Source organism: Pseudomonas sp. LABIM340 (assembly GCF_040017195.2).
Lineage (GTDB): Bacteria > Pseudomonadota > Gammaproteobacteria > Pseudomonadales > Pseudomonadaceae > Pseudomonas.
Genome location: NZ_CM200227.1, coordinates 4,119,021 through 4,570,096 on the forward strand (window position 1 = coordinate 4,119,021; position 451,076 = coordinate 4,570,096).

Sequence of the window (451,076 nt, forward strand, 5' to 3'; positions counted from 1 at the left end):
CGGCTTGTACTGGGCGTCGTGCTTGAGGCGCTCCTCCACGCTCGGATCGATCGCCTCCTGGCCGAACGAGGTGTTGCCGATATCCCGGTAATGCGGCTGGGTGAACTGGCTGTAGGCGCCGCCGAGGAACTCCTTGTAGGAGTTGGTGATGGGAAGGGTCGTGGTGGGCAGGCTCGGGGTCTTGCCGGTGTCCACCGCCAGCCCGCACTCGATGGCCTTGTTGATCATCCACACCAGCGCGATATCCGACAGGCTGTTGTCCGCGTAGCCACCACCGACGTTGGCGTGGGCGCCGGAGAACCACACCTGCTCCACCCGCTGGTTCGGCTTGCTCTTGGGGTCCCAGAGCGTGCACTGGTAATTCTTGCGCCACTCGTCGATGGCCAGCGCGTGGAAGGCGTTGTGCACGATCGAGCTGAGCTCGGTGTCATGGAATTCGTAATAGGCCTTGTTGAACCAGTCGAACGACTCCAGCGGCACGCCCAGCGCGCCCACGGTGTCCCAGATGCCGAGCATGTGGATGGTGATCTCCCGCGAGAAGCTGCCCCTGAACAGCCTGGCGCGCTCGGAGTCGGCGCCCTCGTCGCGGGTGCGGTACAGGCCGTAGGCCTCGTTCGTCAGGTCGATGTGTTCGGGTTTGAGCAGCCCGGCGTTGCGGATCAGCCCCACCAGGCTGCGGGCGGTATAGGCCCCGCGACTGAAACCGAACACGTAGACCTGATCGCCGGCCTCGTAGGTACTGACCAGTTGCCGGTAGCCGTCGAGAATATTCTCCGAAAGCCCCACGCCGAATGCCCCGCCGGCTAGGCGGTCGTACCACGCAGTGCCGACGCCCTTGTCGTACCACTTGGCCTGCGAGGTGCCGTTGCTGTCCGTGGGAAGGATGGAAGCATGCAACTTCCAGACGTTGGTGCTTTTACTGCCCTTGATCTCGGACTTCGCGTCCGGGGTATTCCAGGTCCCGTCAAAGGAAATGATGATTTTCTTGGGCATGCCCTTTCTCCAGGGTCAGTGGCTCTGACTGCTCGGAACGTCCCGGTTCCTGGCCCATCCCCCGGTATCGTCCTCGACAGTGAACTGTAGCCCCGGTCCGGGCTGTCGACAGAGCTGGGGAAGCCGTCCCTGGGGGTGTACCATGCTGGCTGATTGCCTTCCCGCTATACATATGGTTAGGTGCCCCGGCCCCGAACGACTCCGCCGAGTACGCCAGATGCGGCCTGGAGTGCCAGGTTCGCGCCCGCCGCCGCTCCGCTGCCCGGCTCCCTTTGCTACACCTTCACTGACGCGAACCCATGGTCACCACTGTCATCCTCAGCATGCTCTGCGTGCACCTGCTTTGTTTCAGCGTCATGTTCCTGCTGATCAGCACCCGGCTGAACGGCAAGAAAATGGGCATGGAAGTCTTCGCCCTGGGCAATTTCCTGCTGGGGCTCGCCTACATCCTGCAGTTGCTCGGCGGCCCGGCGCACTGGGGGGCGATGAGTGTCGTCAACCACACGATGACCCTCTGCGCTCCCGTCGCCTACGTCCTTGGCGCCCTGCGCTTCTTCGATCGTCCGACCGCCGTGTGGCGGCCATTGCTCACGCTGGCCGTCCTCTACACGGTATTGCAGCTCACGGTGCAATCCACCCTCGGAAGTGAAGCGCGCCATGCGCTGCTGGCGGGCTCATGCGCCCTGCTGTTCCTGGGCATGGCCGTGGCGGTGCTCTACGCCCGGCAGAATGTCGCCAGGGATCTGCGCGTCGAGATGATCGTGTTTGCCGTGCTGATTGGCGGCATCTGCGTGCTGAACGCCGCGAAGTTCGCGATGATCCTCCAGGGCGGGCTGGCGGCGCTGGACATGAACAGCGGCTTCCAGAAAGTCTTCTACCTCTACATGTCGTTCCTCGGCACCGTGCTGCCGCCCTGCGCCGTCTGGCTGGTGCTGCGGCGCCTGACGGACGAGCTGCGCACCATGGCCGCCCATGACCCGCTCACGCAATTGCTCAACCGTCGCGGGCTGGTCGAGGGGCTGGATGCGCACTTCCGCTCCCGCAACGCAGGGCCCGCCTACCTGCTGATCGTGGACATCGATCACTTCAAGCAGATCAACGACAGCCACGGCCACAAGGTCGGCGATCTCGTGCTGTGCCATGTGGCCCAGGTGCTCAAGGCCACCGCTCGCAAAGGCGACCTGACCTGTCGGCTGGGTGGCGAGGAGTTCGTCCTCGTCGGCCTCAACACGGACAGGACCGGCGCCCTGCAACTGGCCGAGCGCGCCCGCGCGGCCATCGAACAAAGCCAGGTGCCGGGCGCGACTTCGGATCAACCGATCCGCTGCACTGCCACCATCGGCGTCTCGGAAGCCTTCACCAGCACGCAGGCGCTCGACGAGTACCTGCAGCAGGCCGACCGCGCGCTCTACCGTGGCAAGACCGCCGGGCGCAATCGCGTCGAGGGGGCTTGCGCGTAGCGTCCACCTGATCCGCCGAGGGGACAGCGCGAGCGGCGCCGACATGGCCTGTAGTAGCGTTAGCCGGTAGCATGCAGGTCTCGCCAACCGAGGACCGGAAACACCATGCTGACGGTGCAGGACCTGATCGACATCCAAGCGCTGAAACTGCGGGCCGTGGCCGGCCTTCCGGGCACCAGCCGGCTGATCACCTGGGCCCACGCCGTCGACCTGCCCGACCCCTGGCGCTGGATTTCGCCGGGCGACCTGGTGATGACCACGGGCCTCGGCATTCCCAGCGGCGCGGGTGATCAGGTGAGCTGGCTGGAGCAGCTGGTGCAGAGCAACGCCAGTGCGCTGGTATACGCCCCCAGGCCGAATGCGCCCAAGCTCTCCTCCAAGCTGCTGAAGGCAGCCGACCGCCTGCTCTTCCCGGTGCTGCTCGCCAGCTTCGAGCTGGAGTTCAACAAACTCTCGCACCATGTGATCGAGAGCGTACTGCAGGCCCAACGCGAACGCTTCAACGCCAGCGAGCGACTGTTCCAGACCTACGCCGATGCTTTGCGCAAGGAACCGGGCATGGCCGGGCGGCTGTCGATCCTGGCCATGACCCTGGACCTGAACCTGGCCATCGAAGACGCGGTCAGCGGCCAGACCATCGTCGAGTCCCGCTCCTCGCGCCAGCCGGCTCCGGAACAGGTCGAGCGCATCCCCATCGGCGGACGCACGCGGGCCAATCTGGTGCTGGCGCGCAAGGGTGAACGTACGCTAGACGACCCCATCCTGGTGCGCTCGCTGGTAGGTCTGCTGGGCGTCGAACTGGAACGCCTGATGATCCAGCGCGACACCCAGCGCGAAGAAGGCGCGGCACTGCTGCGCAGCCTGATGGAGAGCGAAACCGAATTCAGCCTCGCCCGCCCCCTGCTCGAACAGCGCGGGCTGGTCGGCAGTCTGGTGTGTCTGACGATCAAACCGGGCAGCCGTGGTGCGTGGAGCGCGGACGAGCTGCACCAGGCACCCGCGCTGCATAACGCCGGCCCGCTGCTGCTTAGCGACAACGCTCTGTTGCTGGCAATCAGCCGCGACGACAACGCGGTCTTTGATGCTCTGCGCAGCAACCTCGGCGAAGGCACGGTGATCGGCATTAGCGGCCCCATCGCTGCGGCCACGGGATTCCGCGAAAGCGTCCGCCAGGCACGCCTGGCGCTGACCCAGGCCCAGGAAGTCGAGGCCGATATGCTGCGCTATGGCGAGGTGGAAACCGGGCTGATCATGGCACCCAAGTCCCTGGCCGAGGCCCGCGCGCTGGTGGGCCGTTACCTCGGCCCGCTGATCGAGCACGACCGTACCCAGGGCGCGGCGCTGTTGAAGACACTGCTGACCTTTCTGGAGAACGATGGCAACTGGAAGGCCACCGCCTTCGACCTCGGCATCCACCGCCAGACGCTGGTCTATCGCCTGAGGCTGGTCGAGCAGCTCACCGGCATCAAGCCCACCACCACCCAGGGCATCGCCCGCCTGTGGATCGCCCTCCAGGCCGGCAAGAACATGGGGTTGTTCGACAGCCCGAGCTGAATGCACAGCGGCCCCGTACCGAAGTACGGGGCCGCTGTGGGTTACTCGCCGAGGGGATCAGTTACTGGTCGGCATGGCGAACTCGGCGCCCTTGGCGATCGCCTGCGGCCAGCGCTGCATGATGCTCTTCTGCTTGGTATAGAAGCGCACGCCCTCCTCGCCGTAGGCATGCATGTCGCCGAACAGGCTCTTCTTCCAGCCGCCGAAACCGTGCCACGCCATCGGCACCGGGATCGGCACGTTGATGCCGACCATGCCTACCTGGATGCGCCGGCCGAACTCGCGGGCGACGTGGCCGTCACGGGTGTACAGGCTGACGCCGTTGCCGAACTCGTGGTCGTTGATCAGTTGCACTGCCTCGGCGAAATCCTTGACGCGGATGCACGCCAGCACCGGGCCGAAGATTTCTTCCTTGTAGATGCGCATGTCCGGGGTGACGTTGTCGAACAGCGTGCCGCCCAGCCAGAAACCGTCGCCACAACCTTCGCCGGCCACTTCGCCATTGAAGCCGCGGCCGTCCACCAGCATCGTGGCGCCCTCTTTCACACCCTGCTCGATGTAGCCGGTGATGCGCTCCAGCGCCGCGCGGGACACGATGGGGCCCATCTCGGCGTCGAGGTTGGTGCCGTTGAGCACCTTGAGGCTGCGGGTGCGCTCGATCAGTTTCGGCATCACTTTCTCGGCGGTCTCGTCGCCGACGAACACTGCCACGCTGATCGCCATGCAGCGCTCGCCGGCCGAACCGTAGGCCGCGCCGATCAGCGCATCGACGACCTGGTCGATGTCCGCGTCGGGCATCACCACCAGGTGGTTCTTCGCGCCGCCGAGGGCCTGCACGCGCTTGCCGTGGCGTGCGCCGGTCTCGTAGATATGGTTGGCGATCGGCGTAGAGCCGACGAAGGAAACCGCCTGTACGTCCGGGTGTTCCAGCAGCGCGTTGACCGCTTCCTTGTCGCCCTGCACCACGTTGAACACGCCGTCGGGCAGGCCGGCTTGCTTGAGCAGTTCGGCGATGAACAGGCTCGGGCTGGGGTCGATGGGGCTCGGCTTGAGGACGAAGGTGTTGCCGGTGGCCAGGGCCACGGGGAACATCCACATCGGCACCATCACCGGGAAGTTGAACGGGGTGATGCCCGCCACCACCCCAAGCGCCTGGCGCAGGGTCCAGTTGTCGATGTTGGTGCTGACCTGGTCGGTGAAATCGGTCTTCAGCAGCTGCGGCGCGCCGCAGGCGAACTCGACGATCTCGATGCCGCGGGTGACTTCGCCCAGGGCGTCGGTGAACACCTTGCCGTGCTCGGCGGTGATCAGCCGAGCCAGGTCGTCGCGGTGCTCGTTGAGCAGCGCCAGGAAGCGGTTGAGGATGCGCGCGCGGCGCAGCGGCGGCAGGTTGCTCCAGGCCGGGAACGCGGCCTTGGCGGAAGCAACGGCGGAGTCCACGTCAGCGTGGCTGGACAGTTGCACCTGGCCGGTAACGACGCCGGTGGCCGGGTTGTAGACCGGCAGTTGCTGGCCACTGGTGGACTCGACCTGAGCGCCGGAAATCCAGTTGAGGATGCTGTTGGTCATTGCGCTTTCTCGTTCAGGGGGCGCTGCACGGCGCCCGGGATATCAGACTCGACGGGGGTGATTTTCCCGTCGGTGAAAAGGCTTCGGTCAGTAGATCGCGTAGACCTTGCGGACGGTTTCCAGCACGTCCCAGCGCCCGGTCCAGCCTGGCGGCAGGATGATCAGGTCGCCGCCGGTGACCTCCACTGTTTCGCCGGTGGCATCGTCCGTCAGCTGCGCTCGGCCGGAGAGAATGTAGGTGAACTCGGTGTCCGGGCGGTTCACCACCGGCCAGCCGCCGGGCTGGCACTCCCAGACGCCGAGATTGCCGGTGGCCTCGGGCGCCAATTGCTGGATAGCGATCTGCGGATCACCCCGGTCGGCGCCGGCGCGCTGGCCGGCCTTGACCAGCGGCAGCGTTTGCAGGGCGGCGGATTTGAGGATCGTGAAAGTGGTCACGGCATACTCCTGTCAGTGCGCACCGGTGAGCTTTTCCAGCAGCATCGCGGTACGGGATGGTCGATGGGTGACGCGCTCCTCGATGTCGCTCAGCGAGGCGGCGGCGAGCCCGCTGTTGACACCCAGCCAGCGCAGCGGCTCGGGCTCCCAGGACGGCGAGCGGTGGTTGACCAGGGGCAAGGTGTTGATCGCCTCGTCCCGGCCCTGGATCAGGTTGCGCAGGATGCGCCCGGCCAGGTTGCTGGTGGCGACGCCGTCGCCGACGTAGTTGCCGGCCCAGGCGATGCGGTTGGCGCGGTCGATGCTCACGGTCGGGCACCAGTCGCGCGACACGCCCAGCGCGCCGCCCCAGCGATGGGTGATGCGCGCGTCGCGCAGCGCAGGGAAGAATTCCAGCAGCGTCTGGTGGATCTTGCCGTGGATGCTGTCCACCAGGTCGGCGTCCTCGGTGATCCGCGATCCCCAGCGATACGGCGCGCCGCGCCCGCCGAAGACCAGCCGGCCCTCGGCCGTGACCTGGCCGTAGACGCGCAGGTGGCGCATGTCGTTGAAGGCCAGGCGGTGGTCGAGGTTCAGTTGGCGGCGCAGTTCGACCGGCAGCGGCTCGGTGGCCAGAACCAGCGAGTACAGCGGGATGACGAAGCGCGAGAAGCCCGACTGCTGCGAGGTGAAGGCCTCGGTGGCGCGCACGGTGAAACCGGCCTTGACCGAGCCGCGCGCGGTGCGCACCACGCCCGGAGCCATCTCGGTGACGGCGGAGTGCTCATGAATCGTTGCGCCCATCGTCTCCACCAGCCGGGCCAGGCCACGCACCAGCTTGCCGGGATGGATCAGCGCGCAATGCTCGGTATAGAGCCCGCCCAGCGTACCTTCGGCGCCAACTCGAGCAGCAGCCTGCGCGCCGCTGAGCAGTTGCCACTGGTTCGCCAGGCCGAAGCGTGCGGAGCCTCCCACTGCTGCCCGAGCACGGGCCAGCTGCGGCTCGCTGCGAGCCAGGGAGAGAAAGCCCTGCTTGGCGTAATCCGCCTCGACGCCTTCCAGCGCGAGGACGCGGCCGATCTCGTCCACCGTCTCGTTCATGGCCGCCTGCAGTTGCAGGGCGGCGTCGTGGGAATACAGCTGGGCGACGCGGTCCAGCGAGATCGGGAAGATCGCCGAGGCCCAGCCGCCGTTGCGCCCGGAGGCGCCGAAGCCGACTTCGCGCTTGTCCAGCAGCACCACGCGCAGCGAGGGATCGCTCTTGAGCAGGTAGTAGGCCGTCCACAGGCCGGTGTAGCCGGCGCCGACGATGACGACATCGGCGTCCGTGGTGCCTTCCAGCGGCGCGCGGGACGGGCCCTGCTCGAACCACAGGGGTTTGTTGGGTAGCTGGGTCAGATCGATTCTTGCGGTCATGGGGTTGCCTTCCAATTGACGGCCATGGAACAAGGTTGAGTCGGCGGCGAATGAGGGTTACGAGGCGTTGCGCGCAGATTTATGTGGCGCTACGCGCCGGGACTGCAGCGCCCTGCTGGCGGGCACGGGACATGCGCACCAGTACGTAGGAGGCGGCGATCGCGGCGATGGCGATCAGGCACTGCAGCAGGCTGATCTGCATGCCCGGATCGAAGGCCATGCTCACCAGCACCGCGATGATCGAGGCGGTTACCAGCAGCGGCAGCCAGGGGTGGCCCCACATGGCGAACTTCAGGTTGCCCTCGGCCACCCAGCGCCGGCGCAGCTTGAGTTGCGACAGGCAGATCACCAGGTAGACGAAGAGGAACACGGTGCCGGAGGAATTGATCAGGAACTGGAACACGGTGTCCGGCCAGAGCGCGGCGATCACCACACAGCCGTAGCCGACGATGGTGGAGGCGATCACCCCGCGCACCGGCACGCCACGGCTGCTGACACCGGCGATCCAGCGCGGCGCCTCGTCGTTGGAGGCCAGCACGTAGAGCAGGCGCGAGGAGGTGTAGAGGCCGGCGTTGAGCACCGACAGCACCGCCACCAGGATCACCGCGGTGAGCATGTGGCCGGCGCCGGGGATGCCGATGTGCTCCAGGGTCGCCACGAACGGCGATTTGCCGGCCTTGATCTCGGTCCAGGGCTGCGCCACCACGATGAAGAAGGTCGCCAGCACGAAGAACACCAGGATGCGCAGCATTACCGTGTTGACTGCCTTGCGGATGTTGCGCGAAGGGTCTTCGGACTCGGCGGCTGCCAGGGTGGCGACTTCCACGCCGGTCATGGAGAAGATCACCACCACCACGCCAGTGAACAGCGAGGACACGCCGTGGGGCAGGAAGCCGCCGTGCTCGGTGAGGTTGCCGAAGCTGGCGGTGGAGTTCGGCCAGAGATGGAAGGCATAGGCGCCGGCGACGATCAGGAAGACGATGATCGCCGCGACCTTGACCCCGGCGAACCAGTACTCCGCCTCGCCGAAGGAGTGCACCGACATAAGGTTGAGCAGCGTCATGCCGACCATCAGCCCGAGGGCGATCATCCACACTGGCAAGTCGGGGAACCAGCCGTTGATGATCTGCCCGCCGACCACGGCTTCGAAGCCGACCACGATCACCCAGAAGTACCAGTACAGCCAGCCGGTCATGTAGCCGGCCGGGCGGCCGAAGGCCATGCGCGCGTAATCGACGAAGGAACCCTTGGCAGGATGCGCGGCGGCCATTTCGCCGAGCATGCGCATCACCAGCGCGACGATGATGCCGGTGATGGCGTAGGTAATGAAGGCGCCCGGCCCGGTGGAGGCAATCACCGCGCTGGAGCCGACGAACAGCCCTGCGCCGATGACACCGCCCAGGGCCAGCATGCTGATGTGTCGCGTCTTGAGGGCACGCTTCAAGCGCGGGTCGTGCTCTGTCTGAATAGGCACAGGTTGTCTCCTTTTATTATTAGTAATCAACGCCGCCTGCCCCGAGATTAGGGACGCTCAGCCAGGCTGAACATCGCCGAAATCCAAGCTGAGAGGGGCTGCGCTGTACAAATGTATGAAGGAGAACTTCGGAGCAGAGCGGCGGACCGGGGCGCCGCTGATTGCGCCCCGGACTCCATGGTGAAAGTCAGAAACGCTGGTCGCGGATGGCGGGCAAGGTCAGCTCGCGCACGAACGAGGAAGCGGACAGGCGCAGCAGCGCGTCGACCAGCGTGACTACGTCGTGCATCGGGATCAGTTGCCCTTCCCCACGGGTGGCGGCTTCGGCGAGCGGCATGGCGAGCGGATCGTCGGCGTTGAGGTTGCCCAGTTGCAGCACGGTCACTGCCAGGCGCTGGTCACGGAAGCTTTCGCGCAGGGCATCGGCCATGCCGCTGAGGGCGAACTTGGAGGCGCCGAAGGCCACTTCCGGGCGGCCGCTCTGGCGCAGCGCGGAGGTCGAGCCGGTGAGGATCAGCTGCGGCCGGGCGGAGCCGAGCAGCCGCGGCACCAGGCGCTTGAGCAGCAGCAAGGTGGCGGTGATGTTGACGTCGACGAGCGTGGCGATGGATTTGTCGCTGTCGCCGAGAAACGAGTACTGCTCGCTGAAGGCGTGCTCCTCCCAGATGCCGACGTTGCAGATCAGCACATCGAGCTCGGCCGGCGCTTGTACCGCGATCTGCGCGACCGCTTGCGCCGGCATGGCGAGGTCCGCTTCGATCCACTGCGGATCGATGCCCGACGCCAGCGCCAGGGTTTCCGGCCGCCGGCGCGATACGCCGATCAGCGAATCTCCCGGTTGGCCAAGCCCTTCGAGCAGGGCGCGTCCCAGCCCCCTGCCCGCTCCCACGATCAGCATCGTCATGGGTTTTCTGCGTGCATCCATGGCGCATCAACTCCAGCGAAGGTTGAGGACGAGGAAGTTCAGCAGCACCCAGACGACCAGCACCAGGTGCGTCAGCTGCAGCCCTTCCTGGCGAATCCAGTAGCCGAACCAGAGCCCGCCCAGCAGCATGGCGAAGAGGAAGGCCAGCGCCGCGCTGAGGGCCAGGTTCAGCCAGGGTCTGGCGGCGTCGAGGCCGTCGCCCAGCAACAGCTCGTAGCAGCCGGTCCAGGCCGCCAGCACCGCGACGATCTGCAGCAGGATGACAACGATCAGTGCCAGGCGATGCAGCGCCGGCGAGGCCAGGGCGCGCGCGAGCAGGGGAAAGTCGATGGCGGGTGGCTGGCGCAGCGGCGCCATCGCCATGGTCGCGCCGACTGCCGCGACCGAGCTGGAGAAGGCATGCAGGTTGTTGATCAGCGCGATGCTCAGCCAGAGGCTGAAGCCCAGGAAGCAGGTGGCCTGGAAAATCATCAATGAAGCGTGGGTGTCCATACCGGGTCCTTGTGCGGTCATGTTCCGAAAGTGCCTGCCCGCCGCCCCGAAAACAGCGACGGCAGGCAGGCACGGACGGACTCTAGGACCTCAACCTAGGTTGAGGTCAACACACCGCGTGACCTGGGTTCGACCCCCGTGTCAGAACGCACCCTGCAGGGTGACCATGAAGTTGCGCGGCTCGCCGTAGAAGTTGCCCCAGGAAACGGCCCCCACGCTCTGGTAGTACTTCTTGTCGAACAGGTTGTTGCCGTTGAGCGCGACGGTCCAGTGGTCGTCGATGCGATAGCCCAGGCGGCCATTCCAGATGGCGTAGTCCGACTGCACCGAGGTGACGCTCCCACTGCGCACGGAGACGTCGCTCTGAGCCGTCACACCCGCGCCCACGTTCCAGCGATCCAGTTCTCCGGCCAGTTGGTAATCAGCCCAGGCACGGAACAGGTGGCGCGGAAAATAGGTGGTGGTGAAGGTCGGTTCCTGCGGGTTCTCCTCAGCGCTGTTGAGGTACTTGGTCTGGGTGTAGGTGTAGCCGGCCAGCAGCTGCAGCCGGTCGATGACCTCGCCGCTGACTTCCGCCTCGAAGCCCTGCGCCCGGACCTTGCCCACGTCGGTGTAGCAGTAGCCGTCGGAGGAGCCGAGGCAGGTGGTGTCGTAGTTGGCTTCGGCGCGATGCTCCTCGACCGTACGGAAGAGGTTGAAAGCCGTGTTGACGCGGCCATCCAGCAACTCACCCTTGATGCCCAGCTCGTAGCTGGCCCCGGTCTTGGGTTGCAGCGGGCTGCCGGACTCGTCGGTGTAGGTGCTCTGCGGCTGGAAGATATCCGCGTAGCTGGTGTAGACGGACCACTGGTCGTTGAGGTCGTAGATCAGCGCCGCGAACGGCGTGAGCTGGCCGTTCTCCTGGCTGCGGTCGTGCTGCCAGTAGTCCCAGGCCTGGGTGTAGGAATCGCGACTGTTGCGATACCAGCTGACACGGGAGCCGAGGACGAAGGTCAGCGGCTCGGCCAGCTTCAGGCGCAGGGTGGCGTAGGTGCCGAACTGCTTCGTGTCCGACTCGGTGGGAATCGGGCCGCCACGGTAGGAGTTGGGGGCGTAGAAATCATCCGCCGGCTCGGGAATGTGCGAGTTGGGGTGGAACGGGTCCTGGGTAGCGCCCAGCAGGCTCGACATGTTGATCAATGCCCAGCGGTCGTGGGTCTTGGCGCGGCTGGCGTTGGCGCCGACTGTCAGTTCATGCTGCAGGCCGAAGGCATCGAATTTGCCATCCAGGTAGGCATCGAAGCCATAGTCGGTCTGGTCGTAGTCGAACAGCCCGGAATACACCGAGGAAGGCGCCGAGGTCGCGCCCGGCGTCACGCCGCCTGAGGTCTCGGACAGCGCGTATTTCATGTTCTGGTCGTTGTGGGTCCAGACGCCGGCGAACTTGAAGGCCCAGTCCTCGTTCAACTGGTGGGACAGATCGGCGAACAGCGTGGTGCGCTCGCTCTCCCAGTTGTTCCAGGAGGCGCCCAGGCAGGTCGAGCGACTGAGCTTCAGGTCCTTGCCATTGCTGTAGCGCGGCAGGCCGTGCCAGCAGGGCGTCGCGTCGAGCTTTTCGTAGGCGACGCCCAGGCCCACCGTCGTGTCGGGGCTGACGTCGTAATCCAGCGCGCCATAGAGAATCTGGTCGTTGCGCTTGCCGACATCGTAGAAATACTGGCGATCCTGCAACGCCACCACGGTGCGGCCACGCAGGGTGCCGGACTCGTTGAGCGGCCCGCCCACGTCGACCTGCCCCCGGTAGTTGTCCCAGCTGCCGGCCGACAGCGACAACTTGGTCTCCGGCACGGCCTGGCCCCGCTTGCGGACGAAGTTCACTCCACCGGTGGAGCTTCCCGAACCCTTCATCATGCCCGCCGCGCCCTTGAGTACCTCGACGCGATCGTAGAAGGCCATGTCGCCGGAAAAGCTGTTCGCCTGCACGTACTCGCCGCCGACATCCAGCGGTACGCCGTCGTACTGGTACTGTCCCTGCATCATGAAGCCACGGGAATAGAAATACTTGCCGCCCATGGGCGACTCGTACACGGCGATGCCCGGCGTCTTCTCCATCGCCTGCTCGATGGTGGTGATGTTCTGGTCATCCATGTAGCGGCGAGTCAGGACGGTGACCGACTGCGGCGTCTCACGCAGGCTGTGCGCGCCCTTGCCGATGGTCACCGCGCGGGCACTGTAGGAGTTGGTGCCCTCGCTGGTCGGGTCCAGCAGCTGGCTGGAGATGGTGGTGGCATCCATCTCCAGCACCGCATCCGACGGCGCCGGCACCAGGCCGTAGCCGCCGTTGTCCAGGCGCCGCACCGTCAGCTTCGTCCCGGACAGGATGCGAGCGAAGCCGTCGTCGATGCCGTACTCACCGTTAAGCCCGCCACTGCGTTTGCCTTCGGTCAGGCCCGCATTCACCGAGATCGGGATGCCGGCGCGGCGGCCGAACTCGCCGAGCACCTGGTCCAGCGGGCCGGCGGGGATGGCGTACTGCTGGGTGCGGGTGGCGGTGGATTCGGCCTGCACCGGCATGACCGGCAGCAGGGTGAGCGTGGAGCAGGACAGCAGGGCAAGGCCGAGCGACTGGCGCAGGGCGCGGGTGATGGGGTGAAGCGTCATGGGCAGAGGGTCCGTTTCTCGTTGTTGGCCCGCAGGTGCGAGCAGGGATTTCTCCCTAGGCCAAGCGAGAAACGAAAACCTGCCGACTTTTCGAGAATTATTTTCATTGGCACGGTCTGGCGGCCTTACCCACCTCAGCGCGGGCCCACCGTGACCCAGTAGCGGGTGCGTCGCTGGATGGTCACCGGCAGGCTGTCCTTCAGCATGGCCAGCACCTGGTCGGTGTCTCCCAGCGGGTAGGAACCGCTCAGGCGGATACCTGCAACGGCGGGGTCGCAGCGCAGCAGGCCGGGGCGGTAGCGATCCAGTTCGGCAAGGAAGTCCGCCAGCCGCATGCGCTCGGCCACCAGATAGCCATCGACCCAGGCGCCGTCGTTCACTTCCAGCGCCTGCGGAGCGCTGACGCCGGCCGCGCCGATACGGGCCTGCGAGCCGGCTTCGATCACCCTCGCCTCGCCGCCAGCCAGCGAACTGGCGGCGACGCGGCCCTGGGTCACCGCCAGCAAGGTGCCGCGTCCGTCGTGCTCACGGCGGACACGGAAGCGCGTGCCCAGCGGTTGCAGCACGGCGTCGCCGCTGACGACCCGCAACGGCCGCCCGGCACTGTCGCGGGCAGTGAGAATCTCGATCTCGCCGTAACGCAAGCGCAGCTCGCGAACGTTGTCGGTGTAATGCAGGTCGACCGCCGTGGCCGTGTTGAGCCACAGCTGGGTGCCATCGGGCAGCGTGCGCTGCGTACGCTCGCCGGTTGCGGTGTGGTAATCCGCCATGGCGCCCTCCACCCAGGGCGTATCGCGTCCCTGCCAGGCCAGGCCGCCGAGCAGGCCGAAGCCGACCAGCACCTTGAGCGCCTTGCGCCGGTCCATTTCGTTGTAGTGCCGGCGCCCGGCCAGTTGCCGCGTCAGCGGATCGGCCAGCCTCCCGGCGTGGCGCTGCAGGCCGAGCGGGATGCTGCTCAGGCGCTGCCAGGCACGCTCGTGCTCGCTGCTGGCCTCACGCCAGACCAGCAACTGACGCTGCTCGGCCTCGCTCATGCAGCCTGACTGGGCCAGGGTGAACCAGGCAATCGCCTGGTCGCGGATGACGGCGGAGATCGGCCGGGAATCGCTATCGCGGGACATGGCGCTCACTCGAACCGGCACGCATAGCAGGCGGTGAAGGCCTTGCTCATGGCCTTCTGCACCTGGTTGACGCTCAGCTCCAGGCGCAGGGCTATCTGCGGGTAGGTCAGGCCGTCCAGCTGCGACATCAGGAAGATTTCCCGCACTTGCGGCGCGAGGCCATGCAGGAGTTCGTCGATTTCCACCAGCGCTTCGATCAGCAGCAGGCGCTCTTCCTCCGAAGGCGCCACCGCCTCAGGCCGTGCGGCCAGCGCTTCCAGGTAGGCCCGCTCGACCGCCTGGCGGCGCCAGCGGTTGATCAGCAGGCTGTTGGCAATGGTGGCGAGATAGGCCAGCGGCTGACGCAGATCGGCGATGGCGCTGCGCGAGCGCATCACGCGCACGAAGGTGTCCTGCGCCAGGTCCTCGGCATCGGCGTGCTCGCCCAGGCGACGGCGCAGCCAGCCCTTCAGCCAGCCGTGGTGGGCAATGTAGAGCCGCTCAACATCCCTTTCGAATGCCCGCTCGCTGTCCATGAACATCCAGCTTTGTTAAACATGATAATCGTTCTCAACAATACTGGATTTGCCCTGTCCTGTGCAATTGGGTTGAACGCTGCAGGGAATGACCGCCGGCCGCAGGCGGTCATTCCCTGCCCCGCCTCAGGGCTTGATGGCGATCTTCAGCACGCCGTCGCGCTGGTGGGCGAACAGGTCGTAGGCCTCGACGATGTTGTCGAGGGCATAGTGGTGCGTGACCAGCGAGCCGAAGTCGGCGCGGTTCGACTCGATGATGCTCATCAGCCGGCGCATGCGCTCCTTGCCGCCGGGGCACAGCGCGGTGTTGATCTTGTGATCGCCCAGGCCGGCGGCGAAGGCGGACAGCGGAATCTGCACGTCCTTGGAGTACACGCCCAGGCTCGACAGGGTACCGCCCGGCTTGAGCACTTTCATCGCCTGTTCGAAGGTGCTCGGCAGGCCCAGGCACTCGATGGACGAATCGGCGCCGCGGCCGCCGGTGAGCTTCATCACCTCCTCCACCACGTCGCACTGCGTGAAGTCCAGGGTGACGTCGGCGCCCATGCTGCGGGAGATGTCCAGCCGGTGCGCGTTGCCATCCACCGCGATGATGGTCGACGCTCCCAGCAGGCGCGCGCCCGCCGTCGCGCACAGGCCGATCGGCCCCTGGGCGAAGATGACCACGGTGTCACCGATGCGGATGTTGGCGTTCTCGGCGCCCTTGAAGCCGGTGGACATGATGTCGGGGCACATCAGCACCTGTTCGTCGGTGAGGCTGTCCGGAATCGGCGCAAGGTTGCCTTCGGCGTCCGGCACGAGCACGAATTCGGCCTGGGTGCCATCGATCAGGTTGCCGAAGCGCCAGCCGGCGGTGGCCTTGTAGCCGTGACAGGCGCAGCGGCCGCTTTCCACCAGGTAGCTACCGTCCTGGGAGGGCACGCCGTCCTGCGCGGCATAGGAATTGAAGTTGGGGCAGATCGCACCAGCGATGACCCGCTGGCCTTCGCGGTAGCCCTTCACGGCACTGCCGAGCTTCTCGATGATCCCGACCGGTTCGTGGCCGACCGTCAGCCCCTTCGCCACCGGGTATTCACCCTTGAGGATGTGCACGTCGGTGCCGCAGATGGTGGTCGTGGTGATACGGATCAGCGCGTCGTTGGGGCCGATCTCCGGGATGGGCTTGTCCGCCAGTTCGATGCGGCCCGGCTCCACGAAAATCGCTGCCTTCATCATTGCCATCGTTCTCTCTCCTCGCTTGATATGCACCATCGGTACAGATGACCGGGGGCGGAGGCCGGATCTTCACCACGACCTGCCACCCTCGCCCGATTCGAACCAGTGTGCTGGGCCTCGGCGAAATCCCGTTGATGCATATCAACGTCGGGGAAGGCTCGGCTGTCGCTCTACTCGCACTCCAGGCTGTAGCCCACCCCGTACACCGAGCGGATCGGATCGACCTCCGGGGTGATGGCGGTCAGCTTGCGCCGCAGGTTCTTCACGTGACTGTCCACGGTGCGGTCGGCGACCACCCGGTGGTCCTGGTAGATATGGTTCATCAGCTGGTCGCGCGACAGCACCTGCCCCGGCCGTGCCGCCAGCGCGGCGAGCATGCGGAACTCCACCGGCGTGAGGTCCAGCGCGATGCCCTGGTAGCGCGCGTGAAAGGTGCGTGCATCCAGCTCCAGCCCGAAGCTCGACGCCTGGGTGCCGGTACGCCGCAGCACGGCCTTGACCCGCGCCACCAGCTCGCGTGGCGAGAAGGGTTTGCAGATGTAGTCGTCGGCGCCCAGCTCCAGGCCGAGCAGGCGGTCGATCTCGTCGACGCGGGCGGTCATCATGATGATCGGCAGCCGGCTGAAGCCGCGCAGCTCGCGGCAAATGTCGAGGCCGTCGCGCCCTGGCAGCATCAGGTCGAGCAGCATCAGGTCGTAGTGTTTCTGGCGAATCGCCGGGACCACCTCCAGGCCTTCGGCGAGGTGGTCCACCTCGAAGCCCGCGGCGCGCAGGTAGTCGCCCACCAGTGCGGCCAGCTTGGGTTCGTCTTCCACCAGCAGGATCTGTCCCTGGCTCACGCTTCACCTCCAGCGACCGGCAATTCCAGAGTCAACAGCAATCCACCCAGCGCCGAGGCCTTCGCGCTCAGCTTGCCGCCATGCACCTCGGCGATGCCCCGGCAGATCGCCAGCCCGAGCCCGGTGCCGCCACTGGCGCGGTTGCGCGAACGCTCGGCACGGTAGAAGCGTTCGAACAGGCGCTCCAGCGAAGCGGCATCCACCCCCGGCGCGCTGTCCTCGCATTGCACCAGCACGCGCTCGCCGTCGCGCAGCGCACGCAGCACCGTCTGCCCGCCGCTGTCAGTGTAGCGGCGGCTGTTTTCCAGCAGGTTGTGCAGCAGCTGACCCAGGCGCGATTCGTCGCCGAGCACCCACAACGGCTGCTCCGGCAGCTCCACGCACAGGGTCAGGCCGCGCTCGGCGAAGCTCGCCTGGAAGGCCTCGGCCACCACCGGCAGGAGGACACGCAGGTCGATGCGCTCGCGGCGGTAGGTCGGTCCGCCGACTTCGGCCAAGGACAGGTCGAACAGGTCGTCCACCAGCTTGGTCAGCGCGCCCACCTCGCCCTGCAGCGAGCGCAATGCAGTGGCGTCCAGCGGGCGAATGCCGTCCTCCATAGCCTCCAGTTCGGCGCGCATCACCGCCAGTGGCGTGCGCAGTTCGTGGGAGATGTCGGCCATGAAGTCGCGGCGCATGCGCTCGTTGCCTGCCAGGGTCGTGGCCATGCGGTTGAAGTCGCCGGCCAGTTGCCCGGCTTCGTCCTGCGAACGCACCGGCACCTGGATCGCATAGTCGCCGGCCGCCAGCTCATGGGTGGCGCGCGCCACCTCGCGGATCGGCCGCAATAGCGCGCGGCTCAGCCACCAGGCGATCACTGCCGTGCCCAACAGGCAGGCCAGGCCGACCAGCAGGCTGGAGCGCAATTGATTGAGCTGGAAGCGCCGGTCACCGACGCTGGTCACCGACTGCAGCGGCGCCAGGGCCATCCAGCCGACCACGCGCCCCTCAAAGTTGATCGGTCGCAGCAGCATGTCCCCGGCGGCGGCGCGGTAGCCGATGATCGGCTTGCGCTGCTCGTCCAGCAGGGCAAAGCGGACGAAGGCGCCGGTGAGGTCGGAGACGGTGAGCAGGCTGGGGTCGAAGGTCTTGTCGTCCTTGATGTCGTCCGGGCGCAGCAGTTCGAACCACTGGTCCTGGTCGCGGCGGATGAAGTCCCAGCTGCCGTTCTGCGCGTAGGCCTGCTCGATGCGCGGGACGATGCGCTCCATGCGCTCCTCGGCCTGCTGGTTGAGGTAGCCGAGGAAGCCGTACTTCAGGCTCAGGTAGGCGGCGAACACCATGCCCAGTACGGCGAAGGCGCACACCGCGAGCATGGCCAGGAAGAACTTGCTGGAAAGACTGACTTTCATGGCACCGCCGGGGCAATCGAAACTGTCGTCATTGAAGCGCGCCCCCCCTCACGGGGCAAGGCGCGGCGGGCAATCTGCGCTTTTTCTCCCAGATGGCTGCACAGTCTCTGCACATTTGCCGAGCAGTCTGGACCGTGAAAATCATTCCGGTGCGGAGCCCCTCGGATGTCCTCCTTCTTCCCCTCCTTGTCCCCCCTGTCTCGTGCCCTTCTGCTGGGCGCCGGCCTGTTCGTCCTCGGCGGTTGCCGCGATGAGAGCGCCGCCGCCCCCAGCCTGCCCGTGCAGGAAGTCGCGGTCTACCACGTCGCCAGCGCGCCCCAGGCCCTGAGCACCACCCTGCCCGGCCGGGCCAGCGCGCACCTGGTTGCCGAGATCCGCCCGCAGGTGGGCGGCATCCTGCTCAAGCGCCTGTTCGAGGAAGGCGAGACGGTGAAGGCCGGCCAGGCGCTCTACCAGATCGACCCGCAGACCTACGAGGCCGCCCTCGCCCAGGCCGAGGCCAGCGTCACTTCGGCGCGCGCCACACTCAAGGCGGCCGAGCTGAAAGCCAAGCGCGATGCACAGCTGGTGAAGATCGACGCCATCAGCGCCGAGGACAACGAGAGCGCCCAGGCCTCCCTGCTCGAAGCCCGCGCCAGCCTGCAGTCGGCGCAAGCCGCGCTGCGCACCGCGCGGATCAACCTCGGCTACACGAAGATCAACGCGCCCATCGCCGGCCGCACGTCCACCTCGTCGGTCACCGCCGGCGCGCTGGTCACCGCCGAGCAGACCACCGCGCTGACCACCGTGCAGCAGCTCGACCCGATCTACGTCGACTTCACCCAGCCCAGCGGCACCCTGCTGCGTCTCAAGCGCGAGCTGGCCGAAGGCAAGCTCACTCGCGCCGAGGAGAAAGACGCCGCGCGCATCAGCCTGCAGCTGGAAGACGGCAGCACCTATGCCCACGACGGCACCCTCACCTTCAACGGCGTGAGCGTGGATGAGAGCACCGGCAGCGTGACCCTGCGCGCCCTGGTGCCCAACCCCGACGGCCTGCTGCTGCCGGGCATGTACATCAAGGCGACGCTGCAGGAAGGCGTGCAACAGGACGCCATCCTCGTGCCGCAGCAGGGCGTCAGCCGTGACGAACGCGGCGGCGCCACCGCGCTGGTGGTGGTGGACGGCAAGGTCGAGCAGCGCGAGCTGACCCTGGACCGTGCCGTTGGCAATCGCTGGTGGGTGAGCAAGGGCCTGGAGGACGGCGACCAGTTGATCGTCCAGGGTCTACAGAAGGTCCGCGTCGGCCAGCCGGTGCAGGCCATCGACTGGGAAAACGGCAAGGCCGGCGACGCCAGCCTGACCGCCCGCAACGACAGCACCGACTGAGGCCCACGTCATGGCACGCTTCTTCATCGACCGGCCGATCTTCGCCTGGGTCATCGCCATCCTGGTGATGCTCGGCGGCATCCTCGCCATCTACCAGCTGCCGCTGGCGCAGTACCCCAACATCGCGCCGCCGCAGATCAGCCTCAACGCCACCTACACCGGCGCCTCGGCCAAGACCATGGAAGACTCGGTGACCCAGGTCATCGAGCAGCAGATGACCGGGCTCAACGGCCTGACCTACATGTCTTCGAGCAGCAGCTCGGCGGGCAGCGCCACCATCACCCTGACCTTCGAGGCCGGCACCGACGTCAACACCGCGCAGATGCTGGTGCAGACCAAGCTGGAGCAGGCCAAGGCACGCCTGCCGGAAACCGTGCAGCAACAGGGCATCGAGATCCGAAACTCGGCCAGCGACTTCCTGATCATCGTCTCGCTGGTCTCGGACAATCCCGAGGTCAGCGCCACCGACATCAGCGACTTCATCTCCAGCACGCTCTACGACCAGATCAGCCGGGTCAACGGCGTCGGCGAAGTCACCACCCTGGGCTCCAGCTACGCCATGCGCATCTGGCTCGACCCGGACAAGCTCAAGCAGTACTCGCTGATGCCCTCGGACGTCAGCAGCGCGCTCACCGCGCAGAACGTCGACACCTCCGCCGGCCAGCTCGGCGCCCTGCCCGCCCGCCCCGGCCAGCAGCTCAACGCCACCATCAGCGCGCGCAGCAAGCTGCAGACCGCCGCGCAATTCCGCGACCTCGTCCTCAAGTACGCCAGCAATGGCGCGGTGGTGACCCTGGCCGACGTGGCCCGCGTGGAACTGGGCAGCGAAAGCTACGACGTGGTGGCCGAACACAACGGCCGGCCTTCTGGCGGCCTGGCCGTGAGCCTGGCCACCGGCGCCAACGCGCTGGACGTGTCCGAAGCCGTGCAGGCCAAGCTCGCCGAACTGGAAAAATTCTTCCCCAGCAAGCTGCAACTGCGCAGCGAAGTGGCTTACAACACCGCGCCCTTCGTGAAGATTTCCATCGAGGAAGTGGTCAAGACGCTGTTCGAGGCCATCGCCCTCGTCGTACTGATCATGTACCTGTTCCTGCAAAACATCCGCGCCACCCTGATCCCGGCCATCGCCGTGCCGGTGGTGCTGCTGGGCACCTTCGGCGTGCTCGCGCTGATGGGTTATTCGATCAACACCCTGACCATGTTCGGCATGGTGCTGGCCATCGGTCTTCTGGTGGACGACGCCATCGTGGTGGTGGAGAACGTCGAGCGGATCATCGCCGAGAAAGGCCTGTCGCCCCGCGAAGCAACGCGCCAGTCCATGGGCGAAATCAGCGGCGCGTTGATCGGCATCGCCGTGGTGCTCTCGGCGGTGTTCGTGCCGATGGCCTTCTTCGGCGGTTCCACCGGCGTCATCTACCGGCAGTTCTCGGTGACCATGGTCGCCGCCATGGCGCTCTCGGTGCTGGTCGCGATGACCCTCACCCCGGCGCTGTGCGCCACCCTGCTCAAGCCGAACGCGAAGCACGGCGAAGAGCGCCGAGGCTTCTTCGGCTGGTTCAACCGCACCTTCGAGCGCGGCTCGCGTGACTACCAGCGCGGCGTTGGCGCCGTGCTGGCGCGGCCGCTGCGCGCACTGGTGATCTACGCGCTGGTGCTGGGCGGCGTGGGCGTGATGTTCCACAAGCTGCCCACCGCGTTCCTCCCCGACGAGGACCAGGGCATGCTCATGATGATGATGACCCTGCCGGTGGGCGGCACCGACGAACGCCTGCAGGACGTCACCCGCGAAGTGCAGCAGTACATGCTGCAGCAGCCGGAAGTGGCCTCGGTGCTCACCGTGCGCGGCCTGGGCAACGGCGGCAACGCGCAGAACTCCGGGCGCGGCTTCATCAAGCTCAAGGACTGGAGCGAGCGCCAGGGCGAAGAACACAGCGCCGCTGCCGTGGCGCGCCGCGCCAACATGGCACTGTCGAAGATCCTCGACGCCAACGTCTTCGTCATCTCACCACCGGCGATCCAGGGCCTGGGCGAAAGCTCCGGCTTCGACATCCAGCTGCAGGACCTCGCCGGCCTCGGCCACGCGGAGCTGCTCAAGGCCCGCGACAGCTTCCTCGAACTGGCGGCCAAGGACCCGCGCCTGGCCAACGTGCGCGCCCAGGGCCTGGAGGATACCCCGCAGCTCAACGTCGACATCGACGACCGCAAGGCCGGCGCCATGGGCGTGGCTTCCGGCGACATCAACGACACCCTCAGCGCGGCCATGGGCGGCAGCTACGTCAACGACTTCCTGGATGCCGGCCGGGTGAAGAAGGTCTACCTCCAGGGCGACGCCGACAAGCGCATGCAGGCCGAGGACATCGGCGACTGGTATGTGCGCAACTCCAGCGATGCCATGGTGCCGTTGTCAGCCTTCACCAGCACCCGCTGGAGCACCGCCTCGCCGCTGCTGGAGCGCTACAACGGCTTCGGCTCCTACGAGCTGGTGGGCGAACCGGCGGCCGGCGTCAGCTCCGGCGACGCCATGGCGGCGGTGGAGCAGATCATGGCCCAGCTGCCCGAAGGCATCGGCTACGCCTGGACCGGCCAGTCCTATCAGGAGCGCCTCGCCGGCAACCAGGCGCCGCTGCTCTACGCCATCTCCATCCTCTTCGTGTTCCTCTGCCTGGCGGCGCTGTACGAGAGCTGGTCGGTGCCCTTCGCGGTGATGCTGGTGGTGCCGCTGGGCATCCTCGGCGCGTTGCTGCTGACCGGAGTGCGCGGGCTGTCCAACGACGTCTACTTCCAGGTCGGCCTGCTGACCACCGTGGGCCTGGCGGCGAAGAACGCCATCCTCATCGTCGAGTTCGCCAAGGAGAACTACGAGCGCGGCCAGGACCTGCTGGCGGCCACGCTGGAGGCGGTGCGGGTGCGCCTGCGCCCAGTACTGATGACCTCCCTGGCCTTCATCCTCGGCGTGCTGCCGCTGGCCCTTTCCAGCGGCGCCGGCGCCGGCGGGCGCCAGGCCATCGGCACCGGTGTGCTCGGCGGGATGCTCGCCGCCACCCTGCTCGGCCTGTTCTTCATCCCCCTGTTCTACGTGCTGGTGCAGCGCCTGGCTTCACGCCGCGCGGTGAGCAGCGACGTCACCGCTGAAGGAGAAGCCTGATGCGTCTGTCCCCGATCCCCCTGGTGCTCGCCCTGATGCTGGGCGGCTGCGTGAACCTCGCCCCCGACTACCAGCGCCCCGACGCGCCGGTAGCGAATCAGTGGTCCACCGCTACCCCGGCCGGCCAGGCCAGCGCCGATATCGCCTGGCGCGAGCTGTTCGTCGATGCCCGCCTGCGCGACACCGTCGCCCGCGCCCTGGCCAACAACCGTGACCTGCGCGTCGCCGCGCTGAACGTCGAGTACCAGCAGGCGCAGTACCGTATCCAGCGCTCGGCGCTGTTCCCGGCGGTCTCCGCGACCGCCGACGGCACCCGTCAGCGCTCGGTGTCCGACGGCAGCAACGCGGTCAGCAGTCAGTACAGCGTCGGCCTGGGCGTGAGCAGCTACGAGCTGGACCTGTTCGGTCGCCTGGGCAACCTGAAGGACGCCGCGCTGGAAGACTACCTGTCCCTGGAGCAGACCCGGCGCAGCACGCAGATCAGCCTGGTGGCCGAAGTCGCCAGCGCCTGGATGACCCTGGCCGCCGATCAGCAACTGCTGACCCTGGCGAAAGAAACCTATGCCAGCCAGCAGAAGACCTACGAGCTGACGCAGCAGAGCCATGGCCTGGGTGGCCAGTCCGGGCTGAGCCTGGCGCAGTCGCTGAGCACCGTGGAATCGGCGCGCGCCGACGTGGCCAACTACGCCAGCCTCGTCGAGCAGGACCGCAACGCGCTGGAACTGCTGGTGGGCGAGCGCCTGGACGACAGCCTGCTGCCGGGCGATGCGAAACTCGACGCGGCGCTGCTGGTAAACGTGCCCGCCGGCCTGCCCTCGACATTGCTGCAACGCCGCCCCGACGTGCTGGCAGCCGAGCACACGCTCAAGGCCGCCAACGCCGACATCGGCGCCGCGCGTGCGGCCTTCTTCCCCAGCGTGACCCTGACCGCCAGCGGCGGCAGCGCCAGCAGCGAGCTGTCCGGGCTGTTCAAGTCCGGCAGCCGCGCCTGGAGCTTCGCCCCGTCGATCAACCTGCCGATCTTCAACGCCGGCAGTAATCGCGCCAGCCTCGACGCGGCGAAGATCACCCGCGACATCGACGTGGCCAAGTACGAGAAGACCCTGCAGACCGCCTTCAGCGAAGTCGCCGACGCCCTCTCCGTACGCGACCACATCAGCGAACGCCTCGACGCCCAGCGCAGCCTGACCCAGGCCACCGAGAAGAGCTACGACCTGTCGCTGTCGCTGTACAAGCAGGGTTCGCAGAGCTTCCTCGAGGTGCTCGATGCGCAACGCTCGCTGTACTCGGCGCAGCAGACGCTGATCAGCCTGGAGCTGTCCGAGCAGGTCAACCGGGTAACCCTGTACAAGACCCTCGGTGGTGGCTGGCAGGGCTGAATGGCAGGCGAATGAATCGGTTGGCGCCTGCGGAGGTTACAATGGCGCCCACACCGATTCCCCGGAGCCCGCTGCAGATGTTCACCCTCGCCATCCTCGACACCTCTCCTCCCGAATCCCTGAAGAGCCAGGTGCTGCAGATGGTGGTGGACTATTTCAGCGACATCAGCCCGGTGCCGCTGACGCCGAGCAACCCGCTGTTCCAGCTGTACCAGTACGTGATCGGCTTCGAGGTGCACCTGTACCTGCAGGCCATGGACGGCTCCCCGGAAAGTCCCGCGCGCCTGATCCTCGCCCTCGACGACGAAGACCCGTCACAGGTACTGGGCTTCGCCCTCTACCTGCCGAGCCAGGACGACGCCGAGGCCTGCACCCTCGCCTACACCGCCGTCCAGACCAGCCACCGCCGTCGCGGCATCGCCCGTGCCATGCTGCTGAAGATGGTCGAACACCGTCCCCACGCCGAACTGGCCTGCGTGGCGGGCAAGGTGCCGGTCTTCGAGGCGATGGGCTTCCAGGTACTCGCCGCACAGGGGCCGCACGTGCTGATGAACACCCGCGACCACCGCTCCGACGGCATGGTCGCCGTGCAGGACCTGGCGCCGATCTACCAGTCCAAGGAGGTGCGGCAGATTCACACCTACCTGGTGAAACAGAACGGCAGCAAGGCGATGCGCGAGGCCGAGAAGAAACGCGACCGCCTGCTCGACCAGATGACCTGGCAGGCGCAGGAACTGGTGAAGGCGCGCTTCCCCACGCTCCACTGAAAGCAATCCACCGCCCGCGTGGCCGCACCTCGCCGGATCGGCTCTCCCTCTGTTGCACCCATGGCGCAGTCAGGCTGCCGCCCCTCATCAAGGAACGACGACATCATGGATGAGACCTTCCAGGGGAGCTGCCTGTGCGGCGCGGTCAGGTATGCAGCGACCACGGCACCCAAGGCTGTCAGCCATTGCCATTGCGGCCAATGCCGGAAAAGCCATGGAGCGGCCTTCGCCAGCTACGGCAGCGTGCCGCGCGGCGATCTGCGAATTCTGGCTGGCGCGGACGACATCCGATCCTATTCGTCGTCGGCCGGGGTGCTGCGCCAGTTCTGCGCCAACTGTGGCTCTTCCCTGTTCTGGTCAACAAGCCAGGGGGAGTTTTCCGATTGGATCTCGATCGCGCTTGGCACGCTGGACAGCGCCTTCGAACCAGCCCGACAGAAACATGTTCATGTCGGCAGCCGGGCCTCCTGGCTACGGTTTCAAGCGTCCTGATCTGACAATGCACAGCCGGTTCCGCGGTCAGCTAACGGCTGACATAGGTTCGGCGGCCGCAGAGGGTGGGCGACCAATACGGCAATCCCCCGCCTCCCCCAGTCTCTGCCACGACGACCGCTGACGATCGAAAACTGGCCTGACTCTAGTCAGGCCCTGGACTCTTTGCGGGTGCCGCGTACCAGTTTTCACGCGGCACCACCTTTTCCGCGTCAGGATCGCCCAGGTAGTGCGGCGACATGATCTGCACGCCGTATTCGTTGAACACGTCCTGGATGTGGGCATGCAGCATGCTCAGCAGTTGCGCCCGTGGACGCGGCTCGCTGGGGATGGCCTGGGCGACCAGCCGATACTCGGGATAGAAGTCCGATAGCGCCGTCTGAAACACGTAAGGCGATGGAACCTGCAGGATGCCATCCGTGCGCCGGGCCGCCTCGATGAGCATCGCTTCAACCTGACGCCAGGGCGTGTCATAGCCAATGGTGACCACGGTGTCGACGACATACCCCTGCCCCTGCACTATCCGCGAGTAGTTCTTGGTGACCGACCCGGTGATCATCGAGTTCGGCAGTGTCAGCACCTCTCCAAGGCCGGTGCGGATAGTGGTGTTGAACATGCCGACTTCCGTCACCGTGCCCTCGTGGTCGCCAATGCGCACGAACTCCCCGGCACGCAGCGTCCGCGAGTAGGTCAGGATCAGACCGGAGGCAGCCTGCCCCACCACACTGGAAGCCCCCAGCGAAATCATCAGGCCCACGAGCACCGACAGTCCCTTGAAAGCCTCGGTGCCCGAGCCGGGCAAGTAGGGATAGGCCATCACAACGGCGAACAGCCAGATGGCCAGCGAGGTCAGGCGCGTGGTGGGCTGCAGCGTCTCATCAGTCAACCAGCGAATGGTGCCAGGCCGTGACAGGCGCTCCAGCAGCCGCTTGCTGAACCCGCTGATGCCCCGTGCGATGAAGAAGATCATCACGGCGACCGCAATGCCCGGTATCGCGCTGACGATCCCGCTGAGCAGGTAATCCAGCAGCCGGAACAGGTAGACGTCGAGGCTTTCACCCCAGGGTCGGGTATAGGGGAACTGAGACAGCACATAGCTGAGCCATTCGTAGCTCAGCAGAAACACCACGGCCCAACAGATCAGCCAGATCAGCCGATCCGCCAGGTAGTACAGGTACTGCATGTCGAACAGCTGAAGCTGCCCCACCTTGATCTGCCGGGCGCGCTCGCGCATCAGTTGAGGCAGCCGCCCACGCAGCTTGCGCCGGAGGAAATGCACCAACCGCAGCAGCAACACGTACAGGACGGTGGCGACAGCGGAGTACCCCAGGGCCTTGAGCAGGAATCGAAGGCTGCGGGCCTGGCCGGTCTCCTCCACCACCACCTTGAGGTTCCCGGCAGCCCGTGCCGCGGCCTCCTGCACGGAGCCCTCCGGCGACTCGAGGTCCTGCGGCGAAACGATGAAGGCACGCCGGCCGCCCAGCAGCACCATGTAGCTGTGGAGGATGGGGGCGGTACTGACTTGCAGGTCGTCAGTCCCTTGCAGCACGTCCTCGATCACGGCCTTGGCCCGTTGCTGCCGGCCCGCCGGCGTCTCACCCAGCAAGGTCGCGCGGAACACGACGATGCTGCGGTTGGCGATCTTCAGCTCCACGGGGTCAGCGGCGACACCCTCGGTTGCATCGGTACCTGACGCAGGTTCAGCGCAGGCCGCAGCCGCATAGGCCAACCCCAACACGACAAGCATCAAGCTGAGCCTTGCGCCGATCCAACGCCCCATCCCATCGCTCCTTGGAAGCACGGCCAACCTGCCGAGAACAAACTGAATCAAGAGTAGCCAGCTTCTGAGGGGTCAGAATAGGGAGACAATATCTGTCGTACGATGGTCCGCTTTGGGCCGACAGCAACAAGCCGCGCAGCGCTGCTATCGGCCAGACACCGGCCGCCCTCAAGGCGCGCCGAGGAACCAGCGGTAATAGGGGTTGTCGCCATCGTCCAGGGCCACCTGCCGGGCATCGCGCGCCCAGGCCTGGCGGTCGCCGCGGTAGGCGTGCAGGCTCAGGTCGTAGAAGCGTCGCAGCCTCTGCCAGCCATCGTTGACCGAGGCCTGGACCGAAGGCAGCGCGTTCTCCAGCGGTGGCGCCGTGCGCAGGGCCAGCAGTGCTGGCAACACGCGGGCGATCTCCTTCGAGCGCACCCAGGGCGCGTACTCGATGCGCGGATGATCGTCGGTTACCGGCAACGCATCGCCTGCGTAACGCTCCAGCCCTGCCCGGTCAGTGACCCAGGTGGCCAGCAGCGCTTCGACCGAATCGACTCCAACCTCCCCCAGCGCGGCGGCGACCTCCGGTTGTTCGAAGCGCTGGCGGATGGTCGTCACATCCAGGCGCAGCGGCTGCAGCGAGCCCACCAGCAGCATCTCGTGAAACTCCGTGGTCCACAGCGTGGCGTAGGGGAAGACGTCGATGAAGCTGCGCACCAGCGAGCGGCTTTCCTCGTCGTTCTGCGTCGGCAACGGCAGCCACTGGGCCACCACGCCGCCCTCCTCCAGGCGCGAGGCCGCGAGCTGGTAGAAGTCACGGGAGTACAGGTTGACCACCCCTGCGGCCGAAGGCGGCGGCGGCTCCAGGGTGACCATGTCGTAGCGCTCGGCGCTGCGCAGCAGCTCGCGGCGGCCATCGCGCAGACGGATGTCCAGGCGCGGGTCGTGGATGGCGTCGAAGTTGCCCTTGAAGCTCGGCGCTGCGGCCAACACTTCCGGCAGCAATTCGGCCACCACCGGATGCTGCAGGTCGCGGTAGCGCAGCATGGCGCCGGCAGTGATGCCGGTGCCGAAACCGATCACCAGCGCCGATCGCGGCTCGCCGTTGTGGATCAACAGCGGCAGCAGCGCCTGCAGGCGCATGTAGCGCAGCGACGGCATGGCATCGCCGGTATTGGAGACGCCCTGGATATACAGGCGGTTGAAACGGTTGTCGCCCCTGCCCTGCTCGATGACCGCCACGGTGCCGCCGCGGCCCTCGGCGTAGAAGCCGATCCGGCCGTTGCGTGCGCCCGGCATCAGCTCGGCCAGGTGCCGCGACGGCGTCAGGGCGCCGATTGCCACGGCAAGCACCGCCACGGCGACGACGCCAACGCGCAGCTTCCTGCTCACGCCTTCGCCACGCCAGACGGCCAGCAGGCCGATGACGGCGGCCAGCGTCCCGAGCACGGCCAGCGTGCGCACCAGTCCCAGGCCGGGGACGAGAACGAAGCCGGTCAGGATGACCCCGACGATGCCGCCCAGGGTGTTGAGCGCCACCACGACGCCAACGTCCCGGCCCACATGGTTTCGATCCACCGACAGCCGCAGGGCGATGGGGAAAGCGGCGCCCAGCAGGGTCGTCGGCAGGAACACCACACACAGCGCCGCCACCGCGAAGCGCGCGCACATGCCCGCCAGCTCGCTGCCACCGGCTTGCATCACCAGCCATTCGACGCGGGTCTGCAGGCCGATCAGCCAGGTACCGAGACCGGCGATCTGCGCAATGGCCAGCAGCCCCGCCGCGGCGATGAGCAGGCCGAACAGGCCCCAGGGATCACGGATGCGGTCAGCGCGTCGGGCATACAGGGCGCTGCCCAGCACCAGCCCGCAGAGGTAGGTGGCCAGCACCACCGCGAAGGCGAAGGTGCGGGTGCTCATGAACTGGACGATGGATTGCGTCCAGACCACCTCGTACCCCAGCGCCACGCCACCAGCGACGCAGTACAGCGCTATGGCCAGGCGTGCGGCACGGCTACGCGGACCGGTGGCCGGCGCGTCATGCGCTGTGGCCCGCACCGCAGGCTGGCGGATCAGCAGCGCCCCGGCGGCGGCGAACAGGTTGAACAGAGCCGCCGCGCAGGCGCTGCCCAGCACGCCCAGCCAGGGCAGCAACACGAAGGCAGCCAGCAGCGTGCCGGCGATGGCGCCTGCCGTATTGGCGGCGTACAGGCCACCACCGGCGCGGCCCATCTGCCCTTCAGCGGGCTCCAGCGCGCGCACCAGTACCGGCAACGTGCCGCCCATGAAGAACGCTGGCACACCCACCAGCACGAACGGCAGCGCCCAGGCCAGGGCGCCGAACGCGTCTTCCAGGAAAGCGAAGGCGCTGGCGGCATTGGCCAGCGCGATGGTGGCGGCTACCGCCAGTAGCGCCACCAGGAATTCCAGTCCGGCATACAGCCGCAGTGGCCGCTCCAGGCGATCCGCAAGACGACCGAAGGCCAGGCCACCCAGGGCCAGCCCGGCGAAGAAGGCACTGATCGCGGTGGTGACGGCATACACCTCCACCCCCACCACCAGGGACAGCTGCTTGACCCACAACACCTGGAACACCAGCGCCGAACCGCCCGAGGCGAACAGCAGCAGTGCCGGCACCCAGGCTGCAAGTCCGGGCTGCGAACGCAACTGAGTCGGGGTGGCGCGACGGGTGTTCATCGGGGACGAGCTGACCGCTGGAAGCATCGAATCAACCTTGTCTGACAGTGAAACCCCCGCGATAGCCGGGCTATCGCGGGGGATGAGTCGGGCGCCCGAATTCGGGCGCCCCGGTTACCGATCACTACTTGGCGCCCTGCTTCATCTTCGCTTCGATCTTCGCGTCAACTTCCTTGCGGATCTGGTCGATGCTGAAGCTGGCCGGGCGTTGGCTCGGCGGATAATCGACGAAGGTCTGCAGGAAGGCCGCTGCCTTGCGCGTACCCTGGAACAGCAGGTAGTCGTTCTTGGTCAGCCAGTCGTAGTACTGGTCGGAGACCACGTCCGCCCGCTCGTAGGGGTCCATGCGCAGGTTGAACAGCTTGGGTACCCGCAGGCAGGTGAAGGGCTCGCTCCAGACCTGCAAGCCGCCAGGGGCGCGCTGTTCGCACCAGACGATCTTCCAGTTGTCGAAGCGCATGCCCACCAGCTCGGCCTCGTCGTTGAAGTAGTAGAACTCCTTGCGCGCACCCTTGTCGGTCTTGCCGGTCAGGTAATCGAGCTGGTTGTAGCCGTCCAGGTGCACCTTGTAGCTCTTGCCGCCCACATCGGCACCCTTGAGCAGACGCTCCTTGATGTCGGTGTCGCCAATCGCAGCCAGCAGGGTGGGGAACCAGTCCAGCCCGGAGAACATCTGCGTGGAGACGCTGCCCGGCTTGATGTGGTTCGGCCAGCGGATCATCGCCGGCACCCGGTAGGCGCCCTCCCAGTTGGAGTTCTTCTCGTTGCGGAACGGCGTGGTTGCCGCGTCCGGCCAGGACCACTGGTTCGGCCCGTTGTCGGTGGTGTAGACGACGATGGTGTTGTCGGCGATCTTCAGGTCATCCACCGCTTTGAGCAGCTTGCCGACGTCGCCGTCGTGCTCGAGCATGCCGTCGGCGTAGTCGTTGCCCGGCATGCCGCTCTGCCCCTGCATGGACTCGCGCACGTGGGTGAAGGCGTGCATGCGCGTGGTGTTCATCCAGACGAAGAACGGCTTGTCCGCCTTCACCTGCTTGTCCATGAAGTTGATCGCGGCCTGGGTGGTGTCGTCGTCGATGGTTTCCATGCGCTTGCTGGTCAGCGCGCCGGTGTCCTCGATCTTGCCATCGGCGGTGGAGTGGATAACCCCGCGCGGTGAGGCAGCCTTGACGAAGTCCGGGTCATCCTTGGGCCAGTAGGGACGCTCGGGCTCCTCCTCGGCGTTGAGGTGATACAGGTTGCCGAAGAACTCGTCGAAGCCATGCTTGGTCGGCAAGTACTCGTCCTTGTCGCCCAGGTGGTTCTTGCCGAACTGCCCGGTGGCGTAACCGTGAGCCTTGAGCGCCTGGGCGATGGTGACGTCGCGGTCCTGCAGGCCAACCGGAACGCCCGGCATGCCTACCTTCGACAGGCCGGTGCGGAGGATCGACTGGCCGGTGATGAAGGTGGAGCGGCCGGCGGTGCAGCTGTTCTCCGCGTAGTAGTCGGTGAACATCATGCCTTCCTTGGCGATGCGGTCGATGTTCGGCGTCTGGTAGCCGACCACGCCAAAGGCGTAGGCGCTGATATTGGTCTGGCCGATATCATCGCCGAATATCACCAGGATGTTCGGCTTGTCCGCCGCACTGGCGATCGAGCACCCCATTATCGCCGTCGCCGCGAGGGCGAACCGCGATATCCATCTTCCCGTGCGCTTCATTGGTGTTTCTCCCTTCCAGTTACTCATCGTTTGCCACGACTGCGTCACTGGAGATGCCGACTACCTGGCTGGAAATCCCCGTGTCCCTGCGGTTTGCCTGTTGGCTTGCTATTGGTCGAACGGATAGATCCGCTTCCACTCCCTTGCCATGTCCACTACTACCCAGTCCTTGTTCTTCGCCATGTCGAGCGCCTTGTCCAGGTGCCCGACCTTGCTCTGCCGGTCATAGGCCCACTCGCGTTTTTCATCGGTGTGGTGCACCAGGCCGGCGAAGCGCAGCCCCTGGCCTGCGGTGGTCCATTGCAGCATCTGCAGGTCGCCATCGGAGTTGCCGAAGGCCAGGATCGGCCGCCGGCCGATGATGCTGTCGATGCTCTCCGGCTTGCCGGGGCCATCGTCGTTGTGCACCAGCTTGGGCAGGCGCTGGATCGACAGCTGACCGTCGCGGTCCTCGAAGCGGCTGCCCAGGGTGGTGCCGATCACCTGTTCGGGCGGAATGCCGTAGACCTCTTCGGCGAACGCACGCATGAACGCCACCTCGCCGCCGGAAACGATGTAGGTCTTGAAGCCATTGGCGCGCAGGTAACCCAGCAGCTCCAGCATCGGCTGGAAGACCATCTCGGTGTAGGGCTTGTGGCTGCGCGGATGGCGGGCGCTGGCCAGCCAGCTGCGCGCATTGGCGATGAATTGCTCGGTGCTGACACCCGAATGGGTGGCGGCGACTATCTCCAGGATGCCCTGCATGCCACTGTCGGCCAGGGCCTTGTGGTCGCCTTCGAGCACCGCCTTGAACGGCTGTTTCTCTTTCCATTCCGGGTGCTGCGGTGCCTGCCGTTTCACTTCGTCCAGGGCGAAGAGCACCTGGAAGTACATCGGCTGCTCGCTCCACAGCGTGCCGTCATTGTCGAACACGGCGATGCGCTCGGCCGGCGGCACGAAGTCCTTGCCGCCCTCCCGGGTCACCGCCTCGACGAAGGCGACGATGGCCTGCCGCGAGGGTCCGTCGTTCCACGACGGCAGTGCGTCTGCGGCACGGACCAGGAACGGCACGCCGAGGAGCAGCAGGAGCATCCAGCGGGCCAGTGGTTGAGCGAGTGTCGAAGGCATGTCACATCCCTGGTCACGGATTCAAAGGTTTGAGGGCATGGGCCGGCAAGCTCGTCGGCTCGCTCGTGCCCAGTTCCCGGCGAATATCCGGCAACGCCCGGATCAGTGGCCCCGGCCCCGCGCCGGGCTGCACGCCCGGACGCCCGTAGCGGCCCCTGAGGAACGCTAGCAAAGGATTGGAGGATTTGACGGAGCGTTCAGGAATCGCTGCACTCATTTCACGACAACCGTTCGTCCGACGAAGCCACAGATACAGCGCCCCCACCTGCGGCGGGTCGCCTTCGAGCTGCTGGCGGACCTGTCGCCAGGCGTATGCAGGCGACTCTCGCCAGGCCTGGCGGCGGCGTTCGAACGCACCCAGTGCAGCCCTACGCAACGGACCACCCCAGGTGCGCAGCGCATAGGCAAGCGCCGCCAGCAGCACCAGCGCGCCGGCCAGTGCCAGCCAATGGCTGGCGATACGCACCTGCGCCCGACGGCCCAGTTCGCGCAGATCGTCACTGATCGAGAATGGCGCCTGGTACACAGCCGCCCCGCTGGCCGACAGCTTCAATGCGGGGGCGGAGACCGACTGTTGTTCGCCGCTGTCCGCTGCCCACCAGGACAGCTCGATGGCAGGAAGCTGGAAGTCGCCGGCGCGGGTGACCACGTAGGTCACCGCGTCCATTCGTTCGCCGCCCAGCACGCCGCCACGACCATCGCTCAGGGGCTGCACGGTCGGCGCTTGCAGGTAGCGGCGCAGGCCATCGACGTCGATGAATGCCGGTGCGGGAATCAGCATCGCCTGTGCACCCTCGGCGCGGACATGCACCTTGCGCGTCACGCTGTCCCCCACGCGCAGCGGTTCATGGGAGGCCGCAAGTTCCTGGCTGATGGTCACCCGGTTGGCCACCAGGCGCTGCGCCGATTCGCTACCCGCGCCGGCGGGCTGGCGTGCCGTGAAGTGCAGCGGCTGGCTGTGCACCTGCACCGGACCACTGCCCTGCCCCGGCTGCACCTGGATATCCAGCGGCGGGATAGCGAAAGCGCGCGCCGACTGTGGAGTGATCTGGTAATGGAAGCGCAGGCCGAAGAAGGTCTTGCCGTCGATCTTCTCGGTCAGGTGCGTGGCCTCGCTGGCCGGCTCGGAGACCACTGCGCCGGCCAGCTTGAGCGGCGGCAACTGCGGCGGCTGGCTGAACCAGGTGTCCACCAGCAGGTCGAGCTGCAGGTTGAGCGTGCCGCCCACCATCACCGAATCTCCCGGCAACAGCTGGGCGCGGACCCTCACCTCGGGCTCGGCGGCGAAGCCGAGCAGCGGCAGGCACAGCAGCAGGATGGCCAACAAGTGCTTCATGAGCCCGCCCCCGCCGCCGCGTCCTGCAGCATGAACTTGCGGCGCAGGAACTGCGCCGGCGAGGTGCTCAGGTTGTTCAGCCACTGCTCGTCCGACTCGGCCTGGGCGCCCTGACGCGGCACGTCCTTGCCCTTGCCGGTGGTGTTGTCGAAGACCTCCTGGTCGGGCTTCTCGTCGGGCGGGCCAGCCTCCTGCTGGTCCTCGCGATCCTTCTGCAAGGCCAGCGCCAATGCCAGGTTCGCCGTGGCCTGCGGGAACTGAGCCTGGCGTGCCAGCGCCTGGCGATAGGCACCGATGGCCTGGTCGAATTTCGACAGGCGCACGTAGGTGTTGCCCAGGTAGAAGTACGCCTGCGCCGTGTCCAGCCGGGCGAAGCTGGCCAGTGCCAGCGGGTAGTCCGCCGCCTGGTAAGCGGCCAGGCCTTTCCAGAAGGGATCGCGGAACTGCGCCGCCGCCTGCGGGTAGTGCCCGTGCTCGAACGCCCAGCGCCCCTGCTGATCGGCAGTGAAGAAGGCATCGGCGAGCACGCCGGCGCGCGCCGGCTGCGGCAGTCCGCCCAGGCTGGCGGCGAGCAGCAGCGCGCTCAGCCAGTGCACCTTCCAACCCTTGCGCACACTCAGCAGCACGAGCAGCAGCAAGGGCCAGCACAGCCAGTAACCGGCATCCTTCCAGTGCAGTTGTCGCTCGTCGCCCTGGGCGGCCTGGAAGTGCTGCTGGGCATGCAGTTCGATCCAGTCCAGGTCGTCGTCGTTGAGGGTCAGGCTGCCCAGCGGTGCGTCCGCGGCGTCCGCCAGACCCTTCAAGCCTTCAGCATCGAAAGTGGCGAGCAAGGGGCGGCCCGCGGAGTCCTGCTGGCCACCGGCGAGCAGGCCGCCATCCTGGCTGCCGACCGCCAGCACCAGCACCTGCAGATCGCTGCCGCGCAGCGCCTCGTCGATGGCGTCGAACTGTTGCTTGTCGGCGCCATCGGTGAGCAACACCAGCGTGCCCGGCGAGTGCTCGGCGGCCAGCAGTTGCACGGCCTTCTCGATGGCACCCAGCGCATCCTTGCCGTCGCGCTGAATCAGGCCGGGCGACAGCGCCTGCAGGAAGCTGTCGAGCAACGCCGCGTCCTGGGTCGCGGGCAGCACCAGGTGAGCGCTGCCGGCGTAGGCGACCAGTGCCGTGGGGCTCCCCGGCCGGCGGGCAATGAGATCGTGCAGCTTGTGCTTGGCCGCCTCAATGCGCGAGGGCGGGACATCGTTGGCGGCCATCGACGGCGACAGGTCCAGCGCCAGGATCAGCGGCGCGCGGTTCTCCAGGAAAGCCGGGCGATCCTGTTCCCAGGTGGGCCCGGAAGCGGCCACACCGCCGATCGCCAGCACGGCGCCGAGCAATTGCACCGGGCGCACGCGGTGCGGGTCGACCGGGGTGATCAGCAGATGCTGCAGCAGGTGCGGCGCGATAATCCCGTCGAGGCGCCGCGCCAGGTCGTGGCGACGGCTCCAGAGCAGCGGCAGGAGGATGCCCGGCAGCAGAAGCAGCAGCCATACCGGGCGGAGGAAATGGAAGGCGCTGAGATCGATATCCATCAGCCCTCCGCTTCCTGGCCGGCCTGCGCTGCACGCGGAACGGCCAGCCGGCCGGCGATGGCCGCCATTACATGGGCCGCCAGCAGCAACAGCAGCGCGGCGCCCAGCGGCAGCCAGAACAGGTCGCGCTTGGGCTGGTGGCTCAGGGTCTTCACCTGATGCGGGGTGATCTGGTCCAGCGTCGCGTAGACCGCCTGCAAAGCCTCGCGATCGCCTGCGCGGAAGAAGCGTCCGCCAGTGGTCCGGGCAATATCGCGCAAGGTCTGCAGGTCCACCTTCGACTCGCCGCTGGCCTCGGGGTCGCCGATGCCGATGGTGTGCACCACCACTGCGCGCTCGTGAGCCATGGCAGCGGCGTGAGCCGGCGTGATGGCGCTGCCGGTGTCGTTGCCGTCGGTGAGCAGGATCAGCACCTTCTGCTGCTCCGGCGCCTTTTCCAGCAGTTTCAGGGTCAGGCCGATGGCGTCGCCCAACGCCGTATTGGGCCCGGCCATGCCGATGCCCACTTCGTCCAGCAGCATCAGCAGGCTGGCGTGGTCCAGGGTCGGCGGCGACTGCGCGAAGGCGCCGGTGCCGAAGACGATCAGGCCGATGCGGTCATCCTTGCGCTGGCCGATGAAGTCGCGCACCACGCCCTTGACGATGCTCAGGCGATCGACCCGGTTGCCCGTGGCATCGCGGTAATCGCTGGTCTCCATGGACTGCGAGATGTCGATGGCCAGCATCAGGTCGCGGATCGGCTGCACGCGCTGGATGGGTTTTTCCACCAGCACCGGGCGCGCACAGGCGAGCAGCACCAGCGCCCAGACCAGCAGGTTGAGCGGCAACTGCCAGCGCCCGCCAGCGGCGCCGCCACGGCTCGGCTCCTGGCCTGCGGCGTGGCTCATGGCAGCAAAGAACGGCACGCGCAGGGCACTGCGCGATTCGCGGTAGGCCGGCAGGTAACGCCAGGCGAGCCAGGGCAAGGGCAGCAGGAGCAACAGCCAGGGGTACTCAAGCTGCCACATGGTGCACCTCGATCCATTGCCGGCAGGCCACCAGCAAGGCCTGCGCGTCCGGCTCGCCGAGGGCCTGGATACGCGTATCCGGGGCGTAGGCCAGCAGTGCCAGTTGCCGTTCCAGGTCGACCGGTAACGCCGCCACGCTGCGCTGTTGCAGAAAGGCCTGCCAGTCGGCGCCACCCAGGGGCGCCGAGGCCGCACCATCGGGCATCGACAGCGCGACCCGCTTGACCAGCATCGGCAACTGGCGCAAGGCGGCCAATCGCCGGGAAGGCTCCGTCATGGCGGCACTGAGTTCGTCGAGCATGACCAGCGCCTCGCGCCGGTAACGGTCGCGCCGCCAGCGCCGATAGCGCCAGAGCACTGCCGCCGCCACCAGCAACAGCAGCACCAGCGCCAGCACCACCCAGGCCCAGGTCTGCGGCCAATAGCTGACCAGCGGAGGCGGCGGCGCCAGCTCCTGGAGTTGATCGATGCTGGGAGCGCTCATCGTGCCAGGCGCCCGAGTTCGCCGCGCAGCTGCTCCAGAGCATCGCGCCCGCTGCTGAACATCATCAGCGGCACCTGGCTGCGGCGCAGCAGCGTCGCGACGTCCTTGAGCCGCCCGGAAAGAAACTCCCCCAGCGGCCGGTGCACCTGGCGCCGGCCCACCTCCAGTTCGACCTGCAGCTCGCCTTGAGTCACCGTCACCCGGCCCTTGTCAGGCAGCTTGATGGCGATGGGATCGAAGACCTGCAGGGCCAGCACATCGTTGTGCGCGCTCAGTTGCCGCAGCAGTTGCAGCGTCTGCTCGGTGACGCCGGCGAAGTCGCTGATGATCACCACCAGGCTGTCGTGGCCGGCCACGCCCAGGCACTGACGCAGTACGCGGTCCAGCTGCCCCGGTGAGTCCTCGTCGCTGCGTGTGGCGTGCAGCGCATGGTTGTGCCGGACGACGGTCGCGCACAGCGCCTCCACCCTCGATCGGCTGCGCAGGGGGCGGATGTACTCGATGTTACGGTCGCCGAACACCAGGCCGCCGACCCGGTCGCCGGCCTGCAGCGCCATCCAGCCACCCAGTGCTGCAAGCTCGGCGGCGAGCACCGACTTGAAGCTGCGTTTCGAGCCGAAGTACATGCTCATGCGCTGGTCCACCAGCAGCAGGGTCGGCCGGTCGCGTTCCTCGGTGTAGCTGCGCACGAAGGGCTTGCCGTAGCGCAGCGAGGCGCGCCAGTCCAGGTGACGCAGGTCGTCGCCGGGATTGTACTGGCGCAGCTCGTCGAAGCTCAGCCCACGCCCGCGCAGGCGCGCCGCATGGCTGCCGGAAAGGATGCTGGAAAGCGGTTGCCGCGACACAAAGCTCAGACCGCGCACGCGGTGCTCCAGCAGCATCAGCTGCTGCAGCGACGCGTAGACATGACCATCGGCAACCGGCTGCGATTCGGCCATGGATGCCTCCTCAGGCCGGGATCGCCACTTTGTCGAGCAGCCGGTCGATCACCTGATCGGCCGCCACGCCATCGGCAACGGCGTCATAGGACAGCAGCAGGCGATGGCGCAGGACGGGATGCACGACGGCGCGCACATCGTCGGGGGTGACGTAGTCGTTGCCCGCCATCCAGGCGTGGGCGCGCGATACCCGGTCCAGGCTGATGCCGCCGCGCGGGCTGGCGCCGACCTTCAGCCAGCGGGCCAGATCGGCGTCGTAGTCGGCAGGACGGCGCGTGGCGTGTATCAGGTCGATGAGGTAGCGGTCGATGGCTTCGGAAACATGCACGTCGCCGACTTCCTGGCGGGCGGCGAACACGGCTTCCTGCGCGAGCGGCGTGACGGCCTCGGGCGCCGCTCCGGACTGCTGGCTGCGCTCCTCGGCGCGCACCAGTTGCAGTACGCGGGATTCGTCCTCGACCCGTGGATAGTCGATCAGCAGCTTCATCAGGAAGCGGTCCATCTGCGCCTCGGGCAGCGGGTAGGTGCCTTCCTGCTCGATCGGGTTCTGCGTGGCGAGCACCATGAACAGCCCCGGCATGCGGTGCGTCTGCCCGGCCACTGTGATCTGGCGCTCCTCCATGGCTTCGAGCAGCGCCGCCTGGACCTTGGCCGGCGCGCGGTTGATCTCGTCGGCGAGGATGACGTTGCCGAACAGCGGCCCGGGCTGGAATTTCAGCTGGTTGCCCTGCTCCGTCTGCTGGAGGATTTCCGCTCCGGTGATGTCCGAGGGCAACAGGTCGGGAGTGAACTGGACGCGGCTCATCCGCGCATCCAGATGCCTGGACAGCGCCTTGACGGTGCGGGTCTTGGCCAGCCCCGGAAGGCTTTCCAGAAGCACATGACCATTGGCCAGGAGCCCGAGCAGGATATGCCGGACGGTTTCTTCCTGACCCAGTACCTGCGCCGATACGGCGGCTTCCAGAGCGGCAATCTGCTCACGCGTGGACACGGCTTGTTCCTTGTTCCGTCGATTCGGTTTCCTTGCCGATGGCGTGCTGGAGCTGCTCTCCAGACACACTGCCGTGCCACCGCTTGCGGGGTAACTGTAGCAACTGTGAGACGCCGCGCCATGGTGGCACCTGTCGTGAAATGAGCGGGGCGCCAGAAAAGAAAGCCCAGCTGCGCCCAGCTATGCGCGACTACATCCCGCCAGCGTCGATTACCCGTGCTCGCGCCACCGACGGCGGGCATGCTGGTAGGCGTCCTGGTCGCCATAGCCCAGGCGCGTGGCGATCTCGCCCGCGGCCAGCCCCTGCAACTCGAAGTGCTGCTCCAGCTCACCGCGCACCAGATCGAGCAACTGACGGAAGCTCAGCCCCTGTTCTTCCAGGCGCCGGCGCAAGGTCCGGGCACTCTGGTGCAGGGCCGCGGCCTGCTCCTCCAAGCCCGGCACCCGCCCCTCGGCGAGGGCCCGGCGCATGTTCCGCGCCAGCTTCCCGGCCCAGCCGCTTAGCTGGCGCTGGCGTCCGAGGCGGCGCTCCAGTTCCTGGCAGATGATCTCGAGCATGCCGGCATGGCGGCTAAGCAGCGGCAGGGCCAGGTCGTCCGTGGCGTAGTACAGCCGATTGCCGTGACTGCCGAACTCGACCGGTACGCCGAATGCCTCGGCGTACTGTGCGTGATAGGCGGGACGCGGGTGGCTGAACTCTACCCGCGACGGCGTGATGCCGCGGCCAGTGGCCTCGCGCATCACGGTGAGGCTCATGACGAAATAGTGCTCGACAGTGAAGCGGGCGAGATCACCGGGGGCATCGATCATCACCTCCACGCCGGCGCCGTGGTCGTCCTCGAGGTAGTCGATGGTGTCCATGTCCGAGGCCAGCCGCCCGTAGCGCGCCCAGAGCTGCAGGGCCTCGCCGGCGCTGGCGCAGTAGCCGGCGGAGAGCGCCAGAATGTGCCGGTCCTGCGTCGTGAAATGCTCGAACAGGCGCAGGCCGATGGCGGGGTCATGCTGCTGCGCCTCGGCCAGCAGCTCTTCCAGGGCGACCATGCTGTAGTCACCTTCGCGGTGCCGGCAAATGCCCTGCAGGTAACGCTCCAGCACCAGCCCCAGCGAGCCGCGGTGGTAACGCTGAGGATTGGCCACTTCTCGGGGATTTCTGTCCATTTCACGCCTGACGCGGGCCGGGCCCTTGTTTTCTTATTGTGCTTGCCGCGCCCCGAGGGGCAACCAAGAAGCTGACAAGAAGAGAGTGCCATGAACTCTGAACTGCTCGCCAATAATCCGACCCCCGTGGTGGTCGCGATCTTCATTGCCTTCATGCTGCTGGAAATGGCCTGCGCCCGCTTCCGCCAGCCCACTTCCCGGCGCCGCGACACCATGCTGGAAATCTTCGGCTCGGGCATCCTGCTGCTGATCACCTTCCCGCTGATCCTGTTCACCACCAACCACCTGCTGGGCCACTTCGCCCCGCAACTGCAGGGCCGCCTGGCGGACCTGCCGTGGTACGCCGCCCTCGGCCTGTTCCTGGTGCTCGACGACATGACTCAGTACTGGTGGCACCGCCTGACCCATCGCGTGCCCTTCCTCTACGCCCTGCACCGCGCGCACCATTCGGCGCCGTACATGAGCATCCGCATCGTCTATCGCAACAACAGCTTCTACTACCTGCTGATGCCCGGCATCTGGCTGACCAGCGCGCTGGTCTACCTGGGGCTGGCCAACTTCTACTACGGCTACCTGATCGTGAAGATGCTGGTGATCTTCGGCGCGCACAGCAGCGTCGCCTGGGACGACAAGCTCTACAACATCCGCGTACTGCGTCCGCTGATGTGGCTGCTGGAGCGGACCATCTCCACACCCTCCACCCATTCGGCGCACCACGGCCTGAACGCCGAGGACGGCGTGACGAACTACAAGGGCAACTTCGGCAACCTGCTGTTCTTCTGGGACGTGCTGTTCGGCACCGCGAAGATCACCCGCCGCCGGCCGCCGGCCTATGGCATCGAGGACATGCACCCGGTGAGCTGGCAGCAGGAAGTGTTCTGGCCGCTGGTGCGTGATACCCAACCACAGACACAGTCGCAGTCGCAGTCGAAAGAAGTAGCGGAGATCGCCCGATGAACCTGAACGTCACCCTGATCGCCGGCTCCAGCCAGGCATCCAGCCAGTCCGCCAAGGTCGCCCGCTACCTGGCCGAGCGCCTGCAGGCGCTGGAAATCTGCACCAGCGTCAGCGTCGTCGACCTCGGCCGCACTCCGCTGCCGCTGTGGCCGGCGCCGATCGAAGACCAGGCCTGGGTGGAACAGACCGGGCAACTGCAGCGCGCCGACGCCCTGGTGGTGATCTCCCCCGAGTGGCACGGCATGGCCTGCCCTGCCCTGAAGAACCTGTTCCTCTACGCCGGCTACTCCGAACTGGCACACAAGCCGGCGCTGCTGGTGGGCGTGTCGGCGGGCCTGGGCGGCTCCTACCCGCTCTCCGAGCTGCGCGCCTCCAGCTACAAGAACTCGCGCATCTGCTACCTGCCCGAGCAACTGGTCATCCGCCAGGTCGATCAGGTCCTGAACACCGTCGAACCCACCGGGGAAGACGACCTGCGCATCCGCCGCCGAGCCGACTGGGCGCTGCGGGTGCTGAGCGAATATGCCCATAGCATGAGAGGCCTGCGGGAGCGCATTCAGCTGGAGCACCGCGACTTCCACAACGGGATGTAGCTGTCCCTGAGATGGGGTCGGGGCCGCACGTCGCGGACCCGACCCCGTGCGCCCGTCAGTACTTCCAGGTAACCGACGCGGTGAGGTTGCGCGGTGCGCCGTAGTTGGAAGTGCTGCCGCTTTCCAGCGAGAGCAGGTACTTGCGGTCGGTGAGGTTGTTCAGGTTCAGCGAGGTGCTCCAGTTCGAGTCGATGTCGTAACTGGTCATCAGGTCGACCAGCGCGTAGGCGCTCTGGCGCACCGCGCTGTAGCTGTCGCTTTCGACGCCGCTCTGCCAGCTGACGCGCGAGCCGACCTTGACCTGCGGCAGGCCCGGCAGGCGGTAGGTCGCGGAGCCGCGCACGGTGTGCTTGGGCACGTACTTGCGGGTGCGGTCGCCATTGTCGTCATCGATGCGCACATAGGTGTAGCCGGCCAGCAGGTCCAGGCCGGGCAGCGCCTCACCGGAGGCCTGCAGCTCGACACCGTGGCTCTTGTTGTCCACGCCGTTGTAGACGTAATGGCCATCGACGTAACCGGCGTACTCCTGGACGTTGCGCTGGTCGGTCTTGAACAGCGCGGCGCTGACACTCATGCGGCTGTCCAGCAGGTTGCCCTTGATGCCGACTTCCTTGCTGGTGCCTTCCAGCGGGTCGAGCAGGCCACCGTCGGTGCCGATCACGTACTGCGGGGAGAAGATCCGCGTCCAGCTGCCATAGACCGCCCATTCCGGGTTCAGGTCGTAGACCAGGCCGGTGTACGGGGTGACCTTGCCGTGCTCGCGGGTGTCGTGCGCGGCACCATAGCTGTCACCGCTACCGTCGGCACTGAGCATGCGCGCACCGACGATCCAGTGCAGGTCATCCATCAGGCTGAAGCGCGCACCGGCGTAGACGCTCTTCTGCGTATCCTCGAAGTTCTGCGCGTTGGTGGTGTCGTTGGTGTAGGGCATGGCCGGGCGCGGCAGATTGCCGGCCAGGGCATCGGACAGGTTGGCACTGTAGTAGCCGTTCTCGCCGATGGTGTTGGCGCTGGCCTTGAGGTGGGTGCGGCCATAGTTCACGCCGAGGGTCAGCTCATGCTCGCGGCCGAGCAACTGGAACGGACCGGAGAGCTGGCCTTCACCGATCACCTGATGCTGGGTGCTGGCGGTCTGGTTGGAGTAGGCGGTGCCGGCGTCGTCGGTGATGCCGTAGAGGTAGAACAGCTGGGTGTCCTGGTACTGGGTGATGCCGGTCAGCGTGAGCTTGCCGTTCCAGCCGTTGCCGAAATCGTGGTTCAGCTCGGCGAAGGCGCGCTGGGTGTGCAGGTTCCAGTAGGTCCAGTCCTGGCCGACGCTGGAGCTGCGGCTGCTGTAATGGATCGGGTTGCCGCTGCTGTCCACCAGCGGCAGGTTGCCCCAGGTAGTGCCGTTGGAGTCGGAGTTGTGCTGGGAGAAACCGACCGTCAGGGTGTCGGCAGCGGACAGGTCGAAAGCCAGCAGGCCAGCGGCGACGTTGACCTCGTGGCTGTAGCGGTCGAGCCACGAGTTGCCCTTGTCGTGGGCGTAGATGAAGCGGCCGCGCACATTGCCGCTGTCAGTCAGCGGGCCGGAGACATCGGCCTCCACCCGGCGGTTGTCCCATGAACCGACGCTGCTGCCGACCCTCGCCTGGAAGGTATCGGTGGGACGCTTGCGCACGAAGTTGACCGTGGCTGACGGATTGCCGGTGCCGCTCATGAGGCCATTGGCGCCGTGGAGCACGTCGATCTGCTCGTACTCGGCCATGTCCTGGCCGCCGCCCAGCAGCGTCTGCGCGAACGGCAGGCCCATGCCGTCGTACTCGAAGGTGTCGATCTGGTAGCCGCGCGAGGTGAAGATGGTGCGATCGGTCTCGAACTGCTCCACGGTCACCGTGGGGGCCGAACGCAGCGCATCGCGCACGTCGTTGAGGCCGAAGTCATCCATCTGCTGGCGGGTGATGGTGGTGACGCCCTGCGGCGTCTCCTGGTCGGTCAACTTCATCCGCGTGGTGCTGCGCGACGCTTTGGTCTGATAGCCCTCGCTGGGTGCGTCGGAGCGATCGGGGGCCTGGATCACGCTGTCGGACATGTTCAGTACATCGTCCGCGGCATATGCCGCAGGCATCGCGCTGCAGGCTCCGGTGAGCAACAGAGCGGAGAAACGGGGTTTCATGGAGGACGGCCTTGTGTCTGGAATTGGCAGGTAGTGATTATTTGTCGCAAATGGTAATACATCCCATTTGCTAATTTCTCCTGTATTTCCTTTCTATCGTGTATCGCCGCTGGTACACGACCTTTGCGTGGCCCCGCCGAGGTAGTGCGCGGCGGCTGGTGGATGCATCGATGCACCGGTCGTTGCTGAGCAGCGGACGACCAGTTCCTCGACGATTGGGAGAGACAGCTGTCTTTAGCGGACCTCTGCCAGCCATTGGCCAGGTCGGTGCGCTAACCGGCTCCCGATCACTCGCGAGACCTGCCACTCCCACCCTGACAGTTGGCCAGGACAAAATCGGCGCGAGCGGAAACCGTATCGCAGGGCAGCATGACCGCTTGGTATCCGGCATCCAGATAGGCCCGCCGGACGCGTTCACAGTTGCGCAAGGCCGTTTCGAGGCTGTGCCGGCGGTCAGCGTCGTTCTCGTAGATTTCAGGCCATGGCGGCGCGAGAAAGAGCCGGTCGTAGCGATTGGTGGCGAGAGGAGCCACCGGCAGATCACCGCCACGCGCGGTGATCGCCACGACCGCATCGACGATGCCCCGGTCAAAAAAGGTGAGCCCTTGCGCCGCCTCATGGTCAGTCACGGACATGGCCAGCGCGCGCCGCCCGAAGGCCTCTGCATCAACCCAGGGCAATGCGCTTCCTTCACCCGCGCGCTCCTGCGCAATGATGCGCCGGCCGGGCTCCTCGACGACGGCGTACCCGCGACGTGCAAGCTCGGCCAGCAGCGTTGACTTGCCAGCGCCCGAACACCCCGAAATCACCACAAGCATGCTAGCCCCCGCCCTGCCCCGTCGTGCTGCACTGTGCCTTTCCTTCAGCGGCCAATGCTGCTTTTCCAATCTGCCACGACCACCGGAAAAACCTATGGCGGGAGGTATGGCCCCAACCGCCATGAGGTGGACACGCATCCGCGTTTCTCGTCGGTCTGTCAGAGTCCCAGCTGACTGCGCAGGTGCGCGAGGTACTCGGGATCGCTCATCTGCTGGCGCGCAGCAATGATCTGCCGGGCGTCTTCACCAGCGATGTAGCGCAGCTGGCGGGTTCCATCGGTAGCCGCATCCCACACGGTTTTCGCCACGATGACCGGATCGGAACCGCGGGCAACGAGAGTGCCGAACGCCCCGGTTACAGCCTCGACGAACGCGTTGTACTCGGTGAGGCCGGGGTCGAGGTTCATGTCGAGCGAGGTAGTCGCAAAGTTGGTGTTGATCGCGCCAGGCTCGACCAGCTTGACGGTCACCCCGATCGCAGCGAGCTCGTGGGAGAGCGCCTCGGTCATTCCTTCGACGGCGAATTTCGAGCCGTGGTACAGCGTGCCGAGCGGGAAGGTAATCTTTCCGCCCATGGACGAGATGTTGATGATCAGTCCTTCGCCACGCTGGCGAAAGTGCGGGAGGATCGACTGCATCGCCAGCATGGTACCGATGACATTGACCTCGTACTGCCTGCGCATCTTGTGCTCGGGTGTTGCCTCCAGCAGCCCGTAGGAGCCGTATCCGGCATTGTTGAGCAGGACGTCGATCCTGCCGAAATGCTCGATCCCGGCAGCGATGGCCGAGTCGATGCTGGCCTTGCGGGTAACGTCGAGTTCGGTGACCAGCACATTGTCGAGCGCATTGAGTTCCTGGTCCCCTTCCGGGTTCGAGCGAACTGTCGCCACGACATTCCACCCGCGCTCCTGGAAGTACCTGGCGGTTGTGCGGCCTATGCCGCTGCTGCAGCCGGTGATGAGAATGGTCTGGCGGGTCATGGCGTTTTTCCTCGAGCACGCGGGCTCAAAAGTCGTTCGTGCGGCAGCAGTCGCGGATGGCGCCCAATCGGGCGGGCACGCCACATCCACAGCGGCCGGTTGGCTGAACAGCGTCGTGGCGAGGTACATCCCCTCACATAGCGACGTTGTGCTGCTCACTCTAAGAAGCCGCCTGTGACCGGGCTCTAGCAATACACGCCATTGTTCAGGGGAACGACGCCAGTCCACGTCGAGGCGCACACGTCCGATACTGGCGCCGTTCGATGTCCGGATGGCGCACTTTGCATGAGAAAAAGTCTTCCACCTTTCTATACTCCGTGTGCGTTTCGAAGGGGCTGCGTCCCCCCCTGCTGAGTGACGATGGAATCCCGACGGTGCAGAACAAGACCTTTCCCATGAACATCGGCTGGCAGACCCTGCTGAAGGATCTTGGCCTGCAGCCTGCTCATGTATTGCGTCGTGCCGGCCTTCCGGACGACTTGCTTTCCCGTGGAGCGCCGGGACTTTCCCCGGAGGACTATTTCCGCTTCTGGTGCGCGCTGGAGGTCGAAGCCGGCGACGCCCTGTTTCCCTTGCGCCTCGTCGATACGCTATCCGCCGAGACCTTCGACCCGCCCCTGTTCGCCGCCCTTTGCAGCGCCAATCTCATGCAGGCCGTGCAGCGTCTCGCCAAGTACAAGCAACTCGTGGCGCCCATGCGGTTGGAAGTAGACGTTGGCAAGGAAGGCGAACTGACGCTGACGCCTCACTGGCTATCCGTGCAGGCCGAAGTGCCGTATTCGCTGCAGGTAGCCGAGATCGCGTTTTTCCTGCGCCTGGCCCGACTCGCGACCCGCGAGCCGGTCAAAGCGCTTCGTGTGGCGCTTCCGCAATTACCGCTCGGCGCCCATGTCCGACGCTACGAGAGCTTCTTCGGCGCCCCCGTCGAACAGGGGGCGAGTCCGTGCATCACATTCGCCGCCGTGGACGCCTTGCGCCCCTTTCTTACGGTCAACGAAAACATGTGGCGGGTGTTCGAGCCGGACCTTCGCCGCCGGCTCAGTGAGCTCGACGCGACAGCGACCACGGCAGACCGCGTGCGTGCGGTACTCCTGGAACTGCTGCCGGGCAACGCCGCGACCATCGAGAAAACCGCCGTGCGCCTTGGCATGAGCAAGCGTACGCTGCAGCGCCACCTCGAGGGCGAAGGGGAAAGCTTTCGCGCCCTGGTCAATGCCACCCGCGAAAACCTCGCGCGTCACTATCTGGCGAAAACCACCTTATCGGGCGGGGAGATTGCCTTCCTGCTCGGCTTCGAAGATCCCAATTCCTTCTACCGCGCATTTCAGGACTGGACCGGGCAGACGCCCGACAGCGCCCGACATGCCATGCGCCTGAACTGAGGAGCCGCAAACGTGCCCACCCCCGACGATCAACGCAAAGTGCTGCTGGCCGGCGCCACCGGCCTTGTGGGAGGCCAGATACTCCAGGCACTGCTGGCGGACAGCTCCGTCTGCGAGGTGCATGCCCTGAGTCGTCGGCCGTTGAATCTCAGCCACCCCAAGCTTCAGGTTCACATCGTCGATTTCGGCCGCCTGCCCGTGCTGCCAGCGACCGACGAGGCCTACCTGGCGCTCGGCACCACGATCAAGGTCGCCGGCAGCCAGGCAGCATTCCGCGCTGTCGACCTGGACGCCAATCTGGCCGTGGCCAACGCCGCGCTCGCTGCGGGCACCCGGCGCGTGGGACTGGTCAGCGCAGCGGGCGCCGACGCGCAGTCCTCCGTGTTCTACAACCGCGTCAAAGGTGAGCTGGAGGACGCCCTCAAGGCGATGCAACTGACGGCGCTGGTGATCGCGCAACCCTCACTGTTGCTGGACTACCGCGATGGCCTGCAGCAACCGCCGCGCCTCGGTGAACAGCTGGCGATCCCGATCGCGAAGCTCCTGGGGCCGCTGATGCCAGGGAAATATCGGCCCGTCCATGCGCAGGCGGTCGCGCAGGCGCTGGTGAGGACCGTCCCTACGGCAGAAGGCGTGGTTTTGCTGGCGTCCAATGTGCTCGCCAGGTTGGGCAACAAGTAGTGAGCGAAGCCCGCGCATGGCTGGCGCAGGCCACTGATCCAGGCAGAAGCTATCCTCCCTTGAGGCTCCCGCGGCCACAAATGGGTTCCTGGAGAAGGTTCATTTTCCCGCAGCAGAGACCGCTGCCGCGGTTCCCAGCTTCGATTCAAGAAACTGGATCTGCTCTGTGTCGCCGGGGTTGACTTGCCGCAGTATTCGCAGTGCGTTGGCATAGGCATCGCCTGATCTGGATACGTCGCCCTGGGCCTCGTAAAGCCTCGCCAGATTGAAGTAGCGCAGAACCAACTTGGGGTGGTTCTCGCCAAAGGTGGCCAGGTCACTTGCCAGGGCCCTGTTCAGAAAGAGTGCGGCCTCGTCATATCTGCCCAGCCCCCGAAGGGCATCGCCAATATTGTTCCAGCGGACGGCGAGAATCGGATGTTGAGGCCCATACAGCCGTGTATCAATCTGCAATGCCCGCTGAAAGAGTGGCAGCGACGACTCGTAGTCGCCCTGCAGGTTGTAGGCATTACCGAGATTGTTTATCGCAACGGCAACCTGATGGTGGTCTGCCCCGAGCAGCCGCTCTCTTAATGTCAGATTCTTGCGCAGGTAAGCGAACCCCTCGTCAAACTGCCCCAGCTTGCTCAGTGTCGTGCCAAGGTTGTTGTAACTATCGGCAGTGCGCAGGTCGCTTTCGCCATATGCGGCGAGGCGCATCTCCAGGGACTTTCTGTAATAGCCAAGGGCAAGCTGGAAATTTCGCTGTCGCTCGTTGAAGTAGCCGAGATTGTTCCAGTAGTTCGCCTGTTGCTCGATCGATGCTTTGCCAGTCTTGCGGGAGGCTTCAAGTGCCTCCGAGACCAGGCGTATCGCAGTGTTGTCATCGCCCAGGACAGAAACCGACAGAGCCTTGATGTTCAGGGCCTCGCTATCATCCGGGGTCGCTTCCAGCACCCGGTCCGCCTCATGGATGGATGCTTGGTACTGCTCAGCTTCAAACAGGCTCAATGCTTTGTCGGTAGAGGCTGACAGGACCTCCGCGGAACCGAGCATCGTGAAGAGAAGCGAGCAGGGAAACAGTATTTTTCGAATGCGCATGACAGTCCTTGTGGCGTAGGACGACAGACTATCTTCTTGGCCCCGAACGGAACACTCCCGCCACGCCCTAGGACGTTGTGGGGCAACATGCCGGAACGCAGGAGGGGAGCTTCAGCACGACTTTTGCCGCTCATCGACAGCTGGGCGCCGGGACAGCAACAACCGTCTCTTCCAGGCTTTCATCAGTCGTCGCTCTGGCTCGGTAGCCGACGCCGGGCAAAGTCCACTTCCGGCCGGAATGGCTATTCATGCGGCCGCAGTTTTCAAGCAATCCCACATCCCGTATATTTGATAACGATTGTCGTTTGCAAATTGTTCTTAGGGGATTGCAATGCAGGGGGATTCGTCGCTGCAGGCGGTAGGGATGCTTTACCGCGACCATCATGGCTGGCTGCGTGGCTGGCTGCGCAAGCGCCTCAACGATTCCGCCGATGCCGCCGACCTGGCGCAGGACACCTTCGTTCGCGTGTTGATGGCCCGGAGCGCCGAGGCGATCCGCGAGCCCCGGCACTACCTGCAGACCATCGCCCGGGGCCTGGTCATCGACCTGTACCGCCGCCGCTCGCTGGAGCGCGCCTACCTGGAAGCGCTGGTGCTTCTGCCCGAAGCGGTGCAGCCGTCCCTCGAGGAACAGGCGCTGCTGCTCGAGGCGCTGCAGGAAATCGACCGGATGCTAGATGGCCTGGGGCCGAAGGTCCGGCAGGCCTTCATCCTTTCCCAGCTCGAAGGACTGACCTACAACCAGATCGCCGAGCGACTGGGCGTCTCCCTGCGCACGGTGAACAAGTACATGGCCAAGGCCATGGAGCACTGCTGCCTGGCCATGGCGGGCGTCCTGTGAACGACGCCCTGCAACCCAATGAACGGGAAGCCATCAGCGAAGCGGCCCGCTGGTACGCACGCCTGGCCAATGCGGCACCGGGAGACGGCGATCAGCGGGCCTGGCAACGCTGGCTGGCGGCCGACCCGATCAACCAGCGCGCCTGGCAGCGCATCGAATCGGTGAACCTGCAGATGGCCCGCGTGCCGGGTCGCCTGGCGGCTGCCACGCTGGCCTCGGCCGGGCAGTCCCGGCGCCAGGTGCTGCGCAGCTTCGTCGTGCTCGGCTCGCTGGGCGGCCTGGCCACCCTGGGTTGGCGCAGTGACGCACGCCAGCGCTACACCGCCGGCTACAGGACGGCGGTGGGCGAACGCCGCCACTTCACCCTGGCGGACGGCAGCCAGATGCAACTGGGCACCGACAGCGCAGTGGATGTGCTCTTCGATGCCAACCAGCGTCTGATCGTCCTGCGTGCCGGCGAAGTCATGGTGAGCACCGCGAGCGATGGTCTCGCCCGCCCCTTCCGCGTACGCAGCGCCGACGCCACCGTGCGCGCGCTGGGCACTCGCTTCAGCGTGAGCAGCTGGGGCAACGGAACCGAGGTGGCGGTACTGGAGAAAGCAGTCGAGGTCTCCGTACCCGGCCACGGGGCTCCCCTGCGCCTGGAAGCCGGTCAGCACACTCGCATCATCTCCGGCACCATCGAACCCGCACAGGTCAATGATGCGTCGGTTGGTGCCTGGACACAGGGCAGCCTGATTGCCATCGACCGCCCGCTGGGCGAGCTGCTGGAAGAGCTGGGGCGCTACCGTCACGGCTGGCTGAGGTGCGACCCGCGCATCAGCGGGCTGCGCATTTCCGGCGCCTTCCCGGTGGATGACACCGACCTCGCGCTCAGGGCCCTTGAACGCAGTTTCCCTGTCGCGGTGGTGTATCGCACGGGGTATTGGGTGACCGTGGCTCCGCGCGGCTGACGCCGGCGTGGAGGCGGGAAAAGATTTTTCCAATCACCGTGCACTTTCTTCGTCCCTGGTTCGGCTACTCCGGCATCAGTGACCCACTTGGTCACCACCACCGGGGAGAGACCATGCTGTATCCGTTCGTTCGCCACCGGCTTGCCATTCACGTGCAGGCTGCCCTCTTCAGTGTCGCCGTCGTCGGCGTACCCGTCGCTCAGGGCGCAGAGCCCTCAGAGTCCAGCGCAGTGCAGAGCATCCGGCAGTACGACATCGCCGCCGGGTCGCTGACCGAGGTGCTCAGCCGCTTCGCCAGCGAAGCCGGGGTCGCGCTCTCGTTCGATGCCAGCAAGACCGCCCACCTCCAGTCGGCCGGCCTGCACGGCAGTTATTCGCGGGAGGCCGGGTTCGCCGCCCTCCTCTCCGGCACCGGACTGCGAGCGGTGGACCAGGGCGGCAGCTATGTGCTGGAGGAAATTCCGGCGGCACTGGCGATGAGCGACACGATCGTCACCGGTCAGGGCCTCGGGCCGACGACGGAAGACTCCGGCTCCTACACCTCCAGCGAAGCCACCATCGGCAAGTCGACCCAGCGCCTGAAGGACATCCCGCAGTCGGTCACCGTCATCACCCGCAAGGCGATGGACGACCAGCGCCTCGACACCCTGGACCAGGTGCTGGAGAAAACCACTGGCATCACCACCTACCAGAGCCCGTCCGGCGGCAAGTACATCTACTCGCGCGGCTTCGAGGTGGAGACCATCCAGTACGACGGCGTCCCCCTCGACCGCCGCTACTACGCCATCGGCAGCAGCTTCACCTCCGACACGCTGCTCTACGACCGCGTCGAAGTCCTGCGCGGCGCCAACGGCCTGCTGCAGGGCAGCGGCAACCCCGGCGCCGCCATCAACCTCGTGCGCAAACGTCCGAAGGCCGAACCGTCGCTCTCGCTCACCGCCAGTGCAGGCTCCTGGGACACCTACCGGCAGACCCTCGACGGCAGCGCTCCGCTCACCGAGGACGGCAGGCTGCGCGGCCGGGTGGTGGCCGCCCACGAGGACCGGGACTACTTCTACGACACCGCGGAAAGCCGCAAGAACGTGCTCTACGGCATTCTCGAGTACGACCTGACCGACGATACCCGGGTGGCCGCCGGCGCCAGCGTGGAGGACCTGCGCTCGACACCGTCCTTCGGCGGCCTGCCGCGCAACAAGGACGGCAGCGCGGTGCATGCGGGGCGTTCCACCTTTACTGGCGCGGACTGGAACAAGTGGAACAACAAGCAGACCACCTACTTCGCCGACGTCACCCATGACTTCAACGATGACTGGCGCCTGAATGCCTCGGGCAGCTACATCCGCGAAACCAACGACATCCTCTACAGCTTCGGCCGGGGCGCGGTCGACCCGGCCACCGGCGACGGCATGCAGTCGCGCGCCTACCTCTACGACTTCGAGAACATCAACAAGGGCGCCGACATCAACCTTGCCGGCAAGTGGCGCGCCTTCGACCTGGAGCACCAGGTGGTGGTCGGCGCCAACGCCAGCGACCTGAAGACCGACGACCTGCAAGGTGGCTTGCTCAACCTCGGGCCGATCAACATCTACGACCCGGTATCCCCGCGCGAGCCGACCACCGAGGAAATGCTCGGCACCACCTACGCCGGCACCTCCAAGGGCCATATCCGCCAGAACGGCCTCTACGGCGTGGTTCGCTACAAGCTGGCCGAGCCGCTGACCCTGGTCCTGGGCGGGCGCACCAGCAACTACCAGTACGACTACGAGCTCACCCGCTTCACCACCTCCTCCCCCGCCCCAGCGCACTCGAAGGAAACCGGCGAGTTCACCCCCTACGGCGGCCTCATCTACGAGCTGAACAACCAGTGGTCGGTCTATGCCAGCTACACCGACATCTTCAAGCCGCAGACCGAGCTGACCCAGGACAGCGCCGCGCTCAAGCCCATCGAGGGTTCGAACTACGAGCTCGGCCTGAAAGGCGAGCTGATGGATGGCCGCATCAACACCAGCTTCGCGATCTTCCGCGTGGACCAGGAGAACCGTGCGCAGTACGACTACGCCTCGGAGTGCGGACAGAACGGCGAGGACAACTGCTACGTGGCCGGCGGCAAGGTTCGCGCCGAAGGCTTCGACGCGGAGATCAGCGGTGAAGTGCTGCGGGACCTGCAGCTGTTCGCCGGCTACACCTACACCTCGACCAAGTTCCTCAACGATCCGGGCGACGGCACTTCCTCCTCCGGCTCCACCTTCAACAGCTACACGCCGCGCCACCTGCTGCGCTTCTGGGCCGACTACAAGCTGCCGGGTGAACTGAACCAGTGGACCGCCGGCGCGGGCGCCAGCATCCAGAGCGAGAACTACAACACCAACTTCGGCGGCACCGGTGGAGTCGGCGATATCAAGCAGTCCGGCTACGCCATCTGGAACGCCCGCCTGGGCTACCAGATCAACAAGAACCTCAGCGTCGCCCTGAATGGCAACAACCTGTTCGACAAGAAGTACTACTCCTCCATCGGTTGGCTGAACGCGAGCAACCAGTATGGCGACCCGCGTAACTACACGGTCACTCTGAAGGCTGACTTCTGAGGTGATGTCGAAGTGGCAATCCCCCTGACGGTATTCGTGAGGGGGAGTTGTCCCTCCCCTCACGCCTCGTTCGGCAGACCTGGTGACTCGCCGCGAAGCGCAACCCACGCCAGGCTGGCGACCCAGATGACGGAAACGGCGTAATTGAGCCGCTGATACAGCCCGAACCCGTGGCCGTCGGCGAAGGCCTTCGCCATCATCATCAACGTCGCGGCAGCCAGTATCACGCAGAGCCCCGAGAACCCGCCGAACCCCGGTGACGACAGCAGTCGCCTGCCCAGGAACGCCCACAGCGCGCTGGCCAGTGTCAGCGAGAGAAACATCACCAGTCCCGCGAGATTGTGGATCTGCTGGGACGCCGAAGGCTGCGCCGGCGCACAGCCCTGGTCGCAGGAGAAGTAGCCGGTCGCGAAGCTGGCCAGCCCGTGCAGCGCTATCAACGCGGCGCCGAGCAACGCCAGGCGGGAGCTGGCGAACCTTCGCGCGACCCCCACGGCGAAAAACACGAACAACACCCCCAGCGGGAAGTTGTTCACCCATGCGGAGTAGCCTTGCGTGGGCGCGCCCGCCGCCCCCAGCTGACTCATCGCCTGGTCGAGGTGGCTGAAGCCGGGGTAGCCCAGCGAGGTCAGCGCCACCCCCTCGAACAGCCAGAGTGGAATCAAAAGCCCCAGGCGCAAAAGATTCCGGTCGATGTTTGCCACGCGATGGCACTCCCTTGTCATGTTGGTGATCGAACCCGCCTCTCGCGATGCACCCGCCTGCTGGCGGCGCATGCCTGGTTCATTCACGCCAGCTGCCTTCAATCTGGTCCGGGCCCACATCGGCCAGTGCGGCGCGCAGGCCAACGCTGTCCAGGCGTCTGCAGTAAGCCGGACGGGCGCGCTCGAAACGCCGACCTTCGGCCAGAGCACCGGCATCGACCACGTCGTAGCCCAGGCGCTCGTGCAGATCGCTGACCGCCTGCTTGGCCTGCAGGTCGTCGCCGGCAATGGGTAGAGCCCGGCGATCGGCGGCACCGGCCGGGCGGGCATCAGTCAGCAGATCGCGCTCGAGAATGGCGTTGAACGCCTTGACCACCCTGGCGCCAACCAGGTGCTGCGCGAGCAGCTCGCTGGTGGAGGTTTGCCGACTCTCCAGCGTGGCGAACTGGCCGTCGCGCTGCGGGTAGTAATTGCCGGCATCCAGCACGACCTTGCCGGCGAAGGCGTCCACCGGCAAATCAGGGTAACGGCCGAAGGGAATCGCCAGCAGCACCAGCTCGCCGAAGCTCGCCGCCTGCTCCACGGTGCCGACCTGGCAGCCCAGCGAAGCCGCGCTGCTGGCCAACGTGTGCGGCCCGCGTGAATTGCTGAGCATGACCTCGCAACCGTTCTTCCCGGCGAGTGCCGCGATGGCGCGGCCAATGAACCCCGCCCCGATGATTCCGATACGCATCGCCTGACTCCTTTTCTTCCAAGTGGGAACCGGCCCGCGCTTGCCAGCCGGACCGGAAGCCAGGATGCTATTTGAAATCAGTTAGCTGAAATATCGACCTTCATTTGCAAGTGTCGAAACCACGGGTAGTGAATCATGGATCGACTGCAAAGCATGGCAGTGTTCGTCAGGGCGGCCGACAGCGGCTCCTTCTCTGCCGCCGGTGCGGCACTGGGCATGTCCTCGCAGATGGCCGGCAAGCATGTCAGCGCGCTGGAGGGGCGCCTGGGCGTCAAGCTGCTCAACCGCACCACCCGCCGGCAGAGCCTGACCGAGATTGGCCAGCACTACTACGAAAGCTGCAAGCGCGTGCTGGCCGAAGCAGAGGCGGCAGATGCCCTGGCCCTGGATCATCTCGCGGTTCCCCGTGGACGATTGAGGATCAGCGCTCCAGTCACCTACGGCACCTACTGCCTGATGCCGCTGCTGGGCCGCTACCTGCGCCAGCACCCGGACGTGAAGATCGAGTTGTCGCTCAATGATCGTCTGGTGGACTTGATCGACGAGAACTTCGAAGCGGTAATCCGCATCGGCCCGCTGGACGATTCCAGCCTGGTCGCCCGGCCATTGGCGGCCTATCGGCTGATCGCCTGCGCAGCGCCTGCCTACCTGGCCGAGCACGGCACTCCGCAGACGCCCGATGACCTCGAGGGGCATCACTGCCTGGGACTTACCGCCTGGCCTGCGTCAGTGTCCGGGAGCTGGCAGATGCTGGGGGGTGAAAGCCTGCAGCTGCTGGCCCAGAGCAGCCGCCTTCAGGTCAACGACGCCCGCGCGCAGCGCGCCGCCGCGTGCGATGGCCTGGGCATCATCCTGGGCGCCGAGATGATGCTCGCCGAGGACCTCCGCCAGGGTCGCCTGCTGCAGTTGTTTCCCGACCTTCAGGCACCGGCGCGGCAGGTCCACCTGCTCTACGCACGCGACCGCCGCATGCCGCCGAAGCTGCGCAGTTTCGTCGATCAGGTGGTCGCCGAACTCGGCTCCATGTCAGCCTGAAGCGGACATTCGCGCCGTCGAAGCACAAATGGCGGAACGCCGATTGGCCTATGCAGCGCTGGCTGCGGGCGGCAGAGCCAGGTAGCGCAGGAGAATGCAGGAGAAGGTTGACGCGAGCACTGCGTTCGATAAGGTCAGGGGCAGACCAATCATCCATGAATGAGCAGCAGCTCGGGAGATGCAGCCAGTGCAGAACGACAGCACCAGCGTGGACACAGTGGTTTTTGATCTTGGCGGCGTGCTGGTCGATTGGAATCCGCGTTACCTCTTCCGGAAAGTCTTCGATGGCGACGAAGTGGCGATGGAGGCTTTCCTCGCACAGGTCTGCAACCAGGCCTGGAATGAACGCCAGGACCGCGGGCGTCCCTGGGCCGAGGCGATCGCCGAGGCCATCGCGCTGCACCCTGCGCACGAGCCGCATATCCGGGCATACCGCGAGCGTTGGGACGAGATGCTCGGCGGTGCCCTGGAAGACACCGTGCAGATCCTCAATGAGCTCCACCAGAGCGGCGTACGCTTACTGGCGCTGACCAACTGGTCGGCGGAGACCTTTCCGGTGGCCGAAGAACGTTTCGAGTTCCTCGGCAAGTTCGAAGCGGTACTGGTTTCCGGCCAGGAAGGATGGATGAAACCCGAGCCGGAGATATTCCAGCTGCTGATCCGCCGCTACGGTCTTGCGCCGTCCCGCACGCTCTTCATCGATGACGTCCGCAAGAATGTGGAGGCGGCGCAGGCCCTGGGCCTACAGGCCATCCAGTTCGCCAGCGCACGGCAATTGCGCAACGACCTGAAAGCCTTCGGCCTGCCGATCGCCCCCTCGGAGCAATGAGCCAACTGCGCCCACGCAGGACGCAGGTAAAAGCGGCTGCTGGGCGCTTCACCCGACCAGGGTTCAGCCTGAACCGGGCTCAACCACCCAGCGCGATAATGGCGAACAGCAGCGCCGTACCCACCACCGCCAGCGCAATCCCGCCCGCCCAGGGCGAACCGCCGGAGTAACGGGCGAGCATCCAGCCGGAGATGAACAGCATCACCAGCGCCACGGCGTTGGAGGCGCGGATGGCCGGGCCGGTCTGGTCGATCAGCAGGAACGGAATGACCAGCGGGAAGGTCGCCAGCACCACCAGCAGGAAAGTCGCCAGCGCACCCTTGATATCTTCCCAGCCGATCCGCGCCGGCGCCGCGGTGCCAGCGGATTCTCGCAACAAGTGCAGGCGCAGCATTTCCAGCCCGTCCGCGCTGACCGCCGTCGCAATGCGGGGGGGCAGCTCGGCGGCGATGAGCCCCTGGCCGTCGCGCGGGTCGGAACTGCCCTGCAGACGCTCCATCAGCGTGCGGCTGCGGGTGCGCTCGGTCCAGGTGCGCATCAGGAAGATCACGGCGTCGGCCAGGCCCCAGGCGAGGTTGCAGCCCAGCGCGGCGATCAGCATGGTGCGCACCTCCTCCCGCCCCGAGGTCGCCACGCTCAGCGAGCCGATGAAGGTCATGGCCATCAGCAGGCCGAAAATCACTTCGGTGATGCGGTCGATCGGTTCCAGCACCCGCTGCCAGGTGCCCTTCTCGGCTTTGTCCATCGCTTCCCTCCTGATCGGCGAGCACGGCTCGTCGTCCCTCGTTCATGCCATTGAGTGAGCGCTTGCAAGTGGTGATCGAAGCAACGCGTCCGGCCGGGGCTAGCCCAGCCGGACGATATCGACCGAAATTTCCACGGCGGTGACGCCGCCGCGGTTCTCCAGCCAGTGCGTGGTGGTGTGGTCCTCGGGCCAGCCGACGCCCGGCCCGTAGTCAGTGGCGATACCGTCTCGATGGTCGGTAATGGTGCCCTGCAGGATGAACACCGTGCCGGGGCGGTCCACGTGGTCATGCACCGGCCCGAAGACGCCGCCGGGCGCGATGGTCACCCGGCGCATCCGCAATTGCCGGCCGGCCATGCCGTCGATCTCGGGGCCGAGGTCGACCGAGGACAACAGCTCGACCGTCACGCCCCGAGTCTCGGGGGCCACCTCTTGGCTGCTCATCGCGCACGCCTCGCTGAACGACAGGTTCTCTGTGCCAGTAAAGACGTTGCATGGCGCCGCTCGAAGCGAGGCGACAAAGGGTCGTTCAGCCCACGGCTGGCAGGGGCTCCAGGATCGCCACGGCGCGCACGAAACCGGCGGAAGCATGGCGGATCTTGTAGGGGAAGCAGCTGACCAGGAAGCCGTGGTCAGGCAGTTGCTCGAGGTTGGCGAGTTTCTCCATCTGCCCGTAGCCGATGTCGCGCCCGGCCTTGTGACCTTCCCAGATGATCGACGCATCGCCGGAGGCCGTGAAGCGCTCGCGGGTGTACTTGAAGGGCGCGTCCCAACTCCAGGCATCAGTACCCACCACCCGCACGCCGCGCTTCAGCAGGTAAAGCGTTGCCTCGCGGCCCATGCCGACGCCGGCTTCGAGGTAGCCCGGCTGGCCGAACAGGCTGCCAGCGCGGGTATTCACCAGCACGATGTCCAGCGGCTGCAGCGCATGGCCGATGCGCGCCAGTTCGGCCTCGACCTCGGCGGCGGTCACCACGTGGCCGTCCGGGAAGTGACGGAAGTCCAGCTTCACACCCGGCTGCAGGCACCACTCCAGCGGCAGCTCGTCGATGCCGAAGGCCGGCTTGCCGCCGTCGGTGGTCGACGCGTAGTGCCAAGGCGCGTCCATGTGGGTGCCGCTGTGGGTGGTGATCTGCAGGCGCTCCGCCGCCCAGGACTCGTCGCCGGGCAGGTCTTCCTTGCGCAGGCCGGGGAACATCGCGGCCATCTCCGGCCAGCCCTGCTGGTGGTCCATGTAGTCGATCTTCGGCAGCAAGGGCGGCGGGTCGGTGTAGGGGTTGTTGTCCAGGGTCACAGACAGGTCCAGCAGGCGGCGTTGGTTCAGGCTCATGCGGAGATTCCTTTGCGGGCGGCGGCGCGGCTGCGACGCGGCGGGAGGTCGAGGGCGTTGCGCAGCAGGCCGGCCACCGTGCCGTCGTGGCAGAAGCCCAGCTCGCGGGCCTGCGGCGTGCGCAGTGGCGGATAGGCGCCGAACAGCGCCTCCAGTTGCGGATCGGGTTCGAAGGCGATGCGCTCGCAATGGGCTTCGCCGAAACAGGCGGCGAGCCCGGCGAGCACCTGGGCAATGGATAGCTGCAGCACCGGCAGCTGCCATACCCGCTGGCTGCCGGGCTCCCTGAGTTCGGCGGCGTGCAGCAGGTTGTCCACGCAGCAGCGGGCCGACATCCACCAGGCGCTGGCCTGCGGCGACACCGGGCAGGTGTAGGTGTCCCCCGCCGCACAGGCGTGCAGCAGGTCGCTCATGAAGGCAGAACGCAGCCCGTTGGGCTCGCGCGGCCGGGCGACTATGCCGGGCAGGCGCAGCGCGCGCCCGTCGACTTCGCCGCGACGGGAAAGGTCCTGCAGGGCGATCTCCACCATGCGCTTGTGCGCCGCGTAGGACAGCTGCGGCGACGCCGGCTGTTCCTCATCCATCCGCGCCGGCAGCTCGCCGCCGTAGACAGCCACGCTGCTGGCATACACCAGCACCGGCGGCCGCGCGGGATTGCGCAGCTGGTGCAGCAGCTCCAGGCTGGCCTGCAGATTGACCTGGTAACCCAATTCGTACTGCGCTTCGGCGGCACCGCCGGGCACGCTCACCAGGTGGAACACCACGTCGACGCCATCGGCCAGCACGCGGCGCAGCAGGGCCGGATCGGTGACGCTGCCGTAATGCCGGCGCAGGCGCGAGTCGTCGGGCAGGCCTTCGAGTTTCTGGTCCAGCAACAGCAAGGCTTCGATCCGCTTCCCGCGCAGCTCGCCCGCTTCCAGCAGGCGCTGCACCAGCAGGCGGCCGACGAAGCCATTGGCCCCGCTGACCATCACGCGCATGGCCAGCCCCCTTGCACCACGCGCTGGTCGATGGCGCCGAAGAGCACCTCGCCATCGCTGCCGCGAGCTTCCATGCGCACACGGTCGCCGAAGCGCATGAAGGCCGTGCTTGGCGCGCCGTGGGCGATGGTTTCGATGGCACGGCGCTCGGCGATGCAGGCCGAGCCCACGGAGCGATCGGCGTTGGACACGGTGCCCGAACCGATCAGCGTGCCCGCGCTCAGGCGCCGGGTCAGGGCGGCATGGGCGATCAGCTCATGGAAGCCGAAGTGCATGGCGCCGCCATGGGGATGGCCGAACCATTCGCCGTTCCACTCCACCTTCAGCGGCAGGTGCACGCGGCCGTCACGCCAGGCGCCGCCCAGCTCGTCCGGGGTTACCGCCACCGGGGCGAAACTGGATGCCGGCTTGGCTTGGAGAAAGCCGAAGCCGGTCTTCATCTCCCGTGGCGCCAGCGCGCGCAGGCTGACGTCGTTGAGCTGCAGCACCAGACGCACATGCTTCAGCGCCTGCTCCTCTGGACAGCCCATGGGCACTGCGTCGAGCAGCACGGCGAACTCGCCTTCGAAGTCGATGCCGTGGGCTTCGCTGGGCAGCGGGATATCCGCTCGCGGGCCGAGGAAGTCGTCGCCGGCGCCCTGGTAGATCAGCGGAGTGCGCTCGACGCCTTCTATGGGTTCCAGGTTGAAGGCCTTCTGCATCAGCTCGCCGTGGCTGAGGAAGCAGGAGCCGTCCAGCCATTGCCAGGCGCGTGGCAGCGGCGCGGCGAGTTGCGCCGGGTCGAGGTCGAAGGCGCCGGCGACGGCATTGGCGTTGAGCCGCTGGTACAGCCGCTGCAGGTCGGGCTCCAGCAGCGCCCAGTTGTCCAGCACGGCCTGCAGGGTGGCGGCGATACCGCTGGCATCCACCGCCCGCTTCAGGTCGCGGGAAACCACCAGCAGGCGGCCATCGCGGCTGCCGTCATCGAGGGTGGCGAACTTCATGGCAGCAACTCCTTCAACTCGGCCGCGTAACGGCCATCGAGAAGAATGAAGACCATCCGCGCCATCGCTTCGGTGCGATTGCTCCACGCATGATTGGTGCCGCGCTGCACCACGATGTCGCCGCGTTTGAGGTGCACTTCGCCGTCGTCCAGCACCAGCCAGACCTCGCCCTCGGTGACGATGCCGTAGTCCAGGGTCTGGGTGCGGTGCATCAGCTTGTGCTTCGAGTCGGCCTTGCCGGTGCCGGCATGGGATTCGCCGATTTCGGCGAAGACCGCCGCGGCGTCTTCGGCGCTGACCTGGTTCTGCACGCTGTCCGGCGGAATGTCCACCACGCGGATGACGCTGCCCAGTGGGCCGGGGCTGAGCTGCAGCGGCTGCGCGGTGGGATCGTCGCCGTTGTCCAGCGGCGCAGGGCTGCCGAGGCTGTTCCAGACCTCGTAGAACAGGGTGCCAGGCACCGCCTTGAGCGGGAAGTTGTTCGGCGTCGGGCCGCAGCTGGCGACCACCGCCTGGCCCTGGTCGTCGTGGCCGGTGACCACGCGTTTGAAGGTGGGAAGCTGTTGCATGCTGTCTCCTTTCAATTGCCGTCACCGATGGTCGTGCCACCGTCGACGATGAGATTCTGTCCGCTGATGAAGGCACCACCAGGTGCCGCCAGCAGCAACGCCTGGGCCGCCACTTCCTCGGGCCGGCCGACGCGGCGCAGCGGCGTGAGCGCCAGGCGGCGCTGCAGGACGTCAGGGTTGTCGGTGAGCGGACGGGCGAATTCGGTGTGGATCACGCCGGGGCTGATGGCGTTGACGCGGATGTTCGCCGGGCCCCACTCCACCGCCAGGTTGCGCGCCAGCTGCGCCAGCCCGGCCTTGGACAACCCGTACAGGCCCAGGCCCCTGTTGCCGCGCACGCCGGCGATGCTCGCCATCAGCACCACGCTGCCGCCGCCACCTTCGGCCATGGCCGGGAGCAAGGCGCTGGTCAGCCACAGCGCGCTGCGCAGGTTGACGCTGAAGGTCAGTTCCCAGTCGGCGTCGCTGGCCGTGCCGAGCGGCCCCATGTGCGGCGCGACGCCGGCATTGCAGACCAGCGCATCGAGCCGGCCGAGATGTTCCAGAGCTCGCTGCGCCAGTGCCTGCACGGCGTGAGCGTCACGCAGGTCGGCGGGTACGGCGATCACGTCGATGCCCTCCTCCGCCAGCGACGCCGACGCTCGCGCACAGTCCTCGGCGTTCTCGCTGCTGATTACCAGACGCGCGCCGGCACGGCCGTATTCGCGGGCGATGGCCAGGCCGATACCTCGGGTGGCGCCGGTGATCAGCGCAGCCTTGCCGACCAGGGAAAACAGCGCGCTCATGCCTGGGCCGCCAGCAGGCTGGCAATGATTCGCCGGGCGCGGTTGGCGCCGGCATCGACATGGATGTCCACCATCGGCCGCTCGCCGAAGCGCAGCAGGTTGGCGTACTGCGCCTCGATCACCTGCTTGTCCTCGTCGAAGGTCAGGCGGGTCTGCTCCAGCACCCGGCTCAGGTTCTCCTCCGGGTCGGCCTGGGGATTGGTCGCCTGGGTCCAGAAGTAGTGACAGGTTTCTTTGGTCTCCGGGGTCACGCCATGGAAGCCGCGCAGGTGGAAGCCACCCCGCTCGGGCGTGTCGATGGCCTCGCTGCCGGCGTCCACCGCGCCGGTCCAGATGCACAGGTGCGAGGGCTGGAATTCGATCTCCTGCCAGCGGTCGATGCGCCCCTCGAACGGATAGGCGTCGCGATAGGTGGGTGGCGGCTCGGAGTCGAGCATGTGACGCACCACCCGCACCGACTGCTCATCGCCGCTGACCTGCATCTGCGCGTTCATGTGGATGCGCGCGTTGCCGCCGATGGTGCGCAGGTGCACGTAGCCCAGGTGGCTGAGGTCGAGCAGGTTGTCGTGGATGAGCTGCCACGGCGCCGCGTAGTGGTAGACGTCACCGCCGAAGCGGTACTGGCCGCTGTCGTGGTGCGGGTAGGCCGGTGGTTCCCGGTCGGGGGCGGCACTGCCATGCCAGAGCCAGAGGATCTGGTCACGCTCGCGCAGGACGAAGGCCTTCACCAGCGCCTTGCCGGGCACCTTGGCCTGGCCGGGAATCTCCAGGCAGCGGCCATCGGCGCCGAACAGCAGCCCGTGGTAGCCGCAGCGCAGACCGTCCTGCTCGAGGGTGCCGAGTGACAGCGGCAAGGCGCGGTGGCAGCAACGGTCTTCCAGGGCGGCAACGCTGCCTTCGGCGGTGCGGAACAGCACCAGCGGCTGCCCGAGCAGGGTGCGCGCCAGTGGCTTGTCGCCGAGCTCCCAGGCGAAGCCGGCGACGTACCAGCGGTCCAGCGGGAAATCGGGCTGGCCGGTGGGCGCAGCGGGGTCGAAGGTGGTGATGGGGCTGGGAATCATCGGTGGCTCCTCAGAGATCGAGTACCAGGCGCGGGCTCTTCGAGCGCGAGCAGCAGGGGGTGAACTGGTCGTTGCGGGCGTGTTCGGCATCGGTCATGAACAGGTCGCAGTGCTCCGGTTCGCCGGCCAGCACGCGGGTCACGCAGGTGCCGCAGATGCCCTGCTCGCAGGACAACGGAATGTCCACGCCGGCCTCCAGCAGCACGTCGGCGACGCTGCGCTCAGGCGGAATCAGGAAGCACTGCCCACTGCTCGCCAACTGCACCTCGAAGCTGCCGCTGGCGGCCTCGGGCTCGGGCGCCGCCGCGAAGTACTCGCGGTGCAGGCGCGACTCGTCCCAGCCGGCCTGGCGCGCACTGCCCAGCACATGGGCCATGAATCCGCCGGGCCCGCAGAGGTAGAGGTGCGTGTCGTCCGCCGGAGCTGCCAGCAGGCGCGCAGCATCCAGACGCTGGTCGACGGGGCCGTCGTCAAAATGCAGTTGTACCTGGTCGGCGAAGCTCGACCGGCTCAGGCGTTCGAGGAAGGCCGCGCGGTCGGCCGAGCGACAGCAGTAGTGCAGCTCGAAAGCGGCGCCGCTCTGCGCGAGTCGTTCGGCCATGCAGAGGATCGGGGTGATGCCGATGCCGCCGGCGAACAGCAGGCTGCGGCCAGCTTCATGGGCCAGCGGGAAGAGGTTGCGCGGTTCGCTGATGCGCAGCCGCGTGCCCTCTTCCACCGCCTCGTGCAGGCAGCGCGAACCACCGCGCGAGGCCGGGTCGAGGAGCACGCCGATCTGGTAGCGGTCGTGCTCGCGTGGGTCGTTGCACAGCGAGTACTGGCGCACCAGCCCGTTGGGCAGGTGTACGTCGATATGCGAACCGGCGCTGAACGGCGGCAGGCTGGCGCCATCCAGCGAGCGCAGCTCGAAGCCGAGGATGTCCTGCGCCTCGTGCTGGCGGCGACTGACGAGGACCTCAAGCATGGCCGGCCTCCTTCGCCACTTCGGCAGCCGTGCGCTCTTCGGCGATCAGCCGGTCGAGCACGCGTCGGGCACGGATCGCTCCGGCATCGCCGACCAGCAGCACCGGCTTGAGCGACCAGAACTCGGCGTCGCCCATCATCTCCTGCTGCGCTTCGAGCATCGGCAGATCCTCGGTGGCGAATGGCCGGCGAATCGCCTCGACCTGTTCGCGGGCCAGTTGCTCGCCCATCGGGCCCATGGCTTTGGGGAAGCACATGGCAAACCAGTAGTGGGTGGTCTTGCCGGTCTCGGGGGTGAACAGGTGCGGGATCGGGTTGTTCACCCCTTCGCTGCGCGGCCGCCCGGTGGGCACCGCGCCGGCGTACAGCAGCATGTTGGCGGGGGCGTCCCAGCGCACGTCGATCCAGCGGTCCACCGGGGTGCCGTGGGGGATGTTCATTGCCTGGTAGAGGAAGTCCGGCATGATCTCCGCCACGGTCTGGCGGTTCGACCAGACGCTGTCGCCCTCCTGCTCGACGCTGGTGATCGCGCTCTTCACGCCTTCGCCGCCGAGGGTCGCGGGATGCAGGAACTCGACGTGGCTGAGGTCCATGATGTTGTCGGTTTCCAGCACGTAGTTGGCCTTGGCATGCAGGTAGCCCTTGCCGACGAACCAGTGCTCGGCGTCCATGCAGCTGAAGTCGGGAATGCGCTGCGGATCGGCCAGCGCCGGCTCGCCCATCCAGATCCACAGCAGGCTGTGGCGCTCCACCAGGGGATAGGCGCGGACCTTCGCGGCCCGCGGAATGACACCGTCACCGTGGGGGTTGTGGGTGCAGGCGCCGCTGCTGTCGAAACGCAGGCCGTGGTAGGCGCACTGCACCTCGTCGCCCTTCAGGCAGCCCATGTGCAGCGGTGCGAAGCGATGCGGGCAGCGGTTGCCGATGGCCCGGGCGATGCCCTGGCTGTCGCGGTAGAGCAGCACGGGCTCGTCCAGCAGGGTGCGCGGGAACAGTTGCCCGGGCTCGACCTCGGTGTCCCAGGCGGCGGCGTACCAGGTGTTGCGCAAGTAGCTCACGGTCATGTCCTCGTTCTTGTTGTCGTGATCAGGCCAGTGCCTGAGCCTTGATCTGCCGCCCCAGCAGCACCAGGCACAGCGGAGCCAGTGCGAGTTGCGCCAGCGCCACCAGCAGCAGCGCATGCGGCAGCTGGGTGGCGATGCCGCCGGTGAGCGCCAGCACCAACAGCGGGCTGACGAACTCGCCGGCGAAGATCGACGCGGTGAAGCCACCGGTGGCGCGGCCGCGCTGGTCGAAGCCGACCTGCTGCATCACCTGGGTGATCAGCGTCGGCAGCAGCAGGCCCACGCCCAGCCCGTTCAACAGCACGGCGAGGACCACGGGCGCGTGGCTGGACGACAGCGCCATCAGCCCGCCTCCCAGGCCCGCCGTGGCGAAGCCCAGCGCCAGCAGGCGACGCGCCGGCAACCCGGCGAGCAGGCGGAAGGTCAGCGCACCGGCCAGCACGCCGAGCTGGTTGGCGCCCATGGTCAGGCCGATCTGCTGCGGACCGTCGACGTGCAGCAGTTGCAGCAGGTAGCCCGCCTGCACCGGCACGATGAACAGGCTGACGCCGGCCAGCCCGGTGAGCAGGTACAGCGGCGCCAGCGCCGCCCAGGGGAAGCGCGAGGCGCTGGTCGGCGCATGCTCGACGCGGTGTGCCTGCGGCTCCCAGAGCAAGGCGGCCATCAGCGGCAGGCACAGCACGCCCACGGCATAGAGCACGAACGGGGTGCGCCAGCTGCTCTCCCCCAGCGCGCCGCCCAGGCCCATGAACAGCGCGGCGGACAGCGAAGTAGCAACCATCTGCAGGGCGAACAGGCGCTCACGGCGCTGGCCGTCGAAGTAGTCGCCCATCAGCGTGGTGCAGCAGGTCATGATCCCCGCTTCCGCCAAGCCGATGCCGGCGCGGCTGGCGACGATCAGGCCAAGCGAATCCAGCCACAGCGGCAGCACGCCACAGAGGCTGTACAGCAGCATGCTTGCGAGCAACAGGGAGCGCCTTCCCACGCGGTCGGCCAGCACCCCGGCCAGCGGCGCGAGGAAGGCGATTACCAGCGCCGGCAGGGTCAGCGCCACCGGCACCAGCACGGCGGCGCCGGGAGTCTCGGCAAAGTGCGCCTGCATGCGCGGCAGCACCGGCGCGATGAGCACCGCGCCGAGCACCGGCAGGCAGCTGCCGAACAGCAGCAACAGGGCTTGGGCGCTGCCAGCACGGCGATCAGCGCTCATGGCGCACCTCCACCAGCAGGCAATGGCTGGCGCCGTACTGGATCAGGCCGGCGCGCAGCTCGCGCCACAGGGTCTTCAGGCAGGGCATGGAGTCGTCCTCTTGTTGTCGTTGTGCGGACTCAGCGCGCCTGGCCGCAGGCCAGGGGCGTGGCGGCGTGCTGCTGGCAGCAGTCGCGGTCGTGGTGGACTTCCTGCAGGTGGTGCGCCGCCACGGTCGGTTGCGCCTCCACGCGGGCCTGGCGCTGCGGCAGGAGGAAATACGCCAGCGCCGGCAGCAGGATCAGCGCGCCGACCATGTTCCAGACGAACATGAAGGCCAGCAGCACGCCCATGTCGGCCTGGAACTTGATGGGCGAGAGGATCCAGGTGCCCACGCCGATGGCCAGGGTCACGCCGGTGAGCATCACCACCTTGCCGGTGAACAGCAGCGCGCGGTAATACGCCTCGGAAAGACTGGCGCCCTGGCGCAGCTGCGCCAGCACGATGCTCATGACGTAGAGCGCGTAGTCCACGCCGATGCCCACGCCCAGGGCGATCACCGGCAGGGTCGCGACCTTCACGCCGATGCCCAGCGCCACCATCAGTGCCTCGCAGAGGATCGAGGTGAGCACCAGCGGCAGCACTGCGCAGAGCACCGCGCGCCAGGAACGGAAGGTCACCAGGCAGAGCAGGATCACCGCGCCGTAGACCCACCAGAGCATGTCGCGGTTGGCCTGTTTCACCACCTGGTTGGTGGCTGCTTCGATACCCGCACTACCGGCGGCGAGGAGGAACTTCGCCTGTTCGCTGTCGTTGTTCTGGGCGAAGGCCTGCACGCTATCCACGACATGCGCGAGGGTGTCGGCCTTGTGGTCGGTGAGGTAGGCGTAGAGCGTCAGCAGGCTGCAGTCGTCGTTGTACAACCCGCGCGGGGCGTTGGCGGTGACCATGTTCAGGGTCGCCTGGTTGTTCACCAGTTCGTACCACTTCGGGCTGCCTTCGGAGAGGCCGACCAGAACCCGGCGGTTGAGCAGCGCCAGCGAGTTGGTCGAGTCCACGCCCGGCAGACCGCGCAGCTGCCAGTCGAGGTCATCCACGCGCTTGAGGGTGTCGTAGGCCGAGCATGCTCCGGCCGGGGTCTGCACCATCACCGCGAAGACATCGCTGCTGGCGCCGTAGTGCCGGGTGACGAAGGCGTTGTCGCGGTTGTAGCGCGAGTCCGGGCGCAGCTCGGGGGCGCCGGCGTCGAGGTCGCCGACCTTCAGGTGCAGGCTCACGGCATAGCCGCCAGCGGCCATCAGCGCGGCCACGGCGATGCATGCGGCGGCCCAGCGGCGCCGGGTGAACAGGTCGAGGAAGCGCCACATGGCGTGCTTGTCCGCCCCGCTCGCCTCGGCCTCCTCGGCACGCAGGCTGCGCCGCGCCGCGCGGGCACTGACGCCTACGTAGGAGAGCAGCACCGGCAGCAGGATCAGGTTGGTGAAGATCAGCACCGCTACGCCCAGGCTGGCGATCACCGCCAGGTCCTGGATCACCTGGATACGGATGATCATCAGCACGGCGAAACCCACGGCGTCGCACAGCAGCGCGGTGAGCCCGGCGAGGAACAGCCGGCGGAAGGTGAAGCGCGCCGCCACCAGGCGATGCATGCCACGGCCGATGTCCTGCATGATACCGTTCATCTTCTGCGCGCCGTGGCTCATGCCGATGGCGAACACCAGGAACGGCACCAGCACCGAATACGGGTCCAGCTCGTAACCCAGCAGCGGCAGCAGGCCGAGCTGCCAGACCACCGCCACCAGCGAGCAGATCACCACCAGCGCGGTGCTGCGCACGCAGCGGGTGTACCAATAGAGCACCGCGGCGGTGATGGCGATGGCGGCGGCGAAGAACAGCAGGATCTGCTTCAGCCCGTCGATGAGGTCGCCTACCACCTTGGCGAAGCCGGTGATGTGGATGTCCACGCCCTGCCCCTGGAAGCGCGCTCGCAGGCTTTCCAGTTCATGGGCGAAGGCCGTGTAGTCCAGCGCCTGGCCGTCCGGGGTCTTCTCCAGCAGCGGCACGTAGACGATGCTCGAGTGCTGGTCGAAGGCCACCAGCTGGCCGATCTCGTTGGAGCGCTCGACGTTGCGCTTGAGCTCTTCAAGTTTCGCGGCACCGCCATCGTAGCCGTCGGGGATCACCGGGCCGCCTTCCAGGCCGTCCTCGGTCACGCCAGTCCAGCGGGTCGAGGGCGTCCACAGCGACTTCATCGCCGCGCGGTCGACGCCGGGCAGCAGGTAAACCGCATCGTTGAGCTGCTGCAGGCTGTGCAGGTAGTCCTTGTCGTAGATGCTGCCGCGCGGGTTGGCCACGGCGATGCGCACGGCGTTGCCCAACCCGGCCAGCTCCTGGCGGTGCTCCAGGTAGTTGTGAATGAACGGGTGCTCTCGCGGGATCATCTTCTCGAAGCTGGCGTTGAGCGTCAGGCGGGTGGCCTGCCAGCCCAGCAGCAGTGTCGCCGCCAGGCACAGCAGCAGGACCAGGGCGCGGTGGTTGAACAGCGCGCGTTCCAGCAGCGAGCCGGAAGCACTGTCGAAGTCGTCGAGGCGGCCGCTGGACGGCGCAGGGGAAGTCGTAGCGTGCATGGCTCAGTCCGCGCGAAGAGGTTGGGAAGAAGGCGCCAGGCGGCGCGCGCCGGCCATGCCGACGGCAACGATGGCGCCATCGGCGGCGGTGATCGCAGCGGTCAGTGGCAGGCCGTCGGAGACCGGCAGCGGCTGCGCGGCGAAGGCATCCAGGCCGCTACGCAGCAGCATCCCGGCCTGGTTGGCGAGCAGCAGCTGGCCGCCGGCAACGCGGATGCCGTTGAGCGATGCGGGAATCGGGTTGGCCAGCGGCTGGAAGCTTTCGCCGGCGTCGTCGGAAGCCAGCAGGGTGCCGCGCAGACCGCCCACCAGCAGGCGCCCACCGGGCAGCACGGCGGCGGCGAAGTAGCTGCCGTCGTAGGGGCTCTGCAGGGCGTCGAAGTGGGCGCCGTCATCGCGGGAACGCAGCAGCAGGCCTTGCTCACCGGCGACGTACAGGTCACTGCCGGCGCGGGCCAGGGCGTACAGGTGAAGACCACGCTGGTTCGGCAGCCGGCCCATCTCGGACTGCCAGCTGCGACCGCCATCGGCAGTGCTCAGCGCCACGCCGTAAGCACCGACCACCAGACCGTGATGGGCATCGGCGAAGCTCAGCGCCAGCAGCGGTTTGTCGGCGCCGTCGGCCACCAGCCTTTGCGCAGCGGCGACGCGCGCAGCGTCTCCGGAAGCCGCGGCGGCCTGCTGCTCCAGGACAGCACCTCGCTTGCCGTCGAGTTGCAGGGTCCAGTGCTCGCCGCCGTCCTCGCTGTGCAGCACCACGCCGGCGTGGCCGATGGCCCAGCCACTCTGCGCATCGATGAACTGTACGGCAGTCAGGCCAACGCTCACCGGCACTGCCGTGGCCTGGCGCCAGGTAGTGCCGTTGTCGTCGGAGAGCAGCACCACGCCGCGCTCCCCCACTGCCACCAGGCGCTCGCCGGCGCGGGCCACATCCTGCAGCACCGCGCGCAGGGCCTGCGGGCCATGCACGGCGGGCTGCGCCAGGACATCCACGCTGCCACCGGCGAACGCCGCGGGCACCGCGCAACAGGCTGCCAGCAGCCAGGCGGAGAGACTCTTCTTCATCGCACGCAACCTTTCTTTTTTCTTGTAATCGGTACAACGGTTTCGCTGCAGAGCCCCCTGTAGGAGCGAGCCATGCTCGCGAGTCGCGGGCATGGCCCGCTCCTACAGGTGATCGACCTACCCCTCTTAACGCACGCCCTCACCCGCCATGGCATCGGCGGTGAACACCGAGTCCTTGTAGGGCGGCACGATGCGGTACTGCTCGCTCTTGCCGGCGAACAGGTCACCGGCGAACCAGGCCCCGGAGAGCAGGTCGTAGAAGCCGTTGGTGAGGGTCACCACGCCGGGCAGGTCGGGCATCACCACCGGCGAGGTCCAGACCACCTTGGCCAACTGGTTGCGGGCGTCGTAGCGCTCGCCGAGCACGGCGGCCCAGGTGTCCTCATCCAGGTAGTAGGTGCTTTTCGGCATCACATGGCGCTGGCCGTCCTTCAGGGTCGCCTCCACCACCCAGACGCGGTGCAGTTCCCAGCGGATGGCGTCGGACTTCAGGTGGTGCGCATCGAGCATCGATTCGGCGCTGGCGGCGGTGAAGACCTTGTTGGCGTTGTAGGGGATGTACATCTCCTTCTTGCCCACCAGCTTCCAGTCGAAGCGATCGACGCGGCCGTTGAACACGTAGAGCTCGTCGAAGCTCATGACCCCGGCGGTGGCCGGCGTCGGGGTGTCGCAGCAGGCGTTGGGCAGGCGGCGCACGCGGCGCTGGCCGGGCAGGTAGGTCCACACGGCGGCCTTGTCGGCGTTGAGGTTCTCAAGGCCGGTGATGGCCTCGCCGGCGCGCAGCGGCGGGCCGTCGTTGATCATGCGGATGGACCAGAACACGCCCTTCTCGCTGCTGCCGCCGGGCAGGTACCAGGGCATCTGGAAATCGCCGCGCGAGTCGTTGGTCAGCACGTGCTTGCCGTCGGCGGTGGTCAGGTACTGGTTGAAGTTGGAGTGCCAGGAGGCCCCGCGCCAGCGCAGCAGGTGGTTCCAGATGGCCTCCACGCCGTTGCCCGGAATCGGGAACGGAATGCCCCCGGCAGCACCTTCGGGCATCGGCCCAGCGGGACCCTCCACCAGCTTGCCGCTGGTGGCATTGGCGAAGGTGGCGTCGTACACCGACTGCGGCGCGGCGGCGCTGCGGTGGGTCGGGTAGACCTCCAGGCGGTAGCTGTCCGGGTACTTCTTCAGCATCGCCTGGATGCCGGGGGTCAGCTTGTCGGCGTACTGCGCCATGTTCTGCGCGGTGATGGTCAGCTGCGGCTTCTCGCTGGCGAAGGGATCGCCGCGCTTGCCGCCGTCCTTGTAGGCCGGGTCGACCTGGGTGTAGCCGCCGGTCCATGCCGGGATGCTGCCGTCGGCATTGCCGGCGCGCTCGCCACCCAGCGGGGTCAGGGTGGTTTTCAGCTTGCCCGCCTCCTCGGCGGACACCGCGCCAAAGGCGCCATGGGCGAACAGCAGGGAGGCACTCAAAGCGGTGAGCAGGGAAACGACTTTCTTGTTGTGTTTCATCGGGCAGTCCTCGGTCAGAAGGTGCGGCTGACGGTGAAGGCGATGAAGTCGCGGTCTTTCAGCGACTGTTCGAAGGTGTAGTGGTTGTCGGCGTCGAGGAAGGTGTTCTCCGGGCCGTAGTAGTGCGTGTAGGTCAGGCCCAGGCTCCAGGTGTTGAGGTAGTTGCCCTTCAGGCCGATGTTCAGGTCGCCGCCGTGGTCGGTGCCGAAGCCGGTGCCCAGCGCCTCGGAAGCGCCGTTGGTGTAGCTCGCGCCGATGGGCACCGAGAGGTCGAGGCCGGGGTAGATCTGCCGGTACATCGGCTCGAACACCAGGCGCAGGCTGGTGGCGTCGCGGTCGGCGTTGGGGTCGACCGCATCGGCGTTCTTGCTCACGCTCATCACCCGGTTCCAGGCGATCTCGCCGAGGAAGCTGGACTCGGCGGCGATGAAGCTCGGCTCCAGGCTCGCCAGCCAGGAGAAGTTGGCGTGCAGTGTGCGGCCGGTGGCGTAGACCGGGTCGTCGTCGTTGTTGATCGCCTCACCCACCGCCAGCGCATGCTGGCTGGTGGAGGCCAGCGGCTGGTTCCAGCGGGTGGACAACTCGCCCGCCACGTTGAAGTTGCCCAGGGTGGTGGAGAAGCTCGCCCCCAGCGCCTCGATGCCTTCGGGGTAGACCCAGTAGAACTCGCCGGCCTTGCCGGTCACCGGGTTGAGGCTGGCGAAGTCCGGACGCACATTGAGCTGCGGGTTCTTGTCGTGGAAGCGGATGGCGTAGACGCCCCAGTCCACCGTCTCGGTGCGCCAGCGCAACTGCACGCCGCCCTGCCCCGAGTCCTTGGCCTCCTTGTCGTTGCCACGGTAGAAGGCCAGCGGCTGGCCGCCGGGCATCACCGGAGCGCCGATGAACATGCGCTCGCCGCCGTCGCCGAAGAAGTCGTCGCTGGAGAAGTAGCTGCCGGCGGCCGGCAGGCGGTTGGCCTCCCACTCGAACTGGTAGTAGGCGCCCAGGGACACATCCGGGGTCAGCTGCAGCTGGCCGGAGACCTGCTGCACCGGGCGGATCAGTTCCTTGAACTGGGTATTGGGTACCGACAGGCCCTTGACCACGTCGATCGGCGCCATGCCGCCGGCGATGCCGTTCATGCCGTAGAACAGGCTCTCGCCCCACTGCATGGCGTAGCGGCCCAGGCGCCCGGAAACCGGCATCTCGCCGATCTCGGTCTTGCCGAAGACGAAGGCATCCAGCAGCTCACCCTTGCGCCCGTGGAGGGTGCGGGTGTCGTCGGTGAACTCGTCGTAGTCCACCGAGTAGCTGTTGGCGCGGCTCGGATCGTTGTTGTCGGTGCCGCGGTTGTAGACGTCATCGTACCAGGCCGCGCCGCTGACCCGCGCACCGACGTTGCCGTAGGTGATGTCCAGCTCGGAGAGCAGGTCCAGGCGGTTGGAGATCAGGCCCTTGTCGAAGTTGCGGTCGCCATCGTCCAGGTTCAGCGCGGTCTGGCCTTCGCTGAGCTTGCTGCTCGCATCCTGGGTGCGCCAGGCGGCGCTGTACTTCAGGGTGTTGTCCCAGCGCGCCCGCAGGTCGGGGTTGCCGGTGTCGAATTCGAAGGCCTGGGCGTGGCTGGCGGCCAGCGCGAGGAGCGCCAGGGTAATGGGCTTGAGCGGCGGCAGCGGCCGCGCGGTTGCACGCGTGCGAGTCAACATCGGGGTTTCCTCTTTCTTGTTCTTGTACGTCGGTGTTGGCGGTGGTTGGCCTGTGCCACGGCGCGCCATCAAGGCAGGGCGCGCCGGGCGCGGGGATCAGATGGGGCGCGCGGTGACCTCCAGCATCTGCTTGACCAGGCCGATACGGTCGAAGGACGGGTCGCGCTGGATCTCCTTCTCGCCGGCCAGCAGGGACATCTCGCTGATGAACCTGCAGCGCTCGAAGCGGCGGCCCATGAAACGCTGGAGCTGGTCTTCCAGCTCGCCGCCAACGGTCAGCTCTTCGGCCAGCACCACGGCATCCTCGATGGCCATGCCGGCGCCCTGGCCCAGGTGCGGCGTGGTGGCGTGGGCGGCGTCGCCGATCAGCAGCACGCGGCCGCGGTACCAGGGTTCATCGACGAACACGGCTTCCAGCGGCTTGTAGACGACCTCGGCGCTGTCGCCGATCTGCTCGCGCAGCTCGCCGATCAGCCCGCCAAAGCCGGCCAGGCGCTGGCGCAGGCCGTCGGCCAGGCTGGCCGGGTCCATCCAGGGATTGCCCGGCTCGTGGGAGGTGGTGAAGAGGTACATCAGGTCATCGGCCAGCGGCACCAGGCCGGCGTTGCCCGACGGCCCCTGGTAGTTGGCCAGGTGATCAATGCCGGCGGCGCGGGGGAAGTTGTGGCGCCACACCGACTGGCCAGTGAAGTGCGGCTGGTACTTATCGCCAAAGAGCAGGCCGCGCACCCTGGAGAACAGGCCGTCAGCGCCCACCACCAGCGCGTAGCGGCCCTGGCTGCCGTCGCTGAACAGCACATCGACGCCGCTGGCGTCCTGTTCGAGGCTTTCCACCGAAGTGCCCAGGCGCACCTGGGTGCCCAGCTCGATGGCGGTCTCGCTCAGCACCTTGTGCAGCGCACGACGGGAGATGCCGACGTTGGCCGGGTACTGCGGGCCGGCCAGGCGCTGGCCGGGAATGCGCGCCAACTGCTCACCCTGCGTGGTGTAGATGGCCACGTCCTCGAAGGCGTAGGCCGCATCCAGGTAGGCGTCGAGCAGGCCGAGGCGGTGCATCTCGCGCACCACGTTGCTCTGCTGGATGATGCCGACGCCGTAGACCGTCCATTCGGTCTTCAGCTCGACCAGATCGACCGCGACTCCCTTGCGGCGCAGGGCGATGGCGGCGCACAGCCCGCCAATCCCGCCGCCCACGATCAGCACATTGCTCACAGTATTCATGGCATCTCTCACGTCTTGTTCTTGTTGTCCGCCACGTTCTGCGCGGCGGCCGTTCTGCGTGCCCGGGGCACAGCTTCCCGGCGGGGCCGGGCTTTGACTAATCGCGTCCGTGGATGCGACCTATCGCGCGGCGCGATACCTCAGGCGTCCAGTTGCGCCAGCGGCAATAGCAGCCAGCCGTCGGCCTCGCGGTGTTGCAGCGCCGGCAGCACTTCCCCACGACAGGGGCCGTGCACGCAGGCGCCGTCCTGCGGGCGGAAGCGCGCGCCGTGGGCGTAGCAGATGACCCACTGGCCATCGGCGCTGAGAAAGCGGTCCTTGCGGTACTCCAGCGGCACCGACAGGTGCGGGCAGAGGTTGCGGTACACGCGCACCTGACCCTGGTGACGCAGGGCGAACAGGCTGTCCGCTCCCCTGCCCTGCGGGTCGAATCCGCGCGACTGCCCCTCGCCCAGCTCATCGAGCCGGCACAGCGCCACGCAATCCACGGCTCAGCCCTGCTTGGGCGGCGGGCCGCTGGGCGCCCATTTCTCCCGCGAGGTGAAGAGGAACAGCTGCGAGTTGTCCGCCGACATCGGCGCCTGGCGTGCGGCCCAGGCGTCGTCGTGCTTGTCCATGTCGGCGTCGTACTCGATGTGGCAACCCAGCGGGCTGTTGAAGTACCAGAACCAGTTGGAACCCAGCAGGTGGCGGCCGGGACCCCAGAAGCTGGTCCAGCCCTTCTGCTGGAAGCGCGTGCCGGCCAGCAGCACTTCGGTGCCACTGCCCATATGGAAGGTGAAGTGTTCGCAGCCCTGCATGTGCGGCGGGGTCTGGATCATGAACAGGCAGTGGTGGTCGTCCATGCCGGCGGTGCGCATGAAGGGCCCGACGCCGACGAAGCTGTCGGTGGTGACGAAGCCCAGGCGGTCGCGATAGAACGCCTCCCCCTTGGCCGCGTCAGGCACGAAGTAGACGACGTGGGACAGCGAGCGCGGCAGCGCCGGCATGTCCGGGGTGATGCCCAGCTGGTTGAGCGGGCGCTGCGGCGCGCTGCCGGGGGCATTGGTCAGGTCGGCCGGTGCCTCGAAAGTGCGGCGCCAGGAAACCTGGAAGGCGATGGCGAAGCCCAGGTCGTCGACGCTGTGCAGCGCGCCGTTCTCGTCGCGGCGCACCTCGCGGTCACGCCCCAGTTCGTCGGCGATGGCTTCCAGGTCCGCGGTGGACGCCACGCCGTAGAGGGTTTCGCGCAGCGACGGGGTTGGCCCGAGCGCCGGCGGCAGGCTCGGATCATCGCCACGGCGGATGATGATCGCGGTGCCGTCCAGCGCCTCGAAACGGCCGCCGTCGGCATCCAGTTGGGCGGCCGTGAGGCCGTAGTCACGCAGGCAATCGGCACAGGCCTGGATATCGTCGACGCCGAATACCAGCGCGTCGAGTCCAAGAATGTTCATGGCTACCACTCCATTGAAATTATGTTCGGCGCCGGGCAGGGGGTCGCCGGTGGTGGGTCGCCGCGGCTCGTCGGCCGCTCGACTGGAGCGCAGGTTGATGGCTCGCCCGGCGGGCTGACCAATCGCGTGTGGGGATGCGAGGCATCGGCAATCGCGATACCTGCGTGGCGGCCCATGACGCAGGGCGTTAGCCGCACGGAGGAGGCAGAGTGCTATTGACGTATCGGCAATGCGGCCCGAAGGTATCGCGAAAATAACTACAAGAACCGTGAGCCATCGCCATGCGTTTTCACCACCTGGACCTGAACCTGCTGGTGGCGCTGGATGTACTGCTCGAAGAGCAGAACATCACCCGTGCCGCCGAACGCCTGCACATGACCCAGTCGGCCACCAGCGGCGTGCTGGGACGCTTGCGCACCTTCTTCGAGGACGAACTGCTGGTGCAGGTCGGGCGCAAGATGCAGCCCACGCCCTATGCCCTGGAGCTGGCTGTGCCGGTGCGGGAAGTGCTGCTGACCATCCGTTCCTCGATCACCTCCAAGCCGGTATTCGACCCCGCCAGCAGCAAGCGCCACTTCCGCCTGGTGACCTCGGACTACCTGATCAGCGTGCTGTTCGCCCAGGTCATCCAGAAGATCCACCAGGAGGCGCCGCACATCACCTTCGAGATGCTCAGCCCCGGCGACAACACCGCCGAGATGCTGATGCGCGGCGAGCTCGACCTGATGATCGCGCCCGAGCGCTACATCATCGACGGCCATCCGGCGCAGCTGCTGTTCGAGGAAGATCACGTCTGCGTGGTCTGGCGCGACAACCCCGAGGTCGGCGACGCCCTGACGCTGGAGCAGTACATGCAGATGGGCCACATCTCGGTGGGCTTCGGGCGCAACCGGCACCTGAGCATCGAGGACTGGTTCATGAGCCAGTACGGCTTCAACCGCCGCCTGGAAGTGATCACCAACGACTTCAACACCCTGCCGCAACTGCTGGTGGGCACCCAGCGCGTGGCGACCATGCACCGTCGCCTGGCCGAGCTGTATGCGCGCTACCTGCCGCTGCGCATCCTGCCGCCGCCGGTGAAGATCCCGGTGATGCGCGAATTCATGCTCTGGCACCGCAGCATGGAGGGCGACCCCATGCACCGCTGGTTGCGCGAGCGCATCCGCGACTTCATCCAGAGTGTCGACCAGCAACCGAACGCCCTGCGCGCCAGCGCCTGACGTCAGTTATCGCCCCGGCCACCGCAACGGCGCCGGGGCATCGCATTTCACGATACCTCGCATCCCCACTCGCGATTGGCCCCGCCCCTTCCCGCCTGCGTACCTTGCCTTCGAACCGCGCCCTGCGTGCCTGCCGCTGTTTCCGGGCGCCGGACTCAACGACCGCAGAAGGACAAGAAGAATGTTCCGTTACTTCCCCACCAATTACGTCTGGAATCTCTCGGTGGACCTGGCCATCGAGATGGGCGCCCGCCTGGGCGAGATCGAGGAAATGTGCGCTCCGCTGCAGGAGGCCGCCAAGCAGCCCGACGCCGCCGGCACCCAGGCCTTCCGCGAGACCTGGGCGAAGATGGCCGACAAGCTCTGCGCCCTCGCCGAAGAAGACGAGGCCGCCGGCCGCCGCCTCTCCGCCGGGGAGAAATACAACCGCGCCGCCACCTACTACCTCACCTGCGAACGCCTGCAAGCCCACGGCGCTGCCGGCCGCGAGGCGCTGTACCAGCGCTTCCTGGAAACCTTCGCGCGCGGCATCGACCTGTCGAAGGAAAACTGCGAGCGGGTGGAAATCCCCTATGAGGGCAAGCACCTCTCCGGCCTGCTGGTGCGCGCCGAGGGCGTAGACGGCCCGGCGCCGCTGCTGGTGCAAGTCAACGGCCTGGATTCGACCAAGGAAATGAAATACCGCGTCGGCCTGCCGGCCTGGCTGGCCAAGCGCGGCGTGTCCTCGCTGATCATCGACCAGCCCGGCACCGGCGAGGCGCTGCGCCTGCATGGCCTGACCGCGCGCTACGACAGCGAACACTGGGCCAGCCGCGTGGTGGACTGGCTGGAGGTCCACCCCGAAGTCGACCCCAAACGCATCGGCCTGGAGGGCGTCTCCCTGGGCGGCTACTACTGCCCGCGCGCGGTGGCCTTCGAGCCGCGCTTCGCCTGCGGCGTGGTCTGGGGCGCCAACCACGACTGGCGCGACGTGCAGAAGCGCCGCCTGGAGAAGGAAGGCAACTTCCCGGTGCCGCACTACTGGGCGCACGTGCAGTGGGTCTGGGGCGCGAAGGACATGGACGAGTTCATGGCGATTGCCGAGAACGTGCACCTGGATGGCGTGCTCGAGCGCATCCGCGTGCCCTTCCTGGTCACCCACGGCGAGAAGGACTCGCAGATTCCGCTGAAGTGGGCGCATCGCACTTACGAACAGCTGGTGAACAGCCCGAAACGCGAGCTGAAGATCTTCACCGAGCGCGAAGGCGGCGTACAGCATTCGAGCTTCGACAACAGCATCAACGCCGGCCACTACATCGCCGACTGGATCGCCGAAACCCTCGGCGGCCACACCGCCTGACCTTCCTTGCGCCGGTCACCCGGCGCTGCTCCTGCGGGGTGTCGGCCCCGCCCTCCACGGCGCCCATCGGCGCCGTTTTCTTGCTGCTCACTCGCCTGCAGGAGCGCCCATGGGCGCGATCGCGGGCATGGCCCGCTCCTACAGGTTCGGGTCAGGCCGGCGCGCGGGTACCGTGGAACGACGCGATGCGCCAGCCCTCCTCGCCCTTCACCCAGAGCTGCGTGGCAAAACCCTCGGCACGCACCGGCTCGCCGCCGCCGCGTTTCTGCAGCAGGTTGCACTGCGGGCCGCTCATCAGCGCCAGACCATCGCCGAACAGACGAACCGCCAGCTCGCCACGCTCCACTGCCAGGTAGCGCACAGCGTGGCGGGCGTAGTCCAGGTACTGCGCCTTGTCCTGCACCAGCCCGGTGGTGTGCACGTACAGCAACTCATCGGCAAACAGTTCGTCCAGCCGCGTGTGATCCTCCTCGATCAGGGCGCGCTGGCGTTCGGCTTCCAGGTTCAGCAACAGATCACGAATAGCCTTCATGGGATTTTCCCTTGGTGGTTGATGGGCGGGCGAATCCTCCCCCTCCCCCGCACAAGAGGAAAAATCGCCGATCGCCATGCCAGGCATCGCCACTCCCGATACCCGCCCGACTGCACCGTTTCTTCCTCTGAAGCCCAAGAACCACGCAGCCTGCGCCAGGTATCGACGGCATCGATGGGTGCCCATCGACAGCATCTGATGGTGCCGGCCGCCACACCCGCACTAGCCTGCCGGCAAACAACAAGACGAGGAGAGTCCGACCATGGGCGCCCTGCACCTGCACTGCTCCACCCTGTTCGATGGCACCGGCCTGGAAACACGCCAGCGACAGACACTGATCATCGAGAACGGCGTGATCCGCCACGTCGGGCCGTCGGCCGGGGCGCCGCGCCCGGCAGCGGGGGACCGCGAAGTCCACGGCGACTTCGTCATGCCGGGGCTGGTGGACGTGCATACCCACCTGGCCTTCGGCAACGCCCAGAGCGAGGAAGACATCGATATCTGGACCAGCGACGAATTCCGCGCCCTGCGCGGGCTGTTCTTCGCCCAGCACGTGCTCGCCGCCGGCGTCACCTCCATGGTCTGCCCCGGCGACAGCGGCCAGCTCAGCATCGCCGTGCGCAACACGGTCAACGCCGGGCTCTTCGAAGGCCCGCGCATCGCCGCCAGCAGCCGCGTGATCACCAACCGGCAGAGTCTCAACGACTGGTTCCCCAGCCGCGTCGGCGCACCGGAATACTTCACCGCCGCGCTGGTCACCAGCCGCACCGAGGCCATCGCGGAAATCCGCAAGCAGGCCAAGGACGGCGTCGACCTGATCAAGATCGCCATGGACGGCACGCACCGCCGGCCCAATGGCGAGATCATCGCCGCCTTCACCGCCGACGAAACCCGCGAGATGGTCGAGGAAGCCCATCGCCTGGGCTGCCGCGTGGCCACCCACGCCTACGGCCGCGAAGCGGTGATGTACGCGGCAAAGGCCGGCGTCGACCTGGTCTTCCATGCTTTCTACATGGACGACGCCTGCATCGAGGCGCTGCTCGAAGCCGGCAGCGTGCTCGCACCGACCATGACTTTCCCGCAGAACACCGTGGACTTCTGCCAGCCCCACGACCCGGCCATCGCCACCGGCTACGCCGGCTACTGCGCACGGACACTGGAACTGGGCACCCCGGTGCTCAAGCGCGCCAAAGCCGCCGGCATTCCCTTCGCCTGTGGCAGCGACAGCGGCTTCGCCGTGACGCCCTACGGCGAATGGCACGCCCGCGAACTGGAACTGCTGGTGCGCCGGCTGGACTTTACCCCCGCCGAGGCGCTCTACGCCGCCACCAATGTCGGCTCGCGCCTGATGCCCCGCGGCGAAACCCTCGGCACCCTGGAGCCGGGCAAGCAGGCCGACCTGCTGATCCTCGACGGCTCGCCACTGGAAGACATCCGCATCCTTCAGGACCGCAACCGACTGCAGGCCGTGTACAAGGCCGGCGAGCCGGTACGCCTGCAACGCACCGCTTACAACCCCAAGCAGGTGTCGGACTTCAACTCGCTGAAGTGGACCGACCTCTACACCCGCGACCGCGTCGCCCAATTGGGTAAATGGAGCCAGTGAGCATGAGCCACCTCGACTTCGAACTGGCCGCGCACCTGGCCGCCGCCACCCTGCGTCACGCCCGCGCCGAGGGCGTGCGTCCGCTGGCCGCCGCCGTGCTGGATGCGGCCGGTCACCCGCTGGCCGTGCTGCGCGACGAGCAGGCCAGCTTCCTCCGCCCGCAGATCGCCACCGGCAAGGCGCGCGGCTGCCTGGGCATGGGCTTCGGCGGCCGCGAACTGGCGCGCCGCGCCCAGGCCATGCCGGCGTTCTTCGATGCGATCAACAGCCTCACCGGCGGCGAGGTGATCCCGGTGGCCGGCGGCATTCTCCTGCGCGATGACGAAGGCCGGCTGCTGGGTGCCATCGGCGTCAGCGGCGATACCTCGGACAACGACGAACGCTGCGCCCTGCTGGCCATTGCGGAATTCGGGCTGCACGGCGAGACGGGCGATACTCAATCCTGATCGAGCAGCGCGGCCTGCTCCGCCAGCACCTGGCGGAGCCAAGCCAGTGCAGGGTCGAAAGCCTGCTGCGGGTGCCACTGCAGCACCTGCGCCGCCGCCGGGAACTCCATGGGCGCCGGCAACACGCGCAGCGGGTAACGCCGCGCCAGTGACTCGGCCTGGCGGCGGAACAGCGTGGCGATTCGCGGCGTGCCGACGACGAACTCGGCCATCAGGGCAAAGCTCTGCACCGCCACCGCGACCCGCCGCTCGATACCGATTTCGCGCAGGTGCTGGGTATCCAGCGACAGGTTCTGGCCATCGGTGAACTCCCGCACCACATGTCCGGCCGCGCAGTAAGCAGCGAGGTTCAGCGATTCTTCGTGTGCAGGATGGGCCGCGCAGACGATGCAGCACAGCTCATCGCTGAGCAGCGCCTCGTGGGGGTAACGCGGGTTGATCCGCCGCTGCGGGACTATCACCAGGTCGCTGCGCCGGTACTCCAGCGCCTCGGCCACCACATCACCGTCGCGCGGCAGCGGCAGGTCACGCAGCACCAGCGAGGCAGCGGGGGCCTGACGCGCCAGTTCACGGCTGACCGCCGGCAGCAGGGTCGCCGCCACATAGTCCGAAGCCACCAGGGTGAACCGCCGATCACAGCGTGCAGGGTCGAAGGCAGTGGATGTCTCCACCACCTCCCCGGCCAGGCTCAGCACCTCGCGCACCTTCGGCGCCAGCTGGCGCGCCAGCGCGGTCAGCTCCAGGCCTCGGCCCTGGGGCACCAGCAGCGGGTCCTGGAAATGCTCGCGCAGGCGGCCCAGCGCGGCGCTGGTCGCCGACTGGCCGAGATTGAGACGCTGCGCCGCCCGGCTGACGCTGCCCTCTTCGAGCAGCACATCCAGGGCGACCAGCAGGTTGAGGTCCAGACGTCGGTAGCGCATGGGCGACTTATACCCAAGCGCCGCGCCGGCAAGCGGCGTATTTCGCACTGGCAGGTATCGCATGGCGCGATACCTGCCAGCTCGGGGCTTATTGCCCCGCCACCGGTTTCCAGTCCAGCAGGTGGTGTGTGAAGCCGTAGCTCGCCGACTGGTAGTAGCTGATCGCCCGATCCACCAGCAGGTCGTCGGCCTTCGCCGGCACTTCGGTGCTCGCGCCCAGCGCCTGGTTGTGCCGGCGCAGTTCGCCGCGGGGGCTGAGGATCGCCAGGTCCTGGCCGTCGAACAGGCCCAGGTGCTGGTAGTTGCCGATCACCACGCGCTGAGGCAGCGCGTTCGGCACCATCAGGTCGCGCCCGTAGAAGGTCGAGGTGTAGCTCAGGTTGAGGATCGACAGCAGGCTCGGCGCCAGGTCCAGCTGGCTCGCCAGCTCGCCGCGCTCACCGGTCGGCAGCAGCTTGGGCGCATAGATGAACAGCGGGATCTGGTAGTTCGCCACCGGCAGGTCTTCCTTGCCGGCGCTGCCTGCGGTGTGGTCGGCGACGAACACGAACAGGGTGTTGTCGAACCAGGGCTTGCCCTTCGCCGCCTTGAGGAACTGGCCGATGGCGTAGTCGGTGTACTTCACCGCACCCTCGCGGCCCTCGCCGGAGGGAATGTCGATGCGGCCGTCCGGGTAGGTGTAGGGGCGGTGGTTGGAGGTGGTCATCAGCTGCAGCAGGAACGGCTGCTGGCGCGCGTGATCCTCGTCCGCCAGCTTGATGGCCTGGGCGTAGAGGTCTTCGTCGCTCATGCCCCAGGCGTTCTTGAAGTGGATGTCCGACTCCTGGACGCTGGACTGGTCGACGATGCGGTAGCCGTTGCCGCCGAAGAAGGCGTTCATGTTGTCGAAGTAGCCACGGCCGCCATACAGGAACACGGCATCGTAGCCGACGTTCTTCAGTTGCTGGCCGAGGCTGGCGAAGCCGCTTTCGCGGCCCACGCGCTTGACGATGGAGCGGCCCGGCGTCGGCGGGATCGACAGGGTGATGGCCTCCAGGCCGCGGTCGGTGCGGGTGCCGGTGGCGTAGAAGTTGTTGAAGTAGAGGCTGTTGCGGCGCAGCTCGTCGAGGTTGGGCGTGAGGTTGCGGCCATCGCCATTGCTGCCCAGATACTTGGCGCTCAGGCTCTCGATGGTCACCAGGACGATGTTGTAGCGCTTGGGCGCGCCTGCGCTGGCGATAGTGCGGCGGATGTCCATCGGATCATTGCCGGTAAAGCGGGCGTTGGGCTCGGCCAGTTCGGCGCGTATCTCCTGGGTCACCTGCTGCGCCGGCAGGGTGGCGTAGAACTGCGGGTAGTCCAGCTCGTTGTTACGGAAGGCGGCGAAGAACTGATACGGCCCGTTGCTCGCGAGTTCGCGGGCGTAGGTGTTGCCGCCCTGGCCGCGCGGGGAATCCTGATCCACCAGCAGGCCGGCCACCAGCGCCAGCACCACCAGACCAACGCAGCCCAGCAGACGGCGCGGCAGGGACGCCACCTCGGCGTCGCGCAGGCGGCCGACGACCTTGAACAGCGCAAGCGTCACGACCAGCGAAATGGCCGCGAGGATGCTCAGCAGCAGGCCGATGGGGTAGGACTCGAGGATGTTGTTGAGCACCTCGTCCGAATACACCAGGTAGTCGACCGCGATGAAGTTGAAGCGCACGCCGAACTCGTCCCAGAACAGCCATTCGGCCACCGCGGTGAAAAGCATCACGTAGACGCTGACGAACAGGGTGGTCGTCAGCAACCAGCGCCAGGTGGCGCTGCCCCAGACCCGCGCGGGCATCAGCAACAGGACCACGCCCATCGGCAACAGGGCATAGACCAGGAAGCTCAGGTCATAGAGCAGGCCGATGACGAAGACCCCGACATGGCCGGCGCCCACCTCGGGCAAATGGCTCACCAGAAGGACCAGGCGGGTCAGGAAAAAGACGATCAGCCAGAGCAAGGCGACCAGCGCCAGGAAGCGCGTCGGGGCCGAGCGGATAAGTTGCATGGGGTGTCCCTTGTAGTAGTGCATTCTGCGCGCCACGGCGCAGCGCAAGTCAGTGCCGGGGCCGGCAGCCGGGGGGACACTACAAGGTGAAAGGAAAAGAAATCGTCAAATTAAGCTGGGTGTTTTGTGAATTGCCCATGATCCGGAACAGATCACGCTTACGGCTCGGGACAGGCGCAGGAAATGTCCTGCTCCACGACTTTTTCACAAGCCCTTGACGAGTCCTTGATCGCGCAACTCGACAATGACGGTAACTGACGAGTCCGCGCCGATGAACGACCCTCAACGCCTGTTCGCTTCCGCCCCCCATCAAAGCCGCGATGCCCATGCCGGCAGTTCGCTGGGCAGCGGTCTTTGCCTGCGGATTCGCCAGTGGCGGCACAAGCGCCTGCTGCGCCTGGCCCTGCGCGTGGCGGAAGAGCCGATCCTGGTGCTGGAGGTCTCGCAGTCGCCGGGCGCCGCCTGGCCGGTACTGCTGGAGCACAGCAACCGGATCATCGTGGCGACCTGCCCGTCCAGCGACTCGCTGACCGCAGCCCACCAGCGGCTGCCCGAAGCGATGAAGCGGCGGATCAGGGACCTGCCCGCCCCGCAGGAAAACGCCGAACTGCGCAAGGGTTCGGTCGATTGCCTGCTACTCCCGGAAATCCCGCAAAGCGCCTGCAACCGGCAGAACATCCGGCTGCTGAACCAGTGGATTCCCGTGACCCGCGACAGCGTGATCCTGTTCGCCCGCGTCGATCACTCCAGCCCTGCCGTCGCGGTGGACCAGGCCTGCCCCTGCGGCCCGGATCCCCATCCCGGCGGCCCGGACTTCGCCAGCGCCCGCTCCCTGGAGCGCGAGTTCCAGCGCCTGGGCTTCTCGCAGATACGCCACTACAACGTCATCCCCGGCGTGGATGGCGTGCGGGTCTACATCCTGCGCAAGTGAGGGCTTTCGCCATCCGTCGCTGAACCGGCTAACGCCGGGGCGCCCGCTATACTGCTCTTTTGCCATCATCGAAGATCTTCAGGGGGCCTCCCCGATGCAGAACAATACGGTAATGCGCTATTTCCCGTGGCTCGCCATGGCGTTGCTGGTGGGCAGCCTCGCCGGCTGGCAGATCGGCAATATCATCGGGCTGAACGGCAACAGATGGTTTGCCGAACCCGAATTCACCTTCGAGATTCTGGTGGCGCTCAGCGGCGCGCTCTGTGGCGCCCTGCTGTCCTATGCCAGCGAACGAGGGCTGGTGTGGCGAGCGATTGGCGTGCTGGCAGGCACCTGCTTCATCGTCGCCGTCCTGGGTTATTGCCGGCACAGCCTCGGTGTCCCGTCTCCGGACATGGAGCTGCTGACGTACGCCCGGCAATTCGTCCTGCAGACCTTCGGCATCTGGCTTTCGCCTGTGTTCGGCGCGGCGCTGGTTTCGCTGCTGCGCGTGATTCTGCGCTGACCCCTGTGCCATGATCGCGGCTCCGCGCCCACCTCCGGAGCTCCCATGTCGCTGACCCTGCTGCTGCGCTGCCAAGACCTCGACCTCACCCGCGAGCATTACCGCGACACGCTCGGTTTCACCGTGACCGATTCCGCCGAGGGCACGCTCACCGCGCAACTGGAGGACTGCCGCCTGCTGTTCACCGCCCAGGATCTGTGGGGCCGCGAAGTGGGATGCTCGGGCACGGTCTACCTGCAACTCGCCGACGTCGCGCGCTACTTCGCTGCCGTGAAGGACCGCGCGCAGATCGCCTGGCCGCTGCAGGACATGCCCTACGGCTCGCGGGAATTCGGCGTGCGCGACTGCAATGGCTACCACCTGGCCTTCGCCCAGCACGCCACGGCCTGAGCGGCCCGGCGGATTACTGCACAGCGTGCAGCTATGTCCTGCATCAGCGCCGTCTGGTGCATTACGGCCACACCCCTAGACTGGCGGGCACCATCACCAGTCAGGGGAAAACCATGCTCACCCGCGTATCACTGCAGGCCTTCGGCGGCCCGGAAGTCCTCCGTGTCGAACAGCCCCCGGCGCAACAACCCGGCCCCGGTGAAGTGTGGCTGGAACAGGCCGCCATCGGCGTCAACCCGCTGGACCTCAGCCAGCGCTCCGGCGCGGTGAAGGTGCCGCTGCCCTCCTCGCTCGGCCTGGAAGGCGCAGGTACCGTGGCCGCCCTCGGCGAAGGCGTGACCAGCGTGCAGGTCGGCGACCGCGTCGCCTACGCTACCGGGCCGCTCGGCGCCTATGCCAGCGCCCGCCTGTACCCGGCGGAGCGCCTGGTGAAACTGCCGGATGCCGTCAGCTTCGAAGACGCCGCCGCCGTGCTGTTCAAGGGCATCACCGCGCAATACCTGCTCAAGTCCACCTGGCCGGTCGGCCCCGGTTCCCGCGTCCTGATCTATGGCGCCGCCGGCGCGCTGGGGCAACTGATGGTGCCCTGGGCCAGGCACCTGGGCGCCTTCGTCATTGGTGTGGTGTCGAAGCCGCAGAGCGTCGAACGCGCCCGTGCCGCCGGCTGCAATGAAGTGCTGGTGTTCGATGCCGCGACGCTGGCCGATCAGGTCCGCGAGATCACGGGCGGGCACAAGGTCGACGTGGTCTACGACCCCATCGGCCGCGCCACTTTCGAAGCCTCGCTGGACTGCCTGCGCCCGCGCGGCCTGCTGGTGAGCTTCGGCATGGCCTCCGGCGCGCCGCCAGCGGTTGAAGTCGCCACGCTGAACGCCAAGGGCTCGTTGTTCCTCACCCGACCCTCGCTCGCCGCGCACACCGCCTCGGCCGAGGAATACCAGCAGCGCGCGAAGGACGTCCTGCAAGCCGTCGCGGACGGTATCATCCAGCCTCGCGTGTGGCGTCGTTACCCGCTGGCGGAAGTCGCCCGGGCCCACGCCGACCTGCACGAAGGCCGCTCCGAAGGGGCCCTCGTACTCACGCCATGACCACCACCGCGAGCAGTCGCCCGGGTGGATTCGCCGAATTGGGAGCCCTATGGATCTGTTCGATAGTCGCCAGGCCGACGAACTCGCCACCCTCCTGGCGCTGGCCGAGCACGGCTCCTTCGCCGCCGCCGGCCGCGCCCTGCAGCGCCACCCCTCGGTGCTGTCGAAGCGCCTCGGCGCGCTGGAGCAGCGCCTGGGCGTACGGCTGGTGGAACGCACTACCCGGCAACTGCGCTTCACCGACGAAGGCCAGCGCCTGGTGGAACGCCTGCGCCAGGCCGCCAGCCTGATCGCCGAAGCCCAGGACCAGGCCACCCGCAGCGCGGCGCAGGTCCAGGGCCGCCTGAAACTCGCCGTGCCGGCCGCCATGGGCCGGCTGTGGCTGAGCCCGATCCTCTCGCGCTTCGTCCTCGAGCACCCGCAGGTGAGGCTGGAAGTGGAGTACTCCGAGCGCTTCGTCGACATCGTCGCCGAAGGCTTCGACGCCGCCATCCGCATCGGCGAGCTGGCCGACAGCCGCCTGCTGGCCCGCCGACTCTGCGACCTGCGGCGCATCCTCTGCGCAGCACCCGACTACCTGGAGCGCCACGGCACCCCGCAAGCGCCGGCTGAGCTGGCCACCCACAATTGCCTGGGTTTCACAGGCCTGCACTCCTGGCCGGACTGGAAGCTGGCCAACGGCACCCGACAGCAGACCGTTCGCGTCAGCGGCAACCTGCACAGCAACGACAACGAGGCCCTGCTCTCGGCGGCGCGCCTGGGCGTGGGCATCCTCGCCGGCGGCGAATGGCTGATGAAGCACGACCTCGATGCCGGCCGCCTGGTGCGGGTGCTGCCGGGCTGGCAACTGGACGCCTCTGCCGGCATCTACTTCGTGCGCCCTTCGGCGCGCTACAGCTCGGCCACCAGTGAAGCGTTCAAGGCCTGGATCGAGGCGCAGTTCGCCGACGGCGCGCCGTGGCAGTCCGGGCCGAACAGCTCGCCCTGATCCGAGCGACAAAGCTTTTCTATGCCTGGCGCAAAGATTTAATCGGTCGCGACCCTGCCCGCACCTGTCGATCATGGCCCTGTCCCGGAGCCCTCTCCGGATTCCCACTCGACAGGAGACTTCCATGCTCACCGGCAAGACAGCCCTGATTACCGGAGGCAGTTCCGGCATCGGCCTGGCCACCGCCCGTCTGTTCCTCGATAACGGCGCCCGCGTCGCCATCATCGGGCGCGATACCGCAAGGCTGGCCGCCGCTCGCAAGGAACTCGGTGCCGACCTGCTCACCCTGGCCTGCGACGTGCGTTCGCGCGAACAGCTGCAGGAGATGGCCAGCGAAGTCCGGAACGCCTTCGGCGGCCTGGACATCCTCTTCGCCAACGCCGGCGTCGCCTATGGGACGCCGTTGGCAAGCACCACCGAAGAGCAGTACGACGGCCTGATGGACATCAACGTGAAGGGCCTGTTCTTCTCCGTGCAAGCCGTGGAGCCGATCCTGCGCAACGGCGGCTCGATCATCCTCAATACCTCCTGGCTCAACCAGGTGGGCGCACCCGGCCGCGCCCTGCTGTCGGCATCCAAGGCAGCGGTGCGCTCGCTCGCCCGCACGCTGTCGGCGGAATTGCTGGAGCGGCGCATCCGGGTCAACGCGGTCAGCCCCGGCGCTATCGAAACACCGATCCACCGCAGTCCCGGTCAGACCGAGGAGGACTTCCGCGCATACGCCGAGCGTGTCGGCCGCCAGGCGCCAATCGGACGCATGGGGCGCCCCGAGGAAATCGCTGCCGCGGTGCTGTTCCTCGCCAGCGATGCCTCCAGTTACATGCTCGGCGCGGAAATCCTCGTCGATGGCGGCAGGGCCGAGCTGTGATTCCCGAGCGCCTCCACGACGACCTGTCGCAACGGGCGGTCCGCCACGGCGCCGCCCTGCCCTGGATCGCCTCCCCGCAACCCGGAGTGGAGCGGCTGCCGCTCTATCGCGTGGGTGGCGAGCGTGCCCGTGCCACCAGTCTGGTGCGCTACGCACCGGGCAGCCGCTTCCCTGGCCACGGCCATCCCGGCGGTGAGGAGTTTCTCGTGCTGCAAGGGACCTTCGAGGACGAGCACGGCCGCTACCCGGCCGGCACCTATGTGCGCAACCCGCCCGGCAGCCGGCACTCGCCGGGCACGACCGAGGGCTGCGTGATCTTCGTCCGCCTGCGGCAATTCCCCGACCATGACCGCGAACAGGTCGTCGTGCCGACGCTGCCAGGCAATGGCCAACCGCTGTTCAAAAGTGACGATGAGCGGGTCTGGCTGCAGGCCATCGAACCCGGCGGCCAATGGCGACAAGCCAATCCGCGCGGGCTGGAAGTACTGGTCCTGCAAGGCTGGATGACGCTCAGGGACCTGCGGCTGCATCCCCTGAGCTGGCTGCGCCTGCCGCCGGGAATGGACCTGAGCGGCGTGGCAGGCACACGGGGCACCCGCCTGTGGATCAAGGATGCGTCACCCGACCTGGGCTTCTGACGCCAATGCCCCTGCCTCACCGAGTACCCAGTCGCGAAATGCCCGCACCTTCGGCAACTCGCCACACTCCGGGCGATAGACCACGTAGTAGGCCTGGGTCAGCGGGCAATCCAGGCCCTTGTCGGCGAAGGGGCGGATCAGACGCCCGGCCGCCAGGTCATCACGCACCATCACACTGCGCGCCAGCGCCAGGCCCTGCCCCTCCATCGCCGCCTGCAGTACCGCCGCCGAATTGTTGATACGCAGGCCATGGTTCGCCTTGATCTGCGAATAGCCCGAAGCATCCAGCCACATGCGCCAGGTCGGGTAGTCCGGTTCATTGGCCATCGACAGGTCATGGATCAACGTGCTGCCCTCCAGCGCCTCGTTGGAGAGCGTGCCGCCCTTGAGCTGTGCGAAGTCCGGCGAACACACCGGGAACATCACCTCGTCCATCAGCCGCACCGCCGTCAGCCCCGGCCATCGGCCGCCGCCGTAGCGCACGCCGATATCGACCCGTTCGGCCTGGAAATCCACCGAACGGGCATTGGTGTCCAGCAGCACGTCCAGGTCCGGATAGGCCTGCTGGAAGCGCTCAATGCGCGGCAACAGCCACTTGGCGGCAAATGCCGGACTGACGGTGATGGTCAGCCCGGCATGCACGCCGGCGTCCTTCAGCCGCGCCAGGCCCACCGTCAACCGCTCGAAGCCTTCGCGAATATCCGGCAGCGCCGCACGTGCCGCATCGGTCAGCACCAACCGCGCACTGCCGCTGCTGGCGCGGGCGAACAAGGCAATGCCCAGCCACGACTCGAGATTGCGTACCTGCTGGCCGACCGCGGCCGGGGTGACGTTCAGCTCGGCCGCCGCAGCGGAAAAGCTATGGTGCCGCGCCGCTGCATCGAAGGCGCGCAGTGCATTCAGGTAGGCCGGTGTGGTCATGGATAGTTTTTCTATTCCGCCAGCGAAGAACTTCTGCGTTGTTGCCGCCCCAGCCCGGTTCGACAATGCGCACCAGGCCGGAGCCACTTGAAGCCTGAAAGATAGCAGATACGGCATCCCCAGGCAGACTCCGGCGATCAACAGCAGCTTTCCTCCCAGACACAACGAGGACTCCCACCATGAATAGTTTTTCTAACAAGGTTGCCATCATCACCGGCGGCGGTTCGGGCATCGGCAAGGAAGTCGCGCGGCGACTGGTCGAGGCCGGCGCCAACGTCGTCATCGGCGGCCGCGACGGCGCCAAGCTGAGCGATGCGGCCCGCGAGATCGATCCCAGCGGCCAGCGTGTGCGCACGCTCGCCGGCAGCATTGCCGACCCGGCCACCGCCCAGGCCCTGGTCGACCTGGCGCAGCGCGAATTCGGCGGCGTCGACATCCTCATCAACAACGCCGGCATCTTTACGCCCAAGCCGTTCCTGGAAGTCAGCCCGCAGGAGTACGACGCCTTCCTCGATACCATCCTCAAGGGCAAGTTCTTCATGGCCCAGGCAGCGGCCAAGGCCATGCTGCAACGCGGCGGCGGCGCCATCGTGCAGACCGGCTCGCTGTGGGCCATCCAGGCTATTGGCGCCACGCCGTCGGCGGCCTACTCCGCCGCCAACGCCGGAGTGCACGCGCTGACCCGCAACCTGGCCATCGAACTGGCCGGCTCGAACATCCGCATCAACACCGTGGCCCCGGCCGTGGTGGAGACCCCCGTCTACGGCACCTTCATGGACGCCGAGCAGGTCAAACAGGTGTTGCCGACCTTCAACGCCTTCCATCCGCTGGGCCGCAACGGCCAGCCGGGTGACGTGGCGGCGGCGATCCTGTTCCTCGCCTCCGATGAAGCGTCGTGGATTACCGGCACCGTGCTGCCGGTGGATGGCGGTGTGACCGCCGGACGTCAATGAAAGGAGAACAGAAAATGATGAACTGGAACGAGTACTTCACCAGCCTGATCGAGCGCGTCGGGGAGTTCGCCGGCCTCGCCCCGGCTGCCATGCGCGGCCTGAACACCCTCGGCAACCTGCCGGCCACGCATCTGGAACCCAAGATCCACGAGCTGATCGCCCTGTCGGTGGCCATCACCACCCGCTGCGACGGCTGCATCGCCACTCACGTGCAGGCGGCCCTCAAGCACGGCGCCAGCCGCGAGGAGATCGCCGAGGCGCTGGGCGTGGCCATCGCCCTCAACGCCGGCGCAGCGCTGACCTACACGGCGCGGGTGTTCGACGCTGTGGCAGCGTTCGACAAGCCCTGAAAATGCACCGGGCGCCGCCAGGCGCCCGGTTATCCATCGTCATGAAGCGGAGAGCCCTGATGTCCTCGCACAAGATCGCCATCGTCGGTGGCGGGCTGGCCGGCCTGTACGCGGCCTATCGCCTGCAACGGCTGGGTATCGACTGGGAGTTGTTCGAGGCACGCCCGCGCCTTGGCGGGCGCATCCTGTCGACGCCGGCTGGCGGCCTCGACCTTGGCCCGACCTGGTTCTGGCCGGACTGCCAGCCGCGCCTGCAAGCTCTTGCAAGCGAGCTGGGGTTGGAAACGTTTGCGCAATATGAAGACGGCGATGCGCTGATCGAGCGCTGGGGTACCCAGGTGCAACGCCGACCGGGCTACACCTCCGGGAACCTCTCGTTGCGCATTGAAGGCGGCAGCGGACGCATGGTTCAGGCGCTGGCTGAGCGCTTGCCCGCGCAACGGGTTTTCCTGCAGAGCGAACTGCAACGGATCGCGCTTGAGAACGACGGCGCGTGCCTGAGCCTTGCCGGCTCTGGCCCCATGCGGATTGGCTTCCGCGCCGTCTGGCTTGCCATTCCGCCGCGCCTGGCGGCTCGCCTGCGCTTCACCCCGGCGCTGCCAACCGACGTGGTGGAAAAGCTTGTCGAAGTACCGACCTGGATGGCCTCCCACGCCAAGTACGTGGCTCGCTATGCGCGGCCGTTCTGGCGTGAGTCGGGGCTGTCCGGCGACGCCTTCAGCGGCATCGGCCCACTCGCGGAGGTGCATGACGCCGGCCACGCGGGTGGCGCCGCACTGTTCGGTTTCCTTGGGCTGAGCGCCGCACAGCGCCGGGCGATGGACGCCCCGGCACTTATGGCTGCCTGCCGCGCGCAACTGGTCCGACTGTTTGGTGAAGCGGCCGCGCACCCCATCGACGAAAGCCTGCAGGACTGGGCGCAGGAGCCACTGACTGCCACCGAGGACGACCAGATTCCGCCACGCTGGCACGGTCTGCAGGACCTGACCGGCCTATTGGACGGCCATGCACAGCAACGCCTGCGCCTGATCGGCAGCGAAGCCGGTGGCGAGCAGGCCGGCTACATGGAAGGCGCACTGCTGGCCGTCGAGCGCGCCGTCCAGGCACTGCCGTCGGACTGAACGCCTCAGACCGTGACGACGATCTTGCCCACCTGCTGGTTGGCTTCGAGGAAGCGGTGCGCGTCCTGGATTTCATCCAACGAGAAAGTGCGGGCAATGACCGGGCTCAGCGCACCGGACTCCAGCCCCTTGACGATGAACGCCTTGGCGCGCGCCAGCGCCGCCGGGTCGGCAACGATCTCGGCGTAGAGGTAGCCCTTCAGCGTCAGGCTCCTGCCCAGCACGGTGAACAGCGGGAAAGGCGTCGGTTCCGGGCTCAGTGCGCCGTACTCGAGGAGGATGCCGCCCCGCGCCATGGCCTGGGTCAGCACCTCGAAGCCGGGGCCGCCGATGGGGTCGAACACCACGCGGGCGCCCTGCCCGGCGGTCAGCGCTATCACTTTCTCGACGATGTCTTCATCATCGCTGACGATCACGTGATCGGCGCCAGCTTCCAGCAATGCCTGCCTCTTCGCCTGGGTGCGGGTCACGGCAATCGAGGTGGCGCCGACCATGCGGGCGATCTGGAAGGCCGCGAGGCCGACGCTGCTGGACGCCGCGGTGACCAGCACGAACTCGCCCCGGGACAGCTTCGCCTGCTCCACCAGCGCGCCCCAGGCAGTGACGTACTGCATCCAGGACGCGGCGGCCTGTTCGAAGCTGAGGTTCTGCGGGTGCTTCACCACCAGGTGCGCCGGCACGTTGGCCACTTCGCCGTAAGTGCCCCAGCGGGCGATATCCAGCGGCGGGATCAGGCTCACCGCATCGCCCACCGCAACGTCCTTCACTGAACTGCCCAGCGCGCTCACCACGCCGGCGGCCTCGTAGCCCAGGCGGCTGGGGAACTCGGCTTCCTGCAGGTAGGCGTGGTTGCGGAACATCACTTCGGCGCGGTTCAGGCCGAAGGCCTTGACCGCGATCTGCACCTCATCCGCCGCCGGGGCGGGCACATCCACCGCCTCCAGCTTCAGGACGCTGGCGTCACCGTATTGGTGGATTCTGACAATGCGGGCCATGGAAACCTCTCTTCAAGCGGGGGCTGGCGCACAGAACGCCGGCCGGAATGGGAGTGTAGAAAGTTCCGGCGGCGCTGCCCGGCTATCCGCGATGTGTGGGGGAAGTCCAGGCGTCGGCTGGGGCCGGTCGCCAGCTCATTGCCCAACGGACTGCGAGCACACTGGCCAGCTACCCAGAGGAACGGCAGACTGTCGCTGAAGCATCAAGGAACCCGCCATGGACTGCCCAACCCTGCGCACTGCGCGCCTGCTGCTCACGCCCATCGAGCTGGCCGACGCCGAGGACATCCAGCGCCTGTTCCCGCACTGGGAAGTGGTGCGCTACCTGGACCGCCGCGTGCCCTGGCCTTATCCGGACGACGGCGCGCTGGTCTACGTGCGCGACGTGGTGCTGCCGGCCATGGCCCGTGGCGAGGAATGGCACTGGATGATCCGCCTCGCTGGCGAGCCGGACGAAGCCATCGGCAACATCTCGCTGTTCGATCAGCCGGGCAATCACCGCGGCTTCTGGCTGGCACCCGCCTGGCAAGGGCACGGCTACATGAGCGAAGCCTGCGAGGCAGTCAGCCGCTTCTGGTTCCAGACCCTGGGCCGGCCGCTGCTGCAGGTGCCCAAGGCCGTCCCCAACCAAGGTTCGCGGCGCATCTCCGAACGCGAGGGCATGCGCCTGGTGGGCCGCGACGAAGGTCATTTCGTCAGCGGCGTACTGCCACGGGAAACCTGGGAGCTGACGCGGGAAGAGTGGCTGGCACGTCATGCAGACGACTGAGCAGGCCTGGCAGGGCGAGCTCTGGCTGGGTGCGGACTTCTGCCTGATTGCCGGCACCACCGGCCACGCGCGCCCCCACGCCCACTATGCGCACCAGTTGCTGATGGCCCGCGAGGGCGAGGTGAACGCGCTGATCGACGAGCAGCCGCAACAGGCTGCGCTGCTGGTGATCGCCTCCAACCAGCGCCATGCGATCCTCGACAGCGACCAGCGCGCCGTCACCCTGTTCGCCGAGCCGCTGGCGTTCGAGCTGGCCGATCTCGAGCGGCTTTGCCGGCAGGTCGGACCGGACCTGCAAGGGCTCGCATCAGGCCTGCGCGAGCTGCCACGCCGACAGCTCGACCCGCGTCTGGAGAAAGCCCTGCAACGCATCCGCGCACTGGACGACGGCGCCCTGCCCGCCCAGGCGCTGGCCGAGGCAGCCTCGCTCTCGTTGAGCCAGCTGGAGCGGCTGTTCAGCGGCACGCTGGGCCTGTCGGTGCGCCGCCTGGTGCTCTGGCAACGGCTGCGCCAGGCGCTGCGGCTGGCCATGGTCGGCGACAGCCTGACCAGCGCCGCCATCGCAGCGGGCTTCGCCGATTCTGCGCATTTCTCGCGGAGTGTGCGGAGTCAGTTCGGGATACGGGCTGATCTGACATTGCGTCAGCTGAAGCTGCGCTTGCTCAGCTAGGCCCGACCGCCTGTGCGGATTGGCAGGACCAATTGCCCTTCCCCGGATAGATCAGTGTTTGCGTTTTCCCCTCACCCCAGCCCTCTCCCAAAGGGAGAGGGAGCAGATCGTGCCGGCTGACACTGTAGTTTCATCCTGCATCGCACAGTCCCCTCTCCCCTTGGGAGAGGGTTAGGGTGAGGGCCGATCCGAGCGCAGGAGTAACGGGTAGGAGCGAGCTTGCTCGCGAACCGGGTTATCCGCGCACACCCACTCCCGCACGCTGCAGCTCCGCCGGTAACGGTGCCGGCGGGTGCGCGGCATCAACGCGACGGAACGGCTCGGCCAGCTGATCGAAGTACGCCACCGGGTAGTCGGGGCGATCGCCGATGCCCAGGTCATCCTCCGCCAGCGCGTAGTCCGGCAGGTGCAACGCGGTACCCAGCAGGCGATCCCAGAAGCTGAAGAACAGCGCGAAATTCACGTCCCCCGCCGTGCCGTATTTCAAGTGGTGCAGGCGATGCAGCGGCGCCCAGGCGAACAGGTGGCGCAGCGCGCCGATGCGCATGTCCACGTTGCTGTGCTGCAGCAGCAGCTGGATAGCGATGGCGAACGCCAGCAGCGCCGCGACCTCCACGGGAATACCCAGTAACAGCAGCGGCAGCGTGCCGCCGAGGGCTTCCAGCATCTGATGCAGCGGATGCTTCATCAGCCCGTTGAAGCCATACATGCGCGTGACGCTGTGGTGCACCGCATGCAGGCGCCACAACAGCGGCGAACGGTGGCTGGCGTAGTGCACCAGGGTGATACCGAGGTCGGCGATCAGCAGCGCCGCCAGCAGTTGCAGCGCCAGTGGCCAATCGCTTGGCCACAGCCCGAAATGCGGCAGCCACAGGGCCATCAACGGAATCGCCGCAATGCCCAGCGCATTCAACGTCTCGTTGACCAGCGCGTGGATGAGATCGCGGGCGCCGTCGCCGCGACTCTCGTTCCAGCCTGCGCGATAGGGCCAGAATCGCTCGGCGAGAAAGGCCAGCAGGATCGCCAGCGGCAACAGCGCCGGCAGGCACAGCAGCGATACGCCTTCACCGACCAGGTACAGGGCCAGGCCGATGAAGCCGAAGAAGAATGCGGGGGCGTAGAGGTGTCGCATGGGGCAACTCCAGTGCAGGAAGAGCCGCCAGTGTTCCCGCAGCGCCGTCAGCCGCGCTTGAACAATCCGCGCATTCGGCGCCGACATCGCGCGCGGATTTCCGTGCCCCCACGGGCAGCCTCAGCGACTCTTTGAAATCACCGCGACCATGTACTGGTTCAGATCGCGCAGGTCATCGATGCTCCAGGCGTGCGGCGGTAGCTTCACGCCGTTCTCGCGCAGGGTCCGGGGGATCAGGCTGCCGTTGGGGCGTAGCACCACCGAGGACACGATGACGCCCGGATAATCGCTCAGGCGCTTCTTGAACGCGGGCGTCGTGAGGTCAGGCGTGGGCGGATTGCTCTTGCGGGCCAGCGGCCCGGTCGCCTTGATGTCCGCGCCGTGGCAGACCGCGCAGCGCTGGGTGAAGAGGTTCTTGCCGTTGAGGCTGTCCGCGAGGGCCGGCGCCATCTGCGCGAGCGACAGAATCCCGGTCAGACCGATGAATAATGCTTTCACTTTCCTGCTTCCTTGCCGTGCCAATCCATCCTGATTCAGTCAACGTCGCCAGGCACAGCCCAGCGCGCTGAGCGCCAGTATCGCAGCCGCGCCCGCGTAGGCCCAGAGCGCCGGCACCTGCGGCAGCAGCACACCAGCCAGGATCGGCCCGAGCCCCGCGCCGATATCGCGCCACACCGCGTTGCCCGCCAGCGCCTGGATGCGCGCCTGCGGGTTGCGCTGCGCCACCAGCGTGACCACCAGTGGCAGCTGCAACGCGCGCAGCACCAGCACGAAGAAGGCACCGACGAACAGCCAGTAGCTGCCGAACATCAGCAGCGCCAACGAGGTGGCCAGCGACAGCACGACCAGCATGCGCAGCGCGCCGAAGCGGTCGGCCAGACGCCCGCCGAAGGGGCTGAAGAGCATCTCGCTGAGGTAACGCACCGCCATCAGCACGCCGGCCACCAGCACGCCGGTACCGCCCAGGTGGGTCTGCGCGTAGAGCGACAGGCCGAAGATGAACAGGCCGTCGAGGGTCACGCCCTCGATGAAGGACCAGGTGGCGATGCTGTCCGGCAGGCGCAGGCGGCGGCCGCTGTTGGCGGGGATTTCGTGGCTCTTGTCGGGCAGCGCACGGGCGCGCCAGAGGCCGCACAGGGCACTGACGCAGAGGACGAAGAAGATGCTGCGCGGGCCCAGCGCCTGGGCCATCACCGCGCCCAGCGGGAGGAACAGCATCGGCCCGATGGAGAGGGTCGCCCGCGAGCGCCCGGCGCGGCGCGCGGCGCCCTGTGCCTCGGCGGTGGCAAGGGTCTGGGTGCTGAGGTTGAACGTGGCGAAGCACAGGCCCCAGACCAGGCGCAGCACCAGCAGCGCGGCGAAGCCGGAAAGGGTCGCGTTGCCCAGCGCGCAGGCCGCCGCCGCGAAGGCCGCAAGGCTGCACGCGGCGCGGTCGCCGTGGCGGCCGTAGAAGCGCACCACCCAGCCATAGCCGACGATGCGCACCAGCCGGTTGGCCGCCAGCAGGATGCCGGCTTCCACCAGGGTCACGCCGAAATCGGCGGCGTACATCGGCAGCAGCAGGTACAGCAGCACGTCGCTGGGCAGGCACAGGCTGAGCACCTGGGCAGAGTTGCGCGAGTCTCGGTCGGCTCGCTGCAGGGCAGGCGCGGAAGCGGACGACATGACAGCCTCGTGACAACGACGGGGGCCGTAGGATAACCCGCGCCCCGCCCCGCAGGACAAGCCTTACGCCGGCGCCGGCAGCTGTGCTATTGCGCGAGCGAGCGCAGGAAGGAGGCGATCACCTGGCTGCTGCGGCGCTCGGCGAGGTAGTACAGGTAGGTCTCGGTACACACCGGGTCGCCACTGATGCGGATGGTCTTCAGGCGCGGGTCGGCGATGTACTCCGCCTCGGACACCACGCCAATGCCGATGCCACGGATCGCCGCCTCGCGCAGGGCTTCGCGGCTGCCGATCTCCATGGCGATGCGCGGCGTCACGTCGGCCTTGTCCAGCTCGCGCTCCAGCGCCACGCGGGTAGTGGAGCCCTGCTCGCGGCGCAGCAGCGGCTGGCCCTGCAGGGCTTGCAGGCGTACCTCGGCGTTACGCGCGAACGGGTGGTCGATGTGGGCGAAGAGGATCACCGGATGGCGTGCGTACAACTGCGCGACGAACGCCGGATCGTCATGCAGGCCGGCGAGCACGCCGACGTCGGTGACGTAGTTTTCCAGGTCGGCCAGCACCGAGGCGGAGTTGCCGATGCGGATCGACACGTCGATCTGCGGGTAATCGCGGCGGTACAGGTCGACCATCTCGATCACATGGAACGGACCCACCGCGCCGACCTTCAGCTGCCCACGGTTGAGCTGGCCGGAATCGCGCAGCAGGTTGGTCGCCTCGGATTCGAGCATCGACATCTGCTGGGCGATGGGTAGCAGCGCGCGGCCCACGGCGGTCAGCTCGATGCGCCGGCCACGGCGGTGGAACAGCTCGACGTTGAACTCGCGCTCCAGGCCCTGGATCTGCGTGGTCGCGGTCGGCTGGCTGAGGCCGATGGCCCTGGCCCCGGCGCTGAAGCTGGCGTGGCGGGCCACGGCGAGGAAGGTGCGCAGGCGGGCGGTGGACATCCATAGCTCCTATCAATGGATTAGTGCTTTAACCCATATTGATTTGATGGCGTGACTGTCACATGACAGCCCTAGCTTTGGCGCTACCGAACACAACCTCCGGGTAACGCCATGACTTCGCTGACCAGACTGTTCCGCTTCGCCGTGCTGCCGCTCGCCTTCGCCTCTGCCCTGCTGCCGACCGCGCAGGCACAGGACGCCCTCACCGTCGGCCTGATTCCCTCCGAGGACTCCCAGGCCATGATCAAGAGCAGCCAGCTGGTGCTCGACCAGTTGCAGGAGCGCCTGGGCATGCCGGTGAAGCCCTTCGTGGCCACCGACTACAACGGCGTGATCGAAGCGCTGCGCGCCGGCAAGCTCGACGTGGCCTACCTCGGCCCATTCTCCTACGTACTGGCGCACCAGGTTGCCGGCGCCGACGCCTTTGCCGTGGCGGTGACCAAGAAGACCGGCACCAGCGCCTACCACAGCCTGATCATCGCCCGTCAGGACAGCGGCATCCGCAGCCTGGACGACCTCAAGGGCCACACCTTCGCCTTCGTCGACCCCAGTTCGGCCTCCGGCCACCTGTTCCCCAAGGCCGGCCTGGAGCAGTCCGGGCATGACCCGAAGGCGCTGTTCTCGCGGGTGATCTTCTCCGGCTCCCACGACGCCAGCATCCTCGCCGTGGCGAACCGCAAGGTCGACGCCGCCGCCGTCGCCGACCGCATCCTCGCTGGCGCGATCAGCTCGGGCCAGGTCAAGCAGGACGATATCCAGGTCGTCTGGAAATCCGACGACATTCCCGAATCGCCCATGGTCTGGCGCAAGAACCTCGACCCGGAACTGCAGAAGAAACTGGTCGCCGCGTTCGCTTCGATCAAGGACGTGCCGTGGGGCGACCAGGGCCTGCTCAATGGCTTCCAGCCCACCAACGACGCCGCCTACAACGTCGTACGCGACACCGCCAAGGTGCTCGACCTCGACCTGCGGAGCCTGAAATGATCCGCATCGCCCAACTGACCAAGGGCTACGGCGACAACCCGGTGCTGCGCGGGATCGACCTGCGCATCGAGGCCGGCGAGTTCGTGGTGATCCTCGGTCAGTCCGGCGCCGGCAAGTCCACCCTGCTGCGCTGCATGAACCGCCTGGCCCAGGCCGACGGCGGTGAATTGCAGGTGGCCGGCGTCGACGCCATGCAGGCGCGCGATACCCGCGAGCTGCGCCGGCGGGTGGCGATGATCTTCCAGCACCACAACGTGGTGCCGCGCCTGTCGGTATTGAAGAACGTGCTCACCGGGCGCCTGGGCTGCGTCGGCACCCTCGCCTCGGTGCTGCAGCTGTTCAGCCGCGACGACGTCGCCCTGGCCCGCGAATGCCTGCGCCGGGTGGAGCTGGAGCACAAGGCCGAGGCGCGCACCGATTCGCTCTCCGGCGGGCAGATGCAGCGCGTCGGCATTGCCCGCGCGCTGGCCCAGCGGCCGCAGGTGATCCTCGCCGATGAACCGGTGGCGAGCCTTGACCCGAAGACCGCGCAGCTGGTCATGCACTACCTGCGCGAGGCCACCCGCAAGCTGGGCATCACCGTGGTGTGCAACCTGCACCAGGTGGACCTGGCGCGGGAGTTCGGCGACCGCATCGTCGGCCTCGCCAACGGCCGCCTGGTGTTCGATGGCAGCCGCGAACAACTGGACGACGCGGCCCTGGGGCGCATCTACCAGCAACGTCCGAGCAGCGAAGCAACCGCCTACCAGACGGCCGCCCGCGCGGTCTACGCCAGCGAAACAGGAGCCGGAGCATGAACCTGCGCAGCCACCACTGGATGGTCGAAACCCCGCACACCAAGCGCGGCTGGCTGACCACCGGCGCCGCCGTGCTGGCGGTGCTCTACCTGCTGCACTGGAGCGCCGAAGGCGCGCAGCTGAGCTGGAGCGAACTGGCCAGCGGCCTGCCGCAGATCGGCGACTTCCTCAGCCGTTCGCTGCCACCCGACATGAGCATCCTGCCGAGCCTCTGGGGCCCGGCGCTGGAGACCCTGCAGATCGCCCTCTGGGGCACCCTGCTGGGCATCGTGCTCGCCGTACCGCTGGGCTTTCTCGCCGCACGCAACCTGCACGGCAACCGCTGGCTGTACCTCGCCACGCGCCAGCTGCTCAACGTCATCCGCAGCATCAACGAACTGATCCTCGCCCTGGTGTTCGTTTCCGCCGTGGGCCTGGGCCCCTTCCCCGGCGTGCTGGCCCTGGCGCTGCACGGCGTGGGCATGCTCGGCAAGTTCTTCGCCGAGAGCATCGAGGAGATCGACCAGGGCCCCATCGAGGCGTTGCAGGCCACCGGCGCGCGGCCGTTGCAGGTGATCGTCTTCGGCGTGCTGCCGCAGGTGATCACCGCGTGGATCGCGGTGGTGCTCTACCGCTTCGAGGTCAACCTGCGCTCGGCCACCGTGCTCGGCATGGTTGGCGCCGGCGGCCTGGGCTTCGAACTGGTCAGCAGCCTGAAGCTGTTCAAGTACCAGGAGACCGCCACCTGCATCGTCGTCATCACCGTCATGGTGGTGCTTGCCGACCTGCTCTCCAACCGCCTGCGCCACGCCATCCAGGGTAACGGGCGGCACTGACCGCTCACGCCCCAACCCTCTTTCCTTCCGCCTCAACCTCCTGCCACGTGCGCCTTCCGGGCGCGCGCCGGGCAGGCGCACGCCCGGAGTTTGCCCAAGATGCCCGCACCCGCCGTTATCGGTCTGGCCGATGCCCACCTGCGATCAATCGATTGGAACGAAACCGAAGAGGCCCCGAGCATGGCCGCACGTTCAAACAACAACAAGGAACTGCCCATGCCTGCCCGATTCCATAATCCGGTCGCCACCGTTTTCGGCGGCGGCAGCCTGGACCGCATCGCCGACCTGTGCGAAGGCAAGGTCGCCCTGGTGACCTTCCCCGAAGCTGCGCAGCTGGGGCTGATCGACCGTGTTCGCAGCCTGCTCGGCGAGCGCCTCGCCTACGTCATCGACGATGTGCAGCCCAACCCCGACGTGGCCTGGCTGCGCGACGTGCACGAGCGCTTCTGGCGTGAAGCAGCCGACTGCAGCACCGTCTTCGCCCTCGGCGGCGGCAGCGCCATCGACACCGCCAAGGCACTGATCGTCGGCACCGCATCCGGGCACTTCGACGAGCTGCTCGACCTGCTGGCCGCCGGCAAGCCCTTCGTCCCGGCGCGCAGCAAGACACTGATCGCCGCGCCGACCACCGCCGGCACCGGCAGCGAAGTCACGCCCTGGGCGACCATCTGGGACGCACAACAGCAGAAGAAGTATTCCCTGCACCTGGACTGCACCTGGCCCAAGGTCGCGCTGATCGACCCGGACCTGATGCTCAGCGTGCCCGCCGGGGTGACGGTTTCCACCGGGCTGGACGCGCTGTCCCACGCGCTGGAGTCGATCTGGAACCACAACGCCAACCCGATCTCCGACACCTTCGCCATCTCCGCCATCGAGGACATCCTCGACTGCCTGCCACGCCTGCAGCAGGACCTCTCCAACCGCGAACTGCGCTCGCGCATGGCCCTGGCCGCGCTGAAGGCCGGCATGGCCTTCTCCAACACCAAGACCGCGCTGGCCCACTCCATCTCCTACGAGATGACCCTGCGCCACGGCCTCCCCCACGGCATTGCCTGCTCCTTCACCCTGCCGCTGGTCCTGGGCCTGGCCTGGGGCCGCGACGCCGACCGCGACCGCACCCTGCAACGGGTGTTCGGCAGCAATCTGGCCGGCGCACAGAAGCACCTGCGTGAATTCCTCCATCGTCTCGGGGTCAAGACCGAGTTCGGCGACTACGGCGTGACTGCCGCCGAAGCCGAAGCGATGATCGACTTCGCCATGCAGGGTGCCCGCGGACGCAACTTCATCGGCTCCCAGGCCGCCTGACGCCGCTCCTCACCGGGCGGCCCCGGCGGCCGCCTTTTCCTGTTGCACCGAAAAAGAGTGCCGACACGCCGAGCCTTGCCGCCGGCGCGAGCGAACAAGAAGGAAAACACCATGAACCGTGCACAAACCCTGTCTGGGCCCGTCTCCGCCGTCACCCCGTTTCGCCTCGCCCAGTGGCGCATGCTGCTGGCGGCGATGTTCTGCTACCTGTTCTTCTACACCGGCCGCCAGACCTTCGGCTTTGCCATCCCCGGGATCCAGGCCGAGTTCGGCCTGAGCAAGGAAACCCTCGGCTGGGCCTCCAGCGCCATGCTCTGGATGTACGCCATCGGCCAGGCCATCAACGGCAACTTGGCCGACAAGTTCGGCGGCCGGCGCATCATGAGCATTGGCGCAGCGCTGTCCTGCGCGGCCAACTGGGTCACCAGTTTCGCCGGAGGCTTCGGCAGTCTGATCCTGCCGTGGGGCATCAACGGCTACTTCCAGGCCCTGGGCTGGGCGCCGGGCAGCCGCCTGCTGTCGAACTGGTGGAGCGCCGCCGAGCGCGGCAAGGTCTACGGCTTCTATGTGTTCGCCGCCGGCTGCGCGTCGGTGCTGTCCTACGTCACCTCGGTGGTGGTGATCGACGTGATGCACCTGGAGTGGCGCTGGATCTTCCGCCTGCCGGTGCTGCTGATGCTCGCCGGCGGCATCGTGTTCTACCTGGTGGCCCGCGAGCGCCCGCAGGACATGGGCTTCGAGCCGCTGGGCGACACCGGCGTGGCGAACGCCGAGGACCGCGCCAGCGAAGCCGCCCACGGCGAGGAAGAGACCTCGACGCAACGCTACCTCGCCGTGCTGAAGAACCCGCGCCTGCTGGTGGCGGCGCTGTCGCTGGGCTTCCAGAACGCGGCGCGCTACGGGCTGATCGTCTGGGTTCCGGTGCACTTCCTCGGCGCCGACTGGCAGAAGGGCCAGAGCTTCATCGACCCGAAGTGGATCACCATCGCCCTGCCCGTCGGCATGGCCGTGGGTGCGCTGAGCAACGGCTGGGTGTCCGACCGCCTGTTCGGCAGCAAGCGCTACCGCGCGATCATGCTCTACATGGTGCTGGGCGCCCTTACCAGCCTGTGGATGTGGAGCCTGCCGGCGCACAGCGGCGTCGGCCTGCTCGCGCTGTTCCTCTGCGGCTTCTTCGTCTACGGTCCGGCGTCGAGCTTCTGGGCGCTCTGCCCGGACCTGGTCGGCGCGCGCCGCGCCGGCACCGCCACCGGGATCATGAACTTCTCTTCCTACCTCTTTGCGGGTCTGGCCGAACCCCTGATTGGTCGCATGCTGGACACGACCGGCAATACTTCACTGATCTTCATCGTGGTCACCACGGCCTGCGTGTGCAGCGCGGTGGTCGCCCTGTTCGTCCGGCGCTGAGGGCACGGCCATGTGGCAAGCCCCGGTGCCAGGCGCCCCCAATAAAAAGAGAAGCCATGTACCAGTACCACAAGTGGTTGCGCTCCTTTCATGCCGTGGCCCGCACTGGCAGCTTCACCCAGGCGGCGGCGCTGCTGAGCGTCGGCCAGCCGACCATCAGCGAGCAGGTCAGCGGGCTGGAGAAGCGCTTCTCGGTCGAGCTGTTCCACCGGCGCGGCCGCTTCATCGAGCTGAGCCCGGCCGGGGAGCAGCTCTACGCGATCACCCAGGGCCTGTTTGGCCAGGAGGACGAAGCCTTGCAACTGCTGCAGAGCTTCCAGCAGCGCAAGCAGGGCATGCTGCGCCTCGGTGCGGTGTCGCCGCCGATCGCCATGAGCCTGACCTACTCGCTGATGCAGCGGTACCCGGACATCGAACTGGAAACTTCCTTCACCAGCGAGGCCGGCACCCTGGAGCGGCTGTACAACTTCGACATCGACGTGGCGATCCTCGCCCTCTCCGAGTTCGACCAGCGCCTGAGCACCCAGCTGTACCGCACCTGCCCGATCCTCGCGGTGGTACGCGACGACCACCCCTGGGCTCGGCAGGAATCGGTCAGCGTGCAGGAGATCGCGCAGGAGCGTGTGGTCCTGCGCGAACCGGCCTCGCGCACCCGCCAGCTGGTGGAAGAAGGCTGCCGGAGGCATGGCGTGGAACTGGACTGCGCGATGCAGCTGAACAGCCGCGAGGCCATCGTGCATGCGGTGGTGCACGGCATCGGCGTGGGCTTCGTCTCGGCGGTGGAATACGCCGACCGGCCGGGCACGCGCTCCATCGCCTTCGCCGAGGACCCGTTCCACATCAGCTACTACCTGTGCTGCCTGGGCATCCGCCGCAAGCGGCCGATCATCGCCGAGCTGTTCGACTCCACGGCCTGACCTTCAACCCGAACAAAGTCTGAAACCGCGAGCCTGCCACCCCGCCGGGCGGGCTGCGCTCACCTTCGATTTCACAAGTAATCCCCTCACAGGAGCATCACCATGCACTACCAGCAACCCAAGCAACTGCAAGCCGCCATCCTCGACTGGGCCGGCACCGTCGTCGACTTCGGCTCCTTCGCGCCGACGCAGATCTTCGTCGAGGCCTTTGCCGAGTTCGGCGTAGAGGTCAGCCTGGAGGAAGCCCGCGGCCCGATGGGTATGGGCAAGTGGGACCACATCCGCACCCTGTGCGACATCCCCGCCATCGGCGAGCGCTACCGCGCCGCCTTCGGCCACCTGCCCACCGACGACGACGTCACCGCCATCTACGAACGCTTCATGCCGCTGCAGATCGAGAAGATCGCCGAGCATTCGGCGCTGATTCCCGGCGCGCTGGAGGCCATCGCCACCCTGCGCAAGGGCGGCCTGAAGATCGGCTCCTGCTCCGGCTACCCGGCGGTGGTGATGGAGAAGGTCGTGGCCCTGGCGAAGACCAACGGCTACGTCGCCGACCATGTGGTCGCTACCGATGAAGTGCCCAACGGCCGTCCGCACCCGGCCCAGGCGCTGGCCAACGTAATCGCCCTGGGCATCAACGACGTGGCCGCCTGCGTGAAGGTCGACGACACCTGGCCGGGCATCCTCGAAGGCCGCAGCGCCGGCATGTGGACCGTCGCGCTGACCTGCTCGGGCAATGCCCTGGGTCTGACCTATGAGCAGTACAAGGCGCTGACGGCGGAGAAGCTGGACCAGGAGCGCCGCCGCATCGGCCAGATGTTCGAAGGCTCGCGCCCGCACTACCTGATCGACACCATCGCCGAACTGCCGGCGGTGATTGCCGACATCAATGCGCGCCTGGCGCGGGGTGAGATGCCGCAGGCCTGCTGATTATTCGCCAGCTGAACTCGACGTAGGATGGCGTGGAGCGCAGCGATACCCATCACGCCCCGCGCCATCAGCATGGGTATCGCTGCGCTCCACCCATCCTACAAGTGCGTTCGAGGGAACGACGGCGTGGGGGTTGGCCCTCACACCAGCCCTCTCCCATAGGGAGAGGGGGCAGACTGTGCCGGCTGAAGCTGCAGTATCCCCCACGCCGATCAGTCCCCTCTCCCGCTTGAGGAGCGGGGCGCGCAGCCAGGGCTAGGGGTGAGGGGCTCTTGCTCTAATGCCCCGAATACGGCGGATACTTGTCCCCCGGCACGCGCCGCTGGCGCTGCGGGTCCGGGCCGTCATGGGGAACATGGGGCGGATGCGGCGGGTCGATCTGCGGGTCGGCGAGGTCCGGTGAATCCGGGTCGAAACCCAGCTCCGGGTCGATATGCCGCGAGCCGCCAAGGGGCACTTGGCGCTGCGGATAGCCTGGCAGCCCACGCTTGTCGCCGGGGCCGGTCCTGTCCGGCCAGCGTTCGGGGGAAACGCCCGGGCGCTCTGTGATTTCACCATGGCCTTTCATGCTCACCTCCAGCGATTCGGGTAATGGCATGACGGTGGACGCGGGGCTGCGCCAAAGGTTTCAGCCGATTGTCCGACGGTACCGCCGGCGGATTCGCCCAGGCGAAAACCCGCGATCTAGACCATGGTCGCAAAGACCCGTCCGCCCATCTGTGACACCTTCGCGCGCTTTTTTAGCGCCCCCGGAGTCACCGCATGCCCTCGCCCCTCTCCTCCAGCCCGCTCGCCCGCCTGAGCGCCCTCGCCCTGCTTGGTGGCATCGCCGCCCCGGCCAGCGCCGACTTCCTGGAGGACAGCAGCGCGCGCCTGGAATCGCGCACCTTCTACTTCAACCGCGACTTCCGCGACGGCAGCTCGTCCAACCCGCAGGGTGCCTCCAAGCGCGAGGAAACCGCGCAGGGCTTCATCCTCAATCTGCAGTCGGGCTACACCGAAGGCACCGTCGGCTTCGGCGTCGACGCCCTGGCCATGCTCGGCGTCAAGCTCGACTCCAGCCCTGCCGACAGCAACAGCGGCCTGCTGCCTTCCAGCGGCCACGACCCGCGCCACTCCGAGGACCAGTACGCCAAGGCTGGCGTCACCGGCAAGCTGCGTGTCTCACACACCCAGTTCAAGTACGGCGCGATGCTGCCGGACATGCCGCTGCTCAAGTACAACGACGGCCGCCTGCTGCCCAACATGTTCCACGGCGCGCAGCTGACCAGCGAGGAAATCGCCCACCTCAAGCTCACCGCCACACGCCTGGAGCGCTACACCGCGCGCGACTCCACCGATGCCCAGGACGTGCGCCTTAACTGCAAGAACAAGCGCTACGCCTGCGACACCACCGGCAACCGCTTCGACTCCTACCAGGCCGACTACCAGGTCAACGACCAACTCCTGCTGCAGTACGCCCAGGGCGGGCTGGAGAATGTCTACCGCCAGCGCTACGTCGGCATCGTCGGCAAGCAGGCGGTGGGCGCCGGCAAAGTCACCGCCGACCTGCGCTGGTTCGACAGCGACGACGACGGCTCGGCCCGCGCCGGCGAGATCGACAACCGCGCGCTGAGCCTGCTACTGGCCTATGCCCAGGGCGGCCACATCCTCAGCGCCGGCTGGCAGCGCATGACCGGCGACAGCTCCATGCCCTACCTCGATGGCAGCAACCCCTACCTCGCCAACTACGTGCAGGTGAACGACTTCGCCAACGCCCAGGAGCGCTCCTGGCAACTGCGCTACGACTTCGACCTGCGCAGCGTCGGCGTGCCCGGCCTGAGCTTCATGACCCGCTACGTCAACGGCGACCACATCGCCCTGGCCAACGGCGACGAGGGCAAGGAATGGGAGCGCGACGTGGAGTTCAAGTACGTGATCCAGACCGGCACCTTCAAGGACCTCAGCCTGCGCCTGCGCAACGCCACCTACCGCACCAACTACGAACAGTCGGCGCGCGATGTGGATGAGGTGAGGCTGATCGCCAGCTACAACTTCTCGATTCTCTGAAATGCCGGCAATCACTGGTGCGTAACGCCCATTTGCAGGAGCGCTGCCATGGGCGCGATCGCGCCCCCTGCATTTCTGGAAAGCGGCCCGCTCCTACAGGGGGACCGTCCTACGTATTGGGGAAAGGGATGAGACCCGTTTCATTCTGTCGGCAATGTCCTGCCTCGGGATCGCCGTCACCAACCGAAAAGTCCCACAGGCCATTAGCCTTGCGGGCCTACGAGCGCCGTCTCTAGCCTCTGGTTCGCCGCAGTTCATCGCGGACGGGCGTAGGAACCTGGCAATACCAACCCAAGGCACGGTGCTCCGTAGTCACGAATTGCAGGTGAAGATTGGCCTGTGAACTCGTGCTTTATGGTGGCCGTGCGGGGAGGCCTTCGGGTCTACCGGCTCCTTGGGTCCGGCATTCCTACCTCCGCACGGTCGCCTCTCTTCCCGTAGGAAGGTCGATTGGTGACTTCCATCCACCCATGGAATAACCAAACATGAACTATCCCTTTTTTACCCCCGCGCCCCGCCTTCTCTCACCACGCAAATCGACACTCTCTCCGGAGGTGCCCCATGCGTGAATTCCTCCCTGTTGCCCTGACCGGCCAATTCGGCGAAGAAGTCCTCTTCGTCAACGCCCTGGCCCCGGTCGAACACCTGCGCGAAGCCGCCCTGCGCCGCATCACGGCGGTCGAAGACCTGCTGCAACTGATGGAAGACGACAGCGACAGCGGCCTCATCCGCGCCACCGCCCGCTTCGCCTCCGCTTTGGCCCCACTGGTCTGCGAAGCCCGCCAGCTCTACGAACTGGCCCTGGAACGCCCCGACTACAAGGCGGGGCCGCTGGAACGATAAGGTCCGCCGCCGGGCCGGCCTCGCCGCGCCGGCCCGGCTGCGGCGGCTCACTTCTTGGCAGTCAGCGTGCTGTAGCTGGTGATCAGGTTGCGGTAGTCGGGGATGTGGTTGGAGAACAGCGCGGCCAGCCCTTCGATGTCGTTGCGCCAGTCGCGGTGCAGCTCACAGGCCACGCCGAACCAGGTCATCATCTGCGCGCCGGCGGCTTCCATGCGGCGCCAGGCGGCGTCACGGGTAACTTCGTTGAAGGTGCCGGAGGCGTCGGCGACGACGAACACGTCGAAGCCCTCTTCCAGCGCCGACAGTGCCGGGAAGGCCACGCAGACCTCGGTGACCACGCCGGCGATGATCAGCTGTTTCTTGCCGGTGGCCTTCACCGCCTTGACGAAGTCCTCGTTGTCCCAGGCGTTGATGTTGCCGGGCCGGGCGATGTAGGGCGCGTCGGGGAACAGGTCCTTCAGCTCGGGAACCAGCGGGCCGTTGGGGCCGTTCTCGAAACTGGTGGTGAGGATGGTCGGCAGCTTGAAGTACTTGGCCAGGTCGGCCAGGGCCAGGACGTTGTTCTTGAACTTGTCCGGTTCGATGTCACGCACCAGCGAGAGCAGACCGGCCTGGTGATCGACCAGCAATACGGCGGCCTGGGTCTTGTCGAGACGGACGTAGGGCTTGCTCATGGCGTTTCCTCGTTGCAGTGAAAGCCCGGCCGGAGCCGGGCAAGGGGCGAATCAGCGCTGGGAGTCCAGCACTTCGTGTTCGGTCACCACCTGCTGGGCCTTGGTGTAGCTTTCGATCAGCAGGCGGTAGTGCGGGAAGATCAGGCTGTAGGCCTCGGCCCACTGCGCAGCGTCGGGGCGGTTCCAGGTGCGCTGGATTTCCGAGGCGACGGCGGCGGTATCCATGGGCACCACGCCAGCCTGGACGACACGGGCCAGGGTGATTTCCTGCGCGGCCTTGGAGTAGGTGCCGGAGGCGTCGATCACGGCGAAGACCTTGTAGCCGGCGTTGACCGCGGCAATCGCCGGGAAGGCCATGCACACGCTGGTGATGGTGCCGGCGATGACCAGGGTCTTCTTGCCGGTGGCCTCGACGGCGGCGACGAATTCGGGGTTGTCCCAGGCGTTGATCTCGCCCTTGCGCGCCACGTACTGCGCATGCGGCGCGGCCTCGTGGATCTCGGGGATCAGCGGGCCGTTGGGGCCCTGCGGAACCGACGCGGTGGTGATCACCGGGATCTTCGCCAGCGTGGCGATCCTCGCCAGGGTGATGGCGTTGTTGCGCAGTTCGGTCATGGGCATGTCCTTGACCGTCTGGAACAGGCCGCTCTGATGGTCGATGAGCAGCATGGCGGTGTCGTCGGGATCGATCACCGGGCGCTGGCCGTTGAAGTTGGCGATCTGGTTGAAGTGGCTCATTTTGGGGTCTCCACAAAGGGCATCCGGCCCATGTAGCCCGCGCCTCCTGCGCGGGCGTTCATCCAGACTAGGCGACGCCTGAGTCGGGGGTATGACATCAGCGGGTCATCTGTCCGAAACGTCCGTTCTGGACGTCGGTAATGGCCTGCTGGATTTCGCTTTCGCTGTTCATCACGAAGGGGCCGTAGCCGACGATGGGCTCGTCCAGCGGCTCACCACTGAGCAGCAGCACCAGGGCATCGCTCTCGGCTTCCAGCTGCAGGCTGTCGCCGCGCCGGTCGAACAGCGCCAGCTGGCCTTCGCGCAGCGTTTCGCCGCCGCCCAGCCGGACGTTGCCGCGCAGCACCACCAGGGCGGTGTTGCGCCCCGCCTTGACGGCCAGTTCCAGCGGGCGGCCGGGCTGCAGGTGCAAGTCCCAGACATCCAGCGGGCTGAAGGTGTGGGCCGGGCCGGCGTGGCCGGCGTAGTCACCGGCAATCACCCGCAGGCTGCCGGCGCCATTGGCCAGTTCGATGCGCGGGATGTCACCGGCCAGCAACGTCTGGTAGGCCGGCGCGGTGCGTTTGTGGCGGGCCGGCAGGTTCACCCAGAGCTGGGCCATGTGCAGGTTGCCGCCGCTGCGGGCGAAGTCCGGCGAGTGGTATTCCTCATGGAGGATGCCGTCGCCGGCAGTCATCCACTGCACGTCGCCAGGGCCGATGCGGCCGCCACCCCCGCTGGAGTCGCGGTGTTCCAGTTCGCCGTCATAGACCAGGGTCACGGTCTCGAAGCCCCGGTGCGGGTGCTGGCCGACGCCGCGGCGCAGCGTACTGGGGCCAAAAGCGTGAGGGCCGGCATGGTCGAGCAGCAGGAAGGGGCTGAGGTGCTCGCCCAGGCTGTCGTAGGAAAACAGCGTGCGAACCGGAAAACCGTCACCGACCCAGTGCGGTCGGGCGGCGCTGTAGATGCCAAGAATCTGTTTCATCGGGTGCCTCCTGTAGTGCATGGAGGCCACGATACGGACGGAACAATTGCCCCGGTAGTCGGCAAAAATTACTATCAGTGTTCCACAAGAGGAACACTGGAATGGACGATCTCAACGACCTCTATTACTTCGCCCAGGTGGTCGAGCACGGCGGTTTCACCCCGGCCGGTCGCGCCCTGGACGAGCCCAAGTCGAAGCTGAGCCGGCGTATCGCCGCACTGGAGGAGCGCCTGGGCGTGCGGCTGATCCAGCGGTCGACGCGGCACTTCTCGGTGACCGAGATCGGTCAGGTGTTCTACCGGCACTGCGTGGCGATGCTGGTGGAAGCGGCAGCGGCCACCGAGGCCGTCGAGCAGCACCGTTCCGAGCCGCGCGGGGTGGTGAACCTGAGCTGCCCCACGGCACTGCTGAACTTCTGGGTCGGCCCGATGCTGGCGCGCTTCATGGTGCAGTACCCGCTGGTGGAGCTGCATGTGCAGAGCACCAACCGCCAGGTAGACCTGATCCAGGAAGGCATCGACATCGCCCTGCGGGTGCGCTTCCCGCCGCTGGAAAGCAGCGACCTGGTGATGAAGGTCCTGGGCGAAAGCCGCCAGCGTGTGGTGGGCACCCCGGCATTGCGTGAGCGCCTGCCGGCCAGGCCGACGCCGGCCGATGTGGCCGCCCTGCCGACGTTGCACTGGGGCGTGGTGCAGCGCGAGTACACCTGGCAGCTGGACGGCCCCAAGGGCGCCAGCGCGCAGGTGCGCTACCAGCCGCGGATGGTCACCGACGATCTGGTCGCCCTGCGCCAGGCCGCACTGGCGGGTGCCGGCGCGGTGCACATGCCGGCCGTGGTGGTCTGCGAGGACCTGAATGACGGCAAGCTGGTGAACCTGCTGCCGGACTGGGCGCCGCGCACCGGCGTGGTCCATGCAGTGTTCCCTTCGCGGCGCGGGCTGCTTCCATCGGTACGAACCTTGCTGGATTTTCTGGGTGAGGAGTTTGAGAAGAGCGATATGTCCTAAGCGGAGGTCCTTCAGGCCGGACAGAAAGTTCGCACTTCAACCCAGAGCACGGGTCGACCCTGAAGGAAATACGAGCCGGGAATAGGACGAGCTTTTCTTCAGAAAGGCCTGACATACCTTTTCAGCGACCAATCCTTACCATTTGTCGACATAAACGCCGTAACCAGTTCATCTGGTTGGAAATATCTGATTAATGTCTACCTTGAATACTGTTGGAAGATTGTCGAGGAGCAGCCGGTATGGCTAAGAACCTGAAAGAGCGCGCAACGGTCATCTGCCGCCTCGACGACAAGATTCTCTTCGTGCGCAAATCCAAGTCGAAATGGAACCTTCCCGGCGGCCGCATCGAGGCCGACGAGCGCCCCGGCCAGGCCGCCACCCGCGAGCTGATAGAGGAAACCGGGCTGGCCATCGAGCAGATGAACTACGTGGCGCCCCTGGAGCTGTACCAGACGCTGCACTACGTGTTCGAGACGCCGGTGGACCCGGCGCAGCAGCCCACTCCGCTGAACGAGATCGCCGACTGCCGCTGGTTCTCCCCCGAAGAGCTGGAACGTCGCCGGGTCAACAAGTCGGCACGCCGCCTGCTGCGCACCTGCCTGAAGGCCAGCTGACAGGCTGACGGACGCCGCGTATCAGGGTATCTTCAGCGCCTTCCTACAAGACGCTCGTACAGGATTCACCCCATGCTTCGCGCCGCCCTGCTTTGCACCCTTGCGCTGTCTTCCAGCCTCGCCCTCGCCCAGGTCGAGGTGAAACCGGTGCAGCATTCCAAGGTCGGCGAGGTGCTGGCGGTGCGGATCAGCGAGGAGATCGCTCCGGGCGATTACGAGCGCCTGTTCAAGGGGCTGATCGCCAACCCAGGCAAGTTCGCCCGCAAGGTAGCCCTGCTGGACAGCATCGGTGGCAGCGCCGCTGAATCGATCAAGATGGGTCGCCTGCTGCGCGAGTCCGGCTTCGAGACGCTGGTGCCGACCAACAGCGTCTGCCAGGGCTCCTGCGTCTACCTGCTGGCCGCCGGCAAGCACCGCACGGTGCGCGGCTATGTAGGCCTGCATCGCCCCTACTACCCCGCGGGCGATTCGTCCCAGGCGGCGGGCAGCTACAACGCCCGGACCTATTTCCGCGACATGGACATTCCGCTGGAACTGGCCGACACCATGCAGAGCATCGACCCGCAGCGCATGCGCGTGCTGACGTCGGAGGAATTGCTACGTTACCGGCTGGGCGCCACGCCCAGCCAGATCAGCGCCCGCTGACCTTCAGCGGCCACTGGTCGGCGTCGAGGTAGCCGAGCAAGCGCGGGCTCTTGTCCGTTTCACTGAGCACGAAGAGCGTCGAGGCGTAGTCCGGGGTTGCCGGGTCGTCCACGCTCACCGAGTGTTCCAGGTCCTCGATGCATTCGCTGTGGGTCACCAGGATCAGGTTGCGGTGCGCCACCTTGTGTTGCAGCGCCTGGTCCAGCATCGAGCCTTCGCATTTGTACAACCAGGGCTGCTCCTGCGGCGTACGGCCGAACATCGAGGAGGCGGTCTGGATGGCACGCAGCTGATCGCTGCTGAGGATGTCGGCATTGGCCAGGCCAAGGGTGGCGAAGTCCTGACCGATGGCATGGGCACTCTGGCCGCCACGCACAGTGATGCCATCGACATTGCCCAGGCAGGGTGCACTGGAACGATCACACCGTTCGGCGTGACGCACCAGCACGATCAGGTCGCCGTTCTGCCAGTGCTCGCGCAATTCCGCCTGGCGCTGGGCATCGCCCACCAGGGGAGTCGGCCGCGAGAAGTCCAGGGGCAGGAAGCCACTGAGCAGTGCGATCACCGGGAGGATCGCCAGCAAGGATAACCAACCGCGGGACAGTGATCTGAAGAACTTCGGGATGGGCATGGTTCAGGCCGTGCAGCTGGAAAGAGTCCGCGTCCGTTTCCCTCTTCGAAGGAGGGAGGCCCGACCCATCCCTGGGATGACCATCGCACTGCGGGGTTGTCAGATGGCGGGCAAGCAAACCCTATCGCCGGATTCGTGAAGAACCCGTTATGAATTGCTGAAGAATCCGTCTCTGTCAGAAACAACCGTCCGTCGCCCCGCCGCTTTCATACTGCCGGCTGACGCATTCAGCCGGCTTTCGGTCATCGCACTGTGGTAGAACAAGGCACTGTGCCACCACCGAGCCGCCGCTATGCCGTACGACGCCTCCCCGGAAAATCCCGTCTACCAGACCCTCCTCGAATCCACCCGCGCCATCCCGTGGAAAATCGACTGGCGATCCATGACCTTCGCCTACATCGGCCCGCAGATCGAAGACCTTCTGGGCTGGAGCCAGGCCAGTTGGGTCAGCGCCAACGACTGGGCCGAGCGCATGCACCCGGAGGATCGCGAGCGCGTGGTGAACTTCTGCGTGTCGCAGTCCCGCGAGGGCACCGACCACGAGGCGGACTACCGCGCCCTCACCTCCTCCGGTGACTACGTGTGGATTCGCGACGTGGTGCATGTGGTGCGCGACGACAATGGCGAGGTGGATTCGCTGGTCGGCTTCATGTTCGACATCAGCGAGCGCAAGCGCGCCGAAGAGCAGCTGATCATGCTGCAGCGCCAGCTTGAGGAGTATTCGTACAAGGACGGCCTGACCGGCGTGGCCAACCGGCGCATGTTCGATTCGGTGCTGGACACCGAATGGGGCAGCGCCCAGCGCAGCGGCCAGCCGCTTTCGCTGGTGCTGCTGGATATCGACTACTTCAAGCAGTTCAACGATCACTACGGGCACATCCAGGGCGACGACTGCCTGCGCAGCGTCGGCAAGGCGCTGGCCGGCGCGCTGCATCGGCCCAGGGACTTCATCGCACGCTTCGGTGGCGAGGAGTTCGTGCTGGTGCTGCCGGAGACCGACAGCGAGGCCGCGCGGCAGATCGCCGAGCGTTGCCGCAGCGTGCTGCGCGAGCAGCGCATCGCCCATGGGAAGTCCGCCGTCTCCGACCTGCTGACCATCAGCCTGGGCGTGGGCACCGCCGTGCCCTCCACCAGCGACCGTCCGCTTGACTTCGTCGCGGCGGTGGATCGCCTGCTCTACCAGGCCAAGCAGGCCGGACGCGACCGGCTGGTAGCCGCGCACTGGAGTCGTGGCGACGACCTGCGGCGTGACTCGCTTCGCTAACCCTGCTGCGACGTCCTGACTCGACCAACCGGACGGGCACTGGCGCCAGAGCTGTCTAAGCTCTATAGCCACACGCGCGTGCCGGCGGCAGCGCGGCGGCCTCACGAGGGTTGCCGCCCTCTGCGCCAAATCGATGGATCACCTGGCCCGGAGCCGGCATTGCGTAGAGCCGACCCCGTAACCAGGACCCCTGACCATGCACGATATCGACCCCGTCGAAACCCAGGAATGGCTGGACGCGCTGGAATCCGTACTGGAAAAAGAAGGCGAAGAGCGCGCCCACTACCTGATGACTCGCCTAGGCGAGCTGGCCAGCCGAACCGGCACGCAACTGCCCTACGCCATCACCACGCCTTACCGCAACACCATCCCGGTAGGCCACGAAGCCCGCATGCCGGGCGATTTGTTCATGGAGCGGCGTATCCGCTCGCTGGTGCGCTGGAACGCGCTGGCCATGGTGATGCGCGCCAACCACAAGGACCCGTCGCTGGGCGGGCACATCTCCACCTTCGCCTCCTCGGCGACCCTCTATGACATCGGTTTCAACTACTTCTTCAACGGCCCCACCGAAGAGCACGCCGGCGACCTGATCTACTTCCAGGGCCACGCCTCGCCGGGCTTCTACGCCCGCGCCTACATCGAGGGTCTGCTCACCGACGAGCAACTGGAGAACTTCCGCCAGGAGGTGGACGGCAAGGGCATTTCCTCTTATCCGCACCCGCGCCTGATGCCGAAGTTCTGGCAGTTCCCGACCGTGTCCATGGGGCTGGGGCCGATCCAGGCGATCTACCAGGCACGCTTCATGAAGTACCTGGAAAGCCGTGGCTTCATTCCCGCCGGCAAGCAGAAGGTCTGGTGCTTCCTGGGTGACGGCGAGACCGACGAGCCGGAGTCCCTGGGCGCGATCTCCCTGGCCGGGCGGGAGAAGCTCGACAACCTGATCTTCGTGGTGAACTGCAACCTGCAGCGTCTGGACGGCCCGGTGCGCGGCAACGGCAAGATCATCCAGGAACTGGAGGGTGTGTTCCGCGGCGCCAACTGGAACGTGATCAAGGTGATCTGGGGTCGCTTCTGGGACCCGCTGTTCGCCAAGGACACCGCCGGCCTGATGCAGGCGCGCATGGACGAGGCGGTGGACGGCGACTACCAGAACTACAAGGCCAAGGACGGCGCCTTTGTCCGCGAGCACTTCTTCGGCACGCGGCCGGAGCTGCTGGAGATGGTCAAGGACCTCTCCGACGAGGAAATCTGGAAGCTCAACCGCGGCGGCCACGATCCCTACAAGGTCTACGCCGCCTACCACGCAGCGGTGAACCACAAGGGCCAGCCCAGCGTGGTGTTGGCCAAGACCATCAAGGGCTACGGCACCGGCACCGGCGAGGCGAAGAACATCGCCCACAACATCCACGAGATCGACGTGGACAGCCTGCGCGCCTTCCGCGACCGCTTCGACATCCCGATCAAGGACGCGGACCTGGCCAAGCTGCCCTTCTACCGCCCCGACGAGGGCAGCGCCGAGGCGCGCTACCTGAAGGAGCGCCGCGCTTCCCTGGGCGGCTTCATGCCCCACCGCCACGGCAACAGCCAGCGCATCCCGGCGCCGCCGCTGGAGACGCTCAAGGCGCTGCTCGACGGCTCCGGCGACCGCGAGATTTCCACCACCATGGCCTTCGTGCGGATCATCTCGCAGCTGGTGAAGGACAAGGAGCTGGGCCAGCGCATCGTGCCGATCATCCCCGACGAGGCGCGCACCTTCGGCATGGAAGGCATGTTCCGCCAGCTCGGCATCTATTCCTCGGTGGGCCAGCTCTACGAGCCGGTCGACAAGGAACAGCTGATGTTCTATCGCGAGGACAAGAAGGGCCAGATCCTCGAGGAAGGCATTACCGAGGCCGGTGCGATGTCGTCCTTCATCGCCGCCGGCACGGCCTATAGCAACTACCGCCAGCCGATGCTGCCGTTCTACATCTTCTATTCGATGTTCGGCTTCCAGCGCATTGGCGACCTGGCCTGGGCAGCCGGGGACAGCCTCACACGTGGCTTCCTGCTCGGTGGCACCGCCGGGCGCACCACGCTCAACGGCGAGGGCCTGCAGCACGAGGACGGCCACAGCCATGTGCTGGCGTCGGTGATCCCCAACTGCCGCACCTACGATCCGACCTACTCCTACGAGCTGGCGGTGATCATCCAGGAAGGCGTGCGGCAGATGATGCAGGAGCAGCAGGAGGTCTTCTACTACATCACCGTGATGAACGAGAACTACCCTCACCCGCCGCTGCCCAAGGGCGCCGAGGAAGGCATCATCAAGGGCATGTACCTGCTCGACGAGGACAAGCGCGCCGCCGCGCACCACGTGCAGTTGCTCGGCTCGGGCACCATCCTGCGCGAGGTAGAGGCCGCTGCGCGGATACTGCGTGAAGACTTCGGCATCGGTGCGGACGTCTGGTCCGTGCCCAGCTTCAACGAGCTGCGCCGCGACGGCCTCGCGGTGGAGCGCTGGAACCGCCTGCATCCGGGACAGAAGCCACGGCCCAGCTATGTCGAGCAGTGCCTGGGCGGACGGCGCGGGCCGGTGGTGGCGTCCACCGACTACATGAAGGTCTACGCCGACCAGATTCGCCAGTGGGTGCCAACCAAGGAATACAAGGTGCTGGGCACCGACGGCTTCGGCCGCAGCGACACCCGCGCCAAGCTGCGCCACTTCTTCGAGGTCGACCGCCACTGGGTAGTGCTAGCCGCGTTGGAAGCCCTGGCCGATCGCGGCGACATCGAGCCGAAAGTGGTAGCCGAGGCCATCGCGAAATTCGGCCTCGACCCGGAAAAAACCAACCCGCTGGACTGCTGAGGAGAGGCACGATGAGCGAGACCATTCGCGTACCCGACATCGGCAACGGCCAGGGCGAAGTCATCGAACTGCTGGTCAAGGTCGGCGACCGTATCGAGGCCGACCAGAGCCTGCTGACGCTGGAGTCCGACAAGGCCAGCATGGAGATTCCCGCGCCCAAGGCCGGCGTGGTGAAGGCCATCAAGGTGAAGGTCGGCGACACCCTCAAGGAAGGCGATGAAATCCTCGAACTCGAGGCCGAAGGCGGCGCCGCCGAAGCCAGGGTAGAGGAGCCGGCCCAACCTGCCGCCGAGGAACCCCAGCCCGCCGCCCCGGCGCCTCAGCCTGTGCCTTCCGGTGGCGGCGTGGAAACCATCAAGGTGCCGGACATCGGCAATGGCCAGGGAGAGATCATCGAACTGATGGTCAAGGTCGGCGACCGCATCGAGGCCGACCAAAGCCTGCTGACGCTGGAGTCCGACAAGGCCAGCATGGAGATTCCCGCGCCGAAGGCCGGCGTGGTGAAGGCCATCAAGGTGAAGATCGGCGACACACTCAAGGAAGGCGACGACATCCTCGAACTGGAAACCGAGGGCAGCGCTGCGCCGGCCAGCACACCGGCCGCAGCGGCGCCTGCCTCCGCCCCTGCTCCTGCGAATGAAGAGAAGCCAGCCCCCGCCCCGGCTGCCAGTGGCGGCGTGGAGACCATCCGCGTACCGGATATCGGCAACGGCCAGGGCAACGTCATCGAGCTGATGGTCAAGGTGGGTGACAGCATCGAGGCCGACCAGAGCCTGCTGACGCTGGAGTCCGACAAGGCCAGCATGGAGATTCCCGCGCCGAAGGCCGGCGTGGTGAAGGCCATCAAGGTGAAGATCGGCGACACGCTCAAGGAAGGCGACGAGATCCTCGACCTGGAAGTGGCGGGCGGCGCTCCGGCTCCCGCTGCCGCCGCAGAAAAACCGGCCGCTGCGCCAGCGGCAAAAGCCGAACCGCCCAAGGCGTCGGACGTCGCCCCAGTGGGCGCGCCCAGCCGCGACGGCACCAAGGTGCATGCGGGCCCCGCTGTGCGCATGGTTGCCCGCGAGTTCGGTGTCGACCTGGCGCAAGTCAGCGGCAGCGGGCCCAAGGGCCGCATCCTCAAGGAAGACGTGCAGGCGTTCGTGAAGGAGCAGCTGCAACGCAGCAAATCCGGCGCGGCGGCGGGAGCAACCGGTGGCGCGGGCATCCCGCCGATCCCGGAAATCGACTTCAGCAAGTTCGGCGAAACCGAGGAAGTGGCGATGACCCGCCTGATGCAGGTCGGCGCCAGCAACCTGCACCGCAGCTGGCTGAACGTGCCCCACGTGACGCAGTTCGAGTCCGCCGACATCACCGAAGCGGAGGCCTTCCGCATCGCGCAGAAGGCGGCGGCGGAAAAGGCCGGGACCAAGCTGACCATCCTGCCGATCCTGCTCAAGGCCTGCGCCCACCTGCTGCGCGAACTGCCGGACTTCAACAGCTCGCTCGCCCCCAGCGGCAAGGCGCTGATCCGCAAGAAGTACGTGCATATCGGCTTCGCCGTGGACACCCCGGACGGCCTGCTGGTGCCGGTGATCCGCGACGTCGACCGGAAAGGTCTGCTGCAGCTGGCGCTGGAGGCCGCCGAGCTGGCGGAGAAAGCGCGGACCAAGAAGCTCTCCGCCGACGCCATGCAGGGTGCCTGCTTCACCATCTCCAGCCTCGGGCACATCGGCGGCACCGGCTTCACCCCCATCGTCAACGCACCGGAAGTGGCGATCCTCGGCGTGAGTAAGGCAGCCATGCAACCGGTGTGGGACGGCAGGGCCTTCCAGCCAAGGCTGATGCTGCCGCTGTCGCTGTCCTACGACCACCGGGTGATCAACGGTGCGGCGGCAGCGCGGTTTACCCGGCGGCTCGGGGAAGTGCTGGGGGATATTCGCAGCCTGTTGCTCTAATCGTCGAAAGAGCACTTGTCAGCAGCCCCGCTTCGGCGGGGCTTTCTCATGCAGGAATATCCGCAAGACTTATGCGTGAGATGTTTGAGCAGGGAATAGAAAAAGAAACAGACTTATAAAATATCTCGCAAATATACAAGAAGACAAAAAACCCTATAGCTCAGAATAAACCCACCCCAAGGAAGTCATAAACCGATATATCAAAACCTGAACTTCTCGAACAATCACTCGCGCACCACAGCCCTCGAAAGGCCCACTCCAGAGCCTTCGGGAGCACTGGGTGCTTCTATCGATTGAATGGATGAAGTTCGTCATGAGAAAAAACAAATCTGCCATTCCCAACAAGATCGCCTTAGCCATCTCGCTGGCCGCTGTGGCCCCCAGCCTGCCGCTGTTCGCTCAGGAAACCCAGTTCGTAAGAACGCCGGATGGGAAGGCCATGTTCGAGGCCAGGTTCTTCGATATCGAGGACGGAAAATTCTTCAGCCACAACGGAGAATCGGTCTCTTCTACCTGGAATCTGAATGAGCAACAAAAGCAGAAAATACTTCAGGGCATCAGCTACTGGGCCAACATCATCAAGCCGCAAACTGGCCAGCTCCCAGTCGCTATAAATATAGGCACCTACAACGATGCTAATGCGGGAGCAATCGGCGGATCGGCGCCGGCCACCGCCGGAATCTACCTTTCGCAAGTTCAGGCTGCACTGACCGATCAGCCTGCTGGAGCTCCCGTAGAGGGCTCCTACGGCCAATTCTTCATGGGCAAGATGAATTGGGACACCGTTAACTACCTCCCTTCACAGCTTCCCATCTCCCCCGATACGGATCTAACCGCCTTGTCCGTGCATGAACTGGCCCATGCACTGGGTATCAGCAGCTCGATCGCGGAAAAGAATGGCGCAAACTCATTTACGCCCTACTTCGAAGATACGATCAGCCGTTGGTCAGCCCACCTGCGCGATGACAACGGCAATCCAGCCCGCCCCGATCAGGCCGTAGTGTGCAGCGGCATGTGCCTAAATGCCTACGACCCGGGAGCCTTCGACCTGCGCAAGGATCAAGGCTACTTCACCGGCGACGCCGTCAGCGAGGTGCTGGAAGGGGCCATGCCTGGGGTTCCGATCAAGATCAATGGTGAAGACGGAAAAGTAGACACCGACTACATGAGCCACCTTGAGCTGAAAAACAGCCTAATGAGTCACCAGGACTACCGCAACTACACCACCTTCATGGAGGTGGAACTGGCAGTCCTGCAGGACCTTGGCTACCAGATCGACCGGCGAAACTTCTTCGGCCACTCGGTCTACGGCGACAACCAGACCCTTTACAACCAGCACGGCTACTACCAGCGCAATGCCGAAGGCACCGACTATCTGGTCGGCGCCTACAGCACCACCGCTCTCGGCATGGGGCTGCACGTGTATGGCAGCCACAACCAGATATTCCAGCAGGCTGACCTGCTCACGCGCGGTGATGGCGCGGCCGGCATACGCGTCGACGGTGAAGGCAACACCCTTGTCGTGGAGCCGGGTACACGTATCCATGCCGATGGCCTGAACGGCCGCGGCGTACTCTTCGCCTATGGCAAGGAACATAACTTCGTTCAACGTGGCGATATCGAAGCGTTGGGCGAGCGGGGCATCGCAGCGGAATTCAACTTCGGCAACAACATGCTCGGCAATGCGGGCGATTACCGGGGTTCCTTCATCGACACCGCCAATACCTCCAGCACGAATGAAGATGAGGATGAGGACGACGACGACAATAAAAAAGAGATACGCGCAGAACTCCGGGGCGCCCTGGTGAATAGCGCCGATATCAGTGGCCGCCTGGCCGGCACGGTCGCCGCCATCTCCATTTCCGATAATGCGCTGGTGCAGAACATCAACATCCTCAGCGGCGCGAAGATCGAAGGCAACATCCTCTCGGCCTACAACCAGAAGGACGAAGCCGACGAGCAGCGCCTGACCCAGCTGACCTTCGGCCGCCTCGCCGATGGCGCGGGCCGCGCCCTGAACCGGGCCGACCCGAACTTCCACATGACCTACAACGGCGACATCCAGGGCATCAACAACTTCGCCCTCAGCCTGCGTGGCGGCGAAACCTCGCTGGGCGGCAAGAACCAGCTCTACAGTGTCGAGGTTGCCGAAGGTGCCACACTGACAGGCAATGGGCGATTCAAGCTCAACGATGAAGGTGAGTTCGTCAACCGCGGCACCGTTGCGCCCGGCAACTCCATCGGTACCCTCACCGTCGACGGCGACTTCCAGCAGACCCGAAGCGGCCGGCTGCTGATGGATGTCAACGACAAGGGCCAACACGACACCCTGAAGGTCAATGGCAATGCCACCCTCGCTGGCCGCCTCACCGTGACCCCGCAGCGCGGCTGGTACTCCCCGAGCTGGCAGTTGCAGTCCAGCCAATTGCTGCAGAGCACCTCGAAAACGGGAACCTTCGACAAGATCGAACTGCTTTCCAGTTCGCCGACGCTATCCTTGCTGGCAACCCCGCAGAAAAGCGGTGACTACCTGCTGCACTTCACTCGCGCCGGCAACGCTTACAGTCAGTATGCCCTGAGCAAGAATGGCGGCCAGGTGGGCGACGCGCTGAGCCGTGGGGTCACCACCTCGGCCAGCCCCGACCGCCGGCAGCTCTATACCACTCTGGACTTCTCCAACCCCGACGGCAGCACGATCGCCACGGCGCTGGAACAGCTCTCCCCGTCCGCCTACAGCGCCATGATGGCAAGTTCCCTGCAGCGCGAGCAGCAGGTCGCCGACGCCATCAGCGCCCGCGAGCCGGGCAAGCTGCGTGATGATGAGTGGCAGGCGTTCATCCAGCCTTTCGGCGGCAATACTCGGCAGAACGGCGAAAATAATACTGTCGGCTACACCACCAACAGCTCCGGCGTGATCTTCGGCGCGGAAACCGCCGCCACCAGCGACGGCGCGTTGATCGTCGGCCTGCACGGTGCCGCCAGCAAGCAGAACCTCAACCTGAAGGACCCGCAGCACGGCGATGGCGATACCACGGCGTTGGAGTTGGGTGCACACGTCCGCTACGCACTCGACCCGATGGCCGGCACCTATTGGCTGGGTAGCGCCCGCGTCGGCTACGAGAACGGCGAACTCAAGCGCAAGCTCAACTTCGACGACTACTCGGCCCGCAACAAGGCCGACTGGACCGGCAAGAGCGCGTCCGTGGTCGGCGGCGGCGGCTATCGCTTCCAGCTGAACGAAAACGTCAGCCTGGGCCCGATCGCCACGCTGACCTACACCAGCCTGTGGCGTGACGGCACCCACGAGAAGGGCGCCGATGGCTCCGCGCTGAAGCTGAAGTCCCAGCAGTTCGATTCGCTGCGCTCCAGCGTCGGTCTGAACAGCGCGATGAAATTCCCGCTCGAAGGCGGCCGCGCCATCAAGGCCGAAGGCCAGGTCACCTGGAACCACGAACTGCTGAACACCGACCTGATCCAGGACGCGACTTTCGCCAACTACCAGGGCTCCTCGTTCCGCAGCAAGAACACCGTCATGGACCGCGACTCCATGGGCCTGCGCGGCAACGTCCGCTACTCGCTCAGCGAGAACGTGGACATCGGCGCGGGTGTGGCCAGCGACCTGTTCCGCACGGGCTACAACTCGGTGTCAGGCACCCTGTCGCTGGACTGGCGCTTCTGATCCAACCTCCCCGCGCCCGGCGCGGGGAATCCATCTTTCTCGGAGGTTGCCGCCCTTCGGGGCGGCCTTCTTGGCTATCTACCCGAGCGCGAATCCAGCGTCCGCAGGCAGAGCCGCTACCAGGCGGCGAAGGATCGAAGCACTCCCTGAACGAGCAAAAATCCCTGACTGCCATGAACAGCCCCCACCAGCACTTCAACCTCGCCGCATGTCTGCGCGCCATCGTCGGAGCCCCGGGGGTCCTGACCATTGCCGTGGCCGTCGCGCTCTATTCCGTGATCGGTTTTCCGGGAAAGACCATTGTCATCGCGACCGGTCCGGCGGACGGATACTTCCATACCACCGCTCTGGCCTATCAGGCCTATCTTCAGTCCAGGGGTTTCAAGGTCCGCTTGCGCGAACAGAAGGACACCCTCTCGCTGGTCGATGTGGTGAACGCACCAAAGTCCGGAGTCGATATCGGCTTCATCGCCCAGGAAGTGGACCCGGAAAAGTATCCGAACACCCGCGCGCTGGGCGTGATTACCTACAAGCCCGTGCTCATCTTCTACCGTGCCAGCATCGGCCCGATAACCAGCCCGAGCGACCTCAAAGGACTGAAGGTGGCCGCCAATCCTCCCGGAAGCGGCACGCGGCAGATGGCGGAGTCGCTATTGGCGATGTATGGAGTGACTCCGCAGAACACGCACTTCCACCCCTACAACCTGAACGCCACCGTCAAAGCCTTGATCGCAGGCGAAGTGGACGCCGGATTCCTCCTGCAACCCATCGATCAGGCTGTCGTCACCACACTGGCCGATACTCCGGGTATCAAACTGCTCGACCTGCAGTACAGCGCCGCCATTGCGCAGCGGTTGGCAGAGCGGCGGGTGCTGAAAGTCATGACGGTGCCCAAGGGATACTTCGACCTTCGCAACGGCATACCGAAAAAGGACATGCAGACACCCGCTGAAGCGGTGACCGTGGTGGTGAAGAAGGGCATGGACCCCGGCATCCTGCACCACGTCCTGCTGGCCATGAAACAGGTGCATGGTGGCTCTGCTGCGTCGGCCACAGGTGATGCGTATCCATCGGTCAAGGGCACCCAGATACCGCTGCACGAAGTGGCAGAGTCCTATTACAACAGCGGCCTGCCGTTCCTCTACAAATACCTGCCGTTCCAGTTGGCCAACGCGCTGTTCAACATTTTCCTGTTCATTCTGCCGCTGAGTATTGTCGGTCCGGCGCTGACCTTCCTCGGCGTCCCCAAGCCGATCTGGTTCCTGCAGGAGCTGCGCTGCCAGCTATGGCTGATCGAGATGCGCCACATGCTCAAGGTGCTATCCAGCACGGGCGAACTGACTCCGCGGCAGATGAACCGGTTGAAGCGCATTTGCGTCAATGTGGCCCGGCAGAAGCGGGCGGTGGAGCGCTGCCGGGAGATACTCGGGCGGTTCCCGGAAACACTCATCAACTGAACCGTCTAGGTACATCCTTCACAGGCGATCCAGCGGAATTCGCAGGTAGCGCACGCCGTTGGTCTCCGCCTCCGGCAGCTCGCCCGCGCGCATGTTCACCTGGATCGACGGCCAGATCAGCGCCGGCGCATGCAGGCCTGCATCGCGCTGCTGGCGCATGCTGACGAAGGCCTCCTCGCTCACTCCCTCGTGCACGTGCACGTTGTCCTGGCGTTGCCGCGCCACGCTGGTTTCGAACTCGTGGTGATCGCGATTGGCGGTCAGGTAGTCGTGGCACATGAACAGCCGCGTCTCGTCCGGCAAGGCGAACAGTCGCTGGATCGAGCGGTACAACTGCCGCGCATCGCCACCGGGGAAGTCGCAACGGGCGGTGCCGTAGTCGGGCATGAACAGGGTGTCACCGACGAACGCTGCATCACCGACCAGGTAGGTCATGCAGGCCGGTGTGTGACCCGGAGTGTGCAGCGCCTGGGCCTGCAGTTCGCCGATGCTGAAGCGCTCGCCGTCTTCGAACAGGTGGTCGAACTGGCTACCGTCGCAGGGGAAATCCTCGCCCAGGTTGAACAACCCGGCAAAGGTGCGCTGCACCTGGGCGATGCTGGACCCGATGGCCAACCGGCCACCCAGTTCGCCCTTGAGCCACGCTGCCGCAGACAGGTGGTCGGCATGCAGATGGGTTTCCAGCAACCACTCCACAGTCAGCGCCTGTTCGCGAACGTACTCGAGTATCTGGCGGGCGCCGGCATTGCCAACGCGGCCGGCGGCGGCATCGTAGTCCAGCACCGGGTCGATGATGGCGCAGCGCCCGGTACTGTGATCCGCCACCACATAGCTGTAGGTGGACGTGGCAGGATCGAAGAAGTGCTGGATGGTGGCGCTCATGTGGGTCTTCTCCTGGTCTCGATTTTCCATTCGTAGCCCGCCATCCCAGCCAGCATGGCGAGGCAGAACAAAGCCCCCTGCCAGTAGCCGGCGGCAACAGTCACCAGAGCCGGCCCCGGACAGATGCCGGCAATCCCCCAGCCAACGCCGAACAGCAGGCTGCCGCCGATCAGCCGGCCATCCAGGTCGCGGCGCTGCGGCATCTGCATCAGGCCGCCCAACAACGAACGATCATGCCGGCGCGCCCAAGTGAAGAACGGTAGACCAACCGCAATGGCGGCGAGCATCACCAGCGCCAGCGACGGGTCCCACTGCCCGGCGAGATCGAGGAAGCCCAGCACCTTGGCCGGGTTGGCCATGCCGGCCAGCAGCAGGCCAAAGCCGAACAGCAGGCCGGCCAGCAAAGCGACGATGCGGCTCATGCTCCACTCCCCAGCAGATGACGCACGACAAACACGGTGGCGAAGCCCGTCCCCATGAAGCACAGCGTCGCCACCAGCGAGCGGCCGGACAGCCGCGACAAACCGCAGACGCCATGCCCGCTGGTGCAGCCGGAACCTAAGCGGCTGCCGACACCGACCAGCAGGCCCGCCACCACCAGCGTCATCCAGCCGGCCTCGATGTGGATTTCCGGCAGCGGCCGCAGCGCCATCCACAGCAGCGGGGCAGCCAGTACCCCGAGCAGGAAGCACAGCCCTTCGCCCTTCCGGCCTGCACTTTTGAACAACCCGCCGAGCAAGCCGCTGATGCCCGCGACTCGACCCTCGAACACGGCATAGAGCCCAGCCGACAGACCAATCAGCGCGCCGCCGGCCAGGGCGCTCCAGGGCGTGAAATGAGCCCAGTCGATCATCTCGGCTGCTCCGCGCAGAACAGCCGGTACAGCGTCTCGATCACCGCCAGCGCCTGCTGGCTGGCAATGCGGTAGTAGACCTGCTTGCCGTCGCGACGGGTCTCCACCAGCTCCTCGCGGCGCAGCACGGCCAGCTGCTGCGACAGGGTGGGCTGGCTGATGCCGGTGAGGGCTTCAAGCTCGCCGACGTTCAACTCGCCCTGGGCCAACTGGCACAGCAGCATCAGGCGATCGGTGTTGGCCAAGGCCTTGAGCAACTGGCAGGCGGATTCAGCGGATTGGTGCAGGCGCAGGGCGTCGGCGGGTTCGAGCGTGGTGGCGGTCATGGGAACGATCTACCAATAAACAATCTATATTTTTATAGATTGTTTTCCGCGTCCTGACCAGCCCCTTGCCGCTTCCTCAGATCAGCGGCTTCTCGTACCGCCAGGCATCGGCGCCGTCTTCGTAGAAGCCGGCGATGCGGCCGAAACGACGATAACCACGCCGCTCATAGAGGCCAATGGCGACGCTGTTATCGACGCGCACCTCGAGCCTCAACGCGTTGCAGCCGTGCCGCGCGGCGCCGCGCTCCGCCTGCTCCAGCAAACCGCTGCCCAACCCCCGACCACGAGCCTGCTGCGAGGTCGCCAGAGAATACAGGCGCGCCACCTTCGTGCCCCGGCGAAACAGCAGCAAGGCATAACCGAGCAACTCGCCACCCTCCTCCGCCACGATCAGCTCGGCGCTCGGCGCCGCGATCAGCTGGCGAAAGCTGCGCGCACTCAGACGGTCCTGGTGAAAAGTGCCTTCCTCCAACGCCACAAGAGCCGGCAAATCGGCACGGGTGGCAAGGCGACATAACAGCGACATGGGTTCTCCGTAAAACTTTCGTAATGGACCGGGACATTTCCGGAAGTTGCTGCTTAATAGACACACGGCAACTTTCAGACAGGTCCGTGAACAATGTCTTCGCTACACACTAACTTCCATGAAAAGTTGAATGCAAGTTCTCTCCAGGCAGTCTCAGAGGCCTCTGCGGAGCCGCCTTCAGCCAGGTCCAGCCAGGTTCTTATCATCGTCGAGCGCAAGGAAGACTGGGCTTCCTATATCCCCAGCGAAGATATGCTGACCGCACGGGAATACCTGGAAGACTCCCGCCAGTTCGATGCGGGAAAACGCTTCCAAGTGATCAACCTGTGTCGCAACTATAAATATCTCGGCCACGGTTATTATTGTTCCCTGCTGGCCGAGGCGCGCGGACACAAGGTGATTCCGTCTGTACGCACCATCAGCGAACTGGCGAAGAAATCCCTCTACGGGTTGGCCCTGGATGGCCTGGAAAAGACCCTGGAAAGAGCCCTCGACCAGCATCCCTGCGCCAGCACCGACGGCTTCACCCTGCGCCTGTACTTCGGCCGTACCGACCTCGCGCCGCTGCAGCCCATCGCCCGCCAGCTGTTCGAGGCCTTCCCCTGCCCGATCCTGCTGGTGGACTTCCGCCGCACCGATGCCTGGCACATCGCCGGAGTGCGCCCCGGCGCCCTGCACAAGCTGAGGGAGAATCAGGAAGACCAGTTCGCCGACGCCCTCGACCGTTTCAGCCGGCGCGTCTGGCGCCAGCCCAACTCGCGGCGCCTGGCGCGCTATGACCTGGCCATCCTGCACAACCCGGCGGAGAGCCTGCCGCCGTCCAACGCCGGCGCGCTGGAGAACTTCATCCGAGTCGGCCGGCAGTTGGGCGTCGACGTCGAACTGATCGAGAAGAAGGATTACGCCCGTCTGGCCGAGTACGACGCGCTGCTGATCCGCGAGACCACCCGCGTCGACGACCACACCTACCGCTTCGCCAAGAAGGCCGAGCGCGAAGGGCTGATCGTGATGGACGACCCGGCTTCGATCCTGCGTTGCACCAACAAGGTCTACCTGACCGACCTGCTGCGCGGCCAGGGCCTGGGCATGCCGGACACGGAAATCCTCTACAAGGACAACCCCCAGGAGCTGGAGCGCATCGGTACACGGCTGGGCTTCCCGCTGGTGCTGAAGATTCCCGACGGCTGCTTCTCCCGCGGCGTCTACAAGGTCGAGGACGCCCAGCAGCTGCGCAGCGTCAGCGCCGAACTCTTCGAACACTCGGTGCTGCTGCTCGCCCAGGAGTACCTCTACACCGAGTACGACTGGCGCATCGGCATCCTCAACCGCAAGCCAGTGTTCGCCTGCCAGTACTTCATGTCCCGTGGGCACTGGCAGATCGTCGAGCACAAGGCCGGCGGCGAGGTGATTGGGGAATGCCGCACCCTGCCGGTGGAAAGCGCGCCGCCGGCCGTAGTGGAGCTGGCGCTGAAGACCGCCAGCCTGATCGGCGATGGCCTGTATGGCGTGGACCTCAAGCAGGTCGATGGCGAAGTGGTGGTGATCGAGGTGAACGACAACCCCAACCTCGACGCCGGCATCGAAGACGCCTGCCTCAAGGACGACCTCTACCGCCAGGTGCTGGAAGAATTCATCCGCCGCCTGGAACTCAAGCGGCGCGGCCAGGCGCTGTGATCCGCCCCCTCAAGGAGAACCCCATGGAAGCCACGCACATCGGCCTGACCATCCTGATCGCCATCGTCGTGTTCGGTACCGCGATCAACTATTTCGACCACCGCATGAAGCCGCGCGAGGTGCGCGAACAGGCCAGGCCCAAGGCTCAGCCGAAGCGCACGCAGTAGATCGGCGGCAGGTTCATCGACAGGCACTGCCAGTGGTCGCCGCCGTTCTCCGACAGCCACAGCCCACCGGTGGTGGAGCCCATCGCCAGGCAGGCGCCATCGTCGTCCACCGCCAGGCCGTGGCGATACACCAGGTCGAAGGCCGCGCCCTGCGGCAGGCCGCTGTCGAGTACCTGGAAACTGGCGCCGCCGTCGCGGGTCCGGGTGACAACGAAGCGGGCATCCACCGGAATCCGGCAGACGTCCTTCACGGCGGGGACGAACCAGGCGGTGTCCGGCTGGGTCGGGTGGACGGCGACGGCGAAGCCGAAGCTCGACGGTTCGACCTGCACATCGCTCCAGCGCGCGCCGCCATCGGTGGAGGTGAAGATACCGTTGTGGTGCTGCACCCACAGGCGCTGCGGCTGCGCAGGGCAATGCACCAGGCGGTGCGGGTCCTGGATGGCACCCTCCTCGCGCAGCTCCGGCGGCATGTAATCGGCAAACATGCCGCTGGTGGTGAGGCGCCAGTTGGCGCCGCCATCGTCGCTCTGCCACACGCCGCCGCAAGACACGGCAACGGTCAGGTGCTGGCAGTCGCGCGGGTCGACGCTGATCGAGTGGATGCCCGGCCAGTCGTAGCCGCCGCCCATCCAGCGCGAGCGTTCGGGGCGATCCCAGAGCGGGCGATTGAGTTCCCAGCTATCGCCACCATCGTCACTGCGGAACAGGCCGCCGGGAATGGTTCCGGCCCAGAGCACGCCGGGCTCGGCAGCGCCGCCGGTCTCAAGGCACCAGACCTGCTGCAGGACCCAGGGCGCTGGCGGAGCTTCGCCCTCTTTGGGCTCGGGTAGCGGATCGGGTTGCGACGGGTAGGTCGGCACGGCGATCTCCTGCCAGTCCTCGCCGGCACGCTGACGCCACAGCTTGCAGCCGAAGTGGCCGAGGTTGAGGGCGGCATAGAGGGTTTCATCGCGCGGGTCGGCGAGCACCGTGCTCAGCGGCTCGCCGATGAAGTCCCGGCGGGTTTCCTGCCAGCCGTCCGCGCCACGCTGAAAGGTGAACAGCCCCTTGCGAGTCGCCACCAGCAATCGATCATCCATCTTGCTCTCCTGAAATGCCGCCTGGTCCTCAGCCACCGCTTAGGGCCTGGACCACGTAGACCTCACTGTCCACCGCCAGGGCATCGCTGAGGCGCACGCGGTCGCGCAGGCGCAGGCCGTCTATGAAGATCGTCAGGTGCCGGCGCAGCCCGCCCTGGTCGTCGAGCAGATAGCCGCGCAGTTTCGGCGCCTCGACGAATACCGCTTCCAGCGCGCCGGCGAGGGTCACGGCCGGCAACTCGCGCTCCTCGATGGGAACGTGGCGCTGGATCGACGGAGCGAAGACGATGCGGCACATGGACGGGCCCGTGGCGGACGCTGATTGCCCCAGTCTAGGGCAGGTACGGCGGGCGTTCCGGGCGCTTCGACGGGATGCGCGAAGGGCCACGCAAAGGCTCTGGGACGGCCTTCGCGATCAGCACTGGCGCGCAATCAGTTTCGATTTGGCAAAACCAAACGTCGTGAAAATCACATTTAACAAACCCATACGCCGTGCGAGTCTGCGGAAATCGTCAGCCAAATCCTTCGACATGCACCTGCTCGTTTCGCCCGCACCGCTGGAACCCCTCGCCGCCCGCAAGGCCGGCAGCGTCGTCCGCCTGCCGCGCAAACATGCCTGCTGGCTCGAACTGCAACCGCTGACCCTGCCTCTGGAACTGGCCTTCTGGGCGCTCTGGCATTGCCGCCACGCGCGCCCGCCGGATTCCATCTCTCGCTGATCGGGCGCCATCGCCCGGATTCCTTCGACGGAACTACGCTCAGGGGTGGCATACGCCACTCTCGAACAAGACGTAGCCCGTTGCATCGCTTGCCTGCCTTCAATCCCGTGCCCTTCGGCGCGGCCCTGGCCTGCAGGTCGTCAGCGCATCCGCGTGGATGCTAACGAGAGCCCCATGAATTTCGCCTCCGTGCAAGAAGCCCAGGATTTCCTGGCCCAGAACTCCGATATCGAGATGGTTGAGCTGTTCATCCTCGACGCCAACGGCGTACCGCGCGGCAAGCTGCTGCACCGCGAGGAACTGCTCGCCGTGTACCAGTCCGGCCGGCCGCTGCCCAGCACCATCCTCGGCCTCACCGTGCATGGCGAGGATGTGGAGGATTCCGGGCTGGTCTGGGACGTCGGCGATATCGACTGCCGCGCCTACCCGCTGGCCGGCAGCCTGGTGCGCCTGCCCTGGCGGCAGATTCCCACGGCGGCGGTGCAGGTCAGCATGCACCCCGAGCAAGGCAAGCCGGCGGACATCGCCGACCCGCGCCATGTACTGATCCACGTGATCGACGGCCTCAAGGCCGCCGGCTACCACCCGGTGATGGCCTGCGAACTGGAGTTCTACCTGCTGGACGCCAAGCGCGACGCCAACGGCCGCCCGCAACCGGCACTGGATGCCGACGGTGGCCGTCCGCGCGCCACCCAGGTCTACGGCCTGCGCGAGCTGGAGCAGATCGAACCCTTCCTCGCCGACCTTTATGCCGCCTGCAAGGCCCAGGGCATTCCGGCGCGCACGGCCATCTCCGAGTACGCACCGGGCCAGGTGGAAATCACCCTGGAGCACGGCGACGCGCTGCTCGCCATGGACCAGGCCGTGCGCTACAAGCGCCTGGTGAAAGGCGTGGCGCACAAGCACGGCATGCAGGCTTGCTTCATGGCCAAGCCGTTCGACGACCTGGCCGGCACCGGCATGCACATGCATGTGTCGCTGGCCGACGCCGAAGGCAACAACCTGTTCGCCAGTGAAGATCCGGCCGGCACTCCGCTGCTGCGCCAGTCCGTGGGCGGCATGCTGAAAAGCCTGCTCGACTCGCTGCTGCTGTTCTGCCCCAACGCCAACTCCTATCGCCGCTTCCAGGCCAACAGCTACGCACCGCTGGCGCCGACCTGGGGCTGCGACAACCGCACCGTGAGCCTGCGCGTGCCGGGCGGCCCGGCCAACACCCGACATGTGGAGCACCGCATCTGCGGCGCCGACGCCAACCCCTACCTGGCCGCCGCGGCCATCCTCGCCGGCATCCATCGCGGCATCCGCGAGGAGATCGACCCGGGCGCACCAGTGGAAGGCAACGGCTACGCCCAGGCCAAGGAACTGCTGCCCACCGACTGGCTGACCTCGCTGCGCGCGCTGGAGCGCTCCAGCTGGGCGCGGGATGCGCTGGGCCACGAATTCCTCGGCGTCTACCTGAAGGTCAAGCAGGCCGAGTACCGCCAGTTCATGGGCGAGGTCGGCGAGCAGGACTGGCGCTGGTATCTGACGCAGGCGTGAGGGCGCTCCCGCGCACCTCAGCCGAACCCTTGCCGTCATCGGGCAGGGGCAACCGAACAACAACAGGAACACCGAAATGAACGCTGCACTGAACCCCGCCACTCCCGCCCCCGAGCGCGCGAAGTCCTACTACTCCGCGAGCCTCAACGAAGAGACCAGCTACCCCACGCTGCAAGGCGAGGTGAACGTCGACATCGCCATCATCGGCGGCGGCTTCACCGGCGTCGCCACCGCCGTGGAGCTGGCCGAGCGCGGCTACAAGGTCGCCATCGTCGAGACCAACAAGGTCGGCTGGGGCGCCAGCGGGCGCAACGGCGGGCAGGTCACCGGCAGCCTCTCGGGCGACTCCGCCATGGAGAAGCAGATGCGCCAGTGGCTGGGCGACGACGTCGATGATTTCATCTGGCACCTGCGCTGGCGCGGCCACGAGATCATCAAGAGCCGCGTGGAGAAGTACGGCATCCAGTGCGACCTGAAGTTCGGCCACCTGCACGCGGCGATGAAGCAGTCGCACATGGACGAGCTGAAGGCCACCTTCGACGACGCCAAGCGTCGCGGCATGGGCGACGAGATCAGCCTGCTGGACGGCGCCGGCGTGCGCGCGCACCTGGAGAGCGACCTCTACTGCGGTGCCATCAAGAACACCCGCAACATGCACCTGCACCCGCTCAACCTGTGCATCGGCGAAGCCAAGGCCGCCGCCAGCCTGGGCGCGCTGATCTTCGAGCACTCCGAAGTGCTGGACATCATCCACGGCCCGCGTCCGGCAGTGGTCACCTCCGGCGGGCGGATCAACGCCTCCCAGGTGATGCTCGCCGGCGACGTCTATCACAAGCTGGAGCGCAAGCAGCTCAAGGGCATGATCTTCCCGGCCATGGGCGGCATCGTCACCACCAAGCCGCTGGGCGAGCTGGCCAAGCGCATCAACCCGCAGGACCTGGCGGTCTACGACTGCCGCTTCGTGCTCGACTACTACCGCATGACCGGCGACGGCCGCCTGCTGTTCGGTGGCGGCGCCAACTACTCCGGCCGCGACTCGCGCGACATAGCCGGCGAGCTGCGCCCGTGCATCGAACGCACCTTCCCGGCGCTCAAGGGCGTGGACATCGAGTTCCAGTGGAGCTGCGCCATGGGCATCGTGATGAACCGCATCCCGCAGCTGGGCAAGCTGTCGGAGAACGTCTGGTACTGCCAGGGCTACTCCGGCCACGGCGTGGCGACCACCCACATCATGGGCGAGATCATGGCCACGGCGATGAGCGGCGACCTGGAGCAGTTCGACACCTTCGCCCAGTGCAAGCACATCCGCGTGCCCATGGGCGACGTGTTCGGCAACCCGATGCTGGCCGCGGGCATGTGGTACTACCAGATGATGGAGAAGCTGCGCTGATTACCGGCGCTCCTGCACGGAAACACTGGCGTTGGGCGGTTCGCGAGCATGCTCGCTCCTGCATCAGCTTTTCGTCCCTCGCTCTCAGATAGCTTCCAGAGAAACATCCGCGCACTCCGAACGCCCCGTTCAGGAGGCCTCGTTGAAGCGGAGTTTCAGGGGTTGAGCGACAGGGATGTCGCGAGAGCCGCGATGGGCCAGGGACGGCCCTTCGCGGCGTGCCCCTGAAACTTCGCTTCAACGAGGGAATTTTTCGCCTAAGCGAAAAACCGGATATCCGGGGCAAGACCTTTGCCTTCTTTGGGGCGTTTGCCAAAGAAGGTCGCCCGAGGGGGCGAAACACAGAATCCGAGCGCACGCCGAAGCGGCGCTGAAACACCCAGGCCATTGCAGCAGACCTGCAACACCCGAGCAAGAGAAAGCGCCGGCCCTGCCGGCGGATCGCGGGCATGGCCCGCTCCTACAAGTGAGCATCTGTCGCAGCAGGGCTGCCCGCTGCAGGCGCCAAGCGAAACGCCCCGAAACACCCACCCTCTCCGCCCGTACCCGCAGCCACTCGACACCACCGCCCCGCTCAGGGATAAAGGCTCCACTTCGAAATTGGAGTGAGCCATGCGTTTCCCCTCGATGACCGCCCTGCGCGTGTTGGACGCCGTTGCCCGCCTGGGCAGCCTGTCCGGCGCGGCCAGCGAACTGAGCCTGACCCGCAGCGCCGTCAGCCACCAGCTGCACAGCCTGGAAGACTGCCTGGGCATCCCGCTCACCGAGCGGGTCGGCCGCGGCATCGCGCTGACTTACCACGGCGAATGCTTCGCCCGCGAGACCCAGCGCGCCCTGGCGATCCTCAACGAGGCGCGGCGCTTCGCCAATGCCGAGGAAGTCTCCGGCCGCCTGTGCGTGAGCTGCACGCCCGGATTCGCCACCTACTGGCTGTGCCACCAGATCGGCAAATTCCAGCGCGCGCACCCGCAGGTGGAGCTGAACCTGGTCTCGCCGCGGGTGCCCGACGACGTCAGCGACCGCGACGTTGACCTGTTCATCGCCTACGGCGTCGGCGACTGGACCGACCTGCACGTGGACCTGATCGCCACCCTCGACACCTTCCCGGTGTGCAGCCCGTCGCTGATCAACTCGGTGGGCGGCCTCGACTCGCCGGAAGACCTCGCCAGCCTGCCCTTCCTGCACATGGTCGATCACTCCGACTGGTTGCTGTGGACCGCCGCCGCCGGGGTGAAGAACCTCAATGTGCGCAACGGCATCGTCTTCTCCGACGCGCACCTGGTGCAGTCGGCGGCCATCGCCGGGCAAGGCGTGGCCATGGGCGATGCGCTGGTCAGTGGCGACGCCATGGCCAAGGGGCAATTGGTGCGGCTGTTCAACGTCGCCATCGAACCGCCCAACCGCTACTACTTCGTCACCGACCCGGCCAAGTCCGAACGCCCCGACGTACGGGCCTTCAAGGCCTGGATGAAGGCCGAACTGCGGATGTCCGAGCAGTTCCGCCACAGCGGCCGGAGCGCCGTGATAGGTGAATGATTTCGAACAATGAGGGCAAAAAAACGCGATTGAAGCGGAGAGAGATTTGACAATACTGCATTAAAAAAAGGCCGCTGATTTTTACCCCGTTCCTCACCCGGCGGCTGCTCGAACAAGAACAAGAAATCGAGGTAAGTGCAGTGGAGCGACAGCCCCAACTACGTGCCATCGGCATCGGCAAGAGCTACGGCAGTTTCAACGCGCTGGACAACGTGTCCATCGACATCCAGCAGGGCGAGTTCCTCACCCTCCTCGGGCCTTCGGGCTCCGGCAAGACCACCTTCCTGATGATCCTCGCCGGCTTCCAGGACCCGTCCCGCGGCAAGCTCGAAGAGGGCGGCGCCGACATCACCCGGCGCCCCGCCGAGAAGCGCAACTTCGGCATGGTGTTCCAGGGCTACGCCCTGTTCCCGCACATGAGCATCGAGGACAACGTCGCCTTCCCGCTGAAGATCCGTGGCGTGAAGGCCGAGGAGCGCAACCGCCGCGTGCGTCACATGCTCGACGTGGTCGGCCTCGGCGAGCACCTGGGCAAGCGCCCCGGCGAGCTTTCCGGCGGCCAGCAGCAACGCGTGGCCATCGCCCGGGCGCTGGTGTTCGAACCGGACATGCTGCTGCTCGACGAACCCCTTTCGGCACTGGACAAGAACCTGCGCGAGCAGCTGCAGGCCGAACTGCAGCGCATCCACCGCCAGGTTGGCACCACCTTCGTCTTCGTCACCCACGACCAGAACGAAGCCCTCGCCCTGTCCACCCGCATCGCCATCTTCAACCGCGGCCAACTGGCCCAGGTCGACGACCCGCAGACCATCTACAACCAGCCCAGCAACCGCTTCGTCGCCGAGTTCCTCGGCAAGATGAACCTGTTCCCGCTGAGCCAGGTGGGCCGCGCCGGCGAGCTGGCCTGTGGGCGCTTCGGCGAAGCTGAGCTGCGTGCCAGCTATTCCAACGCCATGCAGGCCGAGGCGCCGCTGCTGGCGGTACGCCCGGAACACATGCAGCTGCACAGCGCCCCGCCGCAGGTGAACGGCCACAACGTGGTGCAGGCCGTGCTCACCGCCAAGACCTACCAGGGCGCCAGCACCGAGCTGTGCCTGGGTGCCGGCAGCGAGGGCAAGCAACCGATGAGCCTGGCCGTGCACGCCGACCACCAGGCCTCGCGCCTGGAACAGGGCGCCAAGGTCTGGCTGAGCTGGCCCATCGAGAAAAGCCTGCTGATCGCCTGAGTCGCCGAACGCGTTCGTCCCCTATTCGCCATCCCACCTGATCGGGAGCTGCACCCATGTTCAATCCTCACCAGCAAGACTGCATCGAAGTCCTCATCGAAAAGACCCGCCGCGGGCAGATCGATCGCCGCACCTTCCTCAAGGGCATGGGCCTGATGGCTGCCCTGCCGCTGGCCCTGCGCAACGGCGTGAGCTTCGCCGCCGGCGACAAGCCGCTGGTGGTGGTGAACTGGGGCGGCGACGCCATCAAGGCGTTCGGCAAGGCCTGGACCGAGGGCTTCTCCAAGGCCACCGGGATTCCGGTGAAGATCGACGGCAGCGGCCCCACCGAGGGCGCCATCCGCACCCAGCTGTCCAGCGGCCGGGTGAGCTGGGACGTGGTCGACGCGGAAAGCTCGATCCTGCAGAACCTGGGCAAGGAAGGGCTGGTGCAGGCCATCGACTACAACGTCGTCTCGAAGGACAAGGTGCTGCCCGGCTTCGCCTACGAATACGGCATCGCCGACTACATGCTCAGCTACGTGATCGCCTATGACAGCGAGCGCTTCGGCGACAAGGCGCCCAAGACCTGGGCCGACTTCTGGGACGTGAAGACATTCCCCGGCAAGCGCACCCTCTACAAGTGGATGAACGGCATGCTCGAGGCCGCGCTGCTGGCCGACGGCGTGGCGCCGGACAAGCTCTACCCGCTGGACGTGGCGCGCGCCATGAAGAAGATCGAGGAGCTCAAGCCCCACGTGCTGGCCTTCTGGGGCTCGGGCGCGGAGACCCAGCAGTTGCTGATCGAAGGCGAAGTCTCCATGGGCGCCATCTGGAACACCCGCGCCCAGGTGATCACCGAGGACAGCGAAGGCCGCATCAAGTGGACCTTCGACAACGCCCTGCTGGGCTGCAGCAACTGGGGCGTGCTCAAGGGCAACCCGGCCGGCACCGAGGCGGCCATGAAGTTCATCGCCTACGCCCAGGACCCGCAGTCCCAGGTCGAGCTGTTCAAGATGTTCGGCAACGGCCCGGCCAACCCCGCCGCCGCCGCGCTGATCCCGGACGACCGCAAGCACCTGAACTGCACCGATCCGTCCAACCTGCCCAAGCAGGTGATGCTCAGCCACGAGTGGTACACCGACCACTACGCGGCGACCCTGGAGCAGTACCTGACCCACATTTCCAAGTGACGCGGAGCGCAGGTCATGGCCGATAACGCCCCCTCGCGGCTCAAGCTGGGCGCCCTGCTGCTGCCGCTGCCGGTGGTTCTGATCGTGTTCTACGTACTGCCCTTCCTCGGCGTGCTCGGCTGGAGCGTAACCCTGCCGGAGCCGGGGATCGAGCAGTACCAGCGGATCATGACGGACCCGGCGATCCACGACGTGCTCTGGCGGACCTTCCGCCTGTGCACCACGGTCAGCGTGATCTCCTTGCTGATCGCCTACCTGATGGCCTACTGCTGGGTCTACAGCCCGCCGTTCTGGCAGCGCGTGGTGGAAATCTGCGTGTTTATCCCGTTCTGGCTGTCGGTGCTGGTACGCGCCTTCGGCTGGCTGATCGCCCTGCGCAGCAACGGTCTGCTCAACGACTGGCTGCAGTACCTGGGCATCACCAGCGAGCCGTTGCAGCTCACCCGCAACGAGATGGGCGTGGTGATCGGCATGGTGCATTTCATGGTGCCCTTCGCGCTGTTCCCGCTGGTATCGACCATGCGTCGCCTCGACCCGCGCGTGCTGCTGGCCGCGCGCGGCCTGGGCGCCGGGCAGATGCGCACCTTCTGGAGCATCTTCGTGCCGCAGACCATTCCCGGCATCCTCGGCGCCTTCATCATCGTCTTCGTGTTCTGCCTGGGCTTCTTCATCACCCCGGCGATCCTCGGCGGCGGGCAGACCGTGATGGTGGCCGAGTACGTCTACCTGCAGATGTTCCAGACCAGCAACTGGGGCCTGGGCGCCGCGCTCTCGGTGGTGCTGCTGGCGCTGGTCAGCGGGATGATCTGGGCGCTGCTGCGCATGACCCGCGTCGACAAGCTGGTCGGCTGAGGACTCAACGATGAACGCACACGAAACCAAAGCCCCCAGCCGCCTGCTGGCGACCATGGCGATGATCTTCATGGTCTTCCCGCTGCTGGCGGTGATCCCGGTGTCCTTCACAAGCAAGCGCTTCCTGTCGATGCCCAACGGCAACTGGTCGCTGCGCCATTACCAGGCGCTGCTGGACAGCCCGGAATGGCTCTCGGCAATCGGCCAGAGCCTGATGGTCGCCACCGCCACCTGCATCATCGCGACCGCGCTGGCGGTGAGCTTCAGCCTCGGTATCTGGTACCTGCGCTCGCGCCTGGCCACCCTGCTGATCGGCCTGGTGCTGCTGCCCATGGCGATCCCGCCGATGATCTCGGCGATGGTCCTGTACTTCATGGAAACCAAGGTCAGCCAGTTCGCCCCCGGCCTGGGCTACGACACCCTCTTCGGCCTCACCATCGCGCACATCGTGATGGTGGTGCCCTACGGCGTGGTGACCATGTTGGTGGCGCTGAGCCAACTGGACCGGCGCATCGAACTGGCCGCGCGCAACCTCGGCGCGAGCCTGGGCCAGACCACCTTCATGGTGGTGCTGCCGAACCTCAAGCTGGGCGTGGCGAGCACCGCACTACTGTGCTTCGCGCTGAGCTGGGAGGAGATCGCGGTGACCCTGTTCGTCACCAGCACCGAGGTGAACACCCTGCCGCGGCAGATCTGGTCTGGCCTGCGCGACAACATCGACCCGGCCGTGGCGGCTATTTCGGTGGTGCTGATCGCCCTGACCTTCGTCGCGCTGATCGGCCGGATGATCGCCCAGAAGCTCTCAGCGCGCCCGGTAGGTAGCTGACAGTTCCGCACCGAACGTCCCTTGTAGGAGCGGGCCATGCCCGCGACCTGCCTCACGGCAGGTCGTGGAGGGAAACACTGGCAGGAGCAGACCTTATCCGCGAAACCCTCGGCGACAGAGCCGGCACGTCCCGGTGACACCGAGGTGAAGCGCCAGCGCCGGCCCCGCCGGATCACTCCGCCTTCTTGCGAATCCAGTACAGGTAGGTCCCCGCCTCTTCCTGCTGCTCCACCAGCTCATGGCCGAGGAAGACGCAGAACTTGGGGATGTCGCGGCGGGTGGACGGGTCGGTGGCAATCACCTTGAGCAGGCCGCCGGCCGGCAGGTCGCGCACCTTGTTGTGCAGCATCATGACCGGCTCGGGACAGTTCAGGCCGGTGGCGTCGAGAATCGCATCGACAGGCTGGGACATCGCGTCACTCCAGAAAAACCAATGGTGCATTGTCGCGCAAAGCGCACCGTGCGGTCACCCCGCGTCCGTCCGGGTCACCGAACCTTGGTTGGGGGTGGGCGCGGCGGGCGCCGGGCATGCTGGCGTATTCGCTCCCCCACAACGGAATGTCGATGCGCGCCCTCCTCTGCCTGTGCCTCGTGCTGCTCGCCGGCTGCGCCGCCCGCGACCAGGTCCCCGACTTCAACGCCAGCGAAGGCAAAGACCTGCCGGCCACCTGGTTCGAGGCCATCGTTACTGCCCGCGACGGCACGAAGCTCTCCGCCACCGTATTCCAGCCGGCGCTCAAAGCCGGCGAAAGCGCCCCGCTGATCGTCCACACCCACGGTTGGGGGGGCTGGCGGGTGACCGGGCCGGACGGCTACTACGGCAAGAACATGATGTCCGGCCGCGCCGCGCTGCGCGCCTGGAAGGCCGGCTTCTGGGTGGTCAGCTACGACCAGCGCGGCTGGGGCGGCAGCGACGGGCGCATCGAGATGATGAACCCGCAGTTCGAAGTGCAGGACGCCAGCGCGGTGATCGACTGGGCCGCCACGCACCTGGCCCGGCTGACTATGGACGGTCCGAACGATCCACGCGTCGGCATGCTCGGCGAAAGCTACGGCGGCGCCGTGCAGCTGCTGGCCTCGGCGGAAGACCCGCGCATTGACGCCATCGTTCCCATCGCCACCTGGTACGACCTGGCCGACGCCCTGGCACCGGACGGCCAGCTGAAGATCGGCTGGGGCGGCGTGCTGGTGAGCCTGGGGCTGGCCACCGGGTATGACCTGGGCAAGTTCGTCCAGGCCGATTACCTGCGCACCACCGGCGGACGCATGGCCGCGCCGGTGCAGGCCGAACTGCACGCCAACAGCCTCGCCAGCTATTGCGCGGCCGGGCGCCTGCCCCACGCCGATGCACTGCTGATCCAGGGCCTGCGCGACACCCTGTTCCCGCTGGACCAGGGCCTGCAGATCCGTCAGTGCCTGAAACAGGGCCCGACCGACGTGCGCCTGCTGGGCATGCAGGGCGGGCATATCCTGCCACCGCCGCTGCAGGCCTGGAGCGGGCTGCCGCCGTTCAACAATGAGCCGGTGATCCACTGCGGCTCGCGGGCGATCAACCTCTACACCGGCATCGTCGCCTGGTACGAGGAAAAACTGCGTAAACGCCCCGGCGCCGCCGACGGCGTGCCGGACCTGTGCATCAGCCTCGATCTCGACCAGGGCGTGGCGCTGGACGACCTGCCGGCCCCCGGCCCCACTGTCGCGTTGCCGGCCACGGCCATCCGCCCGGCAGTGAGCGGCCTGCTGCAACCGTCACGGTTCATCCCCTTGCAGCGCGTCAGCGAACACAGCGCCCTGCTGGGCAGCGCCGAAGTACGCCTGAACCAGCCGCTGACGAAGCGCCCCGACGCGCAGCTGTTCGCCGCCCTGGCGATCCGCAGCACCGATGGCCGTACCCGGCGCCTGGACGAACAGGTGAAACCGCTGGCGAACCAGGGCAGCACGCGGCTGAACGCCGTCAGCGCCAGCCTCGCGCCTGGGGATGAAATCGGATTGCTGGTGAGCGGGTTCAGCGACCAGTACCTGTTCAACAGTTCCTGGCGAATTGCCCCGGTAGAGCTGCAGGGCGAAGTACAACTGCCCAACCTCATCCCGCTGCAACCACGAGTCGCGGGCTCCCTGTAGGAGCGTCCCATGGACGCGATCGCGGGCATGGCCCGCTCCTACAAAGGGGCAAACCCTCAGCGCAAAGGCCCGTCCGGCGCCTCGTCCAGCTGCGCCAGCAGCATCGGCTGACCGTCGTCGTCGGCGGGCAGCAGCGCCCACTGCTCCTTCTTGCCCAAGCGGCGGTACACCTGCTTCACCTGGCTCCCCAGCGGCAGCGGCGCCTTGAAGTGCGCGTCCAGGCGCACGTTCTCGGCCAGGCGGCGGCCGGTCAGACTGCGCGCCAGGCCCCACATGCCGTGGGCGAAGGGTTTGCCGAAGCCATAGTGCGAGGCCATCAGCCGCGACAGGTGCAGCGGGTTGAAGTCGCCGCTCAGCCCGGCGTAGCGCCAGCCGACGATCTTCGGCACGCGCCACTGCACGCCGGAATGCACTGGCGCTTCCAGGGTGTGCCACTGGGCACGCTCGGGCAGCGGATCGGGCTCGCTGCCGCCATCGAGGAAGTCGCCCCGGCGCAGGTAGGTGGTGATCGACTGCCAGTAGAGCATGTCGTGGTGCCAGGCCTCGGTGACCACATCCACCTCCAGCCCCAGCTCGCTGCGGCGGCTAGTGAGGATGCGGCAGTCGAACTGCAGCGGCTCGCTCTCGTCGAGCAGGCGGTAGCGCTGGATATGGCTGCGCAGGTGGATCAGCCCGACCACCGACAGTGGCATGCGCGAGCGGCTGAGCAGGCGCAGGTGCAGCGGCAGGCTGATGACCTGCGGATAGAGCAGCGGCACGCCCAGCGTCGGGTCGAGGCCGAAGTGCTGGCGGTACGCGCGCAGGTGGCGCAGGTCGAATTTCAGGGTGCGGCTGTCCATCGCCAGGTAGGGCACGCGCTCGCCCTGGCCGAGGCCACGGCGTGGCAGCAGCATGCGGCTGTAACTGCCCAGGAGGGAGGGCAACTTTCGCTTCACGAAGGTCTCCGGAAGATCTCGCGCCGCACAGCATGGGCAATGCCGGGCGGCGCGGCAAGTCACCGAAGGTCGGGTGGCGTGACCGGGCTGTTGCGCGTCGCTAGCGCTCGCCCTTCTCGATGCGGCGCAGGTGGCAGGTCACTTCCTCGCGGTCGTGGTAGAGCTGCTTGCAGCCGATCTGCACCTTGAGCCCGCGCTCGCGGAAGGCATCCTCGAGACGGTCGAGGATGCGCCGCACCTCGGCGTAGCGCTGCTTCATCGGCAACTTGAGGTTGACGATGGCCTCGCGGCACAACCCCTCGCCGATCCAGGTTTCGATCATCGCGCCGGTGCGCGCGGGCTTCTCGACGATGTCGCAGACCATCCAGTCCATGCGCTGGCGCGGACGGAAGGCGTAACCGTCGACGCGCTGGTGCTCGACCAGCCCGGAATACATCAGGTTTTCCGCCATCGGCCCGTTGTCCACGGCGACGACGCGCATCTCCCGGTTGACCAGTTGCCAGGTCCAGCCGCCGGGCGATGCGCCCAGGTCCACGGCAAGCATGTCCGGCGCCAGGCGACGGTCCCAGTCGGCGCGGGGAATGAAGTGATGCCAGGCCTCTTCCAGCTTCAGCGTCGAGCGGCTTGGCGCCTCGCGGGGGAACTTCAGCCGCGGGATGCCCATGGGCCACATGGCGCAGTTGCGGGCCTCGGCCAGGCCGATGAAGGCCTCGCGGCCGGAGCGGAAGGTCAGCAGCAGGCGCGGCAGGCTGGGGTCTTCCACCAGCTTGCCGGCTTTCACCAGGGCGGCGCGCAAGGGCTTCTCGAACTTGCGGCAGAAGGTCGAGAGCTCCTTGCCGTCATTGGTGTCGAACACCTCCAGCCAGAGGCTGCCGCACTGCGCAAAGCCGGCCAGGGCCTCGAGGATCGCGCCGATGCGGTCTGTTTCCGGCAGCGCGGTGAAGCCGTTACCACGCGCCCACTGGCGCGGGAAGATCAGCTCAGGAAAACGCACCTGGCGCATCAGGCGATCAGCGCCATCGGCGTCCATGCAGATGAACTCGGCGTAGGCGGAGGCCGGCTTGGCTCGGGCGTAGCCGGGGATGTCCAGGCGCGCGGCGTGCTCGGACAGTTCGGCACAGACCTCGTTCTCGAAGCCCGGACGGCAATGCAGTAAGAGGGTATTCATCGGGGTGTCTCCTTGGCCGCGCACTATAGAGGCTGCCCACGAAGGTTTCATGCAGATTCGCCGGAAATATCCCACGACCGGAGCCACTTGTTCTGAACCCCACTCAAGAGTCCAAGGTCCAGAACAGATGGCAATACCCCTTCGGGCGGTCTAGCTTGAGTGGTCTGGCCCAGCCCGCCAGAAGACTGCCCGATGATTGCCCTGCCTGGCGAAGAGTGCCCCCGATTGCGGCCTGTCTGAAGTAGGCCTGCGATGGATCAGGACGTTAGCGCCCTGCTTCGCCAAGTATCGCCAGTGCGCCGTAGATCGGCCGCGCTGCCGATCACGAGCAGAATCCAAGCCTGAGGAGAATGTCATGCCCGCAGTGGATAGCCTGAACAGCCTGCGCACCCTTGAGGTCGCCGGCAAGACCTATCACTACTACAGCCTGCCTGAAGCGGCGAAGAGTCTGGGGGACCTGGGCAAGCTGCCCATGTCCCTGAAAGTCCTGCTGGAAAACCTGTTGCGCTGGGAGGACGACAACACCGTCACCGGCGACGACCTCAAAGCCCTGGCCGGCTGGCTGAAGACCCGCAGCTCCGAGCGCGAGATCCAGTACCGCCCCGCCCGCGTGCTGATGCAGGACTTCACCGGCGTACCGGCGGTGGTCGACCTCGCCGCCATGCGCGACGCCATGGCCAAGGCCGGCGGCGACCCGCAGAAGATCAACCCGCTGTCCCCCGTCGACCTGGTCATCGACCACTCGGTGATGGTGGACAAGTTCGCCAGCCAGTCCGCATTCGCGCAGAACGTCGAGATCGAGATGGAGCGCAACGGCGAGCGCTACGCCTTCCTGCGCTGGGGGCAGAACGCCTTCGACAACTTCCGTGTGGTGCCGCCGGGCACCGGCATCTGCCACCAGGTCAACCTGGAGTACCTGGGGCGCACGGTCTGGACCAAGGACGAGGACGACCGCACCTACGCCTTCCCCGACACCCTCGTCGGCACTGACTCGCATACCACCATGATCAACGGCCTCGGCGTGCTCGGCTGGGGCGTGGGCGGCATCGAGGCGGAAGCGGCCATGCTCGGCCAGCCGGTGTCGATGCTGATTCCCGAGGTAATCGGCTTCAAGCTGACCGGCAAGCTGAAGGAAGGCATCACCGCCACCGACCTGGTGCTGACCGTCACCCAGATGCTGCGCAAGAAAGGCGTCGTCGGAAAATTCGTCGAGTTCTATGGCGACGGCCTTGCCGACCTGCCGCTGGCCGACCGCGCCACCATCGCCAACATGGCCCCGGAATACGGCGCCACCTGCGGCTTCTTCCCGGTGGACGAGATCACCCTGGGCTACCTGCGCCTGTCCGGCCGCCCGGAAGACGCGGTCAAGCTGGTGGAGGCCTACAGCAAGGCCCAGGGCCTGTGGCGTGAAAAAGGCCACGAACCGGTATTCACCGACTCCCTGCAACTGGACATGGGCGACGTCGAGGCCAGCCTCGCCGGGCCCAAGCGCCCGCAGGACCGCGTCGCCCTCGGCCACGTCAGCCAGGCCTTCGACGACTTCCTCGGCCTGCAGATCAAACCCGCCTCCACCGAGGAAGGCCGCCTGCTCAGCGAGGGTGGTGGTGGCGCCGCCGTGGGCGCGGCAGCCCAGACCGGCGAGGCCGACTACCAGCACGACGGCCACACCTATCGGCTGAAGAACGGCGCCGTGGTGATTGCCGCCATCACCTCCTGCACCAACACCTCCAACCCCAGCGTGATGATGGCCGCCGGCCTGCTGGCGAAGAAGGCGCTGGAGAAGGGGCTGCAGCGCAAGCCCTGGGTGAAGAGCTCGCTGGCCCCCGGTTCCAAGGTGGTCACCGAGTACTTCCATGCCGCCGGCCTGACCCGCTACCTAGACGAACTGGGCTTCGACCTGGTGGGTTACGGCTGCACCACCTGCATCGGCAACTCCGGCCCGCTGCTCGACCCCATCGAGAAGGCCGTGCAGCAGGCGGACCTGACCGTCGCCTCGGTGCTCTCCGGCAACCGCAACTTCGAGGGCCGCGTGCATCCACTGGTGAAAACCAACTGGCTGGCGTCACCGCCGCTGGTGGTCGCCTATGCGCTAGCCGGCACCGTGCGCACCGACCTGACCAAGGACCCGCTGGGCACCGGCAAGGACGGCAAACCGGTCTATCTGAAGGACATCTGGCCGAGCCAGCAGGAAATCGCCGAGGCGGTGCAGAAAGTCGACACGGAAATGTTCCACAAGGAATACGCCGAAGTCTTCCAGGGCGATGAGAAATGGCGTGCGATCCAGGTGCCGGACGCCCAGACCTACACCTGGCAGGACGACTCCACCTACATCCAGCATCCGCCGTTCTTCGAGCACATCGCCGAGGCGCCACCGAAAGTCGCGGATATCCAGGGCGCCAACATCCTCGCGGTACTGGGCGACTCGGTGACCACCGACCACATCTCCCCCGCCGGCAACATCAAGAAGGACAGCCCCGCCGGCCGCTACCTCAGCGAGCACGGCGTGGCCTACGCCGACTTCAACTCCTACGGCTCGCGCCGTGGGAACCATGAGGTGATGATGCGCGGCACCTTCGCCAACATCCGCATCAAGAACGAGATGCTCGGCGGCGAGGAAGGCGGCAACACGCTCTATGTCCCCACCGGCGACAAGCTGGCGATCTACGACGCCGCCATGCGTTACCAGCAGGACGGCACTCCGCTGGTGATCGTCGCCGGCAAGGAATACGGCACCGGTTCGTCCCGCGACTGGGCGGCCAAGGGCACCAACCTGCTGGGCGTGAAAGCGGTGATCGCCGAAAGCTTCGAACGCATCCACCGCTCCAACCTGGTGGGCATGGGCGTGCTGCCGCTGCAGTTCAAGGACGGCCAGGACCGCAAGGCCCTGAAGCTGACCGGCAAGGAAGTGCTGAGCATCAGCGGCCTGTCGGGCGAGCTGAAGCCGCACATGAACCTCAAGGTCACGGTGAAGCGCGAGGACGGCAGCCAGGACAGTTTCGAGGTGCTCTGCCGCATCGATACCCAGAACGAAGTCGAGTACTTCAAGGCCGGCGGCATCCTTCACTACGTGCTGCGCAGCCTGATCTAAAGCGGTGCGGCGGCCTGCAACGGGCCGCCGCCCTCCTTCTTTCGTTTCATTTCCGTGACCGATGGCGATACGCTATCGTCATTCTCTCGGCGTCACTCTTCTGACATTTTTCTGTGATTGCCATCAAATTTTCGATCCAGCGGCCGATAAGCTGGACAGACGTGCCAATTCGCCTTTCTCCGAGATCCCAGCCTGATGCGCAACAACCAGCCGATCACCCAGCGTGAACGCACCTTCCCCGCCGAACAGCGGCTGATCTCCACGACCAATGCCCGCGGCGTCATCAGCTACGTCAACGATGCCTTCAGCGCCATCAGCGGCTTCTCCCGCGAGGAACTGGTCGGCGCCGCGCACAATCTGGTGCGCCATCCGGACGTACCGCCGGCGGTGTTCGCACACATGTGGACGACCCTGAAGAAAGGCCGACCCTGGATGGGCATCGTCAAGAACCGCTGCAAGAACGGCGACCATTACTGGGTCAGCGCCTACGTCACACCGATGTATGAGCACAACGAGATCGTCGGCTACGAGTCGGTGCGGGTGAAGCCCACCGCCGAACAGGTGCGCCGCGCCGAAGCGCTGTACGCGCGAATCAATGCCGGCAAGTCGGCCATCCCCGCCCGCGACCGCTGGTTGCCGGTGCTGCTGGACTGGCTGCCGTTCATCCTGATCGGCCAGATCGGCTTCCTCATCGGCGTCTGGCTGAACTCCCCATGGGGCTTCCTGCTCGCCGCGCTGCTCTCGATTCCGCTGGGCCTGGCAGGCCTGGGCTGGCAGCAACGCGGGCTGAAGCGCCTGCTGCGCCTGGCCGAGCAGACCACCTCTGACCCGCTGATCGCGCAGATGTACACCGACAGCCGTGGCGCCCAGGCGCGGCTGGAAATGTCGATTCTCAGCCAGGAAGCACGACTGAAAACCTGTCTGACCCGTCTGCAGGACACCGCCGAAACGCTCACCGAGCAGGCCCGCGAAGCGGATTCCCTCGCCCACCACAGTTCCGCCGGGCTGGACCGCCAGCGCCAGGAAACCGAGCAGGTCGCCACCGCCGTCAACCAGATGGCTGCGACGACCCAGGAAGTGGCCGACAACGTGCAGCGCACCGCCGACGCCACCCGCCAGGCCAACAACCTGACCACCGAAGGCCGGCAGATCGCCGCCGAGACCCGCGAGGCCATGCAGCGTCTTTCCAGCTCCGTGGGCGAAACCGGTGAAGCGGTCAGCCAACTGGCCCGCGACAGCGAGCAGATCGGCGGCGTGGTGGACGTGATCAAGGGCATCGCCGACCAGACCAATCTGCTGGCGCTCAACGCCGCCATCGAAGCCGCCCGTGCCGGCGAAATGGGTCGCGGCTTCGCGGTGGTCGCCGATGAAGTCCGCTCGCTGGCTCAGCGCACCGCCGAGTCCACCGGGCAGATTCACCAGCTCATCGCCAACCTGCAGACCACCGCCACCGAGGCGGTGCGCGCGATGGATTCCGGCCGTCGCCAGGCCGACGAAGGCGTGGAGCGCGTGCTACAGGCGGACAACGCCCTGGTGGGCATCAGCGATGCGGTGGCCAACATCACCGAGATGGCCACCCAGATCGCTGCCGCCGCGGAGGAACAGAGCGCCGTGGCCGAGGAGATCAACCGCAACATCAGCACCATCGCCAACCTCGCCGACCAGACCTCCGGCGAGGCCCAGCGCACCGCCCTGCTCAGCGAGGAGCTGACGCAGACCGCGCATCGCCAGTACTCACTGGTGGAGCGGTTCAACCGCTAGGAAGGCGCTTTTCGCAGAAGCGAGCTTGCTGGCGAATCCCATGACGCCAGAGCAGGACCGTAAGGCCCTGGACGACCTGTCGGAGCGGGCCATGCGCGCGATCGCGGGCATGGCCCGCTCCTACAGGGGATGCCTATTTAGTTACTTGAAGTCCCACTGCATCTGAGCCGGAATGCTGACATCCCGCGAGGAATGCACGCACACGTCGACGTAGTCGGTGAAGCGCGGCGGCGCGGCGATGCCTTCGTCCAGCAGGCGCTGGTTGTCGAACAGGTAGTTGAGGTCGGCAAAGCCGCTGTACAGACGTAACGCCCGCAGCACCAGACGCGGATTGGCCTTGCCGATACGGCTCTCGAAGCTGCCGGCCAGTTCGCGCAGGTCTTCACTGCTGACCTTGCGGTAGCGCTCACCCACGGGTTGCTCGCCACGAGCATCGGCATAAGCGCGATCGATCTCGCCGAAGGTGCACGCCGAACCGTGGCCGGCAGAGATGTGGTAGAGGCTGTGGCTCAGCGTCGGCTTGAGCGCCAGGGCCACCAGTGCTTCGGCGCAGTAGTCCACCGGGATCACATCGATCTGCTCATCCAGGCCGCAGGTGAAGCTCTCCAAGGCGTAGCCCATGCGGAACACCCAGAAAATGCTCCCCGACGCACGACAGCCCAGTTCGCGGTGCCCAACCACGATGGACGGGCGCGCCACTACCAGCGGCAACGATGGCAGCTCCTCGCACATGCGCCGCTCGATCTCGGCCTTGGAGGCGGTGTAGTCCACCAGTTGCTCTTCGCTGTCCGGGAAGTCCCAGGACTCACGCACAGGCGACTCGCGCTGCGGCCCGCAGCACATGGCGGTGCCCACGTGAAGGAAGCGTTTGAGATTGCGCGACTGGCTGAGCAGCCGGGCGAAGGCGAAGGTACCCTCGACGTTCACAGGCCAGATGCTCGGGTTCTTCGAAAACGAGGCCACGGCCGCGCAGTTGATTACCTGCTCCACGCGCATCAGACGGGCGCGCTCGCCCTGCATCCACGCAGTGTCCAGCAAGTCGCCGCAGAGAATCTGGTTCTCTTGAAGGCTTTCCAGCGCGATCTCCGGCACGCAGTGCAGGCGCAGGTTGTCGCGCAGCCGCTCCAGGCCCTGCTCCGGAGTTTCTGCCCGGACGAGGAACAGCAACGCTGGACCGTGGCCGTCAGCGATCAGGTGGGCGGCAACGGAACCGCCAAGGAAGCCGGTAGCGCCAGTCAGCAGCAGGCTGTGCGCGGCGCCGGGGGAGTATCGGAAGGGTTGGGTGGCAATGCGTTCAGCGTAATCGGGGTTCATGGCAACGTTCGGCCGGTCCTCTGGAAGCGGGGCGTCGACCGTGGAGAGCCGACGCCGGCGAGGATAGGAAGGCCTGCCTTAAGGGCCGATTAGCGCAATAGAAAAGCTTCGATCCTGGCGGCTGCACTTTCCAGATGCTGCTCGTGGGTCAGCCCGGAAGCCTTGAGCGGTTTGAGGTCGTGGTCGGCAGCCGCCAGCCACTGCAGCTGGATTGCCGGCGACAGCGCGTAGCCCTCGACCGTGAGCCGATCGCCCAACGCGTCACGTTCGCCCTGCACGATCAGAGTCGGCGTCTGCAGTTCGGCGAGGTGGGCGACGCGCGGCTTCTCCGGCTTGCCGGCGGCATAGAACGGGTAGCCCAGACAGGCCAGCGCATCCGCGCCCAACTCGTCCGCCAGCAGGCTGGCCATCCGCCCGCCCATGGACTTGCCGCCAATGGCCAGCTTGCCCGGCACCTCGGCGCGGACCTGCGCGTAGACCTGCCGCCAGCACTCGAGCAACTGCTTTTGCGGGTTCGGCGGGCGGCGCTTTCCATCCTTGCGGCGCATAGCCATATAGGGGAACTCGAAGCGCACCACCGAGATACCTCTTTCGGCCAGGCGCGCAGCCATGTCGTCCATGAACGGACTGTCCATCGGAGCGCCTGCTCCGTGCGCCAGAACCACCGTCGCAGACAGCTTGCCGCGTGCCGGGTTCCGCAACAGCGACAAAGGACCGCAGGCGCCCGCGACAGGGGTCTCAGGTGCCAATTGATCCGAATCAATATTCCGAGAAGTGCCTTTATCCATCCTTCACTCCGCTAATTCCGAATTAGTACCTATCCCAAGGGGGAGGGGCGGCATACGCCGTAAGCCGTAAAAAACCTTGCCGGGATGGGCATAGCCCATAACCGTGGATGGAAGCCCATAAATGAGCACAACCAATCAGACCGCTTATAACTATAAGGTGGTCCGCCAGTTCGCCATTATGACAGTGGTGTGGGGGATCGTCGGCATGGCCGTCGGTGTCCTGATCGCCGCGCAACTGGTGTGGCCGGATCTTAACCTCGGCTTACCGTGGACGAGCTTCGGCCGCCTGCGTCCGCTGCATACCAACGCGGTGATCTTCGCCTTCGGCGGCTGCGCACTGTTCGCCACCAGCTACTACTCGGTGCAGCGTACCTGCCAGACCCGCCTGTTCTCCGACACGCTCGCTTCCTTCACCTTCTGGGGTTGGCAGCTGGTGATCCTGTGTGCCGCCATCACCCTGCCGCTGGGCATGACCTCCTCCAAGGAGTACGCCGAGCTGGAATGGCCGATCGACATCCTGATCACCATCGTCTGGGTTTCCTACGCCATCGTCTTCTTCGGCACGCTGATGAAGCGCAAGACCAAGCACATCTATGTGGGCAACTGGTTCTTCGGCGGCTTCATCCTGACCGTGGCGATCCTGCACGTGGTCAACAACCTGGAAATCCCGGTCAGCCTGACCAAGTCCTACTCGCTGTACTCGGGCGCCACCGACGCCATGATCCAGTGGTGGTACGGCCACAACGCCGTGGGCTTCTTCCTGACTGCCGGCTTCCTGGGGATGATGTACTACTTCGTTCCCAAGCAGGCCGAGCGTCCGGTCTACTCCTATCGTCTGTCCATCGTGCACTTCTGGGCGCTGATCGCCGTCTACATCTGGGCCGGTCCGCACCACCTGCACTACACCGCGCTGCCGGACTGGGCGCAATCGCTGGGCATGGTGATGTCCCTGATCCTGCTGGCTCCGAGCTGGGGCGGCATGATCAACGGCATGATGACCCTCTCCGGCGCCTGGCATAAGCTGCGCACCGACCCGATCCTGCGCTTCCTGGTGGTTTCCCTGGCCTTCTACGGCATGTCCACCTTCGAAGGCCCGATGATGGCCATCAAGACCGTCAACGCCCTCTCCCACTACACCGACTGGACCATCGGCCACGTACACGCCGGCGCTCTGGGCTGGGTAGCCATGGTCTCCATCGGTTCGCTCTACCACATGATCCCGAAGGTCTTCGGTCGCGAGCAGATGCACAGCGTGGGCCTGATCAACACCCACTTCTGGCTGGCTACCATCGGCACCGTTCTCTACATCGCCTCGATGTGGGTCAACGGCATCACCCAGGGCCTGATGTGGCGCGCAGTGAACTCCGACGGCACCCTCACCTACTCCTTCGTCGAAGCCCTGGCCGCCGGCCACCCCGGCTTCATAGTGCGGATGATCGGTGGTGCCATCTTCCTGCTGGGCATGCTGGTCATGGCCTACAACGTCTGGCGCACCGTCGCTGCCGCCAAGCCGGCTGAAATGCAAGCCGCGGCGCAGATGGCCTGAGGAGACCGACATGAAACACGAAGTACTCGAGAAAAACGTCGGCCTGCTGGCCCTGTGCATGGCCGTCGCCGTCAGCATCGGCGGCCTGACCCAGATCGTCCCGCTGTTCTTCCAGGACGTCACCAACACCCCGGTGGAAGGCATGAAGCCCTACACCGCGCTGCAACTGGAAGGTCGTGACGTGTACATCCGCGAAGGCTGCGTGGGCTGCCACTCGCAGATGATCCGTCCGTTCCGCGCCGAGACCGAGCGCTACGGCCACTACTCCGTCGCCGGCGAAAGCGTCTGGGACCACCCGTTCCTGTGGGGCTCCAAGCGTACCGGCCCGGACCTGGCCCGCGTCGGCGGCCGCTACTCGGACGACTGGCACCGCGCGCACCTCTACAACCCGCGCAACGTGGTGCCGGAATCGAAGATGCCCGCCTACCCCTGGCTGGTCGAGAACAAGCTCGAAGGCAAGGACACGGCGAAGAAACTGGAAGTGATGCGTGTCATGGGCGTGCCCTACACGGACGACGACATCGCTGGCGCCAGCGAATCCGTCAAAGGCAAGACCGAAATGGACGCGGTGGTCGCGTACCTGCAGGTCCTCGGCACCTCCATCAAGAACAAGCGGTGACAGCATGGATATCGGGACCATTCGCGGCCTCGGCACCGTCATCGTGATGGTGGCCTTCGTCGGCGTACTGCTCTGGGCTTACGGCGGCAAACGCAAGGAGCGCTTCGACGAAGACGCGCTACTGCCCTTCGCGGATGACCCGGCAGCCAAGCGTCACGCTGAGCAAGAGCAAGCTTCTAGGAGCAACAACGCATGACTACCTTCTGGAGTCTGTACATCACCGTTCTAACAGTCGGCTCGCTGATCGCCCTGCTGTGGCTGGTATTCGCCACCCGCAGCGGGCAGTCCTCGAACACCACCGACCAGACCATGGGCCATGCCTTCGACGGCATCGAGGAATACGACAACCCGCTGCCCAAGTGGTGGTTCCTGCTGTTCGTCGGCACCATCGTGTTCGCCGCCGGCTACCTGGTCCTCTACCCGGGCCTGGGCACCTGGAAAGGCATCCTGCCGGGCTACGACGGCGGCTGGACCCAGGACAAGCAATGGGAGCGCGAAGAAGCTCTGGCCAAGGAAAAATACGGCCCGATCTTCGCCAAATACGCCGCCATGCCCGTGGAAGAAGTCGCGAAAGACCCGCAAGCCATGAAAATGGGCGAGCGTCTCTTCGCCACCTACTGCTCCATCTGCCACGGCTCGGACGCCAAGGGCGCCCAAGGCTTCCCGAACCTGACCGACAGCGACTGGCGCTGGGGCGGCACCGCCCAGGACATCGAGACCACCATCCTCGGTGGTCGTCACGCCGCCATGCCGGCCTGGGGCGAAGTGCTGGGCGAGAAAGGCGTGCAGGACGTCGCCGCCTTCGTCACCGCCAACCTCGACGGCCGCAAGCTGCCCGAAGGCGTGACCGCGGACAACGTCGACAACGGTGGCAAGCTGTTCGCCACCACCTGCGTCGCCTGCCACGGCCCGGAAGGCAAGGGCAACCCGATCATGGGCGCGCCTGACCTGACCCACCCGGGCGCCTTCATCTACGGTTCCAGCTACGCGCAACTGCAGCAGACCATCCGTCACGGCCGCCAGGGCCAGATGCCAGCACAGGAGCAGTACCTGGGCAAAGACAAAGTGCACATTCTCGCCGGTTACATCTACAACATTTCCGGCCAGGCGAAGTAAACTCCCCGCCCCCAACTCGCGCCCATTAAAACGGGCGCGAGTTTCTTACCCCCGCAATATCGCGACGAAGTGTCGCACCCTCTCTATCTCCTTTCTTCACACCCTTCCGGTTCACGTCTAAGCTGGATTCCATTCGCAAACCTGCAATACGACTAACCTGACCCACTTTCCAGGTTGGTACGTGCGACCCGAAACAGGCGCAAACAGCGGCGCAAAGCGCTTCGGAGCAGGCGTCGAACCGGCACCGCGCCAAGGCCCGGCGCGTTGCAATGGCCACCTGCTTTCTCCATACTTGCCGCCGTTTTTTTGTCCATAAAATCCAAAAACCGTGGAACCTTAGAATGAGCACAGCAATCAGTCCGACTGCTTATAACTATAAGGTCGTCCGCCAGTTCGCCATCATGACGGTGGTCTGGGGGATACTTGGAATGGGGGTGGGTGTTTACATCGCCTCACAGTTGGTTTGGCCCCAGTTGAACCTGGACCTTCCCTGGACCAGCTTCGGGCGCCTGCGTCCGCTGCACACCAACCTGGTGATCTTCGCCTTCGGCGGCTGTGCTCTCTTCGCAACTTCCTACTACGTCGTACAGCGCACCTGTCAGACCCGCCTGATTTCTGACAGCCTCGCGGCCTTCACCTTCTGGGGTTGGCAAGCGGTGATCGTGCTGGCCGGCATTACCCTGCCGCTGGGCTACACCTCCTCCAAGGAGTACGCCGAGCTGGAATGGCCGATCGACATCCTGCTGGCCATCGTCTGGGTCACCTACGCCGTGGTGTTCTTCGGCACCATCGTCAAGCGCCAGACCAAGCACATCTACGTGGGCAACTGGTTCTACGGCGGCTTCATCCTCGTCACCGCCATGCTGCACATCGTCAACAGCGCAGAAATCCCGGTGACCTGGTTCAAGTCCTACTCGGTCTACGCCGGCGCTACCGACGCGATGATCCAGTGGTGGTACGGCCACAACGCCGTGGGCTTCTTCCTGACCACCGGCTTCCTCGGCATGATGTACTACTTCGTTCCGAAGCAGGCCGAGCGTCCGATCTACTCCTATCGCCTGTCCATCGTGCACTTCTGGGCGCTGATCACCCTGTACATCTGGGCCGGTCCGCACCACCTGCACTACACCGCCCTGCCGGACTGGGCCCAGTCCCTGGGCATGGTGATGTCCCTGATCCTGCTGGCTCCGAGCTGGGGTGGCATGATCAACGGCATGATGACCCTCTCCGGCGCCTGGCATAAGCTGCGCACCGACCCGATCCTGCGCTTCCTGGTGGTTTCCCTGGCCTTCTACGGCATGTCCACCTTCGAAGGCCCGATGATGGCCATCAAGACCGTCAACTCCCTGTCGCACTACACCGACTGGACCATCGGCCACGTACACGCCGGCGCTCTGGGCTGGGTTGCGATGATCTCCATCGGCTCCCTGTACCACCTGATTCCGAAGGTCTTCGGCCGCGAGCAGATGCACAGCATCGGCCTGATCAACGCCCACTTCTGGCTGGCTACCATCGGTACCGTGCTGTACATCGCCTCCATGTGGGTCAACGGCATCACCCAGGGCCTGATGTGGCGTGCGATCAACGCCGACGGCACCCTCACCTACTCCTTCGTGGAAGCCCTGCAGGCCAGCCACCCGGGCTTCATCGTCCGTGCTCTGGGCGGCGCCTTCTTCGCCTCCGGCATGCTGCTGATGGCCTACAACACCTTCCGTACTGTGCGCGGTTTCAAACTGGCTGACGCCGATGCCGCTGCCCAGATCCCCGCTGTAGGAGCTCACTGATGAAGCACGAAGTAGTCGAGAAGAACATCGGCCTTCTGGCCTTCTTCATGGTCATTGCGGTGAGCATCGGCGGTCTGACCCAGATCGTTCCGCTGTTCTTCCAGGACGTGACCAACAAGCCGGTCGAGGGCATGAAGCCGCGCACCGCGCTGGAGCTGGAAGGCCGTGACATCTACATCCGCGAAGGCTGCGTAGGCTGCCACTCGCAGATGGTCCGTCCGTTCCGCGCCGAGACCGAGCGCTACGGCCACTACTCCGTCGCCGGCGAAAGCGTCTGGGATCACCCGTTCCTGTGGGGCTCCAAGCGTACCGGTCCGGACCTGGCCCGCGTCGGCGGCCGCTACTCCGACGACTGGCACCGCGCGCACCTGTACAACCCGCGCAACGTAGTGCCGGAATCGAAGATGCCCTCCTACCCCTGGCTGGTGGAGAACAAGCTCGACGGCAAGGACACGGCGAAGAAAATGGAAGCCCTGCGTACGCTGGGCGTGCCTTACACCGACGAAGACATCGCCGGTGCCCGTGATGCCGTCAAAGGCAAGACCGAGATGGACGCTGTCGTCGCCTACCTGCAAGGCCTCGGCACCATCATCAAGAGCAAACGGTGACAGTGATGGATATCGGGACCATTCGCGGTATCGGCACTGTAGTAGTCATGGTCGCCTTCGTCGGCGTCCTGCTCTGGGCCTATGGCGGCAAACGCAAGGAGCGCTTCGACGAAGACGCCCTGCTGCCCTTCGCGGATGACCCGGTCGCCAAAAAGCACGTCGAGCAAGAGCAAGCTTCTAGGAGCAACAAAGAATGACAACCTTCTGGAGTCTGTACGTCACCGTACTTACCCTGGGCACCATCTTCGCCCTGGCGTGGCTGCTGTTCGCCACCCGTCGCGGTCAGCGCAACGAAGCCACCGATGAAACCGTCGGCCATGCCTTCGACGGCATCGAGGAGTACGACAACCCGCTGCCGAAGTGGTGGTTCATGCTGTTCGTGGCCACCTTCATCTTCGCCCTTGGCTACCTGGTCCTGTACCCGGGCCTGGGCAACTGGAAAGGCCTGCTGCCGGGCTACCAGGACAAGGCCGAATTCGCCAACGGCGAACAAGGCTGGACCGGTGTGCACCAGTGGGAAAAGGAAATGGCCAAGGCCGATGAGAAGTACGGCCCGCTGTACGCCAAGTTCGGCGCCATGCCGATCGAGGAAGTGGCCAAGGACGAGCAGGCCCTGAAAATGGGTAACCGCCTGTTCGCTTCCAATTGCTCCGTCTGCCACGGTTCCGACGCCAAGGGCGCCCACGGCTTCCCGAACCTCACCGACGCCGACTGGCGCTGGGGCGGCGAGCCGAAGGACATCATCGCCACCATCGAAGGCGGTCGCCACGCGGCCATGCCGGCCTGGGGCGAAGTCATCGGCGATCAGGGCGTTCACGACGTAGCTGCCTTCGTCACCACCAAGCTGGACGGCCGCAAGCTGCCCGAAGGCGTGACGGACGATCAGGTCGCCAACGGCCAGAAGCTCTTCTCCACCAACTGCGTGGCTTGCCACGGCGCTGAAGGCAAAGGCACCGCCGCCATGGGCGCGCCGAACCTGACCCACCCGGCTGCGTTCATCTACGGCTCGAGCTTCGCTCAGCTGCAGCAGACCATCCGCTACGGCCGTCAGGGCCAGATGCCGGCTCAGCTGGAGCGTCTGGGCAAAGACCAGGTTCACCTGCTCGCTGCCTACGTGTACAGCCTGTCCCATGGCGAAGGTGAGAAGAGCGCCGAATAAGGCTCTCCTTCCTACACCCATAGCGACACCCAGCGGCGCCGGTTTCTACACCGGCGCCGCTCTATTTCTGGGTCCATAATTCCTTGCGCGACCAACTGTCGCACGGTTGCAACACCCACCACGCCGTATCATTGTTAGGCGTGCAAGCATATTTCTGACCCTCTCGGCATGTATCGACAGGGCGCCCTCCCGCTGCCGTGGAATGCACTGATGAGCAAACAAATTCCGGTCCAGGACGTCACTCCGCCCACCAAGGGCAAGGGTGAAAGCGTCGACCTTTATGCCTCCCGGGAAAAGATCTACACCCGAGCCTTTACCGGGTTCTTCCGCAACCTCCGCATGGCCGGGGGTGCCCTCCTCTTCCTCCTCTACTTCGGCACCGTGTGGCTGACCTGGAACGGTCGTCAGGCGGTTCTCTGGGACCTGCCCGAGCGCAAGTTCTACATCTTCGGCGCGACCTTCTGGCCGCAGGACTTCATCCTCCTCTCCGGCCTGCTGATCATCAGCGCCTTCGGCCTGTTCTTCATCACCGTGTTCGCCGGCCGCGTCTGGTGCGGCTACACCTGCCCGCAGAGCGTGTGGACCTGGATCTTCATGTGGTGCGAAAAAGTCACCGAGGGTGACCGCAACCAGCGCATGAAGCTCGACAAGGCGCCCATGAGCGGCAACAAGCTGCTGCGCAAGATCGCCAAGCACGGCCTCTGGCTGCTGATCGGCCTGGTGACCGGCCTGACCTTCGTCGGCTACTTCGCCCCGATGCGCGAACTGCTCAGCGACCTGGTCACCGGCCAGGCCGACGGCTGGGCCTACTTCTGGGTCGGCTTCTTCACCCTCGCCACCTACGGCAACGCCGGCTGGCTGCGCGAGCAGGTGTGCATCTACATGTGCCCCTACGCGCGCTTCCAGAGCGTGATGTTCGACAAGGACACCCTGATCGTTTCCTACGACCCGCGTCGTGGCGAGAAGCGCGGCCCGCGCAAGAAGACCGTCGACTACAAGGCCCAGGGCCTGGGCGACTGTATCGACTGCACCATGTGCGTACAGGTCTGCCCGACCGGCATCGACATCCGCGACGGCCTGCAGATCGAGTGCATCGGCTGCGCCGCGTGCATCGACGCCTGCGACAGCATCATGGACAAGATGAACTACCCGCGCGGCCTGATCAGCTACACCACCGAGCACAACCTGTCGGGCCAGAAGACCCACCTGGTGCGCCCGCGCCTGATCGGCTACGCCATCGCCCTGTGCATCATGATCGGCCTGCTGATCACTGCCATCGTCCTGCGCCCGCTGGTGGGCTTCGATGTCAGCAAGGACCGCGTGCTCTACCGCGAGAACGCCGAAGGCCGGATCGAGAACGTGTACAGCCTGAAGGTCATGAACAAGGACCAGAAGGACCATACCTACGTGCTCAGCGCCAAGGGCATGGACGGCCTGATCCTGGAAGGCAAGAAGGAAATCTCGGTCGCGGCCGGGGACATCTTCACCATGCCGGTGGAACTGTCCATCGAGCCGGAGAAGCTGCCCTCCACCACCAACGAGGTGAGCTTCACCATCCAGTCGGTGGACGACCCGTCCATCAGCAAGGAATCCACCAGCCGCTTCATCGGCCCGCGCGTTCGTTGAACCAACGCTGAACGAATTGGCACCCCATGTTGCGCATGGGGTGCCAGTGCCGAACGAAGCACGTAGAATTTCGCCCGCCCCTTCACCGGGCAGCGCCCCTGCGGCACTGCCAGCGAGAGAAAAAAGACCATGCAATCGGCCATGAAAACGCCCGTGGAACCCTGGTACAAGCACCTCTGGCCGTGGATCATCATCGCCATGCTGGGCACCTCGATCGCCCTCAGCCTGACGATGGTCAACATCGCCGTGAATAATCAGGACTCCCTGGTCAGCGACAACTACTACGAGGCCGGCAAGGGCATCAACCGCTCCCTCGACCGCGAGCACCTGGCCCAGGAACTCAAGCTGCGCGCCAAGATCAGTTTCGACGAATTGACCGGCGAAGTGGACCTGCGCCTCACCGGCAACAGCCGTCCGGCCACGCTCACCCTGAACCTGCTCTCCCCTACCCTGGAGTCGCAGGACAAGCACCTGGAGCTGCGCGCCAGCCCTGCCGAGCCGGGCCGCTACACCGCCAGCCTGGATGCCGCCGTCAAGGGTCGCCGCTTCGTCGAACTGCTCGGCGAGGAGAACGGCAAGACCTGGCGTCTGTTCGAGGAAGAGAAAGTCGCCCCCGGCGGCTCCTTCGACCTCGGCGACGAGCCCCTCAGCGGAGATGAAGCCGAGCGCCCATGAGCGCCGCGCTGCTCTGTTACCACTGCGCGCTGCCGGTTCCCCCCGGCAGCCGCTTCGTTGCGCCCGTCCTGGGCGAGCCCCGCGAATTCTGCTGCCCCGGCTGCCAGGCCGTGGCCGAGGCCATCGTTGCCGGCGGCCTGGAAGGCTATTACCGCCACCGCACCGAAGCCGCACCCAACCCTGATGCCCTCCCCGAACAGCTCGCCGACGAGCTGAAGCTGTTCGACCGCCCCGACGTGCAGCAGCCCTTTGTCCAGCACCAGGGCGAACTGGCCGAGACCACCCTGATCATGGAAGGCATCAGCTGCGCCGCCTGCGGCTGGTTGATCGAAAAGCACCTCAAGGGCCTGCCTGCCGTCGCCGAGGCCGGCCTCAACCTGTCCAACCACCGCCTGCATGTGCGCTGGTCCGACAGCGAGCTGCCGCTGAGCGAACTGCTCGCCGAACTGCGCAAGATCGGCTACGCCGCCCACCCGTTCCAACCGGACCGCGCCGCCGAGCAGTTGCACCAGGAAAACCGCAAGTCCCTGCGCCAGCTGGGCGTCGCGGGCCTGCTGTGGTTCCAGGCGATGATGGCGACCATGGCCACCTGGCCGGAATTCAACATCGACCTGAGCCCCGAGCTGCACGAGATCCTGCGCTGGGTGGCGATGTTTCTCACCACACCCATCGTCTTCTACTCCTGCCAGCCGTTCTTCCGCGGCGCCGTGCGTGACCTGCGCACCCGCCACCTGACCATGGACGTCTCGGTGTCCCTGGCCATCGGCGGCGCCTACCTGGCCGGCATCTGGACCGCCGTCACCGGCCATGGCGACCTGTACTTCGACGCCGTCGGCATGTTCGCCCTGTTCCTGCTCGCTGGCCGCTACCTCGAACGCCGCGCCAGAGAACGCACCGCCGCCGCCACCGCGCAGCTGGTCAACCTGCTGCCCGCGTCCTGCCTGCGCCTGGATGACAGTGGCCAGAGCAGCCGCGTGCTGCTCCGCGAACTGAGCGTCGGCGACCGCGTGCTGGTGCAGCCCGGCGCGGTGATTCCTGCCGACGGCCTGATCCTCGAGGGCCAGTCCAGCGTCGATGAATCCCTGCTCACCGGCGAATACCTGCCGCAGGCACGCCAGAGCGGCGACAGCGTCACCGGCGGTACTCTCAACGTCGAAGGCCCGCTGACCGTGCAGGTCAAGGCGCTGGGCGGCGACAGCCGGCTGTCCGCCATCGTCCGCCTGCTGGAACGCGCCCAGTCGGACAAACCGCGCCTCGCCGAGCTGGCCGACAAGGCCGCGCAATGGTTCCTCATCGCTCTGCTGGTGCTCGCTGCCGTGGTCGGCCTGTTCTGGTGGCAGCACGACGCCTCCCGCGCCTTCTGGGTGGTCCTGGCGATGCTGGTGGCGACCTGCCCCTGCGCCCTGTCCCTGGCCACGCCAACCGCGCTGACTGCCGCCACCGGCAGCCTGCACAAGCTCGGCCTGCTGGTGACCCGCGGCCATGTGCTGGAAGGCCTGAACCACATCGACACGGTGATCTTCGACAAGACCGGCACCCTCACCGAAGGCCGCCTGACGCTGCGTGCGGTCCGGCCGCTGGGCGCGCTGGACAGCGATGCCTGTCTGGCCCTCGCCGCCGCGCTGGAGAACCGCTCCGAACACCCCATCGCCCGCGCCTTCGGCCGCGCACCGCAGCCTGCCGAGAATGTCGAGAGCCATCCCGGCCTGGGCCTGGAAGGCCTTGTGGGCGAGCGCCGCCTGCGTATCGGCGAGCCCTCGTTCGTCTGCGCCCTGAGTAACAGCGAAGCGCCCCAGCACCCGCAGGAGCCCGGCCAGTGGTTGCTACTGGGCGACGAAAGCGGTGCCCTCGCGTGGCTGGTGCTGGATGACCGCATCCGCGACGACGCCGCCGACCTGCTCGACGCCTGCCGCGCCCGCGGCTGGCGCACCCTGCTGCTGTCCGGCGACAGCTCGCCCATGGTCGGCCGCGTCGCCGCCGAACTGGGCATCGACGACTGTCGCGGCGGTCTGCGCCCGGACGACAAGCTCGAAGTGCTGCGCCAGCTGCATCAGGAAGGCCGCCGCGTGCTTATGCTGGGCGACGGCGTGAACGACGTGCCGGTCCTGGCCGCCGCCGACATCAGCGTCGCCATGGGGTCGGCCACTGATCTCGCCAAAACCAGCGCCGACGCCGTGCTGCTGTCCAACCGACTGGACAGCGTGGTGCAGGCCTTCTCCCTGGCCCGTCGCACGCGCCGGGTAATCATCGAGAACCTGGTCTGGGCGGGGCTGTACAATGGCCTCATGTTGCCCTTCGCCGCCCTCGGCTGGATCACGCCCGTGTGGGCCGCGGTGGGCATGTCGATCAGCTCGCTGACCGTGGTGCTCAACGCCCTGCGCCTGACCCGGCTGCCCAGGGGCGCCGGCGCCCCGCCAGCGACCACTGCCTTGCCCGTCGCCCCGCAAGCGGCGCAGGCGCTGCCACGGAGTTGAAATGCCCGCTCTCTACATCATGATCCCGGTCGCGGTGGTGATCGTCGGCATCTGCATCGCGATCTTCTTCTGGGCGGTGAACAGTGGCCAGTACGACGACCTGGACGGACCGGCCCACAGCATCCTGTTCGACGACGAAGATCCCAGGCACCAGGCCGGCATCGACGAAGCCGAGGGCGACGACACGCACACCAGCCAGAAGCAGGACAAGCGCGATGCCTGACCTGGCGCCGCTGCTGGCGTCTGCGCTGATCCTCGGCCTGCTCGGCGGCGGTCACTGCCTGGGTATGTGCGGCGGCCTGATGGGCGCGCTGACCATGGCCATTCCGCCAGAGCAGCGCGGGCGCCGCCTGCGCCTGCTGCTGGCCTACAACCTCGGCCGCATCCTCAGCTACGCCTGCGCCGGCCTGCTGCTCGGCCTTGCCGGCTGGGCCTTGGCGCGTACGCCGTTCGCCTCGGCGTTGCGGGTGATCGCCGGCCTACTGCTGATCGCCATGGGCCTGTACCTGGCCGGCTGGTGGAGCGGCCTGACCCGCATCGAAGCCCTGGGCCGCGGCCTGTGGAGGCACATCCAGCCCTTTGCCAGCCGCCTGCTGCCGGTCGCCACGCTGCCGCGCGCGCTGCTGCTCGGCGCACTCTGGGGCTGGCTGCCCTGCGGCCTGGTCTACAGCACCCTGCTCTGGGCCACCAGCCAGGGCTCGGCGGTAGACAGCGCCCTGTTGATGCTCGCCTTCGGCCTCGGCACCTGGCCGGTACTGCTCGCCACCGGGCTCGCCGCCGAGCGCATCACCACCCTGTTGCGCAAGCGCAGCGTGCGCATGGCCGGCGGTGTCCTGGTGATCCTCTTCGGCCTGTGGACCCTCCCCGGCCCGCACCAGGCCTGGATCATGGGCCACGACATGCACGCCAGCGCCGGTATTCCCCACCATAAAGCCGCTTGATACAGGTCAACAGGCCTCTGTCGGACTCTCCCTAGACTGCGCAGGAAAAGCTCGCCACCGGGGAACATCGGCATGCTCGACAATATTCGCTGGGACGCAGATCTGATACGCCGATACGATCTGTCCGGCCCGCGCTACACCTCCTATCCCACAGCCGTGCAGTTCCACGAAGGAGTCGGACCCTTCGACCTGCTGCACGCGCTGCGCGATAGCCAGAAGGCCCAGCGCCCGCTCTCGCTCTACGTGCACGTCCCGTTCTGCGCGAACATCTGCTACTACTGCGCCTGCAACAAGGTCATCACCAAGGATCGTGGCCGCAGCGCCCCCTACCTCGCCCGTCTGATCCACGAAATCGAGATCGTCAGTCGTCACCTGGGTCGCCAGCAGCAAGTCGAGCAGCTGCATTTCGGTGGAGGTACCCCGACCTTCCTGAGCCCCGGCCAGCTGCGCGAGCTGATGGCGCAACTGCGCACGCACTTCCACTTCGTCGAGGGCGACTTCGGCGACTACGGCATCGAGATCGACCCGCGCGAGGCCGACTGGTCGACCATGGGCCTGCTCCGCGAGCTGGGCTTCAACCGCGCCAGCATCGGCGTGCAGGACTTCAATCTGGAAGTGCAACAGGCGATCAACCGCCTGCAGAGCCTCGACGAGACCCGCGCCATCATCGATGCGGCGCGCACGCTGCAATTCCGCTCGATCAACATCGACCTGATCTACGGCCTGCCCCGGCAGACCCCGGACACCTTCGCCCACACCGTCGAGCAGGTCATCGCCCTGCAGCCCAACCGATTGTCCGTATTCAACTACGCGCACCTCCCCGAGCGCTTCCCGCCGCAGCGGCGGATCAAGGCCGAGGACCTGCCCTCCCCCGGGCAGAAACTGGAGATGCTGCAACGCACCACCGAGCAACTGGAAGCCGCCGGCTACCGCTACATCGGCATGGACCACTTCGCCCTGCCGGACGACGAGCTGGCCATGGCCCAGGAAGACGGCACTCTGCAGCGCAACTTCCAGGGCTACACCACCCACGGTCACTGCGACCTGGTGGGCCTCGGGGTTTCCTCGATCAGCCAGATCGGCGATCTCTACTGCCAGAACAGCAATGACATTGCCGACTACCAGAACACCCTCGACCAGGGCCAGCTCGCCACGCGCCGCGGCCTGCACTGCAACAAGGACGACCTGATCCGCCGCGCAGTGATTCAGCAGCTGATCTGCCATTTCCAGCTGGACTTCGAGGACATCGAGGACCTCTACAACATCGACTTCCGTGGCTACTTCGCGGAAATCTGGGACGACCTCGAACGCTTCGCCCGCGACGGCCTGATCACCCTCGGCCCGCGCGGTATCGATGTGAACGCTTCCGGCCGTTTGCTGGTGCGCTCGCTGTGCATGCTGTTCGATCGCTACCTACCGATGCAGAACCTGCAACGCTTCTCGCGGGTCATCTGACCCGTGGGTTCCCTACCGCACGACCGACGGTACGGGGCCAACTGTCGCACCCATTGCTACAGGATATGTCTGTAGCCCCAAGGTGTAGGAACAGCCCTGAACCGGCACTTTTCGAAAGGATTCGAGACCGCTCCAACCACTACGAAACCCTCATCCCCATCGCTGGAACCAGCGATTCAGACAGGTCGCCAACTGGCGCGCGACTTGCGGTCTGCGGTACCCTTGGTTTTTGTGTGCCATCCCATTCAAGGAACACTCATGGCCGAAACCATCAAAGTGCGCGCCCTGCCCCAGGCGCACTGCAAGGATTGCAGCCTGGCTCCCCTCTGCCTGCCCCTGTCGCTCAACCACAGCGACATGGACGCTCTCGATGAAATCGTCAAACGCGGCCGCCCACTAAAAAAGGGCGAGTTCCTGTTCCGCCAGGGCGATGCCTTCGGCTCTGTCTTCGCCGTGCGCTCCGGCGCCCTGAAGACCTTCAGCATCACCGACGGCGGTGAAGAGCAGATCACCGGCTTCCACCTGCCCAGCGAGCTGGTCGGCCTGTCCGGCATGGACACCGAGAGCTACCCGGTATCGGCCCAGGCCCTGGAAACCACGTCGGTCTGCGAGATTCCCTTCGAACGCCTGGACGAGCTGTCCGAGCAACTGCCGCAGCTGCGCCGCCAGCTGCTGCGCGTGATGAGCCGCGAAATCCGCGACGACCAGCAGATGATGATGCTGCTGTCGAAGAAGACCGCCGACGAGCGCATCGCCACCTTCCTGGTGAACCTCTCCGCGCGCTTCCGCGCCCGAGGCTTCTCGGCCCAGCAGTTCCGCCTGGCCATGTCGCGCAACGAGATCGGCAACTACCTGGGCCTGGCGGTGGAAACCGTCTCCCGCGTGTTCACCCGCTTCCAGCAGAACGGCCTGATCGCCGCCGAAGGCAAGGAAGTGCACATCCTCGATTCCATCGAGCTGTGCGCACTGGCCGGCGGCCAGCTGGAAAGCTGACAGACACGAAAGCTGACCTATTGGTTGACTTTCCGGTCATCGAAAACGGGCTCGCCGACTGGCGGGCCCGTTATACTTTGGCCTCTGCAAAAACCGCATCAGGTGCACATCCAGCATGATCCTCAACCAACTCGACCTGAAGTCCGTGATCCGTGCCGTTCCCGACTTTCCCAAGCCCGGCGTCATGTTCCGCGACATCACCCCGCTGTTCCAGTCGCCGCGAGCCCTGCGCTTCGTCGCCGACAGCTTCATCCAGCGCTACGTCGAGGCCGACTTCACCCACATCGGCGCCATGGATGCGCGCGGCTTCCTGATCGGTTCGATCATCGCCTACGAGCTGAACAAGCCCCTGGTGCTGTTCCGCAAGCGCGGCAAACTGCCGGCCGACGTGCTGGCCCAGGCTTACGAGACCGAGTACGGCGAAGCCCTGCTGGAAGTCCACGCCGACAGCCTGTGCGAAGGCGACAGCGTGCTGATCTTCGATGACCTGATCGCCACCGGCGGCACCCTGCTGGCCGCGGCGCAACTGGTGCGCCGCATGGGTGCCAGCGTATTCGAGGCCGCCGCGATCATCGACCTGCCGGAGCTGGGCGGTTCGACCAAGCTCAACGACGCGCAGATCCCCACCTACAGCCTGACTGCCTTCGCCCTCGACGAGCAGTGACAGACCGCTGTCGGTAGAAACGGGCGCTTCGGCGCCCGTTTTCGTTTCCGCCCTCCCCACCTCTCAGACGCCCCATCCAATGGCTGGTCGTGACCCGCTTGGCCTGATTCGACCCCGCCACGGCCACATATGACCTTTCGATTGTCCGACAAGACTCCGAACATGACATCAGCTAATGACACATTACGAGGTGGCATAGCGAACTAACGACAGGGCTTGCCTGGGTCGCCGCCCCTGCCGCGCGCGCCCTCCCGCACAACAAGAAGGAGTTAGTCATGAACGCCAGCACCACGCCGATCCGCGCCAATTTCCCGGTCCGCCGCATGGATTTCAGCTTCAGCGAAACGCCGAAATACTGGTGGGACGGGCAACCCTTCATGACCCACTTCATGAACAACCTGTCCTCGCTGTTCCCCTACGGCGAGAAGTTCTTCGTCGACAGCGTGCGCGCCGTGCGCGAGCGCATCCAGGACCCGCAGCTGCAGAAGGACGTCAGCGCCTTCATCGGCCAGGAAGCCATGCACTCCAAGGAGCACGCGGCCTACAACGAGTACGCCGACGAGCACGGCATCGACCTGGAAACCCTGGAGCTGCGCATCAAGGTGCTGCTCGAATCCATCAGCAAGGTCACCACCAAAAAGCACCAGCTGGCGATCACCTGCGCCCTGGAACACTTCACCGCGACCATGGCCGAGCAGCTGCTCAAGCGTGAAGACCTGAGCAGCCAGATGAAGTCGGACAAGATGTACAAGCTGTGGATGTGGCACGCCGTCGAGGAGAACGAGCACAAGGCGGTGGCCTACGACGTCTACCAGCAGGTCTATGGCGGCTACTTCACCCGTACCGCGGTGATGCTGCTGACCACCGGGATCTTCCTCGGCGTCATCGCCGGTTTCCAGATCAACCTGCTGCGCCGCGACGGCCAGCTGTTCAACTGGCGCAGCTGGAAACACGGCCTGGGCGTGCTGCTGCACCCGCGCCGCGGCTACTTCGTCAACCTGATCCGCCCGTGGCTGGACTATTTCCGCCCCGGCTTCCACCCCTTCGACCATGACACCAAGGCGCTGGAAACCCGCTGGAAGGAAACGCTGGATTTCGCCGGCTGAGTTCTGTGCAGCAACGAAAACGCCAGGCAATCGCCTGGCGTTTTTCATTGTGGGGCACGTAGGACTCTGGTGACGGGTGCAGCGGCGTCAACTTGTAGGAGCGGGCCATGCCCGCGATCGCGCGCATGGCGCGCTCCTACAGGTATCAACCGACGCCGGCGTCAGCCCTCCTGCTTGCGCGGCAGATCATCCACCGTGTCGAACCACGACAGCTGCGACGAACACCAGACATGACATTGCGGCTCGATCAGTTCCGGCTCATCCAGGGTCACGGTATTGAGCCCCACCGTCTCGCCGTCGCGCACGCGGAACTCCATCGGTGTACCGCATTTCACGCAGAAGCGCCGTTCGCCGTCCTCACTGGAACGCCACATTCCCAGCTCCCCGGCGATGTAGGCGAAGCCCGTCAGTGGAATCACCGCCCAGGGCACCGCCGGCGCGGCATTGGATTTCTGGCAGATGCGGCAATGGCAGTAACCGGTCTCTTCCGGCTCGGCATCCACCCGGTAACGCACCGCGCCGCAGGCGCAGCCGCCGAACAGGGGCAAAGGCAACATGGCGGATCTCCACGGGACGACAGAAGAGTCACAGCCTAGCCAGCATGCCAAAGGTCTGCAGCACCGCGACACCGGTGAAGAGCAACAGGATTTGTCGTTCGGCCAGGGCGCAGACTTCCCCGCGCTGCTCCGGCGGGCGCTCGAGATAATCCAGCGACTGCTGGAACAACTGCCGGCTGATCAGCCGCGAGAGCTGGTTCAGCTCGTTCTCGTCGATGTCCGGCAGCAGGTGGAACTGGCGGATGTCCTCGGCCATGTCCTCGCCAAACTCGTCCATCACTCGCGCCAACGCCTCGCGCAACACCGGCGACGGTCCGTGCAGCTCGCGCACGCCAATGATGAAGGCCTGCGGATTGCCTTCCACGAAGTCGAAGAACAACCGCACGGTCTCCCGCGTCACCCGCTGGCCACGCTCCAGGTCCAGGCCGAAAGGCACGCTGGCCGCGCCCTCCCCCGGTTGCGCGCGCTCGGCAGCCTCACGGCGCAGGTCGCGCAGCGGCTGGCGCAGCTGGGTGGCGATGTCGCGGATGATCGCCAGGCCCAGGTCATCCACGTCACCGAAGTGCCGGTAGAAGGTATTCGGGTTCAGCCCTGCTTCGCGCGCCAGCTCGCGCAGCCCCAGGCTGCTCAGGCTGCGCCGGCTGGCCGCCAGGCGCAGCGCCGCGTCGATCAGCGCGCGCTTGCCGGCGGCCTCCGCTGGCCGTTCTTCCTGTCCGATTTCCATGTGTCTGGCGCCCGGCCCCACCTAAGGTTGGTTGTTCCTGCGGTATACAGATGTCTACATTCCACCACGTAGACAGTTGTATACGCCAGCAATAATCATAACAGGAGCGTGGCCATGAGTACGGTTGTGAGTACCCAACCAAAGACTGCCCCCAGACACTGCAAGGTCGCCATCATCGGCACCGGGTTTTCCGGGCTGGGCATGGCGATACGCCTGAAGCAGGAAGGCGAGAACGACTTCCTGCTGTTCGAAAAGGATGCCGGCGTCGGTGGCACCTGGCGGGTCAACAACTACCCGGGCTGCGCCTGCGACGTGCAATCCCACGTCTATTCCTTCTCCTTCGAGCCGAACCCGGACTGGACGCGCATGTTCGCCCGCCAGCCGGAAATCCGCGCCTACCTGGAGAAGTGCTGGGCGAAGTACCGCCTGGAAGACAAGACGCTGCTCAACACCGAGATGGCGCGTTTCGAGTGGAACGAGGAGCAGCAGCTCTGGCACCTGTTCGACGCCGCCGGCAACCACTACACCGCCAAGGCCGTGGTCTCGGGCATGGGCGCCCTGTCGATCCCCTCGATCCCCGCGCTCAAGGGCCTGGAGAACTTCCAGGGCAAGGCCTTCCACTCCCAGCAGTGGGACCATGACTACGACCTCAAGGGCAAGCGCGTCGCGGTGATCGGCACCGGCGCCTCGGCGATCCAGTTCGTCCCGGAAATCCAGCCACTGGTGGCCAAGCTCGACCTCTACCAGCGCACCGCGCCGTGGATCCTGCCCAAGCCGGACCGAGCCATCAGCGACAAGGAGCGTGCGCGCTTCCGCCACTTCCCGGCTGTGCAGAAGCTCTGGCGCGGCGCGCTCTACAGCATGCTTGAAGGCCGCGTACTGGGCTTCACCTTCGCGCCCTGGGCAATGAAGCTGGTGGGCAAGCTGGCCGAACGCTTCATCCGCCAGCAGGTCAAGGACCCGGACCTGCGCCGCAAGCTGACCCCGGACTACACCATCGGCTGCAAGCGCGTGCTCATGTCGCACAACTACTACCCGGCGCTGGCGGCCTCCAACTCCTCGGTGATCGTCGACGGCATCCGCGAGATCAAGGCCGGCAGCATCATCACCAGCGATGGCCGCGAGCGTCAGGTGGACGCGATCATCTTCGGCACCGGCTTCACCGCCAACGACCCGATCCCACGCGGCGTGGTGTTCGGCCGGGGCGGCGTGGACCTGCTCGACACCTGGAAGAACGGCCCGGAAGCCTACAAGGGCACCATGACCCGCGGCTTCCCCAACCTGTTCTTCCTCATGGGCCCGAACACCGGCCTGGGCCATAACTCGATGGTCTACATGATCGAATCGCAGATCGCCTACGTGCTGGGCGCCATCAAACTGATGGATCGCCGCGAGCTGCTGAGCGTCGAAGTGAAGGAAGACGTGCAGGAACGCTGGAACGAGAAGCTGCAGCGCGGCCTCAACCACAGCGTATGGAACACCGGCGGCTGCAAGAGCTGGTACCTGCACCCGGTGAGCGGACGCAACTGCACCCTGTGGCCGGGCTTCACCTGGCGCTTCCGCGCGCTGACCAGCCAGTTCGACCCCGGCGCCTATCATCTGAAGGCCAAACCCCTGAGCAGCCCTGTCGTCCAACCGCAACGCCACGCCGAGGAGGTGCCGGCATGAAGAACTTCGAGAACAAGGTCGCCGCCATCACCGGCGCAGGCTCCGGCATCGGCCGTGCCCTGGCCGTGGAACTGGCCTCCCGTGGTTGCCACCTGGCCCTGGCGGACGTGAATGCCGCAGGCCTGGAGGAAACCCGCCAACTGCTCTCCTCCTCCGGTGTGCGGGTGTCCGTCGACACGGTGAACGTCGCCGACCGCGAACAGGTGCACGCCTGGGCCGACAAGGCCGCCCGCGAGCACGGCAAGGTCAACCTGGTGTTCAACAACGCCGGCGTCGCCCATGCCGGCACCGTGGAAGCCAGCGACTACGAGGAGTACGAGTGGATCACCAACATCAACTTCTGGGGCGTGGTCTACGGCACCAAGGCCTTCCTGCCGCACCTGAAGGTTTCCGGTGACGGCCACATCGTCAACGTCTCCAGCGTGTTCGGCCTGTTCTCCCAGCCGGGCATGAGCGCCTACAACGCCACCAAGTTCGCCGTGCGCGGCTTCACCGAGTCGCTGCGCCAGGAGCTGGACATGGAGCGCGGCGGTGTCTCCGCCAGCTGCGTGCACCCCGGCGGGATCAAGACCAACATCGCCAAGACCGCGCGCATGAACGACAGCATGATCAAGGTCACCGGGCAGAACGCGGAAGCGGCGCGCACCCAGTTCAACGACCAGTTGCTGCGCACCACTCCGCAGAAGGCCGCGCAGGTGATCATTCGCGGCGTGGAGCGCGATTCGCGGCGCATCCTGATCGGCCCTGATGCCCACGCCATCGACGTGATGCTGCGCCTGCTGCCGGTCTGGTACCAGAAGGTGGTCACCGGCAGCATGAAGCTGGCCAAGCGCTTCGCTCCCAAGCCCAAGCGCAAGTCCGCCGCCGAGGGCTACGAGGCCAAGTAACGCGTCATTCCCAAGAGTCCCTTTTTCCCTGTCGGGCCGGCGCCCATCCCCCTTACCCCCGGATGGGCGCCGTTTTTTTCAGGGATCAATGCCGGGCAGCGATCACCGACGGGTCAGCACCACCTCCAGATATTCGCTGGGCACCACGAGCGACGAGGGGCCCGCGCGATTGCTCGCTTCGAGCAGTTGCGTCAGGTCACGCTCCAGCAACTTCCCATCCGCTTCCGGCAGGTTGGCAAAAGCCTTGTGCAGCGGGCCGTACCAGTCGCGGAAGACCTCGATGAAATGCGCGGCGGAGCGATAGCGGAAGTTGAAGACCTGCCGCGTCGCGCGCAACTCGCCGATCGAGTCGCCGAACAGTTCGTGCAGATGTTCCTCCCGTCCCCACGCGGACGGCGGACGCACACCCGGCGCCGGCGGGATATACCCCGAAAGCACCTTGAATACCTGGCCGATGAAACCCTCGGGCGTCCAGTTGGCCAGGCCGATGCGCCCGCCGGAACGGCAGACCCGCGCCAGTTCCGCCGCGGCTTTCGGCTGGTCGGGGGTGAACATCACACCGAAGGTCGAGACCACCGCATCGAAGCTGCCGGCTTCGAAGGGCAGCGCCTCGGCATCGGCCTCGCGGAACTCCACGGCCAGATGCTCGGCACGGGCGCGCTCGGCGCCCAGCTCCAGCAAACGCGGCACGTAGTCGGTGGATATCACCCGGCATCCGCGCCGGGCGGCGGCCAGGGTGACGTTGCCGTTGCCGGCGGCGACGTCCAGTACGCGCTCGTCGCAGAGCAGGTCGCAGGCTTCGGCCAGGCGCTCGCCGACGATCTGCAGGGTGGTGCCGATCACGGCGTAGTCGCCGCTGGCCCAGGTGGCCATCTGGCGTTGTTTCAGGGCATTGAGGTCTACAGCGGTAGTCATTTGTGGTTCTCCTGACGGGCAAGGCGCGCTCATTCGGCGGTGGTCGGATCGAGGGTGGTGACGACCTGCGATATCCGGTTGGCCGGGAAGCCGCCCAGTCGCGCGTGCTCTCGCACGGCGGCTTCGTCGGGGGCTATGTACAGGCAATAGATGCGGTCTGCGACCACGTAGCTGTGCAACCACTGCACCTGCGGCCCCAGCTGGTTCAAGACCTTGCAGGACTTCTGCGCGATAGCCTGGAAATCGCGGGCGGTCAGGGCTCCGGCGCCGGGGATCTCGCGCTCAATAACGAACTTCGGCATGACACTCTCCATGGGTGGGCTGATGCGGGTACCGCGACATCCCGCACCTTCATGCTGCGCCGCGGCCTGGCCGCCGTCCTGCTCCAGCGTCGGCGTTGCCTGTCCGATCGTCCGGCGGCCCGCCACGGCTTCGCTTTCGCGCCCAGACTTCGACTGAGAACCTCGCCCCGGAGGCGCCCTTTCCATGAGCACGCAATCCATCCTCGCCGCCCAGCAGCGCCTGGAGCGTCTGGTGCGCCAGCGGCCGGGCATCGCCCAGGTCCGCGACGTCCCCGCCACCGCGCTCTGGGAAGGCGCCGGCAAGACACAGACGCGCCATCCGGACGGCAACCTGATCCATACCGACCTGCCGCAGGAACTGGGTGGCGATGGCGAGCGTGTCAGCCCGGGCTGGCTGCTGCGCGCCGCACTGGCCTCCTGCGCCGTCACGCGCATCGCCATGCTCGCGGCCGAACGTGGCCTGCAGCCGCAGCGGCTGGAGGCGCAAGTCACCAGCGACACCGACCTGCACGGCCTGCTCGGGCTGCCCCGCGAAGATGGCCAGCACATCCCCGCCGGCCCGCTGGCCATCCACGTGCAGGTCAGCATCAGCGTGCCGGGCGCTCCGGATGCAGAAGTACGCAAGATGGTCGAGCAGGCCATGCGCGTGTCTCCAATGCTCAGCGCGCTGGCCGAAGCCGTACCGGTGCACCTGGACATCGACAGCGGCGCCCACTGATGGATGCGTTGTCGGAAACTCTGCGCGTGGTCCGGCTGGTCGGCGCCATCTTCATCAATGCGCGCTTCACCGCGCCCTGGTGCTATCAATCGCCACGGGCGGATTCGGTGGTCGAACTGCTGGAACCCGGCGCCGAACAGGTGGTGATCTTCCACCTCATTACCGAGGGAGAGTGCTTCGTCGAGATGGGCAGGGCCGAGCCGGTGCGACTGGTGGCCGGCGACGCGGTGATCTTCCCCCAGGGCCACGCCCACCGCATGGCCTCGCAACCCGGCGTCCCACCCGCCACGGGAGCGCGACTGGACGCGGTGCTGGCCCGTCGGCCGCGCCAGCTGGCCTATGGCGGCGGCGGTGCGACGACGCGCCTGGTCTGCGGCTACCTCGCCTGCGACGCCCGGCTGGCGAGGCTGCTGCTCGCCGGGTTGCCGGCGCTGGTGAAGGTCAACGTGCGCGGCTCGGCTGCGGGTGCCTGGCTGGAATCCTCGGTGCGTTATGCGCTGGCCGAGGCGCGCTCACCCCGCCCCGGCGGGGCCGGCGTACTGGCCAAGCTGGCGGAGGTACTGTTCATCGAGGTGCTGCGCTTGTACATGGAGGAACAGGGCGAAGACCGCAGCGGCTGGCTGGCCGGGCTGCACGACCGCATCGTCGGCAGCGCCCTGGGCGCCCTGCACAAGTCACCAGCGCATCCCTGGAGCCTGGAGGAACTGGCGCGCTGCGCCGGTACTTCGCGCTCAGTGCTGGCCGAGCGCTTCCTCGGTCTGGTGGGCTGCCCGCCGATGCAGTACCTCACCCAGTGGCGCATGCTGCTGGCCGCCAACCTGCTGCGCGGCAGCAACGCCCCGCTGGCACGGATTGCCGAGGACGTCGGCTACCAGACAGACACGGCCTTCAGCCGCGCCTTTCGCCGTGAATACGGCTGCCCACCAGCGGCGTGGCGGCGCAGCCAGGCCGCCGGCGCTCGCCCATCCCTGTGGGAGCCTCTCCGTTAGAGCCCCATCTGCTTGGCGATGATCTCGTTCATGATCTCCCGCGTGCCGCCGCCGATGGAGAGAATGCGGTTGTCGCGGTACAGCCGCTCCACCAGGCTCTCGCGCATGTAGCCCATGCCGCCCAGCACCTGCACCGCGTCGTAGGTCACCCGGTCGGCGACGTCGGTGGCGAAGTTCTTGGCCATGGAGATTTCCTTGATCACGCTCTTGCCCACAGCCATCTTCGCCGCCTGGCGGTAGGTGAACTCGCGGGACACTTCGACCTGAGTGGCCATTTCCGCCAGCCGGTGCTTGATCACCTGGAACTTGCCGACCGGCTTGCCGAATGCCTCGCGCTCGCGGCTCCAGGCCAGCGCCTCGTCCAGCGCCAGCTGCGCGGTCATGTTGGCCATGATCGCCAGCGCCAGGCGCTCGCTCTGGAAGTTCGCCATGATGCAGGCGAAGCCCATGTTCTCCGCGCCGATGAGGTTCTCCACCGGCACCTTGCAGTCATCGAAGAACAGCTCGGCGGTGTCCGACGCCCACCAGCCCATCTTCTTCAGCTTGCGGCTCACGGTGAAGCCCGGCGTGCCCTTATCCACCAGCAGCAGGCTGACGCCGCCGAAGCCATCGCCGCCGGTGCGCACGGCCACGGTGTAGTAGTCGGCGCGCACACCGCTGGTGATGAAGGTCTTGCTGCCGCTTACGCGATAGTGGTCACCGTCGCGCACGGCGCGGGTCTTCAGGCTGGCGACGTCGGAACCGCCGGACGGCTCGGTGACCGCCAGCGCCATGATCTTCTCGCCGGCCAGTACCTGCGGCGCGATCCGCTCGCGCAGCTCCGGGCGGCCCCACTTGATCAGCGGCGGCAGGCCGATATCCAGCGAGCCCAGCCCCGCCACCAGTCCACCGGAACCACAGCGCATCAGCTCCTCGCTGGCCGCCACCTTGGCGAACAGGTCGCCCTCGTGGCTGCCGCCAAGCGCTTCGGGATAGCCGATGCCGAGGATGCCGGCCTCGCCCGCCTTGCGGTACAGCTCGCGGGGAAACTCCTCGGCTTCCTCCCAGTCGGCGACGTGGGGCAGGATTTCACGCTCGACAAAGCGCCGAACGCTGTCGCGGACCAGGCGGTGGCTGTCATCGAAGTATTCGGCGAACACGGACATGGCAAGGCTCCAGACGGTTTGACTGAAACTTACCGAGCGCTTGCTTGGTTTTCAAGGCGAGACACCCGCCATCGGCTAGGACAGATGCGCCGTCCCGAACCGCTCGCGGTACGCCGAAGGCGCTACGCCCGCCGCACCACGGAAGGCATTGCGGAAGCTTTCCACGGTGCCGAAGCCGCATTGCTCGGCGATCCGCTCGATGCTGTCGGCGCTGCTTTCGAGCAATTCGCGGGCGCGCAGCATGCGCTCGTGCTGCAGCCAGGCCTTGGGCGTCATCCCCGTGGCTTCGCTGAAGCGGCGCAGGAAGGTGCGCTCGCTCATGGCTACACGGCTCGCCAGTTCGCCGACGCTGATCGACCGGTCCAGGCGTTGCCGGACCCAGTCCAGCAGCCCGGCGAGGTCATGCCGGGGCGCCTGTGCTACCGGTGCGGGGATGAACTGCGCCTGACCGCCAGCGCGTTGTGGCGACATCACCAGGCGCCGCGCGACGGTATTGGCAACCTGCGTACCGAAGTCCCGCGCCACCAGGTGCAGGCAGGCATCGATGCCCGCCGCACTGCCGGCTGAGGTGATCAGTTGCCCGGCGTCCACATAGAGCACCTGGGCATCGACTTCGATGGCCGGGAAGCGCGTCGCCAGCTCCTCGGCATAGCGCCAGTGGGTGGTCGCTCGCTGGCCGTCCAGCAATCCCGTTGCGGCCAGGACGAAGACCCCGGAGCAGATCGACAGGAGCCGCGCGCCTTCGTCATGGGCCTTGCGCAGTGCCTGCACCAACTCGGCGGACGGTGCCTCAGTACGATCACGCCAGCCCGGCACGATGATCGTGCCTGCCGTGTCGAGCGACTCCAGCCCGCCGTCGGCGAATATGCGGATGCCGCCCAATGCGCGCATGGGCCCCTCATCGACGGCAACGACCCGGTGGCTGTACCAGGGGAAGTCGAACTCGGGACGCGGCAGGCCGAAGATTTCCACGGCGATGCCGAATTCGAAGGTGCACAGGCCGTCGTAAGCGAGCACGGCGACTTCCAGGGGATTGCGCGGCATTTGGCGGAAAACTTCCGATCACTGTCCAGTCCGCCACTGTAGCCGATCCGAAGGGCCCCATACAGTGCTCCCACTTTCCACAGGAGCCTTGCCATGCCCAGCCTCGTCAGCCAGTTCCCCGCCGCCCTTCCCGCCGACGCCCTCGCCCACTTCAGCCAGCGCCTGGCCTTCGAGACCGATTGCTCGGACGTCAACCACGCCCTGCAGAACGGCGAGCAGGATTTCGTCCTGCTCGATGTGCGCAACGCCACCGCCTTCGCCCGTGGCCACGTCCCCGGCGCGCTGAACCTGCCCACTCGCGAGATCGATGCACGACACATGGCGCAGTTCCCGTCGGGCACCCTGTTCGTCGTCTACTGCGCCGGGCCGCACTGCAACGGCGTGCACCGCGCCGCCGCGAAGCTCGCCGCGCTGGGGTTGCCAGTGAAGGAGATGATCGGCGGCGTGACCGGCTGGCTGGACGAAGGCCTGGCGCTGGTCGGTGCCGAGGGGCACGGTGAACGCAGCCAGACGGAAGGCATCTCGTGCGCCTGCTGAGCATTCGCGAGGCTCGGCCGGATGATGTTCCAGCGGTGCTTGAGCTGATGCGCGCGCTGGCGGAGTTCGAAGGTTATCTCGACGGCTTCGCGGTTGACGGCAACGCCCTGCTCACACGCGCCTTCGGGCCGGCGGCGCAATGCCAGGTATTCGTCGCCGAGACCGATGCCATCTGCGGCTACGCCGTCGTCCAATGCCTGGCCTTCACGTTCGATCTACGCCCGAGCGTTCGACTCAAGGAGCTGTATGTCGCCCAGGCACGGCGCGGCGGGGGCGTAGGCGAGCAATTGATGCGGCGCGTTGCCCAATGGGCGCTGGAACAAGGCGCGGGCCGCCTGCTCTGGGATGTGCTGGCCGGCAATGACGCGGCAGAGCGCTTCTACTCGCGCCTGGGCGGCCGGCGTGAAGACCAGTGGATGGCCTACCGGATGGATGATCGCGAGCTGCTGCGCCTTGCCGACCGTTAGCTGCTGATCGGTCGGCGCCCTGCCAGAGCGTGCGCCAGGGTGCCGCCGTCCACCAGTTCCAGCTCGCCACCCAGCGGTACGCCGTGGGCGATACGCGACAGCACCAGGTCGCCGCCGCCGAGCAGCTGAGCGATGTAGTGGGCGGTTGCCTCGCCTTCCACCGTGGGGTTGGTGGCGAGGATGATCTCGCTGAAATTGCCTGCCTTGATCCGCGCTTGCAGCTCGGGAATGCCGATGGCCTCCGGGCCGAGACCATCCAGCGGCGACAGGTGCCCCTTGAGCACGAAGTAGCGGCCACGATAGCCGGTCTGCTCGACGGCGAACACGTCCAGCGGGCCTTCCACCACGCACAGCAGGCTGTCGTCACGGCGCGGGTCGGTGCACTGCGGGCAGAACTCGTCCTCGGACAGGGTGCGGCACTGCTTGCAATGGCCAACGCCCTCCATCGCCCGAGTCAGCGCCTGGGCCAGACGCAGGCCGCCGCTGCGGTCGCGCTCCAACAGCTGCAGCGCCATGCGCTGGGCACTCTTCTGCCCCACTCCGGGCAGGGTGCGCAGGGCATCGATCAGTTGGCGGATCAGCGGCGTGAAGCTCATGGGGCAGTCTCAGGATATTTTTCGGAGGGGTAGAACGACTGTAGGAGCGAGCTTGCTCGCGAACCCTGCCAGGCCGTGAAGGGCCGGTAGAGCGTTCGCGAGCAAGCTCGCTCCTACAGGGGAAGAGCCTGGATCAGAAAGGCATCTTGAAGCCAGGCGGGAGCTGCATGCCGGCGGTCATGCCGGACATCTTGTCCTGGTTGTTCTGCTCGATCTTGCGCACGGCGTCGTTCACCGCAGCGGCGATCAGGTCCTCGAGGATTTCCTTGTCTTCCTGCATCAGGCTGTCATCCAGGGAGACGCGCTTGACGTCATGGCGACCGGTCATCACCACGCTCACCAGGCCGGCGCCGGATTGACCGGTCACTTCAGCGTTGGCCAGCTCTTCCTGCATCTTCTGCATCTTTTCCTGCATCTGCTGGGCCTGCTTCATCAGGCCGGCCATGCCACCTTTCATCATGTCGAGTTCCTCGATTCGTTCAGTCGTCGGCCAAGGCTCAAGCCTTGGCCTCCAGGGGTTCGATAGTACCGTCGCGGACGACCGCGGCGAACTGTTGCTTCATCTGTAGCACATAAGGGTCGGCGGCAATCGAAGCCTCGGCCTGGCGCTGACGCTCGGCGCGCTTGCGCGCGGCGGCCTGGGCCGGGGTTTCCTGCTCGGGCTTCTGCTGGGTGACCTGCAGGGTCAGGGTACGCCCGTGGAACTGGTTCAGCGCGTCGTTCAGGCGGCGTTGCTGGGTCGCGTTGAACAGCGCGCTCTGGCCCGGGTCCAGGTGCAGGTGCCAGTTGTCACCGTCCACGGCCACCAGGGTGCAGTTGGCGCCAATGCTGGCGGTCAGGCCGGCCAGGCCCAGGCGCGGGAACAGGTCCAGCCACTCGGCGGCAAGGCCGGTGGCGGGCATGGCGGCGGGCTCGGGTTCCGGCTCGGCCTGCTCCTGCGGCGCCTCGCTTTCGAGGTAGCCGTAGGACTCCATGTCGACTTCGTAGTAGTCCTCGGCGGGCGGCGGCTCGTCGTCGCGATCATCGTCGTCGGCTGAGGCTTCTGCCACGACGGGTGCAGGTGCTTCCACCGGCGCAGGAGCCGGCGCTGCCGCTACGGGGGCAGGTGCAGGTGCAGGTGCAGCAGGTTCGACCGGCGCGGGAGCGGCGGAAACCGGCGCCGAGGGTTCGTCCCACGGTAGGTCGACCGGCGCTTCGGCAACCGGCGGCTGCGGCTCGACGGCCGGAGCGACAGGCTCTGCAGCGACGACCACTTCCGGTTGCGCTTCGATAGGAGCAGGAGCCGCTTCGACGACCGGCGCGGGAGCAGCAACAGGCGCAGCCTCCACCACCGGAGCCGGAGCCGGAGCCGGAGCCGGAGCCGGAGCCACCTGAGGCTGCGGCGCGGCGACGACCGGGGCAACCTCGGCGACCGGCGCTACAGGAGCGACCGGCGCTGGCGCAGCAGGCGGCGGAGCAATGGATGCAACCGGCGCTGCAACGGCGGCGCCGGCCACTGGGTTCGGGTTGGAGTCAGCCGTGGCCTTGCTGATCCCCAGGTCCTTTAGTGGTGACCTGGGCGCGCCGTCGGCATCGGCCGGGCGGAACGCCAGCATGCGCAGCAGCGCCATCTCGAAGCCACCACGGGGATCGGGCGCCAGCGGCAGGTCGCGGCGGCCGATCAGGCCCATCTGGTAGTAGAACTGCACGTCCTCGGCCGGCAGCGCCTGGGCCAATGCCAGCACGCGGTCACGATCACCCTGGCCGTTGTCCACCGCCTCGGGCAGCGCCTGAGCGATGGCCACGCGGTGCAGCACGTTGAGCATTTCGGCGAGCACGCCGCCCCAGTCCGGGCCTTGCTCGGCCAGGTGGCGGACGGCCTCCAGCAGCGCACGGGCATCGCCTTCCAGCAGTGCGTGGAGCACGCCGTAGACCTGCCCGTGATCCAGGGTACCGAGCATTGCACGTACGTCGGCGGCCAGCACCTTGCCTTCACCGAAGGCGATGGCCTGGTCGGTGAGGCTCATGGCGTCACGCATGGAACCATCGGCCGCACGGCCGAGCAGCCACAGCGCGTCGTCCTCGAACGGCACGTTCTCGGCGCCCAGGACGTGGGTGAGGTGCTCCACCACGCGCTCCGGCGGCATGTTCTTCAGCGAGAACTGCAGGCAGCGCGAGAGGATGGTCACCGGCAGTTTCTGCGGGTCCGTGGTGGCCAGCAGGAACTTCACGTGGGGCGGCGGCTCCTCCAGGGTCTTCAACAGGGCGTTGAAGCTGTGGCTGGAGAGCATGTGCACTTCGTCGATCAGGTAGACCTTGTAGCGCCCGCGGCTCGGCGAGTACTGCACGTTGTCGAGCAGCTCGCGGGTGTCTTCGACCTTGGTGCGGCTGGCGGCGTCCACTTCGATGAGGTCGACGAAGCGGCCTTCATCGATCTCGCGGCACACCGAGCACTGCCCGCAGGGAGTCGAACTGACGCCGGTCTCGCAGTTCAGGCACTTGGCCAGGATGCGCGCAATGGTGGTCTTGCCCACGCCGCGGGTACCGGTGAACAGGTAGGCGTGGTGCAGGCGCTGGTTGTCCAGCGCGTTGATCAGGGCCTTGAGCACATGGGTCTGGCCGACCATTTCGCGGAACGAGCGCGGACGCCATTTGCGGGCAAGAACCTGATAACTCATTGAAATCCATCGCGACAGGTGAGCAGAAGTGCGCTAATCCTAGCGAAGCGGACCGTAAATTGCACCCGATGTCCGCACTGGTCGTTGTCGCATCTTGGCAAGGGCCGGGCTACACGGCATTGTGTAGTCGTTCTGCCATCAACGGAGCCTTGATGCGCTTCCTCGCCACCACCCTGCTGCTGACCACTGCCCTCGCCCAGGCCGACGACCGTCCCCTGCGCTTTTCGGTGGTCGACAGCTGGGCGATGCCGCTGGCGCAGATCGAGAATGGCGAACTGACCGGCGGCATCATGTACGAGCTGTTCAACGAGACGGCGCGCGAACTGGGCCGCCCGGCAGCCTTCCACATCGTGCCCCGCGCCCGCATCGAGCAGGCTCTGCTCAGCCACTCCGTCGACGTGCGCTGCTACGTGTCGCGCACCTGGACCGAGCATGAATTCAAGGACTACCGCTGGACTGCACCGCTGATGGTGCAACGCGACCTGCTGGTGGTCCGCGACGCCCCGGCCGACAAGCTGGAAACCCTGCCCAGCCAGTCCGTCGGCACCGTGCTGGGCTATCACTACCCGCGCCTGCAGCCGCTGCTGGACAGCCACTGGCTGACCCGCGACGACGCACGCAACCAGGAACTGGTGCTGAAGAAGCTGCGTATCGGCCGCTATCAGTACGCAATCAGCAGCGAGTTCGCGCTGAACTGGTTCAACCGTGAACTGCCCGAGGCAGAGCGTCTGAGAATCGCCAGCGTGATCGAGGAAACGCCGCTGTCGTGCATGGTGCTGGACGCCCCGGAAGTCCGCGCCGACGAGGTGCTCTCGGTGCTGGCGAAGATCAAGGCGTCAGGGAAGATCGAGGAAATCCTGAGTCACTATCGCTGAGGCGACCTGTGCATCGACAGGAAGGGCGCGGAAGATTTTCCTGGGCCCGAAATGGAGGCGGCCCCGCCAGCCACACCCCGGCACACAATGTCCCCGCCTTGGCTGCTTCCTTCCGGACCTGACCAGGTAAGCGAGTAATCGTTGCGGGGGGACCGACAGGGCCACCATCACGAGAAGCTCGCCAGATCAGCGAGCCGCGCCATTGTAGCGGCTTGAGCGCAACTTACAAGCACTTCAAGCACTTAGCGGCGTTACACACGCAATTCCTGATATTCATCACGAATCTGCCCTTTGATTATGGGAATTACCCCACAGCCAATTCAGAAAATTCCAACGGTGCCGACGCTATAGGAAGAACCCGTCGCTCAAAGGCGGGCCATGACCGAGCGAGGAATGCCAGCATGTCCGTTGCACTGCGATCCACCACTCTCGTTGCCCTGCTCTTCTCAGCCCCGCTGATGGCCTACGATGGCGTCATCCATTTCAGTGGCGCCGTGGTCGAGCCGACCTGCCAGGTCGGGCTGAGCGAAGTCACGGCCAAAAGCGCGAGGGTACGCCTGAGCGAGTGCAACCAGGCCATGACGATGATGCTGAACGAGCCTCGCGGCGCGATGCCCAGCGTGAGCTACCGGCTGACCGATGCGCGCGGCAAGGCGCTGGGGAAAGGCATCGCGGCCACCGGCGACACCGACAACGTGATCCGCGAGATCGCCAAGGGTGGCGTGACCGCGGGCCAGCGCAATGTGGTGCTGGTGGCCGAGTACCTGTAAGGGGCGTTACTGCCCCTGGAGCAGCCCTTCGGGTCGAGGCTGGGTGGAGACTTCCAGGTTCGGCCCGATGAACAGGTCCATCTTGCTGTAGCCCGGACGGGTGCTGAAGGTGGAGTAGCGCTCCGCCCCCTGGTGGAACTGGAAGGCGACGCGGTATTCGCCCGAACGCAGCAGGCGCAGCGGGAAGGCGCGCGCTTCGCCCGGCTTGATCTCGCCCGCGAGGGTTTCCTCGCCGTTTTCCTTGAAGCTGTAGCTCACCGCCGGCCCGCCCACGCCTTCGTAATGAAGGACGATCTGCGGGCGCTCGGTCCAGGCCACGTAGGCCCCGAACAACACCACCAGCGCCCCGACGCCGAGCAGGCGCTGCTTTCTTGCCTTGTCCATCTCGCTCTCCGTCAATCGTTGGCCCGCCCCGTCCTGCGTCGCAACGCTGGGGCCGGAGCGGGCCTGCCGATCAGTTCAGGCTGTCAACCAGGGCCTTGGCGGGCACCAGGCGAACCGCCTTCTTCGCAGCGATCTCGATGGTCTTGCCGGTCTGCGGATTGCGGCCGGTGCGGGCAGCGCGCTCGCTGACCTTGAGCTTGCCGATACCCGGCAGGGTCAGCTCACCGTCGTTCTCCAGGGCGTCCTGGGCGATCTGCGCCAGTTGCTCGAACACGCCGCGCACGGCGGCCTGGGTCAGGTCGAGGGATTCAGCGATATCGCGAACCAGTTGGTCCTTGGTCATGGGCATGGATTGACTCCTTGATGCATTGATCTTGATTCTTTGATCGGAAGAAAGGCGTGTCAGGCGCCGAGGCCATGGTCGGCCAGCAGCTTGACCAGCTGCTCTTCGTCCATTACGGCGACGCCAAGTTCCTGAGCCTTGGCCAACTTTGAACCAGCTCCCGGTCCTGCAACGACGCAGTGGGTCTTGGCCGAGACCGAGCCGGCCACCTTGGCGCCCAGGCTTTCAAGCTTTTCCTTGGCGACGTCGCGGCTCATGGCCTCCAGGGTGCCGGTCAGCACCCAGGTCTGGCCGGCCAGCGGCAGACCTTCGACCACCTTGCGCTCGCTGCGCCAGTGCATGCCGAACTCCGCCAACTGCGCTTCGACCGCCTTCGCACGCTCAACGCGGGCGGCATCGGCGAAGTACTCGCGCACCGACTGCTTGGCCCTCTCGTTCACGCCCTTGAGCGTACTGAGATCGAGCCAGTCCTGGCTGAGGGTAATGAGCGCGTCGAGACTGCCCGTGCGGTCAGCCAGCTTCTCGGCGCCGGTAGCGGCGATGAAGGGGATGTTCAGCTTGTCGATGAAGCCCGCCAGGGTGGCGACGGCGGCGAACTCGGCGGAAACCTCGCCTTCGTCCTGCAGCTGGACGCCATGCTCCGGATTCTGCAGCTCAGCGATCACGCTGCGGTTGTGCTCGTCATCGAAGAAGTTATGGATCTCGTAGGCCACCTCGCCACCGATATCCGGCAGGTAGGTGAGCACTTCCGGCAGCGCCTTCTGGATACGTGACAGGGAACCCAGGGAGCGCGCCAGCAGCTTGGCGGTTTCCTCGCCCACGTCCGGGATGCCCAGGGCGAAGACGAAGCGTGCCAGCGCGGGCTTGCGGCTGTCGGCGATGGCGGCTAGCAGGTTGCGCGTGGAGACCTCGGCAAAGCCTTCCAGCTCGATGACCTGCTCGAAGGTCAGGGTGTAGAGGTCCGCCGGGGATTTCACCAGGCCCTTGTCCACCAGTTGCTCGACGATCTTGTCGCCAAGACCGTCGATGTCCATGGCGCGGCGCGAGACGAAGTGGATGATCGCCTGCTTAAGCTGCGCCTGGCAGAACAGCCGGCCGACGCAACGGTAGATGGCGCCTTCGCTGACCGACTCCTTGCCCTTGCTGCGCTTGACCAGCTGAGTGCGCTCGACCTGCGAGCCGCACACCGGACATTGGGTAGGGATCGCCACCGGGCGGGCGTCCGCCGGACGGCGCTCGGTGACGACCTGCATGACCTGCGGAATCACGTCGCCGGCACGGCGGATGATCACGGTGTCGCCGATCATCAGACCCAGGCGGGCAACTTCGTCCATGTTGTGCAGCGTGGCGTTGGACACGGTCACGCCAGCCACCTGCACCGGCTTCAGGCGCGCGACCGGGGTCACCGCGCCGGTGCGGCCGACCTGGAATTCCACGTCGAGCAGTTCGGTGAGTTCTTCGCGCGCCGGGAACTTGTGAGCGATAGCCCAGCGCGGCTCGCGGGCGCGGAAACCCAGCTCACGCTGGAAGTCGATGCGGTTGACCTTGAACACCACGCCATCGATTTCGTACGCGAGACTGTCGCGGCGGGCACCAATGTCTTCGTAATAGGCACGGCAACCCTCGACACCCTTGGCCAGTTTCAGCTCGCGGCTGATCGGGATACCCCAGCCCTTGAGAGCCTCGAGGATATCGACCTGGGTACCGGGCAGCGCGCCGCCCTCGATGCGGCCGAAACCGTAGCAGCAGAACTCCAGCGGGCGGCTGGCGGTGATCTTCGAATCCAGCTGACGCAGGCTGCCGGCCGCGGCGTTGCGCGGATTGGCGAAGGTCTTGCCGCCGGCTTCCATCTGCCGCTCGTTGAGCGCGTCGAAGCCGGCCTTGGACATGAAGACTTCGCCACGGACTTCCAGCACCGCCGGCCAGCCCTCGCCCTTCAGGCGCAGCGGCACATTGCGGATGGTGCGCACGTTGACGCTGATGTCCTCGCCGGTGGTGCCGTCGCCGCGCGTGGCGCCACGGGTCAGCACACCGTTCTCGTACAGCAGGCTGACTGCCAGGCCATCGAGCTTGGGCTCGCAGCTGTACTCCACCTCGGCGCCGCCACCGAACAGGTCCGACGCCGGCAGCTGGTCGGCCAGACCTTCACGCACACGGCGATCGAAGTCGCTGAGGTCCTGTTCCTCGAAGGCGTTGCCCAGGCTGAGCATCGGCACTTCGTGGCGTACCTCGCCGAAAGCCGACGCGGCCGCACCGCCGACGCGCTGGGTCGGCGACTCGGGGGTGATCAGTTCGGGATGCTCGGCTTCCAGCGCCTTCAGTTCGCGGAACAGGCGGTCGTACTCGGCGTCCGGCACGCTCGGCTCGTCGAGCACGTAGTAGCGGTAGTTGTGGTCGTCGAGTTCGCTGCGCAGCTGGGCGATGCGTTCGGCTGCGGATTGGGAGTCGGTCATGCGGGAATCTCGGGCGGCAAGAGGTTGCGGCTAGAAATGCGAAGCCCCAAGGGTCGCTTGGGGCTTTTTGTGCAGCGTGCGGAAAGCTTAGCGCTTCTGGGTCAGGGCGCGTCGCTCGAAGTCGATGATGCGCTGACGGTAGTGCTCGATGGTCTGCGCGGTCATCACGCTGCGCTGCTCGTCCTTCAGCTCGCCATTGAGCTCCTGGGCCAGCTTGCGGGCGGCGGCGATCATCACGTCGAACGCCTGCTTGGGATGGCGCGGACCCGGCAGACCAAGGAAGAAGCTCACTGCGCGAGTGCTGAACTGGTCGATGTTGTCCAGATCGAAGGTGCCCGGCTTGACCGCGTTGGCCATGGAGAACAGCACTTCACCGTTGCCGGCCATGCTCTCGTGGCGATGGAAGATGTCCATCTCGCCATAGCGCAGACCGCTTTCGAGGATGTTCTGCAGCAGCGCCGGGCCCTTGAAGCCGTTCTCGTCGCGGCTGATCACGTTGATGATCAGCACTTCGTCGACCGGCGCCTGCGGCGCCGACGGAGCAGCAGGCGCGGGAGCTACGCGCTCCTTGTCCTTCTTGCGATCTTTCTTCGACTTGTCCTTCTCTGCCGGCACTTCGTCCAGCGGATTGGGGAAATCCTCTTCGTCCAGCGGACCGAGCAGGTTCGGCGCCGGGTCGTCCAGGTTCAGGTCACCCTGGCGCGGCTCGCCGCGGCGCTTGCCACGGGACTCCTTGGCACTGACCTTGGGCAGGTCTTCCTCGTCGAGTTCCGGCTCGCGATGGTCGACTACCCGGGAAGGCCCGAGCAGTTCCGGGTTGGTTTCGTCCCCGTCATCGGGCTGGTTGGCAAACTGGCGATCCAGCTTGAAACGCAACTTGCCCTTGCCACCCCGCATGCGACGCCAACCGTCGAACAGAATGCCGGCGATGACGATAAGCCCAATGACGATCAGCCATTCGCGCAGACCGATATCCATCTAATCCCGTAGCCCCTGAACAAAAAATGATGATGAAAAAAAGGACATCCTATCCCTTGAAAACGTGGAGCCAACTTCATGTTCTGACTGATGTTTTCCACGCGATACAAAAGTGGGGGTTAAGCTAACACGCTCTCACATAACTTTACACTGTCTGAGGCGACACTCCGCCGCACTCTTTGCAACTTTTCATAGCGGCCGCCAGCTGCGCACCCGAAGTGAACCCTACCCCAATCAAATCAATGCGTTAGGCTGGAAACAAAGCATCTTGCCAGCATAGCTCAAGTTCGCCCGGACGATCACGCTTCGGCGAGCGCAACAGCCTCTTCCACATCCACTGCCACCAGACGCGAACAACCCGGTTCGTGCATGGTCACGCCCATCAATTGATCGGCCATCTCCATGGCGATCTTGTTGTGGGTGATATAGATGAACTGCACTTTCTCCGACATCTCCTTCACCAGCCGCGCATAACGGCCGACGTTGGCATCGTCCAGCGGCGCATCGACTTCGTCGAGCATGCAGAACGGTGCCGGGTTCAGCTGGAAGATCGCAAACACCAGCGCCAGAGCGGTCAGGGCCTTCTCGCCACCGGACAGAAGATGGATGGTGCTGTTCTTCTTGCCCGGCGGCCGCGCCATGATCGCCACCCCGGTATCGAGTAGATCCTCGCCGGTAAGTTCCAGATAGGCATGACCGCCGCCGAAAACCTTGGGGAACAATGCCTGAAGGCCAGCATTGATCTGGTCGAAGGTTTCCTTGAAGCGGTTGCGGGTTTCCTTGTCGATCTTGCGGATGACGTTTTCCAGGGTATCCAGCGCTTCCACCAGGTCGTCGTTCTGGTCGTCCAGGTAGCGCTTGCGCTCGGACTGCTGCTGGTATTCCTCGATCGCCGCGAGGTTGATCGGGCCGAGGCGACCAATGCGCGCGGCCAGTTCTTCCAGGCGGGTTTCCCAGACCTTCTCGGCCGCGTCGTGGGGCAAAGTGCCCAGCACGCCGTGCAGGTCGTAGCCATCCTCGTGGAGCTGCTCCTGCAGCGACTTACGCCGCACGTTCAGGGCCTGCCACTCCATGCGCTGCTGCTCCAGCTGGCCGCGCAGCAGTTGCGACTGCTGCTCGGCTTGGGTGCGGCGCTTCTCGGCGTCACGCAGCTGGCGGTCGGCGTCTTCCAGCGCCAGGCGCGCATGCTTGAGTTCGTCTTCCACCGCCATGCGCCGGTCGAGCAATTCCTCGAGACGCATGCGCAGCTCTTCCAGTGGCGCGGCGCCCTCCTCCAGATTGAGGTTGAGCTGCTCGCAACGCTCGACCAGGCGCACGGCCTGGCTGTCCAGGCGCTCCAGCGCCTGGCGGGTGGATTCGTGCTGGGCGCGCAGGGAGCCGACGCGCACAGCCAGCTGATGGGCGTGATCCTTGTGCTGGCGGGACTCCTGGCGGATGCGGTCGAGCTTCTCACGCATGCCGTCGCGCTCGGCCAGCAGTGATTCGCGGCGTTCGGTGTCCACGGCCATGGCGTCCAGCGCTTCCTGCAGGCTCAGGCGGGCTTCGCCCAGCTGTTCCTGCTCGACGGCGTGCTGCTCAGCCAGTTCGGCCAGCTCTTCGTCCAGACGGCGGCGGCGCAGGGTCAACTGCTCGACCTTGGCCTGCTGCGCGGACAGCTGCGCCTTCAGCTCACCCTGGCGACGACCTTCGTCCTGCAGGCGGCGACGCACCTGGTCACGACCTTCCTCAGCCTGACGCTGTTCGTCACGCAGGCGCACCAGTTGCTCGTCGACTTCGGCAAGGCGCTGTTCCAGCGTCTCGCGCTCGATGTACAGGCGCTCCAGCTCCTGGCCACGCGCCAGCACGCCGCCATCGGCGGATTCGCCCCGGCGCACGCGCAGGAAGTTGCGGCCAACCCAGTAGCCGTCGCGGCTGATCAAGCTTTCGCCATCCCCCAGCGACGCACGCTGGGCCAGCGCCTGCTCCAGGGTTTCGACCGGGCGCACGCGGCCCAGCCAGTAGCTCAGGTCGACATGGGTCTCGACCTTGTCCAGCAGACTCCCGGGACGGGAAACGGCGCCGGCGGCCAGGTCGAGCAAGCGCAGCTCGCCCTTCTCCAGCGCGTCGAACGGCAGCCCCTTCACGTCATCCAGCAGCACACCGTGCAGGTCGGCGCCGAGCACGGTTTCCACCGCCAGCTCCCAACCCGACTGCACGCGCAGGCCCTCGGCAAGGCGCGGGCGCTGCTCCAGCCCTTGCTGGCGCAGCCATTGCGCAGTGCCGTCGCCCGGATTGAGCGCGGCCTGCTGCAGCGCCTCCAGCGACGCGATGCGGCCATTCAGGCGTTGCAGCTCGCCCTGCGCCTGATGCTGCGCAGCGGTGCTTTCCTGCAGGGACTGGCGCACGCGCTCCAGGCGCTCAGCCAGTTCCTGCTCTTCGATCTGCGACTCTTCCAGCAGCAACTCGATGGCAGCGACCTGCTCACCCAGCTCAAGGATCGCGGCATCTTCCGGATCGGCAGCCAGTTGCGTGCGCTCGTCGTTCAGGCGGCGTTGGCGCTCGCCCTGGCGTTCCAGGCTCTGTTCCAGATGCTGGATGCGCGACTGCTGCACTTCCGCCTCGCGACGCGGTTCGGCGCTCTGCTGGTTGAAGGCGTCCCAGCGCTGTTGCCAGTCGTGCATGCGCTGCTCGGCGTCTTCCAGGCCGACGGTAGCCTCTTCGGCGGCGGCGGCGCTGATTTCCTGTTCCGGAGCCAGGCGCTCCAGCTCCTCGCCCAAGGTGGCGAGCAGGGTGCGGTCGTGGCCCAGGTGGGATTCGGTTTCCTGGCGGGTCTTCTCCGCCTCGCGCAGGTCGTCCTGCAATTGGCGCAAACGCTGCTGGCCGTGCTGGATGCTCTGCTCGACGCGGGCGATATCACCGCCCACGGAATAGAAGCGGCCCTGCACCTGGTTGAAGGTTTCCGACAGCTCGTGGTGGCCGTCACGCAGGCGCTCGATGCTGGCGTCGGCGCTACGCTGCTCGGCCACCAGCGCCTCGAAGGCCACTTCCTGGTCGCCGATGACCTTTTCCTTCTGCCCGACCTGCTCGTTCAAGTCGCGCCAGCGCAGGGCACCGAGCTGGGCCTTGAGAGTGCGTTCCTCGGCCTTGAATTCCTGGTACTTCTCCGCCGACTGGGCCTGGCGGTGCAGGCGTTCCAGCTGGCGTTCCAGTTCTTCGCGCAGGTCGGTGAGGCGCGCGAGGTTTTCCTGGGTGCGGCGGATGCGGTTCTCGGTCTCGCGGCGGCGCTCCTTGTACTTGGAGATGCCGGCGGCTTCCTCGATGAAGTTGCGCAGGTCCTCTGGCTTGGCCTCGATCAGCTTGGAGATCATGCCCTGTTCGATGATCGAGTAGCTGCGCGGCCCAAGGCCGGTGCCGAGGAAGATGTCGGTGATGTCACGACGCCGGCACTTGGTGCCGTTGAGGAAGTAGGTGTTCTGGCCGTCGCGGGTGACGCGGCGGCGGATGGAAATCTCGGCGTAGCTGGCGTATTCGCCCAGCAGGGTCTGGTCGGAGTTGTCGAACACCAGTTCGATGGACGCCTGGGTCACCGGCTTGCGCGTGTTGGAGCCGTTGAAGATGACGTCGGTCATCGACTCGCCACGGAGGTTCTTCGCCGAACTCTCGCCCATCACCCAGCGAACGGCGTCGATGATGTTGGACTTGCCGCAACCGTTGGGGCCGACGACGGCCGCCATGTTGCTCGGGAAATTGACCGTCGTCGGGTCGACGAAGGACTTGAAGCCCGCCAGCTTGATGCACTTGAGCCGCATGCGCCCTTCCCCTCTCTTCTTATCTTTCAGCCAGTGCGGCCAGGACCAGTTGGCTGTTGTGCCGTCCGTAGTCGAGCAGCACCTCGCGGATGCCCGCCTCGTCGCGGCCCACCACCGCGCGCAGCAGGCTTTCGAAGCTGCCGATGAACTGACTCATCTCGCCTTTGCGGCGTTCCAGGGCCAGATGATAGGTGCGACTGATGGCCGGCAGGAGATTTTCCACGGTTTCCTGCAGGTAAGGGTTGGCAGCGAACGGGAAGGCAGCGCGCATGATGTCGAAGCTGGATTCGACGAAGGCATTGATATCGCCGCGATCAAGCTCGTCCAGCAGGCGCTGCTGGATGGCCATGAAGGGCGCCAGGTCGGCTTCTTCACGCCAGGTCCGCGCCACGCTGCTGGCGAGCATGATGTACAGCTCCATTACCAGCGAGTAGAGGCTTTCCACGTGCGCCGCGGACAGCTCGGACACCTGCGCCCCCCGGCGCGGCAGGATGACGACCAGATGGCGGCGCTCGAGGATCAGCAGCGCTTCGCGAACCGAGCCGCGGCTGACGTTGAGGGTCTGGGTGACCTTCTGCTCCTGGATGCGCTCACGTTCCTTGAGTTCGCCCCGGATGATGCGTTCGGCAAGGTGATGCGCGATCTGCTCAGCCAGGCTGTCCGGGGCCTTGAACGTCATGGTTGTCCTTAAGAATCGGGGCGCTTTCGAGGGGGTATTGCGGACGCGAAGTGTAACACAGGGTGTTACCGCGCCATCCCCCGCCCAGGATGGACGACAGAACAAAGGTTGGTGCATCCGCCGGGAGGAACAGGCGCAGGATTGTCTGACAATCCTACACAAGAGACGTATCGGGAGTCGTCCATGTTCGCTTTGTTCCTTTCCCCTGCCTGGATGTTGCGTCTTAAGAAAGCCGGCTACTGGATCTGGCTGGTTCCCGTCTTCGGCATTCCCGTCAGCTATTGGTGGTCCTACGGTAGCGACTATCCCAATGCCTGGGCGTGGCTGGTCATCACCGTAGTGTTCGGGGTGATCCCGCTGCTGGACTTCGTGGTCGGCCGCGATCCGGCCAATCCCGACGAGGTGGAGGATGTCCCGCCCATGGAGCGCGAGGGCTACTACCGCTTCCTCAGCCTGCTGACCGTGCCGCTGCTGCTGGGCATGCTGGTCTATGGCGGCTGGGTGCTGGCCACTTATGACGCCTGGAACTGGGTCGGCCAGCTCGGCTGGATACTTTCCGTGGGGACCGTGATGGGCGCCATCGGCATCACCGTCTCCCACGAGCTGATCCACAAGGACCCGGAACTGGAGCAGAACGCCGGCGGCCTGCTGCTGGCGGCGGTGTGCTACGCGGGCTTCAAGGTGGAGCACGTGCGCGGGCACCACGTGCATGTCTCTACGCCGGAGGACGCCTCGTCCTCGCGCTACGGCCAGAGCCTGTACGCCTTCCTGCCCCACGCCTACAAGCACAACTTCCTCAACGCCTGGCGGCTGGAGACCGAACGCCTCAAGCGCAAGGGCCTGCCGGCGTTGCACTGGCGCAACGAGCTGATCTGGTGGAACGTGATCAGCGCGCTGTTCCTGGTCGGTTTCAGCGTCGCCTTCGGCTGGATCGGCGCGGTGTACTTCATCGGCCAGTCGGTGATGGCCTTCACCCTGCTGGAGATCGTCAACTACGTCGAGCACTACGGCCTGCACCGCCGCCGCCTGGATACCGGACGCTACGAGCGGACCACCCACGAGCACTCCTGGAACAGCAACTTCCTGCTGACCAACCTGTTCCTCTTCCACCTGCAGCGCCATTCCGACCACCACGCCAACGCCAAGCGCCGGTACCAGGTGCTGCGGCACTTCGACGAGAGCCCGCAACTGCCCAACGGTTACGCCGGGATGATCGTCCTCGCGCTGTTCCCGCCGCTCTGGCGCGCGGTGATGGACCGCCGGGTGCGCGCCTATTACGCCGGCGAGGAATACCAGCTGAGCGCCACCCAGCAAGCCTGATCGACCCGATCCACGCCTTGGCGGCAAGCTCTAACCGGGCTTGCCGCCTTTTTTCTTTCTGCCTTCTTGAATCCGCCGCTCTACCCAGGATGGCGTGGCGCAGGATATAGGGCGGATAACCCGGAACGGGTTATCCGCCGTTGCCCCGCGGCGGATAACGCTGGCGCGTTATGCACCCTACGGATCGGCAGGAGCGCCCTCCTATCTGCCCCCATCACACCATTCATCACCCGCGGAAAAACTTTCTGACCATTGAGACAGAAATTTTATTGACTCAAAAGTCAGCTTTCCATAGATTCGCCTCCAGTGCCCTACCAAAAACAAGAACCAGCCTGGAGGCAAGCCTTGATCAGGTTCCTGCTCAATCGCGAGCTGCGCGTCGAAGACCGCCTCGATCCCAATCTCACCGTGCTCAACTACCTGCGCCAGAACCTGGGCAAGACAGGCACCAAGGAGGGCTGCGCCTCCGGTGACTGCGGTGCCTGCACGGTGGTCGTCGGTGAACTGGTCGGCGAAGAAGGCGCCGAGCGCATCCGCTACCGCACCCTCAACTCCTGCCTGACCTTCGTCTCGTCGCTGCACGGCAAGCAGCTGATCAGCGTCGACGACCTCAAGCACCGCGGCGAACTGCACGGCGTGCAGCAGGCCATGGTCGACTGCCACGGCTCGCAGTGCGGCTTCTGCACCCCCGGCTTCGTCATGTCGCTGTTCGCCCTGCAGAAGAACACCGCCGGCGAGACTGCCGACGAGCGCAAGGCCGAAGCCCATGAAGCGCTGGCCGGCAACCTCTGCCGCTGCACCGGCTACCGCCCGATCCTCGATGCCGCCGAGCAATCCTGCTGCCAGAAGCAGCCGGACCAGTTCGACGTCGCTCAGCCCGAGATCATCGCCCAGCTGAAAGCCATCGCCCCGCGCGAAACCGCCGAACTAAACAGTGGCGACAAGCGCTGCCTGCTGCCGCTGACCATTGCCGACCTCGCCGACATCTACACCGCCAACCCGCAGGCGCGCCTGCTGGCCGGCGGCACCGACCTGGCCCTGGAAGTCACCCAATTCCACCGCGAACTGCCGGTGATGATCTACGTCGGCCATGTCGAGGAAATGAAGCGCGTCGAAGTCTTCGACGACCGCATCGAGATCGGCGCCGCGACTCCGCTGACCGACTGCTACGAAACCCTGGCCCGCGACTACCCGGACTTCGGCGAGCTGCTGCACCGCTTTGCTTCGCTGCAGATCCGCAACCAGGGCACCCTGGGCGGCAACATCGGCAACGCATCCCCCATCGGCGACTCGCCGCCGCTGCTGATCGCCCTCGGCGCGCGCCTGGTGCTGCGCAAGGGCAACGAGCGTCGCGAGCTGCCAATCGACGAATACTTCATCGACTACAAGGTCACCGCACGCCAGGAAGGCGAGTTCATCGAGCAGGTCATCATCCCGCGTCCGCAGGCCAGCCAGGCGTTCCGCGCCTACAAGGTCTCCAAGCGCCTGGACGACGACATCTCCGCCGTTTGCGCTGCCTTCAACCTGACCGTGGAGAACTGCAGGATCACTGCCGTGCGCACCGGCTTCGGCGGCATGGCCGCCATCCCGAAACGCGCCGCTGCCTGCGAGGCCGCGCTGCTCGGCCAGACCTTCAACAGCGCCACCTTCGAACGTGCCGCGCTGGCGTTGAGCGAGGACTTCGCCCCGCTCACCGACTTCCGTGCGAGCAAGGAATACCGCCTGCTCACCGCGCAGAACCTGCTGCGCAAGTGCTTCCTGGAACTGGAAGCCCCTCAGGCCGTGACCCGGGTGACCCACTATGCATAAGCCCCAGAAGAGCCAGGAAGAACTCACTGCGCTGTTCCGCGCCGACCTCACCACCGGCGTGGGCCGCAGCGTCAAGCACGAGAGCGCGCCCAAGCACGTCAGTGGCGAAGCGCAGTACATCGACGATCGCCTGGAATTCCCCAACCAGCTGCACGTCTATGCCCGCATGAGCGACCGTGCCCATGCGCGCATCACCAAGCTTGATGTCAGCCCCTGCTACCAGTTCCCCGGCGTCGCCATCGCCATCACCAAGGATGATGTTCCCGGCCAGCTGGACATCGGCCCAGTGGTCGCCGGTGACCCGCTGCTGGCGGACGGCAAGGTCGAGTACGTCGGCCAGATGGTCATCGCCGTCGCCGCCGACAGCCTGGAAACCGCACGCAAGGCCGCCATGGCCGCGATCATCGAGTACGAAGACCTGGAGCCGGTGCTCGACGTGGTCGAAGCGCTGCGCAAGAAACACTTCGTACTCGACAGCCACCAGCACAAGATCGGCGACTCGGAAGGCCAGCTCGCCACCGCGCCGAACCGCATCCAGGGCACCCTGCACATCGGCGGCCAGGAACACTTCTACCTGGAAACGCAGATTTCCTCGGTCATGCCCACCGAAGACGGCGGCGTGATCGTCTACACCTCGACGCAGAACCCCACCGAAGTGCAGAAACTGGTCGCCGAAGTGCTGGGCATCTCCTTCAACAAGGTGGTCATCGACATGCGCCGCATGGGCGGCGGCTTCGGCGGCAAGGAAACCCAGGCTGCCGCACCGGCGTGCCTGTGCGCGGTGATCGCGCGCCTCACCGGTCGCCCGGCGAAGATGCGCCTGCCGCGCGTCGAAGACATGCAGATGACCGGCAAGCGCCACCCCTTCTACGTCGAATACGACGTGGGCTTCGAGGACGACGGCCTGCTGCACGGCATCAACATCGAGCTGGCCGGCAACTGCGGCTACTCGCCGGACCTCTCCGGCTCCATCGTCGACCGCGCGATGTTCCACTCCGACAACGCCTACTTCCTCGGCAACGCCACGGTGAACGGTCACCGCTGCAAGACCAACACCGCGTCGAACACCGCCTACCGCGGCTTCGGCGGCCCGCAGGGCATGGTTGCCATCGAGGAGATCATGGATGCGGTCGCGCGCCACCTCGGCAAGGACCCGCTGGAAGTGCGCAAGCGCAACTACTACGGCAAGGACGAGCGCAACGTCACCCACTACTACCAGCAGGTGGAACACAACCTGCTGCAGGAAATGACCGAGGAACTGGAAGCCAGCGCCGAGTACGCCAAGCGCCGCGCCGAAATCCGCGAGTTCAATGCCGGCAGCCCGGTGCTGAAGAAAGGCCTGTCGCTGACCCCGGTGAAATTCGGCATCAGCTTCACCGCCACCTTCCTCAACCAGGCCGGCGCGCTGATCCACATCTACACCGACGGCAGCATCCACCTGAACCACGGCGGCACCGAGATGGGCCAGGGCCTGAACACCAAGGTCGCCCAGGTGGTGGCCGAGGTCTTCCAGGTCGACATCGACCGCGTGCAGATCACCGCCACCAACACCGACAAGGTGCCCAACACCTCGCCGACCGCCGCCTCGTCGGGCGCCGACCTGAACGGCAAGGCCGCGCAGAACGCCGCCGAGACCCTCAAGCAGCGCCTGGTGGAGTTCGCCGCCAAGCACTGGAAGGTGACCGAGGAAGACGTCGAGTTCCGCAACAACCAGGTGCGCGTGCGCGACCAGATCCTGCCCTTCGAGGAACTGGTACAGCAGGCCTACTTCGGCCAGGTATCGCTCTCCTCCACCGGCTTCTACCGCACGCCGAAGATCTTCTACGACCGCAGCCAGGCGCGCGGCCGGCCGTTCTATTACTTCGCCTACGGCGTGTCCTGCTCGGAAGTGATAGTCGATACCCTCACCGGCGAATACAAGATGCTGCGCAGCGACATCCTCCACGATGTCGGCGCCTCGCTGAACCCGGCCATCGACATTGGCCAGGTGGAAGGCGGCTTCGTCCAGGGCATGGGCTGGCTGACCATGGAAGAGCTGGTCTGGAACGCCAAGGGCAAGCTGATGACCAACGGTCCGGCGAGCTACAAGATCCCGGCCATCGCCGACATGCCCATCGACCTGCGGGTGAAGCTGGTGGAAAACCGCAAGAACCCGGAGCAGACGGTGTTCCACTCCAAGGCCGTCGGCGAGCCGCCGTTCATGCTGGGCATCTCGGTGTTCTGCGCGATCAAGGACGCCGTGGCCAGCCTGGCCGACTACCGCGCCCAGCCGCAGATCGACGCCCCGGCCACCCCCGAGCGCGTGCTCTGGGGCGTGGAGCAGATGCGCAAGCTGAAGCTGGCCCAGACGGAAAAGGCACCGGCTCAGGTCGAGCCGGCGTGATGTGACCATGGGGCACCGCTGGCAGGGAGAGACGTCCCCACTTCCGTCCTCCGCCCTGCCAGCGGCGCCCCACCCTAACGAAGAACCGTAGGGCGCATAACGCGGAACGCGTTATCCGCCGTCGCCATTTCGGCGGATAACGCCCGAGGCGTCATGCGCCCTACGATTCCACCCTTGAGGTTCGTAACGATGAACTGGATCAGTGCCCTCGCCGACCTGCAACAGCGCGCCGAAGCCAGCGTGCTGGTGACCATCATCGAAGAACGTGGCTCGACCCCGCGCAACGCCGGCTCGAAGATGGTGATAAGCGCCGACAAGGCCTACGACACCATCGGCGGCGGCCACCTCGAATTCAAGGCCATGCAGATCGCCCGCGACATGCTGCTGGCCCGCGAGCGCGAGCCCAAGCTGGAGCGCTTCAGCCTCGGCGCCAGCCTCGGCCAGTGCTGCGGCGGCGCCACCGTGCTGCTGTTCGAACCCATGGGCCAGCCCCAGGCGCACATCGCCGTGTTTGGCGCCGGCCACGTCGGCCGCGCGCTGGTACCGCTGCTCGCCAGCCTGCCGTGCAAGGTGCGCTGGATCGACTCGCGGGAGGCCGAGTTCCCCGGCTACATCCCCGAGGGCGTGACCCGCGTGATCAACGAAGAGGTGATCGACGAGATCGACGAGATGCCCGCCGGCAGCTACTTCATCGTCATGACCCACAACCACGCGCTGGACCTGGAGCTGACCGCGAAGATCCTCGAGCGCAACGACTTCACCTACTTCGGCCTGATCGGCTCCGACACCAAGCGCGCCAAGTTCGAACACCGCCTGCGCGACCGCGGCTTCGCCGCCGACACCGTGCAGCGCATGCGCTGCCCCATGGGCATCAGCGAGGTGAAGGGCAAGCTGCCGGTGGAGATCGCCGTGTCCATCGCCGGCGAGGTGATCGCCACCTACAACGCCACCTTCGGTCAGGAGACCGGCAAGGGCGAGAACACCGTGGCCAAACTGTTACCCACGAGCCGCCGCGCCCGCACCGCCGAAAGCGGCGCCTGAAATTTCCGTAGCATGGGCACATGCCCATCCCGCCCCGGCGCCTGCGCGCGCCCCGGCCCCGAAACACGACTGAAGAGAGATCGATGAGCACTCAAGCCAAAGCCTACCGCGCCAGCATCCTGCACAGCGTCGCCGACCCCGCCGAAGTCGGCGTGGAGAAGTCCTACCAGTACTTCGAGGACGGCATCCTGCTGGTGGAAGACGGCAAGGTCGCCCGCCTCGGCCATGCTGCCGACCTGCTGCCCCAACTGGCTGGCGTCGAAGTCGTGGAATACCGTGACGCTCTGATCACCCCCGGGTTCATCGACACCCACATCCACTACCCGCAGACCGGCATGATCGCCTCCTACGGCGAGCAGCTGCTGGACTGGCTGAACACCTACACCTTCCCCACCGAGAAGCAGTTCGCCGACCCGGCCCATGCCGCCGATGTCGCCGGCATCTTCCTCAAGGAGCTGCTGCGCGCCGGCACCACCACCGCGCTGGTGTTCGGCACCGTGCACCCGCAGTCGGTGGACGCGCTGTTCGGCGCTGCGCAGAAGCTCGACCTGCGCCTGATCGCCGGCAAGGTGATGATGGACCGCAACGCGCCGGACTACCTCACCGACACCGCCGAAAGCAGCTACACCGACAGCAAGGCGCTGATCGAGCGCTGGCACGGCAAGGGCCGCCTGCTCTACGCGGTGACCCCGCGCTTCGCTCCCACAAGTACCCCGGAACAGCTGGACGCCGCCGGCCGCCTGCTCAAGGAACATCCGGGCGTGTACCTGCACACGCACCTGTCGGAAAACCTCAAGGAAATCGAGTGGGTCAAGGAGCTGTTCCCGGAGCGCAAGGGTTACCTGGACGTCTATGACCACCACGGCCTGCTCGGCCCGCGCTCGGTGTTCGCCCACGGCGTGCACCTGTGCGACGGCGAATGCCAGCGCCTGTCGGAAACCGGCTCGGCCGTGGCCTTCTGCCCGACCTCCAACCTGTTCCTCGGTAGCGGCCTGTTCGACCTGGCCAAGCTGGAAAAGCACAAGGTCAAGGTCGGCCTGGGCACCGACGTCGGCGCCGGCACGAGCTTCTCCCAGCTGCAGTCGCTGAACGAGGCCTACAAGGTGATGCAGTTGCAGGGCATCAAGCTCGACCCGTTCAAGTCGCTGTACCTGGCCACCCTCGGCGGCGCCCGCGCGCTGGAGCTGGAGGACAAGGTCGGCAGCTTCGCCCAGGGCAACGAGGCCGACTTCGTGGTCCTCGACTACAAGGCCACCCCGCTGCTGGACTACCGCCTGCAGCAGGCGAAAACCCTGGAGGAGAAACTCTTCGCACTGGTCATCCTCGGCGACGACCGTACCGTGAAGGAAACCTTCGCGCACGGCCGCAACGTGCATCGCCGCGGTTGACCCCTTACGGCTCCGGCGCCGGGTCCTCGCTCAGGACCAACCCGGCGCCGGGGCCGCTTTTCTTTCCGGCAGCAACGCCGCGCAGTAGGAGCGAACCTTGCTCGCGAAGGCCGCTCAGCGCGCCGATTGCGCAGATAAGAATCGCTCCTGCGAGATAGCTCTGTGCTCGGGCCAGCCCTCACCCTAACCCTCTCCCAGGGGGAGAGGGGACCGTTCGGTGCAGGATGAAACCTTGCCGTCAGTCGGCTCGGACTGCCCCCTCTCCCTGAGGGAGAGGGATGGGGTGAGGGGGAAGCGCAGGCGCGGAGTTCCAGAAAAAGACAGTTGCTCCTACAAAAGCATCTTTATCTACTCCCGCACCTCGACCAACACCGGGCAGGGTGCCCGCTCGATCACCCGCTGCCCCACCGAGGGGTCCAGCAGCCGCTCGATGCGCCCCAGGTGCCGGTGACCGATCACGATCAGATCGCACTCCAGCCTCTCGGCTTCGCGCAGGATCGCCCGCGCCGGATCACCCGCCACCACCGCACCCGCCGCTGCGCACGGCTGCAACTGCACCACAGCCTCGTCCACCAGCGCCTGCGCCTCGTGCTGTTCCTGTTCGGCCGGCGGGTAATCCAGCGCATCCTGGCGCGGCATGGCGAAGGCGCGGTCCACGGCGCAGACCACATGCACCTGCGCCCCGTTGCAGCGCGCCAGCTCGCCGGCGGTAGCGATGATGCGCGGCGACTGCGCCGCGCCATCGATGGCCAGCAGAATCCGTTTGAACATGCCTTTCTCCTTCGTGAAACGAAATCCGCCGCCATTCTTCGGTCCAGGGCGCGGAGCGTAAAGGCACGTAAAACGTAATGGACCATTGCATGAAACGCACGCTTGCCCATCGGGGCCGTCGCAATGGAACATGAATGGCATCGCGCCAACCCTTCGGAGTCGCCATGGCCCTGCCCGATCTCAACCTGCTGGTCGCCCTCAACATCCTGCTGGAAGAAGGCAGCGTGGTCGGCGCCGCACGGCGCATGCACCTCAGCGCGCCAGCGATGAGCCGCACCCTGTCGCGCATCCGCGAGGCGGTGGGCGACCCGATCATGGTCCGTGCCGGGCGCAACCTGGTGCCCACGCCGCGTGCGCTGCAGCTGCGCGAGGAAGTCAGCGACCTGGTGGAACACGCCACGCGCCTGTTCAACGCCAAGGAAAACCTGCGCATGGACCAGCTCGAACGCTGCTTCGTGCTGCGCTCCAACAACGTGCTGGTGGGTGGCTTCGCCTCGCGCATGCTGGCGGTGATGAAGGAAGAAGCGCCGCGCTGCAGCCTGCGCATCGCTCCGGAGGCCGACTTCGACGACGAAGCCCTGCGGCAGAACCGCATCGACCTGTACATCGGCGCCACCTCGACGCTGGAGCCGGAAATCCGCACGCAGACCCTGTTCACCACCAGTTTCGTCGGCCTGGCGCGGCGCGATCACCCGATCTTCGACGACGAGATCACCGCCGAGCGCTTCGCCTCCTTCCCGCAGATCAGCGTCTCCCGGCGCGGCCGCACCATCGGGCCGATCGACGAGGAACTGGCGAACCTCGGCCTGCGCCGGGAAATCCGCCTCACCGCGCCAACCTTCCACTCCTCGATCTTCGCCCTGCTGGAATCCGACCTGGTGTTGCCCATCGCCGAGCACTCGCTGTGGCGCCTGGATCGCCTGGGCTTCGCCCTGCGCCAGTTCGACATCCCGCTGCCGCTGAAATCCGTGGTCATCCTGCAGGCCTGGCACCCACGTTTTGACAACGACCCGGCGCACAGCTGGCTGCGGCAGACGGTGAAACGGGTCTGCATCGAATTGCGCGAGAGTTCCGGTTTGTTGAGCTGAGCGCAGGATAAATGCACCAGACGCACTGATTAGCTGCAATCATTTCAATTTTCACAGCTATCGCCCTTCCCTAGACTCGGTCGCAAATACCCGAGTTGATTCCTATGCCTTGCACAGCACCGCCCAAGGGCGGCGGCATCGGCCACCCCCGTGGAGGCCGGCCATGACCGCGCTCGCCCCGATTTCCGCCGCCAACCCACAACCCGCGAAGCCTGCCGCACCGGTTGCCCAGCCATTCGGCCTGCGCATCGTGGTCGGCATGATCGGCGTATTGATCGCCTCCCTCAGCGCCGGCCTCAACGAGAAGGTCACCGACCTGGCCATGACCGACGTGCGCGGCGCGCTGTCCATCGGTCACGACGAAGGCACCTGGCTGATCGCCCTGTACTCGGCGGCGCAGGTCGCCGCCATGGCCTTCGCGCCCTGGTTCTCGGTCACCGTGTCGCTGCGCCGCTTCACCCTCGGCGCCATCGCCTGTTTCGCCCTGCTCGCGCTGCTCTGCCCCTTCGCGCCGAACGTCGAGGCGCTCTACCTGCTGCGCCTGCTGCAGGGGTTCGCCGGAGGCTGCATGCCGCCGATGCTGATGACCGTGGCGCTGCGCTTCCTGCCACCCGGTATCAAGCTCTACGGCCTGGGCGCCTATGCGCTGACCGCGACCTTTGCGCCGAACCTCGGCATGCCGCTGGCGGCGCTGTGGACCGAGTTCGTCGGCTGGCAGTGGGTGTTCTGGCAGGTCATTCCGCTCTGCGCAGTGGCGCTGGCCGCCGTCGCCTGGGGCATCCCCCAGGACCCGCTGCGACTGGAGCGCCTGCGCCAGTTCGATTACCTCGGCCTCGTCCTCGGCCTGCCGGGCATCCTGATGCTGGTGATGGGCCTGCTGCAGGGCGAGCGGCTGGACTGGTTCGAATCCGACCTGGTCACCCTGCTGGTGATCGGCGGCGCCGGGCTGCTGGTGGCCTTCTTCATCAACGAGTGGACGCACCCGCTGCCCTTCTTCCGCCTGGACATCCTCAAGCGGCGCAACTTCACCCATTCGCTGATCACCCTGGCCGGCGTGCTGGTGGTGCTCGGCGCGTGCGCTGGCGTGCCGGCGTCCTACCTCGCCTCCGCCCACGGCTATCGCCCGTTGCAATCGGCGCCCATGGCGCTGCTGGTGGCGCTGCCGCAGCTGATCTCGCTGCCGCTGGTGGCCGCGCTGTGCAACATCCCGCGGGTGGACTGCCGCTGGGTTCTGGCCATCGGCATCAGCCTGTGCGGACTGTCGGCCTTCGGCATGAGCCAGCTCACCAGCGAGTGGACACGGGAGAACTTCTACTGGCTGCTGGCGTTGCAGATCATCGGCCAGCCGATGGCCATCGTGCCGCTACTGATGTCCGCCACCAGCGTCGTCGCGCCCATCGAAGGGCCGTTCGCCTCGGCCTGGTTCAACAGCGTACGTGGCTTCTCGGCGGTGCTCGGCAGCGCCGTGGTGTCGATCCTGATGACCTGGCGCGAGCACTACCACTTCAACCGCCTGGTCGATCACCTGGGCAATGCCTCGCAAGCCCTCGGCCTGCGCCTGGAGCAACTGGGCGGCGCCGAGAACATCGGCCGCCTGGCCGGCCAGGTGCGCGGCCAGGCCGGCGTGCTCGCCGCCTCCGACACGCTGCTGGCGATGTCCTGGCTGGCCGCCGCCCTGCTCGTCCTGATCCCCCTGATGCCGCTGCGGGTCTACCCGCCGCGCCCTGTCGTGCCTAATCAATGAAAGGTCTGCCCATGTCGAAACTGAGCTCCCGTCGCGGCAGTCTGGCCCTGGTTGCCGTGCTGCTTCTCGCCCTCGTCGTCTACCTGCTGCTGCGCCTGCTGGGCCCCGCCCGCGAGCAGAGCACCGACGACGCCTACATCCATGCCGACTTCACCCTGGTGGCGCCGAAAGTCGCCGGCTTCATCGAGGAAGTGCTGGTGGAAGACAACCAGTCGGTGAAGGCCGGGCAGGTCCTGGCGCGCATAGATGCCCGTGACTACCGCGCCGCGCTGGAAGCCGCCGAAGCCGACGTGCTGGCCGCCGAGGCGCGTCATCACCACGTTGCCGCCGACCTCGAGCGCCAGCAGGCGGTGATCGCCCAGAGCGCCGCCCAGGTGCAGGCCGACCAGGCCGCGCTGACCTTTGCTGCGCAGGAACTGAACCGCTACCAGCACCTCGCGACCCAGGGCGCCGGCACACTGCAGAACGCCCAGCAGGCGCGCTCGCGCGTCGACTCGGCCAAGGCCGTGCTGGACAAGGACAAGGCCGCCGCCCTTGCCTCCCGCAAGCAGCTCGACGTGCTGCTCGCCCAGCAGGCCGAGGCCCTCGGCGCGCTGAAGCGCGGCCAGGCGCAACTGCAGCAGGCGCAACTGAACCTGTCGTACACCGAGATCCGCGCGCCCTTCGACGGCATGGTCGGCCGCCGCGCCGTGCGCGTCGGCGCCTACACCACGCCGGGTAATGCTCTGCTCGCGGTGGTGCCGCTGCAGAACGCCTACGTGGTCGGCAACTTCCAGGAAACCCAGTTGACCGAAGTGCAGCCCGGCCAGGCCGTGGAAATCAGCATCGATACCTTCCCCGGCGAGAAGCTGCGCGGCCACGTCGACAGCATTGCCCCGGCCACCGGCCTGAGCTTCGCCCCCATCGCCCCGGACAACGCCACCGGCAACTTCACCAAGATCGTCCAGCGCATCCCGGTGAAGATCGTCCTCGACGCCGACCAACCGCTGCGTGACAGGCTGCGCGTGGGCATGTCGGTGATCGCGCGCATCGACACCGGCAAGCACACCGAGGCCGAGCAGAAGGTAGCCGTGCAATGATCGCCTCCCGCGCCCCTCTGCTCCTCGTCTTTCTGGCGCTCGGCGCCTGCAGCGTCGGCCCGGACTTCCAGCAGCCGGATGATGCCAACGTGGTGGACTGGTCCGCCCGGCGCGGCAACGCACCGAGCCAGACCCTCAATGCGCCGCTGGAAGCGCAGTGGTGGACATTGCTGGGCGACCCGCAGCTCAACGACCTGCAACGCCGGGTGGCGGATGCCAACCTCGACCTGCGCGAAGCCGACGCGCGCCTGCAGCAGAGCCGGGCGATCCGCCAAGCGCTGGGCGGCGATGCCGTGCCCAATGTCGGCGCGGACCTGGGCTACCAGCGCAAGCGCAACAGCGAGGTCGGCCTGAACGACCCGTCCGGCAAAGCCGGCAAGGACAGCTTCAACCAGCTCGACGGTGGCTTCGACCTGTCCTGGGAGCTGGACTTCTGGGGCCGTGTGCGCCGCGAGCTGGAGGCCGCTGACGCCAACGTCCAGGCCACCGAGGAAAGCCGCCGCGACGTGCTGGTCTCGGTACTTGCGGAGACCGCGCGCAACTACCTGCAACTGCGCGCCGAACAGGACCTGGAAGCGATCATCCGCGGCAACCTGGAGATCGCCCAGCGCAGCCTGGAGCTGACCCGCCTGCGCCGCGCCGATGGCGTCGCCACCGAGCTCGATGTGGCTGAGGCGCTGACCCAGGTTGCCAGCATCGAAGCACGCCTGCCCGACAGTCAGAAGCGCCAGGCGCGGCTGATCAACGCCCTGGGCTACCTGCTCGGCGAAGCGCCCGGCGCGCTGCAAGCCGAACTTGCCCAGGCCAGACCCGTACCGCAGCCGCCCCGTGGCGTGCCGGTTGGCCTGCCGTCCGAACTGGCCCAGCGCCGCCCGGATATCCGGCGTGCCGAAGCCGCGTTACACGCCGCCACCGCCAGCATTGGCGTGGCCAAGGCGGATTTCTATCCGCGCATCAGCCTCAACGGCAGCTTCGGCTTCCAGGCGCTGCAACTGGCCAACTTCGGCGACTGGAACAGCCGTACCTTCGGCATCGGCCCGAGCCTGTCGCTGCCAATCTTCGAGGGCGGTAGCCTGAAGGGCATGCTCGCCCTGCGCGAGGCGCAGCAGCAGGAATTGGCCATCGCCTACCGCCGCACCGTGCTCAACGCCTGGCGCGAAGTGGACGACGCGCTCACCGACTACGCCGCCGACCAGCGCCGCCTGGCGAGCCTGGATACGGCCGCCGAGCATGGCCGCACCGCACTGACCAACGCCCGCGAGCAGTACAAGGCCGGTGCGGTGGACTTCCTCAACGTGCTCAGCGCCCAGCGAGAACTGCTGGCCACTGAGGAACAACAGGTGCGCAGCCGCGAAGCGGTGGCGACCACGCTGGTGCTGCTCTACAAGTCACTGGGTGGTGGCTGGCAGCAGTCGGAGGAAAGCACGCAGAACCTGTAGGAGCGGGCCATGCCCGCGATCGCGCCCAGGGGGCGCTCCTGCGGGGAGCCCCCCGGAAACGAAAAAGCCCCGCATGTGCGGGGCTTTTTTCTGGCTCGGCGATCAGGCCGCCGAGTCGGCGTCGGCCTTGCTGCGGCGCGGCTTCTTCTTGCCGGCCAGCAGGTGCGAGAACACCGCGTGCAGGTCGCCGGAAGCGCCGTCCACGTCCAGGTTGAGCTTGTCGTCGATGTGCGCCATGTGGTGCATCATCAGGGTCACGGCCTTTTCCTTGTCGCCCTTCTCGATGGCGTCGAGGATCTCGTTGTGCTCGTCGAACGAGCAGTGCGAGCGGCCGCCGCTTTCGTACTGGGCGATGATCAGCGAAGTCTGCGACACCAGGCTGCGCTGGAAGACCACCAGCGGGGCATTCTTCGCCATCTCGGCGAGCTTCAGGTGGAATTCGCCGGAGAGGCGGATGCCGGCACCACGGTCGCCACGGGCAAAGCTGGATTGCTCCTGTTTCACCATGTCGCGCAGCTCGGCGAGGGTATCGCTGCTGGCGTTGTCCACGGCCAACTCGGTGATCGCGCGCTCGACGGTGCGGCGGGCGAAGAGAATCTGCCGGGCTTCGTCGATGCTCGGGCTGGCCACCACGGCGCCACGGTTCGGACGCAGCAGCACGACCTGTTCGTGAGCCAGGCGCGACAGGGCGCGACGGATGATGGTGCGGCTAACGCCGAAGATTTCACCGAGGGCCTCTTCGCTCAGCTTGGTGCCGGGCGCCAGGCGCTGTTCGAGGATGGCGTCGAAGATGTGCGCGTAGACGATCTCGTCCTGAGTGCCGCTGCGCGCCTTGCCATTGCGCGGCTGCTTCCTGATCTGTTGCAACTGGTCGGTCATCGGAGTCGAACCCTGCTCAGCCGGGTTGAACCGGCGCGAAATCCGTGGGGGCATGAGTGGAGCTGGCCGCGGGCCAAGCATGGAGCACAGTGTACACAAAGTGGCCACTATCGTGCAGCCGTCGCGAGCGACTCGCCATCCACCTCAATGCCGCGCGGCGCAGGAGCTTGGCGAAGGTCAACCTGCGACCATTCCGATGCTTTGCTTGTAAAAATCTTTCAGCAGGACACTAAACATTATTTGAACTTTTTGTACACAACTGCATAATCGCGGCGTGACTTCCTGACCCAAAGGTCAACATTCACACCCTCACAACTCTTTCCGTTAGCGCAAGGGACGCAGGTGAACCAGCCGACGGCAAGGGACCAACAACAAGAGCGTTGAGGAGTACCGCTGTGGAAAGCACCAAACAAGAACAACAAGCCTTTGCATCCAGTCCCCCCGCCACCGGCCTGCTCGAACGCCTGTTCAAGCTCAGCCAGCATGGCACCACCGTGAAGACCGAACTCGCCGCGGGTCTCACGACCTTCATCACCATGGCGTACATCATCTTCGTCAACCCCAACATCATGGCCGACGCCGGCATCGACCACGGCGCCGCCTTCGTCGCGACTTGCCTTGCCGCGGCGCTCGGTTGCTTCCTGATGGGCCTGTACGCCAACTGGCCGGTGGGCCTGGCGCCGGGCATGGGCCTCAACGCCTTCTTCACCTACACCGTGGTCAAGACCATGAACTACAGCTGGGAGATCGCGCTGGGCGCGGTGTTCATCTCCGGCATCGCCTTCATGATCCTGACCTTCTCGCGCATCCGCGAATGGCTGCTCAACAGCATCCCGGTCAGCCTGCGCTTCGCCATGGGCGCGGGCGTCGGCCTGTTCCTCGGGCTGATCGGCCTGAAGACCGCCGGCATCGTGGTCGCCAGCCCCGCCACCCTGGTTCACCTGGGTGACCTGACCAGCCCCGGCCCGCTGCTCGCCGCCATCTGCTTCCTGATGATCGCCGTACTGGAATACCGCCGCGTGTTCGGCGGCATCCTGATCAGCATCCTCACCGTCACCGTGGCCGGCATCGCGCTGGGCATCGTCCAGTTCGGCGGCGTGTTCTCCATGCCGCCGAGCCTGGCGCCGACCTTCCTGGCGATGGACATTTCCGGCGCGTTCAACGTGACCATGATCAGCGTGATCCTGGCCTTCCTCTTCGTGCACATGTTCGACACTGCCGGCACCCTGATGGGCGTCGCCCAGCGTGCGCACCTGGTGCGTGAAGACGGTCGCATCGAGAACCTGTCGAAAGCGATGAAGGCCGACAGCACCTCCAGCGCCTTCGGCGCGGTGCTCGGCGTGCCGCCAGTGACCAGCTACGTGGAAAGCGCCGCGGGCGTCGCCGCCGGTGGCCGCACCGGCCTGACCGCTGTGGTGGTCGGCGTGCTGTTCGTCGCCGCGATGTTCTTCGCCCCGCTGGCCGGCATGATCCCCGCCTACGCCACCGCCGGCGCGCTGATCTACGTCGCCATGCTGATGATGGGCGGCATGGCTCACATCGACTGGAACGAGCACACCGAGACCATCCCGGCCATCGTTACCGTGATCATGATGCCGCTGACCTTCTCGGTCGCCGATGGCATCGCCCTGGGCTTCGTGACCTACGTAGCGATGAAGGTCTTCACCGGCCGCCACAAGGACGTGACCATCAGCCTGTACGCGCTGTGCGCCATCTTCGTGGCCAAGTTCATCTTCCTCTGAGTCTCTGCTGCGCAAGATGAAAAAGGCCCCGGCGATTGCCGGGGCCTTTTGTTTTCGCAGTGCGGGGACAGTGAGCCATCCGGATTGGAGCGAAGCGAAATCTGCTCAGCCTTCCACGGCAGGCAACAGCAACTTGATGCCGAACTCTGTGCCGATTCCGGGACGGCTGCTCATGGTCAGTTCGCCCCCCATCAGTTCGACCAGGCTGCGCGACAGCGCCAGGCCCAGCCCGGTGCTGCCACGACGCACCCGCTCCCCCTTCAACGGCGCAGTGAAGGGCTCGAACAGGGTCTCCTGCTCCTCCAGCGGAATGCCCACTCCGGTGTCGATGACATCAAGCTGAACCTCCACCATGCCTTCGCCACTACCGCGCGCGCTCAGCCGCAAGACGATTGCTCCGTGATCGGTGAACTTCAGAGCATTGCTGAGCAGGTTGTTGAGCACCTGCCGCAAGCGCAACGGATCACACCAGACCCGCGGTTGCATGGCCAGACTGAAATCCGCGTCCAGCGTCAATCCCTTGGTCATCGCTGGCTCAGCCAACATGTCCAACTGCCGCTGCGCGAGCGCCTTCAAGTCCACTTCCTCCGGCGCCAGGTGGAGCCGTCCCAGGTCCGCACGGCTGAGCAGATTGAGGTCGTCCAGCATGTGCAACATGTTCTCCGCCATGCTGCGCGCCACCTGTAACGGCTCGACGCGCCGCGCAGGATCCTCCTGGTTGAGCGCCATACCGATCATCGCCAGGATATTCTGTAGCGGCCCCTGCAATTCGCTGCCCATGCTCGCAAGGAACAACCCCTTGCCCCGACTGATGGTGCCAATCCGAGCATTGGCATTACGCAGCCCACGAATCAGATTGTCCTGGTGGGTGATATCGACGACGCCGCTCATCACCCCCAGCAGGGCGTCCTGCCCGTCTCGATAGGGCCTTGCCCAGACGTGAACCACGCGACGTTCCTGAGCGCCCTGGAATTCGACATCCCAGTCCAGGCTCTCGCCCTTGCCGACCGCGGCAAGGAAGCGATCCTGCAACAGCTGAGCCTCGTCAGTACTGGCGAATACGCCAAGCTCTGACCAGGTACTGCCGATGACCTCCTCGCGTGTCCTACCCAGCGTCTCCAGCGAGGCATCACTGCAGTACTGAATGCGACCATCCAGCCCGCGCAGGCTGATCGGATAGGGAATGGATTCCATGAACCTGCGCAACATGCCCAGCTCGCGAAGCTGCTCATCGTCCAGCTCTGACGCAGCGCTCCCGGACTCTTCCCGCGCACCACCTTCCACCAGCCCATGGCGACGACCGATATCGATCAGCTCCACCAATGACTTGGCGTGCAGCTTCTGCATCAGCCGCACCTTGTAGGTGCTCACCGTCTTGTCGCTGATGGCCAGCTGGTCGGCGATGGCGATGTTGCTCAGGCCCCGCGCCAGCAGTTGCAGGACGCTGAGCTCGCGGACCGACAGCCCCTTGATCAGCTCGCCATGCCCGGCTTCTTCTGCCGCGCTGACGCTGCCCAGCGCGTGGCTGGGGAAATAACTGTGCCCCTGGGCGATCGCCCGCACTGCTTCGCGGACCGCCTGGGGGTTCTCCTGCTTGCTGACGAAACCAGCCGCGCCGGCGGTCAGACAACGCCCGGCGAAGTACTCGGAATCCTGCGAGGTGAGCACCAGTACCTTGACTGGCGACTCCTGGGCCACCAGGCGTTGCAGGACCTCCAGCCCACCCAGGCGCGGAATCGACAGTTCGAGGATCATCAGATCCGGCTTGCATACCCGCACCTGATGCAGCGCATCGGGCCCGTTGTCCGCCTCGCCGACGACCTCGTGCCGGTCCGCCTCCATCATCAGGCGCAGCGCGTGACGGGTCACCGGCTGTTCATCGACGATCAGAATCCTGCTCATACCACCCCTCGAAACAGTTTTTTCCCTCCTTTTTTCTAGTCCAAATGTGCCCATCCCGCCCGTGCGTCCTACACGATTTTCCGTACGACAGGCAAAAAAAAGCCCGCAGTGTGGGCGGGCTGAGGAAGACTCCACGAAGAGTCCGGGAAGACCTACGGGCGGGGACTAGCTGCCGCGATAGGTGGAATAGCTGTAGGGGGAAATCAGCAGCGGCACATGGTAGTGGTCGCTCTCCGAGGCGATGCCGAAGCGCAGCACGACCTGGTCGAGGAACGCCGGCTGGGGCAGCTCGACGCCACGGGCGCGGTAGTAGTCGCCAGCGTTGAACAGCAGCTGGTAGACGCCGGCGCGGAAATCCTCGCCCTGCAGCAGCGGCTCGTCGCAGCGGCCATCGTCGTTGGTCACGCGGGTGGCGATCAGTTCCAGCTGCTGGCCTTCGACGCGGAACAGCTCGATCTTGATGCCATGGCCGGGGCAGCCGTGGGCGGAATCCAGTACGTGAGTGGTCAGGCGTCCCATGGGCTTATCGGTGTCCTGCGGCGGAGCCGGCCGACACCTTCCTCCTCTGTCTTGTTGATGCGAATGAGCGGGTCGCCATCGAAGCAGCCCGCGGGTGCGTTTGGTGAAGCGAATATACCCAGCGGCACAATTGATTGTATACAAAAAACTGATTCAACCTGCCAAAAAGGCCCCGCTGCTTCAGCCCGCCGCCAGCCGCAGAAGTGCTCGAAATACCATCCGAGCCCGCGCCACAACAGGGCATAACCGGCTTCCAGAGTCCATCGAACACTGATGAACGGAATCAAACGACCGTTGCGCAGATTGTATTTACAGACCGCTCCACATTTTGTATACAATGCACCCATCAACGGCAGCGCACAGTCCACCGACCCGGCGCCGACCGCCAACCACAAGAAGGAACACTGCAGTGAGCGCTGACTACCCACGCGACCTGATCGGTTACGGCAACAACATCCCCCATCCGCACTGGCCGAACGATGCGCGCATCGCCCTGTCCTTCGTCCTCAACTATGAGGAAGGCGGCGAACGCAACATCCTTCACGGCGACGCCGAATCCGAAGCCTTCCTCTCCGAAATGGTTGCCGCCCAACCGCTCAAGGGCGAGCGCAACATGTGCATGGAATCGCTGTACGAATACGGCAGCCGTGCCGGCGTATGGCGCCTGCTCAAACTGTTCCGCAAGTACGACCTGCCGCTGACCGTGTTCGCCGTGGCCATGGCCGCCCAGCGCCACCCCGAGGCGATCCGCCAGATGGTCGCCGACGGCCACGAGATCTGCAGCCACGGCTACCGCTGGATCGACTACCAGTACATGGACCCGGAGCAGGAGCGCGAGCACATGTTCGAGGCCGTGCGCATCCTCACCGAACTCACCGGCCAGCGCCCGCAGGGCTGGTACACCGGCCGCCTGGGCCCGAACACCCGCCGCATCGTCCGCGAAGACGGCAACTTCCTCTACGACTCCGACACCTACGACGACGACCTGCCCTACTGGGACCCGGCGAGCACCGCCGAGAAACCGCACCTGGTGATCCCCTACACCCTGGACACCAACGACATGCGCTTCACCCAGGTGCAGGGCTTCAACAAGGGCGACGACTTCTTCGAATACCTGAAAGATGCCTTCGACGTGCTCTACGCCGAAGGTGCCGAGGGCGCGCCGAAGATGCTCTCCATCGGCATGCACTGTCGCCTGCTGGGCCGTCCGGCGCGTATGGCCTCGCTGGAGCGTTTCATCCAGTACGTTAAGGGTCACGAGAAGGTGTGGATCACCCGCCGCGTCGACATCGCCAAGCACTGGCACGAGAACCACCCGTTCAAAGCGCAGGAGAACCAGGCATGAGCCGCTTCCAGACCCTGACCCCGGCCAGCCTCGACCGCGCGGCTTTCGTTTCCGCCTTCGCCGACATCTACGAGCACTCCCCGTGGGTCGCCGAGAAGGCCTATGACCTGGGCGTCGACGACAGCCTGAACGACATCGAACTGCTGCAGCAGCGCATGGCCGACATCCTCCTGTCCGCCAGCCATGAAGCCCAGCTGGCACTGATCAACGCGCACCCGGACCTCGCCGGCAAGGCCGCCGTCCGTGGCGAACTGACTGCCTCCAGCACCGCCGAACAGGCCGGCGCCGGCATCCAGGACTGCACCGCCGAGGAGTTCGCCCGCTTCACCGAACTCAACGACGCCTACAAGGCCAAGTTCGGCTTCCCCTTCATCAAGGCGGTGAAGGGCAGCAATCGCCACCAGATCCTGGCTGCGTTCGAAGAGCGCATCCACAACACGCCGGAGCAGGAGTTCCAGACTGCCCTGGCGGAGATCAACAAGATCGCGATGTTCCGCCTGCAGCAGCTCTGAGCGAGCGGACCTTCACTCCCCTTCCCGGCGAAGGGGCCAATGCGAACAACGATATAAGAAGACCAGCCATGCGTACCCTGAAGATCGAGCCGTTGACCAAGGAAGCCTTCGCACCGTTCGGTGATGTCATCGAAACCGAAGGCAGTGACTTCTTCATGATCAACAACGGTTCCACCCGCCGTTATCACAAGCTCGCCACCGTCGAAACGGCGCAGCCCGACGACAAGGCGATCATCAGCATCTTCAGCGCCGAGTCCCTGGAGATGCCCTTGCGCATCCGTATGCTGGAACGTCACCCGCAGGGCAGCCAGGCGTTCATTCCGCTGCTCGGCAATCAATTTCTGATCGTGGTCGCGCCAGTTGGCGATGTACCTGTATCGGGTCTCGCCCGCGCTTTCCTGTCCAACGGCAAGCAGGGCGTCAATTACCACCGCGGCGTCTGGCACCACCCGGTGCTGACGATCGAAAAGCGGGATGACTTCCTGGTGGTCGATCGCAGCGGTTCTGGCAACAACTGCGACGAGCATTTCTTCACCGAGGACGAACAGCTCCTCCTCGACCCCCAAGCGAACTAATAAGAGAGGTCCGCGCAGCGCGACGGCGATGCCCGGGCAAGAGGTAAAAAACTGTGGAAGCACATCTCATCGAATGGCTGAACCTGCTGGTCCGCTGGATCCACATGATCGTGGGTATCGCGTGGATCGGCGCCTCGTTCTACTTCGTCTGGCTGGAAAACAACCTCAACCGCGCCAACCCGCGCGAGGGGCTTTCCGGTGACCTCTGGGCGATCCATGGTGGCGGCATCTACCACCTGGAGAAGTACAAGCTCGCCCCGCCGAAAATGCCGGACAACCTGCACTGGTTCAAATGGGAGGCCTACTCCACCTGGATGTCGGGTATCTGCCTGCTGACCATCGTGTTCTACCTGAACCCGACCCTGTACCTGATCGCTCCGGGCAGCGACCTGGCTCCGGCCGCTGCCGTGGCCATCGGCATCGGCTCGCTGATCGCCGGCTGGTTCGTCTACAGCACCCTGTGCGACTCCCCGCTGGGCAAGAAACCCGCCCTGCTGGGCGCCATCCTGTTCGGCCTGCTGGTCCTCGCCGCCTACCTGCTCAGCCAGGTGTTCAGCGGTCGCGGTGCGTACCTGCACGTGGGCGCCATCATCGGCACCATCATGGTGGGCAACGTGTTCCGCGTGATCATGCCGGCCCAGCGCGCGCTGGTTAAGGCCATCGAGGAAGGCCGCGAGCCCGACCCGGTACTGCCGGCCAAAGGCCTGCTGCGTTCGCGCCACAACAACTACTTCACCCTGCCGGTGCTGTTCATCATGATCAGCAACCACTTCCCGAGCACTTACGGCAGCCACTACAACTGGCTGATCCTGACCTGCATCGCGGCACTGGCAGTGATCGTGCGTCACTACTTCAACACCCGCCACAACGGCAACGGCATGGCCTGGGCCCTGCCCGCCGGCGCTGTCGGCATGATCGCCCTGGCCTTCGTCACCGGCCCGAACCTCCCCAGCAGTGATAACACTGCCAGCGCCCAGCCGGCGAAGGTGGAGTACCAGCCGCTGCCGGAAACCGCCATCGGCGGCAAGACCCCGGCCGAGCGCGCCAAGGACGAGGAAGCCGCCAAGGCTGCCGCGGCCCAGCAGGCTCAGGCTGCTCCGGCGCAGGCATCCACGGCCGCCGGCTCGACCGAAGGCTTCGACAAGGTCCATCACGTCATCCAGGAACGCTGCGCCGTGTGCCACTCGGCCAAGCCGACCAGCAACCTGTTCAGCACCGCGCCGGCTGGCGTGATGTTCGACACCCCGCAGCAGATCCAGCAGCTCGCCCCGCGCATCCAGGCGCAGGCCGTGGCCTCGCAGGTGATGCCGCTGGGCAACATCACCCAGATGACCCCGGAAGAGCGCAAGCTCGTCGGAGACTGGATCTCCAGGGGCGCCCAGGTTAATTGAGCCTGCGGCACGGCCAGAGAAACCGCACCTTGGGGTGCGGTTTTTTTATGCCCGCAGATCGGCATTGCCCTGTAGGAGCGGGCCATGCCCGCGATCGCGCGCACGGCCCGCATGGCGCGCTCCTACAGGTTGGGCCGAATGATGAAACAAAAAATGTAGTCCACTCGACCAATGGCTACAGAATTGCCGAAGCCACGAAACACGCGGCCTAGAGCGATGCAGCACCATGGAGACAAAACGTGACCGGAGAGTTGTATACAAAAATCGATTGAACGTAATACACATCGCGTTTATAAAGTCCCGCACCGCTTCACCCGCTCGGCCCCGGGGGTGAGATCGGCCAGTACTTCCCGGTTGTCGTGCCCGTCCGGCAACCAGCGACTGACAACAATAAAAACCGAGGTGTTGCATGTCCGTGGTAACTGAGCGCTCCCATACCGGCTCGCCCGTCGACCAGCGTTTGCCTTTGCTGCAGCTGCTGCTGGTCGGCTTCCAGCACGTTCTCCTGATGTATGGCGGCGCCGTCGCCGTCCCGCTGATCGTCGGCCAGGCCGCCGGACTCTCCCGTGAAGAAATCGCCTTCCTGATCAACGCCGACCTGCTGGTCGCCGGGATCGCCACGCTCGTGCAATCGCTCGGCATCGGCCCGGTGGGCATCCGCATGCCGGTGATGATGGGCGCCAGTTTCGCCGCCGTCGGCAGCATGGTCGCCATGGCCGGGATGCCCGGCGTGGGCATGACCGGCATCTTCGGTGCCACCATCGCTGCGGGCTTCTTCGGCATGGTCATCGCGCCGTTCATGAGCCGCATCGTGCGCTTCTTCCCGCCGCTGGTGACCGGCACCGTGATCACCTCCATCGGCATGTGCCTGTTTCCGGTGGCGATCAACTGGGCCGGTGGCGGCAAGGCGGCCGCCAACTTCGGCGCCATCGAATACCTCGCCCTGTCGTCCTTCGTGCTGGCGGTGATCCTGCTGATCAACCGCTTCATGAAAGGCTTCTGGGTCAACGTCTCGGTGCTGATCGGCATGCTGCTGGGCTACATCATCGGCGCCAGCATGGGCATGGTCAGCCTGGAGGGCATCGAGCAGCGCCCGTGGTTCGACGTGGTCACCCCGCTGCATTTCGGCGCGCCGGAATTCCACCTCGCCCCGGTGCTGTCCATGTGCCTGGTGGTGGTGATCATCTTCGTCGAGTCCACCGGCATGTTCCTCGCCCTGGGCAAGATCACCGAGACCGAAATCTGCCCCAACCGCCTGCGCCGTGGCCTGCTGTGCGATGCCAGCGCCTCGTTCGTCGCCGGCTTCATGAACACCTTCACCCATTCCTCGTTCGCCCAGAACATCGGCCTGGTGCAGATGACCGGCGTGCGCAGCCGCTACGTCACCGCCGCCGCCGCGCTGTTCCTGATCGCCCTGTCGCTGCTGCCCAAGGCCGCCTTCCTGGTCGCCTCGATTCCGCCGGCGGTGCTGGGCGGCGCCGGCATCGCCATGTTCGGCATGGTCGCGGCCAGCGGCATCCGCATCCTCCACGAAGCGGACATCGTCGACCGCCGTAACCAACTGCTGGTGGCGGTGAGCATTGGCATGGGAATGGTGCCGGTGGTGCGCCCGGACTTCTTTGCCGCGCTGCCCCAGTGGATGGAGCCGATCACTCACAGCGGCATCGCGATGACCGCGATCTGGGCCGTGGTGCTGAACATCCTGTTCAACATCCTCGGCGAACAAGGCCGCGACGCCCTCTGCGGGCATCACTGAGTCCCTTTCGCGGGCGTCTCCCGGACGCCCGCACCAAGCCGCGTCCAACTCCTTCGCGGCTTTTTTTCGCCTGCGATTCGGCTCCGAGACTCAGGCCTCCGGCCGGTAACCCAGACGCAGCCCACCCCACTGGCGCCCGCGCACGTAGATCGGCACCGAAAGGTCATGCATCAGCTCGCCGGTATCGCGACAGTAGGTCTGTAGCAGCATCGGCTGGTTGTGGCTGCCGCAGCGCACGCCGGTACGGTCGTTGAACAGGCGCTTGCTGCGGCTCTTGAGCATGTCCACCTGCAGGTCGCCGCTCGGCGGATGGCTGAATGCCTGATTATGTGTCGGCACATAGCCCTCAGCGGTGCAGGCGATGGCGAATACCAACCCTTCGTGGCGTTGCAGCAGGTCTTCCTGGATGCGCGGCAGCACTTCGTCGGTGTAGCGGTCGAAGCGCGTGCGGAACTTCTGCGGGCGGGTGCCGGGCATCGGCTGGTAGTCGCGGTCGAACAGATCGTCGAAGCCGATCCGGCCGTTCTCCATGTCCGTCTCGAACTTCGCACCGATGGCCTGGGCGCCGGCACGGGCGAGGTCGTAGGCGCGCTGGTGATAGTCATCCAGCGCCACCTCGGCGAGTCGTTCGCTGATGGTCTCCGCCTGGCTTTCCAGCTGCATCGCGGCGTCAGCCAGGCGGTGGGTCTGTTCGTCACTGGCGCGCAGGTCGCCGCGCACCTGCTCGACGGCGGCAAACAGGCTGTCCAGCTGGTTGCGGTTGATCTCCGCGCCCTCGGCGATCTCGGTGATCTGGGTTTCCACGGTGGCGGCCAGCCCGGCGATATCCTGCAGCTGGCGGCCGGTGCTCTCCACCTGACTGACGCCAAGGCCCAGGTCGTCGGTGAGCTGGCGAATCTGCTCCACCACCTCGCCGGTCTGGCGCTGGATATCCTCGATCATCTGCCCCACCTCGTCGGTGGCCTCGGCAGTACGCCCGGCGAGCCCGCGAACCTCCTCGGCCACCACGGCGAAGCCACGGCCGTGCTCCCCTGCCCGCGCCGCCTCGATGGCCGCGTTGAGGGCCAGCAGGTTGGTCTGGCTGGCGATCGACTGGATCACCTGGGTGACGCGCTGGATATCCTCACTGCGCGCGTTCAGTGTCTCGATCAGCGCGCGACTGGCGCTGGCGCGCTGGCTCAGTTGGCGCATGCAGTCGATCGCGGCCTGCAGCTCGCTGCGCCCGCTGTCACTGCCTGCGCGGGCCAGCGTGGCCGCCTCCTTCGCCTGGCGCGCCAGATTGGAAGTAGCCCGCTCGGTATGGATCATCACCTCGGCGCTACCGACGATCTGCTCGGCGGCCACTACCTGGGACTCCAGCTTTTCCACCAGCCGCTGCACCGAGAACGACACGCCGGCGGCGGACAAAGCATTGCGGCTGGTGCCCTGGGACAGCTCGCGGGTCAGCTCGGCGACGTCCGGCAACACCGCCAGCGCTCCGGCCGGCGCCGCCCGCTCGGGGACGAACCACGGCCCCCAGAGCAGTATCGCGGCAAGCAGCAGGCACACAGACAACGGCCAGCCGCCCAGCGCCTGGGCGATGAACAGCAGCACCAGGCCGCAAGTCTGCAGGGTAAGGATGAGGACGATACGCGGACGCGCGATATCCATGGCAACAGCTCTCTTCTGGCGGGCCCTGCCGCTGCGCAGCGCGGGCGCGCTGCCGGGGAACCCGATTATTCTTGTCTGAGCCATTAGGCCGCCTGCTGCACCCGGCGGCTATCGTTCCTTAGTGGTAGACGAGGCGCTGCTTGAGTCGCTACAGGCAGCTGCGCGCCGCCTGGGTGATCGCATCGTCCGCGCTCGGTGGATTGCGGCGATAGAGCACCACATCGCTACCCTTGTCCGCCGCCGTCGTCTCCAGCAGCACCTCGGCGCTATCGCCCGAGGCGGCCGGCACCAGCAGCCGGTAGCCGAAACGGATTTCCTTCACCGCCGCCGAGGAGCGTATGGCCTGCCATTTGGGCAGCAGGCAAGTCATGTAGACCGAGGGCGACTTGCCGCTCTCCAGCCGCAACGCCGGCGCCTCCTCCTTCAGCTTGCCCGGCGAGGAACAGGCGGCCAGCAGGATCAGCGGCAGCGTCAACAATAGGGGTTTCATCGAGTGAGATCCTTCTGTCAGGAACCCAGAGGGTAGCAGTTGCATCGATGCGGACAGTCCGGTCAGGTCAAGCCGGCGGCAGACCGCCTGCCGGTTTCCGTGCGCTGCGCCGGCAACCCCGGTAAAATCTTCGCCCTTTCCGTCGGCGCGAGCGATTTCGCGCCCCTAGCGAAGCCAGATATCCAGTACCTATGACCAGCGCAACACCCACTGCCACCAACCGCCCCGAGCCCTCCCGCCGCTTCTCCGTGGCGCCGATGATGGATTGGACCGACCGTCATTGTCGGTACTTCCTGCGCCAGCTTTCCAGCCACGCGCTGCTCTACACGGAGATGGTCACCACCGGTGCCGTGCTGCACGGCGATACCGCGCGCTTCCTGCGCCACGACGAGTGCGAGCACCCGCTGGCGCTGCAGCTGGGCGGCAGCAACCCGGCGGACCTGGCAGCAGCGGCGAAGCTGGCCGAGGAAGCGGGTTACGACGAGGTCAACCTGAACGTCGGCTGCCCCAGCGACCGCGTGCAGAACAACATGATCGGTGCCTGCCTGATGGGCCACCCGGCACTGGTCGCAGATTGCGTAAAGGCCATGCGTGACGCGGTATCGATCCCGGTGACGGTCAAGCACCGCATCGGCATCAACGGTCGTGACAGCTATGAAGAGCTCTGCGACTTCGTCGGCCAGGTGCGCGACGCCGGCTGCCGCAGCTTCACCGTACACGCGCGCATCGCCATCCTCGAGGGCCTGTCGCCCAAGGAAAACCGCGAGATCCCGCCGCTGCGCTACGACATCGCCGCGCAGCTCAAGCGCGACTTCGCGGAGCTGGAGATCGTCCTCAACGGTGGCATCAAGACGCTGGAGGAATGCCGCGAGCACCTGCAGGTGTTCGACGGCGTGATGCTCGGCCGCGAGGCGTACCACAACCCCTACCTGCTGGCCCAGGTGGACGCCGCGCTGTATGGCTCCGAGCAGCCAGCCATCAGCCGCGCCGAAGCGCTGGCGCGGATGCGCCCGTACATCGAGCGGCACATCGCCGAGGGCGGCGCGATGCATCACGTGACCCGCCATGTGCTGGGCCTGGCCCAGGGCTTCCCAGGTGCGCGGCGCTTCCGCCAGCTGCTCTCGGTGGACGTTCACAAGACCCAGGATTCCCTCGGACTGCTCGATCAGGCCGGAGAACTTCTCGCCGGTCACTGAGTCCCGTTGAGTGGCGCATCGGCCTCGGGTAAGGTCGATGCACTCTCTACGGAAGACGCGCCATGACCTCCAAGCTGGAACAACTCAAGCAGTACACCACGGTTGTCGCCGATACCGGCGATTTCGACGCCATTGCCCGCCTGAAGCCGGTGGATGCCACCACCAACCCGTCTCTGCTGCTGAAGGCCGCCGCCCTGCCCCGCTACACCGAGCACCTGGCTCGCGCCACCGAAGGCGCGCAGGGTGACACCGGCCTGGCTTGCGACCGCTTCGCCGTCGCCGTGGGCAAGGACATCCTGGGCGTGATTCCGGGGCGCATCTCCACCGAAGTGGACGCGCGCCTGTCCTTCGATACCGAGGCCACGCTGCAGCGCGCCCATCGCCTGATCGAGCTGTACGATCAGCAGGGCATTGGCCGCGACCGCGTGCTGATCAAGATCGCTTCCACCTGGGAAGGCATCCGCGCCGCCGAGCAACTGGAGCGCGAAGGCATCCAGACCAACCTGACCCTGCTGTTCTCCTTCGCCCAGGCCGCAGCCTGCGCCGACGCCGGCGTGTTCCTGATCTCGCCCTTCGTCGGGCGCATCTACGACTGGTACAAGAAGGCCAACAACCGTGATTACGTGGGCGCGGAAGACCCGGGCGTGCAGTCGGTCTCGCGCATCTATCGCTACTACAAGGCCAACGGCTACGAGACCGTGGTGATGGGTGCCAGCTTCCGCAACCTCGGGCAGATCGAGCAGCTCGCCGGCTGCGACCGCCTGACCATCAGCCCGGACCTGCTGCAACAACTGGCCGACACCGAAGGCGAACTGCCGCGCGCGCTGCAACCCGGCGGCGGCGAAGCCCGCCAGGTGCTGGACGAGAGCGCCTTCCGCTGGCAGATGAACGAAGACGCCATGGGCACCGAGAAGCTGGCCGAAGGCATCCGCCTGTTCGCCCGCGACCAGGAGAAGCTCGAGGCACTGCTCGCCGGCCGCTGATCGCGGCAGAAAGCTGTAGACGAGCAAAAGCAAACCGGCGCCCCAGGGCGCCGGTTTGCATTGGGTCTCATCGAATCAGTGGCGCTCTAGCGCGCTCACCAGATCGTGGAAGGCCTCGCGGTTGGTCTCGTTCAGGCCCATCAGGATACGGTGGGCTTCGAGCACCTTGCCGCGCACCACCTCCTCGGACTGGTCCTGGGGAGGCAGATCGGTCAGGCAATCCGAGCACGGAATCGGGCGATCGACGATGTTGAACACCTGATCGAAGCCCATCGACTGCAGCAGCCGGGTGATGTCCGCGTTGGTGGTGACCAGCGTGGGCAACAGACCGACCTTCTGCCGCGAGAGAATGGACAGCTTCGCCAGGAGGCCCAGCGTGGTGCTGTCGATGCTCTGGGTTTCCGTGAGATCGATGATGATCGCCGAGAAATTCAACGCGGCGAAGATTTTTTCAATGGTGGCATCCAGCGCCGAACACAGGGTCAGTCGGACTTCGCCCACAAACTTCAGGACAAATGAGCCATCCTGCTCGGCGAACTGGATTTTACCGGTACTCATGCAAGGTTCCTGCTCAACACCAGCAAGGCAATATCATCCGGCATCTCGGACAACTTGGCCAGTCCGAAGACTTGGCGCAGGCCATCCAGGGTTCCGCCGGCGGCGACGACCTGCTCGGGCAGGGCCGTCTCCTTTTCCTTCAGCGTAGCTCCCGGAAGGACGTCGAGAATTCCGTCCGAGAACAGGGAAAGGCTGAAGGACTTGGGAAGATCGAGGACATGATCCTCGTAAGTCGCTTCGTCGAACAGCCCCACCGGCAGGCCACGGCCTTCCAGGTAACGGGCTTCGCCGTCGACATAAAGCACAGGCAGCGGCAGGTGACCACCGATGCTGTAGGTCAGACGGTCGGTATCCAAGTCGATCACGCCACCGAGCATGGTCACATGCTTGCCCAGGTTGCAGTTGATCAGCCCACGGTTGATGTGGCCGAGAACGTCCGATGGCTTGAATTCCGGCAACATGTCGTTGCGCTTGGATTCGTACAACAGCCGCGTGGTCATGAACTTCAGCAGCACGGTGACGAAGGCGGACGAAGCACCGTGGCCGGAAACGTCGGCCAGATAGAAGCCGATGCGGCGGGCGTCCACGCGGAAGTAGTCGACGAAGTCACCCGACAGGTACAGCGACGGGATGATCTGGTGGGAGAAGGCCAGGCCTTCGGATTCCCACGGTGTCTCCGGCAGCATGTTCATCTGCACCTGGCGACCGGCGTTCTGGTCTTCCTGGAGCAGGTTCAGGCTGGCCTGCAGCTCGCGGTTGGCGGTTTCCAGCTTCTCGCGGTAGCGACGGTTTTCCGAGCGCAGGAAGGCGCGATCCAGGGCACGGCGTACCGAGTGTTCCAGGACGGCGAGGTCTTCCAGCGGCTTGATCAGGTAGTCGGCGGCGCCCAGGCGCAGGGCCTCGACGGCGTCGCTCATGACGCCTGCGCCGGACAGTACGATCACCGGGGTTTCCACCGCCATCTCGGTGACGCGACGGATCAGCTCGAGGCCGTCCATCTGCGGCATGCGCAGATCGCAGATCACCAGATCGGGGAGTTCGTGCTCGAAGACTTTCAGGCCTTCCAGGCCGTTGGTGGCCTGTGTGACCTTGAATCCGCTGTCTTCCAGGTAGGCGGCGAGGCTTTCGCGGACGACGTCGTCGTCATCGATAATCAGCAGCGAGGCACTGGCTTTGTGCATGGGTCATCCAGGCAAACGGCGCCGGGGTTGTGGTTTGGCGCTCATTCTAGGGAACAGCGGCGCGGGTCGGTCGCGACAAGGCGCAGACACTACTCCCATCCGCTCAAGGGTTCAAGCAGGCACCACCCGCGCCACGAATGGCGCGGGCCAGAGGACAGGAGAGGTCTGCGTGCAAGGCCGATCAGAAGTCGTCTTCGACTTCGCCGTCCTTGACCTTGAACTCGCGGTTCTGCAGGTAGGCGTTGCGGATGAAGGTGTACTTGTCTCCGCTGATCAGCTTCTCGGACTTGAGCAGGTCGGCGCGGGTGTCGACCACGTCCACGGCGCGCATGCTGTTACGAACCGGCACGTTGTCGATGTACGGGTAGGGGCCGGTGTAGGAATCCGGAATCAGCGAAGGTGCATCGCGCAGGGTGCTCGGGCCCAGCAACGGCAGCATCACGTAGGGGCCGCTGCCCACGCCGTAATGGCCGAGGGTCTGGCCGAAGTCTTCGTCGTTGCGGCGCAGGCCCATGTGGGTGGCCACGTCGAAGACACCGGCCAGGCCGAAGGTGGTGTTGAACAGCAGGCGGCTAGTGTCGACGCCGGCGTTGTGGAACTTCAGCTGCAGCAGGTCGTTGACCAGGTTCTTCACGTCACCGATGTTGCCGAAGAAGTTGTGCACGCCGTCCTGCACGACGTTCGGGGTGACGTACTGGTAACCCTGGGCCAGCGGCTTGAGGGCGTAGGTGTCCAGGGTGTCGTTGAAGGTGAAGATCGGACGGTTGATGCTTTCCCACGGGTCGTCCTCGCTGGCCGCCTGCGCCAGGAAGGGAATGGTAGCCAGGCCGGCGGCGGCGAGCAGGCTGAAGCAGCGTTTCGTCCATTGGACGCCTAGTGGGCGCATCGGGAATTCTCCAGTGAATGTGAATCGGGCCAGCCATGGCGGCCCCGCTATGCGGGCAGATTATATAGAGGCTCGACGGTTTTGCAGACCCGGACCGATCTCGCAGGATTTCGATTCAGGGGCGCAGGATGCCGTTTCGCTTGCTTGCAGTTGAAAGCATAGTGCCACTTCAGTCGGGATACCGTGCGTCGATGACAATTTCCAGCGCATCGGAGCGCCAGAACTCCTGGTCCCACTCCACCAACCGACCGCTCTCGACATAGCTGGCGCGCTCCACGTACAGCCCCGGCGAGCCCGGCGTCAGTTGCAGCGGCGTCGCCCGTGCCTCCACCAGCGCCGTGGAGTGCATGGCCAGCTCGGAGCGAGACAGGCTCAGCCCCAGCTCCTCGCGCAGCACGCGGGTGAGCGAGGTGTCCAGCCCGTGATCGAGCAGGCCTGCGCACCAGTTGGCGTCCAGGGTGATCTCCTCGAGCATCACCGGCCGCTCGTCGACCCAGCGGCGGCGCAGGATGTGGAATACCTCGGCCTCTTCATCCAACCCCATGCGCCGCGCCAGTACCGGCCCGGCGGCGCGGCGTTCGGCGGCCAGGACTTCGGTGCGCGGCACGCGCCCCTGGGCCTCGACGTAATCCATGAAGCCGGTGGTACGCGTCGGGTTGTAGCGGATGCGCGGCGGCGAGACGAACCAGCCACGGCGATTTTCGCGGTACAGCACGCCTTCCGTCTCCAGCTGCTGCAGCGCCTCGCGCAGGGTCACGCGGGTGCAGCCGAAGCGCTCGGCCAGCTCGCGCTCGGCAGGCAGGCGCTGACTCAGGGTGGCGTTGGCGATGTCCTGCGCCAGCTGGTCGCGGATGCGCAGGTAATGAGGCATGGGTTCGACCGGCATGGGCGTCTTCCGCAAAAAGGCGCGGCGATTATAACGGCATGGCGGCGGACTTCATCGGACCGTCACATTGGCCCGCTAGTCTGGCCTAGACCAATTATCAGAAAAGCCCACCATGCCTGCGACCGCCGACCTTCCGCACTTCACTACCCTGCTGTTCGGACTGTCGGGCGACCTGGTGGACTTTGGCGCAAGGACGCTGCCGGTTGCCCTGCAACGTACCTGCCCCGATTGTCCGCCGGAACGCCTGACCAGCGCCCTCGCCCTGCCCCCGCAGGACGCGCTGGACCTTGCCCTGGGCCGCTGCGCCGATGCCCAGGAGCGCAACCGCTTCCAGTCCGCCCTGGACGACGCCGCCCAGGCCCACGCCGAGGCCACTCCCGGCGCCCTGGACGCCCTGCAGACACTGCACCAGCGCGGCGTGCCCTGCGCCTGGCTCGATGAGCTGCCCAACGCCACCACGCTGCACCTGGCCGCCGCCCTCGACAATCGCCTCGCCACCGGCCTGGACATCGCCGGGCGCCAATGGCCTGCACCGGACTCCTGCTGGCAGGCGCTGATACAGCTGGACAGCCCGCACCTGGACGGCTGCGTGCTGGTCAGCGGCCAGCCGCGCCTGCTCCAGGCGGGTCTCAACGCTGGCCTGTGGACCATCGGCCTGGCCGCCAGCGGCCCTCTTTGCGGCCACGCGCCGGGAGACTGGGACGCCCTCGGCAACCTCGACCGCGACCGCCTGCGCGCCCAGGCGACGCTGGGCCTGTACCGCCTCGGCGTGCACTCGGTCATCGATCATCTGGGCGAGCTGGATTCCTGCCTGCAGGACATCGCCGGCCGCCGCCTGAAAGGAGAAAAGCCATGAAGCACGAACGCCACCGCTTCCTCGACGAGCTGGCCGAGCGCTTCGCCAGCCACGGCGCAGAGCCTTACGGCGAGGCGGTCAGCCAAGCCGAGCACGCGCTGCAGTGCGCCACCCTGGCCGAGCGCGCCGGTTGTTCCGACAGCCTGGTGATCGCCGCCCTGCTCCACGACATCGGCCACCTTTATGAAGACCCGCAGCTGATCGACGAACAGGACCAGCGCCACGAGGAATTCGGCGCCAACCTGCTGCGCGAGCTGCTGCCCGAATCCGTCTGGCAGCCGATCCGCCTGCACGTGGCCGCCAAGCGCTACCTCTGCGCGGTCGATCCGGCCTACCACGCCGGCCTGTCCTGGGCTTCGCGGCAGAGCCTGGCGCTGCAGGGCGGGCCGTTCGACGAGCGCGGCTCCAGCGCCTTCCTCAACGCGCCCTTCTCCCAGGACGCATTGACCCTGCGTCGGCTGGACGACCTGGGCAAGGACCCGGCCATGCGCACGCCGGAGCTGGAGCACTTCTTCCCGCTGCTCGAACGTCTCCTGCGAATTGATCGGCATCAGGCAAGGGTGCGCGCGGCGAGTTAAGCTCAAAGGCATGGCGATGGACCTTTTCCCCGTCGGGCGAGGTCCATCTTTGGGTACGTACCGCAGAAGGACACCACCATGCCGACACAACGCCTCCAGGAAGAACTCCAGGCCCTGCGCGACCAGCTGGAGCGCCAGCCGCCGCTGAACGCGGAAGAGCGCGAATCGCTGCAAGCCCTGATCAAGGACATCGAGTTGCAGCTGGCCAACGAAGAGGCGCTGGCCGACGAGACCCTGATGGACAACGTCAACCTGGCCGTGGAGCGCTTCGAGGCGAGCCATCCGACGCTGGCCGGCACGCTGCGTTCCATCGTGCAGAGCCTGGCGAACATGGGGATCTGATCCCTGATTCGCTTCCACCAGACAAGAAAAACCCGGCCGCGGCCGGGTTTTTCGTATCCGCGTTTTACCGAAGCCTTATTGGCGCACCAACCGGCGATTGTCCGGCTGCACGGCTTCGCTGCTGCGGTAGGGATTGATGTCCAGCCCACCACGGCGCACGTAGCGCGCATAGACAGTCAGGCGGGTCGGCTGCAGCAGGCGCTGCAGGTCAAGGTAGATGCGCTCGACGCACTGCTCGTGGAAGTCCTGGTGCTGGCGGAAGGACACGACGTAGGCCAGCAGGCTCGCTGCATCCAGCGCCGGGCCGGTGTATTCCACGACCAGGGTGCCCCAGTCTGGCTGGCCGGTAACCGGGCAGTTGGATTTGAGCAGGTGGCTGTAGAGCACTTCGTCGACACGGCGGGTGTCGTCGCAGCGCAGCAGCTCCGGGCGCGGGTGGTCGTAGCTCTCCACCGCGACGTCCAGGTCGTCGACGCAGGTGCCGTCGATGACGGCCACGCCCTCCCTCGCCACGTCGTCCAGGCCGCGCACACGCACGCCCACTGGCGCGCCAGCGGCGGCGGACAGGTCGCGTTCCATCACTGCACGAACAGCGTCGGCATTGTCGAAGGCGGTCTGGTTCAGCGAATTGAGGTAGAGCTTGAAGGACTTGGACTCGATGATGTTCGGCGACTGCGCCGGAATCGCGAATTCGCCGATGGCCACCACCGGCTTGCCCGATGCGGTCAGCCAGGACAGCTCGTAGCAGTTCCACAGGTCCACGCCCTGGTACGGCAGGGTCTGCGCGGTCAGGCCCAGCTCCGCCCACTTGGTGGTGCGGGAGATCGGGAACAGCAGCTCCGGCGCGTAGGTGGAGACGTATTCGCTGGATTTACCCAGGGGCGAGTGTTCGGCGGGATGCTGCATAGGGAAGACCTGCGGGATCGGCGATGCGGTGGTGACGCGAGGCGGCGAGTGTATACAAATCCGTTGCCCCTTTCAGCAGCCGGCGGACAAACCGGGCACCTAGGCGTGTAGAGCGCATGCCTTTGTAGGATGGCGTGGAGCGCAGCGATACCCATGCTGCCTGCGCACCGAATCGATGGGTATCGCTTCGCTCCACACCATCCTACGTAGAGCCAATCAGAACCACATCCGCACGCCGGTGACCCAGTACCCCTCCTCGTCATCGTCACCCTCGGCGCGGGCGATGTCGCCGCTGCGGCCGTAGGTCTTGCTCCAGACGTAGCCGAAGTAAGGCGCGAACTCCCGGCGCACTTCGTAGCGCAGGCGCAATCCTGCTTCCAGTTCACTGCTCCCGGCGCCCACGCCGATGTCGCGGTCATCGGCCAGCGCCAGGTTGTATTCCAGCGAGGGCTCGAGGATCAGCCGCTGAGTCAGCAGCAGTTCGTACTCGGTCTCCAGGCGCAGGGACGGATCGCCGCGCTCGCTGAGGAACAGGTTGGCGTCCACCTCGAACCACTGCGGCGCCAGGCCCTGGATACCCAGCACCGCATAACTGCGCGACGGTCCCGGCTGGTCGTCGTGGCGCACGCCCACCTGCCAGTCCCAGAAGTCCGCGACCATGCGCTGGTAGAGCAGCTGAACCTCGTTGTCGGTGGCCGGGCCGCCGGCGTCGCGCTCGCCTTCCAGCTTCAGGCGCAGCTTCTGGTAGTCGGTGCCGTACCAGCCCTGGGCTTCCCAGCCCAGCGCCTGGTCGTTGCCGTGGAAGCGGCTTTCCAGGCGCTGGATCAGCAGCGAGCCCATGGGCATGTCATCCATCTCGGCACTTTCAGCGGGTAAGGCGAGGCCCAGGGTCGCCGCGCAGGCCACCGTTGCTATGCGTTTCATGGCGGTTCCTCAGAGACTGGCGCTGGCGGGAGCCGGCTCGACTATGACCTTGCGCATCATGCCGGCGGCCATGTGGTAGATCAGGTGGCAATGGAAGGCCCATTCACCCAGCGCATCGGCGGGCACGTCGACGTCCAGGGTGCTGCCCGGCGCCACGCTGACCACGTGCTTGAGCGGGTTGAAGCGGCCGTTGCCCTTGTCCAGCTGCATCCACATGCCGTGCAGGTGCATGGGGTGGGTCATCATGGTGTCGTTGACGAAGCGGATGCGCACCCGCTCGCCGTAGGTCAGGCGGATCGGATCGGCCTCGGAGTACTTCTTGCCGTCGATGGACCAGAAGTAGCGCTCCATGTTGCCGGTCAGGCGGAACTCGATGGTACGGTCCGGCGCGCGGTAGTCGGCATAGGGGCGCATGGCCTTGAGGTCCGCGTAGACCAGCAGGCGGTTGCCCGGCTCGGCCGGCTGCGGCGTCAGCCCGCTGCCCGGTGCGTAGTCGGACTTCGGCGCAGCCATGGCCGAGTGATCCATGCCGGCCATCTGCGAGTGGTCCATGCCGGCCATGCTGGAATGATCCATGCCGGACATATCCGCGGCCTCAGGGCCAGCCATCGCCATCCCGCCATGGTCCATGCCCTCGTGGTTCATGCCCATGTCAGCCATGGTCAGCAGCGGCCGTTCACGCAGCGCCGGCACCTCGGCCTGCAACCCGGCGCGCGGGGTCAGGGTGGCGCGGGCGTAGCCGCTGCGGTCCATGGCTTCGGCGAAGAAGGTGTAGGCGCGGTCTTCCTGCGGCTGGACTATCACGTCGTAGGTCTCGGCCACGGCGATGCGCAGTTCGTCCACCGTCACCGGCTGCACGTCGTTGCCGTCGGCCTGCACCACGGTCATCTTCAGGCCGGGAATGCGCAGGTCGAAGTAGCTCATGCCCGAGCCGTTGATGATGCGCAGGCGCACTCGCTCGCCTGGCTTGAACAGGCCGGTCCAGTTCTGCTCGCTGTCCTGGCCGTTGACGAGGAAACGGAAGCCGGCGATGTCGGCGATGTCCGTCGGCGCCATGCGCATCCCACCCCAGTCCAGGCGGTCGCGCACGGTCGCCATGAAGCCATTGGCGCTGGAGTCGGCGATGAAGTCGCCCAGGGTGCGCTGGTTGCGGTTGTAGTAGTCGCTCTGTTTCTTCAGGTTGGCGAACACGGTTTCCGGCCGGGTGTCGTGCCAGTCGGCCAGCAGCAGGGTGTACTCGCGGTCGTAGCGGTACGGCTCGCGCGCCTTCGGCTCGATCACCAGCGGGCCGTAGAGCCCCTCGATCTCCTGGAAGTCGCTGTGGGCGTGGTACCAGTAGGTGCCGGACTGTTTCACGGTGAAGCGGTAGGTGAAGGTCTCGCCGGGCTTGATGCCGGGGAAGCTGATGCCCGGCACGCCGTCCTGGGTGTAGGGCAGGATCAGCCCGTGCCAGTGCAGCGAGGTGTCGCGATCGAGGGTGTTGGTGACGCGCAACTCGACGTCTTCGCCCTCCTTGAAGCGCAGCTCCGGCGCGGGCGTGCGGCCATTCACCGTGAGCGCCTTGCGGGCGCCGTCGGACAGCTTCAGCTCGCCCTCGCCAATCGTCAGGTCATACACGCCCGCCTGCACCGCCAACGGTGCCAGCAGCAGCGCCCCCAGAGCCCATTCCCTTGCGCGGATCATCACGGCGCTCCCGCTCAGGGCTTGACGGTCAGTTTGCCGACCATGCCGGCCTGGTAGTGGCCCGGAATGTTGCAGGCGAATTCCAGGCTGGTGGCCTTGCTGAAGGTCCAGGTCAGCTCGGCGGTCTTGCCCGGTTCCACCAGCACGCTGTTGGGGTCGTCGTGCTTCATCATCTGACCCATCGGCTGGTCGCCATGGCCCATTTTCGAATGATCCATCTGGCTCATGTCGTGCTGCATGCCGGTGGGGGTGAGCATCCCGGAGTCCATCATCTGCTGCATTTCCTTCTGGTGGCCGGCGTGCATGGCAGCACTGCCCAGGTTGAATTCGTGCAGCAGGCTGCCCGTGTTGTGGATGACGAAACGCACGGTCTCGCCCGGCTTCACATCGATGCTTTCGGGCTCGAAGAACATCTCGCCCAGCTTGATATCGACGGTGCGGGTGGCCTCGGCGGCCTTGGCCGGCTTGCCGAAGTCGTAGGCGTGACCGGCGTCGGCCAGGGCCGGCAGGCTGATGGCGGCGACGAGGCCGAGGACGGAGGCTTGGAGCAGATGACGCAGGAACATGGCGACTCTCCTTTAAGGTCTGTGGCCATGGTCGCTGTCGGCGGCTGAGAGTTACCTGTCGGGGAGATTACAAGTCTGTCAGCTTGGCGCTCTCGCGTTCCGCGCGGGGTATAAGGAGGGCGAAAAAAAGCCCGCCAGAGGGCGGGCAAGGGGCAGCACGATGAATCGGATTCAGCAGGCCTGGCGCACCGCGGCGGCCTGTTCCTGCATGCGCTGGAAGGTGATGTCCCCTCCCCCGTCAGCCCAGGCTGGCGTGGCGGGGAAGAACAGCACGGCAAACAGCGTGGAGATGATCAGGTGCATGGCAGGCTCCTCGATGACGCTGGAAAATGAACACGCTGCCAGTCTGCAATACCGACACTGTCAGTTCGCTGACCGCCCCATTACCCTGATGACAGCTGCGCCCCGAGCGCCACAAGGGATACCCGGATGAAACTCCTCATCGTCGAAGACGAACCGCGCATCGGCCAGTACCTGCAGCAGGGCCTGAGCGAGGCCGGCTTTGCCGTCGACCTGACCGCCGATGGCGACGAAGGCCTGCAACTGGCCCTGGCCGGCGAACACGACCTGCTGATCCTCGATGTGATGCTGCCCGGCCGCGACGGCTGGCAGATCCTCCAGGCGGTGCGCCAGGCCGGCAGCGACGTGCCTGTGCTGTTCCTCACCGCCCGCGACGCCGTGGAAGACCGCGTGCGCGGCCTGGAACTGGGCGCCGACGACTACCTGGTGAAGCCCTTCGCCTTCGTTGAACTGCTGGCCCGCGTGCGCACGCTGCTGCGTCGTGGCGGCCAGCAAATCCAGGAAACCACCCTGCAGCTGGCGGACCTCGAACTGGATCTGCTGCGCCGTCGCGTGCAGCGCGCCGGCAAGCGCATCGACCTGACCGCCAAGGAATTCGCCCTGCTGGAACTGCTGCTGCGCCGCAGCGGCGAGGTGCTGCCCAAGTCGTTGATCGCCTCCCAGGTGTGGGACATGAATTTCGACAGCGACACCAACGTCATCGAAGTCGCCATCCGCCGCCTGCGCGCCAAGGTCGACGACGACTTCCCGCAGCGCCTGATCCACACCGTGCGCGGCATGGGCTACGTGCTGGAAGAGCGCGAAGCATGAGCGCGCGCCTGTCCCTCGGCCTGCGCCTGAGCCTGCTGTTCGCCGCCTGCACCGCCGCCGTGTCGCTGCTGGCGGGGATCATCTTCAGCCGCGCCAGCGAGGCGCACTTCATCGAGCTGGACCATCAGCTGATGGCCGGCAAGCTGGCGATCTTCCGCGACGTGCTGGCCGATGTTGGCGGCCCGCAGCAGCTGGCACCGCACACCGCCGAACTGCGCCGTGAGCTGCGCCGCCACCCTGACCTCGGCCTGCGATTGCAGGGCTCTGACGGCACCACCTGGTTCGAGCAACGCCCGGCGCTGAACATGGCCAACGGCGAGGAGCAATCGTTTCGCGAATTGCAGGCCCCGCTGGACGCCCGGCAACGTGATGGCGTGCAGCTGACGCTGATCCTCGACATCACCCATCACCAGCACTTTCTGCAACGCATGCAGCGGCTGATCTGGATGACCATGGGCTTCTCCGCCCTGGCCACCGCCCTGCTCGGCGCCTGGGCCGCCCGCGCCAGCCTGCGACCGTTGAGGCGCATGAGCGAGGTGGCGGCGCAGGTCAGCGCGCACTCGCTGACGACCCGCCTGGACGCCGGGCAGATGCCGCAGGAGCTGCGCGGCCTCGCCGCCGAGTTGAACGCCATGCTGGCGCGCCTGGAAGAGGCCTTCCAGCGCCTGTCGGCTTTCTCCGCCGACATTGCCCACGAACTGCGCACGCCGCTCACCGGGCTGCTGACCCAGACCCAGGTGGTGCTGTCGCGCTCGCGCAGCCTGGAGGACTACCGCGAGGCGCTGCACGGCAACCTGGAGGAGCTGGAGCGGCTCACCACGATGGTCAACGACATGCTGTTCCTGGCCAAGGCCGACCACGGCCTGCTCAGCCCCAGCAGCCAGCCGCTGGCGCTGGCCGGCGAGGTGGACGAGCTGCTGGAGTTCTACGGGCCGCTGGCCGAGGAGAAGTCCATCCGCCTGGAGCGCGACGGCGAGCTGTCGGTACAGGGCGACCGTGCGCTGCTGCGCCGGGTGCTGGCCAACCTGCTGGACAACGCCCTGCGCTTCACCCCGGACGGCGGACAGATTCGCGTACTCCTGGAGCCGGGCCGCCTGAGCGTGGAGAACCCCGGCCGGGAGATTCCCGCCGACCGCCTGCCGCGCCTGTTCGACCGTTTCTATCGCGCCGACCCGGCCCGCCGCGAAGGCCAGGGCGAACATGCCGGACTGGGGTTGGCGATCTGCCGCTCCATCGTCCGCGCCCATGGCGGGGAGATTCGCTGTGAGTCGGCCGAGGGGTGGACGCGGTTTGTCATCGAGTTTCCCGTTTAAGAGCCCCTCACCCTAACCCTCTCCCAAAGGGAGAGGGGACTGTTCGGCACAGGTGGAAACCAAAGTGTCAGCCGGCACGTGCGGCCCCCTCTCCCTCCGGGAGAGGGCTGGGGTGAGGGCAAACCAATGCAGCGAGGTCGCAGCTGGCGCAAAAAAAAGGCCCCAACCGGGGCCTTTTTCATCAGCGCAACGCGCCGCTCACTGCCGCATGCCGCGCCCGCTCACCAGCAGGCGCACGCAGAAGATGTAGAGCAGCACGGTCGCCACCAGCATGAAGACCACCGCCGTGCCGATGCGGATGTCGGACACGCCGAGGATGCCGTAGCGGAAGGCGTTGACCATGTGCAGGATCGGGTTGGCCAGCGACACGGTCTGCCAGAACGGCGGCAGCAGCGTGATCGAGTAGAACACCCCGCCCAGGTAGGTCAGCGGCGTCAGCACGAAGGTCGGGACGATGGAGATGTCGTCGAAGTTGCGCGCGAACACCGCATTGACGAAACCGCCCATGGAGAAGATTCCGGCGGTCAGCACCACCACCAGCACGGTGATGCCCAGGTGGTGGATCTGCAGGTCGGTGAAGAACAGCGACAGGATGGTGACGATCACGCCCACCGCCAGCCCGCGCAGCACGCCGCCGCAGACGAAGCCCAGGAGGATGGTGTGCGGCGACACCGGCGACACCAGCAGCTCCTCGATGTTGCGCTGGAACTTGCTGCCGAAGAAGCTCGACACCACGTTGCCGTAGGAGTTGGTGATCACCGACATCATGATCAGCCCCGGCACGATGTACTGCATGTAGGTGAAGCCGCCCATGTCGCCGATCTGCCGGCCGATCAGGTTGCCGAAGATGACGAAGTACAGAACCATGGTGATCGCCGGCGGCAGCAGGGTCTGCGGCCAGATGCGCAGGAAGCGGCGGACTTCGCGGTAGACGATGGTGTTGAGGGCGACCCAGTTGGCGCGCAGTTCGTGACTCATACCGCCACCTTCGACAGATTCTTCTCCACCAGCGACACGAACAGTTCCTCCAGGCGGTTGCTCTTGTTGCGCAGGCTCAGCACCTGGTGGCCCTGGGCGTTGAGCTGGACGAACAGCCCGTTGATGCCCAGCGACTTGTCCACCTGCACCTCCAGCGTGTGGTCATCCACCAGCCGCACCGGGTAGCCGTCCAGCTTCGGCGCTTCGCTCAGGGTGCCTTGCAGGTCGAGGTAGAAGGTCTCCACATGCAGCTTGTTCAGCAGCTTGCGCATGCTGGTGTTCTCCACGATGGTGCCGTGGTCGATGATCGCGATGTTGCGGCACAGCTGCTCGGCCTCCTCCAGGTAGTGCGTGGTGAGGATGATGCTGATGCCCTCCTGGTTGAGTTCGGTGAGGAAATTCCACATCGAGCGGCGCAGTTCGATGTCCACGCCGGCGGTGGGTTCGTCGAGGATCAGCAGGCGCGGCTCGTGCACCAGCGCGCGGGCGATCATCAGGCGGCGCTTCATGCCACCGGAGAGCTCGCGCGAGGCGGAGTTGCGCTTGTCCCACAGGCCCAGCTGGGTCAGGTACTTCTCGGCGCGGCCCTTGGCCACGCTCATCGGGATGCCGTAGTAGCCGGCCTGGGTGACGACGATGTCGAACACCTTCTCGAACTGGTTGAAGTTGAACTCCTGGGGCACCACGCCCAGGCAGCGCTTGAGGCCATACGGGTCCTTGTCCAGATCATGGCCGAACACGTTGACCGTGCCGCTGGTCTTGTTCACCAGGGTGGAGAGGATGCCGATGGTGGTGGATTTGCCGGCGCCGTTGGGGCCCAGCAAGGCAAAGAAATCGCCCTCGGCGACGTCCAGATCGATGCCCTTGAGGGCCTGGAAGCCGTTGCCGTAGGTCTTCGTCAGTTGACGGATGGACAGCGCGGAACTCATGGGTTTTCCCGTTGCAAGTCGGTGGAAAGACGCATGTCTTTGGAAAAAAGGCCTGCTTGATAAGGGTACGCCGCGAGGATTGCAACCTCCGGGGCACGCGCAGGCATTCAGGTCAGGTCGGTCATCACCGCCGCACGGTAGGCCGGGCGCGCCTTCAGGCGTGCGTACCAGGCTTCGAGATGCGGCTGTGCCGGGCGTTCGATGGGCATTTCGAACCAAGCATAGATGAAGCTGCCCAGCGGAATGTCACCCATGCCGAATTGTTCGCCGGTGAGGTACGGCTGCTTCGCCAGTGCAGCCTCGGGGACCGCCAGCAGCGCCACGCAGTTATCGATGGCGGCCTGGATGGCGGCGGCGTCGCGCTGCTCCGGCGGGGTGCGCAGGGTACCCCAGAATACGGTGCGGAATGGCGCGGCGAAGGATGAGGTGGTCCAGTCCATCCACTTCTCGGCGCTGGCGCGTTGCTGCAGGTCCTGCGGGTACAGGACCGGGGCGTAGCGAGCGGCAAGGTAGCGGACGATGGTGTTGGACTCCCAGAGCACGAAACCCTCGTCGTCCAGGGTCGGCACCACGCCGTTGGGGTTCAGCGAGCGGTAGGGCTCGTCGTTGACCAGGCCGAAAGCGCCGCCGGCGTCGATCCGTTCATAGGCCAGCCCGGCCTCCTCCGCACACCAGAGCGCCTTGCGCACGTTGGAGGAATTCTTCCGGCCCCAGATCTTGAGCATGCTGCGCCTCTCTTGTTGTCGTCATTCGATGGTCACGCGCCCAACGGACGCGATTTCGGATGACGGCACCCTACCGGCAACAGCGCGAGGAAAAAAGACACACGTACTGATGGTTACTATCGATTGCTTTCATGGGCGATTGCGTTCATGGCGATTGCTTTCAGGGGCGACTGCTTTACTGCCTTGCCGCCTCACTGCGCATGTCGCCGGCCAGCGGCGCGTCCTCGCCGGTGAACAGGTGCGGATAGCACTGCTTGAGGTAGCCGAAGAAGAACTCCTCGGGCACATCGGGGAACTGGCCGTGGTCGCGCAGGTATTCCATGTGCCGTTCGCCGTCGCGGTTGAAGGGGTGGAAGACGCTGTCGTTGCGTCCGTCGAATTCCAGCGGCAGCACACCGAAGGCTTCGCACAGGCCGATGTCGAAGGCCGGCGTGGCCTTGACCCAGCGGCCCTCGAGGAACAGCTCGGTGTAGCCGTGCATGGCGAACACCTCGCTGCGCAGCAGTTCCAGCAGGCGCGGCGTGGCCAGGTGGTTCTTCACGTCGGCGAGGCCGATGCGCGCGGGGATGCCGCAATGCCGGGCGCAGGCCGCCAGCAGCGTGGCCTTGGGCACGCAGTAGGACTGCCCGGCCTCCAGCGCATGGCTGGCCTTGAGCGTCTGCGGGTCGCGGCTGAACACGTAGGGGTTGTAGCGAATCTGGTCGCGCACCGCGTAATACAGGGCCACCGCCTGCTCCAGCGGAGTACCGCCGTCGCCGCGGTGATTTAGAGCGAACTCGATTACCCCGGGGTGGTCACTATCAACGAAGCGGCTGGGCTTGAGGTAGGGCTGCATGGCGTTGTCTCCGGGCTGGTCATCCTTGATGGCGTCCCCAGTCTAACCAGCGCCGGCGCCTGCCCGACAAGACGATCCGGCCAAGCTGTCCGGCCATGCGGCCATCGGTCCGATTCGGCCAGCTAAGCTTCCGGTGCATGGTGGAGGGGGCCCCCACGGGGAATACCTGCCGCTGTGCTCGCGCACTCTCGTTACCAAGCCCACTACGGCCTGCTGTCGCCGGGTTGGGTTGTCATGGAGGAATCCGCATGCTGCTCGTCTGGTTACTCGTCCTGATCCTCGGCGTCGCCTGGCTCGCGCACCGCCGCGCCGCGCCCCTGAAGGCACTCGGCATCGTTGCCGTGTACCTCGCACTGATGAGCCTGTTCAGCCACGCCCATGGCTGGATGGTGCTGTTGTGGCTGCTCTGGGCCGTGGTCGCGGTGACCATTCTCGCCACCGACCTGCGCCGCAGCCTGTTCACCTCGCGGCTGTTCGCCTGGTTCAAGAAGACCCTGCCGCCGATGTCCGAGACCGAACGCGAGGCCATCGAGGCCGGCACCGTCTGGTGGGATGGCCAGCTGTTCAGCGGCCGCCCGGGCTGGCACACCCTGCTGGGCTACCCCAAGGCACAACTGACCGAAGAGGAGCAGGCCTTCGTCGACGGCCCCACCGAGCAGCTGTGCGCGATGATCGACGACTACCAGGTCGGCAAGGCCATGGACCTGCCGCCCGAAGCCTGGGCCTACATCAAGAGCCAGGGCTTCTTCGGCCTGATCATTCCCAAGGAATACGGCGGCAAGGGCTTCTCCGCCTTCGCTCACTCCCAGGTGGTGATGAAGCTCGCCACCCGTAGTGGCGACCTCGCCTCCACCGTGATGGTGCCCAACTCCCTCGGCCCGGCCGAACTGCTGCTGCACTACGGCACCGACGCCCAGCGCCAGCGCTACCTGCCGCGCCTCGCCACTGGCGACGAGATTCCCTGCTTCGCCCTGACCAGCCCGCAGGCCGGCTCCGATGCCGGCGGCATGACCGACGTCGGCGTGGTCTGCAAGGGCCAGTGGGAAGGCGAGGAAGTCATCGGCCTGCGCCTGACCTGGGAGAAGCGCTACATCACCCTCGGCCCGGTGGCCACCCTCCTCGGCCTGGCCTTCAAGTGCCATGACCCGGACCACCTGCTGGGCGATGAAGAAGACCTCGGCATCACCCTGGCGCTGATCCCCACCGACACCAAGGGCGTGCAGATCGGCCGTCGCCACGTGCCGCTGGGCGCCGCCTTCATGAACGGTCCCAACTCCGGCAAGGACGTATTCGTGCCGCTGGAGTACATCATCGGCGGCCAGGAAATGATCGGCAAAGGCTGGATGATGCTGATGAACTGCCTGTCGGTGGGTCGCTCGATCTCGCTGCCGGCGGTGGGCACCAGCGCCGCCAAGGCCGGCAGCTATGTCAGCGGCCGCTATGCCCAGGTACGCGAGCAGTTCAACGTGCCGCTGTCGGCCTTCGAAGGCATCCAGGAAGCCCTCGCCCGCATCGGCGGCAACGCCTGGATGATGGACAGCGCGCGCATCCTCACCGCCAACGCGGTGGACCTGGGCGAGAAACCCTCGGTGCTCTCGGCCATCCTCAAGTACCACCTCACCGAACGCGGCCGCGATTGCATCGCCCACGCCATGGATATCCACGGCGGCAAGGGCATCATCCTGGGCCCGAACAACTACCTGGGCCGTTCCTGGCAGGCCGCGCCGATCTTCATCACCGTCGAGGGCGCCAACATCCTCTCGCGCAACCTGATGATCTTCGGCCAGGGCGCCATCCGCTGCCATCCGTACGTGCTCAAGGAGATGGAACTGGCCCGCCGCGAGGACCAGGACCAGGCCGAGCGCGAGTTCGATGAACTGCTGCTCAACCACATCGGCTTCGCCGTCAGCAATGCCGCCAGCAGCCTGCTGCTGGGCCTGGGCTTCGGCAGCTTCGACCAGGTGCCGGGCGACCGTATCAGCCGTCCTTACTACCGCGCGCTTAACCGCCTGGCCGCGTCCTTCGCCCTGCTCGCGGACTTCAGCATGATGATGCTCGGCGGCGAGCTGAAACGCCGCGAACGCCTGTCCGCACGCCTGGGCGATGCGCTGAGCCACCTCTACCTGGGCTCCGCCGCGCTCAAGCGTTACCACGACCTGGACAACCCGGACTACCTGCACCCGCTGCTGCACTGGGCCATGGAGGAAAACCTGGAGAAGGCCGAAGCCGCGCTGGCCGACCTGATCGACAACTTCCCCAACCGCGCCGTCGGCTGCCTGCTGCGCGTGCTGGTGCTACCGCTGGGCCGTCGCCACCGTGGCCCGAGCGACGCGCTGGATGCCGAGATCGCCCACATCCTCGGCCGCCCGCTGAGCGACCCGGCGCTCCAGGCAATCCTCGCCGGCGCCCATCTACCCAGTGGCCCGGATGATCCGGTCGCCAAGCTCACCTTCGCCTACGACCAGCTCGCTGCCGCAGCGCCCTTGCAGAAGAAGCTGCACAAGGCGCTCAAGGAGCACGGCGTCAATCCCAGGCCAGGGCAGTCGCCCATCGATGCCGCCGCCGAGGCGGGCGTGCTGGAAGCCGCGGAAGCGGAAACCCTGCACTCCGCCGAACGCGCTCGCCGCGCGGTGATCGACGTGGACGATTTTTCTAAAGAAGAGCTGGCCGGCAAGGCCGACTGAGCAGCAGCTTTCACGCACGGGGCGCCTTCGGGCGCCTCTTTTTTCTCCGACGCACAGCAATGCCTGCGCGGGCTATCGGGTGCACACTGAAGGCATCACCCCCCATGGAGACCCGCACATGCGTCGATCCATCCTCTTGCTGCTCGTGCTGCTGGCCGGCAGCGTCCACGCCGATCCCTGGCTCTACCCCAGCCGGCCGCGTCCGGCGCCAACGCCCAGCCCGGTCATCGACCCGATCCAGCAACAGCAGGACAGCCTGCGCCGCCAGCAACAGCTGCGGCAGAACCAGCTCGACAGCCAGCGCCTGAACTACGAGGACCAGCGCCTGCAGATGCAGCAGCAGGGCCTGCAGCGCCAGCAGAACAACCAGCAACGCTGGAACGAACAGCGCCGGCAGAGCGACCAGATGATCCAGCGGCAGAAGAACGAGCTGCAGCAGGATCAATTGCAACAGCAGCAGCGGATGCTCGACCAGCAGCGCCAGCAGATCGACAACCAGCGGCGGCAGATCCAGATGCGCCCGCTCCGCTGATCGTTCCGGCGGCAGCGGCGGCGAAACCCGATATACTCCCCGGCCGTTTGCACACAGCTCCAGAGGAATCCCATGGCCAGCGCCTATCTCGACCACCACATCGCCCTGCTCAACCACCTGCGCATGATCCTTGGCGCCCTGGGCGAAGCCGAGCAGGTTCCCGAGGACAACCACGGCCTGTTCCTCGAACGCTTCGACGAGCTGCTGGTGGAACTGCCGCGCGACCCGGAAGGCGCCCAGTACCTGGGCCAGGACCTGATCAGCCAGATCTTCCACCGCTACCCGCAGATCGCCCACCTGATCCCGCGCGACCTTCTGTGGTTCTTCGGCGGCGACTGCCTGCACTACATGCCCGACGAAGAGCTGCAGATGTACCAGCAGCTCGACGAGCGTCGCTTCGAAGCCGAAGAAAACGGCGAGCCCTTCGACTGGAACCGCGAGAAGCAGCTGCTCGCCCTGCCGGAAGACACGCCGAAGCACTAAGCGCCGAGCAGAACCAGAGAAGCCCGCACAATGCGGGCTTTTTCATGGGCGATCGCCAGCTGTTCGCCACCGCCTCCCTCGAAAATCCGACGCTTCTACCTCCCGTCGGCAAGCGCAGCGCTGCAACCCGCGCAGCGCCTGCGCTGCCCTGCCCGCCTAGTCCGAAACTCCCAGCTCGCCTGGGAGTATCGGCCGATGCGCATTCCGCGGGGCGTCCCCATAGTCGTGGCATGTAGCAGTAAAAGGCCAGCAGTCGAGGTCTGGCCGCCACGCATGGAAATGCTCGGGAGAACATCATGACCGCCCATAAGAAGATTGCGTCGCCAACGCGCCCCACCGCAGATGACACCAACAGCCCTTCCGTTACCACCGACCAGAACGACTACGCCCCCGGCAGCACCGCCATCATCACCGCCAGCGGCTTCACTGCCGGCAGCACCGTGAAGATCGAGGTGGACCACGCCACCAATCCCGGCGCCGACGGCGTATGGGGCACCGCAGATGACGTGCTCAACACCAGCGCTGGTGCCGGACACGAGCCCTGGTACGTGACCGACGGCGGCGCCGGCGACCTGGACGGCCAGGCCAACGGCAGCGTCACCACATCCTGGTACGTCGACCCGGACGACTCCGCCGGGGCACGCTTCCTGCTCTCCGCCTCCAGTAACGGCGCCATGGCGACCGCCACCTTTACCGATGCCGGCCCCATCGTGTCGGCGACCGGTGTGACCGTCTCGGCGGACGAAACCGCCGGCCTGCAGAACGCCACGGCCACCCCGAGCCCGGCGGGCGACGCCAATGACAACGACATCCTCCTCGCCTCCCTGCCCGCCGCGTTTACCGCCCGCCTGACCGCCCTGGGCGCTGGCACTGCTTCGGGCGCCGCCCTGAGCGGCTATACCGGCGCAGCCGGGAATACCGGCAGCAATGCCTTCACCATCAGCGCCGCACCCGGCGGCGCGATCACCGACATCCTCTTCACCGGCAGCGGCGGCGCACCGCTCAACGGCCTGGACAGCGGCCTGGATACCCTCGCCGGGCAGGACATCCTTCTCTACACCGACACCACCAACAACAACGTGCTCGTCGGACGTGCCGGCGGCCCCGCGGGCGCCATCGTGTTCGCCGCCTATATCGAGGAAACCGGTTCGCCGGTCAGCGGCGGCAAGATCTGGACCGTGGAATACCAGCCGCTCAAGCACCCGGTCACCAACAATCCCGACGACGCCCTCGACCTCACCAACAAGGTCTTCATCGGTACCAGCCAGGACCTGACCTTCAGCCTGGCCGACGCCCCGTCCGGGCAGAACCTGTTCCTGATGTTCACCACGGCCAACCCGACGACGGTCACTGACAACGGGGTGGTGCGCATCACCGACCCGACCATCATCGCCACCGGCAAGGACCCGGCCAACCAGTCCAGCGGCGCCAACATCACCACCGGCGACACCATCAACACCAGCCAGGCCGGCGGCCCGACCACCTTCGGCACCAACAACCAGATGATCACCGAGCAGGAAGGCATAAGGTTCACCTTCGTCACCGGCGCCCGGCAGAATGTGACCATCCCCAACCTGGACCAGAACGAAGCGGACGTTGAAGCCAACATCGACTTCACCCAGATGTTCAATGCCAAGACCGCCAGCTTCGATGTCGTGCAGTTGCAGAGCGGCAAGAGCGCCATCGTCAAGCTCAGCGCCTTCAGCACCGCGGTCGAAGCAGGTAACGCCTTCATCGACGGCTATGCCGGCGACGCGACAGTCGCCATCACCAACGTCCGCGTTCTCAACAGCACCACCGGTACGGTGCTGGAGAACTCCAACGGTCTGGTGAACGATCCAAGCATCACCATCACCATCACGGGTGGCGTGGCGACCATTACCGGCGTGCTGGCCGGCTACAAGATCGAGTACACCACGACAGCCGACCACAACCGCGTGCTGGTCGAGAACGGCTCTGCGGTCGGCGCCAAGGGCAATGACCATGCCGCCTTCGATATCGGTGGCTTCAAGCTGCTGCAGGTCTCCACCGCCACCGCGGAAATCGGCTCGAAGATGATCTTCGAGGACGACGGCCCGAGCATCAGCACCACCGGCACCGAACCGACGCTGACGGTGGACGAATCCGTCCTCACTACCGATGCCTCGCAGAGCTTCGCCGCGAACTTCACCTCGGCCTTCGGCGCCGACGGCGCGGGCACCCTGACCTACGCGCTGAGCGTGATCGCCGGGGCATCGGGGCTGGTCGACACCGCCACCGGCCAAGCCGTGAACCTGGCCATGAACGGCGCCGTGGTGGAAGGTCGCACAGCCATCAGCAACGACCTGGTGTTCACCGTCAGCGTGGCTGCCAACGGCACCGTGACGCTGGACCAGCAGCGCGCCATCGTCCACGCCAACACCAGCGATCCGGATGATTCGAAGACCCTCACCTCCGACGACCTGGTGAAACTGACGGCGACCAAGACCGACGCCGACGGCGACAGCGCCCAGGCCACGCTGAACATCGGCCAGAACCTGTTGTTCAAGGACGACGGCCCGAACATCAGCACCACCGGCGTCGAGCCGGTGATGACGGTGGACGAATCCGTGCTGGCGACCGACTCCACGCAGAACTTCGCCGCCAACTTCACCTCGGCCTTCGGTGCCGACGGGGCCGGCACCCTGACCTATGCACTGAGCGTGATCGCCGGTGCTTCGGGGCTAACCGACACGGCCACCGGCGAAGCGGTCAACCTGTCGATGAATGGCGCCGTGGTCGAAGGCCGCACCGCCACCACTAACCAGCTGGTGTTCACCGTCAGCGTCGCCGCCAACGGCGACGTCACCCTCGACCAGCAGCGCGCCATTGTCCACGCCAACACCAGCGACCCGGATGACTCCAGGACGCTCACCGCCGACAACCTGGTGAAGCTCACCGCGACCAAGACCGACGGCGACGGCGACAGCGCCCAAGCCACGCTGAACATCGGGCAGAACCTGGTGTTCAAGGATGACGGTCCGAACATCAGCACCACTGGCGTCGAGCCGGTGATGACGGTGGACGAATCGGTCCTGGCCACCGACTCCACGCAGAACTTCGCCGCCAACTTCACCTCGGCCTTCGGCGCTGACGGTGCCGGCACGCTGACCTATGCGCTGAACGTGGTTGCCGGCGCTTCCGGGCTGACCGATACGGCCACGGGCGAGGCAGTGAATCTGTCGGTCAACAATGGAGTGGTCGAAGGCCGCACCGCCACCACCAACCAGCTGGTATTCACCGTCAGCGTGGCTGCCAATGGCGACGTCACTCTCGACCAGCAGCGCGCGGTCGTGCACGCCAACACCAGCGACCCGGATGACTCCAGGACCCTCACCGCCGACAACCTGGTGAAGCTCACCGCAACCAAGACCGACGGCGACGGCGACAGCGCCCAGGCCACGCTGAACATCGGCCAGAACCTGGTGTTCAAGGATGACGGCCCGAGCATCAGCACCACCGGCGTCGAGCCAGTGATGACGGTGGACGAATCAGTCCTGACCACCGACTCCACACAGAGCTTCGCCGCCAACTTCACTTCGGGCTTCGGCGCCGACGGGGCCGGCACCCTGACCTACGCGCTGAGCGTGGTGGCGGGCGCTTCCGGGCTGACGGACACGGCCACGGGCCAGGCGGTCAACCTGTCGGTCAACAACGGCGTGGTGGAAGGCCGCACAGCCACCAGCAACGACCTGGTGTTCAAGGTGAGCGTCGCTGCCAACGGTGACGTGACCCTCGATCAGCTCCGCGCGGTAGTCCATACCGACACCACCAACCCGGACGACTCGACGACCCTGACCTCCGACGACCTGGTGAAACTCACCGCGACCAAGACCGACGGGGATGGTGACAGTGTCCAGGCCACGCTGAACATCGGGCAGAACCTGGTGTTCAAGGACGACGGCCCGAACATCAGCACCACCGGCGTCGAGCCGACCCTGACGGTGGACGAATCCGACCTGACCGTCGACGCGACCCAGGGCTTCGCCGGCAACTTCAGTTCGGGCTTCGGCGCCGACGGCGCCGGCACCCTGACCTATGCGCTGAGCGTGATTGCCGGAGGCTCCGGGCTGACCGACACGGCCACCGGTGAAGCGGTGAACCTGTCCATGAACGGCGCCGTGGTGGAGGGCCGCACGGCTACCACCGACCAGTTGGTGTTCACCGTCAGCGTCGCCGCCAACGGTGACGTCACCCTGAACCAGTTGCGGGCCATCGTGCACCCGGACACCACCGACCCGGATGACGCGAAGACGCTCACCTCCGATGACCTGGTGAAACTCACTGCGACCAAGACCGACGGCGACGGCGACAGCGCCCAGGCCACCCTGAATATCGGGCAGAACCTGGTGTTCAAGGATGCCGGCCCGAGCATCAGCCCCACCGGCACGGAACCCGTGCTGACGGTGGATGACTCGGACCTGACCACCAACGCCCTGCAGGCCTTCTCCGCCAACTTCCTCTCGTCGTTCGGCGCCGACGGGGCCGGCACCCTGACCTACACCCTGGGCTGCGTCTCGGGCGCTTCCGGGCTCACCGATACCGCTACCGGCCAGTCAGTGGTGCTCTCGCTCAATGGCACCGTGGTGGAAGGCCGCTGCGCCATCAGCAACGACCTGGTGTTCACCGTCAGCGTCAATGCCAACGGCGATGTCACCCTCGACCAGCAGCGCGCCATCGTCCACGCCAACACCAGCGACCCGGATGACTCGCGGACGCTCACCTCGGACAACCTGGTGACCCTGACCGCGACCAAGACCGACGGCGACGGCGACAGCGCCCAGGCCACGCTGAACATCGGGCAGAACCTGATCTTCAAGGACGACGGGCCGACCATCAGCACCACCGGCAGCGAGCCGACCCTGACGGTGGACGAAACCGTGCTGGCCACCAACGCCACGGCCAACTTCGCCGCCAACTTCACCTCGGGCTACGGCGCCGACGGGCCGGGCACCCTCGCCTACGCCCTGAGCGTGGTCGCCGGAGCGTCCGGGCTGGTCGACACTGCCACCGGGCAGGCGGTCAACCTGTCGGTCAACAACGGCGTGGTGGAAGGTCGTACCGCCGTCAGCAACGTACTGGTCTTCACCGTCAGCGCCGCCAGCAACGGTGACGTCACCCTCGACCAGATGCGCGCCGTGGTCCACGCCAATGCCAGCGATCCGGATGACAGCAGGACCCTCACCTCGGACAGCCTGGTGAAACTCACCGCGACCATCACCGACAAGGACGGCGACAGCGCCCAGGCCACCCTGAACATCGGGCAGAATCTGGTATTCAAGGACGACGGGCCTTCCCTGGCCTTCGGCAACATCGTCGGCACCGGCAGTACCATCGCGCAGACCGGCTACTGGGACCATGCCTTCGGCGCCGACGGCAGCAGCGCGGCTGGCCTGGATATCGCCCTGGCGAACGGCCAGTTCACCCTGGTGCGGCCCAACGGCACCACCACCACCGGGACCGGTACGCTCACCGAAACGTCACCGTCGCCGGATGCCAATGGCGCGTTCCACTTCGCCGGCACCCTCACCGGCGACTTCGACAACAACGCCAGCACCGCCAACACCAGCGTCGACTACACGCTGACGGCCCTGGCCGACGGCACCTACACCCTGGACCTGGTGCAGGGCTTCAGCTCGACACTGGTGCTGAGCACCGCCAACGGCCAGCTCGGCGCTGGCGGCCCGGATCCGGTGCAGACCCTGACCATCGGCACCGACGCCGTGGTGTTCTTCGCGGCCAAGGCGCTGGCACCACAGACCGGCTCGAACAGCATCCTCACCGGTATCGGCCTGGGCTTGACCGACCCCACCGAGGCGCAGTTGCAGACCAACCCGCTGCCGTCCTACATCGACGACCAGAAGGCCCTCAACGTCAGCACCTCCGGCATCGGCGTGAAGAACAACGTCCTGCAGGGCAGCGGTGCCGGCATTACCGCCGGTGATGACAGCTTCGTCGCCAACCCGCAGACGCTGCTGACCTCGGTGAAGGTCTTCATCGACAACTCGGTGGGCGGCTACGACCCGACCTCGGAATCGCTGTACTACGTCGCCTACTACGACGACGGCACGACGTCCGGGGCGCCGATCAAGGTGCTGGCGGCGAACCTGCAGAACGAGTCCGGCGGGCAGAAATCCTTCACCGTGCAGACTGTCGCCGGCAAGCTGATCGATGCCATCCAGCTGACCATGGCCGAGGGCATGATCAAGGTGCCGACCATCCAGTTCATCAAACAGGTCGAGAACCTGGCCAGCGACGTGAAGCTGTCGTTCAACGCCACGGTGACCGACAAGGACGGCGACGCGGCGACCAGTTCCTTCACCGCCAACCTGTTCGCCAACAAGACCGCCGGCGGAACCTTCGACTACATGCTGACAGGCGTGACCGGCACCAAAGAGGCCTTCAACATCGACCTGGCACGCACCGAGAACAAGTACCAGGTCACCGGCTTCGACACCACCGGCCAGCGCGACAAGCTGGTGCTCAATGGCGACGCCACGTCGACCGTGCAGAACATCGACAACAGCGGCGCCAACAGTATCGTGACGATCCACGAGACTGGCGGGCAGCTGACGACCATCACCCTGGTCGGCGTCGATATCCTCAACACCGATATCGTGCACGGCAGCGCCACGTAGTTCGCACGCGGGAGAGGTGCGGGGGTGGTGTGGAAACCACTCCCGCATCGTTTTTCAGGACGGAGGAAACACGACAAACACTGACGCAGGAAGCTGGCGCTTCAACTGCCCCGCAGCGACGAGCCATTGCCCGGCGGCTGCGTCCGGTCCAGCTCCACCCAGGCCGACTCCGGCGGCTCCTCGCTGCCGGCCAGCCCGTGCTTGAGCGCGTACATCAGCAGGTCCATGCGATTGATCAGGTTGAGCTTCTGGTAGATGTTGCTCAGGTGGTTGTGCACCGTGTGCTCGCTGATGCCCAGGCGCTCGGCGATGCTCATGTACTTGGCCGACGGGTCCTCGACGATGGCGCTGATCAGCTCGCGCTCGCGCAGCGTCAGCCGCGCCTGCTTGGCCTGCTCGTGGTTGCACTTGAGCGGTACATGCCCACTGGCGGCATAGCCGGAAAGCCCGCCCGCCCAGGCGCGGTCCAGGCCGATATCGCGATGGTGGACATTGACGATGGCCTGGATGATCGACTCGGTCGGGTCTTCCGCCAGCACGATGCCCCGCGCGCCCGCCTCGATAGCCTGGGCGACCGGCACCGCCTCGTACAGCCCCTTGAGCACCAGCACTTTCATCTGTGCGCTGCGGGTCAGTTCGCCGACCACTTCCAGCGGGTTCAGGGCATCAGGGAAGAAGCTGAAGAAGATCACGTCAGGGCGTTGCTGGTCGGCGAGGTCCAGTGCATAGGTGTAGGTCGTGGCCTGGCCGCTGACCTCCATGCGTGGCTTCCTGGCATTGATCAGGTCGTTAAGGCCGATCAGCACGAGCGGGCGGCAATCGATCAGCATCACCCGTATCGGCTTTCTGTGGTCAGACATGGCTGGCTGACCCCCTCTGCAAAAGGATTCGCGCGCTCCATCCCATCGGTGTTGGTCTCACCGGGCCACGGCGATTGGAAGCAGGACGCAAGCGGTGACAGGTTCTCGCGGTGCCAGCCCCGGAGCTGGCGGACAAGGACTTCTTTGGCGCGGGCGTTACCTCCGCGCGCCCGGCCAAGGGAGGCTTTCCCTGGCCGGAAAAAGCCTTCGTGGCGGCATGAATACGAATATCTATCAACAAGTTGCACATGATTCTGTGCTCCCTCGTCCGGTCACCTGAGTCTAGGTCAGACCGCTTCGCTACCCGCCTTGCCACCCGTCGACCAGCGGTTCGATTTCGCGGCGAACGGTCGTGCCGCCCGTCCCCCGCAACGCGCCCCACGCCCGGAAAATCAAAAGCTTGGAAACGCCCGCGACAGTCGGGAGGCGGCTGCCGGTCAAGGCCCGACTCGTCAATTAAACGACGAGCGGCTTGAGAGGAATCACGATAAGCGCAACCTCGTCAAAATCTCGTCAACCCCGGCACTTTGCGCGAGCCGCGCGCACGCGCAGACGACGACCGGCAGCGGGGAACTCGTTGGCCGTGCAAGGACGCAAGCCGGAACTGCGAGGGTGCATCAAGCGCCCTGCATGCGGGGATCAGGGACGCGGGAAGTCCTGACTGGAACTGCCGGGGCTCAGCCAGCTGTTCACGCTCTGCACGCTCTCGATCGGCGGCTTGCCCGCCCAGCGATTGAGGGTGAAGACATTGCTGAGGAACTCGTACTGGGTCTTGAGCAGGTCGCGCCGGGCGCGGAACTCGTTGCGTACCGCGGCCAGCACATCCACCGCGTTGACCATGCCGTAGCCCAGCGCCTTCTCCGCCGACTCCCGCGACTTGTGCGCCGAGACCAGGGCCAGGCGATTGGCCTGGATCTTCTCGCCGTTGGAATTGGCCGTGAGGTACGCGCTGGTGATCTCCTTGACCACCCGCCGGCGGATTTCCTCCAGTTGCTCCTCAGCCACCAGTTGGTCCTGGTACAGCCCGCGCACCCGCGCCGAAGTGGAGCCGCCGCTGTAGATCGGCACCTGCAGGCCGACGCCGGCGACATAGCTGTCGGTGCGCGGCGCCAGGGAGTTGTTGTAGCCCTCGTTGGTCTGCTGCGCGCTGAGGTTCAGGCTCAGTGTCGGGTAGTGCCCGCCCTTGCCGCTGCGCAGCGCCGCCTCCGCCGCCTCGACGCCGCTCTCCCGCGCCTTCAGCGCCGGGTTGAGGGCAATGCCATCGCGCACCCAGTTCTCCAGGCTCTGCTCGGTCATTTGCAGGCGCACGTCATCGCGCACCCGGCTGAGACGCTCCTTCACCGGCCGCCCGACGATCTCGGTCAACGCCTCACGGCTGATGGTCGCCTGGTTGCGTGCTTCCAGTTCCTGCGCCGCGAGCAGGTCCACTCGCGCCTGCAGGTCGAGCTGGTCGGTCACCAGGGCCAACTGTTTGGCGAACAATGCATTGACCCGGTCGAGGCTTTCCTGGGTGGTGCGCCTCTCGGCGATCACCAGATCCAGCTCGTCTTCGGCGGCCAGTGCCGTGAAGTAGCGCCGCGCCAGCTCCACGGTGGCCTCGGCCTGGGCGTCCAGCGCCTCGGATTCCGACTGCAGGGCCATGCTCTTGAACTTCTGGTAGTTCTCCCAGGCCGCCTTGTTGTAGAGGTACTGGCGCAGCACCAGGCTGTAGTTCTCGCTGTCGTAGCTCTCGTCGATCAGGTCGTTGCGCTGGTGAATCTGGTTGGTCCCGGCGTTGAGCGCCAGCTGCGGCAGCAGCACGCCCATGGCCTCGCGCTGGTACTCCTTGCCTGCCTGCGCGTGGGCGTAGGAGGCCAGTATCTGCGGATCCTCCAGTCGCGCCTCATGGTACAGGTGCAGCAGGTCGGTGGCGTCGTCGGCGACACTGACTCCCGCGGGCACCACCGTTGCGGTCTGCGCCAGCGCAGCACCCGCCACCAGCATCAGCGCCCCCGCCAGCACAAAAGAAGATGCAGCCATGGTCATTCCTCGATCATCGATTGGGAAAGGGCGTTGCGCGCCGGCTGCATCAGGTACTGCAACAGGGTGCGCTGCCCGGTGATGATCAGCACGTCCGCCGGCATGCCCGGCAGCAACTTGCGCTCGCCCAGTGCATGGGCACCTTTCTCGGTGACCCGGACCCGCGTCAGGTAGTAGGCGGCGTTGGTCTTTTCACTGACCAGGCGATCCGCCGAGACGTTGATCACCTCGCCCTCGATCACCGGTGTGGTCGCGCTGTTGAAGGCGCTGAAGCGAATGTCCGCACGCTTGCCGATGGCCACCCGGTCGATGTCCACCGGCGGCACCTGGGCCTCGATCACCAGCTCGGACACCGAGGGCACGATGTCCAGCAGTGGCGTCGCCGGGCGCACCACGCCGCCCACGGTGTGCACCGTCATGCCGATCACCATGCCCGCGTCGGGAGCGCGAATGACGATACGGCCCAGGCGGTCCTGCAAGGACGAACGCTTCTCCTGCAGGTCGTAGATGCGCGTCTGCACCTCGGCCAGCTGCTTGGCGACCTCGGCGCTGAAGTCCTTGTCGATCTGCAGGATCTGCAGCTGCGTTTCGTTGATCTGCAGGCGCGTGCGGTTGATGGTGGAACGGTGATCGGCGACCTCCGCACGGATCATCTCCAGCTTGCGCTGCTGTTCGAGCAGGCGCTGCTTGTCGACGTAACCCTGTTTCAGCAGGTCGGACAGTTCGCCGATCTCGCCACTGTAGGAGTTGGCCAGCTGGACCTTGGCGCCGATCATCGACTGCAGCCCGTCGATCTGCTGGTTCAGCTGACCGATGCGTTCGCGCAGCACGGAAATCTGGCCCTGCCGCGAGCCCTGGCGAGAGTTGAAGACCTGCGTCTCGCTCTGCCGCGCCTCCACGCCGCGGGGGCTGGCCAGATCGCCGACACCGTCGAAATCGATCGACGCCTGCGCATCGCGTTCGGCCTTCAGCCGCGCCTCCATGGCCTCGGCGGCGATCAGCTGACTGCGCGTCATGTCGAATTCGAAACGCAGCTGTGCGTCGTCGAGCACGATCAGCGGGGACTCTCGTTTGACGATGTCGCCGTCGTGCACCAACACCTCCTTGACGATGCCGCCTTCGGGGTGCTGCACCGTCTTGCGGTAGGCCTGCACGGTCACCACCCCCGGCGCGTAGACCGCGCCGTCCAGCGGCGCGAACGCAGCCCAGGTGCCGAACAGGCCGAAGGTCACCGCAACGATGGCCAGCCCCACGCGGCGCACCTTGAGGTCCGACACGGGCAGGTCGGCGAAGCTCTCAATGGGGCGACTGGGCATCGGCGTCATCCTTGTGGGTATCCACCGGAGCGATGCTCGCGCCCGCCGGCATGGGCCGTTGCTGCACCTGAGGCTGCTGCCTGGCGGTGAGTTCGGCCAGCACCTGGTCGCGGGAGCCGTAGAGCGTGACGGTGCCATCGTTCATCAGCATCAACCGGTCCAGTTGGGAAACAAGGTTGGTGCGATGAGTGATGACGAACACGGTCGCGCCGCTCAGTTTGAGCTGGTGGATGGCGGCCGCCAGGGCGCGATCACCGACGTCGTCGAGGTTGGAGTTGGGCTCGTCGAGCACGATAAGCCGCGGGCTGCCATACAGCGCGCGGGCCAGGCCGATGCGCTGGCGCTGTCCGCCCGAGAGCATCAGCCCTTCGCTGCCGATGACGGTGTCGTAGCCATCGGGCAGCAGCAGGATCATCTCGTGGACGCCGGCGATCTTCGCCGCCTGGATGACCTTCTCCGAATCCAGCTCGGTGAAGCGGGCGATGTTCTCGCCCACGGTACCCTCGAACAGCTCGATGTCCTGGGGCAGGTAGCCGATGTGCGGGCCGAGGTCGTGCTTGTTCCAGGTACTGATGTCCGCGCCGTCCAGGCGGACGACGCCATGCAGCGGCGGCCAGACGCCCATCAGCGCCCGCACCAGGGTCGACTTCCCCGCCGCACTCGGGCCGATGATGCCCACCACGCAACCGGCGGGCACGCTGAAGCTGATGTTCTTGATGATCGGCGTCATCGAGCCGGGCGCGGTGACCACCAGGTTCTCCACCTGGATGTGCCCCAGCGGCGCCGGCAGCGGCATGCGTTCGGGCTGCGCCTGCAGCTTGTCGAGGATGTCGTTGAGCCGGTTGTACTGCGAGCGGGCCGAGATGAAGCCCTTCCAGCTGCCGATGATCAGGTCCAGCGGCGCCAGCGCGCGGCCGAGCAGTACGGCACCGGCGAACACCATGCCCGGCCCGACCTGGTGATCCACGGCCAGGTATGCGCCCAGCCCCAGCACCAGCGACTGCACCAGCAGGCGGAAGGTGCGGGAAATGGTGCTGATGATCGCGCCCTTGTCGCTGGCCAGGGACTGCAGCAGCAGTACGCCGCGCTGCCGCGCGCCCCAACGGTCCATCAGGGTTTCCAGCATGCCCATGGACTCGATGACTTCGGCGTTGCGCAGGTTCTTGGTGGTATGCAGCGACGCCGCGATATGTTCCTTGTTGGCCTGCGCCAGGGCCGGCGCGGTCAGCTTCTCGTTGATGAGCGCGAGCACCAGCAGCAACACAGCGCTGCCCACCGCCACCCAGCCCAGCCAGGGGTGGAAGAGGAACATCACGGCGATGTAGATGGGCAACCAGGGCGCATCGAAGAAAGCGAACAGGCCGCTGCCAGCAAGGAACTGGCGCAGGCCGGTCAGATCGTTGAGCGGCTGAGCCGAGGCATCCATCCCGCCGCTGTACAGCGCCCGCTTGAAACTCGCCTTGTAGACCTGGCGGCTGAGCAGCACATCGAGCCGCGTGCTGACCCGCACCAGGATGCGCGAGCGAACCCACTCCAGGGAACCGAGCGTGATCACCAACAGGGTCATGATCAACGTCAGCATGGTCAGCGTGGTCAGGCTGCCGCTGGTGATGACCCGTCCGTAGACCTGCAGCATGTAGAAGGTCGGGACGAGCATCAGCGCGTTGATGAACAGGCTGAAGAATCCCACGAACAGGAAACTCTCGCGGCAGGCCTGCAGTGCGCTTCGGAGGCTTTCTTCAGGAGTACTTCGCATGGAAACCTCTGCTCGAGAGGCCAACCTGAGTGGAGCTTAGATCAGGCCAATTGGCGCGGTGCGGCCAATGGCCATGCCGCCTGCGGCACGGGGCGGAGTCCGTGAAAAACTCGTGAAAAATCTGCGCGCCCGGCGCGCTCGAGCGATTCGCAGCATCGCATCCGAACTGCTCTACGGCGGCATCTGGCGCCAAATGAGAAGGGTTCCGTCGAAAGCCTGAAAAATCCGATCACCGGCTTCGTCGAGTCCGCGGTTTCAGGAGATGAAAAAGCCCGCGGCGAGGCGGGCTTTTCACACAGCGGTATTGTCCGGATCAGCGCTCGGAATCCTCGACCTGAGCGTCCTCCTTGCCCGGGAACAGCAGGCTGGCGAGTATGCCCAGCGCCAGAACGACCAGCACCACGAGCAGGCTGGTATTGGCATCGATACCGATGCCGTGGTGGAACAGCTGATCGGTGGCGTTCAGACCGAGCTTGGCGGCAATGAAGAACAGCAGGACAACTACGGCCTTCTCCAGGTGCACCAGGTAGCGCTTGAGCGCTTCGAGCACGAAGTAAAGCGTGCGCAGGCCGAGGATGGCGAACAGCATGGCCGAGTAGACGATCAGCGGCTTGCGGCTGACGGCGATCACCGCCGGAACCGAGTCGAAGGCGAACAGCACGTCCGACACCTCGACCACCACCAGGCAGAGGAACAGCGGCGTAGCAAACAGCGCGCCCCTGGTCGCCAGGCTGATGCCCTGGTTTTCGCTCTTCTGCACCTCGACTTCGAGCTGCTTGCGGCCCACGAAGAAGCGCCCGCCCAGCAGCTTCGGCCAGACCGGGAGCAATCTGCTGGCAAAGCGGTAGGCCAGGTGCCTGGAATAGTCCTCCTCCTCGTCATCATCGCCGCCACCCTTGAGCATCATCACGCCGGTCCAGGCAACGATGGCAGCGAACAGGATTTCCACCCAGGGGCCGAAGACCAGCAGGCCAGTGCCAATGGCCACGAAGATGGCGCGGAATACGATGGCGCCCAGAATGCCCCAGTACAGCACCCGGTGACGCAGGCCATCCGGCATCTTGAACCAGGCGAAGATGGCGATGAAGACGAACAGGTTGTCGACGCTCAGCACCTTCTCCAGCGCATAGCCGGTGAGGAACAGGCTGGCCACCTGAGCCCCGTGCTGGAGATAGAGGAAGCCGGCGAAGCCCAGGGAAATCGCGACCCAGAAGATCGACCAGCCCACTGCGCCGGCCAGGGAGACGGGCTTGTTGTCGCGATGGGTCGCCATGTCCAGCAGAAGTGCGGCCAGGGCCAGCCCGACGAAGACCGCCATCGTCAGCGGGGGAAAACCAATGTGTGTCTGTTCCACGATTGCGGCTCTCGAAAAGGGAATGTCGATCGGATCAGGCGGCCGGGCGCGTCGGGCCCGGAGTGCGTCGCCAATGGGGATGGAAGACCCGCCAATGCGGGTCCTGTGCGGCCTGCAGCAGGGCGTGATCGCCCCGGGTATCACCCCAGGCGCGTAGCCGGAAATCCGTCAGGGGGCCGTACTTCGCCTGCAGGCGCAGCACCTTGTTCTCGGCGCGGCAATTACCGCCAACGATGCGACCGGTGAGGCGGCCATCGACGACTTCCAGCTCCGTGGCGATCAGCCGGACACCCAGGCGCTCGGCGAAGGGCCGCAGCACCAGCGCCGGGGACGCCGAACAGAGGGTCACCTCCGCCCCTGAATCCAGCTCGGCGACCACACCGCGCACCCCTTCCGGGCGCAGCAGATAGCCCCAGATGAGCCGGCAGTAAGCGTGCGCCCGGTCCGACAGCCATTGCGCGTCGATGCCGCGCAGGAAAGCCGCAATCAGGCTGGCCTTGAGTTCATCGCGACTGATTCGCCGAACGACGAAGGCCAGTCCAGGCAACAGCAGGGCCGGCAGGCGCCGCAGGAATCCGAACGTGCCGAAAGCGAACCAGAGGAACGGCAGGAAGCTGTCATGGCGGGTCAGGGTCCCGTCAAAATCGAAAACCGACAGGACACTGCCTGCGCCCGGCAGACACTCGCAGCGGACGGGTTCCGGGCGATTCAGCAGCTCCACCATTCGCGTAGCAACCTCACCGGAGCAGCCAGGAATTCCCGCTCATACAGCCGACTGGCGGCACGAACGGACCCGCTCCATCGCAGCGCGATCGAGCGCAGGCATTCTCGGGTGCCCATCCGGAACGACAAACGGGATTCCCCTCAGGGGTGCGTCGGAATCTTCTTCAATGCAGGCGCGCGAGGGGTTCCGCACGGACAAGACGCAGCCGGTTCGGGGCTGTATGGCGAGCATTGCGACGGGAGCGCGCCGGACTGGTGCCGGGGAGTGCGGGCAGGAGCTTCCCGTCGATGACGGCGGGGCGGCTTTTCCAGCGCGCAAACGAAAACGCCGCCCTGATGGGCGGCGTTTCGATTCTGGAGCGGGAAACGAGACTCGAACTCGCGACCCCGACCTTGGCAAGGTCGTGCTCTACCAACTGAGCTATTCCCGCATCAACTTGCTGTAACCCTCAGCTTTCGCTGGTGGTTAACGAAAACGCCGTCCTGATGGACGGCGTTTCGATTTTGGAGCGGGAAACGAGACTCGAACTCGCGACCCCGACCTTGGCAAGGTCGTGCTCTACCAACTGAGCTATTCCCGCAGCAACTTGTTGCAACCTTCAGCTTTCGCCGAAGGGTAACGCCATTTCATCTTTCGGTCACCGCCGTAGCGATGATCGAGAATCTGGAGCGGGAAACGAGACTCGAACTCGCGACCCCGACCTTGGCAAGGTCGTGCTCTACCAACTGAGCTATTCCCGCAATGGCGTCCCCTAGGGGACTCGAACCCCTGTTACCGCCGTGAAAGGGCGGTGTCCTAGGCCACTAGACGAAGGGGACGCGGCCCGGAACTTAACATCTTTCCGACTTCGCTGCTCCGGCATTTCTGCGTTTCGCGTCGAAGTGGCGCGCATTCTAGGGACGCTTTGTAAGGTCGTCAACCCTTAGTAGAAATATTTTTTAAATCAAAGACTTCTGAGTAAAAACTGAGCTGCCGCTATCAGCAGTATCACTAAGACATTACACTCGCGGAAAAACATCCGGAGCACTCCACGGTGTCGCCAATCGTCATTACGGTCCTGGTTCTCGTCGGTATCGCCCTGCTGGTCGCCATCGGCTACATCAATCATCTGGTGGAAAACCGCAAGCTGGAGCAGGCGCGCCTGAAGGCTGATCTGTCAGACCGCTGCCGGCGCTGCGCCGATGTTTCCGAGTCCCTGCCCGGCCAGTTCATGTCGCCGGCATTGAAGCTGCTGCTCAGCGGCTTCGAGCTGAACCTCAGCGAACGCCTGCTGGCCGTCGACAAACAGAACGCCGCGCTGAAGCAGCGCATGGAAGAGCTGCGTGGCCTGGTCGCCAAGGGCGAAGCCATCCCGGTCAAGAATGCGCCGCAGCCGATCCTCACCGAGGCCAAGGCCAAGGACGTGCGCTTCCTCTTCGAAGCGCTGCACGCCCAGCTCACCCGCTGCGCCCAGGACAACATGCTGCCGCGCGTGGAGGCTCAGAAGTGGGTGAAGGAAATTCGCCACCTGCTCACCCTTCTCCATATAGAGTTCTTCGGCAATCTCGGCCAGCAGGCGCTGCAGCAGGGCCAACCGCGCCAGGCGCGCCTGGCCTTCGAGCGCGGCGCGCAGTACCTGCAGAAGCAGCCGGAGATCGGCCGCTACCAGGCACAACTCAAACAGATGGAAGCCCAGCTGGCCCACGCCAACGCCTTGGTGCTGGAAACCTCCCAGCCCGCCCCGGACGAACCGAGCGAGCTGGGCGACGGCCTCAAGGCGCTGGACGAAGACGATATCTGGAAGAAGAAGAACCTTTACGACTGATCCGTCGTCGAATCAAAACCCCGGCCACCTTCGCCCCAGGAGCCTTGCATGAGCCTCGTCGTCTTCGGCGCCCCACTGTCCCCCTTCGTCCGCAAAGTCCGCCTGTTCGCGGCCGAGAAAGGCTTCGACTACCAGTTGGAGAACGTCAACCCGTTCAACCAGCCGGACTGGTACCGCGAACTGAACCCACTGCGCCGCGTACCGGCGATCCGCGACGGCGACTTCACCCTCGCCGACTCCAGCGTCATATGCCACTACCTGGAAGACCGCGACCCGCAGCGTGCCCCGCTGTGCGGCGCAGGCGCCGAGTCCCGCGCGCGGATCAACTGGCTGGAAAAATACGCTGACTACGAGCTGGCCCCGTTGACTACCTTCACCGTGTTCCGCAACCGTCTGCTCAAGCCGCTGATGGGCAAGGTCTGCGATGAAGTGGCAGTGAAAGGCGCCATGCAGGAGAAGCTCCCGGAGCACTTCGATTACCTGGAGAAGTGCCTGGGCGAACAGCAGTGGTTCGTCGATGACCGCTTCAGCCTCGCCGACATCGCCATCGCCTGCCAGTTGGTGAATCTGCGTCACGGTGAAGAAGAGCTGGATGCCCAGCGCTGGCCGAAACTGGCCGCGCACTTCGAGCGCACCCTGGCCCGCCCTGCCCTGACCGAGATCGTCCAGGGCGAGTTGCAGATCATCGCCAAAATCATGGCCAAGCGCTGAAGCGGCGCCGCCCATGAAAAAGCCCCGCCTAGGCGGGGCTTTTCGTTGCCTGAGAACGATCAGCAGTCGGAGAGACGCAGGAAAATCTCCACCAGGCGCTCGATACCGGCTTGATCTTCCGCGCTGAAGCGGCCGGCCGACGGGCTGTCCAGGTCCAGCACGCCGATCAGGCGACCGTCCTTCACCAGCGGCACCACCAACTCGCTGTTGGAGGCACTGTCGCAGGCGATGTGGCCGGGGAAGGCATGCACGTCTTCCACACGCTGGGTTTCACGGGTACGCGCCGCAGCGCCGCACACGCCCTTGCTGAACGGAATGCGAACGCAGGCGACCTTACCCTGGAACGGGCCGAGCACCAGCTCTTCGTTGCGGTTCAGGTAGAAGCCGGCCCAGTTCAGGTCCGCCAGCTCGTTGAACAGGAACGCGGAAAACTGCGAGGCGTTGGCGATGAAGTCGCGCTCGTCGGCGAACAACGACTCCGCCTGGGCGGCCAGCAGCGCGTAGCCGCCAAGGCCGGCGCCAGCCTGTTGCAGATCGATCATGGGATGTCTCCTTCCAGCAATTGTCGGCCCACCCAGTAGCGGGCGAATTGATAGGCACAGCGGCCATTACGGTTGCCGCGTCCGAGCGCCCAGCGGATGGCTTCCTTCTCCAGCTCCTCGTCCCAGGCCCAGGCGGCGAGCCCGGACTTCTGCGCGAGCACTTCGACCCAGTGGCGTACCACGCTGAGGAAGTGCTCCTGGGTGAAGGGATAGAAGGACAGCCACAGGCCGAAGCGGTCGGACAGGGCGATCTTGTCTTCGACGGCCTCGTTGGGGTGCAACTCGCCGTCGACCATCTTCCAGTTCTCGTTGTCGCTCTGTTTTTCCGAGACCAGGTGACGGCGATTGGACGTGGCATAAAGCAGTACGTTGTCCGGGGCCTGCTCCAGCGAGCCGTCGAGCACGCTCTTGAGGACGCGGAAATCGCCCTCTCCGGCGTCGAACGACAGGTCGTCGCAGAACAGCACGAAACGCTGCGGCAGCCCCTGGATCAGCTCGACCACACGCGGCAGGTCGGCCAGGTGGTCGCGCTCGATCTCGATCAGGCGCAGCCCCTCACCGGCCAACTCCGCCAGCAGCGCGCGCACCAGCGAGGATTTGCCGGTGCCACGGGCGCCCCACAGCAACGCGTGGTTGGCCGGCTGGCCAGCCACGAACTGCCGCGTGTTGCGCGCCAGTTGCTCGCGCTGCCGGTCGACGCCCAGCAAGTCGTCCAGGCGCAGGTCGAGGCTGACCTTCAGCGGCTGCAGGTAGCCACTGCGGCCGTCACGGTGCCAACGCGCCGCCAGGCTGTGCTGCCAGTCCACGGTTTCGCGGACGGCGGGCAGCAAAGGCTCCAGGCGCACCATCAAGGCTTCGGCGCGGGCGAGAAAATCGTTCAGACGGGAATCCACGCGGGTCTCCAAGTTCTTCAGGGGCAAGTCTCCAGGAGCAATGCTTCGGGCGCAGGGCGTCGGTTGCAGAACCGGGAATTTCTTCGCCTTCAGGCTATCCCGACAGACGGTTCCGATGGGCTATGCTACGCCGCAGGAAAGCTTCTGCGAGGCGACGCTCCGCAACCATGGATATTGCGCTTACACATCGCCTCTCGTTCAAGCAGGCCAGCCTGACGGTGCTGGTGGCGTTCATCCTGGGCACCCTGCTCAGCCTCATCCAGGTAGGCGTCGATTATGCCAGCCAGGACGCCTCCATCAACCGCGAAGTGCGCGCCCTGCTGGACGTCAGCCACAACCCCGCCGCGCGCATCGCCTACAACATCGACGCCGAACTGGCCCAGGAACTGGTCGTGGGCCTGCTGCGCTCGCCCGCGGTGATCCGCGCCGAGATCATCGACAACGCCAACGTGCCCCTGGCCAGCGCCGACCGGCCGCCGGCGGAGAGCCACCTGCGCGGCCTCAGTGACTTCCTCTTCGGCGAGCAGCGCTCCTACGAGGAGCCGCTGTTCGTCGAGCACGCACCGGCCGAATCCCTTGGCGTGCTGCGCCTGGAGATCGACACCTTCGTCTTCGGCAACGACTTCCTGCGCCGTGCCGGGATGACCTTCCTCTCCGGCTTCGTGCGCAGCCTGATGCTCTCGCTGATCCTGCTGGTGCTCTTCTACGCGCTGCTGACCAAGCCGCTGGTGAGCCTGATCGACGCCCTCTCCCGTCATGACCCGCGCTCCCCCTCGCGCCTGCGCCTGCCTTGCCCGCGCGGCCACGAGCGCGACGAGATCGGCGTGCTGGTAGAGGTCACCAACCGCCAGCTCAATCGCATCTCGGTGGAGATGGAACAGCGCCGCGAAGCCGAAGACCGCCTGACTCAGTACCTGGAAGAACTGGAAAGTATCGTCGCCGCGCGCACCGCCGAACTGAAGGCGGCCAACGCACGCCTGACGCTGTCCAACCAGGAGCTGGAACAGGCGCGGCAGACCGCCCTGGCCATGGCCCAGGCGCGCGGCAACTTCCTGGCCAACATGAGCCACGAGATCCGCACCCCGCTCAACGGCCTGCTGGGCATGCTCGGCCTGGCGCTGGACGGCCCGCTGACCGCCGAACAACACCAGCAGCTGTCCATCGCCCACGACTCGGGCAAGGTACTGGTCGAGTTGCTCAACGACGTGCTCGACCTCTCCAAGTTCGAGGCCGGCCAACTGGAGCTGGAGCAGATCCCCTTCGACCTCGGCACCCTGGTGGAAGACACTGCCAGCCTGCTGTCGCAGAACGCCGGCCCCGCCGTGGAGCTCACCTGCCTGATCAGCCCGCAACTGCCGGCACAGCTCTGCGGCGACCCGACGCGGGTGCGCCAGGTGGTCAGCAACCTGCTGTCCAACGCCCTCAAGTTCACCCGCTTCGGCCGCGTCGACGTGCACGTCGAGCCGCTGGGAGCCGAAACCAAGGATCAAGGCATACGCATCAGCGTGCGCGACACCGGCATCGGCGTGGCGCCCGAGGCCTTGCAGAAGATCTTCCAGCCGTTCACCCAGGCTGACGCCGGCATCGCCCGCCAGTACGGCGGCACCGGGCTGGGCCTGGCGCTGACGCGCAAGCTCTGCGAGGCGATGAAGGGCGAGCTGAGCGTCACCTCCGAGCCGGGCCTGGGCAGCGAGTTCATCGTCACCCTGCCCCTGCGGACGCTGGAGCCCGCGCAACCGCTGGCGAAGCTTAGCGGCAAGCTTGTCGTGCAGTGCGCTGCCAGCAGCGGGCTCGCCGCGCTGCTGCAGAACTGGCTGGCGGAATGGGGTGTCGACTACCAGCGCCTGGACATCGACGAAAGCCTCGCCGGTGTGGAGCTGGACGCGCTGCTCTCGGACTGCCCGGACTGCCTCGTCGTGCTGCGCCAGAACGTCACCAAGCCGGTACTGCTGGTCACCGCCTACGGCAACTTCCTCGAACCCGAGCTGGCCCAGCGCCTCGCCCCGCTGCGGCAACTGGCGCGGCCACTGTCCCGTGCTGTGCTCTACCAGGCGCTGAAACAGGCCTTCGAACACCAGCCGCTGCCCTCATCCAAGACAGCTGGCGCCACCTCGCCAGAGCTGTTCTCCGCCCGCGTGCTGCTGGTGGAAGACAACCCCGTCAACCAACTGGTCGCACGCGGCCTGTTGCAGAAACTGGGCTGCCAGGTCGGCATCGCCATCAATGGCGAGGAGGCGCTGAAGCAGCTCGATGGCGCCGAGTTCGACCTGGTGCTGATGGACTGCAACATGCCGGTGATGGACGGCTACCAGGCCACCCGCGAAATCCGCGAGAGCGGCCGTTGGCCGAACCTGCCGGTGGTTGCCCTGACCGCCAACGCCCTGCCGGAGGAACGCGAGCGCTGCCGCGCCGCCGGCATGGACGATTACCTGGCCAAGCCCTTCCACCGCGACGAGCTGGCGGCCCTCCTCGAACGCTGGGCCGGGCCACAGCCGCGCAACTGAGTCAGGCGTCCAGCTTCGACAACTGCAGCAGCAGGCTGTCCAACTGCTCGCGCAGGCCGTCGGTGACGCTCAGGTCGATGCCGCTGCGACAGAGCAACTCCTCTCGCAGCGGCAGCACCTTCTCGCGCAATGCCACCCCTTCCGCGGTCAGCCCCAGGTGCACTTCGCGCTCGTCATGCTGCGCGCGGCGGCGCTGCACCAGGCCCAGTTGCTCCAGGCGCTTGAGCAGCGGCGTGAGGGTGCCGGAATCGAGCATCAGACGCTCGCCGAGCGCCTTCACCGACGGCTGCTGCGGCGGTTCGGCCTGCCACTCCCAGAGCACCAGCATGGCCAGGTACTGCGGGTAGGTCAGGCCGAGCGCCTCGAGCATCGGCCGGTAGCCACGGATCACCGCGCGGGACACGGCGTACAGGCGGAAGCACAGCTGGTTGTCCAGTTGCAGTTCGGCCGGCAGGGATACAGCGTCTTTCATCACAGCAGCGCTTCGATCTCGGCGGACAGTTGCTCGGGCTTGGTGGTCGGGGCGAAACGCTTGACCAGCTGGCCGTCCTGGCCGATCAGGAACTTGGTGAAGTTCCACTTGATGCGCTGGCTGCCCAGCAGGCCGGGAGCGCGCTTCTTCAGTTGCACATAGAGCGGGTGGGCCTCGGCGCCGTTGACGTCGATCTTCTTGAACAGCGGGAAGCTCACGCCGAAGTTCAGTTCGCAGAACTGGGTGATCTCGCCTTCGTTGCCCGGCTCCTGCTTGCCAAACTGGTTGCAGGGGAAGCCGAGCACTACCAGACCCTTGTCCTTGTACTGTTTCCAGAGCTTTTCCAGCCCCTTGTACTGCGGGGTGAAGCCGCATTGGCTGGCGGTGTTCACCACCAGCAGGGCCTTGCCGCCGAAGTCGGCGAGGGTCTTCTGTTCGCCCTTGATGGTGGTCACGGGAATGTTCAGCAGTGCATCGCTCATGGGCATGGCTCCGGGGGAAAGTGGGAAACCCAAGAATAGTGATCAATTAAATTGCACGCAATTCAATTGATCACGAATGACCCGGCGATATGAGAGGGCATCAGCCTCGTCTGCAGGAGCGGGCCACGCCCGCGACCGGCAGCCAGGCCGGAATCAGCCCGTGGCAACAGACCTCAGCCATGGAGTTCAGCGACAACAGCGGACTTTGTCCGCTGATCGCGGGCATGGCCCGCTCCTACAGGTGAACGCCCAAAAGAAAAGGCCCGCTTGTGGCGGGCCTTCGGGTCACTCCTTGGGCACCAGCTTCAAGGATGCCGAGTTGATGCAGTAGCGCAGCCCGGTCGGCCGCGGGCCGTCAGGGAAGACATGACCCAGGTGCGCGTCGCACTTGCCGCAGCGCACTTCGATGCGGTGCATGCCGTGGCTGAAGTCTTCCAGCTCCTTGACCACCTCGCCGTTCACCGGCTGGAAGTAGCTCGGCCAGCCGCTGCCCGAGTCGTACTTGGCGTCGGAATCGAACAGCGCCGTGCCGCAGCACACGCAGTGGTAGATGCCGGGAGTCTTGGTGTCGTGGTATTCGCCGGTGAAGGCGCGCTCGGTGCCGCCCAGACGGCAGACATGGAACTGCTCGTCGGTGAGTTCGTCACGCCAGGAATCCAGGGGCTTTTCCAGCTTTTCCATCGATCTGCCTCCATTAATGGAAAAAATGCCCGATGCCTCCTTTTCCGGGAATCGGGCCGCACGTATGATGCGCGTGGTTAACGTCATGTTCAGAATCTGCCGCACAGAGACATTCTCGCGATAGAAAAGCCTTAAAAGCTCTATTTTTTCGAGAAATCCACTGTTTTCCTGTCGATTTTCAGGGTCGACACCAGGGAAAAGCACTTCCGAACCGATCATTTGACGCCAGTCTGTCACCCGCGTTACAGCCTGCCAAGTCGCCGGCCGCGGACTATTTCGGAATCCCAGATCATGCAGGTCACCAAATCGAACAAGCTCGCCAACGTCTGCTACGACATTCGCGGGCCCGTGCTCAAGCACGCCAAGCGCCTGGAAGAGGAAGGCCACCGCATCCTCAAGCTGAACATCGGCAACCCGGCGCCGTTCGGTTTCGAGGCGCCGGACGAAATCCTCCAGGACGTCATCCGCAACCTGCCGACCGCCCAGGGCTATAGCGACTCCAAGGGCCTGTTCAGCGCGCGCAAGGCGGTGATGCAGTACTACCAGCAGAAGCAGGTGGAAGGCGTCGGCATCGAGGACATCTACCTGGGCAACGGCGTGTCCGAGCTGATCGTCATGGCCCTGCAGGCGCTGCTCAACAACGGTGACGAGGTGCTGATCCCGGCGCCCGACTACCCGCTGTGGACCGCCTCGGTCGCCCTCTCCGGCGGCAAGCCGGTGCACTACCTGTGCGACGAGCAGGCCGGCTGGTTCCCCGACGTCGCCGACATGAAGGCGAAGATCACCAGCAACACCAAGGCCCTGGTGCTGATCAACCCGAACAACCCCACCGGCGCGGTCTACTCCAGGGAAGTGCTGCTGGACATCGTCGAACTGGCGCGCCAGCACAACCTGGTGATCTTCTCCGACGAGATCTACGACAAGATCCTCTACGACGAGGCCCAGCACATCTCCACCGCCTCCCTGGCGCCGGACGTGCTCTGCCTGACCTTCAACGGCCTGTCCAAGTCCTACCGCGTGGCGGGCTTCCGCTCCGGCTGGATCGCCATTTCCGGCCCGAAACACAAGGCGCAGAGCTACATCGAAGGCCTGGATATCCTGGCCAACATGCGCCTGTGCGCCAACGTGCCGAGCCAGCATGCGATCCAGACCGCGCTGGGCGGCTACCAGAGCATCAACGACCTGGTCCTGCCGGGCGGGCGCCTGCTGGAACAGCGCAACCGCGCCTGGGAACTGCTCAACGACATTCCCGGCGTCAGCTGCGTGAAGCCCATGGGCGCGCTCTATGCCTTCCCGCGCATCGATCCGAAGGTCTGCCCGATCCACAACGACGAGAAATTCGTTCTCGACCTGCTGCTTTCCGAGAAGTTGCTCATCGTTCAGGGCACCGCTTTCAACTGGCCCTGGCCGGATCACTTCAGGGTGGTTACCCTGCCGCGTGTCGATGACCTGGAACAGGCCATCGGACGCATCGGCAACTTCTTGAAAACCTATCGCCAATAACTCATCGCCAGTGAATCCCAGCGCATAAATGGACCTGCAGATCGACGACTTCTACAAGGATGCCGCTTCCGGCCTGCTGACCCTCTACCAGGCCTTCCCGCGCAAGATCGCCCTCTATGTCGAGGACCTGATCGGCCGGGAAGAGCCCGACGAGTTCGGCCTGCCCAGCACCCGCCACCAGAGTTGCCTGGGTGCACTGTTGTGGCTGGCCGATGAAGGTTATCTGCGCTTCGAGACCACCATTCGTTACGAGGCGCTGGACCAGGCGGTGCTCAGCGAAAAGGCCTTCATGCGCTTGACCCGCATCGTCCCCCACGCCGTGCGCGACGGCGAGGAACTGCCGCCCAGCGTGCGCCGCGACCAGGCCACGCTGGCCAACCAGTTGCGCGAGGCACTGGCCGCCCGGCACGGAGAACGCATCGCGCGGCTGACCCGTCTACTCTTCGAGAGCGACCCGGGGCGCCCGTAATACGGGCAGGCGACACAAGTTGAAATAGTCCCCGAGTTGAATCGCCTGGGGGCCAACCGTATATACCCCGCATACTATTCAGCGATCCCGTGCCTGCCTGTGCCCGGCGATCCGGAAAGCCGCGTTCCACTGCGGTTTTCGCCAATGTCACCGTGAGGAGAAGCTTTACGCCATGATGCGCATCCTGTTGTTCCTGGCCACCAACCTGGCTGTTCTGGTGATCGCCAGCATCACCCTGAAACTGCTCGGCGTGGACCGTTTCACCGGCCAGAATTACGGTAGCCTTCTGATTTTCTGCGCCGTCTTCGGATTCGCCGGCTCCCTGGTTTCGCTGTTCATCTCCAAGTGGATGGCGAAGATGAGCACCGGCACCGAGATCATCAGCCAGCCGCGCACCCGCCACGAACAGTGGCTGCTGCAGACCGTCGAAGAGCTGTCCCGCGAGGCCGGCATCAAGATGCCGGAAGTGGGCATCTTCCCCGCCTACGAGGCCAACGCCTTCGCCACCGGCTGGAACAGGAACGACGCACTGGTCGCGGTCAGCCAGGGCTTGCTCGAGCGCTTCTCGCCCGAAGAAGTGAAAGCCGTGCTGGCCCACGAGATCGGCCACGTGGCCAACGGCGACATGGTCACCCTGGCGCTGATCCAGGGCGTGGTGAACACCTTCGTGATGTTCTTCGCACGCATCTTCGGCAACTTCGTCGACAAGGCGATCCTGAAGAACGAAGACGGCCCGGGCATCGGCTACTTCGTCGCGACCATCTTCGCCGAACTGGTCCTGGGCATCCTCGCCAGCATCATCGTCATGTGGTTCTCGCGCAAACGCGAATACCGCGCGGACGAGGCCGGCGCCCGCCTGGCCAGCACCGGCGCGATGATCGCAGCCCTGCAACGCCTGCGCGCCGAACAGGGCGTACCGGTGCAGATGCCCGACACGCTGCAGGCCTTCGGCATCAACGGCAACCTCAAGCACGGCCTTGCCGGCCTGTTCATGAGCCACCCGCCGCTGGAAGACCGTATCGAAGCCCTGCGCGCCGCTGGCCGCTGAGTTTCGGAGCGATAAAAAAGGCGACCCTCGGGTCGCCTTTTTTCATACCGTCGATTCAGCCACGTCGCAGCGCGAACACCACTTCATCCAGATGGCTGACGCCGCGCTTGAGGAACTTCGGGTTTTCCGCCAGCACGTCCAGACGCTCCACCTCTGCCACCTCCCAGCCTTCGAGGAAGAGCCCACGCACTTCATCCGCCAGCACGGCGAATGGCGGGCCATCCATCTCGGCCTGGGGGTATTCCAGGCTGATCACCAGCCCGCGCGCCTGTTGCGGCAGGATACGCTGCAGGTGCGCCGCGTAGTCGGCACGCAGATCCGGCGGCAGAGCGATCAGCGCCGCGCGGTCGTAAAGGCCACTGCAGCCGGCCACCTGCTCGGCCGTGACGTCGAAGAAATCGCCCTGGAGAATCTCCAGGCGCTCGTAGCTGTAGCGCCGCAGCGCGCCCTCCCCGGTGACCTGCGGCGTAACGCCCAGTTCGGCGAAGAAGTCGACGGCGGCTCGCTCAGCCAATTCGACACCCAGCACGCGGTACCCCCATTGCGCCAGCCAGAGCATGTCCAGGCTCTTGCCGCACAGCGGCACCAGCACCTGCGACTCCTCGGGCAACTCCAGATTCGGCCAGTGCCGTTGCAGACCGGGGTTCACCGATTGCTGATGGAAACCGATTTCATTGCGCGCCCAGCGCGACTGCCAGAATTCATGCTGCATAGGTCACCCGTTCAAACACTGCGCATCGCGCGCGGTAACAACCAGCGCCACCAGCTACCGCGCCGCTCGCGCTGCCTTTCTCCGGCTTCGAGGATCTTCAGCCGCACCTGGTCACCGCGAACCCGCTGCACACAGATCTCGGTGCCGTCCTCCAGACGGAGGCAGTCGCCGCTCTCGAGCACCAGGACTTGTTCAACTTGTTGCATAGCCGAATTCGCCATTAGCTTCGGAAATTTCCGCAAACTCTAACGCATCGTCCGACTGACATCCCGCCAAAGCGCTATATGGCGACTGGCTCCCTGACTCTGCAACCGAGTTGGCACTTCCACAGCGATGCGCTTCAAGGGAATGAGCACGGACAGAACAATCGACTATGACGATCATTACTGTCAAAAACCTATACTGGATTTCGATCTTTAGCCGCGTGAACATAGAGGCATTCAAGTAGCGAGGTTCGCCATGCTCCCTGCCCTGTTCATCTCCCACGGCTCCCCCATGCTGGCCCTGGACCCCGGCGCCAGCGATGCGCCCCTGAAGCGCCTGGCCCACGAGCTGCCACGCCCGAAAGCCATCCTGGTGGTCTCCGCCCACTGGGAAACCCCGGACCTGCGCGTGACCGCATCGCCCAAGCCGGAGACCTGGCACGATTTCTACGGCTTCCCGCCAGAACTCTATGCCGTGCAGTACCCGGCCGCCGGCTCGCCAGAACTGGCCCGGCGCGTGGTCGAGCTGCTGGCCGACGACGACCTGCCGGCCACCCTCGATCCCGAGCGTCCACTGGACCACGGCGCCTGGGTTCCGCTGAGCCTGATGTACCCGGACGCCGATATCCCCGTCGTCCAGCTGTCCCTGCCCAGCCGCCTCGGCGCACCCATGCAGCACCGCATTGGCGCGGCCCTGCGTGCGCTGCGCGAGGAAGGCATCCTGCTGATCGGTTCGGGCAGCATCACCCACAACCTGGGCGAACTGGACTGGCACGCCGGCCCGGAAGTCATCACGCCCTGGGCCAAGGCCTTCCGCGACTGGATGGTGGAGCACCTGGAAGCCAACGACGAAGCCGCCCTGCTCGACTACCGCCAGCAAGCACCGCACGCAGTGCGCAACCACCCGCGCGACGAGCACCTGCTGCCGCTGTACTTCGCCCGCGGCGCTGGCGGCTCGGCGATGACGGTCGAGCACGCCGGCTTCACCCTCGGCGCGCTGGGGATGGATATCTATCGCTTCGGCTGAAGCTGCCACCCCTTGTAGGAGCCATTCCCGCGAACCGCGCCCGCAGGGCGTTCCCGAAGATCAGCAGCGAGCCCCACTGGTGGCAGCGGACTTTGTCCGCTGATCGCGGGCATGGCCCGCTCCTACAGGGGAAGCCATCCAAGACCGGAAACGAAAAAGCCCCGCCAATGGCGGGGCTTTTTCATGCGCGGGGACTGACGAATCAGTCTTCGCGGTAACGACGCAGGCGCAGGGCCTTGCCAGCGACGCGGGTGTCCTTGAGCTTGGTCAGCAGACGGTCGAGGTTCTCTTCCGGCAGCTCGATCAGGCTGAAGGTCTCGCGGATCTGGATGCGGCCGATGGCCTCGCGGGACAGGCCACCCTCGTTGAGGATGGCGCCCAGCAGGTTCTTCGCCTGCACGCCGTCACGGGCGCCCAGGGCGGTACGGCAACGGGCCTTGCCTTCCGACGGCGGAGCCATGGTGCGGGGTGCGCCGCTGCGCTCCGGACGGTCGCCGCGCTCGGGGCGATCGCCACGCTCGCTGCGCTCGTAACGGTCGCTGCGCTCACGCGGGGCGGCCGGGGTCAGCGGCTGTTCACGGCGGACCGATTCCAGGTCCAGCGCCTTGCCTTCGGTCAGCTTGGCCAGCAGTACGGCGGCCAGGGTGTCCATGTCGGTACCCAGGCGACGGCACAGCTCGTCACGCACGGCGCCACGGCTGGCAACGGCGTTGGCCAGCAGCGGTTGCAGGCCGGTGGCCAGACGGTTCAGGCGAGCTTCGAGGACGGTTTCGGCGTCCGGCAGGCGAACTTCGCCAACCTTCTGGCCGGTCACACGCTCGATCACCTGCAGCATGCGGCGCTCGCGCGGAGTCACCAGCAGCAGGGCGCGGCCTTCACGACCGGCACGGCCGGTACGGCCGATACGGTGTACGTAGGATTCCGGATCGTAGGGCATGTCCACGTTCAGCACGTGGGTGATGCGCGCCACGTCGAGGCCGCGGGCGGCGACGTCGGTGGCGATGACGATGTCCAGCGAACCGTCTTTCAGCGACTCGATCACGCGCTCACGCTGGGCCTGCGGCATGTCGCCGTTCAGCGCGGCGGCGCGGTAGCCCTGGCGCTCGAGCAGCTCGGCGATGTCCAGGGTGGCCTGCTTGGTGCGGACGAAGCCGATCAGCGCATCGAACTGCTCGACTTCCAGCAGACGCAGGATCGAGGCCGGCTTCTGGTCAGCGTGAACCATCAGGTGCACCTGCTCGATGCGGGCGACGGTCTGGGTCTTGGCGGCGATGCGGACGTGCTTGGGTTCTTTCAGGTGGCGCTCGGCGATGCTGCGGATCGAGGCCGGCAGGGTCGCGGAGAACAGCACGCTCTGGCGGCTGGACGGCATGGCTTCGAAGATCACTTCGAGGTCATCCATGAAGCCGAGCTTGAGCATCTCGTCCGCTTCGTCGAGCACCAGGCTCTTGACGGTGGACAGCAGGTTTTCGTCGCGACGCAAGTGGTCGCACAGGCGGCCCGGAGTGGCGACCACGACCTGAGCACCCTGGCGCAGAGCCTTCAGCTGCGGGCCCATGGGCGCGCCGCCGTAGACGGCAATGACGCCGACGCCCGGCATCTGCTTGGAATAGGTTTCGAAAGCGGTAGCAACCTGCAGGGCCAGCTCACGGGTCGGCACCAGTACCAGCACCTGCGGAACGCGGCGGCTCGGCTCGATCTGCGACAGCATCGGCAGCGCAAAGGCAGCGGTCTTGCCGGTACCGGTCTGGGCCTGGCCGATCATGTCGTGGCCTTCGAGGATCACCGGGATCGACTGGGCCTGGATCGGCGACGGCTCTTCATAACCGACAGCGGCAATGGCAGCGAGAACATTGGGGTGAAGACCGAGCGCGGCGAAGCCGGCGGTTTCCTGGGTCATGGGTTTTGCCTCTAAGTACATCCGCAAAGACCCAATAGCCGAGCTGCGCATGCCCTGTACGACAGTGAAGTCACCCAGGCAGCTGGAAGCGGGGATTTGCGAAATGAAGATTGGAAGAATGCGTCAAGGAAGTCCGCACTGCGGACACATAGCCCGAGTGTGAAACTGCGGGAGAATGCGGGATCCGAAACGAGGCCAGCGTTTGGCCGGCGCGTATCATACCGGAAAAACCTGACCAATGTGTTTCTTTTCGGAACATGCCCGGCGAACGGTCATTCCGTGGACAACCCCGTCCCTGCCGGCTATACCGTGCAAGCCACCCGACCGGAGCCCGCCAATGACCGCCAGCAGCGAACCGCGCATCACCGTCGAACGCCATGACCACGTCCTGCTGCTCGGCCTGAACCGGGTCGACAAGCGCAATGCCTTCGACCTGGAAATGCTCACCCAGCTGGTGCTGGCCTTCGGCGAATACGAGCGCGACGACGACCTGCGCTGCGCCCTGGTGTTCGCCCACGGTGATCACTTCACTGCCGGCCTGGACCTGGCCAACATCGGCGAGACCTTCCGCACCGGTTGGACCATGCCTGAGGGCTCCGCCGACCCGTGGGGCACCTTCGGCGGCCGGCGCCTGACCAAGCCGCTGCTGGTGGCCGCACAGGGCTACTGCTTCACCCTGGGCATCGAACTGATGCTCGCCGCCGACATCAACCTGTGCGCCAGCAATGCACGCTTCGCCCAGCTCGAAGTGCAGCGCGGCATCTTCCCCTTCGGCGGTGCCACCCTGCGCATGCACCAGGTGGCCGGCTGGGGCAACGCGATGCGCTGGCTACTCACCGGCGACCCATTCGACGCCCACGAGGCGTATCGCATCGGCCTGGTGCAGGAAGTCACCGCTCCGGAAGAGCTGATGCCCCGTGCGCTCTGGCTCGCCCAGCGGGTTGCCGCCCAGGCACCGCTAGGCATCCGCGCCACCCTGGCTTCCGCGCGCCGCAGCCTTGATGAGGGTGAGGAGGCAGCCGCCCGACTGCTGCCAGCAATGGCCAGCGAACTGCTGTCCACCGAGGATGCGCAGGAGGGGTTGAACGCCATGCTCGAGCGCCGCGAAGGCCGCTTCCAGGGCAAATGAACGCAGCGGGAAAACGCCCAGCGGGACGCTCGTGCGAAAAGCGCTATATCCAAGGTATTAAAAACGCCTGGCAAGTCGCCATAATCCTTTAGTTTTTCCTTTTAATTCAAAGACCTGCCAAACACAAAACGGCTATATACAAGTTCCAATTTCGCGTCTGAAAACAAACCTCTAGAACTGACTCCAGAGCAGCGCAGCGACTCGCCGGGATACCGAACCGGGCAGCCAGCTGACTGACGTTCTCATGGAGGAATTCGCTATGTCAGGTCCGATTCGTGTTTTCGCACTTTCCCTTCTCGTCGTTGCCCTGTCGCTGCAAGGTTGCAGCAGCCACGGCGGCAGCAGTCACCACCGCGCTTCCGATAGCAGCAGCACCGACGATGGCTCCGGCTCCGGTTCCGGCGGCGATGGCAGCGGCGGCACTGGCGGTACCGGTGGCACCGATGGAACCGGCGGTACGGGCGGTACTGGCGGTACTGGCGGTACTGGCGGTACTGGCGGGACCGACGGAACTGGTGGCACCGGCGGCACTGGCGGGACGGGCGGCACCGACGGAACCGGTGGCACCGGCGGCACTGGCGGAACGGGTGGAACCGGCGGCGGCGACGGCACCGGCGGCGGCACCACCCCGCCAGCCAACACCACCGGCAATATCCTGACCAATACCGGCGAAGCGGTCTCCAATGTCGGCGACACGGTGAGCACCGTCGGCGCCGTGGTGAAAACAGTCGACCTGCCGGTGCTCGGCAATGGCGTCACGCAGAATGCCGGCACCCTGGTCCAGGAAGTCGGCGCCGGTGTGGACAGCGTCGGCACCGGCGTCACCAACGGTCTCGGCCAACTGGGCAACAACCCCAACGCACTCGGCACCACTGTCGCCGGCGCCACCGGCCTGGTCAGCCACACCGGCGGCGCGGTGAGCAGCCTGGGCGACACCGTGGCAGCCATCGGCGATGCTCCGGTGCTGGCCAACACCCCGCTCAACGGCCTGACCGGCCAGGTTGGCGGCCTGGTGGATGGCGTCGGCGGCAAGATCACCATGCTCGGCGACTCGCTCAGCGGCGCAGTCACCACCGGCCCGCTGAGCCAACTGACCACCCAGCTCAGCGGCACCACCGCCGGGCTGGTCGGCAAGGTCGAAGGAACCACTCGCGGCGTCGGCGCCGCCACCGGACTGGGAACGCCGGTGAACAACCTGTTGACCACCGTCGGCGGTGTTGTGACCCAGACAGGCAACCAGGTAGCCAGTGCGAATCCGGCGCTGGCACCGGTCGGCGGAATCGTCAGCGATGCGGGTCAGGCAGTCAGCGCGGCCGGCGGCTTGGTCAATGGCAGCAATCCGGGCGGTGGTCTGCTCGGCAACGTCACCGGCGCACTGGGTGGCGCCACCGGCGGCAGTAATCCGGTGGGCGGCCTGGTCAGCGGCGTGACTGGCGCAGTGGGCGGCATCACCGGCTCCCTGGGCGGCGCAACCGGCGGCAGCAACCCGGTGGGCGGCGTGGTCAGCGGCGTGACCGGTGCAGTGGGCGGCCTTACCGGCTCCCTGGGCGGCGCCACCGGCGGCAGCAATCCGGTGGGTGGTCTGGTCAGCGGCGTGACCGGCGCAGTAGGCGGCCTCACTGGCTCTCTGGGCGGCGCAACTGGCGGCAGCAATCCGGTAGGCGGACTGGTCAACGGCGTGGCCGGTACCGTTGGCGGCGTGACCAGCAGCCTCACCGGTGGCGGCGGACTGGTCGCCGGGGCAGGCGTAGGCATCGGCAGCAACGCCCAGGGTTCGGGCGTGGCAGTTGGCGCAGGCGCCGGTACGACTGGCGGTACCAGCGGTCAGGGAGGCCTGCTGGGCAATACGCTGGGCGCCGTGGGTGGCGCGCTGGGTGGTGTGACCGGCGGACTGGGTGGTGGATTGGCGATCGGTACGCCCAAGCAATAATCCGAATTACACCCATACTGTGGTTACCAGGAGCCGCCCACGGCTCCTGGTCCTTTATCGAAGTCGGTCTCATGGAGGAGCCAGATGCGCAAACTTGCTGTCCTGCCCCTGTTGTTGGCTGCACCTTTCGCCTGGGCCGAGCGCCCTATCCAGCTTCCCGGCTCCGATATCGAACAGACCCTGCCCCGCCCCAACCTCCCTGGCGGCGACATCCGCCCCAAGGCCCCCAAGGTCACCGCGCCGGAACCTTCGGCCACCCAGCCCGCGCAGATCCTCCAGCAGCGCATCCGTATCAAGCGCATTGAGCTGGCCGGCGGCAAGCACTACCCCGTCGCAACCTGGAAACCCCTGCTGGAGCCCCTGACCAAGCGCACCATCCAGGTCAGCGAGCTGGTGGCGGCGGCCAAGGCCATCACCCAGCGCTACCAGGACGACGGCTACTTCATCTCCTTTGCCTACGTGCCCAACCAGGACTTCCGCAGCGGCGTCGCGCGCATCGTGCTGGTCGAGGGCCATATCAGCCAGGTCCGCGCCGCGGGTGACCTGGGCGTGCACCAGATGCGCGTGGACCGCTGGATCGAAAGGCTGAAGGCCGAAAAGCCCCTGACCCGCGAGAGCTTCGAGCGCTTCAGCGTGCTGATGAGCCGGGTGCCCGGCATGCAGATGGCCATGGCGCTCAACCCACCCACCACCAGCGACGGCGGTGCCGTGCTGGAACTGGCCGGCAAGCAGAAACGCTTCGACACCGGGATGAACCTCGACTCGCGTCGCGGCGAGCAGCGCGGGCTGTTCAACGCCGAAGTGATGTCGATGCTCGGCTGGGGCGAGCAGCTGCAGTTCAGCTACCTCTACCCGCCGGGCGACGACCACGAGTACTACCGCGCCTGGAACTACAGCCAGCTGCTGGGCGACAACGGCGTGCAGCTGCTGGCCGGCTACAGCAAGTACAACTCGCGCCCCGGCGAGAACCTGCGCCTGGCCAGTGGCCTGGAGTTCGAGCGCAAGCGGCAGAACGAGCGGGTCAGCGCCGGCCTGGGCATCCCGCTGGTGCTGCGCCGCGACCTGACCTGGGACCTCAACCTGCGTGGCTACACGGTCAACGACACCAGCACCTACGACCTGGTCTACCCGGCCATCCCCTTCCGCATCGAACAGAAGAGCAAGCTGCGCGTGGTGGGCATCGAAACCGTCGTCCAGCAGTTCGCCGAGAAGCGCGTGCGCGCCGGCAGCGTAGCGGTTTACCAGGGGCTGAACGGCATGGGCGCGGAAGCGCCGGAGCCGATCAAGAAGGACTTCACCCGCCTGCTCGGCTTTGGCGCGCAGCAGGACCAGTTCGGCTCCAACTGGCAGGGCGTGGTGAGTGCTGCCTTCCAGTGGAGCGACGACGTGCTGCCCGACTCCGAGCAGGTCACCTATGGCGGCGGCAACTTCGGCCGCGGCTATCCGGACGACCAGGCCAGCGGCGACAAGGGCTGGGGCGCCTCCTACGAGGTGAACTATTCCTTCCTGCGGCAGAGCGTGGTGCTCAACCAGATCCAGCCCTACTTCGTCGTCGACACCGCGCGCACCCGCTACAACCAGGACGGCCTGAGCGAAGGCAAGCTCGGCTCGGCGGCGCTCGGCGTGCGTTTCTCCAACCGCAAGCACTACCTGGTGTCGATGGAAGTCGCCAAGCCTTTCGGCGACCGCGCGCTGGACAACAACGAGCGCAGCCCGCGGCTGAACTTCGCCTTCAGCTACCAGTTCCCCTGAGGGATGCGGAGAGTCACTGCGCCGGGCGCAGTGACTCGATGTAGGTGCGCAGCGAATAGCCCAGTTTGGGTTCGAGCTGGCCGACGCGCTTCTTCAGGCCGCGCAGGTTCAGTTCCTGGTCCAGTTCGGCAGGGACGAAGACAATCACATTGCCCTCGGGCACCGGGCATTCCCAGTAATGCCGGTTGAAGCGTCCACGCAGCAACGCCGCGCCGAGCGGCCGGCCGTCATCGGTGCTCCACTGGTTGATCACCAGCCAGCCACCCGGCCGCAGGCGCTCGCGGCAGGCACCGAGGAAATCCCAGCCGATGTGCGCCGGTGCAGGCCCGGTATCGGTGTAGAGGTCGAGGAAGATCAGGTCCGCTGGCTCGCACTCGGCCAGCTCCTGCACGGCGTCGCCGATGCGCAGATTCAGGCGCTGGTCTTCCACCAGTCCGAGGTGCTCACGGGCCAGGCGCGGGATGGATGGGCGCAGCTCGATGGCTTCCACCTCTTCCAGCGGCAGGTACTTCAGGCAGGCCTGGGTCAGGCTGCCCGCGCCGAAGCCGAGGAACAGCGCGCGACGCGGGCGCGGATGGCACAACGCACCGACCAGCATGGCGCGCGAGTAGTCGTACTCCAGCCAGCTCGGATCGCCCATCAGCACGCAGCTCTGCTCGACCTCGTCGCCGAACTCCAGGTAGCGGAAGGCGCCGCTCTCCACGACGCGGATCACGCCGAAGTCATCGCGTTCCTCGACGATCAGCAACTCTTCGCTCAGCAGCTCCTCACTCATGACCGGCTCCGGGCAGAAACGGTCGTGACAATGCGGTCCGCCGGGAGCGGCGAACGGCACGGATTGCCATTGAAATACAGGGGCTCGCGCACGCAATAATCCTTCGAATCAAGACGGCCAGCCACGACCGCCCGGTCGGCAAAGCCGCAAGAATAACAGCCCAAGAGGCACAACCGAGCATGCCCCAGCGCAACGTCCTTCGCGATCCCGCCGAACGACACCCTTCCCCGCCGACATTTCCACACCAGCGCGCACCCGCGTGCTGCGCGGGCGGCTGATCGCGCCAACGAGTTCCGAAGACCCGAGTTCCCCTTGGACAAGGATGTCCCCCCTCTTCACACGCCAGCGACCACGCGCGGGGCAAAAGCCGAGCTGATACCATGGGCGGATACCGTCCACAGCCGCGAAGACCCCGCCGATGAGCCTGCCCTGGAGCCCCGATAGCTGGAGAAGCAAGCCGATCCAGCAACAGCCCGCCTACCCCGACGCCAACCGCGTGAGCGAAGTCGAGCGCACCCTGGCCAGCTTCCCGCCGCTGGTGTTCGCCGGCGAGGCGCGCGAGCTGCGCCGGCAGTTCGCCGAGGTCACCGCAGGCCGAGCCTTCCTGCTGCAGGGCGGCGACTGCGCCGAAAGCTTTGCCGAGTTCTCCGCGGCGAAGATCCGCGACACCTTCAAGGTGCTGCTGCAGATGGCCGTGGTGATGACCTTCGCCGCCGGCTGCCCGGTGGTGAAGGTCGGGCGCATGGCCGGGCAATTCGCCAAGCCGCGCTCAGCCAACGGTGAAACCATCGGCGGCGTGACCCTGCCCGCCTACCGCGGCGACATCGTCAACGGCATCGGCTTCGACGAGAAAAGCCGCGTGCCGGACCCGGAGCGCCTGCTGCAGGCCTACCACCAGTCCACCGCGTCGCTGAACCTGCTGCGTGCCTTCGCTGGCGGCGGCTTCGCCGACCTGCACCAGGTGCACCAGTGGAACCTGGACTTCATCGCCAACTCGGCGCTGTCCGAGCGCTACCAGCAACTGGCCGACCGCATCGACGAGACCCTCGCCTTCATGCGCGCCTGCGGCCTGGATACCGCGCCGCAACTGCGAGAGACCAGTTTCTTCACCGCCCACGAAGCGCTCCTGCTGAACTACGAGGAAGCCTTCATCCGCCGCGACAGCCTCACCGGCGGCTGGTACGACTGCTCGGCGCACATGCTGTGGATCGGCGACCGCACCCGCCAGCTCGACGGCGCCCACGTGGAAATGCTGCGCGGCGTCGGCAACCCCATCGGCGTGAAGGTCGGCCCGAGCATGGACAGCGAGGAGCTGATCCGCCTGATCGACATCCTCAACCCGGACAACGACCCCGGCCGCCTCAACCTCATCGTGCGGATGGGCGCGGACAAGGTCGGCGACGGCCTGCCGCGCCTGATCCAGACCGTGCAGCGCGAGGGCAAGCAGGTGCTGTGGAGTTCCGACCCCATGCACGGCAACACCATCAAGGCCTCCAGTGGCTACAAGACCCGCGACTTCGCGCGCATCCTCACCGAGGTCCGGCAGTTCTTCGAAGTGCACCAGGCCGAGGGCAGCTACGCCGGCGGTATCCACATCGAGATGACCGGCCAGAACGTCACCGAGTGCATCGGCGGTGCGCGGCCGATCACCGAGGATGGCCTGAGCGACCGCTACCACACCCACTGCGACCCGCGCCTGAACGCCGACCAGTCGCTCGAGCTGGCCTTCCTCATTGCGGAAACCCTGAAACAGGTTCGCCGCTGAGTCCGACACGGGTCTCAGAGCAGTCCTAAAAACACTGCCCGCAATTGACGCGGCCGGGGGCGCCTACCTAGAGTGGCGCCCCGCGCGGCAGCCGCCGCGCCATGGAAACCGTCAACCAAGGAAGATCCCGATGCAACTGCACCGTTCCCTGCTCGCCCTGCTGATCGGCGCCAGCGCCGCCCTCTCCGGCTGCCAGAACGTGAACACCGACAGCCTCATGCAGTCCGGCATGATGGCCATGAAGGCCGCCACCCTGAGCGACGCCGAGATCAAACAGGTCGCCGACGAAGCCTGCGCCAAGCAGGATGCCGAAGCGCAGATCGCGCCGGCCTCCAGCCCCTATACCCAGCGCCTGGACAAGATCGCCGCCGCCCTGGGCAACCCGCTCAACGGCACCCCGGTCAACTACAAGGTCTACCTCACCGACGACGTCAACGCCTTCGCCATGGCCAACGGCTGCGTGCGCGTTTACTCCGGCCTGATGGACCTGATGAACGACAACGAAGTGGAAGGCGTGGTCGGCCACGAGATCGGCCACGTCGCCCTGGGCCATATCAAGAAAGCCACCCAGACCGCCTACGCGGCCGCCGCCGCACGCAACGCCGCGGCCGCCTCGGGCAATGCCACCGTGGCCGCGCTGTCGCAGTCGCAGCTGGGCGAGATCGGCGAAGCGCTGGTCAACGCGCAGTTCTCCCAGTCCCAGGAATCGGCCGCCGACGACTACTCGTTCGACCTGCTGAAGAAGCGCGGCATTCCGCTGGAAGGCCTGGCCAGCGCCTTCGACAAGCTGGCCAAGCTGAGCGGCGGCCAGGAGAGCAGCATGTTCGACTCGCACCCCGGCTCGCAGCAGCGCGCGGACCACATCCGCCAGCGCATCGCCAGCGGCAAGTGATCGCGGACGGGCCTCTTCGGAGGCCCGTTTGTTTTCAGGCCTGCGCCAGCAGCCCTTGCAGGCGCTCGCCTGACGGCCGCCGGCAGTTCACTTCCACCCGCTCCAGCCCGAGCCAGCTCGCCATCTCACCCAGTTGCTGCGCCAGCGCGGCGTGCCCCTCTTCGCCCAGCCCCTTTTCCTCTTCATGGACGGCATGCACCACCAGCTTTCCGGACGCGCGATCGGAGCGCAGATCGACCCGCGCGGCCAGACGCTCGTCGAACAGGAACGGCAACACGTAGTAGCCGTAAACCCGCTTGTGCTGCGGCGTGTAGATTTCCAGGCGGTAGCGGAAGTCGAACAGCCGCTCGGTGCGGGCGCGCTCCCAGACCAGCGAATCGAATGGCGAGAGCAACGCACTGGCGCGCACCTTGCGCGGAATCACCGGGTCCGCCAGGCAGTAGGCCGGCGCCTGCCAGCCCTGTACCTGCACCGGTGACAGCTCGCCTGCCTCCACCAGCTCGGCCAGTCGCGCCTTGCTGTCGACAGGGTCCAGGCGGAAGTAATCGCGCAGGTCCTTCTCGGTGGCCACGCCCAGCGCCTGGGCCGAATGCAGCAGCAATTGGCGCTGCGCCTCGCCTTCGTCCAGTTCGGGCTGCCGCAGCAGATCGGCGGGCAGGACGCGCTCCGGCAAGTCGTACAGACGCTCGAAACCGCGCCGCCCGGCGACCGTCACCTCACCCGCGGCGAACAACCACTCCAGCGCATGCTTCTCGTCGCTCCAGTCCCACCAGGGGCCGGCGCGTTCTTCGCGAGTGGTCAGGCTGCCGGCACCCAGCGCACCTTGCTCGCGCACAGCGCCGAGCACCCGCTGGATCACCGGTTGCTGTTCGCGCCCGAAGCGCGCCAGCTGCTGGTAGATGCCGCGCCCCTCGGCCGCACGACGCATGCGCCAGCGCATCAGCGGGTAGAGTTCCAGCGGCAGCAATGAGGCTTCATGCCCCCAGTATTCGAACAGCCGGCGATGCCGTCCGCCGCTCCAGGCGGCCTCTTCCAGCAGCGTCGGCGAGTAGTTGCCCAGCCGCGAGAACAGCGGCAGGTAGTGCGAGCGCACCAGCGCGTTCACCGAGTCGATCTGCAGGACTCCCAGTCGCTCCAGCAGGCTGCGCACATGACGGCGCTGCACCTCGCCGCCGGGCTTGCGCAGGGTGAAGCCCTGGGCGGCGAGCGCCAGGCGGCGGGCCTGCTTGAGGGACAGGGATTCGACGGTCGGCATCGTGGACTCCGGGGCTGGGCGAGCCCTAGAGCCTAACGCCAATCGCAGCGCCTGGCTGCATCAGACAGGTTCGCCGAGTCGCGCGGGTATCGGGAACGGACGTGCGAAGGTGAAGACCTCTGCCGAAGGGCCCTCCAGCCGCAGACGCTCCAGGCGGTCGCGGGCCATGGCCACATCCGGCCGCTCGCCTTCAGGCAGCCACCAGAGCGCGAGGCTCGGCGAAGGCAGGCGCTCCATCCAGTCGCGCTTGCTGCGCAGTACCTGCAGATGCTCGCCGGCGTAGACGTAATCCTTGAGCGCCTCGACCGACTCCCACACCGACAGGTTGACGATGATCAGCGGGTCGTCGAAGACGCGAATCGAGGTGGCATCGCCCTCCTCCGTCTGCAAGCGCCAGACGAAACCGGGGCTGCGCTCGGCAAGGGCATTGATGTGATCGAGCTGGTCGACGAAGCCCTTCATCAGGGGGTGATCCAGCGGGGCACGGGCCTTGGCGATGTTGATCTGGGCGAGGTGGTAATGGGTGGACATGGGCTTCCTTGTCATCCTGCGGGTCATGAGCCTGATCTGGCTTGCGGGAACAGGCGGCACGACGAGGGTCCGTGCCGCCCGGCGACTTCAACGACGGACATAATCCATCCAGAACGGGCGCTCGACTTCCCGCTGGATGTCGGCACGGCTCAGGCCGATATCCTTGAGCGCCTCATCGCTCATGGTCGCCAGCTCACGACGCTGGCGGGCCAGTTCGTGCCAGTGCAAGACACGTTGCATGGCGCGCTTCCAAAGCGGAACGGAGGAGACTTTGTGGACATGGTAGGACGCTGCTACGAAACCAAGTTGACCTTTCATCATGCTTCCCTCCCTGTGGGGTTGGATGCAGTTTCAGGCTCGCGCTAAGATCAATCCAACGAATCATTCTTATGCAACCCATCTCGGAGATTGATGAATGAGCAGTTTCCCAAGCATCGACAGCGAACTGCTGCGCACCTTCGTCGCCATCGCCGACCACGGCGGTTTTACCCGCGCAGCCGAGATGGTCAACCGCACCCAGTCGGCGGTGAGCATGCAGATGAAACGCCTGGAGGAAGACGTGCTGGAGCGCAGCCTGTTCGAGCGCGAAGGCCGCCAGGTGCGCCTGACGCCGGAGGGGCAGATATTGCTGGGCTACGCGCGGCGCATCCTGCGGTTGCAGGGCGAGGTGTTCAACACCTTCCGCCAGCCGCACATGGTCGGCTCGGTGAAGATCGGCACGCCGGATGACTACGTGATGCGCTTCCTGCCCAGCATCCTTTCGCGTTTCGCCGAGGCTTACCCGCTGGTGCAGGTGGAAGTGCATTGCGACTCGTCCGCGCAACTGCTGATGCGCAACGACCTGGACCTGTCCATCGTCACCCGCGAGCCGGGCACCGAGATCGGCCAGTTGCTGCGCCAGGAATCCTTCGTCTGGATGGCCGCCGAGAGCTTCTGCCCGCAGGACCAGCGCCCGCTGCCGCTGGCGATGTTCAACACCGCCTGCTTCTGCCGCGCCTGGGCCTGCAATGCGCTGGAGGCGATGGAAGTGGACTACCGCATCGCCTACAGCAGCCCGAGCCTGTCGGCGCTGTTTGCCGTGGCCAGCGCGGGCCTGGCGGTGACCGCGCAGCTGCGCAGCCTGCTCACCGGCAACCTGCGCATCATCGGCGAGGATGAGGGCCTGCCGGTGCTGCCCAACGCCAGCATCGTGCTGCTGCGCGGGCAGAAGATGACGCCGGTGACCGACAAGCTTGCCGAGTACATCGTCGAAGGTTTCCGCGCGTAACGCGGCTCAGCGCACCGCCAGCAACACCGCACAGACAATCAGGAAGGCGCTGAAGGCCATACGCAGCTGCCGCTCGGGCAGCGCATGGGCCAGGCGCACGCCCCAGGAAATGCTCACCAACCCGCCCAGCGCCAGTGCGCTACCCATGCGCCAGTCCACGTGGCCGTGCGCAGCATAGGTCGCCAGCGCCACGCCCGTGCTGGGCGCCGCCAGAGCCAGCGCGAGCCCCTGGGCGATCACCTGGGTCAGTCCGAAGACGGACGTCAGCACCGGCGTCGCCAGCACGCCACCGCCCACGCCGAACAAGCCGCCAAGGGAACCGGCACCCAGCCCCAGCACGCCCATCCATGGCAGGCCGTAGCGCGGCGTGCTGCCGCCCTGGGGAACGCGCTGGAACAGGCGCACCAGCAGATACAGCGCCAGCAACACGAGGAAGACCACGAAGGCGGTGCGCATGCTGCGGGCATCCAGGTTCACCGCGATGCTGGACGCGAAGAACGCGCAGAACAGGCCGGTCAGCGCCAGCACGCCGGCCTGGGCGAAATCGATTCGATTGCGCTGGTGATAGCGCCAGATCGCCAGCAACACGTTCGGCACCACCATCACCAGCGCGGTGCCCTGCGCCAGCTGCTGGTCCAGCCCGAACAGCACGCCCAGTGCCGGAATCGCCAGCAGCCCGCCGCCGATACCGAACAGCCCACCCAGGCTGCCCAGCACGACGCCGAGCAGAAAGTCCAAGACCAGGTCCCACATGACGCACCTCCACAACCAGGCGTCCATGCTAGAAAACCCCGGCTGGATGGGAAACGCAAAGCGCAGCACAATGGCTTTGTCATTTTCGCAAAGCCGGCATGCGCCATGAACCCTTCCAGCCTCGAAGACCAGCTCGACCTCTACCTGGACGTGCTCGACAACGGCAGCTTCTCCGCCGCCGCCCGCCTGCGCCAGCTCACCCCTTCCGCCGTGGCACGGCGCATGGACGCGCTGGAGCAGGGATTGGGCTCGACCCTGCTGGTACGCAGCACGCACAACGTGCGCGCCACACCAGCAGGCCTGGCGTTCGCCGAGCGAGCGCGGCGGATAGTCATCGAGCTGCGCCAGGCGCGGGCGGAAGCGGTGTCCCTGAGCACTGCACCGGAAGGCCTGATCCGCATCGACGCGCCGGTGCCCTTCGGTCGCCGCCACCTGGCCCCGGCGCTGGCGGACTTCCTCACCGCCAACCCCGGTCTGGACGTGCAACTGCGGCTGATCGACAGCTTCACCGACACCCGCGGGGACAACCTCGGCCAGGTCGACCTCGTGCTGCGCATCGGCACCCTGCCCGACAGCCGTCTGGTTGCCACGCGTCTGGCGCCCATGCGGCGGATCGTCTGCGCAAGCCCCGCCTACCTACAGCAGCACGGCAGACCGGCCTCCCCCCTGGAGTTGCCGGAACACATCGGCCTCGACTGGGAAGGCCTGGCGCCGCCGCTGGCCTGGCGCTTCCTCATCGACGGCAAGCTGCAGCACCTGCGGCCGCGCCGACTGCGCATGACCGCCAACAATGCCGAAACGCTGGTGGAAGGTGCGCTGCAAGGCATCGGCCTCGCCCACCTGCCCACCTGGCTATGCAGCGAGTACCTGATCAGTGGCCAGTTGCTGCCGCTGTTCTGCGAGAACGGCCTTCCCGATCCGGAGCCCGGCGTCATCCACGCATTGCGTCTGGAGCGCGGCACGCATCCGCGCAGCGAACGCCTGCTGGCCTTCCTGCTGGAGCGTTTCGGCTTCCCGCCGCCATGGGATGCGGCGCTTGCGCAAGCGCTGTTCAAGAATTAACCATCGCGCTAAATTAATGCGCAATCACCTCTTCGCTTCGAGCACCCCGGCCAGGAGCATGCCATGACCCAGCAAGACCCGACCTGCGAAGCCCTCAAGCTGGACAACCAGCTGTGCTTCGCCCTCTACTCCACCTCCCTGCAGATGACCAAGGTCTACAAGCCCCTGCTGCAGGAGCTGGGCCTCACTTACCCGCAGTACATCGCCATGCTGGTGCTGTGGGAAGAAGACGGCATCACCGTGGGCGAGATCAGCTCGCGCATGCTTACCGACCCCGGCTCCCTCACGCCCCTGCTCAAGCGCCTGGAGGCCGAGGGCCTGATTACCCGCACCCGCAGCCAGGCGGACGAACGTGTAGTGCAACTACGCCTGACCGACAAGGGCCGTGAGCTGCGCCGACAGGCGGAGAGCATTCCAGCCTGCGTCCTGGCCAGCAGCGGGCTAACGTTGGACAGTCTGAAGCGCCTCCAGGAGGAGCTCGTGGACCTGCGCGGACATCTGCAAGCCCCGTAATCCGGGTCTTATGCCAAAGCTGCAGGTTCCTTAGTCAGAAATCTTCCAATAATCATCTTGCGCGCTAAATTAAATCGAACTAACTTTCATCTCACGAACTGCTTAGCGCACAAGATATTAAGCAGCAAGACATTCCCGACCAGACACACCTGACAGCGAACCGGAGACCACCATGCAAACCATCAAAGCCCTCTACACCGCCACCGCTACCGCCACCGGAGGCCGTGATGGCCGCGCCGTTTCCTCGGACGGCATCCTCGACGTGAAACTGTCCACCCCGCGTGAACTGGGCGGCGCGGGCGGCGAAGCGACCAACCCGGAACAGCTGTTCGCTGCCGGCTACTCGGCCTGCTTCATCGGTGCCATCAAGTTCGTCGCCAGCCAGAGCAAGAAGCAGATCCCGGCGGACGCCTCGATCACCGGCAAGGTCGGCATCGGCCAGATCCCCGGCGGTTTCGGCCTGGAAGTGGAACTGAACATCAACCTGCCGGGCCTGGACCAGGCCGAGGCCGAAGAGCTGGTCGCCAAGGCCCACCAGGTCTGCCCCTACTCCAACGCCACCCGCGGCAACATCGACGTGCGCCTGAACGTCAGCGTCTGATTCAGCGCTCACGCTCCCAAACCGCAGAAACGAAAAAGCCCGGCATCAGCCGGGCTTTTTTCTGTCTCGGATCAGGCTCAGGCCTTGACGCGGGACTTGTACTCGCCAGTGCGGGTATCGATTTCGATCGAGTCGCCGATTTCGCAGAAGGCGGAAACCTGGACTTCAGCACCGTTCTTCAGGCGGGCGGTCTTCATCACTTTACCGGAGGTGTCACCACGGACAGACGGCTCGGTGTAGACGATTTCGCGAACGATGGTGGTCGGCAGTTCAACGGAGATGACTTTCTCGTTGTAGAAGACGGCTTCGCAGACGTCGGTCATGCCGTCTTCGATGAAGGTCAGCACGCCTTCCAGGTCAGCCTTTTCGATCTCGTACTGGTTGAACTCGGTGTCCATGAAGACGTACAGCGGGTCCGCGAAGTAGGAGTAGGTCACTTCCTTGCGATCGAGGATGATCGGCTCCAGCTTGTCGTCGGCCTTGAACACGGTCTCGGTGCCGGCACCGGTCAGCAGGTTCTTCAGCTTCATCTTGACGACCGCAGAGTTACGGCCGGATTTGTTGAACTCGGCCTTCTGGATCACCCAGGGGGTGCCATTGATGTTGGCAACCTGGCCAGCGCGGAACTCTTGTGCGGTTTTCATACGATTATCCGATTGGATTGGAGACAAAAATCAGGGGCCATATCATAGCCAATTTGTATAAAAACGCACCAGCCCCGCAGCAAGATCGGTTTGTTCGGTCAATCGGCGCTGCCAATCGCCAATCCACGCCGCCCACTCCGGCAGCCGGTTTTCCAGCTTTTGCCAGGCATCGCCGACGTCACCCTGGCCGTTCCAGGCCATCCAGAATGACTGCAACTCCAGCCGCAGCGTCTCGTCCATCCCCTCGCCGAACAGGGTCAGGAAAGCTTCCAGCTTCTCCAGGTGGACATCCTCGTCCTGCTGATAGATGTGCCAGACGAATGGCCGCCCCGCCCATTGCGCCCGCACGAACGAGTCCTCGCCGCGCACCGCGTTGAAATCGCAACTCCACAGCAACGGGTCATAGTCTTCCTGGCGCACGAAGGGCAGCACCTGCACACGCAGGGCCTCCTTCCGGTACTGCTGCCCCACTCCCAGAGCCTGCCCCACCCAGCGCTCGATATCGGCGAGCACCCTGCCCTCGGGCACCAGCAGTAAAGTAGCGGTGGTACTTCCAGCCAGTGCGTCCAGCCAGCCAGCCAGCGCGGCATTCTCATAAGCGAACAGGGAAATGCGCCGCTCGTGAGGCTCGGGGTGCACGCCAAGGCTTTCCAGGAAGCGAAGGCTGGCCGCCGGATCGGCCTGGAAGGCATCGCGCCGGGCAATCAGGTCACCCTCGCGCAACAGCCCGCCGGTGGCAGCGGTGAAGCCGGGGAAATAGAAGTACTTCTGCAGCCCGTTGGCCTGCATCGATGGCAAACCATGGCAGGACTCCACCCAGGACTCGGCGCTGAGGTATTCCAGGTTCAGCCACAGCGAAGGCGTGTGCCGCTCGCGCATCGCTTCTATATAGGCAGCCGGCATTTCACAGGCGAAGGCCTCGACCACCACATCCGCCGCGGCGGTGTCCTGCCAGGGCACAGGCCACAGGCGAACTTCCACACCCGATTGCTGCTGCGACGCAGCCGCGCCATCGGCTGCCGGGCAGATGCGCACGAAGGCCCCGAGGTCGTCGACCCACAGCCGCACCTGCTGGCGATGCTCACCGGCCAGTTGCCGGGCCAGCCGCCAGGTGACGCCGATATCGCCATAGTTGTCGACTACGCTGCAGAAGATGTCCCAGCTGGCCATGCGCTTTCCTACGTACCAGAGCGTGTCTCAGAAGGCGCCAGTGTACCCGCGATCCTGGTCATGCTCCTTAAGCCGATGAATCCCTTGGGAAAAATTTTCAAAAAAGATTTGCCAAGGAGGAAACCTTTGAGTAAAGTGCGCGCCTCGACAGACACAGCGCTGTCGAGAAATCTGGTGAGGTGTCCGAGCGGTTGAAGGAGCACGCCTGGAAAGTGTGTATACGAGAAATCGTATCGAGGGTTCGAATCCCTCCCTCACCGCCAGATTCATGAAAAAGCCCGGCTAAGCAATTAGCCGGGCTTTTTCGTTTTCCCCTTCACACTTTCTTCACCTGTTGCGGCCTAGTTGCAAGTTGTCAGTTGGACAAATGCACAACGGCGATTAAACAGTTGTTCGACCATTGTCGACAGTCATCTGACGGCTTGGTTCCGCAGCCCGGAAACCCGCCTCAGACCCCGCCTGACACCTGTTGGCAACACTCCTTTGCCAGATTGGACAGTTTTTGCCCAAATCGGCCTCGCACAACTGCTAACAGCACCCGTAACATGAAAAAAAAGTGCCGTACTTGCGCTTGGTCAGTTTACTTACTACAAGTAATGGGTACTATGTAGTCCGGCTAATTTCCCAGTCATGGGAGATTGCTTTTAATGGAAATGTCCACCTTAAGGGGAACACGATGAACAACGTTCTGAAATTCTCTGCTCTGGCTCTGGCTGCTGTTCTGGCCACCGGTTGCAGCAGCCACTCGAAAGAAACCGAAGCACGTCTGACCGCTACTGAAGACGCCGCTGCTCGCGCTCAAGCCCGTGCCGATGAAGCCTATCGCAAGGCTGACGAAGCTCTGGCCGCTGCTCAGAAAGCCCAGCAGACCGCTGACGAGGCTAACGAGCGCGCCCTGCGTATGCTGGACAAAGCCAGCCGCAAGTAATAGATCTCCGGATCTGTTCGAAAAACCGACCCCTCGGGGTCGGTTTTTTTATGCCCGCAGTTTCGTCTCCACGACAAAGCAGACAGGCAACAAAAAGCCCGCTCGACCGGTAACGGTCGGCGGGCTTCTTAGTGCGCGCTGCAAGTTACTGCAGCGGCACCGCGTCCTGGTCAACAGTGGCGGCAACCGAACCACCCTGCTGCACTTGCTGCGGCTGGGCAATGGCAACCGGCAGGCCGTCTTCGGCGGCAACCACTTCGCGCACCACGTTCCAGTCCATCTGCATCTGGCTGGCGATGTCTTCGCGCTTGAGCAGGGCGTTGATCACCGCAGTGTGCTTGTCGACCACGGACGGGTCGCCGTTGTCATCGATGGGCGCATGGGCTTCGAGGTAGATCTTGCCTTCGCTGCGACCGAACTTGTACGGCTCGTTGATGATGCGCACCTTGGTGCCCACCGGAATCATCGAGAAGAGCTGGGTCACGTCCCAGTTGTACATGCGGAAGCAACCGTGGCTGGTACGGGTGCCGATACCGAACTTCTTGTTCGAACCGTGGATCAGGTAGCCGTGGAAGCCCAGGCTCATCTTGTACGGCCCCAGCGGGTTGTCCGGGCCCGGCGGCACTACGCTCGGCAGCGGGTCGCCGTCGGCGGCGTGCTCGGCGCGAATCGACGCCGGCGGGTACCAGGCCGGGTCCTTGGTCTTGGCGATCACGCTGGTGCTGCCAACCGGCGAACCCCAGCCTTCACGACCGATACCCAGGGCGTAGGTGTAGACGACGTTCTTGTCCTTGGGGAAGTAGTACAGGCGGTATTCGGCGAGGTTGATCACCACGCCTTCGCGCGGACCGGCCGGCAGGACGAAACGGGTCGGAATGATGACCTCGGTGCCCACGCCCGGCAGCCAGGCGTCGACGCCCGGGTTGGCGGCGATCATCTCGGAGTAGCCGAGGCCGTATTTCTCGCCAAGGTCGGCGAAGGTGTCTTCGTACTTGGCCTTGATGACCTGGACCTGGCCGACGATATCGTCGCCCGGCGCCGGCAGCGGCAATTCAATGGCGGAAACGGGGCCGGCCGAGAGCAGCGCGGCGAGGGACAGCGAGCAGGCGGCAATGACGCGCGACAACATCCGAGGATCCTTGACGTGGGCAATGAGCAAAGGGTGATCAGTTTACCACCGCAAGCCCCGTCAACGGGAGATATCAGACGAGCCAGGAACTGCGCGCGCCGCGCTTTTCCTCATCGAGTTGTTTCAGACAGGCCGCACAGATGCGCCGATCACGCAGCAGCGGCTTCTCGGCTCCGCGCCACATCGGCTGCGCCGGCAGCAGGCTGCCGCACAGCGTGCGGTCGGCCGGGGTTCCCAGCTCCAGCTGGCGTGCGACCAGATGCACCCGGACCTCGCGGCAGGCGAACAGGTCCAACTGCTCATCGGGTTCGATCAGCTGGTAGGCGAAGAGGGTCCAGGCGGGGCGCGACATAGGGGGTTCCAGAAGGGTGCGCAAACATAGCCGAAAGGCCGGGCGCGGGGAAGCCTCGATTCCGTGGTTTATCCGTGCCGGCCTTCATCACAGCAGGGGCTTGAGCGTCGGCCACACGTTGTCGAGCAGTTTAGGCTGCGCCGCCACCGCCGGATGGATGCCGTCGGCCTGCATCATGTCCTGCACGCCCCCTACCCCTTCGAGAAAGAACGGCACCAGCGCAATCTTCTGCTCGCTCGCCACGCTGTCGAAAACCTTGGCGAAAGCGTCGGTGTAGCGCTGCCCGTAGTTGGGCGGCAGGCGCATGCCGAGCAGGATCACCTTGGCGCCCGACTTCTGCGACTGCTCAACCATGCCGCTAAGATTCTGTTGCAATTGCGCCGGTGTCATTCCGCGCAGGCCATCGTTGCCGCCCAGTTCGATCACCACCAGCTTCGGCTTCTGCTCCGAAAGCAGCGCCGGCAGCCGCGCGAGGCCGCCTGCCGTGGTGTCGCCGGAGATCGACGCATTCACCACCTTGTAGTCGAAACCCTGCTCCTTCAGACGCTTGTCCAGCAGGTTGACCCACCCCAGGCTGGTATCCAGCCCCAAACCGGCGCTGATACTATCGCCGACGACCAACAGCGTCTGCGCCGCGGCCTGCTGCGTGATCAGAAGCAACGCCAGGCAGCCGCCCATTAGCCATGCACGCATCGGATTCTCCATGAGCGAAAGCATTCTCACCGCGCGGAACCTTAGCAAGGTTGTTTCCAGCGCGGAAGGCAAGCTGACCATCCTCCACGACCTCTCCCTCGACCTCGTCCGCGGCGATAGCCTCGCCATCGTCGGCAGCTCAGGCTCGGGCAAATCCACCCTCCTGGGCCTGCTCGCCGGGCTGGACCTGCCCAGCGGCGGCGAGATCGTCCTGCTCGGCCACACCCTCGGCAGCCTCGATGAAGACCAGCGCGCGCGGGTACGCGCCGCCCACGTCGGCTTCGTCTTCCAGTCCTTCCAGCTGCTCGACAGCCTCAATGCGCTGGAGAACGTCATGCTGCCGCTGGAACTGGATGGCCGAAAGGACGCCGGGCAGCGCGCCCGCGAATTGCTGGAACGCGTCGGCCTCGGCCAGCGCCTGACCCACTACCCGCGCCAGCTCTCCGGCGGCGAGCAGCAGCGGGTCGCCATCGCCCGCGCCTTCGCTGCCGAACCGGACGTACTGTTCGCCGACGAACCCACCGGCAACCTCGACACCCACACCGGTGAGCGCATCAGCGACCTGCTCTTCGAACTGAACCGCGAGCGCGGCACCACTCTTGTCCTGGTGACCCACGACGAACGCCTCGCCCACCGCTGCCAGCGCCATATCCGCCTGGAAAGCGGCCACCTGATCGACCACGTCGAACCCTGACGGACGAGAGCCGATGAAGCCACTGTCGCTGCCCAACCTGTTCCGCCTGTCCCTGCGCCAGCTGTGGCGCGAGGGCCGCAGCGGCGAACTGCGCGTGCTGTTCTTCGCCCTGCTGGTGGCGGTGGCGGCCAGCTCTGCCATCGGTTATTTCAGCGCGCGCCTGAACGGCGCCATGCTGGTTCGCGCCGCCGAATTCCTCGGTGCCGACCTGGTCCTCACCGGTACCCAGCCGGCGCAGCAGGAACAGATCGACCGCGGCCTCAAGCTCGGCCTGCAGCATGCGCAGAGCGTGGAATTCTCCAGCGTGGTAGCCACCGACAACGGCATTCAGCTGAGCAGCGTGAAGGCCGTCGGCGACAGCTATCCCCTGCGCGGCGAACTGAAGAGTGCGCCTGCACCCTTGCAGCCGGAAGTCGAAGGCGGCCGCCCGGCGCCGGGGGACATCTGGGTGGAATCGCGCCTGCTGGCCAGCCTCGAGCTGAAGATCGGCGACAGCGTCGACATCGGCCGCAAGTCCCTGCGCATCGCCCGCGTGCTGACCTACGAACCGGATCGCGCCGGCGACTTCTACAGCCTCACCCCGCGCGTGATGATGAGCCTGCAAGACCTGGACGCCACCGGCGTGGTCCAGCCCGGCAGCCGGGTGCGCTATCGCGACCTCTGGGGTGGCGCGCACGACGCGCTGCAAAGCTACCGGCAGGCGACCCAGGGCAATCTTGCCGCCAACCAGGAACTGCAGGACGCCCACCACGGCAACCGCCAGATCGGCGACGCCCTGGGCCGTGCCGAGCGCTACCTGAACCTCGCCAGCCTTGCTGCCGTGCTGCTCGCCGGCGTGGCCGTGGCCCTGTCAGCCAACCGCTTCGCCACCCGCCGCTTCGACGCCAGCGCACTGCTGCGCTGCCTGGGCCTGTCGCGCCGCGAAGCCCTTCTACTGTATGGCAGCCAACTGCTCACGCTGGGACTGGTCGCCAGTGTCTGCGGCGCCTTCCTCGGCTGGCTCGCGCAGCTGGGCCTGATGCACCTGCTGGGCAACCTGCTGCCGCCGGAAATCCCCGAGGCCGGCATAGTCCCCGCGCTCGCCGGCATGGCCACCGGCCTGGTCGCCCTCGCCGGCTTCGCCTTGCCACCGCTCGCCGCGCTGGGCCGCGTGCCGCCGCTGCGAGTGCTGCGCAGCGACCTGCTGCCCGTGCCGATGCGCACCTGGGCCGCCTATGGCTGTGCCCTGCTCGCCCTCGGCCTGATCATGTGGCGGCTGAGCCTGGACCTGAAACTCACCCTCGCCCTGCTCGGCGGCGGCGCCATCGCTGCGGTAGTCCTCGGCTTCATCCTGCTGCTGGCCCTGCGCGGCCTTCGCCGTGCACTCCAGGGCGCCAGCCTGCCGTGGCGACTGGGCCTGGGCCAGCTGCTGCGCTACCCGCTCGCCGCAGCCGGGCAGAGCCTCGCCTTCGGCCTGATCCTGCTGGCCATGGCGCTGATCGCCCTGCTGCGCGGCGAACTGCTGGACACCTGGCATTCCCAGTTGCCGCCCAATGCGCCGAACCACTTCGCGCTGAACATCCTGCCGGCCGAGAAAGAAAGTTTCGAGCAGCGGGTGAAGGCACTGTCGCCCAACGCCGAAGACCTCTATCCGATGGTGCCGGGCCGGCTGGTGGCAGTGAACGGCAAGCCCGTCCAGACATTGAAGGAAGATGTGCGCAGCGAGCGCGCCCTGCACCGCGACCTCGGCCTGACCTGGTCGGAGCGCCTGCCTGCGGGCAATCAGATAGTCGCCGGTGACTGGTGGCAGGCCGGCGAGAAAAGCGAGTTGCCGGGCGTCTCGGTAGAAGAGAAGCTCGCGGGCAACCTCGGCCTGAAGGTCGGCGACCACCTGAGCTTCACCGTCGCCGGGCAGACTCGCGAAGCGCAGATCCGCAGCCTGCGCTCGGTGAAATGGGACAACTTCCAGCCCAACTTCTTCATGGTCTTCGAGCCCGGCACACTGACCGAGCTGCCAGTGACCTACCTGACCAGCTTCTACCTACCGGTGAGCCAGGAGCGCCAACTGATCGAACTCGCCCGCGCCTACCCCACCGTCACCCTACTGCCAGTGGACGCGCTGCTGGCGCAGCTGCGCAGCATCCTCGACCAGGTGACGCTGGCGGTGGAGTACGTGCTGGTGTTCGTCCTCGCCGCCGGCTTCGTGGTGTTGTTCGCCGGCCTGCAGGCGACCCTCGACGAGCGCCTGCGCCAGGGCGCACTGCTGCGCGCGCTGGGCGCCGAGCGCGGCCTGCTGATGCGCACGCGGCGCAGCGAGTTCGCCCTGCTCGGTGCGGTCAGCGGCCTGCTGGCGGCGCTGGGTTGCGAGTTGATCAGCTACCTGCTCTACCGCCTGGTCTTCGACCTGCCGTGGAGCCCGCATCCCTGGCTGCTGGGGTTGCCGGTGCTGGGTGCGCTGCTGGTGGGCGGCGCCGGCCTGCTCGGCACCCGCCGCGCGCTCACCGTGAGCCCATTGCGCCTGCTGCGCGAGAGCTGATCGGGTAGACTGCCCCGATCACTCTCGCCGCACTGGAAGCCATGAGCCGCTATCGTCCGCCCCGCCCCGCCGGTACCCCGCTGATCACTCCCGAAGGCGAAGCGCGCCTGCGCGCCGAACTGCATGAACTGTGGAACGTGCGCCGACCGCAGGTGACCCAGTCGGTCAGCGAGGCCGCAGCGCAAGGCGACCGCTCGGAGAACGCCGAATACACCTACGGCAAGAAGATGCTGCGGGAGATAGACAGCCGCGTGCGCTTCCTGCGCAAGCGCCTGGAGAACTGCAAGGTGGTCAGCGAGCGCCCGGCAGACCCGAACAAGGTCTACTTCGGCGCCTGGGTCACCCTGGAAGACGAGGACGGCGAACAGGCCCGCTACCGCATCGTCGGCCCGGATGAGCTGGACCTGCGCAACAACCACATCAGCATCGACTCGCCCCTGGCCCGCGCCCTGGTGGGCAAGGAGCTGGACGCCGAGGTGATGGTGCGCAGCCCGTCGGGCGAGAAGATGTGGTTCGTGGTGGAAATCGACTATCCCTGAGGCCGCGCCAATGATCGCGGATCAAACTTCCTGTAGGAGCGGGCCGCTTACTAGAAATGCAGGGGCGCGATCGCGCCCATGGGGCGCTCCTACAGGGAGCTCAAGCGCTCAGAACGACGGCGGACGCCGGGTAATCAGGCCTTGCCGGGCGACACGGGTCAGCTCGTGAACAGCCGACTCCAGCTGCTCGGCCACCGGCGACTGCACCACCGCGAAGTCGAAACTGTCGGACGGGAAGCGCGCGAGATCGGCAAAGGTTTCGGCAAACTGGATCAGGAAGGTACGCGAGCCGTTCCAGCGCTTGGGCCAGCCATCGAGGTAACGGACGAGGGTGGGCTGGTGATTGCCGCCCAGGAGAATCTTCGGATTGCGGCGCACCAGGCCAGTGGTGATCGGGGCCAGGCGCACATGCGGGTTGGGACAGGTCATGGTGTCACGTCTCCGCCTCAGGGGTCCTGCTGGACGCGGCGAGAGGCACACCGAACCAGCGCTTTAGCGGTATTTCGATGTCAGCCTTCGCTGCATCCGCGCCCCGCAAGTTGCTACTTAAATCGGCGCTGTGCGGCATCCTAGAGAAGCCCCGGCAAAGCTGTCAAGGAGACTTCAGTCGATGACCACACCCCCCATGCGGCTGTTCTTCGCCCTGCCCTGCCCGGCGGAACTGGCGGCGCACATCTGCGCCTGGCGTGACAGCCTGCACCACGACGGCCAGCCCGTAGCCCAGGCCAACCTGCACCTGACCCTGGCCTTTCTCGGCTCCGTACCACGCGGGCGCAAGGCGGAGTTGCGCGCCATTGGCGAACGCCTGCCGCGCCAGGGCTTCAACCTGGAGCTGGACCACATCGCGCGGTGGAACAACGGCATCCTGCACCTGGCGCCGAGCAACGCACCGGCCGCCCTGCACGAACTGGTGCACGCCCTGCGCGAGGAGCTGCATGCAGGTGGATTCGAAGTCGAGCATCGCCCGTTCCATCCGCATATCACCCTCGCTCGCCATACCCACCACACGCCGGCCGCCGCAGCCTCCTTCCTGCTGCCAGCCCAGGCCGTGACGCTGTTCAGCTCGGAGAACAGCCCCACTGGCGTGCGCTACCGCGCAATCGGCGAGTGGCCGCTAGACAGCGTCTGAGCGCGCCGCCCAGCCCTGGGCGTAATCGAGAAAGCGACGCAGGCCCGCCGTGGGGTACTTGTCGACATGCAGCGCACGGAAGAAGGTGCGCCGCAGCGGTCCCAGCGGGTTTTCCAGGCGCACCAGTTCGCCGCGTGCAAGCTCCACCTGCACCACGCGCTGCGACAGGCAGCCGATGCCGAAGCCACTGCCCACCAGATGCTTGATCGCCTCGGCGTTGCTCACCTCCAGAGGCGCGTTGACGCTGCCCAGCCGCGGCAACACCTGCTGCTCGAATGTCACGCGGGTACCGGAACCGGCTTCACGCAGCACCCAGCGCGCCGCCGCCAGATCCTTCAGGCTGACGCGTTCGGCCAGCGCCAGGGGATGATCCGGCGCCACTACCAGCAAAAGCTCGTCCGCCATCCAGGGAGTGAGCTGTATCTGCGGATGCTGGATCGGCGCCTCGATGAAGGCCACGTCCAACCTGAACTCGGCCAGCGCCTCGATCACCCCGCCGCTATTGGCGACCTGCAACTCCAGACGGCTTTCGGGCAGCTCGCCGAGAAAACCGGCCATTACCTGCGGCAGCAGATAGCCACCGATGCTGCGGCTGGCGCCGAGGCTCAGCTGCACTGGCGCCGACTCGAACAGGCTCTCCAGCTCCGCGCTCTGCGCCAGCAAAGCACTGGCCTTAGGGTAGAAGGCGCGGCCGTTGTCGTTCAGCGCCAGGCGCTTGCCGCTACGATCGAACAGGCGCGTGCCGAGCGCGCGCTCCAGTTCCTGCAACGCCTGGCTGGCGGCGGACTGCGACAGCGCGATGCGCGCTGCCGCCTGGGTCACGTTGCCCAGTTCTGCGATGGCAGTGAAGGTCGCCAGCTGGCGAAGGGTGATGCGCGGGCCCATATCGATAAAACCGGTCAACCCAATAAGAACAATCCGTTTTTACACTAAGCAAGGCGGCGGCACCATGGCTTCACCTTACACAAGGAGCCTGTAATGAACGCCCTTCGCCGCCTGCCCTACTACGTCCCTGGCGCCCTACTCTGCCTGGGCATCGCCTTCGGCTCCCGCCAGCTCATGGAAATCCCCGCGCTGCAGCACCTGGGGCTCGGCAGCCTGACCCTGGCGATCCTCATCGGCCTGCTCGCCGGCAACCTCGGCCTGGCCCGCTTCGGCAGCATCCGCCCCGGCATCGACCTGTCGCGCCAGCAACTGCTGCGCCTGGGCGTGGTGCTCTACGGCCTGCGCCTGACTTTCCAGGACATCGCCGCCCTCGGCCCGGCCGCACTGATCATCGACGTGCTGATGGTCGCCAGCACCCTGACCGTCGCCTGGTGGATCGGCGAGCGCTGGCTCAAGCTGCCGCGTGAAAGCGCCCTGCTGATCGGCGCTGGCAGCGCCATCTGCGGCGCCGCGGCGGTGATGGCGAGCAGCCCGGTGCTCAAGGCGCGTGCCGAACACACCGCCGTCGCGGTGGCCACCGTTGTCCTGTTCGGCACCCTGGCGATGCTGCTGCACCCGCTGATCTACGCTGCGCTGCCCAACCTGTTCGGCAGTGAGCAGGCCTTCGGCGTGTTCACCGGATCGACCATCCACGAAGTCGCCCAGGTGGTTGCCGCCGGCCGCGCCATGGACCCCGCTGCTGCCGACGCCGCGCTGATCAGCAAGATGCTGCGCGTCCTGCTGCTGGCCCCGGCTCTGCTGATCCTCGGCCGTGTGGGTTGCGCCGAAGCCGCCGAGCCGGGTGCGCGCCGCAAGCTGCACATTCCGGGCTTCGCCGTGTTCTTCCTGCTGGTGACCGGCCTGCGCTCGCTGGGCTGGGTGCCGGAAAGCTGGTTGGCGCCGCTGCAGCAGCTGGATGATGTGATGCTCGGCATGGCGATGGCCGCCCTGGGCCTGGCCACCCGCCTGGGCGACCTGCGCAAGGAAGGCCCGAAGCCGCTGCTGCTGGGCGCCGGACTGTTCGTCTTCCTGCTGGTGGGCGGCGGCCTGATCAATGGCGGCGTGCAGTATCTCTTCCACTGAATCGCGTTCCACCGATTCAGAGACAAACAAAAAGGGCGGACACCTTGGGTGTCCGCCCTTTTTCGTTACCGGCTTTCTGCTACTACCTTGGCGATCAGCTGGACAGCTTGCGGTCCAGGGAGAACGGGCCGGCGCCGCTGATCAGCAGCGCGACGCTGATCATGATCAGGGTGAAGGCGTATTCGAAGCCGTTGGCGGTGATGAAGAAGCCGTTGGCCAGGTGCACGCTAAACACGGCAACCAGCATGGCGACGATCAGCGGGATGCTCGCCAGGCGGACCAGCAGGCCAAGGACCAGGGCCAGGCCGCCGAAGAATTCGGCGCTGCCGGCCAGAGCGGCCATCAGGTAGCCGGGGGTCACGCCGAGGGATTCCAGCCAGCCCGCCATGCCTTGCAGACCCGGGCCACCGAAGGCGCCGAAGAGTTTCTGCGAGCCGTGTGCCATGAAGGTCAGGCCGGTGGTGATACGCAGTACAGCGATGCCGGCGCCGGCGTTGGTGGTCAGGATGGATTTGATCAGCGAGTTCATGGTGCGTCCTTATGGAAGCTCGAGTGGGAGCGAAGGGTTGCGTAGGAAGTGGGTGACAACCGTGGTTGCTTGGCGACCACTATATCCAGTTTTTCCGATATCAAAAGCGTAAAATCGCGCTGATAACTATCGAATTAACCGATTACTTCTTGATTGCGGCCACGCTTTCACGTGGCTCGAGGCCATCACGTTCGCGCTGATATGCAAGATAGTACTTGTTGACGCTACTGACGTAGTTCACCACGCCCATGCCCAGTTGCTCGGCCGCCACACGCTCGACCTGGAAGAACCACTGGTTGGGGTTCAGGCCCTGGCGCTTGGCCTCCGCACGCAGGCTTTGCACCCGCTCGGGACCGGCGTTGTAGGCAGCAAGAACGAAGGCCATACGGTCCCGTTCATTGATGCGCGGGCTGGAGAAGAAGCGCTTGCGCAGCATCGCCATGTAACGGCTGGCGGCCTGCACGTTGCTGTCCTTCTGGTGCACGGTATCCACGCCCACGGCGCGGGCCGCCGCCGGGGTGATCTGCATCAGCCCGGTAGCGCCGCCAGCGCCGCGCGCGCTGGCATTGAGATTGGATTCCTTGAAGGCCACGGCGGCCAGCGCCAGCCAGTCGACCTTGTTCTGCTCGGCGTAGCGCTGCAGGGTCGGGCGCACGGCTTCCAGGCGCTTGCGGTCAGGCACGACCAGCGGATTGCGCACCTGGTAGGCGCGGCGATAAAGGCGCTGGAAGGCCACGTCCTGGTCCGCCGGCGCGCGGTAGTCCTTGAGGAAGCGGTTGACGCTGGCGCGCAACATCGGTGCATCGCGGCGCACGTACCAGGCCATCGGCTCGCTGTTGTCCAGCACCAGATGACGGTCGACGCGTAGCTTGGTGAAGACCTTGCTCCAGCGCTCGGCGATGGGTTGCTCGACCACGGTGTAGTTGAAGATGCCCGCCTGGACCATCTCCAGCACGTCTTCCACGGCCAGGGAGGAATCGGTCCATTCCAGCACCAGCGGCGCCATACGCTTCTGCGCCAGACGCTCGTTGACCTTGCGCACGGCCTCGCCAGCGGCGCTGCCGGCCGGCAGGGTGATGGTGCGGCCGGCGAGCTGCTCCAGGCGTACGAACTTGCGGTTGCCCTGCTTGGTTACCAGGACCAGCGGCACGTCGGCCTTCCACGGCAGGCTGGGGCTGACATTCTGGCCATCACGGGCCAGCAGGACTTCCCCGGGCGCGACCAGATCGCCTTCGCCGCGCTGCAGCGCGCCGAGCAATTGATCCTTGGCTTTGGGAATGAATTTGATGGTGAGCGGCTTGCGCCCCGGGGCGCTGTCGTTGAGGTACTGCTCGAAGGCGCGCAGGCGGCGGTATTCGATGCCGATGGGCTCACCCTTGATTTCGCCGGAGCTGTTGCGGCTCTGGTTGACCAGAACCCGCAGGGTGCCGCCAGAACGGATGCTGGCCAGGTCGCGGGCGTCGCTGCTTTCCTGCTCCCAGTTTTCCGGCTGGGCCGTCAGGCGCGCGGCCGCCGGCAGTGGCGTGAGAGCCACAAGGCACAGCAGTAGCAGCAACAGTCGGGTCATCCAGCTCTCCGGGGGCTCGCACTCGGCGGTGGGCCGATTAGAGTGCGGTTTCGACCGGTAGTTCCCGGCCGCCAAGGGCGCGCAAGACTCTCACAGGAGGGGATAAACACCAACCCGAAACTTCCGATATATCTTCGGAATATTCCTCAACCTGTTGTTTTTGAAGAGTTTTTGTCAAAAAAGCGGCTTTTGCTATGCTCCGCTTCCGAACAAAGGGAACAAAAATGCAACTGATCGACATCGGCGTCAACCTCACCCACCCGAGCTTCGTCCCGGAACGTGAAGCGGTCCTCGCTCGCGCAATCGAGGCCGGCGTCGTACAGATGGTGCTGACCGGAACCAGCCTGGACGACAGCGAACAGGCCCTGGAACTGTGCCGGCAACTGGACGAAGAACAGCGTCTTTACTGCACCGCCGGCGTCCATCCGCACGAAGCCAGCCACTGGGACAGCAACAGCGCCAGGGTACTTCGCGGCCTGCTGGCCGAGGACCGGGTCAAGGCGGTCGGCGAATGCGGCCTGGACTTCAACCGCGACTTTTCGCCGCGCCCGCAGCAGGAGAAGGCTTTCGAAGAACAGCTGGGCCTCGCCGTGGAGCTGCAGTTGCCGGTGTTCATCCACGAGCGCGACGCCGGCGAACGCCTGCTGGCGATCCTCAAGGACTTCCGCGACAAGCTGCCGGCCGCCGTGGTGCATTGCTTCACCGGCGAGCGCCGCACGCTTTATTCGTACCTCGACCTCGACCTGCACATCGGCATTACCGGCTGGATCTGCGACGAGCGCCGGGGCACCCACCTGCAGGAACTGGTGCGGGAAATTCCCGAAGGCCGGCTGATGCTGGAAAGCGACGCGCCTTACCTATTGCCGCGCACCCTGCGGCCGAAGCCCAAGAGTGGCCGCAATCAGCCGGCTTATCTGCCGGAAGTTCTGGCTTGCGTCGCCGAGCATCGCGGCGAAAGCAGCGAAGCAGTCGCGGCCCACACCACGGCCTGCGCGCGGGCGTTTTTCAACCTGCCGGAAATTTGAACCAACTCTCAAGATCGCGGCTCGTCGGCCGATATGTCGGGGGTAGAAGGTGGCTTGATCGGTATCAATGGCCAACCTTCCCCCTTTTCACGACAATAATGGCGCCTTGCCATTATTTGACCGACAAGAAGAGATTTATGGCCGCCTGGATCCGCGATATTTCCCTCAAGTACAAATTCTGGGCCGTCAACGCGGTCGCCTTCGTCACCACCTTGCTGCTGGTCATGTTCGCCATGCACCAGGAACTCGACGGGCGCAACCAGCAGGCACGCCAGGGTGCCGAAGCCCAGGCCCAGTTGCTGAAGAACTGGCCGGCGGGCTCGGCACTGCCGACTTCGCCGAACCTCGTCAGCTTTGCCAGCGGCAGCGCACCGCAGATCACCGGTATCGACGGTTCCGCCCTCGCCCGCACCAGCGGCTGGGTTGACCTGCAGGGCGCGCAGACCCGCAATGGCGCCCTGGCAGGCGCCTACGTGCAGGACATGGGCAACGGCCAGCGCGTCGCCGTGCTCGCCCCCGGCGCCGACTTCTGGAGCGTCTTCGAGGACCGCGCCCTGCCCTTCGCCGGCGCCGTGCTGGTGCTGATGCTGGCCCTGCTCGCCGCCTCGCAGTTGCTGATCCGCTTCATCCTCACCCACCTGCTGACCCTGCGCGACGTGATGCTCCACGTGGAGAAGAGCGGCGACCTGTCCGCCCGCGTGCCGCTGGAAAGCCGCGATGAAGTCGGCCAGATGGCGACCGCCTTCAACGCCATGCAGGCCGGTTACCAGCGCGTGGTCGGCACCGTCGCCCAGGCCGCCGGGCGCCTCGACGAAGGCGCACGCAGCCTCGCCAGCAGCATGGGCCAGGTGCGCCAGGGCATGCTCGGCCAGCAGAGCGAGACCGACCAGGCGGCCACTGCCATCAACGAGATGTCCACCACCGTCCACCACATCGCCCAGCACGCCGCTGACACCCGCGACCAGTCACAGGAAGCCGACCGCCTCGCCGGCAATGGCCAGCAGGTCGTCGGTCGGGTCGGCCAGTCCATCGCCGGCTTGTCCCAGGGCGTGCAGCAGACTGCGGAGATGATCCAGCAGCTGGCCCAGGACAGCCACAAGATCAGCAGCGTGGTCAGCGTCATCCACGGTATCGCCGAACAGACCAACCTGCTCGCCCTCAACGCCGCCATCGAGGCCGCCCGCGCTGGCGAGATGGGTCGCGGCTTCGCCGTGGTCGCCGATGAAGTGCGCAACCTCGCCAAGCGCGTACAGGACTCCACCGACGAGATCACCCAGATGATCAACGCGCTGCAGTCCGGCACCCGCGACGCCGTGGAGTTCATGCAGGAAAGCTCGATCAAGGCCGACGGCTGCGTCGAGGAAGCCCGCGAGGCCGGCGAGGCCCTGGCGGCCATCGCCTCGGCCGTGGCGCTGATGCGCGAGAGCAACACCCAGATCGCCGTGGCCGCCGAGCAACAGAGTCAGGTGGCCGAGGAAATGACCCGTTCGGTCGTGGGCATCCGCGACGTCACCGAACACACCGTGCAGCAGACCGTCGATTCAGCCGGCACCAGCCACCAGCTGGCGGACCTCGCCGGCGAGCTCAGCCGTGCCATCCGCCAGCTGCGCCTGTAATCCCTATCGCCCACATAGCCTGCGCCCATTGGCGCGGGCTCCCGGGCAGCACCTAGACTGCTGACATTCCGCCCACCTGCACTCAGGCGGGCTTTTCAGTCTCGGGAGCAGCACCATGGGCAAACGTCACCCCAACCTCCTCGCCTGGCAGTGGCAGGGCTACGCCGCCAACCACCGCAACCCGACCAACCTGGCGCTGCACATCATCGCCGTGCCGCTGTTCATCCTCGGCGCCCTGACGCTACTCAGCGGGCTGTTCAGCCTGAGCCTGTCGGCGATCCTGCTGGGCGTGATCGGCATGGTCGCCTCGCTGGCCATCCAGGGCCGCGGGCACAAGCTCGAGGAGCAGGCGCCCGAGCCCTTCAGCGACCGCAAGGACGCCGTCGGTCGGCTGCTGGTCGAGCAGTTCGTCACCTTCCCGCGCTTCGTCCTGAGCGGCAAATGGTGGCGCGCCTGGCGAAATCGCAACAGCTGAGCCGGCCATATCAGCAAGGCGCGGCATTTCGGCCATTCAAGTACCCGGCAGGTTCGCCGATATAATCGTCGGGATTTCGTCACGAGCTGTTGAGATGTCGGCTTTTCGTCATTTTATTGGCATTTTTGCCTGCCTGTTTATTGTCATGCCCGCGCACTCAGCCCCGGAACCGGCGGCCGAGCGCACCGTGCTGACCATTGCAGTGAAGGACCAGCCGCAGCTCCTGCGCCATTACAGCCTGCGCGACCTTGAAGCGCTGCCGCAGACCGAGCGGCGCTCCATGCTCCCTGATGAATCCCACGTCTATGGCTGGCAGGGCGTGCGCCTGAGCACCCTGCTCGCCGGTTTCGACCGCACCGATGCCCAGCGCCTGCGGGTCGAGGCGCTGAACGACTATTCCGCGCTGATTCCGCTGAGCGACCTCGACGCCTTCGACCCCATCCTCGCCTACCGCCGCGATGGCCAGGCCATCGGCATCGCCGAGCGCGGCCCGCTGTTCGTCATCTACCCGATGCTCAATCACCCGGAGTTGCGGACCCAGGTCTACTTCAACCGCACCGTCTGGCAGGTAAGCCGCATTACCCTGGAGTGATCGCCGTGCCCCCGCAGCCTCCCAGGCGGCGCTATCGCCGCCTGACCGTCATCATCCTCAGCGGCCTGATCGCCGCGCTGACCGCCGGCGCCGGAGCGGCGCTGCTGATGGTGCACCAGCACGTCCGCCAGCTGGCCCATCCCGACGCCCATAGTGAGCTGTGGCAGGCCTACCAGCTGCGCGCTGAGCTGGAACGCTCGATGATCACTGCCCGCCAGGTGCTTGCCGGCAAGAGTGACAGCGATGCCCTGGCAACCCGCGTCGAAGTGCTCGCCAGCCTCCTGCCGCCGCTGCGCACCACGCCCGTCTTCAGCTATCTGGTCGTGCCGCGTCCGGAAGTACAGGCGACGCTGGAGACAATCCAGCGCCTGAGCGACGCCTGGCTCCGGCGTGCCCCCTGGGGCCAGCCGGCGGCAGCGAAGGTGCTGGCCGGCGAGATGCTCCGCGAACTGCCGCCCCTGCTCGAACCCACCCACGAACTGGTGGTGGTCACCAACATCGCCCTGACCAACTACATGGACGCCGAACGCCTCGACCTGCAGCGCGCCTTCAACCTGCTGGCCTGGGTGCTCTTCGGCCTCGGCCTGTGCAGCGTGCTGCTGGCCCTGCGGGTGATCGCCAATTCGCGGCGCAAGCTGCAACTCACCCAACGCCTGCACGACCTCAACCAATCGCTCGAGCAACGCGTCGAACAGCGCACCCAGGAGCTGAGCGAACGCAAGGCCCTGCTGCGCTACATCCTCGACACCAGCCCCAGCGACGTCGCGCTGCTCAGCGACGAAGATTCACGCGCCCATTACGTCAGCCCGCGTCTGCTGCAGCGCACCGGCATCCGCCCGCACGAGCCGTTCACCCTCCGTCGGCTGTTCGACGACCCGGATGAGGAAGCGCGCTTCCGCCAGTCGCTGGCCGACAACGGCCAGCTGGACAGCTGGGAAACCCGTCTGGCGGGCAACCCCGCTTACTGGGCGATCGTCTGGGCACGCAAGATGGACGTGGACGGCCGCCCCGCCTCGCTGGTGTGGAGCTTCGACATCAACCAGCGCAAAGCCATGGAGCAGGAGCTTCGTCTGCTGGCCACCACCGACCCGCTGACCGGCCTGCAAAACCGCCACGCCTTCGTCAAACGCGGCGTCGCCCTGCTCAAGAGCGCGCAGCGCTACGACCGCCAGTGCGCGGCACTGATGCTGGACATCGACTTCTTCAAGCCGATCAACGACAGCCACGGGCACGCCTTCGGTGATGCGGTACTGCAGGCCGTGGCCAGGGAGCTGACCCAAGGGTTGCGCGAAGTCGACCTGCTCGGCCGCCTGGGTGGCGAGGAGTTTGCCGCGATCCTCCCGGAGACCGACCTGCAGCAGGCGCTGCAAGTCGCCGAGCGGGTACGCAACAGCGTGCAGGCGCTGTCCTTCACCAGCGAAGACGGCAACAGTGTGCGCCTGACCCTGAGCATCGGCGTGGCCGAGCGGCGCGAAGGCGAACTGCGCCTGGAAGACCTGCTCGCCCGCGCCGACCGCGCCCTGTACCGGGCCAAGGCCGGCGGGCGCAATCGTACGGAGACCGCGCCCGGTCTCTAGCTGGAAGGCTTCTAGCCGAAGATGGTCACCGTCTGCCGGCCAATCGCCAGGAGCTGGCCATCCGCCGACCAGGTCTGCGCCGCAATATGGCCGTAGCCATCACGCGCATGCTCGATGGTTGCCAGGTACTGACACCAGCCATTGGCCGGCATCGACGGCAGCGGCTGGACGAACTCCACAGTCCAGGTCAACGAACTGGAGGGTGCCGGTGACTTCAGGTGCGGCAGGTTGGCCGGCGGCCAGGCGTCGATCAGCGCCAGCAGGTGGCTGATCTCCATCGGCTCGTCGCCCACGTCATCGCCACGAAAACGCATCCAGCCACCCATCTCGCGCTCGCGGCTGGCCGAGAACGGCATGTGCCCGACGGCCCAGCGCATGGCGATGTTCTGCGTAAACGCCGGCATCAGCTTGCGGATGTAGGGCAGTTCCTGGCAGTCCTCGACGGCCTTGAAGGCCGGTGGCGGCAGGCCCTCCATCTGCACGCTGGACTCGCGCGCCACCCCGAAGCTGCCTTGCGCCAGCAGCACCACCTGGCCGTTCTGCACGGCGCGGCAGGACACCTGGCTGACCGACTTGCCCTCGCGCAGGACTTCGGCCTCGAAGCTCACCGGCACTTCCACCTCGATGGGGCCGACGAAGGTGATCGCCAGCGAACGCACCGGCCGCCCGGCTTCGGCCACCGACGCCATGGCCTCGTAGGCCAGCGCCGCCACCAGGCCGCCGAAACTGGCGCGGCCCTGGGCCCAGGCGGCAGGGATGACGATGGACAACGGCGCGGTACGCGCCGCCCGGAGCATTTCGCTGAAGGACATGATCGGACTTCCCTGAGGCTTCTGGAGAAAGGCAACTGGTTGCGATCTTAGGGGCAGCGGCAGCCCCGGCAAACCATCCAAAGCCTTGTCCCCTGCAGGAAATGCCCTGTCATCAATGGCCTCTATGCAGGGCCTTCTCCAAGGCTTCCAGGCTTTCGTCGGCGAGGCGCTCGGCGAGGTCGTGGCGGGCGTTCCAGTGCGGTTGCAGCGGCATCAGGTCCAGCTCGCGCTCACTGCGGATCAACCACTGCTCGTAATCATGCCAGTCGCCGAGGGCCGATTGCGCGTCCTTCAGCGGCGCCAGCAGGCGTTGCGGCACGGCGGACTCCTCCGGGTAGGCCTCCAGCGAATAGCGCACCCGTTTGATCAACAGGCGCAGGCGGTGACGGTCGTGGGCAGGGTCTTTCAGGGCATCGCGCAGCTTCTGCCACTCCCGGGCCAGGCGTTTTTCCACCTTGTGGTGCAGCCCCTTGAGCACGCCGTGGCGCTCGGACGTACGCCATAGCTGTGGCCAGCCGTCCAGGCGCATCATCAGGCGCTCCCACTGCGGGCTGGCGAGCAGCGTGGCGTAGCCGGAGATCAACGCCGGCCGGCGCAGCGCAGCGGCACGCTCGTAGCCTTCGGCCTCCAGCACCGGCAGCAGCACTTCGAGGTCGCGCAGCGGACCGCTGAGCCGGCCCATGTCGCCCAGTGCCTGCTCCAGCTCGTCGATACCGGGCATGCCCCGCACCGGGTGCAGCAGACTGCGCAACCGGCGCACGGCGATGCGCAGGTCGTGCAGCGCTTCCGGGTCGGATTCGGCCTTCAGGCGGGAAGACGCGGAGAACAGCGCAACCTCCTGCTCGATCAGATGGCTTACCAGGTAATCGCAGAAGGAGGTCACGGCAGGCTCCACTCAGAGGATGAAATATCAGGTTAGCCCCGGCCGACGCAGCGGCAAGGGGCGCAATGTCACGTTCCGTTTCCGCGTGACAGTCGCAGACGCCAGGGCAGCTCGCGGCGCAGGCGCGCCAGGTGCCCACGGAGCTCGGCTGGCGACGCAGCCGCACCGCCGTAGCGCTGTTTCTCAAAGGCATCCAGATAGCGGCGGATTGCCTGTGCATGGGCCGGCAAAACCTTGATGGCGCGACGACAGAAATCCCGCGCGCCTTCACCCGGCTCGCGGCGCATGCCCAGCGGCGCGAGTATCCGCTCGAAGCGCTGGAAGCTGCGCAACTGGACATCGGCGGTGCGCTGCCAGGGCTTGAACAGCACCAGCGCCAGCAGGCCCAGCAACAGCGCGCCGCCGCCGATCAGCAGGGCGCCGATCCATTGCTGGTCGAGCCCGCCTAACCAGCGTTTGAACATGTCGCCCTGCTGCTCGGCCTGGTAGCCCAGAACCCAGCGTTGCCAGCCATAGTTGGCGTCGTCCCAGGCCATGCGCAGTTGATTGAGCAGCGCGAAATTGCGGTAGCGCAGGGGCGAGAACGGATCGGACTCCAGGAAGCTGCCTTCCTGGCTCAGGGCCGCTTCCAGCCCCTGCTCGATGCGTTCGGGAGCCACGGCTCCCGTGGGGTCGACCCGCGTCCAGCCGCGGCCACGCTGCCAGTACTCCACCCAGGCATGGGCGTCGAATTGACGTATCGCCAGGTAATTGCCCGAGCTGCTGGCCTCGCCGCCCTGGTAGCCGGTGACCACGCGAGCCGGAATACCGGCTGCGCGCAGGACGAAGGTCATGGCGCCGGCATAGTGCTCGCAGAAGCCGGCGCGGGTATCGAAGAGAAAACCGTCGATGCGCTCCGGGCCGGCATCCGGCGGCCGGAGTGTGTAGCGGAAGGGTTGCTCGCGGAAGCTCCTCAGCATCGCCTGCACCAGCTCTGCCGGCTGTGGGTAGCGTTCGCGCAGTTGTTGCGCCCAGGCGCGAGCCTGAGGATTACCGCCTTGCGGCAAGGCGAGGTTGAGCCGTTGCGCGCGGGCGGCGTCATCCGGCTCCAGCCGTGCGTCCGGCCAGGAGGTGGCACGGTACATCAGCCCCTGGCGCACCGGGAGGCGCCGTTCCAGGTGGAAATCGCTCATCATGCGCGCGTCGCCAAGGCTGGTCTGCGCCACATCGAGGGCGAACAGCCAGGGCCGGCCGTTGGGCTCCATGATCACCTGGTACTGCAACGGCTGGCCCCGCTGCTGCCATTGCGGCGGGCGATCGCCACGCTGGAATGCGGTGCTCCAGCGCACGCCGTCGAAGCGTTCCAGGGTCAGCGCCCGCCAGTACAGCTGCGAACGCGGTGGCGGCTGACCGTCGAAACTCACCCGGAAGGCCAGCGCGGGAGACTGGCTCAGCTCGACCATGTCCCCTGGCGCCATGCTGTCGCTCAGCCCGGTCATGGCCTTGTCGCCCGGCAGCGGTAACGACCACAGCGGCCCCATGCGCGGGAACAGCAGGAACATCAGCAGCATCAGCGGCAGCGCCTGCAACAGCAGGCCGCCGGCCAGACGCAGGGTGGCCATCGGGCGCGCGGCGAAGCTGCTCTGCTGCAGGCCGATGGCCGCCGCCAGCAAGGCCAGCACCGGAAGCAGGCTGAAGGCGGCGGCAATGATGTCGTCCTGGAACAGGTAACTGGTGGTCACCGCGAAGAAGCCCAGCAGGATCAGCACCCAGGCGTCGCGGCGGGTCTTGAGTTCCACCAGTTTGACCACGAAGGCGGCGATCAGCAGCACCACGCCGGCATCCAGCCCGATCAGCGAGCCACGGGAGAACCACACGCCCACCCCGGCCGCCGCCACCAGCGCCAGCTTGGCGACGCCGCTGGGGTAGTTGGCGCGCATGCGGAACACCTGGATGCGCCAGGCCGCACAACCCAGCCACAGCGCGACGATCCACAACGGCAAGTGCTCGAGGTGCGGAATGATCACCACCGCCTGGGCCACAAGCAGCCAGGTGAGTGCGACCCGTGGAATCGGCTGGGCGGAAGCGGCAGTCGCGCTGCTCATCGCTTCGCCCCATGCAGCGCCAGGGCACGCAGGCAGGCATCGCGATGGGCATCATCCAGGCCGACCGAAAGTTGCGCATCCGGCAAGCGCAGGCCGAAGGGTTGCTGACGCAGCGACAGCTGCAGAACCCAGTAGCACAGGCGTGAAAGGCGCCCCTCGGTGTCGCCGCCCAGGCTGTTGAACTCCAGCCAGACGTTGCGCCCGGCCAGCGCGGAGAAGTCCTTCACCAGCAGGCCCTGGCCGCGCGAGTAGGCCTTCCAGTGCAGGCGCCGGCGCGAGTCACCCGGCTGGTAGGGCCGCAGTCCCTGGAAATCATCGACGCCACGCCCCGTGGGACGCACGCCCTCTTCGTCATTCTCTGCCGGCCCGCCTTCGAGCGGCAGGTCGCCGGGCTGCGGGTGCGGGTAGACCAGCACCGACTGGTCCAGGTCGACCCAGCTCCAGGCCACCAGCAGCCCCAGCGGGAAACGGCTTTCCACGCGCAGGCGACCGGGGCGCAGCCAGCCCCGTCGCTGCGCTGTCATCGTGAGCAGCACTTCTTCGGCGTGGTCTGCCGTGACATCGGCGAACTGCATGCGTTCGGCCTCCCAGCCCAGACCGATGGCCTGCCGGGCCCTGCCTTCGCCTTCCAGGCGCACGCGAAAAGCGGCCTGTTCGCCGACGAACACCGGCTGCGCGCCGAGCGCCGTCAGACGCAGGCCGCCGAGGTTCCGGTAGGTGTGCAGGATGGCGACGATGAACAGCGACAACAGCAGGAAGGTCAGGCCGTACGCCAGGCTGTTCTGGTAATTGATCGCCGTGAGCAGCATCAGCAGCAGGGCAACGCCGAACGCCATGCCCTGCCGCGTGGGGATGATGAAGATGCGCCGCTGATTGAGCTGCAGCGACGGTGATGGAGGTATGCGCCGGGCTATCCAGCTCTGCCACAGCGGCCTGACCCTGACGAGCATGGCAAGCCCCTCAGAGAGCCGGGACTTCGCGCAGCAACCACTGCACCAGCGCGCCGCCGCCATGGCCGGCCGGGTCCGCCTGGTCACGCAGGCGATGGCCGGCCACCGAGGGCAGCACGGCCTGCACATCTTCAGGGATCACATAGTCGCGCCCGCCCAGCAGCGCCCAGGCACGGGCCGCCGCCAGCAACGCCAGACTGCCGCGCGGCGACAGGCCGAGGGCGAAGGCGGGCTGGGTGCGCGTAGCCTCCACCAGGCGCAGCACGTAATCCACCAGGGCATCGCTGGCACGCACTTCCAGCACTTCACCCTGCAGCGCCTGCAGTTCCTGTGGATCGAGCATCGGCTCCAGGCGCGGCAACAGATCGCGGCGCGCCTCGCCCAGCAGCAGCGCCTTCTCGGCGGCGCGGCCGGGGTAGCCCAGGGACAGGCGCATGAGGAAGCGGTCGAGCTGGGACTCGGGCAGCGCGAAGGTACCGCCCTGGGTCACCGGGTTCTGCGTGGCGATGACGAAGAAGGGCTCGGGCAGCGGACGGGTCGCACCCTCGATGGTCACCTGGCCCTCCTCCATGGCCTCGAGCAGCGCGCTCTGGCTCTTGGGCGTAGCGCGGTTGATCTCGTCGGCCAGCACCAGCTCGGAAAAGATCGGCCCGGCGTGGAAGACGAACTGCCCGGTGTCCTTGTCGAACACCGAGGTACCCAGCACGTCGCCGGGCAGCAGGTCGGAGGTGAACTGGATGCGCTGGAAGCTCAGCCCCAGCACCCGCGCCAGGGCATGGCTGAGGGTCGTCTTGCCCATGCCGGGCAGGTCTTCGATGAGCAGGTGACCGCGGGCCAGCAGGCAGGTCAGTGCCAGTCTCACCTGCACTTCCTTGCCGAGCAGTACCTGATCGACTGCCTTCAGACAATTCTCCAGCTTGGCGTGCATCCTTACCCTCTCTTCCCCGGAAAACTCCGATCCTACTGGTCCAGGACAGAGCATCAAAGGCTTCGACACATTTAGTCCGCAATCTGTGATGCAGAGCTGTGATCCAGAGCGCCTAGCGCCCCAGCAGGCGCTCCGCCAGCCAACTCGCGGCAGGCCCCAGCCGACGTTGCCGCGACCAGATCACGTCCACCGCCACCCGGCGCGGCCAGCCAGCGACCTTCAGCTCCTGCATACGCCCACTGGCGAAACGTCCTACCATCCAGCTGGGCAATTCGATCCAGCCAAAGCCCAGTACCGCCATGTCCAGCAACAGCAGGTAGTTTGGCGCGCTCCAGCAGCGGCCGCCGAGCATCGGTGCGGCGTCATCCAGGTAGGTGTTCAGGCGCAGCGCCCGGTAGGCCAGCAGGTCCTCGCGCTCTACCTGCGCGCGGGCGGCAAGCGGATGATCGCGGCTGACGAAGAGGCCGAACTCGGCCTGTTCGCTCAGGGTCGCCGAGCTGACGTCCGGCGGGTAATCCCTCTGAGCCGCCAGCAGGCCGAGGCTGGCGCGGCCCTGGACGACCAGGTCGAGCACGTCGCTGTCCTCGGCGATCAGCCATTCGAACTCCAGGTCCGGATAACGCGCATCGATCTCCGCCAGCCGGGCCTCGAATTCGGCCGACTGGTAGGTGTCGGACATCGCCAGCGTCACCCGCGACTCCAGGCCTCCGACGAGCTGGTGGGCGAGCTGGCCGAGGCGGTCGTTGGCCATCAGCACTTCCTCCACCCGCCCGAGCAGCGCGTGGCCGGCCTCGGTCAGCTGCGGCTGGCGGCTGCTGCGGTCGAACAGGGTCAGGCCGAGGTCGATCTCCAGGCGGGCGATGGCCTCGCTCACGGTGGACTGGCTCTTGCCCAGCTTGCGCGCGGCGGCGCTGAAGGACCCCAGGCAGGCGGCCTCGGCGAAGGCCTGCAGGGATTCGGGGGAATATTGCATCGTGGCACCCTCTTCCATCGGTTAAGCCGATGGTATCCAACTTAGATCCAGCCGGTCGACCGATGATAATGGCGCCGGACCGACGGAGTCGGCCTTCTCGTGAATTGAGAGCTTGATGCCTGGAGATATCCCATGACTCCCACTAAAACCCTGAAAGAGCGGATGTTCCACGCCGGCCTTTTCGAACTGCTGGCGGTGGTCATCTGCGCACCGACCCTGGCTTGGCTGATGGACAAACCGCTGGGCCACATGGGCGCCATGACCCTGATGTTCTCGGCCATCGCCACCGTGTGGAACATGCTGTTCAACACCGCCTTCGACCGCGCGCAGAACCGCATGGGCTTCAGCCGTACCCTGTCGGTGCGTGTGCTGCATGCCTCGCTGTTCGAACTGGGCCTGATCATCCTGCTGGTGCCGCTGGCCGCCTGGTGGCTGTCGGTGAGCCTGCTGCAGGCGTTCATCCTCGACATCGGCCTGGTGCTGTTCTTCCTGCCCTACGCGCTGGTGTTCAACTGGGTGTATGACGTACTGCGCGAGCGCTGGGTTGGCCGGGCGCAGTCAACCGCCCAAGCCCACGGCTGAAACGAAAAGCCGAAACAGAAAAGCCCGCATCACTGCGGGCTTTTTCATGTCCGAAGAAAGCTTCAGGCCAGGCTGGCAGCGATCTCGGCCAGGGCCTTGGCCGGGTCGGCGGCCTGGCTGATCGGGCGGCCGATCACCAGGTAGTCGGAGCCGTTGTCCAGCGCCTGGCGCGGGGTGAGGATGCGACGCTGGTCATCCTGGGCGCTGCCGGCCGGGCGGATGCCGGGGGTGACCAGTTGCAGCGCCGGGTGCGCGGCCTTGAGCGCCGGCGCCTCCTGGGCGGAACACACCAGGCCGTCCATACCAGCTTTTTGGGCGAGACTAGCAAGCCGCAGCACCTGCTCCTGGGGCTCGACGTCCAGGCCGATGCCGGCCAGGTCCTCGCGCTCCATGCTGGTCAGCACGGTCACGCCGATCAGCAGCGGCGACGGGCCATTGAAGGCGTCCAGGGTCTCACGGCAGGCGCTCATCATGCGCAGGCCGCCGGAGCAGTGCACGTTGACCATCCACACGCCCATCTCGGCGGCGGCGCGCACGGCCATCGCGGTGGTGTTGGGGATGTCGTGGAATTTCAGGTCGAGGAAGACTTCGAAACCGCGGCTGTTCAGGGTCTCGACGATACCGGCGGCGCAGCTGGTGAACAGCTCCTTGCCTACCTTCACCCGGCACAGTTTCGGGTCCAGCTGGTCGGCCAGCGCCAGCGCGGCTTCGCGGGTGGGGAAATCCAGGGCGACGATGATCGGGGTCTGGCAGGCGGACATGGGCTCTCTCGCGGGTATCGAAAAAATCGGCGCGCATTGTCGCAGAAACGCGCCGACTTCCGTAGCCCGCCCGGCAGGAATGCTGCGTCGCCGACGGCGATCAGGCACTCAGCCGCTCGCGCAGGCGGCCGAGCATGCCCAGCAGGCTGCCGACCTTCTCGCGCTCGCGCTCCTCGCGCGGCACCTCGGCGATGCGCGCGACCTTCTGCTCGGGCTGTGCGCGCCATAGCAGCGCCTGCTCGGCGGCGGCCTTCAGGCCCTTCTCGAACAGCCCGCGACGGATCGGCTTGGGCAGGTAGCGGAAAATCTGAGCCTGATTGATCAGCGCCAGCAGGTCCTGGGTGTCACGGAACGGCGTGACGACGATGCTCAGCAGGCGCGGGTGGGCCTGGGCCAGGGACTTGAGCAGCGGCGCGGTGTCTTCGCCGGCGAGTTTCAGGTCGCTGACGAGGATGTCGATGGGCTCGCTGTTCAGCCGCACGATGGCCTCGGCCAGGTTGCGCGCACGGTGCAGTTGGTGGGTGCCGGCGCTGCAGAACTCGCCGACACAGGCCAGGGTTTCGGGGTCCTCGTCCAGCAGCAGCACGTTGAGCGGCGCGACCACGCGGCTGATGGCCTTGGTATCGATAGGCTCGGCCGGCGCCTGGCGCTGGGCGATCTCCGCCGCCTGGCGCAGGGTGAAGGCCATTTCCTGCGGGTCCCAGGGCTTGGTCAGGTAGCGGAAGATGCCGCCGCTGTTAAGCGCCTCCACTGCTGCGTCGAGGTCGGAATAACCGGTCAGCAGGATGCGCAGGGTATCCGGGGCGATCTCCTGGGCCTGGGCCAGCAGCTCGGCGCCGGTCATCTGCGGCATGCGCTGGTCGCTGACGAGGATGTCGATGCGCTCCTCGCGCAGGCGCTGCAGGGCCTTGTGCGGGTCGGTCTCCACCCGCACGTCGTAGTGACGGCGGAACTGCATCGCGAGGCTGCGCAGGATGCGCTCCTCGTCATCGACGAAGAGGATGCGGACAGGCTGCTGGCTCATGTTCAGGCGCTCCGTTTCAGTTCGCTGGCCTGCGCGAGCGGCAGGCTGATGAGGAATCGCGTGCCGCGTCCGGGCTCGGACGCCACGCGGATGCGGCCGCCGTGGTCCTGGACGATCTTGTAGCTGATCGACAGGCCCAGGCCGGTACCCTGCCCCACCGGCTTGGTGGTGAAGAAGGGGTCGAAGATGCGCACGCGCACCTCCTCGTCCATGCCCTTGCCGTTGTCCTGCACCGAGACGTGCACATGGGTTTCGTCCGCCCAGGACTTCACCTGGATCAGGCCGAATTTCTCCATGGCCTGGGCGGCGTTGGTCAGCAGGTTGAGCAGCACCTGGTTGATCTGGCTGGCGGCGCAGGCGACCTTGGGCAGCGCGCCCAGCTGGGTGGCGACCTCGGCCTTCTCCTTGATGCTGTTGCGGGCGATCAGCAGCGCGCTGCGCACGCAGTCGTTGAGGTCGACTTCCTCGCTGCGGGCGCGGTCCAGGCGGGCGAAATCCTTCAGCCCGCCGACCAGCTCGCCGATCTGCGCAAGGCCGAAATCGGTGTCGCCGAACAGCTGGTCGAGATCACCCACCAACTGTTCCAGCGCCGCGTCGTCACGGGCCTGCTCGAAGGCGGCACGGGCGCGGACCAGTTGCTCGGGAGCGCAGGCCGTATCGTCCAGGCACTCATTGAGCAGCGTTTGCGCCTCGGTCAGGCCGAGCAGCGGGATCAGCAGTTCGCGCAGCAGCGCGACGTTGTTCTTCACGTAGCCCAACGGGGTGTTCAGTTCGTGGGCGACGCCGGCGACCATCTGCCCGAGGGAGGCCATCTTTTCCGACTGCACCAGCTGCGCCTGGGATTCGCGCAGGTCCTGCAGGGTCTTGTTGAGCACGCGGTTGCGCTGGGCGACGCGCTGCTCCATGGCCTTGAGCAGGTCGAGCACCGTGCCGAGGCCGAGGTAGCGGCCCTGCTCGTCGATCAGTACGAAGTCCTCGGTGATCGGGTAGCGCAGTTGCGCGGTGACCTGCTGCGAGGCCTCTTCGAGACTGAGGTCGGCGCGCACCTTCAGCGGCTGCGCGTTCATCACATCGCTGGCCGGGCGGCGGCCCCAGAGGTCGCGGCCGAAGCGCTGCATGAAGATGTCCTGCAGGCCGTTGCGGCTGACCAGCCCCAGCGGCATTCCGGCGGCATCCACCACCGGCAGCGAGAGGAAGGAACGGTGCTCGGCATCGAGGAAGCGTTCAGCCACGTCGCTGATACTCAGTTCCGGGGCCAAGGGCGCTACCTGGCGCAACAACTCATGCAGGGCGCGGGTGGTCATTGGCGAATCTCCGGTCGCTGGGATGGGCGCCAGTAGAGCAGCGGCAGATTGCCATCCTGTGACAGCCGTCGCGCGGCCAGGAAGCTTCACGGCGCGGTCATCGCACTGCAACAAGCGCCGCGGCGGCGCACCCGAACGGGACGCGCGAAACACCACCGCACCGCTTCGAAGCAGGCGAACAGGTGGCGAATGTTCACGAAACGACGCGATCTGGCAGTTTGCGACCGTGTTCCGGGGAATGGCACGGCCACTGCACGACTGCACAGGTCGTGTCTTTCATCCTCTGTCCTGGAGACCTCGCATGAGCACGCAACTCAAACCCACCCTCGGCACCCTGCACCTGTGGGGCATCGCCGTGGGCCTGGTGATTTCCGGTGAATATTTCGGCTGGAGCTATGGCTGGGGCGTGGCCGGCACCCTCGGCTTCCTGGTCACCACCCTGCTGGTGGCGACCATGTACACCTGCTTCATCTTCAGTTTCACCGAGCTGACCACCGCCATTCCCCACGCCGGCGGCCCCTTCGCCTACAGCCGCCGCGCCTTCGGCGAGAAAGGCGGGCTGGTGGCCGGGCTCGCCACGCTGATCGAGTTCGTCTTCGCCCCGCCGGCCATCGCCATGGCCATCGGCGCCTACCTCAACGTGCAGTTCCCGTCCCTCGATCCGAAGCACGCGGCGGTCGGCGCGTACCTGATCTTCATGACCCTGAACATCCTGGGCGTCAGCATCGCCGCCACCTTCGAGCTGATCGTCACGATCCTCGCAGTGGCCGAGTTGCTGGTGTTCATGGGCGTGGTGGCGCCGGGCTTCAGCTTCAGCAATTTCGTGCTCAATGGCTGGGCCGGCTCCGACAGCTTCGGCGGCGCGGCCATCGGCGGGATCTTCGCGGCGATCCCCTTCGCCATCTGGTTCTTCCTCGCCATCGAGGGCGCGGCGATGGCCGCCGAGGAAGCCAAGGACCCGAAACGCACCATTCCCAAGGCCTACGTCAGCGGCATCCTGACCCTGGTGGTGCTGGCGCTCGGGGTGATGCTGTTCGCCGGCGGCGCGGGGGACTGGAAGGCCCTCTCGGGAATCAACGACCCACTGCCACAGGCCATGAAGATGGTGGTCGGCGAGAACTCCGGCTGGCTGCACATGCTGGTGTGGATCGGCCTGTTCGGCCTGGTCGCCAGCTTCCACGGCATCATCCTGGGCTACTCGCGGCAGTTCTTCGCACTGGCCCGCGCCGGCTACCTGCCGCGCGGCCTGGCCAAGCTCTCGCGTTTCCAGACGCCGCACCGGGCGATCATCGCCGGCGGCCTGGTGGGCATCGCGGCGATCTACAGCGACGGCCTGATCGCCCTGCAGGGCATGAGCCTGACCGCGGCGATGATCACCATGAGCGTGTTCGGCGCCATCGTCATGTACATCATGAGCATGCTCAGCCTGTTCAAGCTGCGCCGCAGCGAACCGGACCTCGAACGCAGCTTCCGCGCGCCGGGATTCCCCGTGGTGCCGGGCATCGCCCTGGCGCTGGCCGTGCTGTGCCTGGTAGCGATGGTCTGGTTCAACCTGCAGATCGCCGGGATATTCCTGGCCTTCATGGCAGCCGGCTTCGTCTACTTCCAGCTCACCGCCGCCCATCGCGCCAGCGCCCCGGCGGACGCTATGCTGACGGGAGCCTGACAGCCACCCACTGCGCGCCGGTTTTCGCGGCCGGCGCGCAGCCACCGGGACGTTCGCATGCCGTACCAGACCACCGTCGGTAGCCTGACCTACCGCTTTGCCGACCTGAAGACCCTGCTCGCCAAGGCCAGCCCGGCGCGTTCCGGCGATGCCCTGGCGGGTCTGGCCGCCGACAGCTACGAAGAGCGCATGGCAGCGAAGATCGCCCTCGCCGACGTGCCGCTCCAGCGCTTCCTCGACGAGGCGCTGATTCCCTACGAAGCCGATGAAGTCACCCGGCTGATCATCGACAGCCATGACGCCAACGCCTTCGCGCCGATCAGCCACCTCAGCGTCGGCGACTTCCGCGACTGGCTGCTGCTGGACAGCACCGACAGCTCTACGCTGTCGGCTGCCGCCAGGGGCATCACGCCGGAGATGGCCGCAGCGGTGAGCAAGCTGATGCGCAACCAGGACCTGATCCTCGCGGCGAAGAAGTGTCGCGTGGTAACCCGATTCCGCAACACCATCGGCCTGCCCGGCCACCTCTCGGTGCGCCTGCAGCCCAACCACCCCACGGACGATCTGCGCGGCATCGCCGCCAGCATGCTCGACGGCCTGCTCTACGGTTCCGGCGATGCGGTGGTGGGCATCAACCCGGCGAGCGATTCGCCAGCCACGCTGATGCAGCTGTGGCGGATGATGGACGAGCTGCGCCAGCGCTTCGAGATTCCCCTGCAGAGCTGCGTGCTCACCCACGTCACCTCGCAGATCCAGGCCATCGAGGCCGGCGCGCCGATCGACCTGGTATTCCAGTCCATCGCCGGCACGCAGAAGACCAACGAGAGCTTCGGCATCGACCTCGCCCTGCTGCGCGAGGCCCACGCGGCCGCGCTATCGCTGGGGCGCGGCACGCTGGGCGACAACGTCATGTACTTCGAGACGGGCCAGGGCAGCGCCCTCTCCGCTGGCGGCCACCACGGCGTCGACCAGCAGACCTGTGAAGCCCGCGCCTACGCCGTGGCCCGCGAGTTCCGCCCGCTGCTGACCAATACCGTGGTCGGCTTCATCGGCCCGGAATACCTCTACGACGGCAAGCAGATCATCCGCGCCGGGCTGGAGGATCACTTCTGCGCCAAGCTGCTGGGCGTACCCATGGGCTGCGACGTCTGCTACACCAACCACGCCGAAGCCGACCAGGACGACATGGACAACCTGCTGACCCTGCTGGGCGCGGCGGGCATCACCTTCATCATGGGCATCCCCGGTGCCGACGACATCATGCTCAACTACCAGAGCACCTCCTTCCACGACGCCCTCTACCTGCGCAGCACCCTGGGCCTGAAACGCGCACCGGAATTCGACGCCTGGCTGGCGAAGATGGCGATCACCGAAGCCTCGGGGCAGTTGCGCCCGATCGGCCGTGGCCACGACCTGCTGCGGACCTTCTGAGGAGCTGGAAACATGGACCTGATCCAGAACGACCCGTGGGACGAACTGCGTGCGCACACTTGCGCGCGCATCGCGCTGGGCCGCGTCGGCTCCAGCCTGCCAACCCGCGAGGTGCTGAAGTTCGGCCTGGCCCACGCCCAGGCCCGTGATGCGGTACACCACCCGCTGGACTTCGAGGCGCTGCAGCAGGCGCTGGCCCACGAAGGCTTCCGCGTCCTGCGCGCGCGCAGCGAAGCGCCGGACCGCCAGACCTACCTGCTGCGCCCGGACCTGGGCCGCGCGCTGCACCCGGACAGCCAGTGGCAGCTCAAGGGCGAGAAGATCGCGGCGGAGCTGGTCATCGTGATCGCCGACGGCCTCTCCTCCTTCGCCATCGAGCAACACGCGCTGCCGCTGCTGAGCGCCCTGCGCGAGCGCTTCGCCACCGATTGGCAGCACACGCCAGTGGTGCTCGCCGAACAGGGCCGCGTGGCCATCGGCGACAGTATCGGCGAGGCACTGGGAGCGAAGCTGGCACTGGTGCTGATCGGCGAGCGCCCCGGTCTCAGCTCGCCGGACAGCCTCGGTCTCTACCTCACCTGGCAGCCGCGCGTAGGGCGCATGGACAGCGAGCGCAACTGCATCTCCAACGTGCGCCCACAGGGCCTGCCCTACGAGCTGGCGGCGCACAAGCTCGCCCATCTGCTGCAACAGGCCCTGCGCCTGCGGGTGAGTGGCGTGCGGCTCAAGGACGACAGCGACCTGCCCGAAGCAATCGCTGTGAACCGGCCCGCGCCTGACAAGGTCTGAATCACAGCGTATCGTGACCTTCTACTGCCACTGTCGGAGACGGGACCATGCCCTGGTATGCCTGGTTGATCATTGCCCTTGCCATGGGCTCCATCGTCGGCGCGCTGATGATGCTGCGCGACACCGCGAAGAAGCTCCCGCTCACCGAGGAACAGCTCAAGCGCATCCACGAGCGCAACGCCGAGATGGATGCCAAGGAAGCCGACGACAAGCGCTGAGAGTCGCCTAACTGACTGACGCTTCAGTCAAAAACTGGCCATAGCCATGGCCAGCGGCAGTCGAAATTGCCTAGACTGCGCCTCCTTGATGGAGGAAAGAATGCTCAGGAAACTCCTGCCGCTGCTGCCAATCGTGTTGTTGCTCTGCGGATTCGCGCTGGGTTTCGTCCAGCCGGTGGGGTTGCTGATCGGCGCCGTCTACGTCGCCTGGACCCTCTACGGCGAGCATCGCCTGCCGCGCCTGCTCTGGTGGCTGGTGTGCCTCGTGCTCAGTATCGCCCTGGCCGCGCACCTGCTGCCGGGCACTACCTCCTGGACCCTCTGGCCGGTACGCCAGCTCAGCCCGGACGCCCCCGTCTATGCCCTGCACCTGTCCTGGGACAAGGCGCTGGTGGGCGCGACCCTGCTGGCCTGGTGGCTGCGCCGTGACCCGGTACCGACGGAGAAGCGCTCGCCGGACTTCGCCGCCATCGTCATCGTCACCACGCTGTTCGCCGTGCCGCTGGTAGCCGTCGCCGGTGGCCTGGTGGTGTGGAATCCGAAATGGCCGCCTGGCTTCTGGCTGTGGATGCTGGTCAACGTCTGCGTGATCTCGCTGACCGAGGAAGCCTTCTTCCGCGGCCTGCTGCAGACTGAACTGGTGCGCCGCTTCGGCGCCGTCGCCGGGGTCGCGGCCGCCAGCGTGCTGTTCGGCATGGTGCACTGGCCGATCAACCCGCTGTTCGCCGTGGTCGCCGGCATCGCCGGGCTGGGCTACGGCCTGGCCTTCCACTTCAGCGGCCGCCTGGTGGTGCCGATCCTTCTGCATGCTGCGGTGAACTGCCTGCACCTGCTGCTGTTCAGTTATCCGTTGCGGATTATCTGAGCCAGGCAAAAGCATTCCTGTAGGGCGCATAACCCGGCACGGGTTATCCGCCGATGCCATGGCGGCGGATAACGCTGGCGCGTTATTCGCCCTACGTGTGCAAGCTCGCTCCTACGAAGAGCCCTGCGCCAAGCGCTGGAAATTAATCGCGCATCACCAGCAGCAACGCCTGCTCGGCCAGCTCGTCGAGGGTCAGGCTGCCTTCGGGGCGGAACCAGGTGATGGACCAGGACAGCGCCCCGGTGAGGAAGCGCCGCAGGATGAACGGATCGCCCTGGCTGAAACCGGCCAGGCGCGCCTCTTCCAGCACCTCCAGCCACATCTGCTCGTAGATGTCGCGCAGGCTGAGGATGTACGCCTGACCCTCTTCCGACAGCGAGCGCCATTCGTAGACCAGCACTGCCATCGCCTCGCCGGTGCCGCCAGTGATCGACTGCAGCTCGCAGCGGATCAGCGCCAGCAAGCGCTCGCGCAAGGTCGTCGCGTCGGCCAGCGCGGCGCGCATCAGGGCGGTGTTGTAGAGGATGGTTTCCTCCATCACCGAGCGGAGGATTTCGTCCTTGCTCTTGAAGTGATGGAAGATGCTGCCGGACTGAATGCCCACGGCGCCGGCCAGGTCGCGCACCGTGGTGCGCTCGTAGCCCTTGCTGCGGAACAGGTGCGCGGCCGTGTGCAACAGCTTGCCGCGGGCGCTCTCCGGGTCGGTGATCTGCCCGGTCTTGACCAGCTCCAGCATAACTTCGCGGGCTTTGCGGTCATCCACGCTGTTCTCTCCCCATGAGGCCCATCGGCCGGTCTGCTCAGGGCGATTCATCGAAACGCCCTGCAAGTGCTTGTGTTGTCTGACGAAATGTAAGCCCCCGAAGCCCAACCAAGCAAGCGCTTGGCCATCCATTGGTTGGGGTTGTTGTTCTTTCGGGGCTTTTCAACCAAGCGCTTGCTTGGTAATGTCGATCCATCACTCAGCGTCACGGGCAGAACAATGACTAGAACCGTACGTATCGGCTGCGCCTCCGCCTTCTGGGGCGACACCTCAACCGCCGCCGCTCAACTGGTGCGCGGCGCGGACATGGATTACCTGGTATTCGACTACCTCGCCGAAATCACCATGTCGATCATGGCCGGCGCCCGTCTGAAGAATCCCGAGGCAGGCTACGCCACCGACTTCGTCGAAGTGATGACACCCCTGCTGGGTGACATCGCGGCGAAGCAGGTGCGCGTGATCAGCAACGCTGGCGGGGTGAATCCCTCGGCCTGCGCCAGCGCCCTCGCCGCCGCCTGCGAGAAGGCCGGCGTGGCGCTGAAGATCGCCGTGGTGCAAGGCGACAACCTGCAGCCGCGCCTGGGCGAACTGGCCAAGGCCGGCATCCGCGAGATGTTCTCGGGTGCGCCGATGCCGCCGATGTGCGTCTCGGTCAACGCGTACCTCGGCGCCCCCGGCATTGTCGAAGCGCTGAAGGCCGGCGCCGATATCGTCATCACCGGCCGCGTGGTGGACAGCGCAGTGGTCAGCGCCGCCCTGGTACACGAATTCGGCTGGGCCTGGAACGACTACGACAAACTGGCCCAGGCCGCGCTGGCCGGGCACATCATCGAGTGCGGCGCGCAGTGCACCGGCGGCAACTTCACCGACTGGGAAAGCGTGCCGGACTACGAGCACATCGGCTTCCCGCTCGTCGAAGTACAGGCCAGCGGCGACTTCGTGGTGACCAAGCCGCAAAGCACCGGCGGGCTGGTGACGCCGCTGTCGGTGGGCGAGCAGATGCTCTACGAGATCGGCGACCCGCGCGCCTACCTGCTGCCTGATGTGGTCTGCGATTTCACCCAGGTCGAACTCGCCCAGGTGGGCGACAACCGCGTGGCCGTCAGCGGCGCACGCGGCCTGCCGCCGACCGGGCAATACAAGGTCAGCGCGACCTACCCCGACGGCTTCCGCTGCACCGCCAGCTGCCTGATCGCTGGCATCGACGCGGTGAAGAAGGCCGAGCGGGTCAGCCAGGCGATCATCGCCAAGACCGAGGAAATCCTCATGGAACGCGGTTGGGGTCCGTACCGTGAGGTCAGCGTGGAGTTGCTCGGCAGCGAGGCCACCTACGGCCCGCACGGGCGCCGCAGCGACAACCGCGAAATCGTGGTGAAGCTCGCCGTGCGCCACAGCCGCAAGGAAGCGCTGGTGCTGTTCTCCCGCGAGATCGCCCAGGCCGCCACCGGCATGGCGCCGGGCCTGACCGGCATCGTCGGCGGCCGCCCGACCGTGTACCCGGTGATCCGTCTGTTCTCTTTCCTGATCGACAAGGACCGCTGCGAGCTGGCCGTGGACATCGACGGTGAGCGCCACGGCGCCGCCCTGCCCGCCCTCGACGCCTTCGACCCGGCCGCGCTGGCCGACGATATTCCGGTACCAGCCGCCAAGGGCCCGGCCCAGGCCAGCGTACCGCTGGTGAAGCTGGCCGTGGCGCGCTCCGGCGACAAGGGCAACCACAGCAACATCGGCGTCATGGCCCGCAAGGCTGAATACCTGCCGTGGATCGCCGAGGCGCTGAGCGAAGGCGCCGTGGCCGAGTGGATGCAGCACGTGCTCGACCCGCAGCGCGGTCGCGTCAGCCGCTGGCACCTGCCGGGCAGCCACAGCCTGAACTTCCTGCTGGAGAACGCGCTGGGCGGCGGCGGCGTCGCCAGCCTGCGCATCGACCCGCAGGGCAAGGCCTTCGCCCAGCAGTTGCTGGAATTCCCGGTGGCGGTGCCGCAGCACATCGCCGACGGACTGAACGCGCGCTGATGAAATGAACGTAGGGCGCATAACGCCACCGGCGTTATCCGCCAATCACAAACGGCGGATGAAGCGTGCCGCTTCATTCGCCCTACGGGATACCTCGGAGTCAGAACCACAATGAGCTACGACTCGATCTTCAAAGCCGGCCTGTTCGACGGCCAGACCATCATCGTCACCGGCGGCGGCAGCGGTATCGGCCGTTGCACCGCCCACGAGCTGGCTGCCCTCGGCGCCCACGTGGTGCTGGTCGGGCGCAAGGCGGAAAAGCTGGAAAAGACCGCCGGTGAAATCATCGAGGACGGCGGCAGCGCCAGCTGGCACAGCTGCGACATCCGCGACGAAGAAGCGGTGAAGGCGCTGGTGGCGCAGGTCATCGCTGAGCGCGGGCCGATCCATCATCTGGTCAACAACGCTGGCGGCCAATACCCCGCGCCGCTGGCCTCGATCAACCTTAAGGGCTTCGAGGCCGTGGTGCGCACCAACCTGGTGGGCGGCTTCCTGATGGCCCGCGAAGTGTTCAACCAGAGCCTGAGCAAGACCGGCGGCAGCATCGTCAACATGCTCGCCGACATGTGGGGCGGCATGCCCGGCATGGGCCACTCCGGCGCCGCCCGCGCCGGCATGGAAAACTTCACCAAGACCGCTGCCATCGAGTGGGGCCACGCCGGGGTGCGGGTCAACGCCGTGGCGCCGGGCTGGGTCGCCTCCAGCGGCATGGATACCTACGAAGGTGCGTTCAAGGCAGTGATCCCGACCCTGCGCGAGCACGTGCCGCTCAAGCGCATCGGCACCGAGTCGGAAGTCTCCGCCGCCATCGTCTTCCTGCTCTCCCCCGGCGCCGCGTTCATCAGCGGCAACACCATCCGCATCGACGGCGCCGCCAGCCAGGGCAGCCGCGCCTTCCCGCTGGTGAAGGGCAAGCCGGGGCAGAGCCGCTCCTACAACGGCTTCCACCGCGCCTACCTGCCGGACGTCCTCAAGGATCAGGAGTAAGCGATGCCCGTCATCCAATCCGAAATCGATCCCCAGGGCGAAGACTTCGCCCGCAACCGCGAGGCCATGCTGGCCGCTGTGGCGAGCTTCCGCGAGGTCGAACAGAAGGTGCTGGACAAGGCCGCCGAGGCCAAGCCCAAGTTCGACAAGCGCGGCCAGCTGCTGCCGCGCGAACGCCTGAACCTGCTGCTCGACCCCGGCGCGCCGTTCCTCGAGATCTCCTCGCTGGCCGGCTACAAGCTGCATGACGACAAGGACGGTACCCAGGCCGGCGGCGGCATCATCTCCGGCATCGGCTACATCGCCGGCGTGCGCTGCCTGGTCACCGCCAGCAACAGCGCGATCAAGGGCGGCACCATCTCCCCCACCGGGCTGAAGAAGACCCTGCGCCTGCAGCAGATCGCCTTCGAGAACAAGCTGCCGGTGGTGGCGCTGACCGAGAGCGGCGGCGCCAACCTGAACTACGCGGCGGACATTTTCGTCGAGGGCGCTCGAGGCTTCGCCAACCAGGCACGCATGTCGGCGATGGGCATTCCGCAGGTCACCGTGGTGCACGGCTCGTCCACCGCCGGCGGCGCCTACCAGCCAGGGCTGTCGGACTACGTGGTGGTAGTGCGTGGCAAGGCCAAGATGTTCCTCGCCGGCCCGCCGCTGCTCAAGGCCGCCACCGGCGAAATCGCCACCGATGAAGAGCTGGGTGGCGCCGAACTGCACGCCCAGGTTGCCGGCACCGCCGAATACCTGGCGGAGAACGACGCCGACGGCGTGCGCCTGGCCCGCGAGATCCTCGCCGCGCTGCCGTGGAACGCGCAGTTGCCGGCGCGCCCGAAGCAGGAATGGGACGCCCCGCTGCACCCCGCCGAGGAGCTGCTCGGCGTGGTCCCAGCGGACGCCAAGAAGCCCTATGACGTGCGCGAGATCGTCGCGCGCATCGCCGATGGTTCGCGCTTCCTCGACTTCAAGAACGAGTTCGACAGCCAGACCGTCTGCGGCCACCTGCACATCGAAGGTCACGCCTGCGGCCTGATCGGCAACAACGGCCCGATCACCCCGCAGGGCGCGGCCAAGGCGGCGCAGTTCATCCAGCTGTGCGAGCAGAGCAACACGCCGATCCTGTTCCTGCACAACACCACCGGCTTCATGGTCGGCACCGAGTCCGAGCGCCTGGGCGTGATCAAGCACGGCTCAAAGATGATCCAGGCCGTAGCCAACGCCACGGTGCCCAAGCTCACCCTGGTCGTCGGCGGCTCGTACGGGGCCGGCAACTACGCCATGTGCGGCCGCGGGCTGGACCCGCGCTTCATCTTCGCCTGGCCCAACAGCCGCACCGCCGTGATGGGCGGCGCCCAGGCCGGCAAGGTGCTGCGCATCGTCACCGAGGAAAAGCACGCCAAGGAGGGCAAGGAGCCCGACCCGAAGATGCTCGACATGCTCGAACAGATGACCGCGCAGAAGCTCGACGCCCAGTCCACCGCGCTCTACGGCACGGCAAGCCTGTGGGACGACGGGCTGATCGACCCGCGCGACACCCGCGCGCTGCTCGGCTACCTGCTGGACATCTGCGCGGAGGCGGCCGTACGGCCGCTGAAGAACAACAGTTTCGGCGTTGCACGATTTTGACCGTAGGGCGCATGACGCCCCCGGCGTCATCCGCCAAGCCGGCAAATAAAGCGTTCCGCTTTATTTGCCCTACCTGACTTGAAAGATCCCACGGAGAACAAGAAATGATCTTCACCCAGGAACACGAAGAACTCCGCCGTACCGTCCGCAATTTCGTCGAGCGCGAGATCAATCCCTACGTCGACGAATGGGAAAAGGCCGGTCGCTTCCCGATCCATGAAGTCTTCAAGAAGGCCGGCGACCTGGGCCTGCTGGGTATCTCCAAGCCGGAGAAATTCGGCGGCATGGGCCTGGACTACAGCTACTCGGTGGTCGCCGCCGAAGAGTTCGGCACCATCCATTGCGGCGGCGTGCCGATGGCCCTGGGCGTGCAGACCGACATGTGCACCCCGGCGCTGGCGCGCTTCGGCTCCGACGAGCTGCGCGAGGAATTCCTGCGCCCGGCCATCGCCGGCGAGATGGTCGGCTGCATCGGCGTCTCGGAAGTCGGCGCCGGCTCCGACGTGGCGGGCCTGAAGACCACCGCACGCAAGGATGGCGACGACTACGTCATCAACGGCAGCAAGATGTGGATCACCAACTCGCCGTCCGCCGACTTCATCTGCCTGCTGGCCAACACCTCCGACGACAAGCCCCACGTCAACAAGTCGCTGATCATGGTGCCGATGAAGTCCAAGGGCATCAGCGTCAGCCCGCACCTGGACAAGCTCGGCATGCGCAGCTCGGAGACCGCCCAGGTGTTCTTCGACGACGTGCGCGTCCCCCAGCGCAACCGCATCGGCGCCGAGGGCGCGGGCTTCATGATGCAGATGCTGCAGTTCCAGGAAGAACGCCTGTTCGGCGCCGCCAGCGGGATCAAGGGGCTGGAGTACTGCGTCAACGCCACCATCGAGTACTGCAAGGAGCGCAAGACCTTTGGCCAGTCACTGATCGACAACCAGGTCATCCACTTCCGCATGGCCGAACTGATGACCGAGATCGAGTGCCTGCGCGCCCTCACCTACCAGGCCACCGAGCAGTACATCCGCGGCAAGGACGTGACCCGCCTGGCCTCCATGGCCAAGCTCAAGGTCGGCCGCCTGGCCCGCGAAGTCACCGACGCCTGCCTGCAGTACTGGGGCGGCCAGGGCTTCATGTGGGAGAACCCGGTCTCCCGCGCCTACCGTGACACCCGCCTGGTGTCCATCGGCGGCGGTGCGGACGAAATCATGCTAGGCATCATCTGCAAGATGATGGGCACCCTGCCGGGCAAGAAGAAGGGCTGATGCCATGACCCTGCCGAACTGCGAAACCCTGCTGCTGGAACGTGACGGCGGCGTGCTGCACGTCACCCTGAACCGCCCGGACAGCCGCAACGCCATGAGCCTGGCGATGGTCGGCGAACTGCGCGCGTTGCTTGCCGCCGTGCGCGACGACCGCAGCGTGCGCGCCATCGTCCTGCGCGGCGCCGGCGGGCACTTCTGCGCCGGTGGCGACATCAAGGACATGGCCGGCGCCCGCGCCGCCGGTCCCGATGCCTACGCCGCGCTGAACCGCGCCTTCGGCGGCCTGCTGGAGGAAGCCCAGGCGCAACCCCAGGTGCTGGTCGCCGTGCTGGAAGGCGCGGTGCTTGGCGGTGGCTTCGGCCTCGCCTGCATCTCGGACATCGCCCTGGCGGCGGCGGACGCGCAGTTCGGCCTGCCGGAAACCAGCCTCGGCATCCTGCCGGCGCAGATCGCGCCCTTCGTGGTGAAGCGCATCGGCCTGACCCAGGCGCGCCGCCTGGCGCTCACCGCCGCCCGCTTCGATGGCCGCGAGGCGCTGCGCCTGGGCCTGGTGCATGTCTGCGCGGACAGCGCCGAGAGCCTCGGCGAACAGCTTGCCCAGACGATCGACCAGGTGCGCCGCTGTGCCCCCGGCGCCAATGCCGCGACCAAGGCGCTGCTGCTGGCCACCGAGAGCGAAGCGCTTGGCCCGCTGCTGGACGACGCTGCTCGTCAGTTCGCCGCCGCAGTGACCGGCGCGGAAGGCGCCGAAGGCACCATGGCCTTCGTGCAGAAACGCAAACCGAACTGGGCGCAGTGACCCAACGCGCGCACCGAACAACCCCCTCTCCCTTCAGGGAGAGGGCTGGGGAGAGGGAAACAGCCACCATGCCCAGTTTCGACAAAATCCTGATTGCCAACCGTGGCGAGATCGCCTGCCGGGTGATCCGCACCGCCCACGACCTGGGCTACCGCACCGTGGCCGTGTACAGCGAGGCCGATGCCAACGCCCGCCACATGCAGCTGGCCGACGAAGCCGTGTGCATCGGCCCGGCGCCGGTGGGCCAGTCCTACCTGAAGCCGGAAGCGATTCTCGACGCGGCCAAACGTACCGGCGCCGGCGCCGTCCACCCCGGCTACGGCTTCCTCTCGGAGAACGCCGACTTCGCCCGCGCCTGCGAGGCCGCTGGCATCGTCTTCATCGGCCCTGGCGTGGAAGCCATCCACCTGATGGGCAGCAAGCGCCTGTCGAAGATCGCCATGCTCGAAGCCGGCGTGCCCTGCATCCCCGGTTACGAAGGCGCGGAGCAGGACGACGCCACGCTCACCCGCGAAGCGCAGCGCATCGGCTACCCGCTGATGATCAAGGCCAGCGCCGGCGGCGGTGGGCGCGGCATGCGCCTGGTGACCCGCAGCGAAGACCTCGCCGAACAGCTGCGCACCGCGCGCTCGGAAGCGCAGAACGCCTTCGGCAGCGGCGAGCTGATCCTGGAGAAGGCCGTGGTGCAACCGCGCCACGTGGAAATCCAGGTGTTCGGCGACAGTCACGGCAACATCGTTTACCTCGGCGAGCGCGACTGCTCGGTGCAGCGCCGCCACCAGAAAGTCATCGAGGAAGCGCCCTGCCCCGTACTCAGCGAGGAGCTGCGCGCGGCCATGGGCGAGGCTGCAGTGAAGGCCGCCGCGTCGGTGAACTACCTGGGCGCCGGCACCGTGGAATTCCTGCTGGACGCCAGCGGCGCCTTCTACTTCCTGGAAATGAACACCCGCCTGCAGGTGGAGCACCCGGTCACCGAGCTGGTCACCGGCCAGGACCTGGTGGCCTGGCAGATCCGCGTCGCCGAAGGCCACCCGCTGCCGCTGACCCAGGAGCAGGTCCAGCTCAGGGGCCACGCCATCGAAGTGCGCCTGTACGCCGAGGATGCAGGTGGCGGCTTCCTCCCGCAGACCGGCCAGGTACTGCGCTGGACACCGCCACAGCTGGACGGCATCCGCATCGACCACGGCCTGCGCGAAGGCCAGCCGGTGACGCCGTTCTACGACCCGATGCTGGCCAAGGTCATCGCCTACGGCGCCACCCGCGACGAGGCCCGGCGCAAGCTGGTGCGCGCCGTCGAGGATTGCGTGCTGCTGGGCGTGACCGGTAACCAGCGCTTCCTCGCCAACCTGCTCAAGCACCCGGAATTCGCCGCCGGCAAGGCCACCACCGCGTTCATCGGCGAGCAGTTCGCCGGCGACCCGAGCCTGGCCCCGCGCCAGCCGCAGACACTGGAACTGGCCTGTGCCGCCGCCCTGCTCTACCAGGCCTCGGCCAGCGACCGCGCGCACCAGCCCGGCCTGTCCGGCTGGCGCAGCGCGGGCAGCGCGCCGTGGCGTTTCGTGCTCAAGCATGGCGAGGAGAAATTCATCGTCGAGCTGCAAGTCCGCGAGCACGGCCCCCAGCCGACGCTGCTGGCGCGCATCGGTGACAGCGAGATCAACCTGCGACTGCTCGGCGAGGACAACGGCGACGCCATCCTCGAAGCCGACGGCATCCGCCGCCGCCTGCCCTTCCACCGCGATGGCGCGCGCCTGTGGCTGTATGGCGCGGACGGCAACCTGGAACTGCAGGACGTCACCCACGAGCCGGTCAGTGCCTCCTCTGGCGCAGGCTCCGGCACGGTGAAGGCGCCGATGGACGGCGCCATCGTCGACGTGCTGGTGGCCGAAGGCACGCGGGTCAGCAAGGGCCAGCTGTTGCTGGTGCTGGAAGCGATGAAGATGGAGCACCCGCTCAAGGCCGGCGTCGACGGCGTGATCCGCCGCGTGCAGGTGACCAAGGGTGAGCAGGTGAAATCCCGGCAGTTGCTGGTGGAGGTCGAGGCGCTGGAGTCTGCCTGACCGCTTGGTTTCCCTCACCCCAGCCCTGGTCCTGAGGGAGAGGGAGCCGATTGTGCCGGCTGAATGCACGGTTTCATCCTTCTCCGAACAGTCCCCTCTCCCTCCGGGAGAGGGTTAGGGTGAGGGCAGGCCCAAGCGCACCTGACATCAGAAAGCACATTTCGTAGGAGCGGATTCATCCGCGATTCCGTCCGACAAAGACAACAAGAACACGGAGCCCCAACCATGTCCCTCAACGGCAAAACCCTCTTCATCACTGGCGCCAGCCGTGGCATCGGCCGCGAGATCGCCCTGCGCGCCGCCCGCGACGGCGCCAACATCGTCATCGCCGCCAAGAGTGCCGAGCCCCATCCAAAACTCGAAGGCACCATCTTCAGCGTCGCCGAAGAAGTCGAGGCCGCCGGTGGCAAGGCGCTGGCCCTGCAACTGGACGTGCGCGACGAGAACGCCGTACGCGACGCCATGGCCAAGGCCGCCGAGCACTTCGGCGGGATCGACGCGGTGATCAACAACGCCGGCGCCATCAAGCTGGTCGGCGTGGAGCGCCTGGAGCCCAAGCGCTTCGACCTGATGTACCAGATCAACACCCGTGCCGTGATGGTCTGCAGCCAGGCCGCGCTGCCCTACCTGAAGCAGAGCAAGGGCCACATCCTCAGCCTGTCGCCACCGATCAACCTGGCCGGCAAGTGGTTCGCCCAGCACGGCCCCTACACCGTCACCAAATACGGCATGAGCATGCTCACCCTGGGGATGCACGAGGAGTTCAAGAAGTACGGCATCAGCGTCAACGCCCTGTGGCCGAAGACCATGATCGCCACTGCCGCCATCGAGTTCGAACTGGGCAGCCGCGACGCCTTCAAACGCGCCCGCACCCCGGCGATCATGGCCGACGCCGCCTACGCCATCCTCTCCAGCAGCGAGCGCGCCATCAGCGGCCGCCTGCTGATCGACGAGGACATCCTCCGCGAACAGGGCCAGAGTGACTTCGAGCAGTACCGCTTCGACCCGAACGGCGGCAGCCTGGTCCCCGACCTGTTCCTCGACTGACCGCCGCGCCCTATCTGCCTTCCGTCGCACCACGGCCAACGGCGGATAACCGCAAGCGGTTATTCGCCCTGCGTCCGGGTTACCGTAGGGCGCATAACGCGGCACGCGTTATCCGCCGCATAGCCGCCGGCAGCGTGCCCTGTGGCGTTTACCAATCGACACAAACCCGCCCTGGCCGTCCCGCCATCCCCTCCTAGACTGCGATGAACGCTCTGCCGGCCGGTTTGCCGATCTGCCCGGCCACGCGCGCGCCCGGGCCATAGCCTCCCGCCAGGGGCCGACCTAGAGTCGCGCTTGAGCGTCTGCACGCCAGACAACAATGACAATAAGGGCACGCGTCAATGAGCCACGCCGACATCATCACCCCGACCCGCTTCCTCGCCCACCTGCCGGCCACCCTCGGCCGCGTGCCACGCATGCTGCGCGGGCTGTACTACACCGGCATCCGCAACCGCGAGAAGAACCTCTCCCTGGGCTGGGCGCTGGAGCGCGCCGCGCGCCTCTACCCGGACAGCCCGGCGCTGATCGACGAACGCCGGCGCCTGTCCTATGCCCTTTTCAACGGCTGGGCCAACCGCCTGGCGCGGGCTTTCCAGGCCGAGGGTGTGGGCCATGCCAGCGTAGTCGCGGTGATGCTGGAGAACCGTGCCGAACTCATGGTGGTGCTCGCCGCCCTGGCCAAGCTCGGCGCCATCGGCGCACTGGTCAACACGACCCAGCGCGGCCAGGTGCTCAGCCATAGCCTCAATCTGGTCAAGCCCAGCCACTTCGTGGTCGGCGAGGAGCTGCGCGAGGCTTTCGAGGACGTCCGCCCGGCCCTGGAGAACAGTGGCGGGCGCTGCTACTGGATCGCCGACGGTGAAGACTCGGCGCAGGCCCCGACCGGCTGGCAGAGCCTGATGCGCCTGGCCCAGGAGCAGGACTCGAACAACCTCGCCGAGACGGCGCGGGTGCGTCTGAAGGACGCCTGCTTCTACATCTACACCTCCGGCACCACTGGCCTGCCGAAGGCCTCGATCATGAGCCACGGCAAGTGGATCAAGGCCTACGGCGGCTTCGGCCACTCCGGGCTGGGCCTGACCACCAGCGACGTGCTCTACCTGACCCTGCCCTGCTACCACAACAACGCCGTGACCGTGTGCTGGAGCGCCGTGCTCGCCGGTGGCGCGGCCATCGCCCTGCGCCGCAAGTTCTCCGCCAGCGCCTTCTGGAAAGACGTGCAGGCCTACCAGGCGACCTGCTTCGGCTACATCGGCGAGCTCTGCCGCTACCTGCTCAACCAGCCGCAGTGCGCGGAAGAGCGCGGCAACACCCTGACCTGCATGATCGGCAACGGCCTGCGCCCGTCGATCTGGAACGAGTTCAAAGAGCGTTTCGGCATCGAGCGGATCACCGAGTTCTACGCGTCCAGCGAAGGCAACATCGGTTTCACCAACGTATTCAACTTCGACAATACGGTGGGCTTCTCGCCGGCAACCTACGCGATCGTTCGCTATGACCTGGAAAATGACCAGCCGGTGCGCAACGCCAAGGGTTTCATGGAAAAGGTCGACAAGGGCGAAGCCGGCCTGCTGATCAGCGAGATCAGCGACAAGTGGCCGTTCGACGGCTACACCGACCCGGCCAAGAGCGAGGCGGTGATCTACCGCAACGTGTTCAAGGAAGGCGATACCTGGTTCAACACCGGCGACCTGATGCGCGACATCGGCTTCAAGCACACGCAGTTCGTCGACCGCCTGGGCGACACCTTCCGCTGGAAGGGCGAGAACGTCTCCACCACCGAAGTGGAAAACGCCCTGGGCGCCTTCCCCGGCGTGGAGGATGCGGTGGTCTACGGCGTGGAGATCCCCGGCACCAACGGCCGCTGCGGCATGGCCGCGCTGCGCCTGGCCGACGGCGCCAGCCTGGACGCTGCGCAGCTGGCGGCGCACCTGGACCGTGAGTTGCCGGCTTATGCGGTGCCGTTGTTCCTGCGCCTGCTGGTCCAGGTAGAGACCACCGGGACCTTCAAGTACAAGAAGACCGACCTCAAGCGCAACGCCTACGACCCTTCAGCCGTGACCGAGGCGCTGTTCGTGCGACTGCCCGGCGAGGCGGCCTACCGGGCGCTGGACGGGGAACTGTTCGAGGCGATCCGCGGCGGTGTGCACCGCTTCTAAAGTGCCCCATGGCGCGCACAGCTTTCGCGGTTGTGCGCGGCTCTCTGCAGGAGCAGGGAAATCAGTTGCGGAACTTGAACTGCAACTCGGCGCCGCGGATATCCGAGTGCCAGCTGTCGTCATTGGTTTCGCGCTCATTCGGCTCGCGCGAGATCAGCCGGCCACCCACCGCGAACGGGCTTACCTCGGCGTTCTCATCCTTGCTGCGGAACATCTGCGGCAGAATCGGCTTTTCTTCCTCCAGCGCAGTCACCGGTTGGTCCGGCTCCAGCTGATGCACCAACTCCTTGGGCAGGCGCAGGTCGAGCTTCACCGGCGGCAGCGGCTGCTTGACGACAGGGTCGACCGGCTTCTTCACCTGCGCGGGAGTTTTTGACGGCGCCTTGGCCTCCGGCTTGATGGCCGCTTCGACGGCCGGCGCCTTGGGCGAGGCCACGGCCTTGGCCGCGGCGGGCTTGGCTTCCGATTCGCGCGGTTGCTCGGCGGCCGGTTCGGGCGCGGGCGAGCTGGCAGCTGGCGCCGACACAGCAGCGGGCGTTGGAGCCGGAACGGCAGCCTTGTCCTTGTGCTCATCACCACAGGCGGCAAGCAGCAGGGACAAACTGGCGACAACGAGAATTCGGGACTTATTCATGGAGCGGACCGTCAGAAAAACCGCGCAATGCTGGCGCGAGATGCGAGGCAGAGCAAGAGCCTTGCCATGACAAACCATTACGGTAATCAGTCTGACAGACGCGGTCTGAACCCCGCCTGTCACTGATCAAGGGTTGTCAGGCAAATCCTTCAAGGCGTGATCGATATCCAGGTCCGGGAAGCGCTGCCGCAGGCTCTCGCGCACACGTTCAGCCTCCTCCTTCCGCCCGTTGTCCTGCAAGTCGCGCAGATGCAGCAGGCTGGTGCGCGGCTCGTCGATCTCCTCCGCGAACGCCTGCGCCTTTCCCTGCGCCTGGGCGTCAGAAAGCTCGCGAGCATCCGTCTGAGCCTTGGCCTTCGCACTCTCCACGGCCATCTTCTTGCTCATCGGCGCTGGCTTGGCGAGTTCTTCCAGAGAGGCGCTGGCAGCCACGCTATCCCTCTGCGGCGCAGCCATGCTCGGCTCCGCCGCATAGGGCGCGGCAGCCGGAGCCGCTGGCGGTGCCATGGCCGGAGCGGGAGCCGGCGCGCGCATCATCGCCGGCGCGACCGGTGCATCGAAGCGGTTCGGCGCCTCCTCGTAGGTACGCAGGGTCAGGCTCAGGCCGATGCCCAGGGTCGCCAGTCCCGCCACGGCGACGCCCCAGCGCTGCCGGCTGCCGGCGCCCAGCAGCCAGTGGTGCAGGCGCTGGGCGAGACTCGGCTTTTTCTCCTCCACGGCGGCACGGGCGGCGGCCAGGATGCGCGCGTCCAGCTGCGCCGACGGCTGCTCATCGCTGTGCCGGCGGTAGTGCTCGAGCAGGTCCTGCTCGTGCGGATCGCGGTTCATGGATTCACCTCCTCGGTCACCGACGGGTCGGACAACAACCGACGCAGCTTCTGCATGGCATATCGGAGCCGGCTCTTCACCGTTTCGGCCGGAGTTTTCGTCAGCTCGGCAATTTCGTTCAGCTCCAGGTCACCATGGGTGCGCAGCAGGAACACTTCGCGCTGCTCTTCCGGCAAGGACTCCAGCGCGCCCTGCAGGCGCTGCTGGTCGCGGCTCAGGCTCAGCTCGCGCTCGGGGTCGACGCTTTCGCCGGCCAGCGCCTCGCCGTGCAACTGCTCGTCGAAGCTCTCCTGACGGCCCAGGTGACGGCCCAGCTTGCGCCAATGGTCGATCAGTCGGTTGCGGCCGATCTGGTACAGCCAGGTCTTGAAGCTGGCCGCACCCAGTGGCTGGCTGTCGCTGCGGATCAGGCTCATCCAGGTTTCCTGGAACACTTCCTCGGCCTGGGCGTGGTCGCCACACAGGCCGCAGAGGAAGCGGAACAGGCCGAGGCGATGGCGAGCGTAGAGCTCAGCGAAGGCCTCGGCATCACCTTGTCGGTAGCGTCGCAGCAGTGCCGCGTCGCTTTCGTCCTTGGGGGATATCTTCAACTCTCTCGATCCGTAACGGGGCGGGTTTCGGCTGGCTTCTCGCCAGCGGCCGACTAGTGCCGATGGTACGAGCGCCGGGATAGCGCCGTGGCGGGCAGGCAAAAGCTCGAGTGTGGCAAGCGGCACGGCGGCGGCCTCATCAAGGGATCAACTCCCTTGGACGAGACGATGTGGGAAAACGGGTTAACGCCGATATGAAGCTACTACGCAGGAGCGGACTCCGTCCGCGATAGGTCCGCATCGCGCCGGATACCATCGCGGACAAAGTCCGCTCATACGCAAACCGACAATTACGCGGCGATCAGCTCCTCCTGGCAGAGCTGGCAGGCCAGCATGCCGAGAGTCATGATCGCCCGCTCCGCCTCGCGGTCCCAGGGGATGCCGCAAGTCAGGCGCAGGCAGTTGTTGAACTGTTCGGTGTTACTGAAGATCAGCCCCGGCGCGATGCTGATGCCCTGCTCCAGCGCGCGCACGTGCAGCTCCTTGGTGTTCACCTTGGCCGGCAGGCTGACCCAGAGGATGAAGCCGCCCTTGGGCCGGGTCATCTGCGTGCCTTCGGGGAAGTACTGCTGCACTGCCAGCTGGTAGGCGGTCATGTTCTTGCGGTACTCCTGGCGGATGTAGCGCAGGTGCCGGTCGTAACCACCGTTCTCCAGGTACGCCGCCACGCCCATCTGGGTGACGGTGCACGCCGAATGCGTGGTGAAGGTCTGCAGGCGGCGGATTTCCTCCTGGTAGCGCTCGGTGATGATCCAGCCGATGCGCACACCGGGGGAAATGGTCTTGGAGAAACTCGAGCAGTAGACCACGCGGCCGTCACGGTCGTGGGCCTTGAGCGCCTTGGTCTGCCCCTGGTCGAACATCAGCTCGCCGTAGATGTCGTCTTCGATCACGCCGATGTTGTGCTCGGCGGTGAGCTTGAGCAGCGCCTTCTGTCGGTCTTCCGGGATGGTGCCGCCCAGCGGGTTGCTCAGGCGTGCGGTCAGCACCAGCGCCTTGATCGGCCACTGGTTGGCGGCCAGTTGCAGGGCCTCCAGGCTGATGCCGGTGAGCGGGTCACTGGGGATCTCGATGACCTTGAGGCCGAGGATGTCGGCCAACTGCAGCAAGCCGTAGTAGCTCGGCGACTCGGTGGCGATCAGGTCGCCCGGGCGCGTCATCACGCGCAAGGCCATGTGGATGGCGTCCACGCAACCATGGGTGATGGTCACCTGGGTCGGATCGACCACCACGCCGGCATCGCGCATGCGGATCGCCACCTGGCGGCGCAGCGGCTCGTAGCCGGGGCTGAACATGTAGCTGAAGGCGCGCGGGCTGGAGAAGCGCGTGACCTTGGCCAGTTGCTGGTGCAGCGCGCGGACCGGGAGGTAATCCACGTGCGGCACCGCAGCGCCCAGCGGAAACACGCCTTCGCGGCGCGCTTCGGCGAGCACCTGGTTGATGATGCTGCTGCGGGTGACCAGGCCGGGCCGCTCGACGCGGGCGATGTCCGGAGTCGAGGCGGTCAGCGCGGGCGTGCGGTGCACGTAGAAGCCGGACTGCGGGCGCGCGCGGATCAGCCCCTGGTCTTCGAGGGTGGCATAGGCCTGGAGCACCGTGGCATGGCTGACGTTGAGCTGAGTGCTCAACTTGCGCACGGACGGCACGCGCTCGCCCGGCTGGTAGACACCACGACGGATGTCTTCCGCCAGTTGCTGGGCGATGCGCTGGTACAGCAGCAGATTGGACATGACGGCCATCCCTCGGTCATTGAACCGAAACAGTAGCCAAAAAGTGCAAACTGTTCCAGAACAGTCGGAGGTATTCCGTCCGATACAGTTACGCCGCCCTGCCCGCTCAGATCTCCCCGAGCCAGTCCAGCAGCCCCGCCACCACCAGTTGCGCATCGGTGGTCAGGCCGAGCTTCTGCATGGCGTTGCGCTTGTGGGTGCTGATGGTGGAGACGCTGCGGTTGGTCCGCTCGGCGATTTCTCCCACCGTGGCGCCATGGGCCAAGCGGCGGATGATATCGATCTCGGTCGGACTCAGCGGCTTGCCGGTGTGGCGCGGCGGTCGCAGCATCGGGTCGATGTAGGTCTCGCCCTTGCGGATGCGGGCGATGGCGTCGTCCAGCAGGCTCAGCGGGTTGCGCTTGCAGACATAGCCGACGGCGCCGCACTTGACCGCCGCGCTCGCCAACAGCGGCGCGCCCATGACCGAGTAGACCAGTACAGGTACTTCCGGATGGTGGCGCTGCAGCCACTCGATCAGGTGCACGCCGTCACGCCCACGGGCGCCGGGCAGCGCCAGCTCGACGATGGCCAGATCGACCTCGGGATGGGCACTTAGCACATCCAGCAGGCTGTCGGTGTCGCTGACGAAGGCCTTCACCTGCGCCAGTTCGCGCTCCAGCAGATAGCGTTCCAGGCCCCAACCGATCATCGGTTGCGGGTCCGCCACGATTACATTGAAAAGCTTCTTTTCCGATGACATCTCGTTCTCTCGTCTACAGCTCCCCTGAGGGGATTAGTCGCACTCGGCTATTTTCGCCAAGCTGCCACTCGAAAGATTTCGAGATCCCCCTGACAAAAAAACCCGGAGCCGAGGCTTCCGGGGTTTTCCTGTGACGGGATATTGCGAAGGGATCAGCGTTCGGCGCCGAGCTGGCCCTTCTCATCGGAGAAGACGATTTCCACCCGGCGATTTTGCGCGCGCCCCAACGACGAGGCGTTGTCCGAGATCGGATAGGCCTCGCCATAGCCCTGCACCTGCACGCGCTTCTCGTCTACACCCAGATCGGTCAGCGCGTCGGCCACGGCCTGCGCACGGTCCTTGGACAGCTGCAGATTCTGCTCGCGGTCGCCTTCGCCGTCGGTGTAGCCCTCGATGCGGATCACCCGGCGCGGGTTGAGCTGGAGGAACTGTACGACCTTGAGCACGGTGCGATTGGCCGCGGGCTTGAGGTCCGCTTCGCCGCTGTCGAACAGCACGTCGCCGAGGGTCAGCACCAGGCCGCGCTCGGTTTCATTGGTGGCGAGGCTGACCATCTGCTGCTCCAGCCACTTGCTCTGCTCCTGCACGTTGAGCAGGCGCGCCTCGCGCATAGCCAGTTGCAGACGCTCGCGCTCCATCTGCTGCTTGGCCAGGCGCTCCTGGTTCAGCGCCAGGTTGCTGTGCTCGCGGGCGATCTCGCTGTAGCGCTGGCTGAGGTAGGAGTACTGCAGCACGTCGTCGCTGCTGCCCCAGTAGTTGGACAGACGTTCGGCACGGGCCAGCGACTCGCCAGCGCGGATCACGTCCTTGGGCGCGCTGCGCAGCACGGACGAATCTTCCTTCACGGCCTGGAACTGCAGGCGGGCCTGCTCCAGGGATTTCTCGCTGAGCTGGCTGTTGGCGCAGCCGGCCAGCAGCACGACGGCGGAAAGAGCGCCGATCCACGAGGAGCTGCGGCGCAACAGTTGTGTGGAAGTCATTGCACTTCTCCCAACTGTTTGCGCAGGCGGTTGATGCTCTTGCTCTGCTCGGCCAGTTGCTCGGCGCTCTTGCGCGTCAGCTCCTTGGCCTCGGCCAGGCGGGCGTCGAGCTCGGCCTGCTCGGCGAGCTGCCGCGCCTTCTTGTTCGAGCCGACTGCCAGGGCGCCCTTGGCGGCCTGGTACTTGTCCTCGGCGAGCTTGAGCTCGGCCACGTCATCGGTCGCACCCACGGCCTTGGCCTGTTCCAGCGCCTGCTCGGTGAGGCGCATCTGTTCGTTGGGTGCCGGGTCGTTCGTCGCACAGCCGGCCAATGCAAACAAAGCCAGGCCGGCGACCATCATCCGTCGATTGATCACGAAATCTATTGTCCTACTCGGTGGGAGTGCTGGCAGGCTGAAGCTGCTGGGCCTTCCAGCGGGCCAGGTTGTCCTGCAGCAGGCGCTGCGGGACTCCGGCGGCCGTCAATTCTGTCATTTTTTTCGCCAGTTGTCCGCGCAGCCACGGGTCATTGCAGGCCGAGTTGTGCGCCACGGTCAGGTACAGACCTTCGCTGGAGATCGGCGGTTCCAGCGGCTGCAGGTCGTCGGCCATGCCGAGGGTATCGGCGACCGCCAGGCCGGGGTAGTGCTCGTAGATCACATAATCCGAGCGCTTGAGCAGCAGTTTCTGGAACGCCTGGGTCAGGCTGGGCACCTCTTCCAGGGTCAGCTCCTGCTTGGCGAAGGTGTCGAAGTCCGGGCCGAAGCTGTTGTTCACCAGGGTACCGCCCTTCAGGCCGCGCAGATCGTCACGACCGGTGTAGGGCGTGGTGGCGTCCTTGCGCATCCACACCACGTTGTCGGTGGTGAGGAAGGCCGGATGGATGTAGTCCATGGTCTCCAGACGCGGCGGCGTGAGGAAAGCGCCGGCAATCAGGTCGACCCGCCCCAGCCGCGCCTCTTCCTGCGCACGCGCCCAGGAACCGGTGTAGATCACCCGGATATTCACCCCGACCGCCTTGCCGATCTGCTCCAGCAGGTCGGCATTGGCGCCGATCAGTCGCTCCGGCTGCGCCGGGTCGCGCCACAGGTAGGGTGGGTATTCCGGGTTACCGGTAGCCACCAGGCGCTCGCACTTGCCGGCAGCAGAACCGGCCAGGGGAATGGAGAAAGTCACCAGCAACAGCGCCGCACGGATCAGCGTGGAGCAATCAGGCATCGGTAGTCTCGCTCACCAGAAGAAAGAACGGCCATGCTTAGAGCCGCAAAATGCTAGCGTAAAGCACACCGACCCGATTTGGTAATAAGGACTTCTCATGAAGAAAGCCCTTCTGGCCCTTCTCCTGGCGATAGCCGTCGCCGCCGGCGTGCTCTACGCCTTCCCCTCCACCCTGCTGGCGACCGCGCAGTATGTCGAAAGCGCCCGCGCCCGGCTGTCCACCAACAGCCTGCAGGTCGACGACCTCGACATCACCTACTACGAGGGCGGCCCGGACAAGGCCCAGACCATCCTGCTGATCCACGGCTTCGGCGCCGACAAGAGCAACTGGCCGCGCTTCGCCCGCTTCCTGACCAAGGACTATCACGTCATCGCCGTCGACCTGCCGGGCTTCGGTGACAGCAGCAAGCCAGCAAACATCAGCTACGACGTCGGCACCCAGGCCGAGCGCCTGGCGGATTTCATGCGCGAACAGGGCATCGGCCGTTTCCACGTGGTCGGCAACTCCATGGGTGGGCACATCGCCGCGCTGCTGGCCGCGCGGCATCCGCAGGAAGTGCTGTCGGTCGGCCTGTTCGACAATGCCGGCATTACGGCGCCGCACCCGAGCGAGCTGTTCGAGCGCCTCAAGGCCGGAGAAAACCCGCTGGTGCTGCGTTCGGTGGACGACTTCCCGGCCCTGCTGGACTTCGTCTTCGTGCAGAAGCCGCCGCTGCCGTCGCGGCTGCGGGATTACCTGGCGGAACGCTCGCTGGAGCGCAGCGCGTTCAACGGCATGGTCTTCCAGCAGCTACGTGAGCGCTACATCCCGCTGGAGCCCGAGCTGCCGAAGATCACCGCGCCGACCCTGCTGTTGTGGGGCGATCGCGACCGCGTGCTGGACGTTTCCAGCATCGACGTGATGAAGCCGCTGCTGAAGAAACCCAGCGTGGCCATCCTGCGCGATTGCGGCCACGTGCCAATGATCGAGCGCCCGGAGGAAACCGCCCGCCTCTACCTGGACTTCCTCCAGCGCAATCATGCGCCCGTGACCGCGTCGAACTGAACCAGGCTGGAAAACAAAAACGGCGCCCGAAGGCGCCGTTTCTATTGGGGCAAACTCAGAGCTGGATCAGATTCGGAATCTGCACGTCCGGATTGACGTCCTGCTCGTAGTCCACACCAGCGATCTCGAAACCGAAGAGGCGCAGGAACTCGGACTTGTAGCCGGTGAAGTCGGTCAGCTGGTACAGGTTCTCGTTGGTCACCTTGTTCCACAGGTCCTTCACGGTGTCCTGCACATCCGGCTGCAGTTCCTTGTAGTCGGCGCGCAGGCGACCATCGGCGTCCAGATGCGGCTCGGCACCGTACAGGCTCTCACGGAACAGGCCGTCGACCTGCTCGATGCAACCTTCGTGGGTGCCCTTCTCCTTCATCACCTTGAACAACAGCGACAGGTACAGCGGCATCATCGGGATGGCCGAGCTGGCCTGGGTGACCACGGCCTTCAGCACCGAAACACGGGCGTCGCCACCGGTGGAGGCCAGCTTCTCGCGAATGCCCAGGACCTTCTGGTCCAGGTCCTTCTTGGCGGCGCCGATGGAGCCGTTCCAGTAAAGGTCGTGGGTGATCTCTTCGCCCAGGTAGGTGAAGGCGGTGGTCTTGGCGCCGTCGGCCAGCACACCGGCTTCCTGCAGGGCGTCGATCCACATCTGCCAGTCTTCACCGCCCATTACCGCTACGGTGTTGGCGATTTCCTCAGGCGTCGCCGGCTCCATCACGCTTTCCTTGATCACTTCCTTGTCGGTGTCCAGACCACGGAAGTTGACGGCCTTGCCGACCGGCTTGAGCACGGAGTTGAAGACCTCGCCGGTCTTCGGATGGGTACGGCGCGGAGCGGCCAGGCTGTAGACGACCAGGTCGACCTTGCCCAGGTCCTGCTTGATGGTGTCGATGGTGACTTTCTTCACTTCATCGGAGAAGGCGTCGCCATTGATGCTGCGCGCATAAAGGCCCTTGGCCTTGGCGAACTTCTCGAAGGCAGCGGAGTTGTACCAGCCGGCTGTGCCCGCCTTGGTCTCGCTGCCGGGGCGCTCGAAGAACACACCCAGGGTGTCGGCGCCGGCGCCAAAGGCGGCGCTGATACGCGCGGCCAGGCCGTAGCCGGTGGAGGAACCGATGACCAGGACCTTCTTTGGACCGTTGGCGATGGGGCCGTGCGCCTCGACGTACTCGATCTGTTCCTTGACGTTGGCTTCACAGCCGGTCGGGTGGGTAGTGACGCAGATGAAGCCACGCACGCGCGGTTTGATGATCATGAAAACCTCGGTAGCCAGGTGTCGATTGAACACATTCAGGAACTGGAGACGTCGCGCATTGTAGATGAGACACCTTCGCCGGTGGACTTCTCGGCAAAGATTCGTGACCAGCGGGTCATCGGCGCAGAAAAAAGCTCATTCCCGAGAAAAATCAGGGACCTGAAATGAAAGAACCCGCCACATGGGGCGGGTTCCTTCAACAAGCGGATCGGGCTCAGATGGCCTTTTCCAGCTCCGGTACAGCTTCGAACAGATCGGCGACCAGGCCGTAGTCGGCGACCTGGAAGATCGGCGCCTCTTCGTCCTTGTTGATCGCAACGATCACTTTCGAATCCTTCATGCCCGCCAGGTGCTGGATGGCGCCGGAAATACCGACGGCCACGTACAGCTGCGGAGCAACGATCTTGCCGGTCTGGCCGACCTGCATGTCGTTCGGCACGAAGCCGGCGTCCACGGCAGCGCGGGAAGCGCCGACGGCAGCGCCCAGCTTGTCAGCCAGGGAGTAAAGGATGCTGAAGTTGTCGCCATTGCCCATACCACGGCCGCCGGAAACGACGATCTTGGCAGCGGTCAGTTCCGGACGGTCGGACTTGGCCAGTTCTTCGCCTACGAAGGCGGACTTGCCAGCGTCAGCCGGGCCGGAAACGGCTTCAACAGCGGCGGAACCACCTTCGGCAGCGACGGCGTCGAAGCCGGTGCCACGTACGGTGATGACCTTGATGGCAGCCGAGGATTGCACGGTAGCGATGGCGTTACCGGCATAGATCGGACGCTTGAAGGTGTCGGCGCTGACGACTTCGATGATCTCGGAGATCTGGTCGACGTCCAGCAGGGCAGCGACGCGCGGCAGGAAGTTCTTGCCATTGGTGGTGGCCGGGGCCAGCACGTGGCTGTAGCCCTTGCCCAGCTCAGCGATCAGCGGAGCGACGTTCTCCGGCAGCTGGTGAGCGTAGGCAGCGTTGTCGGCGACCAGCACCTTGGCAACACCAGCGATCTTGGCAGCGGCTTCAGCCACGCCACCGACGTTCTGGCCAGCGACCAGGACAGCGATGTCACCACCGATCTTCTGCGCGGCAGCGACAGTGTTCAGAGTGGCAGCGCCCAGTGCGCCGTTGTTGTGCTCAGCGATTACCAGGATAGCCATCAGATTACTTTCGCCTCGTTCTTCAGTTTCTCGACCAGTTCGGCCACCGATTTCACCTTGATGCCAGCGCTACGGGCAGCCGGAGCTTCGACTTTCACGGTCTTCACGGTGGAAGCGGTGGAAACGCCCAGGGCGTCCGGGGTCACCACGTCCAGCGGCTTCTTCTTCGCCTTCATGATGTTCGGCAGCGACGCGTAGCGCGGCTCGTTCAGGCGCAGGTCGGTGGTGACGATTGCCGGCAGGTTCAGGGCAACGGTCTGCAGGCCGCCGTCGATTTCACGGGTGACGTTGACCTTGTCGCCAGCGACTTCGACCTTGGAAGCGAAGGTGCCCTGGGCGTAGCCGGTCAGCGCAGCCAGCATCTGGCCGGTCTGGTTGTTGTCGCTGTCGATGGCCTGCTTGCCGAGGATGACCAGCTGCGGCTGCTCTTTGTCGACGAGGGCTTTCAGCGACTTGGCGATGGCCAGGGAGCTCAGTTCTTCGTTGGTTTCAACGAGGATGGCGCGATCAGCACCCAGAGCCAGCGCGGTACGCAGTTGCTCCTGGGCAGCGGTCGGGCCGACGGAGACCGCAACGATCTCGGTGACGACGCCTTTCTCTTTCAGGCGGACGGCCTCTTCCACGGCGATTTCGCAGAAGGGGTTCATGGACATCTTGACGTTGGCGAGATCGACGCCGGAGTTGTCCGCCTTGACGCGGACCTTGACGTTATAGTCAACCACTCGTTTGACAGCTACAAGAACCTTCATGGATTCCTCGTTTTTCTCCGGTGAATAGGAATGTCGCCAGACAGGCCTGGCCGGTAGTGCACGCCATCTGCGACTACATCCAGCGCAACGCGACCGCAAAACCGCAGGTATCTTGACTGCATCGACCGGGCGGGTCAATACACGAAAATACCCCTTCATAAGCCGCGGACCCCGATTCTATCAGGGTTACACGCGATTCAAACAAACGTTTGTATTGCGTTCGATAAAGGGTTTAGATATAGCAACAGGTCTAGCTATAATGCGCCCCGCTCTTACTGGGTGGGGGCACGCCCATCCCAATACCTACAAAATACCCAGAGCCTTGATTCAGGAGAGATCGATAGTGGAACGCGAATTTATGGAATTCGACGTCGTCATCGTCGGCGCCGGCCCTGCCGGTCTGTCCGCCGCATGCCGACTGAAACAGAAGGCCGCCGACGCGGGTCAGGAAATCAGCGTCTGTGTGGTCGAGAAGGGTTCCGAAGTGGGCGCCCACATCCTCTCGGGCGCCGTGTTCGAGCCCCGCGCGCTGAACGAGCTGTTCCCCAACTGGAAGGAACTCGAAGCGCCGCTCAACACCCCCGTCAAGCGCGACGACATCTATGTGCTGAAGAGCCCGGAAGCGGCGGCCAAGGTGCCGAACTTCTTCGTGCCCAAGACCATGCACAACGAAGGCAACTACATCATCTCCCTGGGCAACCTGTGCCGCTGGCTGGCCCAGCAGGCCGAAGGCCTGGGCGTCGAGATCTACCCGGGCTTCGCTGCCCAGGAAGCGCTGATCGACGAGAATGGCGTGGTGCGCGGCATTGTTACCGGTGACCTGGGCGTCGACCGCGAAGGCAATCCGAAAGAGGGTTACTACACCCCAGGCATGGAACTGCGCGCCAAGTACACCCTGTTCGCCGAAGGCTGCCGTGGCCACATCGGTAAACAACTGATCAAGAAGTACAAGCTCGACAGCGAAGCCGACGCCCAGCACTACGGCATCGGCATCAAGGAAATCTGGGACATCGCCCCGTCCAAGCACGAGCAGGGCCTGGTGGTGCACACCGCCGGCTGGCCGCTGAACGACGACAACCCGGGCGGCTCCTTCCTCTATCACCTGGAAAACAACCAGGTGGTGGTCGGCCTGATCATCGACCTGTCCTACACCAACCCGCACCTGTCGCCGTTCGACGAGTTCCAGCGCTACAAGCACCACCCGGTGATCAAGCAGTACCTGGAAGGCGGCAAGCGCGTGGCCTACGGTGCTCGCGCCATCTGCAAGGGCGGCCTGAACTCGCTGCCGAAGATGGTCTTCCCCGGCGGCGCGCTGATCGGTTGCGACCTGGGCACCCTGAACTTCGCCAAGATCAAGGGCAGCCACACCGCCATGAAGTCCGGCATGCTGGCCGCCGACTCCGTTGCCGAAGCCCTGTTCGCCGGCCGTGAGGGCGGCGACGAGCTGACCAACTACGTCGAAGCCTTCAAGGGCAGCTGGCTGTACGACGAACTGTTCCGCAGCCGTAACTTCGGCGCGGCGATGCACAAGTTCGGCGCCATCGGTGGCGGTGCGTTCAACTTCATCGACCAGAACATCTTTGGCGGCAAGCTTCCGTTCACACTGCACGATACGACGCCGGACTACGCGACCCTGAAGAAGGCCAGCGAAGCGCCGAAGATCGACTATCCGAAGCCGGACGGCAAACTCAGCTTCGACAAGCTGTCCTCGGTGTTCCTGTCCAACACCAACCACGAGGAAGACCAGCCGATCCACCTGAAGCTGACCGACCCGAACACCCCGATCGCGAAGAACCTGCCGCTCTACGACGAGCCTGCGCAGCGTTACTGCCCGGCCGGCGTGTACGAAGTGGTAAGCAACGACGACGGCAGCAAGCGCTTCCAGATCAACGCCCAGAACTGCGTGCACTGCAAGACCTGCGACATCAAGGACCCGGCCCAGAACATCACCTGGGTTGCCCCCGAGGGCACCGGCGGTCCGAACTACCCCAACATGTAATCGAGTTGGCGGTAACGAAAAAGGCTCCCTCGGGAGCCTTTTTTGCAAGTTCGAAAAAGTTGTAGCGAAGCCGGAATCGAACTACCGGCCGCGTTCAGACCACCAGGTCACGGCTGCGGCGCGATAGGGAAGAACTCCCCCGAACTCCAGACACCCAGCCAGTCAACGCCGTCGATTTCGCGGGCAACCGCCAGTTCCACCAGCTGGTAGAACACGTTGCGGTGGATCAACGCTTCCAGGTTCACCCGCACCAGCACATAGGGCGACGGCTCCTGGGTCTGCGGGTCCAGCTCGACCCGAATCGGATGCGCGGCGTCGGCTACCACTTCGTCCTCGACGTTGGTGGTGAAGCGCAGCACCTGCTGCTCGCCCTCCCCTTCGACCGCCAGGGTGACCGCGACGAAAGGCGCGTCATCGACGGATATCCCGCACTTCTCCACCGGGGTGACCAGGAAATAGTCGTCGCCATCGCGGCGGATGATGGTGGAGAACAGCCGGACCATCGGCTTGCGGCCGATCGGCGTGCCCAGGTAATACCAGGTGCCGTCGCGGGCGATGCGCATGTCGATATCGCCGCAGCAATCGGGGTTCCACAGATGTACCGGCGGCAGCCCCTTGTCCTTGCTGGCGGGAATCTGCGCCAGCAGGTTGCCGGCCCGGTCCGATTGAGTCTGTGGTTCTGTCATTGGTACTCCTCTCGCGTCTTCACCCCCAGCAGGCTGCGGGCATAGTCTTCCAGCGGTCGCCCGATCAGGTCCTCGGGGCTGGCGTCATAGAATGTCAGAAAACCGCCGCGGCTGCGGATAGTCGCGCTGTCCACCAGGTAGCGGTTGTCGGTCTCGATCAGCATCACCTGAATCACGCTGCGGTCGCGGCCCACGGCGTTATCGGTGTCTTCGTACTGCTCGTAGGTCCCGGCATTGTCCTCCCCACGGGCGAAGCGCGTATACAGCAGATAATTGGCGCCTGCCGCGCGCGCCTCCTGCATGGCGCCCTCGAGCCCCAGCGGGCTCTTGGCCCGGCGCACCAGCGGGAAGTACTGGACGAAGCCCTTGAACGCCTCCTCCGCCACCACGTTGGGCCGCGCGTAGGGATGGCCGGGCGGCACGAACGGGCCCTGGGCGATGTAGATGAAGGAGTCCTGCTGCAGGCGCCAGTTCGAGGTACGGCGGGTCTGGCTGTGATCGAGGAAGCCCGCGTCGCGCAGGTAGTAATCGGTGCCGTCGGCCAGGTCATTGGGGCTCATGCAGCCGCCCAGGGCGGCGAAGGCAAGGATCAGTATCAGTTGGCGCATGCAAAGTCTCCGGAGCCGGCGACGAAAAACCGGCATTCGGACAGGCAATGCAGCTTCCGCGCCATCACAGGCCCCGCTGCCATTCCTGGCGCAGATGCGCGCGCTGGGGTTGCTCGATGGCCTGACGCACCTGAGCGAGCAATTTCGCCTTGTCCGCACCCAGCGTGCCCTTGAGTACCAGGTAGTTGGACGCATGATCGCTGCGGAACACCGTGTCGCGCAGCTCCAGCGCGCCCAGCAGGCGCTCGACCTCGACGAACAGCTCGGCCTGTGACAGCGACTGGAAGTCCGGGAAGCCGGCGCGATAGCGCTCTTCGCCGGTGGGGAAGCTGACAACCAAAGTGGAGAGAAACTCCGGCTGCGCTTCGTTCATCAGGCGTGCTGAGTTGTCGGCGTGCTGAGCGCTCAGCTTGCTGCCACCCAGGCCGTTGAGAATCATCACCGAGCGCGTGATCCCCGCCTCGCCCAGCTTCTGCAGGGCATCCAGCGTCGAGGCATAGGTCTCGCCCTTGTTCACCCGCGCCAGTACTTCGTCGTCGCCGGACTCGGCGCCCACGTAGGCCATGCGCAGGCCGGCGTCAGCCAGCTCCTTCAGCTCATCCACCGACTTCTTGCGCAGGTTGCGCGGCAGGCAGTAGCTGGAGACGCGGTCCACCTCGGGCATGTGCTCACGGATCGCGCGGAGGATGTTGAGCAGGCGCCGCGTCGGCAGCACCAGCGCATCGCCGTCGGCGAGGAACACCCGCTGCACGATCAGGCGCTCGCCACAGCGGCGAATCTCCTCCAGCACTTCGGCCTCGTCGCGGGCGCGGAATTTCTTCTGCGGCTGGGTGTACATCTCGCAGAAACCACACTGGTTCCACGAACAACCGTTGGTGACCGGAAGAATGAGCGAGTTCGCCTCGCTCGGCGGCCGGAAGACCGGCTCGATATAGGAAATGGGGAATTCGTTGGGCATGGGCTAATCAGGTCTGGGGGCGGTCTCAGCCGCCGATGATCTTCATGATGGTGACGCCGCCGGAGAAGGCGACTTCCTGCTTGTCCGCCAGGGCGCGCACCAGCAGGCGTTGCAGGGCCGGGAGCGCCTGGTGGCGCGGCTTGTCCAGCAGGTCGCCGACGTAGTGGCGGTTGCTCGACGACAGGCAGCCATGCAGCCAGCCGGTGGAGGACAGGCGCAGGCGCGAGCAGGTCCGGCAGAACGGCACGCTCTCGTTGGCGATCACGCCAAAGAAGCCCTGCCCAGGCACCTCGTAACGCAGCGCGGTGGCATCCACCGGCGCATCCGCCTGAATGTAGGGGTGGCGCGCGCCAATCAGCTCAAGCAGCTCGGCCATGCCGATGAACTGCTGGTTGAAGCCGTTCGGGTCGCGGGCCAGGTGGCCCATGCGCATCAGCTCGATGAAGCGCAGCTCGAAGCCGTGCTCCAGGCAGTAATCCAGCAGCGGCACCACCTGGTCGAGGTTCTGCCCGCGCAAAGGCACCATGTTGAGCTTGATCTTCAGGCCCGCGGCGCGAGCCTCGTCGAGCCCCTTGAGCACGGTGGCAAGATCACCGCCACGGGCGATGCGCCGGAAGGCGTCGGCATCCAGGGTATCGAGGGAAACATTGAGGCGGCGGATGCCGCAATCGAGCAACAGCGGCAGCTTCTTCGACAGCAGCTGACCATTGGTGGTGATGGCGATGTCCCGCAGGCCGAGGCGGCTGACGCCGTGCAGGAAGGCATCCAGCTTCGGGCTGACCAGCGGTTCGCCGCCGGTGACCCGCAGCCGCTCGATGCCAGCGGCCTCGATCAGGTAGGCCACGCCGCGCACCAGCGATTCGGCGGAGAGCTCGTCCTGCGCCGCGACCAGACGCTTGCCGTCCGGCACGCAGTAGGTGCAGGCGTAGTTGCATGCGGCGGTCAGGCTGACCCGCAGATTGCGGAAGCGCCTGCCCTGGCGGTCGACGATCATGCTCGGCTCCGGTGGGAATCACTCAGGCAAGTATATCCCCACCCTCGCCACAAGCCCTGTCGCAACCGCGACGATGGGCCATCTGAATGGCGACTCAGGCGGCTGGCGTATCGCCATCGCGCTTGCGCTTGTTGCCCATGCGCACGCCGATGTCCATGAGGAACTGGAAGAAGCCCTCCTGGTCCTCCAGCACTTCGCGCCAGAACGGCGAGTGGTACAGCGCCACGGCGCCATGCACCAGCGCCCAGGCCGCGCAGTAGTGGAAGTAGGCCGGCACGTCTTCCAGCTTGCCCGCCGCGATGCGTTCCTTGATCAGCTGGCTCAGGCGCTCGAAGTTGGACTCGCGGATCTTGTGCAACTCCTCGACCATCTCCGGGACCTGGCTGGTCTTCACCACCTTTTCTTCCAGGCGGTCGAACAGGCGGTAGCGCTGCGGATCGCGCATGCGGAACTCGAAGTAGGCGCGCGACAGGCGCTCCTTGTCGCGGGCGACGTCTTCGGAGTGGAACAGGTCGGCCAGATCGCGCTCGTAGTCCAGCATCAGGCGCAGGTAGATCTCCGCCTTGGACTTGAAGTGCTTGTAGATGGTGCCTTTGCCGATACCCACGGCATCGGCGATCATTTCGACCGTGACACTGTCTTCGCCCTGCTCAAGGAACAGCTTGAGGGCGGTGTCGAGGATTTCCTGTTCGCGACGACGGAATTCGCGAACCTTGCGCGGCTCTTTCTGCATAAAAAGACTGTTCGGTCAAAAATAGTCAAAATTCGAAGCCGCGTATTATGCCTATTCAGCGCCAAATTGCACGGATCATCCGACATGATTAGCTTTTCTTCCGAGTTTCCCCATAAAACCGGCCTGCGCTACCTGAACCACGCGGCAGTCGCTCCCTGGCCCAAGCGCGCCGCAGACGCCGTCGCCGCCTTCGCCCAGGAGAACATCCTGCAGGGCGCCCGCGACTACCCGCAGTGGCTGACCATCGAGAAGCGCCTGCGCGAACGCCTGATGCGCCTGGTAAACGCCCAGACCACCGGCGACATCGCGCTGGTGAAGAACACTTCCGAGGCGCTGTCGTTCGTCGCTTTCGGCCTGGACTGGCGCGCCGGCGACCAGGTGGTGATCAGCGATCAGGAATTCCCCTCCAACCGCATCGTCTGGGAAGCGCTGAAGCCGCGCGGCGTGGAAGTCATCCAGGTGAGCCTGGACGGTGCTGACCCGGAAGGCGACCTGCTGGCCGCCTGCACCCCGCGCACGCGCCTGCTGTCGATCAGCGCCGTGCAGTACGCCAGCGGGCTGCGCATGGACCTGGAGCGCCTCGGCGCCGGCTGCCGCCAGCGCGGCGTGCTGTATTGCATCGATGCCATCCAGCAACTGGGCGCCCTGCCCTTCGACGTCCAGGCCTATGACTGCGCCTTCGCCATGGCCGACGGCCACAAGTGGATGCTCGGTCCGGAAGGCCTGGGTGTGTTCTATTGCCGCGCCGCCGAGCGCGAGCAACTGGCGCTGCAGGAATACGGCTGGCACATGCTGGAAAACGCCGGCAACTACGATCTGGCCGACTGGCAACCGGCACGCAGCGCGCGGCGCTTCGAGTGCGGCAGCCCGAACATGCTCGGCGCGGTGGCGCTGGAGGCCAGCCTGAGCCTGCTGGAGGAAGTCGGCATGGTGACGGTGGGCGAACTGGTGCAGGCGCGCGTCCAGCAATTGCATAACGGCCTGGGGTGTATCGACGGGGCTTCGCTGCACAGCCCGCTAAACCCGGCCCGTCGCGCCGGCATCCTGACCTTCAGCCTCGCCGGCTGGGACAACACCCGTCTGCTGGAGCGCCTGCGCGCCGAGCAGGTGGTGTGCATCCAGCGTGGCGCCGGCATCCGCTTCTCGCCGCACTTCTACACCAGCGAGGCGGTCATCGAGGAAACCCTGGGGCTGATCGGGGCTCTGGCGGGGCAATAACGCGGGCGCGACCGAGAAAGCTGCTCAGCCCGGTGTGATGTATTCCAAATCCGTTTAAAAAACAGCGGGCACCCTGTGGCAGCCGCCGCATCTTGGCCAATACTGGTAGATACCGGTGCGCGGCATCTCCCCCCAAGTGCCCCGCCGGTGAAGGTACCGAGGATCGCGTACCTTATTGTTACACTCCTAATGGTCTTGACCCGGATTCATCCCCCAGAACCCGGGTTTTTTTTGCGCGCAGGAAATGTATCCACGCAGACGCAATCAGGTAGTGAGCGGAAACAACCGGCGGAAGTTGGCGGTGGTCTGCTCGGCCAGGGTCTCGAAGCTCACTCCACGCAGCACCGCCAGATACTCGGCAACTTCGCGCACGTATTCGGGCAGGTTCGGCTTGCCGCGATGGGGCACCGGCGCCAGATAGGGCGAATCGGTTTCCACCAGCAGGCGATCCACCGGCACCTGGCGAGCCACTTCGCGCAGCTGCTCGGCATTGCGGAAGGTGACGATGCCCGACAGCGAGATGTAGAAGCCGATATCCAGCGCCGCCTTGGCCATCTCCCAGTCTTCGGTGAAGCAGTGCAGCACACCGGCCTGCGGCAGTGCTGCCTCGCGCAGCAGCGCCAGGGTGTCGGCGCGGGCTTCGCGGGTGTGCACGATGACCGGCTTGCCGGTGACCTTGGCGGCCTCCAGGTGCAGGCGGAAGGCTTCCTGCTGCAACTCGGCGGCTTCGGGCTCGTAGTGATAGTCCAGGCCAGTCTCGCCGATGGCCACCACACGTGGGTGGTTCAGCTCGCCCAGCAGCCAGTCCAGCGCCGGCGCGGCGCCGGGCTCCAGGTCCAGTGGGTGGACACCCACCGAACAATGCACGTCGGCATAGCGATCGGCCAGGTCCTTCACTGCCCGGGCGTTGTCTGCACTCACGCCGATGCACAGGAACTGGCTGACCCCGCGCGCACGGGCGGCGTCCAGCGCGGCGTCCAGCGACCCGTCGTGGGCGGCGAGATCGAGGCGATCGAGGTGGCAGTGGGAATCGACCAGCATGAAACACTCTCCGGAAATGACGAAGCGCCCGATCGGGCGCTTCGTGGTTGCAGCCTGTAAAGCTTGCAAATTCTACATGGTATGGGTCGGGCGGTCCGATTTCAGCGCACCGGCGAGGTAAGTCTCGATCTTGTTGCGCGCGGTGTTGTCGCCATCATTGAACTGCACGCCGATACCGGCGGCGCGGTTGCCCTGGGCGCCCTTCGGAGTGATCCAGACCACCTTGCCGGCGACCGGGATCTTCTCCGGCTCGTCCATCAGGTTGAGCAGCATGAAGACCTCATCGCCCAGCTTGTAGGTCTTGTTGGTCGGAATGAACAGCCCGCCGTTGCGGATGAACGGCATGTAGGCGGCATACAGCACGGATTTGTCCTTGATGGTCAGGGACAGGATTCCGTTACGCGGACCCAGATTTGGTGGCAAGCTCATTCAGCTGTCCTGGCAGATTTTTCCGATGGCCGGATTCTAGCCCGGCCCGGGCAGACTTGCCCACTGTACGAGCAAGGCTTCGAGAAGCAAGGCACGGTTGAGGTTGGCTTTATTGAGGACTTTCTGCCGTTGCAACAGCAGCCAGTCCTGCATCGCCAGCACCTTGGGCTGTGTCGACTTCTCGGCGAGATACTGCACGACCTTGCGCATGTCCGCGAGCCCGAGGCCCTCTTCATCGCGGGCCAGCTGGTAGCGCAGCATCAGCAGCGCCCAATCGCAGAACCAGTCGAACAGCAGCGGCAAGGGTACGCCATTCAGGCTTTCCGCCAGCTGACTTGGGGCAACCTGCTGCTTGAGCAGCTTCTTCACGCCCTCCACCACTTGCGCGCGCTGCTCGCGCACACCCTGGCCCTGCAGGCGTTGAGCGGTCAGCGGCGAGCCGCCGGCCAGCACCAGCAACTCGTCCAGCGCCTCCGGCGATTCATCCGGTAACGCACCGGCCAACCAGTCACGCGCCTGTGCGGCGGTCGGCTGCGGGCAGGCCTGCTGCACGCAGCGGCTCTTGATGGTTGGCAGCAATCGGCTGGGTTGGTGACTGATCAGCAGCAGCACGGTATTGCCCGAAGGCTCTTCCAGGCTCTTGAGCAGCGCGTTGGCGGCGTTGAGGTTCATCGCCTCGGCCGGCTCCAGCAGCACCACCTTGCGACCGCCGAGCTGCGCGGTCTGCACCACGAAATTCACCAGCTCGCGAACCTGGTCGACGCGGATCGGCTTCTCCGCCTCCTCCGGCTCCAGCAGGAAATAATCCGGGTGGGTGCCCGCCGCCAGCAACTGGCAGGCCTTGCATTGACCACAGGCCTTGCCGCCTTCAGAGCGCTGGCAGAGCAGGAAGTGCACGAAGTTTTCCGCCAGCACACGCTTGCCGATGCCGGCCGGGCCATGCAGCAGATAGGCATGGGCGTGCTGCGGGCGGCTGCCAAGCTGCTGCCAGAGACCCTGCTGCCAGGGGTAGATGTCAGCCATTGAGGCGCTCCAGCAGGGCCGGCAGCAGCTTGTCCAGGTCGCGCTGCACCTCGGCCAGCGACTGCGCGGCATCGAGGATGTGATAGCGCCCCGGCTCGGCGTGGGCGCGATCCAGATAGGTGTTGCGCACGGCCTCGAAGAAGGCGCGGCCTTCCTGCTCGAAGCGATCCAGGCGGCCACGGGCAGCGGCGCGGGACAGGCCGATTTCCACCGGCAGGTCGAAGACCAGGGTCAGGTCCGGACGCAGGCCGCCCTGGACAAAGCCTTCCAGCTGCGCGATGCGCTCGACCGGCAGGCCGCGACCGCCGCCCTGATAGGCGTAGGTGGCGTCCGTGAAGCGATCGCAGAGGACCACGGCGCCCCGCTCGAGTGCCGGGCGGATCACCTGGGCGATGTGCTGCGCGCGGGCAGCGAAAACCAGCAACAGCTCGGTATCCACCGCCATCTTTTCATCGCTGGGGTCCAGCAGCAGCTCGCGGATGCGCTCGGCCAGCGGCGTGCCGCCGGGCTCGCGGGTCAGCTGGACCTCGATGCCGCGCTCGCGCAGGCGCTCGGCCAGGTACTCGCGGTTGGTGCTCTTGCCCGCGCCTTCGGGGCCTTCCAGGGTGATGAACAGGCCGGTCACTCGGCTCACTCCTTGTATTGTCGGGCTACTGCGCTGCAGGAGAATCTGCAGCGGGAGCGTCTGCATCCGGCGTCTGCGCCGGCAGCGGGACGGGCGCCGGACTGGAACGGTAGTCGGCGCGACGCTTGATCTGGAACTCCTGGACGGCCTTGTTGTGGTCGTCGAGGTTGTCGGAAAAGGTATGGCTGCCGTCGCCGCGGGCGACGAAGTACAGGCTCTGCCCCGCCACCGGATTGAGCGCGGCATGGATGGCCTCGCGGCCGGGCAGCGCGATGGGCGTTGGCGGCAGGCCGGCGACCACGTAGGTGTTGTAAGGCGTCGGCGTGCGCAGGTCGGCGCGGGTGATCTTGCCGGCGTAGCGCTCGCCCATGCCGTAGATGACGGTCGGGTCAGTCTGCAGCAGCATGTTCTTCTGCAGGCGCCGCACGAAGACGCCGGCGATCTGGCCGCGCTCCTGGGGCACGCCGGTTTCCTTCTCCACCAGCGATGCCATGATCAGCGCCTGGTAGGAGTCCTTGTAAGGCAGCTCCTGCGCGCGCTTGCCCCACTCTTCGGCGAGAATGCTGTCCATGCGCTGATAGGCATGCCTGAGGATGTCGACGTCCTTGGTGCCGCGGACGAAGCGGTAGGTATCGGGGAAGAAGCGGCCTTCCGGGAACACGCCGGGCTTGCCCAGCTTCGCCATGACCTCGGCATCGCTGAGGCCATTCAGGGTCTGTTCCAGCTTGGGCTGGCGGGCGAGCAGCTCGCGCACCTGGTGGAAGTTCCAGCCCTCGACCAGGGTCAGGCCGTACTGCACCACATCGCCCTCGCGCCACAGATCGAGCAGCTGGGCGGCGGTCATGCCGGGCGTCAGGCGGTATTCGCCGCTGTGCAGCGCCTCACCGGCCAGGTTGAAGCGCCAGTAAAGGCGCAGCCAGAAACCGCCGTGCAGGACGTCTTCGTCCTCCAGGCGGGTCAGCAGGCGGCCAGGGGTGGCGCCGCTGGGAGCGTCGAGCAGACGCTCTTCGGTGAGCTGGAGCGGCTGCTGCAGCGCACGGTGCTGCTCCCAGGCCGCCAGGCCCAGTACGAGCCCGGCCAGCAGCAGGCCGCCTTCCAGCAGCACCAGCAATTTGCGCATCACGTATCAGGAATCCAGAAGTTCGCGGAGTTGGCCCTGCAGTTTACGGGTCAGCGGCCCGACCGGCCAAGCGTGCTCGGCAATGCCGCGCACCGGCCAGATACCGTAGAGGCTGTTGCAGAGAAAGACCTCATCGGCCTGCGCCAGTTCGCCGTGCTCGATATCGCGGACGATGACCGGCAAGCCCATATCGCGCGTGCGCTCGAGGATTTCGGCGCGCATCACGCCCGCCACGCCGCAGCGGCTGAGCTCGGCCGTGATCAGCTCACCCTGCTTTACCAGGAACAGGTTGCTGAACACGCCCTCGACGATCCGCCCGGAAACATCGCGCATCAATCCTTCGGCGAAGGCCGGGTCGCTCCATTCGGCGCGAGCCAGGACCTGCTCCAGGCGATTGAGGTGCTTGAGGCCGGCGAGCAGCGGCTGCTCAGCCAGGCGGGTGGTGCAGGGGAAGAGCGTGACGCCCTCCTCGCGGTTCTTCGCCGGGTAGGCCGGTGCAGGCGACGCCAGCAGCAGGCGACGCACCTGGGCATCGGCCTGCGGGGCATAGCCGCGCGCGCCGTCACCACGGGTCAGCATCAGCTTGGCGACGCCATCGCCGAGCAAGGCGGAGAAACGCAGGAGTTCGTCTTCGACGAGATCGAGCGGGACTGGCAGGGACAGGCGCCGAACGCCCTCCTCCAGCCTCGCCCGATGGCGTGCCAGCAGGCGCGGACGGCCTGCGGTCACGCGGATGGTCTCGAACAGCCCGTCACCGTAGGCCAGCCCGCGATCGCGCGCGGACAGGGCCTCGGCGCTCTGGCCGTCGATCCAGCTCAGCATCAGCCGTGGAACCGGCGGAATACCAGGGAGCCGTTGGTGCCACCGAAGCCGAAGGAGTTGGACAGGGCGACGTCGATCGGACGCTCCTTGGCCTGATGGGCGACCAGGTCGAGGTCGCAGCCTTCGCTGGGGTTGTCCAGGTTGATGGTCGGCGGAGCCACCTGATCACGCAGCGCGAGCACGCAGAAGATCGCCTCGACCGCGCCGGCAGCACCCAGCAGGTGGCCGGTCATGGACTTGGTGGAGCTCATCGACAGCTGGTAGGCGTGATCGCCGAAGATCGATTTCACCGCGGCGATTTCCGCGATATCGCCGGCCGGCGTCGAGGTGCCATGGGCGTTGATGTAGTCGACCTGCTCAGGATTCAGCCCGGCATCACGCAGCGCGGCTTTCATGCAGCGGGCAGCGCCGGCGCCATCTTCCGGCGGAGCGGTCATGTGGAAGGCGTCACCGCTCATACCGAAACCAACGACCTCGGCATAGATACGTGCGCCGCGGGCCTTGGCGTGCTCCAGCTCTTCCAGCACCAGCGCGCCTGCGCCGTCGGAGAGCACGAAGCCATCGCGATCCTGGTCCCACGGACGGCTGGCCCTGGTGGGCTCGTCGTTACGGGTGGACAGCGCGCGAGCGGCGCCGAAGCCGCCCAGGCCAAGACCACAGGCCGCCATCTCGGACCCGCCGGCCACCATCACGTCAGCGTCGCCATAGGCGATGTTGCGCGCGGCCATGCCGATATTGTGGGTGCCGGTGGTGCAGGCGGTGGTAATGGCGTAGTTGGGGCCCTGCAGACCGAGGTTGATCGACAGGAACCCGGAAACCATGTTGATGACCGAGCCGGGCACGAAGAACGGCGAGATGCGCCGCGGGCCCTGCTCGAACAGCGAACGACAGGTGTTTTCGATGTTGGTCAGACCGCCGATGCCCGAACCGATGGCAACGCCAATGCGCTCCCGGTTGGCGTCGGTGACTTCCAGGCCGGAATCACGCACTGCCTGGTAGCTGGCGGCGAGGCCGTACTGGATGAACAGGTCGAGTTTGCGAGCTTCCTTGGCGGACATGTATTGCTCGACGTCGAACCCTTTCACCGAGCCGCCGAAACGGGTGGCAAAGGCGGACAGATCCATGTGTTCGATCGGGGCGATACCGCTGCGCCCGGCGAGAATGCCTTCCCAACTGCTCGGCACATCCACACCCAGGGGCGACAACATACCCATGCCAGTGATGACTACGCGTCTACGCGACACTGTGACTTCCTCTCATGTGTTTCACGGCAATAACGCCGGCTGACGCCGGCGTTAAAGAAAAGCCGCACGCCTTTGCAGGCCGTGCGGCTTCTTTCGTCGGGGAACCGACGACTACGTCTTATGCCTGATGGGCAACGATGTAGTCGATGGCTTCCTGAACGGTGGTGATCTTTTCGGCTTGCTCGTCGGGGATTTCGGTCTCGAATTCCTCTTCCAGAGCCATCACCAGCTCAACGGTGTCAAGGGAGTCGGCGCCCAGGTCTTCGACGAAGGAAGCGCTGTTGGTGACTTCTTCTTCCTTAACGCCGAGTTGCTCAGCAACGATCTTCTTGACGCGTTCTTCGATGGTGCTCATACCTTGTTTTCACTCCTATGGACAATCCGTACAGCTGGGCTGCGGGTAAGTGTATAGAAAGGGTTTTCTGCATTTCAAGCTGAACGCTGACGCCCCTTCGCGGCAACCCAGATGCTCTGTCTATTCCAGCGTTACGACGCTTGGATGATTTTAGACAGCGCATATGACATCGCCACGAAGGAACTCGTCACATCAGCTCATGTACATTCCGCCATTCACCGGTACCGTGGCACCCGTAACATAAGCTGCGCCCTCGGAAGCGAGGAATGCTACCACTTTGGCGATCTCTTCGGCTTGTCCCAGTCGACCCAGCGGAATCTGGCCGAGCAGCGCTTCACGCTGGGCCTCCGGCAGTTCGCGAGTCATGTCGGTGTCGATGAAGCCCGGAGCAACCGCGTTGACAGTGATAGCACGGGAACCGACTTCGCGCGCCAGGGCGCGGGTGAAGCCTTCCAGGCCGGCCTTGGCAGCGGCGTAGTTGGTCTGCCCGGCGTTGCCCATGGCACCGACGACGGAGCCAATATTGATGATGCGACCCCAGCGAGCCTTGGTCATGCCGCGCAGGACGGCTTTCGACAGACGGTAGAGGCTGTTGAGGTTGGTGTTGACCACATCGAACCACTCATCGTCTTTCATGCGCATCAGCAGGTTATCGCGGGTGATGCCTGCGTTATTGACGACGATTGCCGGTGCGCCGGATTCTTTCTGGATGGCTTCGACAACGGCGGTCACGGACTCGTCGTTGGATACGTCCAGGACCATGCCCGAACCCTGAATGCCGTTTTCCTTGAGGTACTCGGAAATTTTCTGCGCGCCGGACTCGCTGGTGGCGGTGCCAACCACAGTGGCGCCCATGCGACCCAGTTCCAGTGCGATGGCCTGGCCAATACCACGGCTCGCGCCGGTAACCAGGGCAACCTTACCTTGCAGACTCATGCCTTATCTCCTGTTCAAGCCAGAGCCGCGCGGGCTGCGCCGAAGGCGTCCGCGGAATCCAGGTTGTGGGTGGTCACGCCCTTGGCGCAACGCTTGTTCAAACCAGCCAGCACCTTGCCCGGGCCGCACTCGACCAGGTCGGTGACGCCTTTTTCGGCCAGCAGCTGCACGCTCTCGACCCAACGGACCGGGCTGTACAGCTGCGCCAGCAGATCGCGCTTGAGCGCGACCAGATCAGCCGGAACCTGGGCGGTAACGTTCTGCACCAGAGCGATCTGCGGCATCTGCCACTGAACGGCTTCGACAGCCTCGGCGAAACGCTCGGCAGCCGGGCGCATCAGTTCGCAGTGCGACGGCACGCTGACCGGCAGCGCAACAGCGCGCTTGGCGCCACGAGCCTTGCACGCCTCGATGACCCGCTCGACGGCCTTGGCCGCGCCAGCGATCACCACCTGGCCGGGTGCGTTGAAGTTCACGGCGCTGACCACTTCGCCCTGCGCCGCTTCGGCGCAGGCGGCGAGCACGTCAGCGTCTTCGAGACCGAGAATGGCAGCCATGCCGCCAGTGCCGGCAGGAACAGCCTCCTGCATCAGTTGGCCACGGCGCTCGACCAGCTTCACCGCATCGGCGAAAGCCAGGCTGCCAGCGGCGACCAGCGCGGAGTACTCACCCAGGCTGTGGCCGGCGACATAAGCCGGCTGCACGCCACCTTCGGACTGCCACAGGCGCCACAGGGCGATGGAGACAGTGAGGATGGCGGGCTGGGTCTTGTCGGTCTGGTTCAGGCGCTCTTCCGGACCTTCCTGCACGAGGGCCCAGAGGTCATAACCCAGGGCGGCGGAGGCTTCGGCGAAGGTATCGCGCACGGTGGCGTGCTGAGCACCCAGCTCGGCAAGCATGCCGAGCGACTGCGAACCTTGACCGGGGAATACGAAGGCGAGGGATGCGGACATTGCAACAGGTCCCTTTTGTCTGTGTCGTCAAATGGATAACGCCGGCGAGAGCCTGGCGCATTGAACTGACAGTTGGATGACGGTCTGACGACCGCGGTCACACATTAGAGCAGATGTTCCAGACGGCCATGCAGCCGCTGGGGCAGATTCTCGCGAACTTCCAGCAGCGCGCGACGCAAAGCGCTCTGGATGCCCTCCTCTTTCGCACTGCCGTGACTCTTCACCACGATGCCCTGCAAACCGAGGAAACTCGCGCCATTGTGCTGCGACGGCGTGAGGTCGCCACGTAGCCGGCGCAGGAAAGGCATCGCCATCAGGCCAACCGCCTTGGCTGGCAAGCTGGAGCTGAACAACTCTTCCAGACGCGCCGCAACCATCGCCGCCAAGCCCTCGCTGGACTTGAGCAGGATGTTGCCGACGAATCCGTCGCACACCACCACATCCGCCAACCCGCGATACAGGCCGTCGCCTTCGATGTAGCCGATGTAGTTCAAACCCTGCGCCTGCTGCAGGAGACTGGCCGCCAGCTTCACCTGCTGGTTGCCCTTGATCTCTTCAGTGCCGACATTCAGCAGCGCGACTCGCGGATTGCTCTTGCCCAGCGCTTCCGCCGCCACGGCACCCATGACGGCAAACTGATAGAGGTGCTCGGCACTGCAATCGACATTGGCGCCCAGGTCGAGCAGATGGCAGTGGCCGTTCTGCGTCGGCACGGCCGTCACCATCGCCGGACGATCGATGCCAGGCAAGGTTTTCAACAAGTAACGGGACAACGCCATCAGCGCACCGGTATTACCGGCACTGACGCAGGCATGGGCCTTGCCATCACGAACCAGTTCGAGGGCAACACGCATGGAGGAATCGGGCTTGCCACGCAACGCCTGGGACGGACGCTCGTCCATCGTGACGATTTCGCTGGCGTGGTGGATATGAAGACGCTGGCGCTCGACCGGAGAAAGGCCGCGCAGGTGTTCTTCTATCAGAGGAGCTTGGCCGACGAGGACCAACTGGAGGGAAGCATATTCGGTCAGAAAGGAAATGCAGGCCGGAACAATGCAGTGGGGACCGTAGTCCCCACCCATTGCATCAATCGCGATGATTGGTGCGGACAAAGATTACTCGTCAGAGCCTTTGTCTACGACCTTGCGGCCGCGATAGAAACCGTCCGGGGAGACGTGGTGGCGCAGGTGAACTTCACCGGTGCTCTTTTCCACGGACAGAGCGTTCGCGTCCAGGGCATCGTGCGAACGACGCATGTCACGAGCGGAACGGGATTTTTTGTTCTGCTGAACAGCCATGATTGATTAACTCCTAAACGTTTGGGTCACGCTTCAACTGCGCCAGTACGCTGAACGGATTGGGCCGTTCTTCGACGTTCTCGCTCGGTTCGGGCGCTGTAGCGTATCCCACCGGCTGCTGGCAATCCTCAGGGTCATGGACCGGCACGATGGGCAAGGCGAGCAGCAACTCGTCCTCAGCCAGCGAGGTCAGGTCGATGGGGTCATCCCCCACTTCCAACGCATCGTAGCCACTGGGCAGATCATCGATCGACTTGCCTTCCGGGATGATGACGTAATCGTACGCACCACCCACATGGAATTTGGCCGGCTCGAGACAGCGCTGGCATACCATGCTCACCTCGCCATTGAGCTCGACGTGCATGACCGCCAGTTTCTGCTGATCACGGAAGAAGGAAAACTTCGCGTGAACATCGCCATCACTGCTGGTCAGTTGCTCGCTGAGACGTGCCATCTTGGCGATCGGCAGCACACCCTCAAGGGTGGCGGCGCGCTCTACCAATTTGCGCGGATCAACGTGAGGTGGTATCGGTCCATTCAACATAAGCGCGCCATTATAGGGATGCACCCGAAGCTGTCAAAGGAAATTAGCCATAAACCGCTGTATGGACAGCCCTTTTCGCTAGAATCGCGGTGACGCTCCGAAGGAATTCTCCATGCCACCCCTGATCCTTGCTTCCAGCTCGCCCTACCGCCGTGAACTGTTGCAGCGCCTGCGCCTGCCGTTCGAATGCGCCAGCCCCGACATCGACGAAACCCCGCTGCCCGGCGAGAGCGCCGACCAACTGGTGCGCCGACTGGCGGAAAGCAAAGCTCGCGCACTGACCCAGCGCTACCCCGCCCACCTGATCATCGGCTCGGACCAGGCCGCAGTTAACGGCAACCGGATTCTCGGCAAGCCTCACGGTATCGAGCGCGCGACTGAACAGTTAAAAGACGCCAGCGGCAAGAGCGTCAGCTTCCTCACCGGACTCTGCCTGCTCAACAGCCAGAGCGGTGAAGCCCAAATCGATTGCGTGCCTTTTACCGTGCACTTCCGCAACCTCGACGAAGCACGCATTCGCCGCTACCTGGAGACCGAACAACCCTTCGACTGCGCCGGCAGCTTCAAGGCCGAAGGCCTGGGCGTCAGCCTGTTCCGATCCACCGAGGGAGAAGACGCCACCAGCCTGGTCGGCCTGCCGCTGATTCGCCTGGTGGATATGCTGCTTGCCGAGCAAGTACAAATCCCCTGACCTGGAAAGCTCGAAAAGAAAAGGCCCGGCAATCGCCGGGCCTTTTTTCCTTCCTTATATAAGGAAGCGCACTCAGCGCAGGACCGGCCCCTGCCAGCCCATCCACATCGCCATGCGCTCGGCGACGCTCGCGCCCAGCTTCTTGGTGAAGCGGTCGAAGGCGGTTTCCTGGACGGTGTAGTCCACGATTTCCTTTTCCTTGATGATCTCGCGCGCGACGTAGCTGGAGCTGCCCAGACCATCGATCAGACCCAGTTGCAGTGCCTGCTCGCCGGACCAGATCAGGCCGGAGAACAGCTCGGGATGATCCTTGTCCTTCAGGCGATCGCCGCGACCCTTCTTCACCACATCGATGAACTGCTTGTGGGTGGTATCCAGCACCTGCTGCCAGAAGGCCGTTTCATCCGCCTTCTGCGGCTGGAACGGATCGAGGAACGCCTTGTGTTCACCGGAGGTATAGATGCGACGATCCACTCCCAGCTTCTCCATGGTGCCGACGAAACCGAAAGTCGCCGCCGTCACACCGATGGAACCAACCAGGCTGGCCTTGTCGGCGTAGATCTCGTCGGCAGCGCTGGCGATGTAATAGGCGCCAGAAGCCCCCAGATCACTGATGACCGCATAGACCTTGATATCCGGATGCTCACCGCGCAGGCGCTTGATTTCATCGTAGATATAGCCGGACTGCACCGGACTGCCGCCCGGACTGTTGATACGCAGGACGATACCCTTGGTGCCGGCATCCTCGAACGCGGAACGCAGCGCACCAACGATGTTGTCGGCACTGGCTGGCTCGTTGTCGGCGATCATGCCTTTCACCTCGATCAGCGCTGTATGGCTGGCACTGCGCGACGCGGACTTGGACAAGCCACTGAAGGGACTGAACAGCGCCAATGCACCGAACAGATAAACGAAAGTCAGCAACTTGAAGAAGATGCCCCAGCGACGCGACCGGCGCTGCTCCTGGACACCAGCCAGCACGGCCTTCTCCAGCAACTTCCAGCTCTTGTCGTCACCCGCCGTGGTTTGCGCAGCCTTGCTATCGTCCGCCTTCCATTCATCCGACATCAGTTGCCTACCTCGAGCACCGGTTTGACCGAACGCCCGGCGAGCCAGGCGCGCAATTCATTGAAATGATTCACTTCCAGCGCCGGAGCATACTCCCGAAGGATCTCCAGCGACTGCGCACCATAGCCCACCGCCACCGAATCCATGCCGGCACGGCGCGCCATCTCCAGATCGAAGGGCGAATCCCCCACCATCAACGCATCGCGGGCATCGACCCGGCAATGCTCGAGAATCTCGTGCAGCATGCGCGGGTCCGGCTTGCTCGCCGACTCATCGGCGGCGCGGGTGATATCGAAGAAATCCGTCCAGCCCTGCCCCGCCAGCACGCGATCCAACCCACGGCGATTCTTGCCGGTAGCGACCGCCAATTGATAGCCCGCCCCGCGAAACTCCGCCATGGCTTCAGCCACGCCTGGGAACAGCGGCGAAGGCTGCACCTCCAGACTCAGGTAGTGATTACCGTAATCAAGCCGGAAGCGATCCAGCGGCTCGCCATCCTCCACCTCCGGGTACAGCGTCTGGATAGCTTCCGGCAGCCCCAGGCCGATGATGCCCTTGATAGCCTCATCGCTGCGTTCGGGAAGACCGGAGCCCACTGCTGCCACTCGCATCGCCTCGACGATACGACCGATGGAATCCACCAGCGTGCCATCCCAATCGAAGATCAGCAGGGAATACTCACGCATCCAGGCGCTCCAAAGTGCGCAGCCAGACTTCGTCCACCGGCGCTTCGAGCTCCAGCACACCGCCATCAGGCAACGGTACGCGCAGGTAGGCCGAGTGCAGGAACAAACGCTTGCCGCCCAGCTCGCGGATTTCGCGGGAGAAATCTTCGTCGCCGTACTTGGGGTCGCCGGCAATGGAATGGCCGGCGTGCTTGGCATGCACACGAATCTGGTGGGTACGACCAGTGATCGGACGCGCCTCGACCAGGGTGGCGAAGTCACCGAAGCGGCGCAGCACCTTGAACTCGGTCAGCGCTTCCTTGCCTTCGGGGTTAACTTCGACCACGCGCTCGCCGGAGCGCAGGTTGTTCTTCAGCAGCGGCACGGCAATCTGCTTCTTCGCCGCCGGCCAGTTGCCGCGCACCAGGGCATGGTAGCGCTTGTCCACGATGCGCTCGCCACGCAGGGCGTCGTGCAGATGGCGCAGCATGCTGCGCTTCTTGGCGATCATCAGCAGGCCGGAAGTATCGCGGTCCAGGCGATGCACCAGCTCCAGGTCCTTGCACTCCGGACGCAGCTGGCGGAAGGCCTCGATGACCCCATAGTTCAGACCGCTGCCGCCATGCACGGCGATGCCGGTGGGCTTGTTCACCACGATCAGCGTCTTGTCTTCGTAGACGATGGCGGCTTCCAGACGCTCCAACAAGCCCTGGGCCAGCGGCACCGGCTCGTCGCGCTCGGCCAGACGCAGCGGCGGCACGCGTATCACGTCGCCAGCCTGCAGCTTGTACTCGGGCTTGATGCGGCCTTTGTTGACCCGCACCTCACCCTTGCGAAGGATGCGGTAGATCAGGGTCTTGGGCACGCCCTTGAGCTGGGTGCGGAGGAAATTGTCGATTCGTTGGCCGGCATACTCCGGCGCGACTTCAAGCAGCTGAACGCCGGAAGTCGGAGGGGCGGGATTCGTCATCCGGATATAATAACAATTTTTCATTCAATTGAAGCACTTAATCATTGCTGCTATATTCGGGAGGCCGCCAAAAGTGGCCAGGCCTGCGGATGATCGCGTAATCGCCATCCCCAACCGCCTGCAAACACATTGAACGGACACGAGGCAGTCCCCGGAAGCGTTGCAACGGCCCGAGCGATTCTCGCGCCGACAGCGCCTCGAAACCCAGGCCTTGAGACATGACCACGGCCACCAAGGTAGCCGTGATAAAAGCCAACCCCGCTCCCGGATTCAGCGAGTGGCACCCGGCTCTTAGGGAAATGTGCAGGGCGGAGATGCACAACTGTCGGATTGCGTTGCGTTCATGCCTTGAACGCATGCCTTGAACGTAGACGCACTTATCGTCCGCATCTGACAGCTAATTCCTCCTCCTGATGAGTGCTTGTTCTTACTCGACAAGCAGGAAACGTAGTCGCGGCACAGCAGATTTATCCTGCTGCCGCTGGACACTGGAATGGTCCGCCGTTCCTGAGTACGTGCCTTAGCACCGACCGTGAGAGTCGTGTGTGCCGATCGCCGTTTCCGGTGGCCCCGGAAACCATTGGTACTACATGAAAAGAATGCTGATCAACGCAACTCAACCCGAAGAGTTGCGTGTAGCGCTGGTAGACGGCCAACGCCTGTTCGACCTGGACATCGAGTCCGGCGCGCGCGAACAGAAGAAGGCCAACATCTACAAAGGCCGTATCACCCGCATCGAGCCGAGCCTCGAGGCCGCATTCGTCGACTTCGGCGCCGAACGCCACGGCTTCCTCCCCCTCAAGGAAATCTCCCGCGAGTACTTCAAGAAGAATCCTGAAGGCCGCATCAACATCAAGGACGTCCTGAGCGAAGGCCAGGAAGTCATCGTCCAGGTCGAGAAAGAAGAACGTGGCAACAAGGGCGCCGCCCTGACCACCTTCATCAGCCTCGCCGGCCGTTACCTGGTGCTCATGCCCAACAACCCGCGCGCCGGTGGCATCTCCCGCCGCATCGAGGGTGAAGAGCGCAACGAACTGCGTGAAGCCCTGAACGGCCTGACCGTTCCCGGCGACATGGGCCTGATCGTCCGCACCGCGGGCCTGGGCCGCAGCTCCGAAGAGCTGCAATGGGACCTGGACTACCTGCTGCAACTGTGGGGCGCCATCAAGGAAGCCTCCGGCGAGCGCAGCGGTCCGTTCCTGATCTACCAGGAAAGCAACGTCATCATCCGCGCCATCCGCGACTACCTGCGCCAGGACATCGGCGAAGTGCTGATCGACAGCCTCGACGCCCAGGAAGAAGCCCTCAACTTCATCCAGCAGGTCATGCCGCAGTACGCCAGCAAGGTGAAGCTGTACCAGGACAGCGTTCCGCTGTTCAACCGCTTCCAGATCGAGAGCCAGATCGAAACCGCCTTCCAGCGCGAAGTGAAGCTGCCGTCGGGCGGCTCCATCGTCATCGACCCGACCGAAGCCCTGGTGTCCATCGACATCAACTCGGCGCGCGCCACCAAAGGCGGCGACATCGAAGAAACCGCCCTGCAGACCAACCTGGAAGCGGCCGAGGAAATCGCCCGCCAACTGCGTCTGCGTGATATCGGCGGCCTGATCGTCATCGACTTCATCGACATGACCCCGGCGAAGAACCAGCGCGCCGTGGAAGAACGCGTCCGCGAAGCCCTGGAAGCCGACCGTGCCCGCGTACAGGTTGGCCGCATCTCGCGCTTCGGCCTGCTGGAAATGTCCCGTCAGCGCCTGCGTCCGTCCCTGGGCGAGACCAGCGGCATCGTCTGCCCGCGCTGCAACGGCCAAGGCATCATCCGCGACGTCGAATCCCTGTCGCTGGCCATCCTGCGCCTGATCGAGGAAGAAGCCCTGAAGGACCGCACCGCTGAAGTTCGTGCGCGCGTGCCGTTCCAGGTTGCCGCCTTCCTGCTCAACGAGAAGCGCAACGCCATCACCAAGATCGAACTGCGCACCCGCGCGCGCATCTTCATCCTGCCGGACGACCACCTGGAAACTCCGCACTTCGAAGTTCAGCGCCTGCGTGACGACAACCCCGAACTCCTGTCCGGCCACGCCAGCTACGAGATGGCCCCGGAAGAGCACGAGGAAGTCCAGCCGGTCAGCGCCACCCGCACCCTGGTTCGCCAGGAAGCCGCCGTGAAGACCGTTTCCCCGCAGAGCCCTGCCCCGCAGCAGGCTGCCGCTGAAGCACCGATCGCCGTCGAAGCCACCAAGCCCATGCCCGAGCCGAGCCTGTTCCAGGGCCTGGTGAAGTCGCTGGTAGGCCTGTTTGCTGGCAGCAAGCCGGAGCCGACCCCGGTCGCCGCCGAGAAGCCCGCCACCGAGCGAAGCGAAAGCCAGGGCGAGCGCCGCAACGGCCGTCAGCAGAACCGTCGCCGCGACGGTCGCGATGGCGGTCGTCGTGATGACGAGCGTAAAGAACGTGGTCGCCGCGACGAGCGCGGTGAGCGCACTGAGCGCCCGGCTCGCGAAGAGCGTCAGCCGCGTGAAGAACGCGCCGAGCGTCAGCCCCGCGAAGAACGTCAGCCGCGCGAAGAGCGCGCCGAGCGTCAACCGCGCGAGGAACGCCAGCCGCGTGAAGAGCGCGCCGAACGTCAACCGCGTGAAGAGCGTCAGCCGCGTGAAGAGCGCGCCGAGCGCCAGCCGCGCGAGGAGCGTCAGCCCCGCGAAGAGCGTGGCGAGCGCACCGAGCGTCAACCGCGTGAAGAACGCCAGCCGCGCGAAGAGCGTCAGCCTCGTGGTGAGCGCGCCGAGCGTCAGCCCCGTGAAGAGCGCCAGCCGCGCGAAGACCGTCCGGCTCGCGATGCCGCCGCCCTGGAAGCCGAAGAGCTGCCGAACGAAGAGCTGCTGGATCAACAGGACGATGAAGGCTCGGACGACGAGCGTCCGCGTCGCCGCTCCCGTGGCCAGCGTCGCCGCAGCAACCGCCGCGAGCGCCAGCGTGAAGCGGGTGTGGATGGTGTCGAAGGTGCCGAAGGCGAAGTGAGCAATGCCGAACAGGCTGCTTCCGACACCCCGTCGCCTGCCGCCATGGTCGCTGCCGCCGCTACCGCTGTAGCCGTTGCTGAAGCCGCCGCCGAGCAGGAGCAGCCCGCTGCCCAGGCTCAGGTCGAGGCCCAGCCGCTGGAGTCCGGCGTGGTTGAAGCCGTACGCACCGAAAGCGCTCTCGAGCAGACCATCGAGTTCCTGGCCAAGCCCGCCGAGCAGGCTGCCGAGCCGGTAGAAGCCATCAGCGAGACCGTTGAAGTGGCTGCCGCCGAGCCGGTGGTTGCGGAAGAAGCGTCGGCTCCGGCTGCTGAAACCGTGATCGAAGCCGTCGCCCAGCTGGTCGAAGAGCCTCAGGTAGAAGCTGTAGTTGCCGAGGAAGCTCCGGCTGCCGCTGCGGCTGCTGCCGAAGAAACTCCGGCCGTTCCGGCCAACGCCACCGGCCGCGCCTCCAACGACCCGCGCGAGCGTCGTCGCCAGGAGCGCGCTGCCCGCGAAGCCGCTGCTGCCGCAGCCGCCGCTCCGCAGGTAGAGCAGGCTCCGGTCGTCGAAGCCGTGGTTGAAGAAGCCGCTGCCGTGGAAGCCGAAGTCGTGGTCGAGCCAGCTGCTGAAGTCACTGTCGAGGCCGTCGAGGCCGAAGTCGTGAACGAAGCCGTTGAAGCCACCGAGCAACCGGCTGCCGAACAGGCTGAAGGCGACAAAGCCGAGAAGACCGAGGAAGAACAAGGCACCGTGGTGGAAAAACACCACAGCTGATAGCTTCCTGATCTGAAAAAGGGGATGCATCTGCATCCCCTTTTTTATTGTCTGCGCTTTGCGGCGTGCGCATTACAAAGGCACAAAAAAGGGGATGCCAACGGCATCCCCTTCTTCATGTCCGAAGCACCTCAGTAGAGATTCGGCTCCATCTCCAACTCCACGCCGAAGCGCTGCTGGATATCGTCATGGATACGCCGAGCCAGTGCATGCAGCTGCATCCCGGTGGCGCCGCCGTAGTTCACCAGTACCAGCGCCTGCTGGGCATGCACACCCACCGGACCCTCGCGGAAGCCTTTCCAGCCGGCCTTGTCGATCAACCAGCCGGCGGCCAGCTTCATCTGGCCATCGCCGTGCGGATAGGCCACCAGATCGCTGTACTGCTGGCGCAGCGCATCGGCCAGAGTCACGGAGACCACCGGGTTCTTGAAGAAGCTGCCGGCATTGCCCAGCACCGCCGGGTCCGGGAGCTTCTCACGGCGAATTGCGCAGATCGCCCGCGAAACATCGGCCGGTGTCGGCGCAGTGACGCCCTCCTCTGCCAGACGCTGGCGCACCGGACCGTAGTCCAGGTGCAGTTTCGCCGCGCGGCTCAGGGCGAAGCGTACCCGCAGGATCAGCCAACGACCCGGCTCGCGCTTGAAGCGGCTTTCGCGGTAGGCAAAGGCGCAGTCTTCCAGGCCGAACTCGCGCAGCTCGCCGCTCTCGCGATCCAGCGCGGTCAGGCCGGCGAACACGTCCTTGATCTCGACGCCATAGGCGCCGATGTTCTGCATCGGAGCAGCACCGACGGTGCCGGGAATCAGGCTGAGGTTTTCCAACCCGCCGAAGCCTTGGGCCAGCGTCCAGTGCACGAAGTCGTCCCACACCTCGCCGGCTTCTGCCTCGACCACCACGCGCTCGCCATCATCACTGACGACACGTACGCCACGGGAAGCCATGCGCAGTACCAGCGCCTCCACGTCACGGGTCAGCAACAGGTTGCTGCCGCCACCTATCACCATCAGCGGCAGGCCCTTTGCGGCGGCGGCGGCGATACCGGCGCGCACCTCGGCATCGTCATGGGCCTGGGCGAACCAGCGCGCCGCGACTTCGACACCGAAGGTGTTGTAGGGCTTGAGGGAAATGCGCTCTTGCAGTTGCAGCGTCACAGGCGCCCCTTCACTTCCGTCAGCAGGCCGTCGCAAGCCCTTTCCACCAGGTCCAGCACCTGCTCGAAGCCATCCTCGCCGCCGTAATACGGGTCGGGGACTTCGTCGATTTCCAGCTCGTAGCGCCGCAGGAACAGGTCCAGCTCCGCCTTGCCGCTGCTGCCGAGAAGATGCTTGAGGTCGCGCAGGTTGGCGTTGTCCATGGCCAGGACCAGATCGTAGCGGGAGAAGTCGGCGACGCTGACCTGTCGTGCCCGCAGGTCTGACAGGTCATAGCCTCGGCGCAGCGCAGCAGCGCGGGTGCGCGTGTCTGGCGCCTTGCCGACGTGCCAGTCACCGGTGCCGGCCGAGTCGATCTCGATGCGATTCTCCAGGCCCGCTTCGCGGACCTTGTGGCGGAATACGCCTTCGGCGGTGGGCGAGCGGCAGATGTTGCCCAGGCAGACGAACAGGACCTTCATCAGGCCCCCAGGATGCGCCGGACGCGCTCCAGGTCTTCCGGAGTATCGACGCCGGCTTGCGGCGCTTCCAAAGCGTCAGCCACGTGTATGCGCACGCCATGCCAGAGCGCGCGCAGCTGCTCCAGGCACTCGGTGTCTTCCAGCCAGCACGGGCCCCAGGCCACGAAATCGCGGAGGAAGCGCGCACGGTAGGCGTAGATACCGATATGGCGGCGGTACGGTACGTTGGCCGGCAGGCTTTCGCGATCCACTGCGAAGGCGTCACGCGCCCAGGGCAGCGTGGCGCGGCTGAAGGTCAGTGCGAGACCATTCTTGTCGCTGACCACCTTGACGATGTTCGGGTTGAACAGCGCGGCCGGATCGTGGATTTCCTCACACAGGGTGGCGATGCCCGCTTCCGGGTGCGCCGCAAGGTTGGCGGCCACCTGGTCGATGATTGACGGCGGCACCAACGGCTCGTCGCCCTGCACGTTGACCACGATGGCATCGTCGGCCAGGCCCAGCGTGTCGGCTACTTCAGCCAGGCGGTCGGTACCGGAGTTGTGGTCGGCGCGGGTCAGCACCACCTGGGCGCCGAAGCCCTGGCAAGCGTCGAAGATGCGCTGATCATCGGTGGCGACCACCACCTGGGTGGCCGAGCTTTTGCCGGCCTGCGCCCAGACATGCTGGATCATCGGCTTGCCGGCGATGTCCTGCAGCGGCTTGCCGGGCAGGCGGGTGGAGGCGAAGCGGGCGGGAATGACGACGGTGTAGGCCTGGGTCATGGCGTTACTTGTCCAGACGCTCGTCGACGTTCAGGGTACGCGCCTCGCCTTCGAGCATCACCGGGATGCCGTCACGCACCGGGTAGGCCAGGCCGTCGGTCTTGCAGATCAGCTCGGACTTGTCGTCGGTGAGCTTGAGCGGGCCCTTGCACAGCGGACAGGCGAGGATATCGAGGAGTTTCGGGTCCATGGTGCGTTCCTTGAGCTTGAACAGCGAACAGTTTGAATGCGGGCGACGCCGGATTGCGACGGCGGATCAGCGGGCGAGCAGGCGCTCGAGCTGAACGTCGAACCAGGCGACGAAGGCCGGCGATGGCTGCGCTTCAACGGCGAGGTACCACCAGTCGGGCGCGGCGAAGGACCGGCATTTCACCGCGTCCTTCTCGGTCATGACCAGCGGCAGTTCCGGCGTGAAGCGCAGCTGCTCGGCGGTATAGGCCGCATGGTCGGGGAAGGGATGCGGAATCGGCCGCCAGTTTAGCGCCTCGAGCGTTGCGAAGAAACGCTGCGGGTTGCCGATGCCGGCCAGTGCATGCAGCGACTGACCGTTGGGGAAGTGCTCGACGCCACGCCGCTCACCGCTGGCCAGGTTGACCAGGGCAGAAGGTCGCAGGACGAAGGAGAAGGCGCCCGGCGGATCGGACGGCGCGCCGTTGTGCAGCACGGCGTCGACTTCGGCCAGTCGCTCGGCGGGTTCGCGCAGCGGCCCGGCGGGCAGGCAGCGGCCGTTGCCCAGGCCACGGGCGGCGTCGATCAGCACCAGTTCCAGGTCACGGGCCAGGCGATAGTGCTGCAGACCGTCGTCGCACAGGATCAGGTCCAGCGGCTCTTCGGCGAGCAACGCGCGCACGGCACTGGAGCGGTCCGGATCGATCATCAGCGGCACGCCACTGCGACGGACGATCATCAGCGGCTCGTCGCCCGCCTGGGCCGCCGACTGCTCGGCGCGCACGCGCCAGGGCGTCCGTGGCGGCTTGGCGCCATAGCCACGGCTGACCACGCCAACCTTCAGCCCACGGGCGCGGCAGTGTTCGATCAGCCAGAGGATCATCGGCGTCTTGCCGGTGCCGCCCACCGTGATGTTGCCAACCACGATGATCGGCACGGGAGCACGGTAGGCCGGCTTGACGCCGGAGAGAAAGTCCTGCCGGCGGCCCTGGGCGACACGCCGGTAGAGCAGTTCGAGCGGCCTGAGCAGGGCAAGGGCCGGGTGGCCCCTGTACCAGGCGTCGAGCAGGCGGTCGGTGAACGCCATCAGGGGGTCTTCTTGTCCGCCCGGGACTCGATGGTGGTGATGCGCAGGTGGGTGAAGCCCAGCTTGCCGGCGGCATCCATCGCGGTGACCACGGACTGGTAGTCCACCTTGCCGTCGGCAGTGATCACCACTGGCAGGCTGTTGTCACCGGCAGACTCACGCTGCATGGCGTTCATCAGGTTTTCCAGGTCATCGCGCGCCAGGCTCTGGCCGTTCAGCGCGTAGTGACCTTCGAGGCTGATGGAGATTTCCAGCTGCTTGATCTCGGTGGCTTCGGGCGGCGTGCCGCTGACCGCCTCGGGCAGTTCGACCTTGAGCTGCGAGGGCTTGGTGAACGAGGTGGCGACCACGAAGAACAGCAGCAGCACGAAGATCACGTCGATCAGCGACGCCAGGTTGATGAAGACGTCCTCGCGGGCCGCTCCGCCCGCTCTGCGGCGGAATTTCACGCTTTGCCTTCCTCGACGAAGTCGACTTCGCGATCGCCCTGGGTCACTTCCACCAGCTTGATGGCTTCCTGCTCCATGGCGATGACCAGTTCATCGACGCGGCGCAGCAGGTAGCGATGGAAGAACACCGCAGGGATCGCCACGATCAGGCCAGCCGCGGTGGTGATCAGGGCCTTGGAGATACCGCCGGCGAGCATCGGCGCGTTGGCCATGCCGTCGCCCATGAAAGCGCTGAAGATCTGGATCATGCCGAACACGGTACCCAGCAGACCGAGCAGCGGCGCCATGGCGGCGATGGTGCCCAGGGCGTTGAGGTAGCGCTCCAGCTCGTGGATGACGCGGGAGGCGGCTTCCTCGATGCACTCTTTCATGATCTCGCGACCGTGCTTGGAGTTGGCCAGGCCAGCCGCGAGGATTTCACCCAGCGGGGAAGACGCGCGCAGGTCCTTCAGGGCCTGGCTGTTCATCTTCTTGTCCTTGATCTGCTTCCACACCTGGCCGAGCAGCTGCGGCGGGGCCACACGGCTCAAGCGCAGGGTCCAGAGACGTTCGGCGACGATCGCCATGGCAGCGACGGAGCTCAGCAAGATCGGCAGCATCATCCAGCCGCCAGCTTTGACCAGTTCCCACACAGTGGTGAATCCCCTGAAAAAAAGTGGCGCCACTCTAGCACAGGGGCCGTGGCGAGCCGACCGCCCGAGGCTCAATTTTCCTGCCAGAAATGTGCGCCTTCCCGCACTCCCCGGACCTCGCCATGGGCGCCGAGCATCAGGGTCAGCGCGCCCTGCTCCGCCGTATCCTGAATCCGGATGCCCAGCGCGCGGAAGCGTTCGACGACCGACGGGTGCGGATGGCCGTAAGGGTTGTTGGCGCCGCGGGAGATGATCGCCGTCGTTGGCCCGATCGCCCGCAGGAACGCCGCCCCGGAGGAGCTGCGGCTGCCGTGGTGCCCAGCCAGCAGCCAGTCGATGCGCTCCCCCGGATGCGCGGCCAGCCACGCCAGCTCGGCGGGTTGCGGCAGGTCGCCGGTGAGCAGGATGCGCTCGCCATTGGCTTCGATTTCCAGCGCGCAGGAACGGTCGTTGCTTTCCCTGGCGCCCGCCCAGGCCCAGCTGGAGAAGCGAACGCCATCGACCTGCCACTCCTCGATTCCACAGGGACGCGCCTGCAGCTCCTCCGGCAGGCGCTCGGGCTCACCGCTGATGACCTGCGCCGGCCGCAACGAGCGCTTCACTGCCACGGCGCCGCCGGCATGGTCGTTATCCGCGTGACTGAGCATAAGCCTATCCAGATGACCGATGCCTAGGCTGCGCAGCGTCGGCACGACCACGCGCTCGCCGATGTCGAATTCGCCGTTGCGCGCCCCAGTGTCGTAAAGCCAGACCTGGCTGCGCGTGCGGATCAGCACCGACAGCCCCTGCCCCACGTCCAGCACGCGAATCTCGGCGATGCCCGGAGCGGGCAACGGGACTGACGGCCAGAACACCGGCACGAACATCGCCAGCCCCAGGGCACGCAATGGGACGCCGGCCGGCGCAAGCAGCAAGAGCGCCCCCAGCATCGCCAGCGCCACCGCCCAGGCGGGCGCGGCTACCGGCTGCCAGGCGGGCGCCAGCTCGGCCATCCAGCCCAACAAGCGGAACAGCCACTCCAGCAGGCCTCCCGAGACCCAGAGCAGAGCCTCGCCCAGCCAGGGAATGCCAAGCGCCAGACTCCCCAGCAAGGCCAGCGGGACGACGACCAACTCGACCCAGGGCACGGCGATCAGGTTGGCGACCACGCCGGAAACGCTCAGCGGCAAACCAAGGGCGATGGACGCCGGCAGCAAACCGACTGCCATCAGCCATTGCGCGCGCAGCCAGGTGCGCCAGGCGGTCCAGCGCCCCAGCCGCCCCGAGAAGCCGAAGATCAGCAGCGCCACCGCCGCATAGGACAGCCAGAAACCCGGCAACAGCACCACCAGCGGCTCGACCAGCAGTACCGCCAGCAAGGCGCCGAACAGGGGCGCCCAGAGCCCGCGATGGCGATAGCGCAGGCGCCACAGCAGGACGATGGAGACCATGACGCAGGCGCGCTTCAACGGCACCTCGAAGCCAGCCATCAGGCTGTACGCCCAAGCACCGCCTGCGGCCAGCAGACAAGCAGAGGGCAGCCAGGGGATTCGCGCCGGCCAGCAACCGAAACGCGCCAGCCCGGCAACCAACGCATAGAGCAGGCCGGCCAGCAGCGAGATGTGCGAGCCGGAGATCACCATCAGGTGCAGGGTTCCGGTGTCCTGCAGGACTTGCCAGTCCGTCGTGGTCAGCCCGGAGGCATCGCCCAGTACCAGCGCGGCGAGCGCCCCGGAGCGGCCGTGGGCGTCCACCGCCAGCAGGCGTTGCCGCCAGGCTTCGCGCCAGGCACGCGGGCCGCCGGAAGCCTCCAGACGCTGCCCGTCCTTCACGCTGCCGGTAGCGCCGATGCGCTGGGCGGTGAGCCAGGCCTCGTAGTCGAACCCCGCGCCATCGGCCATGCCGTGGGGACGCTTGAGTTTCACGGCGAGCCGCCAGCGCTCGCCGCCCTCCACCGGCGGCCCGCCGAACCAGGACAGACGCAGCGTGGCAGGGACCTTCGCACGGGGGCTGGAGACCTCGGCGAGCTGGAAGCGCACCGATGGCCCGGAGCGATCCGGCAGGCCCTCCACCCTGCCCTCCAGCCACAGCGTGCGGCCGTCCAACTCCGGCGCCAGACGATCATCCAGCGCCCACTGCGCCGACTGGCAGGCCCAGGCGAAACCGAGCAGGAACAGCCCGACGAAATAGCCACGAGTGAACAACAACGGCAGCGCGACCAGCGCGAGAAACAGCAGAACCCAGCCGGACGGCAGCGCCGGCATCCAGCGCAGCGCCAGCAATCCCAGAGCCAGCGCGAACATCCCTGTACGAGGCAACGGAGCGACTCCCTGACCCCCGGCGTAACCGTCGATCCGATTGGCCTGCGGCGGTTACACACGGACATAGTTGGCAACGAATGACTGTCACCTAGCTAGGCATAATGTGCCGTCGTCCGTCTGCCAGAGATTTCCTCCATGCCGCGCCGAATCTTCAAGCGCTACATGCCCGATCCGGAGAGCATCAGGAACCACAAGGGCCTGCGTTTTCTCGGACCGCTGATCCAGTCGCCCAACCTCTGGCACCTGAATCGCCGCTCGGTGTCCCGCGCCATGGGCATGGGGCTGTTCGCCGCCTTTATCCCGATCCCGCTGCAGATGCTGCTGGCCGCCTCGCTGGCGGTGTGGGTGCGGGCCAACCTGCCGATCTCGGTGGGGCTGGTCTGGCTGACCAACCCGATCACCATGCCGCCGGTGTTCTACTGCACCTACAAGATGGGCGCCTGGGCCATGGGCATCCCGGCGCGCGCCCTGCCCGACCACCTGACCTGGGAATGGATCAGCGGCGAGCTGTCGATGCTCTGGCAGCCGTTCCTGCTGGGCTCGGTGATCTGCGGCATCCTGGTGGGCATCCTCGGCTACCTGCTCACCGAGGGTTACTGGCGCTGGTGGATTGGCCGCAGCTGGCGGCGGCGCCGGGCGCTGCGCAATCTGCAGCAAGGGCTGTAGCCGCTCCTGGACGAACCTCACCGACAGCGCGGGCTTTTCGTAGGAGCGAGCTTGCTCGCGAACCCACCTCGCTCCAGATCTGACGGCAAGTCTGCTCGCGAGCGAGCTCGCTCCTACAGGTACAAAAAAGCCGCCCCGAAGGGCGGCTTTTTCATGGGCCGGTGATCACTCGTACCGCAGCGATTCCGCCGGCTGGGTCGAGGCCGCACGCCAGGCCGGATACAGCGTGGCGAGGAAGCTCATCGACAGCGCCGCGACGCAGATCAGCACGATGTCGCTGATCTGCGGGTCGGACGGCAGGTAGTTGATGAAGTAGATGTCCGAGTTGAACACGTGGGTGCCGGCAACGCGCTCCAGGGTCGAGACGATGGCGGTGACGTTGTACGCCGCCAGCACGCCCAGCACGCAGCCGATGACGGTGCCGATCAGGCCGATCACCGTGCCCTGCACCATGAAGATCGCCATGATCTGCTTCGGCGTGGCACCCAGAGTGCGCAGGATGGCGATGTCCGCGCGCTTGTCGGCCACGACCATGATCAGGGTGGCGATGATGTTGAAGGCGGCGACCGCAACGATCAGCAGCAACAGCAGGCCGATCATGGTCTTTTCCATCTTCATCGCGCTGAACAGGCTGCCCTGGGTGTGGGTCCAGTCCACCGAGCGGTAGCCGTCGCCCAGCTGTTTGGCGATGGCCGCGCCGACTTCGGGCGCCTGGAACAGGTCCTTCAGGGCGATGCGCACGCTCTGCACCTGACCGGGCTGCCAGCGCATCAGGCTGGCTGCGTCGTCCACGTGGATCAGCGCCAGGGTGCTATCCAGCTCGGCGCCGACCTTGAAGATGCCGACCACGTTGAGGCGCTGCATGCGCGGGGTGATGCCGCCGGGCGCGGTGCTCGGCTCGGGAACGATCAGCAGCAGGCTGTCACCGACGTTGACGTGGAAACGCCGCGCAGTGATCTCGCCGATGACCACGCCGAACTCGGTGGCCTTGAGGTCGTCGAGGCTGCCGCGAACCATGTGCTGGCCGATGATCGACACCTGGGTTTCCAGCGCCGGATCGACGCCATCGACCTCGATGGGTTGCATCATGCCCTTGTAGGAGAGCATGCCGTCGACTTCGGTGTAGGGCACCGCGCCGACGATCTTCGGGTTCTGCCTGGCCACTTCGGCGACGTGCTGCCAGTTGTCCAGCGGGCCGCTGGTCTGCTGCAGCACGGCATGCGGGACCATGCCGAGGATGCGCGAGCGCATTTCCTTCTGGAAGCCGTTCATCACCGAAAGCACCACGATCATGGCCAGCACGCCCAGGGCGAGGCCGATCATCGAGGTCAGGGAGATGAACGAGATGTAGTGGTTGCGTCGCTTGGCACGGGTGTAGCGGGTGCCAATGAAGACGGACAGGGGTCTGAACATTCCGTTATCCCTCAGGCGGCGACCAGCCGGCCCTCCTCCAGGCGCAGCACACGGTCCATCTGCTGGGCGAGGTGAGTGTCGTGGGTCACCACCAGGAAGGCGGTGCGCATGGACTGCGACAGCTCCAGCATCAGCTCCTGGATGCCGTGGGCGGTGTGCTGGTCGAGGTTGCCGGTGGGCTCGTCGAGCAGTACCAGCTTCGGCGTGTTGACCAGGGCACGGGCGATGGCGACGCGCTGGCGCTCACCACCGGACAGCTCCGACGGCTTGTGGCTCAGACGATGGCCCAGGCCGACGCGCTCCAGCAGCGCGGTGGCACGCTGGCGCGCTTCCGGGATCGGCGTCTTGCCGATCAGCAGCGGCATGCAGACGTTCTCCAGCGCGGTGAACTCCGGCAGCAGGTGGTGGAACTGGTAAACGAAGCCCAGCGCGCGGTTGCGCAGCAGGCCGCGCTGCTTCTCGTTGAGCGCCGACAGTTGTTCGCCGGCCAGCCAGACGCTGCCGGTGCTGGGCGTATCGAGGCCGCCGAGCATGTTCAGCAGGGTGCTCTTGCCCGAGCCGGAGCTGCCGACGATGGCGACGCGCTCGCCGGGCAGCAGCTCCAGCTGCACGCCGGAGAGCACCTCGACCGACTGCGGACCTTCCTCGTAGCGCTTGCCGAGGTCGCGGCAGCTCAGGACGGCCTGGTCGTTGGGGGTCGGCTTACTCATAACGCAGGGCCTCCGCGGGCTGGGTGCGGGCCGCACGCCAGGCCGGATACAGGGTGGCGAAGAAACTCAGGATCAGCGCGGCGCTGCACACCAGGATCACGTCCTCGCTCATCAGTTGCGAGGGCAGGTAATCGATGAAGTAGACGTCCGCGTTGAGGAACTTGTGGCCCAGCAGGCGCTCCAGCAGGGCGATGGCGGAGCTGACGTTGAGCGCCGCGAGGATGCCCAGCACGCCGCCGATGAAGGTGCCGATGACACCGATCACCGTGCCCTGGACCATGAAGGTCGCCATGATCTGCCCCGGCGTGGCGCCCAGGGTGCGCAGGATGGCGATGTCGGCCTTCTTATCGGTGACGACCATGACCAGGGTGGAAATGATGTTGAACGCGGCGACCGCGACGATCAGCAGGAGCAACAGGCCGATCATGGATTTCTCCATGCGGATTGCCTGGTACAGGTTGCCGTGGCTGCGGGTCCAGTCGCGGGCGAAGTAGTCGTTGCCCTTCAGGGTGCGGGCGATCTCCCAGGCGGTGCGCGGCGCCTGGAACAGGTCGTCGAGCTTCAGGCGCAGGCCTTCGACCTGGCCTTCCTTGAGGCGGCGCATGCGCGCGGCGTCGTCGATGTGGACCATGGCGACGTAGCCATCCAGCTCACCGGCGCCGACATGGAAGGTGCCGACCACGGTGAAGCGCTTCATGCGCGGGAACATGCCGGCCGGGGTGACCGAGACTTCCGGGGCGATGAAGGTGACCTTGTCGCCCAGCTTCACGCCGAGGTTCTTCGCCGCCTTGTCGCCGATGATGATGCCGAACTCGCCGGGCTTGAGGCTCGTGAGCGAACCTTCCTGGAAGAACTGGTCGATGATCGAGACCTTGCTCTCCTCGTTCGGGTCCACGGCGTTGATCAGCACCTTCTGTACCGTCCCGCCGGCGCTGAGCAGGCCCTGCATCTGGATGAAGGGCGCGACCTCCAGCACGTTGGGGTGCTGGGTCTTGATCTGCGTGGCGATGCCCTGCCAGTCGGAGATCGGCTGGTAGGACTCGACCGTGGCGTGGGGCACCATGCCCAGCACGCGGGTGCGCATCTCGTGGTCGAAGCCGTTCATCACCGAGAGCACCACGATCATCACCACCACGCCCAGCGCGAGGCCGATCATGGAAGTGAGCGAGATGAAGGAAACGAAGTGGCTGCGGCGTTTGGCGCGTGTGTAGCGCGTTCCGATGTAGACGGAAAGGGGTCTGAACATGTGGGGCCGAATGAGAAGGTGAAGAGTGCGTCGGGCGTCAGATCCATCTGGCGTGCGACTTCCGTGTGGCGAGGCCAGGCAGGCGGCTTTACACTCAGACCATCACTGCTGCCGTGGGTTCGCCATGTCCACTCCAGACGCGGATGACCGCCGCGAATACTATCGTATTGAAGACACGCTCGCATTGGAATTTCGCCCGCTGCGCGAGGACGAAATCCAGTCGCAAGAAGTGCTTCAGGATGATTCCGCGCTGTTCAACCTGCTCAGCGACCTGCACCTGACCGACTTCGAGTCGCAGCACCTGCTGCGCCATATCAACGAACGCGACCGCCCGCTGGCCAGCTACCTGAAGGTGATGAACAAGCGTATCGACCTGATCGCCCAGGCCCTGACCCAGAGCCTGCTCAGCGAGATCGGCCCGGCGCGCAAGGTCACGCTGTCCGAAGGCGGCATCAATTTCCGCGACACCCAGGCATTGCCGGTCGGCCAGGACCTGGCGCTGAAGATCGTCCTGCTCCCCCACGGCCTGGGCCTGCTGCTGCGCGCCAAGGTCACCCATTGCCAGCAGCAGCCCGAGGGCGACTACGAGATCGGCACCGAGTTCGAGATGCTCGGCGACGCCCAGCGCCAGTTGCTGGCCCGCCACATCCTCCAGCGCCAGGCATTGGAACGCCGGCAGGCCAAGGCCCGCGAAGAATGAACCCAGGGAAATCCATGCGCCATCTGCTGCTCCTGTTGAGCCTTGTCACCCCGCTGCCACTGCTGGCGGATACCATCGAGATACCCGTGGGCAGCCAGGGCGACCCGCACATCGTGCTGCCGGCCCGTGGCGAGAGCCAGAAGGCCGTGCTGGAACGCTTCGGCCTGCCGGACGAAGAGCACCCGGCGGTGGGCAAGCCGCCCATCTCGCGCTGGGACTACCGCGAATTCAGCGTCTATTTCGAGAGCGGCGTGGTGGTCGATGCCGTCCGCCAGCACCGTTCGCAATACCTCAAGGACCTTTCACCGACTCCCAAGGAGCCCCAGTGACTCTGATCTATGGCCATCGCGGCGCCAAAGGCGAAGCACCGGAAAACACCCTGAACAGCTTCCAGCGCTGCCTGGAACATGGCGTGAAGCGCTGCGAACTGGACCTGCACCTGTCCCGCGACGGCGAGCTGATGGTGATCCACGACCCGACGCTCAAGCGCACCACCGGCCGCCGCGGCAAGGTCTCCGAGCAACTGGCGGAGGATCTGGTGGCCATGGACGCCCGCGACGGCGGTCCGGGCTGGGTGCGCCCCTGCCCCATCCCGCGCCTGGCGGAGCTGTTCGAGCGCTGCGAGTTCGAGCACTGGCAGCTGGAAGTGAAAAGCGCATCGAAGGATCGTGCTGGCCGCACGGTTCAGGCCATCCACCAGCTGGTAGGCCGTTTCGGCCTGCGCGACCGGATCACCGTGACCTCGAGTTCGCGCACGGTGCTGCGCGCACTGGAGGAACTGGCGCCGGAGCTGTCACGCGGGCTGGTGGCCGAATACGCCTGGCTCGACCCGCTGAAGGTCGCCGCGCACTACGGCTGTGATCTGCTGGCGCTGAACTGGATGCTGTGCACCCCGGAGCGCTTGCTGAAAGCGCAGAAGCAGGGGCTGCATGTGTCGGTGTGGACGGTCAACGAACCGGCGCTGATGCGCCGGCTCGCTGATTTTGGCGTGGATAGCCTGATCACAGACTTTCCCGGTTTGGCCACTGCCACGATCGGGAATCGCTGAGCAGGTTCCCCCCGACCGGCTCAGGCCGCCGGTCGGGGTATTTCAAAAAATCCGGTTCAGGCCGTCGAACGCCGCTACGCGGTAGGCTTCGGCCATGGTCGGATAGTTGAAGGTGGTGTTGACGAAGTACTTCAGGGTGTTCAGCTCGCCCGGCTGGTTCATGATCGCCTGGCCGATGTGGACGATCTCCGAGGCCTGGTCGCCGAAGCAGTGCACACCGAGGATTTCCAGGGTGTCGCGGTGGAACAGGATCTTCAGCATGCCCACCGGCTCGTTGGAGATCTGCGCGCGAGCCATGCCCTTGAAGAAGGCCTTGCCCACCTCATAAGGAATCTTCGCCACGGTCAGTTCCTGCTCGTTCTTGCCGATCGAGCTGATCTCCGGAATGGTGTAGATGCCGGTCGGCACGTCGTTCACGAAGCGCCAGCCATCGTGCTCGACGATGTTGCCGGCAGCCGAACGGCCCTGGTCGTAGGCGGCGCTGGCCAGACTCGGCCAGCCGATCACGTCACCGGCGGCGTAGATGTTCGAGACCGAGGTGCGGTAGTTCTCATCCGTCTCGATCTGGCCGCGGCTGTTCACCTTGATGCCAATGTTCTCGAGGCCCAGGCGGTCGGTATTGCCGGTACGGCCGTTGCACCACAGCAGGGCGTCGGCCTTGATCTTCTTGCCCGACTTCAGGTGCAGGATCACCCCGTTGTCCAGGCCTTCCACGCGCTCGTAATCCTCGTTATGACGGATCAGCACGTTGTTGTTGCGCAGGTGGTAGCTCAGCGCATCGGAGATTTCGTCGTCGAGGAAGCTCAGCAACTGGTCACGGGTGTCGATCAGGTCCACCAGCACACCCAGGCCACTGAAGATCGAGGCGTACTCGCAGCCGATCACGCCAGCTCCGTAGATGATCAGGCGGCGCGGGGTGTGGCTCAGGGACAGGATGGTGTCGCTGTCGTAGACACGCGGGTGGTTGAAGTTGATGTCCGACGGGCGATACGGGCGCGAGCCGGTGGCGATGACGAACTGGTCGGCCACCAGGCGCTCCACGGCGCCGCTGGGGGTCACGACTTCAACGGTACGCTCGTCGACGAAACTGGCGGTGCCATTGAACATGTCGATGCGGTTGCGCGCGTAGTAGCCGGTGCGCGAGGAGACCTGCTTGGAGATTACCCGCTCGGCGCTTTTCAGCACGTCCGGGAAGGAGAACCAGCGCGGCTCGCCAATCTGGCGGAACATCGGATTGGTGTTGAACTCGATGATCTGCTTCACCGAGTGACGCAGCGCCTTGGACGGGATGGTGCCCAGGTGCGTGCAGTTGCCGCCGACCACGCGACGGCTGTCCACCACCGCCAGCTTGCGCCCGTACTTGGAGGCGTTCATCGCCGCCCCCTCGCCTGCCGGGCCCGTGCCGAGAATCACCACGTCGTAGTTGTAGACAGCCATGCGTACTCCTTCAGAACAGGCCGGGGCGCCCGCGTGGCGCTCCCGGCGAAGCCCCGGCACCACATGCGCCGAGGCGGATCGAAATCATTGACGCAGCTTAGCCCTGCGGCAAAAGGCTGCACATTAGCGGTTGGTCGGCAGGTAGGCGAATTTTGCCGCCACTACATGCCATTGCCAGCCTGCGGGCCGCCATCATGCCCGCCGAAGCTTTCATTCAGGCGACGGAAACAGCGCTTCGAAGCGCGTCGTCGCACGGGTCACGAAGCCCTCGCCCTGGCGCAGGATGAAGAGGGCCGCCAGCCCATTGCGCTCGGCAAAGGTATAGCCCTCCTCCGGCCCCAGCACCATCAGCAGGGTGGACAGGCCATCGGCGCGCAGGGCCTGGGCTTCCGCCACGGTGACCGCCGCCAGCGCATGGCGGACCGGCGCACCGGTGCGCGGGTCGAAGGTGTGCGAATAGCGCTGCCCACCCTCCTCGAAGTAATTGCGGTAGTCGCCGGAGGTCGAGAGGCCGATGCCGTCCAGCGCCACCGAACGCTCCACCTGCCGCTCGCGCTCGCCGCTGGGCACTTCCAGGGCGATGCGCCACGGCGTGCCATCGGGCTTGTGACCCACGGCCTTGAGCTCGCCGGTGATCTCCACCAAGTAATCCGTCAGGCCCAACTCGGCAAGGCGGGCACTCACCTGGTCCACGGCATAGCCGGCGACGATGCTGTCGAAGTCCAGCTGCGCGTCGACGTCCTTGCACAGCTGATCGCCGTTCAGACGCAGATGCTGATGGCCGACGCGGGCGCGTTCATGCTCCAGCGCGGCGGCGTCGGGCACCTTCTCGCTGCGCGACTGCGGGCCGAAGCCCCAGAGGTTCATCAGCGGCTCGACGGTGAGGTCGAAGGCGCCTCTGCTCTGCTGCGAAAGCTGTTCGCCGTAGCGCCAGAGCGTCAACATGTCCGCCGGCAAGGTCATGCAACTGCCGGCTGGGCGAGCGTTGAAGCGCGAAATCACCGAGTCGTCGCGGTAGGTGGAGAACTGCTCGTCCAGGCTCGCCAGGATCGCGTCGACCTCGGCCTTGAGCTTGGCTGCGTCCGGCGATTTGCCGGTCGGCACGAACTGCACCGTGTAGCTGCTGCCCATGGTCGGCCCGCCGAAGCGCTCGACGGATTGCCCGCAGCCGCTCAGGGCCGCCATAACCAGCACGATCAACAGGCTTGTACGGGACAAGGTCATCTCCATCAGCCGCCAGATGCGCGGCGCCGGGCATTCTACCGCAAGCCCCCGGCGCCACTGTTTCCGCTCTGGCAAAGGTGCATTACCAAAAGAAAACGGGAGCCGAAGCTCCCGTTTCTCAACCGGCTCAGGCGTTGGCCTTGGCCGGGGACTTGCGCTTGAACAGGTAGCACACACCCATCAGCACGATCCACACCGGGATCGCGTACACCGACACGTCGATGCCCGGGATCTGCAGCATGATGCCGAGGATGAACACCACGAAGGCCAGGCACAGCCAGTTGCCGTAGGGGTACCACAGCGCGCGGAAGAACGGCTGCACGCCCTTGGCGACCATGGCCTTGCGGAACTTCATGTGGGCCAGGCTGATCATCGCCCAGTTGATCACCAGCGCGGCGACCACCAGGGACATCAGCAGCTCCAGCGCCTGGTGCGGGATCACGTAGTTGACCACCACGCAGGCCAGGGTGATGAACGCTGAGACGCCGATGGCCAGCAGCGGCACGCCGCGATCATCGACCTTGGCGAAGGCGCGCGGGGCATCGCCCTGCTCGGCCAGGCCAAAGAGCATGCGGCTGTTGCAGTATACGCAGCTGTTGTAGACCGACAGCGCGGCGGTAAGCACCACGAAGTTCAGGATGTGCGCCGCGTACTCGCTGCCCAGCAGCGAGAAGACCTTGACGAACGGGCTGCCGCTGTAGGGATCGCCGGCGCTGTTGATGCTCTGCAGCAGGGCATCCCAGGGGTACAGCGAAAGTAGTACGGCCAGGGCACCGATGTAGAAGATCAGGATCCGGTAGATAACCTGGTTGATCGCCTTGGGAATCACCTTCTTCGGCTCGGCAGCTTCGGCGGCAGTGATGCCGACCAGCTCCAGGCCGCCGAAGGAGAACATGATGATCGCCAGGACCATCACCAGGCCCTTCCAGCCATTGGGGAAGAACCCGCCGTGGGCCCACAGGTTGCTCACCGAGGCCTGCGGACCACCGTTGCCGCTGGCCAGCAGCCAGACGCCAAGCAGGATCATGCCGATGATGGCGACGACCTTGATGATCGCGAACCAGAACTCGGTTTCGCCGAAGGCCTTCACGTTGAACAGGTTGATGGCGTTGATCAGGACGAAGAACACCGCAGCCGTCGCCCAGGTCGGGAAGTCCGGCCACCAGAACTGGATGTACTTGCCGACCGCGGTCAGCTCCGACATGCCCACCAGGATGTACAGCACCCAGTAGTTCCAGCCCGACATGAAGCCGGCGAAACCGCCCCAGTACTTGTGCGCGAAGTGGCTGAAGGAACCGGCGACGGGCTCCTCGACGATCATCTCGCCGAGCTGGCGCATGATCAGGAAGGCGATGAAGCCGCCGATGGCATAGCCGAGGATCATCGACGGGCCGGCGGATTGCAGGACGCCGGCAGAGCCCAGGAACAGGCCGGTACCGATGGCGCCACCGAGGGCGATCAGCTGGATGTGGCGGTTCTTCAGACCGCGCTTCAGCTCGCCTTCATGCAGATGTTGTCCATCCATTTGAAGTCTTTCCAGGTTCGGGAATTGGCAGATTTTATTGGTGATTATGGGGGTGCCACTAACGAAAAACGGGAGCCCGAGAGCTCCCGTTTCCCTAGACCGCCTGAATCAGCGCGGGAAAGCCGGCGGGTTCACGCCAGCCATGTCTTCCATCACACGGACGACCTGGCAGCTGTAGCCGAACTCGTTGTCGTACCAGACGTACAGGACAACGCGGTTGTCGTTGGCGATGGTCGCCTCGGCATCGACGACGCCCGCATGGCGGGAACCGACGAAGTCGGTGGAAACCACTTCCTGGGACGAAACGAAGTCGATCTGCTTCTGCAGGTCCGAGTGCATGGCCATCTGGCGCAGGTACTCGTTGATCTCTTCGCGGTTGGTGGCCTTTTCCAGGTTCAGGTTCAGGATGGCCATGGAGACGTTCGGCGTCGGAACGCGGATGGCGTTGCCGGTCAGCTTGCCTTTCAGGACCGGCAGAGCCTTGGCAGCAGCGGTAGCGGCGCCAGTCTCGGTGATCACCATGTTCAGCGGCGCGGCGCGGCCACGACGGCTGCCCTTGTGGAAGTTGTCGATCAGGTTCTGGTCGTTGGTGAACGAGTGAACGGTTTCGACGTGGCCGTTGATGATGCCGTACTGATCGTTGACAGCCTTCAGCACCGGCACGATGGCGTTGGTGGTGCAGGAAGCGGCAGAAACGATCTTGTCGTCAGCGGTGATGTCGCCATGGTTGATGCCGTGGACGACGTTCTTCAGCGCGCCCTTGCCCGGAGCGGTCAGGATCACGCGGTCGATACCCGGGCACTTCAGGTGCTGGCCCAGGCCTTCGGCGTCACGCCACTTGCCGGTGTTGTCGACCAGCAGGGCTTTCTTGATGCCGTACTGGGTGTAGTCGATCGACGCCGGGTCGTTGGAGTAGATCACCTGGATCAGGTTGCCGTTGGCGGTGATGGTGTTGTGTTCTTCGTCGATGGTGATGGTGCCATCGAACGGACCATGCACGGAGTCACGACGCAGCAGGCTGGCGCGCTTGACCAGGTCGTTCTCGGCGCCCTTGCGGACGACGATGGCGCGCAGGCGCAGGCCGTCGCCACCACCGGTCTTCTCGATGAGGATACGGGCCAGCAGGCGGCCGATACGACCGAAACCGTACAGGACCACGTCGGTGCCTTCGCGGGCGCCGCCGTTCTGCTTGCCGACCACGTCGGCCAGCTCGTCCTTGGTGAACTGCTCGATGCTGCGGCCGTTACCTTCGGTCTTGAACTTGGCAACCATCTTGCCCAGGTCTACCGAGGCGGCGCCCAGCTTGAGCTCGCTCATCGCCTTGAGGATCGGGAAAGTGTCGTGAACCGACAGCCCGCCTTCTTCGGCCAGGCGGTGACGGGCGAAACGGTGCGCTTTGAGGATCGCGATCACCGAACGGTTGATCAGGCCACGGCCGTAGATCGAGGTCACCACGTTGTTGTTACGGTACAGCTGACCGATCAGCGGAATCATGGCTTCCGCGAGGGCTTCACGATCGATCCACTCACCGAGACACTGGTCGGGCTTCTGGGTCACGGGCAATACCTTCCACATGTAGGAGAAGAAAAAAGGGGCTACATTATGACGGCGCGAACAATCGCCGGCAATCCGCAGCGGTCGTATGACTGACATCCGTCAATCGGGATAGTTACAATCCGACCGGTCAAATTCCTCGACCGGAGCCAAGACTGCCCGTGTCCGTATTGCGTATCCCTACATTGCCGACCGCAGCCGGCAAACAATCCTGGGGCAACCTCCCCGGGGCCGCCCTGAGCCTGGCCATCGCTGAAGCGGCCGGGCCGGCGAAACGTTTCACCCTGTTGCTGACCGCCGACAGCCAGAGCGCCGAGCGCCTGGAGCAGGAGCTGCGCTTCTTCGCGCCGGACCTGCCGGTGCTGCAGCTGCCGGACTGGGAAACCCTGCCCTACGACGTGTTCTCGCCGCACCAGGACATTATTTCCCAGCGCGTCGCCACGCTCTATCAGTTGCCCGAGCTGCGCCGCGGCGTGCTGGTGGTGCCCATCACCACCGCCCTGCACCGCCTGGCGCCGGCCAAGTTCCTGCTCGGCAGCAGCCTGGTGCTGGATGTTGGCCAGAAGCTCGACGTCGAGCAGATGCGCAGCCGCTTCGAGGCCGCTGGCTACCGCTGCGTGGACACCGTCTACGAACACGGCGAGTTCGCCGTTCGCGGCGCGCTGATCGACCTGTTCCCGATGGGCAGCGAGCTGCCCTACCGCATCGACCTGTTCGATGACGAAATCGAGACGCTGCGCACCTTCGACCCGGAAACCCAGCGCTCCATCGACAAGGTGGAGAGCATCCGCCTGCTGCCGGCGCGCGAGTTCCCGCTGCGCAAGGAAGCGGTGACCGGCTTCCGTGGCCGCTTCCGCGAGCGTTTCGACGTCGACTACCGCCGCTGCCCGATCTACCAGGACCTCGCCAGCGGCCTGACACCCGCCGGCATCGAGTACTACATCCCGCTGTTCTTCGAAGATGGCGAGACTTCGACGCTGTTCGACTACCTGCCGCAGGACACCCAGGTGTTCTCCCTGCCGGGCATCGAGAGCGCCGCCGAACAGTTCTGGACCGACGTACGCAATCGCTACGAAGACCGCCGCTACGACCCGGAACGCCCACTATTGCCGCCAGGTGAAGTGTTCCTGCCGGTGGAAGACTGCTTCGCCCGCCTGAAGAACTGGCCGCGCGTGGTGGTCAGCCCCGAGCCGATCGAGACCGGCGTCGGCCGCGAGCGTTTCCCCGCGCAAGCGCTGCCTGAGCTGGCCATCGAGGCCAAGGCCACCGAGCCACTGGCGCGCCTGCGCCAGTTCATCGAGCAGTTCGACGGCCGCATCCTCTTTACCGCCGAGTCCGCCGGCCGCCGCGAGGTGCTGCTGGAATTGCTGGCGCGGCTGAAGCTGCGCCCGGTGGAAGTCGAGGGCTGGCCGGGTTTCCTGGCGCACAAGGATCGCCTGGCGATCACCATCGCACCGATGGACGAAGGCCTGCTGCTGGACGCCGACAAGGGACAGCCGGGCATCGCCCTGGTGGCCGAGAGCCCGCTGTTCGGCCAGCGCGTCATGCAGCGCCGGCGCCGCGAGAAGACCCGCGACGGCGGCGAGAACGTCATCAAGAACCTCACCGAGCTGCGCGAAGGCGCGCCGGTGGTGCACATCGACCACGGTGTGGGCCGCTACATGGGCCTGATCACCCTGGAGATCGACGGCCAGAACGCCGAATTCCTCGCCCTGCAATATGCCGACGAGGCCAAGCTCTACGTGCCGGTGGCCAACCTGCATCTGATCGCCCGCTACACCGGCAGCGACGACGCCCTGGCGCCGCTGCACAAGCTGGGCTCGGAAACCTGGCAGAAGGCCAAGCGCAAGGCGGCCGAACAGGTCCGTGACGTCGCCGCCGAACTGCTGGACATCTACGCCCGCCGCGCCGCCCGCAAGGGCTATGCGTTCAAGGACCCGCAGGTCGACTACGCCACCTTCTCCGCCGGCTTCCCCTTCGAGGAGACCCCGGACCAGCAGACCGCCATCGAAGCCGTGGTGGCCGACATGCTCGCCGACAAGCCGATGGACCGCCTGGTCTGTGGCGACGTGGGCTTCGGCAAGACCGAAGTAGCCATGCGCGCGGCCTTCGTCGCGGTGCACAGCGGCAAGCAGGTCGCCGTGCTGGTGCCCACCACCCTCCTCGCCCAGCAGCACTACAACAGCTTCCGCGACCGTTTCGCCGACTGGCCGGTGACGGTCGAGGTGATGAGCCGCTTCAAGTCCGCCAAGGAAGTCGAAGGCGCCGTCGCGCAGCTGGCCGAAGGCAAGGTCGATATCGTCATCGGCACCCACAAGCTGCTGCAGGACGACGTCAAGTTCAAGAACCTCGGACTGGTCATCATCGACGAGGAGCACCGTTTCGGCGTGCGCCAGAAGGAGCAGCTCAAGGCCCTGCGAAGCGAGGTGGACATCCTCACTCTCACCGCCACGCCGATCCCGCGCACGCTGAACATGGCGGTGGCCGGCATGCGCGACCTGTCGATCATCGCCACGCCGCCGGCGCGCCGGCTGTCCGTGCGTACCTTCGTCATGGAAGAGCAGAAGTCGGTGATCAAGGAAGCCCTGCTGCGCGAGCTGCTGCGCGGCGGCCAGGTGTACTTCCTGCACAACGAAGTGAAGACCATCGAAAAGTGCGCCCGCGACCTGGCGGAGCTGGTTCCCGAGGCGCGCATCGGCATTGGCCACGGGCAGATGAACGAGCGCGACCTGGAACGGGTGATGAGCGACTTCTACCACAAGCGCTTCAACGTGCTGGTGGCCTCGACCATCATCGAGACCGGCATCGACGTGCCGAGCGCGAACACCATCCTCATCGAGCGCGCCGACAAGTTCGGCCTGGCCCAGCTGCACCAGCTGCGCGGACGCGTCGGCCGCAGCCACCACCAGGCCTACGCCTACCTGCTCACCCCGCCGCGCAAGCAGATGACCCCGGACGCCGAGAAGCGCCTGGAAGCCATCGCCAACGCCCAGGACCTGGGCGCCGGCTTCGTGCTGGCCACCCATGACCTGGAAATCCGCGGCGCCGGCGAACTGCTCGGCGACGGGCAGAGCGGGCAGATCCAGGCGGTGGGCTTCACCCTCTACATGGAAATGCTCGAACGCGCGGTGAAGGCCATCCGCAAGGGCGAGCAGCCAAATCTCGAACAACCGCTGGGCGGCGGCCCGGACATCAACCTGCGCGTACCGGCGCTGATCCCCGAGGATTACCTGCCGGACGTCCACGCCCGCCTGATCCTCTACAAGCGCATCGCCAACGCCGCCGACGAGGACGGTCTGCGCGAGCTGCAGGTGGAAATGATCGACCGCTTCGGCCTGCTGCCTGAGCCGGCGAAGAACCTGATTCGTCTGACTTTGCTGAAACTGCAGGCAGAAAAGCTCGGGATCGTGAAGGTAGATGCCGGCCCGCAGGGCGGACGGGTAGAATTCGCCGCCGATACCTGCGTCGACCCGCTGGTGCTGATCAAGATGATCCAGAGCCAGCCCAATCGGTACAAATTCGAAGGGGCCACCCTCTTCAAGTTCCAGGTGCCCATGGAGCGCCCGGAAGAACGGTTCAACACGCTGGAAGCGCTGCTCGAGCGCCTCACGCCACAGACTCATTAAGGACCCTGTGCATGCGCCTGTTCCAACCCTTGCTGCTGTCGCTGGCGCTACTGTCGCCAGCCGCCTTCGCCGAGCCCTACCAGGTGGAGCTGATCCTCTTCCAGCAGTCCGGCGACGCCGTGTTCGCCAGCCGCCCCGCGCCCGACGACTGGGCCAAGGGCGCGCAACCACCGGGCCCGGACAGCTCGCGCCCCACCGCGATGGACGCCCAGGTGGCCAAGCTCAAGCAGAACGAAGGCTTCCAGGTGCTGATGCACAAGGCCTGGCGTCAGGAAATCGATGCCAACCCGGTGAAGGTTTCCCTGAGCGAAGGCACCCAGCGTGACGGCCACTTCCCCGTGGAAGGCACCGTCACGCTCAGCCAGCAGCGTTTCGTGAACACCCAGACCGACTTCTGGATCAACCAGTTCGGCCAGGATGGTCTGCTCGCCGCCAGCCAGCACATGGTCCAGGAAGCCAGCCTGAAGAACAGCGTGCTGACCTACCTCGACCACCCGAGCCTGGGCATGCTGATCAAGGTGACCCCGCTCAACGCCAAGCCCGCCTCCGCCCCGCCGCCGGGCATGGAAGACGAAGCGCCGACTGGCCTGGACGCGCCGCAGCAGCAACAGGCGCCGGCCGCCCCGGCAGACGGCGGCTTCGAAGCCCCGCCGCCGGCACAGCCCGCGCAATAACGAAAAAGCCCGGCATTCGCCGGGCTTTTTCTTGCTCTTCGCAGGAGCGAACTTGCTCGCGAACCTGCAAGGCACAGCGCCAAGCGGTTCGCGGGCATGGCCCGCTCCTACAGCGGCGCATCAGCTTACCAGGACGCGCCCCAACACCTCGCGCACCTTGCCGATGCCTTCGTGCAGCGCCTGCTCGATCTCGGCCATGGTGATGATGCCGCTGGACTTGCCGGCCGCCGGGTTCACCACCAGCGACAGGCAGGCGTAAGGCAGGTCCAGTTCGCGGGCCAGGGCGGCCTCGGGCATGCCGGTCATGCCGATGATGTCGCAACCGTCGCGCTCCAGCTTGGCGACTTCCGCCACGGTTTCCAGGCGCGGGCCCTGGGTCGCGGCATATACGCCATGGCTGCTGTACGCATAGCCCAGCGCCTGCAGGGCGGCGATCAGCTTGAGCCGCAGCGGCTCGTCATAGGGATGGCTGAAGTCGATATGGGTGACATGCTCGATGTCACCGGCGAAATAGGTGTGCTCGCGGCCCCAGGTGTAATCGACGATCTGATGCGGTACGCAAAGATGGCCGCTACCCATGGCAGCGTGGATGCCGCCCACGGCGTTCACCGCCAGAATGGCTTCGGCGCCGGCCTGCTTCAGCGCCCAGAGGTTGGCGCGGTAGTTCACCTGGTGCGGCGGGAAGCGATGCGGATGGCCGTGACGGGCGAGGAAGAGCACTTCGCGGCCGGCGAACTCGCCGCGTTGGATGGCCGCCGACGGCGCGCCGTAGGGCGTGTCCAGCTCGATGGCATCCTTCAGGGTCAACCCTTCCAGCTGGGTCAGGCCGGTGCCGCCAATGATGGCATAGACAGTCATGGCAAATCCTTAGTCAATCAATTGTGCGGCGCGCAGCTCGCCGACGGCTTGTTGCCAGCGCGGCAGCTGCTTGTATTCGATACCCGGCCAGGCCTTGGCGCGCATGCGTTGCAGACGCTGCGGCGCGGTAACCTTGAGGCGCTGCAGGGCGCTCAGAGCCAGCTCGGCGGAGGCGCGGTCATTGCACACCAGGCCCATGTCGCAGCCAGCGCTCAGCGCGGCCTCGATGCGGTTGGCAGCATCGCCGACCACATGGGCACCGGCCATGGACAGGTCGTCACTGAAGATCACCCCGTCGAAGCCCAGCTCGCCGCGCAGGATGTCCTGCAGCCAGCGGCGGGAGAAGCCGGCAGGGTTCGGATCGACCTGCGGGTAGATCACGTGGGCCGGCATCAGTGCATCCAGCTCGCCAGACAGGCGCTGGAACGGCACCAGGTCCGCGGCGCGGATCTGCTCCAGCGTGCGCTCGTCCTCGGGAATTCCCACATGGGAATCCACTTCCGCCCAGCCGTGGCCAGGGAAGTGCTTGCCGGTGGACGCCATGCCCGCGGTGCGCATTCCGCGAATAAAGGCACCGGCCAGCGCAACGGCGCGTTCCGGATTGCCCTCGAAAGCACGGCTGCCGACCACGGCACTGCGCTGGTGATCCAGGTCCAGCACCGGGGCGAAGCTCAGGTCCAGACCTACCGCCAGCACCTCGGTCGCCATCAACCAGCCGCACTGCTCGGCCAGTCGCTCGGCATTGGCGTTATCGGCAATGGCGCGCATCGCCGGCAGGCGCAGGAACCCCTGACGCAGGCGCTGCACGCGACCGCCTTCCTGGTCCACCGCCAGCAGCAGGTCAGGGCGTACTGCGCGGATGGCAGCCATCAGCTCACGCACCTGGCGCGGCGATTCGATGTTGCGGGCAAAGATGATCAGGCCACCGACTTCCGGGTGGCGCAGGATCTGGCGGTCCTCGGCGGTAAGCCAGGTGCCGCCGATGTCGAGCATCAGGGAGCCTTGCATGTGCATTCCTTTCAATTCAGTTGCGCCGCCTGCCACTCGGGGCAGGCCGCCTCTTCGATTCGGACCCGGCAATGGAGCGGCACCTGCGGGAAGAGTTCCAGCAGGTCGTCATTGCGCAGGCGGATACAGCCGTGGGACAGCGGCGTGCCCATGGGCTCGCAGTCCGGCGTGCCGTGCAGATAGATGTAGCGTCGAAAGGTATCGACCCCGCCCATCCGATTGCGCCCCGGCTCGCAGCCACTGAGCCAGAGGATGCGCGAGAGTATCCAGTCGCGACCGGGAAACGCCTCGTGAAGCTCGGCCGTCCAGATCTCGCCGGTCCAGCGTCGCCCCTTCAGTACCGCACCTTCAGGCAAACCATCGCCGATGCGTGCACGGACCTGGTGCAAGCCGCGCGGCGTGCAGCCGGAGCCATTGCGCTCGCCCGCGCCGTTGGCGGCGCTGGATATCGGAACGCGCACGACAAGACGCCCCGCGGCAAAGCCGTAGAGCATCTGGTCAGCAAGGGAAATATGGAGAAGATCGAGATCAGCCATGGCCGGCTACTGTAGCCGATCGGGCCGACGCAGCCCAGCGCGAAGCCGGGCCCGGGTCAGACCTTGGCGGGCGCCTGGGCGGCGCTCGACTTGCTGCGCGGCTTGAGCTGCGCACCCGCCAGCGAAGGATCGCTGACACCACTGTCGGCACGCATGCCGGCGGCGAGGAACGGCACCATCAGACGCATCACCTGCTCGATGGAAGTGTTCACGCCGAAATCGTTCTCGGCCATGGCACGCAGCGCCTTGATGCCGGACATGCTGAACACCGCGGTACCCAGCATGAAGTGCACCCGCCAGAACAGCTCCAGCGGCGGCAGGCGCGGCGCGGACTCATGCACCAGCAGCATGTAGCGACGGAACACCTTGCCGTAGACCTCTTCGAGGTACTTGCGCAGGTGCCCCTGGCTCTGGCTGAACGCCAGGCCCAGCAGGCGCATGAAGATCGACAGATCATTGCCGCTGCGCGGCTTGACAGCCATGGCCTGGACCACCAGCAGTTCGAGCAGCTCTTCCAGGGTGGCGCGCGGCGCATCGGGCTTGGCCTGACGGCGATCCAGTTCCTTTTCGAGACTGGCGCAGAACGGGCCGAGGAAGCGCGAGAAGACCGCCTGGATCAGCGCCTTCTTCGAGCCGAAGTGATAGTTCACCGCCGCGAGGTTCACCCCCGCCTTGCTGGTGATCAAACGCAGGGAGGTTTCGGCGAAGCCTTTCTCCGCGAACAGCTGTTCCGCAGCATCCAGGATGCGTTCGACGGTTTCCGACTGGGCCATGGCTACTCCGCCTGACAAACACTTGTTTGAAACATACGTTTCAGCGTCTTGTATTGTCAAGCAAAGTGCGATGGATTGTTACCAATATCATGGCAATGCGACGAGACACCTAATAAGACGAGACACCTAATAAAAAGCAAGACGCCTGCCAAGCTCGAAAGGTTACATGCACGAACGCTCCACCGACAGCCGCGACCAATAAAAGCATTGCCAGCCCGCCATCACTGTATATAATTCCAGGCACTGTATAAAAAGCCAGAGTATGGACATGCTGAAGCTCACGCCGCGCCAAGCCGAGATCCTCGCCTTCATCAAACGCTGCCTGGAAGCCAACGGCTACCCGCCCACCCGAGCGGAAATCGCCCAGGAACTCGGCTTCAAGTCGCCCAACGCCGCCGAGGAGCACCTGAAAGCCCTCGCCCGCAAAGGCGCCATCGAGATGACCCCGGGCGCCTCCCGCGGCATCCGCATCCCAGGCTTCGAGCCCAAGGCCGCGGCCAACGACGACGAACTGCCGATCATCGGCCGCGTCGCTGCCGGCGCGCCGATCCTCGCCGAGCAGAACGTCGACGACACCTGCCGGATCAACCCCACCTTCTTCAACCCGCCGGCCGACTACCTGTTGCGCGTGAGCGGCCAGAGCATGAAGGACGTCGGCATCATGGATGGCGACCTGCTCGCCGTGCATGTCACCCGCGAGGCGCGCAACGGCCAGATCGTCGTCGCCCGCCTGGGTGAAGAGGTAACGGTGAAGCGCTTCAAGCGCGAAGGCAGCAAGGTCTGGCTGCTCGCCGAAAACCCTGAGTTCGCCCCCATCGAGGTCGACCTCAAGGAACAGGAACTGGTCATCGAAGGCTTGAGCGTCGGCGTAATCCGTCGCTGAACAGGAGACACCCATGCAGTACCCGCAGCCGCAGAACCTGCCGCAACTCCCGCTGTTCCAGGAAGCACTCTGGGCAAGCGGTACTGCTCCCCTGCTTCCGGAGCTGATGGAAGAAGAGCCCGTCGTCGACGAAAGCGCCTTCAGCGAGATCGCCCTGCGCGGCCTTCCCGGCCAGTGCCTGATGCTGCTGGCGCCGATGCTCCGCGAGCTGAGCGAGGAAAGCGATTCGCGCTGGCTGACCCTGATAGCCCCGCCGTCCAGCCTGACTCCGGACTGGCTGCGCAAGGCCGGCCTGAACCGCCAGGGAATCCTGTTATTGCCAGCCCGCGATCAGGCTTCCGCCCAGGCATTGGCCTGCGAGGCACTGCGACTGGGCAACAGCCACACCGTGGTGAGCTGGCTGAATCTCAGCGCGAAAGCGCGCGCGCAACTGTCCCGCGCCGCCATTGCCGGCCAGGCGCAGAGCCTGAATATTCGTCTGGGGTAATCTGATCGGGAAGCTTCGCCGCGAACGCGGCGAAGCGGAAGGACTCAGTGCAGGACGCGCGGACCTTCGTCGTCCATGCTCATGTCGCCGCCTTCGGCGAGACGACCGGCCATCTGCACACCGACATTGAACATCGCCTTGGCGATCTCGATGTGCTGGCCCTGCAGGAAACCCTTGGCATCGGCGGAGAACTCCAGGGTCACCAGCGCCTCCTCCTCGTCCGCACGACGCAGCACAATACGCCCGTCAGGCAGCTCGACAATTTCCAGAAATGAGGTTGGCATAGCGACGTTCTCCACAGCAGAACGCGTAGTGTAACAGCCACATTCGCTACACCCTAGCCAAAGCTTGCGCGGACCGACCGGAAGGCCGGCGGGTTGTGATGCAGGAATCAGAGCTCGGTAAGCGATGCGCGGAAGCGCAGCACCAGGTCCTTCAGGGATTTCCGCCAGGCTTCCAGCTCATCATTGCCCAGCTCGACCGGAGCCTCGTCGTCGACATTCACCGCCTGGATCAGCGGCTGGGTTGGGTCGACCTTGGCTTTCTTCGGCTCGCTCGGCGGCTGGAACAGCACGGCATAGGCAGCCAGCAGGCGACCCAGCCAGGCTTCTGGCGATTGCGCCAGTTCGACCATTTCCGCCAGCTCCGGGCTTGGAGCGGCAGCGAGCACCTCGGCGTTCAGCAGCATCTCGACGCGCGGCGCACCGGCCTGCGGCAGGCGGTAGTAGCCGGCGATCTCATGGGCCACGCCCAGCACCGCTCCGTAGAGATGGAACAGCGCCGCTTCGCGTTCGGACTGGATGCGCGCTTGCGCGTTCATCGCGCGCGCCGCTTCGGCGCTGCGCCAGGCTTCCAGGGCAAGGCCGGCGAAGAACAGCTTCTGGTTGGTGCGGGTATAGAGTTCGTTCGCCATGACCGGGGCCCTCTGCAGTCGACTTCGGCAGTATAAGCACGCCCCGCCTCAGCGGGGCGCGCCTTCCATCAGCGCTTGTCTTCGACCTTCCACTTGCCACCGTCGAAGAACGCACGCCAGCCGGTGGGTTTGCCGTCGACCTCGGACTGCACGTACTGCTCCTTGGTCTTGCGGCTGAAACGGATCACCGCCGGGCGGCCATCCGGGTCTTTCGCAGGAGCTGCGAGCAGGAAGTGGTATTTCGGGTCCAGCTCGTCCTTGTGCGGAATTAGCTCGGCCACCAGAGGAGCGCGGGTCTCGCGATTCTTCGGGAACTGGCTGGCGGCCAGGAACAGGCCGGAAGCGCCGTCACGCAGTACGTAGACGTCATCGACCTTCTCGCACTTGAGTTCCGGCATGCGGATGGCGTCCATCTTCGGCGGCGCGGGCTCGCCGCTCTTCAGCAGCTTGCGGGTGTTCTTGCAGGTCGGGTTGGTGCAACCGAAGAACTTGCCAAAGCGGCCGGTCTTGAGCTGCATCTCGCTGCCGCACTTGTCGCATTCCAGGCTCGGGCCTTCGTAGCCCTTGATGCGGTACTGGCCTTCCTCGATCTCGTAGCCGGCGCAATCCGGGTTATTGCCACAGATGTGCAGCTTGCGTTTCTCGTCGACCAGGTAGGCGTCCATCGCGGTGCTGCAGATCGGGCAGCGGTGCTTGCCACGCAGTACGCGGGATTCGGATTCGCCCTCGTCATCCGCGGCGATTTCGTCGCCCGGAATCAGGTTGACGGTCGCCTTGCAGCGCTCTTTCGGCGGCAGGCTGTAGCCCGAGCAGCCAAGGAACACGCCGGTGGAGGCGGTGCGAATCATCATCGGCCGGCCGCACTCGCGGCAGGGGATGTCGGTCAGGGTCGGCTGGTTGGCGCGCATGCCATCGTTGGAGGCTTCGGCCAGGTCGAGCTTCTTGCGGAAGTCGCCGTAGAACTCGTCCAGCACGTTTTTCCAGTCGCGCTCGCCCTGGGCCACGTCATCGAGGTTCTCTTCCATGCCGGCGGTGAAGCCGTAGTCCATCAGGTTGGAGAAGCTCTCGTTGAGGCGGTCGGTGACGATGTCGCCCATCTTCTCCGCGTAGAAGCGGCGGTTGTGGGTGGTGACGTAGCCGCGCTCCTGGATGGTGGAGATGATCGCCGCGTAGGTGGACGGGCGGCCGATGCCGCGCTTTTCCAGTTCCTTGACCAGGCTGGCTTCGGAGAAGCGCGCCGGCGGCTTGGTGAAGTGCTGGCTCGGGTCGAGCTTGAGCAGCTTCATCGCGTCGCCCTGGTTCATTTCCGGCAGGACGTCGTCCTCGCCCGGCTTGCTCTGCTGCGGCAGCACCTTGGTGTAGCCGTCGAACTTGAGGATGCGGCCCTTGGCGCGCAGCTCGAAGTCACCGGCAGCCGCGCTGACGGTGGTGGACAGGTACTCGGCCGGCGGCATCTGGCAGGCCACGAACTGGCGCCAGATCAGGTCGTACAGGCGCTCGGCGTCGCGCTCCATGCCCGACAGCTGGGTCGGACGCAGGTTGACGTCGGAAGGACGAATCGCTTCGTGCGCTTCCTGGGCGCCTTCCTTGCTCGAGTAGAAGTTCGGCTTGGCCGGCAGGTATTTCTTGCCGAACTCGCTGTCGATGAAGCCGCGCACCATGTCGATGGCGTCGGCCGACAGGTTGGTCGAGTCGGTACGCATATAGGTGATGTAGCCGGCTTCGTAGAGACGCTGGGCCATCATCATGGTCTTCTTCACCCCGAAGCCCAGGCGGTTGCTCGCGGCCTGCTGCAGGGTGGAGGTGATGAACGGCGCCGAGGGCTTGCTGGATGTCGGCTTGTCTTCGCGCTTGGCGATGCTGTAGCTGGAGGCCTTGAGCTTCTCAAGGGCAGCGGTGGCCTGGGCTTCGTTCAGCGGCTTGAAGGCTTCGCCCTTCTCGCGCACGACTTCGAAGCGGACCTTGTCGTTCTTCGGCGTGCCGAGGTCGGCATGCACTTCCCAGTATTCTTCCGGGACGAAGGCGCGGATCTCGCGCTCACGCTCGACCACCAGCTTCACCGCCACCGACTGCACGCGGCCGGCGGACAGGCCACGGGCGATCTTGGCCCACAGCAGCGGCGAGACCATGTAGCCCACCACGCGGTCGAGGAAGCGACGTGCCTGCTGGGCATTCACGCGGTTGATATCCAGCTCGCCGGGCTGGGAGAAGGCCTCCTGGATGGCCTTCTTGGTGATTTCGTTGAAGACCACGCGCTTGTAGCGCGAGTCGTCGCCGCCGATGGCCTCGCGCAGGTGCCAGGCAATGGCCTCCCCTTCGCGGTCCAAGTCGGTTGCGAGATAGATGGTGTCGGCATCCTTGGCCAGGCGGCGCAGTTCCTCGATCACCTTTTCCTTGCCGGGCAGGATCTCGTACTTGGCCTTCCAGCCGTGCTCCGGATCGACGCCCATGCGGGTGACGAGCTGGCGCTTGGCCTTCTCCTTCGGCGACAGGGCCGGCGCCTCGGCAGCGGTCTTGCGCGTTTTTGCCGCAGGCTCCTTCGACGCGGACGAGCCGCTGGTGGGCAGGTCGCGGATGTGGCCGATGCTCGACTTCACCACGTACTGGTTGCCCAGGTACTTGTTGATGGTCTTGGCCTTGGCCGGTGATTCCACGATGACCAGCGATTTACCCATGGATCGGAATATTCCTGCGTCGAAAAGATGAATTTATAAGGAGGGAGGAGCTAGGAGCGGCACCGCTATATATAGTGGCGGTCGCGCCAAGGTCAAGCCTGGGTTTCGCCGGACGGGCCGGCCTGAAGACCCAGCGGATCGTTTTCGGCGCTCACCAGAGCGAAGCGCGGAACGTTCTCGCCATTCACTTCCACCGCCTCGGTGAACATGCTCAGCGGGCGTACCCAGAGGCCGAATTCGCCGTACAGCGCCTGGTAGATCACCAGCTCTTCCTCGGTCTCCGAGTGCCGGGCGACGCCGAGAACGCGGTACTGCTGTCCCTTGTAATGTCGATACAGTCCGGGCTGCAAGTGCATGTCGGTTCTCCCTCGGCCGGCCAAAAGGCGGCGATTGTGCTCATTGCGCGGCCGTCGGGCAATCCCCGCCCGACAAAAACGAAAGCCGGGGCACAAGGCCCCGGCTCTCCCATCGACGAAAGCTTAGACGCGTTCGAAGACGGTGGTGATGCCCTGACCGAGGCCCACGCACATGGTGGACACGCCCAGGGTGCCACTGTTCTGCTTCATCACGTTCAGCAGGGTGCCGGAGATACGCGCACCGGAGCAGCCGAACGGGTGACCCAGGGCGATGGCGCCGCCGTGCAGGTTGACCTTCTCTTCCATCTTGTCGAGGATCTTGAGGTCCTTCAGCACCGGCAGGGCCTGTGCGGCGAAGGCTTCGTTGAGCTCGAAGAAGTCGATGTCGTTGATGGTCAGGCCGGCGCGCTTGAGCGCCTTGTTGGTCGACGGAACCGGGCCGTAGCCCATGATCGCCGGATCAACGCCCGCCACAGCCATGGCGCGAACCACGGCCATCGGCTGCACGCCGAGGTCCTGGGCGCGCTGGGCGCTCATGACGATCATGCAGGAAGCGCCGTCGGTGATCTGCGAGGAAGTACCCGCCGTCACGGTGCCGCCCTTCGGGTTGAAGGCCGGCTTCAGGGCCGCCAGGCTTTCCAGGGTGGTTTCCGGACGGATGGTTTCGTCGAAGTCGAAGACCTTCAGGAAGCCGTTCTCGTCGTAACCTTCCATCGGGATGATTTCGTCTTTGAACTTGCCTTCCTGGGTCGCTTTCCAGGCCAGCTGGTGCGAACGCACGCCGAACTTGTCCTGCGCCTCGCGGGTGATGCCGTGCATCTTGCCCAGCATTTCGGCGGTCAGGCCCATCATGCCCGACGCCTTGGCGGCGTACAGGGACATGTGCGGGTTCGGGTCGACGCCGTGCATCATGCCGACGTGGCCCATGTGCTCCACGCCGCCGATGACGAAGACGTCACCGTTGCCGGTCTGGATCGCCTGCACGGCAGTGTGCAGGGCGCTCATGGAAGAGCCGCACAGGCGGCTGACGGTCTGGCCGGCGCTGGTGTGCGGGATCTGGGTCATCAGCGACGCCATGCGTGCGATGTTCCAGCCCTGCTCCAGGGTCTGGTTCACGCAGCCCCAGATCACGTCCTCGACTTCCGCCGGGTCGATCTTCGGGTTGCGCTCCAGGAGCTTGCTGATCAGGTGCGCGGACATGTTTTCCGCGCGGGTGTTGCGGTGCATGCCACCCTTCGAACGGCCCATCGGGGTGCGGCCGAAGTCGACAATGACGGCGTCTCTCGGATTCAGGCTCATAAATTCACTCTCGCTCTATTCGTTGCGCACTCAACCGAAGAACTTCTGGCCGTTCTTGGCCATTTCACGCAGCTTCGCGGTCGGGTGGTACAGCGCACCCAGGTCGGCGTACTGGTCGGCCAGTGCGACGAATTCGGCCACACCGATGGAGTCGATGTAACGCAGGGCACCGCCACGGAAGGGAGGGAAGCCGATGCCGTAGATAAGGCCCATGTCGGCCTCGGCAGCGGTCTCGACGATGCCGTCTTCCAGGCAGCGTACGGTTTCCAGGCACAGCGGGATCATCATGAAGTTGATGATGTCCTCGTCGGTCAGCTCGCGCTGCTCGGTGACGATGGACTTCAGCAGCTCATAAGCCTGCGGATCGGTGACTTTCTTCGGCTTGCCGCGCTTGTCGGTCTCGTAGGCGTAGAAGCCCTTGCCGTTCTTCTGGCCCAGGCGATTGGCGTCGTACATCACGTCGACGGCAGTCTTGCCTTCCACGGCCATGCGGTCCGGGAAGCCTTCAGCCATCACGTCACGGCCGTGGTGGCCGGTGTCGATGCCGACCACGTCGGACAGGTAGGCCGGGCCCATGGGCCAGCCGAACTTCTCCATGATCTTGTCGATGCGCACGAAGTCCACACCGAAGCCCAGCAGCTTGGAGAAGCCGCCGAAGTACGGGAACAGCACGCGGTTGACCAGGAAGCCGGGGCAGTCATTCACCACGATGGGGTTCTTGCCCATCTTCTTGGCGTAGGCCACGGTGGTGGCGACGGCGACGTCGCTGGACTTCTCGCCGCGGATGACTTCGACCAGGGGCATCATGTGCACCGGGTTGAAGAAGTGCATGCCGACGAAGTTTTCCGGACGCTTGAGCGCCTTGGCCAGCAGGTTGATGGAGATGGTGGAGGTGTTGGACGCGAGAACCGCATCTTCCTTCACTACGCCTTCAACTTCGGCCAGAACGATCTGCTTGACCTTCGGATTCTCGACCACGGCTTCGACGACGATGTCGACGTTGCCGAAGTCGCCGTAGGACATGGTCGGGCGAATGGCGTTCAGGGCCTCGGCCATCTTGGCCGGGGTCATGCGGCCTTTTTCGACGCGCTTGCCCAGCAGCTTCGAGGCTTCGTTCAGACCCATCTGGATACCGTCTTCACGGATATCCTTCATCAGGATCGGAGTGCCCTTGGAAGCGGACTGGTAGGCGATGCCGCCACCCATGATACCGGCGCCCAGTACGGCAGCCAGTTTCACGTCCTTGGCGATCTCGTCGTACTGCTTGGCCTTCTTCTTCAGGTCCTGGTCGTTCAGGAACAGGCCGATCAGGCTCTGCGCAACCGAGGTCTTGGCCAGTTTCACGAAGCCCTGGGCTTCGATTTCCAGCGCCTTGTCACGACCGAAGTTGGCGGCTTTCTGGATCGACTTGATCGCTTCGACCGGAGCCGGATAGTTCGGGCCGGCCTGGCCTGCGACGAAGCCTTTGGCGGTTTCGAAGGCCATCATCTGCTCGATGGCGTTCAGCTTGAGCTTTTCCAGCTTCGGCTGACGGCGGGCCTTGTGATCCAGCTCGCCGGCGATGGCGCGCTTGACCAGGTCCAGGGCGGCGGCTTGCAGCTGCTCCGGAGCCACGACGGCGTCTACGGCGCCGACTTTCAGCGCGTCTTCAGCACGGTTTTCCTTGCCCGAGGCGATCCACTCGACTGCGTTGTCGCAACCGATGATGCGCGGCAGGCGAACGGTGCCGCCGAAGCCCGGGTAGATGCCCAGTTTTACTTCCGGCAGGCCGACCTTGGCGGTGGCGCTCATGACACGGAAGTCGGCAGCCAGGCACATTTCCAGACCGCCGCCCAGGGCGATGCCGTTGATCGCGGCTACGGTCGGAACATTCAGGTCTTCGAAGTCACTGAAGATCTTGTTGGCTTCGAGGTTGCCGGCCAGCAGCTCTTCGTCGGACAGCTTGAAGTTGTCGACGAACTCGGTGATGTCGGCGCCGACGATGAACACGCCCTTGCCGCTGGTCACGATCACGCCCTTGACGGACGCATCGGCCTTGATGGTATCGACTGCTTGACGCAGTTCATTCAGGGTGAGTCGGTTGAACTTGTTGACGGACTCGCCCTTGAGGTCGAAATTCAGTTCGACGATGCCGCTCTCAAGAGCCTTAACCGTGATGGCTTTACCTTGGTAAATCATCAACTGATCTCCACGCTAGGGAAGCTTGAAATCACACGTCGGACACCGTGTATCGGGACCGCTCGGCAGTGCCGAGGTTAGTCCCAAAGCTTGCGGCACACCCGCCGACGCGATAGCCGGGGCGTTATGTTGGATCCTTCGCACGTGGCAAACGATCGATTCATACGCCCGTTTGATTTGGGTGCGCCCACCTTCTAGCAAAAGCCAATGCTTGTCAATCGGTGAGACGTAACAGTCGCAAAGCGGCCGGGGCGTCTGGGCCGGAGCATTCAGCGCGACCCTGACGACCTATTCACTATGCCTATCGTGACAATTGTTACCTGGCACCGACGTCCCGACAGCCACTGTTCAAACCCCATGGCCCGCGCTAGAGTCGGGCGCAATGGCGATCTGCCTTCTGCCAACGCCGGCAGACGCCTGGAACCTGTGGAATACAAAACAACAAGAAGCCCATGGCTCCAAGGAGTTGGAACGATGCCCAGCCGTCCGCTAGTGCGTCTGCTGTCTGCGCTCGCGCTCACCGCCCTGCCCCTCATCGCTGCCGCCGACGCCGCCAGCGACCTGCTCAACGTCCACCAGACGCGCCTCGCCGCCCAGCGCAGCCTCGGCGACTTCTTCATGTTCAATGCGATGGAGGGCGACCAGAAGTACGCCAGGATGGTCGAAGCCTCGTCGCAGAGCGCCACCGACGCCCTGGGCAAGCTCGGGGAAATGCCCGGCAACGAATCGAAGAAGCTCAAGACCGCGCTGCAGGAAGAGTGGAAGGTCTACGCGACCCAGTTGCACACGCTCACCGGTGCGCTGGACAAGAGCGGCTACACCGACCTGCAACCGGTAGCCGACCTCGCCGCACAGAACCGCAAGCTGCTGGATACCGCCGAGCAGCTCTACACCAGGATCCAGGAGGAAAGCGGCAGCAAGGTCCCGCCGCTGACCCAGCAGACCCGCGAGCAGAGCCTGCTGATGCAGGACATCGCGGTGGACTACGCCTCGCGTAACGCTTCGGTGGGCGCCAGTTTCTTCGGCGGCGGCGAGGAGCGCCCCCTGGACGACCTGGCCAACCGCTTCGCGATCAACCTGGTGAAGCTGCAGCAGGCGCCGCAGACCACGCCGGAGATCGGCCAAGAGCTACGCGGCGTGGCCATCAAGTGGCGCTACATCGAGAAATCACTGCAGAACTACAACCAGAACAGCGTGCCCTTCCTGATCAACAAGTACTCCGACCGCATCATCGAAGACCTGGAGAAAGTTTCCGACCTCTACGCGGCGCAGCAGAGCTGATCGCTTCATGCATGCTGCTTGAGGAAGGTGGCGACCCGCTCAAGGTCGCTGCTGTCGCCCCGCTCGCCCCAGTACAGCGCCAGGAACTGGGGCGTCGCCTCGACCATGTAGACATCCTTCGGCAGGCTGGCCAGCGCCTGCGCCAGCTCGGCGGGAGCGCTCGCCTCGCGCCAGCGGTCCAGCCAGACGCCCGGTTCGCTTTGCCAGTAGCACCACGCATCACGGTTCTTCCCACGGGCGCGGTGGTACTGCGCGCACTGGCGCGGCGGTTGCCGTTCCAGCCAGTGCGGCCACTCCTGCTGCGCCATCTGCATGGCCAGGCCCAGGCGTCGCGCCTGCAGGCGCAGGTCCATCTGCCCGCGCTGGCCGCGCGAAGGGATCAGCCAGGTCAGCGGGCTGAGCACCAATGCAATGAGCAGGATTACCATCCACGTGGTCATATCGGTTATACCGGTCAAACAGGTCAAGCACGGCCATTGGGGCCATACTGATTAATAACGAGTCCCCCGGAGGAGACGCTCATGCCCTACCAACACATTCTGGTCGCCGTCGACCTTACCGAAGAATGCGATCCGGTGATGAAGCGGGCGGTCGCACTGGCCAAGGCCAACGATGCCCGACTCTCGGCGGTGCATGTGGTCGAGCCCATGGCCATGGCCTTCGGCGGCGACGTGCCGATGGACCTGTCGATGCTGCAACAGCAGCAGTTCGACCAGGCCAAGGAGCGCCTGCACCAGTTCACCCTCACCTACGCCGAGATCACCAGCTCCCAGTGCCACCTGGTCTACGGCCAGCCGCGCCAGGAAATCCACCGCCTCGCCGACGAACAGGACTGCGACCTGATCGTCGTCGGCAGTCACGGCCGCCACGGCCTCGCCCTGCTGCTGGGGTCCACCGCCAACGACGTGCTGCACGGTGCGCCTTGCGACGTCCTCGCCGTGCGCCTGCAGAAAACCAGCTGAGCCAACCCGAGTAGACGGCGGGCCCTGCGGGGCCCGCTTCGTTTCAGGCCCCGAGCATGTCCCCGCTCATCAGCAGCGGCCGCACCTTCTGCAACTGCGCTTCCAGCGAATAGCTCATGCTCGACGCCATGGAGAAGAAGCTGAGGAAAGCCTTCAGGTTCGAGTCGCCGTCGCAGGTCTCGTGAATCCGCTGCCAGAACGCCTGGTTCACCAGCTGCAACTGCTGGAACTGCTTCACCAGCCCCTTCAGCTCCCAATCCGCATGCCGCCCTTCACGGAAGTTGAAGTACTGGCGCATCAGGTACAGCGACACCGCGCGCAAGATGAACTCCTGGTTGCTGGCAAATGGCAGGTGCTGCTGCGCCATCGGCTTGAGCTTGCCCAGCAGCGGGCAGGCGCTGGTGGCCATGATCACCCCGAGCAGCGCGCGCAGGCCCTCTTCCAGGCCCGCGTGCTTGATGTACTCGCGCTCCGGCGTGCGGACCTGCACCGAGACCTTCTTGAAGGCCGGCAACCCACGAAAGTCCTCGATCACCCGGTGCAGGTCCACCGCAGCCGGGCAGTGGCTGTACTGCGCCGGGTTCAGCGGGCAGTTGCTGCAACGGTTGTTCTCCAGACGCGTCCAGCGCGGGGTCTGGGCGGCTATCTGGGCGTCGTACTGACGCTCCAGCTCGATGCGGTAACTGAACTCGTGCTCATCATCCAGCGTGATGCGGTACTCGATTGCCATTCGGCCATCCCTAACAGTCTTAGATCAGCGATACGCACGGGCACATCACCGGACCGAACGGATCACTCTTCCAGTTCGGCCCAGCGTTCGATCAATTGGTCCAGCTCCCCTTGCAGCGACCCCAGGCGATCCAGAACAGCCTGCGCCTCGCTCGGCGGACGCTGGTAGAAATTCGGCGCCGCGGTTTCTGCCTGCAGCGTGGCCATTTCCGTCTCCAGGGCTTCGATCTGCCCGGGAATGGCTTCCAGCTCGCGCTGCAGCTTGTAGCTCAGCTTCTTCTTCGGCGCCGCCGCTTCCACCGCAGCAGCCGGAGCGACTACCGGTGCTTCGACGACAGGTGCGGCGACAGGCTTGTCGCCCTTCTCCTCACCCACGCCCAGCAGCTTCGGCGAGCCGCCCTGACGCAGCCAGTCCTGATAACCACCGACGAATTCGCGCACGCGCCCTTCGCCTTCGAACACCAGGGTGCTGGTCACCACGTTGTCGAGGAAGGCCCGGTCGTGGCTGACCATCAGTACGGTGCCGTCGAAGGTCAGCAGCACCTCTTCCAGCAGTTCCAGGGTTTCCACGTCCAGGTCGTTGGTCGGTTCGTCCAGCACCAGCAGGTTGGCCGGCTTGCTGAACAGTTTCGCCAGCAACAGGCGTGCCCGCTCGCCACCGGAGAGCGCTTTCACCGGGGTCCGGGCGCGCTGCGGGGAGAACAGGAAGTCGCCCAGGTAGCTGAGGACGTGGCGATTCTGCCCGTTGATCGTGATGAATTCGCGACCTTCGGAAATGTTGTCGATGACGGTCTTTTCCGGCTCCAGCTGGTGACGCAGCTGGTCGAAATAAGCCACTTCCAGTCGGGTGCCTTCCTTGACGCTGCCGGAAGTCGGCTGCAGGTCGCCCAGCAGCAGCTTGAGCAGCGTGGTCTTGCCGGTGCCGTTGGCGCCGAGCAGGCCGATGCGGTCGCCGCGCTGCAGGACCAGGGAGAAATCGCGGATCAGCGCCGGGCCACCCGGATGGGCGAAGCCGGCTTTCTCGACGACGATCACCTGCTTGCCGGACTTCTCGGCCGTCTCCATCTGGAAACTGGCCTTGCCCTGGCGCTCGCGGCGCTCGGCGCGTTCGTTGCGCATCGCCTTCAGCGCGCGCACGCGGCCTTCGTTACGGGTGCGGCGGGCCTTGATGCCCTGGCGAATCCACACTTCCTCCTGGGCCAGGCGCTTGTCGAACAGCGCGTTGGCCGCCTCTTCCGCCGCCAGTTCCTGCTCTTTATGCACCAGGAAGCTGGCGTAGTCGCCGTTCCAGTCGATCAGGTGGCCGCGATCCAGCTCGAGGATGCGGGTGGCCACGGCCTGCAGGAAGGAGCGGTCGTGGGTGATGAACAGCACGGCGCCGGGGAAGTCCGCCAGGGCGTTTTCCAGCCAGGCGATGGCGCCGATGTCCAGGTGGTTGGTCGGCTCGTCCAGCAGCAGCAGGTCCGGCTCGGCGACCAGCGCCTGGGCCAGCAGCACACGACGGCGCCAACCACCGGAGAGCTCGGCGAGGGTCTTGTCGGCCGGCAGTTGCAGGCGGCTCAGGGTAGTGTCCACCAGTTGCCCCAGGCGCCAGCCGTCGCGGGCTTCGAGGTCCTGCTGGACGTGCGCCAGCTTGTTCAGGTCCTCTTCGCTCTCGATGTGCATGCTCAGGTGGTGGTAGCGCGCCAGCAGCTCGCCAACTTCGGCCAGACCTTCGGCGACCACGTCGTAGACGGTGCGGTCATCGGCGCGCGGCAGTTCCTGCGGCAGCTCGCCGATCTTCAGCGAGGGAGCGCGCCAGATCTCACCGTCATCGGGCTTCTGCTCGCCCTTGACCAGTTTGAGCATGCTCGACTTGCCGGTGCCGTTGCGACCGATGATGCAGACCCGCTCACCGCGAGCGATCTGCCAGGACACCTTATCCAGCAGCGGAGTGGTGCCGAAGGCGAGGGACACGTCGGTTAACTTGAGCAGGGTCATGAGGGCATCTTCCGTAAAACAGGGCGCGCAGTTTAAGGGAAAGCGCGGAAAAGTCAGAGGGGGGCGGACAAAGTGCCGGGGCGAGACATTCGTCCGCCTTTGAGTCAGGCAGCCCTGGTGGCGCTTTCACCCCCCGCGCGCAACAGGCTAAGCTACCCGGCAGCGGGCGCGCGCCATCCAGCGCCCACCGATCATCTTCCCGGAAGAGCCATGCGCGGTCGCCTTTTCTCACTGTTTTCCTGCCTGATCCTCAGCCTGTCCGCTTCGACAGCCAACGCAGCGTCCCTGCCCCAGCAGCGCCAGATGTACGACGAGGCGCAGAAGGCACTTGCACGCGGCGACAGCGGCCCGTACTTCACCTATCAGTCGGCACTGGCGGATTATCCGCTGCAGCCGTATCTGGCCTACGACGAGCTGACCAACCGTCTTAAAAGCGCCAGCAATCCCGAGATCGAGCGCTTCATCGAGCAGCACGGCGACCTGCCGCAGATCAACTGGCTGAAACTGCGCTGGATGCGCCAGCTGGCCGATCGTGGCGACTGGAATACCTTCGTCCGTTATTACGACCCGAAGATGAACTTCACCGAGCTGGACTGCCTCTACGGCCAGTATCAGCTCGGCCACGGCAACAAGGCCGACGGCTACGCCACCGCCGAGAAGCTCTGGCTGGTGGGCAAGCCGCAGCCTGATGCCTGCGACACCACCTTCGCCATGTGGCAGGCCGACGGCCAGCTCACCGAGGAGAAGGTCTGGAAGCGCCTGAAGCTGGCCGCCGAGAAAGGCAATTACAGCCTCGCCACCGTGCTCTCCAAGCGTCTACCGACCCTTGGCAGCCAGGGCGCGCTGATGGTCAACGTGGCGCAGAATCCTTCTCAGCTGAGCCAGACCACCCGCTTCAGCGCCCGCGACCACGCCACCGCCGATGTCGTCGGCCTGGGCCTGCGCCGCCTGGCCAAGCAGGACCCGGAAAAGGCCATCAACCTGCTGGACTACTACAGCTCGGTGCTGCCCTTCTCCAGCGACGAGAAAGTCTCCATCGCCCGCGAGATCGGCCTGAGCCTGGCGCGCCGCTATGACCCGCGCGCGCTGCCGATGATGGTCAAGTACGACCCGCAACTGCGCGACGACACCGTCACCGAATGGCGCCTGCGCCTGCTGCTGCGCCTGGGCCGCTGGGAAGAAGCCTACGAACTGACCCGCGCCCTGCCGCCCTCGCTGGCCGAGACCAATCGCTGGAAGTACTGGCAGGCTCGCTCGCTGCAACTGGCGCAGCCGCAGAACAAGCAGGCCATCAGCCTGTACCAGCCAGTGGCCGGCGAGCGTGATTTCTACGGCTTCCTCGCCGCCGACCGGATCAACGCCCCCTACCAGCTCAACAATCGACCTGTTTCGCCCGATGCCGGGACGATGCAGCGCGTGCGCAACGCACCGAGCACCCGCCGCGCCCTGGAGTTCTACGCCCGTGGCGAGATCATCAACGCCCGCCGCGAGTGGTACCACGCGGCCCGCCACCTGAGCCACGACGAACTGCTGGCCCAGGCGAAGATCGCCTACGACATGCAGTGGTACTTCCCGGCCATCCGCGCGATCAGCCAGGCCAAGTACTGGGACGACCTCGATATCCGCTTCCCCATGGCCTACCGCAACACCCTGGTGCGCGAGGCGCGCAATCGCGGCCTGCACTCCAGCTGGGTATTCGCCATCACCCGCCAGGAAAGCGCCTTCATGTCCGATGCGCGCTCCGGCGTCGGCGCCACCGGCCTGATGCAGCTGATGCCGGCCACCGCCAAGGAAACCTCGAAGAAGTTCGGCATCCCGCTGGCTTCGCCGCAGCAGCTGATCGTGCCGGACGTGAACATCCAGCTCGGTGCCGCCTACCTGAGCCAGGTGCACGGTCAGTTCAACGGCAACCGCGTGCTCGCCACCGCCGCCTACAACGCCGGCCCCGGCCGTGTGCGCCAATGGCTGAAGGATGCGCGTCACCTGGCCTTCGACGTCTGGGTCGAGACCATTCCGTTCGACGAGACCCGTTCCTACGTGCAGAACGTGCTGTCCTACGCGGTGATCTACGGGCAGAAGCTCAACGCGCCGCAACCCATCGTCGACTGGCACGAACGCTTCTTCGACGAACTCTGATCCACTCCCCCGCCCGGCACCCGCCGGGCGGTCTTCATCCCCTCAAGGAAAAGGAAATTCCATGCGCCAGTCGCTCCTCTCCCTCACCGTCCTGGCTGCCGGCCTGCTCAGCGCAGGCCATGCCCTTGCAGCGTGCGAGAAGCCGCGCAACGCCTTCGACAGCGTGTACTGCCTGAGCACCGAATACGCCCAGGTGGACCGCGAGCTGAACAATGAATTCGGCACTCTGCGCAAAATGCTCAACGACGGCCAGAAGGCCGCGCTGAAGAAGAGCCAGATCGCCTGGATCAAGGACCGCGATGCCCAGTGCAGCTACGAGCGCGACGGCGGCTACTTCGTCAACCTGCAGTGCGCCGTGGACAAGACCAACGAGCGCCTGGTCGTGCTGCGCGAGCGTGAGCGCGAGTGCCAGAGCACCGGTTGCGTCGACAGCAAGCTGTAAGTTCCGCGTCATCCGGCGCGCCCGTCCGGGCGCGCCACCTCAGCGTCATTCCAGCGTTATCCCAGTACTTCCACCGGCATGCCCAGTCTCAGCTCGCCACGGTTCTCCGCCAGCAGGTTCTGGCCAAACAAGGCTTCGCCATTGACGTTGCGATAGCCCAGCAGGGTTGCCAGCGGCTCGCGGGCGGCGTCGCGCTCGCCGGTGTGCGGGTCGATGGTGGTGAGGATGCAGCGCGAGCAGGGCTTGGCCACCTTGAAGGTGACGTCGCCGATACGGATGCGTTTCCAGCCGTCTTCGGCGAAGGGCTCGGCGCCGGTGACCACCAGGTTCGGGCGGAAGCGCAGCATCTCCAGCGGGCGGCCAACCTTGGCCGACAGATCGTCCAGCGAACCCTGGCCGATCAGCAGCAGCGGGAAGCCATCGGCGAAATGCACGTGCTCGCCGGGTTCGGCGTAGGCGGTGTCGACCTGCCGCGCGCGCTGCTCGGGCATCTGCACCAGGCGCACGTCGCGGCCGAGGAAGTTGCTCAGCCACTGCGCGGCCTCATCGCCGGCGTCCGGCACCTGCAGCATGTCGCGCCAGATCAGCACGCCGCGCAGGTTGGCGTCGCTTTCAGGCACTGACACGAAGAGGTCTTGCATTCCCGGTGCACGCAGGCGCAGGCCATGGAAGTCATCCTGCCAGCGCGCCTCGATACGCCCCATCTGCGGCAGCAGGCGCTGGGTCAGGAAGCGGCCGTTGGACGCTTCGACCACCATCCAGCGTCGATCCCCCTCCAGGCCCAGGGTGTCCAGGCGGACGGATTCCAGGGGCTCGTAGGCGGTGGACTTGACCGGGTAGCGGTAGAGCTCGCTCAGGCTGTACATCACAGGCTTCCTTTCATGCAGGCGAAAGCGACCTTATACGGCGTGGGACGGGCGTCTAGCAATGGGGGCGCATTTGTCGCGGGCATGGCCCGTTCCTACAGACATGCCGGATGCTGCGCAGGGGCCGTGAATGAATTCGCGGAGAAGCTCCGCTCCTACAGGTGCGGCGTAGAGCCCACCCTGTAGGAGCGGGCCATGCCCGCGAACCGCCGGCAAGGCCGGCGGTCATGAGGCGTGATTATGCCGGGACTTTCTGCAACCGCCGGCGCACCACTTCCACCAGCTGGTCCGGCTGGAACTTGGAGAGGAAGTCGTCGCAGCCGACCTTCTTCACCATGGCGTCGTTGAAGCTGCCCGACAGCGAGGTGTGCAGCACCACGTAGAGGTCACGCAGACGCGGGTCGTTGCGGATCTCGGTGGTCAGCCGGTAGCCGTCCATCTCCGGCATCTCCGCGTCGGTGAAGACCATCAGCAGCTTCTCTTCCATGTCGTGGCCTTCGTCCGCCCAGCGCTTGAGCTGATTGAGCGCGCGCAGGCCGTCGGTCGCCACATTGAGACGCAGGCCGAGCTGGCCAAGCGTGTCACGTAGTTGGGAGATAGCGACGCTGGAGTCATCCACGACCAGCACTTCGCGGCCACGGGTCTGGCTGAGCAGCTTGTCGTCCAGGCGGTCGCTGGAGACGCGGGTGTTCATCGGCACGATCTCGGCCAGCACCTTTTCCACGTCGATGATCTCCACCAGGCGGTCTTCCACCTTGGTGATCGCGGTCAGGTAATGCTGGCGGCCGGCGCCACCGGGCGGCGGCTGGATCGACTCCCAGTTGAGGTTGAGGATGCGCTCCACCCCACCCACCAGGAACGCCTGCACCGAGCGGTTGTACTCGGTGACGATGATGGTGCTGTTGGCATCCGGAGTCAGCGCGCGCATGCCGATGGCACGCGACAGGTCGATCACCGGCAGGGTCTGGCCGCGCAGGTTGATCACCCCGCAGATCATCGGATGGCGCTGCGGGATCAGGGTCAGGCGCGGCAGTTGCAGCACTTCCTGCACCTTGAACACGTTGATCGCGAACTGCTGCCGCCCGGCCAGGCGGAAGACCAGGATTTCCAGGCGGTTCTCGCCTACCAGTTGGGTGCGTTGATCGACAGTGTCGAGAATACCGGCCATGCCTGCTCCAGATTCGGAATGAGTCGTGCGGGAACGCTATCGGCCGCATCTTGCGGAACAAGATACTGGCCGTGCGCCATCATGCACGACTTGCCCGGTCCGGGCCAGACCGATCAGCCCTTCGGCGTGCCGAGCCGCCCAGTGGCCGAGAGCAGCGGCGAATCCGCCGGCAGGTGCATGGAGAGTGCCGCCGGGCGTATCTCGAAGCGCAGCTTGCGGCCCTCCAAGGGTTCGCCGTCGAGGTTGACGTCCAGCCCCTCGCGGGCCTCCACCTCTACCCAGGGCACCCGCGCGCGGATGAACACATCCTGGGTGCCGAAGCCACTGCCGAGCAAGGCACCCAGCGTGCCGACCATATCCTGCGGGGTCGGCAGGATGCTCACGTCCAGCAGCCCGTCGTCCGCCGTCGCCTGCGGGCAGAGCACGTGCCCGCCGCCTGCCTGCCGGCCGTTGCCGATGCCCAGGGCAAGGAACTCGCCCTCCCAGCTGAAATCCGGCCCGGTGAAGCGACCCTGCGCCGCATGCACCTCGGAAAATCGCGTCAGCCCGGTGAGCAGGTAGGCCGCGCCGCCGAGCAGCTTCTTCAGGTCTTCCGGGGTATTGGCCGTGACCTTCGAGCCGAAGCCACCGGTGGCCATGTTGAGGAACATCTGCCCGTCCACCTCGCCCAGGTCGATGGGCCGCGCCGGCATGTCCAGCAGCGCCAGCGCAGCAACCGGCTCCAGCGGCACACCGGCGGCGCGGGCGAAATCATTGGCGGTGCCCAGCGGCAGGATCGCCAGGCTGGCCTTGCCGCCGGCCTGGGCCAGCGCTTCGGCGACATCACGCACGGTGCCGTCGCCGCCGCCGGCGATCAGCGTCGTGTAGCCCGCCGCCAGCCCCTCTTCCACCAGCCGCCGGGCGTCGCCCCCCTCCCAGGTCACCCTGACATCCAGCGCCCGCCCCGCCTCACGCGTGGCCAGCACGGCGGCGCGCACCTCGTCGTTGGCGGCTTGCTTGCCATGCAGGATCAGCAGGGCCTTGGGTTGCGTCATGGCGGGTTTCCTCCCGGTGAGTCCATTGGATATGGACTCAGACTAGCCCGAGGGGAATTCCTCCCACTTGATTTGCGGCTCAGGCCGGGTAGCCGGTGATCTCCCGGATGCTCTGGTACAGCGGCTTGAGCTGCTTGTACATGCGCTGGTAGACCTCGCTGTAAAGCCGCTCGTAGGTGCGCTGCGCCTCGGGGCGCGGGTGGAAGACGTCACCGACGCGGGTCATGGCGGCGATGGCGCTGGTGAAGTCCGGATAGAGCCCCAGCCCCACCGCGCAGTCGATAGCCGCGCCCAGGCCGGAAGCTTCGTAGACGTGCGGGCGCTCCGCCGGCAGGCCGAAGATGTCGGCGGTGAGCTGCATCGCCGCATCGCTCTGCGAACCGCCCCCGGCTACTCGCAGGCGCTGGATGCGGGTGCCGGAGCGCTTTTCGATTCGCTCCTTGCCCTGACGCAGCGCGTAGGCGAGGCCTTCGAGGATGGCACGGTAGATGTGCGCACGGGTGTGCACGTCGCCGAAGCCGATGATCGAGCCCTTGGCTTCCAGCCCCGGCTCGCGGATACCCGGCGTCCAGTAGGGTTGCAGCATCAGGCCCATGGAGCCGGCGGGCACGCTGTTGACCAGCTCGTCGAACAGCTTCTCCGGCTCGACGCCCAGTTCCTGCGCTCGCTGCATCTCGCGCAGGCCGAACTCGCGCTTGAACCAGCTGACCATCCAGAAGCCACGGTAGATCATCACCTCTGTGTTGAAGTGATCGGGAATCGCCGCCGGATATGGCGGGATCAGCGGAATAGTCTCCAGGTAGCGCGAGCGGGTGGTGTTGATGGTCGCGGTGGTGCCGTAGGACAGGCAGGCCACGGTCGGATCGATGGCGCCCGCGCCGAGCACCTCGCAGGCCTTGTCGGCGCCGGCGGCGATCAGCGGCAGGCCTTCGGGAATCCCGGTCAGGCGGCTGGCTTCGGCAGTGATCTCGCCCAGTTTCTCGCCGGGCTTGAACAGTTCCGGCAGCTGTTCGCGGCGTACATCCAGCGCCTGCCACTTCCAGTCGCGTGGCGCGGCCCACTGCAGTTTCTTGTAGTCGAACGGCAGGTAGGCAACGCTGCAGGCGACCGAGTCCACGTAGCGTCCGCACAGCCGCTGGGTGAGGAAGCCGGAGAGCAGCAGCACCTTGTGCGTGCGCTGGTGGATGTCCGGCTGCTGCTGGGCGACCCAGTTCACTTCGGCCTGGGTGCGGAAGTAATCCACCGCGCCCTGCGCGCCCACCAGCTTGAACAGCCAGCCCCAGGGCCCCTTGATCGAGCCCTCCAGTTCGGCGCGACGCTGGTCCAGCCAGATGATCGCCGGGCGCAGGGCCTGGCCGGCCTGGTCGACGTGGATCACCGTGCCGCGCTGGGTCGTCAGCGAGACGCCGCGGATGCGGCTGCGGTCGATGTCCACGCTGGCCCACAGGCGTTTGCAGGCCTCGCCCAACTGCTCCCAGTAGTAGTCCGGATGCTGCTCGGCCCAGCCGGGCTGCGAGGAGAAATAGGCTTCCAGCTCGACCTTGCCTTTGCCTACCAGGTTGCCCTGGAGATCGAAGAGCAGCGCACGCACGCTCTGGGTGCCATTATCGATGGCCAGCAGGTAGTTCTTATTGTCCATGGGGCTCTCAGTGCGGAAGGCTGTAGCAGCGACGCCACAGCGCCAGATAGTCCTGTTCTTCGCGTTTCCAGCGCGCGTCGTCCCAGCCCAGGCGTGGCTGGCACAGCGCGCGAATTCTCGGCAGCTCGTGGGCGCCGCCGTCGGCCAGCAGCAGGCCGACGCGGGTACGGCGCAGCAGCAGGTCGTCCAGGTGCAGCACCAGCTCGCCTTCCGCCGCCCAGGCCAGTTCGGCCCAGAGGGAGTCGGTATGGCCGATGCACTCGCTGCCCACGGCTTTGAGCACCCGCGCCAGTTCGGGTAATGCGCGACCATGGCGGCCGCGCAGACGGGTCTGCTGCGGCGGGGTCAGCCCGGGCAGATCGACCGCTTCGACAGTTTCGAAGACCTGTTCTCCCGCCGCTTCCAGCGGGCGCTCCAGCATCGGTGCGCAGGCCGCGAGTACTTCCAGCGCCAGCAGGCGGAAGGTCGTGAGTTTGCCGCCGGCCAGGGTTACGCAGCCGGGCTCGACCCACAGCGCGTGTTCGCGCTTTTCGTCCGATGGCTTGAGCGATGGCGCGCCATCGCTGACCACTGGGCGCACGCCGGCCCAGGTGGAGCGCACATCCGCTGCGCTGATCTGGGCAGACGGAAACTGCTGCGTGCAGGCCGCCAGCAGGTAATCCACTTCCTCTCGGCTGATGGCGGCGTCGTCGTCCAGCGTGTCGCGGTGATCGAGGTCGGTGGTGCCGACCACGGTCGCGCCTTCCCAGGGGAAAACGAACACCGGGCGTCTGTCCTGCCCGTGCATGAAGCTGAAGGCGTGAGCGACCGGCAGACGCCAGGCTGGCAGCAGCAGGTGGCTGCCGCGCAGGGGGCGGATGTGCTCGCTACCGTGCTTCTGCCGCAAGGCATCGGCCCAGGCGCCGGTGGCCAGCGCAACGGCACGGGTGCGGAAGGTGAAGCGCTCGCCGCTTTCGCTGTCCTCGGCGACCAGCCCCTGGACACGGCGGTCACGGCGATCCAGCTCGATCACTTTCAGGCCGTTCAGAGCCTCTGCGCCTTCGGCGCGCGCTTCGCCGAGCACGCGCATCACCAGGCGTGCGTCATCGGTGACCGCGTCCTGGAAGCGCGTGCCGCCCAGCAGGCGATCTTCCTTCAAGCCCGGTGCCAGGTAACGCAGCTCTTCCAGGCGATGGAACAGATGATTGCGCCGCCCCGCCAACGCGTCGTACAGCGACAGCAACGTGCCGAACACGCGCGGACCGGGGAAGCCGCCCTGGTAGTGCGGCATGATGAAACTCAACGGATCGACCAGCCCCGGCGCCTCGCCCAGCAGGCGCTGGCGCTCGCGTACCGAGTCGCGGGTCAGGGCGAACTGGCCCTTGGCGATGTAGCGCAGGCCGCCGTGGACCATCTTCGACGAGCGACTGGAAGTGCCCCAGGCGAAGTCACGCTGCTCGACCAGCAGGCAACGCCAGCCACGCCGCGCGGCTTCGCGCAGGATGCCGGCGCCGGTGATGCCGCCGCCGACCACGATCAGGTCCCAGTCGCGCGCCGCCAGCTCCGGCAACGCCTTGGCGCGCCATGCCGCATTCCAGGCAGGCATGGGCTCAGTCCTGCAGCAGGGTGCCGGGGTTCAGCCGGCCGGACGGGTCGAAATGCCCGGCCAGCGCCTTGATCGCCGCCATGCCCAGCGGCCCCTTCTCCACCGGCATATAGGGCGCGTGATCCTTGCCGACGCCGTGCTGGTGGCTGATGGTGCCGCGGTTGTTGGCGATGGTCTGGCTGGCGGCGTGCTTGAGCTTGCGCCAGCGCTCGTGGGTTTCCGTATAGCTGGCCGCCGGGCGGAACACGTAGGTGGTGTAGATGCTCGAGCCTTCGCCGTAGACGTGGGACAAGTGGGTGAATACGTGCACGCGCTCGCCCTCGGCGGCCAGGCCCTCGCGCAGGCTGGCCTCGATGCGGTTCAGCAGGTTGTCGACGTTGGACCAGTCGGTAGCGGTTTCCAGGGTGTCGACCGCGTAGCCGTTCTCCCACAGTGCCTCGCGCAGATAGGGGAAGCGGAAGCGGTTCTGTGCCCACTTCTTGCCCAGCAGGGTGCCGGTGAACACGCCGCCAAAGGCCTTGAGAATGCGCCGCGCGGCACGCAGCGAGGTCGCGTTCTGGGCGCGGTCGCCGGTGACGCCGAAGGTCAGCATGCACTTGCCCTCGGCCGCACCGCGCAGCTTCAGGTAGCGCTCCAGCCAGGCAATCTGCCCCGGATGGCCGGCCAGCGCGAGCTGGGTGGTGGTTTCCACGGCGTTGGACAGACGCAGCATGGACAGCGGTACACGCGCCTGCACCAGGGTGCGGATGCCTTCCAGCGCCTGCTCCCAGGACGGCAGGAACACCGCGTAGAAGCGCTCGTCCTCGGCGATGCGTGTGACCCGCACCTTCACCGACGACAGAATGCCGAAGCGGCCTTCGGAGCCCATCACCACTTCGCGCAGGTCGGGGCCGGCGGAGGATGCCGGGAAGGTCGGGATTTCCAGGCTGCCGGCGAAGGTTTCCAGGGTGCCGCCGGCAAACAGCTGCTCGATGCGCCCGTAACGCAGCGACTGCTGACCGCTGGAGCGGCTGGCGACCCAGCCGCCGAGGGTGGAGAGCTCCCAGGACTGCGGGAAGTGGCCGAGGGTATAGCCACGGGCGCGCAGCTGGCTTTCCACCTGCGGGCCATTGGCGCCGGGGCCGAAGGTGGCGATCAGGCTCTGTTCGTCCAGCTCCAGCAGGCGGTTCATATGCTCCAGGGAAACGGTGAGCACCGCCTTGTCGGACGTCGGCGGGTTGATGTGGCCAGCCACCGAGGTGCCGCCACCGTAGGGGATCACCAGGCAGTCCCAGAGCTCGGCGAACTTAAGCAACTCGCGGATCTGCTCGGCGGTCTGCGGATAGGCCACGCCATCGGGGAACACGCCGAAGTCGCCTTCGCGCATCGCCAGCCAGTCCGGCAGGCTCTGGCCGCGGGCGTGCAGCAGGCGGTCACGGGCTTCGCGCACCACCAGCGGGTGCTCGGGCAGGCGCGAGGCCGGCACCTTGGCCAGCACCTCTTCCAGCGTCGCGTCCGGCAGCGTCAGGCCGGGGCCAACCAGTTCGGCGAGAAAATCACGCCCGTTGCCGGGCAATTCCACCACCGTCGTTTCTTCACCCCAGCCGTTCCAGCGTCGCATGCCCGCTCCTTCTTGTTCAGGGTCTGAACCCGCTAATTCGATTGCTATTTCGGTGCCGCTTGATGGCTGCCTATACTAGCCAGCCGCCCTGCCCTGTCACTGTCGGATCAAGACAGGCGCAGTTGCCGATCGAGACACCGAAGAACAAGAACTCACGCCATGCATTCCCTCGGCTACACATCCGTCCCCGCACTGCTGAAATACCTGCGCCACGCCGAATCCCTCGGCATGGACCTGGACGTCGCCCTCCAGGCTGCGGGCCTTGAACGCTCGCAACTGAGCGACAACAGCCAGCGCCTGCCCAGCGAGGCCCACGAGCGCCTGTTGCAGCACCTTTGCGCGCACTCCGGCGATCCGCTGTTCGGCCTGCACTCGGCGCGCTTCGTGCAGCCGGGCTCGTGGAGCGTGCTGGGCTACATCACCATGAACTGCGCCAACCTGGGCGAAGCCATGGGCCGCATCATTCCCTACGAGAAGCTGGTCGGCGACATGGGCGTCAGCCGCCTGGAGCCGGGCGAAGGCCACATCAAGCTGATCTGGAACTGCCGCCACGAGGCGGCGAAGATTCGCCGGCACATGGTGGAGAACGTACTGGCGTCCTGGCTGCTCTATGCGCGCTGGATCGCCGACACCAATGGCTCGCCGCAGGAAGTCTGGTTCGAGCACGCGCAGCCCGAGGGCACCGACGTCGCCGAATACGAACAGCTGTTCGGCTGCCCGGTGCGCTTCGAGCAACCCTTCAGCGCCCTGCTGGTGCCCCTGCAACTGCTCAGCTACCCGCTGCGCCAGGCCGACGCCAACCTGCTGCGCACCCTGGAAGAACACGCCCTGGCGCTGATGGCCGAATTGGACGACGACGAGCCGCTGCCGCTGCGGGTGAAGAACGCCCTGCGCCTGCTGCTCAAGGACGGCCTGCCGCGCAAGGAGCGCGTCGCCGAGCGCTTCGAGATGACCGTGCGCACCCTGCAGCGCCACCTGCAGCAGGCCGGCACCAGCTACCAGCAGATCCTCGACGAACTGCGCCAGGAGCTGGCCGAGCATTACCTGGTGCACAGCGACCTGCCGATCCAGGATATCGCCCAGTACCTGGGCTTCACCGAGTCGCGCTCGTTCCACCGCAGCTTCAAGGGCTGGACCGACCAGACGCCCGGCGAGTATCGCCAGCAGCATAAAAAAACGCCGGTCTGAGACCGGCGTTTTTCATGGGGTTCCTGGCGCTCAGTCCAGCAGTTCGCTGAACGGAATGAAGGTCAGCCAATCGCCTTCGACCAGCGTCGTCCCCTCGCGCACTTCCGCCAGCCCTTCGGCCCAGGCGGCGCTGCGCAGCACACCGGAGCTCTGGTTGGCATAAGGCACCGCACGGCCACTCTCCAGGCGCGCGCGTAGGTACTCGCGGCGGTTGCCCGGCTTGGTCCAGTTGAACCCGGCCGGCACCTGCAGGCGCAGCGGCTCGACCTTCTGCATGCCGAGGCGACGCATCAGGTAGGGCCGCGCCAACAGCGCGAAGGTCACCAGGGTGGAGGCGGGATTACCTGGCAGGCCGATCACCGGCACCTGCTGGTAGTGGCCGACGGTCAGAGGCTTGCCCGGCTTGATCGCCAGTTTCCACAGCGCCAGCTCGCCCGCTTCGCGCAGGGCCGCACCGAGGAAGTCCGCCTCGCCGACGGAGACGCCACCGGTGGAAAGGATCAGGTCGACATTTGACAAGCCGGCCAAGGCAGCGCGGGTACGCTCCAGGTCGTCCGGAAGGATTCCCGCGTCCACGACCTCACAACCGAAGCGCTGCAGCCAGGTGCGCAGCAGATGGCGGTTGCTGTTGTAGATCTGCCCGAGCGCCAGCGGCTTGCCCGGCTCGACCAGTTCATCACCGGTGGACAGCAGCGCCACGCGCGGACGGCGGCGCACAGTCAGCTCGGCTCGGCCGAGGGATGCGGCCAGGCCGATCTCGATCGGCCCCAGACGCGTGCCGGCCGGCAGCACACAGTCGCCCTTGCGGGTCTCCTGGCCTTGCGGGCGTACATGCTGACCCACCTTGAGCGCTTCGAGGAAACGCACGCGGCCGTCCTCCAGCACCTCGACGTTTTCCTGCATCTCGACGCAATCGGCGCCCTCAGGCACCGGTGCGCCGGTAAAGATGCGCACGCAGGTGCCCGACTGCAGCGGCTCGCCCGCCTGCCCGGCGAAGATTTTCTGGCTGACCGACAGCGGCTCGCCCTGCCAGTCGGCCTGGCGCAGCGCATAGCCGTCCATCGCACTGTTCGGCCACGGCGGCAGGTCCAGCCCGGCGAGCAGCGGCTCGGCGAGCACGCGGCCGTCAGCCTCGCTCAGCGGCAGGACTTCGGTATCGAGGATCGGAGACTGCTCCGCCAGGCTCAGCAGGCGCGTCAGGGCGTCCTCGACCGGCAGCAGTCCCGGCTTGTCGCAGCAGCTCATCCGCGGCTCTCGCAGGGCGCCGCCTTCTTCAGGTGAGGCACGAAGTTGCAGGGGCGGTGGCTGGCATCCAGTTGCTCGCCGAGGATGCCGTCCCAGGCGGTGCGACAGGCATTGGTGGAGCCCGGCAGGCAGCAGACCAAGGTGCCGTTGGAGAGGCCGGCCAGCGCGCGGGACTGCACGGTGGAGGTGCCGATGTCGGCCACGGAAATCTGCCGGAACAGCTCGCCGAAACCGTCCACCACCTTGTCCAGCAGGCAGGTCACGGCCTCCGGGGTGCTGTCGCGGCCGGTGAAGCCGGTGCCGCCGGTCACCAGCACGACCTGCACTTCGTCCTCGGCGATCCAGGTCGCGACCTGGGCGCGGATTCGATACAGGTCATCCTTGAGCAGGACGCGGGCGGCCAGGTTATGGCCGGCGGCCTTCAGGCGGTCGACGAACAGCTGGCCGGAGGTGTCGGTTTCCAGGGTGCGGGTGTCGCTGACAGTGAGGACGGCGATGTTCAGCGGGACGAATGGCTGCTCGGCCTTGTGGCTCATGATGAGGGCCCTTGCTTGTGAGGTTGGAATGCGCGGTGTTATATCACAGGCCCGCCCCGGAGACCCTGACATGCCACAAGCCCCGCTGCCCCTCTGTTCCGTCCTGATTCTCGCCGGAGGACGCGGCCAGCGCATGGGCGGCCAGGACAAGGGCCTGCTGGAGTGGCAGGGCCGCCCGCTGGTGAGCTACGCCGCCACCCTCGCCCGCCCCTTCAGCGACGACCTGATCATCTCCTGCAACCGCAACGCGGACGTCTATGCCGGCTTCGCCGACCGTCTGGTGCAGGACGACAGTACGGACTTCCCCGGCCCGCTCGCCGGCATCCGCGCGGGCCTGGCCAGCGCACGCCACACCCACCTGTTGGTACTGCCCTGCGATGCGCCGCGCCTGGATGCCGACTTGCTGGAGCGCCTGCTGCGCGCATCCGCCGCAGCGCCGGACATCGTCCACATGCTGCGCTGCGGCACGCAGTGGGAACCGCTGTTCAGCATCATCCCGGTGGCGCTGCGCGCCCAGATAGAGGAAGCCTGGGACCAGGGCGACCGCAGCCCGCGCCACGTTTTCTCGAACCTCGGCCTGCAGGCGGTGGACTGCCCGGCCGACGACCCGCGACTGGCCAATCTGAACACCCCGGAGCTGCTCTATCACGCCCGATAGCGACAGAGTCGAAAATTTTCCGGGAACTATGCTGCAAAGCTCCCGGTCAGACTTTTCGTACTTTTTTGTTCGCCCATCAGGAGATTCACCCATGAACAAACGGATGCTTCCCGCCTTCCTGCTCGCCCTGGGCTTTGGAGTGCTCGCTGGTTGCTCCACTCCGTCGGTCATCACCCTGAACGATGGTCGCGAGATTCAGTCGGTCGACAAGCCCCATTACGACGAAGAATCCGGCTTCTATGAGTTCGAACAGCTGGATGGCAAAACCGCCCGTGTGAACAAGGATCAGGTACGGACCGTCAAGGACCTCTGATTCTCCCGGTGGTGAAAACGCCCCGCAGCCCTTGATCGGTCTGCGGGGCGTTCGCGTTTTCACGGGGGGCGAAAACCTTTTTTCAAAAAATTTTCGCTAACCCCTTGTGCATCAAAAGTTTTTCGGTAGAATGCGCGCCATCAAACGGAGCGTAGCGCAGCTTGGTAGCGCGTCTCGTTCGGGACGAGAAGGTCGCTGGTTCGAATCCAGTCGCTCCGACCAAATCCCGAAAAACCCGCCTAACGGCGGGTTTTTTATTGCCTGCGATTTTCCCTCAGACGGAGAATGCGCGGGCACAAAAAAGCCCGTCCACCAGGACGGGCTTTTTCATGGGCGAATCAGAGCTGCCCGGACTTGCGCAGCGCGACCTGCGACAGGGCGCTCCAGTCCCGCTCGCCGTCACCGTGTGCGATGGCTTCGAGCAGGTTGTCACGCAGGAGGCTGGCAAGTGGCAGCGGCACCCGCTGCTCATGCCCGGCCGACAGCGCCAGACCAACATCCTTGAGCCCCAGCACCAGGCGGAATCCGGCCGGGTCGAAGCGCTGCTCGGCGATCTGCGCACCGTAGTTGCGGTACACCGGCGCGTTGAACAGGGTGTTGCCCATGATCTCCATGAACTCGCCCGGCGCCACACCGTAGGTCTTCACCAGTGCGGCGCTCTCCCCCATCGCCTCGATGGCGCTGGCGATCATGAAGTTGCCGGCGATCTTTACCGCGACCGCACGCAGCGGGTCGTCGCCCAGCGGCCAGGTCTTCTGCCCCAGCACGTCGAGTACCGGTTGCGCCTTGGCGATAGCGGCTTCGGGGCCGGCCACCAGGATGTTCAGCTTGCCGGCGGCAGCGACATCGGTACGGCCGAATACCGGCGCGGCGACGAATTCGACGCCCTGCTCACGGTGCAGCTCGATCAGCTCGCCAACAAAGGCCGTAGACAGCGTGGCCATGCTCAGGTGCACCAGCCCGGCCTTGGCCGAAGCCAGTGCGCCGCTGTCCAGCAGCACGGCGCGAGTGGAGGCATCGTCAGCCAGCATGGAGATCACCAGCTCGACATCGAACGCCTGCACGGGGGTGGCGGCGGCGGTGGCGCCCAGCTCCACCAGCGGCTCGGCGGCGCCGGGCGAGCGGTTCCACACGACGACCTGGTGGCCGGCCTTGATGAGGTTGGCAGCCATGGCAGCGCCCATGCCGCCCAGTCCGAGAAATCCGATCTTCATTGCAATGCGCCTCGCATCGGTTGATTGAGGAGAGGGAGAGCCGCCGAAATCATCAGCAGCCGAGGAAAGCGGCGACCTGTGCGGCGTCGAAGGGCCAGTTGAGCTCTGCGCCGGAATCGCAGCGGCGCAGCACGGGAATGCTCAGGCCGTATTGCTCGACCCATTCCTCGCGGTCGGCGATATCCACCAGTTCGACCAGCAAACCGTGTTCGACGAAGGGCATCAGCACCGCTTCGGCCACTTCGCAGAGGTGGCAGCCGAGGGTGCCGAAGAGTTGGCATTCCGGGGGCATGGAGGGCTCCAGGGTTGACGACATGGGTTCAGACTCCGGCGTGCTTGAGCAGCGTGTCGGCCACGGCGCGGGCTTCTCGCCCCTGCTGTGCCGGGCCCTGCATGTGCGCCATCACCAGCACACCTTCGAGCAGGTACTGCAGCTGGCGCGCCAGGGCTTCCGGCTCCGCCGCACCCAATCGCATGAGCTGGGCAGCGAAGAAGCGACCGAGGAACGCCTTGTGCTCGGCTGCCTGCTGGTGGATGGGATGTTCGCGGTCGTGGAACTCGCCGGCGGCATGGATGAAGGCGCAGCCGCAGAAGTCCGGGCCGTTGAGCACTTCCTGCAGGCCGTCGAAGACCGCCAGTATCGCCTCGCGGGGCGCGAGGATGCGCTCGGCCACTTCCATGCGCTCGACCATGCGGGCGTGGCGCTCTTCCAGCGCCGCCATGATCAACTCGTCCTTGGACTTGAAGTGCTTGTAAAGCGTCATCTTCGCGACGCCCGACTCGGCGAGGATGCGGTCGATACCGGTGGCGTGATAGCCCTCTCGGTAGAACAGATCCTGGGCGGTGGCGAGCAGCAGCTCACGTTTGCTGGATGCCATGGCATTACCTCCTGACCGGACATTATGCGCGAGGCTCGGCGCCCATGGGGAGCCGGAACGCTGCCAAGGGTGACAGCGCAGATACCGATTGGCGGACGGTCATTTCGCTTGAACTATACAGACCTGTCTGTCTAATATCTATTTCACTACGCCACAACAGCCGTCCCACAACAACACCGCAAAGGACTCCCGCCATGAAACTCCACGACGTCGCGCTTTCCGGCAACTGCTACAAGGTTCGCCTGTTCCTTGGGCTCATCGGCCAGAAAGCCGAGCTGCTGCCGGTGGACCTGAAGGGCGGCGCGCACAAGCGCCCTGCCTTCCTGGCGATCAATCCGCGCGGCCAGGTACCGGCGCTGGAGGACGGCGAACTGCGCCTGGGCGACTCCCACGCCATCCTCGTCTACCTCGCCCGGCAGTACGCCGAACCACACTGGTACCCGCAGGACGCCGTCACCCAGGGCCGCATTGCCAACTGGCTGAGCTTCTCGGCCAACGAGGTACAGCACGGCCTGGCGATGGCGCGGGTGATCCAGCTGTTCAAACGCCCCGGCGACCTGGCCGCCGCCCAGGCCAAGGGCCGCCAGGCGCTGGAACTGCTGGACGCAACACTGGCTGACCACCGCTGGCTGGCGCAGACGGACAAGCCGAGCATCGCCGACATTGCCGTCTACCCCTACGTCACCCTGGCGACGGAAGGCGGCCTGGAGCCATCCGGCTATCCCTATGTGCAGGACTGGCTGGCCCGCGTGCGCGCCCTGCCCGGCTACATCGCGCAACCCGCCTTCTGATGCTCTTCTGATGGGCCACGCCGCCGCAAGTACGGCGACGCGGCCCTCCGTTCACCGAAAAGGAAACTCCGATGCGTCTGCCATCCCTGCTGCTGGCCGGGCTGTTCGCCCTCGCCTGCCTGAACGTCCAGGCCGCCGACCTGCGCTTCTCGCTGATCCGTACATCCGGCGTCACCACCCTGGATGCGTTCACCGTGGCCGGCGGCGACTGGACGCAGAAGGTTCCGCTCAACCACACCGCTGTGCTGATCCAGCACCATGCCGCCACCCTGCTGTTCGACACCGGCCTGGGCAGCCAGGCGGACGCACAGTTCAAGCAGGACATGCCCTGGTGGGACAAGCCACTGTTCCGTTACGAAGGCCTGAAACCGGCACGCGAGCAATTGCAGGGCAGCGGCATTTCCATCGATCGGATCATCCTGTCGCACGCTCACTGGGACCATGCCTCGGCACTGTCGGACTTCCCGGAAGTCCCGGTCTGGGCGACCTATGACGAGATCAACTACGCCCATATCGCCCAACCGCCGGCGGTGTTTCCCAGCCAGTTCCGCCATCCGGTGAAATGGGTGCCCTTCCAGTTCGATTCCGGGCCCTTCCTGAGCTACGACCGCAGCCTCGATCTGTTCGGCGACGGCAGCCTGGTGCTGGTCCCCATGAGCGGCCATACGCCCGGTGCGGTGGGCCTGTTCATCACCCTCGATGACGGCCGGCGCTTCTTCTTCAGCGGCGACACCACCTGGCGTCTGTCCGGCTTCACCGGCCCCCACGAGAAATTCTGGGTCAGCCGCAAACTGGTCGACAGCAACCGCGACCAGACCCTGGCCGAAGTGGCCCGCGTCCACGAGCTGATGCTTGCCTATCCAGAGCTGACCGTGGTGCCCGCCCATGACGCCCAGGTGCAGGATAAACTCGGCTACTACCCCCACTGGATTCAGTGAAAGCCACGCCAGCCGCCGCTCGGCGCTTCAATAGCCAGCTTACTAATCAGCGACTAAGGTCTAAGAGTCGTCAACATTCGGTAATGATTTAGTAGATAGGCTGTAACAGATTGACATGCCGGCCCTGATCCAGCCGGCATCATCAAACTGCCCCAAGCGCTCGAGGAGACAATAACAATGAGCAAGACCCCGATCGCCCGTGCCGTGGCTTTGGCCGCGCTGGGTACCAGCTTTATCCTTCCGACACTCGCCCACGCTGACTTCATCAAGGACAGCAAGGCCACCGTCGAACTGCGTAACTTCTACTTCAACCGCGACTTCCGCCAGGACAGCCCGGCTCCGTCCCAGAACAAGGCCGAGGAATGGGCCCAGGGCTTCATCCTCAAATACGAATCGGGCTACACCGATGGCACCATCGGCGTCGGCGTCGATGCCCTGGGCACTCTGGGCCTGAAACTCGATTCCTCGCCTGACCGCAGCGGCACCGGTCTGCTGCAGCGCTCGCGCAGCGACAACCGCGCCGAGGACAGCTACGGCGACCTGGGTGTTACCGCCAAGCTGCGCGCATCGAAGACCACCCTGAAGGGCGGTACGTTGATGCCGAAGATGCCGGTGGTGCAGTTCAACGATACCCGCCTGCTGCCGCAGACCTTCAGCGGCTTCGCCCTGAACTCCGCGGAACTCGACGGCCTGACCGTCGACGGCGGTCGCCTCTACCAGGTCAACCAGCGCGACTCCTCGGACTACGAGGACATGACCATCACCGGCGGCGGCAAGCGCAACATCAAGCTCGGCGATAGCCTCACGTCCAACAAGTTCCTGTTTGGCGGCCTCACCTACAAGTGGACCGACAGTCTGAGCACCAGCTACCACTACGGCGGCCTGGAAGACATCTACAAACAGCACTACCTGGGCCTGATCCATGTGCTGCCGATCGCGGACAAGCAATCGCTGAAGTCCGACATCCGCTGGGCCAAGTCCGATGACGACGGCGGCAGCAACGTCGACAACAAGGCGCTCAACGCCATGTTCACCTATGCACTGGGCTACCACGCCTTCGGCGTCGGCTACCAGAAGATGAGCGGCGACACCGGCTTCGCCTACATCAACGGCACCGACCCCTACCTGGTGAACTACATCCAGATCGGCGACTTCGCCAACAAGGACGAGAAATCCTGGCAGGCGCGCTACGACTACAACTTCGCCGGCCTCGGCATTCCCGGCCTGACCTTCATGACCCGCTACGTGAAAGGCGACAACATCGACCTGATCACCACCGACGGCGAAGGCAAGGAATGGGAACGCGACACCGACATCGCCTACGTTTTCCAGGACGGCCCGCTGAAGAACCTGGGCGTGAAGTGGCGTAACGCGACCATGCGCACCAACTACACCAACGATTACGACGAGAACCGTCTGATCGTCAGCTACACCATGCCGCTCTGGTAACCCACACGGCATGACGAAAAAGCCCGGCATCTGCCGGGCTTTTTCTTTGTCTCACCCAGGGCGAATCAGTCCTGGCTGAGCGCACCGATCTTGTGGATCGACAGGTCGGCGCCGTAGTACTCCTCTTCCTTCGTCAGACGGATGCCCACAGCCGCCTTCACCAGACCGTACACCAGCAGGCCGCCGGCGAAAGCCACCGTCACACCGAGCAGCGTACCAATCGCCTGGCTCGCCAGACTGACCCCGCCCAGGCCGCCCAGCGCCTGTTGGCCGAAGATGCCACAGGCGATGCCACCCCAGGCGCCGCACAGACCGTGCAGCGGCCAGACACCCAGCACGTCGTCGATCTTCCAGCGTACCTGGGTCGCGGTGAACGCCCAGACGAACAGCGCGCCAGCCACCATGCCGGTGGCCAGGGCGCCGATGGGGTGCATCAGGTCGGAGCCAGCGCAGACCGCCACCAGCCCGGCCAGAGGGCCGTTGTGCAGGAAGCCCGGGTCATTGCGACCGACCAGCAGCGACGCGACGGTGCCACCAACCATTGCCAGCAAAGAGTTCACCGCCACCAACCCACTCGCGCCCGCCAGCGACTGCGCGCTCATCACGTTGAAGCCGAACCAGCCGACAATGAGAATCCACGAACCCGCCGCCAGGAACGGAATGTTCGACGGCGCAAAAGCGACCAATCGCCCCTCGCGATAACGCCCATTGCGCTGCCCCAGCAGTACCACCGCCGCCAGCGCCAGCCAGCCGCCAAAGGCATGCACCACCACGGAGCCGGCGAAATCATGGAAGGCTGCGCCGAACTCGGCCTTCAGCCAGGCCTGGAAGCCGAAGTTCCCATTCCAGATCAGCCCCTCGAAGAACGGATAGACGAAGGCCACGATCAGCGCCGTGGCGCACAGCTGCGGACCGAACCGCGCGCGCTCGGCGATGCCGCCGGAAATGATCGCGGGAATCGCCGCAGCGAAGGTCAGCAGAAAGAAGAACTTCACCAGCGCGTAGCCATTTTCGTGCGCCAGGGTCGCCGCCGGCTGCAGGAAAGTGACGCCATAGGCGATCCAGTAGCCGATGAAGAAGTAAGCCAGGGTGGAGATAGCGAAGTCCGAGAGGATCTTCGACAGGGCATTCACCTGGTTCTTCAGGCGCACCGTACCCACTTCCAGGAAGGCGAAGCCGGCGTGCATGGCCAGCACCATGACCGCGCCCATCAGGAGGAACAGCGTGTTGGAACCGTGGACCAGCGTCTCTACGGCACTATTGAGGTTTTCCATCGCTACAGGCAGCCCCGGAGGTCAAGGGGAAAGCACCAAAACGGCTCGCGGCGACTCAGAGTCGCACCACGCTGAAGCAGCGGTGCACCACAGAGGAGCCGAGCGCTGAACCAGAATGGCCCACGAGCCATCCGACCAGCTTCGCAATTTCCTGTACTTCCTTATGTTTTTCAGTGGTTTGAGCTCATATTCCCGGCCGTTCCAGGCACCAGGAACGCCCCGCCGTGGGGCGCTCGGCTCTCCATGCGCACCAGAGAAATGCAAGCGGCATACCACCGCAGCAACATTCAGCGGCTAGGCTTCAACTCGCACGCGAGAGCGGCCCCAGGGTGAATTTATGAGAAACTTTCCAGCGCCCCCGGGGCTCGAAAACTAGGAACCTCAACCCGCACAAGGAGCATCACATGCCTCGCAAGACCGCAGTGAACGCCGCCAAGGATGAACTCCTGGCCGAATTCCAGGCCCTCGTCAGCGATACCGAGAAACTCCTGCAGAGCTCGGCTGACTTGGCCGGTGCCGAAGCCGACCAGATGCGCGCGCAGATCCACGAGAGCCTCAAGCGCGCCCGCGACGCCATCTATTCCACCAAGGACTCCGTGCGCGACCAGGGCAAAGCCGCCGTGGACGCCACCGAAGACTATGTCGGTGATCACCCGTGGCAAGCGGTGGGTATCGCCGCCGGTGTCGGCTTCCTCCTCGGCCTGCTGGTCAGCCGGCGCTGATCCATGAGCGACGGAATGGACGCCGGGCCGAAATCCTCGGCCAACTCCCCTTCCCCGCGGCGCTTCGGCGCCGCGGTTCTGGGCCTGCTGCACGGGCATGTCGAACTGCTCGGCATCGAGCTGCAGGAGCAGAAGACCCGCACCGTGCAGATGCTGCTGATGGCAGGCCTGGCGCTGGTCTTCGCCCTGCTCCTGCTGGTCGCCCTGTCGGTGCTGGTGCTGATCCTCTTCTGGGACAGCTACCGCCTGCAGGCCGCCATCGGACTGTGCCTCTTCTATGTCGGCGGCAGCCTGTTCTGCGCCTGGCGTCTGCACACGCTGGTCAGCGACGAAGGCTCGCCGTTCAGCGCCACCCTCGAAGAACTGGCCCGCGACCGGGAGCGACTGTTGCCATGAGCGAATTGCCCGACGCCCGCAACCTGACCCGCGCCGAACTGCGCAAGGCCATCGTCCGCCTGCGCCTGGAAATGCAGCGCCAGCAGATTCGCCAGGAGGGCGAACTGCTGCTGCAGCCCCTGAAGCAGGCACGCAGCCTCGGCCAGAACCTGCGCAGCGGCCTGGGCGGCAGCACCCCATTGTGGGGCGCTGGCGGCGCTGCGGCTCTTGCCCTGCTGTTCGGCCGTAAACGCCGCTGGGTGCGCCTGCTGCGCATTGGCATCGCTCTCATGCCGATCATCCTGCAGATGCGCAGCAAGCCCGAGCCCAAGGACCCGCCCGCCCCCTCGACGCACCTCTGACGTCTAGACTGGCCACATTCTTGCTAAGTGACTGTGAGCGGCGCGCGAGCGCTTCCCTGTCACGCCACTAAGGATGTGTCCCTTGATCGACGGGCAACCCATCGCCTGCTTCCAGCCCTTCATCGACACCGCGACCGGCCTGATCGCCGGTGTCGAGGCACTGGGCCGGTTGCGCCAGGACAACGGCGACCTGCAATCGGTCGGCCCGCTGTTCTTCAACCCGCGAGTCGGCCTGGCCGAACTGCGCCGTCTCGACCGACAGATCCGCGACGCCGCCCTCGCCCGCATCCATGAAGCGCCCAAGGACTGGTTCCTCAGCCTGAATATCTCGCCGCGCTGGATCAGCCGCCTGCGCCCGAACCAGCCGCTACCCAGCCTCAAGCAACTGCAGCAGCAAGGCGTACCGCCGGAGCGCGTGGTCTTCGAAATCACCGAACTGGGCGGCGCCCACCAGCGACTGCCGGAAGTGGTAGCTCGCTACCGCGATGCCGGCGCGCGTATCGCCATCGACGACTTCGGTGCCGGCTACTCACAGCTGGACCGCGTGCTGGCGCTGCAGCCGGACATCCTCAAGCTGGACATGCGTCTGTTCCAGGAAGCCGCCCGCGGCGGCCCCAGCGGCGAAGTGGTGAAGGCCCTGGCGCAGATGGCGGAGAAGACCGGCTGCTGGATCATCGCCGAGGGCGTGGAAACCGAAGAGGAAATGGACTTCGCCCTGGAGTGCGGCGCGCGCTACGTGCAGGGCTTCCTGTTCGCCAGACCGGCACTGGAATTTCCGGCCAGCGATGCCTTCCGCGAAGCCTTCGCCCAGCGCCGCGACCACTACGTGCATCGCAAGCTGCAGGAGCGCTCCAATCTCATCCAGCTGCGCCAGCAACTCTCCGAACTGATGAATATGCTGCGCCCGTGGGCGGAAGGCGGCGCCATGCTTAGCAGCCTGCCGCCGGCGCCGGAATCGTTCAGCCGCCTGCTGCGCATCTACCAGTGCGACCGCCACGGCACCCAGACATCGCCGAACCTGGAATGGAACGGCCTGTTCTGGAAGGAGAACCGCCGTTACCTGGGCCACAACTGGTCCTGGCGCCCCTACTTCTATCAGTTGCTCGCCGAAGGCTGGGAAGAGCGTCGCCTGACACTCTCCAATACCTACCGCGACGCCACCACCAACCAGTACTGCATGACCGCCGGCCAGTTCATCGACCAGGGTCGACGCCTTCTGCTCATCGACATCGACGCCGAAGGCCTCTAGCGCCGCAATTGAGATTGCCGGCGCGAACGGCTAGCGTTGCCGGTAACTCTCTCGATTTCGGAAAGAAGAATGGATTGGCACACCCTGCTCCCCCGGGAGCGCCTCGGCAAACCGGTGCACAGCAGCGCCGAACTCGGCCGCAGCGCCTTTCACAAGGACCACGACCGCATCATCTTCTCCGGTGCCTTCCGCCGCCTGGGGCGCAAGACCCAGGTGCACCCGGTATCAAGCAATGACCACATTCATACCCGCCTGACCCATTCACTGGAGGTCGGCTGCGTCGGCCGCTCGCTGGGCATGCGCGTTGGCGAGATCATTCGTGACCGCCTGCCGGAATGGTGCGACCCGGCGGACATGGGCGTGATCGTGCAGTCCGCCTGCCTCGCCCATGACATCGGCAATCCGCCCTTCGGCCACTCCGGCGAAGACGCCATCCGCCACTGGTTCCAGCAGGCTGCCGGGCGCGGCTGGCTGGATGGCATGAGCGACGGAGAACGCTCGGACTTCCTGCACTTCGAGGGCAACGCCCAGGGCTTCCGCGTCCTCACCCAGCTCGAATACCACCAGTTCGACGGCGGCACACGCCTGACCTACGCCACCCTCGGCACCTACCTGAAGTACCCCTGGACAGCGCGCCACGCCGACTCCCTGGGATACAAGAAGCACAAGTTCGGCTGCTACCGCAGCGAGCTGCCGCTGCTGGAGCAGATCACCCAGAAGCTGGGCATGCCGCAACTGGAAGAAGAACGCTGGGCGCGCCATCCGCTGGTCTACCTGATGGAGGCCGCAGACGACATCTGCTACGGCCTGATCGACCTGGAAGACGGTGTGGAAATGGAGCTGCTCGACTACAGCGAAGTGGAAGCGCTGCTGCTCGACCTGGTCGGCGACGACCTGCCGGAAACCTACCGCCAGCTCGGCCCGAAGGACTCCCGCCGGCGCAAGATGGCGATCCTGCGCGGCAAGGCCATCGAACACCTGACCAATGCCGCCGCACGGGCCTTCGTCGAGCAGGAACCGGCACTGCTCGCCGGCACCCTGCAGGGCGATCTGGTGGAGCACATGCACGGCGAGGCCAAGCGCTGCGTGCAGCGGGCCAAAGGCATGGCGCGGGAAAAGATCTTCCAGGACAAGCGCAAGACGCTGCATGAGATCGGCGCCTACACCACCCTGGAAATCCTGCTGAACTCCTTCTGTGGCGCCGTACTGGAGCAGCACCGCCAGAGCACGCCGTCGTTCAAGAACCAGCGCATCCTCGACTTGCTGAGTCACTACGCGCCCGACCCGAGCTGGACGCTCTATCGGTCCTTCCTGCGCGTCACAGACTTCATCGCCGGCATGACCGACAGCTATGCCACCGAAATGGCGCGCGAAATGACCGGCCGCTCCAGCCCGAGCTGAAACGGCCGCACGGGCTAGGCGGCCAGCTTGCGCAATTGCTGCAGCAGATCATCCTGCAAGGCCGCCATCGCCTGCTCCACCGCCAATGCCCGATTGCCCAATTCCCGGCTGTCGAGACCATCCTTGCAGCCGCCTTCAAGCTTGCTGCAGAGATCCTGGAGCGTGTCCGCATTGACCAGCCGCGCTGCACCCTTCATGCGGTGGGCCAGATCGGCCAGTTGCTTCCAGTCACCGGCCGCCCAAAGCGGCCGGACCTGATCGATGTCGATCCGGTTGCTGCTGTGCAACTCCTCCAGCAGGCGCCGGATCAGGCCAGGGTTTCCGCCTGTCATCTCCCGCAGAGACTTCAGGTCGAAGCCATCGACCTGCCTCTCCACAGACGCCTGATCGTCGTCGGCAGCTGACATCTTCGGCACAGCATCCAGCCGCACACGCAGGTTCTCCAGGCCTATGGGCTTGAACAGGCAATCATCCATCCCGGCCCGCCGGCAGTTCTCGATCTCGTCGGGCTGAGCGTTAGCCGTGAACCCGAAGATCACGCAGGGCTCGGCTTCCATCTCCTCTTCAAGCTCGCGAATGCGACGAGCCAGGCCATAGCCGTTGAGCACCGGCATATTGCAGTCGGTGATCACCAGATCGAAGTCACCCGGATGCCACAGCTGCAGTGCCTGAGAGCCGTCTGAGGCAACCTCGACCTGATGCCCCAGGTGCTCCAGCTGCTGGGTCAGCAGCATCCGATTGGCCACATGGTCGTCGACCACCAGGACCTTCAGCGAATGGGCAGTTCTGGGGACCACCACGGCCGGCCCGACTTCGCCTGCGGGAAGGCTTTCCAGAGCCTGCAGCAACAGGCGCACCGTGACCGTAGTGCCCTCCCCGGGCCGGCTTTCCATGCGTACAGTGCCGCCCATCATCTCCGCCAGCTTGCGGCAGATGGTGAGTCCCAGTCCCGTACCGCCTCGACTGGCATTACCACTGCGGGCCACCTGGCTGAACGGCTCGAACAACTGGCGCTGCTCATCCTCGGAAATGCCGATCCCGCTGTCCTGCACACTGACCTCTAGGGCCAGGCGCTCGCCGGCGACACGCTCGCCGTAGACGCGAATCTTCACCTGGCCGAAGTCGGTGAACTTGATGGCATTGCTGACCAGGTTGGACAGGATCTGCTTGAACCGCAGCGGATCGATCAACACATCGCAGGCGGCCTCCGCCTCGATTTCCATCCTGAGTTCCAGCGCCTTCTGCCGCGCCAGCCCATCGAATACGCGCGCAACGGACTCCACCAGCTCGCGCAGGTGAGCGCGCTCCGGCATCAGCGTCAGGCGCCCGGATTCGATCTTGGCCACATCGAGGATGTCGCCGATCAGCGTCAGCAGAGAGCGCGCCGAATCGTAGGCCACCTCGACGGGCTCCCGCTCCCAGTGCCCCTGGTTCGCGCGGGTGAGCGCCAATTCGAGCATGCCGATCACCGCGTTCATCGGCGTTCGGATTTCATGGCTCATGGTGGCGAGGAACGTACTCTTCGCACGGTTGGCTTCCTCGGCCTGCTCCTTCGCCGCTTCAAGCTGATGGTGCAACCGCTCGCGCTCGGTGACATCGATCCAGCCCGTCACCACGCCGGAAATATCCCCCCCCGGTCCGCGGTAAGGAGTAGCCCAGTAATGTATTTCCCGAACCTCGTTGCGAATCTGCAGGATCAAGTCGGTGGCCACTTTGCCGTCCTGCTCCATGGCCTGCTGGTGAATCAGTTGCAACGCTTGCGCGTCGGGCGCCTTCAGCCAGGGACAATCCAGGACCCGCGAACCTTCCACCGACTCCCGCGGCATTTCGGTTTCCTTGAGAAAACCGATATTGCAGGTGACCAGTCGCCCATCACGATCACGCACCGCCACGGGCTGGGGGATACCATCGATCAAGGCGCGCTTGAATTCGAGACGGTAGCTGAGCTCCTTCTCCGAATCCCTGCGGCGGCGCACCTTGCGCCAAAGCCACCCGTTCCACAGCAACACGATGAGCAACGCCAGCGCTGCCGCCCAGGAGAGCTGGATGAACTGCTTGCGGTAGCCCTGCCAGATGCTGTCCGGCCTGTCCACGCTGGCAGACCAGCGCGTGGTGATGTTGCTCAGGTCTTCGGGGGCGATGGCCAGCAGTGCCTTGTTCAGGATACTGAGCAGCTCCGGGTCCGCCTGCGACACCGCCAGCGAGAACTGGCCCGGCTCGCGGTCCAGGGCCAGGGCGATCTTGAGATCCGGGTAATAGCGGGAGATCAGGTAGTTGGCCGACGACAACAGATGAATGCCGGCGTCCACCTTGCCTTCACTGATCATGGATAGGTCGTCGACATTGTTCTCGACCTCCAGCAGTTTCACCCGCGGGTGGCGCGCCCGCATGAAGTCCGCGATGACGGAACCCCTGGGAACGGCGACGCTGTGACCATCGAGATCGTCCAGGCTGTGCAGCCAGTCGCCCCCCTCTGGCGCCACGACAACGAAAGACGCAGTCATGTAGGGTCGGGTAAAACTCAGCCACTCCTCGCGTTGAGCAGTCGGAGTCAGTGCCGCAATCACATCCGCCTTGCCCGTGCGCACCTGCTCCAGCATCGCCGTGATGCTTGCCTGCGGTCGCACTTCGAACTCAATCCCGGTACGGCTCCGGACAAGCTCCAGCACATCGGCGGCAATACCTCGGAACTGGCCCTGGGCATCGAAGAACGAAACGGGAGCCAACGCCTGGTCGATCACGACCTTCGGTCTCGGGTGACGCTCAACCCAGCGCTGTTCCTGGGGCGTCAGGATGAGACGCTGGCCAGCGATGGGGCTGCTGCCACCGGGACTCCAGCGGCGCTGAATGGCCGTCTCGGCCTGTCGCGGAATAGCATTCAGGGTACGGTCGATGATGTCCAGCAATGTCCGGTCGGAGGCGTTCAGGGCAAAGCTGAAACCCTGGCCGTTGAAGCTTGCAAAGTTGAGAAGCTTGAGATTGGCCAGGTATCCCTGGCTGATCAGGTATTGCGCACTGAAGGCATCGCCGACGAACAGGTCCGCCTGGCCGAAGGCAACCGCTTCCAGTGCCCGGCGCACCGACTGGTAGCTTTGCACGGTGGCGCCGGCCAGGTATCTGTCGCGATCATCTGCCGGGTAGTAGTCGGTGACCACGGCAATACGCTTGCCAACGAGTTGCCCACTGCTTTCCAGACGCGTGCTTTCCGGCCCGATGATGACCGGCTGGTTGGAAAAGTACGGAACGGAGAGTGCAACGTCTGGCCGCGCAGCCTCATATCCCGTAGCGCGGCTCAACAGGTCGATTTCTCCACGAGCCAACGCGGCCACAGCAGTATCTCTATCGGGATACCGCCGCACTTCGATCCGAACATTGATCGAATTGGCAACGATTCCGATGACATCGGCAGTGATGCCCTCGAGATCCGTCCCGCTACCAGTGATATCAAACGGAGCATAATCCGGTGCGGTCACGCCCAGGCGCAGCGTGCGTTTGTCCCTGAGCCATTGCCAGTCGGAGTCGCTCAATTGCACCCTGACTGGCTCGTCGGCGGAACGAGCCAGCAGGTTGATCGAGGTCCAATCGTGCGGCTCCGCCATCACCCATCCGCAACAGATGAGTAGCAACACACTGACAAAAAAGCGGAAGCGGCACATCAAACACCTCAGACCAGCGCGTTCCGCTTGGCGAACTCGATCAGGTCAACCAGCGAATGAGCGTTGAGCTTCAGCAGCAGCCGGGTCTTGTAGGTGCTGACCGTCTTGTTGCTGATGAACATCTGTTCGGAAATTTCCTTGTTCGAATAGCCGTTCGCAAGGTACTGGAGTACAGCCATCTCACGATCCGAAAGGCGCTGAATGAGCTCCTGATCGTCCATCTGTCCATTGTTGCGACGAGTCTGGCGCACGGCCGTGCTGGGGAAGTAGTTGTAGCCGGCGACCACCGCGTTGACGGCACTGATCAGTTCGGACAACCCACCTTGCTTGCAGACGAAGCCTGAAGCCCCCGCCTGCATGCAGCGCATGGCGAACAGCGAGGCGCTCTGCCCGGTCAGCACCAGCACCTTGAGCGGCAGCTCGAAGGCGGAGATACGGCTGATCACTTCCAGCCCATCGAGCCGGGGAATACCGATATCCAGAACGACCAGGTCGGGAACCAGGTCTTTGACAAGCGAAAGCGCGTCCACGCCATTGTCGGTTTCACCAACGATGACATGGCCTTCCTTTTCCAGCAGCACACGCATTGCCATGCGTATGACTGGGTGATCATCGACAATTAGAACTTTGCTCATCAGCTTCCTCCCTCAGACCCTTCGTAAAAATGTCCTTCGGTAAGATATATGCAGAGCCAGCGCTGTCGAGATTACCCACCCTCAATATTGGCTATTAGAGGGCTTTCCTACACAATATCTAAATAATTCCTACAAGGAATCTTAGATATTTTTACACCGCTTCGGAATCGGCAGGAATATTCTGATGAGAAACTGCAGAAAAGCTGGTCACGATTCCTGACAATCCTCCTCCCTGTCGCTGTTTATCCCATCTACCAGAGGCTCGATATGCGCCTGAGTTTTCCGTCTAGACCGGCCGGACGTCACTCCGACTGCGCAATAGCCCCGTGCTCCCGACCGCCGCGAAAACCCACACAGCCGCTCTAGACAAGCCATTACGCCATAGCTCAACCCAGCCGCGTTCATTGACGGCCATCTCCGACGCTGCCCTTGATCACATTTGCTGTCGGCCAGCGTCTGACAAGCACCCTGCCTCTTTCCCTTGCCAGGCAGATCAGCTATCGAACACTGAATCGTCAATGCGGAGCTGCTTCTGCACACTTATTCCCTCAAGATAAAAGTCAGAAACCCAAACAAGATCAATGTACGGAAAGCAATTGTCACCAACAACTATCGACCACAAGAAATCCATCTACCGGGGAACTCTATAATTCATTCAGCCAAACAATCAGAGCAATGCATTGATTGACCACTTCACCCGGAGCCATTCAAGTTTCATAGCAATCGACATCCGACAACGGATAGCGCCGACAGAATTAGTTCTGTCACTCGTGCAACTATCGATTGCGTTCCATAACAGCCAGGAGCTCCTTACGTGCAGGACAACAAATTCAGCATTCTGATAGTCGAAGACCATCCCTTCCAGTTGATCGCCACGCAAATGCAACTGAACAGATTGGGCTTCTTCCGATTGACGCCCGCGCTTGATGCCATTGAAGCGCGGGAGGAGTGTGCACGCCGCAACGAACCTTTCGACTTGCTGCTCTGCGATATCAACCTGCCGGGCATCGACGGTATAGAACTACTCAGCGAACTGGCCGAAGCCGGTCATATTCGCCACGCAGTGTTCCTGAGTTGCCGCGATACCGAAGAACTACAGTCCTTGCAGGAATCCCTGAGCGAACAGGGACTACCCGTCCTGGCTTGCCTGTCGAAGCCACTCGATGAATGGGCGCTGCTGCAGACCCTGGAAAAGAACGAAAGCCTCAGGGTGCAGGCAGATTGACTGGCTGATCCGGGTACCACGCATCGATCAGCGGGCTGACGCTGAAACCTGCGAGCTCCGGCTGCTGCTTCAGCCATCCATCGATCCATTCGCGCTGCTCCGCGCTCACCGAGCCGCGCCGGGCAAGACAGATGAACCCGTACTCGTCGCAACCGCTGTAGACCAGGTCGTTGGGTTCGACGGCGACACCCGCGAATCGCTTCATGAACGCGCCAATAGACTCTTCGCCTGTTCCTTCCTTGTACTGAAAACTCAGTTCGAAGCCGAGTTCCTGGAACTCATCGACACACAACTTCTTGCGTAAACGACGGGAACGATGGGTCGCCATCTGAATCTCTCCTCAGGAGGGCTTTCGCCGCTCGATGCACGAGCGTGTCCGGAACATATCCGGGACTTGCGCGAACAATGTCCCGATGCGCCTCTCCGAGACGACTGGCATCCGAAGGCCAGCGCATCCTGGAACGGCTTGCGGCATAATGTGCCGCAGCTCCCGGTCCAACAGGGAGTATTTCATCTGTAGTGTTGCGCTTCATCTTTTCATTTTTTCATTTTTTCAAGTCAATGCCCGACCACTGGGATGTCATCTTTTCTATGTTCAAGTCTCTGCGTGTCCTCGCTCTCGCTACCTTATTGCCCTTTGCCTTGCCGGCCGTTGCCCAGATCAACAGCACCCTGCCCGAACGCGTGCAGAAGGCGCTGAGGGCCAGCAAACTGACCGACGACGCCCTGTCGCTGGTGATGATTCCTCTGGAAGGCCCCGGCAACGCGACTTATTTCAACGCTGACGTCTCGGTGAACCCGGCGTCGACCATGAAGCTGTTCACCACCTATGCCGCCCTGGAAATGCTTGGCCCGACCTACCAGTGGCAGACCGAGTTCTACACCGACGGCCAGCTCAAGGACGGCACCCTCAACGGCAACCTCTATCTCAAGGGCGGCGGTGATCCGAAGCTGAACCTGGAGAAGCTCTGGCTGATGATGCGCGACCTGCGCGCCAACGGCGTGAACAAGGTCACCGGCGATCTGGTGCTGGATCGCAGCTATTTCAACATCCCGCAATTGCCGGTCTTCAACGACGACGGCGGCGACGACAACAAGCCGTTCCTGGTCGGCCCGGACTCGCTGATGGTCAACCTGAAGAGCGTGCGCCTGGTGATCCGCACCGAAGGCAGCAAGGCCACCGTGCTGATGGACCCGCCGCTGGCGAACGTGCGCATCGACAACCAGATCCAGGTGAGCAAGGCCGCGACCTGCCCCGCCTGGCCGAAACTGCGCTTCAACCCGGTGACCCAGTTCGACGGCACCTCGCTGGTCGCCACCGGGCAGATTCCGCAAGGCTGCAGCGCGCAGACCTACATGTCCCTGCTCGAGCACCCTGCCTACACCGCCGGCGCCGTGCGCGGCATCTGGCAGGAGCTGGGCGGCAGCATCCTCGGCAAGGACCGCGAAGGCACTGTGCCGAAGAACGCCACCCTGGTGGCCCGCGCCATGTCGCCGGACGTCGTGGAAATCATCCGCGACATCAACAAGTTCAGTAACAACACCATGGCCCGCCAGCTGTTCCTCTCGGTCGGTCGCCAGTATCGCAATGGCGCCGACGCAGACGACGCCCAGGCTGCCCAGCGGGTGATCCGCCAGTGGCTCGCGCGCAAGGGCATCACCGCGAGCCACCTGGTGATGGAGAACGGTTCGGGCCTGTCCCGCGACGAGCGGGTCAGCGCCCGCGAGATGGCCGCGATGCTCCAGGCCGCGTGGCACAGCCCCTACGCCGCGGAGTACATCTCTTCGCTGCCGATCGTGGCGAAGGACGGCACCATGCGCAAACGCCTGCGCGGCACGCCCATGGCCGGCGAAGCCCACGTGAAGACTGGCACCCTGAACACCGTGCGCGCGCTCGCCGGCTTCAGCCGCGACGCCAACGGCCGTACCTGGGTTGTGGTAGCGATCCTCAACAGCAACCGGCCGTGGGGTGCCTCGTCGATCCTCGACCAGGTGCTGCTGGACCTCTACAGCAGCACCAAGCGCTGATCCCCACGTGAACCCCGGCCAACTGGCCGGGGTTTTCGCATCAGGCGTCGACCTTCTCCAGACGATCCCGCCCCAGCCGCTTGGCGCGATACACCGCGCGGTCCACCTTGCGCATGAGGTCGTCCGCGCTTTCGCCGGAGCACCAGGAGGCGACGCCGAAGCTCGCTGTCACCACGCCGACACCCTCCATCGGCTGCCCGCGCAGGGCCTTCCAGAGTGCCTCAGCCAGTTGCCAGGCCTGATCCGTGGTGCTCCCCGGACAGAGCACCACCAGCTCTTCACCACCGATCCGGCAGAACACATCGACTTTGCGCAGGCGCTGGGCGATGCGCTGACACAGGGTGACCAGCACGATATCGCCCGCCTCGTGGCCGAAGCGGTCATTGATGTCCTTGAAGTGGTCGATGTCGAACATCACCAGCGACAACGGCTCGCCACTGCGTGCGCAGCGCGCCATGGCCTGATCCAGCTGCTCCTTGAAGTAGCGGCGATTGTGGATGCCCGTCAGCGCATCGGTGACCGACAGGCGCCGCAACTCCATCTCCGCCTCCTTGCGCCGGGTAATGTCGGTGGCAATGCCCAGATAACCTGTCGTGTTGCCCGCCGAATCGCGCACGCCTGTAATGATCAGGTTGATCTTCAGTTGCCGGCCATCACGGCGTACGCAGGTCCACTCGTGCTCCTCGTGCCCTTCGCCTACGAGAGCGCCAACGACGTCGAAACCCCGAATCTCGCGTCCGAGGATGTTCGACAGGTCCTGCGCGCGGCGACGGATCTCGTCCTTGACGAAGACATTCTCCGGCACCGGCCTGCCGATCACTTCCTGGGCGCTGTAGCCGAACATACGCTCGGCGCCCACATTGAAGCTGCGCACGAAGCCGCGTAGATCAGTCGAAACGATGGCCACCTGGGTCGCCGCATCCAGCAGGCCGTGCAGGCGACTGTTGACTTCGCCCAGCTCCAGCTCGGCGGCCTTGCGCGAACTGATGTCGGTCTGGGTGCCGATCATGCGGCGCGGCGAACCGTCGTTGTCACGCTCCACCACCTGACCGCGATCCAGCACCCAGAGCCAGCGCCCGCTCTTGCAGAGCAGCCGGTGCTCACTCTGATACAGCGAGGATTCGCCGCGAAGATGCCGGCGCAGCGCATCGCAACGCGCGTCCTTGTCCTCGGGATGGACGCGGCTCAGGCTCTCATCGGTGGTCGTGCCCACCTCGCTGTCGCGGTAGCCGAGCATGGCTTTCCAGGCGTGGGAATAGAACACGTTGCCGGTATCCAGACTCCAGTCCCAGACACCGTGGCCGGCGCTGTCCATGGCGAAGTGCAGGCGCGCCTGGTTCTCCTGCAGCTCCAGCTGGTTGGCCCGCAACTCGGCAGTCCGCTCGCCCACCAGCTGCAGGGCCCGCTGACGCTGCCCCAGCAGCGTCAGCACATAGCCCGCCAGCAACAGGGAAGTCAGCCCGCCAGCGAACGCCACCCAGAGCTGCGGGTGCCCCTGGTTGCGCCGCAGGAAGTCGCTGGAAGGCTCGACGCGCACCAGGTAGTCACGACCGGCAAAAGGCAGGTGCCGCTCGGCAACCAGTCCCGCCGTCTGATCAGCCGCCACCGGGCCGCGGTACAGCGGCACATCCGGACGCGGGTCACCGGCATCACGCAGTGTCAGCGCCAACTGCTCGCCGCGCGCTTCCGATCCCTGTTCGATGAGCAGGCGGTAGCTGATCGCCGCCAGCAGGATGCCCTGGATACCGACTCGGGTTTCGGCTGTCGGGCTGGGTGTCGTGCTGTTGCGATAGAGGGGCGCCGCCAACAGCAGACCGGTGGAGTCCGCCGGCGGCGCCCCAGGCAGGACCACAGGCATCGAGGCGGCCACCGAACGTGTCTTCACCACTCGCTGGGTCAATTCGCGCCCCGGCAGGGTCGAGTTCAGGTCCAGGCCCAGGGGCATCTCTTCCAGGTACTCGGAGGCGCCATAGAGGACGGGAAAATAGCGCTCGCGCACCTGTGCCGGAATCGGCTGACCCTGCAGGTCCAGCTCGAAAAGCATGTAATCGAGCATGCCGGCATCATGGGCGCGAGCCTCGAAGGCATCGCGCTGACGCTGGTCCACGCGTGGGAGCCAGGCATACCCCAGGGTATCGCCCAGCAACGGGCTGACGAAGTGCTCGAATTCCTCGCGGGAAACGTTCGTGGAATTCTCGAAGAAGCGTTGGATCGATTCCAGTTCGCTCTGCTGATTCGAAAGCCGCTCGCGTACGCGCTCGATCCGCTCGTTGGCGGAGAGGGAGAATTGCTGTTCCAGAAAGGTGCGAGCGTTGCGCCAAACATTCCAGCCGAGCAACGCCGTCAACAAGAGGCCGGCCACCAGCACGACGCCGGCGGCACGCAGGGCCTTCTTCTGGCTGGCGACTCCCTGAGCGGCGGGCAACTGCTCGTAGGCCGGCAACTGAGTCATGCGTTTTCCCAACTCTCAGGGTGACTCAGTTTTTATAGCAGCCGATGGCCATTTGCCCAGCTTTCGCGCGACGCACGGCCCGGACCGTGCGCCGCTCGGGCCTCAGCGTACGCTGATACGCCAGGCGCGGTGGATCTTGCTGTTGCGGGCGAAGTCCTGGTCCAGCGTCTGGGCGCTGATTTCCTCGACCAGGTAACGCGCTGCCAACCCTTCGTCCAGTTCGAACTTGCGGAAGTTATTGGAGAAGTACAGCACCCCGCCCTTGGCCAGGCGCGCCATGGCCAGGTCGATCAGCTCGACATGGTCGCGCTGCACATCGAACACGCCTTCCATGCGCTTGGAGTTGGAGAAGGTCGGCGGGTCGATGAACACCAGGTCGTATTCACCACGGTCCTCGCGCAGCCACTCCATCACGTCGCTCTGCACCAGGCGTTGCTTGTCGGAGAAGCCGTTGAGCGACAGGTTGCGCCGCGCCCAGTCCAGGTAAGTCTTCGACAGGTCGACGCTGGTGGTGCTGCGCGCATCACCCTTGGCGGCATGCACGGTAGCCGTGGCGGTGTAGCAGAACAGGTTGAGGAAGCGCTTGCCGGCAGACTCGCGCTGGATGCGCAGGCGGATCGGCCGGTGGTCGAGGAACAGGCCGGTGTCGAGGTAGTCGGTCAGGTTGACCAGCAGCTTCACGCCGCCCTCTTCAACTTCCATGAAACGGCCTTCGGCGTTCTGCCGCTCGTACTGCTTCTTGCCGGTCTGGCGCTCGCGACGCTTGATGACGATGCGCTCGGTAGGAACGCCCAGCGCCTGCGGCAACGCGGCGAGCGCATCGAGCAGTCGGATCTGCGCCTTCTCCGGGTCGATGGACTTGGGCGCCGCGTACTCCTGCACATGCGCCCAGTCGCGATAGAGGTCCACCGCGAGGGCGTACTCGGGCATATCGGCGTCATACACCCGGTAGCACTCGATCCTTTCCTTGCGCGCCCACTTGCCGAGCGCCTTGACGTTCTTCTGCAGGCGGTTGGCGAACATCTGCCCGCCTTCGCTCAGGCGCGCCTGTTCGATTACTGCGGCGCCCTGCGCCGGTGCCGATTCACTGCGTTCGCCACGCTCGCCGGTCACGAACTGGCGCGGCTCCACGTCGAGCATGATCAGCTTGCAGGGCAGCGCGCCGTTGAAGAAGGCGTACTGCTTGTGACTACGGATGCCCATGCGCTTGCCCAGCTCCGGCGCGCCGGTGAAGATTCCGGCGCTCCAGCCCAGGCAGCTCTGGCGCAGACGCTCGCCCAGGTGCTGATAGAGGTACAGCAGGCTGGCTTCGTCACCCAGGCGCTCGCCGTAAGGCGGGTTGCAGATGATCAGGCCCTTCTGGCCTTTGTCCGGGCGCGGCTCGAAGGTGGCCAACTCGCCCTGGTAGATCTTCACCCACTCGGCCAGGCCGGAGCGTTCGATGTTGTTGCGCGCCGGCTGGATCAGGCGCGGATCGGCTTCGTAGCCGCGAATCCACAGCGGCGTCTTGGCCAGGCCGACTTCGGCACGCTGCTGGGCTTCCTCGATCAGCTTCTTCCAGATCGCCGGCACATGGCCCAGCCAGTTGCTGAAGCCCCAGCGCTCGCGCTTGAGGTTCGGCGCGACGTCGGCGGCGATCAGGCCGGCCTCGATGAGGAAGGTGCCGACGCCACACATAGGGTCGGACAATGCGCCGCCCTCAGCGGCGATCTTCGGCCAACCCGCACGGATCAGTACGGCAGCGGCGAGGTTTTCCTTCAGTGGCGCGGCGCCCTGCTGCAGGCGGTAGCCGCGCTGGTGCAGGCTGTGCCCGGAAAGGTCCAGCGACAGCACAGCCTGGCCGCGATCCAGGTGCAGGTGCACGCGGATGTCCGGGTTGACCTTGTCCACGCTCGGCCGCTGACCGAACTCGGCGCGCAGGTTGTCGACGATGGCGTCTTTCACCTTCAACGCACCGAAGTGGGTGTTGTCGATGCCCGAGCCCTTGCCGCTGAACTCCACCGCCAGGCTGCCGCCGGCTTCCAGGTGGTCGCCCCACGGCACGGCGTTGACACCCATATAGAGGTCTTCGGCGTTGCTTACCGGAAAGCGCGACAGCACCAGCAGCACGCGGTTGGCCAGGCGCGACCAGAGGCACAGGCGGTAAGCCGTCTCCAGGTCGCCCTTGCCGCGAATGGCCGAAACCTGGGCGCGCGCCTCGGTCAGCCCGAGCGCCTGGGCTTCCTCCAGCAACAGGCCATCGAGCCCTTTCGGGCAGGTGAGGAAGAGATCGTGCAAATCCGACATGCAAATAGTTCCCGGGCCGCAGCCCTTTCATCAAAGCCGCTAATGGCCTTGTCGGCCACCTTGGGTTCATTCGAGTGAACCCAGGCAACCCCTGTAGTCATTTTCAGGGATGGACCGGCAACCGGCCTGCGGCCTCGCGTCGCAGAAAGTCATCCCACTCGTCGGAACGAGAGGTGGTCTCAATTAGACACACATTCCTCTTGATCCTTGGCAAGCTCCCGCCCCTGGCGGGTTATGCCGTACTGGCATTTTGCAAACCGGACAAACCTTATGGCCCAAACCCATAAGAGTTACGTCCTTATGACAAATTGGTCATTCACAGCCCCGGAACCTTTCGATAGAACTCGGGGTAATCCTTCACCGCAATGGTGTCGGGCGGGGCGCGTCACGCCGGCAATGCGCCCCATTGGCGGAACATTCCGCCCGGCCTCCCTGGGGGGGCCAACGGGACATAACAGTCAACAAGTGAGGGCAACACCCTATGAGAAGACTTAAGCGTGATCCGTTGGAAAGAGCCTTTTTGCGTGGTTATCAGCACGGCATTACTGGAAAATCTCGCGATCTCTGTCCGTTTACCCATCCCACTACCCGGCAATCCTGGCTCAACGGCTGGCGTGAGGGCCGCGGCGACAACTGGGATGGTTTGACCGGCGCCGCCGGTATTCAACGAGTGAACCAATTGCAGCACGCGACAGGCTGAATCCAGGGTCACCCACGACTTCCCCAAGCCGCCCCATCCGGGCGGAAAAGGGCGCAAGCCCAAGGGCTCCGAAAGGAGCCCTACTTATTTCTGCTACCTGTACTTACGCCCGCCTGGCCGCCGCAATGGCGTCCACCGCTTCGCGGATCAGCGCCGGGCCCTTGTAGATGAACCCCGAATAGATCTGCACCAGGCTCGCACCCGCAGCGATCTTCTCCGCTGCATGCGCGCCTTCGGTGATGCCGCCGGCGGCGATGATGGGCAGACGGCCGCCCAGCTCACCAGCCAGCACCTTGACGATATGGGTACTCTTCTCGCGCACCGGCGCGCCCGACAGGCCACCAGCCTCGTTGCCGAACGGCAGGTGCTCGACGCCGTCGCGACCCAGGGTGGTGTTGGTGGCGATCACCGCATCCATGCCCGACTCGATCAGCGCGGCGGCGACCATCGCGGTCTCCTCATCACTCATGTCCGGGGCGATCTTGATCGCCAGTGGCACGCGACGACCGTGCTGCACAGCCAGGTCTTCCTGGCGCAGACGCAGCGCTTCGAGCAGCTGCTTGAGCGAATCGCCGAACTGCAGGCTGCGCAGGCCGGGGGTGTTCGGCGAACTGACGTTGACCGTGACGTAGCTGGCGTGTGCGTAGACCTTGTCCAGGCAGATCAGGTAGTCGTCCACCGCGCGCTCGACCGGGGTATCGAAGTTCTTGCCGATGTTGATGCCCAGCACGCCCTTGTACTTCGCCGCCTTGACCCGCTCGATCAGGTGATCGACGCCGTGGTTGTTGAAGCCCATGCGATTGATGATCGCGGTGGCCTGCGGCAGGCGGAAGATGCGCGGCTTGGGGTTGCCCGGCTGCGGACGCGGGGTGACGGTGCCGATCTCGACGAAACCGAAGCCCAACTGGGCGAAGCCATCGATGGCGTCCCCGTTCTTGTCCAGGCCGGCGGCCAGCCCCACGGGGTTGGCGAACTCCAGGCCCATGACCTTTACTGGCAGGCTTCTGGGCGCCTGCGTCAGCAGACCGTTGAGGCCCAGGCGGCCACCGGCGCCGATCAGGTCGATGGACAATTCATGGGAGGTTTCCGGGGAGAGCTTGAACAGGAGCTCGCGGGCCAGGCTGTACATGGTCGGGCATCGGTCGGCAAAATGGGGCGCTATTATAGCCAGCCCGACCTCGCTCAGGCGAGGCGACGCAGCGCCAGCAGCCGCCCGGAATCGTCGAATTCAAGTTCGAAGCTGCCGTGAACTCCGGAGTGGGTGACGAATGGACGCAGGTGATGCGCCGGCAGATTGACCCGCCGGCCATCGCGACTGGTCACCTGGACCCGGTTGGCATGCCCGCGATAGAGCGCCTGCAGCCGGTCCGCCGACAGGGATATATCCAGCACAACGCAAGCCATGGAGGCCTCCAGCAAGTGAAGGAAAGAATTTTGCCACAACGCATGCGCCCAACAGCGCCAGGGTTTTCTATGCTTAGGGCAATTCGCCGCGCATCGGGCCCGGCGCTTCCTGCACTGACCAGCCGGCCATCGGGAGTCTTGCGTCGTCCATGAGTCAACCACCTCGCCCCCGCAGCGTGACCAGTCGGCTGGCCGCCCTCGCCCAGCGCCTGGGCATCGGCAGTGCCGATGGGCGTAACGTCGCCGAGCGCAGCCGGAGCCTGTCCCTGCCCTTCGACTCCCTCCCCGACTGGCCTGCCGGCCTTGGCTGGCAATCCGGCGCGCCGCTCTACCGGCTGATCGACCTGCCGCGTGGCGCACTGTCCGGGCCGGTGCAGGAAGACAAGGCGCGCATCCACAGCGTTCTCAAGCGCCTGGTGGCCAGCCACCGCGAAGAGCATCCCGCAGTCGACATTCGAAGCATCGACGGCCTCTGCTGCCGCAGCCTGCTCGACAGCCCCCTGGCAGGGCTCGAAGAACTCTCCAACTGCGAGCAGTGCCGTAAGGTGCGAATCATCAGCTACAACGACTTCACCAAGGTGCTGGGCGTGGCCCTGCCCGGCTTCGAGCGCAAGGCGCCGTTGCAGTTGCGCAGTGCCGGCTGGCACGGCGCGCGGTTGTTCTGGGACGACGACAATCACCCCTGCGAACTGGCCAATGCGGTGGTCTACGCCCGCCGCCGTGGGCTGGAGATCATCCTGCCGGCGAGCATCCAGCGCTTCGAGTTGCAAGCCTCTGCACTGGATGAGCTGGAGCGCGACTTCCACATGCTGGCCATGCCGGCCAAGGCCTGGAGCGACGCGTCCTTCATGGAACTGTTGCTGGAGACCGGCATGCCCTATGCCCGTTTCGGCCTGTTCAACTCGGAAACCCCGGAGAGCCTGCTGCTGCCTCGGGATCATCCGCAATCCGATGCCTTCGGCCAGGGGCTGCGAGGGGCTGGCGCGCCGGATGTGATCGCCTATCTGCGCCGCGCCGGCAAGACGGGCTGACCCGCGACATCACTCCTCAGGCGCATCCGCGCAGAGCTGGCGCTCTTCCTCGTCCAGGCTTTCCAGCACCTCATGATGCCGGGCTCGCCACTCTTCCAGGCTGAGCCCCAGGGTCACCAGCAACTGCGGATTGCTCTTCACCAGGTAGACCGCCGCCCGCTGGGCGGAGTCCTCCACCTTCCAGTCCACTTCGTCCGAGTCGATCGGTCCTTCATAGGTCATCCAGCGGCTGAAGTCCGGGTAAACGCTGCAGACCTTCTGGAAATCCAGGTCGCGCATGCGCTGGTTGCCGTACTCGATGTTCTCCACATCCTTGGCCTTCATGCCAACCGACTCGGCGAAGGCGCGGCGCGACAGCCCCGTCAACGAGCGAAGCGCCCGTAGTCTTTCTCCCGCGGTGAACAGGAAACGTTTCTTCATCTTGTGTCATCCATCTCCGAGACCGCCAAAGCCCGGAAAAACGCCCTAACAATTAGGATAAATTCACTATCCAGGCCGCAGCAGAAGCCGTGGATCGAAGGGACGGGATGGTGCGGGACACAACATGAACGAGGAAAGTGGATTCACCCCGGACCTGCTCGCAGGTGGCTATTACGTGACGCCCCAGCGCTTTGCGCAGCTGGTGGGACTGAACGATCGTCCCGCCATTGTGCAAGGCTGGATCGATCAGGGAGCTATACCGACCTGCAGCCTGGGCGGCCAGGTCCTCGTCGACCTGGCCGCCCTGCTGCTGATGACCCAGCCGGATCAGGCCTGATCCGCATCCTGCGCGGCCTGCAGCGCCGGTACCGCGGGAATGCCGATATCCACGCAGAGCGCCAGCACGCGCTCCAGGTCATTGCGGTAGACCAGCACGCACTGCAATTCGGTATCCAGCGGCTCGCTGAAGTCCACCAACACGTAGCCGCCCTTTTCCGGGTAGAGCGCGCCGAGCTGGGTCTGGATGCGGTTCAGTGCGGCCAGCGGCTCGGCCTTGCGCAGCTGCTTGGCCTGCAGCACGAAGCTCACGCTCGGGTCGAAGGAGGCGCGGATCTCGCCGAACAGTTCTTCGTAGCTGTCACCCATGAACAGCACGATTTCCGGCAGGCTGCCCACCACCACCCACTCACCCAGCGGGATGGGAAAGTCTTCGTCGTAGTTGATGTCCGGATTGGCGGCAAGGAAGGCCGCCGGATCGGCGTAGGCCTGCGAAGCCTCGTCGGCGACCTGCTGGATCTCGTCCTCACCCAGGCAGCCGGAGCTGATCAGCGTGAGGAGTTCGACGAGTTGCGCTTTCATGGGGAAGTCCTGAATAGGGATAAACAGCCGGAAAGGATATCCGTATTCGCTGTAAAACGCCGCAGCCGGGAACTTTCTGTAGGACAAAGGCGTCCGAAGTCGCCAGAAACAATACCCACTATTGAACGGGATGATTTCTGCTCGCTTCGAGCGGTTGATAGCCTGACAACCATCCCGAACCAGCCTGCGTGTGAAAACCATGAACCGTGCCCTTGCCCTTCTCTCTCTGATCCTGCCCCTGTGGCTGGTGGGCTGCGCCAGTCAGCCGGCGCCGCAGCAAGAGCCCTACAGCGATGAGCAAGTGAAGTCCTTCGCGCTGAAGATGCTCGGTGCCAGCAACATGTCCGACGAGTTGTACGCCAAGTACCGCCGGGCACTGACCGAGCCGCGCGAGGATGGGCGCAGCGGGAGCTGACCCCTCCCTCTGATAGCGGTCGCTCTCGCTCCCGCGATATCCGTCGCGACGAAATTCAATCCCCTCTGCCAACGCAACCCTGTGGGAGCGGGCCATGCCCGCGATCGCGCCCATGGGGCGCTCCTACAGGTCAGCGCCGTCGCTTCCGTCGTCCATGCGCTGCGCATCACGGGAAGGAGTACGACGCGCCCTTGCGTCAGCACCCGCCGACAAAGAGCCCCAGCCGAAAAAAAGCCCCGCACGAGGCGGGGCTGGAGCATCAAAGGGTTTAAAGGCGTTGAGCGTCAGACCGGGCAAGCGCCCTGCTGGTTGCTCTGCGCCAGGTCGAGCAGCTCACGGTTGGCCACGGCGTACATGGCGTAGTCAGTGCTCGTGGAGGCACGCAGCTCAACGAGCATGGCGCGCCAGCGGGCCACCATCGGGGCGTGCTGGTCCAGCCAGAGCGCCACGCGCGCATCGATCTCCGCCGGGCCGTCCTGCATCTGCAGCACGGAGACGGTGATCGCCCGCTGCTGCCAGTCCAGGTCGTCGCGGAAGGCTTCGCGGGCCAGCGCCTGCCAGTTGTTCTCCACGGGCAGGGAGCTGATCTGCTGCAGGTACCAGGTCAGTTCCAGCTCGCTGCCCAGTGCGAAGTAGGCGCGCGCCACGTCGGCCGGGTCGCGGCCGGTGACGTCCGCCGCTTCGATGATCGGCAGCAGGGTATAGAGGTGACTGGTACCGGCGACCATGCGCGCCAGCAGCTCCGGCACGCCAGCGTCGACGTAAGCCTGGTAGCGCGCCTGCCACAGCTCGCGGGTCGGGCCTTCGAGCAGTTCGTTGAGCTTCAGGCCCAGGGCGGCGATGCGCGGACCGAAGTGCGCGACGTCACGGGCGGCGTCCTGCTCGTTGCGACGGCTGCGCAGGAACCAGCGGGTCGCGCGGCGGCCCAGGCGCATCAGTTCGTCCATCAGGGTCAGCTGCACTTCCGCCGGCACCTGGTAGTCCAGTGCCTCGATCTGGCGGAACCAGTGCGGCAGATGGAAGACATCACGCACGATCACGTAGGCACCTGCCACGTTCGCCGGCGTCATGCCGGTGGACTCCTTCAGGCGCTGCACGAAGGTGATGCCCATGTGGTTGATCAGGTCGTTGGCGATCTGCGTGCTGACGATCTCGCGCTTCAGGCGGTGCTTGCGCATGGCCGGGCCAAAGGTGTCGACCAGGGTCTGCGGGAAGGCCGTCTCCATGTCGCGGGTCAGGTAGTCGTCGTCCGGCACCAGCGAGCCCAGCAGCTGTTCCTTCAGATCGATCTTGCTGTAGGAAATCAGCACGGCCAGTTCCGCACGGGTCAGGCCTTGCCCGGCAGCGATGCGCTCGGCGAGGCCCTCGTCGGTGGGCAGGAACTCCAGCGCGCGATCCAGCTTGCCGCGGCCTTCCAGGTCGCTCATCAGGCGCTTGTACTCGGCGATGCGCTCGCGGGCGCGGCGCTCGGCCAGGGACAGTGCCTGGGTCTGCTTGTAGTTGTTGCCCAGCACCAGGTCGGAGACCTGGTCGGTCATTTCCGCCAGCAGCTTGTTGCGCTGCTTGCTGGTCATGTCCCCGGCGGTCACCACTTCGTTGAGCAGGATCTTGATGTTCACCTCGTGGTCGGAGCAGTCCACACCACCGGCGTTGTCGATGAAGTCGGTGTTGCAGGCGCCGCCATTGAGGCCGAACTCGACCCGCGCCAGCTGCGTCATGCCGAGGTTGCCGCCCTCGCCCACCACTTTCACCCGCAGGTCGCGGCCGTCCACGCGCAGGCCGTCGTTGGCCTTGTCGCCGACGTCGGCATGGGTCTCATCGCTGGACTTCACGTAGGTGCCAATGCCGCCGTTCCACAGCAGGTCCACCGGCGCCTTGAGCAGCGCGTGGATCAGCTCGGTCGGGGTCAGGCGCTCGGCGTCGATGTCGAAGCGCGCGCGCACTTCCGGAGTCAGGGTGATGCTCTTGGCGCTGCGCAGGAAGATGCCGCCGCCGGCAGAGATCAGCGAGGCGTCGTAGTCGGACCAGCTGGAGCGCGGCAGGTTGAACAGGCGCTGGCGCTCGGCGAAGCTCGCCGCCGCATCCGGGTTCGGGTCGAGGAAGATATGCATGTGGTTGAACGCGGCAACCATCTGCAGCTTGTCCGACATCAGCAGGCCGTTGCCGAACACGTCGCCGGCCATGTCGCCGATGCCGATGACGGTCACGTTGTCCTTCTGCACGTCGATTCCGCGCTCGCGGAAGTGACGCTGCACCGAGACCCAGCCACCACGGGCGGTGATGCCCATGCCCTTGTGGTCGTAGCCGGCGGAGCCGCCGGAGGCGAAGGCGTCGCCGAGCCAGAAGTTGTAGTCGGCGGAGATGCCGTTGGCGATGTCGGAGAAGGTCGCGGTGCCCTTGTCCGCCGCCACCACCAGGTAGGGATCATCCGGGTCGTGGCGCACCACGTTGGCCGGCGGCACGATCTGGCCTTCCTTGATGTTGTCGGTGATGTCGAGCAGTCCGGAGATGAAGATGCGGTAGCAGGCGATGGCCTCGGCCTGGATTTCATCACGGCTGCCGCCGACCGGCAGGCGGCGCGGGATGAAGCCGCCCTTGGCGCCGGTGGGCACGATCACCGCGTTCTTCACTTGCTGCGCCTTCACCAGGCCCAGCACTTCGGTGCGGAAGTCTTCCTCGCGGTCGGACCAGCGCAGACCGCCACGGGCCACGTCACCGAAGCGCAGGTGCACGCCTTCCACGCGCGGGCAGTAGACGAAGATTTCGAACTTCGGCGTCGGGCGCGGGATTTCCGGAATCGCTTTGGGGTTGAACTTGAAGCTGAAGTAGCTCTTGTTCTGCCCGGCAGCGTCCGGCTGGTAGAAGTTGGTGCGCAGGGTGGCTTTGATCAGGTCGAGGTAGCGCCGCAGGATGCGGTCCTCGTTGAGCACCTGGACATCGTCCAGGGCGGTGAGGATGGCCTGCTCGAGCTTCTGCTGCTTGTCTTCCAGGTCCTCGGCGGTGAGCTTGCGGGCCAGGTAGAAGCGGGTCTTGAACAGGCGCACCAGTTCGCGGGCAATGTCCACGTGGGCGTTCAGCGCGCTGGCGATGTAGCCAAGGTCGAAGCCCAGGCGGATCTGCTTGAGGTAACGGGCGTAGGCGCGCAGCAGCGCCACGTCGCGCCACGGCAGGCCGGCGGTCAGCACCAGGCGGTTGAAGGCGTCGTTCTCGGCATCGCCGTTGACGATATGGACGAAGGCGTCCTGCAGGGTCTCGTTGAGCTCCTGGATATTGACGTCCAGGCCTTCGGCGTAGGTGAAGGCGAAGTCATGGATCCAGTATTCGCGGCCGTTGGTGTGGCGCAGGCGGTAGGGGAACTCCCCGAGCACGCGCAGGCCGAGGTTCTCCAGGATCG

415 protein-coding genes, 6 tRNA genes, 1 other RNA gene and 2 pseudogenes (2 of these 424 cut by a window edge) are annotated in these 451,076 nt (G+C 65.7%); 190 read left to right on the forward strand and 234 right to left on the reverse strand.

From position 1 onward, the window contains the following. On the reverse strand, positions 1–993 hold the 5' portion of the coding sequence (locus tag ABKS89_RS18720; protein ID WP_138214611.1) for a T6SS phospholipase effector Tle1-like catalytic domain-containing protein. 60 nt of this gene lie to the left of the window's left edge; 993 of the gene's 1,053 nt are visible here — the first part of the coding sequence; the start codon lies at positions 991–993; its stop codon lies off the left edge, out of view. A 299-nt stretch (positions 994–1,292) separates the two neighbouring features. Between ABKS89_RS18720 and ABKS89_RS18725 the strand changes: the two genes are divergently transcribed. Further along, a complete protein-coding gene (locus tag ABKS89_RS18725) occupies positions 1,293–2,453 on the forward strand; it encodes a GGDEF domain-containing protein (protein WP_138214612.1) in 1,161 nt (386 codons plus the stop codon). A gap of 105 nt (positions 2,454–2,558) precedes the next feature. Further along, entirely contained in the window at positions 2,559–4,007 is a 1,449-nt protein-coding gene (locus tag ABKS89_RS18730; protein ID WP_138214613.1) for a PucR family transcriptional regulator, read from the forward strand. A 57-nt stretch (positions 4,008–4,064) separates the two neighbouring features. Here the strand turns inward: ABKS89_RS18730 and ABKS89_RS18735 are convergent, their stop codons facing one another. From ABKS89_RS18735 to ABKS89_RS18790, 12 genes are all read right to left on the reverse strand, one after another. Continuing rightward, the gene (locus ABKS89_RS18735; RefSeq protein WP_348586559.1) at positions 4,065–5,576 is read right to left on the reverse strand and encodes a CoA-acylating methylmalonate-semialdehyde dehydrogenase; all 1,512 of its coding nucleotides are present in this window, start codon (positions 5,574–5,576) and stop codon (positions 4,065–4,067) included. Between the two features lie 87 nt (positions 5,577–5,663). Then, positions 5,664–6,014, reverse strand: a complete 351-nt coding sequence (locus tag ABKS89_RS18740; protein ID WP_138214615.1) for a cupin domain-containing protein — start codon at positions 6,012–6,014, stop codon at positions 5,664–5,666. Between the two features lie 12 nt (positions 6,015–6,026). Next, on the reverse strand, positions 6,027–7,409 hold the full coding sequence (locus ABKS89_RS18745) for an NAD(P)/FAD-dependent oxidoreductase (protein WP_138214616.1): 1,383 nt from the start codon (positions 7,407–7,409) through the stop codon (positions 6,027–6,029). A 79-nt stretch (positions 7,410–7,488) separates the two neighbouring features. Then, positions 7,489–8,883: an amino acid permease gene (locus tag ABKS89_RS18750; protein ID WP_138214617.1), complete on the reverse strand. Its 1,395-nt coding sequence runs from the start codon at positions 8,881–8,883 to the stop codon at positions 7,489–7,491. Between the two features lie 187 nt (positions 8,884–9,070). Further along, entirely contained in the window at positions 9,071–9,787 is a 717-nt protein-coding gene (locus tag ABKS89_RS18755; RefSeq protein ID WP_138214618.1) for an SDR family NAD(P)-dependent oxidoreductase, read from the reverse strand. Positions 9,788–9,814: 27 nt separating this feature from the next. Then, positions 9,815–10,300, reverse strand: a complete 486-nt coding sequence (locus ABKS89_RS18760) for a DUF2165 family protein (protein WP_138214619.1) — start codon at positions 10,298–10,300, stop codon at positions 9,815–9,817. Positions 10,301–10,441: 141 nt separating this feature from the next. Beyond that, on the reverse strand, positions 10,442–12,940 hold the full coding sequence (locus ABKS89_RS18765) for a TonB-dependent siderophore receptor (RefSeq protein WP_138214620.1): 2,499 nt from the start codon (positions 12,938–12,940) through the stop codon (positions 10,442–10,444). A 134-nt stretch (positions 12,941–13,074) separates the two neighbouring features. Then, positions 13,075–14,061: a FecR domain-containing protein gene (locus ABKS89_RS18770; protein ID WP_242015362.1), complete on the reverse strand. Its 987-nt coding sequence runs from the start codon at positions 14,059–14,061 to the stop codon at positions 13,075–13,077. A 5-nt stretch (positions 14,062–14,066) separates the two neighbouring features. Next, a complete protein-coding gene (locus ABKS89_RS18775; protein WP_138214622.1) occupies positions 14,067–14,576 on the reverse strand; it encodes a sigma-70 family RNA polymerase sigma factor in 510 nt (169 codons plus the stop codon). Between the two features lie 126 nt (positions 14,577–14,702). Beyond that, positions 14,703–15,797: an NAD(P)-dependent alcohol dehydrogenase gene (locus tag ABKS89_RS18780; protein WP_138214623.1), complete on the reverse strand. Its 1,095-nt coding sequence runs from the start codon at positions 15,795–15,797 to the stop codon at positions 14,703–14,705. A gap of 164 nt (positions 15,798–15,961) precedes the next feature. Beyond that, positions 15,962–16,630: a response regulator gene (locus ABKS89_RS18785; RefSeq protein WP_138214624.1), complete on the reverse strand. Its 669-nt coding sequence runs from the start codon at positions 16,628–16,630 to the stop codon at positions 15,962–15,964. Then, positions 16,627–18,021, reverse strand: coding sequence for an ATP-binding protein (locus ABKS89_RS18790; protein WP_138214625.1), 1,395 nt, complete (start codon positions 18,019–18,021; stop codon positions 16,627–16,629). Before ABKS89_RS18790 ends, ABKS89_RS18785 begins: the two co-directional genes overlap by 4 nt. Before the next feature lie 165 nt (positions 18,022–18,186). Between ABKS89_RS18790 and ABKS89_RS18795 the strand changes: the two genes are divergently transcribed. From ABKS89_RS18795 to ABKS89_RS18815, 5 genes are all read left to right on the forward strand, one after another. Then, the gene (locus ABKS89_RS18795; RefSeq protein ID WP_138214626.1) at positions 18,187–19,386 is read left to right on the forward strand and encodes an efflux RND transporter periplasmic adaptor subunit; all 1,200 of its coding nucleotides are present in this window, start codon (positions 18,187–18,189) and stop codon (positions 19,384–19,386) included. 10 nt (positions 19,387–19,396) lie between these two features. Then, positions 19,397–22,531: an efflux RND transporter permease subunit gene (locus ABKS89_RS18800; protein WP_138214627.1), complete on the forward strand. Its 3,135-nt coding sequence runs from the start codon at positions 19,397–19,399 to the stop codon at positions 22,529–22,531. Further along, a complete protein-coding gene (locus ABKS89_RS18805) occupies positions 22,531–23,910 on the forward strand; it encodes an efflux transporter outer membrane subunit (protein ID WP_138214628.1) in 1,380 nt (459 codons plus the stop codon). The genes ABKS89_RS18800 and ABKS89_RS18805 overlap by 1 nt, the downstream gene beginning before the upstream one ends. 77 nt (positions 23,911–23,987) lie before the next feature. Continuing rightward, positions 23,988–24,677 (forward strand): GNAT family N-acetyltransferase, encoded by a 690-nt coding sequence (locus ABKS89_RS18810; RefSeq protein ID WP_138214887.1) that lies wholly within the window; start codon positions 23,988–23,990, stop codon positions 24,675–24,677. A gap of 105 nt (positions 24,678–24,782) precedes the next feature. Beyond that, positions 24,783–25,169, forward strand: a complete 387-nt coding sequence (locus tag ABKS89_RS18815) for a GFA family protein (protein ID WP_138214629.1) — start codon at positions 24,783–24,785, stop codon at positions 25,167–25,169. 145 nt (positions 25,170–25,314) lie between these two features. Here ABKS89_RS18815 and ABKS89_RS18820 read toward each other — a convergent pair whose 3' ends face one another. The 11 genes from ABKS89_RS18820 to ABKS89_RS18870 all read right to left on the reverse strand — a co-directional run bounded on the left by ABKS89_RS18820 (position 25,315) and on the right by ABKS89_RS18870 (position 39,919). Then, the gene (locus ABKS89_RS18820; RefSeq protein WP_518300954.1) at positions 25,315–26,949 is read right to left on the reverse strand and encodes a mechanosensitive ion channel domain-containing protein; all 1,635 of its coding nucleotides are present in this window, start codon (positions 26,947–26,949) and stop codon (positions 25,315–25,317) included. 168 nt (positions 26,950–27,117) lie between these two features. Beyond that, entirely contained in the window at positions 27,118–29,628 is a 2,511-nt protein-coding gene (locus ABKS89_RS18825; RefSeq protein ID WP_138214888.1) for a fused MFS/spermidine synthase, read from the reverse strand. A 124-nt stretch (positions 29,629–29,752) separates the two neighbouring features. Continuing rightward, entirely contained in the window at positions 29,753–31,327 is a 1,575-nt protein-coding gene (locus ABKS89_RS18830) for an arylsulfatase (RefSeq protein WP_138214631.1), read from the reverse strand. Between the two features lie 108 nt (positions 31,328–31,435). Beyond that, a complete protein-coding gene (locus tag ABKS89_RS18835; RefSeq protein ID WP_348586561.1) occupies positions 31,436–32,434 on the reverse strand; it encodes an HAD family hydrolase in 999 nt (332 codons plus the stop codon). A 13-nt stretch (positions 32,435–32,447) separates the two neighbouring features. Next, positions 32,448–33,770: a hypothetical protein gene (locus ABKS89_RS18840; protein ID WP_348586562.1), complete on the reverse strand. Its 1,323-nt coding sequence runs from the start codon at positions 33,768–33,770 to the stop codon at positions 32,448–32,450. Beyond that, entirely contained in the window at positions 33,767–35,341 is a 1,575-nt protein-coding gene (locus ABKS89_RS18845) for a vWA domain-containing protein (protein ID WP_348586564.1), read from the reverse strand. The genes ABKS89_RS18840 and ABKS89_RS18845 overlap by 4 nt, the downstream gene beginning before the upstream one ends. After that, a complete protein-coding gene (locus ABKS89_RS18850; RefSeq protein WP_348586565.1) occupies positions 35,341–36,348 on the reverse strand; it encodes a VWA domain-containing protein in 1,008 nt (335 codons plus the stop codon). The genes ABKS89_RS18845 and ABKS89_RS18850 overlap by 1 nt, the downstream gene beginning before the upstream one ends. After that, positions 36,335–36,832, reverse strand: a complete 498-nt coding sequence (locus tag ABKS89_RS18855; protein WP_348586567.1) for a DUF4381 domain-containing protein — start codon at positions 36,830–36,832, stop codon at positions 36,335–36,337. The genes ABKS89_RS18850 and ABKS89_RS18855 overlap by 14 nt, the downstream gene beginning before the upstream one ends. Next, positions 36,829–37,770, reverse strand: coding sequence for a DUF58 domain-containing protein (locus tag ABKS89_RS18860; protein ID WP_138214637.1), 942 nt, complete (start codon positions 37,768–37,770; stop codon positions 36,829–36,831). The genes ABKS89_RS18855 and ABKS89_RS18860 overlap by 4 nt, the downstream gene beginning before the upstream one ends. A 10-nt stretch (positions 37,771–37,780) precedes the next feature. Next, positions 37,781–38,761 carry an AAA family ATPase gene (locus ABKS89_RS18865; RefSeq protein WP_348586569.1) on the reverse strand — a complete coding sequence of 327 codons (981 nt, stop codon included), beginning with the start codon at positions 38,759–38,761 and terminating at the stop codon, positions 37,781–37,783. 210 nt (positions 38,762–38,971) lie between these two features. Further along, entirely contained in the window at positions 38,972–39,919 is a 948-nt protein-coding gene (locus ABKS89_RS18870; protein ID WP_138214639.1) for an AraC family transcriptional regulator ligand-binding domain-containing protein, read from the reverse strand. Positions 39,920–40,009: 90 nt separating this feature from the next. Here ABKS89_RS18870 and ABKS89_RS18875 point away from each other — a divergent pair, with 90 nt between their 5' ends. Together ABKS89_RS18875 and ABKS89_RS18880 are read left to right on the forward strand one after the other, a co-directional pair. Beyond that, on the forward strand, positions 40,010–40,876 hold the full coding sequence (locus ABKS89_RS18875; protein WP_348586571.1) for a sterol desaturase family protein: 867 nt from the start codon (positions 40,010–40,012) through the stop codon (positions 40,874–40,876). Then, positions 40,873–41,469, forward strand: a complete 597-nt coding sequence (locus ABKS89_RS18880) for an NADPH-dependent FMN reductase (protein ID WP_348586572.1) — start codon at positions 40,873–40,875, stop codon at positions 41,467–41,469. Before ABKS89_RS18875 ends, ABKS89_RS18880 begins: the two co-directional genes overlap by 4 nt. A 55-nt stretch (positions 41,470–41,524) precedes the next feature. On the opposite strand, the gene ABKS89_RS18885 is transcribed toward ABKS89_RS18880, so the two are convergent. From ABKS89_RS18885 to ABKS89_RS18895, 3 genes are all read right to left on the reverse strand, one after another. Further along, the gene (locus tag ABKS89_RS18885; RefSeq protein WP_518300955.1) at positions 41,525–43,624 is read right to left on the reverse strand and encodes a TonB-dependent siderophore receptor; all 2,100 of its coding nucleotides are present in this window, start codon (positions 43,622–43,624) and stop codon (positions 41,525–41,527) included. 287 nt (positions 43,625–43,911) lie between these two features. Next, entirely contained in the window at positions 43,912–44,442 is a 531-nt protein-coding gene (locus ABKS89_RS18890; RefSeq protein WP_348586576.1) for an AAA family ATPase, read from the reverse strand. Positions 44,443–44,600: 158 nt separating this feature from the next. Then, complete coding sequence (locus ABKS89_RS18895) at positions 44,601–45,422, reverse strand: SDR family oxidoreductase (protein WP_138214644.1); 822 nt, start codon at positions 45,420–45,422, stop codon at positions 44,601–44,603. A 374-nt stretch (positions 45,423–45,796) separates the two neighbouring features. Here ABKS89_RS18895 and ABKS89_RS18900 point away from each other — a divergent pair, with 374 nt between their 5' ends. Further along, positions 45,797–46,804, forward strand: a complete 1,008-nt coding sequence (locus tag ABKS89_RS18900) for an AraC family transcriptional regulator (RefSeq protein WP_348586578.1) — start codon at positions 45,797–45,799, stop codon at positions 46,802–46,804. A 12-nt stretch (positions 46,805–46,816) separates the two neighbouring features. Next, the gene (locus ABKS89_RS18905; protein ID WP_348586580.1) at positions 46,817–47,485 is read left to right on the forward strand and encodes an NAD(P)H-binding protein; all 669 of its coding nucleotides are present in this window, start codon (positions 46,817–46,819) and stop codon (positions 47,483–47,485) included. A gap of 99 nt (positions 47,486–47,584) precedes the next feature. Here the strand turns inward: ABKS89_RS18905 and ABKS89_RS18910 are convergent, their stop codons facing one another. Next, entirely contained in the window at positions 47,585–48,565 is a 981-nt protein-coding gene (locus tag ABKS89_RS18910) for a tetratricopeptide repeat protein (protein WP_348586582.1), read from the reverse strand. 331 nt (positions 48,566–48,896) lie between these two features. On the opposite strand from ABKS89_RS18910, the gene ABKS89_RS18915 reads away from it, so the two are divergent. From ABKS89_RS18915 to ABKS89_RS18925, 3 genes are all read left to right on the forward strand, one after another. Continuing rightward, on the forward strand, positions 48,897–49,406 hold the full coding sequence (locus ABKS89_RS18915; protein ID WP_348586584.1) for a sigma-70 family RNA polymerase sigma factor: 510 nt from the start codon (positions 48,897–48,899) through the stop codon (positions 49,404–49,406). After that, entirely contained in the window at positions 49,403–50,359 is a 957-nt protein-coding gene (locus ABKS89_RS18920) for a FecR domain-containing protein (protein ID WP_348586586.1), read from the forward strand. The genes ABKS89_RS18915 and ABKS89_RS18920 overlap by 4 nt, the downstream gene beginning before the upstream one ends. A 113-nt stretch (positions 50,360–50,472) precedes the next feature. Then, positions 50,473–52,944, forward strand: a complete 2,472-nt coding sequence (locus tag ABKS89_RS18925) for a TonB-dependent siderophore receptor (RefSeq protein WP_348586587.1) — start codon at positions 50,473–50,475, stop codon at positions 52,942–52,944. A 59-nt stretch (positions 52,945–53,003) separates the two neighbouring features. Here the strand turns inward: ABKS89_RS18925 and ABKS89_RS18930 are convergent, their stop codons facing one another. Both ABKS89_RS18930 and ABKS89_RS18935 read right to left on the reverse strand, forming a co-directional pair. Beyond that, positions 53,004–53,648 (reverse strand): DUF998 domain-containing protein, encoded by a 645-nt coding sequence (locus ABKS89_RS18930; RefSeq protein WP_348587602.1) that lies wholly within the window; start codon positions 53,646–53,648, stop codon positions 53,004–53,006. Between the two features lie 79 nt (positions 53,649–53,727). After that, a complete protein-coding gene (locus ABKS89_RS18935; RefSeq protein WP_348586588.1) occupies positions 53,728–54,381 on the reverse strand; it encodes an NADPH-dependent F420 reductase in 654 nt (217 codons plus the stop codon). 135 nt (positions 54,382–54,516) lie between these two features. Between ABKS89_RS18935 and ABKS89_RS18940 the strand changes: the two genes are divergently transcribed. Together ABKS89_RS18940 and ABKS89_RS18945 are read left to right on the forward strand one after the other, a co-directional pair. Continuing rightward, positions 54,517–55,416, forward strand: coding sequence for a LysR family transcriptional regulator (locus ABKS89_RS18940; RefSeq protein ID WP_348586589.1), 900 nt, complete (start codon positions 54,517–54,519; stop codon positions 55,414–55,416). A 187-nt stretch (positions 55,417–55,603) separates the two neighbouring features. Continuing rightward, on the forward strand, positions 55,604–56,245 hold the full coding sequence (locus ABKS89_RS18945; RefSeq protein ID WP_242015364.1) for an HAD family hydrolase: 642 nt from the start codon (positions 55,604–55,606) through the stop codon (positions 56,243–56,245). 79 nt (positions 56,246–56,324) lie between these two features. Here the strand turns inward: ABKS89_RS18945 and ABKS89_RS18950 are convergent, their stop codons facing one another. The 18 genes from ABKS89_RS18950 to ABKS89_RS19035 form a co-directional block, all read right to left on the reverse strand. Continuing rightward, the gene (locus tag ABKS89_RS18950) at positions 56,325–56,990 is read right to left on the reverse strand and encodes a VIT1/CCC1 transporter family protein (RefSeq protein WP_138214652.1); all 666 of its coding nucleotides are present in this window, start codon (positions 56,988–56,990) and stop codon (positions 56,325–56,327) included. Between the two features lie 99 nt (positions 56,991–57,089). After that, entirely contained in the window at positions 57,090–57,434 is a 345-nt protein-coding gene (locus ABKS89_RS18955; RefSeq protein WP_138214653.1) for a cupin domain-containing protein, read from the reverse strand. 85 nt (positions 57,435–57,519) lie between these two features. After that, complete coding sequence (locus ABKS89_RS18960; protein WP_348586591.1) at positions 57,520–58,320, reverse strand: cyclase family protein; 801 nt, start codon at positions 58,318–58,320, stop codon at positions 57,520–57,522. Continuing rightward, entirely contained in the window at positions 58,317–59,300 is a 984-nt protein-coding gene (locus tag ABKS89_RS18965) for an NAD-dependent epimerase/dehydratase family protein (RefSeq protein WP_348586592.1), read from the reverse strand. Before ABKS89_RS18965 ends, ABKS89_RS18960 begins: the two co-directional genes overlap by 4 nt. Continuing rightward, on the reverse strand, positions 59,291–60,283 hold the full coding sequence (locus tag ABKS89_RS18970) for a fumarylacetoacetate hydrolase family protein (protein ID WP_348586593.1): 993 nt from the start codon (positions 60,281–60,283) through the stop codon (positions 59,291–59,293). The genes ABKS89_RS18965 and ABKS89_RS18970 overlap by 10 nt, the downstream gene beginning before the upstream one ends. Next, entirely contained in the window at positions 60,280–60,852 is a 573-nt protein-coding gene (locus tag ABKS89_RS18975) for a cupin domain-containing protein (protein ID WP_138214657.1), read from the reverse strand. Before ABKS89_RS18975 ends, ABKS89_RS18970 begins: the two co-directional genes overlap by 4 nt. A gap of 11 nt (positions 60,853–60,863) precedes the next feature. Beyond that, positions 60,864–61,637, reverse strand: a complete 774-nt coding sequence (locus tag ABKS89_RS18980) for an SDR family NAD(P)-dependent oxidoreductase (RefSeq protein ID WP_348586595.1) — start codon at positions 61,635–61,637, stop codon at positions 60,864–60,866. After that, a complete protein-coding gene (locus ABKS89_RS18985) occupies positions 61,634–62,698 on the reverse strand; it encodes a Rieske 2Fe-2S domain-containing protein (protein ID WP_348586596.1) in 1,065 nt (354 codons plus the stop codon). Before ABKS89_RS18985 ends, ABKS89_RS18980 begins: the two co-directional genes overlap by 4 nt. 10 nt (positions 62,699–62,708) lie before the next feature. After that, entirely contained in the window at positions 62,709–63,662 is a 954-nt protein-coding gene (locus ABKS89_RS18990; RefSeq protein ID WP_348586598.1) for a PDR/VanB family oxidoreductase, read from the reverse strand. Beyond that, entirely contained in the window at positions 63,655–64,719 is a 1,065-nt protein-coding gene (locus tag ABKS89_RS18995) for a Rieske 2Fe-2S domain-containing protein (RefSeq protein WP_348587604.1), read from the reverse strand. Before ABKS89_RS18995 ends, ABKS89_RS18990 begins: the two co-directional genes overlap by 8 nt. 28 nt (positions 64,720–64,747) lie before the next feature. Next, positions 64,748–65,932: an MFS transporter gene (locus ABKS89_RS19000; protein WP_348586599.1), complete on the reverse strand. Its 1,185-nt coding sequence runs from the start codon at positions 65,930–65,932 to the stop codon at positions 64,748–64,750. Between the two features lie 119 nt (positions 65,933–66,051). After that, positions 66,052–68,538, reverse strand: a complete 2,487-nt coding sequence (locus tag ABKS89_RS19005; RefSeq protein ID WP_348586601.1) for an efflux RND transporter permease subunit — start codon at positions 68,536–68,538, stop codon at positions 66,052–66,054. Positions 68,539–68,541: 3 nt separating this feature from the next. Beyond that, the gene (locus ABKS89_RS19010) at positions 68,542–69,603 is read right to left on the reverse strand and encodes a WD40/YVTN/BNR-like repeat-containing protein (RefSeq protein ID WP_348586603.1); all 1,062 of its coding nucleotides are present in this window, start codon (positions 69,601–69,603) and stop codon (positions 68,542–68,544) included. A gap of 126 nt (positions 69,604–69,729) precedes the next feature. Next, complete coding sequence (locus tag ABKS89_RS19015) at positions 69,730–71,097, reverse strand: DUF1329 domain-containing protein (protein WP_138214664.1); 1,368 nt, start codon at positions 71,095–71,097, stop codon at positions 69,730–69,732. Between the two features lie 14 nt (positions 71,098–71,111). After that, entirely contained in the window at positions 71,112–72,782 is a 1,671-nt protein-coding gene (locus ABKS89_RS19020) for a DUF1302 domain-containing protein (RefSeq protein WP_138214665.1), read from the reverse strand. Between the two features lie 96 nt (positions 72,783–72,878). Continuing rightward, positions 72,879–74,003: an FAD-dependent oxidoreductase gene (locus ABKS89_RS19025; RefSeq protein WP_138214666.1), complete on the reverse strand. Its 1,125-nt coding sequence runs from the start codon at positions 74,001–74,003 to the stop codon at positions 72,879–72,881. A 140-nt stretch (positions 74,004–74,143) separates the two neighbouring features. Further along, on the reverse strand, positions 74,144–74,491 hold the full coding sequence (locus ABKS89_RS19030) for a Rieske (2Fe-2S) protein (protein ID WP_348586604.1): 348 nt from the start codon (positions 74,489–74,491) through the stop codon (positions 74,144–74,146). Positions 74,492–74,494: 3 nt separating this feature from the next. Next, positions 74,495–75,436, reverse strand: a complete 942-nt coding sequence (locus ABKS89_RS19035) for a VOC family protein (protein WP_348586605.1) — start codon at positions 75,434–75,436, stop codon at positions 74,495–74,497. Positions 75,437–75,717: 281 nt separating this feature from the next. Between ABKS89_RS19035 and ABKS89_RS19040 the strand changes: the two genes are divergently transcribed. Both ABKS89_RS19040 and ABKS89_RS19045 read left to right on the forward strand, forming a co-directional pair. Continuing rightward, positions 75,718–76,656 (forward strand): LysR family transcriptional regulator, encoded by a 939-nt coding sequence (locus ABKS89_RS19040; RefSeq protein WP_138214669.1) that lies wholly within the window; start codon positions 75,718–75,720, stop codon positions 76,654–76,656. A 181-nt stretch (positions 76,657–76,837) separates the two neighbouring features. After that, entirely contained in the window at positions 76,838–77,995 is a 1,158-nt protein-coding gene (locus ABKS89_RS19045) for an alpha/beta hydrolase family protein (protein ID WP_192211047.1), read from the forward strand. Positions 77,996–78,146: 151 nt separating this feature from the next. Here ABKS89_RS19045 and ABKS89_RS19050 read toward each other — a convergent pair whose 3' ends face one another. Beyond that, positions 78,147–78,527 carry a nuclear transport factor 2 family protein gene (locus ABKS89_RS19050; RefSeq protein ID WP_138214671.1) on the reverse strand — a complete coding sequence of 127 codons (381 nt, stop codon included), beginning with the start codon at positions 78,525–78,527 and terminating at the stop codon, positions 78,147–78,149. A gap of 262 nt (positions 78,528–78,789) precedes the next feature. Between ABKS89_RS19050 and ABKS89_RS19055 the strand changes: the two genes are divergently transcribed. Continuing rightward, on the forward strand, positions 78,790–80,133 hold the full coding sequence (locus tag ABKS89_RS19055; protein WP_348586607.1) for a metal-dependent hydrolase family protein: 1,344 nt from the start codon (positions 78,790–78,792) through the stop codon (positions 80,131–80,133). A 2-nt stretch (positions 80,134–80,135) separates the two neighbouring features. After that, a complete protein-coding gene (locus ABKS89_RS19060; protein ID WP_138214673.1) occupies positions 80,136–80,579 on the forward strand; it encodes a GlcG/HbpS family heme-binding protein in 444 nt (147 codons plus the stop codon). Here the strand turns inward: ABKS89_RS19060 and ABKS89_RS19065 are convergent. Both ABKS89_RS19065 and ABKS89_RS19070 read right to left on the reverse strand, forming a co-directional pair. Next, complete coding sequence (locus ABKS89_RS19065; protein WP_348586609.1) at positions 80,570–81,499, reverse strand: LysR family transcriptional regulator; 930 nt, start codon at positions 81,497–81,499, stop codon at positions 80,570–80,572. The genes ABKS89_RS19060 and ABKS89_RS19065 overlap by 10 nt on opposite strands. An 88-nt stretch (positions 81,500–81,587) precedes the next feature. Then, positions 81,588–83,516, reverse strand: coding sequence for an LTA synthase family protein (locus tag ABKS89_RS19070; RefSeq protein WP_348586610.1), 1,929 nt, complete (start codon positions 83,514–83,516; stop codon positions 81,588–81,590). A 271-nt stretch (positions 83,517–83,787) separates the two neighbouring features. Here ABKS89_RS19070 and ABKS89_RS19075 point away from each other — a divergent pair, with 271 nt between their 5' ends. The 7 genes from ABKS89_RS19075 to ABKS89_RS19105 all read left to right on the forward strand — a co-directional run bounded on the left by ABKS89_RS19075 (position 83,788) and on the right by ABKS89_RS19105 (position 88,924). Next, on the forward strand, positions 83,788–84,447 hold the full coding sequence (locus tag ABKS89_RS19075; RefSeq protein WP_348586611.1) for a hypothetical protein: 660 nt from the start codon (positions 83,788–83,790) through the stop codon (positions 84,445–84,447). A 94-nt stretch (positions 84,448–84,541) separates the two neighbouring features. After that, the gene (locus ABKS89_RS19080) at positions 84,542–84,952 is read left to right on the forward strand and encodes a hypothetical protein (RefSeq protein WP_138214678.1); all 411 of its coding nucleotides are present in this window, start codon (positions 84,542–84,544) and stop codon (positions 84,950–84,952) included. 45 nt (positions 84,953–84,997) lie between these two features. Then, a complete protein-coding gene (locus ABKS89_RS19085; RefSeq protein ID WP_138214679.1) occupies positions 84,998–85,342 on the forward strand; it encodes a VOC family protein in 345 nt (114 codons plus the stop codon). A 113-nt stretch (positions 85,343–85,455) separates the two neighbouring features. Beyond that, the gene (locus tag ABKS89_RS19090; protein WP_348586613.1) at positions 85,456–86,430 is read left to right on the forward strand and encodes a quinone oxidoreductase family protein; all 975 of its coding nucleotides are present in this window, start codon (positions 85,456–85,458) and stop codon (positions 86,428–86,430) included. A gap of 49 nt (positions 86,431–86,479) precedes the next feature. Beyond that, entirely contained in the window at positions 86,480–87,418 is a 939-nt protein-coding gene (locus ABKS89_RS19095) for a LysR family transcriptional regulator (protein WP_348586615.1), read from the forward strand. Positions 87,419–87,542: 124 nt separating this feature from the next. Then, positions 87,543–88,286: an SDR family oxidoreductase gene (locus tag ABKS89_RS19100; RefSeq protein ID WP_348586616.1), complete on the forward strand. Its 744-nt coding sequence runs from the start codon at positions 87,543–87,545 to the stop codon at positions 88,284–88,286. Next, on the forward strand, positions 88,283–88,924 hold the full coding sequence (locus tag ABKS89_RS19105) for a cupin domain-containing protein (RefSeq protein WP_348586618.1): 642 nt from the start codon (positions 88,283–88,285) through the stop codon (positions 88,922–88,924). Before ABKS89_RS19100 ends, ABKS89_RS19105 begins: the two co-directional genes overlap by 4 nt. Here ABKS89_RS19105 and gcvA read toward each other — a convergent pair. Next, entirely contained in the window at positions 88,904–89,845 is a 942-nt protein-coding gene (gene gcvA, locus ABKS89_RS19110; RefSeq protein ID WP_348586619.1) for a transcriptional regulator GcvA, read from the reverse strand. The two genes, ABKS89_RS19105 and gcvA, sit on opposite strands and share 21 nt — an antisense overlap. A gap of 179 nt (positions 89,846–90,024) precedes the next feature. On the opposite strand from gcvA, the gene ABKS89_RS19115 reads away from it, so the two are divergent. Genes ABKS89_RS19115 through ABKS89_RS19125 form a run of 3 tightly spaced genes read left to right on the forward strand, consistent with a single transcriptional unit; the run spans position 90,025 to position 92,269 of the window. Then, positions 90,025–90,798 carry an SDR family NAD(P)-dependent oxidoreductase gene (locus ABKS89_RS19115; protein WP_348586620.1) on the forward strand — a complete coding sequence of 258 codons (774 nt, stop codon included), beginning with the start codon at positions 90,025–90,027 and terminating at the stop codon, positions 90,796–90,798. Between the two features lie 14 nt (positions 90,799–90,812). Then, the gene (locus tag ABKS89_RS19120; RefSeq protein ID WP_348586622.1) at positions 90,813–91,148 is read left to right on the forward strand and encodes a carboxymuconolactone decarboxylase family protein; all 336 of its coding nucleotides are present in this window, start codon (positions 90,813–90,815) and stop codon (positions 91,146–91,148) included. Between the two features lie 59 nt (positions 91,149–91,207). Next, complete coding sequence (locus ABKS89_RS19125) at positions 91,208–92,269, forward strand: flavin monoamine oxidase family protein (protein WP_348586624.1); 1,062 nt, start codon at positions 91,208–91,210, stop codon at positions 92,267–92,269. Between the two features lie 5 nt (positions 92,270–92,274). On the opposite strand, the gene ABKS89_RS19130 is transcribed toward ABKS89_RS19125, so the two are convergent. Beyond that, complete coding sequence (locus ABKS89_RS19130; RefSeq protein WP_348586625.1) at positions 92,275–93,264, reverse strand: zinc-dependent alcohol dehydrogenase family protein; 990 nt, start codon at positions 93,262–93,264, stop codon at positions 92,275–92,277. 217 nt (positions 93,265–93,481) lie between these two features. On the opposite strand from ABKS89_RS19130, the gene ABKS89_RS19135 reads away from it, so the two are divergent. Continuing rightward, the gene (locus ABKS89_RS19135; RefSeq protein WP_348586627.1) at positions 93,482–94,033 is read left to right on the forward strand and encodes a GNAT family N-acetyltransferase; all 552 of its coding nucleotides are present in this window, start codon (positions 93,482–93,484) and stop codon (positions 94,031–94,033) included. After that, positions 94,020–94,703 (forward strand): helix-turn-helix domain-containing protein, encoded by a 684-nt coding sequence (locus ABKS89_RS19140; RefSeq protein ID WP_348586628.1) that lies wholly within the window; start codon positions 94,020–94,022, stop codon positions 94,701–94,703. The genes ABKS89_RS19135 and ABKS89_RS19140 overlap by 14 nt, the downstream gene beginning before the upstream one ends. A gap of 235 nt (positions 94,704–94,938) precedes the next feature. Here ABKS89_RS19140 and ABKS89_RS19145 read toward each other — a convergent pair whose 3' ends face one another. The 4 genes from ABKS89_RS19145 to ABKS89_RS19160 all read right to left on the reverse strand — a co-directional run bounded on the left by ABKS89_RS19145 (position 94,939) and on the right by ABKS89_RS19160 (position 98,444). Then, positions 94,939–95,835: a sterol desaturase family protein gene (locus ABKS89_RS19145; RefSeq protein WP_138214691.1), complete on the reverse strand. Its 897-nt coding sequence runs from the start codon at positions 95,833–95,835 to the stop codon at positions 94,939–94,941. A 120-nt stretch (positions 95,836–95,955) separates the two neighbouring features. Next, entirely contained in the window at positions 95,956–96,285 is a 330-nt protein-coding gene (locus ABKS89_RS19150; protein WP_138214893.1) for a c-type cytochrome, read from the reverse strand. A gap of 87 nt (positions 96,286–96,372) precedes the next feature. Then, complete coding sequence (locus ABKS89_RS19155; protein ID WP_138214692.1) at positions 96,373–97,500, reverse strand: MFS transporter; 1,128 nt, start codon at positions 97,498–97,500, stop codon at positions 96,373–96,375. A gap of 86 nt (positions 97,501–97,586) precedes the next feature. Further along, on the reverse strand, positions 97,587–98,444 hold the full coding sequence (locus tag ABKS89_RS19160; RefSeq protein ID WP_138214693.1) for a LysR substrate-binding domain-containing protein: 858 nt from the start codon (positions 98,442–98,444) through the stop codon (positions 97,587–97,589). 111 nt (positions 98,445–98,555) lie between these two features. Between ABKS89_RS19160 and phnD the strand changes: the two genes are divergently transcribed. The 7 genes from phnD (at position 98,556) to phnX (ending at position 105,599) form a co-directional block, all read left to right on the forward strand. Then, entirely contained in the window at positions 98,556–99,428 is an 873-nt protein-coding gene (gene phnD / locus ABKS89_RS19165) for a phosphonate ABC transporter substrate-binding protein (RefSeq protein ID WP_348586629.1), read from the forward strand. Continuing rightward, positions 99,425–100,225 (forward strand): phosphonate ABC transporter ATP-binding protein, encoded by an 801-nt coding sequence (gene phnC, locus ABKS89_RS19170; protein WP_348586630.1) that lies wholly within the window; start codon positions 99,425–99,427, stop codon positions 100,223–100,225. The genes phnD and phnC overlap by 4 nt, the downstream gene beginning before the upstream one ends. Beyond that, the gene (gene phnE, locus ABKS89_RS19175; protein WP_138214696.1) at positions 100,222–101,040 is read left to right on the forward strand and encodes a phosphonate ABC transporter, permease protein PhnE; all 819 of its coding nucleotides are present in this window, start codon (positions 100,222–100,224) and stop codon (positions 101,038–101,040) included. The genes phnC and phnE overlap by 4 nt, the downstream gene beginning before the upstream one ends. 216 nt (positions 101,041–101,256) lie before the next feature. Next, complete coding sequence (gene psrA / locus ABKS89_RS19180) at positions 101,257–102,345, forward strand: iron-containing alcohol dehydrogenase PsrA (RefSeq protein WP_348586631.1); 1,089 nt, start codon at positions 101,257–101,259, stop codon at positions 102,343–102,345. A 111-nt stretch (positions 102,346–102,456) separates the two neighbouring features. Then, positions 102,457–103,752 (forward strand): MFS transporter, encoded by a 1,296-nt coding sequence (locus ABKS89_RS19185; protein ID WP_138214698.1) that lies wholly within the window; start codon positions 102,457–102,459, stop codon positions 103,750–103,752. 56 nt (positions 103,753–103,808) lie between these two features. Continuing rightward, on the forward strand, positions 103,809–104,669 hold the full coding sequence (locus ABKS89_RS19190) for a LysR substrate-binding domain-containing protein (RefSeq protein WP_138214699.1): 861 nt from the start codon (positions 103,809–103,811) through the stop codon (positions 104,667–104,669). A 102-nt stretch (positions 104,670–104,771) separates the two neighbouring features. Beyond that, positions 104,772–105,599, forward strand: coding sequence for a phosphonoacetaldehyde hydrolase (gene phnX / locus ABKS89_RS19195; protein WP_138214700.1), 828 nt, complete (start codon positions 104,772–104,774; stop codon positions 105,597–105,599). Positions 105,600–105,876: 277 nt separating this feature from the next. On the opposite strand, the gene ABKS89_RS19200 is transcribed toward phnX, so the two are convergent. Continuing rightward, entirely contained in the window at positions 105,877–106,167 is a 291-nt protein-coding gene (locus ABKS89_RS19200; RefSeq protein ID WP_348586632.1) for a DUF6021 family protein, read from the reverse strand. A 194-nt stretch (positions 106,168–106,361) separates the two neighbouring features. Here ABKS89_RS19200 and ABKS89_RS19205 point away from each other — a divergent pair, with 194 nt between their 5' ends. Beyond that, the gene (locus tag ABKS89_RS19205) at positions 106,362–107,648 is read left to right on the forward strand and encodes an OprD family porin (protein ID WP_348586633.1); all 1,287 of its coding nucleotides are present in this window, start codon (positions 106,362–106,364) and stop codon (positions 107,646–107,648) included. Between the two features lie 561 nt (positions 107,649–108,209). Further along, a complete protein-coding gene (locus tag ABKS89_RS19210; RefSeq protein ID WP_348586635.1) occupies positions 108,210–108,491 on the forward strand; it encodes a hypothetical protein in 282 nt (93 codons plus the stop codon). Positions 108,492–108,538: 47 nt separating this feature from the next. Here the strand turns inward: ABKS89_RS19210 and ycaC are convergent, their stop codons facing one another. From ycaC to ABKS89_RS19225, 3 genes are all read right to left on the reverse strand, one after another. Next, positions 108,539–109,165 carry an isochorismate family cysteine hydrolase YcaC gene (gene ycaC, locus ABKS89_RS19215; RefSeq protein WP_045209191.1) on the reverse strand — a complete coding sequence of 209 codons (627 nt, stop codon included), beginning with the start codon at positions 109,163–109,165 and terminating at the stop codon, positions 108,539–108,541. A 51-nt stretch (positions 109,166–109,216) separates the two neighbouring features. Continuing rightward, complete coding sequence (locus ABKS89_RS19220) at positions 109,217–109,903, reverse strand: hydrolase (RefSeq protein ID WP_138214704.1); 687 nt, start codon at positions 109,901–109,903, stop codon at positions 109,217–109,219. Between the two features lie 97 nt (positions 109,904–110,000). Beyond that, complete coding sequence (locus ABKS89_RS19225; protein WP_348586637.1) at positions 110,001–110,867, reverse strand: pirin family protein; 867 nt, start codon at positions 110,865–110,867, stop codon at positions 110,001–110,003. A 101-nt stretch (positions 110,868–110,968) separates the two neighbouring features. On the opposite strand from ABKS89_RS19225, the gene ABKS89_RS19230 reads away from it, so the two are divergent. The 3 genes from ABKS89_RS19230 (at position 110,969) to ABKS89_RS19240 (ending at position 113,133) form a co-directional block, all read left to right on the forward strand. Continuing rightward, complete coding sequence (locus ABKS89_RS19230; protein WP_138214706.1) at positions 110,969–111,874, forward strand: LysR family transcriptional regulator; 906 nt, start codon at positions 110,969–110,971, stop codon at positions 111,872–111,874. Positions 111,875–112,113: 239 nt separating this feature from the next. Continuing rightward, on the forward strand, positions 112,114–112,488 hold the full coding sequence (locus ABKS89_RS19235) for an NUDIX hydrolase (RefSeq protein WP_138214707.1): 375 nt from the start codon (positions 112,114–112,116) through the stop codon (positions 112,486–112,488). A gap of 72 nt (positions 112,489–112,560) precedes the next feature. After that, positions 112,561–113,133: a COG3904 family protein gene (locus ABKS89_RS19240; RefSeq protein ID WP_138214708.1), complete on the forward strand. Its 573-nt coding sequence runs from the start codon at positions 112,561–112,563 to the stop codon at positions 113,131–113,133. Here ABKS89_RS19240 and pmrG read toward each other — a convergent pair. Further along, on the reverse strand, positions 113,120–113,716 hold the full coding sequence (pmrG, locus tag ABKS89_RS19245; RefSeq protein ID WP_518300956.1) for a lipopolysaccharide core heptose(II)-phosphate phosphatase PmrG: 597 nt from the start codon (positions 113,714–113,716) through the stop codon (positions 113,120–113,122). The genes ABKS89_RS19240 and pmrG overlap by 14 nt on opposite strands. A gap of 340 nt (positions 113,717–114,056) precedes the next feature. Between pmrG and ABKS89_RS19250 the strand changes: the two genes are divergently transcribed. The 5 genes from ABKS89_RS19250 (at position 114,057) to ABKS89_RS19270 (ending at position 124,946) form a co-directional block, all read left to right on the forward strand. Beyond that, the gene (locus ABKS89_RS19250; protein ID WP_348586639.1) at positions 114,057–115,028 is read left to right on the forward strand and encodes a sensor domain-containing diguanylate cyclase; all 972 of its coding nucleotides are present in this window, start codon (positions 114,057–114,059) and stop codon (positions 115,026–115,028) included. Positions 115,029–115,224: 196 nt separating this feature from the next. Further along, positions 115,225–117,873, forward strand: coding sequence for a pyruvate dehydrogenase (acetyl-transferring), homodimeric type (aceE, locus tag ABKS89_RS19255; protein ID WP_348586641.1), 2,649 nt, complete (start codon positions 115,225–115,227; stop codon positions 117,871–117,873). A gap of 11 nt (positions 117,874–117,884) precedes the next feature. Continuing rightward, the gene (aceF, locus tag ABKS89_RS19260; protein WP_348586643.1) at positions 117,885–119,810 is read left to right on the forward strand and encodes a dihydrolipoyllysine-residue acetyltransferase; all 1,926 of its coding nucleotides are present in this window, start codon (positions 117,885–117,887) and stop codon (positions 119,808–119,810) included. 301 nt (positions 119,811–120,111) lie between these two features. Then, positions 120,112–123,489 (forward strand): autotransporter outer membrane beta-barrel domain-containing protein, encoded by a 3,378-nt coding sequence (locus ABKS89_RS19265; protein ID WP_348586645.1) that lies wholly within the window; start codon positions 120,112–120,114, stop codon positions 123,487–123,489. Between the two features lie 173 nt (positions 123,490–123,662). Then, entirely contained in the window at positions 123,663–124,946 is a 1,284-nt protein-coding gene (locus ABKS89_RS19270; protein WP_348586647.1) for a TAXI family TRAP transporter solute-binding subunit, read from the forward strand. An 18-nt stretch (positions 124,947–124,964) separates the two neighbouring features. Here ABKS89_RS19270 and ABKS89_RS19275 read toward each other — a convergent pair whose 3' ends face one another. The 5 genes from ABKS89_RS19275 to ABKS89_RS19295 form a co-directional block, all read right to left on the reverse strand. Next, the gene (locus tag ABKS89_RS19275) at positions 124,965–125,828 is read right to left on the reverse strand and encodes an MBL fold metallo-hydrolase (protein WP_348586648.1); all 864 of its coding nucleotides are present in this window, start codon (positions 125,826–125,828) and stop codon (positions 124,965–124,967) included. Then, the gene (locus tag ABKS89_RS19280; protein ID WP_348586649.1) at positions 125,825–126,250 is read right to left on the reverse strand and encodes a DUF6691 family protein; all 426 of its coding nucleotides are present in this window, start codon (positions 126,248–126,250) and stop codon (positions 125,825–125,827) included. The genes ABKS89_RS19275 and ABKS89_RS19280 overlap by 4 nt, the downstream gene beginning before the upstream one ends. After that, the gene (locus ABKS89_RS19285) at positions 126,247–126,681 is read right to left on the reverse strand and encodes a YeeE/YedE family protein (protein ID WP_348586651.1); all 435 of its coding nucleotides are present in this window, start codon (positions 126,679–126,681) and stop codon (positions 126,247–126,249) included. Before ABKS89_RS19285 ends, ABKS89_RS19280 begins: the two co-directional genes overlap by 4 nt. Beyond that, the gene (locus tag ABKS89_RS19290) at positions 126,678–127,007 is read right to left on the reverse strand and encodes an ArsR/SmtB family transcription factor (RefSeq protein ID WP_348586653.1); all 330 of its coding nucleotides are present in this window, start codon (positions 127,005–127,007) and stop codon (positions 126,678–126,680) included. The genes ABKS89_RS19285 and ABKS89_RS19290 overlap by 4 nt, the downstream gene beginning before the upstream one ends. Positions 127,008–127,083: 76 nt before the next feature. Continuing rightward, positions 127,084–127,533: a GNAT family N-acetyltransferase gene (locus ABKS89_RS19295; protein WP_348586655.1), complete on the reverse strand. Its 450-nt coding sequence runs from the start codon at positions 127,531–127,533 to the stop codon at positions 127,084–127,086. A gap of 93 nt (positions 127,534–127,626) precedes the next feature. Between ABKS89_RS19295 and ABKS89_RS19300 the strand changes: the two genes are divergently transcribed. Both ABKS89_RS19300 and ABKS89_RS19305 read left to right on the forward strand, forming a co-directional pair. Beyond that, positions 127,627–129,207: a RimK family ATP-grasp domain-containing protein gene (locus tag ABKS89_RS19300; protein WP_348586656.1), complete on the forward strand. Its 1,581-nt coding sequence runs from the start codon at positions 127,627–127,629 to the stop codon at positions 129,205–129,207. A 23-nt stretch (positions 129,208–129,230) separates the two neighbouring features. Continuing rightward, entirely contained in the window at positions 129,231–129,374 is a 144-nt protein-coding gene (locus ABKS89_RS19305) for a hypothetical protein (protein WP_348586658.1), read from the forward strand. Here ABKS89_RS19305 and ABKS89_RS19310 read toward each other — a convergent pair. Both ABKS89_RS19310 and ABKS89_RS19315 read right to left on the reverse strand, forming a co-directional pair. After that, the gene (locus ABKS89_RS19310; protein ID WP_348586660.1) at positions 129,353–130,456 is read right to left on the reverse strand and encodes a WD40/YVTN/BNR-like repeat-containing protein; all 1,104 of its coding nucleotides are present in this window, start codon (positions 130,454–130,456) and stop codon (positions 129,353–129,355) included. The two genes, ABKS89_RS19305 and ABKS89_RS19310, sit on opposite strands and share 22 nt — an antisense overlap. Positions 130,457–130,484: 28 nt before the next feature. Further along, entirely contained in the window at positions 130,485–130,754 is a 270-nt protein-coding gene (locus ABKS89_RS19315) for a ubiquitin family protein (RefSeq protein WP_138214722.1), read from the reverse strand. A 232-nt stretch (positions 130,755–130,986) separates the two neighbouring features. Between ABKS89_RS19315 and ABKS89_RS19320 the strand changes: the two genes are divergently transcribed. The 8 genes from ABKS89_RS19320 (at position 130,987) to ABKS89_RS19355 (ending at position 139,716) form a co-directional block, all read left to right on the forward strand. Beyond that, on the forward strand, positions 130,987–131,175 hold the full coding sequence (locus ABKS89_RS19320; protein ID WP_348586662.1) for a hypothetical protein: 189 nt from the start codon (positions 130,987–130,989) through the stop codon (positions 131,173–131,175). 174 nt (positions 131,176–131,349) lie between these two features. Next, positions 131,350–132,714 carry a glutamine synthetase family protein gene (locus ABKS89_RS19325; RefSeq protein ID WP_348586664.1) on the forward strand — a complete coding sequence of 455 codons (1,365 nt, stop codon included), beginning with the start codon at positions 131,350–131,352 and terminating at the stop codon, positions 132,712–132,714. Between the two features lie 76 nt (positions 132,715–132,790). Continuing rightward, positions 132,791–134,104 carry an NAD(P)/FAD-dependent oxidoreductase gene (locus ABKS89_RS19330; protein ID WP_348586666.1) on the forward strand — a complete coding sequence of 438 codons (1,314 nt, stop codon included), beginning with the start codon at positions 132,791–132,793 and terminating at the stop codon, positions 134,102–134,104. Positions 134,105–134,716: 612 nt separating this feature from the next. Then, positions 134,717–135,640 carry a LysR substrate-binding domain-containing protein gene (locus ABKS89_RS19335; RefSeq protein WP_081518536.1) on the forward strand — a complete coding sequence of 308 codons (924 nt, stop codon included), beginning with the start codon at positions 134,717–134,719 and terminating at the stop codon, positions 135,638–135,640. 140 nt (positions 135,641–135,780) lie between these two features. Continuing rightward, positions 135,781–136,866 (forward strand): ABC transporter ATP-binding protein, encoded by a 1,086-nt coding sequence (locus ABKS89_RS19340; RefSeq protein ID WP_138214726.1) that lies wholly within the window; start codon positions 135,781–135,783, stop codon positions 136,864–136,866. A gap of 56 nt (positions 136,867–136,922) precedes the next feature. Then, positions 136,923–138,038: an ABC transporter substrate-binding protein gene (locus ABKS89_RS19345; RefSeq protein WP_138214727.1), complete on the forward strand. Its 1,116-nt coding sequence runs from the start codon at positions 136,923–136,925 to the stop codon at positions 138,036–138,038. 15 nt (positions 138,039–138,053) lie between these two features. Next, a complete protein-coding gene (locus ABKS89_RS19350; RefSeq protein ID WP_081518539.1) occupies positions 138,054–138,890 on the forward strand; it encodes an ABC transporter permease in 837 nt (278 codons plus the stop codon). A 10-nt stretch (positions 138,891–138,900) separates the two neighbouring features. Beyond that, positions 138,901–139,716, forward strand: coding sequence for an ABC transporter permease (locus ABKS89_RS19355; protein WP_348586668.1), 816 nt, complete (start codon positions 138,901–138,903; stop codon positions 139,714–139,716). A gap of 172 nt (positions 139,717–139,888) precedes the next feature. On the opposite strand, the gene tusA is transcribed toward ABKS89_RS19355, so the two are convergent. Further along, positions 139,889–140,128, reverse strand: a complete 240-nt coding sequence (gene tusA, locus ABKS89_RS19360; protein ID WP_015477744.1) for a sulfurtransferase TusA — start codon at positions 140,126–140,128, stop codon at positions 139,889–139,891. A gap of 152 nt (positions 140,129–140,280) precedes the next feature. Between tusA and ABKS89_RS19365 the strand changes: the two genes are divergently transcribed. Then, the gene (locus ABKS89_RS19365) at positions 140,281–141,837 is read left to right on the forward strand and encodes an alpha/beta hydrolase (protein ID WP_348586670.1); all 1,557 of its coding nucleotides are present in this window, start codon (positions 140,281–140,283) and stop codon (positions 141,835–141,837) included. 56 nt (positions 141,838–141,893) lie between these two features. On the opposite strand, the gene ABKS89_RS19370 is transcribed toward ABKS89_RS19365, so the two are convergent. Then, complete coding sequence (locus tag ABKS89_RS19370) at positions 141,894–142,772, reverse strand: MaoC family dehydratase (RefSeq protein WP_348586672.1); 879 nt, start codon at positions 142,770–142,772, stop codon at positions 141,894–141,896. Positions 142,773–142,872: 100 nt separating this feature from the next. Beyond that, positions 142,873–143,940, reverse strand: coding sequence for a 23S rRNA (cytidine(2498)-2'-O)-methyltransferase RlmM (gene rlmM, locus ABKS89_RS19375; RefSeq protein ID WP_348586674.1), 1,068 nt, complete (start codon positions 143,938–143,940; stop codon positions 142,873–142,875). A 355-nt stretch (positions 143,941–144,295) separates the two neighbouring features. Here rlmM and acnA point away from each other — a divergent pair, with 355 nt between their 5' ends. Both acnA and aer read left to right on the forward strand, forming a co-directional pair. After that, positions 144,296–147,028 carry an aconitate hydratase AcnA gene (acnA, locus tag ABKS89_RS19380; protein WP_348586676.1) on the forward strand — a complete coding sequence of 911 codons (2,733 nt, stop codon included), beginning with the start codon at positions 144,296–144,298 and terminating at the stop codon, positions 147,026–147,028. A 195-nt stretch (positions 147,029–147,223) separates the two neighbouring features. Then, on the forward strand, positions 147,224–148,789 hold the full coding sequence (gene aer / locus ABKS89_RS19385; RefSeq protein WP_348586678.1) for a methyl-accepting chemotaxis protein Aer: 1,566 nt from the start codon (positions 147,224–147,226) through the stop codon (positions 148,787–148,789). Between the two features lie 141 nt (positions 148,790–148,930). On the opposite strand, the gene cprA is transcribed toward aer, so the two are convergent. Both cprA and ABKS89_RS19395 read right to left on the reverse strand, forming a co-directional pair. Beyond that, positions 148,931–150,103: a cationic peptide resistance protein CprA gene (gene cprA, locus ABKS89_RS19390; RefSeq protein ID WP_348586680.1), complete on the reverse strand. Its 1,173-nt coding sequence runs from the start codon at positions 150,101–150,103 to the stop codon at positions 148,931–148,933. Positions 150,104–150,192: 89 nt separating this feature from the next. Continuing rightward, a complete protein-coding gene (locus ABKS89_RS19395; RefSeq protein WP_348586682.1) occupies positions 150,193–150,891 on the reverse strand; it encodes an alpha/beta family hydrolase in 699 nt (232 codons plus the stop codon). A 121-nt stretch (positions 150,892–151,012) separates the two neighbouring features. Between ABKS89_RS19395 and ccoN (ABKS89_RS19400) the strand changes: the two genes are divergently transcribed. The 17 genes from ccoN (ABKS89_RS19400) to ABKS89_RS19480 all read left to right on the forward strand — a co-directional run bounded on the left by ccoN (ABKS89_RS19400) (position 151,013) and on the right by ABKS89_RS19480 (position 167,657). After that, positions 151,013–152,437 (forward strand): cytochrome-c oxidase, cbb3-type subunit I, encoded by a 1,425-nt coding sequence (gene ccoN, locus ABKS89_RS19400; RefSeq protein WP_138214734.1) that lies wholly within the window; start codon positions 151,013–151,015, stop codon positions 152,435–152,437. Between the two features lie 10 nt (positions 152,438–152,447). Further along, positions 152,448–153,056 carry a cytochrome-c oxidase, cbb3-type subunit II gene (ccoO, locus tag ABKS89_RS19405; RefSeq protein ID WP_348586684.1) on the forward strand — a complete coding sequence of 203 codons (609 nt, stop codon included), beginning with the start codon at positions 152,448–152,450 and terminating at the stop codon, positions 153,054–153,056. A gap of 4 nt (positions 153,057–153,060) precedes the next feature. Beyond that, positions 153,061–153,252 carry a CcoQ/FixQ family Cbb3-type cytochrome c oxidase assembly chaperone gene (locus ABKS89_RS19410; protein ID WP_017516305.1) on the forward strand — a complete coding sequence of 64 codons (192 nt, stop codon included), beginning with the start codon at positions 153,061–153,063 and terminating at the stop codon, positions 153,250–153,252. After that, positions 153,249–154,172 carry a cytochrome-c oxidase, cbb3-type subunit III gene (gene ccoP, locus ABKS89_RS19415; protein ID WP_138214736.1) on the forward strand — a complete coding sequence of 308 codons (924 nt, stop codon included), beginning with the start codon at positions 153,249–153,251 and terminating at the stop codon, positions 154,170–154,172. Before ABKS89_RS19410 ends, ccoP (ABKS89_RS19415) begins: the two co-directional genes overlap by 4 nt. Before the next feature lie 341 nt (positions 154,173–154,513). After that, positions 154,514–155,956: a cytochrome-c oxidase, cbb3-type subunit I gene (ccoN, locus tag ABKS89_RS19420; RefSeq protein ID WP_138214737.1), complete on the forward strand. Its 1,443-nt coding sequence runs from the start codon at positions 154,514–154,516 to the stop codon at positions 155,954–155,956. Beyond that, positions 155,956–156,564 (forward strand): cytochrome-c oxidase, cbb3-type subunit II, encoded by a 609-nt coding sequence (ccoO, locus tag ABKS89_RS19425; protein WP_017516817.1) that lies wholly within the window; start codon positions 155,956–155,958, stop codon positions 156,562–156,564. Before ccoN (ABKS89_RS19420) ends, ccoO (ABKS89_RS19425) begins: the two co-directional genes overlap by 1 nt. 5 nt (positions 156,565–156,569) lie before the next feature. Further along, the gene (locus ABKS89_RS19430) at positions 156,570–156,761 is read left to right on the forward strand and encodes a cbb3-type cytochrome oxidase subunit 3 (protein WP_024763940.1); all 192 of its coding nucleotides are present in this window, start codon (positions 156,570–156,572) and stop codon (positions 156,759–156,761) included. Further along, positions 156,758–157,723, forward strand: a complete 966-nt coding sequence (gene ccoP / locus ABKS89_RS19435; RefSeq protein ID WP_138214738.1) for a cytochrome-c oxidase, cbb3-type subunit III — start codon at positions 156,758–156,760, stop codon at positions 157,721–157,723. The genes ABKS89_RS19430 and ccoP (ABKS89_RS19435) overlap by 4 nt, the downstream gene beginning before the upstream one ends. Before the next feature lie 210 nt (positions 157,724–157,933). Further along, a complete protein-coding gene (ccoG, locus tag ABKS89_RS19440) occupies positions 157,934–159,349 on the forward strand; it encodes a cytochrome c oxidase accessory protein CcoG (protein WP_138214739.1) in 1,416 nt (471 codons plus the stop codon). Positions 159,350–159,478: 129 nt separating this feature from the next. Then, positions 159,479–160,024, forward strand: a complete 546-nt coding sequence (locus tag ABKS89_RS19445) for a FixH family protein (protein WP_138214740.1) — start codon at positions 159,479–159,481, stop codon at positions 160,022–160,024. After that, positions 160,021–162,498, forward strand: a complete 2,478-nt coding sequence (locus ABKS89_RS19450) for a heavy metal translocating P-type ATPase (RefSeq protein WP_348586686.1) — start codon at positions 160,021–160,023, stop codon at positions 162,496–162,498. The genes ABKS89_RS19445 and ABKS89_RS19450 overlap by 4 nt, the downstream gene beginning before the upstream one ends. Before the next feature lies 1 nt (position 162,499). After that, positions 162,500–162,721 (forward strand): cbb3-type cytochrome oxidase assembly protein CcoS, encoded by a 222-nt coding sequence (gene ccoS, locus ABKS89_RS19455; protein ID WP_138214742.1) that lies wholly within the window; start codon positions 162,500–162,502, stop codon positions 162,719–162,721. Next, positions 162,714–163,439: a sulfite exporter TauE/SafE family protein gene (locus ABKS89_RS19460; RefSeq protein ID WP_348586688.1), complete on the forward strand. Its 726-nt coding sequence runs from the start codon at positions 162,714–162,716 to the stop codon at positions 163,437–163,439. Before ccoS ends, ABKS89_RS19460 begins: the two co-directional genes overlap by 8 nt. Before the next feature lie 72 nt (positions 163,440–163,511). Continuing rightward, complete coding sequence (gene hemN / locus ABKS89_RS19465; RefSeq protein ID WP_348586690.1) at positions 163,512–164,894, forward strand: oxygen-independent coproporphyrinogen III oxidase; 1,383 nt, start codon at positions 163,512–163,514, stop codon at positions 164,892–164,894. A 258-nt stretch (positions 164,895–165,152) separates the two neighbouring features. Continuing rightward, positions 165,153–165,887, forward strand: coding sequence for a transcriptional regulator Anr (gene anr / locus ABKS89_RS19470; protein WP_024763934.1), 735 nt, complete (start codon positions 165,153–165,155; stop codon positions 165,885–165,887). 115 nt (positions 165,888–166,002) lie between these two features. After that, complete coding sequence (locus tag ABKS89_RS19475) at positions 166,003–166,551, forward strand: adenine phosphoribosyltransferase (protein WP_045209111.1); 549 nt, start codon at positions 166,003–166,005, stop codon at positions 166,549–166,551. 275 nt (positions 166,552–166,826) lie between these two features. Beyond that, positions 166,827–167,657, forward strand: a complete 831-nt coding sequence (locus ABKS89_RS19480; protein WP_081518556.1) for a metal-dependent hydrolase — start codon at positions 166,827–166,829, stop codon at positions 167,655–167,657. A 161-nt stretch (positions 167,658–167,818) separates the two neighbouring features. On the opposite strand, the gene ABKS89_RS19485 is transcribed toward ABKS89_RS19480, so the two are convergent. Next, the gene (locus ABKS89_RS19485) at positions 167,819–168,214 is read right to left on the reverse strand and encodes a GFA family protein (RefSeq protein ID WP_348586692.1); all 396 of its coding nucleotides are present in this window, start codon (positions 168,212–168,214) and stop codon (positions 167,819–167,821) included. Between the two features lie 28 nt (positions 168,215–168,242). Continuing rightward, positions 168,243–168,938: a TetR family transcriptional regulator gene (locus tag ABKS89_RS19490; RefSeq protein ID WP_138214746.1), complete on the reverse strand. Its 696-nt coding sequence runs from the start codon at positions 168,936–168,938 to the stop codon at positions 168,243–168,245. A gap of 76 nt (positions 168,939–169,014) precedes the next feature. Between ABKS89_RS19490 and ABKS89_RS19495 the strand changes: the two are divergent. Further along, a pseudogene (locus ABKS89_RS19495) lies at positions 169,015–170,606 on the forward strand (flavin-containing monooxygenase). Beyond that, positions 170,603–171,493 carry an SDR family NAD(P)-dependent oxidoreductase gene (locus ABKS89_RS19500; protein ID WP_348586696.1) on the forward strand — a complete coding sequence of 297 codons (891 nt, stop codon included), beginning with the start codon at positions 170,603–170,605 and terminating at the stop codon, positions 171,491–171,493. Before ABKS89_RS19495 ends, ABKS89_RS19500 begins: the two are co-directional and overlap by 4 nt. 102 nt (positions 171,494–171,595) lie before the next feature. Here the strand turns inward: ABKS89_RS19500 and ABKS89_RS19505 are convergent, their stop codons facing one another. After that, on the reverse strand, positions 171,596–172,408 hold the full coding sequence (locus tag ABKS89_RS19505) for a class I SAM-dependent methyltransferase (RefSeq protein WP_348586698.1): 813 nt from the start codon (positions 172,406–172,408) through the stop codon (positions 171,596–171,598). Between the two features lie 29 nt (positions 172,409–172,437). Next, on the reverse strand, positions 172,438–172,710 hold the full coding sequence (locus ABKS89_RS19510; protein WP_138214750.1) for a DUF4242 domain-containing protein: 273 nt from the start codon (positions 172,708–172,710) through the stop codon (positions 172,438–172,440). Positions 172,711–172,894: 184 nt separating this feature from the next. On the opposite strand from ABKS89_RS19510, the gene ABKS89_RS19515 reads away from it, so the two are divergent. Both ABKS89_RS19515 and ABKS89_RS19520 read left to right on the forward strand, forming a co-directional pair. Further along, on the forward strand, positions 172,895–173,428 hold the full coding sequence (locus ABKS89_RS19515) for an OsmC family protein (protein ID WP_348586699.1): 534 nt from the start codon (positions 172,895–172,897) through the stop codon (positions 173,426–173,428). Next, entirely contained in the window at positions 173,428–174,417 is a 990-nt protein-coding gene (locus tag ABKS89_RS19520) for an AraC family transcriptional regulator (RefSeq protein ID WP_348586700.1), read from the forward strand. Before ABKS89_RS19515 ends, ABKS89_RS19520 begins: the two co-directional genes overlap by 1 nt. Here ABKS89_RS19520 and ABKS89_RS19525 read toward each other — a convergent pair. Continuing rightward, positions 174,414–175,562, reverse strand: coding sequence for an acyl-CoA dehydrogenase family protein (locus ABKS89_RS19525; RefSeq protein ID WP_348586702.1), 1,149 nt, complete (start codon positions 175,560–175,562; stop codon positions 174,414–174,416). The two genes, ABKS89_RS19520 and ABKS89_RS19525, sit on opposite strands and share 4 nt — an antisense overlap. 75 nt (positions 175,563–175,637) lie before the next feature. Continuing rightward, positions 175,638–176,606, reverse strand: coding sequence for a transcriptional regulator FtrA (gene ftrA / locus ABKS89_RS19530; RefSeq protein WP_348586704.1), 969 nt, complete (start codon positions 176,604–176,606; stop codon positions 175,638–175,640). 93 nt (positions 176,607–176,699) lie between these two features. On the opposite strand from ftrA, the gene ABKS89_RS19535 reads away from it, so the two are divergent. Both ABKS89_RS19535 and ABKS89_RS19540 read left to right on the forward strand, forming a co-directional pair. Beyond that, the gene (locus tag ABKS89_RS19535; protein WP_348586705.1) at positions 176,700–177,143 is read left to right on the forward strand and encodes a rhodanese-like domain-containing protein; all 444 of its coding nucleotides are present in this window, start codon (positions 176,700–176,702) and stop codon (positions 177,141–177,143) included. Continuing rightward, positions 177,131–177,610 (forward strand): GNAT family N-acetyltransferase, encoded by a 480-nt coding sequence (locus ABKS89_RS19540; protein WP_348586707.1) that lies wholly within the window; start codon positions 177,131–177,133, stop codon positions 177,608–177,610. Before ABKS89_RS19535 ends, ABKS89_RS19540 begins: the two co-directional genes overlap by 13 nt. Here ABKS89_RS19540 and recR read toward each other — a convergent pair. The 3 genes from recR to dnaX all read right to left on the reverse strand — a co-directional run bounded on the left by recR (position 177,607) and on the right by dnaX (position 180,863). Next, the gene (recR, locus tag ABKS89_RS19545) at positions 177,607–178,206 is read right to left on the reverse strand and encodes a recombination mediator RecR (protein ID WP_138214757.1); all 600 of its coding nucleotides are present in this window, start codon (positions 178,204–178,206) and stop codon (positions 177,607–177,609) included. The two genes, ABKS89_RS19540 and recR, sit on opposite strands and share 4 nt — an antisense overlap. 133 nt (positions 178,207–178,339) lie before the next feature. Next, entirely contained in the window at positions 178,340–178,666 is a 327-nt protein-coding gene (locus ABKS89_RS19550) for a YbaB/EbfC family nucleoid-associated protein (protein WP_045209089.1), read from the reverse strand. Between the two features lie 37 nt (positions 178,667–178,703). Further along, complete coding sequence (dnaX, locus tag ABKS89_RS19555; RefSeq protein ID WP_348586709.1) at positions 178,704–180,863, reverse strand: DNA polymerase III subunit gamma/tau; 2,160 nt, start codon at positions 180,861–180,863, stop codon at positions 178,704–178,706. A 152-nt stretch (positions 180,864–181,015) separates the two neighbouring features. Between dnaX and ABKS89_RS19560 the strand changes: the two genes are divergently transcribed. After that, positions 181,016–181,738 (forward strand): substrate-binding periplasmic protein, encoded by a 723-nt coding sequence (locus ABKS89_RS19560; RefSeq protein ID WP_138214759.1) that lies wholly within the window; start codon positions 181,016–181,018, stop codon positions 181,736–181,738. 61 nt (positions 181,739–181,799) lie between these two features. Here the strand turns inward: ABKS89_RS19560 and ffs are convergent. Next, positions 181,800–181,896: signal recognition particle sRNA small type (ffs, locus tag ABKS89_RS19565), an RNA gene on the reverse strand. A gap of 243 nt (positions 181,897–182,139) precedes the next feature. Between ffs and ABKS89_RS19570 the strand changes: the two genes are divergently transcribed. Next, positions 182,140–182,508 carry a fimbrial protein gene (locus tag ABKS89_RS19570; RefSeq protein WP_138214760.1) on the forward strand — a complete coding sequence of 123 codons (369 nt, stop codon included), beginning with the start codon at positions 182,140–182,142 and terminating at the stop codon, positions 182,506–182,508. Between the two features lie 6 nt (positions 182,509–182,514). Here the strand turns inward: ABKS89_RS19570 and ABKS89_RS19575 are convergent, their stop codons facing one another. The 6 genes from ABKS89_RS19575 to ABKS89_RS19600 form a co-directional block, all read right to left on the reverse strand. Further along, a complete protein-coding gene (locus tag ABKS89_RS19575; protein ID WP_081518571.1) occupies positions 182,515–182,892 on the reverse strand; it encodes a hypothetical protein in 378 nt (125 codons plus the stop codon). A 70-nt stretch (positions 182,893–182,962) separates the two neighbouring features. Further along, on the reverse strand, positions 182,963–183,241 hold the full coding sequence (locus ABKS89_RS19580) for an HU family DNA-binding protein (protein WP_024763913.1): 279 nt from the start codon (positions 183,239–183,241) through the stop codon (positions 182,963–182,965). 53 nt (positions 183,242–183,294) lie between these two features. After that, positions 183,295–185,688 carry an NAD-dependent DNA ligase LigA gene (gene ligA / locus ABKS89_RS19585; protein WP_348586711.1) on the reverse strand — a complete coding sequence of 798 codons (2,394 nt, stop codon included), beginning with the start codon at positions 185,686–185,688 and terminating at the stop codon, positions 183,295–183,297. An 87-nt stretch (positions 185,689–185,775) separates the two neighbouring features. Further along, positions 185,776–186,666 carry a cell division protein ZipA gene (gene zipA / locus ABKS89_RS19590; RefSeq protein WP_138214762.1) on the reverse strand — a complete coding sequence of 297 codons (891 nt, stop codon included), beginning with the start codon at positions 186,664–186,666 and terminating at the stop codon, positions 185,776–185,778. 299 nt (positions 186,667–186,965) lie between these two features. Next, positions 186,966–190,454, reverse strand: a complete 3,489-nt coding sequence (gene smc, locus ABKS89_RS19595) for a chromosome segregation protein SMC (RefSeq protein ID WP_348586713.1) — start codon at positions 190,452–190,454, stop codon at positions 186,966–186,968. 19 nt (positions 190,455–190,473) lie between these two features. Next, positions 190,474–191,133 carry a GntR family transcriptional regulator gene (locus ABKS89_RS19600; protein ID WP_348586714.1) on the reverse strand — a complete coding sequence of 220 codons (660 nt, stop codon included), beginning with the start codon at positions 191,131–191,133 and terminating at the stop codon, positions 190,474–190,476. A gap of 183 nt (positions 191,134–191,316) precedes the next feature. Between ABKS89_RS19600 and ABKS89_RS19605 the strand changes: the two genes are divergently transcribed. From ABKS89_RS19605 to guaD, 5 genes are all read left to right on the forward strand, one after another. After that, complete coding sequence (locus tag ABKS89_RS19605; protein WP_348586716.1) at positions 191,317–192,453, forward strand: alkane 1-monooxygenase; 1,137 nt, start codon at positions 191,317–191,319, stop codon at positions 192,451–192,453. A 345-nt stretch (positions 192,454–192,798) separates the two neighbouring features. Then, positions 192,799–194,262, forward strand: coding sequence for a xanthine dehydrogenase small subunit (xdhA, locus tag ABKS89_RS19610; protein WP_348586718.1), 1,464 nt, complete (start codon positions 192,799–192,801; stop codon positions 194,260–194,262). Further along, on the forward strand, positions 194,255–196,645 hold the full coding sequence (xdhB, locus tag ABKS89_RS19615; protein ID WP_348586720.1) for a xanthine dehydrogenase molybdopterin binding subunit: 2,391 nt from the start codon (positions 194,255–194,257) through the stop codon (positions 196,643–196,645). The genes xdhA and xdhB overlap by 8 nt, the downstream gene beginning before the upstream one ends. A gap of 189 nt (positions 196,646–196,834) precedes the next feature. Then, a complete protein-coding gene (gene xdhC, locus ABKS89_RS19620; RefSeq protein WP_138214767.1) occupies positions 196,835–197,686 on the forward strand; it encodes a xanthine dehydrogenase accessory protein XdhC in 852 nt (283 codons plus the stop codon). A gap of 83 nt (positions 197,687–197,769) precedes the next feature. After that, positions 197,770–199,074: a guanine deaminase gene (gene guaD, locus ABKS89_RS19625; protein ID WP_348586722.1), complete on the forward strand. Its 1,305-nt coding sequence runs from the start codon at positions 197,770–197,772 to the stop codon at positions 199,072–199,074. Between the two features lie 348 nt (positions 199,075–199,422). Here the strand turns inward: guaD and ABKS89_RS19630 are convergent, their stop codons facing one another. After that, positions 199,423–199,845: a universal stress protein gene (locus ABKS89_RS19630; protein WP_348586724.1), complete on the reverse strand. Its 423-nt coding sequence runs from the start codon at positions 199,843–199,845 to the stop codon at positions 199,423–199,425. Between the two features lie 164 nt (positions 199,846–200,009). Here ABKS89_RS19630 and ABKS89_RS19635 point away from each other — a divergent pair, with 164 nt between their 5' ends. From ABKS89_RS19635 to ABKS89_RS19650, 4 genes are all read left to right on the forward strand, one after another. Continuing rightward, a complete protein-coding gene (locus tag ABKS89_RS19635; RefSeq protein WP_348586726.1) occupies positions 200,010–200,933 on the forward strand; it encodes a LysR family transcriptional regulator in 924 nt (307 codons plus the stop codon). A 163-nt stretch (positions 200,934–201,096) separates the two neighbouring features. Continuing rightward, complete coding sequence (locus tag ABKS89_RS19640) at positions 201,097–202,677, forward strand: MFS transporter (RefSeq protein ID WP_348586728.1); 1,581 nt, start codon at positions 201,097–201,099, stop codon at positions 202,675–202,677. Between the two features lie 11 nt (positions 202,678–202,688). Continuing rightward, positions 202,689–203,756, forward strand: coding sequence for an HlyD family secretion protein (locus ABKS89_RS19645; RefSeq protein WP_348586730.1), 1,068 nt, complete (start codon positions 202,689–202,691; stop codon positions 203,754–203,756). After that, the gene (locus tag ABKS89_RS19650; protein ID WP_348586732.1) at positions 203,753–205,195 is read left to right on the forward strand and encodes an efflux transporter outer membrane subunit; all 1,443 of its coding nucleotides are present in this window, start codon (positions 203,753–203,755) and stop codon (positions 205,193–205,195) included. The genes ABKS89_RS19645 and ABKS89_RS19650 overlap by 4 nt, the downstream gene beginning before the upstream one ends. A 102-nt stretch (positions 205,196–205,297) precedes the next feature. Here ABKS89_RS19650 and ABKS89_RS19655 read toward each other — a convergent pair whose 3' ends face one another. Continuing rightward, positions 205,298–206,074 carry a GntR family transcriptional regulator gene (locus ABKS89_RS19655; RefSeq protein ID WP_017517526.1) on the reverse strand — a complete coding sequence of 259 codons (777 nt, stop codon included), beginning with the start codon at positions 206,072–206,074 and terminating at the stop codon, positions 205,298–205,300. 395 nt (positions 206,075–206,469) lie between these two features. On the opposite strand from ABKS89_RS19655, the gene ABKS89_RS19660 reads away from it, so the two are divergent. Then, positions 206,470–207,816 carry an NCS2 family permease gene (locus tag ABKS89_RS19660; RefSeq protein ID WP_348586734.1) on the forward strand — a complete coding sequence of 449 codons (1,347 nt, stop codon included), beginning with the start codon at positions 206,470–206,472 and terminating at the stop codon, positions 207,814–207,816. A 105-nt stretch (positions 207,817–207,921) separates the two neighbouring features. Here ABKS89_RS19660 and ABKS89_RS19665 read toward each other — a convergent pair whose 3' ends face one another. Beyond that, entirely contained in the window at positions 207,922–209,718 is a 1,797-nt protein-coding gene (locus tag ABKS89_RS19665) for an ATP-binding protein (RefSeq protein WP_138214775.1), read from the reverse strand. Positions 209,719–209,883: 165 nt separating this feature from the next. Further along, entirely contained in the window at positions 209,884–210,237 is a 354-nt protein-coding gene (gene uraH, locus ABKS89_RS19670; RefSeq protein ID WP_024763899.1) for a hydroxyisourate hydrolase, read from the reverse strand. A gap of 409 nt (positions 210,238–210,646) precedes the next feature. Between uraH and puuE the strand changes: the two genes are divergently transcribed. The 5 genes from puuE to ABKS89_RS19695 all read left to right on the forward strand — a co-directional run bounded on the left by puuE (position 210,647) and on the right by ABKS89_RS19695 (position 215,816). Beyond that, positions 210,647–211,582: an allantoinase PuuE gene (puuE, locus tag ABKS89_RS19675; protein WP_138214776.1), complete on the forward strand. Its 936-nt coding sequence runs from the start codon at positions 210,647–210,649 to the stop codon at positions 211,580–211,582. Next, positions 211,579–212,094, forward strand: a complete 516-nt coding sequence (gene uraD / locus ABKS89_RS19680) for a 2-oxo-4-hydroxy-4-carboxy-5-ureidoimidazoline decarboxylase (RefSeq protein WP_138214777.1) — start codon at positions 211,579–211,581, stop codon at positions 212,092–212,094. Before puuE ends, uraD begins: the two co-directional genes overlap by 4 nt. 68 nt (positions 212,095–212,162) lie before the next feature. Continuing rightward, complete coding sequence (locus tag ABKS89_RS19685) at positions 212,163–212,669, forward strand: ureidoglycolate lyase (RefSeq protein ID WP_138214778.1); 507 nt, start codon at positions 212,163–212,165, stop codon at positions 212,667–212,669. A gap of 53 nt (positions 212,670–212,722) precedes the next feature. Beyond that, a complete protein-coding gene (locus ABKS89_RS19690; RefSeq protein ID WP_138214779.1) occupies positions 212,723–214,060 on the forward strand; it encodes a urate hydroxylase PuuD in 1,338 nt (445 codons plus the stop codon). Between the two features lie 409 nt (positions 214,061–214,469). Next, on the forward strand, positions 214,470–215,816 hold the full coding sequence (locus tag ABKS89_RS19695; RefSeq protein ID WP_348586736.1) for a nucleobase:cation symporter-2 family protein: 1,347 nt from the start codon (positions 214,470–214,472) through the stop codon (positions 215,814–215,816). A 90-nt stretch (positions 215,817–215,906) separates the two neighbouring features. Here ABKS89_RS19695 and ABKS89_RS19700 read toward each other — a convergent pair whose 3' ends face one another. Together ABKS89_RS19700 and ABKS89_RS19705 are read right to left on the reverse strand one after the other, a co-directional pair. Then, positions 215,907–217,550, reverse strand: coding sequence for a methyl-accepting chemotaxis protein (locus tag ABKS89_RS19700; protein ID WP_431312046.1), 1,644 nt, complete (start codon positions 217,548–217,550; stop codon positions 215,907–215,909). Positions 217,551–217,614: 64 nt separating this feature from the next. Then, positions 217,615–217,956, reverse strand: coding sequence for a hypothetical protein (locus tag ABKS89_RS19705; protein ID WP_138214781.1), 342 nt, complete (start codon positions 217,954–217,956; stop codon positions 217,615–217,617). A 191-nt stretch (positions 217,957–218,147) separates the two neighbouring features. Here ABKS89_RS19705 and dusA point away from each other — a divergent pair, with 191 nt between their 5' ends. Together dusA and tal are read left to right on the forward strand one after the other, a co-directional pair. Then, positions 218,148–219,152, forward strand: coding sequence for a tRNA dihydrouridine(20/20a) synthase DusA (gene dusA / locus ABKS89_RS19710; protein WP_348586737.1), 1,005 nt, complete (start codon positions 218,148–218,150; stop codon positions 219,150–219,152). Positions 219,153–219,214: 62 nt separating this feature from the next. Beyond that, positions 219,215–220,135 (forward strand): transaldolase, encoded by a 921-nt coding sequence (gene tal, locus ABKS89_RS19715; RefSeq protein ID WP_348586739.1) that lies wholly within the window; start codon positions 219,215–219,217, stop codon positions 220,133–220,135. Between the two features lie 75 nt (positions 220,136–220,210). Here tal and rssC read toward each other — a convergent pair whose 3' ends face one another. The 4 genes from rssC to ABKS89_RS19735 form a co-directional block, all read right to left on the reverse strand. Further along, the gene (rssC, locus tag ABKS89_RS19720) at positions 220,211–220,693 is read right to left on the reverse strand and encodes an anti-sigma factor antagonist RssC (RefSeq protein WP_017517513.1); all 483 of its coding nucleotides are present in this window, start codon (positions 220,691–220,693) and stop codon (positions 220,211–220,213) included. Next, positions 220,690–221,874 (reverse strand): two-component system response regulator RssB, encoded by a 1,185-nt coding sequence (rssB, locus tag ABKS89_RS19725; protein ID WP_192432890.1) that lies wholly within the window; start codon positions 221,872–221,874, stop codon positions 220,690–220,692. Before rssB ends, rssC begins: the two co-directional genes overlap by 4 nt. A 181-nt stretch (positions 221,875–222,055) precedes the next feature. Then, positions 222,056–222,760, reverse strand: coding sequence for an MlaA family lipoprotein (locus ABKS89_RS19730; RefSeq protein ID WP_138214786.1), 705 nt, complete (start codon positions 222,758–222,760; stop codon positions 222,056–222,058). A gap of 169 nt (positions 222,761–222,929) precedes the next feature. Then, positions 222,930–223,646, reverse strand: a complete 717-nt coding sequence (locus tag ABKS89_RS19735; protein WP_348586741.1) for a UTRA domain-containing protein — start codon at positions 223,644–223,646, stop codon at positions 222,930–222,932. Positions 223,647–223,758: 112 nt separating this feature from the next. Between ABKS89_RS19735 and pcrP the strand changes: the two genes are divergently transcribed. The 3 genes from pcrP (at position 223,759) to ABKS89_RS19750 (ending at position 225,422) form a co-directional block, all read left to right on the forward strand. Further along, positions 223,759–224,502 carry an HAD superfamily inactivated hydrolase PcrP gene (pcrP, locus tag ABKS89_RS19740; RefSeq protein WP_348586743.1) on the forward strand — a complete coding sequence of 248 codons (744 nt, stop codon included), beginning with the start codon at positions 223,759–223,761 and terminating at the stop codon, positions 224,500–224,502. Beyond that, a complete protein-coding gene (locus ABKS89_RS19745; RefSeq protein ID WP_138214789.1) occupies positions 224,499–225,080 on the forward strand; it encodes a phosphonate degradation HD-domain oxygenase in 582 nt (193 codons plus the stop codon). Before pcrP ends, ABKS89_RS19745 begins: the two co-directional genes overlap by 4 nt. A 78-nt stretch (positions 225,081–225,158) precedes the next feature. After that, positions 225,159–225,422: a DUF4404 family protein gene (locus tag ABKS89_RS19750; protein WP_024763885.1), complete on the forward strand. Its 264-nt coding sequence runs from the start codon at positions 225,159–225,161 to the stop codon at positions 225,420–225,422. Between the two features lie 75 nt (positions 225,423–225,497). Here the strand turns inward: ABKS89_RS19750 and queF are convergent, their stop codons facing one another. The 5 genes from queF to ABKS89_RS19775 all read right to left on the reverse strand — a co-directional run bounded on the left by queF (position 225,498) and on the right by ABKS89_RS19775 (position 229,804). Beyond that, a complete protein-coding gene (queF, locus tag ABKS89_RS19755) occupies positions 225,498–226,328 on the reverse strand; it encodes an NADPH-dependent 7-cyano-7-deazaguanine reductase QueF (RefSeq protein WP_138214790.1) in 831 nt (276 codons plus the stop codon). Positions 226,329–226,544: 216 nt separating this feature from the next. Beyond that, positions 226,545–227,252 carry a copper resistance protein B gene (locus ABKS89_RS19760; RefSeq protein WP_348586745.1) on the reverse strand — a complete coding sequence of 236 codons (708 nt, stop codon included), beginning with the start codon at positions 227,250–227,252 and terminating at the stop codon, positions 226,545–226,547. Positions 227,253–227,261: 9 nt separating this feature from the next. Beyond that, entirely contained in the window at positions 227,262–228,935 is a 1,674-nt protein-coding gene (locus ABKS89_RS19765; protein WP_348586747.1) for a copper resistance system multicopper oxidase, read from the reverse strand. 14 nt (positions 228,936–228,949) lie between these two features. Continuing rightward, the gene (gene copI / locus ABKS89_RS19770; RefSeq protein ID WP_348586748.1) at positions 228,950–229,501 is read right to left on the reverse strand and encodes a copper-resistant cuproprotein CopI; all 552 of its coding nucleotides are present in this window, start codon (positions 229,499–229,501) and stop codon (positions 228,950–228,952) included. 171 nt (positions 229,502–229,672) lie between these two features. Then, complete coding sequence (locus ABKS89_RS19775; RefSeq protein WP_348586749.1) at positions 229,673–229,804, reverse strand: co-regulatory protein PtrA N-terminal domain-containing protein; 132 nt, start codon at positions 229,802–229,804, stop codon at positions 229,673–229,675. 126 nt (positions 229,805–229,930) lie between these two features. Here ABKS89_RS19775 and ABKS89_RS19780 point away from each other — a divergent pair, with 126 nt between their 5' ends. Continuing rightward, on the forward strand, positions 229,931–230,611 hold the full coding sequence (locus tag ABKS89_RS19780; RefSeq protein WP_348586751.1) for a heavy metal response regulator transcription factor: 681 nt from the start codon (positions 229,931–229,933) through the stop codon (positions 230,609–230,611). Continuing rightward, a complete protein-coding gene (locus ABKS89_RS19785; RefSeq protein WP_348586752.1) occupies positions 230,608–231,924 on the forward strand; it encodes a heavy metal sensor histidine kinase in 1,317 nt (438 codons plus the stop codon). The genes ABKS89_RS19780 and ABKS89_RS19785 overlap by 4 nt, the downstream gene beginning before the upstream one ends. Positions 231,925–232,122: 198 nt before the next feature. Here the strand turns inward: ABKS89_RS19785 and ABKS89_RS19790 are convergent, their stop codons facing one another. The 4 genes from ABKS89_RS19790 to ABKS89_RS19805 all read right to left on the reverse strand — a co-directional run bounded on the left by ABKS89_RS19790 (position 232,123) and on the right by ABKS89_RS19805 (position 235,391). Beyond that, the gene (locus tag ABKS89_RS19790) at positions 232,123–232,902 is read right to left on the reverse strand and encodes an ABC transporter permease (RefSeq protein ID WP_081518608.1); all 780 of its coding nucleotides are present in this window, start codon (positions 232,900–232,902) and stop codon (positions 232,123–232,125) included. Beyond that, complete coding sequence (locus tag ABKS89_RS19795; RefSeq protein ID WP_138214796.1) at positions 232,899–233,831, reverse strand: ABC transporter ATP-binding protein; 933 nt, start codon at positions 233,829–233,831, stop codon at positions 232,899–232,901. The genes ABKS89_RS19790 and ABKS89_RS19795 overlap by 4 nt, the downstream gene beginning before the upstream one ends. A gap of 107 nt (positions 233,832–233,938) precedes the next feature. Next, the gene (locus ABKS89_RS19800; RefSeq protein ID WP_348586753.1) at positions 233,939–234,556 is read right to left on the reverse strand and encodes a glutathione S-transferase family protein; all 618 of its coding nucleotides are present in this window, start codon (positions 234,554–234,556) and stop codon (positions 233,939–233,941) included. Positions 234,557–234,731: 175 nt separating this feature from the next. Then, positions 234,732–235,391, reverse strand: a complete 660-nt coding sequence (locus ABKS89_RS19805) for a transglutaminase-like domain-containing protein (protein ID WP_348586754.1) — start codon at positions 235,389–235,391, stop codon at positions 234,732–234,734. A 248-nt stretch (positions 235,392–235,639) separates the two neighbouring features. On the opposite strand from ABKS89_RS19805, the gene ABKS89_RS19810 reads away from it, so the two are divergent. The 4 genes from ABKS89_RS19810 to ABKS89_RS19825 all read left to right on the forward strand — a co-directional run bounded on the left by ABKS89_RS19810 (position 235,640) and on the right by ABKS89_RS19825 (position 245,746). Beyond that, entirely contained in the window at positions 235,640–238,075 is a 2,436-nt protein-coding gene (locus ABKS89_RS19810) for an acyl-CoA dehydrogenase (protein WP_348586755.1), read from the forward strand. Between the two features lie 118 nt (positions 238,076–238,193). Further along, positions 238,194–238,607, forward strand: a complete 414-nt coding sequence (locus tag ABKS89_RS19815) for a PA2816 family glutamine-rich protein (protein WP_348586756.1) — start codon at positions 238,194–238,196, stop codon at positions 238,605–238,607. A 72-nt stretch (positions 238,608–238,679) separates the two neighbouring features. After that, complete coding sequence (locus tag ABKS89_RS19820) at positions 238,680–239,090, forward strand: PA2817 family protein (RefSeq protein ID WP_045208986.1); 411 nt, start codon at positions 238,680–238,682, stop codon at positions 239,088–239,090. 296 nt (positions 239,091–239,386) lie between these two features. Continuing rightward, on the forward strand, positions 239,387–245,746 hold the full coding sequence (locus tag ABKS89_RS19825; protein WP_348586757.1) for a DUF5801 repeats-in-toxin domain-containing protein: 6,360 nt from the start codon (positions 239,387–239,389) through the stop codon (positions 245,744–245,746). Between the two features lie 101 nt (positions 245,747–245,847). On the opposite strand, the gene ABKS89_RS19830 is transcribed toward ABKS89_RS19825, so the two are convergent. From ABKS89_RS19830 to ABKS89_RS19875, 10 genes are all read right to left on the reverse strand, one after another. Further along, complete coding sequence (locus tag ABKS89_RS19830) at positions 245,848–246,606, reverse strand: response regulator transcription factor (RefSeq protein WP_138214801.1); 759 nt, start codon at positions 246,604–246,606, stop codon at positions 245,848–245,850. Between the two features lie 639 nt (positions 246,607–247,245). Then, positions 247,246–248,625 carry a TolC family outer membrane protein gene (locus ABKS89_RS19835; protein WP_348586758.1) on the reverse strand — a complete coding sequence of 460 codons (1,380 nt, stop codon included), beginning with the start codon at positions 248,623–248,625 and terminating at the stop codon, positions 247,246–247,248. A gap of 2 nt (positions 248,626–248,627) precedes the next feature. Then, entirely contained in the window at positions 248,628–249,941 is a 1,314-nt protein-coding gene (locus ABKS89_RS19840; RefSeq protein ID WP_348586759.1) for an HlyD family type I secretion periplasmic adaptor subunit, read from the reverse strand. Continuing rightward, positions 249,922–251,697 (reverse strand): type I secretion system permease/ATPase, encoded by a 1,776-nt coding sequence (locus ABKS89_RS19845; RefSeq protein WP_348586761.1) that lies wholly within the window; start codon positions 251,695–251,697, stop codon positions 249,922–249,924. The genes ABKS89_RS19840 and ABKS89_RS19845 overlap by 20 nt, the downstream gene beginning before the upstream one ends. A 313-nt stretch (positions 251,698–252,010) precedes the next feature. Further along, positions 252,011–253,051 carry a TerC/Alx family metal homeostasis membrane protein gene (locus ABKS89_RS19850; protein WP_348586762.1) on the reverse strand — a complete coding sequence of 347 codons (1,041 nt, stop codon included), beginning with the start codon at positions 253,049–253,051 and terminating at the stop codon, positions 252,011–252,013. A 34-nt stretch (positions 253,052–253,085) separates the two neighbouring features. After that, entirely contained in the window at positions 253,086–253,775 is a 690-nt protein-coding gene (locus ABKS89_RS19855) for an HAD-IB family phosphatase (RefSeq protein WP_348586763.1), read from the reverse strand. Between the two features lie 354 nt (positions 253,776–254,129). Beyond that, positions 254,130–254,205: transfer RNA gene (locus ABKS89_RS19860), tRNA-Gly, on the reverse strand. A gap of 74 nt (positions 254,206–254,279) precedes the next feature. Then, a tRNA-Gly gene (locus ABKS89_RS19865) sits at positions 254,280–254,355 on the reverse strand. Positions 254,356–254,439: 84 nt separating this feature from the next. Further along, positions 254,440–254,515 (reverse strand) — tRNA-Gly (locus ABKS89_RS19870). A gap of 2 nt (positions 254,516–254,517) precedes the next feature. Then, a tRNA-Glu gene (locus ABKS89_RS19875) sits at positions 254,518–254,593 on the reverse strand. Positions 254,594–254,808: 215 nt separating this feature from the next. On the opposite strand from ABKS89_RS19875, the gene ABKS89_RS19880 reads away from it, so the two are divergent. Continuing rightward, entirely contained in the window at positions 254,809–255,579 is a 771-nt protein-coding gene (locus ABKS89_RS19880) for a hypothetical protein (RefSeq protein WP_348586764.1), read from the forward strand. A gap of 48 nt (positions 255,580–255,627) precedes the next feature. After that, entirely contained in the window at positions 255,628–256,290 is a 663-nt protein-coding gene (locus tag ABKS89_RS19885) for a glutathione S-transferase family protein (protein ID WP_138214806.1), read from the forward strand. A gap of 59 nt (positions 256,291–256,349) precedes the next feature. Here ABKS89_RS19885 and msrC read toward each other — a convergent pair whose 3' ends face one another. Then, positions 256,350–256,832, reverse strand: a complete 483-nt coding sequence (msrC, locus tag ABKS89_RS19890; RefSeq protein WP_138214807.1) for a free L-methionine (R)-S-oxide reductase MsrC — start codon at positions 256,830–256,832, stop codon at positions 256,350–256,352. Next, positions 256,829–257,725: an ATP-binding protein gene (locus ABKS89_RS19895; protein ID WP_348586765.1), complete on the reverse strand. Its 897-nt coding sequence runs from the start codon at positions 257,723–257,725 to the stop codon at positions 256,829–256,831. The genes msrC and ABKS89_RS19895 overlap by 4 nt, the downstream gene beginning before the upstream one ends. A 122-nt stretch (positions 257,726–257,847) precedes the next feature. Between ABKS89_RS19895 and ABKS89_RS19900 the strand changes: the two genes are divergently transcribed. Further along, positions 257,848–260,229, forward strand: a complete 2,382-nt coding sequence (locus ABKS89_RS19900) for an ATP-binding protein (RefSeq protein ID WP_518300957.1) — start codon at positions 257,848–257,850, stop codon at positions 260,227–260,229. Between the two features lies 1 nt (position 260,230). On the opposite strand, the gene ABKS89_RS19905 is transcribed toward ABKS89_RS19900, so the two are convergent. The 3 genes from ABKS89_RS19905 to msrB all read right to left on the reverse strand — a co-directional run bounded on the left by ABKS89_RS19905 (position 260,231) and on the right by msrB (position 261,864). After that, entirely contained in the window at positions 260,231–260,701 is a 471-nt protein-coding gene (locus tag ABKS89_RS19905; protein WP_138214810.1) for a MarR family winged helix-turn-helix transcriptional regulator, read from the reverse strand. Further along, positions 260,701–261,183 (reverse strand): glutathione peroxidase, encoded by a 483-nt coding sequence (locus tag ABKS89_RS19910; protein ID WP_348586767.1) that lies wholly within the window; start codon positions 261,181–261,183, stop codon positions 260,701–260,703. Before ABKS89_RS19910 ends, ABKS89_RS19905 begins: the two co-directional genes overlap by 1 nt. 285 nt (positions 261,184–261,468) lie before the next feature. Beyond that, on the reverse strand, positions 261,469–261,864 hold the full coding sequence (gene msrB / locus ABKS89_RS19915; RefSeq protein ID WP_081518626.1) for a peptide-methionine (R)-S-oxide reductase MsrB: 396 nt from the start codon (positions 261,862–261,864) through the stop codon (positions 261,469–261,471). Positions 261,865–262,155: 291 nt separating this feature from the next. Between msrB and ABKS89_RS19920 the strand changes: the two genes are divergently transcribed. The 3 genes from ABKS89_RS19920 (at position 262,156) to htpX (ending at position 264,884) form a co-directional block, all read left to right on the forward strand. Further along, positions 262,156–263,367 carry a pyridoxal phosphate-dependent aminotransferase gene (locus ABKS89_RS19920; protein WP_081518627.1) on the forward strand — a complete coding sequence of 404 codons (1,212 nt, stop codon included), beginning with the start codon at positions 262,156–262,158 and terminating at the stop codon, positions 263,365–263,367. 28 nt (positions 263,368–263,395) lie between these two features. Beyond that, positions 263,396–263,836, forward strand: coding sequence for a hypothetical protein (locus ABKS89_RS19925; protein WP_138214812.1), 441 nt, complete (start codon positions 263,396–263,398; stop codon positions 263,834–263,836). A gap of 172 nt (positions 263,837–264,008) precedes the next feature. Then, positions 264,009–264,884: a protease HtpX gene (gene htpX, locus ABKS89_RS19930; protein WP_081518629.1), complete on the forward strand. Its 876-nt coding sequence runs from the start codon at positions 264,009–264,011 to the stop codon at positions 264,882–264,884. Positions 264,885–264,939: 55 nt separating this feature from the next. Here htpX and ABKS89_RS19935 read toward each other — a convergent pair whose 3' ends face one another. After that, the gene (locus ABKS89_RS19935; protein ID WP_348586769.1) at positions 264,940–265,596 is read right to left on the reverse strand and encodes a thiopurine S-methyltransferase; all 657 of its coding nucleotides are present in this window, start codon (positions 265,594–265,596) and stop codon (positions 264,940–264,942) included. An 11-nt stretch (positions 265,597–265,607) separates the two neighbouring features. Then, complete coding sequence (locus ABKS89_RS19940; protein ID WP_138214814.1) at positions 265,608–265,802, reverse strand: hypothetical protein; 195 nt, start codon at positions 265,800–265,802, stop codon at positions 265,608–265,610. Positions 265,803–266,055: 253 nt separating this feature from the next. Here ABKS89_RS19940 and ABKS89_RS19945 point away from each other — a divergent pair, with 253 nt between their 5' ends. Then, entirely contained in the window at positions 266,056–266,826 is a 771-nt protein-coding gene (locus tag ABKS89_RS19945) for a DODA-type extradiol aromatic ring-opening family dioxygenase (RefSeq protein WP_348586770.1), read from the forward strand. A 202-nt stretch (positions 266,827–267,028) separates the two neighbouring features. Here ABKS89_RS19945 and ABKS89_RS19950 read toward each other — a convergent pair whose 3' ends face one another. After that, the gene (locus tag ABKS89_RS19950; RefSeq protein WP_138214816.1) at positions 267,029–268,726 is read right to left on the reverse strand and encodes a DEAD/DEAH box helicase; all 1,698 of its coding nucleotides are present in this window, start codon (positions 268,724–268,726) and stop codon (positions 267,029–267,031) included. A 337-nt stretch (positions 268,727–269,063) separates the two neighbouring features. Between ABKS89_RS19950 and ABKS89_RS19955 the strand changes: the two genes are divergently transcribed. From ABKS89_RS19955 to ABKS89_RS19965, 3 genes are all read left to right on the forward strand, one after another. After that, the gene (locus ABKS89_RS19955; RefSeq protein WP_138214817.1) at positions 269,064–269,855 is read left to right on the forward strand and encodes a crotonase/enoyl-CoA hydratase family protein; all 792 of its coding nucleotides are present in this window, start codon (positions 269,064–269,066) and stop codon (positions 269,853–269,855) included. Between the two features lie 259 nt (positions 269,856–270,114). Further along, on the forward strand, positions 270,115–271,785 hold the full coding sequence (locus ABKS89_RS19960; protein ID WP_348586772.1) for a collagen-like triple helix repeat-containing protein: 1,671 nt from the start codon (positions 270,115–270,117) through the stop codon (positions 271,783–271,785). A gap of 84 nt (positions 271,786–271,869) precedes the next feature. Next, positions 271,870–273,537 (forward strand): ShlB/FhaC/HecB family hemolysin secretion/activation protein, encoded by a 1,668-nt coding sequence (locus ABKS89_RS19965; RefSeq protein ID WP_348586774.1) that lies wholly within the window; start codon positions 271,870–271,872, stop codon positions 273,535–273,537. A gap of 13 nt (positions 273,538–273,550) precedes the next feature. On the opposite strand, the gene ABKS89_RS19970 is transcribed toward ABKS89_RS19965, so the two are convergent. Beyond that, entirely contained in the window at positions 273,551–274,312 is a 762-nt protein-coding gene (locus tag ABKS89_RS19970; RefSeq protein WP_138214820.1) for a spermidine synthase, read from the reverse strand. 418 nt (positions 274,313–274,730) lie between these two features. On the opposite strand from ABKS89_RS19970, the gene ABKS89_RS19975 reads away from it, so the two are divergent. Together ABKS89_RS19975 and loiP are read left to right on the forward strand one after the other, a co-directional pair. Further along, on the forward strand, positions 274,731–276,077 hold the full coding sequence (locus ABKS89_RS19975; RefSeq protein ID WP_348586776.1) for a class II 3-deoxy-7-phosphoheptulonate synthase: 1,347 nt from the start codon (positions 274,731–274,733) through the stop codon (positions 276,075–276,077). Between the two features lie 130 nt (positions 276,078–276,207). Next, entirely contained in the window at positions 276,208–276,969 is a 762-nt protein-coding gene (gene loiP, locus ABKS89_RS19980) for a metalloprotease LoiP (RefSeq protein WP_348586778.1), read from the forward strand. 34 nt (positions 276,970–277,003) lie between these two features. Here loiP and ABKS89_RS19985 read toward each other — a convergent pair whose 3' ends face one another. From ABKS89_RS19985 to ABKS89_RS19995, 3 genes are all read right to left on the reverse strand, one after another. Beyond that, positions 277,004–278,224: a winged helix-turn-helix domain-containing protein gene (locus tag ABKS89_RS19985; protein WP_348586779.1), complete on the reverse strand. Its 1,221-nt coding sequence runs from the start codon at positions 278,222–278,224 to the stop codon at positions 277,004–277,006. Positions 278,225–278,284: 60 nt separating this feature from the next. Next, entirely contained in the window at positions 278,285–278,755 is a 471-nt protein-coding gene (locus ABKS89_RS19990) for a DUF3291 domain-containing protein (protein ID WP_348586780.1), read from the reverse strand. Between the two features lie 87 nt (positions 278,756–278,842). After that, the gene (locus tag ABKS89_RS19995; protein WP_431312048.1) at positions 278,843–279,076 is read right to left on the reverse strand and encodes a DUF1127 domain-containing protein; all 234 of its coding nucleotides are present in this window, start codon (positions 279,074–279,076) and stop codon (positions 278,843–278,845) included. Positions 279,077–279,170: 94 nt separating this feature from the next. Between ABKS89_RS19995 and ABKS89_RS20000 the strand changes: the two genes are divergently transcribed. Next, positions 279,171–280,022, forward strand: coding sequence for a LysR family transcriptional regulator (locus ABKS89_RS20000; RefSeq protein ID WP_138214825.1), 852 nt, complete (start codon positions 279,171–279,173; stop codon positions 280,020–280,022). Between the two features lie 6 nt (positions 280,023–280,028). Here the strand turns inward: ABKS89_RS20000 and ABKS89_RS20005 are convergent, their stop codons facing one another. Next, complete coding sequence (locus tag ABKS89_RS20005) at positions 280,029–280,775, reverse strand: sulfite exporter TauE/SafE family protein (RefSeq protein WP_138214826.1); 747 nt, start codon at positions 280,773–280,775, stop codon at positions 280,029–280,031. Positions 280,776–280,880: 105 nt separating this feature from the next. Between ABKS89_RS20005 and ABKS89_RS20010 the strand changes: the two genes are divergently transcribed. The 3 genes from ABKS89_RS20010 to ABKS89_RS20020 all read left to right on the forward strand — a co-directional run bounded on the left by ABKS89_RS20010 (position 280,881) and on the right by ABKS89_RS20020 (position 282,951). After that, positions 280,881–281,837 (forward strand): LysR family transcriptional regulator, encoded by a 957-nt coding sequence (locus ABKS89_RS20010; RefSeq protein WP_138214827.1) that lies wholly within the window; start codon positions 280,881–280,883, stop codon positions 281,835–281,837. Between the two features lie 63 nt (positions 281,838–281,900). After that, entirely contained in the window at positions 281,901–282,350 is a 450-nt protein-coding gene (locus ABKS89_RS20015) for a MarR family winged helix-turn-helix transcriptional regulator (RefSeq protein ID WP_138214828.1), read from the forward strand. A 172-nt stretch (positions 282,351–282,522) separates the two neighbouring features. Beyond that, positions 282,523–282,951, forward strand: coding sequence for an organic hydroperoxide resistance protein (locus ABKS89_RS20020; RefSeq protein WP_138214829.1), 429 nt, complete (start codon positions 282,523–282,525; stop codon positions 282,949–282,951). A 77-nt stretch (positions 282,952–283,028) separates the two neighbouring features. Here ABKS89_RS20020 and efp read toward each other — a convergent pair whose 3' ends face one another. Both efp and earP read right to left on the reverse strand, forming a co-directional pair. Beyond that, positions 283,029–283,595 (reverse strand): elongation factor P, encoded by a 567-nt coding sequence (efp, locus tag ABKS89_RS20025; protein WP_138214830.1) that lies wholly within the window; start codon positions 283,593–283,595, stop codon positions 283,029–283,031. Positions 283,596–283,637: 42 nt separating this feature from the next. Continuing rightward, the gene (gene earP, locus ABKS89_RS20030) at positions 283,638–284,765 is read right to left on the reverse strand and encodes an elongation factor P maturation arginine rhamnosyltransferase EarP (protein WP_348586782.1); all 1,128 of its coding nucleotides are present in this window, start codon (positions 284,763–284,765) and stop codon (positions 283,638–283,640) included. Positions 284,766–284,938: 173 nt separating this feature from the next. Between earP and ABKS89_RS20035 the strand changes: the two genes are divergently transcribed. Continuing rightward, positions 284,939–285,028: transfer RNA gene (locus tag ABKS89_RS20035), tRNA-Ser, on the forward strand. A 413-nt stretch (positions 285,029–285,441) separates the two neighbouring features. Beyond that, positions 285,442–285,693, forward strand: a complete 252-nt coding sequence (oprI, locus tag ABKS89_RS20040; protein WP_017517003.1) for an outer membrane lipoprotein OprI — start codon at positions 285,442–285,444, stop codon at positions 285,691–285,693. 145 nt (positions 285,694–285,838) lie between these two features. Here the strand turns inward: oprI and ABKS89_RS20045 are convergent, their stop codons facing one another. The 3 genes from ABKS89_RS20045 to ABKS89_RS20055 form a co-directional block, all read right to left on the reverse strand. Next, positions 285,839–286,822 (reverse strand): L,D-transpeptidase family protein, encoded by a 984-nt coding sequence (locus ABKS89_RS20045; protein ID WP_138214832.1) that lies wholly within the window; start codon positions 286,820–286,822, stop codon positions 285,839–285,841. A 73-nt stretch (positions 286,823–286,895) separates the two neighbouring features. Next, positions 286,896–287,174: a hypothetical protein gene (locus tag ABKS89_RS20050; protein WP_138214833.1), complete on the reverse strand. Its 279-nt coding sequence runs from the start codon at positions 287,172–287,174 to the stop codon at positions 286,896–286,898. A gap of 87 nt (positions 287,175–287,261) precedes the next feature. Then, positions 287,262–287,867, reverse strand: a complete 606-nt coding sequence (locus ABKS89_RS20055) for an arylesterase (protein ID WP_138214900.1) — start codon at positions 287,865–287,867, stop codon at positions 287,262–287,264. Between the two features lie 10 nt (positions 287,868–287,877). Here ABKS89_RS20055 and ABKS89_RS20060 point away from each other — a divergent pair, with 10 nt between their 5' ends. The 3 genes from ABKS89_RS20060 to greB are packed head-to-tail and all read left to right on the forward strand — an operon-like array spanning position 287,878 to position 291,615. Then, positions 287,878–288,561 (forward strand): ABC transporter ATP-binding protein, encoded by a 684-nt coding sequence (locus ABKS89_RS20060; protein WP_138214834.1) that lies wholly within the window; start codon positions 287,878–287,880, stop codon positions 288,559–288,561. 13 nt (positions 288,562–288,574) lie between these two features. Beyond that, positions 288,575–291,076 carry an ABC transporter permease gene (locus ABKS89_RS20065; protein WP_348586783.1) on the forward strand — a complete coding sequence of 834 codons (2,502 nt, stop codon included), beginning with the start codon at positions 288,575–288,577 and terminating at the stop codon, positions 291,074–291,076. Positions 291,077–291,117: 41 nt separating this feature from the next. Continuing rightward, positions 291,118–291,615 carry a transcription elongation factor GreB gene (greB, locus tag ABKS89_RS20070; protein WP_081518650.1) on the forward strand — a complete coding sequence of 166 codons (498 nt, stop codon included), beginning with the start codon at positions 291,118–291,120 and terminating at the stop codon, positions 291,613–291,615. Positions 291,616–291,723: 108 nt separating this feature from the next. Here the strand turns inward: greB and ABKS89_RS20075 are convergent, their stop codons facing one another. Continuing rightward, the gene (locus tag ABKS89_RS20075) at positions 291,724–292,044 is read right to left on the reverse strand and encodes a hypothetical protein (protein WP_081518651.1); all 321 of its coding nucleotides are present in this window, start codon (positions 292,042–292,044) and stop codon (positions 291,724–291,726) included. Positions 292,045–292,225: 181 nt separating this feature from the next. Between ABKS89_RS20075 and thpR the strand changes: the two genes are divergently transcribed. Then, positions 292,226–292,744, forward strand: coding sequence for an RNA 2',3'-cyclic phosphodiesterase (thpR, locus tag ABKS89_RS20080; RefSeq protein WP_171039417.1), 519 nt, complete (start codon positions 292,226–292,228; stop codon positions 292,742–292,744). On the opposite strand, the gene ABKS89_RS20085 is transcribed toward thpR, so the two are convergent. Further along, a complete protein-coding gene (locus tag ABKS89_RS20085; RefSeq protein WP_348586785.1) occupies positions 292,730–293,629 on the reverse strand; it encodes a LysR family transcriptional regulator in 900 nt (299 codons plus the stop codon). The genes thpR and ABKS89_RS20085 overlap by 15 nt on opposite strands. A 93-nt stretch (positions 293,630–293,722) precedes the next feature. Between ABKS89_RS20085 and ABKS89_RS20090 the strand changes: the two genes are divergently transcribed. Next, positions 293,723–294,751, forward strand: a complete 1,029-nt coding sequence (locus ABKS89_RS20090) for a YeiH family protein (protein WP_081518654.1) — start codon at positions 293,723–293,725, stop codon at positions 294,749–294,751. Between the two features lie 94 nt (positions 294,752–294,845). On the opposite strand, the gene ABKS89_RS20095 is transcribed toward ABKS89_RS20090, so the two are convergent. Beyond that, positions 294,846–295,280, reverse strand: coding sequence for a DoxX family protein (locus tag ABKS89_RS20095; RefSeq protein ID WP_017517576.1), 435 nt, complete (start codon positions 295,278–295,280; stop codon positions 294,846–294,848). A 142-nt stretch (positions 295,281–295,422) separates the two neighbouring features. Further along, entirely contained in the window at positions 295,423–296,847 is a 1,425-nt protein-coding gene (locus tag ABKS89_RS20100; protein WP_138214839.1) for an MltF family protein, read from the reverse strand. A 224-nt stretch (positions 296,848–297,071) separates the two neighbouring features. Between ABKS89_RS20100 and ABKS89_RS20105 the strand changes: the two genes are divergently transcribed. From ABKS89_RS20105 to ABKS89_RS20125, 5 genes are all read left to right on the forward strand, one after another. Then, entirely contained in the window at positions 297,072–297,872 is an 801-nt protein-coding gene (locus ABKS89_RS20105) for a TatD family hydrolase (protein ID WP_348586787.1), read from the forward strand. A gap of 137 nt (positions 297,873–298,009) precedes the next feature. Then, positions 298,010–299,488, forward strand: a complete 1,479-nt coding sequence (locus ABKS89_RS20110) for a methyl-accepting chemotaxis protein (RefSeq protein WP_348586789.1) — start codon at positions 298,010–298,012, stop codon at positions 299,486–299,488. Positions 299,489–299,603: 115 nt separating this feature from the next. Continuing rightward, positions 299,604–299,963 (forward strand): Mpo1-like protein, encoded by a 360-nt coding sequence (locus tag ABKS89_RS20115; RefSeq protein WP_138214842.1) that lies wholly within the window; start codon positions 299,604–299,606, stop codon positions 299,961–299,963. A gap of 145 nt (positions 299,964–300,108) precedes the next feature. Continuing rightward, positions 300,109–300,555 (forward strand): putative pterin-binding protein, encoded by a 447-nt coding sequence (locus ABKS89_RS20120; protein ID WP_242015371.1) that lies wholly within the window; start codon positions 300,109–300,111, stop codon positions 300,553–300,555. Next, on the forward strand, positions 300,555–302,132 hold the full coding sequence (locus ABKS89_RS20125) for a diguanylate cyclase (RefSeq protein ID WP_518301054.1): 1,578 nt from the start codon (positions 300,555–300,557) through the stop codon (positions 302,130–302,132). Before ABKS89_RS20120 ends, ABKS89_RS20125 begins: the two co-directional genes overlap by 1 nt. A gap of 11 nt (positions 302,133–302,143) precedes the next feature. Here the strand turns inward: ABKS89_RS20125 and ABKS89_RS20130 are convergent, their stop codons facing one another. The 6 genes from ABKS89_RS20130 to ABKS89_RS20155 form a co-directional block, all read right to left on the reverse strand. Continuing rightward, on the reverse strand, positions 302,144–302,944 hold the full coding sequence (locus ABKS89_RS20130) for an acyl-CoA thioesterase (protein WP_138214844.1): 801 nt from the start codon (positions 302,942–302,944) through the stop codon (positions 302,144–302,146). Between the two features lie 112 nt (positions 302,945–303,056). Further along, positions 303,057–303,827: a CHAD domain-containing protein gene (locus tag ABKS89_RS20135; RefSeq protein ID WP_138214845.1), complete on the reverse strand. Its 771-nt coding sequence runs from the start codon at positions 303,825–303,827 to the stop codon at positions 303,057–303,059. 68 nt (positions 303,828–303,895) lie between these two features. Further along, the gene (locus ABKS89_RS20140) at positions 303,896–305,911 is read right to left on the reverse strand and encodes a transglutaminase TgpA family protein (protein ID WP_138214846.1); all 2,016 of its coding nucleotides are present in this window, start codon (positions 305,909–305,911) and stop codon (positions 303,896–303,898) included. Further along, a complete protein-coding gene (locus ABKS89_RS20145; protein ID WP_138214847.1) occupies positions 305,908–306,861 on the reverse strand; it encodes a DUF58 domain-containing protein in 954 nt (317 codons plus the stop codon). The genes ABKS89_RS20140 and ABKS89_RS20145 overlap by 4 nt, the downstream gene beginning before the upstream one ends. Before the next feature lie 10 nt (positions 306,862–306,871). Then, positions 306,872–307,789 carry an AAA family ATPase gene (locus tag ABKS89_RS20150; RefSeq protein WP_138214848.1) on the reverse strand — a complete coding sequence of 306 codons (918 nt, stop codon included), beginning with the start codon at positions 307,787–307,789 and terminating at the stop codon, positions 306,872–306,874. A gap of 112 nt (positions 307,790–307,901) precedes the next feature. Then, entirely contained in the window at positions 307,902–308,762 is an 861-nt protein-coding gene (locus tag ABKS89_RS20155) for a LysR family transcriptional regulator (RefSeq protein WP_138214849.1), read from the reverse strand. 132 nt (positions 308,763–308,894) lie between these two features. Here ABKS89_RS20155 and ABKS89_RS20160 point away from each other — a divergent pair, with 132 nt between their 5' ends. Then, on the forward strand, positions 308,895–309,344 hold the full coding sequence (locus ABKS89_RS20160) for a multidrug/biocide efflux PACE transporter (protein WP_348586792.1): 450 nt from the start codon (positions 308,895–308,897) through the stop codon (positions 309,342–309,344). A gap of 62 nt (positions 309,345–309,406) precedes the next feature. Here ABKS89_RS20160 and pyrF read toward each other — a convergent pair whose 3' ends face one another. The 3 genes from pyrF to ABKS89_RS20175 form a co-directional block, all read right to left on the reverse strand. Then, positions 309,407–310,105 carry an orotidine-5'-phosphate decarboxylase gene (gene pyrF, locus ABKS89_RS20165; protein WP_017517590.1) on the reverse strand — a complete coding sequence of 233 codons (699 nt, stop codon included), beginning with the start codon at positions 310,103–310,105 and terminating at the stop codon, positions 309,407–309,409. Positions 310,106–310,205: 100 nt separating this feature from the next. Then, the gene (locus tag ABKS89_RS20170; RefSeq protein WP_348586794.1) at positions 310,206–311,129 is read right to left on the reverse strand and encodes a response regulator; all 924 of its coding nucleotides are present in this window, start codon (positions 311,127–311,129) and stop codon (positions 310,206–310,208) included. Between the two features lie 2 nt (positions 311,130–311,131). Further along, positions 311,132–312,433, reverse strand: coding sequence for a sensor histidine kinase (locus ABKS89_RS20175; RefSeq protein ID WP_348586795.1), 1,302 nt, complete (start codon positions 312,431–312,433; stop codon positions 311,132–311,134). A gap of 301 nt (positions 312,434–312,734) precedes the next feature. Here ABKS89_RS20175 and eat point away from each other — a divergent pair, with 301 nt between their 5' ends. From eat to ABKS89_RS20200, 5 genes are all read left to right on the forward strand, one after another. Beyond that, the gene (gene eat / locus ABKS89_RS20180) at positions 312,735–314,099 is read left to right on the forward strand and encodes an ethanolamine permease (protein ID WP_192295053.1); all 1,365 of its coding nucleotides are present in this window, start codon (positions 312,735–312,737) and stop codon (positions 314,097–314,099) included. A gap of 57 nt (positions 314,100–314,156) precedes the next feature. Further along, entirely contained in the window at positions 314,157–315,530 is a 1,374-nt protein-coding gene (locus tag ABKS89_RS20185) for an ethanolamine ammonia-lyase subunit EutB (RefSeq protein WP_348586797.1), read from the forward strand. A 12-nt stretch (positions 315,531–315,542) separates the two neighbouring features. Next, positions 315,543–316,319, forward strand: coding sequence for an ethanolamine ammonia-lyase subunit EutC (gene eutC, locus ABKS89_RS20190; RefSeq protein ID WP_348586798.1), 777 nt, complete (start codon positions 315,543–315,545; stop codon positions 316,317–316,319). Between the two features lie 47 nt (positions 316,320–316,366). Beyond that, positions 316,367–316,537 carry a DUF2897 family protein gene (locus ABKS89_RS20195; protein WP_138214856.1) on the forward strand — a complete coding sequence of 57 codons (171 nt, stop codon included), beginning with the start codon at positions 316,367–316,369 and terminating at the stop codon, positions 316,535–316,537. A gap of 100 nt (positions 316,538–316,637) precedes the next feature. Next, on the forward strand, positions 316,638–317,402 hold the full coding sequence (locus ABKS89_RS20200) for a CPBP family intramembrane glutamic endopeptidase (protein ID WP_138214857.1): 765 nt from the start codon (positions 316,638–316,640) through the stop codon (positions 317,400–317,402). Positions 317,403–317,544: 142 nt separating this feature from the next. Here the strand turns inward: ABKS89_RS20200 and ABKS89_RS20205 are convergent, their stop codons facing one another. Continuing rightward, positions 317,545–318,165, reverse strand: coding sequence for a TetR/AcrR family transcriptional regulator (locus ABKS89_RS20205; protein WP_218187697.1), 621 nt, complete (start codon positions 318,163–318,165; stop codon positions 317,545–317,547). 219 nt (positions 318,166–318,384) lie between these two features. Here ABKS89_RS20205 and ABKS89_RS20210 point away from each other — a divergent pair, with 219 nt between their 5' ends. The 8 genes from ABKS89_RS20210 to ABKS89_RS20245 all read left to right on the forward strand — a co-directional run bounded on the left by ABKS89_RS20210 (position 318,385) and on the right by ABKS89_RS20245 (position 330,118). Then, positions 318,385–320,181 (forward strand): acyclic terpene utilization AtuA family protein, encoded by a 1,797-nt coding sequence (locus tag ABKS89_RS20210; RefSeq protein ID WP_348586800.1) that lies wholly within the window; start codon positions 318,385–318,387, stop codon positions 320,179–320,181. A gap of 111 nt (positions 320,182–320,292) precedes the next feature. Next, on the forward strand, positions 320,293–321,168 hold the full coding sequence (locus ABKS89_RS20215; protein ID WP_081518674.1) for an SDR family oxidoreductase: 876 nt from the start codon (positions 320,293–320,295) through the stop codon (positions 321,166–321,168). A gap of 3 nt (positions 321,169–321,171) precedes the next feature. Continuing rightward, complete coding sequence (gene atuC, locus ABKS89_RS20220; protein ID WP_348586801.1) at positions 321,172–322,788, forward strand: geranyl-CoA carboxylase subunit beta; 1,617 nt, start codon at positions 321,172–321,174, stop codon at positions 322,786–322,788. Between the two features lie 104 nt (positions 322,789–322,892). Next, complete coding sequence (atuD, locus tag ABKS89_RS20225) at positions 322,893–324,053, forward strand: citronellyl-CoA dehydrogenase (RefSeq protein WP_081518676.1); 1,161 nt, start codon at positions 322,893–322,895, stop codon at positions 324,051–324,053. A gap of 4 nt (positions 324,054–324,057) precedes the next feature. Continuing rightward, on the forward strand, positions 324,058–324,852 hold the full coding sequence (atuE, locus tag ABKS89_RS20230; RefSeq protein ID WP_348586802.1) for an isohexenylglutaconyl-CoA hydratase: 795 nt from the start codon (positions 324,058–324,060) through the stop codon (positions 324,850–324,852). Between the two features lie 68 nt (positions 324,853–324,920). Further along, positions 324,921–326,912, forward strand: coding sequence for a geranyl-CoA carboxylase subunit apha (atuF, locus tag ABKS89_RS20235; RefSeq protein WP_348586804.1), 1,992 nt, complete (start codon positions 324,921–324,923; stop codon positions 326,910–326,912). A 225-nt stretch (positions 326,913–327,137) separates the two neighbouring features. Next, positions 327,138–327,959 carry an SDR family oxidoreductase gene (locus tag ABKS89_RS20240; RefSeq protein WP_192295062.1) on the forward strand — a complete coding sequence of 274 codons (822 nt, stop codon included), beginning with the start codon at positions 327,138–327,140 and terminating at the stop codon, positions 327,957–327,959. A 341-nt stretch (positions 327,960–328,300) separates the two neighbouring features. Then, positions 328,301–330,118 (forward strand): long-chain-acyl-CoA synthetase, encoded by a 1,818-nt coding sequence (locus ABKS89_RS20245; RefSeq protein ID WP_348586805.1) that lies wholly within the window; start codon positions 328,301–328,303, stop codon positions 330,116–330,118. A 61-nt stretch (positions 330,119–330,179) separates the two neighbouring features. On the opposite strand, the gene ABKS89_RS20250 is transcribed toward ABKS89_RS20245, so the two are convergent. The 8 genes from ABKS89_RS20250 to ABKS89_RS20285 all read right to left on the reverse strand — a co-directional run bounded on the left by ABKS89_RS20250 (position 330,180) and on the right by ABKS89_RS20285 (position 336,819). Continuing rightward, the gene (locus ABKS89_RS20250) at positions 330,180–330,752 is read right to left on the reverse strand and encodes a hypothetical protein (RefSeq protein ID WP_348586806.1); all 573 of its coding nucleotides are present in this window, start codon (positions 330,750–330,752) and stop codon (positions 330,180–330,182) included. 126 nt (positions 330,753–330,878) lie between these two features. After that, positions 330,879–331,580, reverse strand: coding sequence for a hypothetical protein (locus ABKS89_RS20255; protein ID WP_348586808.1), 702 nt, complete (start codon positions 331,578–331,580; stop codon positions 330,879–330,881). Further along, positions 331,577–332,170, reverse strand: a complete 594-nt coding sequence (locus ABKS89_RS20260) for an RNA polymerase sigma factor (protein ID WP_138214866.1) — start codon at positions 332,168–332,170, stop codon at positions 331,577–331,579. The genes ABKS89_RS20255 and ABKS89_RS20260 overlap by 4 nt, the downstream gene beginning before the upstream one ends. 290 nt (positions 332,171–332,460) lie before the next feature. Next, positions 332,461–333,900 (reverse strand): aminotransferase-like domain-containing protein, encoded by a 1,440-nt coding sequence (locus tag ABKS89_RS20265; RefSeq protein ID WP_045212506.1) that lies wholly within the window; start codon positions 333,898–333,900, stop codon positions 332,461–332,463. A gap of 106 nt (positions 333,901–334,006) precedes the next feature. Further along, positions 334,007–334,642, reverse strand: coding sequence for a response regulator (locus tag ABKS89_RS20270; protein ID WP_138214867.1), 636 nt, complete (start codon positions 334,640–334,642; stop codon positions 334,007–334,009). 152 nt (positions 334,643–334,794) lie between these two features. Further along, the gene (locus tag ABKS89_RS20275) at positions 334,795–335,622 is read right to left on the reverse strand and encodes an OmpA family protein (RefSeq protein WP_242015372.1); all 828 of its coding nucleotides are present in this window, start codon (positions 335,620–335,622) and stop codon (positions 334,795–334,797) included. Continuing rightward, positions 335,619–335,963, reverse strand: coding sequence for a DUF4398 domain-containing protein (locus ABKS89_RS20280; RefSeq protein ID WP_138214905.1), 345 nt, complete (start codon positions 335,961–335,963; stop codon positions 335,619–335,621). The genes ABKS89_RS20275 and ABKS89_RS20280 overlap by 4 nt, the downstream gene beginning before the upstream one ends. 28 nt (positions 335,964–335,991) lie before the next feature. Then, complete coding sequence (locus tag ABKS89_RS20285) at positions 335,992–336,819, reverse strand: substrate-binding periplasmic protein (protein ID WP_138214868.1); 828 nt, start codon at positions 336,817–336,819, stop codon at positions 335,992–335,994. A gap of 97 nt (positions 336,820–336,916) precedes the next feature. Between ABKS89_RS20285 and ABKS89_RS20290 the strand changes: the two genes are divergently transcribed. Next, complete coding sequence (locus ABKS89_RS20290; RefSeq protein WP_138214869.1) at positions 336,917–337,864, forward strand: alpha/beta fold hydrolase; 948 nt, start codon at positions 336,917–336,919, stop codon at positions 337,862–337,864. A gap of 55 nt (positions 337,865–337,919) precedes the next feature. Here the strand turns inward: ABKS89_RS20290 and fabV are convergent, their stop codons facing one another. The 3 genes from fabV to ABKS89_RS20305 all read right to left on the reverse strand — a co-directional run bounded on the left by fabV (position 337,920) and on the right by ABKS89_RS20305 (position 341,009). Next, positions 337,920–339,116, reverse strand: coding sequence for an enoyl-ACP reductase FabV (gene fabV / locus ABKS89_RS20295; protein WP_348586809.1), 1,197 nt, complete (start codon positions 339,114–339,116; stop codon positions 337,920–337,922). A gap of 214 nt (positions 339,117–339,330) precedes the next feature. After that, on the reverse strand, positions 339,331–340,260 hold the full coding sequence (locus ABKS89_RS20300) for an electron transfer flavoprotein subunit alpha/FixB family protein (RefSeq protein WP_348586811.1): 930 nt from the start codon (positions 340,258–340,260) through the stop codon (positions 339,331–339,333). After that, the gene (locus ABKS89_RS20305; RefSeq protein WP_026078867.1) at positions 340,260–341,009 is read right to left on the reverse strand and encodes an electron transfer flavoprotein subunit beta/FixA family protein; all 750 of its coding nucleotides are present in this window, start codon (positions 341,007–341,009) and stop codon (positions 340,260–340,262) included. The genes ABKS89_RS20300 and ABKS89_RS20305 overlap by 1 nt, the downstream gene beginning before the upstream one ends. Positions 341,010–341,352: 343 nt before the next feature. On the opposite strand from ABKS89_RS20305, the gene ABKS89_RS20310 reads away from it, so the two are divergent. Next, entirely contained in the window at positions 341,353–343,008 is a 1,656-nt protein-coding gene (locus ABKS89_RS20310; RefSeq protein ID WP_518300958.1) for a 4Fe-4S dicluster domain-containing protein, read from the forward strand. A gap of 107 nt (positions 343,009–343,115) precedes the next feature. Here the strand turns inward: ABKS89_RS20310 and ABKS89_RS20315 are convergent, their stop codons facing one another. From ABKS89_RS20315 to ABKS89_RS20335, 5 genes are all read right to left on the reverse strand, one after another. Beyond that, complete coding sequence (locus ABKS89_RS20315; RefSeq protein ID WP_138214906.1) at positions 343,116–343,694, reverse strand: DUF1285 domain-containing protein; 579 nt, start codon at positions 343,692–343,694, stop codon at positions 343,116–343,118. Then, on the reverse strand, positions 343,691–344,302 hold the full coding sequence (locus ABKS89_RS20320; protein ID WP_138214907.1) for a DUF4823 domain-containing protein: 612 nt from the start codon (positions 344,300–344,302) through the stop codon (positions 343,691–343,693). Before ABKS89_RS20320 ends, ABKS89_RS20315 begins: the two co-directional genes overlap by 4 nt. Before the next feature lie 64 nt (positions 344,303–344,366). After that, positions 344,367–345,260 (reverse strand): radical SAM protein, encoded by an 894-nt coding sequence (locus ABKS89_RS20325; protein WP_348586813.1) that lies wholly within the window; start codon positions 345,258–345,260, stop codon positions 344,367–344,369. A gap of 25 nt (positions 345,261–345,285) precedes the next feature. Continuing rightward, positions 345,286–346,254 (reverse strand): GTP 3',8-cyclase MoaA, encoded by a 969-nt coding sequence (locus ABKS89_RS20330; protein ID WP_138214909.1) that lies wholly within the window; start codon positions 346,252–346,254, stop codon positions 345,286–345,288. A 94-nt stretch (positions 346,255–346,348) separates the two neighbouring features. Beyond that, a complete protein-coding gene (locus ABKS89_RS20335) occupies positions 346,349–346,987 on the reverse strand; it encodes a TetR/AcrR family transcriptional regulator (RefSeq protein WP_045211585.1) in 639 nt (212 codons plus the stop codon). Between the two features lie 84 nt (positions 346,988–347,071). On the opposite strand from ABKS89_RS20335, the gene ABKS89_RS20340 reads away from it, so the two are divergent. Continuing rightward, on the forward strand, positions 347,072–348,205 hold the full coding sequence (locus ABKS89_RS20340; protein ID WP_348586815.1) for an aminotransferase class V-fold PLP-dependent enzyme: 1,134 nt from the start codon (positions 347,072–347,074) through the stop codon (positions 348,203–348,205). A gap of 264 nt (positions 348,206–348,469) precedes the next feature. On the opposite strand, the gene ABKS89_RS20345 is transcribed toward ABKS89_RS20340, so the two are convergent. The 13 genes from ABKS89_RS20345 to ABKS89_RS20405 form a co-directional block, all read right to left on the reverse strand. After that, positions 348,470–349,246: a TatD family hydrolase gene (locus ABKS89_RS20345; protein WP_348586817.1), complete on the reverse strand. Its 777-nt coding sequence runs from the start codon at positions 349,244–349,246 to the stop codon at positions 348,470–348,472. Positions 349,247–349,318: 72 nt separating this feature from the next. Then, positions 349,319–349,675, reverse strand: coding sequence for a PilZ domain-containing protein (locus tag ABKS89_RS20350; RefSeq protein WP_009621447.1), 357 nt, complete (start codon positions 349,673–349,675; stop codon positions 349,319–349,321). A gap of 36 nt (positions 349,676–349,711) precedes the next feature. After that, on the reverse strand, positions 349,712–350,698 hold the full coding sequence (locus ABKS89_RS20355) for a DNA polymerase III subunit delta' (RefSeq protein ID WP_348586818.1): 987 nt from the start codon (positions 350,696–350,698) through the stop codon (positions 349,712–349,714). Continuing rightward, positions 350,691–351,323: a dTMP kinase gene (gene tmk, locus ABKS89_RS20360; protein WP_348586820.1), complete on the reverse strand. Its 633-nt coding sequence runs from the start codon at positions 351,321–351,323 to the stop codon at positions 350,691–350,693. The genes ABKS89_RS20355 and tmk overlap by 8 nt, the downstream gene beginning before the upstream one ends. Positions 351,324–351,348: 25 nt before the next feature. Then, complete coding sequence (gene mltG, locus ABKS89_RS20365) at positions 351,349–352,443, reverse strand: endolytic transglycosylase MltG (protein WP_348587606.1); 1,095 nt, start codon at positions 352,441–352,443, stop codon at positions 351,349–351,351. A 6-nt stretch (positions 352,444–352,449) separates the two neighbouring features. After that, complete coding sequence (gene pabC / locus ABKS89_RS20370; RefSeq protein ID WP_348586822.1) at positions 352,450–353,265, reverse strand: aminodeoxychorismate lyase; 816 nt, start codon at positions 353,263–353,265, stop codon at positions 352,450–352,452. Then, entirely contained in the window at positions 353,265–354,509 is a 1,245-nt protein-coding gene (fabF, locus tag ABKS89_RS20375) for a beta-ketoacyl-ACP synthase II (protein WP_081519477.1), read from the reverse strand. The genes pabC and fabF overlap by 1 nt, the downstream gene beginning before the upstream one ends. A gap of 118 nt (positions 354,510–354,627) precedes the next feature. Continuing rightward, positions 354,628–354,864, reverse strand: a complete 237-nt coding sequence (acpP, locus tag ABKS89_RS20380) for an acyl carrier protein (RefSeq protein ID WP_015477931.1) — start codon at positions 354,862–354,864, stop codon at positions 354,628–354,630. Positions 354,865–355,056: 192 nt separating this feature from the next. Then, the gene (gene fabG / locus ABKS89_RS20385) at positions 355,057–355,800 is read right to left on the reverse strand and encodes a 3-oxoacyl-ACP reductase FabG (protein ID WP_037014455.1); all 744 of its coding nucleotides are present in this window, start codon (positions 355,798–355,800) and stop codon (positions 355,057–355,059) included. 14 nt (positions 355,801–355,814) lie between these two features. Continuing rightward, positions 355,815–356,753, reverse strand: coding sequence for an ACP S-malonyltransferase (gene fabD / locus ABKS89_RS20390; protein ID WP_348586824.1), 939 nt, complete (start codon positions 356,751–356,753; stop codon positions 355,815–355,817). Positions 356,754–356,857: 104 nt separating this feature from the next. Beyond that, positions 356,858–357,865 carry a phosphate acyltransferase PlsX gene (gene plsX, locus ABKS89_RS20395; protein WP_348586826.1) on the reverse strand — a complete coding sequence of 336 codons (1,008 nt, stop codon included), beginning with the start codon at positions 357,863–357,865 and terminating at the stop codon, positions 356,858–356,860. Positions 357,866–357,868: 3 nt separating this feature from the next. Then, positions 357,869–358,051 (reverse strand): 50S ribosomal protein L32, encoded by a 183-nt coding sequence (rpmF, locus tag ABKS89_RS20400; RefSeq protein ID WP_009621425.1) that lies wholly within the window; start codon positions 358,049–358,051, stop codon positions 357,869–357,871. A gap of 13 nt (positions 358,052–358,064) precedes the next feature. Beyond that, positions 358,065–358,595, reverse strand: coding sequence for a YceD family protein (locus tag ABKS89_RS20405; RefSeq protein WP_348586828.1), 531 nt, complete (start codon positions 358,593–358,595; stop codon positions 358,065–358,067). Positions 358,596–358,707: 112 nt separating this feature from the next. Between ABKS89_RS20405 and ABKS89_RS20410 the strand changes: the two genes are divergently transcribed. Beyond that, positions 358,708–359,286, forward strand: coding sequence for a Maf family protein (locus tag ABKS89_RS20410; protein WP_348586830.1), 579 nt, complete (start codon positions 358,708–358,710; stop codon positions 359,284–359,286). A 72-nt stretch (positions 359,287–359,358) separates the two neighbouring features. Here the strand turns inward: ABKS89_RS20410 and sppA are convergent, their stop codons facing one another. Genes sppA through rluC form a run of 3 tightly spaced genes read right to left on the reverse strand, consistent with a single transcriptional unit; the run spans position 359,359 to position 361,989 of the window. Continuing rightward, positions 359,359–360,354: a signal peptide peptidase SppA gene (sppA, locus tag ABKS89_RS20415; RefSeq protein ID WP_348586832.1), complete on the reverse strand. Its 996-nt coding sequence runs from the start codon at positions 360,352–360,354 to the stop codon at positions 359,359–359,361. Next, positions 360,354–361,040 carry an HAD-IIIA family hydrolase gene (locus ABKS89_RS20420; RefSeq protein ID WP_348586833.1) on the reverse strand — a complete coding sequence of 229 codons (687 nt, stop codon included), beginning with the start codon at positions 361,038–361,040 and terminating at the stop codon, positions 360,354–360,356. Before ABKS89_RS20420 ends, sppA begins: the two co-directional genes overlap by 1 nt. Continuing rightward, positions 361,033–361,989 (reverse strand): 23S rRNA pseudouridine(955/2504/2580) synthase RluC, encoded by a 957-nt coding sequence (gene rluC, locus ABKS89_RS20425; RefSeq protein WP_348586834.1) that lies wholly within the window; start codon positions 361,987–361,989, stop codon positions 361,033–361,035. The genes ABKS89_RS20420 and rluC overlap by 8 nt, the downstream gene beginning before the upstream one ends. Before the next feature lie 590 nt (positions 361,990–362,579). Here rluC and rne point away from each other — a divergent pair. Then, positions 362,580–365,756 carry a ribonuclease E gene (gene rne / locus ABKS89_RS20430; RefSeq protein WP_348586835.1) on the forward strand — a complete coding sequence of 1,059 codons (3,177 nt, stop codon included), beginning with the start codon at positions 362,580–362,582 and terminating at the stop codon, positions 365,754–365,756. Positions 365,757–365,887: 131 nt separating this feature from the next. Here the strand turns inward: rne and murB are convergent, their stop codons facing one another. The 8 genes from murB to ABKS89_RS20470 form a co-directional block, all read right to left on the reverse strand. Beyond that, entirely contained in the window at positions 365,888–366,907 is a 1,020-nt protein-coding gene (gene murB, locus ABKS89_RS20435) for a UDP-N-acetylmuramate dehydrogenase (RefSeq protein ID WP_348586836.1), read from the reverse strand. Then, positions 366,904–367,368, reverse strand: a complete 465-nt coding sequence (locus ABKS89_RS20440; RefSeq protein ID WP_348586838.1) for a low molecular weight protein-tyrosine-phosphatase — start codon at positions 367,366–367,368, stop codon at positions 366,904–366,906. The genes murB and ABKS89_RS20440 overlap by 4 nt, the downstream gene beginning before the upstream one ends. Then, positions 367,368–368,132 carry a 3-deoxy-manno-octulosonate cytidylyltransferase gene (kdsB, locus tag ABKS89_RS20445; protein ID WP_348586839.1) on the reverse strand — a complete coding sequence of 255 codons (765 nt, stop codon included), beginning with the start codon at positions 368,130–368,132 and terminating at the stop codon, positions 367,368–367,370. Before kdsB ends, ABKS89_RS20440 begins: the two co-directional genes overlap by 1 nt. 4 nt (positions 368,133–368,136) lie before the next feature. Next, entirely contained in the window at positions 368,137–368,322 is a 186-nt protein-coding gene (locus ABKS89_RS20450) for a Trm112 family protein (RefSeq protein WP_081519465.1), read from the reverse strand. A 66-nt stretch (positions 368,323–368,388) separates the two neighbouring features. Next, positions 368,389–369,387, reverse strand: a complete 999-nt coding sequence (lpxK, locus tag ABKS89_RS20455; RefSeq protein ID WP_348586840.1) for a tetraacyldisaccharide 4'-kinase — start codon at positions 369,385–369,387, stop codon at positions 368,389–368,391. Then, positions 369,387–369,836: a flagellar polar localization protein PocB gene (pocB, locus tag ABKS89_RS20460; RefSeq protein WP_045211644.1), complete on the reverse strand. Its 450-nt coding sequence runs from the start codon at positions 369,834–369,836 to the stop codon at positions 369,387–369,389. The genes lpxK and pocB overlap by 1 nt, the downstream gene beginning before the upstream one ends. Next, positions 369,833–370,468 carry a flagellar polar localization protein PocA gene (gene pocA, locus ABKS89_RS20465; RefSeq protein WP_017519262.1) on the reverse strand — a complete coding sequence of 212 codons (636 nt, stop codon included), beginning with the start codon at positions 370,466–370,468 and terminating at the stop codon, positions 369,833–369,835. The genes pocB and pocA overlap by 4 nt, the downstream gene beginning before the upstream one ends. A gap of 71 nt (positions 370,469–370,539) precedes the next feature. After that, the gene (locus ABKS89_RS20470) at positions 370,540–372,750 is read right to left on the reverse strand and encodes a DNA internalization-related competence protein ComEC/Rec2 (protein WP_348587608.1); all 2,211 of its coding nucleotides are present in this window, start codon (positions 372,748–372,750) and stop codon (positions 370,540–370,542) included. Positions 372,751–372,903: 153 nt separating this feature from the next. Here ABKS89_RS20470 and ABKS89_RS20475 point away from each other — a divergent pair, with 153 nt between their 5' ends. Beyond that, positions 372,904–373,434: a DUF2062 domain-containing protein gene (locus tag ABKS89_RS20475; protein ID WP_348586841.1), complete on the forward strand. Its 531-nt coding sequence runs from the start codon at positions 372,904–372,906 to the stop codon at positions 373,432–373,434. Positions 373,435–373,599: 165 nt separating this feature from the next. On the opposite strand, the gene ABKS89_RS20480 is transcribed toward ABKS89_RS20475, so the two are convergent. From ABKS89_RS20480 to ABKS89_RS20490, 3 genes are read right to left on the reverse strand one after another with little or no spacing between them, the layout of a single operon-like run. Next, positions 373,600–374,847, reverse strand: coding sequence for a lipoprotein-releasing ABC transporter permease subunit (locus ABKS89_RS20480; RefSeq protein ID WP_138214929.1), 1,248 nt, complete (start codon positions 374,845–374,847; stop codon positions 373,600–373,602). 11 nt (positions 374,848–374,858) lie between these two features. After that, entirely contained in the window at positions 374,859–375,557 is a 699-nt protein-coding gene (lolD, locus tag ABKS89_RS20485; protein ID WP_348586843.1) for a lipoprotein-releasing ABC transporter ATP-binding protein LolD, read from the reverse strand. Continuing rightward, positions 375,550–376,803, reverse strand: a complete 1,254-nt coding sequence (locus tag ABKS89_RS20490; RefSeq protein WP_138214930.1) for a lipoprotein-releasing ABC transporter permease subunit — start codon at positions 376,801–376,803, stop codon at positions 375,550–375,552. Before ABKS89_RS20490 ends, lolD begins: the two co-directional genes overlap by 8 nt. 124 nt (positions 376,804–376,927) lie before the next feature. Here ABKS89_RS20490 and ABKS89_RS20495 point away from each other — a divergent pair, with 124 nt between their 5' ends. The 3 genes from ABKS89_RS20495 to ABKS89_RS20505 are packed head-to-tail and all read left to right on the forward strand — an operon-like array spanning position 376,928 to position 378,551. Continuing rightward, a complete protein-coding gene (locus tag ABKS89_RS20495) occupies positions 376,928–377,503 on the forward strand; it encodes a PilZ domain-containing protein (RefSeq protein WP_138214931.1) in 576 nt (191 codons plus the stop codon). Between the two features lie 14 nt (positions 377,504–377,517). Next, positions 377,518–377,832: a phosphodiesterase gene (locus ABKS89_RS20500; protein WP_138214932.1), complete on the forward strand. Its 315-nt coding sequence runs from the start codon at positions 377,518–377,520 to the stop codon at positions 377,830–377,832. Beyond that, positions 377,829–378,551 (forward strand): glycerophosphodiester phosphodiesterase, encoded by a 723-nt coding sequence (locus ABKS89_RS20505; protein ID WP_348586844.1) that lies wholly within the window; start codon positions 377,829–377,831, stop codon positions 378,549–378,551. The genes ABKS89_RS20500 and ABKS89_RS20505 overlap by 4 nt, the downstream gene beginning before the upstream one ends. 42 nt (positions 378,552–378,593) lie before the next feature. Here the strand turns inward: ABKS89_RS20505 and sthA are convergent, their stop codons facing one another. From sthA to ABKS89_RS20525, 4 genes and pseudogenes are all read right to left on the reverse strand, one after another. Next, the gene (sthA, locus tag ABKS89_RS20510; RefSeq protein WP_017519271.1) at positions 378,594–379,988 is read right to left on the reverse strand and encodes a Si-specific NAD(P)(+) transhydrogenase; all 1,395 of its coding nucleotides are present in this window, start codon (positions 379,986–379,988) and stop codon (positions 378,594–378,596) included. 210 nt (positions 379,989–380,198) lie between these two features. After that, positions 380,199–381,212: an FAD:protein FMN transferase gene (locus tag ABKS89_RS20515; protein ID WP_348586846.1), complete on the reverse strand. Its 1,014-nt coding sequence runs from the start codon at positions 381,210–381,212 to the stop codon at positions 380,199–380,201. Between the two features lie 157 nt (positions 381,213–381,369). Continuing rightward, a pseudogene (locus ABKS89_RS20520) lies at positions 381,370–382,737 on the reverse strand (amino acid permease); the annotation flags it as partial. Positions 382,738–382,845: 108 nt separating this feature from the next. Then, on the reverse strand, positions 382,846–384,312 hold the full coding sequence (locus tag ABKS89_RS20525; RefSeq protein WP_138214935.1) for a glyceraldehyde-3-phosphate dehydrogenase: 1,467 nt from the start codon (positions 384,310–384,312) through the stop codon (positions 382,846–382,848). Positions 384,313–384,452: 140 nt separating this feature from the next. On the opposite strand from ABKS89_RS20525, the gene mfd reads away from it, so the two are divergent. Together mfd and ABKS89_RS20535 are read left to right on the forward strand one after the other, a co-directional pair. Next, entirely contained in the window at positions 384,453–387,917 is a 3,465-nt protein-coding gene (gene mfd / locus ABKS89_RS20530) for a transcription-repair coupling factor (protein WP_348586849.1), read from the forward strand. A gap of 11 nt (positions 387,918–387,928) precedes the next feature. Continuing rightward, positions 387,929–388,591 carry a CsiV family protein gene (locus ABKS89_RS20535; protein WP_348586851.1) on the forward strand — a complete coding sequence of 221 codons (663 nt, stop codon included), beginning with the start codon at positions 387,929–387,931 and terminating at the stop codon, positions 388,589–388,591. 120 nt (positions 388,592–388,711) lie between these two features. Here ABKS89_RS20535 and ABKS89_RS20540 read toward each other — a convergent pair whose 3' ends face one another. The 4 genes from ABKS89_RS20540 to ABKS89_RS20555 are packed head-to-tail and all read right to left on the reverse strand — an operon-like array spanning position 388,712 to position 391,766. Then, the gene (locus tag ABKS89_RS20540) at positions 388,712–389,449 is read right to left on the reverse strand and encodes an S-methyl-5'-thioinosine phosphorylase (RefSeq protein WP_348586852.1); all 738 of its coding nucleotides are present in this window, start codon (positions 389,447–389,449) and stop codon (positions 388,712–388,714) included. A 9-nt stretch (positions 389,450–389,458) separates the two neighbouring features. Continuing rightward, positions 389,459–390,457 carry a beta-N-acetylhexosaminidase gene (gene nagZ, locus ABKS89_RS20545; RefSeq protein ID WP_348586854.1) on the reverse strand — a complete coding sequence of 333 codons (999 nt, stop codon included), beginning with the start codon at positions 390,455–390,457 and terminating at the stop codon, positions 389,459–389,461. An 11-nt stretch (positions 390,458–390,468) separates the two neighbouring features. Next, complete coding sequence (locus ABKS89_RS20550) at positions 390,469–390,993, reverse strand: L,D-transpeptidase family protein (protein WP_348586855.1); 525 nt, start codon at positions 390,991–390,993, stop codon at positions 390,469–390,471. A 56-nt stretch (positions 390,994–391,049) separates the two neighbouring features. After that, the gene (locus ABKS89_RS20555; protein WP_138214941.1) at positions 391,050–391,766 is read right to left on the reverse strand and encodes a TetR/AcrR family transcriptional regulator; all 717 of its coding nucleotides are present in this window, start codon (positions 391,764–391,766) and stop codon (positions 391,050–391,052) included. Positions 391,767–392,034: 268 nt separating this feature from the next. Between ABKS89_RS20555 and lexA the strand changes: the two genes are divergently transcribed. Then, positions 392,035–392,649 carry a transcriptional repressor LexA gene (lexA, locus tag ABKS89_RS20560; protein WP_138214942.1) on the forward strand — a complete coding sequence of 205 codons (615 nt, stop codon included), beginning with the start codon at positions 392,035–392,037 and terminating at the stop codon, positions 392,647–392,649. 13 nt (positions 392,650–392,662) lie between these two features. Next, positions 392,663–393,136, forward strand: coding sequence for an SOS-induced cell division inhibitor SulA (gene sulA, locus ABKS89_RS20565; RefSeq protein ID WP_348586857.1), 474 nt, complete (start codon positions 392,663–392,665; stop codon positions 393,134–393,136). Positions 393,137–393,180: 44 nt separating this feature from the next. Here the strand turns inward: sulA and ABKS89_RS20570 are convergent, their stop codons facing one another. From ABKS89_RS20570 to fadB, 6 genes are all read right to left on the reverse strand, one after another. Next, positions 393,181–393,420 carry a hypothetical protein gene (locus tag ABKS89_RS20570; RefSeq protein ID WP_045211682.1) on the reverse strand — a complete coding sequence of 80 codons (240 nt, stop codon included), beginning with the start codon at positions 393,418–393,420 and terminating at the stop codon, positions 393,181–393,183. Positions 393,421–393,527: 107 nt separating this feature from the next. Next, on the reverse strand, positions 393,528–394,049 hold the full coding sequence (locus tag ABKS89_RS20575) for a DUF6586 family protein (RefSeq protein ID WP_348586858.1): 522 nt from the start codon (positions 394,047–394,049) through the stop codon (positions 393,528–393,530). A gap of 68 nt (positions 394,050–394,117) precedes the next feature. Further along, complete coding sequence (topA, locus tag ABKS89_RS20580; protein ID WP_138214945.1) at positions 394,118–396,724, reverse strand: type I DNA topoisomerase; 2,607 nt, start codon at positions 396,722–396,724, stop codon at positions 394,118–394,120. Between the two features lie 92 nt (positions 396,725–396,816). Next, a complete protein-coding gene (locus ABKS89_RS20585) occupies positions 396,817–397,080 on the reverse strand; it encodes a DUF1653 domain-containing protein (protein ID WP_171039424.1) in 264 nt (87 codons plus the stop codon). Positions 397,081–397,203: 123 nt separating this feature from the next. Beyond that, a complete protein-coding gene (gene fadA / locus ABKS89_RS20590; protein ID WP_081519444.1) occupies positions 397,204–398,379 on the reverse strand; it encodes an acetyl-CoA C-acyltransferase FadA in 1,176 nt (391 codons plus the stop codon). 30 nt (positions 398,380–398,409) lie between these two features. Further along, entirely contained in the window at positions 398,410–400,557 is a 2,148-nt protein-coding gene (gene fadB / locus ABKS89_RS20595) for a fatty acid oxidation complex subunit alpha FadB (RefSeq protein ID WP_138214946.1), read from the reverse strand. Positions 400,558–401,031: 474 nt separating this feature from the next. Here fadB and ABKS89_RS20600 point away from each other — a divergent pair, with 474 nt between their 5' ends. Then, a complete protein-coding gene (locus tag ABKS89_RS20600; protein ID WP_138214947.1) occupies positions 401,032–401,838 on the forward strand; it encodes a hypothetical protein in 807 nt (268 codons plus the stop codon). A gap of 5 nt (positions 401,839–401,843) precedes the next feature. Here ABKS89_RS20600 and ABKS89_RS20605 read toward each other — a convergent pair whose 3' ends face one another. Further along, positions 401,844–402,278, reverse strand: coding sequence for a hypothetical protein (locus ABKS89_RS20605; protein ID WP_348586859.1), 435 nt, complete (start codon positions 402,276–402,278; stop codon positions 401,844–401,846). Between the two features lie 81 nt (positions 402,279–402,359). Here ABKS89_RS20605 and ABKS89_RS20610 point away from each other — a divergent pair, with 81 nt between their 5' ends. Further along, positions 402,360–402,800 (forward strand): universal stress protein, encoded by a 441-nt coding sequence (locus ABKS89_RS20610; protein WP_024766849.1) that lies wholly within the window; start codon positions 402,360–402,362, stop codon positions 402,798–402,800. A gap of 43 nt (positions 402,801–402,843) precedes the next feature. On the opposite strand, the gene ABKS89_RS20615 is transcribed toward ABKS89_RS20610, so the two are convergent. Then, positions 402,844–403,530, reverse strand: coding sequence for a DUF6901 family protein (locus ABKS89_RS20615; protein ID WP_081519440.1), 687 nt, complete (start codon positions 403,528–403,530; stop codon positions 402,844–402,846). A gap of 62 nt (positions 403,531–403,592) precedes the next feature. Further along, complete coding sequence (locus ABKS89_RS20620) at positions 403,593–405,509, reverse strand: ATP-binding cassette domain-containing protein (protein WP_348586861.1); 1,917 nt, start codon at positions 405,507–405,509, stop codon at positions 403,593–403,595. Between the two features lie 210 nt (positions 405,510–405,719). On the opposite strand from ABKS89_RS20620, the gene ABKS89_RS20625 reads away from it, so the two are divergent. Together ABKS89_RS20625 and ABKS89_RS20630 are read left to right on the forward strand one after the other, a co-directional pair. Beyond that, positions 405,720–407,645, forward strand: a complete 1,926-nt coding sequence (locus ABKS89_RS20625) for a transglycosylase SLT domain-containing protein (RefSeq protein WP_348586863.1) — start codon at positions 405,720–405,722, stop codon at positions 407,643–407,645. A gap of 61 nt (positions 407,646–407,706) precedes the next feature. Continuing rightward, positions 407,707–408,087: a lysozyme inhibitor LprI family protein gene (locus tag ABKS89_RS20630; RefSeq protein ID WP_138214951.1), complete on the forward strand. Its 381-nt coding sequence runs from the start codon at positions 407,707–407,709 to the stop codon at positions 408,085–408,087. Between the two features lie 56 nt (positions 408,088–408,143). Here the strand turns inward: ABKS89_RS20630 and ABKS89_RS20635 are convergent, their stop codons facing one another. The 7 genes from ABKS89_RS20635 to ABKS89_RS20665 form a co-directional block, all read right to left on the reverse strand. Continuing rightward, the gene (locus ABKS89_RS20635; RefSeq protein ID WP_348586864.1) at positions 408,144–408,953 is read right to left on the reverse strand and encodes an MOSC domain-containing protein; all 810 of its coding nucleotides are present in this window, start codon (positions 408,951–408,953) and stop codon (positions 408,144–408,146) included. A gap of 238 nt (positions 408,954–409,191) precedes the next feature. Further along, positions 409,192–410,121 carry a chemotaxis protein CheV gene (locus ABKS89_RS20640; RefSeq protein ID WP_138214953.1) on the reverse strand — a complete coding sequence of 310 codons (930 nt, stop codon included), beginning with the start codon at positions 410,119–410,121 and terminating at the stop codon, positions 409,192–409,194. After that, positions 410,076–410,204, reverse strand: coding sequence for a hypothetical protein (locus tag ABKS89_RS20645; protein WP_518300959.1), 129 nt, complete (start codon positions 410,202–410,204; stop codon positions 410,076–410,078). Before ABKS89_RS20645 ends, ABKS89_RS20640 begins: the two co-directional genes overlap by 46 nt. A 30-nt stretch (positions 410,205–410,234) precedes the next feature. Beyond that, on the reverse strand, positions 410,235–411,155 hold the full coding sequence (yegS, locus tag ABKS89_RS20650; RefSeq protein ID WP_138214954.1) for a lipid kinase YegS: 921 nt from the start codon (positions 411,153–411,155) through the stop codon (positions 410,235–410,237). Positions 411,156–411,234: 79 nt separating this feature from the next. Next, positions 411,235–412,794: an FGGY-family carbohydrate kinase gene (locus ABKS89_RS20655; RefSeq protein ID WP_138214955.1), complete on the reverse strand. Its 1,560-nt coding sequence runs from the start codon at positions 412,792–412,794 to the stop codon at positions 411,235–411,237. 7 nt (positions 412,795–412,801) lie between these two features. Then, positions 412,802–414,379: a glycerol-3-phosphate dehydrogenase/oxidase gene (locus ABKS89_RS20660; protein ID WP_348586866.1), complete on the reverse strand. Its 1,578-nt coding sequence runs from the start codon at positions 414,377–414,379 to the stop codon at positions 412,802–412,804. Between the two features lie 4 nt (positions 414,380–414,383). Then, positions 414,384–415,979: an FAD-binding oxidoreductase gene (locus ABKS89_RS20665; RefSeq protein WP_138214957.1), complete on the reverse strand. Its 1,596-nt coding sequence runs from the start codon at positions 415,977–415,979 to the stop codon at positions 414,384–414,386. A 159-nt stretch (positions 415,980–416,138) separates the two neighbouring features. On the opposite strand from ABKS89_RS20665, the gene gliR reads away from it, so the two are divergent. Then, positions 416,139–417,167 (forward strand): AraC family transcriptional regulator GliR, encoded by a 1,029-nt coding sequence (gene gliR / locus ABKS89_RS20670; protein WP_138214958.1) that lies wholly within the window; start codon positions 416,139–416,141, stop codon positions 417,165–417,167. Between the two features lie 30 nt (positions 417,168–417,197). On the opposite strand, the gene ABKS89_RS20675 is transcribed toward gliR, so the two are convergent. Both ABKS89_RS20675 and moaB read right to left on the reverse strand, forming a co-directional pair. Then, a complete protein-coding gene (locus ABKS89_RS20675) occupies positions 417,198–418,412 on the reverse strand; it encodes a molybdopterin molybdotransferase MoeA (RefSeq protein ID WP_348586868.1) in 1,215 nt (404 codons plus the stop codon). Further along, positions 418,409–418,948 (reverse strand): molybdenum cofactor biosynthesis protein B, encoded by a 540-nt coding sequence (gene moaB / locus ABKS89_RS20680; RefSeq protein ID WP_081519428.1) that lies wholly within the window; start codon positions 418,946–418,948, stop codon positions 418,409–418,411. The genes ABKS89_RS20675 and moaB overlap by 4 nt, the downstream gene beginning before the upstream one ends. Positions 418,949–419,018: 70 nt before the next feature. On the opposite strand from moaB, the gene mobA reads away from it, so the two are divergent. The 3 genes from mobA to ABKS89_RS20695 all read left to right on the forward strand — a co-directional run bounded on the left by mobA (position 419,019) and on the right by ABKS89_RS20695 (position 420,141). Further along, entirely contained in the window at positions 419,019–419,606 is a 588-nt protein-coding gene (gene mobA, locus ABKS89_RS20685; protein WP_138214960.1) for a molybdenum cofactor guanylyltransferase MobA, read from the forward strand. A 91-nt stretch (positions 419,607–419,697) separates the two neighbouring features. Beyond that, positions 419,698–419,919 (forward strand): YgdI/YgdR family lipoprotein, encoded by a 222-nt coding sequence (locus tag ABKS89_RS20690; protein WP_348586870.1) that lies wholly within the window; start codon positions 419,698–419,700, stop codon positions 419,917–419,919. Positions 419,920–420,064: 145 nt separating this feature from the next. Continuing rightward, a tRNA-Pro gene (locus ABKS89_RS20695) sits at positions 420,065–420,141 on the forward strand. Positions 420,142–420,257: 116 nt separating this feature from the next. On the opposite strand, the gene ABKS89_RS20700 is transcribed toward ABKS89_RS20695, so the two are convergent. From ABKS89_RS20700 to ABKS89_RS20710, 3 genes are read right to left on the reverse strand one after another with little or no spacing between them, the layout of a single operon-like run. Next, positions 420,258–421,133: an NAD(P)-dependent oxidoreductase gene (locus ABKS89_RS20700; protein ID WP_348586872.1), complete on the reverse strand. Its 876-nt coding sequence runs from the start codon at positions 421,131–421,133 to the stop codon at positions 420,258–420,260. Between the two features lie 52 nt (positions 421,134–421,185). Beyond that, positions 421,186–421,425, reverse strand: a complete 240-nt coding sequence (locus ABKS89_RS20705; RefSeq protein WP_081519424.1) for a glutaredoxin family protein — start codon at positions 421,423–421,425, stop codon at positions 421,186–421,188. A gap of 28 nt (positions 421,426–421,453) precedes the next feature. Further along, entirely contained in the window at positions 421,454–422,011 is a 558-nt protein-coding gene (locus ABKS89_RS20710) for a TetR/AcrR family transcriptional regulator (RefSeq protein WP_138214964.1), read from the reverse strand. Positions 422,012–422,205: 194 nt separating this feature from the next. Here ABKS89_RS20710 and ABKS89_RS20715 point away from each other — a divergent pair, with 194 nt between their 5' ends. From ABKS89_RS20715 to ABKS89_RS20725, 3 genes are all read left to right on the forward strand, one after another. Further along, complete coding sequence (locus tag ABKS89_RS20715) at positions 422,206–422,802, forward strand: glutathione S-transferase family protein (RefSeq protein WP_348586873.1); 597 nt, start codon at positions 422,206–422,208, stop codon at positions 422,800–422,802. Between the two features lie 71 nt (positions 422,803–422,873). Then, a complete protein-coding gene (locus ABKS89_RS20720; RefSeq protein ID WP_348586875.1) occupies positions 422,874–423,740 on the forward strand; it encodes an MBL fold metallo-hydrolase in 867 nt (288 codons plus the stop codon). Positions 423,741–423,917: 177 nt separating this feature from the next. Next, complete coding sequence (locus ABKS89_RS20725) at positions 423,918–425,189, forward strand: OprD family porin (RefSeq protein WP_138214967.1); 1,272 nt, start codon at positions 423,918–423,920, stop codon at positions 425,187–425,189. Positions 425,190–425,254: 65 nt separating this feature from the next. Here the strand turns inward: ABKS89_RS20725 and ABKS89_RS20730 are convergent, their stop codons facing one another. Next, on the reverse strand, positions 425,255–426,463 hold the full coding sequence (locus ABKS89_RS20730) for an ammonium transporter (RefSeq protein ID WP_138214968.1): 1,209 nt from the start codon (positions 426,461–426,463) through the stop codon (positions 425,255–425,257). Positions 426,464–426,867: 404 nt separating this feature from the next. On the opposite strand from ABKS89_RS20730, the gene ABKS89_RS20735 reads away from it, so the two are divergent. From ABKS89_RS20735 to ABKS89_RS20755, 5 genes are all read left to right on the forward strand, one after another. Next, the gene (locus ABKS89_RS20735; RefSeq protein ID WP_045211754.1) at positions 426,868–427,185 is read left to right on the forward strand and encodes an ElaB/YgaM/YqjD family protein; all 318 of its coding nucleotides are present in this window, start codon (positions 426,868–426,870) and stop codon (positions 427,183–427,185) included. Between the two features lie 15 nt (positions 427,186–427,200). Continuing rightward, positions 427,201–427,581: a phage holin family protein gene (locus ABKS89_RS20740; protein ID WP_348587610.1), complete on the forward strand. Its 381-nt coding sequence runs from the start codon at positions 427,201–427,203 to the stop codon at positions 427,579–427,581. Then, the gene (locus ABKS89_RS20745; protein WP_348586877.1) at positions 427,578–427,922 is read left to right on the forward strand and encodes a hypothetical protein; all 345 of its coding nucleotides are present in this window, start codon (positions 427,578–427,580) and stop codon (positions 427,920–427,922) included. Before ABKS89_RS20740 ends, ABKS89_RS20745 begins: the two co-directional genes overlap by 4 nt. An 82-nt stretch (positions 427,923–428,004) precedes the next feature. Continuing rightward, the gene (locus ABKS89_RS20750) at positions 428,005–429,171 is read left to right on the forward strand and encodes an EAL domain-containing protein (RefSeq protein ID WP_045211761.1); all 1,167 of its coding nucleotides are present in this window, start codon (positions 428,005–428,007) and stop codon (positions 429,169–429,171) included. A gap of 69 nt (positions 429,172–429,240) precedes the next feature. Continuing rightward, positions 429,241–430,572, forward strand: coding sequence for a deoxyguanosinetriphosphate triphosphohydrolase (locus ABKS89_RS20755; RefSeq protein WP_348586879.1), 1,332 nt, complete (start codon positions 429,241–429,243; stop codon positions 430,570–430,572). Positions 430,573–430,586: 14 nt separating this feature from the next. Here the strand turns inward: ABKS89_RS20755 and ABKS89_RS20760 are convergent, their stop codons facing one another. Both ABKS89_RS20760 and ABKS89_RS20765 read right to left on the reverse strand, forming a co-directional pair. After that, positions 430,587–434,171, reverse strand: a complete 3,585-nt coding sequence (locus ABKS89_RS20760) for a transporter substrate-binding domain-containing protein (protein WP_348586881.1) — start codon at positions 434,169–434,171, stop codon at positions 430,587–430,589. Between the two features lie 65 nt (positions 434,172–434,236). Next, positions 434,237–434,863 (reverse strand): response regulator transcription factor, encoded by a 627-nt coding sequence (locus ABKS89_RS20765; protein ID WP_088416832.1) that lies wholly within the window; start codon positions 434,861–434,863, stop codon positions 434,237–434,239. A gap of 814 nt (positions 434,864–435,677) precedes the next feature. On the opposite strand from ABKS89_RS20765, the gene ABKS89_RS20770 reads away from it, so the two are divergent. Next, a complete protein-coding gene (locus ABKS89_RS20770) occupies positions 435,678–436,088 on the forward strand; it encodes a response regulator (protein ID WP_348586883.1) in 411 nt (136 codons plus the stop codon). Here the strand turns inward: ABKS89_RS20770 and ABKS89_RS20775 are convergent. After that, entirely contained in the window at positions 436,069–436,416 is a 348-nt protein-coding gene (locus tag ABKS89_RS20775; RefSeq protein WP_138214972.1) for a YggL 50S ribosome-binding family protein, read from the reverse strand. The two genes, ABKS89_RS20770 and ABKS89_RS20775, sit on opposite strands and share 20 nt — an antisense overlap. Positions 436,417–436,679: 263 nt before the next feature. Here ABKS89_RS20775 and dacB point away from each other — a divergent pair, with 263 nt between their 5' ends. After that, complete coding sequence (dacB, locus tag ABKS89_RS20780; RefSeq protein ID WP_348586885.1) at positions 436,680–438,116, forward strand: D-alanyl-D-alanine carboxypeptidase/D-alanyl-D-alanine endopeptidase; 1,437 nt, start codon at positions 436,680–436,682, stop codon at positions 438,114–438,116. Between the two features lie 40 nt (positions 438,117–438,156). On the opposite strand, the gene ABKS89_RS20785 is transcribed toward dacB, so the two are convergent. Next, positions 438,157–440,568: a sensor domain-containing diguanylate cyclase gene (locus tag ABKS89_RS20785; RefSeq protein WP_138214973.1), complete on the reverse strand. Its 2,412-nt coding sequence runs from the start codon at positions 440,566–440,568 to the stop codon at positions 438,157–438,159. A gap of 102 nt (positions 440,569–440,670) precedes the next feature. Continuing rightward, the gene (gene rlmKL, locus ABKS89_RS20790) at positions 440,671–442,854 is read right to left on the reverse strand and encodes a bifunctional 23S rRNA (guanine(2069)-N(7))-methyltransferase RlmK/23S rRNA (guanine(2445)-N(2))-methyltransferase RlmL (RefSeq protein WP_348586887.1); all 2,184 of its coding nucleotides are present in this window, start codon (positions 442,852–442,854) and stop codon (positions 440,671–440,673) included. Between the two features lie 481 nt (positions 442,855–443,335). Here rlmKL and batR point away from each other — a divergent pair, with 481 nt between their 5' ends. Continuing rightward, positions 443,336–443,554 (forward strand): RMF-related biofilm architecture regulator BatR, encoded by a 219-nt coding sequence (batR, locus tag ABKS89_RS20795; RefSeq protein ID WP_081519407.1) that lies wholly within the window; start codon positions 443,336–443,338, stop codon positions 443,552–443,554. A 103-nt stretch (positions 443,555–443,657) separates the two neighbouring features. Here batR and ABKS89_RS20800 read toward each other — a convergent pair whose 3' ends face one another. Both ABKS89_RS20800 and ABKS89_RS20805 read right to left on the reverse strand, forming a co-directional pair. After that, positions 443,658–444,683: a quinone-dependent dihydroorotate dehydrogenase gene (locus tag ABKS89_RS20800; protein WP_138214975.1), complete on the reverse strand. Its 1,026-nt coding sequence runs from the start codon at positions 444,681–444,683 to the stop codon at positions 443,658–443,660. Between the two features lie 53 nt (positions 444,684–444,736). Then, positions 444,737–444,958, reverse strand: a complete 222-nt coding sequence (locus tag ABKS89_RS20805) for a DUF2835 domain-containing protein (protein ID WP_045211782.1) — start codon at positions 444,956–444,958, stop codon at positions 444,737–444,739. Between the two features lie 149 nt (positions 444,959–445,107). Between ABKS89_RS20805 and ABKS89_RS20810 the strand changes: the two genes are divergently transcribed. After that, positions 445,108–445,989: a DUF6685 family protein gene (locus tag ABKS89_RS20810; RefSeq protein WP_348586889.1), complete on the forward strand. Its 882-nt coding sequence runs from the start codon at positions 445,108–445,110 to the stop codon at positions 445,987–445,989. Positions 445,990–445,998: 9 nt separating this feature from the next. Here the strand turns inward: ABKS89_RS20810 and ABKS89_RS20815 are convergent, their stop codons facing one another. Next, positions 445,999–446,409: a helix-turn-helix domain-containing protein gene (locus ABKS89_RS20815; protein ID WP_348586891.1), complete on the reverse strand. Its 411-nt coding sequence runs from the start codon at positions 446,407–446,409 to the stop codon at positions 445,999–446,001. Positions 446,410–446,533: 124 nt separating this feature from the next. Between ABKS89_RS20815 and ABKS89_RS20820 the strand changes: the two genes are divergently transcribed. Further along, a complete protein-coding gene (locus ABKS89_RS20820) occupies positions 446,534–446,746 on the forward strand; it encodes a DNA-binding protein (RefSeq protein ID WP_348586893.1) in 213 nt (70 codons plus the stop codon). Here the strand turns inward: ABKS89_RS20820 and ABKS89_RS20825 are convergent. Then, positions 446,737–447,267 carry a hypothetical protein gene (locus ABKS89_RS20825; protein ID WP_348586895.1) on the reverse strand — a complete coding sequence of 177 codons (531 nt, stop codon included), beginning with the start codon at positions 447,265–447,267 and terminating at the stop codon, positions 446,737–446,739. The genes ABKS89_RS20820 and ABKS89_RS20825 overlap by 10 nt on opposite strands. Before the next feature lie 199 nt (positions 447,268–447,466). On the opposite strand from ABKS89_RS20825, the gene ABKS89_RS20830 reads away from it, so the two are divergent. After that, positions 447,467–447,682 carry a hypothetical protein gene (locus ABKS89_RS20830; protein WP_138214979.1) on the forward strand — a complete coding sequence of 72 codons (216 nt, stop codon included), beginning with the start codon at positions 447,467–447,469 and terminating at the stop codon, positions 447,680–447,682. A 284-nt stretch (positions 447,683–447,966) separates the two neighbouring features. Here ABKS89_RS20830 and ABKS89_RS20835 read toward each other — a convergent pair whose 3' ends face one another. Beyond that, positions 447,967–451,076: the 3' portion of an NAD-glutamate dehydrogenase gene (locus ABKS89_RS20835; RefSeq protein WP_348586897.1), read on the reverse strand. The gene runs 1,753 nt beyond the window's last position; 3,110 of the gene's 4,863 nt are visible here — the last part of the coding sequence; its start codon lies beyond the right edge, outside the window — the gene reads right to left on this strand; its stop codon occupies positions 447,967–447,969.

Coding starts and splice junctions, on each gene's coding strand:
- ABKS89_RS20805 (WP_045211782.1), bottom strand. CDS start 444,958: ATGGCTTGCGTTGTGCTGGATATATCCCTGTCGGCGGACCGGCTGCAG.
- ABKS89_RS20185 (WP_348586797.1), top strand. CDS start 314,157: ATGCCGTACCAGACCACCGTCGGTAGCCTGACCTACCGCTTTGCCGAC.
- dnaX (WP_348586709.1), bottom strand. CDS start 180,863: ATGAGTTATCAGGTTCTTGCCCGCAAATGGCGTCCGCGCTCGTTCCGC.
- ABKS89_RS20705 (WP_081519424.1), bottom strand. CDS start 421,425: ATGCCCCCGGAATGCCAACTCTTCGGCACCCTCGGCTGCCACCTCTGC.
- ABKS89_RS20555 (WP_138214941.1), bottom strand. CDS start 391,766: ATGGCCCAGTCGGAAACCGTCGAACGCATCCTGGATGCTGCGGAACAG.
- ABKS89_RS19960 (WP_348586772.1), top strand. CDS start 270,115: ATGTCAGGTCCGATTCGTGTTTTCGCACTTTCCCTTCTCGTCGTTGCC.
- ABKS89_RS20330 (WP_138214909.1), bottom strand. CDS start 346,254: ATGATCGTCGACCGCCAGGGCAGGCGCTTCCGCAATCTGCGGGTCAGC.
- cprA (WP_348586680.1), bottom strand. CDS start 150,103: ATGAACCCCGATTACGCTGAACGCATTGCCACCCAACCCTTCCGATAC.
- ABKS89_RS19700 (WP_431312046.1), bottom strand. CDS start 217,550: ATGGCTCAGACAAGAATAATCGGGTTCCCCGGCAGCGCGCCCGCGCTG.
- smc (WP_348586713.1), bottom strand. CDS start 190,454: ATGCGGCTCAAGTGCATCAAGCTGGCGGGCTTCAAGTCCTTCGTCGAC.
- ABKS89_RS20105 (WP_348586787.1), top strand. CDS start 297,072: ATGCAACTGATCGACATCGGCGTCAACCTCACCCACCCGAGCTTCGTC.
- ABKS89_RS18790 (WP_138214625.1), bottom strand. CDS start 18,021: ATGAAAGTCAGTCTTTCCAGCAAGTTCTTCCTGGCCATGCTCGCGGTG.
- ABKS89_RS20345 (WP_348586817.1), bottom strand. CDS start 349,246: ATGCTGGTCGATTCCCACTGCCACCTCGATCGCCTCGATCTCGCCGCC.
- ABKS89_RS19500 (WP_348586696.1), top strand. CDS start 170,603: ATGAAGAACTTCGAGAACAAGGTCGCCGCCATCACCGGCGCAGGCTCC.
- ABKS89_RS19280 (WP_348586649.1), bottom strand. CDS start 126,250: ATGAGCCGCATCGTCGCTTTGCTGGCCGGCCTGCTGTTCGGCTTTGGC.
- ABKS89_RS19295 (WP_348586655.1), bottom strand. CDS start 127,533: ATGTCGCTGTTATGTCGCCTTGCCACCCGTGCCGATTTGCCGGCTCTT.
- ABKS89_RS19695 (WP_348586736.1), top strand. CDS start 214,470: ATGTCCGTGGTAACTGAGCGCTCCCATACCGGCTCGCCCGTCGACCAG.
- ABKS89_RS18800 (WP_138214627.1), top strand. CDS start 19,397: ATGGCACGCTTCTTCATCGACCGGCCGATCTTCGCCTGGGTCATCGCC.
- psrA (WP_348586631.1), top strand. CDS start 101,257: ATGCCTGCCCGATTCCATAATCCGGTCGCCACCGTTTTCGGCGGCGGC.
- guaD (WP_348586722.1), top strand. CDS start 197,770: ATGAGCACTCAAGCCAAAGCCTACCGCGCCAGCATCCTGCACAGCGTC.
- ABKS89_RS19075 (WP_348586611.1), top strand. CDS start 83,788: ATGAACGACCCTCAACGCCTGTTCGCTTCCGCCCCCCATCAAAGCCGC.
- ABKS89_RS18875 (WP_348586571.1), top strand. CDS start 40,010: ATGAACTCTGAACTGCTCGCCAATAATCCGACCCCCGTGGTGGTCGCG.
- ABKS89_RS18780 (WP_138214623.1), bottom strand. CDS start 15,797: ATGGCAATGATGAAGGCAGCGATTTTCGTGGAGCCGGGCCGCATCGAA.
- ABKS89_RS19395 (WP_348586682.1), bottom strand. CDS start 150,891: ATGGATAAAGGCACTTCTCGGAATATTGATTCGGATCAATTGGCACCT.
- ABKS89_RS19135 (WP_348586627.1), top strand. CDS start 93,482: ATGGACTGCCCAACCCTGCGCACTGCGCGCCTGCTGCTCACGCCCATC.
- ABKS89_RS20730 (WP_138214968.1), bottom strand. CDS start 426,463: ATGGAAAACCTCAATAGTGCCGTAGAGACGCTGGTCCACGGTTCCAAC.
- ABKS89_RS18980 (WP_348586595.1), bottom strand. CDS start 61,637: ATGAGCGCGCTGTTTTCCCTGGTCGGCAAGGCTGCGCTGATCACCGGC.
- ABKS89_RS20775 (WP_138214972.1), bottom strand. CDS start 436,416: ATGGCGACCCATCGTTCCCGTCGTTTACGCAAGAAGTTGTGTGTCGAT.
- ABKS89_RS18925 (WP_348586587.1), top strand. CDS start 50,473: ATGCTGTATCCGTTCGTTCGCCACCGGCTTGCCATTCACGTGCAGGCT.
- ABKS89_RS18975 (WP_138214657.1), bottom strand. CDS start 60,852: ATGCAACAGCTTCCCACCTTCAAACGCGTGGTCACCGGCCACGACGAC.
- ABKS89_RS19605 (WP_348586716.1), top strand. CDS start 191,317: ATGTTCGCTTTGTTCCTTTCCCCTGCCTGGATGTTGCGTCTTAAGAAA.
- ABKS89_RS19505 (WP_348586698.1), bottom strand. CDS start 172,408: ATGACTACCGCTGTAGACCTCAATGCCCTGAAACAACGCCAGATGGCC.
- ABKS89_RS19950 (WP_138214816.1), bottom strand. CDS start 268,726: ATGACCCAGGAAACCGCCGGCTTCGCCGCGCTCGGTCTTCACCCCAAT.
- ABKS89_RS20755 (WP_348586879.1), top strand. CDS start 429,241: ATGGATTGGCACACCCTGCTCCCCCGGGAGCGCCTCGGCAAACCGGTG.
- ABKS89_RS20170 (WP_348586794.1), bottom strand. CDS start 311,129: ATGAGCCAGCAGCCTGTCCGCATCCTCTTCGTCGATGACGAGGAGCGC.
- ABKS89_RS19220 (WP_138214704.1), bottom strand. CDS start 109,903: ATGAGCCACTTCAACCAGATCGCCAACTTCAACGGCCAGCGCCCGGTG.
- ftrA (WP_348586704.1), bottom strand. CDS start 176,606: ATGCCGCGCAATCCCCTGGAAGTCGCCGTGCTCGCTTACGACGGCCTG.
- ABKS89_RS20015 (WP_138214828.1), top strand. CDS start 281,901: ATGACCCAGCAAGACCCGACCTGCGAAGCCCTCAAGCTGGACAACCAG.
- eat (WP_192295053.1), top strand. CDS start 312,735: ATGAGCACGCAACTCAAACCCACCCTCGGCACCCTGCACCTGTGGGGC.
- ABKS89_RS20585 (WP_171039424.1), bottom strand. CDS start 397,080: ATGCACTTGCAGCCCGGACTGTATCGACATTACAAGGGACAGCAGTAC.
- gcvA (WP_348586619.1), bottom strand. CDS start 89,845: ATGACCACACCGGCCTACCTGAATGCACTGCGCGCCTTCGATGCAGCG.
- oprI (WP_017517003.1), top strand. CDS start 285,442: ATGAACAACGTTCTGAAATTCTCTGCTCTGGCTCTGGCTGCTGTTCTG.
- ABKS89_RS19115 (WP_348586620.1), top strand. CDS start 90,025: ATGAATAGTTTTTCTAACAAGGTTGCCATCATCACCGGCGGCGGTTCG.
- ABKS89_RS18755 (WP_138214618.1), bottom strand. CDS start 9,787: ATGACGATGCTGATCGTGGGAGCGGGCAGGGGGCTGGGACGCGCCCTG.
- ABKS89_RS19350 (WP_081518539.1), top strand. CDS start 138,054: ATGGCCGATAACGCCCCCTCGCGGCTCAAGCTGGGCGCCCTGCTGCTG.
- ABKS89_RS18890 (WP_348586576.1), bottom strand. CDS start 44,442: ATGCTTGTGGTGATTTCGGGGTGTTCGGGCGCTGGCAAGTCAACGCTG.
- ABKS89_RS19965 (WP_348586774.1), top strand. CDS start 271,870: ATGCGCAAACTTGCTGTCCTGCCCCTGTTGTTGGCTGCACCTTTCGCC.
- ABKS89_RS19410 (WP_017516305.1), top strand. CDS start 153,061: ATGGATATCGGGACCATTCGCGGCCTCGGCACCGTCATCGTGATGGTG.
- ABKS89_RS19775 (WP_348586749.1), bottom strand. CDS start 229,804: ATGCACCTGATCATCTCCACGCTGTTTGCCGTGCTGTTCTTCCCCGCC.
- ABKS89_RS19855 (WP_348586763.1), bottom strand. CDS start 253,775: ATGGTGGAGCTGCTGAATCGCCCGGAACCCGTCCGCTGCGAGTGTCTG.
- ABKS89_RS18795 (WP_138214626.1), top strand. CDS start 18,187: ATGTCCTCCTTCTTCCCCTCCTTGTCCCCCCTGTCTCGTGCCCTTCTG.
- ABKS89_RS20765 (WP_088416832.1), bottom strand. CDS start 434,863: ATGAGCAAAGTTCTAATTGTCGATGATCACCCAGTCATACGCATGGCA.
- ABKS89_RS19125 (WP_348586624.1), top strand. CDS start 91,208: ATGTCCTCGCACAAGATCGCCATCGTCGGTGGCGGGCTGGCCGGCCTG.
- ccoO (WP_348586684.1), top strand. CDS start 152,448: ATGAAACACGAAGTACTCGAGAAAAACGTCGGCCTGCTGGCCCTGTGC.
- ABKS89_RS19005 (WP_348586601.1), bottom strand. CDS start 68,538: ATGCACGCTACGACTTCCCCTGCGCCGTCCAGCGGCCGCCTCGACGAC.
- ABKS89_RS18985 (WP_348586596.1), bottom strand. CDS start 62,698: ATGATTCCCAGCCCCATCACCACCTTCGACCCCGCTGCGCCCACCGGC.
- ABKS89_RS19600 (WP_348586714.1), bottom strand. CDS start 191,133: ATGACGTTCAAGGCCCCGGACAGCCTGGCTGAGCAGATCGCGCATCAC.
- ycaC (WP_045209191.1), bottom strand. CDS start 109,165: ATGAGCAAGCCCTACGTCCGTCTCGACAAGACCCAGGCCGCCGTATTG.
- ABKS89_RS19155 (WP_138214692.1), bottom strand. CDS start 97,500: ATGTCGTCCGCTTCCGCGCCTGCCCTGCAGCGAGCCGACCGAGACTCG.
- ABKS89_RS20350 (WP_009621447.1), bottom strand. CDS start 349,675: ATGAGCTTGCCACCAAATCTGGGTCCGCGTAACGGAATCCTGTCCCTG.
- ABKS89_RS19735 (WP_348586741.1), bottom strand. CDS start 223,646: ATGCCGGTCGAACCCATGCCTCATTACCTGCGCATCCGCGACCAGCTG.
- ABKS89_RS20045 (WP_138214832.1), bottom strand. CDS start 286,822: ATGTTGTCGCGCGTCATTGCCGCCTGCTCGCTGTCCCTCGCCGCGCTG.
- ABKS89_RS20160 (WP_348586792.1), top strand. CDS start 308,895: ATGACTCCCACTAAAACCCTGAAAGAGCGGATGTTCCACGCCGGCCTT.
- ABKS89_RS19080 (WP_138214678.1), top strand. CDS start 84,542: ATGCAGAACAATACGGTAATGCGCTATTTCCCGTGGCTCGCCATGGCG.
- atuC (WP_348586801.1), top strand. CDS start 321,172: ATGCCCGTCATCCAATCCGAAATCGATCCCCAGGGCGAAGACTTCGCC.
- ABKS89_RS20150 (WP_138214848.1), bottom strand. CDS start 307,789: ATGCACGCCAAGCTGGAGAATTGTCTGAAGGCAGTCGATCAGGTACTG.
- msrC (WP_138214807.1), bottom strand. CDS start 256,832: ATGATCGATCTGCAACAGGCTGGCGCCGGCCTTGGCGGCTACGCGCTG.
- ABKS89_RS19635 (WP_348586726.1), top strand. CDS start 200,010: ATGGCCCTGCCCGATCTCAACCTGCTGGTCGCCCTCAACATCCTGCTG.
- ABKS89_RS19035 (WP_348586605.1), bottom strand. CDS start 75,436: ATGAACATTCTTGGACTCGACGCGCTGGTATTCGGCGTCGACGATATC.
- ABKS89_RS19525 (WP_348586702.1), bottom strand. CDS start 175,562: ATGTCCGTGTTCGCCGAATACTTCGATGACAGCCACCGCCTGGTCCGC.
- ABKS89_RS20210 (WP_348586800.1), top strand. CDS start 318,385: ATGACTAGAACCGTACGTATCGGCTGCGCCTCCGCCTTCTGGGGCGAC.
- ABKS89_RS19570 (WP_138214760.1), top strand. CDS start 182,140: ATGTCCGTTGCACTGCGATCCACCACTCTCGTTGCCCTGCTCTTCTCA.
- ABKS89_RS18760 (WP_138214619.1), bottom strand. CDS start 10,300: ATGGACACCCACGCTTCATTGATGATTTTCCAGGCCACCTGCTTCCTG.
- ABKS89_RS20155 (WP_138214849.1), bottom strand. CDS start 308,762: ATGCAATATTCCCCCGAATCCCTGCAGGCCTTCGCCGAGGCCGCCTGC.
- ABKS89_RS20600 (WP_138214947.1), top strand. CDS start 401,032: ATGCCCAGCCGTCCGCTAGTGCGTCTGCTGTCTGCGCTCGCGCTCACC.
- ABKS89_RS19145 (WP_138214691.1), bottom strand. CDS start 95,835: ATGCGACACCTCTACGCCCCCGCATTCTTCTTCGGCTTCATCGGCCTG.
- ABKS89_RS20410 (WP_348586830.1), top strand. CDS start 358,708: ATGCCACCCCTGATCCTTGCTTCCAGCTCGCCCTACCGCCGTGAACTG.
- ABKS89_RS20285 (WP_138214868.1), bottom strand. CDS start 336,819: ATGCCTGATTGCTCCACGCTGATCCGTGCGGCGCTGTTGCTGGTGACT.
- ccoN (WP_138214737.1), top strand. CDS start 154,514: ATGAGCACAGCAATCAGTCCGACTGCTTATAACTATAAGGTCGTCCGC.
- ABKS89_RS20175 (WP_348586795.1), bottom strand. CDS start 312,433: ATGACCACCCGCGCCCTGCATGAGTTGTTGCGCCAGGTAGCGCCCTTG.
- ABKS89_RS18815 (WP_138214629.1), top strand. CDS start 24,783: ATGGATGAGACCTTCCAGGGGAGCTGCCTGTGCGGCGCGGTCAGGTAT.
- ABKS89_RS20625 (WP_348586863.1), top strand. CDS start 405,720: ATGCGCGGTCGCCTTTTCTCACTGTTTTCCTGCCTGATCCTCAGCCTG.
- ABKS89_RS18850 (WP_348586565.1), bottom strand. CDS start 36,348: ATGTGGCAGCTTGAGTACCCCTGGCTGTTGCTCCTGCTGCCCTTGCCC.
- sppA (WP_348586832.1), bottom strand. CDS start 360,354: ATGTCGGATGAATGGAAGGCGGACGATAGCAAGGCTGCGCAAACCACG.
- ABKS89_RS20005 (WP_138214826.1), bottom strand. CDS start 280,775: ATGTGGGACCTGGTCTTGGACTTTCTGCTCGGCGTCGTGCTGGGCAGC.
- ABKS89_RS19315 (WP_138214722.1), bottom strand. CDS start 130,754: ATGTGCCGCATCGTCTTCGCTCCGTCGATCCAGCGCCACGTTCCCATC.
- tal (WP_348586739.1), top strand. CDS start 219,215: ATGACCTCCAAGCTGGAACAACTCAAGCAGTACACCACGGTTGTCGCC.
- ABKS89_RS20145 (WP_138214847.1), bottom strand. CDS start 306,861: ATGCTCGTCAGGGTCAGGCCGCTGTGGCAGAGCTGGATAGCCCGGCGC.
- sulA (WP_348586857.1), top strand. CDS start 392,663: ATGCAGTACCCGCAGCCGCAGAACCTGCCGCAACTCCCGCTGTTCCAG.
- fabD (WP_348586824.1), bottom strand. CDS start 356,753: ATGTCCGCATCCCTCGCCTTCGTATTCCCCGGTCAAGGTTCGCAGTCG.
- ABKS89_RS19985 (WP_348586779.1), bottom strand. CDS start 278,224: ATGCCGACCGTCGAATCCCTGTCCCTCAAGCAGGCCCGCCGCCTGGCG.
- rlmKL (WP_348586887.1), bottom strand. CDS start 442,854: ATGTCGGATTTGCACGATCTCTTCCTCACCTGCCCGAAAGGGCTCGAT.
- ABKS89_RS19040 (WP_138214669.1), top strand. CDS start 75,718: ATGCGTTTTCACCACCTGGACCTGAACCTGCTGGTGGCGCTGGATGTA.
- ABKS89_RS20550 (WP_348586855.1), bottom strand. CDS start 390,993: ATGGCTGATCTCGATCTTCTCCATATTTCCCTTGCTGACCAGATGCTC.
- ABKS89_RS19535 (WP_348586705.1), top strand. CDS start 176,700: ATGCCCAGCCTCGTCAGCCAGTTCCCCGCCGCCCTTCCCGCCGACGCC.
- ccoS (WP_138214742.1), top strand. CDS start 162,500: ATGCCCGCTCTCTACATCATGATCCCGGTCGCGGTGGTGATCGTCGGC.
- phnE (WP_138214696.1), top strand. CDS start 100,222: ATGAACCTGCGCAGCCACCACTGGATGGTCGAAACCCCGCACACCAAG.
- ABKS89_RS19520 (WP_348586700.1), top strand. CDS start 173,428: ATGGATGCGTTGTCGGAAACTCTGCGCGTGGTCCGGCTGGTCGGCGCC.
- ABKS89_RS19050 (WP_138214671.1), bottom strand. CDS start 78,527: ATGAAGGCTATTCGTGATCTGTTGCTGAACCTGGAAGCCGAACGCCAG.
- lpxK (WP_348586840.1), bottom strand. CDS start 369,387: ATGGCGTTCACCGACCGCCTGCTCGACGCCTGGTACAGGGGCCACCCG.
- ABKS89_RS19065 (WP_348586609.1), bottom strand. CDS start 81,499: ATGCGCTACCGACGTCTGGACCTCAACCTGCTGGTCGCCCTGGATGTG.
- ABKS89_RS19730 (WP_138214786.1), bottom strand. CDS start 222,760: ATGCGCCCACTAGGCGTCCAATGGACGAAACGCTGCTTCAGCCTGCTC.
- ccoO (WP_017516817.1), top strand. CDS start 155,956: ATGAAGCACGAAGTAGTCGAGAAGAACATCGGCCTTCTGGCCTTCTTC.
- ABKS89_RS19190 (WP_138214699.1), top strand. CDS start 103,809: ATGTACCAGTACCACAAGTGGTTGCGCTCCTTTCATGCCGTGGCCCGC.
- ABKS89_RS20020 (WP_138214829.1), top strand. CDS start 282,523: ATGCAAACCATCAAAGCCCTCTACACCGCCACCGCTACCGCCACCGGA.
- rne (WP_348586835.1), top strand. CDS start 362,580: ATGAAAAGAATGCTGATCAACGCAACTCAACCCGAAGAGTTGCGTGTA.
- ABKS89_RS20660 (WP_348586866.1), bottom strand. CDS start 414,379: ATGCCTGCCTGGAATGCGGCATGGCGCGCCAAGGCGTTGCCGGAGCTG.
- ABKS89_RS20610 (WP_024766849.1), top strand. CDS start 402,360: ATGCCCTACCAACACATTCTGGTCGCCGTCGACCTTACCGAAGAATGC.
- ABKS89_RS20250 (WP_348586806.1), bottom strand. CDS start 330,752: ATGAATAAGTCCCGAATTCTCGTTGTCGCCAGTTTGTCCCTGCTGCTT.
- ABKS89_RS20090 (WP_081518654.1), top strand. CDS start 293,723: ATGAACGCCCTTCGCCGCCTGCCCTACTACGTCCCTGGCGCCCTACTC.
- earP (WP_348586782.1), bottom strand. CDS start 284,765: ATGGCCAGCTGGGACATCTTCTGCAGCGTAGTCGACAACTATGGCGAT.
- ABKS89_RS20095 (WP_017517576.1), bottom strand. CDS start 295,280: ATGAACTCGCTGATCAAATCCATCCTGACCACCAACGCCGGCGCCGGC.
- sthA (WP_017519271.1), bottom strand. CDS start 379,988: ATGGCTGTCTACAACTACGACGTGGTGATTCTCGGCACGGGCCCGGCA.
- rlmM (WP_348586674.1), bottom strand. CDS start 143,940: ATGAATACCCTCTTACTGCATTGCCGTCCGGGCTTCGAGAACGAGGTC.
- acpP (WP_015477931.1), bottom strand. CDS start 354,864: ATGAGCACCATCGAAGAACGCGTCAAGAAGATCGTTGCTGAGCAACTC.
- ABKS89_RS20635 (WP_348586864.1), bottom strand. CDS start 408,953: ATGTACAGCCTGAGCGAGCTCTACCGCTACCCGGTCAAGTCCACCGCC.
- ABKS89_RS19995 (WP_431312048.1), bottom strand. CDS start 279,076: ATGATGAAAGGTCAACTTGGTTTCGTAGCAGCGTCCTACCATGTCCAC.
- ABKS89_RS20450 (WP_081519465.1), bottom strand. CDS start 368,322: ATGGACCCGAAACTCCTCGATATCCTCGCCTGTCCGCTGTGCAAGGGC.
- ABKS89_RS19790 (WP_081518608.1), bottom strand. CDS start 232,902: ATGAGTCACGAACTGCGCGCCAACTGGGTCGCCCTCAACACCATCGTC.
- ABKS89_RS20820 (WP_348586893.1), top strand. CDS start 446,534: ATGAACGAGGAAAGTGGATTCACCCCGGACCTGCTCGCAGGTGGCTAT.
- dacB (WP_348586885.1), top strand. CDS start 436,680: ATGTTCAAGTCTCTGCGTGTCCTCGCTCTCGCTACCTTATTGCCCTTT.
- ABKS89_RS20575 (WP_348586858.1), bottom strand. CDS start 394,049: ATGGCGAACGAACTCTATACCCGCACCAACCAGAAGCTGTTCTTCGCC.
- ABKS89_RS20760 (WP_348586881.1), bottom strand. CDS start 434,171: ATGGCGGAGCCGCACGATTGGACCTCGATCAACCTGCTGGCTCGTTCC.
- ABKS89_RS20115 (WP_138214842.1), top strand. CDS start 299,604: ATGGGCAAACGTCACCCCAACCTCCTCGCCTGGCAGTGGCAGGGCTAC.
- ABKS89_RS19265 (WP_348586645.1), top strand. CDS start 120,112: ATGAAGTTCGTCATGAGAAAAAACAAATCTGCCATTCCCAACAAGATC.
- ABKS89_RS20645 (WP_518300959.1), bottom strand. CDS start 410,204: ATGATGGCGCACGGCCAGTATCTTGTTCCGCAAGATGCGGCCGATAGC.
- ABKS89_RS20320 (WP_138214907.1), bottom strand. CDS start 344,302: ATGCGCCAACTGATACTGATCCTTGCCTTCGCCGCCCTGGGCGGCTGC.
- ABKS89_RS19290 (WP_348586653.1), bottom strand. CDS start 127,007: ATGACCGCCACCACGCTCGAACCCGCCGACGCCCTGCGCCTGCACCAA.
- ABKS89_RS20700 (WP_348586872.1), bottom strand. CDS start 421,133: ATGAAGATCGGATTTCTCGGACTGGGCGGCATGGGCGCTGCCATGGCT.
- ABKS89_RS20120 (WP_242015371.1), top strand. CDS start 300,109: ATGCCCGCGCACTCAGCCCCGGAACCGGCGGCCGAGCGCACCGTGCTG.
- ABKS89_RS20440 (WP_348586838.1), bottom strand. CDS start 367,368: ATGAAGGTCCTGTTCGTCTGCCTGGGCAACATCTGCCGCTCGCCCACC.
- ABKS89_RS18940 (WP_348586589.1), top strand. CDS start 54,517: ATGGATCGACTGCAAAGCATGGCAGTGTTCGTCAGGGCGGCCGACAGC.
- ABKS89_RS19955 (WP_138214817.1), top strand. CDS start 269,064: ATGACCGCCAGCAGCGAACCGCGCATCACCGTCGAACGCCATGACCAC.
- mobA (WP_138214960.1), top strand. CDS start 419,019: ATGCCACAAGCCCCGCTGCCCCTCTGTTCCGTCCTGATTCTCGCCGGA.
- ABKS89_RS20830 (WP_138214979.1), top strand. CDS start 447,467: ATGAACCGTGCCCTTGCCCTTCTCTCTCTGATCCTGCCCCTGTGGCTG.
- ABKS89_RS19665 (WP_138214775.1), bottom strand. CDS start 209,718: ATGAGCAGGATTCTGATCGTCGATGAACAGCCGGTGACCCGTCACGCG.
- ABKS89_RS19845 (WP_348586761.1), bottom strand. CDS start 251,697: ATGCGAAGTACTCCTGAAGAAAGCCTCCGAAGCGCACTGCAGGCCTGC.
- ABKS89_RS20665 (WP_138214957.1), bottom strand. CDS start 415,979: ATGCGACGCTGGAACGGCTGGGGTGAAGAAACGACGGTGGTGGAATTG.
- ABKS89_RS20810 (WP_348586889.1), top strand. CDS start 445,108: ATGAGTCAACCACCTCGCCCCCGCAGCGTGACCAGTCGGCTGGCCGCC.
- ABKS89_RS18860 (WP_138214637.1), bottom strand. CDS start 37,770: ATGGCCGAATCGCAGCCGGTTGCCGATGGTCATGTCTACGCGTCGCTG.
- ABKS89_RS19940 (WP_138214814.1), bottom strand. CDS start 265,802: ATGCAACAAGTTGAACAAGTCCTGGTGCTCGAGAGCGGCGACTGCCTC.
- ccoN (WP_138214734.1), top strand. CDS start 151,013: ATGAGCACAACCAATCAGACCGCTTATAACTATAAGGTGGTCCGCCAG.
- ABKS89_RS18820 (WP_518300954.1), bottom strand. CDS start 26,949: ATGGGGCGTTGGATCGGCGCAAGGCTCAGCTTGATGCTTGTCGTGTTG.
- ABKS89_RS19460 (WP_348586688.1), top strand. CDS start 162,714: ATGCCTGACCTGGCGCCGCTGCTGGCGTCTGCGCTGATCCTCGGCCTG.
- uraH (WP_024763899.1), bottom strand. CDS start 210,237: ATGGGACGCCTGACCACTCACGTACTGGATTCCGCCCACGGCTGCCCC.
- eutC (WP_348586798.1), top strand. CDS start 315,543: ATGGACCTGATCCAGAACGACCCGTGGGACGAACTGCGTGCGCACACT.
- ABKS89_RS18970 (WP_348586593.1), bottom strand. CDS start 60,283: ATGAAGTTCGCCACCCTCGATGACGGCAGCCGCGATGGCCGCCTGCTG.
- ABKS89_RS19795 (WP_138214796.1), bottom strand. CDS start 233,831: ATGAGTTCCGCGCTGTCCATCCGTCAACTGACGAAGACCTACGGCAAC.
- ABKS89_RS18765 (WP_138214620.1), bottom strand. CDS start 12,940: ATGACGCTTCACCCCATCACCCGCGCCCTGCGCCAGTCGCTCGGCCTT.
- ABKS89_RS20615 (WP_081519440.1), bottom strand. CDS start 403,530: ATGGCAATCGAGTACCGCATCACGCTGGATGATGAGCACGAGTTCAGT.
- ABKS89_RS20715 (WP_348586873.1), top strand. CDS start 422,206: ATGAAACTCCACGACGTCGCGCTTTCCGGCAACTGCTACAAGGTTCGC.
- fabG (WP_037014455.1), bottom strand. CDS start 355,800: ATGAGTCTGCAAGGTAAGGTTGCCCTGGTTACCGGCGCGAGCCGTGGT.
- ABKS89_RS19820 (WP_045208986.1), top strand. CDS start 238,680: ATGGCCAGCGCCTATCTCGACCACCACATCGCCCTGCTCAACCACCTG.
- ABKS89_RS19990 (WP_348586780.1), bottom strand. CDS start 278,755: ATGTCCACCCATTACCACCTCGCCCAGATCAACATCGCCAAGGCCCGT.
- ABKS89_RS19305 (WP_348586658.1), top strand. CDS start 129,231: ATGGAAGCCACGCACATCGGCCTGACCATCCTGATCGCCATCGTCGTG.
- ABKS89_RS20355 (WP_348586818.1), bottom strand. CDS start 350,698: ATGGCTGACATCTACCCCTGGCAGCAGGGTCTCTGGCAGCAGCTTGGC.
- ABKS89_RS19685 (WP_138214778.1), top strand. CDS start 212,163: ATGCGTACCCTGAAGATCGAGCCGTTGACCAAGGAAGCCTTCGCACCG.
- ABKS89_RS20495 (WP_138214931.1), top strand. CDS start 376,928: ATGTCCACTCCAGACGCGGATGACCGCCGCGAATACTATCGTATTGAA.
- ABKS89_RS19900 (WP_518300957.1), top strand. CDS start 257,848: ATGCTACGCCGCAGGAAAGCTTCTGCGAGGCGACGCTCCGCAACCATG.
- ABKS89_RS20675 (WP_348586868.1), bottom strand. CDS start 418,412: ATGAGCTGCTGCGACAAGCCGGGACTGCTGCCGGTCGAGGACGCCCTG.
- ABKS89_RS18960 (WP_348586591.1), bottom strand. CDS start 58,320: ATGAGCCTGAACCAACGCCGCCTGCTGGACCTGTCTGTGACCCTGGAC.
- ABKS89_RS20535 (WP_348586851.1), top strand. CDS start 387,929: ATGCGCCTGTTCCAACCCTTGCTGCTGTCGCTGGCGCTACTGTCGCCA.
- ABKS89_RS19475 (WP_045209111.1), top strand. CDS start 166,003: ATGATCCTCAACCAACTCGACCTGAAGTCCGTGATCCGTGCCGTTCCC.
- ccoP (WP_138214736.1), top strand. CDS start 153,249: ATGACTACCTTCTGGAGTCTGTACATCACCGTTCTAACAGTCGGCTCG.
- ABKS89_RS18735 (WP_348586559.1), bottom strand. CDS start 5,576: ATGACCAACAGCATCCTCAACTGGATTTCCGGCGCTCAGGTCGAGTCC.
- ABKS89_RS19645 (WP_348586730.1), top strand. CDS start 202,689: ATGTCGAAACTGAGCTCCCGTCGCGGCAGTCTGGCCCTGGTTGCCGTG.
- efp (WP_138214830.1), bottom strand. CDS start 283,595: ATGAAAACCGCACAAGAGTTCCGCGCTGGCCAGGTTGCCAACATCAAT.
- ABKS89_RS18855 (WP_348586567.1), bottom strand. CDS start 36,832: ATGAGCGCTCCCAGCATCGATCAACTCCAGGAGCTGGCGCCGCCGCCT.
- ABKS89_RS19055 (WP_348586607.1), top strand. CDS start 78,790: ATGGGCGCCCTGCACCTGCACTGCTCCACCCTGTTCGATGGCACCGGC.
- ABKS89_RS19760 (WP_348586745.1), bottom strand. CDS start 227,252: ATGAAACGCATAGCAACGGTGGCCTGCGCGGCGACCCTGGGCCTCGCC.
- acnA (WP_348586676.1), top strand. CDS start 144,296: ATGCCCGCAGTGGATAGCCTGAACAGCCTGCGCACCCTTGAGGTCGCC.
- ABKS89_RS20085 (WP_348586785.1), bottom strand. CDS start 293,629: ATGGGCCCGCGCATCACCCTTCGCCAGCTGGCGACCTTCACTGCCATC.
- ABKS89_RS18935 (WP_348586588.1), bottom strand. CDS start 54,381: ATGCGTATCGGAATCATCGGGGCGGGGTTCATTGGCCGCGCCATCGCG.
- ABKS89_RS18830 (WP_138214631.1), bottom strand. CDS start 31,327: ATGAAGCGCACGGGAAGATGGATATCGCGGTTCGCCCTCGCGGCGACG.
- ABKS89_RS19515 (WP_348586699.1), top strand. CDS start 172,895: ATGAGCACGCAATCCATCCTCGCCGCCCAGCAGCGCCTGGAGCGTCTG.
- recR (WP_138214757.1), bottom strand. CDS start 178,206: ATGAGCTTCACGCCGCTGATCCGCCAACTGATCGATGCCCTGCGCACC.
- xdhC (WP_138214767.1), top strand. CDS start 196,835: ATGAACTGGATCAGTGCCCTCGCCGACCTGCAACAGCGCGCCGAAGCC.
- ABKS89_RS19835 (WP_348586758.1), bottom strand. CDS start 248,625: ATGGCTGCATCTTCTTTTGTGCTGGCGGGGGCGCTGATGCTGGTGGCG.
- thpR (WP_171039417.1), top strand. CDS start 292,226: ATGACCACACCCCCCATGCGGCTGTTCTTCGCCCTGCCCTGCCCGGCG.
- ABKS89_RS20735 (WP_045211754.1), top strand. CDS start 426,868: ATGCCTCGCAAGACCGCAGTGAACGCCGCCAAGGATGAACTCCTGGCC.
- ABKS89_RS20480 (WP_138214929.1), bottom strand. CDS start 374,847: ATGTTCAGACCCCTGTCCGTCTTCATTGGCACCCGCTACACCCGTGCC.
- ABKS89_RS18725 (WP_138214612.1), top strand. CDS start 1,293: ATGGTCACCACTGTCATCCTCAGCATGCTCTGCGTGCACCTGCTTTGT.
- rluC (WP_348586834.1), bottom strand. CDS start 361,989: ATGACGAATCCCGCCCCTCCGACTTCCGGCGTTCAGCTGCTTGAAGTC.
- ABKS89_RS19655 (WP_017517526.1), bottom strand. CDS start 206,074: ATGACCGACCAGTTGCAACAGATCAGGAAGCAGCCGCGCAATGGCAAG.
- moaB (WP_081519428.1), bottom strand. CDS start 418,948: ATGAGCCACAAGGCCGAGCAGCCATTCGTCCCGCTGAACATCGCCGTC.
- ABKS89_RS18915 (WP_348586584.1), top strand. CDS start 48,897: ATGCAGGGGGATTCGTCGCTGCAGGCGGTAGGGATGCTTTACCGCGAC.
- ABKS89_RS19120 (WP_348586622.1), top strand. CDS start 90,813: ATGATGAACTGGAACGAGTACTTCACCAGCCTGATCGAGCGCGTCGGG.
- ABKS89_RS20280 (WP_138214905.1), bottom strand. CDS start 335,963: ATGATGGTCGCCGGCCTGGCTTTGTTTGCATTGGCCGGCTGTGCGACG.
- ABKS89_RS20525 (WP_138214935.1), bottom strand. CDS start 384,312: ATGTGGAAGGTATTGCCCGTGACCCAGAAGCCCGACCAGTGTCTCGGT.
- pcrP (WP_348586743.1), top strand. CDS start 223,759: ATGCCTGCGACCGCCGACCTTCCGCACTTCACTACCCTGCTGTTCGGA.
- ABKS89_RS19450 (WP_348586686.1), top strand. CDS start 160,021: ATGAGCGCCGCGCTGCTCTGTTACCACTGCGCGCTGCCGGTTCCCCCC.
- phnX (WP_138214700.1), top strand. CDS start 104,772: ATGCACTACCAGCAACCCAAGCAACTGCAAGCCGCCATCCTCGACTGG.
- ABKS89_RS20270 (WP_138214867.1), bottom strand. CDS start 334,642: ATGTCATCGGAAAAGAAGCTTTTCAATGTAATCGTGGCGGACCCGCAA.
- ABKS89_RS18840 (WP_348586562.1), bottom strand. CDS start 33,770: ATGAAGCACTTGTTGGCCATCCTGCTGCTGTGCCTGCCGCTGCTCGGC.
- rssC (WP_017517513.1), bottom strand. CDS start 220,693: ATGAGTACCGGTAAAATCCAGTTCGCCGAGCAGGATGGCTCATTTGTC.
- ABKS89_RS19825 (WP_348586757.1), top strand. CDS start 239,387: ATGACCGCCCATAAGAAGATTGCGTCGCCAACGCGCCCCACCGCAGAT.
- ABKS89_RS20470 (WP_348587608.1), bottom strand. CDS start 372,750: ATGTTCGCGCTGGCTCTGGGATTGCTGGCGCTGCGCTGGATGCCGGCG.
- ABKS89_RS19200 (WP_348586632.1), bottom strand. CDS start 106,167: ATGAAAGGCCATGGTGAAATCACAGAGCGCCCGGGCGTTTCCCCCGAA.
- ABKS89_RS19310 (WP_348586660.1), bottom strand. CDS start 130,456: ATGGATGATCGATTGCTGGTGGCGACTCGCAAGGGGCTGTTCACCTTT.
- aceE (WP_348586641.1), top strand. CDS start 115,225: ATGCACGATATCGACCCCGTCGAAACCCAGGAATGGCTGGACGCGCTG.
- ABKS89_RS18825 (WP_138214888.1), bottom strand. CDS start 29,628: ATGAACACCCGTCGCGCCACCCCGACTCAGTTGCGTTCGCAGCCCGGA.
- ABKS89_RS19025 (WP_138214666.1), bottom strand. CDS start 74,003: ATGAATACTGTGAGCAATGTGCTGATCGTGGGCGGCGGGATTGGCGGG.
- ABKS89_RS19905 (WP_138214810.1), bottom strand. CDS start 260,701: ATGAAAGACGCTGTATCCCTGCCGGCCGAACTGCAACTGGACAACCAG.
- ABKS89_RS18910 (WP_348586582.1), bottom strand. CDS start 48,565: ATGCGCATTCGAAAAATACTGTTTCCCTGCTCGCTTCTCTTCACGATG.
- phnC (WP_348586630.1), top strand. CDS start 99,425: ATGATCCGCATCGCCCAACTGACCAAGGGCTACGGCGACAACCCGGTG.
- ABKS89_RS18835 (WP_348586561.1), bottom strand. CDS start 32,434: ATGCCTTCGACACTCGCTCAACCACTGGCCCGCTGGATGCTCCTGCTG.
- ABKS89_RS20130 (WP_138214844.1), bottom strand. CDS start 302,944: ATGTCCTTCAGCGAAATGCTCCGGGCGGCGCGTACCGCGCCGTTGTCC.
- loiP (WP_348586778.1), top strand. CDS start 276,208: ATGCAACTGCACCGTTCCCTGCTCGCCCTGCTGATCGGCGCCAGCGCC.
- ABKS89_RS19150 (WP_138214893.1), bottom strand. CDS start 96,285: ATGGCGCCGGCCCTCGCGGACAGCCTCAACGGCAAGAACCTCTTCACC.
- ABKS89_RS18745 (WP_138214616.1), bottom strand. CDS start 7,409: ATGACCGCAAGAATCGATCTGACCCAGCTACCCAACAAACCCCTGTGG.
- ABKS89_RS19330 (WP_348586666.1), top strand. CDS start 132,791: ATGAACGCTGCACTGAACCCCGCCACTCCCGCCCCCGAGCGCGCGAAG.
- ABKS89_RS18990 (WP_348586598.1), bottom strand. CDS start 63,662: ATGCTTGAGGTCCTCGTCAGTCGCCGCCAGCACGAGGCGCAGGACATC.
- ABKS89_RS19575 (WP_081518571.1), bottom strand. CDS start 182,892: ATGGACAAGGCAAGAAAGCAGCGCCTGCTCGGCGTCGGGGCGCTGGTG.
- uraD (WP_138214777.1), top strand. CDS start 211,579: ATGAGCCGCTTCCAGACCCTGACCCCGGCCAGCCTCGACCGCGCGGCT.
- ABKS89_RS20140 (WP_138214846.1), bottom strand. CDS start 305,911: ATGAGCAGCGCGACTGCCGCTTCCGCCCAGCCGATTCCACGGGTCGCA.
- ABKS89_RS19285 (WP_348586651.1), bottom strand. CDS start 126,681: ATGATCGACTGGGCTCATTTCACGCCCTGGAGCGCCCTGGCCGGCGGC.
- ABKS89_RS19650 (WP_348586732.1), top strand. CDS start 203,753: ATGATCGCCTCCCGCGCCCCTCTGCTCCTCGTCTTTCTGGCGCTCGGC.
- ABKS89_RS20540 (WP_348586852.1), bottom strand. CDS start 389,449: ATGACTGTCTATGCCATCATTGGCGGCACCGGCCTGACCCAGCTGGAA.
- ABKS89_RS20340 (WP_348586815.1), top strand. CDS start 347,072: ATGATTAGCTTTTCTTCCGAGTTTCCCCATAAAACCGGCCTGCGCTAC.
- ABKS89_RS19970 (WP_138214820.1), bottom strand. CDS start 274,312: ATGAGTGAGGAGCTGCTGAGCGAAGAGTTGCTGATCGTCGAGGAACGC.
- ABKS89_RS20785 (WP_138214973.1), bottom strand. CDS start 440,568: ATGACTCAGTTGCCGGCCTACGAGCAGTTGCCCGCCGCTCAGGGAGTC.
- ABKS89_RS19885 (WP_138214806.1), top strand. CDS start 255,628: ATGAGCCTCGTCGTCTTCGGCGCCCCACTGTCCCCCTTCGTCCGCAAA.
- ABKS89_RS20240 (WP_192295062.1), top strand. CDS start 327,138: ATGTCCCTCAACGGCAAAACCCTCTTCATCACTGGCGCCAGCCGTGGC.
- ABKS89_RS19910 (WP_348586767.1), bottom strand. CDS start 261,183: ATGAGCGATGCACTGCTGAACATTCCCGTGACCACCATCAAGGGCGAA.
- greB (WP_081518650.1), top strand. CDS start 291,118: ATGAGCCGCTATCGTCCGCCCCGCCCCGCCGGTACCCCGCTGATCACT.
- ABKS89_RS19580 (WP_024763913.1), bottom strand. CDS start 183,241: ATGCCCATGACCAAGGACCAACTGGTTCGCGATATCGCTGAATCCCTC.
- ccoP (WP_138214738.1), top strand. CDS start 156,758: ATGACAACCTTCTGGAGTCTGTACGTCACCGTACTTACCCTGGGCACC.
- ABKS89_RS19100 (WP_348586616.1), top strand. CDS start 87,543: ATGCTCACCGGCAAGACAGCCCTGATTACCGGAGGCAGTTCCGGCATC.
- ABKS89_RS20500 (WP_138214932.1), top strand. CDS start 377,518: ATGCGCCATCTGCTGCTCCTGTTGAGCCTTGTCACCCCGCTGCCACTG.
- ABKS89_RS20420 (WP_348586833.1), bottom strand. CDS start 361,040: ATGCGTGAGTATTCCCTGCTGATCTTCGATTGGGATGGCACGCTGGTG.
- ABKS89_RS18810 (WP_138214887.1), top strand. CDS start 23,988: ATGTTCACCCTCGCCATCCTCGACACCTCTCCTCCCGAATCCCTGAAG.
- ABKS89_RS19235 (WP_138214707.1), top strand. CDS start 112,114: ATGGCTAAGAACCTGAAAGAGCGCGCAACGGTCATCTGCCGCCTCGAC.
- ABKS89_RS18805 (WP_138214628.1), top strand. CDS start 22,531: ATGCGTCTGTCCCCGATCCCCCTGGTGCTCGCCCTGATGCTGGGCGGC.
- ABKS89_RS19785 (WP_348586752.1), top strand. CDS start 230,608: ATGAGCGCGCGCCTGTCCCTCGGCCTGCGCCTGAGCCTGCTGTTCGCC.
- ABKS89_RS19445 (WP_138214740.1), top strand. CDS start 159,479: ATGCAATCGGCCATGAAAACGCCCGTGGAACCCTGGTACAAGCACCTC.
- ABKS89_RS19300 (WP_348586656.1), top strand. CDS start 127,627: ATGTCTTCGCTACACACTAACTTCCATGAAAAGTTGAATGCAAGTTCT.
- copI (WP_348586748.1), bottom strand. CDS start 229,501: ATGTTCCTGCGTCATCTGCTCCAAGCCTCCGTCCTCGGCCTCGTCGCC.
- ABKS89_RS20100 (WP_138214839.1), bottom strand. CDS start 296,847: ATGACCCGACTGTTGCTGCTACTGCTGTGCCTTGTGGCTCTCACGCCA.
- fadB (WP_138214946.1), bottom strand. CDS start 400,557: ATGATTTACCAAGGTAAAGCCATCACGGTTAAGGCTCTTGAGAGCGGC.
- ABKS89_RS19320 (WP_348586662.1), top strand. CDS start 130,987: ATGCACCTGCTCGTTTCGCCCGCACCGCTGGAACCCCTCGCCGCCCGC.
- anr (WP_024763934.1), top strand. CDS start 165,153: ATGGCCGAAACCATCAAAGTGCGCGCCCTGCCCCAGGCGCACTGCAAG.
- ABKS89_RS18770 (WP_242015362.1), bottom strand. CDS start 14,061: ATGTCCCGCGATAGCGATTCCCGGCCGATCTCCGCCGTCATCCGCGAC.
- atuD (WP_081518676.1), top strand. CDS start 322,893: ATGATCTTCACCCAGGAACACGAAGAACTCCGCCGTACCGTCCGCAAT.
- hemN (WP_348586690.1), top strand. CDS start 163,512: ATGCTCGACAATATTCGCTGGGACGCAGATCTGATACGCCGATACGAT.
- ABKS89_RS19810 (WP_348586755.1), top strand. CDS start 235,640: ATGCTGCTCGTCTGGTTACTCGTCCTGATCCTCGGCGTCGCCTGGCTC.
- ABKS89_RS18730 (WP_138214613.1), top strand. CDS start 2,559: ATGCTGACGGTGCAGGACCTGATCGACATCCAAGCGCTGAAACTGCGG.
- ABKS89_RS19210 (WP_348586635.1), top strand. CDS start 108,210: ATGCGTGAATTCCTCCCTGTTGCCCTGACCGGCCAATTCGGCGAAGAA.
- ABKS89_RS19230 (WP_138214706.1), top strand. CDS start 110,969: ATGGACGATCTCAACGACCTCTATTACTTCGCCCAGGTGGTCGAGCAC.
- ABKS89_RS19925 (WP_138214812.1), top strand. CDS start 263,396: ATGGACCTGCAGATCGACGACTTCTACAAGGATGCCGCTTCCGGCCTG.
- aceF (WP_348586643.1), top strand. CDS start 117,885: ATGAGCGAGACCATTCGCGTACCCGACATCGGCAACGGCCAGGGCGAA.
- ABKS89_RS19325 (WP_348586664.1), top strand. CDS start 131,350: ATGAATTTCGCCTCCGTGCAAGAAGCCCAGGATTTCCTGGCCCAGAAC.
- yegS (WP_138214954.1), bottom strand. CDS start 411,155: ATGACGCAACCCAAGGCCCTGCTGATCCTGCATGGCAAGCAAGCCGCC.
- ABKS89_RS19705 (WP_138214781.1), bottom strand. CDS start 217,956: ATGAAACCCCTATTGTTGACGCTGCCGCTGATCCTGCTGGCCGCCTGT.
- ABKS89_RS19550 (WP_045209089.1), bottom strand. CDS start 178,666: ATGATGAAAGGTGGCATGGCCGGCCTGATGAAGCAGGCCCAGCAGATG.
- ABKS89_RS19160 (WP_138214693.1), bottom strand. CDS start 98,444: ATGTCCACCGCCCGCCTGCGCACCTTCCTCGCCGTGGCCCGCCACGCC.
- ABKS89_RS19975 (WP_348586776.1), top strand. CDS start 274,731: ATGAGCCTGCCCTGGAGCCCCGATAGCTGGAGAAGCAAGCCGATCCAG.
- ABKS89_RS19335 (WP_081518536.1), top strand. CDS start 134,717: ATGCGTTTCCCCTCGATGACCGCCCTGCGCGTGTTGGACGCCGTTGCC.
- ABKS89_RS20325 (WP_348586813.1), bottom strand. CDS start 345,260: ATGCCCAACGAATTCCCCATTTCCTATATCGAGCCGGTCTTCCGGCCG.
- ABKS89_RS19430 (WP_024763940.1), top strand. CDS start 156,570: ATGGATATCGGGACCATTCGCGGTATCGGCACTGTAGTAGTCATGGTC.
- ABKS89_RS19945 (WP_348586770.1), top strand. CDS start 266,056: ATGCTCCCTGCCCTGTTCATCTCCCACGGCTCCCCCATGCTGGCCCTG.
- ABKS89_RS20405 (WP_348586828.1), bottom strand. CDS start 358,595: ATGTTGAATGGACCGATACCACCTCACGTTGATCCGCGCAAATTGGTA.
- kdsB (WP_348586839.1), bottom strand. CDS start 368,132: ATGACCCAGGCCTACACCGTCGTCATTCCCGCCCGCTTCGCCTCCACC.
- ABKS89_RS19045 (WP_192211047.1), top strand. CDS start 76,838: ATGTTCCGTTACTTCCCCACCAATTACGTCTGGAATCTCTCGGTGGAC.
- ABKS89_RS20200 (WP_138214857.1), top strand. CDS start 316,638: ATGCTCAGGAAACTCCTGCCGCTGCTGCCAATCGTGTTGTTGCTCTGC.
- ABKS89_RS19510 (WP_138214750.1), bottom strand. CDS start 172,710: ATGCCGAAGTTCGTTATTGAGCGCGAGATCCCCGGCGCCGGAGCCCTG.
- ABKS89_RS19020 (WP_138214665.1), bottom strand. CDS start 72,782: ATGTTGACTCGCACGCGTGCAACCGCGCGGCCGCTGCCGCCGCTCAAG.
- ABKS89_RS20110 (WP_348586789.1), top strand. CDS start 298,010: ATGGCCGCCTGGATCCGCGATATTTCCCTCAAGTACAAATTCTGGGCC.
- htpX (WP_081518629.1), top strand. CDS start 264,009: ATGATGCGCATCCTGTTGTTCCTGGCCACCAACCTGGCTGTTCTGGTG.
- fabV (WP_348586809.1), bottom strand. CDS start 339,116: ATGATCATCAAACCGCGCGTGCGTGGCTTCATCTGCGTCACTACCCAC.
- ABKS89_RS20475 (WP_348586841.1), top strand. CDS start 372,904: ATGCCGCGCCGAATCTTCAAGCGCTACATGCCCGATCCGGAGAGCATC.
- ABKS89_RS19355 (WP_348586668.1), top strand. CDS start 138,901: ATGAACGCACACGAAACCAAAGCCCCCAGCCGCCTGCTGGCGACCATG.
- ABKS89_RS19275 (WP_348586648.1), bottom strand. CDS start 125,828: ATGAGCGCCACCATCCAGCACTTCTTCGATCCTGCCACGTCCACCTAC.
- ABKS89_RS19085 (WP_138214679.1), top strand. CDS start 84,998: ATGTCGCTGACCCTGCTGCTGCGCTGCCAAGACCTCGACCTCACCCGC.
- ABKS89_RS19935 (WP_348586769.1), bottom strand. CDS start 265,596: ATGCAGCATGAATTCTGGCAGTCGCGCTGGGCGCGCAATGAAATCGGT.
- ABKS89_RS18955 (WP_138214653.1), bottom strand. CDS start 57,434: ATGAGCAGCCAAGAGGTGGCCCCCGAGACTCGGGGCGTGACGGTCGAG.
- ABKS89_RS19070 (WP_348586610.1), bottom strand. CDS start 83,516: ATGCAACTTATCCGCTCGGCCCCGACGCGCTTCCTGGCGCTGGTCGCC.
- ABKS89_RS19800 (WP_348586753.1), bottom strand. CDS start 234,556: ATGCTCAAGATCTGGGGCCGGAAGAATTCCTCCAACGTGCGCAAGGCG.
- ABKS89_RS19345 (WP_138214727.1), top strand. CDS start 136,923: ATGTTCAATCCTCACCAGCAAGACTGCATCGAAGTCCTCATCGAAAAG.
- ABKS89_RS20055 (WP_138214900.1), bottom strand. CDS start 287,867: ATGCGTGCATGGCTAATGGGCGGCTGCCTGGCGTTGCTTCTGATCACG.
- ABKS89_RS18885 (WP_518300955.1), bottom strand. CDS start 43,624: ATGAAACCCCGTTTCTCCGCTCTGTTGCTCACCGGAGCCTGCAGCGCG.
- ABKS89_RS19130 (WP_348586625.1), bottom strand. CDS start 93,264: ATGGCCCGCATTGTCAGAATCCACCAATACGGTGACGCCAGCGTCCTG.
- ABKS89_RS20710 (WP_138214964.1), bottom strand. CDS start 422,011: ATGGCATCCAGCAAACGTGAGCTGCTGCTCGCCACCGCCCAGGATCTG.
- ABKS89_RS19830 (WP_138214801.1), bottom strand. CDS start 246,606: ATGTCTGACCACAGAAAGCCGATACGGGTGATGCTGATCGATTGCCGC.
- ABKS89_RS19490 (WP_138214746.1), bottom strand. CDS start 168,938: ATGGAAATCGGACAGGAAGAACGGCCAGCGGAGGCCGCCGGCAAGCGC.
- ABKS89_RS19780 (WP_348586751.1), top strand. CDS start 229,931: ATGAAACTCCTCATCGTCGAAGACGAACCGCGCATCGGCCAGTACCTG.
- ABKS89_RS19560 (WP_138214759.1), top strand. CDS start 181,016: ATGCGCTTCCTCGCCACCACCCTGCTGCTGACCACTGCCCTCGCCCAG.
- ABKS89_RS18965 (WP_348586592.1), bottom strand. CDS start 59,300: ATGCGCGTGATGGTCAGCGGGGCCAATGGCTTCGTCGGCCGCCTGCTG.
- ABKS89_RS20255 (WP_348586808.1), bottom strand. CDS start 331,580: ATGAACCGCGATCCGCACGAGCAGGACCTGCTCGAGCACTACCGCCGG.
- ABKS89_RS20065 (WP_348586783.1), top strand. CDS start 288,575: ATGAAGCCACTGTCGCTGCCCAACCTGTTCCGCCTGTCCCTGCGCCAG.
- ABKS89_RS19365 (WP_348586670.1), top strand. CDS start 140,281: ATGCGCGCCCTCCTCTGCCTGTGCCTCGTGCTGCTCGCCGGCTGCGCC.
- ABKS89_RS20215 (WP_081518674.1), top strand. CDS start 320,293: ATGAGCTACGACTCGATCTTCAAAGCCGGCCTGTTCGACGGCCAGACC.
- queF (WP_138214790.1), bottom strand. CDS start 226,328: ATGCAGCATCCCGCCGAACACTCGCCCCTGGGTAAATCCAGCGAATAC.
- ABKS89_RS19090 (WP_348586613.1), top strand. CDS start 85,456: ATGCTCACCCGCGTATCACTGCAGGCCTTCGGCGGCCCGGAAGTCCTC.
- ABKS89_RS19640 (WP_348586728.1), top strand. CDS start 201,097: ATGACCGCGCTCGCCCCGATTTCCGCCGCCAACCCACAACCCGCGAAG.
- ABKS89_RS19225 (WP_348586637.1), bottom strand. CDS start 110,867: ATGAAACAGATTCTTGGCATCTACAGCGCCGCCCGACCGCACTGGGTC.
- ABKS89_RS18870 (WP_138214639.1), bottom strand. CDS start 39,919: ATGGACAGAAATCCCCGAGAAGTGGCCAATCCTCAGCGTTACCACCGC.
- ABKS89_RS20060 (WP_138214834.1), top strand. CDS start 287,878: ATGAGCGAAAGCATTCTCACCGCGCGGAACCTTAGCAAGGTTGTTTCC.
- ABKS89_RS19815 (WP_348586756.1), top strand. CDS start 238,194: ATGCGTCGATCCATCCTCTTGCTGCTCGTGCTGCTGGCCGGCAGCGTC.
- ABKS89_RS20745 (WP_348586877.1), top strand. CDS start 427,578: ATGAGCGAATTGCCCGACGCCCGCAACCTGACCCGCGCCGAACTGCGC.
- ABKS89_RS20315 (WP_138214906.1), bottom strand. CDS start 343,694: ATGACAGAACCACAGACTCAATCGGACCGGGCCGGCAACCTGCTGGCG.
- ABKS89_RS20305 (WP_026078867.1), bottom strand. CDS start 341,009: ATGAAGGTTCTTGTAGCTGTCAAACGAGTGGTTGACTATAACGTCAAG.
- ABKS89_RS18880 (WP_348586572.1), top strand. CDS start 40,873: ATGAACCTGAACGTCACCCTGATCGCCGGCTCCAGCCAGGCATCCAGC.
- ABKS89_RS19140 (WP_348586628.1), top strand. CDS start 94,020: ATGCAGACGACTGAGCAGGCCTGGCAGGGCGAGCTCTGGCTGGGTGCG.
- ABKS89_RS20300 (WP_348586811.1), bottom strand. CDS start 340,260: ATGGCTATCCTGGTAATCGCTGAGCACAACAACGGCGCACTGGGCGCT.
- ABKS89_RS20825 (WP_348586895.1), bottom strand. CDS start 447,267: ATGAAAGCGCAACTCGTCGAACTCCTCACGCTGATCAGCTCCGGCTGC.
- ABKS89_RS19485 (WP_348586692.1), bottom strand. CDS start 168,214: ATGTTGCCTTTGCCCCTGTTCGGCGGCTGCGCCTGCGGCGCGGTGCGT.
- atuE (WP_348586802.1), top strand. CDS start 324,058: ATGACCCTGCCGAACTGCGAAACCCTGCTGCTGGAACGTGACGGCGGC.
- ABKS89_RS20630 (WP_138214951.1), top strand. CDS start 407,707: ATGCGCCAGTCGCTCCTCTCCCTCACCGTCCTGGCTGCCGGCCTGCTC.
- ABKS89_RS19920 (WP_081518627.1), top strand. CDS start 262,156: ATGCAGGTCACCAAATCGAACAAGCTCGCCAACGTCTGCTACGACATT.
- ABKS89_RS20245 (WP_348586805.1), top strand. CDS start 328,301: ATGAGCCACGCCGACATCATCACCCCGACCCGCTTCCTCGCCCACCTG.
- ABKS89_RS20605 (WP_348586859.1), bottom strand. CDS start 402,278: ATGACCACGTGGATGGTAATCCTGCTCATTGCATTGGTGCTCAGCCCG.
- ABKS89_RS20515 (WP_348586846.1), bottom strand. CDS start 381,212: ATGACCTTGTCCCGTACAAGCCTGTTGATCGTGCTGGTTATGGCGGCC.
- ABKS89_RS19060 (WP_138214673.1), top strand. CDS start 80,136: ATGAGCCACCTCGACTTCGAACTGGCCGCGCACCTGGCCGCCGCCACC.
- ABKS89_RS20290 (WP_138214869.1), top strand. CDS start 336,917: ATGAAGAAAGCCCTTCTGGCCCTTCTCCTGGCGATAGCCGTCGCCGCC.
- ABKS89_RS20075 (WP_081518651.1), bottom strand. CDS start 292,044: ATGACCTGTCCCAACCCGCATGTGCGCCTGGCCCCGATCACCACTGGC.
- ABKS89_RS18775 (WP_138214622.1), bottom strand. CDS start 14,576: ATGGACAGCGAGCGGGCATTCGAAAGGGATGTTGAGCGGCTCTACATT.
- tusA (WP_015477744.1), bottom strand. CDS start 140,128: ATGTCCCAGCCTGTCGATGCGATTCTCGACGCCACCGGCCTGAACTGT.
- ABKS89_RS19840 (WP_348586759.1), bottom strand. CDS start 249,941: ATGCCCAGTCGCCCCATTGAGAGCTTCGCCGACCTGCCCGTGTCGGAC.
- ABKS89_RS20050 (WP_138214833.1), bottom strand. CDS start 287,174: ATGTCGCGCCCCGCCTGGACCCTCTTCGCCTACCAGCTGATCGAACCC.
- rpmF (WP_009621425.1), bottom strand. CDS start 358,051: ATGGCTGTTCAGCAGAACAAAAAATCCCGTTCCGCTCGTGACATGCGT.
- rssB (WP_192432890.1), bottom strand. CDS start 221,874: ATGCACAAAGCCAGTGCCTCGCTGCTGATTATCGATGACGACGACGTC.
- topA (WP_138214945.1), bottom strand. CDS start 396,724: ATGGGTAAATCGCTGGTCATCGTGGAATCACCGGCCAAGGCCAAGACC.
- ABKS89_RS19015 (WP_138214664.1), bottom strand. CDS start 71,097: ATGAAACACAACAAGAAAGTCGTTTCCCTGCTCACCGCTTTGAGTGCC.
- ABKS89_RS20265 (WP_045212506.1), bottom strand. CDS start 333,900: ATGTCCAATCTGCTGCTGTACCAGCGCATCGCCCAGCAACTGGCGGAA.
- ABKS89_RS19270 (WP_348586647.1), top strand. CDS start 123,663: ATGAACAGCCCCCACCAGCACTTCAACCTCGCCGCATGTCTGCGCGCC.
- pabC (WP_348586822.1), bottom strand. CDS start 353,265: ATGCTGAGCTGGATCGACGGCCAGAGCGCCGAGGCCCTGTCCGCGCGC.
- ABKS89_RS20010 (WP_138214827.1), top strand. CDS start 280,881: ATGAACCCTTCCAGCCTCGAAGACCAGCTCGACCTCTACCTGGACGTG.
- msrB (WP_081518626.1), bottom strand. CDS start 261,864: ATGGAAAAGCTGGAAAAGCCCCTGGATTCCTGGCGTGACGAACTCACC.
- mltG (WP_348587606.1), bottom strand. CDS start 352,443: ATGCGCAAATTGCTGGTGCTGCTGGAAGGCGGCCTGCTGCTGGCCGGG.
- ABKS89_RS20815 (WP_348586891.1), bottom strand. CDS start 446,409: ATGAAGAAACGTTTCCTGTTCACCGCGGGAGAAAGACTACGGGCGCTT.
- ABKS89_RS18845 (WP_348586564.1), bottom strand. CDS start 35,341: ATGGATATCGATCTCAGCGCCTTCCATTTCCTCCGCCCGGTATGGCTG.
- nagZ (WP_348586854.1), bottom strand. CDS start 390,457: ATGCAAGGCTCCCTGATGCTCGACATCGGCGGCACCTGGCTTACCGCC.
- ABKS89_RS20000 (WP_138214825.1), top strand. CDS start 279,171: ATGAGCAGTTTCCCAAGCATCGACAGCGAACTGCTGCGCACCTTCGTC.
- ligA (WP_348586711.1), bottom strand. CDS start 185,688: ATGACCGACTCCCAATCCGCAGCCGAACGCATCGCCCAGCTGCGCAGC.
- batR (WP_081519407.1), top strand. CDS start 443,336: ATGAGAAGACTTAAGCGTGATCCGTTGGAAAGAGCCTTTTTGCGTGGT.
- pyrF (WP_017517590.1), bottom strand. CDS start 310,105: ATGTCCGCCTGCCAGACCCCGATCATCGTCGCCCTGGATTTCCCCACC.
- ABKS89_RS20800 (WP_138214975.1), bottom strand. CDS start 444,683: ATGTACAGCCTGGCCCGCGAGCTCCTGTTCAAGCTCTCCCCGGAAACC.
- gliR (WP_138214958.1), top strand. CDS start 416,139: ATGCATTCCCTCGGCTACACATCCGTCCCCGCACTGCTGAAATACCTG.
- ABKS89_RS20275 (WP_242015372.1), bottom strand. CDS start 335,622: ATGACTTCCACACAACTGTTGCGCCGCAGCTCCTCGTGGATCGGCGCT.
- ABKS89_RS20620 (WP_348586861.1), bottom strand. CDS start 405,509: ATGACCCTGCTCAAGTTAACCGACGTGTCCCTCGCCTTCGGCACCACT.
- lolD (WP_348586843.1), bottom strand. CDS start 375,557: ATGAGTAAGCCGACCCCCAACGACCAGGCCGTCCTGAGCTGCCGCGAC.
- ABKS89_RS19185 (WP_138214698.1), top strand. CDS start 102,457: ATGAACCGTGCACAAACCCTGTCTGGGCCCGTCTCCGCCGTCACCCCG.
- zipA (WP_138214762.1), bottom strand. CDS start 186,666: ATGGATATCGGTCTGCGCGAATGGCTGATCGTCATTGGGCTTATCGTC.
- aer (WP_348586678.1), top strand. CDS start 147,224: ATGCGCAACAACCAGCCGATCACCCAGCGTGAACGCACCTTCCCCGCC.
- ABKS89_RS18895 (WP_138214644.1), bottom strand. CDS start 45,422: ATGACCCGCCAGACCATTCTCATCACCGGCTGCAGCAGCGGCATAGGC.
- ABKS89_RS18950 (WP_138214652.1), bottom strand. CDS start 56,990: ATGGACAAAGCCGAGAAGGGCACCTGGCAGCGGGTGCTGGAACCGATC.
- ABKS89_RS19205 (WP_348586633.1), top strand. CDS start 106,362: ATGCCCTCGCCCCTCTCCTCCAGCCCGCTCGCCCGCCTGAGCGCCCTC.
- ABKS89_RS20640 (WP_138214953.1), bottom strand. CDS start 410,121: ATGGCCGGTATTCTCGACACTGTCGATCAACGCACCCAACTGGTAGGC.
- ABKS89_RS19250 (WP_348586639.1), top strand. CDS start 114,057: ATGCCGTACGACGCCTCCCCGGAAAATCCCGTCTACCAGACCCTCCTC.
- ABKS89_RS20490 (WP_138214930.1), bottom strand. CDS start 376,803: ATGTTCAGACCCCTTTCCGTCTACATCGGAACGCGCTACACACGCGCC.
- atuF (WP_348586804.1), top strand. CDS start 324,921: ATGCCCAGTTTCGACAAAATCCTGATTGCCAACCGTGGCGAGATCGCC.
- ABKS89_RS20720 (WP_348586875.1), top strand. CDS start 422,874: ATGCGTCTGCCATCCCTGCTGCTGGCCGGGCTGTTCGCCCTCGCCTGC.
- ABKS89_RS19745 (WP_138214789.1), top strand. CDS start 224,499: ATGAAGCACGAACGCCACCGCTTCCTCGACGAGCTGGCCGAGCGCTTC.
- ABKS89_RS20335 (WP_045211585.1), bottom strand. CDS start 346,987: ATGCAGAAAGAGCCGCGCAAGGTTCGCGAATTCCGTCGTCGCGAACAG.
- ABKS89_RS19805 (WP_348586754.1), bottom strand. CDS start 235,391: ATGCAGCCCTACCTCAAGCCCAGCCGCTTCGTTGATAGTGACCACCCC.
- ABKS89_RS19765 (WP_348586747.1), bottom strand. CDS start 228,935: ATGATCCGCGCAAGGGAATGGGCTCTGGGGGCGCTGCTGCTGGCACCG.
- ABKS89_RS19240 (WP_138214708.1), top strand. CDS start 112,561: ATGCTTCGCGCCGCCCTGCTTTGCACCCTTGCGCTGTCTTCCAGCCTC.
- ABKS89_RS19480 (WP_081518556.1), top strand. CDS start 166,827: ATGAACGCCAGCACCACGCCGATCCGCGCCAATTTCCCGGTCCGCCGC.
- xdhB (WP_348586720.1), top strand. CDS start 194,255: ATGCATAAGCCCCAGAAGAGCCAGGAAGAACTCACTGCGCTGTTCCGC.
- ABKS89_RS20690 (WP_348586870.1), top strand. CDS start 419,698: ATGAACAAACGGATGCTTCCCGCCTTCCTGCTCGCCCTGGGCTTTGGA.
- ABKS89_RS19630 (WP_348586724.1), bottom strand. CDS start 199,845: ATGTTCAAACGGATTCTGCTGGCCATCGATGGCGCGGCGCAGTCGCCG.
- ABKS89_RS19095 (WP_348586615.1), top strand. CDS start 86,480: ATGGATCTGTTCGATAGTCGCCAGGCCGACGAACTCGCCACCCTCCTG.
- ccoG (WP_138214739.1), top strand. CDS start 157,934: ATGAGCAAACAAATTCCGGTCCAGGACGTCACTCCGCCCACCAAGGGC.
- ABKS89_RS20570 (WP_045211682.1), bottom strand. CDS start 393,420: ATGCCAACCTCATTTCTGGAAATTGTCGAGCTGCCTGACGGGCGTATT.
- ABKS89_RS20740 (WP_348587610.1), top strand. CDS start 427,201: ATGGACGCCGGGCCGAAATCCTCGGCCAACTCCCCTTCCCCGCGGCGC.
- ABKS89_RS19000 (WP_348586599.1), bottom strand. CDS start 65,932: ATGAGCGCTGATCGCCGTGCTGGCAGCGCCCAAGCCCTGTTGCTGCTG.
- ABKS89_RS19750 (WP_024763885.1), top strand. CDS start 225,159: ATGCCGACACAACGCCTCCAGGAAGAACTCCAGGCCCTGCGCGACCAG.
- lexA (WP_138214942.1), top strand. CDS start 392,035: ATGCTGAAGCTCACGCCGCGCCAAGCCGAGATCCTCGCCTTCATCAAA.
- ABKS89_RS19010 (WP_348586603.1), bottom strand. CDS start 69,603: ATGAAGAAGAGTCTCTCCGCCTGGCTGCTGGCAGCCTGTTGCGCGGTG.
- ABKS89_RS20195 (WP_138214856.1), top strand. CDS start 316,367: ATGCCCTGGTATGCCTGGTTGATCATTGCCCTTGCCATGGGCTCCATC.
- ABKS89_RS20725 (WP_138214967.1), top strand. CDS start 423,918: ATGAGCAAGACCCCGATCGCCCGTGCCGTGGCTTTGGCCGCGCTGGGT.
- dusA (WP_348586737.1), top strand. CDS start 218,148: ATGACCAGCGCAACACCCACTGCCACCAACCGCCCCGAGCCCTCCCGC.
- fadA (WP_081519444.1), bottom strand. CDS start 398,379: ATGAGCCTGAATCCGAGAGACGCCGTCATTGTCGACTTCGGCCGCACC.
- ABKS89_RS20655 (WP_138214955.1), bottom strand. CDS start 412,794: ATGGACAATAAGAACTACCTGCTGGCCATCGATAATGGCACCCAGAGC.
- phnD (WP_348586629.1), top strand. CDS start 98,556: ATGACTTCGCTGACCAGACTGTTCCGCTTCGCCGTGCTGCCGCTCGCC.